Below are 461373 nucleotides of genomic sequence, written 5' to 3' on the forward strand. Positions count from 1 at the left end.
TAAATTTAAGTAAATTTATGTATAATGTAGCTTTAGATTTAAGGATATTGAGTGCAAAAAGTTATACTAATAGGCAGACCAAATGTTGGCAAAAGTTCACTTTTTAACCGCTTAGCAGCCAAAAGGATTGCCATAACTAGTGATATTAGTGGAACTACTAGAGATACAAATAAAACAGAGATTGAAATTTTTGATAAAAATTGTATCTTGATAGACTCAGGCGGACTTGATGATAGTAGTGAACTTTTTAAGAATGTTGCTAAAAAAACGCTAGATGAGGCTAAAAATGCTGATATTATTGTCTTCATGGTCGATGGTAAACTTATGCCACAAGATGAAGATAAAATGCTTTTTTATTCACTTTGTAAACTAAATAAACCCATAACTTTGGTTGTAAATAAAGTTGATAGTAAAAAAGATGAAGAGCGCGGATGGGAATTTGACTCTTTTGGATGTGCGGATACATTTTGTATATCAGTTAGCCATAATGCTGGTGTTGATGAGCTAAAAGAATGGATTTATAAACTTTTGCCTAAAGCAAAAAAAGCAGATAATGAAGAGAGTTTTGATGACTTTTTGGAGAATTATTGCACAGATGAAGGTGAAATTTTAACTGAGAAAAATGAAGATTATGACAGTAAAAATATAAAAGTTGGTATAATAGGACGCGTAAATGTAGGTAAAAGCAGCTTACTAAATGCTCTTGTAAAAGATTCCCGTAGTGTTGTAAGCTCAGTTGCAGGAACCACGATAGATCCAGTAAATGAAATATATGTTTACAATGACAGAGTTTTTGAGTTTGTAGATACTGCTGGTATTAGAAAGCGTGGAAAAATAGAAGGTATTGAGAGATTTGCGCTAAATAGAACTGAGAAAATACTAGAAAATACCGATATTGCTCTTTTGGTTCTTGATAGTTCTGATCCATTAAGCGAGCTTGATGAGAGAATAGCAGGAATTGCAGCTAAATTTGAACTTGGTATCATTATAATATTAAATAAATGGGAAAATAAAACCGAAAAAGAATTTGATGAGTTAAGCGCACTTATAAGAGATAAATTTAAGTTTTTAAGCTATGCTCCAATCATAAGCGTATCTGCACTCGGAGGAAAAAGAGTTCATAAAATATATGATTTAATACTAGATATTTATAAAAACTTTACGCAAAAACTCCAAACCTCGAAATTAAATGATGTTATTGCAAATGCGATAAAAGAACACCCGATTCCAAGGGAAAAAGGTAAAGTTGTAAAAATTTACTACGCAGCACAGTTTGGATATGCTCCTCCAAAAATTGCTCTTATTATGAATCGACCAAAATCTTTGCATTTTAGCTATAAAAGATATATCGTAAATAAACTAAGAGAAAGTTACAATTTGGCAGGAGTTCCTGTAGTTTTAATACCAAAGAATAAAAACAAAGATGAAGAAGAAAAATAATATAATATTAATCGGTTTTATGGGTGTTGGTAAAGGAACTGTTGCAAGAGCACTATATCAAGAAACTGGGCTTTTTGCTATTGATTGTGACGATATGATAGAAAGTCTAGCCAATATGAAGATACGAGAAATCTTTGAACAATTTGGAGAAGAGTACTTTAGAAAGCTCGAAATTGATTTAGCTAATTTTTTACTAGCAAGTGTAGATAATGCTATTATTTCTACAGGAGGCGGGTTTTATAAGGCTCAAAATTTAAATGAAATTGGTACCATAATATATCTAAAAGCTGAGTTTGATTATATTATAAAACGTATTGAAAATAGTGAAAATTCAAGTATTAAATTTAAAAAAAGACCACTTCTACAAGATTTACAAAGTGCAAAAAATCTACATAATCAAAGAGATCCATTGTATGAAAGCAAGGCCGATTTTGTAGTAAATGTGGAGAATAAAACACCAAAAGAGATAGCAAAAGAGATAAAAACATTGATAAAGGATAAATTTTGAGAACATTTACAGGACTTCAACCATCTGGAAAATTACATTTAGGAAATTATTTCGCATCTATAAAACCGATGGTTGATAGGCAAAACAACAGCGACGATGAAATGTTTATGTTTATAGCAAACTACCATGCAATGACAAGTGTAAGCGATGGAGAGAAGCTAAAAAATAGCACTTTTGAAGCAGCTTGCGCTTTTCTAGCCCTTGGAATTGATCCAGAAAAAAGCACATTTTGGGTTCAAAGCGATGTTAAAGATGTTTTAGAGCTTTATTGGGTTATTAGTCAGTATACACCAATGGGACTTTTAGAACGTGCTCATGCATATAAGGATAAAATAGCAAAAGGTTTTGATGCACATCATGGTCTTTTTAGTTATCCAGTTTTAATGGCTGCTGATATTTTATTATATAGCTCAAATTTTGTTCCAGTTGGCAAAGACCAAATTCAACATGTGGAAATTGCGCGTGATATAGCACTTAAATTTAATAATATTCATGGTGAAATTTTTACTATGCCAGAAGCTAAAGTAGATGAAAATGTTGCAACAGTTCTTGGTACTGATGGTGCAAAAATGAGTAAAAGCTACGGAAATACTATAGATATATTTGTTGATGATAAGACTTTAAAAAAACAGATAAGTTCTATTGTGACAGATAGTACAGCTCTTGAAGATCCAAAAGAGTGGAAAAACTGCAATGTTTATAATATAGCAAAACTATTTTTAGATGAAAACGGGCAAAAAGAACTTCAAACAAGATACGAAAAAGGTGGCGAAGGATACGGCCATTTTAAAATGTATTTAAATGAAATTGTTCTTGAGTATTTTAAAGAAGCAAGAGAAAAATATGAATATTTTATAACTCATCCAGATGAAGTTTATTATCTTTTGAGTATAGGTTCTGATAAAGCAAAAGAAGTAGCAGGAGAGATGATGGAAAAAGTAAGAAAATGTGCTGGAATTCCTCATTAATTTTTATTTAGTCTTGACTTTTAGTGTAAAATGCACTAAAATCTAAGACTACTTTTTGGGGGCGTAGCTCAGCTGGGAGAGCGCTTGAATGGCATTCAAGAGGTCGGCAGTTCGATCCTGCTCGTCTCCACCATATAAAACTTAATTAATTATCTTTTCTTTTCATTACATATCCAATACCAGAAATGTTTTCTATAATATTATTATCTGTTTTTAGTCTAATCTTTTTTACAACCATACGAAGTGCTTCACTGCTCATAGATTTTTCATTCCATACAAAATTTTCTATAACCTCATAGCTTACTATTTTATCTATGTTACTAACAAGTAAGAAAAATAGTTTTGCTTCTATTTTTGTAAAATTTACTTGCTTATTATCTTTAAAAAGTGCTTTGTTTTGCAAGTCGTATCTGTATGTTTCTCCTAAATAAATTTGATTTTCATATATATTTTTTGTAGCCATCAATATGGTTGTTTGAAGCTCTTCTATCTTAAATGGTTTTCTTAAATAATTATATGCACCAAGCTCTATAGAAGCTAGTATGTTTTCGCTTGTATCGTATGAAGTGATGATTATACAAATTGCATGTGGGGCTCTTTTTTTTATCTCTTCTATCATCTCAAGACCGTTTAGTTTTGGTAAATTTATATCAGTTATAACGATATCATATCCGCCTTTGAAGTATTCTTCAAAGCCTTCTAAGCCATCTTTTGCTACTTTGATATTTTTACAATAAAACTCAAGGGATTGTTTGATTGCTATTCGCGTATTTTCGTCATCTTCTACAAGCAAAACAGAGATATTTTTTAGTTTTGTAAGGATACTTTCATCTATCATTTTCAACCTTTTTTGCTATTTTTAGTATAAAAATCGTCGGATTTTTTAAATTTACAATACTTAAATCGCCTTTGCATTTTTGCATAGCGATAAGTTTTGATATATGAAGACCTAGGCCACTGCCAGCCTTTGTACTTACAAAAGGAGTAAAAATTTTATCTTTTAGACTCTTTTTTATACCATTTCCATTATCTATAATGCGTATTTCAAAGTGTTTATCATTTTGGTTTATAGATATAACTATTTTTGCGTGTTTGTTGTTTTTACTATCTTGCAATGCTTGTTTTGAGTTTTGAATCAAGCAAGCAATTATTTGCTTAAATTCGTTGATGTAGTTTTTACACTCAGTATTTACACCCTGTTTTACAATTACTTTGATATCAAGTTTATTTTTTTGTGCAAATAGTATAAATATAGTATCATTTATCGCTTCTTTTATATCAAAAACTTGCGGTTTTGTTTCTAGTCGGTAGAAGTTTTTAAATATATCCATGGTTTTAGCCATATAATCTATAATTCCTAAAGATCTATGTATGTTGTCATAAAATATTTCCTCACTTAATTTACCGTGTTTTTTAAACTGTATAAGGTTTCCAAGAAATATACCAAGAGAATTTAATGGCTGTATCCACTGGTGAGATATAGTTGCTATCATCTCTCCAAGTTCCGCCATTTTTGTTTGTTGAAATAGTATTCTTTCATTTTCTTGATCTTTTTGATTGTAAAAATACATAAGCAGTAAAAAGGAAAAAATACTTATGGTATATATAGCGAAATTTATTATAAATTGCTTGTTTATCTTGGTATAAATATTTTTTTTAAAAGTTTTTGCTACCAAAATAAGTTTGGAGTTTTCAAGCGGTTTAAATATAATTATTTCATCATCTGTTTCATAGTTTTGTTTATTATATATATCTAAATTTGGGATATTAAATTTGGCTTTAGTTTGTTCTAACTTGTCGTCTGAATGTAGCAAAATATTGTGATTTTCATCCATTAAAAATATAAAACCATTTTCAAGTCTTAGGTCTAAAATTTCATTTTTTATGTCATTAAAAGATAGTATTCCACAAAGCACACCCTTTAGTATATTATCTTGTTTTATACTTTGACATATAGATATAACAGATGTTTTTAAGCCTACATCTAAGTATGGCTTTGTTATATAAATTTTATCTTGTTTTATTGTGTTTTTATACCAAGGACGAGATGTTGGAGTATAGTTTTTAGGGCGGTTAAATTTTCTACTTGAAATTGTTATATTGCTTTCATAGCCTGCATATACGCTTGCAAAATTTGCAATTATTTGGCTTTGTTCAAATATATCTTTTATTATTTTTTCGTGAGTTTGAGGGTTAAATTTATAAATTAGAGAGTTTATACCCTCAAGGCTTGATTTTTTATTTTCTAGCCATTTTTCTATGCGGCTACCGCTACTTTTTAAGATCCACAATCGCTCGTTTATTAAAATTTCTTTTGCAAATGAGCGATTGAGTATGTAGTGACCTATCATTAGGGACAAAAATATGAGTGAAAATATCAAAAAAAGATTATTTTTATAAAATTTTTCACTCATTTTTAATCTCTATTTCTTATCCTCATCCTCCCAGTTGCCAACAGGTGGATTTTTAATTTCATATAGTATTTTACCTAAATTTTTATGACCAACTGTTTTATGGCAACTTACGCAACTTATATTTTGAGTATTTTTAAATTCACTATATTTTGCATGCATGTCATTTATATTTTGGTTAGTTGAGTTTATATCTAAAATATTTTCATGACAGCTTAAACAGCCACTATCATATACAAATTTTTCTCTATTTTTACGGTTTGCTTCCCAGTCCATCTTATGTGCATCATTAAATATCATATGTGTTATTTCTCTTACACCATTTATAGATTTTTGAAACACATATCCTATATAAGTATCGTGTGGTAAGTGGCAATCAACACATCTTGCTTTTAGCCCATGCTTATTTGTTCCTCCATGTTTATCCTGAGAATATGTTTTTACCATTGGGTCCATCCATTCATGACAGCTTGAACAAAATTTATCATCACTTGTTGCATGTATTAGTGAATTACCACCGAAAAATACCACAAAGGCAAATACTGCAAGCATAAGTATTAGTTTTAACTTTTTCATCATATCTCCTTATGGTACTAATAGTTTTTTCATCGTATCTTGCGAATGACACATTACGCAGTAATTTTTTGATGGTTTGTGCGACTTATGACAGATATTGCAGTCTGAATTTGGATAGTGTGGACTTGCGTGAACATTATCATCATATCCTAGATGTCCACTTCTTTCTGCTAAATATTTATAGCTTTTGTGACAGCTTAAGCACTCGCTTGTGGTAAGTGGTTTATAGTCTTTTGGATCATCTTCTTTATGACAGTTTTTGCAGTCAAAATTTAGCTTTTCATGATGAGCTTTTATCGGATAGTTTTCTTTTGTAAATTTATTAGTATCCGCAAAAGAATATGTTCCAAAACCGATACAAATAAGTAAAATAAATTTTATTATTTTTAGCATTTTTTATCCTTTTTTGCTAAATTTGCAGCATTTTTGCCAGCAATCCTTCCAAATACTAAACAATCAGGTATCGCACAACTTCCAAGTCTGCTTGCACCATGTGGTCCACCAACAGCTTCACCAGCGGCGAATAAACCAACTATAGGCTTGTCATACTTGCCATAAACTCTGGCCTCTGTGTCTATTTTTACACCACCCATTGTGTGGTGAACTTTTGGAAGGGCCTTCCATGCGTAAAATGGTGGTTTTGTAAGATCTGGAATGATATCTTTAAATTTAAAGAATGGTTTACCAAATTCTTCATCTTTGCCATGTTTAGCATATCTTGTGTAATCATCGATAGTTTTTTTAAGTCCATCATAAGGTATATTATAATATTGTGCTAATTCTTCAATGGTATCAAATACCTTTATGACACCTTTGTGAATGCCGCGATACACATTTGCTTTTGTTGTACCTTGTGCGCCTACGCTATCACATATTACAACTGGGTGAGTTATGCTGCCATCTGCATTTTTGTGGATTTTTAAAATCGCGTCTGAACGAATTTTACGGTCAGCTAGCTCGTTTACAAATCTTTTTCCAGTTCTTGCATCAACCATTACGCCATAGCTAAATGCAGGTATGGCAAATACAGGAGCTATGCCAAAGCCTTTTTCATCTGGGCTTCCCCATGGTCCAAGTTGTATCCAGTTAAGATCTACTGTTTGTACACCATGTTTCATCATCGTTTTTAGTGCGTAAGCAGTTGCGCCGTAGTGGTTTGTACAGTCTAGGTCAGCTGTTAGTTTTGGATCAATTGTTTGTCTAAATTTAATATCATAGGCAAATCCACCGCTTGCCATTACAATGCCACCATTTACTTTATAATATTTAACAACGCCACTTTTATTCTCATCTTCGCTAATATTTGTATCAAAGTTAAAATCGTAGTTTTCGCGAACTTTAGCACCTATTACTTTGCCACTATCATCAAAAACAAAGTCATCTAGTATAACTCTTGTGCGAATAATAGCACCATGTTTCATTGCGTATTCTTGAAGTGGTATAGTTATTTTTCCACCCGAGTTTATTTCTGGCCAAATAGTGCGAGGGACAGAGTGTCCGCCAAACTGACCAAGGGCATTTCTATAATACACTCCTTTGTCTAGCGTAAACTGATATGCAGAAGCACCACCTTTTGCTATAACCTCAACTAAATCTATTCTGTTTAAGCCAAGACCAGCTTTTAATATATCTTTTATATAAAGCTCATACGAGTCTTTTATGCCACGATCTTTTTGAAAACTAGAGTTTACAACAGCAAAAGCACCACCATTAATGGCCGAGTTTCCTCCAAGAACTGGCATTTTATCTATCATTAGCGTTTTTGCGCCTTCATCTAGTGATTGACATGTTGCAGCAGATCCTGCAAAACCTGAGCCAACCACAAGCACATCCCACTCTTCATCCCACTTTATGTCTGCATTTTTTATATCAGCTGTAGCAAAACTAGGCATAGCGGCTGTAGCAGTTAGCAAAGAAAGAGTGCTTAAAAATTCTCTTCTACTTTTCATAAATTCACCTTTTTTGTTTTTTAATAAGCCACAAAAGTGGACTAGGGTTTAAAAACTATATGTTAAATCAGCACCAACTTGGGTTAGATTTTGATATCCTACATGAACTTTAAATAGATCATATATCAAGAAAGATTTTAAACTTTCTATGATATGGTTTTCTTTGTAAGACTTATTGCTAGTATCGGCTTTATATTTCATTGTACCGTAAATAGCTGTTAACCCAAGTTTTTCTATCTGTATTGAAAACATTTCATATATAGTTTTAACATCTTTCATTTTTATTGCCTTATTTATATGTTTTTAGAAATTTGGCTGAGTTTTTGAAATCATCAGTATATGGTCTATCAACATCTACAAATTTTATGATTTTTCTATATTCATCATATAGTTTTTGTGTAGTTTTTGATAGTTTTAAATTTGGATTTTTAGCTTTTCTAAGATCTATTGCTTGAGCTGCGTGCATAAGTTCCATGCCAAGTATATGGTAATAATTATCAAGTTGCTTTTGTAATTTTATTATAACCATAGGAGCATTTGTGGCAATATCTTCTATCTCTCCAGCTACTGGCGAATAATTAAGTGAGATTGGGTTTGCTAGGAAATCATTTTCTCCAGCAAGTGCAACAAATGGTTTTTGCATAGCGCCAAAAGCATGAACTGTCTTGTCTGTGCCTAAAAATCTACTTAAATGTGTAAAGCCATCATTAGAAAGCTTGATAGTACGATGTGCTGATGCTTTTGAGTTGTGAGCTAAAACGATAGATGCTTTTTCAAACTCGATAATCCAAAGTAGCGGTTCAAAATTTGATGTTGGTACTACAGCGCCATTTTTTGTAAATAGTTTTTTCTCTTGAAATTTATCAGTTTCTGAGCTTTTTTCTAAAGAAATTCCAGGATTATCATCAGATGAGTTAAGCTGAATCTTCATTAAATTTTCAAGTGTATTGATAGAGCCTTTCATTGCTGCAAAAAAATACGAAGCACCACGGTAACTTAGTGGATCTTGCAATGCTCTTTCATCATCTTTATCCCAAAGATAGCTATCTTTTAAAATTTCTCTTAACTCTTTTGTAGTCTCTACAAAGTCAGGGAAAGGTCTTAAATTTGTAGCTTCTTTTGAAAATGGAGCTATATTTCCATTGAAAGCTTCAATGCTTAAAGCAAAAACCAGTTTTGAAATTTTAAGCGCTTGTTTCATATCTTCAAGTGCAAATGCACCAAGAGCTGCTGAGTATGCATTTGAACTCAAGATAGAAAGGCTATCTTTTCCAAATGGAGAAAGTTTTTTAAGCCCAGCTTTTTTAAGGGCTTCGCTAGCAGCTATCTTTTCGCCTTTATAATACACAAAACCCTCACCAAGCATAGCAAGACCAACATGACCAAGTATCGTGATATCAGCTTCTCCTATAGAACCAACGCTTGGCATAACAGGTATAATGTCTTGGTTTAAAAACTCTTTGTATAAATTTATTACTTCTTCTTGCACACCAGCGCCAGCAAAAAGCATATTGTTTAGTCTTGTTGCAAGTACAGCGCGAGCAGTTTGAAGTGGCATATCTTGCCCAACACCACCACAGTGTGCATGGATAAGACCAATGTTGAAGTCAGTTGATGCTTTGATAACTTCAGCATCTAAATTTCCCTTTGTATCAACAAATTTTTTGTCTTTATTTAGACCAACGCCAACTGTAAGACCATAAATTTTTTGTCCATCTTTAGCAGCATTTAGTAATACTTCATGTGCTTTTTTAACCTTATTGTAAGCTTTGTCTGAAATTTCAACTTTTGCCCCATTTGAAATTTCTACAATATCTTTTGATGAGATATTCTCGCCATTTAAGGTTATAGTTGAAGCACTAAGGCTCAAAGCCCACGCCATTATAATAGAAAAAGTTCTAATGTTAAACATTTTCCCTCCTAATAAAATAAAATTATCAAATATTAAAAAAATATAATTTCTAAAAAGTAATTTTTTATTAAAGTTACACTTTATATTTCATAAAATTAATATATCCATACAAAGACAAATTTTAAACTTTATATGCATAGTATTATTTTTATAAAATTTATGTTACAATGATAAAAATTTTTAAACAAGGAACATAATATGAAAAAAATATTATTTATCTTTTTATCATTTTTTATGCTAAATACCGCATCTTTAGCTAAAAATGATACCATTATCATCGGTGTAGAAAATGAAACACCAAGAATAAACCCACTTTTTGATGAGGATCACGATAGTGCATTAGATCTCATATTTTCAGGACTTACAACACATGATGAAAATATGCAAATAGTCCCAGATCTTGCAAAAAGCTGGGAAATAAGTGAAGATAGAAAAACTTATACATTTGAATTAAGAGATGATGCGTATTGGCACGATGGACAGAAGTTTAGTGCCGAAGATGTTGAATTTACTATAAAAACTGCGCTTGATAAAAAGCTTAGCTCTCCGGCAAAAGCCAACTACGAACCAATTGATAAAGTTGAGGTTTTAAGTCCAACTAAAATTAAAATTACTCTAAAAACACCATTTGAACCTCTTTTGTCAGCTCTTAGTATAGGAATGCTTCCTAAGCATCTTTTAGATGGCAAGGATTTAACCACCGATAATTACAACAAAGCTCCAATTGGTACAGGACCTTATAAGTTAACAGAGTGGAAAAGAGGCAAATATCTTAAATTTGAAGCTTTTGATAAATATTATGGCGGTGTTGCAAAAACAAAAAATATTTATATGAAATTTGTACCTGATTTTAATGTTGCTTCTATGCAATTACAAAAAGGTGAGTTAGATGTAGCGTTAAGTGAGCCAAATATGGCCATCAAACTAGCAAGTAATCCAAATTTAAAAATTTTAAAAGAAAATAGTGCAGATTATAGAGCTTTGATGTTTAATATGAAAAATGAACTTTTTAAAGATAAAAATATTCGTATTGCTTTAAGTTACGCTGTAAACAAAGACGGCATAGTAAAAAATGTTTTGCACGGTTATGGATCTGCTGCAAATAACCCTATCGAAAAAAGCTGGGCAAATGACAAAAACGTTCCTAAATTTAACTACGATCCGCAAAAAGCTGTGAAAATTTTGCAAGATAGTGGCTGGAGTAAAAACAAAAACGGATATTTTGAAAAAGATGGCAAAGAGCTCAAATTTGGCATCTATGCTTACAATACAGATCCTTTGCGCGTAAGCTTGGCAAACATTGTAGCAAGTGATTTTCAAAAAATAGGTGTAAATGCTACAGCTTATGCTAAACCGCAAGGTTCATTTGAGATAGGAAAAGTTGATACATTTATGATAGGTTGGGGCTCTCCGTTTGATCCTGATTTTCATACATATAGGATTTTTGGTGGATTTGCTGATAGCGCTATAGATCCAAATGGCTGGAACTACAGCCATTATCATGATAGCACTGTTGATGAAACGCTTTCTAAGGCTAGAAGTTTGGCAAAAATTGAAGATAGAAAAGTCTACTATAGTAAATTTTTAGAGGCAATTCATGAAAATCCGCCATTTATATTTATTTCGTATTTGGAGTTTCCACTAGTTTATAATGCTAAAATTTCAGGTATAAAACCACATGTCTTAGGTCATCACGGTGGCGGCTTTGCTTGGAATGTGAAAGATTGGATCAAAGAGTAGTATAAAGTTTGAGAAATCTTATACTAAAAGAGCTAATTTCAGCGCTAGTGCTACTTTTTTGCCTTAGTTTTTTTATATTTTTAGTTGCGTATCTATTGCCAACTGATACGGTTTATGCGATGTTTTCAAGACCTGAGGCGGTAAGTGAGGCTATGAGAGTGCAAATTTCTCATAACCTCGGTATTGACAGGCCATTTTTGGTGCAGTATTTTTCATGGCTTAAAAACGCGTTAAGCGGTGATTTTGGCTATTCGCTTATAGATTTTAGAAGTGTGAGTGAGCTTTTTAGTGAGAGATTTTTAAATACCATAGTTTTAAATGGATTAAATTTACTTCTTCTTGTCGTTTTTTCATTTGTTTTTGGCATAATGAGTGCACTAAATGAAAATAAATTTATAGATCACGCGATAACTTTTATCTCATTTGGTTTTGTTTGTATGCCATCTTTTTGGATAGCGCTAATGGCAATAATGGTGTTTTCAGTTCACTTTGGATTTTTACCAACATCCGGACTTCATGCACTTGGCGATGATAGCTTAAAAAGCAGAGCTTATCATATGGTTTTGCCACTTCTTGTGCTTTTTGTTTCGCATATCGGACTTTACATAAGGATAGTTAGAAGCAGTTTTTTAAGCTCGTTAAAACAGCCTTTTGTTTATGCTATGTTTGCAAGAGGTGTTGGCAAATTTGATATTTACAAAGGCGTTTTAAAGCACTCTTTAGTGCCTATAATTAGCTTTATAGGAGCAAATTTTGCCGCGCTAATAACTGGCTCATACATCATAGAGAGCATTTTTTTATATCCAGGACTTGGGGAGCTTGCTATAACTTCGATACTTAGCAAAGATTACTCCGTGATTTTAGCTATTATTTTACTAACTGCTGTTTTTGCAATAGTTGGTAATTTACTTGCAAAAGTGTTTTGTATCATCATAAATAGGGGGCAAAAAAGCTTATGAAAAAGTTTATTTTTGCTTTTTTGCTTATTGCTGTGTTTGTGATTTTAGCTATTTTTGCGCCAAATATAGCGCATTTTAACCCTGATGAAGTAGCTCTTGACTTTGCTAAACTTGCGCCAAATTCTGCTCATATTTTTGGCACAGATATCCTTGGAAGAGATCTTTTTACTAGGATTTTATTCGCTCTTAGAATTTCGCTTATAGTTGGCTTTTTTAGTGCTTTTTTTAGCTGTTTTATAGGGCTTGTTTATGCTTTTATAGCGGCAATTTCTCCAAAATTTATAGACCACATTATGATGAGGATTGTAGATGGCTTTTTAGCTATGCCAATGATGCTTTTTATCATGTTTTTTAGCGCTATTTTGGACGCTGGCGTGTTAAATATGATAGTTATAATCTCGCTTAGTTTATGGATGCAAATAGCAAGAGTTATGAGAAATGAGTATGAAAAAATTTCAAGCTGTGAGTTTGTAAAATCTGCCATCGTGCTTGGTAGCTCAAAACTAAATATCATTTTTAAAGAGATTTTGCCAAATTTACTTAGCATTTTGATGGTATTTTTTAGTATAAATTTCGCTCACGCTATAGCAACTGAGGCTGTGCTTAGCTTTTTTGGTATTGGCGTGCCAGTTGGCAAAGCAAGTTTAGGAAATATGCTAAATGATGCGACAAATGCTATGTTTGTTGGCGCTTGGTGGATCATATTTTATCCTGGAATTGTGCTGTTTTTACTCATCATATGCGTGCTTTACATAGGAAATTTCATAGAGCAAAAAGATAGGGTTTATGCATGATAAACATCCAAAACCTAAATCTCACTTATAAAAATAACCGCATCTTAAAAAACATAAGCTTAAGGTTAAAAAACGGCAAAACTCTTGGCATAATAGGACAAAGTGGTAGTGGTAAATCAATGTTTGCTAGAACTCTTATAAATCTTTTGGGAGATGAATTTAGTATAAATGTAGATAAATTCGAAGTGCTTGGTAAAAGCGTTTTATCGCTTGGTAAAAAAGAGCTTGTAAATTACCGCAAATTTGATGTTGGACTTATATTTCAAAATGCTGGAGAGAGCTTTCATCCACTTTATAACATTGGTGATATTTTCATAACTAGCCTAAAAAATCATTACAAAGATATAAATGAGATAAAAAAGGTTACATTTGACACGCTTGCTCGCCTTGGCTTTGAAAATCCAGAGCTTATCTGGCATGAGTTTCCTTTGCAAATAAGTGGCGGAATGCTAGCAAGAGTACAGATCGCGTTAAATTTATGCATGAGACAAAAGATGTTAATTTGCGATGAGATAACAAGTTCGCTTGATAGTATAAATGCGCAAAATATCATTAACATTCTAAAAGAGCTTAAAGATGAGTTAAATTTTATTATCATAACACATGATCCAAATGTGATTTATGAACTTGCTGATGAGGTTTGTGTGTTTGATGGCGGTAAAATAATCGAGCAAAACATTAAAAGCGAGATATTTGATCGTCCTAAAGAAAAGCTAACAAAAGAGATTTTGTGTGGAAAGCTTAACTAGATGAAACGACTAAAAGTTATAAATTTACATAAAAATTATATGATAAAAAGGCATATTTTAGAGCCTTATGAAAAACTTGAGGTTTTAAATGGTATTAACTTTGAGCTAGAAAGTGGCGAGGATTTAGCAATCCTTGGAATCAGCGGAAGTGGGAAAAGCACTCTTGCTAGGATGCTTTGTATGCTTGAGAGTTGGGATGAGGGAGAAATTTTCCTTGATAGTATAAGTCTAGCTAAGCTTAAATTTAAAGAGCAAAGAAAACAAAGAAAACATATCCAATATGTCTTTCAAAACACAAATTTATCACTTAATCCTAAAAGAAGTGTAAAGCAGCTTTTAAAAGATGTTTACTCAAATTTTAATCTTAAATTAAATAAAACAGAACTTTTAAAAACTCTTGAAAGTTTAGGGCTAAAAGAAGAGATTTTAGATAAAAAACCTTATGAGATAAGTGGTGGAATGGCAGCAAGAGTGGCGCTTGCAAGAGCGCTTATCATAAAACCTGAGTTTTTAATCCTTGATGAAATAACAAGTGGACTTGATTTTTTAAATCAAAAAAAGCTTCTTATCTTATTAAAAGAGCTTAAAAAAACCTATAACATTTCTTATATTTTTATAACTCATAACCTTGAAGTGGCGGAGTTTTTATGTAAAAAGGCTCTTATATTAGAAGATGGAAAAGTTGTATATAGTGGAACTTTTGAAGGCGCGAAACAAAATAAACACTATATCAAATTTCAAAAAGCTATAAAAAAATAATCAAATTTATATCGCTGTTATAAATTTTAAGGTATATTTTGCCTTAAAATTTTACTATAAGGTTTAAAAATGAAACAAAAAATTTTAATTGCAATATGTGCTGCTATAGTATTTACAGGGTGTGCAACTGAACAATCAAGAGTTGTAGAAAGCCCAAAAGTTGAGATATCAAAGGTTAATTATCAAGGTGAGAAAATTTCTGTCTCAATTGGCAGATTTAATAACCAATCATCATATCAAAACGGAATTTTTTCAGATGGAGAAGATAGGCTTGGAAATCAAGCTCAAACAATACTTGCTACAGGTTTGCAACAAAGCGGTAGATTTAATGTATTAGATAGAACAAATTTAAAAACAATGGCGCAAGAAAGCAAATTTTCTAAATCAGCACAGGATATAAAAGGTGCTAGATATATTATAACTGGCGATGTGGTTGAATTTGGCAGAAAAACTGTTGGCGATCACCAGCTTTTTGGTATTTTAGGTCGTGGTAAAACTCAAGTTGCTTATTCAAAAGTAAATTTAAATGTAGTTGATGTAAAAACATCTCAAATAGTTTATTCTGCTCAAGGTGCTGGTGAATACTCACTTTCAAATCGTGAAGTTATAGGTTTTGGCGGAACTGCTGGATATGATGCGACTCTAAATGGTAAAGTTTTAAGCCTTTCTATAAATGAAGCTGTAAATAATCTTGCTTCTGGGCTTGACAAAAAAGAGTGGTAATGAGAGTTAAAATAGCGGTTTTATCTACTATCTTGCTAATTTTCTCTGGATGTGCACCTTCTAAAAAGCCTATTTATTACTGGGATGCAAGTTATGAGAGTTCAATTTATAATTATCTTAATGAAGAGGGTGATATAAATGAACAAATAGATAGTCTTGAAAAATACATACAAAAAGCATATCAGAAAAACGAGAAACTCCCGCCAGGACTGTATGCTCATTTGGGGTTAATGTATCATAAAAATGGCAATGATGCTAAATTTTTTGAGTATTTAGACAAAGAAGCAGAGCTTTTTCCAGAATCTAAACAATACATAGAATTTCTAAAAAGAAATAAAGCTAAGCCTAATGCTAAAATCAAAAAGGATAAAAAATGAGAATTAAATTTTTAACTATTTTATCATTTTTGGTACTGTTTTTACTTACTGGTTGTGCGCCAAAAGAGCCAGATGTTTATGATTATTCAAAGTTTTTACAATCTAGACCAAAGTCGATTTTGGTAGTTATGCCAACAAATGAATCACTTGAGCCAAAAGCAGCAACTGCGATTTTGACAAATAGTGTTTTGCCTTTAAGTGAGGCTGGATATTATGTATTTCCAGTTGCTTTGGTAAATGAAACATTTAAAAGTAATGGCATTTTTAGCGGTGAAGAGATATCTCATGTTTCATTAAATAAACTAAAAGAAATTTACGGAGCTGATAGTGTTTTATTTATCAATATAAAAGAATATGGCTCAAAATATGTCCTACTTGATTCTCAAACAACCATTGATATTTCGGTAAAACTTATAGATTTACATAATACTCATATGATTTGGGATAGAAGTGAAAGAGTAACCCAATCTGCAAATCAGGGAAATAATAATATTCTAGGAATGTTAATAAATGCAATGATAGCACAAGTTTTAAATGACATAACTGACAATGCTTATAAAGTTGCAGTAGCTACTGATATTATGACATTTTCTACAGACTGCTATAAATGTATTTTATATGGGCATAGATCTCCAAATTTTGGCAAAGATAAACAACTTAATAAACAGTAAAATAAACTAAAAAGCAAATTTCGCTTTTTAGTTTGGTTTTAAGTATTTTATTTTTAGTTATAATAAAAAGATGAAAAGTTAAAAATCAATTTAAAAGTTTAGCTTGTATTGAAATGAGAAAATTTATATAAAGGTAGTTAATATGCTAAAATCTAGCAAATATACGTGTATAACTGGAGCAAGTTCTGGTATTGGATTGGAAGTTGCTAAACTGTTCGCGCAATTAGGTCACAATTTAATTTTGGTTGCTAGACGCCAGGATAGAATGGAAAAATTAAAAAAAGAACTTTTAGTTAATTTTCCAGAATTAGATATTGTTATTAAAACATCTGATCTTACTGAAGCAAAAAATGTTTTTAAACTTTATCAAGATTTATCATCTTATAATATTATAACATGGATTAATAATGCAGGTTTTGGTAACTATGACAGTGTTGCCAATCAAAATTTAGAAAAAATTTTAAAATTAATCCAATTAAACATTGAAGCTTTAACTATTTTATCAAGTTTGTATACACACGACTATAAAGATGTCAAGGGAGCACAACTAATAAACATATCATCAAGAGGCGGATATATGCTTGTTGCAAATGCCGTAACATATTGCGCGAGTAAATTTTATGTTAGCGCTTTTACGGAAGGCTTGGCTTTGGAACTAAAAGCAAACAATAACCCAATGAAAGCTAAGGTTTTAGCACCGGCTGCTACAAAAACCGAATTTGGAAAAATAGCATCAGATGTCAAAGAATACGACTACGATTCGCACTTTGGTAAATATCATACAAGCAAGGAAATGGCTGAATTTTTAATGGAACTATATAATAGCGACAAAGTGGTTGGATTGATAGATGTTACAAATTTTACATTTAAACTTAGTGATCCATTATTTAACCATTAATTTCATAAAATTTATGATATTTAGAAAATAAAGTTATTTTGCTTAAATCAAGAAATTAATACATTTCAAAATCATTAGTTTAATATTATTTTATGCTCTTTTGTAGCACAAACTTCACCTATGATAGAGCTTTTTTCATATCCTGCATTTTTTAAATTAACAAGCGCTTTATTTGCATCTTTTTGATCAACACAAAGAAGCAAACCACCGCTTGTTTGTGCATCAAAATATAATATATCTATCTCATCTTTGCTACATATATACTTATTTACAAATTCTTTATTTTTATAGCTTCCAGCTGGTATAAGACCCATATTTGCGTATTTTATGGCCGAGTTTATAAGAGGGATATTATATTTTTGCAAAACAAAGCTTATATCATCTCTTGTCATTTCAAAAAGATGTCCAAGTAATCCAAATCCTGTTATATCAGTGCATGCATGAACTTTTATGTCTTTTAGTGCGTTTATAGCGTAGAAATTTAGCTGTATCATGTATGAGATAGCTTCTTCTATTTCTTCTAAACTCAATATATCTGCTTTTATACAAGTACTTAAGACTCCAATTCCAAGAGGTTTTGTAAGTATTAAAACATCTCCGATTTTTGCAGTATTGTTACTCCAAAAATTATTAGGATTAACTTTGCCAGTAACGCTTAATCCATAATACATTTCTTTTGTTTCTATGCTATGTCCACCAACCAAAACACCGCCGCACTCTGTAATCTTGTTTTTACCACCTTGTAAAATTTCATTCATGATATGTTTTTCAAAATTGCAACTATCAAAACCCATTATATTTAAAGCATTAATAACTTCCCCGCCCATTGCAAAAATATCACTTAGTGAGTTTGCAGCGGCTATTTGCCCATAAATAAATGGATCATTTACAACAGGAGTTATAAAATCAAGAGTTTGAACAAGTGCTAAATCGTCATTTATCTTAAAAATAGCGGCATCCTCGTTACTGTTAATTGATGATAATAAATTTGCATTTTTTTCTAGTAAAGTGCCAACGCATTCGTTTAGACCCAACGGGTCTATTTTGGCTGCTCAACCAGCTGCTTTTACAAATTTTGTTAGTTTTTTATCGTGATAAATCATAGTGAAACTACATCATGCTCCATTAGTAATGCTGCTATTTCATAAGCATTTCCTATCTCTCCAACACTAAGTTTATCAACTAAATTTAGTGCCTTTAAGCAACTTCCACAACTTATGATTTTAACACCTACACTTTCAAGATCTTTTAGAGGTTTATAGCCATAGTGATCTCTGTGCGTAGTCATCATAACTGAGTTATTTACACATATAATATATTCTGGTTTTATTGGGGCATTTAAAAGCGAGCTTAGAAATGTAGTTAAAACCGTATCTCCAATTGGCATAGGTCCAATTTTGTCATCTTTAAAATACACAAGTTTAGAATTTTTAGATTTTATTTCACAGTTATAGTCATTTTGGCTTATATTGCTAATATCTTTTGTTTTTACAACGCTTATTTCTTGATAGTTATCTAGGTTTTTTACCGTAGGATTCATTCCAAAATTATTTAAAAATTTTCTAATATTACTAAGCGGCGCTACATCGTTTATCAAAATGGTTAATGTTTCGCCCATATTAATTTGTTCTAAAGCATTTTTTGTTTCAATTACTGGCTTTGGACACTCCATATTTCTGCAATCTATTCGCATTTTATTTCCTTAAATTTAGTTTTCTTCAACCCTTGAAGCTTAATGTATTATACCTTAAAATTTATTTTTAAAAAATTAAATAAAAAGCAGGAATTTAAGAGTATAATTACGAAAAATTTTTATTAGGATGTGAGATGAGATTTGATATAAACGGCTATGAGCTACATAAATTCGATATACACTCAAAAGATATCATGCAAAAGTATTTAACAGATCTTGGGCTTGATCAACAAGTTGACATTAGTGATTACACATTTGCTTCGAACTACATTTGGCTTTCAAACTCCAGTGGATTTTATGCAATTATAGATGAGTGCTTTTGTCTTTTTATAATGACTGGAAGCGAGTTAAGTATGCTTTTGCCACCAATTGGTAGACTTATAAATCTTAAAAATGCTATTTTGCATTGCTTTGAACTTATGAATGCAAATAATACATCTGATCACTATTCGAGGATTGATTATGTAGCTGAATCTGTTTTGGAGAAATTTGCAACTTCTCTTGATTCAGATGCTGTGATTTTTGATGTGTTTGAAGACTTTGTGTTTGAGAAAAAATTAGCTGATTATATCTATAAAACTGATGATTTGATAGAACTTAAAGGAAACTCATATCACACAAAACGTACAGAGATAAATAAATTTAAAAACACATATCCGACTTTTAGAGTTGAAGAACTAAATGTTGAAAAGCATAAAAACGATATCATTTCTCTAAGCAATATCTGGGTACAAGAGCGTATAAAATATATGCCAAAAGAGCAAATTGATGACTTTATGGAGGGAATTTATCAAGAAAAAACAGCCATAAAAAGAATGCTAAACTTCTATAAAGAGCTTGAGCTTATAGGTATTGTTATATATATAGATGATGAAATGCATGGATTTACAGTTGGGGAACAGATAAATGAAGGTGTGGCAAGCGTTATCATAGAAAAAACCAATTTCCAAACTCTTGGGTGCGCTCAGTTTATCTTTAGAGAATTTAGTAAAATTTTAAAACAAAAGTATAACTGTGAATTTATCAATGTTGGCGATGACATGGGATTTGAAAATCTTAAAAAAGTTAAGATGAGTTATAGACCATTTAAGCTTGATTTAAAATATACAATTTATCAAAAATGAATATAACAAAAGCAACTTCAAAAGATATAAAAGAGCTTTTAGATATAGAAAATGAGGCTTTTGGTGGTAGTGGATTTGAGCTAAGTAAAGCAAGTTTTTATTACCACCTAAGAAAAAATTTTTTATATGTTGCAAAAGATGAAAAAGACCAAATTTTAGGCTATATTCTAGTTTTTGCATATCTTAAAATTCCTAGAATCTACTCGATTAGTATTAGTAAAAATTCTAGAGGAAAAGGCATAGGGAGTGAATTAATTTCTTTTGTGATTGATAAATTTCCTAATTTAAGACTGGAAGTTAGAAAGGATAATACAAAGGCTATAAAGCTTTATGAAAAATTTGGTTTTAAGAGCGAAAAAATTTTGACATCTTACTATCCTGATGGATGTGATGGTTTGTTTATGGTTAAAAAATAAAATATATAATTAGTTTGTAAGTAAGATTAAGATATAATTAACAATGATAAGAGCAAAAAAGAAATTTGGGCAAAATTTTCTTAAAGATAGTAGTGTTTTAAATAAAATCATCCAATCGATTCCCGAAAATGAAAAAAACTTAGTTGAAATCGGGCCTGGCTTAGGTGATTTAACAAACGAGCTTATAAAAGTTGGCAATGTTACAAGTTATGAGATAGACACAGAACTTTATGAGATTTTGTGCTCAAAATTTGGTAACAATATTAAGCTTATTTGTAATGATGCATTGAAAGTTTGGGAAAACTCATCTCTTAGTGATAAAGAATATTTTTTAGTAGCAAATTTGCCATATTATGTTGCTACAAAGATGGTTTTAAATGCACTAGATGATGATCTATGCAGAGGTTTTGTAGTAATGGTGCAAAAAGAAGTTGCTGAAAAGTTTTGCGCCAAAATTGGTGATAGAGAATTTAGCTCGCTATCAATTATATCAAGTTTAAATGGAGATATAGAACTTTTATTTGATGTCTTAGGAACTTCATTTGATCCACCACCAAAAGTTACTTCATCTGTTATGAAATTTATAAAAAAAGATGAAAAAGTTTTAAAAAAACAAGATTACATAAAATTTAAAGATTTTTTGAAAATATGTTTTTTGTCTCCAAGAAAGACGCTGATAAAAAATTTATCATCAGAGTTTAGCAAGGACAAATTAAAAGAAGTTTTTTTAAACATAGATATAAAACCCACATCAAGAGCCCATGAAGTAGATGTCACCTCATATATAAAAATTTTTTTAAATTTAAAGGTAGAACATGGAAGAGAAGGAAATAACAAATAATAATTCTAGTCAAGAAGAAAGAAGATTTAATAAACAAAACAGATATAAAAGGCACAAAAAAAATCTTCAAAGACAAGTAAAATGTGGGACAAATGATGAAAATAGCGAAAAAGTATCTCAAAATGAAACACAAAATAATGCTACTACATCAGATGAAACACCAAAAAAGAAAAAAAAACGAAATAAAAAGAATACTTCAAGTATTAAGTTAAATGGCAATGAAGAGTGGCAAGTAAACATTAGTCAAGCAGTTCAAGCAAATATGGCTATGCATGATTTGCGACTAAATCCCTTAAAATACTATAATAACTCAGAAAATACTATTCGTATAACTCCACTTGGTGGGCTTGGTGAGATAGGCGCAAATATGACAGTATTTGAAACAAATACAAGCGCCATTATAGTTGATGTTGGTATGAGTTTTCCTGATGAAAACATGCTTGGTGTTGATATATTGATACCTGATTTTGATTATATAAGAAAGATAAAAAATAAAATTCAAGGCATCATCATAACTCATGCTCATGAAGATCATATTGGTGCGATGCCATATTTTTTTAAAGAGTTTAAATTTCCAATATACGCAACACCACTTCCGCTTGGAATGATATCAAATAAGTTTGATGAGCACGGCTTAAAAGCAGAAAAATCTTATTTTAGACCAGTTGAGAAGCGTAAAGTTTATGATATAGGTGATTTTAGTATAGAGTTTATACACATAACGCATTCTATTATAGATGCTTCATCACTTGCAATAACAACAAAGGCTGGAACTATCATTCATACAGGAGATTTTAAGATAGATCATACCCCAATAGATGGCTATCCAACGGATCTAAGTCGTTTGGCTTACTATGGCGAAAAAGGTGTTTTGCTTCTAATGAGCGATAGTACAAACTCACACAGAGATGGTTTTACAAAAAGTGAAAGTAGCGTAGGAAAGACTTTTGATGATATATTTAGTAAATCAAAAGGTAGAGTTATAATGAGTACATTTAGCTCAAATATTCATAGAGTTTATCAAGCAATAGAAAGAGGACTCAAATATAACCGTAAAATTTGCGTTATAGGGCGTTCTATGGAGAGAAACCTTTTTACTGCAATGCAGCTTAACTACATAAAAATAGATAAAAAATACTTCATAGATGCAGATGAGGTTGCAAAATATCCAGATCATGAGGTTTTGATCGTAACAACAGGTTCTCAAGGTGAAACAATGAGTGCACTTTATAGAATGGCAACTGATGAGCACAAATATATAAAAATAAAACCAACAGATCAAATAATCATATCTGCCAAAGCAATTCCTGGAAATGAGGGCAGTGTTTCGACTGTATTAAATTATCTTTTAAAAAGTGGAGCAAGTGTGGCTTATCAAGATTTTAGTGAAATTCATGTCTCGGGTCACGCAGCACAAGAAGAACAAAAACTTATGATAAGGCTTATTAAGCCTAAGTTTTTCTTACCAGTTCATGGCGAATATAATCATATAGTAAAACATAAAGAAACAGCTATATCATGTGGTATAAATGAAGCGAACATATATCTTATGAATGATGGCGATCAAATAGAAGTCTGTGGTAAATACCTAAAACGCGTAAAAACTGTAAAAACAGGCAAGGTTTTCATAGATAATCAAATAAACAGGCAAATTAGCGATAATGTCGTTATTGATAGACAAAATTTAGCAGATGCCGGAGTTGTTATAATTATCGCACAAATTGATAAATCTCAAAAAAAGCTTATAAAAACACGAGTTATGAATTATGGTTTAACAAATGATAAGCAAAACTCAAATTTAACCAAAGAAATGGAAGAAACTATAATTCAGTTTTTGAGCAATGTAAAAGATGAGGCGATGGAAGATCAAAAAATGTTAGAAAATCAGATTCGTCAAGTTACAAGAAAGCATATCTTTAGAAAAACTAAAAAATACCCTATTATTGTACCTGTGATTTATCTAATGTAGGAGCGCAAATGAGTGAAATTTTAGATGTAGCAAAAGAGGTTTTAAGGCTTGAGGGAAATGAGCTTTTGCGAAATGCTGATATCATTGGAAGCGACATAGAAGAAGCTGTAAATTTGATACACTCTTGCAAAGGAAAAGTTGTAGTAACTGGCGTTGGCAAAAGTGGGCATATAGGAGCAAAAATTGCAGCGACTCTAGCTAGTACTGGAACGCCAAGCTTTTTTGTACATCCAACTGAAGCGATGCATGGCGACCTTGGCATGCTCCAAAAAGATGACATCATACTTGCAATATCATTTAGCGGTGAGAGTGACGAGCTTATAAGTATAATGCCTCATGTAAAAAGATATGGCAATAAAATTATTGCTATGGCAAAAGATAAAAATAGCTCTCTTGGAAAATTTAGCGATGCATTTATAAAGCTTGATATATTAAAAGAAGCATGTCATATAGTTGCAGCTCCTACAGTTTCTACAACTCTTACTTTAGCATTAGGCGATGCACTTGCAGTGTGCTTAATGAGAAAAAATGATTTTAAAAAAGAGGATTTTGCAAATTTTCATCCTGGTGGTAGTCTTGGCAAAAGGCTATTTTTAAAAGTAAAAGATGTTATGCAAACAGATCTTTTACCGTTAGTAAAAAGTGATGTTAGTTTGAAAATAGCTATAGACGCTATGACACATGGAAAACTAGGTTCAGTTTTACTAATAGATGAAAGTGGAAGTTTAGAAGCTATTTTAAGTGATGGTGATCTTAGAAGAGCACTTATGAAAGAAAGCTTTGATATAAATGATAGTGCTATAAATCATGCCACAAAGCAACCTAAAGTTATAACAAATTCTGATATGTTAGCTTATGACGCTTTAAAAATCATAGAGGAGTATAAAATTCAGCTTTTAGTTGTGGTAGATATTGCAAATAAGCCACTTGGTGTTTTGCACATACACGAATTAACTAAATTAGGGCTATAAAATGCAAAAAATGAGACTAAATAAATTCATCTCACACAACACAAATTACTCAAGAAGAGAAGCAGATGAGCTGATAAAAAATGGAAAAGTTACTATAAATGGTAGAGTTGTTAGTGATTTTGTAGAAGTTAGTGAAGAAGAAAAAATTCGCATAAATGGACGGATTGTAAAATTAAAAAAAGATTTTACTATGATTGTTTATCATAAGCAAAAAGGCGAGTTGGTAACTAAAAAAGATGATCGTGGCAGGAAAACGATATATGATAATTTGCCACATGGTTTTTCTAAATTTGTAAGCATAGGAAGGCTAGATTTTGCAAGCGAGGGATTGTTACTTTTAACAGATGCGCCCTCTATAGCAACAGCTCTTATGAAAAGTGATATGGAAAGAGAGTATTACTTAAAAATAAAAGGTGAAATCACAGAAGATGTAAAAAATGCTATGAAGGATGGCTTTTTTGCAACAGATGCCACAAAAGGCGCTCACGCTAAAAGCAAGATAAAATCCATGGAATTTAAGCCGTTTGTTGCATACGATATTTTTGGATCAAGTGGAGGATATACAAAACTTAGAGTAATGATAAATGAAGGTCAAAACAGAGAGTTAAGGCGATTTTTTGGATGTTTTGATTTGGAAGTTATGGATTTAAAACGTGTAAGTTTTGGTAGGGTTGAGCTTGGGATGTTAAAAGAGGGCAAATGGAGATACTTTACAAGTAGTGAATATGATGATTTGAGAGATTTTTTAAAGTTAAATAAAATTTATTACTAAAATTTTATGAAAAAAGGTTTTAGATTATGAGTGCTAAAACAAATGCTGCTAGAATATTAGATGGTTTAAATATAATCTACGAGTTAAAAGAGTATAAGGTTGATGAAGAGTATTTAGATGCTATTCATACAGCGCAAAAAGTTGGTGTTGATATAAAAAAAGTATATAAAACCATAGTTTGTATAGCTGACGGAGAGCATATAGTTGCTTGTTTGCAAGGTGATTTAAATCTTGATTTAAAGGCTTTAGCAAAAGTTGCAGGAGCAAAAAGATGCGAACTTATAAATTTAAAAGATATAACAAAGATAACAGGCTATGTAAGAGGTGGCTGCTCTCCACTAGGAATGAAAAAGCATTTTAGAACTTTTCTAGATATAAAAGCACAATTGCAAGAGGAAATATGTGTAAGTGCTGGCATTCGTGGGAAGCAAATTTATCTTAAGCCAGATGACCTTATAAAAGCAACAAATGCTATGCTTTGTGATATTACCCAGGATTAAGAGGAAATTGAAATGATTTACGAGCTAATTTTAGTTGAAGATAAGGATTTAATAGAAACTTTTAAAAATTTTAGTAACAAAGATTGTGATAAACCTGAAAATTATTTAGATTTTTTGTGTAAAAATTTTATAAAAAAAGATGATAAAGATAAACTAAAAATTTTTGGCGGTAACGATTTTTTTGATTTATTTACATTAAGACCACATATAAATGATTATGATTTAACTAAAAATCAAGAGTATGAGAAATTTGAAAAAGAGATAATAGATGTTGATTCTAAATTACCTTTTAAAAGTGTTATAAATAAATTTTACAGTGATAAAATTTATAAACAATATTCTTATGCTACACACTACATATTGTTTTTTAAAGATATTCTTTTTGCTATAAAGCCTAGAAAAGATAATGATACCGCAAATTCTGTTTTTATATATGAAGATGATGAAAATAACTTTGATGAGTATTGCAAAAAAGAAAAAGAATATGAGATTTTTACAAGAAATGAAAATTATAAGGTGCTAATTTCTAAAAAAACATTTGCAGTTTATAACGGATACAATAAAAACTTTTTTGATACAAGCATATCAAAAGTTTTGCTCATACAAACACTTCTTTTATCATATGAAGAACAATGTAAAAATTATAAAAATATCTTATCGCAAGATTTTAAAAACATAAATATAGATAAAATTTTAGAAATTAAAAAAAGTTTTTTTGAGTATAAACAATTATCTAAAGTTGAGGTAACTCAAGATAGGATTGAGGCGAAAAAAATTTTCGAATTATCTAGAAAAGTATTAAAAACAGATGAAATATTTAAAAAAATTTCAGATACTATAAATGAGTTTTTTGATATCACAAATCAAGAATTTCAGATAGAAAATATAAAACTTCAAAGACATTTTAATCAAAATATAGAAAAAATTTTAAAAGAACAAGAGTTGGCAAATAAAGAAAGAGAAGAGCGAAATAAAAAAATGGCTTTAGTCACTTATATAGCGGCGTTTATTACTATATTAACTTTTATTAGCGTAATTGCTGATGTGCTTAATTTATGGGACAGATTTTTTAAATAATGATTAGTTTTTGCTAAAAAGAGTTCCACCGCTTTGGTTGTTATTTAGTAGAAAATCTCTTGCAACACTTAAATCAAATCCGCTTGCTAAAAACATTTCTTTATTATTTTTAAGTAAAAAGTCCGCAGCTTTTAATTTTGTTGTTATTCCACCAGTTCCCATCTCACTTCCAGCAAGAGGCTTTTGATTTAGTTCCTCTTCGCTTATTTCTTTTACTAATGGACGTAATTTTGCATCAGGATTTTTATGAGGATCATCAGTATAATATCCATCAATATCGCTTAAAATTACAAGCATATCTGCATCAAAATAATTAGTGACACTAGCACTTAATCTGTCATTATCGCCATAAACGATTTCTTCTATGGCGGTTGCATCGTTTTCATTTATTATAGGCAAAACTTTGTTTTTAAGTAGTCCATCTATAGTATTTTTAGCATGAAGAGTGCGCTTTCTAGAATCAAAATCTAAGCCAGTTAGTAGGATTTGGGCACATAAAACGCCATGTTTTGAGAGAAATTTGTTATATATTTCCATCAAATACGGTTGGCCAACCGCTGCTAAAATTTGTTTTGCTATGATACCATTTTTGGTTATGTTTAGTTTAACTCTTCCTGCGCTTGCGGCACCAGAACTTACCAAAATAATTTCATATTTTTGTCTTAATTCTATTATAAATTTACATAAATTCTCAACTCTTTCTTCGCTTATATGATCAACTTCGCTTATGATATGAGAGCCAACTTTTATGACAATTTTTTTCATTTTTTGCCTTTACTTACATATAAAAATAGAATTATAATAAATCAATGCTTAAACAGTAGTTGTAAAATATTTTTGAGAAATGATATATAAGAAGCAGTTGCAAATGTCTTAGAGTTTATAAGAGTGATAAAAAAGCTTACACAAGTGCTAGCAAAGAAGAATTTAAGATAACTATTATAATCAGGTTTAATTAAATTTATTTTGAGTGTTATAATAATTAAAAGTAAAAGGAATTAAATATGAAATATAATTTTATAGATATTGTAGATAGAATTAAATTTGGCTCCGCTAAATGGCTTTGGATGCAAGAAAAAAATCCAAATATTCCAAAAGATATAGTACCTTTTTCTGTTGCAGACATGGAGTTTGAAATAGCTCCTAACTTAGAAAATGTACTAAAAAATGCAAAACATTTAGGATATACAAGAGCTAATGATAGTTATTATGAGGCTATAATATCTTGGTTTAAAAGACGCCACAAATTAACTTTTAAAAAAGAGTGGATAGTTACAAGCCAAGGAATTGTGTTTGCTCTTCACACTGCCATAAAATCTTATAGCAATAAAGGAGATAATATCATAATAATGCCGCCAGTTTATTATCCATTTTTTAGAGCAATACAAAAAACTGGTAGGAAAATTTTAAGAAATTCCCTTAAATTTGATGGAAAAAAATATACCATAAATTTTAAAGACCTAGAAAATAAAGCAAAAAAAGCAAAAATTCTCATACTTTGCAATCCACATAATCCAGTTGGTAGAGTTTGGAATAAAGATGAGCTTGATAAGGTGGCTAAAATTTGTAATGAAAATAGTGTTGTAGTAATAAGCGATGAAATTCACTGCGACCTTGTTTTTAATAAATTTACATCATTTTCTAAAGTCGCAAAAGATACTAACTTCATACTTTGTACTGCTCCAAGCAAGAGTTTTAATATAGCTGGAATTCAAGCATCAAATATAATCATAAAAGATAAAAAATTAAGAAAATTATATAAAAATGAACTAGATAATATTGGAGTTCATTTATTAAATGCGCTAGCTTATGATATGACAAAAGTTGCTTATAATGAGTGTGAAGAGTGGCTTGATACAGCGCTTAGTGTTATAAAAGAAAACAAAGAAATGCTTTTTAATTTTATAAAAGATGAAATTCCATTAATCAAGGTTTGTGATTTAGAGGGAACTTATCTTATGTGGCTTGATTTTAGAAAATTAGGATTTAGCGCTAAAAAACTTGAAGAATTTATGACTAAAAAGGCATTTATATTTGGCGACGAAGGGTATATTTTTGGAAAAGAAGGAGAGGGTTTTGAGAGGATAAATATAGCTTGTCCAAAAAATGTGCTAAAAGACGCTCTTATTCGTTTAAAAGATGCACTTAAAGACGAGAAACTTCTTTAGCTTTATAACAAACTTACTTGTTTGTTATAATTTTTAAGATATCAAGTATATTCCATTTAAGCTCATCTATATTAAAGTTCGTAGCGCTTGAGATTGGTATTACAAAACATGGTTTTGAGCTATCTAATTTATCATAATCTTGCTTTTTATCAAGGCTAAACTGGTCTAGAAATTCATTATACTTTTCTTCGAAATCATTACAAGCATCAACTCTCGTGATTGCAATGGCAAAGTTTTTTTCATAAAGTTCTTTAGAGAAATTTTTTAATTCTTTTTTTAGTGCATTGTATTGTTCGCTTAAGGTTCTATAATTTGCGCTATCTATCATAAAAAGTAAAATTTTAGTTCTTTGGATGTGCTTTAAAAACTCTAGTCCAAGCCCCTTTCCTTCGCTTGCACCATCTATAATTCCTGGTATATCAGCCATTATAAATTTACTATATTCATCAACCTCTACCATCCCAAGTTTTGGTGTAAGAGTTGTAAATTCGTAATTTGAAATTTCTGGTTTTGCGTTTGATATAGTTGAAATGAGCGTTGATTTTCCAACATTTGGAAATCCAAGTAGTCCGACATCGGCAATAAGCTTTAGTTCGAGTCTAATATTTAGTTCCTCTCCAGGAAGTCCAGGTTGAGAGTATGTTGGAGTTTGGTTCACTGAGTTTTTAAAGTGAACATTTCCAAGACCTCCTTTGCCACCCTTTAAAATAAGTTTTTTATCACCATCCTCGGTCATGTCAAGTAAAATTTCGCCACTATCATCATCATAAATAACAGTTCCTGGCGGGACAATAAGGATCAAATCATCTCCTCTTTTACCGGTTCTTTTTTTGCCTTCACCGCAATTGCCATTTGATGCTTTTAGCAGTTTTTTACCTTTATATTTTACAAGTGTATGGGTATTATTGTCTACAAAAAAATATACATCACCGCCATCACCGCCATCACCGCCATCAGGTCCACCTAAATCTATAAATTTTTCTCTTCTAAAACTAGATGCGCCTGCTCCGCCATGACCGGATCTGATTTTAAATTTAACACTATCAACAAACATTTTTAACCTTATATAAATTTACTAAGATTATATCAAAAAGTGTTTGAAAATTTTATGAGAGTCGAAGCCACACTAGGTGGCTTCATAAAAGAAAAGATTATTGTAAAAGTTTTAAAACGTTTTGTTGAACGGCATTTGCTTGACTCATTGCATAGCTTCCAGATTGTGCAAGAATGTTATATTTTGAGAAGTTTGCACTTTCACTAGCGAAGTCAACATCTCTAATTTGAGATTCAGCTGATTTAACATTAACTTGTGTAACTGAAATGTTATTTACAGTTGAAGTTAATTGGTTTTGAACAGAACCTAGGTCAGCTCTAATACTACCAAGGTTTTTAGTTGCAGTTTCAACTATGCTCATAAGAGCCATTGCACCTTTTAGAGTTGTAACACCAGCTGTTTTATCACTGCTAACAAATTCTATGTGTAAGTTTGCATTAAAGCCCATAGCTGAAGCTAAATCCTTATTTATCTTGCCTTTTAACTCTCTTAGTGAAACTGTTTTTTGAGCTACGGCAGAAGCTTTCTCAAATCCTATTTTACCATTTGTTCCACCAGATACTATTATATCGTTTCCTGAAAGTCTAGTAAGTGATAAACGACCATAGTTTTCTGTTTGACCGCTAATACCTGTTGTAGCAGCAGCAGATGCAAGACCTGTTATTTTGATACCTCTACCATCTCTTGATGTTAGGTTTAAGTGACCTCTACTATCAACACTTGCTTCAACGCCAGTTGTATCTTTAAAAGCATTAATTGCAGCAACTAGTGCTCCAGTTGAGTCATTATCTTTGAAATCTACTTTACCAATTATAGAGCCATTAATCATAAATGCTGATGTTGTAGCTCCTCCTTTTATAGCAGATACACCAGTTGTTTGTACACTAAAAGTTGCACGAACACCTGTTTTATCACTCATTTTGTTGATATTTTCTGCAAGTACACCTATACCTGTACCAACGCTTGTTGATATAACAGCACTTTCAATTTTATAATCATTTACACCATCTGTATTTTTAAAAGTAAGGTTAACTTCTGAAGCTGCTGTTATTGTAGCACCAGTTTCAAATCTAGTTAAACCTATTTTATTAGATGTTGTAGCACCTATAGTTGCTTTGATACTCTCATTTGAGAAAGCACCTATTTGGAACTCTTTGTTTATAAATGTTCCAGAAAGTAGTTTTTGACCATTGAAACTTGTTGTATTACCGATGTTATCAAGTGACTCCATAAGTCTTACAATGTCGCTTTGAATAGCTCTTCTTGACTCAGTTGTTTGAGTATCTTGAGCTGCTTGTATAGATTTAGCCTTGATAGTATCAAGTATTTTTAATTGCTCATCCATAGCTTTATCAGCAATTCTAATAACACCTATTGCATCATTACCATTTGCAATAGCTTGACCAAGTGAACTTGCTTGTGAGCGTAAGCTATCTGCTATAGCTAGACCTGAAGCGTCATCTGCAGCTGTTTGAATTCTAAGACCTGAAGAAAGTCTACCTAAAGAGTTGTCTAAGTCTCTATTGTTTACAACAGAGTTAGTGTGTGCATTCATTGCAGCAATGTTCGTGTTGATGCGAAATCCCATCTTAAATCCTTTTATTATTTTTATAAAATACTAGCCAAACTTTTGTTTTGAAACTAAAGCAAAAGGTGTTCCAAATTTTAAATTTGCAAATATACATTTTTATATCAAATTTATTTTTAAATATAAAAGAGTATAATAAAAACATAATATAAATAAAACTAGTTTTTAAAGGATTAGTATGACATACGCCAAAAAACGCTATATAACATATGCTATATTTTCACTTTTATTTTTATTTTTACCATTTTTAAATATTGAGGGGAATCATTTTTTCTTATTGAGCTTTGACAAAAAAGAACTTCACTTGCTATTTACACGTTTTGATATGCAAGAAATGTATCTTATGCCATTTATACTTATAACACTTTTTCTTACTATATTTTTTGTAACAACTTTATTGGGTAGAGTTTGGTGTGGTTGGTCCTGTCCACAAACCCTATTTAGAACTGTCTATAGAGATTTTATACAAACAAAACTTCTAAATATAAGAAAAAGTAGTGCAAATAAACAAATTAAGCCTAAAACAAATTTTATAAAACAAATTATATCTGTTATTATTTTTGCATTAATTGCATTTATTGTGGCATCAAATTTTATGCTCTATTTTATACCACCTGAAGATTTTTTCATATATATACAAAATCCTACAGAACATGCGGTGGTTGCTGGGATAATAACAATCTTAATATTATTTCTAATTTTTGATATTGTATTTTTACAAGAGAGATTTTGCGTATATATTTGTCCTTATGCTAGAGTCCAATCTGTTATGTTTGATAATGATACCATGCAAGTTATTTATGATGAAAAAAGAGGTGGTATTGTATATAAAGATGGTAAAAAGATAGCAAATAAACCTCTTGAAGATGGTGCTGAATGCATTGGATGTAATGCCTGTGTAAATATATGTCCAACGCATATAGATATAAGACAAGGTATGCAACTTGAGTGTATAAACTGTCTTGAATGTAGTGATGCATGTCAAAAGACTATGTCTAAATTTAATAAATTAAGTCTTGTAAATTGGACTAGTAAAAACTCATTAGAAAGTGGTAATAAGGTAAAATATTTAAGATTTAGAACCATTGGTTACATGTTTGTTATTTCTCTTGTTGTCATTGTCTTAGCTTTTATGAGTTCCAAAAAAGAAAGAATGCTTTTAAACATAAATAGAACCACGGAACTTTACAATATTCGTATTGTAGATGGCTATGTTAGTGTTGATAATGCATATACATTTTTCATACAAAATACAAGCAATAAAGACCATGAATATTATTTTGATGTAAACGATAGTAGAATTTTTATATCTAGACCCAAAGATAGTATAGAATTAAAAGCTGGTACAAAAAGAAAAGTTATAGTTGTTTTAAGTACTGATCAAAAATTAAGTAATAGCCATAAAACAGATACTCCACTTGATATTGTAATAAGTGCTTATGCAAACGATGATAGAAATATAACTGTAAATAGAAAGACTGTTTTTGTATATCCAAAACAAGAAGTTTTGCGAAATAAGATGAAGAAATAGTTATGAAAAGCAATGAAATTTCTGATAAAACTCAAAAAAGATTAGAAAAGATTATAGAAGTAGCCTTTGATATGTTTTTAAAAAAAGGCTACGCAAATACAAGTTTAAATGACATAGTCACTAAAAGCGGAGGTTCTCTTTCAACTATTTATAATTATTTTCATAATAAAGAGGGTCTATTTAAGGCTATTTTGGAAAAGGGAGTTAAGAATTTTTTTGCACAAATAGATAAGAAAATAGACATAAATCAAAGCTTAAGCATTGAAGAATTTTTGTATCATTTTTCAGATGTATATTTAGATACCGTTTTAAATGATAGGGCGATAAGCTTTTATAAATTGGTATTTGGTGAAAATGGTACTAAAGATACAAATTTAAAGAAAATTCTATATGAATATGAATCAAAATCAATAAATAAAATTTTATACGATTTTTTTAAAAAAGATAAAAACATTTATAAATTTATAGATAGTGATTTGCAGACTGTGGCGATGTCATTTTGGATAAGTGTTAGAGAGCCATTTTTTTATAAAAAACTTCTTTTTGATGAAAAAATCAATATCACTAAAAAACAAAAAGATGAACATATAAATAAAAAAATAAATATATTTTTACATGGAAATTTAAAAAGTTAAATTTAAAAAAAAGGGGGGGGGGTTATTTGTGTACAAACCCCCTTTTAAGATATATTATACTAGTTTTACGCCCTGTCCATCACAAAGTTCGCCGATAACATATCCGTCGGTTTTGTTAAGCACAAAATCAGCATTTTCTTTACTAACACACAAAACCATACCGATACCATTATTAAATGTTCTTTGCATTTCGTTTTCATCTACACATTTTGATATGATTTTAAATATCTCAGGAGTTTTTATCGCACTTTTTTGTACTTTTGCACCAATTCCTTCTGGGAATACTCTTGGCAAGTTTTCAACTAATCCTCCGCCTGTAATGTGCGCCATTGCATTTATTTTATCTTTTAGATTTAAAAACTCATCTACATAAATTCTAGTTGGCTCAAGCAGTGTTTCAATAAGCGTTTTTGAGCCTATTTTCTCATCAAATTTAAGTCCAAGTTCGCTTATCACCTTTCTTGCTAAGCTAAAACCGTTTGAGTGAAGTCCGCTACTTGGAAGAGCTATTAAAATATCACCTTTTTTTACAAATTTACTTCTATCTATTTCATCAATTTCTGCGATACCAGTTGCAAATCCAGCTAAATCAAAATCTCCATCACTATACATTGATGGCATTTCTGCTGTTTCTCCGCCAATAAGTGAGCACTTTGCTATTTTGCATCCCTCGCTTATACTCTTTACAACTCTTTTTGCGCTATCTATGTCAAGTTTTGCAGTTGCGTAATAATCTAGGAAAAAAAGCGGGGTAGCGAAGTTACAAATCAGGTCATTTACACACATCGCGACAAGATCAATTCCAACATAATCAAGCATATTTGCATCTATTGCAAGACGAAGTTTTGTTCCAACGCCATCAGTTGCACCTAAAATCGCAGGATTTTTGTATCCGCTAGGTAGCCTTACAGCACCAGAAAATGAGCCAATTGAGCCTATTTCATTTCCACGAAAGGTTGATTTTACAAATGGTTTTATCTCATTAACAAAGCTATTTCCAGCGTCTATATCAACGCCTGCTTCTTTATAACTTATCATAAATTTACCTTTTTATAAATTTGCATAATTTTAGCTAAAAGTTGATAAAATCCAAGTAAATATCAAAGGGCGGATATGAAATATAAATATGCTATTGTTTTAACAGGTTGTATTTCAAGTGGCAAGAGTAGCGTTGCAAATATGCTAAAATTATACGGATATAAGGTCATTGATGCCGATGAGATAAGCCACGGAATGCTTGATCTTTACTCAAAAGAGATATCTCAAATTTTTGGAGATGAGTTTGTTAAAGATGGTAAAGTAGAGCGCAAAAAACTTGGGGCACATGTTTTTAGTGATAAATCAGAACTTATTAAATTAGAAAATTTACTGCATCCAAAAATAAAAGAAAAAATTTACTCACTTGCTGACGAGCTAGAAAAAACAAAAGTGCCATACTTTATAGATATTCCTCTTTTTTATGAGAAAAAAAATTATGATTTTAGTAAAGTATTAATTGTTTATACACCAAAAGATATTCTCCTTAAGAGACTTATAAAAAGAGACAATTTGGATGAAATTTCTGCCATTAAAAGACTTGCTTTACAAATAGACATAGAGCAAAAAAAGAAAATGGCTGATTTCATCATAGATAATAGTGGTGATTTAAAGTACCTAAATAAAGAAATAGAAAACTTTTTAGCTAAGTTAAAACAAATTTATTTTTGATACTCTTTTTTGATATCAACATATACAAGAGCTGAGTTTTTTATAGATTTTATCTGATCTTCGGTTAGCTTTTTTATAAATTTTGCTGGATTTCCTAGTATTAAAGAGCGTGGTTCAAATTTTTTATTTTGCGTTACTAAAGTGCCAGCTCCTACTATGCTATCTTCACCTATTATTGCTCCATTCATGATAGTCGAGTTCATACCTATTAAAACTCTATCTTTTATATGACAACCATGTATGACACAGTTATGACCTATGGTTACATCATCGCCAATTTTTACAGCAAACCCATCGTCTAAAACTTTTCCATTTTCATCAATATTTTTTTGCCAAACATGTATTGTGGTTAAGTCTTGTATATTTGTTCTTTTTCCAATTTTTATAAAATTTAGATCACCTTTTAAAACACAGTTAAACCAAATGCTGCTATCTTCGTCTATGCTCACATCACCTATGATTTTAGCCCCATCTGCTACAAATACACTACTTTTTATTTTTGGTTTTAAGTCATTAAAAACTATATTCATTTTATCTCCTTTAAAATATTTTACAATATTTTATATAAGATTTGATATACTTTACAAAATTTTATTTTGGATATTTTATGGAAAATAGTTTTAGACTCTGTTTGTATAGCAATGTTTTTTTAGATGTTAGTTATTTGAAAAGTAAATTTTCTAGTATAAATAATTTGATTTTTTCATCATATATTATGGAAAATGGTTATTTTGATGATGAGCTTTTTTATGAGATGAAAAATGGACATCTGGGTTTATTTTTGTTGGATATTTCTCAAAATTTAAATGAAGTAAAAAATATACTAAATCTTTTATTGTCTCAAAATTATAACTCAAAAGTTGTTGTAGTTTTTATAGGAAATGAATATGTTTTAGATTCAAAAGAGTTAGAGTTTCAAAAGCATTGTAAAGAAAATTTTAAAGTTATTTATTTAGATAATCAAAATAGTGTCTCAAAATTGGTTTTAAATGAATATAAAATAGCCAAATTTGAGTTAAAACAGCTTATAAATAAATCATTGTTTTCTAGCAATGAAAAGTTTTTTTTGATTGACGAGCAACATAAGTCTTATCCTAGTGCAATAGCTTTAAGTGAGCAAAAAATTGAAGCAAATAATGCGCTTATTATTTGGAATTTAGAAACGTCTTTAAAGCATTTAAAAAATGCACTAGAGCTAAAGCCGCTTGATTTTAGTTCAAATTTTTATATTGCTTATGTCTTGATGACAAAAAATTCAAAAAAACTTTTTATAAAAGTTAAAGAGGCTTTAATTAATTGTATTTGTGTAGCAAAAAGAGATGATGATCTTGCTTCATATGCTATTTGTGCTGCTTTACTAGCAAGGGCGTATCTTATGTCTGGAAAGCAAAATGAGTGCATAAATATTTTAAGCGATGCAAAAAATAGTGATGAAAATTCTGCTCTTGTAAGATATGAAATGGCTAAATTTCTAATAATAAAAAAGAGATTTAATGAGGCCAAAAATGAATTAGAAAATGCTTTTAAATTTGATGTAAATACGCTTGATTTAATCAAAGAAGATCCATTTTTTGATGATTATGAAGAGCTTAAAGATGATTTGCTTCAAAAAGAGAGCATTGTTTCTAATATGGATGAATATAAATTTGCTTTTGAGAAATTTGAAAGTAAAAAAGAACTTATTGCCCCAAAGGCTAATTTTAATATAGAAAATGAAGCAAAAAAAGGTATCTTTGAACAACTTAGCTTTATAAAAGAATCTTTAGATGAGATGGAATTTAATGAAGCGAATTCTGAGCTAAAAAAAGATGAGTTTATAAAATTAATTTATAGCAAAAGTGAAGAAAATATAGAGTTTGAAAATAAAAAAAAGGCAATTAAGTCAGAGCATTCATCAAATTTAGAGAGCTCAAATTTAAAATTTTATAATAATTTGCTAATGTTAAAAGAGAATAAAAAACAAGCTTTAAAAAGTTTTTTTGTAACTATAGGACTTATTTTTGCCATTCTTTTTGGATTGTGTTTTCTTCTATCGCAAAAAAATGGGGGATTTCACACAGGACTTTTTGTGTCGATTTTGGTTATTGGTATATTAAGTGTTGTTATAGGCAGTAGTATTATAAGAAAAAAATATGACACTCAAATATCTAAAAATGCACAAAATAGACAAGATGCGCAAGATGAATTGGATGATGCGTATAAAGAAAATATAAAAGAGATTTCAACTAAACAAGATGAAGAGTTAAAGCGTTTATATGAAAATAAGATAAATGAGAAATTGCTTAGTATAAAAAATAGTATAGAAACTTTTGAAAATTTATCAATAGATAACAATAGCGCAAAAGCTATTTTTTCTAATTTAAAAACTGCGACTCAAGGTGGAGTTATTATTGTTGATAAAAATGATACTGGATATGAGTTGAATGAAGATTTTCCGCTTTGCTTAAATATACCAAAAGCAAATGGAAATTTTTTAGCAAAAGTTATATATAAAGACCAAAACGAGATAAAACTTTCTCGTTTTGGAGCTTACAAAGATTAGTTTTTAGTTTCTGGATGAACTTCATTTATATAAAAACGAACGGATTCCAAAGCTTCTTTTTTAGACCATTCGTAAGCTTGTGAAACAAAATCCCAGTTTATATTTTCATAAAATTTTTCAAGATATTTTGGTCTTGCATTTCTATAATCTATATAGTAAGCATGTTCCCAAACATCTACAACAAGAAGAGGGACTTTGTCATCTGTAACTGGTGTTTGGGCATTGCTTGTACCAACAAGCTCTAGTTTGTCATTTTTAAGATTATAAACTAGCCATAGCCATCCAGAACCAAAAAGCCCAGTTGCTGCGTTTATAAAATCGGCTTTAAAATCATTAAAATTTTTATCTAAAGCATCCTTTAGTTCACTACTCATTGATGATTTTTTTGCTATACAGTCCCAGTAAAAATCATGATTATAAACTTGTGCGGCATTATTAAAAAGTCCACCTTCTGCTTTCATAATAATATCTAGCAAATGACTATTTTTTAAAGGACTATTTTCTAGTTGTTTATTTAGGTTATTTACATAAGTTTGATGATGTTTTTCATAGTGGAAAGAACATGCTTCTTCGCTTATGATATTGCTAACATCTTTTGGATTAAACGGTAATTTTCTTAACTCAAACATTTTTTTCTCCTTAGTATAATATTAAAAATATTATACAAGAGAATAATAAACCAAAAATAAAAATTTTTGTAATTGATAAATTTTATTATCTTATTTAAAGATTTTGGAAATAAATAAAATTAAAAATGGGGAGAAAATCTCCCCGAGAATATTATCTTTTTGAGAATTGTGGGCTTCTTCTAGCTTTTCTTCTACCATATTTTTTACGTTCAACAACACGGCTATCTCTAGTTAGCAAGCCTTTTGGTTTTAGAAGTGCTCTAAAATCAGCGTCCATTGAAGCAAGTGCTCTTGAAATCCCATGTCTTAAAGCTTCAGCTTGTGCATTATAGCCACCTCCAAGTGTATCAGCTTTAATATCCATAGAAGTTTCTTGTTTTGTTACAAGAAGGGGTTGAACAATTTTAAGTTTGATAGCCTCATGACCACCAAGCCAAGTGTTTAAATCCATTCCATTTACTGATATTTTACCGCTACCTGGTTTTATCCAAACCTTAGCTACGGCTGTTTTTCTTTTTCCTGTTGCGTAAACTGTAGCCATATTACTTTCCTTCTTTCTTTATTTGAGCGGTATGAGGATGTTCGCTTCCTTCATAAACTTTAAGTTTTTTAATCATATCTTTACCAAGTTTAGTTTTTGGTAGCATTCCGCGAACTGCAAGTTTGTATAATTTTACTGGATTTTTAGCAAGTAAATCACCAAATTTTTCGCTTTTAACGCTTCCAAAGTATCCTGAATGTCTATGATAAAGTTTATCTTCAGCTTTGTTTATACCAGTTACTATAGCCTTTGAGGCATTTATAATAATTACATAATCTCCACAATCAACATTTGGAGTATAGCATGGTTTGTGTTTTCCACGCAATAAAGTAGCTACTTCTGTAAGTAATCTACCAAAAATTTTGCCACTAGCATCAATCACAACCCAATCACGTGTGACTTCGCTAGGCTTAGTTATCTTTGTCATAATTAACCCTTTGCCTAAAAAATATTCCGTGATTGTATTTAAATATTGCTTATAATTTACTTAAATTAAGTTATTTATAAGAAATTTTATATTTTGTACAAATCTATTTTAGTTGGAAGCATAAAAACGAGATATCCATTTATTTTGTATTTCGGATAAATAGATTGTAGATTTAGGATATACTCGCTAACTTGATCAATATTTTGTTCGAAAAAGTTTTTTGAACTTTTATAATCAAGTATATTAATTTCTTTTTTCTCATCATCTATTGTCAAAAGATCAATTCTTTTTAAAGCTGAGTTAAATATATAATCTTGTTCTTTTAAAACTGTTTTTTGGGTGACAAGTTTTATAAACTCTTCGCATTTTACAAGCAATAAAGCTCTAGATCTAATATCATTTAATGTGCTTGTATCTAAAACAGAGCCGTATCTGTTTTTAAGCATAATAAAGGCATTTTGGATATTTAACTCATCAAAATTATTCATCATTTCTATCATAAAATGAAGAGCACTTCCAAAAAGTGCCGATTTAAATTTCAAATCTTTTTCGTCTTTTGCTTCTATTATTGTTTGTTTGCCTATTTTAATAAGTTTAATTTCTTTGTCTTGACTTATAGGCTTTGTTGTATTTGTAGTTGTTATAGTTTGTAGCTCTCCTAATATTTTATCTTCTAAATCAAGCATTTGTACTAAATCATTTTTTGATGTGTAGGGTTTAAAAAGTGAAGGAGAGTTTCCGTTTCCACCTGTTTTTGCAATAATAATAAGAGAGTGTTTTGCTCTTGTAAAAGCTACATAAATTTGGTTTATTTTATCTTCTTTATCAAGAGATAGGGAAAATTCTTTTAACTCTATAAAATTTCTATCATTAAATTTTTCAAAAACTTTATCGTCTAATCTGATTTGCCACTTATCTGTTTTTATGTCGTATTCAAAAAGAAATTTAGATGATTTTCTATTATCGTCTTTTCCTATTTTATCTACCACTATAACATGATCAAATTCAAGACCTTTTGAGCTATGAACAGTTAGCAGCTGTATTCCATTCATTACTTCATTTATGCTTTTTTCTTGTTCATTTTCTATGTTTAGTATAAAATCTACAAAATTGTTGTATTTATCTATAATTTCAAAAAATCTAAGTAAGTTTTTATCGCTCAAGTCAAGCTTAAGTTCGCAGGCCATTTTATATAAAATTTCTTTTGTGTTTAGAGTTAAATTTAATTGCATGATTTGTGGAATACTATTATAAAATTCTTCTAAATTTTGTTTATAATATGGATCATTAAAGTAGCAATATTTTGCATATAGTATGAGCATACGGACGTATTTTGAATTAATTATTAGGATAGAGCTTTGAGAAATGGCTTTTATATGATTTGTTTGTAAAAATGCTTTTATATTTTCTAAGTCGCTATTTTTCCAGCATAAAATTGCTATTTTATTTTCATCTATGTTATGTGATTTTAACAAATTAACTTTATTTAGTATGCTTTCATATATGTCATCTTTTTGGCATGATGAAATTTCTACATATCCTGAAATTTGACTATTTGGAATTTGCTCTGTATAGCCTTTTATCTTATCTTTAAAAGTTTGATTTACAAACTCTACGAGTAGTTTATCGCTTCTATAATTTTTTTCTAGGCTATTAAAAGATATTTGATTATACTCATTCATAGGTTTTAAAAAAAGTTCTTTTTTTCCACCTCGAAAACGATAAATACTTTGTTTTGTATCGCCTACATAAAAAAAGCTACCAACTCCGTTTTGTCCAGCACCGCTTACACATTCTTCTATAAGTGGTTTTATGATGGAGTATTGTAAAACATTTGTGTCTTGAAACTCATCTATCAAAATATCTGTGATTTTGGAATCTAGCCTAAAATAGAGCATTTCTTTATAATTTTGTAAATTTGTAAGCTCATATACAAGTTTTGAAATATCGCTAAAACTTAATAAATTTTTAGTTTTATTTAGATCAAATCTTGCTTTTTTATAAGTTTGCAAAAGATCAAAAAGTTCTTTTAATTTATAATTTTCAAAATCTAGATAATATTTTTTTGCGATTTTCATAAAATTATCTAGTTTTGTTAAAAACACGGGATTATCTTTTGTTTCTTTAAAATAATTTTTATCTAAATCAATGTTTATAATAAAATCTTTTATATCCTTTTGAAATAAATTAATATAATTTTTATTAGAACTTAGTTTTAAAGCATATTCTTTGAGTTCTAAAAAACTATCTTTCATATCTTTATCGTTAGGAAATTTTGCATTACTTTCAAATTTTATCTCGCTTAGACTATTATACATAGTATCTATAGTACTAAAAAAAGCATTTTCGCTATCATTACTAAAATGTATATATGAAGCTATTTTCTTTATGAGTTCATCGGACGCATTTTGCACAAAAGCATAACTCATTTCGTCACCAAATGTATTTGTGTTTTCAAAATCTGGCATCAAGCCCAAATTTAGAGAAAATAGTCTCAATATAGAGCTAAAAAATGCATCAAAAGTTTGTATACGAAGCTCGCTTGATAAAAAACTATCTTTGGTTTTATCTCTTAGAGCGATGATTTCATCTCTACTTTTGTCTAAAAGAGAACAAATTTCATCTAATTCAGCTTCTTTGAGATGTAAATTTAAAAATGTCTGAACTATCCGACTTTTCATTTCGCTGGCAGCTTTTCTTGTAAAAGTTATGGCTAAAATTTTTCTTATATCTCTTCCAAGAAGAATCAAAGCTATGTATCTAACACTTAGTGCAAATGTTTTACCACTTCCCGCACTTGCACCAAGTGCGCTATAAAGTTCTATCATGTCAACTCTTTTTTGCATATAAGTGAATATGGGCAATACTCACATTTTGATAAATTCTGCTCAAAAATTATCTTTGTGTTGTTTATGCTTTTAAGCTCATTTATTTTGTCTTTTAATTCATCTATGCTTTTTGTTTTTTGTGGTCTTACAAGAGTGAAACTATCTTTTAAATCATAATAATAGCTCTCATTTGCTCCAGTTAAAATCTCATAAAATGCAAGTTGATAGCTACCATCTTTTAAATTTCCACTTTTATAGTCAATTACTACAAGTTTGCCATCTTTTATATCAATTCTATCTATAATCCCTTTTAGATTTACGCCATTGATTGTTGAAAAAAATTCCTTTTCTAAGGCGTAAATACTCCACCCATCAGAAAATCTTTTATTTTCATTTTGGCTAAATTCATTAAGGTTAAGTAAAAATAGTTCCTTTTTTATCCTAAATCTACTGCCACATGCATCTAAAAATATCTTTTTAAACTCTTCTTTATTAAAAGTTTTGTGGGTTTCATAATATATTTTTAAACTATTATGCAAAATGGTTCCAAAAAGTTCTTCATCATTTTTTGGTTCTTTTATGTTTTTTATATATGCATAAAAATACATTCTTTTACATGTTAAAAAACATTCTAGTCTACTAAATGAAAGCGGAAAACTAAAAAAATCATGCTTTAAAGCAACTTCATCTTGCTTTAAATTTAAATGAGTTGGATTAAAAAAAGATAGTGAATTTTGATAAGATTTGTTTGAATAGCTTTGAAGCTCACTATATGAAAGTTCTTCTAAAAATCTTGATTTTATTCTACTCTCATCCTCTACATAAGATATAAAAACATGTTTGGCATTTCTAAAAAGTTCTTTATAATAAAATCTTTGCAAGTTTTCTCTATCAAAATATGTTATAAGTCCAGCTTTTTGCCTAATTGCCGAGTTTAAAAAAAGCTCACTAGAGTTTCTTTGTGGCACTAAATGATCATTAAAATCAACTATTATGATTGCTTCATATTTAAGAGATCTGCTTTCTAAAATTCCTTGAACTGTGACCTCTCCACCCCCAATTAAACTTAGTTTTTTTTGTGAAAGTCTAAGTTTAAATAGTTCTAATATCTCTTTTAAATTTAAAGACTCAAATTTAAGCAACGAGTTTATATATATTTTTTCATTTTCTATGATATTTTTGCTTTCAAAATCGAGTTTAAAATTTTTACAAAGTAGATCTAAAATTTGCTCAAATTGAGCATAGCTGCATGGATTTAAGAATATTTTTGCACCAATTTCTAAAAGTTCATCATCTATATTGAAGCTATTTTTAAAATGTTTTGCATCGTTTTGATTGAGTTTAATGTCTAAAATATCTATATAAGTTGATAGTTTTTGGAAGAAATAACTTTCCTTAAAACTTAAACCCATTGCAAAATTTAACATATTTAATCTATCGTGAAGTCTTAAAATTTCGCTAAAATTTTCATCTGGTAAAATAACAGCAATATTACTTGGCTTAATGCCAAGTTCTACAAGATATGTTATTCGTTCGTATACAAACGCACACTGCATAGAAGATAGGTCAAATTTACTTACATAAATTTGACCCAAATTTTCTAAAGCCTTTGAAGATATAATGGAATTTGAGGTCAAATTTATCTCATAAAGCCTATCTTCTTTTAATTCCAAATTAGTTATATCTTGAACTTTTTGATATGTTTTTTGGTTTAGCTTTGTGGCTTTTATTTTTATAATTACTTCGCAAATTTGTGATGTTTTTATAAGTAAATTCCATTCAAAACTACTTAAAACGCCATCTATATTTATTATAATTTTAGAAAATCTTTTTATATAAGCTTCGTTGATTTCATAAATTTGTGGTAATGTTATTGCATCAAAAAGGGCATTTTTTTCAAGCTCTTCTACATAATTTTTATGAAGTTCATTTAGTATTTCTATATGCTCATCAAAATTAGCATATATGTCATAATTTTTAAGCGATAATATATCTATGTTTTCATTTGCAAGTTCTTTGAAAAATGAAAAAAGATAGTCACTGTTTTTTAAAAAAGAAAAAAATTCTTTTGGAATTCCGAGTTTATCGTGTAAATTTTGTGTTATTTTACAAGCTTTTCTCATTAGCATTAAAGCTAAAATATCGCTAGCTCTAATTTTATCTTTTACTAAAACTAAATTTTGTTCAAATTCGCCTATGGTTATTGTTTTGGGAAGTAATAAATTTGAATCCAGACTGGATTTTATAAACTCTCTTATAGACCTAGTTGTTGAAAATACATATAAGTTAGTTTGAGTATAGTTCATACTTATAAAAACTTATAGAGTCATCGCTACTTATTAGTTTTATCATGATTTGCCAACGACCTATCTTGTTTGGATTAATGGTTATATAAAAGCCATCTTTTGTAATGATTGTATCTAATTTTTGATTAAAATCATTTGTATCTGGTTTTGTTAGCAAGGCTTCTATCTTTATATCATTTATAGTTTTTGAGCTTTTTGGTGTAAGCTTAAAAGATAAAGTATTGTCTTTATTTGTTTTTATATCTATGACATCAAAAGTTTTTTTTGTATAAGGGTTTTTGTACGTTCTAAAAGTATGGTTGAAATCAAAGTCAAATTCACTTTTAAATTTTGCATCTTTTTGCTGTATATCGTAGAAATTATCTTCTACATATTGATATTTATCAAAATAAAAATTATCTATATGAACTGGATTTTTTGAACCTATGATTATTGTTATAACGCAAGCTATAATTACTAAAAATAGCGAAAGTGCTATACCATACGGCCAAAATGTTTTATTATTTTGCATATTTTTTCCTAAATTTATAGTAAAGAAATGTTATGAGCACAAGTAAAACTCCAGCATAAAATATAGTTCTAAATATATTTAGTGTATTTTTATTTGAATTTCCGATAGCATTTTTAAGTTCTATGTTTTTGTTTTTAGCTATTTGTTCTACTATATCAGCATATCCATTAAGAAGTGCGGCATCATAGGATGGTTCGCTATCTTTTTTGGTATTTGCAAGTATTGGAATGATAGTTCCACGTCCTGGAACAATGCTTAAAACTTGCTCTTTATCAAAATATTTTAAAAGACTCTTGTCGCTTTCAAAGATATCAACAAGATGCTCTTTTTTTACCAAAGATAAAATGATATATGGTTTTTTTAAATTTGTAGTATATGATAATGTGCTATCTTTGAGGGTTTTTCCATTTAAAGTATCTAGTGCAACTATGCCCACAAAAATTCCACTTTTTGTAAGCATTTCCTCGCCTAGAGATGAAATTTTTTCAACCAATGGTTTGTTTAAAATGTTATCGTTTGCTAAAACAAAATCATTTGCTTTTAGAGTTGTAGAAAATAAAAGAGTAGCCACTAGACTACTCTTTATAATAAATTTAAGCAAGATTTATCCAACAAAAAGATGATTTGGAGTAAGAACTGCCCATGCACAAACTACAGCTGAAACGATAAGTCCTATAACTATAAGATATTCAAGCATTTTTGACATTTTTTCTCCTTATTTTATAACCATATGTTTATCATTATCTGGACTGATTTTTTGTATATTTTCAGGTTTTTCAAGAACATATGGTTTTTGCATAACTCTTTGTTGCTCGCTAATACCAAGATATGTTAAAACACCAAGTATACTAAGAAGCAAAACAGTAGCTATTAGCATACCAGTAATGCCATTAAGCGCAAAAATACTTCTATTATTATTTTCCATATCTAACTCCTTATTTTGTAAGCGAAGTAGCATATTCGCCAACAGCTTGCTTTTGCACTTCGTTTAGTCTACCATCAGTAAATGAAGGCATAATTCCTAAATTACCTTTTTTACCTCTATTTAACACTTCAATTACAAATTCTTTTGATCCGTATTTTGTTAAATCTGGAGAATTTCCATCCATACCTTTTGCATCTGAACCATGACAAGCTGCACATGTTGCATCAAAAAGATCCTTTCCTTTTGCTACAATATCAGGACTTGCTGAAGTTGATTTTATAGCTGAAATTTCTTTTGCTACATAAGCCGATACTGCCTTTACATCTGCTATGTCTGGAATTAGGCCAGCAGGCATTTCTCCAAGTGGATAATTAAGACCTTTTGAGCCTTGCATTAATGTATTAACTATGCCTTCTTCGCTTCCCCACATAGTAAGATCCATAGATTTGCCATTCATTCCATTTCCAAGTATGCCGTGACATTGTGAGCATTGAACAAGAAAAATGCCTTCTCCCATGGCATGAAGTGTTTTTTCATCTGCATTTGCAAATTTTGAAGAAAATTTATCGTTTGCCATTTTTACTTCCTCATTATATTCACCTATTTGTGAGTATGAATTTAATGGATAGCCAACTAAAAAATACCATATAGCCCATACTATAAGAGCAAAAAAAGTAATAGCCCAGCCAATTGGAAGGGGATTTAAGCTTTCGCCTATTCCGTCCCACTCATCATTAGAAAGACTAACGTTTGATTTTTTTTCTTTGATTTTTTTTATATATAAACCAACAACCACCATTGTAAGAATGATGATTGCCAAAGCTCCAACTATAGAAAGCAGATTTACATTATCTTCTAAATTAAACCATTTCATATTTAGTTCCTTGTTGTATTGTTGTCTTTATTTTTGGAAATAGGTTCAATAGGTTTTTCGCTCAATTCATCATCAAGTGCTAATTTTGAGTATTTCTCATAGTCTCTTCTTCCTATTTTTTCTGATTTTATAAGATGATAGAAATATCCATATAAAACTACTACCAAAAAAACAACGAAGAAAAAGTACCCATAAGCTTGTAACTCTTTTATAGTTTCTATTTCCATAACAAAACCTTATTTCAAGCTATTAAGATAAGCAATAAGTGCTACTATTTGTCTTATCTCGCCTTTTGCAAAGGCATCCTTAACATCTTGATCTTTCATGTCATTTACTATAGCTTCAGCTTCAGCTCTTATTTGTGCACTAGCTTCGTCCCATGAACCAAGTTTTGGCATATTCTCAGCATCATAAGGAACATTGAAAGCTTTTTTAACTGTTAGTGCTTCAGCATATGCAGTTTCTAAATCAGCATTTTTGCTAAACATATGTTTATAAGCTGGCATTATTGAGCCTGGAACTACTGAAAGCGGATCTTTCATATGATTTTCATGCCAGTCAGTTGTTCTATAGTTTCCAACTCTCCAAAGATCAGGTCCGGTTCTTTTTGACCCCCATAAAAATGGTCTATCGTAAGCATATTCACCGCTTTTTGAATATGCGCCATATCTGTCAGTTTCTGACTTAAATGGTCTAATTAGCTGTGAATGGCAAGCATTACAGCTATCTTTTATATATATATGTCTTCCTGCAAGCTGTAAAACCGTGTAAGGCTTTCTATCCTCAACAGGTCTTGCCCTGTTTGCAAAGTCAGGTAAAATTTCAACTATACCCGCATAAGCTATGACTATAAACACAGCAACAGCAAAGAAAAATGGATTTTTTTCTAACCAATTAAACATCTTTTACTCCTTACGCTGCTATAGGCGAAGCATTTCGTGGTTCGCTAGTTAATACTTTATCTGATGAAACTGATTTTATAATGTTATATGTAAACATGAAAAATCCTACAAAATAAAGAAGTCCGCCAATAGCTCTTATCCAATAATACGGCATTAAAACAGTTACAGTATCAATAAATGAGTAGGCTAGGTTTCCAAACTCATCTGTAGCTCTCCACATCATACCTTGAGTAATTCCAGCTATCCACATTGAGCTAAACCATAAAACTATTCCGGTTGTTTGGATCCAAAATTGTGCTTCCATTAAAGACTTTGAATAAATCTCTCTTTTAAATATTCTTGGTATCATATGATAAAGTGCTGCCATTGTCATAAATCCAACCCAGCCAAGCGTTCCATCATGAACATGTCCAGGAATCCAGTCTGTAAAGTGAGCTAGAGCATTTACTGATTTGATAGAAAGGATTGGTCCTTCAAGAGTTGAGAACATATAAAATGTTGCAGCAAGCATCATGAATTTTATTAAAGGATTTTGTCTTAATTGACCCCATTCACCTTTCATAGTAAGAAGAATATTTATAGATGAACCCCAAGATGGAAGAATTAAGACAACAGAGAAAATTGACCCCATTGTTTGCATCCAGTCAGGCACAGTTGAGTATATAAGATGGTGTCCGCCAGCCCATAGATAGATAAACATTAATCCCCAAAATGAAAATAATGAAAGTTTGTAGCTAAATATAGGTTGACCACTTTCTTTTGGTAAGAAGTAGTAAATTTGGGCGATAATTGCAACAGTAAAAACAAACGCAACAGCATTGTGCCCCCACCACCATTGAACTAAGGCATCATTTGTTCCAGCATACATAGAAACTGAATGTAGCCAGCTTCCCATGCCTGTTAGAAGTCTTGTTGGTATTTCCATGTTATTAAAAAGATAAAGCATAGCAACGCCAAGAAAAGTAGCTATATAATACCATAAAGATATGTATAGGGTTTTTTCTCTTCTTATTCCAATAAGTCCAAATATACTAATACCCCATAAAACCCATACAATAACAACTAAAATGTCTATTGGCCATTCTAGTTCTGCATACTCTTTTGAAGTCGTGATTCCCGCAAAAAGCGAAACTACGGCACAGAGTATAGCAATTACATAAAGTATGAAATGAAGCTTACCTATTAACATCAAAAATGGTGACTCATTCATGGAAACTTTAAGAACCCTTTGCCCTATATAATACCATGTAGAAAAGATTCCAGATAGCATAAAACCATAAACAACTCCATTTGTATGAAGAGGCCTTAAGCGACTAAATGTTCCATACTCGCTGGCTAAATAGTTTAAGTCAGGATATGCTAGTTGAAAAGATATTACAACGCCTATCAGCATGCCAATAATTCCAAATACTATTGTGGTTATTAGGAATAATTTAGCGACTGTATAATCGTAATTTAATGCAAATTTTGGCTGCATAAAAATCCCCCTTACTAAGATTATGTTACAATTTTATAACATATTTTGGTAATTATATAGCAAAAAAAATACAAAAAAACTTAAAATATTTGTTTTTTGTTAAAAAATTAAGAAAATCTATAAATTTTTTATTTAAAATCCATTTTATATCCAAATCCAGAAACATTTTTTATAAGGTCATCTCCAACTTTGTTTCTGATTCTTTTTATGAAGGTTCTAATGGCGGCATCGCTTACTTTCTCGCTAGCCCAAACATTTCTTTTGATATCTTCATGTAAAACAACTGTGCCAAGTCTTTTAATTAGAAGTGATATAAATGCAAGCTCTTTTTTGGTTAGTGATATTTCAATTCCGTCTTTTATCAAGACTCTTTTTATTTGATGAAAACTATATCCATTTCCTATATCTATAATGTTTGAAGTTTCTATCCTCTCTTGTGCTAGATGCGAAACAGCTTTTAAAAATTCTTCCATATCAATAGGTTTTATAAGATATTTGTCTATACCAACATCTATGGCGGTTATAAGTTTGTCTTTGTCACTATAAGCGCTAAGTATGATTATAGGCGTGTCTTTTGATATCGATTTTATCTCTTGTGCCATACTAAGACCATCCATTATAGGCATCGTTATGTCACTAACAACTATATTTGGATTATATTTTTTAAACTTTTTAAGACCTTCGTCGCCATTTTGTGCCATAATGACTTTATTAAATTTATCTCCTATTGCATCTTGCATAGATTTTCTTATGTTATCTTCGTCTTCTACAAATAATAAAACAAGATCCTTTAATACATCACTGCTCATAAAATCCCCTTTTTTAGTTTTATTTCAAAACACGCACCATAATCGCAGTTTGTTGCTTTTATGTTTCCACCCATTCCATCTATGATCATTTTGCTCATATAAAGACCTAGTCCAGTACCAGAACTTGGGTGTTTTGTTGTGAAATATGGTTCAAAAATTTTTGGCAATAGTTCTTCTTTTATACCACCGCCATTATCAATAATTTGGAGTATTATATCATTTTTATCAATTTCTAGTTTTATTTCTATAATCTTTTCAGATTGTTTTAAACTCTTAAGAACATCTTTTGAGTTGTTTATAAGATTTAAAATAACTTGCGTAAGTTCGCTTTTATAGCCTAAAATGTATATATTATCTAAATTTGATTTTATTATTTTTATATTTTCATTTGTTAGTGTCCTTTTTGTTATGACTAAAGCATGCTCAATAGCTTCTTTTATCGCAAAAACCTCTTTTTTCTTATCTGCTTTGAAGAAATTCATAAAATCATCTATAGTTTTTGACATGCTTTTTACTATCATTTTTGAGTTTTCATAAATTTTCTCAAATTTGTTACCATTTGATACATTTTCTTTAAGAGCGAATAAATTGATACTTAACTCATTTAAAGGTTGTCTCCATTGATGTGCTATATTTCCTATCATTTCTCCCATTGAAGCAAGGCGTGATTGTTGAAATATTAGCTTACTTTTTTCTTCATTTTTTCTAATTTCTTCGTTTATAATATTATGTAGATTTTCGTTTATATTTAAAAGCTCTTTAGTTTGTTCTTTTACATGTTGTTCCAAACTGTCGTTGAGATTTTTAAGCTTATCTTGCGTATATAATAGTTTTTGGTTTAGTACAATCATCTCCGTTACGTCATGTCTTATAGCGACAAATTCCTCTATACGACCATCTGTATCTAATATAGGTATAATAGTAGCGTTTAGATAAAAAGCTCTACCATTTTTTGCTCTATTTTTTATTATACCTTTATATACTTTTTTGGCTAAAATTGTTTTCCATAAATTTTCAAAAATATTTTTATCAACATCTGGATGTCTAATGATATTGTGATTTTTGCCTATAAGTTCATTTCTACTATAACCGCTAATTTTACAAAATTCGTCATTTGCAAAAGTTATCATACCGTTTATATCTGTTTTTGAGACTATATTGCTTGCATCTATAGCATCTTGGTATTGTTTTAGTTTTAAATTTACATTAATCATACTAAAGAATTAAATCCTGTATAAGATAGATAAATTCCGTAAGATATCATTAAAATAGCACTTATATAATGCATTTTTGTTTTAAAACTTTCGCTTACTACACTTGATAAAAAAGAAAAACCAAAAAGTGCTGGCATAGTACAAATTCCAAAAACAAGCATTATAATTATGGATTCTAAAATATCACCGCTGCTAATTGCCATTGCGCCAAAAAAATATACTATTCCACAAGGAATAAGTCCATTTAAAAATCCTAACACCCCAAAAGATTTAAGAGAGGATAGTTGCATGTATTTTTTTATTTTTGGCTTAAATATAGATATAAAAATTTTATCATTTTCTAAAAAAGAAAGAAGTTTTCCTCTTTTTAGAAGGCTTATGCCTATTAAAACTAAAAATATTCCAAGCCCAAAATATAAAAAAGCCCTAGTTTTTAGTGATAATGCAAAAATAGACCCAAAAGCACCAAAGCAAACGCCAATTATCATATAAGCAAAAATTCTAAAAGAGTGATAAGTAAAAATATACATATATCTTTTAGAAGTATCAATATTATTTAGCCTTACATTGTAGGCTATAACAAAACCCCCGCACATTCCAAGGCAATGCCCAAAACTTGCAGTAAAAGATATTATAGCGACATTTATGAGGTCATAAGCGCTCATAAAATGTCCAAAAACTCTTTGAATATATATTTACTTTCGTTTGGTCCACTGCTTGCTTCTGGATGGTGTTGAACTGAGAAGATTTTTCCGCTATTGTATCTAACACCCTCTATAGTTCCGTCAAAAAGATTGCGATGTGTAATTTGAGCAATCTCACTAATGCTTTCAGGAACGTTATAGTTATGGTTTTGAGTTGTTATTTCTATACTTTTTGTTTGTAAATTTATAACAGGATGATTTGCACCGTGTTGCCCAAATTTAAGCTTATAAGTTTCATATCCATGAGCATTGCTTAAAAGTTGATGTCCAAGACAAATTCCAAACATTGGAATGCCAGCTTTTATAAGTTCTTTTATCTGCGCTATTTCGTTTTTTAACATCTTTGGCTCACCTGGACCATTGCTTAAAAACACACCTTGTACTTCGCCTTTTTTATATTTGTCTATGAGTTCATTAGCATTTATATCATGAGGAAAAACTTCTACTTCTATACCAGCTTCGCAAAGCTCATTTAAAATATTTTTCTTGCATCCATAGTCAATAACAGCAACTTTTTTATCTTTAGATCTTAGTTCATTAAAACTTTTTTTTGGATGATTCCAAGCAGCTTTGTTATGTGTGTAAGATGTATTTGTACTAACTAAATTTACATAGTTTATTTCGCTTATTTTTGGAGAGTTCTCTAGCTCTTTTTTTAGTTCTTCTTTATCGCTTATGGTTGTAGATATAATAGCATTTAAGCTACCTTCATCTCTTAGGATTTTAGTTAAATATCTAGTGTCTATATCATAAACTCCAAATTTCTCTTGCTTTATAAAAAATTCTTCTAAGCTCTTTTGTGCTCTAAAATTTGATGGATAGTTATTAAAATGACGCATTATAACGCCACTTGCGTAAATTTTTGTACTTTCCATGTCTTCATCGTTTATACCAACTATACCGATTTCAGGCATTGTGAAAACTATGAATTGTCCAGCATAGCTTGGATCACTCATAATTTCTTCATATCCAGTCATTGATGTATTAAAAACCATCTCCCCATAAACAGTACCACCTTTGCCAAATGCTTTTGCTTTTAAGTAGACGCCATTTTCAAGATAGATGTAAGCATCCATTAATAAAATCCTTTTTTACTAAGTTCTTCAATGTAGAGTTTTTCAAAAACTAAATCATATTCGTCGGTTCCAGGGGTTAGTTTCTTTTTATAATTTTCTATCTTTTTTAAAACTTCATTTTCTACTTCATCGTAGCTTTTTATGTATGATTCTATGGAACTATAGATAATATTTTTTACTTTATTTTCAGAAACACTATAGTCAATTACGCCTTTTTTCCATAAAGTTTCTAAAATTTCTCTTGAAACATTACTATATCTATCATCATATGATAGCGTTACGCCATATTCGTCTGCTAATCTTTTCTTAACAAGCCAAAACATACTTTTTCTATCGATATTTCTTTCGTCCATCTCACTTTCATTTTGAGCTAAAAGCTCATTAACACGCTCTTCTAACGCTCTTTCTTTGGCAATATCGGCATTTAGTATGTCTACTACAATTTGCTCTATACGTTCGGTGCCACCATTTATAGTTACCATTTTTGAATTTAAAAGATCTAGTGAAATTTTTCTTGATATATAGGGTGTATGTGGTTCTTTGATACGCATTATTAAGCCTTTTTTAGTTGTATTGTAGCTTAAATTAGGTAAAAAAATGTTAAAATTTATAAATTTAAAAAAGAGTTGGTTCAATAAATCTTTTTATTTTAAATGTTTTTCTACTGATTTCACAATATCCAAATTTAGCAATGGCTTCTAAATGCGATTTTGTACCGTAGCCTTTGTGGCTTTTGTATCCATAATTTGGATAAAGATTATCAAAAAGTATCATTTGTTTATCTCTGCTAACTTTTGCTAAAATACTAGCAGCTGAAACTTCTTTTACTTTTAAATCAGCTTTTATCATTGTTGTTATGTTGCTAACTCCATAATCTAAATTTCCATCATAGATTATCTCATAGTCTTTAAAATTGTCTACAAAGACCATTAAAGCTCTTCTTAAGCACTCACTAAGGCCTAGTTCATCAACTATTTTGGAGTTAAAATAAACTATTAGATATTTACTGTTTTTGATGATTTGTTCAAAAAGCTTTTCTCTTTTTTTAGAAGTTAGTTTTTTTGAATCAGTAAGTCCTTGGATATCACTATGTAAAACACATGCTGCTATTACAAGTTCGCCAGCTAGCGCCCCTCTGCCAGCTTCATCAATACCACAAATCATTTGTTATTTTTATTATAAATAAGAGAGCCAATAAATGCAGCTAAAATAAATGCAAAACCAATCGTTCCTGTTACAATTTCACTTACTTCGTGAAAAACCTTAAAAAACATGATGAGAGAAAGACAAAGTATCGCATAATGAGCACCGTGTTCTAGATATATAAATGAATCAAGTGTTTTTTTCTCAACCAAATATATTGTTATGCTTCTTACAAACATAGCTCCAATACCAAGTCCTATCATTATGATGAAGATATTTTCACTTAGTGCGAATGCTCCTATAACACCATCAAAGCTAAAACTTGCATCTAATGTTTCAAGATATAAAAACCCCATAAATCCACTTCGTATACCATTTGCACTAAATTTTTCATTAAAACTTGCTATTAGAAGATAGAGTAAAATAGCACTAAAGTATGCTATAGCATAAGTAGAGTTTTGTGTCATGTAGATTATAGTTGTGCCAACTGCTATAGCTATAATTGCGCTTATACTCTGTATACTGGATGTAAATTTAGTTAAAGGGTTATTTTCTATGTGTTTTATCCAATGTACTTCGCGTTTTTCATCAAAGAAAAATTCATTAAAAACCATTAGCAGAAATGCTCCACCAAAGATGTAGATTTCATTTTTATGTTGTGCCAAAATTTCATGATATTTATTTGGTTCATTTAGCGCAAGCATAAAAGTTTCTACCATTCCAATTTTAGCAGCAATTGAGACGATTAATATTGGAAATATAAATCTCATACCAAAAACAGCTATAGGAATACCCCAAAGTATAAATCTTTTTTGCCAAACTGGACTCATTGTTTTTAGTACTTTTGCATTTACAACAGCGTTATCAAAACTAAGACTAACTTCTAAAATACTTAGTAAAAAACAGATATAAACAGCACTAAAATCGCCTATAAAATAGGATGTCACTAGACCAATGGCAGCTATTATAAAAGATGAATAGAAATATTTCATTTTTACCTATTTTAATATATCGTATGGTATTGTAGTGTTGTCTTCAAAAGGAGGACCTTTTTGTAAAATTAGAGTGATATCAGATGCTACTTTTGGATCCATTTTTGCCATAATGGTTGAAATTTTTTTAGGAGGAAGAGCATACATTATAATTGCTGCTTTTATGATTCCCATTTGTGATAAAACATCGGCTGCTGATTGATCTTTCATCTTTGAGTATGCTTCAGATACTTTATCTGCTGTCATAGTTTTAAGTTCTTTTAATATCTCTTCATTTTTTTTAAGCAGAGCTTGTATGTCTTTTTTTGTATTATCTATTTTGACCATAGTTGCATTTATATCTTCTTCTTGCTTGTCAAGGATAGATTTTTTTTGTTCATTTAAGGTGTTTAAAGATGCTTTATATGCTTCTAAGCCTTGCTTTGCTTCATCTATTTTTTCGAGTTCTTTTATGAGCTCTGATTTTCTAGCTTCAAATAAAGCAGTGCAATCAACCGTAATATCATTTCTAGCAAATAAATTTAAAAAAATAAAAAATACTAAAACTATTTTTTTCATCTATTTTCTTTTGTATATGTAAATCTTTGAGTTGCTAGCTCATCAAGCATGATTTGCTCTTGTTTTTTAGCTTTTGCTATGGATTTTTTTATCTCTTCTTCTTCAAGATATTTTATCTTTTCATACTCTAAATAAGCTTTTTTATAAAGATGCTCAAAGTGAAGAATTTCCTTATCTGTTAGGTTAATTTTTTCATTTAAAGCATCTTTTTCATTTTTATAAGCTTGAAGTATAGCCAAATTTGCTCTTAATTCTACATTAGTACCTTTTTTGGGAAATTCGTGAGATGAGATTTGTAAGAGTAGAACGCTTAGATTATTTTTTAGCATGGCAAGCTTGTTTCTACTTTTTGTGAGATCTATCTCAATTTTTTCAAGAGCTTGTTTTTTTACTTTTAGAATTTGGCTAAATTTTGTTTTTTTCATAATACTATAGTATCATTCCTATCTGGGCTTGTTGATATTATTCTTATTTTTACTGAGCATAATTCTTCTAAGCGTTTTATATATTTTTTAGCATTTTCTTCTAAATTCTCAAATTTGCGAACTCCAGCAACACTTCCCCATCCATCAACTTCTTCATAAATCGGTTCTATATTTTCTAAATCAGATGGAACATAGTCTATAGTTTCACCTTTGTATTTATAAGCTTTGCAAATTTTAATTTTTTCAAAACCATCTAGAACATCAAGTTTCATTAGTGCATATTCATCAACGCCATTTAGTTTTGAAGCATATTTTACAGACACAGAATCAAACCAGCCACATCTTCTTTTTCTGCCTGTCGTTGTACCAAATTCTTTGCCAACTTGGCACATTTTTTCACCATTTTCACCTAAATCTTCAGTTGGAAATGAGCCATTGCCAACTCTTGTTGTATAAGCCTTTATTATACCTATAACTTTGCCTAAAGATTTTGGATTAAGGCCTAAACCCGTACAAGATCCAGAGCTTATAGTATTTGAACTAGTTACAAAAGGATAAGTTCCATGATCTATATCAAGCATAGTGCCTTGAGCACCTTCGATTAAGATTTTTTTGTTTTGATCTATCAAATCCCAAAGTAATTTTGTAGTATCAACTATAAAAGGCGAAAGTGCTTTGCTGTATTCTTTCAATTCTTTTAAAAATTCATCTTCATTTGGTAAATTTATTTTTAATGCATCATAGTAGTATTTGTTTTCTTTAAATTCAGCACATATATCGCTAGCAAGTTTTTTTGGATCTTTTAGCTCAAGAGCTCTATGTCCGCTCCTGCTTATCTTATCTGCATATGCAGGTCCTATGCCTTTTCCAGTAGTTCCTATGGCTTTATCACCCTTTAGAGCTTCTTTTGCTCTGTCTATTAATGAGTGATGAGTTAGATTTAAATGAGCTCTTTCACTTATAAAAAATCTACCTTCTAGATTTGAAAACTGAGCCATTTCTTCAATAAGAGCTTTAGGATTTATAACAACTCCAGCTCCTATAATATTTATAATATTTTTATGTAAAATACCGCTTGGAATTAAATGCATTGAATATTTAACGCCATCTACCCAGATAGTATGACCAGCATTGTGACCACCATTACTTCTGCAAACCACATCGTAGTTTTGTGATAGCATATCAACTATTTTACCTTTTCCTTCGTCGCCCCATTGAACGCCTACTATTAAATCAGCTTTATTCAATTTATAATCCTTTTGTTTCAATTAAATTTTCAATCATTGCATCAGTAAAAATACAAAAACCACAAGATTTGACACCACCTATTTCATAACTTCCGCCACTGCTTAGATATTTATTTTTGTGTAAAAATCTAAAAAATAGTTTATCATAATATCTCATAGAAGAAAAATAAAGAGGAGCTACACAAATATTTTCGTATTTTGAACTAATTGCTAGTTCTTTTATCTCATTTAATGGCTCTTTTAGTTCTTGCGGAACTTCTGGTATTATTTCAATGATTTGATTTGGTTTGCTTAGCAAGCATAGTTTTTCTAGCCATGGTTGTTTTTGAGTGTAAATTTTCTCAATTTCGGCTTTTTCAAAAACGCTAATATCTAAATTTAAAAGAGAGCAAACTAGTTTTGGTATCTCCATATTGCTTATTTGTAAATAAGGATAAATTTTAAATTCTTTAAACAAATTTATAGCTATTTCTACGCCAACACTTAAATCATTTTGCCCAAAAATCTCAGCTCCTATTTGATTTACTTCATTGCTTGGATATTTAAAAACTGGTTGTATATAAAACCATTTGTTTTGTTTAGTATCTTTTAGTCTTCTTTGAACAATTCTTGCTACATCTATAGTGCTATCAGCTCTAAGGCTTATTTCATTGTTTTCAATATCGCTAAAACGGATAAGTGATAAACTATTTACGCTTAAATCTTGATGATATGAAAAGTATGGAGTTACTATCTCGTTAAAACCTTCTTTATTTAGTAAATTACTTGCAACACTTTCTATGTTTCTTTTTAGCATAGCGCTTTTTCCAAAATACAATCTACTGCCTTTTGGAATTTCGTGTTCGTAAATTTTAGATGTCATATTACTCACTTTTAAACTCCCATTTTAAAACTTAATAATACTATGAATTAATAAATAAAAGACTGAATTTGCTCATTGTTCATATTGTAATCTCTAATATAATTTTCGCTCATAGCATGAAAATTTATCACATAGTTTTTAGTGTGATTAAAATCATCTTTTGTCTTTGTTATACTAAGCATCATTAATATAGAATTGTTATCTGCAGTATTTAGCCATAATATATCTCTATGATAATCACTATTTTTTATGTATTCTAGTAGTTTTTTGTATTTACTTATAACATTTTTATTGGATTTTAGAATTTTTACACTTTGACCTACTGGATTTTTATATCCAAAAATCTTATCAAAAGTTTTGTTTGTTTCTAAAATAGTGCCTTTTTTATCTGTTATTATGATACCTTGAGATGAGTGTAAAAATGTTTCGTGATGCAAAATAGTTAATTGTTCAAATTTCTTTTTATAATCTATGTCGATTAGTCCACCATAAATAAGTGCAGGATTTTTTTGTTTATCTCTTGAGATAATTTTTCCTATAAACAATACCCAAATTTCTCTACCGTCTTTTCCTATAAGTCTGATTTCTTCTTTAAATATATCTTTTTTATAGTTCGAGTGCTCGCCTATTGAGTAATCTAGCTTTTTATAATCTTTTTGATGTATGAGTTGTTTAAAAGATAGTATGTGCATACTTGTAATCTTACCTTTTGTTTCTAGTCCTAAAATATCTGATATGTTTTCGCTAAAAGAGATCATATTGGTTTGTAGATTTATTTCGTAAGTAATGATATTGCAAGAGAGTAAAAGATTTTTGTATCTTTTTATCTGAGCCTCAAGATTATTTTTTTGCTTTAAAATATTAGAATAGTTTATAACATATATGATAGTTTGTATAGATTTGTTATTTTTTATAATTTTGAAAAATAAATTAAACCATGCGTAAGATCCATTTTTATTAAGAATTCTACATGGTTGTTCAAATTTAGTATTTATATTATTTATTTGAGTTAGACGCATATTTGTTTTAAAAATACTTATTATATTGGTTATATCATCTGGATGTAATATGTTATAAAGATCAAAGTTTTCATCCATTATCTCTTCTTGATCATAACCTAAAATTCTATTTACTGTGTATGATACAAAGTCGACCTTTTTTAAATTTCTATCACTAAAGTTAAATACAACAAATGGAGACATATCTAAAATTTTATGTTCTTGTTTAATGCCTTCTATTAAATTTGTTTCATTTGTTATATCTCTTGCTATTATTATTTGATACAGTTTATTTTGTATTTTTGTATAGCTCGTTTCAACCATAACATCTTTTATGTTTCTATCTGCTAGCATATGTTTGGTTTTAAAAATACTTCTTTTTTTATAAGGGTATTTTACTCTTTCTAGTTTATAAGCGTTTTGTTTTGATTTATCTATATCAAAAATAGTTTTTGTTAGAAGACTCTGTTTTGTATATTTATAAAATTTTAACGCCCCGTTACTAGCCCTAAGTATAGTTCCATCATAAGCATTTACAATTAAAATAATTAAAGAGCTTTTATTAAAAATATAATTATCTTTATAATAAGCTTGTTTTAAAAAATTTCTTATATCTTGATACTTTTTATATAGATATGATATATCTTTTAACAGTTCATTAAAGTCTTCATTTATAGATTTATACTCAGTTAGATCTTCTTGTTTTATCTTAAATTTTTTTATATCTTTTATTATACGCTTAAAATTTTGTATAGGCGTAAGAAGAATCAAATTTAGTGAGTTGATGTGTAGTTTCATAATTGTTAAGATTATGATAAAAAATGCTCCCATAAATATAACTATGAGAAAAGAAGGTAAAAAAGTATCAACAAAATTTAATTGATATAAAAAAATGGTACCCAGATCTTCGTTTTTTACAATTTTATAAATTATGAGATTATTTTGTGCATTTAAATTTATACCAAGAGAGTTTATTTTTGTAGAATTACCAAAATATTTATATATTGATTTTGAGCCAAGAACTGCTATATCTTTTTTAAACACCACATTTGCATTTTCATCCAATAAAATAGTGTTTTTATTTATAATTTTATTTTCAATAAAATAATCATATAGATCATCTAAATTAAGTTCTGCTACAAAAAATCTATCTTCATTTTTTAATATTACAAATATAGATTCGTCTTTATTGGGATATGTTTTTGTTTTACTAATATGAAAAAAGGATTCTTTATTTGGGTTAATTAAAATAGAGCCTGAAAACTCTTTTATATAATCAATATCTGGCTTTGAAAGACTTAAATCTAATATTTTGCCATTGTTATCTAGCTTATAAGTAGCTCTTAGATATGGAATTTTTCTAAATAAAAAAGATAAATTGGAATCTTGTGATATTTGAGCATGTCTTAAGTCCTCAATAATGCTTTTTGTAAAAAAAGAGAGTAGGGTATTGCTTTTTTCTAAAGAGTAATTAACTTCTTTTGAAATTTCACTGATTTTAAAATTAGCACTGAAAGCAAAAAAAACAAGAACTACAGCAATGGATATTATATTATTTATATAAACATTTCTAATAGCTTTTGTGGATAAAAACATTTTAGCTTCCAAATTTGATTAAGTTAATGCAAGAAGCTATTCTATCTTAAATTTACTTTATTAAATATAATTTAAATAATTTTTTGGCGAGAAGGTGAGAGAATCGAACTCCCCACGAAACAGTCAACTGCCCCGTCCTCGGATTTGAAGTCCGCGAGATTCACCAGAATGCTTTACCTTCCATAGAAAAAAATTATATCAGATTTTATATAAATTTTAGTTTGATTTTAGTAAATTTAGCAAATGTTTTTTGGGGCAAACTATGAGATACATACCTCTGCTTTTGATACCTTTTTTTATTTGTGCATGTTCAACTTTACCACCCGCATTAAATTTTTTGAGTGCATTTGACGTTTATTCTTCTTCAAAAGATAGTAGGGATATTTATATTCAAAGTAAAGATAAAATTATAAAAACAAATATACAGTCTCAATTTTTGGCACACGATAGACTAAATAACAAAGATATAGATGTAGAAAGCTATTATGGTGAGGTTTTATTAATAGGTGAGATAAGTTCTCCAAACGATGAGCAAAGTGCGATAAATATAGCCCAAAGTGTATCTGGGGTAAAAAAAGTAAAAACATTTTTGATACTTAAGAACAAAAACTCCTGTACTTCTTATGAAAATAATAAAATTTTATTAAATTTAAAAAAAGAACTATATGCAGATAGTATCGTAAAAGGTTCAACCATAAAAGTAAGTGTGGTACAATGTAAAGTTGTTTTAAGTGGCGTAGTAAATACCATAAATGAACTTAAGCATATAATGTGGTATTCAACACATATAGATGGCATAAATGAGGTATATTCTTTTATACATGTCTTTGAGGAACTAAAAAATAAAAAGGATTAGATTTGGATATTTTAGATATGTTTTATCAAAATCCGCCAAAAATTTCTAAATTTTATGATAGAAAGATAAATATACAAAGCGACAGATTTGTGCTAAAAGGAACTATAAACTCTGGTAAAAGTATGCTTTTAAAAGAATGGCTTTTAAAAGATGGAAAAGAAAACGAGATATTATATATAAATCTTGATGATATTAGATGTGATGAAAAATATATAAAGCAAAATTTACAAAATTTTCTTGATTCGCACAAGCATATAAAAGTTTTAGCTATAGATGGTATAAAAAATGATTTTGACATAAAATTTGATAATCTAAAAGTAGGATTTGCTAGTAGAAATCATGAGCTAAATTTAAAAAATTTTGATGAGATAATTGTAAATAATCTTGATTTTGAAGAGTTTATGCTTTTTTATAAAAAGAAATTTGATGTTGGAACCATGTTTAGTAGTTTTATAAACTATGGAAATGGTGCGGGAAGTGCATTTTATGATATTAATGAAATTAACTTATTTTTACAAAATATTTTAAAATCAAATTTGGATTTGATTGAGATAGAAATTTTAAAACAATGCTCAGAGCTTGTAAATAAGACTTTTAGTGTTAATGCAATATATAAAATTTTAAAACAAAGCATGAAAATTTCAAAAGATAGAGTTTATGAGAGTGTATTTAGGCTAGAAAACGAAAGATACATAAATTTGCTCTCAAAATTAAATCAAGAAAATAGTTCTAAAAAGCTTTACTTGAGTGATTTTGGAATGATTGCTATGCTTAGTATCAATAAAAATTTTCAGGCTATTTTTTCAAATATAGTTTATTGTGAACTATTAAAATTAAAACAAGAGTTTTTTTATGAAAATGATATTGAGTTTTTTATTCCAAATTTAAGATTGGGAATTGTATGCATACCTTTTAGGGGAAGTGATTTGGTATTTCTAAAATTTAAAAAACTTATTAAAAAATTAAAAGAGTTAAAGATAGTAAAATTTATAGTGGTTTCGATGTCAAGTTCTGCTTCTCTTGAGATAGAGGGTATAAAATGTGAGATAATGCCTTTTTGGCAATTTAGCGCAAGTTTGTAAAGTTTAAGGGGCTATTAGCCCCTTAAAATTAGCCTAGCATTGCGTTTAGCATCCAAAGTTTTTCTTCAATTTCAGCTATATGATCTTCTGCAAATGATACTGTTGTGCTATCATCTTTTTCGTCAGCTACTTCTCTTAGTTTTCTAAAAGATTTTAGTAAGTATTCATATGATTTTATCATGCCATTTACAACATCTTTTGGAGTAAAACTATCTTCTTTTAAATGTTCAACTTTTGCTGTTTCTACAAGAGATTTAGGACAAGTAATAGGTTTTCCACCTAGTTGAAGTACTCTTTCTGCAGCATCATCAAAAAGCCCACTCATTTCTTTATAAGCATCTTCTGTATATTTATGTATTGTAAAAAACTGTAGTCCTTTTACATTCCAATGATAGTTATGGAATTGTGTATAAAGCACATGTGCATCTGCTTCCATTTGAATTAATTGTTCTATAACTTTTGACATTTTGTCTCCTTTATTTAATTTTTTGTAATTATATCATATAAAATCTTAAATAATAATTATTCTTATATAAAATTTTATATCTATAAAAACTTATGTATTTATTATATACCTTTAAGTTAAATGGATAAAATTTGATATAATGTAATTTTTATAAAGGGAAATAATGAATATTCAAGATAATCAATTGGTACTTTTAATCGCATTTGCTATATTTTCAATATCTACAATTTTATTCATTTTTTATTTTATAAAGTATAAAAATGCTCAAATTAGGCTAGAAAATGAGATAAATAATAGTAAAGAAAATATTGCAGAAAGAACTGCTATCATTGATGAGTTAAAAAAAGATTTACAAAAACAAGAGTATTTAAGTGATGAATTGCAAAAGAATCTAGCGGTTAGTGAAACAAACTGTATAAATTTGCAAGATAAAATAGATGAAAATTTAAAAGAAAACTCAAAATTAAATGAACAAATTTTAGTTTTGCAAGATAAATTATTAAATTTAAATAGCCAAAACTCAGCTCTAAACGCTTCTATGAAAACAAAAATAGATGAGATAAGTGAGTTAAAAAAAAATATACAAAAAGATAGAGAAAATTTAGAACTTAGTTTTAAAGCACAAGTTGAAAATATGGCAAAACTACTCAAAGAAAGCACAGAAAAAAGCTTTGAAAATATAAAAAATGCAAATATAAAAGAACTAAGCGAGGATTCAAAAAAGAAATTTGATGAACTTATAAAGCCTTTAAATGAAAATTTAAAAGAATACCGCGAAAAGATGATTCAAACAGAAACATCCCTAAGGACAAATTTTCAAAACTTCAAAGAGCAAGCCATAAAGCTTGGCTTATCAGCAGATGCTCTAGCGGGTGCTTTAAAGGGTGATAAAAAAATGCTTGGAAATTTAGGTGAGCTTCAGCTTGAAAAAATTTTAAACGCAAGTGGTCTGATAAAAGGACAAAACTATCATACGCAAGTTAGTTACAAAGATGATAGTGGAAACCTTAAATATCTTGATTTGGTTGTGGATTTTGATAGTGATAAAAAAGCTATAATCGATTCTAAATTTTCACTTATAAACTATAGTAATTATTGCGAAAGTGAAGATGAAAAAGATAGAGTAAGGTTTGCAAAAGAGCTTGCAAACGATCTTAGAAAACATATAGATTCGCTAAACAGCAAAGAGTATAAAGACTACGATATCAAGTCATATCCATATGTTTTTATGTTTGTCCCTTACGATGGCATTTTGCAAGTTGCTTTGAGTGAGAATCCACATCTTTACACCTATGCTTATGAAAAAGGCATTTTTATCACAACGCCACTTACTTTACTTATGGCACTAAAAACCATATATATATGTTGGTTAAATTTGCAAAGCGATAAAAATGTTGAAAACATACTAAAACTATCTGGTCAAATTTATGAAAAATTTGCAACTCTTTGTGATAAATTTGATACATTAAGCTCAAGATTAGATTTGGTTCAAAATAGCAAAGATGAAATTTATAAAACTTTATCCGGGCGTGGTGGAATGGCAAGTTATATTGGAAAGTTAAAAGAAAAAGGCGCAAAAACAACAAAAACTTTACCAAAAGAGCTTTTTGATGATGCTCAAATTCTTGATAGTGATTTAGAGGATTAGACGATATTTAACTTTTTTAATTGTAAAATTTATTTATTAAAGGGTTATTATGGGAATGTATGAAATAGCAAAAATAATCCATATTTATTGTGCGATTATTTTTGTTGGTTATCTGTTTTTTGATGTCGTTGTGTTCGATCTTGTGAAAAAAAGATTGGGTGAAAGTGCCCAAAAAGTATCTAATGAAATTTCTAAAATTACTTCAAATATTATGCCTTTAACTGTATTTGTGCTTATCTTAACGGGTGGTATGATGATGACAAGATGGGTAAATTCGCAGATTGGGTATTTTCAAACCACATTACAACAACTATTTATGTTAAAGGTAATTCTTGCTTTTGTAATATTTATAGCAATTTGTATCAATCAGTTTTTCAAAAGAGTTTTAAAAACAAAAGGACCCCTTGGCAATATTCATTATTTTGCGCTTTTGGCATCTTTTATTATTATATTAATTGCAAAAATTATGTTTTTTGTATAATTTAAAGGGCCTTATTATAGCCCTTTAAAAACTTTTAATGCTTTTTTTATCCTGACTTTTACTTCATTTGATCCTAAGACCCCAAGAACTTCGAATATAGAAGGACTAACACTAGTACCAGTTATAGCTATTCTAAGCGGTTGAGCTAAATCTTTTAATGCAAAATTGTTTTGTTCTAAAAATTCGTTTGTTTTTTCTTCAAACTGTGAAACTATCTTTAAATCGTCATTTAGTATATTTTCAAATTTTTCTAATAAATTTATAGAGTTTGGATTTATAAATTTTTTCATAGCTTTTTCATCGTAATTTTGAGGAGATTGTATAATGTTAAGCGCATTATTCTTAAGTTCTATTAAGGTTTTTGCTCTTGATCTTAAACTTTCAAGTAAAAGCTCTCCTTTTGGTATTTCTTTGAAATTTATACCAAAATATTTTAATTCTTGTGCTAATCTATCAAAACTTAAAGTTTTTATATAGTGAGAATTTAACCAATCAAGTTTACTTAGATTATAAGTGCTTGCTGACTTGTTGATATTATAAGGAGAAAAATATTTTTTCATATCTTCTAAGCTAAAAATCTCATCATCACCATGACTCCATCCAAGTCTAACTAAGAAATTTAAAAGTGCATCTGGTAGATAACCAAGCTCTTTATACTCCATAACATCTGTAGCGCCATGCCTTTTTGAGAGTTTTTTGCCATCGCTTCCATTAATCATAGCAACATGGAAAAACTCAGGTATCTTAAAGCCAAGCGCTTCATATAAAACAATCTGTTTTGGTGTATTTGAAAGATGATCATCGCCTCTTATAATATGAGTTATTCCCATTAAAGCATCATCTATTACAACTGTAAAATTATAAGTTGGAGTGCCATCGCTTCTTGCGATTATAAAATCATCAAGTATATCTTCGCAGTTAAATTTGATATCACCTTTAATGCCGTCTTTAAATTCTATTGTTCCGCTAATAGGAGATTTTATTCGAATGACTGGTTCTATACCAGCTGGTGGTGTGCCGGTAAAATCTCTATATCTGCCATCGTATTTTGGGCGTTCTTTTCTTGCTTCTTGGGCAGTCCTTAGTTCATCTAGTTCTTCTTTACTCATATAGCATTTATAGGCTTTTCCTTCATTTAGAAGTTTTTGAACATACTCTTTGTATAAATCAAATCTGCTACTTTGATAGATAATTTCTCCATCATAATCAAGTTTGCACCATTTAAATGCTTCTTCTATGGCTTGAGCAGCTTCAATAGAGTTTCTTTTTAGATCTGTATCTTCGATACGCAAAACAAATTTTCCACCATTTGCTCTTGCAAAAAGATAGTTATAAAGTGCTGTTCTAAGTCCTCCAACATGCAAATATCCAGTAGGTGAGGGTGCAAAACGAGTAGCTATCATTATAATTCTCCATGTAAATTTAATAAAAAAATGATATAATCTTGCGTATTATATTTTGTAAATGCTTAAATAAAGGTTTTTCATGAAAAAATTATTAACAATTCTCCTGCTTGGCGGTGCTTTGAATGCGGAGATGTTAAATGGTATAGTTGCGATAGTAGAAAATGAACCAATTACTATGAATGAAGTAAGTGCTGCAGCAAGTGAGCTAAAAAGTGATCAAACATCTGCATTAGAGTTTCTTATAAAAGACAAATTAAAAGATGCTCAAATAAAAGCTTTAAACATAACTACTACAAATTACGAAGTAGAACAAAGAATTAGTAAAATTGCCTCTCAAAATGGAGTAAGTTTGGATGAATTTAAAAATATACTTTCTTCAAGAGGTATTAGTTATGATAAATTTAAAGAACAAACTAGTGATAATATAAAGCAAGAAAAGCTTTATAGCTCTGTATTTCGCTCTATGAGACAAAATATTAGCGAAGATGATGCTTTAAGATACTATAATGCAAATCCAGAGGTTTTTACAATCTTTGATAGTTTAGATGTTATAAGATATACTGCTAAAGATAAAAACTCACTTCAAGAAGCCAAGGAGGGTTCTTTTATGCAGGAAAACAAAAATGTAAAAGTTGAAAATATAAGCATAAAGGCATCTGAACTTAATCAAAGACAAATTTATCTATTTCAAAATACAGCGTCAAATGAATTTACACCTATTTTGAAAACAAACGATGGATTTGAGATGTATTTTATAACATCTAAAAATGGAACAAAAGTTATAGAATTTAATAGAGTTAAGAATCAAATTTTAAACCAAATGGCTGAAGTTGAGCAAAAAAATGCTATTAATGAGTATTTTGATAAGCTTAGATCAAAAGCAAATGTTCAACTTTTAAGATAATTAAAAGGACTTAAATGCCAATAATAAATATAAAACTAGCAAGCCCATTACCAGATAAAGAAACGAAAGATAAAGTTGCTAAAGAAATTGTGGACGTAATGGTTAGAAATTTGGGCAAAAATCCAGAAAGAATAGTCGTTCTTTTTGAGGATTATCCCAAAGATAGCTTTTATTTTGGCACTAAAGATGTTCAAATAAAGGAGTAAAATGAGTGATTTTTCAAAAGAAGATAAAGAGCGTAAAATAACTTTAAAGCAAGGAGATAAAGCTCCTAAATTTGAGTTAGAAAATTCAGATGGCGTTAAAGTTTCTCTAAATGATTTTGTTGGTAAAAATGTAATTTTGTATTTTTATCCAAAGGATAATACCCCAGGGTGTACAACTGAAGCGTGCGAATTTAGTCAAAATTATGATAGCTTTATGAAAAAAGATACAGTTATTATTGGTATTAGTCCAGATAGCGTGAAATCGCACTCAAATTTTGTACAAAAATATAACCTAAATCACATTTTACTTAGCGATTTAGATAAGGAAGTTGCTAAGGCTTACGGTGTTTTACAAGTTAAGAAAAACTATGGAAAAGAATATCTTGGTATAGTAAGATCAACTTTTGTTATAGACAAAAAAGGTAATATCACTAAAGTATACAAAAGCGTAAAAGCAAAAGACCATGCAGCAAAAGTTCTAAGCGAACTTATATAAATTTGAGAGAAATTAATCTCTCAAATTTACTACAAACTAAAGTTTTCTATTTCATTGAAATTTAGATATTTGTAAATTTCATTTTCTTTACCATCAAGTTTTTTTGGAACTATATTTAGATACTCTTCTTTACTAGGCAGTCTTCCAAGTATTGCACATAGTGCCGCAAGTTCAGCACTTCCTAAATAAACTTGCGCTCCCATTCCCATTCTATTATCAAAGTTTCTAGTTGAAGTTGAAAATACTATAGCGTTATCTCGGACTCTTGCTTGATTGCCCATACAAAGAGAACATCCAGCAACTTCTATTCTAGCTCCTGCTGCACCAAAAAGGCTGAAATATCCTTCTGTTTTTAGTTTATCTTGATCCATTTTTGTTGGTGGCACTATCCAAAGTCTAGTTGGTATCTGTCCTTCACCTCTTAAAACTTCTCCCAAAGCCCTATAATGGCCAATATTTGTCATACAGCTTCCTACAAAAACTTCATCAATATGTTTTGGTCTTTTTGGATTAGACAAAATCTCGCTTAGTGTTGCTACATCATCTGGATCATTTGGACAAGCAAGTATTGGCTCAGTTATATCATTCATATCTATTTCTATGATGTGGGAATATTTTGCATTTTTATCCGCTTTTAAAAGCTCTGGTTTGTCAATCCATTTTTGCATATTTTGTTTTCTTCGCTCTAGAGTTTCTTTGTTTTCATAACCAGCAGCAATCATGGCATCTATCAAGACTATATTTGATTTTAGATATTCTATAACTGGTTCTTTATCGAGTGCTACTGTGCAAGCTGCAGCGCTTCTTTCGGCACTTGCATCGCTTAGTTCAAAAGCTTGTTCTACTTTTAGGTGCTTAAGTCCTTCAATCTCTAGAATTTTACCAGCGAAGATATTTTTCTTATTTTTTTTATCAACAGTTAAAAGACCTTGTTTTATGGCATAATATGGTATCGCATTTACTAGGTCTCTTAAAGTAATTCCAGGCTGCATTTTTCCACTAAATCTTACTAATATAGATTCAGGCATATTTAATGGCATTAATCCTAAGACAGCTGCAAATGCAACAAGACCACTTCCAGCAGGAAAACTTATACCAATAGGAAATCTTGTGTGGCTATCTCCACCAGTTCCTACTGTATCTGGCAAAACCATTCTATTTAGCCAAGAGTGAATTACACCATCACCTGGTTTTAGTGCAACTCCACCTCTTGAACTAATAAAATTTGGAAGTGTTTTATGGGTTATTTCATCGCTTGGTTTTGGATAAGCTGCTGTATGACAAAAACTTTGAAGAACAAAATCGGCATTAAATCCAAGGCTTGCAAGCTCTTTTATCTCGTCTCTTGTCATTGGTCCAGTGGTATCTTGCGAACCAACTGTTAGAGTTTGTGGTTCTACATACATTCCCGGCCTTACACCATCTAGACCACATGCCATACCTACCATTTTTTGAGCTAGTGTATAACCATAACTTTCATCACTTTGAGGTTGAGTAGGTTTTATGAAAATATCTTTTTCATCCTCCATATTTAGAGTTTTTCTAGCTTTATAACATAAAGATTTTATGATGATTAAAGGAATTCTTCCTCCTGCTTTAACTTCGTCTTTTATGGTATTTGGCATGAGTTCAAATTTACTTATAACTTTGCCATTTTTTACTATTTCGCCCTTATAAGGATATATTTCTATCTCATCGCCAGTTTTTAAATCATCAACATTTGCTATTATAGGTAGTGCACCACTATCTTCGGCTGTATTAAAGAAAATTGGGGCAATTGTTGAGCCTATTATTATGCCACCAGTTTTTTTATTTGGTATGCCAACTATATCTTCTCCTAAATGCCATTGAATGGAATTTATAGCACTTTTTCTACTGCTTCCTGTTCCAACAACATCTCCAACATAAGCTATTTTTTTACCGCTTTTTTTAAGCTCGTTTATCTTTTTTATCCCATCAGGAAGTTTTTTTTGGAGCATTGCTAAAGCATGAAGCGGTATATCACTTCGACTAAAAGCTTCACTTGCAGGGCTTAAATCATCGGTATTTGTTTCCCCATCAACTTTAAATACAACAACCTCAATTTTTTGTGGAATTTCTTTTTTTGATTTAAACCACTGAGCATTCGCCCAAGAAGTTAATATATCTTTGGCATAAGAGTTTGTTTGTGCGAGTTTTGCAATATCATTGAAATAATCATGCACAAAAATAGTGTTTTTAAGCGCTTCGGCTGCTTGTTTGGTAACTTTCTCATCTTTATTTTGCAAGCAAGATATCAAAACTATAACATTATATCCTCCAAGCATTGTTTTTAGGATATCGATGGCTTCAAATTTATCAATACCCTTTATCTTTAAATCATGATTTATAATCTCATTTAAAAACTCAGCTTTTATCTTTGCGGCATTATCTACGCCTGGATTTATACGATTTTTAAGCAGGTAAATCAGTTCATCGTTTTTAGGTGAGTCGTTTCTTAAGAGTTCGCAAACCTCTTTTACTTCTTTTTCGTTCAAAGCTAAGGGGGGAATTCCTAACTCATCACGCCTTTTTTTATTTTCATTGTATTGAGAGAAGAAATCCATTTTTAATCCTTTTGTTTTAGTAGTTTAATTCTAACACAAGCACTTTAAAATTTTGATAAATATAAATGTTATTTTTTTATATATTTAAAAATATTTATTATACTTGACAATGGTTTTCAAAATAAGTATAATTTCTCTCAAACATATGAACAATTATTCATATGTAAATTTGATTAGTTAAATTTAAAGGATTAAATTTGGATTTTTGTGAAACTACTGTAATACATGAGGAAATCATTAAAAATGTCATAAAAACTATGCCAAATGATGATAGTTTAGAGCGCTTGGCTGATTTTTTTAAAGTTTTTGGTGATAGTACAAGAGTTCGGATTCTATGGGCTCTAAGTAAAAACGAAATGTGCGTTTGTGATATAGCAGCACTTTTAAGTATGAGTAGTTCAAGTATCTCTCATCAGCTAAGAGTTCTAAAACAAGGTAATTTTGTTAAAAGTAGGCGCGATGGGAAAGTTGTGTATTATAGTCTAAAAGATGAGCATATAAGCTCTATTTTGAATCAAAGTTTGATTCACATAAATGAATAAAAGGTTAAAAAAATGTGTAAAAAATTTTTACTTAAAAACTTAGATTGTGCTAACTGTGCAGCTAAAATGGAAGATAAAATTTCAAAGATAGATGGAGTTGAGAGTGTTAGTATAAATTTTATGAGTACAAAAATGAAGATAGATTTCGATGAGAACAAAGAACATGAAATTTTAAAAGAGTGCCAAGAGATTATAACTAAATTAGAACCAAATACAATTATGGAAATTCTATAAATGAAAAAAGAGATAAGCTTCATAGCTATTAGTATCTTTTTCATTATAATTTCTTTTTTTATCCACTATGCCACTTTAAAGATGGTTTTTTTAGCTATTGCGTATGTTATAGTAGGGCATAAGGTTTTGCTAAATGGTATAAAAACTCTAACAAATAGATCATTTTTAGATGAAAATTTTTTAATGAGCGTAGCATCATTAGGAGCTTTTTTTATAGGAGAGCATCTAGAAGCTGTTGCTGTGATGCTTTTTTATAAGATAGGAGAAACTTTTGAGGATTATTCGTTAAATAAATCAAGAAATTTACTAAAAGAAGCTATGAAGCTTATGCCAGAGTATGCAAATTTAAAGCTAAGTAATAGTGAGCATAAAAAAGTTGATCCAAATGATATTAAGGTAGGCGATATCATCATTATAAAACCTGGAGAAAAAGTGCCACTTGATGGTGTTATAATAAGTGGGGCATCCTCATTAAATACAGCTGCTATAACAGGAGAGCCTATCCCAAAAGAGCTTAAAAGTGGCGATGAAATCATAAGCGGATATGTAAATACAAATGGGCTTTTAGAAGTTAGAGTTACTAAAACTTTTGAAAACTCAACCATAGCCCAAATTCTAGAGCTTGTAGAAGATGCTACATCTAAAAAATCAAAACAAGAGAAATTTATAACTAAGTTTGCTAGAATTTATACTCCAATAGTAGTTGGTATAGCTGTTTTTATAGCTATAGTTCCGATATTTTTTGTGGGCGAGTTTAAAGAATGGCTTTATAGAGCGCTAATATTTTTGGTAGTTTCTTGTCCTTGTGCGCTTGTTATCTCTGTACCGCTTAGCTTTTTTGGAGGAATTGGAGCAGCAAGCAAAAAAGGAATTTTAGTAAAAGGAAGTAATTTTTTGGAGGTACTCTCAAAAGCTAAAACTTTTGTTTTTGATAAAACAGGAACGCTTACAAAAGGTGATTTTATAGTTGATGAGATAGTAAGTGTAGGGAAGTTTAATAAAGATGATATTGTAGAATATGTTATTTTAGCGCAGCTTTATTCATCACATCCTATTGGAATTTCACTTATAAAATATGCAAAAAATGAGAATATAAGCTTAGATGAAAGCTTGGTTTCAAATCTTCAAGAACTCCCTGGGTTTGGGATAAAAGCAAATATCAAAGGCGCTGATGTATTAGTAGGAAATGCCAATTTATTAAAAGATTTTGCTTTACCAAATATTGATAAAACTTCAACATTTATAGCAATAAATGGCGAGTTTGCAGGATATATAACATTTAAAGATGAGATAAGAGATGATGCTATAAAGGTTATAGAGTATCTAAAAACTAAAGGCATAAAAACAGCCATACTTACAGGCGATAAAGAAAGTTCAGCAAAGATCGTCTCTACTAAGCTTGGCATAGATGAGGTTTATGCCCAGCTTTCGCCTATGACAAAGGTTGAAATTTTAGAAAATTTGATGGATAAAAAAGCAAAAAATGAAACTCTTTGTTATATTGGCGATGGCATAAATGACGCTCCAGTTCTAGCAAGAGCAGATGCTGGTATAGCGATGTTTGGAAGCCCTGCTGCGATTGAAGCTGGCGATATAGTATTGCTTGATAATCATTTAAGCAAGTTAAAAATTGCTATGGAAATAGCTAAAAAAACCATAAGTGTGTCATATCAAAATATCATATTTAGCATAGGTACAAAAGTGCTAGTTTTGATTTTAGCTGTTTTTGGCTTTGCATCAATGTGGGCTGCAATATTTGCAGATGTAGGCGTTACTGTGCTTGCTATACTAAACTCATTTAGAGTTTTTGCTTATGCTAAAAAGATTTAAAAGATGAATCCATAAATAATTTTTAAAATTGTTAAGGCGACAATTGTTAAAAATATTGTTTTTATCCACTTTACATCTTTTTTCATAACAAAATTTGAGCCAAAATATCCGCCAAGTATTTGTCCAACTGCCATGATAAAGCCAACCAACCAAAGTATTTGCCCGCCAAGTATAAAAACAATCAAAGAGACAAAATTTGAAACAAAATTTAAAACCTTAGTATGAGCAACTGCTTTTTTCATATAAAGCCCAAGTAGCCCAACTAACGCAAATGTCCAAAAAGAACCTGTTCCTGGGCCAAAAAACCCGTCATAAAAGCCTAAAATAAATCCAAAAATGATATAAAATGGCTTTGGTGACATTCTAGCTTGCACGTCTTCTTTGCCTAAATTTGGAGATAAAATAGTATATATAAAAATGCCAATAAGCAAAAATGGGATGATATAGTTTAAAAACTTTGCATCTATAAATAGCACAAGTAGCGCTCCTGTGCATGCGCCTATGAAAGTAAAGATTATACCAGTTATTATCTCTTTTTTATCGATATAGCCTTTTGCCCAAAAATTTGCAGCAGCTGTAAAAGTGCCAAAACTTCCTTGAAGTTTATTTGTAGCAAGCGCAACATGTGGAGGAACATTCATGGCCAAAAGTGCTGGCAAGCAGATAAGACCACCCCCTCCAGCTATAGCATCTATAAAGCCACCTAAAAATGCAGCCGCAAAAAATACTCCAAATTGCCAAAGTTCAAATTCCATTGTTTACTTCTTTTTTAAATTTAACAAATATTTTAGCTCATTTAAATATAAATTTAAATAAATTTATAAAAAAGGATAAATATGCAAAAAGTTTATATGCACACGCCTATTGGGAATTTAGAAATTTTAGCTGATGATATAGGAATTTGCGAGATAAATTTTAAAAAAGATTTTTTAAATTTAGAAGTAAAAAATCATCATTTAAAAAAGTGCATAAAAGAATTAGAGGATTATTTTAGTGGAAATTTAAAAGAATTTAGTGTAAATTTGCATATAAGAGGAAGTGATTTTGAGATGTCTGTTTATAATGCACTTCTTAGCTTAAAGTATGGCACAACTGCTACTTATAGTGATATAGCGGAGTTGATAAATCATCCAAAAGCTCAAAGGGCTGTTGGCAACGCAAATGCCAAAAATAAAATTCCTATCATCATACCATGCCACCGAATAGTTAGAAAAAACTCTATTGGTGGATATAGTGGTGGCTTGGAAATAAAGAAATTTTTACTAAACTTGGAAAATAAATTTAGTTAATATATGAAACGATATCTAAGTTAAAGCCTTTTATTCCTACAAATTCTTTTTTAGAGCTTGAGCTAATCATGTCGATTTGTGTGATACCAAAATGTTTTAAAATTTGAGCACCAATTCCATAATCTTTTATAAGATTTTTACTGTCCCTACCATCATCTAAAAATAGTAAAATTCCGCCTTTTTGATTTAAAATTTCTAGACTTTTTGTAAGGTCATCATATTTTTTACTTGACATAAATTCCACATTAGATGATATTTTTTCAAACTTAACAACGCACCTTTTATCAAGAGATCCAAAAACAAAAGCAAAATGAGTTCTGCTTAAATGGTCTTTTATCTCATATTTTTTTACATTATATCCGCACAATAGTGTATCTACTGGATTATCAACATTTATAAGAGTTTCGTTTTGGAGTCTGTATTTTACGATATCAGAAATTGCAACCATATTTAGTCCAAATTTTTTGCAAAATAGCTTCAAATCATCTCTTCTTGCCATAGTTCCATCATCTTTTATTATTTCGCAACATATAGCAACTTCCATAAGCCCAGCTAATTTACATAGATCAACGCAACCTTCCGTATGACCCGTCCTTACAAGTACACCACCATTTTTTGCAATGAGTGGAAAAATATGCCCTGGACGCACAAAATCTTCAGGAGTTGTAGTTGGAGAGCACATAAGTTTTATTGTCATATCGCGCTCATATGCACTAACACCAGTAGTTGCTTCTTTTGCATCGATTGTTACTGTAAAAGCGGTCTCGTGAGATGATGTATTTGAGCTTACCATAGGTGTGAGATTCAGCTTTTTAGCTATTTCTTCGCTTATTGGTGTGCATAAAACGCCTTTTGCATGAGTTATGGTAAAGTTGATTTTTTCTGTGTCACTAAAAGTCGCTGCAAAAACTATATCGCCTTCATTTTCTCTATCTTCATCATCAACCATGACAAGCATTTTTCCCTGTTTTATATCTTCTATTGCTTGTTCTACGCTAATTAAAGTCATAATTTTCCCTGTTTTATGAAATTGTTACAATTGGTAGCTTTGATTCTTCTATGAGTTCAGTAGAAAAACTACCAAAGAAAAATCTTTTTATAGGATTTGAGTTAAACGCACCGCAAGCTATCAAGTCTATATCGTATCGTTTTGCAAGCTCAAGCATTTCATCGACACCACCATTTGTACTTAAAAATTTCATATTTTCATCATTATGCAATTCTTTTGCTTTTGCTAATATCTCATCCGCTTTTTCTTTGCTATCGTTGAGGTTTAAAATATATTTTTGTGTATTTGGATAATTTCTACAAACAAAATCAAAGATTTTTATACTTGATTTTGAATCATCATAAGCTATCAAAACTTTCTCTACTTTGTCTAAAATTGAGCTAACTGTGAAGATAGGGGATTTTGCATATTTTATGATATCAAATAGATTTTTACTTATTTCATTTGAGCTAACGCTATTTCCTATAACAAGTATACTTTCATCATCACATAAAGATTGTATTTTCGCGATAAGATCGCCTTCTTCTTGGATAACTTGCGATTGAAGACCGGAGTTTATTGCAAATTTATTATACATACCAAGAGTATTGCCAAGATTATCTGCTCTATCTTTGCTATCATTTAACTCTTTTACAATCTCATAATCCACATGATACTGATGTATCGGATCCATAATACCCATCATAGCAAATGATGAAGCATAATCTTGCAAGACCTCATTTACATTTAAAAAATAAATTTTTAAATTTAGCATCTTAGCGATATTTATCGCGCTCTCACATACGCTTTTATTAAGCGAGCTACCATCTACGCAAGCTATAATCTTTTTCATTTTCTTTTAAAACTTTCTTTTGTTTGTTCTAGCAAATTTTTTGCACCATCATAAATTTTATTTCCAAGCTTTTTGGCTTCTGTAGTTATCTCATTTTTCTTATTTTCAAGTTCAAATTTATCAAATTCTTGCTTTTGTACTTCTAAATTTTTAAATATCTTAAAGCTTTTTTTGCTTAACTCTTGTTTTAAGGTTTGCATTTTTTCATTAGCTTTTTTTGTAAGTTCTTCGATATTTTCATTTTCTTTAAGTTCGTCTATTTTTGAGAATATTAACTCTTTTGTCTCGTTTGTAAGTCTTATAAATTTAGCTGTATAAGTATCTAAACTGTTTTGTAATATATCTTCGATAATAGATTTTGATGGTTCTTCAGATATTAAAACTATATCTTTTAGAAGGATTATAAAATCATTTTCTATATTTTGAAGTTCTTTTATAGTATTAACTAGTCCCTCATTTACTTCTTTTGGTGCGAATTTTATCTCATCGCGGAGTTTTTCTATAGATTTAAAAATACCATCTTTATTTCCATTTATTACACCTTTTATAAGAGGACTTGCATGAATTTTGCTTTCATTTGCTACCCCAGTCGCTGCTTTTATAATTATTTTTGAGATATTTAGAATTCTTTCTTTTTTAAATTCACCTTCTATAATTGTTAGATATGATATATGTTTGCTTATTTCATATGCTGTATCTTCTACATCTTCACCATTTTCTATGGTTGTTAAAAATGCAGATTCAGCTGTTTCCCTTAATATGCCCAAAATCTCCAAACCACCTATAAGTTTTTGGTCTATTACATCTAAAATCATAAATTTATCTGGATTATCACTTTGCTTAAACTCATTTTCCATATTTTTGTATATATTTACAAGAGAGTTTCTTATGTCTTTACCTTGGGCATAAATTTGTTTTTTTAACTGATCATTTTCATATATTAGTTTATGAAAATATTGCTCTTTTTCGTATATGCTTGCTCTAAAAAGACCATCCATTATTGCTGATAAATTTTCTGTATTTAGTAAATTTTCACTTTTTACAATATTACATAATTCAGAAAAAATACCAGTAAGCTTATCTTCATTTGTGATCTCACCTACAAATTCATCTTTATACATTGTAAATATATAATCATTTAGACAAAGACTAAAATCCTCATTATTTTTGTGTGAATTTATAAAATTCAAAAATATATCTTTTTGCATCTTTTCCCTTTATAAAACAAATTTACATCTATTTTTTAGTTTATTAAATATATCAAGTCTCTCGCTATCATTTAATACAAATATACTTAGATTATGGCTTTGATATGTTCCACTACTACTTAAATTTGAAAATTCTAGTTTATACTCTTTGTTTTTAGTAACTAAACTCACAATATTTTCAACATTTTCATCTTTTGAAAGGATAATTTTGTATTTCCAAAAGCAAGGATAGTTGATTTTGGGTTTATTTTCGCACATATTCGCCACTTTTTCCACCACTTTTTCTTTCTAAACAAATTTCACTTATAATCATGCTTTTATCTACTGCTTTTATCATATCATAAATCGTTAAAAGTCCTATGCTTACACCAGTTAATGCTTCCATCTCAACGCCTGTTTTGCCGCTTAGTTTTACACTAACATATAATTTGTAACCAAATTCTCCTTCAAGCTCTTCTACATCCGTATCTATGCTTGAGATATTTAGTGGATGGCACATTGGTATAAGGTGAGATGTTTGCTTAGCTCCCATTATAGCTGCGATAATAGCGGTTTGTAAAACTGGACCTTTTGTTGCAGTATTTGTTTTTATGATCTCAAAAGCTTCTTTTGACATTTTAATAATACCACTTGCTGTTGCAATTCTAGTTGTATCATCTTTAGGGCTAACATCTACCATTTTTGGGCTGCCCTTTTCATTTAAGTGAGTTAGTTGCATGGTCATCCTTATTTTATAAGGACTATTATAACAAAGAAAAGTTTTAATAAAATAAAACCCTAAGAATAAATCTTCTTATCTTAGGGTATTCAAAAAGGAGGTTTTTTATTAATTGTGTGTGATTGTAATAATACTCTTTAGTTATAAATAGTGTTTGAATTTATTATAAACAGATTGTTTAAGTTGTAAATTTGCTTTTTTAAACTATTTTTAGCTATAATAAAAACTCAAATTTTATGAAAGGTGGTGATGGAAGTGCCAGGAGTTAAGGTACATCCAAACGAGTCTTTTGATGAAGCTTATAGAAGATTCAAAAAACAAGTTGATAGAAACCTAGTTGTTACTGAAGTAAGAGCTAGAAGATTTTTTGAACCTATGACTGAAATAAGAAAAAAACAGAAAATTTCAGCTCGTAAAAAAATGCTTAAGCGTCTTTATATGCTTAGACGCTACGAATCAAAACTCTAAGCCAAAGTTGGTCGCCATTTGGCGGCCAATTAACACAGATTGGGAGACTTCATGCAAAAGCTCTGCGTTGCAGATGCAGCAACTCATCTTGGTATTACAAAAGAAGCCGTTTATAATAGGATAAGAAGAGGCACTTTAGAGTTCGTAGAAGAAAACGGACAAAAATATATCATACTTGATTCAACTCCTAATAAAAAACCTAAAAAGTCTATAGAAAAAAATACGAAAAAAACAGATACAAATGATTTTTTTACTGAGTATTTGCTTGGTGAAATAAATGAACTTAAAGATGAAAATGCAAGACTTCATAAGCAAAAAGATGATTTATATTACCAAAAAGAACAAATTTTAATTCAAAACAAAGAAGAGATAAAACAAATTTATAAAGAAAAAGATGAAAAGTTAAAATACTTCTTAGCTCTTCTTGAAAAACCACTCCTTGCAAAGCAAAATGGCGATTATTTGGCGCCAATTGATGTTGAAATTAGTGATTATGAAGATAAAGATATTATAAAAAATGATATGAGTGATGATTTTGGTGATAACAAAAAGTGGATTAAATTTAGCACGTATTGTCTGATAAATAATCTTAGCTTAAAAGATGAAAAGAAACTAAAAAAATATATAATCTCAAGGATAGATACTTCTAAAAGAATTAAGCTGAAAAATGGTATTGTCTATATTAGAAGAGATAAAAAAATAAAGTAGGAACAATATGAAAAAATTTAAAAAAATAGCAAATTATGCAGCAGTTGGTGGACTTGGCGCAATGCTTATAACTGGACTAAATGGCTGTAATAGCGATCACAAGGAAGAGATAAATTCGCAAAATCAAGCTATGCAAGGTGCTTTTGTTATAGTTGAAGAAACTGAACCTGGCAAATACAAAATTCAAGAAGAATTTCCTAGTAAAGAAACGAGAATTGTTTTAAAAGATATAAACGGCACAGAAAAAGTTCTTACAAAAGAAGAGATGGATGCTTTGATAGCTGAAGAAAATGCAAAAATAGATGCTGGGGTTAGCCCACTAACTAATCAAAATGCACAGCTTCATAGTGGTGGATTATCTTTAGGAGAAGCAATACTTGCAAGTGCTGCTGGTGCTATTATCGGAGGCTGGATAGGCAATAAGCTTTTTAATAACACAGCTTATAATAATTACAGACAAACAGCTTATAAAAATCCAAGCACATACTCAAGAAGTGTTGATAGTTTTAATAAAGCAAAAGCAACCACTTCTTCAAGCTCTACTTCTAAAAAAGGCGGTTTTTTTAGTGGTGGAAGTAAAAGCAGTACTTCTTCTGGTAGTTATGGATCTTAAATTTGGAATGCCTTTTGCTTTATTTGGTTTATAAAATACATTAAAAAGCAAGGAGTGTAAAATGATGGTTATAAAAGATAGTTTAAACCGTGTAGATACTACTGCTAAACTTGGCGAAATCATAAAGCAAAATGATGAATTTAGTAAGATGTTAGATAATATTACTAAACAAAATGATGAAATGAAAAAAATAAACGAAAAGCTAAAGCAGGATTTAAAAGAGCAAGATAAGATGTTTAAACAATTTGATCTTGCATTAATAAGAAATCAAATACTTTTTGGTAATCTTGATGAAGCTGAACAAAGTAAACTTTTTAAAAAATCTTTGAAGATAGCAAAAGATCTTAGCGAACTTTAAAACATTTTTCGTCTCATGAATTTTGAATTTTAGGTTAAAAAGAGATATAATTTACAAAATGTTTAGGAGAACAAATGATAAATTTAAAACTCATTGAGACAAATTTTGATGAATTTACAAAAAAACTAAAAGCAAAAAAAACAAATCCAGAAATGTTAAAAAAATTGCTTGATTTGTATAATGAGCTTAAACTTAAAAAACAGGATTTAGAATCTCTTCAAGCACTCCAAAATGTAAAAAGCAAAGAACTTGGTATAAAAGCAAAAAGTGGCGAAGATATAAGTGCACTAAAAGATGAGCTTGCTAGCAATAAAGTAAAAATTCAAGATGGCGAAAATTTAGTAAAAGATATTGAAGTTAAGCTTGATAAAATAGCTTGTTCTATACCAAATATCATAGATGATGATGTTCCATTTGGTGAAGATGAAGATGGGAATGTAGAGATAAAAAAAGTTTTAAAACCAAGAGAGTTTGATTTTGTTCCAAAAGAGCATTTTGAACTAGGAGAAAGTCTTGGATGGCTTGACTTTGAGCGTGGTGCAAAGCTTGGAGGAAGTCGTTTTACTGTTTTAAAAGGCGAAGGAGCAAGATTAAATAGGGCGCTAGTAAACTACATGATAGATTTTAATACATCTCGTGGTTTTGAGCTTATGAATGTTCCTTTTTTAGTAAGACCAGAGATACTTTATGGTACAGGACAACTTCCTAAATTTGAAGAAGATCTTTATAAGATAAAAGAAGAAGAGCTTTATTTAATACCAACAAGCGAAGTTCCTGTTACAAATTTATATAATGATGAAATTTTAGATATAGAAAATTTGCCAATAAAAATGACTTGCTATAGTCACTGTTTTAGAAAAGAAGCAGGTTCAGCAGGACGCGATACCAGGGGAATGATAAGACAACATCAATTTGAAAAAGTTGAACTTGTTAGTATAACAAAAGCAGATGAAAGCGAAGCTGTACTTGAAGAAATGATAAATTGTGCAAGCGATTTGCTAACTTCGCTTGGTTTGCCGCATCGTCATATGATGCTTTGTAGTGGCGATCTTGGCTTTAGTGCAGCAAAGACAATTGATCTTGAAGTTTGGTTGCCTGGTCAAAATAGATATAGAGAGATAAGTTCTATCTCAAACACAAGAGATTTTCAAGCAAGAAGAGCAAAAATTCGCTACAAAGATGGTAAGAAAAATATTTTAGCTCATACGCTAAACGGCTCGTCTTTAGCGGTTGGTAGAACACTGATTGCTATAATGGAGAACTATCAAAGAGCAGATGGAAGTATAGAAATTCCACAAGCTTTACAAAAATACATGTAGGTAGTTTATGGCTGATGAAGAAAATATCGTAATACTCGAAGCTGGCGATAGTGATGATTTGACGCCACTTGATGATATAAACAAAAGCAAAGAAGAGACTAGCGAAGAAGATACGCCAAAAACAAAAAACAACAAAAAAAATATTTTGATAGGCTCTATAATAGGCTCTATAATTTTGTTAGTTATAATTGTAGTCCTCATATTGTATTTTGCTTTTCCAAGAAAAGATAAAGAAGTAAAAGCGCCTGATCCTCAAAAAAAGATAGAACAACCAGTATACAATACTGCAAAATTTGCTCCAAATAAAATAGATGATATGATTAAAAAAGCTAATTCTCTTTATGAAAAAGGCAATAAGTTAGAAGCGCTTAAAATTTATAAAGACATTTCTACTTATAATGAGTCGATATCTAATTATAATCTTGGTGTATCACAAATGCATCAAAATAATTGTGAATTAGCCATAAAATCATTTAAAAAAGCTATAAATGATATAGATAATGCTACGGTTAGTGCTTTAAATGCTGCAGCTTGTTCGCTTGAACTTGGAAAAAATGACTCTTTTGATTATTTTTTGAATTTAGCTCACTCTTTTTTGGTAAATGAAGCAGATTCACCACTTTTTAATTACTATGTTGCTCTTATAAACTATTACAATGGTTTTTATTATGAAGCTCTAAAAGTCCTAGATCATACTAAAAACGACCAATATAAAAGCAAATTTAATTATTTAAAAGCTAAAATATTAACTTTTTTGGGAAGAGAAGAAGAAGCAATTTATTATCTCCAAAACCAAAACGAGTTTAGTTCAAATTTTACTATAGGTCTTTTGTATGCTAAGATAGGTAAATTTAATGAAGCAAAAGAGTATCTTAAAAGAGCTCAAATAAGCGAACCAAATAGAAGCAAGATTTCAACAGCACTAGCTATAGTAAATGTAAAAATTGGATATTATAAAGAAGCAGCAAGTCTTTTGAAAGAACTAACCCAAATTGATGAAAATTTACCAAATAAACTTTATAGTGTCGGTATAAACTTAAATCCTAAACTTTTTGATATCAATATAGCTCAAAATAGCTTCGAAAAAGATATGTTTCATGATAAATTAAAAAGATATGAAATGATATTTTATTTTGTACCTTACCAAGTATTTGACGTAAATCAAGCTATAGATTTTGCTAGAAAAGGTGCTATAAATTTATCGCTTGAAAATGTCCAAAGTGCACAAGAATATCTTGGTAATTCAAGTACTCTTTCGAAAGTAAATTCTATGCTTTCTTCAAGCATTGCAAAAGCCTTTGATGATAGACTTAGAGAAGCAAATAAAGAATTTGCTGAGCTTTTAAAATTATATCCACAACATGCAGTTGTGCATTATAATCTAGCTTTAAGTTACGCAAAATTGCAAGACTTTAAAAATGCAGCTAAGTATTTTACAAGTAGTTATCATTTAAATCCTAAAAACCATACAGCAGGTGCGCTTGCTATAATTTGCAATGATATTTTAAAGGAAAAAGTTCCAAAGCTTATGAGTGAAGTTAGTGAAGGAATGCAAAACGATGATAAATTAAGTCCAGATGATATAGCCCCAGTTCTTCTTCATCTTACTTTAGATAATACAAGTGCTCTTATTAGTTGGTCTGAACTACCTAAAAAAAGATCTGCTTTAAATGTATTTTTTGAGACAATGGTGGCAAATCTTGCCCAAAATGAAGATCAATTTATCAAAAAAGCAGCTGAATTAAACTCAATATTACCAAATGACATTATGGCAAATATAATAAATTTTGTGGCTATAAACCATAACTTAGATATAAAGTCTTATGCAAAAAGTGCTCAAATTAGCATGCAAAATTCAAAATTTGATCTTAACTCGTTTTACTATGGTCCTTATATTGTAAAAGAGCAGTTTATAAAACTTCTTCAAATTTCTGGCTTTATACACAAAGCTAGAGCAGATCTTAAAAATCTAGTGATGGTTTCAGCAAATAGTGATAAATTTGTAAATTTACTAGAAACATTAGCTTATGTTGATATATATGCAAATAACTTTGATGAGGCCTATGTTATTTATAATAGGCTTATAAATACATATGGGATTACAGATGCTTCTTTGGTATTTTATGCTGCTGTTGCTAGTGTGGGGGCAAATCAGCTAGAAAATGCTATAGCAATGCTAGAACTAGCACGTGTTACTAATCCAAATGATCCTCAAAATCGAGTTCCTCTTGCTATGCTTTATCATAGTATTAATAATATGGAAGCTTCCATAAATCAGTATGATAGACTTGGAAATAGTGGTTTTATAAGCAACTTTTTTATTTTAGATATTGAATAGGGCTATTTTTTAAGCCCTATTGCAGTTTTTAACATCTCATTGCTTGTAGTAATGCTTTTTGAGCTAGCATCAAAGCCTTTTTGTAAAACTATAAGTTCTGTTAATTGTTCTCCCAAATCCACATTAGATTGCTCTAAAAAATTTGGTTTTATTTGTGCACCATAAACTAAATTTCCTCTAGCATCTTTGTAGAAAAAAGGATCTCCCGAGTTAGCACTTTTAGAAAATAATGTTCCGCCTTCTTTGTGTAAGCCTTGTTCGTTTTGAAAATGGAAAAGCGGTATTTTCGCTACTTCAATGCTTGTAGCATTACTGAAATTAGCATAAATTACTCCATTATCTCCTACTTTATAATCATTAAAAAGTCCTTCTCCTGCTCCATCTTTTTGGATATCAGTTATTTTGCTTTTATCTTCTCTAGCAACCATTCCGGCAAAAAGCATATTGGAAGCATTTGCACTACCAGGAGTGCCCAAATTTATATTTAAAGGCGAACCGCCATTGTCTATTGATCCTAGAGTTGAACTTTTTAGCATTCCTCTACCATCGAAAGTTACTTCTCCTGATGAAGAGCTTATAAGGGCATTTGCTGGAGAAAAAAGATTTGCTTTTACCTGCCAAACACTACCTTCGCCTTGACTTGGTATATTTTTTGTAAAATTAATTTGTAGTTTATTTTTTTCACCAGTTGGAGAAAATACATCTGTATAAAATGTAGAAGTATTTGGTACTTCTTGTTTTACAATACTACTTAAGGAAATATCAAGCGGAGATTGTTTGTCCATTTGGCCATTTAATACAAGATTTTCTATGCTCCAAGTGCCATCATCTTTTATTTTAGCATTTGCGGTTTGGATATTTGAGTTTTTATCTTTTAATGTAATTTTTATACTATCACCAGCTTTAAGTCTAGAATCTGATATATTGCCGTTTAAATTTAGTGTTCCATTGTCATTTTTGTTTTGAGTATTAGTGCTTGAAACTGAAATTTCAGTATCTTTAAATGTTGGTCTTACATCTAATGTACCTCTAAAATTAACATAACTTGTTGCAACGGCTGGCATATAAAGATATTTTGGAAGTTTTATTGGTTGTTGTGCAGTTTCAGTTCCTATTGTTAATTTTGTTTTGGGATCAGCCATATATGCATCTAGAATTGGTGTTTTGCCACTTTGTTTGTATAATTCGCCATAAGATTTTTTAGCAAAATCACTAAGAGTTGTTTGAGTAAAATTTGCCATAGTTCCTAGTACGAACTCACCATTATTAGTTACTAAATTTCCTTCTTTATCTATATCAAATGCGCCATCTCTTGTATAATATATATTTTTATTTTCTCCCATTACGCCAAAGTATCCATTCCCAGATATAGCAAGATCAAAGTTATTATCTGAATCTACTAGATTTCCTTGGGACATTTGGAGTGCTGTTGTTTGCATTGTTGCGCCAAGTCCAACTTGATTTGCTCCAGAGAAATATCCAGACTCTACTGATGTTTGGTAAAATATACTTTTAAACTCAGGACGAGAACTTTTAAAGCCAACATTGCTAATATTTGCTATATTATCAGCCGTTACATCTATGCCAACTCCATGGGTTTTTATTCCACTTACACCATTATAAAGAGACCTTAGCATTATTAGCCTTTATAAAATTCACTTATTTTTGAAATATCAACAAATTCTCCACCTATTTTTATCTCAGCTTTTCCGTCTCTAAATCTAATTGCTTCAACAGGATAACTACCAACACTAGTTTCTTTCTTCTCGCCAGATTCAGTTATATATTTTGCTTTTACTTTATATGCGCCAAGAGGGGCTTCATTTCCATCACTGTCTTTTCCATTCCAAATAACTTGTTGGGTTCCTTTTGGAACATTTTCAAAACTAATAGAGTCTATGAGTTTTGAATTAGTTGAATCATAAATTTCATAAACTCCACTTTTTGCTACATCTGGGAAGTAGATAGAGAAATTAATATCTTTTGTTGAATTGTCCTTAACCACGACATCTGATGCGGTAAGTGCCATAGTTCCAAGTGCTGCAAATGAGTTCATACTCATCATTGCTTTCATTTGAGACGCCAAGTCTTTCATCATTTTATTTGTATTTTCTTGTGTTTCAAGAGTTGCTAGTTGACTTGTTTGTTCTAGCATTTTTGCTGTATCCATAGGACTAGTTGGATCTTGATATTTAAGCTCAGTAAGTAAAAGCTTCATAAATGCATCTTTATCAAGAGCAGATTTAGGATTAGTTCCAGGAGCCTTTTCGGCCGCTTCTTTGGCCTTTTTGTCTGCCATTTTATCTGATGTAAAAGTATTGTTAAAAGTATTGTTAATTGAATCAATAGCCATTTTTAATCCTTTATATATATCTAGGTACTATAACCTCTAGCAAATTTTGTTCCATCTCTTTATCATTAAGATCATCATCTTCTTTTAAAAATCTAAATTTTTTAGAGTTTTGCGACTGGTCTTTGGTTTGATTTTGATCTGAAAAATTCATTTGCAACTCACTAAAGCCCATATTTACCAAACTTGCTTTAAACTCTGCTTGGTTTTGCAAGAAAAGATTCATAGTTTGTGGAGTTGAGTTAAAATTTATATGAAGATTATTTCCTCTATTAATTATTGTTATCTCAATCTCGCCAAGTCTTTCTGGATTTAAAACTAAATTTACTCTCATAATAGGCGGTTTATAATTTTCAACTTGTTCTTTTAGATTTGTTGCGAAACTCTCAAAAGTTTTTTTAGTATCTATATTTTTCATTTGATTTTGAGCATTTTTAACAATATCTTTTACTATAAGGTTTAGTTGCTCATCATTGTTGTTGTTTTTATTTTGGTTTTGAGTATTATCATCTTTTTTGCTTTGCTCTTCGCTACTGTGCATAGATGGATTAAGAGCTGCTTTTAACATGTCATCTTTTAATATGTTTTGTTTTATTTGAAAATTATCTTGTGATTTTCTTTCTATATTTTTATCTTGATAAATTTCTGATTTTTGAATGTTTTCAGGCATTTTTTGAGACATTTTATTTGTGGTTTCATCAGATTTTGCAACTTTATCAAATTTGGTTTCGCTGGTTAAATTTTTGTTTTGCAAACTGGCATCAGTTTCTGCTTGTTTTGGTTGTAATATTTTTTGCTCAGAGGTATTTTTATCTAATAAATCTGATTTTATTTCTTGCTTTGATGGTGCTTCATTTGATATTTTATATTCAGTTTGATTTAGTTTTATATCTTGCTTTTTTATTTCTTCTGATGGTATTTTGATATTTTGCATATCAATTTTTTGTTTTTTATCATTTGTGGTATTTTCTTGATTTAAATCTAAAGTTTTATTTTTTTGGTCTATGGATTTTTGATCAATTGTGTCTAATTTTGGAAGTTTTTGTTCTATTTTATTTTCTAAATTAGCAAGTAATTTTGGTAAATTTGTATCTTCTTTTTTTGTTTCGGATTTTGACATTTTATTGATTTGAGACTTTGTTATCTCATCAAATTTCAAAGAGTTATCCAGTTTGAAAAAATCTTTTTTTGCAAGGTTTACAAATTCTTTTTCAAATTTATTTGTCAAGTCTTTTGTGATATTTATCTTTTCTAAACCTAAATCAAATTTTTGCGAGATTTTTATAAGTTCATTTATATTTTTTGCACCTTTTATCTCTAATATATTTTTCTCAACCGCGAAAAATTCTGTCATTTTTGAATTTAGGATTGGAAATTTATTTATCTTTCCGCCATTTAATACTTCTAGTAAACTTAAAATTTGTAAAAAATTTGAAGCTTCAAATAGATTTTTTGGCTCACTTATTTTGGTTAAATTTGCTAAATTTGAACTAAGCTCATTTTTAGATTCAAAATTTTGTTTAAAATTTAATACAGCATTGATGATGTTTGTTTCATCAGCATTCTCGTTGTTTACAGAGTTTAAAAGCGCTGAAAATAATCCCTCGTTTTCACTGCCTTCACTTTTTTGAGTCTTTTTTGTTGCACTTGGCTTAATATTGTCATTTATAACATCTAAAAGTGTTTGCATAAATCTATCCTAAAATTATTTTAAATATTTGCATGCAAAATTCGTTCCAAATTTTAACTTTATAAATTTTTCTTTTTTAAAGCAAAATTTAGATAAAATCATCCACTAGTTTAAAGTTTATGGAGAAAAATTTGGAAAATATAAGAAATATCGCCGTTATTGCTCATGTTGACCACGGTAAAACAACTATGGTTGATGAGCTACTAAAGCAATCAGGTACATTTAGTAGTCACGAAACAGTTGGCGAAAGAGTTATGGATAGTAATGATATAGAAAGAGAAAGAGGTATTACAATCCTTTCTAAAAACACAGCGATTCATTATAAAGATTATAAAATAAATATTATTGACACCCCGGGTCACGCTGATTTTGGTGGTGAGGTTGAGCGTGTTTTAAGAATGGTTGATGGTGTTTTACTATTAGTTGATGCCCAAGAAGGTGTAATGCCTCAAACAAAATTTGTTCTTAAAAAAGCTTTAGCTTTTGGCTTAAGGCCAATTGTTGTTATAAATAAAGTTGATAAACCAGCAGCTGATCCTGAAAGAGTAATAAATGAAATTTTTGATCTTTTTGTTGCCTTAGAAGCTAATGATGAGCAACTTGAGTTCCCTGTAATTTATGCAGCTGCAAAAAACGGTTTCGCCAGATACGCATTAGAAGATACAAATATGGATATGATTCCTCTTTTTGAAACCATCATAAAACATGTTCCAACTCCAGGTGGCGATGAAAATAATCCTTTACAACTACAAGTTTTTACACTCGATTATGATAATTATGTAGGTAAAATAGGAATTGCTAGAATGTTTAATGGAACTATTAAGAAAAACTCTTCAGTTATGTTAATGAAAGCTGACGGTACAAAAGTTAATGGGCGCATAAGTAAACTTATAGGATTTTTAGGACTCCAAAGACAGGAAATAAATGAAGCAAGTGTTGGAGATATTGTAGCAATTGCTGGTTTTGAAGCTTTGGATGTTGGAGATAGTGTGGTTGATCCAAGTAATCCTATGCCGCTTGACGCGCTTCATATAGAAGAACCAACATTAAGTGTAATTTTTAGCGTAAATGATAGCCCACTTGCAGGAACCGAAGGCAAATTTGTAACTTCAAATAAAATTGATGAGCGTTTATCAAACGAGATGAAAACAAATATTGCTATGAGATACGAAAATGCAGGTGAGGGTAAATTTAAAGTAAGCGGTAGAGGTGAACTTCAAATTACGATTTTAGCTGAAAATATGAGAAGAGAAGGCTTTGAGTTTTGTCTAGGAAGACCAGAAGTTATAGTAAAAGAGATAGATGGTGTAAAATGTGAGCCATTTGAACTTTTAGTTATTGATGTGCCAGATGATTGTACGGGTGTTGCGATAGAAAAACTTGGTAGAAAAAAAGCCGAAATGGTAAGTATGAACCCAACTGGAGATGGTCAAACAAGAATAGAATTTGAAATTCCTGCGCGTGGTCTTATAGGATTTAGAAGCCAGTTTTTAACAGATACTAGGGGTGAAGGTGTTATGAATCATAGCTTTTTGGAATTTCGCCCTGTTATAGGAAGTGTAGAGCAAAGAAGTAATGGTGCTTTAGTTAGTATGGAAAACGGAGTTGCTCTAGCTTATTCGCTTTGGAATTTACAAGATAGAGGTGTGCTTTTCGTTGGTCCGCAAACAAAAGTTTATGTGGGTATGATTATAGGTGAGCATAGTCGCCCAAATGATTTAGATGTAAATCCTATAAAGGGTAAAAACCTAACAAACGTTCGTGCAAGCGGTAGTGATGATGCGATTAAACTTGTTCCACCAAGAACACTTTCATTAGAAAGAGCATTAGAATGGATAGAAGAAGATGAACTTGTTGAGGTAACTCCAGCAAATATTCGCGTTAGAAAAAGATACCTTGATCCAATTACGCGTAAAAGAATGTCAAAAACAAAATAATATACCTAGTTTGGCTCTAAATGTTTAGACCAAACTAAACTTATAATTTTCCTCTTTTTTTCTTTCTAATAAAATATATTTTGGTTATAAAAAATATATTTTATGTTTACTTTGGTGCTATACAATTCATTAAATAATAAATTTTATTATTTAATAATTCAAAATATTTAAAAGGAAAATTATGGCAACATTAACTACAACAGCCGGTAATATAATTGCTGACAATCAAAACAGTATAACAGCAGGTAAAAGAGGGCCTCTTTTAATGCAAGACTATCAACTTTTAGAGAAACTTGCTCATCAAAATAGAGAGAGAATTCCAGAAAGAACAGTTCATGCAAAAGGTGGTGGCGCTTTTGGGAATCTTGTAATAACAGAAGACATATCAAAATATACAAAAGCGAGTTGTTTACAAAAAGGTGAAAAAACTAAAATGCTGGCTAGATTTTCAACTGTTGCTGGCGAAATGGGCGCAGCAGATGCTGAAAGAGATGTTCGTGGCTTTGCAATGAAATTTTATACAAAAGAAGGAAATTGGGATTTAGTAGGAAATAATACTCCTGTATTTTTTGTTAGAGATGCTATGAAGTTTCCTGATTTTATACATACTCAAAAAAGAGATCCTATGACTCATCTTAGATCAAATGAGGCACAATGGGATTTTTGGACATTGGTTCCTGAAAGCTTACATCAAGTTACGATTTTAATGAGTGATAGAGGAATACCTGCAAGTTTTAGAAATATGAATGGATTTGGAAGCCATACTTATAGTCTTATAAATGCTAAAAACGAGAGATTTTGGGTGAAATTCCATTTTAAAACTACCCAAGGTATAAAAAATTTAACAAATGATGAGGCTGCAAAAGTAATTGCAAAAGATAGGGAAAGCAATATTAGAGATCTTAGAGAGAGCATTGAAAAGGGCGACTATCCAAGATGGAATTTTAAAATTCAAATTATGAGCGAAGAAAAAGCTAAAACTTGTGGATTTAATCCATTTGATATAACAAAAGTTTGGTCTCACAAAGATTATCCACTTATAGATGTTGGTTATTTTGAGCTAAATAAAAATCCGGATAATTATTTTAACGATATAGAGCAAGCTGCATTCAGTCCATCAAATATAGTTCCAGGAATTAGTTTTAGTCCAGATAAAATGCTTCAAGCTAGGGTATTTAGTTATGCAGATGCACACAGATACAGAGTTGGAACGCATTATGAGCAACTTGAGGTAAACAGACCAATAGTTCCAGTTCATACGTATAATCGTGATGGTGCTATGAATACTGGAATTCATAAGGTTGAAACCAAGAAGTATTATGAACCAAATAGTTATGGTGGACCAGTTGAGGATAAGAGTTATTTAGAGCCAGATTTACAACTTGATGGTGTAGCTCAAAGATTTGATTATGATGATAATGATTACTATTCACAACCAAGAGCATTATTTAATTTAATGAGCGATGATCAAAAATTACAACTTTTTAGCAATATAGTAGATAGCATGGATGGCGTTAGTGATATGGTAAAAGATAGAGCTTTGAGGCATTTTGAAAAAATAGATCCGGCTTATGCTCATGGCGTAAGGGAAGCATTTAATAGAAAATGCAACAAATAACAAAAGAAGAAGAGGCAAGGTTTAATGAACTTTGCCTCATGGCAATGGATTTTGCAAGAAAAAATGATGTCGATACTTTACAAAATATGATAAAGGTTGGATTAAACCCAAATTTAAAAGATCATAAAGGAAATACCTTTTTAATGATAGCTTCTTATAACGGAAATTTAGAAACATCTAAAATGCTTTTAGAAAATGGAGCTTTAGTTGATGAGAAAAATGATCGTGGACAAACTCCGTTAGCTGGAGTTTGTTTTAAAGGTTATTTGGATATTGTAAAACTTTTAGTTGAACATGGTGCAAATATGGATGAAAATTGTGGTATGGGTATGACTCCATACAGTTTTGCTGTTATGTTTGGCAGAAAAGATGTTGTAAACTATCTTTTAGAAAAGTCACAAAACAAAACAGCTCTTAAAAAAATGAGTTCAAAAGTACTAGGAATTTTAAAATAAATTCCTGACATATCATTTAAGCATATCCTAGCCAACTCCAATAAGTCGCACTAAAAAGAAGTATTAGAAGATAAGCAATTATACAAAGTGGAATTCCAGTCATAACAAACTGTTTTACACTAAAATACCCCGTTCCATAGGCTATCATGTTTTGTGGTGCATTTACTGGTAAAATAAATCCAAAACATATTACATATTGTAAAATCATAGTAATACCAAGAATATTTATGCCAGGTGTTTGAACATTTTGTAATATAGATATAATTATAGGTATCATTGCGGCTGCAAGAGCAGTTGCTGAGGCAAATCCAAGATGTATAACAATAAGGAAAAAACCTAATATGGCAATAATTCCAATGGCTGACATTGAGTTTAATCCAAATATCGCAACAAAATGATCGGCTAGCCATACAGCAGCCTTTGTTTTTAAAAGAGCTGTTCCAAGGCTTATGCCAATACCAAAAAGTATTATAGTACCCCAATTTATTTTACCAACTGCATCTTTCCAGTCCATAATGCCAACTTTTGGTAAAAACATTATAGCAATTCCAGCAATAGTAACTGAGGAGGTGTCAAAAGGATGTAAGGTTTTTTCTGTTGCCCAGAAAAAAAGCAATACACATGAAATCAACATAAGTTTTTTTTCATTTAATGTTACTGGTCCCATATCTTCTTGCATTTTGTGTATGGTGCTTTGACCACCTGGAATTTCATCTATCTCAGGAGGTAAAATTTTTACCACGACAAAATATAGAACAACTGACATTACAATGGAGTAAGGAGCTGCTGCTATAAACCACTCAAGCCAACTTATATCTGTTTTTAAGATGTCTTTTATAAATCCTATGGCTACCATGTTTTGTGCGGCAGCTGTTTTTACACCCACATTCCATAAACTATCAGCTTGTGCAACTGCTATCATCATTATAGCTGCAAAAGTTGAACCTTGTTTTACGCCAAAAGCTCTTATGATACCAATAACAATTGGAACCACACAAGATACCCTAGCTGTTGTGCTAGGTACAAAAAAGCTTAATATACAGCCAACCAAGATAACGCCAATTACCATATGTTTTGCTTTTGTGCCTATTTTAGACATAACAAAAAGTGCTATTCTCTTATCAAGCCCTGTTATCATCATAGCAGCGGCTAAGAAAAGTGCAGCCATAACAAGCGCCCAAGATGAGTTAGCAAAACCTGAAAGTGCTATTTTCAAAGCAGCTCCAGTTCCCATAAGAACATCAGCTTTTTCCATACTTGGAGCAGTTCCCATACCAAATGCCATAAGCGCAAGTACACAAAAAGCACTTGCAGGATAGCTCATGCATTCAGTTATCCATACAATAACTGCAAATGCTAAAATTCCTATCATTCTTTGTCCAACGACTGGCAAATCAACAGGAGTTGGTAAAAACCAGATAATAATCATAGATAAAATAGCAATTATAAGCCCATAGTCTTTAGCTAAAGAAGGCTTTTTTGTTTGGGCAGATTCGGACATTTATTCTCCTTTTTGGTATATAAATTAAAGTATATTTTTTTGCATATTATCATTAAAAAGTATAAAAATTTATAAATTTATGTCGATATTTCGTATTGTAATACTACCAAAGGAGATTGATTGAAAAATAGTATCGTTTGCTTAGTGATAGCAGTATTAATGGCCGGATGCACCGTAAGTGCCAAAACACCAAATAGAGTTATCTTAGAAAATGATAGAGTTATTTTAGAAGATGGTCCGTATCATCGTAACGGCAATGGTAATTTTTGCCCTCCAGGACAAGCTAAAAAGGGTAATTGCTAGTTTTAATTCTAAAGCTATCTTTGATTTTAGAGATAGCTTTTGTTTTTATAAAATCATCTTGTAAAGTTTCCAAGATGAAGCTTGTTGTCTTTTCTTTATCTATAATATAGCTTTCGCAAAGTAACCAAGCAATAGCCATTTTAACATAATAAAGTTCGCTTTTTTCTTGTTTTATTTGCGTAAAAATCTCTTCTAAATTTTCTAAATTTAAAAAGTTTTTCATAAAAAATATATAATAAAATCTACCCTCAAACTCTTTTCTTGAGTCTTTAAATCCATTTAAAAAATCACGATAAATTTCTAAATTTTTACTTTTTTTGATACAAAAAGTATCACATACACCCCAGTTTGGTATGGATTTTACAAACTTATTTGCATAAATAAGTTCTAAATTTATATCTTTTGCAAAGTTTATAATCATACTCTTTAGCAAATATTCTTCATGAAATTTTGGTTTATAGGATGATAAAAAACTAGCTATGTCGATACTTTTAACAGTGTCTTTGGCTAGTTTTCTAATGTGAGGAATTCTAACCCCTAAAATAGGAACACCAGCATTTGGAATTAACTTTTTTGAAAATTCTAAATATTTGATATCGCTAAGGATTTTTAAATTTTTTAAAATATCACTTTGGGTACTCATTACATCTCGTAAGGTTTTACCAGCATAGCCCAAAGTATAATAAACATAAGAATGGTTGGAACTTCGTTATATGCTCTAAAAAATTTACCAGATAGTTTGCATTCATCTTTTTTAAATTTTTCCATAAAATACCATAAGCTCAAGTGGTATGCAGTCATTACAACAGCGCAAGTTAATTTTATATGAAAATATCCAAGGCTCATCAAATCAGGTTTATACAAAACTATAATTGCTATAGCGCTTATATAAGTTATACCCATAGCTATCCAGCCAATACCATGAAATAACATCATTTCTTGTTTTTTAAGAACTTTGATATAGTCTTTATTATCTATATTTTCTGCATGATAAACAAAAAGTCTTGGTTGATAAAAAAGCATTGCCATCCAAGATATAAAGGCAGCAAAGTGCCACCATTTGATCCATTCATAACTCATATTTTTCTCCTTTTATTGTGTTATCTCATTAAAATTTCTTTTCTTGCTTCATATTCTTCTTTACTTATGGCTCCTTTTTGATAAAGCTCATATAGTGTTTCAATGTTTTTTATAGTTTCTTCTTGTGATAAGTTTTTATTTATACTACTTAAAATAGCACTTTGCTCAACCATTACGCCAGTAAAATAAACATCACTTAACCACCAAAGCCCCCATATAATCCAAAGTGGTAAAGCTACAATCATGCCTATTATGGTAGCAAAGCAAATGTAAGCAAGCCAGTAAATTCCAAGTTGCAAAAAACCGCTTATAAACTTACCGCAATAAATTCTATGAAGTCCCCCGCCAATGGGTGCTGAAAAAAACCATAAAGCATAAGCTATATAGATATTTTTTTGCAATTTTTATCCTTTTTTTTGCTAAAAAGCTCAATTAATAATATTAAACCAACAGATATATTTATCATTATGTCCGCGAAATTAAACACTGCAAACTCAAACCATTTATGCCAAAATATATAATCAACGACCCCACTATGTATAAATCTATCTAGCAAATTTGAGCTTCCAGCGCCTATTAGTATACCTATAAGAGCTGGAAATTTCATAAAAAAATCTTTTTGATATAGAAAATATACTAAAAGTAGCGAAATAATGCAAATTTGAACATATTTTAAATTTTCACCCAAAAATGCAAACATAGAAAAAGCTACACCATCATTAAATGTAAGGATGAGCGATAAAAAATCACCATCCCATCTAAACCCGTTTATAAAAATTTGCTTTATAAACTGATCCATGATAATTGTAGCTAAAAAAAACAGTCCAAATTTTAGGAGCGCTTTACGCATTTAGAACTTTTAAAAAGAATTTTTCAACTTCTTCCATTCTTTTACTAACAGTTATTTCGTTTTTACCTTCTAAAAGAAGTCTTATAAGATTTTCAGTTCCAGAGTATCTAAAAAGTGAGCGAATGCCATCTTTTGCTAGTGAGCTTTCAAGTTCTTTTAAACCTTCTATCTTCTCTAGTGGTTTTTTCTCTGTAATTTTTAAATTTACTAAAATTTGTGGATAAGGTTTTATCTCATCTAAAATTTCACTAGCAGTTTTTCCGCTTTTTACTAAGCATTCTGCAAATTTTAAAGATGATATAACGCCATCACCTGTTTTCGCATAATCTCCAAATATTATATGACCACTTTGCTCGCCACCGAAATTTAGATCATTTTCCCTCATCTGTTCTAACACATATTTATCGCCGACATTTGATCTTAAAAGTTTTATTTTGTGTTTCTTAAGGTGATCTTCGAGGGCGGCATTACTCATAACAGTTGCTACAACTGCGCTATTTTTTAGTTTTTTAGAACTATGAAGCTCCATTGCCAAAATACCAAGCAAAGCATCACCGTGTGCAACTTCACCTTTTTCGTTTACTACAACAAGTCTGTCCGCATCTCCATCATATGCAAAACCAACATCAGCCCTTAGCCTTACAACTTCATTTGCTAAACCTTCTGGAAATAGCGCGCCACATTTTTCGTTGATATTTTTACCGTCTGGAGAGTTATTTATAACTATAACTTCTGCACCAAGTTCTTTAAAAACAGTTGGAGCAACTTTATAAGCAGCGCCGTTTGCTACATCTAATACAACTCTTTTTCCATGAAGTGTAAGTTCTTTTGGAAATGAGTTTTTAATTTGAACTATGTATCTACCTATAACATCGTCTATTCTTTTAGATGAGCCGATATTCATAAGTGTTTTTTGAGACTCTTTTATCATTTCATCATTATAAAATATATTTTCTATCTCTTCTTCTATCTTTTCATCAAGCTTATTTCCAGCATTATCAAAAAATTTGATACCATTGTCGTAGTATGGATTGTGAGAAGCAGATATCATAATTCCTGCATCACATCTCATATCCTCTGTTAAAAATGCAATTGCTGGTGTTGGCATAGGACCAATTTGTAAAACATTATAGCCAACAGAAGTAAGACCTGCAACGATAGCATTTTCTATCATGTAGCCACTTCTTCTTGTATCTTTTCCTAAGAGAATTGTGTTTGAGTTTGAGTATTTTCTAAAATAAATTCCAGCTGCCATTGCTAGACGCATAGATAATTCTGCACTAAGTTTTTCTCCGGCTTTTCCTCTAACCCCATCTGTTCCAAAAAGCTTCATGTTTATATTCCTTAAAAAATTAAACTAATTGCATAATTCTATCCAATATAAGCTAACACAAAGTTAAAATTTTGAAAATATTATTAATTTATACTTAAATTTAGCAATATTTAAGTATGATTATAGTAATATCACAAGTTTAAATCACAAATCAAAATTTTTGATAGCAAAGGTAAAGAAATGGCAAACCATAAATCATCAGAAAAAAGAGCTAGACAAACTCTTAAAAAAACTGAGAGAAACAGATTTTATCGTACAAGACTTAAAAACATCACTAGAGATGTTAGAGTTGCTGCTGAAAGTGGCGATAAAGAAGCGGCATTGGCTGCATTTAAAGTTGCAAATAAAAGCTTTCATAGCTTTGTAAGCAAAGGCTTTTTGAAAAAAGAAACAGCTGCAAGACGTGTAAGTAGACTTGCAAAATTAGTAAACAAAATAGACCAAGCTGCATAATCATTAAATGTTTTCAGATAAACTAAAACCTTTTTTGGCTCGTTATGATGAGCTAAGTTCTATGCTTTGTTCAAAGGAAATTCTTCAAGACATAGAGAAAATGACTACACTTTCCAAAGAGCAAAGCGATATAGAACCCATAAGAAATGCTAGTTTAGAATACTTAAAGGTTTTAGACGATATCGAAAGTAATAAGGCCATGCTTGATGATAATGAGCTTGGCGAACTTGCAAAAGAAGAACTTAAAGAGCTTGAGCTCTTAAAAGCTAAACTAGAAGAAAATATCAAGCTTCTACTCATTCCTAAAGATCCAAATGATGATAGAAATATATTTTTAGAAATTCGCGCTGGTACAGGTGGTGATGAAGCAGCACTATTTGCAGGAGATCTTGCAAATGCTTATATGCGCTATACTGAAGTTAGAGGTTATAAATTTGAGATAGTTAGTATGAGTGAAGGAAGCGTTGGTGGATATAAAGAGATTATTTTACTTGTAAAGGGTAAAGGCGCATATTCTAGACTTAAATTTGAGGGTGGAACTCATAGGGTTCAAAGAGTACCTGAAACAGAAAGTCAGGGTAGGGTTCATACTAGTGCTATAACAGTTGCTGTTATGCCTGAAGCTGAAGATAGTGATGTTCAAATAAATCCAAATGATCTTAAAATAGATGTCATGAGAAGCTCTGGACATGGCGGACAGTCTGTAAATACAACAGATTCAGCTGTTCGCGTGACACACATTCCAACTGGTCTTGTTGTGGTAAATCAAGATGGAAAGTCTCAACACAAAAATAAAGATGCGGCTATAAAAGTTCTAAAAGCAAGACTTTATGATATGCAAGAGCAAGCAAGACTAGAAGAAGAGCGTGCTAAAAGAAAAGATCAAGTTGGAACAGGCGATAGAAGTGGGCGCATTCGCACATATAACTATCCGCAAAACCGCATTTCTGACCACAGAATAAATTTAACACTTTACAGACTTGATGCTATAATGGCAGCAGGACTTTTTGATGAGATTATAGATCCGCTTATTGCTCATCATCAAGCTATGGCCATAGAAAATCAAGACTTATAAATACAACAAGTTTTGAAAAACTATATATTTTTACTAGCTTCATTTTTTATCTTATTTCATTGTATAAATTTATATAAAGTTGATGATAATTTAGGTTTTATATTATTTTTAGCGATGTTTTTAGTAGTTTTTTGTGTAAGTATAATTAGAATTTGTAAAAGAAAATAAAAAATTCATTCAAAATACAGATAAAACCATATCTTTTTAAAATTTCATAAAAATTTCAAAATTTATATATAAAGCTATAAATAAATTTTTTTTTCTGTCGATATAGTTTTTAAGTAACAAGAAAGTTACTAAATACATTTAAAAGGATTTAAAATGGGATTTCGTATTAACACTAACATCAGTGCAATGAATGCACACACTAACTCTGTTGTAAACAATAGAAGCTTAGACAACTCTTTAGGTAGACTTTCTTCAGGTCTTAGAATTCAAACAGCTGCAGATGACGCTTCAGGTCTAGCTATAGCAGATAGCTTACGCTCACAAGCAAGTTCACTTGGTCAAGCTATTGCAAATGGTAATGATGCAATAGGTGTTATTAAAATTGCTGATAAAGCTATGGATGAGCAATTAAAAATACTTGATACTATCAAAGCTAAAGCTGTTCAAGCAGCTCAAGATACTCAAACAACTGAGTCAAGAAGATCAATTCAAAATGACATTGTAAGACTTATGGAGTCACTTGATAACATCGGTAATACAACAAGTTTCAATGGTCAAAAACTACTTTCTGGAACATTTGTAAACAAAGAGTTCCAAATAGGTGCTTTCTCAAATGAGAGTATCAAAGCAACTATAGGTGCTACAACATCTAATAAAATAGGTTTAACTAGATTTGAAACTGGTGCTACAATAACAGCAGCTTCAGAAGTTAACCTTACTTTTAAAAATACAGATGGTGTAAATGATTATAAAATTGAAAGTGCTGTTATATCAACAAGCGTTGGTACAGGTATAGGTGTACTTGCAGAAAATATCAACAAAATGAGTGATAAAACAGGTGTTCGTGCAACTTTTAGTGTACAAACAACTGGTGCATCTGCTATAAAACAAGGAGCTACAACATCAGCATTTACAATCAATGGAACAATAATTGGTTCAGTTAGTTTCAAAGATAATGACTCAACTGGAGCACTAGTTGCTGCAATTAATGCTTATAAAGATACAACTGGCGTTGAAGCAAGTGTTGATAGTAGAGGTCACTTAAACCTAACATCAAGAGATGGTAGAGGTATCAAAATAACAGGTCTTGCATCTGCTGCTGCTACAACAGGTATTAGCGGTCAAACAGAAAACTATGGTCGTTTATCACTTACTAGACTTTCAGGAAACGATATAATAGTATCTGGTGGAACAAATGGTAAAATAGGATTTGAGAAAGCTTCTGCTGTAGCTCAAAAAACTGTATCTTTAAGAGAAATCAAAGGTCAAATAGATTCTAATATAGCTTCAGCAATGGGCTTCAATGCTAACAAAAATGTTGAGTTTGTAAGTAGTGATAAAACAGCTGGTGTTACAACACTTAAAGGTGCTATGTCTGTTATGTCTATAGCAGAAACTGCAACTAAAAACCTTGGTAGTATTAGAGCTGACCTAGGTTCTGTTCAAAACCAATTAACTTCAACTGTAAATAACATTTCAGTTACACAAGTTAATGTTAAATCAGCTGAATCTCAAATTAGAGATGTTGACTTCGCTAGTGAAAGTGCAGAGTTTTCTAAATTTAATATTCTTGCACAATCTGGAAGCTATGCAATGAGTCAAGCAAATGCTGTTCAACAAAACGTTCTAAGATTACTTCAGTAATTAAGTTAGTGATACTAATCCACACAAAGCCACTCTTTAAGAGTGGCTTTTTTTATTTATAAACATTGTTTTCTTGGGTTATTGTATGTTTATTTAATTAAATTCGCTAAAATATATCTTCAAATTTGTAATATACATTACATTAAGGAAAATTTATGAATAAAAATATAAAACTGCTTATAGTTTTTATGTTTGCTTTTTTAATAATAGGTTGTGAAAAAGGACAGCCAAAAGATCAAGCTAAAAAACAAAATACACAACCAGTTCAGGTTGGAGTTTTCGAAGCTAAAAGTGAAGATATTCCTATAACTTTCGAATTTCCTGCAAAAATTTCTAGCAAACAAGATGTTATTTTGGTAGCAAAAGTTACGGGAACTTTACAGGAGCAGTATTTTAAACCCGGAGATATAGTAAAAAAAGGACAAAAATTATTTTTGATAGAACCAGACAAATATGAAGCTGCACAGCTTAGTGCACAGGCTGCACTTAATGTAGCTAATGCAGATTTTAAAAGAGCTGAACTTGATTTTAACCGTGCAAAAAATTTGAAAAGCAGTAATGCTATAAGTCAAAAAGAATATGACGCATCTTTTTCTGCATATAATATAGCTAAAGCACAGGTTCAAAGTGCTGAAGCAAAGTTAAAAAATGCAAATATAGATTTAAGTTATACAGAAGTTAAGGCTCCATTTGATGGTGTAGTAGGAGATACCTTAAAAGATGTAGGTGCATATGTGGGCATTGGGGATGCAAATTTAGTTCGTTTAACAAAGTTAAATCCAATAGATGTTGATTTTAGTATCTCTGAGACAGATAACTTAAATATAAATCAAAATTTAGATTCAAATCAATGGAAACAAGTTGGTGCTAAGGCAACGCTACGTGTAGGAAATGATAATAATACAACTTATGAAGGTAAAATTATTTTTATAGATAAAGTTATAGATAGAAAAACTGGAACCATATCTGCAAAAGCAGAGTTTGATAATAATGAAAGTAAACTTTTGCCAGGATCTTATGCAAGAATAACAATGGATGGATTTTACCAAAAAGATGGTTTTAAAGTACCTCAAATTGCAATACAACAAGATGAAGTAGCTGTATTTGTTTATACCATAAAAGATGGAAAGGTTGTAAAAACAAATATTAAAATTAATTATCAGACCCCTTCATATTCTGTTGTATACGAAGGATTAAAAAACGGAGATAAAATAATTATAGATAATTTTCAAAAAATTAGAATCGGAGCCGATGTTGTAGAAGCTTCAGATAATAAAAATAAAAAATATAATTATAATACTGTTGAGAAAAAAGAAAACAAGGTACTAAAAGGTGGGGAGAACAAATAATGTTTTCTAAATTTTTTATTCATAGACCAGTTTTTGCTTCAGTAATATCAATAGTAATCGTAATAGCAGGTATTATTAGTTTAAAAGCTCTTCCTATAGAAGAGTACCCACAGCTTACTCCGCCACAAATTGTTGTTCAGGCTGTATATCCTGGAGCAGATGCTCAAACTATAGCAGATACTGTAGCCGCACCTCTAGAAGATGCTATAAATGGTGTTGAAAATATGATATATATGAAAAGTACATCTAGTTCTAGCGGAGTTATGAGTTTAAGTGTTTATTTTGAAATAGGTACAGATCCGCAAGAAGCTACTGTAAATGTTAACAATAGAGTTAAATCTGTAGAGGCTAAATTACCAGAAGAGGTTAAAAGGCTTGGTGTAAATACAAGACAGAGATCCGCATCTATACTAAATGTTGTATCTATATTTGATCCAAATGGTGATATGGATATAGTGGATATAAATAACTATACAAAAATAAATATAGGCGATGCTTTAAAAAGGGTTAAGGGTGTTGGAGATGCAGTTATAATAGGTGATAAAGATTATTCTATGAGGGTTTGGTTAAAACCTGATTTACTCCAAAAATATGAATTGACAACCGTAGATGTAGTAAGTGCTATAAGAGAACAAAACTCACAATATGCAGCTGGTAAAATTGGTGAAGAACCACTCGAAGCAGAAAATCCATATGTATTTTCAATAAAGCCAGAAGGCAGACTTAAAAGTATAAAGGAATTTGAAAATATTATTATAAGAAGCTATGATAATGGCGCTATGCTTAGACTCAAAGATATAGCAGATATTGAACTTGGATCACAGGGATATACATTTGAGGGTAGAATAAATGGTGTTCCTATGATACCTATTCTTATATTTTTACAAAATGATGCAAATGCCTTATCTACATCTAAGGGTATAAAAGATGAACTTGAAAAACTATCAAAACAATTTCCTGGGAATTTAACCTATAAAGTTGCATATGATACAACTGATTTTATACAAGTCTCTATAGATGAAGTGGTAAAAACTTTTATAGAAGCGCTTATTCTAGTTATAATTGTAATGTACTTTTTCCTTGGAAATTTTAGAGCTACTTTAATACCAATGCTTGCCGTTCCTGTATCTATAATCGGTGCTTTTGGTGGAATTTATATAATGGGATTTTCTATAAATATGATTACTCTTTTTGCATTAATTCTAGCCATAGGTATTGTTGTGGATGATGCAATTATAGTTATAGAAAATGTTGAGAGAATTTTAGAAGAAGAGCCAGAGCTTAGCGTTGTAGAGGCTACTGAAAAAGCTATGGGACAGATGTTTGCTCCTGTTATTTCTATAGTTCTTGTTCTTTCTGCTGTTTTTATACCAGTTGCCTTTATGGAAGGATTTGTCGGAATTATACAAAAGCAGTTTGCTTTAACATTAGTTGTGTCCGTTTGTATTTCTGGACTTGTAGCACTTACTCTTACTCCCGCATTATGTGCAACTATTCTTAAAAAAGAAAGAAGTGAAAAAAATTTCTTAGTTAGAAAATTTAATGATTTTTTTGATTTTTCTACAACGATTTTTTCAGCGGGTGTTGCAAAGATTTTAAGGCATATAATACCTTCTTTGATAGTAGTTGGAATTATGCTATTTGGCATTTATTCGCTTTCAAAATTAGTTCCAGGTGGACTTGTTCCAGTAGAAGACAAAGGTGCAGCAATAGCAGCTATCACGCTGCCGTCAGCTTCTACTCTTTCTAGAACTGCTGAAAATGTAAATAAAATTTCTAAACAAATTTTAGAAGATGAGAATGTGCGATTTGTAAATGCTATGATGGGATACGATCTTTTTGCAGGGGTTTTAAGGGAAAATGCATCTGTTTTGTTTATAAATTTTAAAGATTGGTCTGAGAGAACTACTAAAGAAAGTTCATCTTTTTCTTTAGTTGGAAAATACAACAAAATGTTAGCACCCGATAGGGACTCAAAAGGTTTTGTGGTGAATCCACCTCCTATATCAGGACTTTCTATTACTGGTGGTTTTGAAATGTTTGCTCAATCAAATAGTGGAAAAAATTATAATGAAATAGAAAAGGATATGATGAAATTTGCTCAAGCAGCAAATCAAAAACCAGAGTTAAAACTTGTAAGAACGACCCTTGATACAAATTTTCCACAATACGAACTTACTTTAGATAGAGAAAAAGTTAAAATGCTTGGTATAAACATAAATGATGTATTTTTAACAATAAACTCAAATATTGGAAGTTACTATGTAAATGACTTTAACTTATTGGGTAAAACATTTAGAGTAAATTTAAGAGCAAAAAGCGCTTTTAGAGATAACCCAGATGATTTTAGGATGCTATATGTAAGAAATTCAAGTGGAAACATGGTTCCACTTGATAATATTATAAGCCTTAAAAGAATCATAGGTCCCGATAATGTTGATAGATTTAACGCGTTTAGAGCAGCGAAAATTATGGGTGAGCCAGGAGATGGATATACTTCAGGTCAAGCTATAAAAGCAGCTGGAGACTTATTTTCTGAAATGTTTGGGAATGAATACTCTATAGGTTGGTCTGGAACTGCTTATCAAGAGGTTCAGTCTAAAGGAACTGGAAAAGTTGCCTTTATATTTGGACTAATATTTGTTTATCTAATACTTGCTGCGCAATATGAAAGATGGCTTATGCCAGCAGCTGTTATGACTGCAGTTCCATTTTCTGTTTTTGGAGCCCTTATTGCAACTTATTTTGGAGGTCAACATAACGATGTATATTTTCAAATAGGACTTTTGCTTCTAATAGGCCTTGCAGCTAAAAATGCCATACTTATTGTGGAATTTGCTATGGAAGAACATAAAAATGGAAAAAGTATAGCCGAAGCAGCAATTTCTGCATCTAAGATAAGATTTAGGCCTATTGTTATGACATCTTTGGCATTTACACTTGGTGTTTTGCCAATGGTGATAAGTACAGGAGCTGGATCTGCTTCAAGACATGCTCTTGGAACAGGAGTTATCGGAGGAATGATAGCTGCTTCAACTATAGCTATATTTTTTATACCAATGTTTTTTTATATATTTGAAAGTTTTAATGCTTGGATTGATTCTAAATTTAAGAAAAATAATAATGATAAAAATCAATATAACAATACAAAAAAACAAAAATTATTAAAAGATAAGGAAGAAGAAAAGTTATTATTAGAAGATAAAGGAGCTCCAAATGCTTAGGGCTATATTTGCTATTTTTATAGTTGTTTTTGTCTCAGGATGTTCTTTTAAACCAGATCTTCCAATAAAGCAAAGTCCGGATTTTAATTCAAGTGTGGCAAGCGTAAATATAGATGATAGGTGGTGGGAAGTATTTAATAGTAAAGCGCTAAATGATCTTATAAGTAGCGCTTTAGTTTATAACTTTGATTTAAATTTGGCACTAAATTCTATTGAGCGTTCTAGAGTAGCTCTAGGATTACAAGAATTAGATCAACTTCCAAATGTAAATATTAGCGGTAGCGCACTTAGACAAAATAATTATCCTTTACCACCAAATTCAAACTCACATGGAGTTTATTCAATTGGTGCGATGCTTAATTATGAGATAGATTTATGGGGAAGAGTTAGAAATAGTATAGGTGCTGCTGAGTCTATGTATAAAGCTAGTATCTATGATTATGAAAGTGCAAAACTTAGCATATCATCAAATGTAGCTTATTCGTATATTTTGCTTTTATCTTTAAAAATGCAAGAAAATATACTTGGAGATACTTTAAAAAGCTATATAAGCAGTATGGAATTTAGACAAAATCAACTAAAGGCAGGATCGATAAGTGAAATTATATATTATCAATCAAAATCACAAGTTGACTCAGCTAAATCACAACTAGTAGAAGTTAAAAATCTTCTATCGCAAGCTAATACGGCTCTTAGTATTCTTACTGGTAAAAATTACGAGGAAATTTTATATAACTATGTAAATGTAGATACTACATTAAAAGAAATGCTTGAAAATACAAAAGTATCTTTGCCATCTGGTATAAGCTCAGATATTTTACTAAAAAGACCAGATGTTGCAAGCTCTTTAGAAAAATTAAAGTCTACTAACTTTTTGATAGGAGTTAGAAAGGCTGAGTATTTTCCACAGCTTTCTTTAACAGGAATGTTTGGTTATAAAAGTGGTGAGTTTGATAGGCTTTTTACATCAAATGCAAATGCTTGGAATATAGGCGGTAGTTTAATTGGCCCACTAATAGATTTTGGTAGAACTTCAAAAAGAGTTGATCTTGCTACAATTGATCAAAATAGTAGTTTGATAATGTATGACAAAACAATAAAAAAAGCCTTTGGTGAAGTTAGAGATGCGCTTAATGAAAGAGAAAATTCACTTGAAAAACAAGCTAGTTTAAAAAATCTTGTTGAGTCTCAAACAAATATTTATAATATTGCTGAAACGAGATTTAATGCTGGTTATAGTGATTATTTAGAAGTTTTAGATGCACAAAGATATCTTCTTAGTGCGAAACTATCTTTTGCAAAATCACAGCAAAGTGTTTTAGATAGTATAGTATCTGTTTATAAGGCATTTGGTGGAGGATTTGAGCTAAAAGATGAAGAAGCTAAAAATATAATCAAACCAAGGCAATCAAAGTAACATTTTTAGTTACTTTGATTTATCCATATAAATCTAGGCATTAAATTTTTTAAAGAAATCCATCATATATTTTTCTGTTGTTTCCATGGCGTTTATTTGAGATTGTAAACTACCAGCTAGAGTAAAAAGCCAATATTTGTGAGCAATAACCCATCTTACCATTTTGTCTCTTTTTTGATCATCTGTATTTGAAGGCTCTACTGCTATTTTTGCCAAATTTAGCTCTTGTGTGTAAATATAAGCTTGAGTGGCATCTACACAATATTTTGTAAATTCTTTGCTTTCAACTTCATATTTTATAATGTCTATTTCTTTTATCATAGTTGCGATTTTGTCATAGTTAATCTCATCTTTTTTGCCTTCTAGTAGCAAAAGTTCAAAATTCTCGATTTGAGGAGCAATTTCAAGAAATAATTTTTCTACTTTTTTAATGAGATCTAAAATATAGGTTTTTATTTTACTATATTTTTTTTCTATTTTTTTAGAAAAAAGAGCTATTTTTTTATCATCAAAAGGTTCAATTTTTTCAAGTGGAGGCAAATTTTCATCTGTTGTAAATTTTTCTATAGCTTCTTTAAACGGTATTTCTATAGCTCCATGTATTCTAGAGCCACCTTCTGTGCAGTTATATGTATCTATATTTAAAGTTTTTGCTTCATGTATAGCAACTTCGAATGCACCTCTAAATAAGTTCCAAACCCAAGTTGTATCAATCAATCCTTCTCCGCCATATCGAATGGTTGTAAGTGTATTGTTATTTTGCTGCTCATTTTCACCATAAATGTGATTTTGTGCGTGCGATTTGCCATCATCTGAAAATGCTAAATCTTGTCCTATAAATAAAATATTTTTATGTCCTAAAAAAGCTCCAAGCTCATAAGCACTATTTGCTGCCGACATTCCAATGCCAAGATAGCCAAAATCATCTATTTTGAAAGACCTTGTGAAGTTAAAAGGCCTCATTACTATAGCTTTTTGAAAGTCTTCCAAATTTAATATACTTTGTTTATGAGTAAGTGATGGTAGTATGAAAATAGTATCTTTTAACAGCTCTTTGTCTAAATTTAAAAAAAAGTTTGCTGTAAACTCAACTCTTTCTATAGAAACAACATAATCGGGTTTTATGCCGTGTTTTTGAAGAATTGGCAAAGAAGCATCTACGCTTATGACAGTTAGTCTGTTTGCATATTTTTTCAACAAATCAAGTTGTTTTGTAAGTGAAGGACCAGTTGAAACTATAACAGCAGTTTTTCTTTTTTTACCCCTTTTTTCGATTATTGAACTAAAAGGAATGCTTTTTAGCATATCTGGAGTATTTTGAATATGGTGAGCTATTCCTATTAGAGCATCTGTGCTATCGTTTCCATGCGATAAAACCATTTGTTTTATAGCATTTGCCATATTTTGATTTATATATATTATGTTATCTTTAAATTTATCATAATATTTTGAGTGAATATCTATGTTGTAAAGTTTAACGTAAGGATTAATTTTTTCATCTTTTGCTAGTTCGTAAAGTTCGGCATAATTGACATTTAAAGCGTTATATAATCTTAATCTTTTTTCTTTTATCTCTTTTGAAAAATCAATAAAACTAAGAGCTATATAGAGTATTTCGATTTCAGGTTCAAAAACAGCTATAACTCCATGGGTTTTATTTTGCAAAAGAGCTTTGTAAAGTACTCCGTTTCCCATACCATAGAAAAACAAACTAGGATATCTTGAGAAATTATTTTCTATGTCATTTAGTTTTGCTTCTATATCATCGACTGGATGAACATATAAATATCCCTCACCAGATTTTTCAATAATATTTATATTTATAGGATCAGATCCAGTAAAAACATCAAATTTCTCATTTGTTTTTATAGCAAAAATATTAACAGCAAGTTTAGGATTTACATCAAATAGAGCTTCTATATTTTTGGTATAATTGTCTTTTTTTTCTTTCTTTTTGCCCATGATTAAACCTTAAAATTTTTACTACATTGTATCATAAAATAAGATATATTAAAACTTCTAAAGTATAATTTAACCCATAACCTATAATTATTGGATATTGTTATGAAAAGTTCATCAAATTTACTATTAAACTCAGCATATTTCGTTATCGTAATGGCGGGACTATATTTTTCTAGAGATATTATAATACCATTTTTGTTGGCTGTATTTTTAGCTATTTTAATATCTCCTATTATTACATTTATGCAGAAGTTAAAAATTCCAAGAGTTATATCGCTTATAATTGTTTTATTATGTTTTTTTGGTTTATTTTTTATAGTAGGAAATGTTATAGCTAAAAATACTACACATTTTTTAACAAATTTGCCAGATTTGCAATCAAAATTTATGAATTTTTACACTAATTTGATTTTAAATTTAAGTTCTATTACGGAACATATTAATTTTAATGAGTCTATTTTTTCATATATAAATCCAAATAGTATTTTTTTAGCAACTAGTAGTGCTTTGAAATGGTCATCAACACTTCTTAGTAAAACTTTCGTAGTTCTTTTACTTTTTGTTTTTATGATTATAGAAACAAATATTTTTAGAGATAAGGTCGAGTATTTTTCAAATTTAAATTTACAAAATAAAATTATGCTTGACAAGTTTATATCAGATCTTAAAAGATATCTTGCCATTAAGACTATAGCATCTATGGTAACTGGGTTGCTAGTATGGATTTCTTTAGTTTTTTTAGAAGTTTCCTATGCGCCTATTTGGGGAATATTGGCATTTTTGCTGAACTATATACCAACGATTGGTTCTATAATAGCAGCAATACCTGCTATTTTAATATCTTTGCTTTTAAATGGATATGCTAATGCTTTTATAGTTACTATTATTTATGTTGTTATAAATATAAGTATAGGTAATTTTATAGAGCCGAAATTCCTTGGTGATAAATTGGGATTATCAACGCTAGTTGTCATTCTTAGTTTGATTTTCTGGGGTTTTATATTAGGAGTTGGAGGAATGTTTTTGGCAGTTCCACTAACAATGAGTGTAAAAATAGCAATGAGTAGTAACCCAAAAACTAAATTTATATCAGTTTTACTTAGTAATAAGAGCTAAAAGATTTAATATTTATATGAGGCCGTTTTGTCTTATTAGAGAAACTATAAAAAGAACTAAAAAGATAACAAATATAACTTTGGCTATCCAAGCACTTGTACCAGCAACTCCTCTAAAACCTAAAAATCCAGCAATAAGAGCTATTACTAAAAATATAATAACATATGAAAGCATTTGGTATCCCCTAGTATAAGATATTTTTCACAAATTTAAAAAGAGCTGGAATTACAAAGTGTCTGTTAAAAAAAAGTCTTAAAGCCTTACTAAAACTAAGCTTATTAATAAGACTCAATTCTCGAGCAATATCTATAGTAAAATCATTTTGGATAAGGTTGATCTTTGCTTGTTTTAGACTTATTTTATCTTTTTTGATTTTGCCACTATTTAGCATAGATACAACATTGTTTAAGCATTCTTTTTTTATTTGCGTTTGTGTTTGCATATTAATACTTTATAAAGTACAAAAGTTAAAATAAAAGCAACGCCAGCTGTGATAAATTTAGAATAAACCTCTCCAACATAAGTTTGAAAAAGTAGATCTATTCCAATAATTAAAAATATAAATCCTATAAAAGATACAAGGGCTAAAAGAACATACACAACGATATTTTTAGCACCTTGCTCAAACGAATATCTTATTTCATCAGTTTGTGCTTCTATTAATTCGCAAAACGAAATGACGAATTCAGATACGCTTGCCATTATTTTTTAAGAACCAAGCCTAAAAGTAGACCGATACCAAAAGTTACTGCAACACTTTTCATAGGATCAGATTTTATTGTATCGTTTATATTTTCGATACCATCCTTACCTTTTACTTTTAAATCTTCTAAAGCTTTTTTGATTTCGTCCATTTTTGAAGAATCAAAAAAATTATTTTTGCTATCTTTTCCAAAATTCTCAACTGTATCTTTTAAAGTCTTAGTAATATCTTTTAAGTCCTTTTTTAAATCATCAACTTCCTTTTTTAATGATTCAACATTTGTTTCTGTACTTGCCATCTTATCTCCTTTTGTTTAAGATAATGAAATTGTACTACTTTATTTTAAATACTTTAGGTTAAGAATTACAATCCTTACAAATTCCTTTAATAACAACGCTTTTTACCCTACTTGAACCGCTTATATTTGGAACTTTTACATTTGTCATTTGTTTACAAACCTCACAAACAAAGTATGCTTTTGCGCCATTTGCTAATTCATAATAACTTTTGTGATTATTTTCTGTTTTTATAACTATATCATTATTTTCAAAAAGCTCAATATTGCGGTAAAATGTAGTTTTGTTTGAATCTATTTGTGATAAAATTTCATCATAACTAAGAGGATTTTTACTACAATTTAGTATCTCTATAATCTTTTGTCTTAATTTTGTGATTTTTATATTGTGATCTTGTAAAATTTTTTTTGCATCCATACTAATCTCTTTTTTTGAAATAATATCTTAAAATTCTAATAATAGAATAAAACCATATTTATTTATAATAATAATTTTCAAATTTAAAATTATTAGAAAATTAAGTTGCAACTAAGTTGCATTTAGATAGACTTTTGAGAAATTTTTAAGGAGAATCGATGAAAAAAACAGTATTGTTTTTATTCTTTAGCATTAGTTTTTTGATGGCAAAACCTATCGTAACTACAAGTATATTGCCAACTAAATATTTTGTAGAACAAATTGCTGGTGATAGTGTTGATATAAATGTCATGGTTGAAAAAGGTGCTGATCCGCACACATATGAACCAAAACCAAATCAGATGAAAAATTTAGAAAACAGTGTATTGTATTTTGCTGTGGGTATTGATTTTGAGCATGCTTGGCTAGATAGATTTAAAAAATCTTATCCAAATTTAATATTTGTAGATACCGCTATCGGTATTAATAAAATAGCTATGCTTAAGCACGAGCATGATCATGAAAAACATGATAAAGATCATAAAAGTCACTCTTCTCATAAAGAACATGATAATCATAAACACGAAGATAGTCACAATGGCTTAGATCCGCATATATGGCTTGATCCAATTTTAGTTAAAACCCAAGCGCAAAATATAGCAAACGCTCTTATAAAGGCTTTTCCTGAAAATAAAGATTTATATAGCAAGAATTTAGAAAAATTTATCTCAAATCTTGATGAGTTGGATAAATTTATAAATGATAAATTAGTAAATGTTAAAAATCGTTCTTTTATAGTTTATCATCCTTCTTGGGGTTATTTTGCAAAAAGATATGATCTAAAACAAATTCCAATAGAAATAGAGGGAAAAGAGCCTAAAATGTCTGATTTATCAGAACTTATAAAAGAAGCAAAGGAAGAGAAAATTAAAGTTATTTTTGTGGCGCCACAATTTTCTAAAAAATCTGCAAATTTGATAGCAAATCAGACAAATGCGAATGTTATCGAGATAGATCAGCTTCCTGAAAACTGGGATGATAGCATGAGAAAAACCGCTGAAATTTTTTCTAAAAGCTTATGATTAAAAGATTTTTTTACACCCTTTTGCTGTTATGCTTTTTTAGTATAAACGCATTTGGGTGCGCTCTTTGTGCTTTTTATACGCCAACTGCTCATATAGATGTAAAGTTTAATACCAAATTTGACAAGATAGAAAATATAGAATTTAATTGGACTTTTTCTGAGAATTTTTCACAACTAACAAAGTATGATTATGATATAAACTCGGACAATGTTTTAGATGAAAAAGAGTTAAAAGATGTAGAATATGCTCTTATAAAATATTTAAAACCACTAAATTATCTTACTCATTTATCTTTTTATGATGAAGATAAAGAGCCAAAAAGTATTAAATTTAAAGAAGTAGAGCATAGGGTATATTTTCAAGAAGATAGGTTGAAATTTGATTTAATTGTAAATTTGAATTTGGATATTAAATTAAATAGAGTATTGGTTTATGACATACGTGATAAACAAGGTTATTTTAATTTCAAAATTTCTCATATGAATCCTTTTGAGATTTATGATGGCATATTTATAGTTGATAATATTAATTTAAATACAGCTTATTATGAAATGACCACATCTAAAAAAGCACAGATAGATTCAAAAAAGCCAGTTCTTTCTTCATTATTAAAAAATGAAGATAACAAATACAAAGAGATTGATGATATAGATAAAAAAAAACTAGATGAATTAAGCAAATTCAATATAAAGTTTTTAGATGAGTTAAAAAATATGCTCAAACAAAATAAGGAGCATTTTTCTATTTTTAGCTTGAGTGCTGTCTTATTTTTTTCTTTTTTATACGGATTTTTTCATGCAGCTGGACCAGGACATGGCAAAATGCTTACAGGAACATATTTTAGTGCAAATGGTGGAAATTATGTAAAAGCTATTAATTTTGCTTTAAAGGTTGGATTTTTACATGTACTTGGTGCCTTTTTACTTGTCTTTATAATGGTTTTTAGTTTGTCAAAATTTAGTACATTATATACAAAAAATATCTCTGTTGTAACAACTAAAATTTCTGCTATAATCATAATTTGCATTGCATTGTATATGTTTTATAAAAAAATAAAAAACATTAAAAGACAAAAAGTAAAATTTAAATGGCATAATAAAGGCTGTGCTTGTGCAACTTGCAAAGCTTTACAAAAGGAGCCAAAGACATATTCTCAGTGGATTGTAGCAAGTTGTGCCGCACTTGTTCCTTGTCCTGGAACTATACTTGTGTTTGTGTTGGCTTTTGAGTTAGGCAGTTATTTTGTAGCTAGTGCAAGCGCTATTTTTATGGCACTTGGAATGAGTAGTGTGATATTTATATCCGCAATTTTTGGTGCGAGTATAAATGCATTTGCTAGGTTTAAAAAATGTAAATTTTATATAGAGATTTTAGCGCTTTTTATAATGCTAATTTTTGGAGTTTTCATGTTTTATATTTCAAATAGTATGAAAGTGTTGTAATGAGTGATATAAAAATAGAAAATTTAAGTTTTAGCTATGATAGACAGATAATTTTACAAAATATAAATTTTTCTTATAATATAAAAGACTTTTTAGTTATTATAGGTCCAAATGGTGGCGGAAAAACAACACTTTTAAAACTTATGCTAGGACTTTTAAAGCCAACTACTGGACTGATAAAGATTTTTGATAAATCTCCCACAAAAATTACAAAAGATATAGGCTATGTTCCTCAAACTTTTCTTGTGAATCAAAATTTTCCAATGTGTGCTTTGGATGTAGTTTTGATGGGCATTATAGATAAAAAAACATTTGGATTTTATACAAAAGAACAAAAAAAACTTGCCATGAATGCGCTTTCAAAAGTGAAAATGGATAAATTTTTTGATACTAAGATTGGAGATTTAAGTGTTGGGCAAAGACAAAGGGTTTATATAGCAAGAGCTTTATGCGCAAAGGTAAAAATTTTAATGCTTGATGAGCCAACTGCTAGCATAGATACAAAAGGTCAAGCTGATATTTATAATCTTTTAAAACATATAAACTCTGAAGGTATTGGAATAATTTTAATAAGCCATGATTTAAATTTGGCTCTTGCTTATGCTTCAAAGGTTGCATATGTCAGCAAAACTCTATTTTTACACGATATTTCTCCAGAATTTTCAAGACAGGATTTTATATCACATTTAGCGCACAATCATGATCATTTTTGCGATGTTGAGGTTGCTTTAAAAAGTTGCTCTTGTTTTGATAAATAGAACTAAATATAAAGAGGAAAAATGATAGAAATTTTGCATATGGGATTTGTTCAAAATGCTATCATGGCTGCGTTTTTAGTAAGTGTGGCATGTGGTATAATAGGTTCATTAATAGTTATAAACAAAATGTCATTTATAGCAGGTGGAATAGCCCATGGTGCATATGGTGGCATAGGAATGGCATTTTTTTTCTCACTTGAGCCACTTTTAGGTGCTGGAGTATTTTCTTTATTATTAGCCGTGATAATAGCTACTATTACTTTAAAAGATATAAATAAGATTGATTCAGTAATAGGCGCAATATGGGCTTTTGGAATGGCAATAGGGATAATTTTTATAGATTTAACGCCTGGCTACAATGTTGATTTAATGAGTTATCTTTTTGGATCAATTTTAACTGTAAGTAACTATGATCTAATTTTTATTGGTATAGTAAATGTGGTTTGTATAATTCTTATCTGTATTTTTTATAGACAGTTTTGTGCCATAAGTTTTGATAGAGAGTTTGCAAAACTAAGGGGGGTAAATGTAAGCGCATTTTATTACTTGCTTGTATGTATGATAGCTATTTGTATAGTTGCTACAATAAGAGTTGTAGGCCTTATACTTATAATAGCCCTTCTTACGATACCACCTTTTATAGCTCAAAGTTTTTCAAAAAAGCTAGGTCAATTAATGGTATTTTCTTCTTTTTTATCTATTATTTTTTGTATAGTTGGATTATTTTTTAGTTTTAAATATAATCTCACAAGTGGAGCAAGTATAATACTTGTAGCCTCGCTATGTTTTTTTGGATTTTTTTTAAAAAAGTAAAGAGTTTGCATCTCTTTACTTTTTATTTTTTAGAATCTTCTTCCTATCATAAATTCAAATGTACTTGTTTTATCTCCAACCTCGTCATTTAGAGGTTTTGCGAATATAAGTTGAAGTGGTCCTATGGGCGTTGTCCACTCTATGCCAGCACCTGCACTATATCTTTTTATGTCATTAATAGAGTTTCCTTCTCCTATCATACCATAGTCGAAGAATGCTAAGCCCCTCATTTTTATCCTATCTATAAGAGGGAAGCTAAGTTCAGCAGAGTTATTAAATGATATCTCGCCACCATATTCATCCCCCCAACGATTTTTAGGAGATACACTTCTTGATTTAAATCCTCTAATAGATCTCATACCGCCAAGATATATTCTTTCGTTGATAGGTAGATATCCGTTATCCCATGCTTTTTGAAACTCAGCCTTGTATCTTAAGATAAGGTCATATCCTATGTAATCTCTTAAACCTTGATAAACGCCAAATTTTGTTTTATTTTTGAAAAATTTAGAATCACCGCCAGCTCCAGCCATTTCTAGAGAGGTTGATGCTGTTATACCACTTCTTGGTAAGTAGTAATCATCTGTATTATCAAATGATATAGATGGTATAAAAGCGCTTTTTAAATTTTTACCTTCTTTGTAACCTGTTCGTAAAAGGTGTTCGCTTAATTTTGTTATATCACTTTGTTCTATGACATATGCTAAAGACACATTCGTATATCTACCAAGTTGTCTTCCTAGTGAGGTTGTAAATCCATAAGATTTTTCTTCATAGGTATTCCAACTGTAGTCATTTGCATATGCCATTCCGCTTAGGCTATATTTGGAGTCAAATAGTCTTGGGTTTGTTAAGCCTATTCTACCGTTTAACTCATTATCGCTCTTATCAACACCAATAACTCCTTTTAGACCAGTTCCAAAAACATTGGTATCTGATAAACTAGCGCTTAGTAATAGACCATCACTTGAACCATATCCTATACCGCCAGTTATAGATCCCGTTGGTGCTTCTTTAACATCAACTAGCAAATCAACCTGATTGTCATTAACTCTTTCTTCTTTTATTTCAGCTTCTTCAAAATAACTAGTTCTTTTTAGAGCATTTTTTGTATCTACCATATCTTGTCTATTATATAAATTACCTTCTGTTAGATAAAGCTCTCTTCTTATAACTTTATCTGCCGTTTTTTCATTTCCTGCTATATTTACATTTCTTATGTAAACTTTATCGCCAGGGATAACTTTGTAATGTATAGCAACTGTATGGTCGTTTGGATTTTTATCAGTTTGAGGTATAACTTTTACATAAGCGTATCCTTTGTTGGCTACTGCATCTTCAATAGACTTAATGTCTTGTCTTAGTTTGTGAGAGTTCATAGTATCGCCAGATTCTAGTCTAAAATCATCTTTTATTTCATTAGCATCTACGCCAACATAATCAGGAATTTCTAAAGTAATTTCTGAAATTTTGTATCTCTCACCTTCTGATATATAGTATGTTAGTTCTGCTGTATAGTTATCCATAAATGCATTAAAATATGGTGTTGAAACTGTTGCATCTAAATAACCTTTTTTAAAATACTCATCAAGTATTTTTGACGGATCGTTTGAAAGCTCATAAATTTTTGCGCTTCCGTCATTAAATCCCCACATCCAGCCTAACATTTCTTTTTGCTTGTTTGCAACAGCTGGTTCTATATCAGAGTAATCAAGAACATTAGCTCCAACTAAATTTACATTTTGAATGATAATTTTTTCGCCTCTATTTACCCGTATAGTTACGTGAAGACTGCTTGATTCTTCTGCTATTGGCTTTGTATCAACAACTACAACTGTATCAAAAAAACCTTTTACTTCATAATATTGCTTTATTCTTTCTTTTGCATTTTCCATGCTAAAAGTATCGTAAATTTGACCTTGTTTTATGCCTATTAGAGACTCTATGGCCTTTTTGTCATTTGTAACAACGCCTTCTATATCAAGTTTTGCAATACTTGGTCTTTCTTTTACTACAAATGTAATATGACCATCTTCGTTGTTGATATAAATGTCATTAAAATAGTTTTGATTAAATAAATTTTTTATAGCTCTATCTGATTTTTGAGGAGTTAATTCTTCACCTACACTAAGACCAGCTATTTGAGCGGCAACTGCTGGCGATAGATGCACCAAACCTTCAAAATTTATAGATTTTATTTCTACACCATAAGCACAACAAGATGCCATTAAAGCTAACATTATGTGTTTTTTCATTAAGTTTTACCTAAATACTAGTATTAAAAAGTGGTATAATACCATAAATAAATTTGTTTTTTTATTAATTTTAAGGAAAAACATGAGAGTAGGTATTGTTGGACTTGGTTTGATAGGTGGCTCAATTGGTCTATGTTTGAGAAAAACAAAAATAGTTTCTAGTATAGTTGGATATGATTTAAGTAAACAAAATGAAGAAGAAGCTTTAAATTTAGGATTGGTTAATTCTCTTATGGGCTTAGATGAGATGAAAAAAAATGCGATATCATTTTTTTAGCGATCCCAGTTGAGGCTATTATAAAAACTACTCAAAATTTAGGAGAGATCGATGAAAATCTGACAATAGTAGAGCTTGGAAGCACTAAGGTTGAAATTTTATCAAATGTTCCTAAAAATATTAGAAAAAATTTCGTTGCAGCTCACCCAATGTCAGGAACAGAATTTTCTGGACCAAGTGCAGCAAAAGATAACCTTTTTAAAGATGCGGTTATGGTTCTTTGCGATATGGAAGAAAATGCAGAAATTCACAGAAGAAGGATCGTTGAAATATCTTCTCATATTGGAATGAAGATAGTTTTTATGAGTGCAGTTGAGCACGATCATCATGCTGCTATTATTTCCCACATAACGCACGTTATTAGCTTTTCGCTAGCAAACAGTGTGATGAAAGAAGAAGATATTAAACATATTTTAGCATTAAGAGGAGGTAGTTTTAGCGATATGATAAGAACCGCAAAAAGCTCTCCTGAAATGTGGAGTGATATATTTAAACAAAATAGTGAAAATATACTTTTTGCTATAAATATGTTTAGAAAAGAATTTGATTTATGTGAAAATTTAATTAAAGAAAAAAAATGGGACGAGCTTAAAAATTGGATGAGTGAAGCTAGAAAAATCAGGGAAATTTTGTAACAAAATCTAGCTTCAAAAGAATTTTTAATTTGTGTTATTATTTTTAAGAATTTTTAGTAAATCTATTAAATTGGAAAATTTAACATTTGAAGATGTAAAAAATGATGAATCTATGTCTTCTACTGCAGCTATTGCTTTTGGCAGTAACTGTTTTGCTTCGCTGGTTAATTTTAGTATTTTTGCTCTACTATCATCTGCATCTTCGTATCTTTGGATCAATTTTTTCTTTTCTAGTAATCTAACTGTTTTTGATATTGTCATAACATCTATCATGGATAAATTTGAAATTTCTACTTGTGTTATTTTTTCGTCAGTTTGAGACAAATAAGAAATTATTGCTAATATAACATATTGTGTATGTGTTATGCTAAAGCTAGCAAGTGCATTGTTTATCTTTCTTTTCCATAACGTAGAAACTTGCCAAAAAAGTAGTCCGGGGCTTTCTTTTGCTTTAAATTTAAAATCCATAGTTTTGTCCTAATTTATTGCTAATAGCAGTAGTTTCTTTGTACTATTTTCGATTTGTTTGCATAGATTATTACCAATATTATTTATCATATTTTCATCCTTTCCGGTTATTTCTATAGTATTATCAATAGTTATATTTTCTTCTAGCTCATTTATATTGTGAGTAATTTTTATAGAAATATCTCTTGCAAAAGAAGAGGTTGTAAAGCTTTTATTTGGTTTTACATCAGATAAGATAAATTTTAATGGAGGTGTATTTTTATCAGAAAAAAATATCGTTCCTTCTGTATTATCTATAAAATTTCCATTAAGAGTGACTTTACTTATAGAATCATCCCACTCATTCCATAATGAGACATTTTCGTATAAATTCCATACTCTATCTGTATTAGCTCTTGCTTTAATGCTGGTTTTAACTTTAAACATATCATCCCCTTAAAAATTTGTTTAAATTTTATATTATAAGTATAGTTATAATAAGTATAGTTATTATATAAAATAGCATATAAATTGTCAAGTTAATGAATATAAATTTTTTTAAAATTAACTAAATTTACAAAAAATTTATCGAATTTTAGTTAGAATAATCAGAATTTTAATAGATTTAAAGGTTTTGAATGGCAAGAAACAGTAGAGGAATTAGCGGCATAATAGTTGTTTTATTTATCGTAGCGATATGTGTTGGTGTTTTTTATATAATTAAATCTCCTATGTTTGAGAGAAATGCACCTGAAGTAAAATTAGATGATAAGATTTATTGGAACTTAAAAAGCCCACTTCCTATAGAAGTTTCTGATGATAGTGGTATTAAATTTGTAAGAGTAAGTTTGGATGATGGAACAAATAAAATTACTATTGCAAATGAAAATTTTGAAATTCCGCAAAAAAATGCAAAATTAGACATAACTTTTCCAAAAACAGGTTTTTTTGGATCTAAAAATGAATATACTTTAATAGTGGAAGCAACAGATAAGAGCTATTGGAAGCTTACTGGAAATAGCACTGTAAAAAAAGCTATCGTAAGTGTAGATACAAAAAGACCTGAAATTTATGTTATAAATCAATCGTACTCTATAGCAAAAGGTGGAGCAGCTACGGTTGTTTTTAGGGCTAATGATGAGAACTTAAAAAGAGTTTATGTTGCGACAAACTACGGAAAAGAATTTATAGCAACACCTTTTTATAAAGAAGGCTATTATGCAGCATTGGTTGCTTGGCCAGTAAGCCAACAAAACTTTAGTGCAGATGTTGTTGCTGAAGATTATGCTGGAAATATTAGCAAGGCAAGGGTTAGATACTTTTTAAAAGAAAGAACATATAAGGTATCTACAATAGAGCTAAAAGATAATTTTTTAGATGGTAAGATAGAAGATCTTGCTAGCATGTATGCAAAGGATCCATCTTCTCTTTCAAAACTTGAGAAGTTTAAGTTTGTAAACGAAACACTTAGAATAGGTAATGAAGATAAAATAAGAGAAATAACATCCAAAGTTCCAGATAAAATGTTAGAAAATTTTGATATAAAGCCATTTTTTCCTTTAGTAAATGGTCAAGCTGTTGCTAGCTTTGGTGATCATAGGTTTTATTATTATGGTGATAAAAAAAATATAGTGAGCGAATCTTGGCATATGGGTATTGATTTTGCTAGTGTCAGTGCTGCTTCTATAACAACAAACAATCCTAGTCAAGTTGTTTTTGCAAATGAAAATGGTATATATGGATTAAATGCTGTTTTATATCATGGATTTGGTTTATATAGTCTGTATGGACATTGTTCAAATTTAAATATATCAGTAGGAGATGTGTTTGTAAAAGAAAAAAATATAGCAAACACAGGAACTACTGGTCTAGCCTTAGGCGATCATCTTCATTTTAGTATAATTGTCCAAGGAATTGAAGTCAGACCAGAAGAATGGATGGATCAAAAATGGATGAAAGAAAATGTTTTTGATATTTTAAATAGCGCTAAAAAGGCGGTAGTTGAAAAAAAATAAATACAGTTTGCGTAGTTAAAGTATTTTAAGGATAAATTGTGAATCAAATTACAATAGCGAAAAAAATAGAAGGTATAGGCATAGGGCTTCATAAAGGTGAGCCGATAAAATTAATCCTAGAGCCACTTGAGGTCGATATGGGCATTGTTTTTTATAGAAGTGATTTGGGTGTTAGTTTTAAAGCTGATCCAGCAAATGTAATAAATACACAAATGGCAACAGTTATTGGTTCAAAAGATGGTTCTGTTTCAACTATAGAGCACCTAATGAGTGCCATTAGTGCTTATGGCATAGATAATCTTAGAGTTATTTTAGATGCCAATGAAGTTCCGGTTATGGACGGAAGCGCTATGGCTTTTTGTATGCTCTTAGATGAGGCTGGTATTAGAAAGCTTGATAAAAAGAAGAAAATTTTATCTATAAAAAAACCAGTTGAAGTAAGAATTGGCAATAAATTTGTAAAAATTGAGCCATCAAAAGATTTTAAGTTTGATTATACTATTAAGTTTGATAATCCAGTCATTGGAGAGCAAAATTTTGTTTTTGATTTTAGTAAGAAAAATTTTATAGAACAGATTGCAAAAGCTAGGACATTTGGTTTTTTAAAAGATGTTCAAATGTTAAGATCAAAAAATCTAGCTCTTGGTGGTAGTTTAGATAATGCTGTAGTTATTGATGAAAACAGAATTTTAAATCCAGAAGGACTTAGGTTTGAAAACGAATTTGTAAGACATAAAATTTTAGATGCTATTGGTGATTTAGCACTTCTTGGATTACCTATTATAGGAAAATATACATCTTATGCAGGTAGCCATGAGTTAAATCACAAGCTTACATTAGATATCTTGAAAGATAAAGAAAACTATGAAATTCTAACATTAGAAGGTCAAGAGTCTAAAGAATATGCAAAGGCTTTCGCATAAAAAAAGTTGAAATCCTAGTTGTCTCTCTTTCATCACCGCTTTTAGTTGGTGTGTATGAAAATGGAAATTTAATACAAAATTTTAGTAGTGAAAAAAAGTGTGGCGATTCATTGCCTGAAATTTTACAAGTTATTTTAGATAAATTTGAGATAACTCACATTATATATACAAATGGACCAGGCAGTTTTATGGGCATAAAGCTTAGTTATATAATATTAAAAACATTTTGTTACATAAAAAATATAAAATTTAGTGCAATTAGTGGATTTGATGTTAGCGATAATGGTATAATAAAAGCAAATAAAAACTTGGCATTTATTTTGCAAGATGATAAAATAAATATGACAAAAAAAGAAAGTGGAAATCTTTTTTTGCCTCAAAATTTTAATAACATTATAATTCATGAAGATACTTTGCCAAATTATGTAGTTAGTGCCATTTAAGGAAAATTGTTTGAAAATTTTAACTCCAGCAACAAGTGCAAATTTAGGACCTGGCTTTGACACATTGGGTCTTGCTCTAGATTTTTTTAATGAAGTTGAGATCAAGCCTTTTAGAGTTCAGACTATATCTATTTTGGGCGAAGGATTCAATAAATCTTTTTTAAAAAAAAATAATACTTTTGTAAATATTTTTAACGAAATTTTTTTAGAACTTACTGGAGAAAAACAAAATTTCAAATTTAAGTTTAAAAACTCTATTCCATTTTCTAGAGGTCTTGGGAGTAGTTCAGCTGTCATAGTATCAGCTATAGCATCAGCTTATAAAATGGCAGGATTTAAGATAGATAAACAGATAGTTTTAAATAGATCTTTGATTTATGAAAATCATCCAGACAACATTACCCCAGCAGTATTTGGAGGCTTTACATGTTCCATCGTCGAATATGATAAAGTTTTATTTCAAAAATGCGATATCAGCGATGATATAAGAGCTGTTGTTGTTATACCAACAAAAAGCATGGGAACAAAAGAGTCAAGATCAAAACTTCCTAAAAAGTATACAGTAGCCCAATGTGTAAACAATATATCTCATGCATCTTATTTGACTGCGTGTTTTTTAACTAAAAATTATAATAAACTATCTTTTGCCTCTAAAGATATGATTCATGAGGATATAAGGATGGAGTCTTTACCAGAACTATTTGATATAAGAAATTTGGCCTATGAAAACGGAGCTCTTATGAGCTCTCTTTCAGGAAGTGGATCAAGTTTTTTAAATATAGTTTACAAAGATGATGCACATAAACTCAAAGAAATATTCATAGATAAATTTCCAAATTTTAGAGTTGAGATATTTTCATTTCAAAATGATGGTATTATAATAAATTAAAAAGCAAAAAAAAAGAAAAACAAAGATATAATAGTGCAAGAAAAAAACGAATCCTTACAAATTAGAATGTGTGTGGTTTGCAAAAATAGACTTCCCCAAAAAAAGCTTTACAGATATGAAGCTAAAAATCAAGAGATACAACATTGGAGTGGATTTGGTAGAAGTTTTTATATTTGTGTGGATTGTTTGGAAAAAGATATGAAATTTATAAAAAAACCTCTTGGTAAATATATTAAAAATATACATAAAATAACTGAGCAGGATTTAAAGGAGAAGCTAGTAAATGGCGAGTGTGAAAATTAGTGAAATTGCATTAGAAATAGGTTGTTCTAACGCTGAGATCATAAAAAAAGCCCAAGAAATGGGTCTAACAAGTGTAAAAAAAGCAGATAGTTCTGTTAGTGAAAAAGAAGCAGAGGCTATCTATATCTATGTCCAAACAGGCGTAATTTCTGAAGAGTTGCTAGCAAAAAAAGAAAAAAAATCATCGGCTAAGAAGTCTAAAGAAGAAAAGGTAAAAGATAATAAAGAAAAAGAAAAACAAACAGAAAAATCTTGTAAATCTACTAAAGAAAAAACAAAATCTAAATATGAAAAATTAGAAAATAAAAATGTAGAAGAAATTATTAATGAAACTACTAAAGAAGATATTTCAAAAGAAGATAGTCTTAATGAGAAAAAAGAAGATCAGTTAAAAACAAAAAAACCTATTGAAACTTTAGCTAGCGCATCTTTACAAAAAAGACGTGGACTTGTTATTGTAAAAAAGAAAAAAGAAGAAGAGGCAGAAGAGGTTTCAAGTTATAAACAACCAAAAGAAGCTTCTAAAACAAAAGAAGAAGCATTAAAATATTTAAATTTGGAAAATTCATTTTCAAATAGTGATGCAATGCTAGATAAAAAGAAAAAAGATAAAAAGAAAAAAGTTATAGTTTCTAAAAAAGAATCAACACAAAAAGTTGATTTGCTTGGAGAAATGGCTGAAATTGTATTAGAAGATGATAATATGGTTGTTTTGCCGGATCTTACAACAAAAGAGTTTACTCCTGTTGTATCTCAACAAAATAAAAAGCCAGCTAATGTTTTAAAACAATCTTTTAATAAAGTTTTGGTGGAGCAAGGTATACAAAGAAAAGCTAGAAAAAAACATAAAAAAGCAGAAAAAAAAGATTCTAATGAAGATATTACATCTATAAGTATTCCAAGAGAAATAAGAGTTTATGAGTTTGCAGATAAGATTAACAAACAACCAAGTGAAATTATATCTAAACTTTTTATGCTTGGCATGATGACAACTAAAAATGACTTTTTAGATGATGATGCGATAGAAATTTTAGCAGATGAATTTGGCATCGAAGTAAACATAGTTGATACAAAAGAGAGTTTTGACTATGTAAAAGCCTACGAAGATTTAGATATTGATGAGGAAAATGGAACAGATAGAACTCCTGTTGTTACTATTATGGGACATGTTGATCATGGTAAAACAAGTTTGCTTGATTATATAAGAAAATCTCGTGTTGCAAGCAGTGAAGCCGGAGGCATCACACAACATGTTGGTGCTTACATGGTAAATAAAAATGGAAGAAATATAACTTTCATAGATACTCCAGGACACGAAGCATTTACTGCTATGAGAGCAAGGGGTGCGCAAGTAACAGATATTGCTATTGTAGTTGTTGCTGCTGATGATGGTGTAAAACCACAAACAATTGAAGCTATAAATCATGCAAAAAGTGCAAATGTTCCAATAATTATTGCTATAAATAAAATGGATAAAGAAACAGCAAATCCAGATATGGTAAAAAGTGGTTTAGCAGAACTTGATGTTATGCCTATTGAATGGGGTGGAAAATATGAGTTTGTGCCAATTTCTGCAAAAACAGGTGATGGTATAGAAGATCTTTTAGAAGTTGTGCTTTTACAAGCAGATATATTGGAATTAAAAGCCAATCCAAACAGAGATGCAAAAGCCGTTATAGTTGAAAGTTCTCTACAAAAAGGTAGAGGGCCTGTTGCAACTGTTATAGTGGAAAATGGTACATTAAGACTTGGGGATACCATTGTTGCTGGCGTTGCTTATGGTAGAGTAAGAAGTTTAACAGATGATAAAAAGGGAAAACTTCAAAATATAAAACCGGGAGAATGTGGCGTTATAACAGGACTTAGTGAAGTTCCTGAGGCGGGTGAAGCCCTTATAAGTGTAAGTAGTGAAAAAGAAGCAAGAGAGTATGCTCAAAAGAAAATGGAGTATTTACGACAAAAAGAACTTTCTAAATCAACAAAAGTTACTATAGATGAGTTAGCCGATAAGATAAAAGAAGGCGAGATAAAAACTCTTCCTATAATTATCAAAGCAGATGTTCAAGGTAGTTTAGAAGCTATAAAAGCAAGCTTGGAAAAGCTTAGAAATGAAGAAGTAAAAGTTAACATAATTCACGCTGGAGTTGGTGGTATAACTCAAAGCGATATAGGACTTGCTGCAGCTAGCGAACACTGTGTTGTTCTAGGATTTAATATAAGACCAACTGGAGCTATAAAAGAACAAGCAAAAGAACGTGGCGTTGAAATAAAAACATATAACGTTATATACAACCTGCTAGATGATGTAAAGGCACTTTTAACAGGTCTTATGAGCCCAGTTATAAGAGAAGAGCAACTAGGACAAGCAGAAATCAGACAAGTTATAAATGTGCCAAAAATTGGTACAATTGCTGGATGTATGGTAACAGAAGGCACAATAAGCAGAGGTGCAAAAATCAGACTTATTAGAGATGGTATTGTTGTTTATGAAGGCAATGTTAGCTCATTAAAACGCTTTAAAGATGATGTTAAAGAGGTTGCAAAAGGCTATGAGTGTGGTGTTGGTATAGACGGATATAATGACCTAAGAGAAGGCGATTATATAGAAAGTTACAAAGAAGTTGAGGAACAAGTTAGTTTATGAACGCAGCTGAAATAAAACGACTTAGAACAGAAAGTGTACTAAAGCAGATTATTCCAGAAGCATTTGCAACACTTGGTGATGATATGTTAAAAGGACTTTGTGTTACAGAAGTAGAGTGCAAAAAAGGTAGATATGATGCTTTTGTTTATTTAGATAAGATGTTTTATGATAAAAAAGAACAAGAATATATTTTAAATCACCTAAAAAAAGCTTCAAAAATTATACAAAATTACTGCTTAGAAGACCAGGGTTGGTTTAGAGCGCCACAACTACACTTTAAATTTGATGATAGGCTAGAGTATCAAAATCACATGGATGATTTATTTGATAAAATCTCAAAGGAACTAAATAAAAATGGTTGAGTTATCATCTTTGATTGAACAGTGTGGAGTTAAATTTTATGGCGTTGAGTCACAAAGTTTAAATGAAAGAACTATTTATAGAATTTTTATAACAAAAGATGGCGGAGTAAGCTTAGATGATTGTGAGAGGGTTAGCAGGCTTCTTTCACCTATTTTTGATGTTGAACCGCCAGTAAATGGTGAGTGGGTTTTAGAGGTTAGTAGTCCTGGAATAGAGAGAAAACTAGTGGCTTTAGATCATTTTGAAAATAGTATAAATGAGCTTGTAAAAATAACAGATAAAGATAATAAAAAGTATGAAGGTAAGCTTATAAGTGTAAACAATGGCGAAATAATGTTGCAAGCAAAAGATGAAAAAATCAAAATTAATTTTAATGATATAAAAAAAGCAAAAACTTACATAGAGTGGTAAAATAAAGGAGCTTTTATGCAAAAAATGTGGTCAGGTCGGTTTAGTGAAGGGAGTTCAAAACTTTTAGAAGAGTTTAACGCATCTATAAACTTTGACAAAAACCTTTTTTTACAAGACATAAATGGTTCGATAGCACATGCTACAATGCTTGGAAATTGTGGAATTTTAGATAAAAACGATAGCAAAAAAATAGTAAATGGTTTAAAGCAAGTTCTTGAAGAAATTAAAAACGGTACATTTAATTTCAAGCTTGAAGATGAAGATATTCATATGTCAGTTGAAAAAAGACTAAGTGAAATAATTGGAGCTGATATAGGTGGAAGGCTTCATACTGCAAGAAGTAGAAATGACCAAGTTTCACTAGATTTTAGGATGTTTGTTTTAAATGAATTTAAAGAAATTTCAAATTTGCTTTTAAATTTAATATCAACTCTTCTTAAAAAAGCTAAAGAAAATAAAGATACTATAATGCCAGGATTTACGCATTTACAACATGCACAACCAGTATCTTTTGCGTATCATTTACTAGCGTACTCTTTTATGTTTAAAAGAGATATAAAGAGGCTTGAAAGCTCTTATGAAAGAAACAACTTTAGCCCATTAGGATGTGCTGCACTTGCTGGAACACCACACAAAATAGACAGGTTTGAAGTTGCAAAAACTCTTGGATTTGATGGTGTTACATCAAATTGTATGGACACGGTAAGCGATAGAGATTTTGCACTTGAACTACTTTTTGATATATCTTTAATTTTTACTCATACTTCAAGACTTTGCGAAGAACTTATTTTATGGAGTTCGCAGGAATTTATGTTTGTGACAATAAGCGATAAGTTTTCAACTGGAAGCTCCATAATGCCACAGAAAAAAAACCCAGATGTAGCAGAGCTTATTCGTGGTAAAACAGGTAGAGTTTATGGTAATTTAATGGCACTACTTACTACTATGAAATCACTTCCTCTGGCTTATAATAAAGATATGCAAGAAGATAAAGAAGGCGTTTTTGATAGTGTAAATGTAGCACATTCTAGCTTAATTATATTAAATGAGATGATTGATAGCATGAATATAAATGCCGATAATATGCTAAAAGCTTGTAAAAAAGGTCATTTAGTAGCTACAGATCTTGCTGATTTTTTAGTTAGAGAGAAAAATATACCATTTAGAAAAGCTCACTTTATAACCGGTAAATGCGTTGCTATGGCTGAGAGTAAGGGGCTAGATTTAAGCGAAGTTACTTTTGAAGATCTAAAAGGTGTTGATGAAAATATAGATCAAAGTGCTATGAAAGTTTTAAGCCTTATTAACTCAAAAGAAGCTAGAAATAGTATAGGCGGCACTGCAAATTTAAGCGTAGAAAATCAAATAAAAGAGCTTGAAGAGTTTTTGCAAGGTTGATTTTAATCAAGATAAAAATTATCTTATTTGACTATTGATCATGAAAAAGATAGATTTTAACTGCGATAACCTTAATGGCGTTTAGATATCTTTATTTTGAGAAACCGTAAATATAAAAGAGATTAGAAAAAGAACATGAGGCACTACATATAACTCCTTAGAGGTTTTAATTGGAGTAAGGGAGAAAATATGCTAAAAAATGCCCATGATCTTTGCAAATGAGATAGTATATATGGAGATGTAAAAGGTTAGCCTTTAGGCTTCTTTATATTTTTTATTTAGTATTTTTGGTATTGGTCCACTATATAAATTAGTGTGATATAAGCTAAGTCCAACGAGTGCAATACCAGAAATGATATGTGCTTTTTTCATAGTTTTTGAGTTTATATTTAAAGCACTTACACAAAGAACCCCTAAAGATATACCAAGTGCTATCTTCGTTGCTTTTTGATGTTTTTTGATATCATAAAAGTCTTTTTTAGTCATTTTTTTCCTTTATCTTTGCTCCTTTTGCTGCACTTGTTAAAAGTGCAACTGTTGTTCCGTTATGCAAAAGTGCTGTGGTAACTGGACTAATTTTATTAAATACCGCCCCAAGAAGTATGAGTGAGTTTAGCATTACGGCTGCTTTAAAATTTAAATTTACTAATTTCATGTTTGCATTTGCAAGCTCTTTTATGTAACAAATCCCAGACAAATCATCTTTCATCAAACTTATATCAGCTGTTACTTTTGCTATATCTGCACCTTTTTGCATACTTATACCTACATCTGCGCTTATCAAAGATGGTGCATCATTTATACCATCGCCTACAAAAGCTACTTTTTTCCCTTCTTGTTTTAATTTTTTTATTATGTCAGCTTTTTGTGTCGGTAAGCACTGTGAAAATACATTATCTATGCCTAGTTCTTTTGCAACTTCATCAGCTTTACTTTGTATGTCGCCAGTTAGCATAATGACCTCTTTTACGCCTAATTTATGCAATCTTTCTATACTTTCTTTTGCATTTTTTCTAATCGTATCTTGCATTGCAATAGTGCCTAAAAGCCTGTTATCATAGGCAATGTAAAGTAAAGTAAGACCTTTTTCAAGCAAAGGATTAATAATATCTCTATGTTCGTCAAATGAAATTTTCTCATCTTCTTCTAAGAAGTGGCGACTTCCTATTATCACAGATTTACCCTTTACTTCGGTTTTAAGACCGTGAGCCACAATAAACTCAACCTCATCGTGATGAATATGTTTAAAACCTTTTTCTTTTGCAGCATTTACTATAGCTTCTGCTACTGGATGAAAATAGTGTTCTTCTGCACTTGCGGTTAAATTTAAGACATCTAATTGTGTGAAATTTTTATCAAAAGAGTAAATTTCCACAACATCAAGCTTTCCGTAAGTTAAAGTTCCTGTTTTATCAAATACAAATGTGTCTACATCGCAAAGTGCTTCTATGCTTTTTGCACCTTTTACTAAGATCCCGTTTCTTCCAGCTTTTGATATAGCCGATTTAAAGGCAACCGGAGTAGCAAGCTTTAAAGCACAAGAGTAATCAGCCTGTAAAACAGAAGCTACGCTTGTCATGTTTTTATTGATAGTGTAACTAAGTCCTGCTAAAGCTAGTGTTACTGGCACTAGTTTATCAGCTAATCTTGTAGCTTGAAGTGTAATTTGTGACTTTTCATTAAGAGAGCTTTGTATATATTTTTTTACGCGCTCTATTGCCGTTTCTCCTCCTACTAATTCTGCCCAAATTTTGATCTTACCTTCTTCTACTACCGTTCCACTAATAACCCTATCGCCTCTTTCTTTTTTTACTGGCTGTGCCTCTCCAGTCATTGAAACTTGATTTATACTAGCACTACCTTCAACGATATAGCCATCTATCGCTATGTTTTCTCCGCTTGATACTACTATAATATCACCTACTTTTATATCCTTAATTGAAATTTGAATAAGGGTTTTTTCGTGATTTTTGCGTATCTCTTTCCAAACCATATTTGTTGTTGGTTTTGCTAACTCTTTTATAAGTTCGTCGCTTCTATTTACGGTGGTTTCTTCTATGTATTCGCCTAAATTTATAAGAAAACTGGTGCCGTTTGTAGCTACATAATCTTTTCTGGCTAAAGATACTCCAATAGCTAAAGCTTCTAAAACTTTTGAAGTTAGGCCCTGTTTGTATAATTCCTTAAAGCCTTCCATAAAAATAGGCATAGAAGCATATAGGCTTACAGCGCTATTAAGTGAAATATTATTAGAGATTTTACTAATAATGAGCGCTATTAAGCTTTTATAAATAGAAGTGAATTCAAAATTATTTGGCTTTTTATTTATGTCTTTAAATTCGAAATTTTCTATAAAGCTTATAATATCTTGCAAATTTGATTTATAGGTTACTATTATACTCTTTGCTTTTGAATTTACTCTTATATCTTTTACATATTTAAATTCAGAAATACCAGCTTCTATATATGCTACATCACTATTTTTTGATAATTTATCGCATATAAATCTAACCCTATTTTTTGTTTGATGAACTACTTTGAGACTACTGTTGTGAGTTGATTTCTGCTTTTGCATCTTCAAAACGCTCTTTCATCTCTTCAATTCCCGTTTGAAGCAAATTTCCGCCCTTTGCTATTGCTTTAAAAAGAGTTTGGCTAGCTTTTTCATTTGTCATCAAATAAGTAAGCCCAGCTCCAAGCAAAAGACCTTTTAAAAAATTTGCGTAGTCAAAGTTTTTTGGTATAAATGGTATTTTTTCTGTTATATCATTTATGGTTTCGTTAATTTCATTTGATATTGTATTTTGTTCGTTGTTTATGTATGGATTATTCATCGTCTTTCTCTTCTTGTATTAAGTTTTCTATTGTTATGATAGAAGCTAATCCTACTAATGTATAAAAAGTAGCTCCTAAGAAGTTTTTTTGAACTAATTTATTTGAAGCAACAATTGCACAAGATGTAGCAATGCCACCTTGGATAGTAAATTTAAAACTATTTTTTAAAGCCTCTTTTTTATCTATCTTACCATTTTTAAACTCTGCATAATTTATACTCCCAGCAGTTATAAATCCTAAAAGTGCACCGCTTAAAAAATGATCCATCGGTAATCTAGAGGTAGAAACTAAAGATTTTTGCATATTTTTTCCTATGATTTAGCTTCTTTTGTTAAAGATGACTTTCTTGGCGCTCTTTTCTTTGGTGTAGAAGTTTTTTCTGTTTTTACCTCAGGTTTTTTTGAAGAAATCTTTTCAAATTTATCTTCTGTAAATTTTTTGACATCTTTTGCCATCTCTTTTGTTTTACTTACGCTATCACACAGAGTTTTTTTGATCTCTTTTTTATTGTTAAAAGCATAAACTGCTAAACCTCCAACTGCAAGACCGGCTATAAAAGGCAGTGCCATTTTAAATCCTTTGTTATTGATATTATTTTTCATTTTCTTTTTTTATAAAATCATTTATTAAAACACCACTTAATGCACCAATTGCTGCACCACTAAAAAATGAGAAATTGGGACTATTTAGCATTTTTATAAGATCTACGTTTTTAGACTCAGATGATAAAATATGGTTTAAATCCTTTTGAAATTCTTCAAAAGAAGCTAATAAATTTTCTGGATTATTTTGTGAAACATCTAGTGTAAATTCATCTTTTAAAGCTTGTTTTAAAGCTAATATATATTCATTGTTTGATGTTGCCCAAAGTCTAAATATTAAGTCTTTATGAAATTCATTTTGTACTTGTTTGCTAAGATTTTCATAATCATTTATCAAATAAAGTTCAGCATTTATAGCTATTATAAGTGCATTTTGCATATTGTCTGTGTGTAAAAATGGTAAAATTTCAGGTTTTTTCAGCATGAAATTCTCATCCATTGCTATTTTTTCTATAAGTTTTATCCCTTGTTTTCTTATATCTAAAATTTTCGTAAAAATGTTATCATCTTTGGCAAATTTACTATAAAGTTCGCAAATATTCTTCTCTAAACTATAAATTTGATTTAACACTATAAACTACTCCCGTTTAATTGCTTTAATACTTCTTCTATATTTTTTCCTTTTATTAAATCATCAAAAAAATCTTTCTGTAAAATATCTTTGTCATATTTTATTGTAACAGAGCCTATTATTTTATTTACAGAGATATCATTTATGCCTTTTATATTTTTTATAATGGTTTTTATATATGAAAGTTCGTATCCTTCTTTTACTATATTTGGGTCTACTCTTAGTCTAATTCTACCGTGAGTATGGTGTATTATACTAAAATATTTTATTATATCAAAAAAATCTTTACTAGTCATTGTTCTCCGAAATATTACATGTTAGCTCAATTATATTTATTTATTTCTTAAACCTTGATAAAGAACATTATTTTTTGTTTTTATCTTTAAGTTTTATTTCTATACTCTTTAATAATCCATATAACAATCAATAAACTCACGATACAAATTATAATACAAGCTACGATAAAAGTGCCATTTTCGTATTTATCCAAAAACATTCCTTTTGTATTCATTCCAAAAAAGCCAGTTATCAAATTTAATGGCAAAAATATAGCAGAAGCAAGTGTTAAAATGTAAATATTTTTTGTAATTTTGTCATTCCTGATAGATATGATATGAGCGTAAATATCATTTAGTCTTAATAGAGTATCTTTTAACTCATCTTTGTAGATGTTTAATTCATTTATGATAGGTTTTAACTGCTTTTTTAAAAAACTTTGTTCATTAAAACAAAGCTCTAGTGCTTCTATAAAATCAGAAAATTTGCGTAAAAAATTTGTTATTTCGTACTTTTTTGTATGGTATTTTTGTGTAAATTTACTTACATAAGAATTATCTATTAAAACTTTTTCATAACTTCCTATAAATTTAGTATATTTTAAGCTTTTTTCTTTATACATGGCTATATATTTTTTTAAATTTGTTACAAAAAAATCTTTATCTACAAGTGTGCAGAAATCATCATTTTCTATATAAATTTGAGATTTTACAAAGATAAAATTTACACTGCTTTGGCTAGTTATAATGCTAAGCATATCATAGTAATCAAAATACAAATATTGTGTGGAATTAAATTTCATTTCTCTCTCTTTTTGCATAAAATGTTTTTTTAAATTCGCTAAATTTGCCTTCTAAAATAGCTTTTCTTGCCTCTTTAACTAATGTTAAATAATAATGCAAATTATGTAAGCTAGCAAGTCTAAAAAATGTTAGCTCTCTTGCTTTATAAAGATGGTTTAGATATCCTCTTGAAAAGTTACGACATGTGTAGCAGTTGCACGCTTTGTCTATGGGTTCATGGTCGTTTATAAATGTAGCTGATTTTATATTTATCTTGCCAAAAGTTGTAAAAAGTGTCCCATTTCTTGCGTTTCTTGTTGGCATAACACAATCAAACATATCAACGCCACGCTCTATATTTTCAACTATATCCTCAGGTGTACCAACTCCCATTAAATATCTTGGGCGGTTTTTATCAACAAATGGCATCATTTTTTCCACAGTATCATACATTTCTTGATTGCTCTCTCCAACACTTAGTCCACCTATGGCAAGTCCGTCAAAGTTCATCTCACATAAATTCTCAGCACAAAATTTTCTTGCTTTATAGTCTGTTCCGCCTTGTATAATACCAAAGATATTTTGCTCTAAACCTATGCCTTTTTGCTCATTTTGTTCGTGATAATCTATTGCCATTTTTGCCCAAGATATAGTTCTTTTTACGCTTAGTTCTATTCTTTCTTTGCTGGCAGGAAGAGCAGGAAGATCGTCTAAAATCATCATTATATCGCTATTAAAATCATATTGTGTGTCAAGTACACTTTGTGGCGTAAAATAGTGGGTACTACCATCTATGTGGCTTTTAAATTTGATACCTAAATCATCATTTTTTGTGTTACTTCTTAGGGAAAATGCCTGAAAACCGCCACTATCTGTTAAAAAGCTTTTATTGAATTTAGTAAATCCATGCAGTCCACCAAATTCTTTTATGAGTTTTGAGCCAGGTCTTAGATATAAATGATATGTATTTCCAAGTATGATTTTTGCATCAAGTTCATTCATTAAATCGTTTGCATCAAGACTCTTTACAGCTCCAGCTGTACCAACTGGCATAAAAATAGGTGTTTGTATGATAGAGTGATTAGTTTCAATAGTGCAAGCCCTTGCGTTACAATCTATTTTATCTATTTTAAATTTCATTTTTTATATAATATCCTTAGTTAAATGTTGGAGTTTGTATGAAAAATATCTTGATCATAGCTGATGGAATTTTAGCAAAATCTTTCTTAGAAAGAGTATTTAGCTTAAAAGAAACAAAACTAAATTTTATTATTATTACATATCGTGATACAACTTTGCCTAAAAAGCCCAAATCAGAAAATTTTAAATTCCTTAGCTTTGATCCAACTAGTTTAGAAAAATTAAAAAGAGCATTACTTGATTTAAATTTGGATTTTAGTCACTGTATGATAAATATGAAAAAACTCGTAGATACAAAAGCAACCTACAATAATATAAGACAGATAAATCCAAAAATGGAAGTTTATCTTATAGATTTTTGGGGTTTTGAACATGAAAAAGATGACCACCTTACAGTCATTGATCCTAGGGAAATTTTAGCATCTCGTTTTTTGGACTATCTTCCAGAAGTGCCAGTTGTTGCTGATAATATCGGCTTTGGAGAAGGCGAGATAATGTCTGTTAGAATACCTTATGGAAGTTCTTTTGCATATAGACGCATAAATACAATTGCGCAAAAAGGATGGAAGATATGCATGATTTACAGAGGACAGAGTTATTTTGTAGTGAATTATACATCCATGATTTTACCAAATGATACGCTTTTGGTAGTTGGCGATCCTAAGCTTCTAAGGCAAGTTTTCAAAAGTATAAAGCAAAATTTAGGTCTTTTTCCTTCGCCATTTGGAAGCAACATTTTAACTATAATTGATATGAAAAGAATGAATGAAAAAGAGATAAACACACTTCTTGATGATAGTTTGTATTTTAACTCAAATTTAATAAACAAAAGACTTTATATCAAAATTATAAATGCAAAACCATCATCAATTTTAGATAAATTAAAGGCATTTAATAGCCCGCAAATCAACATTAAATTTGATTATTTTAGTGATAAAATGCAAAATTTAAAACAAGATGTATTTAATCACGATATTGGCGTTATAATAACAAATAATAATTTTTTTGAATCATATAAAAAAGAGTATTTTGAATTAAGAATTCCTATACTAAAAGTTGGTAAAGTTGGCGCTCAAAATCTGAAAAAAGGTGTTATTTTAGGAAGCGGAGAAGAAATAGAGATTAACTCATCTGTCATATTAGATATTTGTTCTCAGCTAAATTTAGAGATAGAGCTACATCACTTTGAGATACAAAATACAGATGCCGACAAAGCCTTAATAGAGCATTTCAAAACGCTTTCTAAGATATTTAATAAAAATGTAGAAATAGTAAACGACAACTCCTCAAATCCTATTTTAAAGTTAAAACAAAAAGAAAATTTATTGCAGTTTGTTAGTTTTAGTGATAAAATGCTACAAAATCGGTTTTTATCATTGTTTTCCAATGATATGGATAGAGTATATTTTAAGCTAGAAGATAACTATCAGCTTTTCGTACCAAGTGAGTCATAATTTAATTAGGGGCAAAAATGCAAATAAATGTAAAATTACAAAATGAAAAATGTAATTATACTGTTTTTATAGATGAATTAAACGAACTTAAATTTGATGGAAAAGTTTGTATAATAACAAATCAAAAAGTAGCAGGACTTCATTTAAAAACTATCTTGGATATACTTAGCTGTAAAGAAATTAACATAATTTGTGTAAGCGATGGTGAAGAGTATAAAAACTTTGATACTATTAATCACATTTTAGAGCAGATGTTTATAGCAAAACTTGATAGAAGTAGCATTGTTATAGCCCTTGGCGGTGGCGTTGTTACTGATATGGCTGGATTTGCTGCTGGAATTTATGAAAGAGGTATTAAGTTTATAAATATACCCACTACACTTTTAGCGCAAGTTGATGCAAGTGTTGGCGGAAAAACTGGTATAAATAATAAATTTGGTAAAAATTTAGTAGGTATTTTTAATCAACCCATGGCTGTGTACTGCGAAAGTAAATTTCTAACAACTTTACCAAAAAGGGAGCTTCATGCTGGGCTTGCAGAAGCTATCAAGATGGCCATCATGTTTGATAAAGATTTTTTTAAATTTCTTCAAAGTATGGATATAAATAAGAAAGAAAATTTAGTTAAAATAGTTTCTAGATGTATAGAGCTAAAGGCTGATATAGTTGCCAAAGATGAGTTTGAAAATAATATAAGAGCTGTTTTAAACTATGGACATACTTTTGGTCATGTTATAGAAAATCAAACAAAATATAAAAAATACTTGCACGGTGAAGCTATTGCAATTGGTATGAATATGGCAAATGAACTTGCTTTAAAAATGGGTTTTATAGATGAAAAACTCGTTCAAAGTATAAAAGAGCTTTTAAAGAAATTTTCTTTGCCAACAACATATAGTATTAGTGATATAAATGAATTTTACGAAGCATTTTTCTTAGATAAAAAGAGTAAAGATTCTAAAATAAAATTTATACTTCCAGACGATGAAAGTGGATTTAAGATTTGTGATGATATTCATAAGATTACCGTTTGCGATATATTAAGAAAGTTTCAATGAAAAAATTAGTCTTATTTTTTATACTATTTTTTTTAAGTTTAGTATATGCTGAAACTAATACCACTATAGATAATGATAAAAACTCATCTTTAGTTAATTTAGAAGCATATAAAACTCGCTTAAAAGAAATAGATAACGAGCTTAAAGATAATATTTGGTTTATAAGATATTCTAACTTTAATGCATATGAAAATATGAAAAAAGAAGCTGAAATGTTAGAAAATGAGATAAAAAAGAGTCCTAAAAACGAAAAAGTTGCATTGGAGCTCCAAAAAAATCTAATTACATTAAATAAACAAATCGAAGTTTTTAAAGAATTTGAAAAATCTCCATTTATAACCATGACTCAGCCAATACCTATTGAAGATAGGATTAGTATAAGAAATCCATTTGATATAATATCTGGTTTTTCTGCTATAAAAAGATATAAAACTCAACTTGCTGAATATGAAAACAAGATAGCAAATCTTCAAATTTTGATAAATAAATTTGAAGAAAAGCGAGATATATTAATAAAAATGAACGAAATTTCTGAAAATAAAGAAATTTCGGAGCTAATCCAAAAAACAAGTTATTATCTTAAAGAATTTAATTCGGCAAGTGTTGTTATGTACACAACATTAGGTGTATATGAAAAGCAAGTAAATGAGGCAATACATGCCATAACAAGAGATATGAAAGACCAAGCTAAAAACGCTCTTGGCATAGCCTTTTTGATACTAATCATAGTTGCTATATCATTTTTATTTAAATATCTTTCAAAAAAATATATAGATCAAAACGAAAGAGTTTATACTGCAAATAAAATAATAAACTTTGTAAATGTGACTCTTATTATTTTGATTTTACTTTTTGCATATATAGAAAATGTTACCTATATTGTTACCGTGCTTGGTTTTGCATCAGCTGGTCTTGCAATTGCCATGAAAGATATGTTTATGTCTATGCTTGGTTGGATTGTTATAGTTTTTGGTGGAACTTATCATGTGGGAGATAGGATAAAAGTAAGAAGAGACTCCGAAAATATAGTCGGAGATATCATTGATATATCGCTTCTTAGAATGACAATATATGAAGATATAACGCTTATAACATACAGTGAAACAAGGCGTGCTGGTAGGATAATCTTTGTTCCAAATAACTACATTTTCACAGATCTTATAGCAAATTATACTCATTATGGTATGAAAACAGTTTGGGATGGCATAGATGTCATGATAACTTATGATTCAAACCATAAAAAAGCTATGTATATCATAAAAGATATCGCTAGAAAATATTCCAAAGGCTATACTGATATTGCAAAAAAAGAGATGAATAAACTAAGAAGTCAGTATAGTATAAAAAACCCAAATGTAGAGCCTAGAATTTATAGCTTGTTTGAACCATATGGCATAAATATAAGCGTTTGGTATATGTCAAATGCATATACTGTGCTTTCTCTTAGAAGCACTATAAGTTTTGAAATAATTGAAGCCTTAAAGATGGAAGACGACATAGAGATATCTTATCCAAAACAAACATTATTTATGAACAAAAAAGAGCATAAAATGCCTTTAGATATAGCTAAAAATCATGTTGATGAGGAGCTATTGTATTGAGAGTTTTTATAAAAACTTTTGGATGTAGAACAAATATTTATGATAGTGAGCTTATAAAACAATACGCTAAAGATTCAACTATAGTAAATAGTGAAAATGAAGCTGATATCATAATCGTAAATTCTTGCACTGTGACAAATGGAGCTGATTTTGACTGTAGAAACTACATTCATCATGCAAACTCTCTTGGTAAAAAGGTCATAATGACTGGATGTGGCGCGATTAGTAGAGGTAAAGAACTTTATGATAATGGCGATTTGTTTGGTGTTTTTGGAATGTCTCAAAAAAAAGATATAAGTAAATTTATAAGCTCAAAAGTACCTTTTTATGATATAGGAAATTTGCAAAATGTAGATGAAAATGCTCTAAATTCTTATCATAATAAAACAAAGGCTTTTATAAAAATTCAAGAAGGATGTAATTTTAGATGTAGTTACTGTATTATTCCAAGTGTTAGAGGTAAATCAAGGAGCATGAGTGAGGATGGTATCATAAATGAAGTAACTTCTCTTGCGCAAAATGGTTTTAGTGAATTTGTTCTAACAGGCACAAACATAGGAAGTTATGGAAACGATACAAATTCAACTCTTGGTAAACTTCTTGGAAAACTTGGGATAATAAATGGCGTAAAAAGGATAAGGCTTGGAAGTTTGGAACCAAGTCAAATAGATGAGAGTTTTAAAGAAATTTTAAATGAAAATTGGCTTGAAAGACATCTTCATATCGCCATTCAACACACTAGCCAAACAATGCTAAATATAATGAGGAGAAGAAATAAATTTAGTAGTGATTTGAAGCTTTTTAGTGAGCTAAATGATAAGGGTTTTGCGCTTGGAACAGATTTTATCGTTGGACATCCTGGAGAGAGTAAGGAAATTTGGACTGAAGCATTAGAAAATTTTAAAAAAATGCCATTAACTCATCTGCATGCTTTTGTATATTCAAAAAGAGAAAATACGCACTCAGCAACATTAGTTGATGATATAAATGGGACTGTTTCAAAGAATCGTTTAAAACTCATTAAACAAATAGTCGAAGATAATTGTGTAAAATTTAGAACTATTCATAAAAAGCCACTTGAGATACTAGTTGAGAAGCAAAAGGGTAATTATTATGAAGGATATGATCAGTATTATGTAAAATCGCGTATAAAATCTACTAAAGATTTATCTAAAAGATGGGTAAAGGTTGAAGATTATGAAATTAGAAATGAAGCAAATTATTCCGAATTTTAAACTAAGCAAAGTTAAAATAATTATTATTTTAGCTGTTCTTTTGATGATACTTTTTGGAATTGTTTTTTTAAAAAATTCTCCCAAAACTATAAGTTTAAATGCATTTGATTCTTTAGTTTTAAAGAATGTTATATCAAAAGCGTATGAAAAAGATGACTATCTAGTAGTTGTTGTAAATAACCAAAGTTATCAAGTATTAAAATACGGCATAGATTTTAATAATACTTTGCGCAAGATTCCAGTAGACAAAGTAGAAAGTAGCCAATTTTTAGATTTATTTTTAGTATTTATAATTCTTTTCATGTTTTTTATTACATTTTTCTTTGTTGTTAAAAAATACAAAGAAAATAACTCTAAAGCTTTAGTCCCACAAAAAAGTGAAGATATAGAAAATATGATTAATTCATCATTAACGCCAGCTATTTCAAATGTAAAATTTGAAGATATTGCTGGAATTGATGAGATAAAAAGCGAACTAACAGAAGTTGTGGATTTCTTAAAAAATCCTTCAAAATATCGACATTTTGGTATAAATTTACCTAAAGGTGTTTTGATGGTAGGTCCTCCAGGCGTAGGTAAAACACTTATCGCAAAAGCTGTAGCAGGAGAGGCAAATGTGCCCTTTTTTTACCAAAGTGGTTCAAGTTTTGTGCAAATTTATGTAGGAATGGGTGCAAAAAGAGTTAGGGAGCTTTTCGCAAAAGCTAAATCTTATGCTCCTTCTATCATTTTTATTGACGAGATTGATGCGGTTGGTAAGGCAAGAGGTGGCGGTAGAAATGATGAAAGAGAAGCTACTTTAAATCAACTTTTAACAGAGATGGATGGTTTTGAGGATAGTTCAGGGGTTATAGTTATAGCTGCTACAAATAAAATAGAAATGATGGATGATGCCTTACTTCGTTCAGGTAGATTTGATAGACGCATATTTATACCAATGCCAGATATTCAAAGTAGAGCCGCGATATTAAAAACTTATCTTAAAAATAAACAAAATGAAGTTGATATAATGTCAGTTGCAAAATCAACGGTAGGATTTAGCGGTGCTGGAATTGCAACGCTTGTGAATGAAGCGGCAATTCATGCTATTAGAACGGGTAGCGGTTTTATCACAAATGATGATTTTGAAGCTGTACAAAAAAGCGTCTTACATGGAAAAAGAAAAACAATAACATATAGTGATGAAGAAAAAGAAATTTTATCTATTTATCAAGCAGCTAAGGCGATTTGTGCTTTTTGGCTTGATTTTAAATTTGAAAAAATATCTATGTTAGAAGATAAATTTATAAATATAGAAAGCTCAATCGAGTCAAAAAAACACTTGCTAAGCAAAATAAAAGTTTATCTTGCAGGTATGGCAGCACTTAAAATTTATAGAAATGATTTATATTCAAATTCTAAAAATGATCTTGATGAAGCAAAAAAAATAGCAAATAAAATTGCTTATGAGTATGGGATGTCTCAAAGTATTTTTCCAGACCAAATGGAAGTTGAAACAATTATAAATGAAGCTTTCGGTGAGATTAGTGAGTATTTAATTGGTGTAAAAGATCAACTCCTTACAGTTGGGGCTTACATTTATAAAAACGAAAGCATAGATTATTTGGCTGTAAAAGAAATACTTGGCCAAACTTACGAATAAAGGAAAAAAATGATAAAAATAGGCATTTTAACGATGAGCGATAGAGCAAGTGATGGTATTTATGAAGACTTATCTGGCAAGGCTATAAAAGATATTTTAAATGAATGGATAATTAGCGAGATGAAGTTTGATTATAGGATTATACCAGATGATTTAGAGCGTATAAAAGAAAATTTGATATCTTTAAGTGATGATTTTGGTGCTGATCTTATAGTAACTACAGGTGGAACTGGTCCAGCAAAAAGAGACGTAACACCTGAGGCAACTGAGGCAGTTTGTGAAAAAATGATGCCAGGATTTGGTGAACTTATGAGAATGGAAAGTTTAAAATATGTTCCAACTGCTGTTTTATCTCGTCAAACAGCTGGCATAAGAGGTGGTAGCTTTATAATAAATTTACCAGGTAACCCAAAAGCAATAAGAGAGTGTTTAGAGCCTGTATTTCCTGCTATTCCATATTGCATAGATTTGATAGGTGGAAGTTACATAGAAGCTGATGAAAGTAAAATAAAAGTTTTTAGACCAAAGAAAAAATAGATTATATTTTGTGCTAAAATTTTTATTTTAGCACATATATTAATTTTTGTTTGAAAAATCTAAAATAGATTGTAGCATTTGTCTGGAATTTTTATCATTTTGTTTTGCAAAGCTTTCAAAAGACTCATCGTAACTGTCAAATTTTAAATTATTTTTTGTTACAAAATTCATAAATTCATTATCATTTATATCTAAAATTTCCAAATTTAGTTTAACACTCTTTTCAGTAGTTTTATTAAGCATGACTCTATGTATAGAAGGCTTAACAATATCTTTTGGTATAAAAATATAGCAGACCAATGTTATAAATATGATCGAAAGCATGACTACTAAGGTGGACTTTTTTGTGAAATACCCATTAAATTGTTTTAAATTAGCTAATACATGAAATATAGCAATAATTACAAAAGCAAGACCAAGATATTCATGGATTCTTACCATTATAGCGTCTTTAATATTAAAAAACATCAAAACACCACTTAATGAAACAATTACAAAAAAAGAAATAGTAGATGGAGTAACCAATTTTTGTCTTATCTTCATTTTTCTCCTTAAATAAAAATCTTTAAAGTCTATCAAATAAAACTTAAAATAATATAATAGAAATCATTTTCAAAATTAAATTTTTTTAAAATTCTATTCTTAAAATGAAAGAATAAAGATTTATTATTTTTGTTTCATTTTTTGAAGCCACTCATCTAGAGTTTTTTCAAAACCTATACCATCAGAAGTATAAAATTTAACTTTTTTGCTCATATAATCTTGCTCTATCCAGCCTCCAAAATCATGAGGGTAAAGATAATTTACTATTTGCTCATTTGTATTAATGAGGTATTTTGGCACATTCATGGGTTTATTTGTTTTAATGTAGCGCATTGCTTCGTTTATAGCCATATAGCTTGAGTTAGATTTAGGTGAGCTTGCTAAGTAAACTGCGCATTGTGCTAGCGGAATTCTAGCTTCTGGAAATCCTATGTTTTTTACGATATTTAGTGTTGATGAGGCTATATTTAGTGCATTTGGATTAGCATTTCCTATGTCTTCGCTTGCAAGGATTGCCATTCTTCTAGCGATAAAATCAGCACTTTCGCCATCATTTATAAGTCTTGCTAAGTAGTAAAGCGAAGCATCTATATCGCTTCCTCTTAAGCTTTTTATAAAAGCGCTTGCTAGTTCATAATGTGTATCATCGTTACTAACGCCTTCATTTACAGCATTTGCTCTTAGAGTTTTTAGTGTTTGAAGCGAGATATCATTTGAAATCTCAAGAGCAAACTCAAGTAGATTTAACATAGCTCTTGCATCCCCACCACTACTTTTTATGAGATAATTTTTTGCTTCATCGCTTATATCAAATTTAGACTTATCTTTTACTTTTTTTAAAAGCTCTTCTAAATTCAAACTGGTTAATGGTTTAAACTCAAAAAGCATCGAGCGACTTCTTATGCCAGAACTAAGAGTAAAAAAAGGATTTTCTGTGCTAGCACCTATGATGATAGCTTGGTAGTTTTCCATTGGTATCAATAGCGCTTCTTGTTGTGTTTTGCTTAGACGATGAATTTCATCAATAAAAAAAAGCGGCTTGTTAAACGAGTTTTTATGGTTTTTTAAAATCGTTCTAAATGTCTCTATCTTTAAATTTCCGCCATCAAATTCATAAAAATCATAATTCATTTGATGAGCTATAACTCTTGCAAAGCTTGTTTTTCCACATCCTGCGACGCCATAAAATATAGAGTGTGGGATTTTTCCGCTTTGGATAAATTTCCTAAAAATCTCCACAACTTCATCTTGACCATAAAGCTCATCAAGTGTTTTTGGTCTAAATTCTAGCGCAAAAGCCATTATTTTATCTCTTTATGGTTATTTAAATCCCAATCAACTGGAGCTTTATCATGTTGTATAAGATACTCATTTGCTTTAGAAAAATGCTTACATCCAAAAAAAGCACCCCTTGCCAAAGGACTAGGATGTGCAGCTTTTAGTACTAAATGTTTTTTATCATCTATAAGTGAAGCTTTTTGTATTGCAAAATTTCCCCATAGCATAAATACAATATTTTCTTTTTTATCACTAATTTGTTTTATAACAGAGTCGCTAAAACGCTGCCATCCAAATTTACTATGTGAATTTGCTAAATTTGCTTGTACACTAAGAGTTGAGTTTAGTAGTAAAACGCCTTGTTTAGCCCAGTATGTCAAATCTCCGCTATTTGGCTCTTTTATGTTTAAATCCGTATAAATTTCTTTATAGATATTTTGTAAAGATGGCGGAATTCTTACTCCATTTGGCACAGAAAAACTTAATCCCATTGCTTGATTTTTGCCATGATATGGATCTTGTCCAAGAATTACAACTTTTACATCATCAAATGGAGTTAGATTAAAGGCATTAAAGATTAGTGAGCCTGGCGGATAAACTTCACCGCTTTGCTTTGCTTTTATAAGCTTTTTTTTTAATTCATCAAAATATGGTGATAAAAACTCATCTTTTAAAATTTCTTTCCAGCTTTTTTCTATTTTTACACTGTTTATGTCTATCAATTAATTTGCCTTATCTTGTAGGAGCATATGCTCTTATTATAAAATATCCAAGAATAGCAGCTATAAAAGATGCTATTAGGATGGCTAATTTATCTGCGTAATTATATATATCGCTATGGCTATATGCAATAGAAGATATGAAAAGACTCATACTAGCTCCAATTGCGGTTAAGACACAAAGGCCGAAAAACTGTCCATAGTTTGTATTTTTAGGTAAATTTGTTATTTTAAATTTTATTGCCAAATAACTAAATCCAAAAATACCAAGAGGTTTTCCTATTAAAAGACCAGCTATAATACCTATAGGAACTGGATGCAATAAAGCTTTAAATGCATCAGGCGTTAGAGCAATTCCTGCATTTACAAAAGCAAATATAGGCATTATAAAAAATGTAACAGGTCCGTGTAATGAGTGTTCGATTTTATTTAAAAGCATTGTTCCGTTTTTTGTTTGTAAAGGTATAAAAAATGCAGTTATAACGCCAGCAACAGTCGAATGCACACCTGATTCTAGGAAAAAAACCCAAAGCAATGCTCCTAATATTGTATAAGGTATAGCTGAGTTTGATTTTTTGAAATTAAAATACACAAGAAACATTATCGTTATGCTTGCTAGAACCAGCGCCAATGTCGAAAGCTCTGATGTGTAAAAAATAGCTATTATAACAACTGCTATAACATCATCTATAATTGCAAGAAGTAGTAAAAACATTTTCAATGCTGGTGGAAATTTTGATTTTAAAAGTAGTAATATACCTATGGCAAATGCCGTATCGCTAACAATTGGTATAGCCCAGCCCTTTAAGGCAAAACTATCTCCTAAATTTAATAATACAAATATAGCTGCTGGCACTATAACACCACCGATACCTCCAATTACGGGAAGGGCAACTTTAGAAGGTGAACTAAGTTCTCCTACAAGGATTTCTCTTTTTACCTCTAGACCTATATAGAAGAAAAAAATAGCCATAAGACCATCATTTACCCATAAAATTATTGGCTTTATAATCTTATATTCGCCTATTACAATTCCAGAGTTTAGCCTTAAGAAATCATTGTAAAAACTAGATAAAAAGGTATTTTGACAAATAAGAGCTAAAATTGTAGCTGTTATTATTAAAATACCACCAGTTGCTTCATTATTAGCTATTTTTTTTATAATATTCAAAATATCACCTTTTTTTATTTGTCTTTTTAAATTTATGATATCAAAAAAAAATTAATGATGTTTAAAACCATAATATATTTTTATAAATGTTAAGATATAATGATCAAATGCAAAATTTATATCTTAGTGGCATTATTTACGCTTTTTTAGGCGGCATTTTTTGGGGATTTTCAGGCGCTTGCGGGCAGTATCTTTTCATGTATAAAGATGTAGATCCAGTTTGGTTAACTGGGGTAAGATTACTTGGAGCTGGAGTTTGTCTTTTTATCTTGACTATAATAAAAAAAAGAGCTGTTTTTAGGATATTTAAAGATAAAAGTTCATTTTTTCAACTTATAATTTATTCATTTTTTGGCTTAATGCTTTGTCAATTCACATATTATGAAACTATAAAACATTCAAATGTTGCCATAGCTACAATACTTCAATACACTGCACCTGCAATTATAATGGTTTTAGTGTGTTTTTGGTTTAAAAAACTACCTACGCTAAAAGAATTTTTTGCTCTACTTTCTGCTACTACCGGACTTTTTTTACTTGCAACACATGGGAAGTTTGATGAACTTGTTATAGACAAATACCCACTAACCATAGGTATGATATCTGCACTTTGTGCTGTTGTTTATAGTATAAGTCCTATAAATATAAACAGAAAATATGGAACTATGATAACTCTTTCGTGGGGTTTACTTATAAGTGGATCGATATTTTTCATAGCAAGCGGGTCTTATATGGCTATGCAAATAACAGATATTTATGGGTTTTTGGCGGTTTGTGGTGTGATATTTATTGGAACAATTTTAGCTTTTTCGTTTTTTATGAGAGGTGTTGATAGGATTGGGCCAACTAAGGCTAGTATGATTGCATCCATTGAGCCAATTTCAGCAATGGCATTTTCTTATTTTTGGTTTGGAGTTAAGTTTATTTGGCTTGATTTTGTAGGATTATTTTTTATACTTTTATGCACGATTTTAATTTCAAAAAGATAGTCGGTTTTACATGGTTTGATAGGTTATTGTATGCAAAAATTAAGTTCATTTAAAGACGAGCCTTTTATAGCTATTTTGAGTTATGATGAGCCAAATAAAAATATAATTTGTAGTGTAGATGAGGCGTCTAAATTTGGTATAAAATTTAAAATAAATTCAACTAGTGTATATGGAGTAAAATACCATTTGAAAAAACATCCGATTGATTTTTCTATTTATAAAGAGCGCATAGATAAAGTGATATCACATCAAAAAAATGGAGATAATTATCTTTTAAATTTATGTTTTCCAACCGAGATTTCAACCAATTTGAGCCTAGAAGAGATTTATAATTATTCTGGGGCAAGAGTTGTGATATACAAAAAGGATGATTTTGTCTGTTTTAGTCCAGAAATTTTTGTAAATATTAAAGATGGTTATATGCACACATATCCTATGAAAGGCACTATTGAAGCAAATTTACCAGATGCTAAAGAAATTTTATTAAGAGATGAAAAAGAATTTAGCGAACAAGCCATGATAGTAGATCTTATGAGAAATGATCTTTCTATGGTTTGTGATGATGTTAAAGTAGAGAAATTTAGATATATTGAGCGCGTAAAGGATCTTTATCAAACAAGTTCCCATATAAGCGGTAGATTGCGAGATAAAATTGGTTTTAATGAGATATTTAATAGAATTTTGCCAGCTGGATCTATAAGTGGGACACCAAAAGATTATGCGCAAAAGATTATAAGCGAATGCGAGATAATAAAAAGAGGATATTATACTGGTGTTTTTATATATTTTGATGGAGAAATTTTGCAAAGTTTTGTGATGATTAGATTTATAAAAAAAATGGATAATAAGCTATATTTTTTTAGTGGAGGTGGCATTACAACTATGAGTGATCCAAAAAAGGAGTATGATGAGCTTATCAAAAAAGTCTATTTTCCTTTTTGAAACCATAAAGATACAAGATGGAATAGCTCAAAATTTAATCTACCATGAGCAAAGAATTCAAAATTCTATAAATTTTAGCTCAAAGTTTAATTTAGAGCAAATTTTATATACAAAAAAGCAAGGTTTAATAAGGGCAAAAGTTGTGTATGATCTAAACGGAGAGTTAGTAAGTGTGGATTTTTTTGAGTATAAGATGAAAAAATTTCATACATTTCAACTTGTAAATATTGATTTTAACTATGATAAAAAGTATTTAGATAGAAGCAACATTGAAGCCATAAAAGGTAGTTTTGATGAGGTGATAATGGTTAAAAATTCTCTCATAACTGATACTAGTATAGCAAATGTAGCTATATTTAAAAATTCACATTGGATAACACCTAAATCACCGCTTTTAAATGGAACTACGCGCCAAAGATTGCTTGATGAAAATAAAATAATTCAAGATGATTTATGCGTAGATGATTTACTAAATGTAAAAAGATTAGCGATATTTAATTCTATGATTGGATTTTATGAAGTGCAGAAATTTGAGATAATTAGCCAAGAAAATCTCGGCTAATTATCCATTATACATAACCTTGATCTATCATTGCATCTGCAACTTTTCTAAATCCAGCTATATTTGCCCCAAGAACTATATTTCCAGGCTCATTAAACTCTTTAGATGCCTCATAGCTTATATTAAAGATATGTTTCATGATGTTTCTTAGTTTATTGTCAACATCTTCAAAGCTCCAACTTGTCATGCTTGCATTTTGAGCCATTTCTAGTGCGCTTACTGCAACACCTCCGGCATTTGCAGCTTTTCCAGGAGCAAAAAGTATATCTTTCTTGTTTAAGAAAAACTCAACTGCTTCAGTATTAGATGGCATATTTGCACCCTCGCAAACTAAACGACATCCATTTTTGTAAAGTGTTTTAGCATCTTCTAAATTTAGTTCATTTTGAGTTGCACTTGGAAATGCTGCATCGCAAGGGATATCCCAAACACCATTTCTACCTTCTTTGTATTGTTTTACGCTAACAAAAGTAGAGTCTTTTTTTGTTTTAGCATACTCGCTTAAACCAACTCTTTTAACTTGTTTTAATTCTATCAAAAGATCTAAATCAATACCATTTTTATCATAAATATAACCAGTAGAATCGCTAACTGTTAATGGTATGGCTCCGTTTTCATATAGTTTTTGGATTGTATAAGTTGCAACATTTCCAGCACCACTTACAACGCATTTTTTGCCTTTTAGATCATCTTTTCTTGTTTTTAACATTTCGATGGCAAAATAAACACACCCATAACCAGTTGCTTCAGGTCTAACCAAGCTTCCACCCCAGCTTAATCCTTTGCCAGTTAGTGCACCATCAAATCTGCTAGTTTGCTTTTTGTACTGACCATAAATATATCCTATTTCTCTTGCTCCAACGCCGATATCTCCAGCTGGAACATCTTTTACATCTCCGATTAGTTTTGAAAGCTCATTTGCAAAAGATTGACAAAATCTCATAATCTCACCATCGCTTTTGCCTTTAGGATCAAAATTTGCGCCACCTTTTGCGCCACCTATATTTAATCCAGTAAGTGAGTTTTTAAAAATTTGCTCAAAACCTAAGAACTTAAGTACATCTAGATTAGCTGTTGGATGGAATCTAAGACCACCTTTATATGGACCAATGGCTGAGTTAAATTGAACTCTATATCCAAAGTGAACACACGCTTTTCCTGCATCGTTTATATAAACGGTTCTAAAAATTGTAGTTTTTTCAGGCATTACAATGCGTTCTAAAATGGCATGTTTTTCATATTTTGGCTCTGCATCTAAAAGCGGTTTAAGATTATTTAATACCTCGTTTGCAGCTTGATAAAAAATAGGTTGGCGCGGTGAAACTTTTCTTACATGCTTTAAAACACTATTTATATAACTTGTTGATGACCTCATTATTTCTCCTTGTAAATTGGATTAAAATTCATTTTTCTTGATTTTTGTAAAAACATTTTTAATGCAATTTTTTCTTTTTTGTCTATTTTATAAGTTATGTAATTTAGATACCATTTTATATCATTTGGAGAAATTTCTCTACTTTTTGAGTAATTTTGTAATATGTACCTAGGAATTTTTACTTTTTGTGACAAGAAATTTTTTACAAGACTTTTGTACAATGAGGCATTTTTTGTATAGCAAAACCTTGCAAATACGAATGGTAAATTTGTTTTTTTATTCCAAATTTCACCCATATCATAAAAGCTTTCTTTACCATCTTTTAGATAGTTTTTGAGCGCTCTATCTCCAATTATAACTTCACCTTTTAGCTTTAAAACCGCGCTTAGCATATTTGATGTCATTGAAGCAGGATCTAGCAAAAATTTAGAGTTTTTACGCACTAAAACGCTTATAACCTCTTTTTTAGCAACAACACCCATGTCAAGTTTTTTGTATTTGCTTCTTCTGCTTTCTATACTTGAAATTATGGCAGCATTTATCCTACGATTATAAAGAGCTTTGTTTAGATGACTTGGAACGCCTTTTTTTATCTCTATACTTTTTTTAAATGAATTTTGCAAATTTGAGCGTTTCAAAAATACATGAAAAGGTAGTAAATTTAGATAGTCAATTTTTCCAAAAATCAATTTAATCCTTTCCAATAAATTCGTAATGAATTAAAATTATAATACACGAAACTTAAATTTTATTTACGATATTTTGATTTTTTTAACCTAAATTTTTGAAATAAAAGCTTTTTTGTGATAGACTTAAAAATCACAATATAATTAGGATAAATAATGGAAATTAAGCTTTTAAACTATACACCGCTTTGGGTTTGCTCAAATGCTATAAGAACTTGTTGGCAAAGTTTTGATAAAAGCGACAATGGCGGAGAAAAAGACAAAGAACTTATAGATAGAGTTGGCAATAAATTTAAACATGCTTCAACACTTGAGCATCTGCACTATAACTTTTATATAAAAGGTGTATCAAGAGCGCTTTTGCAAGAGCTTGCTAGACACAGAATGGCAAGTCTTAGTGTAAAATCTACACGTTATACACTAAAAGAGTTAAAAAACGAGAGCGAATTTAAAGAAAATGATTTCCAAAATGCTAGCAGATATGTAGTTTTAACGGGTAATGAAATAGTTGATAATGCTAGTATAAAAGCACTAGAAAATATGCGTTTATTATTGCAGCAAAATATTAGTCTAGATATAGCTAAATTTGCACTTCCTGAGTGTTATAAAACTGAGCTTAGCTGGAGCGTGAATGCTAGAAGTTTGCAAAATTTCATTTCATTAAGAAGCTCAAAGTCAGCTCTTTGGGAGATAAGAAATTTGGCAATTGCTATATTTGAAGCAATTCCAGATGAGCATAAGTTTATTTTTGAAGATTGTGTATATAAAGAAAAGAAAGAGTAGTTGTATAAATTTGGGAGGTTTTATGCGTAGTGATGAGATAAAAAAGGGCTATACGAAAGTTCCACATAGAAGTTTACTAAGGGCAAGTGGACTAAAAGATGAGGACTTTAACAAGCCATTTGTCGGTGTTGCAAACAGCTTCATAGAGATAATTCCTGGGCATTTTTTCTTAAACAAATACTCTGAAATTATAAAAGATGAAATCCGTAAAAATGGTTGTGTGCCTTTTGAATTTAATACAATTGGGGTTGATGATGGTATAGCTATGGGACATGATGGCATGCTCTACTCACTTCCAAGTCGTGAAATCATAGCAAACTCTATAGAAACAGTTATGAACGCTCATAAACTAGACGCCATGATTTGTATCCCAAACTGTGATAAAATTGTTCCTGGAATGATAATGGGAGCATTAAGAGTAAATGTGCCAACTGTTTTTGTAAGCGGAGGCCCAATGCGCGCAGGGGTTGATAGTAAAGGAAACGTGCTTGATCTAAACTCAGCATTTGAGGGTGTTGGAGCATACGAAACTAAGAAAATAAGCAAAGAAGAACTTTATGAAATAGAGTGCAAAGCATGTCCAAGTGGTGGGAGCTGTAGCGGTATGTTTACGGCAAACTCCATGAATACGCTTTGTGAAGCCATGGGTATAGCACTAAGTGGCAATGGAACGATACTTGCACTAAGTAAAGAGCGCGAAGAACTTATGAGAAAAGCAGCGCGCAGAATTTGTGAAATCGCAACTGATGAGAGATTTAAGATACGAAACATCTTAAATAAAAAAGCCGTTACAAATGCTATGGTTATAGATATGGCGATGGGTGGTAGCTCAAATACGATACTTCACATGCTTGCAATTTCGCGTGAAGCAGGGTGCGCACTTGATATAAAAGATATAAACGAGATTAGCAAAACTACGCAGCATATCGCAAAAGTAGCTCCAAGTCTGCCAAGTGTACACATGGAAGATGTTCATAGCGCAGGTGGTATGAATGCTATCATGAAAGAAATTTCAATGCAAAATAATCCATTTTTAGACCTTGATAACTTAACCGTAAGTGGCGAAACTTTAGAGGATCGTATAAGTGATGCACAAATTTTAGATGAAAAAATCATACATAAAGCCCAAAATGCTTATTCAAAGGTTGGTGGACTTGCGATTTTGTTTGGAAATTTAGCCGAGAAAGGCTGTGTTATAAAAACAGCAGGTATCATAGGTGAGCGTAAATTTAGCGGCAGGGCAGTTTGCTTTAACTCGCAAGACGAAGCGATAGAGGGTATAAGTAGTGGTAAAATCAAAAAAGGTGATGTTGTGGTTATCCGCTATGAAGGACCAAAAGGAGGTCCTGGCATGCAAGAGATGCTAAGTCCTACAAGTCTTATAGTTGGACGAGGGCTGGGTGCTGATGTAGCGCTTATAACAGATGGTAGATTTAGTGGTGCAACGCGTGGGCTTAGCATAGGTCATGTTAGTCCTGAAGCAGCAGAAGGTGGCGCAATAGGACTTTTAAAAGATGGAGACATCATAGAAATAGATGTGGATAAGTACTCTATAAATGTAAATTTAAGCGATAAAGAGCTACAAAAACGCAAAAATGAATGGAGATACGCAGGTAAAAAGGTTAAAAGTAGGTGGTTAAGACAGTATCAAAAACTTGTAACCAATGCTAGTAACGGAGCGATTTTAGAAGCGTAAATTTATAAATAAATGTTAAGAAAGAAGCTATGTTTGATTCATTTGATATTAGTGTTATAATTTCTATAATATCACTTATTGTAGTAATATTTGCAATGATTATTGAATTATTTAATTATAGATTAAGCTACATAAAAGATTAATTATGTATATTTGTAAAAGAGCAATTAGTTTTATTTGATAATTTTTATGATGAAAATAAAGATTTAATAGAAAAATATATTAAACTTTTAAGAAAAAATTTACTTAAATACAAGAATCTTAATAGATTTTATGGGTGGAAATTTATTATGTTATACGTGAGTCATTAAATTTATTGGAATATATACAGCATAATTATAATCAAAACATATATGACCATGAACAAAATTATATTACATCAATAATTTTGGTATGCGCTCATTTATATGTCATAAATAATTGTATAGCTAAAAGAACACGAATTGAGTAAACTACTTAAGATTAGTAAATAAAAACTGTGTTAATTATTATATAATATAAGTTATAATTTTTACATCCTAAAAAGAAAGGCAATAAATGGAAGCAGCAGGAATTGGTGGATTTTCACTAGGAACAGTTATCGCAGTTGCTCTATCTTGGTCGGCAAATCACAGCATTTTATGGGCTATAATTCATGGTTTTTTTAGTTGGTTTTATGTAATTTATTATTTGCTTACTAAAAACAAAAATTAATTTATAAAAGGATATATTATGGGAAAAGCAGCAGGAATTGGTGGATTTTCACTAGGAACAGTTATTGCAGTCGCTCTATCTTGGTCGGCAAATCACAGCATTTTATGGGCTATAATTCATGGTTTTTTTAGTTGGTTTTATGTAATATACTACATAATTGTAAAATAGTTTTTTATAAAAATATTTTACAAAAGCATACATCTAAAGGTGTATGCTTTTTCTTCTTTTAAATGATCATAGAAAAAATAAGAGCAAAAATTATCATAGGAATATTAAAAAATACAAATGTTGGTACGCAAGTATCATATATGTGATCGTGCTGCCCGTCCGCGTTTAATCCAGCGGTCGGTCCAAGCGTACTATCGCTTGCAGGACTTCCTGCATCTCCTATGGCTGCAGAAATCCCTATAAGAAGTATCGTTGCGCTTACGCTAAATCCTAAATTTACACATAATGGTACATAAATAGCAGCTATTATTGGTATTGTTCCAAAACTTGTGCCAATTCCCATGGTAACTAAAAGCCCTATTAATAGCATAAGTAAAGCGCCACCAAATTTTCCGCCAGATAACGCACTTACTACGCTTATAAGATCGTTTATGCCACCACTTTCTCTAAGCACTGCACCAAATCCAGCTGCAACTAGCATTATAAAGGCTATGTAAGCCATCATTGATAAGCCTTTATCCATTACATCTTGAACTTTGTTGTAATCAATTCCACCAAAAATTATCATAAATAAAAGTCCAAGTAGACCGCCAAGCGGTATCGAACTTGTGTAAATTTGAACACCAAAAGTTATGGCTGAGCCTATTAATACAACCCACTCTTTTTTGCCCATATTTAAGCTAAAATTATTATTTATTTCATCTTGTAAATTTGTGTATTGTCTTGATTTTCTATAAAATAAAATTGCGCACATTAAGCCAAAAAACATTGCAACACCCCCTATCCACATTACGCTTTGGATATCAGATATGCTTACTATCATGGAATTATTTGCAAGTTCTTTTTTAAGTATGTTGTAAAACAATAATCCAAATCCTACGCCAAGACTTATATAAGGTGCTTGAAGTCCAAATGTTAGAGCACAAGCGACTGCTCTTCTATCTATTTTTAGCTTATTCATTATTTTAAGTAATGGTGGTATTAGGATAGGAATAAAGGCAATATGAACAGGTATTAAATTTTGTGAAAAGCAAGCTATAAAAGCTATTGTTAATACAAATATAGTTTTTTTGTTGCTTAAAATAGAGCTAATTTTATGAATTAAAATCGCTGTTAAATTTGTTCCAGAAATTGCAGAAGCAACTGCGCCAAGAAGTATATAGCTAAGGGCTGTTTCTAAGTTGCCTTGCATACCATTTATCAAAATTTCCATAGTTTTTATAAGCCCAAAATCACTCATTAAACCAGCTATCATGCCAGAAAGCAAGATTGCTAAAAGTATGTTAAATTTAAATAAGCATAAGATATACATCACGCAAACGCTTATTAAAACAGGATTTGTAAAAATCATAAATTTTCCTTATTTTTAAATGAAAAATAGATTATATAGAAATATCTTTTAAATACATATTTTATTTTTTGTCAAAGTTGATTTTTAAATCATTTTAGATAGAATAACAGAAAATTTTTTAAGGTGATATAAATATGGATGAAAACAAGAAAAAAACCCTTGATGTAGCCCTAAAACAGATAGATAAAGCCTTTGGTAAAGGTACTATTATCAGACTTGGAGATAAGCAAGTTGAACCCATAGATTCTATCTCAACTGGCTCAATTGGTCTTGATATGGCTCTTGGGATAGGCGGTATTCCAAAGGGTAGAATTATAGAAATTTATGGACCAGAAAGTTCTGGTAAAACTACACTTGCTTTACATATAATTGCAGAATCACAAAAAAATGGTGGAATTTGTGCCTTTGTAGATGCAGAGCATGCACTTGATGTAAAATATGCTCACAATCTTGGCGTAGATACAGAAAATCTTTTTGTTTCACAACCTGATTTTGGTGAGCAAGCTCTTGATATAGTTGAAACACTTTCAAGAAGTGGTGCTGTTGATCTTATAGTAGTTGACTCCGTTGCAGCACTTACTCCAAAAACAGAGATTGAAGGTGATATGGGTGATTCGCATGTCGGTTTACAAGCAAGGCTTATGTCGCAAGCTCTAAGAAAATTAACTGGCGTTGTGCATAAGATGAATACAACCATCATTTTTATAAACCAAATTCGTATGAAGATTGGAATGATGGGATATGGAAGTCCAGAGACAACAACTGGTGGAAATGCTCTTAAATTTTATGCTTCTGTTAGACTAGATGTTAGAAAAATAGCAACTTTAAAACAAAATGATCAACCAATAGGCAATAGAACTAAAATAAAAGTTGTTAAAAATAAAGTTGCGCCACCATTTAAAACAGCCGAATTTGATGTAATGTATGGAGAGGGAATAAGCAAAGAAGGCGAAATGATTGACTATGGTGTAAAGCTTGATATCATTGATAAAAGTGGCGCTTGGTTTAGTTATCAAGATGTAAAACTTGGTCAAGGTAGAGAAAACTCAAAAGCTTATTTAAAAGAGCATCCAGAAGTGGCGAGTGAAATAGTTGATAAACTAAAAAATTCTATAGGCGGATTATTATCTGGTTTTGATGAAGATGAAAAAAATAGTGATGGAGATGAATAATGGCTATAATAACAAATATAAGAGCAAATGAGGTTTTAGATAGCAGGGGAAATCCTACTGTAAAAACAACTGTTTATCTTGATAACGGCGTTATAGAAAGCGCTATCGTTCCAAGTGGTGCAAGCACAGGAAAAAGAGAGGCTTTAGAACTAAGAGATAAAGATCACAGATATGGTGGAAAAGGTGTTTTAAAAGCTGTTCAAAATGTAAATGAAATCATATTAGATGCGATTGTTGGCAAATGTGTTTTTGAGCAAAAAAATATAGATATGATTATGCAAAACCTAGATTCTACGCCAAATTATTCAAATTTAGGTGCAAACGCAGTTTTAGGTGTATCTATGGCAGTAGCAAGAGCGGCTGCAAGAGCACTTAATGTACCTCTTTTTAGATATATTGGTGGTATAAATGCTAGTATTTTACCGGTTCCTATGTTTAATATCATAAATGGTGGAGAACATGCAAATAATAGTGTTGATTTTCAAGAGTTTATGATAATGCCATATGGTTTTGATAAATTTAGTGAAGCACTAAGAGCTAGTGTTGAGATTTATCAAAATTTGAAAAAACTTTTAGATGAGCTTGGGCATAGTACCGCAGTTGGCGATGAAGGCGGATTTGCTCCTAATCTAGAAGACAACGAAGCCCCAATAAAACTAATTTTACAAGCTATTGAAAAAAGTGGATATAAAGCAGGATCTGATATAAAACTAGCTTTAGATGTTGCATCAAGCGAATTTTATAAAGACGGCTTTTATGTAATGGAAGGGAAAGAATTTAGTAGCGATGATATGATAAATTATTATGAGGGTTTGTGTGAGAAATATCCAATTTGTTCTATTGAAGATGGCTTGAGTGAAGATGATTGGGATGGTTGGAAAAAACTTACTGACAGACTAGGCTCAAAAGTTCAGCTTGTTGGTGATGATCTTTTTGTGACAAATGAGAAAATTTTAAAAGAAGGTATAACAAGAGGTATTGGAAATGCAATCCTAATAAAACCAAATCAAATTGGAACCGTAAGTCAAACAATGCAAGCAGTTCGCCTTGCAAAAAGAAATGGCTATAAAACCGTAATGAGTCATAGAAGTGGCGAAAGTGAAGATAGTTTTATAGCTGATTTTGCAGTTGGACTAAATACTGGACAAATCAAAACAGGCGCAACTTCAAGAAGTGAAAGGAATGCTAAATACAACAGACTTCTAGAAATAGAAAACAAAACAGATGAGTTTTTAGGAGATAATATTTGAGCGAAATTTTAGATAACTACAGCGGAAAAGAGTCTGCTGTAGTATATTTTTGTAAAAAGTTGTTCAAATATATAGTGGTTGTTATAGTTGTTGTAGGGCTTGGAGTTTATTTTGGAAACATGTTTTTTGGAAAACGTTCTTTAGAGACACTTATTTTTGTACAAAATAAACAAGAATCTTTAAAAAAGGAACTCGAGCGCCTTAAACAAGAAAATGCAGTGCTTCAAAAAGAATATTTCGAGCTTATAGGCTTAGAGCCTAATGTTAAATGAGGGTTATAAATGAAAAAAATTTTATTAATTTATGCGTGTGCTATTTGTATTATTTATGGTAGAGAAAATCCGTTTTTGCCAAGTGAAGAAATTAACTCTAGTATCCAGACTACAAATATAAATTTAAATGCAAAACCATTTGATAGAAAAATATTTAATATGCCAAATGATTCAAGAGAGATAGATCGTGTTGTGATTTATTATAAAAGTCTTGATGGAAGTATAAAAGAAAAAACTGTAGATATAAATGCATCTATAAACTGGAAAGATAGTTTATCTTTAAATGTTGTAAAATCTCCAGAACCAGCATCAACACCTATACTTGATATCTCGGTTACAAAAACTGCTTCTGAGGATAATCAAAAAATGGATGCCCAAGAAACAAACATTAGCTCAAATTCTAAAATTACAAATGAAACAAATGTAACAGATTCTATTGTCCCAAATATAGTCGTTCCATCAAAAACTGTTACTTTTAAAAATTTGCTTCGTTTGGATGTATTTACAAAGAGTATAAAATTTGTCACAAATGATGCGCTTCTTACTCATTTTAAGGTAGAAGGTCAAAATAAAATTGCTATTGATTTTTCACATCCAAAAAGTAATTTTAAAACTCAAACTTTAGATATAAGTTGTGGAATATTTAAAAATGCAACTTTTGGTGCACATGGTAAATTTTACAGAGTTGTTTTATCTCTTGATAATGGATATAAATATGAGCTATCAAAAGAAGGCGATAGCTATTTACTACAAGCAAAATAAGCCTTTTGGCTTATTTTTAGCGTTTAAATATACTTAGCAAATTTCATTAATATCTTTATCTGTTAGTTTTTAGACTTTGATTTTCATTGTAGTTTTTAGTTCTTCGCCATAACTTTTGCCTAGATATTCATTAAGAACTTTTATATTTGCTCTTTGTCTGTTTGATTTATGCTAGCGTTTTAACCAAGAATTAGATCATCTTATTTTATACTATAATAGTGTGTACAATCTTTGTAAATGTTTTTGTAATATCTAATGAAATCGATACACGTATTTTAATTGTAAAATTTGCTTATATTTTTGATTATAAATTCGGCATTTTTTAGAGCGTTTGATCTATGAGAAATTTCTAACTTTGTTTTTTCGTCAAGTTCTCCTATGGTTTTTGTATAGCTATTTGGGATAAACATAAAATCATAGCCAAATCCATTTTCTCCACGTTCTTCATCTATTGCTTTTCCATACATCCAGCCATGCGCTGTAAAGCTTCCAAATTTAGAAGCTATTGCTATACAAGCAGTGTAGTGTGCATTTGTACTTTTTAAATTTAGCTCGCTTAATTTTGTGATAAGTTTTTGTCTATTTGAGGCATCTGTTGCGTTTCCTCCGCTATATCTAGCAGAATAAATTCCTGGTTCTCCATTTAATATATCTACGCAAATCCCACTATCATCACTTATTACTATAAACTCATTTCTTTGTTTTTCATTAAGCTTATTAAAAACCGCATTTGCTTTTATAAGAGCATTTTTTGCAAAACTATCGCCATCTTCTAAAATCTCAAAAGGTGGCATAACTTCATGAAGTGCACAAATTTCATAATTTGTATAAAAATCTTTTATCTCTTTTACTTTATTTTTATTACTTGTTGCGATAAGTATTTTCATATTATTTCTTATAAATTTTCTTTAAATTTTCTAATTTAGAGCTAGCATTTAAAAGCAGCATATCTGCACATACCAATCTCGCCATTGCTGTTGCTACGATACTTCCACGAATTGCTATGCAAGGATCATGTCTGCCTTTTAATTTACAAATAGTTTGATTAAATTTGGTATCTATTGTTGGTTCTTGTAAAAATATCGATGGAGTCGGTTTAAAGTGAGTTTTTATAATAATTTCATTTCCATTTGTTATACCACCAAGTATTCCACCGCTATGGTTGCTTAAAAATCCATTTTCATTCATAAAGTCATTATTTTGAAAACCATAATTTTGTGAAGCATTTATGCCATCTCCAATTTCTACAGCTTTTACCCCATTTATACCCATCATTGCCTCAGCGATTTTTGAGTCAAATTTAGCGTACAATGTCTCGCCAAGACCAGCTGGAATGCCTGTTATTTTGGTTATGACAGACCCACCGACACTATTATGAGAGTTTTTTGCGCTCATTATCTCATCTTTAAATTTACCTTCGTAAAGTTGTGAGCTTGCATAAATTTCTGAATTTTCTGCGAAGTCAAAATTTATATCATCTAAGTTTGATATTGTTTTCCCCACAGAATACACTGCGCTTTGAATGTTAATATTAAAATTTGATAAAAGAAGTTGTGATATCGCTCCACCGCATACTCTTACAGCACTTTCTCTTCCACTACTTCTACCGCCACCTCTATGGTCTCTTATGCCGTATTTTATAAAATACGTGTAGTCTGCGTGGCCTGGGCGAAAGATATCTTTTAAATTATCATAATGTGATGAGTTTTGATTTTTGTTATATATTACAAAGCCAATTGGGCAGCCTGTACTAACTCCTTCAAAAACACCACTTAAAATTTGAGCACTATCGCTTTCTTTTCTTGATGTTGCAAACTTGCTACCAGGCTTTCTTTTATCAAGTTCTTCTTGTATGAACTCTTCATCTATCTTAACGCCAGCAGGTATTCCATCAAGCATCCCCCCTATTGCTTTACCATGACTTTCCCCAAAAGTACTTAGCTTAAGTTTTATTCCAAATGTATTCACTTTTTTCCTTTCGAAAGAATTTCTATGGCAAGTTTGGCCGCATTTTGTTCGGCTTCTTTTTTACTTGATCCAGATGCACTTGAAATTTCTTTATTGTCAAGAAGTAAAGCCATTTTAAATTCTTTATTGTGATCTGGTCCTTTTGATGATATTAAAATATATTGTGGTGTTTTGCCATAAGTTGCTTGGGTTATCTCTTGAAGTTGTGTTTTATAATCTTTACTAAGTGTTTTTAAATTGATATTTGCATACTTCTTTTTTAATAGTTTTATGGCTATTTCTTTTGCTGTATCTATGCCGCTTTCTATATATACTGCTCCCATTACTGCTTCAAATGCATCTGAAAGTAAAGATGGTTTTTGTCTGCCATTATTGTTTTCTTCTGCAGTTGAGAGTATGATATGAGAACTTAGATCTATAAGAGCTGCAAGAGCTGCAAAACTTTTTTCATTAACAAGGGAAGCTCTTAGTTTTGAAAGATCACCTTCGTTCATATCTGGAAATTTATCACAAAGATACTCTGCAACTATAAGATCCATAACGGCGTCTCCTAAAAATTCAAGCCTTTCGTTACTATCTTTCTTTTTACAGCTTTTATGTGTTAGTGCTTTTATGAGTAAATTTTCATCTTTAAAATTATAGCCAAGTAGGTTTTGAATTCTATCTAGTTTCATATCTTATCCATTTTTAGTTTATTTGCCGCATCTCTAGCCATTTTATCGCATTCTTCGTTTTGCGTATGACCATTATGCCCTTTTACCCAAAATGCCTTTACTTCATGTGGTGAGCTTGCTTTTATATATTCTTGCCATAAAGCAACATTTTGAACTTTTTTAAAGTCTTTTTTTATCCAGTTTTCAAGCCATGAGTTTATAGCATTTGCAACATAAGAACTATCTGTAAAAAGCTCTATTTTACAAGGCTCTTTTAATGCTTTAATACCCATTATAGCAGCTGTTAGTTCCATTTGATTATTTGTTGCCTCTTCTTTAGCGCCACTATCTTTTTTTTCGTGTTTATTATACTCTAGTATATATGCCCAGCCACCCACACCTGGATTTCCAAGGCAGCTTCCATCGCTAAAAAGTTTCACTGTTTTCATTTGTGCTCTTTATGATATTCATACTTATATTTGCGCCATCTAAACTATGACATATTGGGCATCTATAAAAGTGCATAGGAAGTGAGTTTTTACAGTTTTTACACATATACGAAAAACTTATATCCGCACTTTCACAGCCATTTTTTCTTAAAATCCCAACAGCTTGAATTTTAAAAAATTTACTTTTAGCAATTTTATCACTTGTACCTTTTGCAAAATAAAGTGCTTTATATTCATTATCTTGTGTGTTTACTACTTCATCTTTTAACCAAAGTATATCAATTACATTATCTATTTGTGGAAAACTTTTAAGTTCGTTTAGGTTTTTTCCATTTTTAAGTAGTAGTTCCATACACATTCTTTTAGAAATTTCAGATTCATCATTTAGTTCTAAAATTTTTTCTATTTTTTGATCTAGAGTAATTTTTTCAAAAATTATTTGATTTATTCGTATATAAACCTTGCTTTTATTTACGCTTACGCCTTGTTCTTCTAATGCATCTAAAATTTCCATAGCTTTGTCATATTTTTTAAAGCTTTCATAAATTAGGATTAAATGCATAAGTGCCTCTTTGTTTCTTGGTCCTAGTTTGAGAGTATCTAAAAAAACCTCTTCTGCTCTTTGTAAAAATCCAGATTTAAAATACGCTTTTCCAAGCTGGGTAAGAAGCTCTACTTTTTCGTGTTTGTTGCTGGTTTTTTCAATTCCTACAAGATAAATTACAATGGCCTTTTCAAAGCTTCCGCTTTTTGCAAATGTTTGTGCTAAAACTGCAAAAGAATTCGCGTCTAAATCTATATCATATAGCAGTTTTTTATGCTCTTCGTTTAAACCAGGAGTGCTTTCAAATTTTTTGACAAAGTTTTGTATCTTTTTTTTATCATCTTTTATACCCAAAATTCCCCATACGTAGCTAAAAAATGCCACTAAAAAAATAGCGCCAATCAAGACTATAAGACCAAAAATGGGATCACGATATTCTATAAAAAAATTTTCCAAACTCACTCTTTTTTATAAATTTATATAATTTTATCACATTGTGCTTTACAGGTTTATAAATAAGCTTAACTAGAAATTCTTAACCTTTATATCATAACTCCCTATCACTCTTCCTAGAATTTCTATTTCTTGGAAGCCTTTTATCTTTATAGGTTCATATTGAGTATTATCGCTTATAAGCATAAGAGGTGATTTGCTTATGCGTTTTACAAACAGTTCATTGTCTTTTCTTATAACATATATAGCACCTTCTATAAAACTTCCGTCATTTTGAAAAATAATTTTTTCGCCTTCATTTATGGTTGGCATCATAGAATTTCCTATGCAAGAAATTGCATATAGTTTATCTACATTGTAAATTTTAAACATATCTCTTAAATTTTGTTTTTGAAAAGGTAAAAACTCACAATTATCACAATTATCATTTTCTAACTCTCCAAAACCTGCAGAAACTTTCGCATTTGTAAAGTAAGGTATATAGATTATATCTTCATCATAGCTATTTTTTTGTGGTATTTCTTTATCTTTGAAAAAATACTCCATATTTACATCATATAATTTAGCCATATTTCTAAGTATGTCTAAATTTGGTGTTTGAGAGCCATATTCGTAGTTTTGTAATGTTCTAGTGCTAAGATTTAGACCTCTGGCTGCATCCTCTTGACTAAGACCTACATTTTTTCTAGCTTCACGAAGTTTTTTACATAATTCCATATTTACCCCTTGACAAAATGAAAATATTTACATATAATTACACAAATATTTCTTATATTGTAACATAAGTTTTTCTAAAAGTAAAGATTTTGCGTATTAATATATGGAATATTTAATAAATGTAAGGAGGAAGATATGTAGAATATGAAAAATATTGCTAAACACCCCAACCTCAAATATGTGTAAAGTAGTTGATTATAGTGTGTTTATGTTTAAAGTTATATAAATCATAAAGGAGAAAATATGAAAAAGATATTTTTTATCTTTATAGTTGCATTTACAATCATTCATTGGTTGTAGTGCCTTAGTAAGTGTTGGTGATAGCAACACAAACACTATAAATCAAACAAAATTAAAGGATAGAAAATGAAATTTAATAAATTAATTTAGCTACTTTAAGCATAATGGTTAGTTTAAATGCTTTTGGCGAGGAGTATAAGATAGATGATGTAAAAAACACTCAAAAAGTTGTTAAAGAGATAAAAAAGCTTAGACAAAAAGGCGCAGTATCTACTAGAGGTTATACTCCTATACATATCAATAACTTTGTATATGATGAAAAAACAGATAATATATCAGGAATACGTGATAGTAATGGAAATTTTTTGTTTTATTTAGTTTATAATAAGGTGCAGACCCTACTAAAGATTTTTCTTTAAATCAAGATAAATATATACAAAAAGATGGCTATACTTGCGATTATATAGGCTATCAACCAGAGAAATGTAGTGGTGAGCACTTTTATCAAAAAGTTGTTTGGAATTCTAATAGTGTGGGTGCTAAAATATTCTTAAAAAAAGAAATTTTAAATAAATTATCATCAATAAATCCTATGTTTCTATATAGAGAAAATATTAATAGAGGTATTAAATATATGGATAATATGCCTTTTATAAAAGTCTATATAGATAGCAATGCTTATTTAAAAGCTGAATTTACGCTTACAAATGGCGGAAGAATTAGTGCAACAACACCTAAACCAATACCGTTTAATGAACCTATTTATATACAAGCCAATGAAATTGGCGATAGTTATGAAGTTGGCTGGAAAAGTTTACAAACGGGAGAAAGCTCAATTGGAAAAGCATCTCATCAATTTCCGCCACTTGATAGTCAATACGAACTATCTCCAAAAAAGGTTTCTGGGGATTTAATGGTAAATCTTAAATTTTATAATTCAGATAGAAAAAGTACTTATCTTATAACTTCTTATAACAACTTATTTATGAAAGATTATTTTTGGAATACCAAGGTGTCAATGTTTGAAAATATAGATAAAAAAGATTTAAGCGATATGGTTGTTTATCAAAACGATACATCGCTTAAAATCGATGGTTCTCTTGTAAATAAGATAATGAGTGATATTACTCAAGGTACTAATTATTTTAAAGACAAAGAGCTAAAAGTGTATATAGATGACAATAGTAGTGTCGAAGCTATAGACATTAGACAATATTAAGGTTTAGTAATGGCAGAAATAATCTACCATTATATATAAATATTTTTAACTTTAGCCGATTATAGCGGTATTACTATAAAAGGATTTATAATGGATATACGATCATTTAGCAGTAGCGATATAATGATAAATAAAACATTCTCTCAACCTCTTCCAAAAATATCTAAACAAGAATTAGAAGAAGCAAGCAGAATAATAAAAGTTGGTGATGTTAGATTATCTGTTGGAGAGTATGAGAGAAGACAACTTGGACTAAAAATGCTGTTTTTGGAATGATTTATAATGATATAAATGCAACTATGTCAAATATAAAAATAAATCAAACTACAAACATACAAGAAAAAAATTATCGTGATAATATAAGCTTTTTACCAGGACAATATGGTGGTATAAAAGATGAATTTGATATAAATTTTCTTAGACTTTTTAAAAATTCTACTATTTCTAGTAATGGATATGATGGTGGAATATTATATAGTAGTCCTTTTGCTAGACAAACTGCAGGATATTTTGCTTTACCTAATCATGAAGCTTTATATGGGGCAACCTCTAATATGGAGATGACTTTCTCTTTATCCGAACTATATAAAAACATCAACGATAATCTACAAACAATCCAAGTAGGCGATGAAAAAGATTGGATAAAAACATTTGAAAGAGATAAATATTTTGGACTTATAGATAGCAATGTAACATATGAAGAGTATAAAAATTTATCTAAAGCAATGTTTGATACTAAATCCCTAAATCTAAACGATTACGCAAAATCTAATACCCTTAAAACTCCATACGGTGATGTATCTATCTTTTATGATGAGTTTGATGATAATGATAAATTAGGATTTGGAACATTCTCTTCAAACTCACTCCTTTTTAACTTTGATTCAAATGGTGATGGAGTTGTTAATAGTAGTGATAAACTCTTTAATAAACTAAAAGTAAGAGGATATGATATAAATGGTAATGAAAAGATAGCTAAACTTAGTGATGTAATGCCAAGTATTGATTTAAAACAGTTTATAAAAAATGATATAGTTAATTATACATACAAAGGCGTAGATTATTATAATTTTACACAAAAAGACTTTCCTTCAAGACAAATAGACAAATCTACACTAGATTATAGACTATCATATAATGCCTCAAACCCATATACTATGTTTAAACCTGAAAGTAGATATGAGATGATTAAAGAAGATGAGTTAAATAAATTCTTTGAACTAAATGCTAATGAAGATGGTTGGGTTGATTTAACAAACAATGCTATCTTTAATAAGGACTCAGCCTTTCATAACTTTGCTTATATGAAACAAGATATAAATGGAGAACTAACTTTAAGTGAGTTTAATCCTATACTAAGCACTGAACCATTAGATAAAAACTTCTCATATACAAAATTCCAAAAACAAAACTTCACTAAGTTTTATAATGACTACTATAAAGAGTTAAACTCTCATAATAAAGACATAGAGTGGTTAAGTAAGAATTTAAAAGATTATGATGTAAAAGATGCAGATATCTATATAGAAAAACTAAAAGATATAAAATCTCCTTATCTTATAGCTATGGAAAATGAGTTTAAAGAAGCAACAGGATTAGACTTCTCTTTAGAAAATCTAAATAAAGTAAAAAGAGCATTTGAAACAAACTCAAACAAAGCAGCTAATGCTCTAAAAGATACAGATAGCATTACGGCTATGAAGCTAAATAAAAATGGCTCTATTACTCTAAGATTTAATAGTGGAAGAGAAGTAACTGTAAATGAACTATATAGCGATACAGGAAAACTATTAGGAGATAAAGATAAAAGAGCAAGTTTAAACAAAAAAGCAAAAACTATGAACAAAGAAGAGTTAAATACTCTAGTAACAACTAAGGCTGAGTCTATAGGTATAAAAGTAGATAACAATAAATATCAAACTCTAAAAGAACTAGGTGTAGAAAGTATCAAAAAACTATCAAACAACAAATTTATGCTATATCTAAACAACAACACATTTATAACTGCAAAACAGCTTTATAATATAGCCTATATAGATAGACTATTAAATGACAACAATCTAAATTTAAATAACAATACAAATCATAAGATAATTCATCCTAAAGATATGTTTTATAACAAAGTTGATGTAAGGGTGTGAGGGGGAATTTAACTAATACTTCTATATATCCCTAAAACTTGTAATAAAATCAAATATAAATTTAATCACTTAAAATAGTAATATTTGTTGTATAATTCCTTGACAAATCAAAAATGATTAGTTTCTAAAGGCTTTTATATGAAAAAACAAATACTAAAATACATAGCTTGTGATATGTATTATGATTTATATTATAAATACACAAAACCTACTGGTAGTAGAATATTGCTTTATCATGCTTTTGGTAGCAAATTACCAAATGATTCTTATGGTATAAGTATAAATTTATCCTTATTTGAAGAGCATCTTAAATTTCTCCAGGACAATTATAAAATTTACCCCATAAATCACACAACACTAGATAATAATTTAAATATAAACAGTGTTAGCATAACCATAGATGATGGCTATCTTGATAATCTTAAAGCTATAGATTTGATGCAAAAATACAACATCCCATTTACTATCTATGTGGCAACTGGTTTTATTGATAAAGAAAATTATCTTAGAAAATCAGATTTGCAAGATATATCAAAGCTTGATTTATGCACACTTGGGACACACACTGTAAATCATGTTTCTCTATCTACATTAAGCAAGGAAGAACAATACAAAGAGCTTTATGATTCAAAGGCATTTCTTGAGTCTATCATAGATAAAAAAGTTATAGACTTTTCATATCCTTTTGGTAACTACAATCAAAGTGCAAAAATTATAGCCGACGAACTTTATGAAATCATATCAACAAGTCATGTTGGCATAAATAAAGCAGGATGTGATAAAAAAATGCTCAAACGAATCGAAGTAATAGCAACTGATGATGTTCTTAACTTAAAAAGAAAAGTTGAGGGTTATTATGACTTGGTAGCAAATATAGTAGAAAAAAGGTCAAAGCATAAAATATAGCTTTTTAGATGTAATAACATATCTACAATTCTTTTATACAAAACATTTTTTATTTTGATTTTTATTTATTATATTTAAGTATCATAGGGATAATATTTTATAAATATTAAAAAAATAATTAATTTGTTTTTGAAAGGTTATTATGAAAAAGTCTCTGATTTTAACAGCTTATGTAAGCTGTGTTTTATATGCTTCTGATGCATATATAAAAACTACTTCGGATGCGATTTTAGATGGTAAAAAAGTAGGAGATATCGCACTTCTAACTCCGGCTAAAATCATAAGTGAAAACAGTGATAAAACTAAGATTAAAATCGAAGGCGTTATTCAAGAAAATTACCAAGCAAAACTGGTAAAAAGCTTAGCTTATAATGAAGAATATGTCTCATTTGCTAAAGATGATGAAAATGCAACATATAGCGGAGATACAAATCCTTATGTAAAAGTGGGTGATAAGCTTGAGGATGATTATGGCGAAATTTGGTACAAAGCAAGTATAGAACTTGAAGTCCCAAGTACTAATCTAACAAAAGATCCAGACACTATTTACAAACAAGCAAAAGGGCTTTATGAGCAAACTTGTTCGCAATGCCACCGTTTGCACGACACAACAGAATACACAGTAAATCAGTGGCCATCAAATATTGAAAGTATGATTAGCTCAGGTTTTGTTGGATTACAAGCTGATGAAAAAAATATGATAATAAAATACTTGCAACAAAACGCAAAAGATATAAAATAATTAAAAATTTAAAAGGAAAACCTATGCAAAGACGAAATTTTTTAAAACTTGGCGCTTTGGCTGGAGTAAGTTTGCACGCAAATAGGCTTGAGTCTGTAAATGAAACTATATTTGATAATAAAAAGTTTGTGAGTGTCAACAGATTTGGTCCATTTTATACAAATTTAAATAGTGGGCAAATAGTAAGTGTTGATCCTTTTGAGGGAGACGTGCTTCCAAATACTATGAATCACGGCCTTGCTGATAAAATTCAAAATGAAAGTAGAGTTCTTTACCCATATGTAAGAAAAAGCTATCTTGAGAAAAAAGGACCAAATAAACCAGAATTACGAGGCGAAGATTAGTTTGTAAGAGTTAGTTGGGATACTGCACTTAATCTTGTCGCAAAAGCTTTAAAAGATAACTTTGACAAATATGGACCTGAGAGTATTTATGGAGAGTGTTATTGGTGGGGTGGTATCGGCAAAGTAAGTTGGGGTAGAACCGTTGCCCATAGAATGCTTAAAATTTTAGGTGGCTATGTAGAAGAAAGTGGAGATTACTCAACTGGTGCTGGTATGGTTATAATGCCTCATGTTTTTGGCTCAAATACAGTTTATGAAGCTCCTACAAAATGGGAAGCTATTATAAAATCAGCAAAAAATATAGTTTTTTGGGGAACTGATCCACTAGTAACAAACCAAATAGCAGTTGGTGTCCCAACGCATGATAACTATCCTTACTTTACAAAGATAAAAGATCTCAAAAAAGAAGGTAAAATTTCTATAACTAGCATAGATGTTTATAAAAACAACACAGCAAGATATTGTGATAGTGATTTTATATCTATCATACCAAATACAGATACAGCAATGATGATAGGAATGTGTCACTACCTTTATGAAAATGATCTTTATGATAAAGAGTTTATCAAAAAATATACAGTTGGATTTAATAAATTTAAAGATTATTTCCTTGGTAAAAACGATAATGTTATTAAAAATATCCAGTGGGCTAGCAAAATATGCGGAGTTAGTGTTGAAAAAATCGCAGAACTTTGTAAAAAGTTAGTAAAAGATAACTCCATAATTATAGCAGGGCGTGCTTTGCAAAGACAAGATCATGGTGAGCAAGCATTTTGGGCTGTGACAGTTTTATCTGCTATGCTTGGTCATATAGGAAAAGAGGGCGGTGGATTTGAGTTTGGGCTTGGGTATTATTCAAATGGCGCTAAAACAATGCTTGCTCCTTCGCTAAAAGGCATAAGCCCAATACCTAGCGAAAAATACACAAAACCAGATAGTCCTTGGGTTAAAAACCAAAACTATACAATTCCAAGCAGTAGAAGTATAGATGCGCTATTAGAACCAGGTAAAATCATAGACCAAAACGGCAAGAAAATAAAATTACCAAAAATGAGAGTTGCTTATAACGCAAGTGGTTCTATGTTTACAAGGCATCAAGATGTAAACAGAGCTATAAAAGCTTGGAGAAAATTTGATACGGTCATAACAGCTGAGCCTTACTGGACAAGTTGTGCTAAACTTAGTGATATCGTGCTACCTGTTGCGATAGAGCAAGAAAGGATAGACATAGAAGCAAGCGGTGCTAGCAAAGAGTATCTATTTGCCATAAGACCACTTATAACTCCAATGGGTGAAAGCAAAAGCGACTTTGAAATTTGTCGCGAAATTTGTAAACTCTGGGGAGTAGAAGAAATATTTACAGAGGGTAAAAGTGAACTTGAGTGGGTAAAAGAGATATATGCTGATGCTATAAATCAAGCTAAAGACTTAGGATATGAGAATCTTCCAAGTTTTGATGAATTTTGGCAAAAAGGATTTGTTAAATTTGATAAAGAAAATGAAGGGCTAAAATACTACACAAGACTTGCATCTTATAGAGAAAATCCGCATAAAAACAGACTTGGCACACCATCTGGCAAGATGGAAATTTACTCTCCTGTTATAGCAAAAATGGGATATGATGACTGCTTAGGGCACCCTACTTGGTTTGAACCATTTGAATGGCTTGGAAATAAAGAAAAGACCAAAAAATACCCAATTGCCATCGCTAGCCCACACTCACGCTTTAGACTCCACTCCCAATTAAACAATTCAGTTATTAGAAATTATACTGAGATAAATAGCAGAGAGCCGATGATTATAAGCACACAAACTGCCAAAAAACGAAATATACAAACAAATGATATCGTAAGAGTCTTTAATGAACGTGGCGAAATTTTGTGCGGAGCTATAGTAAGTGATATGGTTCAAGATAACGTGGTTATAATTTGCGAAGGTGCTTGGTATGATCCTGAAGATTACACCAAAAAAAGCCTTTGTCAGCACGGATGCGTAAATGTTTTAACACGAGATAAAGGTACAAGTAAGCTTGCTCAAAGCAATTCGGCTCATACGGTTCTAGCACAAGTTGAGAAATTTAAAGGTATTGTTAGGCCGCTTAGAGCATTTTCTAAACCAAAAATTTTAAACTCATAAAAGTTTATAAAAGACTTCCAAATTTGCGAAGTCTTTTGTTTTAATGTGTTTTGGCTAAAAAAATTATCTGTTTTTTATCTCGACGTGTAAATGCTCAAGTACATCAAAGCACTTTTTTTGCATATCTTTATCATACGAGTCTGTCGCTTTTGCGTCTATTACGATGTGAGAGTTTGGGCTTGCTGCTTTAGAAATAATTGCATTTGAAATAACGCAAATTGAACTAACCAAACCACAAATTTCAATTTCATCATAAAATGGCTTACTTTTTATAAAGTCCATTAGCTTATCAGAGCCAAAGGTTTGTTTTTCTAGACAGGGATAATCCTTGGTATATTTTGCTATTTTGCCGTAAATTTGATGACCAATTGTTCCTTTTATGACATGTGGCACTGGCAAATGCTTTCCTTCTTCGCTTTGTAAATAATCATCTTCGTGTGTATCAAGGGTGAAAACTATATCATCACTGTTTTTTTGAAATTCTGAAATTTTAGATTCTATTGTGCTTTCTAAATTTTTAGCACCAGCAAAACCGAGTGCTCCATCAACAAAATCGTTTTGAAAATCTACAACAACTAGAAGTTTTTTCATACTTTATCCTAATTTTTGAGTTAAGGCATTATATCAAAAATAAAACTTGCATAATTTGATTTGATAATTGAGTTAACGCATTTAAATGAATTTATAGTAAAAAGAAAGTATAATTTTTGCCATGATAGACCCTAACTCAATCGAACAACTAAAACTTAGAATCGATATCGTAGACATTATCGCTCATTACATTCCTGTTAAAAGAGCGGGGCATAACTGTACTTGCTTGTGTCCGTTTCATGATGATAAAAATCCAAGCATGAGCATAAGTAGTGACAAAGGGCTTTTTCACTGTTTTTCTTGTGGAGCAGGTGGGGATGCGGTAAAATTTGTAATGGATTATGAAAAGCTCAGTTATCCTGAAGCGATAGAAAAAATTGCTAGTTTATCAAATTTCGCACTAAATTACATAAAAACAGAAAACGAAGCTAAAAAGCCAGATAAAAAGATACTTGATATTGTAAATGCTTATTATAGAAGTCTTATTTTTCAAAATCAATTTGTTTTAGATTATCTTTATGATAGAGGACTAAATAATGCTATGATAGAGCGTTTTGAGATAGGTTTTGCGCCAGATTCAAACTCCACTTTAAGGCTTTTGCAAAACGAAGAAATCGAACCAAATGATGCTTTGGATGTCGGTATTATAAAGCAAAATCAAAATGGATTGTATGCTAGTTTTATCTCACGCATAACATTTCCTATACGAAATCATGCTGGAAATTTGGTTGGTTTTGGTGGCAGAACACTTATGAAAGATAATCCTGCTAAGTATGTAAATAGCCCACAAAGCAAAATTTTTGATAAATCCACGCTTTTATACGGATATGACATCGCAAAAAGCAGTATTTATGAAAAAAAACAGATGATAATAGTTGAAGGTTATATGGATGTTATAATGCTTCATAAAGCTGGTTTTACAAACGCAGTTGCGGTTCTTGGCACAGCCTTGACTATAAAACATTTACCGCTTATAAAAAGAGGGGATATAAAAGTAATTCTTAGTTTTGATGGCGATAATGCGGGCATAAATGCAGCCACTAAAAGCTCAGCACTTTTAGCTCAAAATAGCATAGAAGGAAATGTTGTTATCATAGAAAATGGCGAAGATCCTGCGGATATGGTAAAAGAACGCAAGATAGATAGACTAAAAGAGCTTTTTAGTGGCGGTACCGAACTAGGAGAGTTTTACATATCAAAAATAGCTCAAAAATATGACATCACAAGTCCTGTGCAAAAACAAAAAGCATATGATGAGATAGGTGAGTTTTTAAGAACTCTTCCAAAGATAATGGCGCTTTCTTATGAGGGTTTAGTAGGAGAACTTTTAAATATAGATAATTTTAGACTAAATTATCGCTACGTAAAAAAAGAGCAAAAAGAAGAGGTTAAATTTAAAAACAAAGACTATTTAGAACTTAGTATTTTAAAAAGTGCAATGAGTTTGGCAAATTTAAAATATATACTAGTTGAGCTTGGTGAAAAAAATTATTTTAAAATACATCAAAAAGAGTATGAAGTAATTTGTTATGGTGCAAAAAACGAAAAAGATGAGAGTTTGCTAAGAGAACTTGATTTTGATGATAATGTAGAAATTTATAAAAATGAAGAGAAATTTTTAGAAGCGATAAGATTGCTAAAGATTAAATATTTTAAAGGAATGCTCTTAGCTATTAAAGATGCAAATATAGAAAATAAACTTGAAAAAATAGAGAAGATAAACGCACAAATAATGAAACTAGAAGGTAAAAAATGAGAGCATTGGCACTTTTTAGCGGTGGGCTTGATAGTATGCTTGCTATAAAACTTATAACTTTGCAAGGAATTTATGTAACTGCACTTTATATGGACAATGGCTTTGGTGCTACAAATGAACATTTTGAGCTTTTAAAAGATAGGGCAAAAAGAGTTGGGGCTGATTTTGAAGTTATTGATATTCAAGAAAAATATCTTGAAGATGTGCTTTTTAATCCTAAATTTGGTTATGGTAAATGCTTTAATCCATGTATTGATTGTCATGCATATATGTTTAAAACTGCGCTTTCTTTGCTTGATAAATTTGAGGCAAGTTTTGTGATAAGTGGTGAGGTTTTAGGTCAAAGACCGATGAGCCAACGAAGAGAGGCGATGAATAGTGTTTTAAGATTAAGTGGGGATGAAGAAAATCTTATACTTCGCCCGCTTTGTGCAAAACTACTTAATCCAACAAAGCCTGAGATTGCAGGTTGGGTTGATAGAGATAAACTACTTGATATAAGCGGTAGAGGTAGAAGCGTTCAAAAAGAACTTATTTCTAAATTTGGCATAACAGAGTACGCAAGCCCAGCTGGTGGATGTTTGCTTACGCTTGAACACTTTTCAAATAAGATAAAAGATATGCTAAATTACGATGAAAAATTTGAAAAAGTTGATATTGCGCTTTTGCGATATGGCAGACATTTGAGATTAAATGATGGTGCAAAAATGATAATAGGGCGTGATGAAAAAGAGAATTTGGTATTAGAAAATTTATGCACTGATAAATTTGAGCATGTGGATATAGGTAAGCAGATAGGAGCGTTTAGTTTAATTAGTAAGAATGCAAGCGGTAAAGACCGAGCTTTAGGCGCAAAGATAGCTATAACTTATGCCAAGAGTGATGTAAGCAGGTCTTACATTATATATATAGGTGGAGAAGGATTTGAGGTCAGTCCGTTTGAAGATAAAGCTCAAATAAATGAGTTTTTGATAAAGTAACATGGAAATAGCAATAATTGGAACAACAGCAAGCGGAAAGAGTGATTTAGCCATAGAATTAGCTGTGGAGAGAGATGCCATTATCTTAAGTCTTGATTCACTTTGCTTATATAAAGAGATAAATATAGCTTCCGCAAAACCAAGTGTAAATGAGCTAAATTCTGCTAAACACTTTGGGATAGATTTAGTTTATCCTGATGAATATTTTAGCGTTGGAGAATTTATAAAAGAATACAAGAAGGCAAAACAGTATGCCGTAACGCATAATAAGCTTCTTATCATAACTGGTGGAAGTGGATTTTATCTAAATGCTATGTTAAAAGGACTTGCACCAAAGATAAAAAACATCGAAATTACCATTAGTGATGATGAGATTTGGGAAGAAGTGTGTAAATTTGACACAGAATATGCAAATAAATTTAATAAAAATGATAAATTTAGACTTCACAAGTGGTATCAAATTTATCACTCAACAAAAAAGATTCCTAGTGAGTTTTTGAAAAATAACACATCTGAGCCAATTATAAATGATATACCTATATTTGAAATAGGAGTTGATAAAGAAATTTTAAACAAAAAAATAGCCTTAAGAACTAACAAAATGATAGAACTTGGTCTTATAGAAGAAGCGAGGTATTTATTTGGAAAATACGGCACAAAACACAAAGCTCTAAACTGTATAGGACTTAAAGAAACCTTAGAATATTTTAATAATATTATATCTAAGGATAAACTTGTAGAGCTTATCAATATCCACACATCTCAACTTGCAAAAAGGCAAAGAACTTTTAATAAGTCTCAGTTCAATATACGCAAAACTACGGCCAAAAGAGACGATTTAAAACGATATATAAATCTATTCTTAAATAATTAATTATACTTTTTTTATTAAATTTTAGTTAAAATTTTTAAGCTTTGTATAAATAAATGTTAAATAAAATATATAAATATATTAACAATATATAACAAATAAAAGCAACGAAGGAGGTTTTATGGAGACAAGTTACATAAAATGGGTATTTAAAGCCTGTTTTGTTTTAGTTAGTACTTGTTTGTTAAGTTCTATTTTATCTGCTACTGAGCCATCAACAGCTGAAAAGTACAAAATGAAATTAAACAGTGCTGGTTTTGTGCAAGAAGATCAAAATATGCCAAGAACGTTGGATGGATATGTTCGTGGTGCTGATAAATTCTTTGATCTACTTATAGATAAGCACCCTATGTTTAAATATGAAAAAGATGGTCGCTTGGTTGGTAAATATACAATGAGCGATAGAATGGAAGAGTTTGTTGAAATAAACAGCGGTCCAAAATATGCTAAAAAGATGGGTCTAGATCATGCTGCTGTTACTTACAGGCTTGGTTGGGATTCTATACTTGATTATCCAAACAAATTTGTTGGACCAAAAAAATGTGGTGAGTGTCACCCTGCTCAATATACACAATGGGCTAGATCAAGGCATGCTAAAACAGTTCGTCATACAAATGACATAGAAGAGGTAAATAACGATCTTAAAAAACCAGTCTACTCAGCTCCAGCATCTATACTTCCTTTAGGTATAGAAGCTGAAGATGTTTTTGCTATTGTAGGAACACCTAGAACAAAATATGGTTTTATAGATAGATGGCTTGTTAGAGGAACTTACCATGTTCAAGATGGTAACTTAAGCGATTTAAGTGGAAAAATGGTTGCTGGTGGTAATCAATTTTCAAGAGTTTGGGCAGAAAACATTACTCCAGAAGTAGCTAAAAAAATAGCTGAATTCTCTCCTGGTTTTCCTACAAAAATGGAAGAATTTGCACATTCTAGATCAACAGTATGGGGAACAAACTCTTATGGTTCAAAATATGCTGAAACTATGATGTTTCAACCTGCAAGTTCATATTGTGAAATTTGTCACCCATTCAAATTTGATTTTAAAACTCAAGAAGAGTTCTTTGCAGCAATTGGTGATAAACAAAAACTAGAACAACATACAATCTCACTTGCTGTAAGCTGTGAAGAGTGTCATGGTGCTGGTGCTCACTTATATGGTGCAAGAGGTGCTGGTATGGCATCAAATTGCGAAAGATGTCACCAAAGATTTGCATATCATGATAATGAAGCAGAGCCAAATCCTAGAAAGCCATTTAACGTTTACTTTAAATCAAGCTGTCCATCATGTGGTACAGAAGGTTCTCAAATGTACAGCTCAGCTCATTACGATAAAGGTATGAGATGCAATACATGTCATGATCCACACGAAGTTACAGCAAATAGCTGGAAAGACGGATGGACAAGAACAGGCTTAAAGAAAACATGTTCAGATTGTCATGAGGAACAAGCTGCATTCTTTAAACAAGGTGGAATTCACTCAAAAGATAACTGTACTGGTTGCCATATGCCAAATATGATGAGTTGTGAAAACTTTGCTGCTATTCAAAATCCAGATAAAGGCGGATTTGATAACGTTAGAGCAAGTCATATATGGAACATCAAAGTTGATAAAACAGCTAAATCAATCAATCCTCCAGCTGGGCAAGAAAGAAATCCTTTAAAAACTAAAGGATGGAGAATGGAAAGAGATGAAAACGGCAGATTCTTTATTGATTTAATGTGGAGTTGTGGTAGAACAAGCTTTAGTGATCCAAATCTTATAGCTGGACCAAATGCTTCTGGATGCCACAGTGCTGTTCAATCAACGTTGCCAAAAAATCTTCACTTCACAGATCAGGCTATGGTTTATGATGCTGTAATGAAATGGCAAACTCCTATAAAAGATGGTTTTGCAAAAATTAGTGATGGTATAAAGAAAATAGATAAAGCTATGGCTAATTCAAATATTTCAACAGAGAAAAAAGTTGAGGTTATAACACTTACAAAACAAGCTCAAAGCATCTTAGAAAAACTTCAAAAAGATGGATCATGGGGTGTTCATGGACCTGCTTATTCTAAAAAATTAATTGATGAAGCTCTAGTTTATATGGATCAAGCTCAGAACGTTTTAAATGGTAAAAAATAATTTTACCAAATATGCACAAGTGCTATATTATTTAGCGCTTGTGTTTTAAATTTAGGAGAAAAATATGTATAAATTATATACTCGTTTTCTAGCTCTATTTTTTGTTCTTAGCTTATCTACATCACTTTTTGCATCTATGTCAGGTGATTTTAATACAGGTGTAGAAGGTGCGACTTCTATAACTATAAACCAAGCAGATAAAATGCTTGGCGAAGAAAATGTATATTTTATAGATGCTAATCCGCAAGCAGTATATGAAAATGCTCATATTAAAGATGCCATATTTATGGATTATATTAATTCAAAAAATGTTTTAGCATCTTTACCAAAAGATAAAAATGCCAAGTTGGTATTTTATTGTATGAATGCATATTCGCATGTTAGTTCTATGGCTGCTAAAGAAGCTATAGATGCTGGATATAAAAATGTCTATATAATGACAAATGGTATAGAAGGCTGGATACTTTCTGGTAGAGATATACAAAAAGCAGAAAAAGTGGCTAAAAAACCAAAAGAAATAACTAACAAAAAAATTGAAAACTATAACGATGGCGTTCATGCTGATTTAAGATTTAGCAAAATACCATCTTGTAGAGATTGCCATAGTTCAAAAACTATAATGCTTGCTAGTAAAGAGAAAAAAGAAGAGCTTTTTAAAGATAAAGAGTTTGTTAACAATAACTGCATTTCATGTCACAAAGAAATAGGAAAAACTTTTGAGGGCAGCGTTCATAGCGTCAAATCTATCAAACCAAAAGATTTCAATAAAGAATTGCCAAATTGTTCTGACTGTCACTCTATACATACATCAAATGCACATGGAGATAAAACAACCTTTAAAAAGATTAGCGATTCTAAATGTGGTTCTTGTCACGAAGAGCAACAACTTCGTTATCATGAAACATTCCATGGTAAAGCAATGCTTCTAGATGCTCCAACAAAAGCACCGATGGTTGCTGCATGTTTTGATTGTCATGGAACTCATAATATTTTTAAAGTTGATGATCCAAAATCAACATTATATAAAGGTGAAAATCGTATCAATACCTGTAAAGAGTGCCACGCTGGCTCAAATATTAATTTTTCTGAGTTCATAGCGCACGCAGATCATAAAGACAAAGATAAGTATCCTGTATTGTATTATGCGTATGTATTCATGACAGGACTTGTTATTGCTGTATTTGGATTCTTTGGTTTACACACATTATTATGGTCAATCCGCTTGATAATGGCAAGGCTAAGTCATCCAAAAGAGTGGAAAGAGGCTAAAGAAAAAGTTCATCATGATAATGTAAAAATTTCTAGATTTAGTACAATGCATAGAATTCAACATTTCTTTGTAGCTTCAAGTTTCTTGGGACTTGCTTTCTCTGGCTTACCACAAAAATTCTATCACGCTTCTTGGGCGCAAAATATGGTAGATTTAATGGGTGGACCTATAATGGCAACTAAGATACACCACATATCAGCTATTATAATGGTGGCTTGTTTCTTGGTAAACATAGCAGAAATTTGTGTAAATGCATGGAAAAAACGCGATAAAATTAGAGATCCAAAAACTGGTAAACTTAGTTTTGATTTAGGAATGAAAGCGCTGTTTGGACCAGAATCATTGATGCCTAGAATGCAAGATTTTAGAGATATGAGAGATCATTTCAAATGGTTCTTTAATAAAGGTCCTAGACCACAATTTGATAGATGGACATACTGGGAGAAATTTGATTATCTTGCAGTATTCTGGGGTATGTTTATCATAGGTCTTTCAGGTTTTGTTCTTTGGTTCCCAACAGTATTTACAACATTCTTGCCAGGATGGATATTAAATCTATCTACGCTAGTACACTCAGATGAGGCGTTACTTGCAACAGGATTTATTTTTGCTGTTCACTTCTTTAATACTCACTTTAGAGCAGATAGATTTCCGATGGATATGGTTATATTCTCAGGACATCTTACTGAAGAAGAGTTGAAACAAGAAAGAAGTATATGGTATCAAAGACTTGTTGATTCTGGAAAACTAGAGACATTAAAAGTAAAAGATACTAACTTTAGTTCTTATAGTTGGTTTGCTAAATTAATAGGCTTTGCAATGCTGCTTACTGGACTTGTTTTCTTATTCATGATCATTTATGCTTACTTTGAAATGATTTTTGGATAAAACTTCTTTTAGTCCCGCAAAATTTGCGGGACTTTTATTTATATTTACACAGGTGCATTTAAATATAAAATAAAATTATCTAATTTTTTTAGTACAAGTGTTTGAAATTTTATAAATTTTAGAAGGTGTGCTTTCAAAAAATTCACTATCTACTATGATATCACTTACGCTTTTTGCATAATCTATATCAAAATTCTTGCCATGAATATTTGCTGATGTTGAATACATCCAACCATGCTTGTATAAAAAATCACAATGTGCGCAGTTTTTTACAACCCTAATAGCTTTTTTATTTGGGTATAAAATAGTAGTTTTTTTTGACTTTCTAACAAAATTTTTAAACTTCTCTGGAACTCTTGTTAATTTTTTTAACTCGCTAAATTTTGCCACTGTAATTAAACAAGGTTGATTTTCGTTTCTATGTTTTATTTTGTTTAGTTCTTGGAGGTTTTTACTTAAAAAACCAGCTGTTGTATCTGTTTGTGCTAAATATATCATATAGGTATTTTACCATATTTTATAAAATTTCTTGACATCACAATAAAAATTATGTATAATTACATTTCTTTTTAAAATATATTCCGGATTAGCTCAGCGGTAGAGTAGTCGGCTGTTAACCGATTGGTCGCTGGTTCGAATCCAGCATCCGGAGCCACAAATTACAATTTTTCCACTTTAAATCATCATTTTACCGATACTTTATAAAGTTTAAGTTTAGAGAATTTTTGTATTTTGCTCCCTATTTGTTTTTTATACCTACAATAGCTTAATATTGTTTATAGTATTTTTTATAACTAAATGTAGGCATAAAAATTGAAAGACTTACACATGAAAGAGAAGAATATTTTAACAAACGCTTGAGATGTTAAGAAGTCAATTTCCTAAAAAGATGACTATAAAAAAGAGTTAGCTAAAGTTTTAGACATAGGACTTTTTTGCTGTTGATTTGAGAATAAAATAGGGTTTTAAAGGTTATTCATTATTTGAAAAAATAGAATATGTAGAAGGTGATGCGTATATAAAGTATAAATTGAATGATAGCTTAATGCAATATTTAGTAAATTTAGAAAAAAACTTCACTCAATTAAAATTTAAAGACATTCAACAAATGAGATCTGCTTATAGCATTAGAATTTATGTATATCTTTTAAATGTTGATAGTCAAAATTACCATTTATTGGTGATATAGATAATTGTATAGATTTTGAATATGTATTAAGTCTTTCTATTTTCATTAGCTCATCAAGATTTTTTGCACCAACTAAATTTAAAGATAGAAGTTCCTTATTAGAGTCATTTAATAAATCATTATCTTTTAAAGGATTTAAAAAATCGAACATATTATATGGCTTTATAATATTTTATTAAGTCTTTTGAAGTTTTTTCATTTTTTAAAACTTGAATAGCTCCTATTATATCAAGTTCATTTATATGCATATCTTCAATATTAAAACTATATATATTGCTTTTCATGGCTTCATATTGTTCTTTAGTAAGTTGTTTTTTATATCTATCTAAAATTTCTAAACTTTCTTTTAAACTATTAATTTCTGGATATTGCATTATATTAATCCTATTCTTTTGTATTTTCTGATTTATTTTCTTCTTTACTATTATTAATAATTAATTCAATATTTTTTATAAAGTCTTCTTCTTTGTATTCTTTTAAAAGCTTGATTAATTTATCATTTCGTTCTTTGAAGTATTTTTTTCTTTAGATAATTTAGTTAATTTTTCATCTATATTTTTAAAAAAGTCTTAGTGCTATATTTTTTGTTTCTAAACCATCCATTTTTTTCAAACCTTTTACAATACAAAATTATATATGAGCTTCGCAGAAAATGGGATTTACTTCAATATTTGATATCAAATATTGAAGTAAATCCCTATCCTGTATTAAAATAATTTTCTACAAAAATGATTATAATCTATTTTCCAAAAAAAATCAATAAAAGAATTAAGAAAGCTAAAAAAAGATACCATTAAAACAGAAAGAGAAAACTTTGGCAATTTCTTTATTAAAAAAATACAGACTGATACAGATTTTGCAGATAAAAAATAATTTATACAGTGATTGGATTGTCGTTAAAGCTTTGGAATATGGAATAGGTATTCATCATGGTTTAGTACCAAAATATATTCAAAAAGAGATAATCAATTTTTTTAATAATGGAACATTAAAAATACTATTTTCTACAACAACTATTACAGAAGGTGTAAACACATCTACAAAAAATCTAATTGTTTTTGATAGTAAAAAAGATAAGAAAGATTTAAAAAAATTTGATGCAAAAAATATTGAAGGTAGGGCTGGAAGATTTATGCACCATTTTAGTGGCAGTGTTTTTGTAATTGATGAAGAATTTAAAGAGATTATAAACTCTGAAAATATTGGTATTAGGCATAAAAATTATGATGAAAATTCATCAAAAGATGAGGTTGATTATTTTATCACAGATAATGGCTATTTAAATAAAAAAGAGCTAACTTTAAAGAGAGATATTTTTAAACAAATTGATGATAGGCAAATTCCACCAGAAATAATTAATGCTTATAAGATTGTTTGTTACAGTGATAAAATAAAACTTTTTGATATTCTGAATAGACTAAGCTTAGACGATAATAAAAAAATAAAAAGCTTGATTGCCAAAATAAATACTAATGAGCAAGATATAAAGATTGATTTTGATGGTTTTGATTTTATTTTAAGAATAATGTCACCTATTATAAGAAATCAAAATTTAAAAAATTTAATGAATAATAAAAGTAAAAAAACTTCTTATAACTTAACTTATCTTATTTATTATTATCTTAAAGGCGGATTTAAAGGTTTGGTTGATTATAAAGTTAATAAGAAAAATATTTCAGTTGATAAAGCAATGCAAGAATCTTCAAGGTTGGTATTTAATACATTAAAATACGAACTTGTAAAATATTTGGGTGTTTTTAATCAATCAAAATATGCTATAATTATATCTATTAAAACATAGATTGTAAGGGTATTTATGAGTAGCAGAACAACCGAGCTTGACATTATAAAACAGCTATTTAATAACTTGAACGAAAAAGATAGAAGAGAATTTCTAAAAAGCATTAAAAAGGATAGCAAAGAACACAAAGTTATCAATACTCATAAAGCTAGTTGTTGTCCTCACTGTAAATCTAGCAAATTTATTAAAAATGGCACTAAAAATGGCTCTCAACGATATATTTGTAAAGATTGCGGCAAAACTTTTACCGATACAAATAAAACAATACTATATAGCTCTAAAAAAGAGATAGAAATTTGGCAAAAATATATTCATTGTATGGTAGAAAAATACTCGCTTAGAAAAACAGCTGAAATTTGCGGTATCTCTTTGCCTACCGCTTTTAACTGGCGACATAAAATTCTTGACGCTTTACAAAATATGATAAGTGAAGTTGAGCTTAATGGTGTAGTTGAAGCCGATGAAACATTTTTTGGACTATCTTTTAAAGGTCATCACAAAAATTTTAAGTTACCACGCCTAGCAAAACATCGTGGCACTAGGGCTAGTTTGCGTGGATTATCAAAAGAACAGGTGTGCGTAACAAGTGGAGTTAATCTTAATGGTTTATCTATTGCTAAAATTTCAAATCTTGGCAAACCAAAGCTTGCAGATTTACAAAAAGCATTAGATAAAAAGATAGTAAGCGATAGCGTATTAGTAACTGATAGTTTTAGGGCTTATTCAAAACTATCAAACGATATGAGCTTAAACCATATAAGAATTCCACGAAATAAGCATAAACTTGGCAATTTTAACATACAGACAATAAATAGCTATCACAGCAGACTAAAAGCGATGATAATTTATAATTTTAAAGGTGTATCAACTAAACATCTAAACAACTATCTTGTTTATCATAACTTTGTAAATTTTGCCAAAGATAGTAAAGATGATAAAGAGATAATACTCTTAGATTTTATACAAAAGACAGAGTGCGTAAGTCTAGTTAAGAGTATATCAAATAGACTAAATATACCGTTGGTGAGTTAAAATTTAAAGGATTAAAAATGTCGGAGCAAAGCATACAAAATGAACTATTTTCAAATACTGTAACAATTTTAGACAAATATGAGTGTTTAAGCTTAGGAGCTACAACCATTGGAAATTTAATTGACGAAAAATATATTGAATGTAAGAAAGTGAAAAAATCAATTAAAAATAGGGAGAAAAAGCCCGATGTTCTTATAGTTGATAACTCAAAAAGAATAATTGTGTATGTAGAACTTAAGCTACCAAGTGAATTAAATTCTGAAAAAAAGATACAAAAAACTATTGAACAAGAAATAGAGGTTGCAAAAGAGCTTGGTGTTAAAATTTATGTAGTAACTGATGGAACCAACTTTATATGGTTAAACGCATTAACAGGCAATAAAATAAAAGACGAAAATGGTGACAATATAGTTGTTCCCATAGAGCCTAAAAAAGAAGAAAAAAAGATTGTGAAGCTTATAGAAAGAATAAATATTGACATAAATGAAAACAATGACCAATTACTAGAAATAAAATATTCTGACCCTACAAGTTTGGCTATGAGTGTTGGTTCGCTTTTGCAAAAAATTAAATTTACAACTTCAAAAGATAGTTTATATACATTTGTTGAGCTTTTTTTATTTAAATATTTGTCTGATATTCAAATATTAAAACCTACTGAAAATTTTGATTATATATATCAACTATATGATAAAGATGGTAGGAACAAAGCGGAGGTTCTTTATAGATACATTACAGAATCAAGAGATAAAATTAGTAGATTGTTTCCAGAAGCAGACGATAAAACTTCTGTAATAAACGGCTTTGTGTTTCACGCTGAAAAAAATTCTTATGGAAATTACATAAGCAACAATGGAGATGAAGAAACTTTTCATTCAATTATGAATCTTTTCAAAGATTATGAAAAAAAAGAGGGAAAATTTATCAATATAAACAAAGATTTTAAATCCAAACTATTTGAAACATTTACAAAACAAGAAAAGACAAAAGAAAACGCTGGAAAATATTTCACGCCGTTAAAAATAGTTAAAGGCATGGTGAATATGGTAGATATAAAAGAAGGGGATAAAATTTGCGACCCAGCTTGTGGGGTTGGAAAGTTTTTACTTGAAGCCTCGTTAAAAATTGACGAACCTTTTGTATATAAAAATAACGAACTTGTTAAAAAAATAGAGTTGTTCGGTTTCGAAAAAGAAATGGACGAAAAAGGTTCTACAAATGGCTATGATTTGACAACTATTTTGGCAAAAGCAAACACTTTGATTTATTACTCATCTTTGTTTAAAGAAAATTATGGTTCTGATGAAGATATGCACAATATAACAAAAGAATTGTTGGATAAAACTTATTTTTCAAGCAAATCTATTCTTGGGACATTGGAGCAAGAGCCAAAAGAGATATATGATGTAATTCTTGCCAATCCACCATACTACTCAAGCGAATTAATATCTACCAAAGCCAAAAATACAAATTTTTATTCACAAAACGGTCAAGGGGTAGAGAGTTTGTTTTTAGAGTGGATTATAAAATCACTAAAACCAAATGGGGTTGCAAATATTGTTTTGCCTGATGGAATTTTTACAAATATTGGAAACGAGAAACTTCGCAATTTTATTATTGAGCGTTGTTTTATTGAGGCTATTATCTCTTTGCCTAAAAAAACATTTTTTAATACACCTAAAAAGACATATATATTAACCTTAAAAAAGAAAAAAGACTTATCTTTAATGCAAGAATATCCAATATTCGCTTATTATTGTTCTACAATAGGCGAAAGTCTTGATACAAATAGATTTGACATAGAATCTAATGATTTTCAAGAGGCTGTTAATAAATTTAATTTGTATAAAAATTGCAGTAAAATCAATATTCCAGACTATTTGAAAAGTGTTTTTTCAGATGCACGATTGAAATTTATAAAATTAGACTCTTTAAAAGCATCAAAAGATTGGATTATAGAAAATTATTGGACTGACGATGAAAAAATTAAAATAGGCGAAAAAAAGGCAAGCAACATTATGAGGCTAGAAGAATTTGAAGAATACATACAAGATGTTATACAAGATATGAATGAATATTGTGAGGCTATTAAGTGCTTATAGACAAATCTTTTACAAGCGTTAGGCTGGATAAGTTATTTTTGTGTAAATATGGAAATAGCAAATACACAAAAGCTTACTGCAACACAAATAAAGGCAATTATGAAGTTTTCGCTGGAAATACTTTGGGTAGTTTTGCTTTTATAGATGATTTTGATTATTCAGAGCCAAATTTGACTTTTTCTACTGATGGTGAGTATGCTGGTAGTGTTGTTTTAATCAATAATGAAAAGTATTCTATTGGCGGTCATAGAGCTGTTTTAAAAAAGTTAAACAATGAAGACAAAATAGACTTACAATATTGTTACCACTACTTAAAAGATAAATTATTTACTAAGGTAAAAAAAGGAAGCGTCCCCTCTGTGAGATGGAATTCCATAAAAAATATAGAAATAAAGATGCCTTTGGCAAAAGATGGAACATACGACCTTGACGAACAACAAAGATTGGCTTCAATTTATTATGAGATAGAACAAAAAAAATCTATTTTACAAGATAGAATAACAGAACTTAACAATCTAATAATTAATATAGAAGAAAAAGACAATACCAAATATACACAAAAAACCTTAGAAGAAATTATTGATTTTGAAAAATCAAAAACAAATAATAGTAAATTTACCAAAGCTTTCATAAATAAACATAAAGGAGATATTCCAGTTTATGGTGCATCAAAATTTGAATATGAAGTAGGCTATGGATATGTTCAAGACAACTTAGAAAACATTAAATATTTTGAGAACTGTTTGACTTGGAATATAGATGGCTCTTGTGGTATATTTTACCGTTCTGGGCGTTTTTCATTATCCGAGAAGGTAATCCCCTTAATTTTATTTGATAAATTTATTAATAATATAGATTTGAATTACTTAAGAAACACCCTTATGCTCTCTGCGGAATTTAATAAGTTTAATTTTTCTAATAAGGCAGGCAAAAACAAGCTTAAAAAAATAAAAATAAGCATTCCTATTAAATCAAATGGTGACTTTGACATAGAAAAACAAAAAGAAATAGCATTTAAATATATGAAACTTGATGAAATTAAAAAAAGCATAATTGAAAAAATTAAAAATCTTATTTCAATAGATATTATGTTTTAAAAGTATAGTAAATTTATAAATCAATACTATTTTTAAAAAAGCCTAAAAAATATATAATTCGTAAAAACTTTCACAAGCAAAAGATTATAAAAAAAATCAAACCAATACTTTATTTAAACAGAGCCTAAAAATTATAATAGGATTGATAAATGATAGAATATAATATTAATAAACAAATTACCGTAGAAGAGTTTAAATCATTGCTTGAATCATCTGGCATTACAAGACCTACTAAAGATATACCAAGATTACAAAAAATGCTTGATAATGCAAATTTGATTATTACTGCTTGGGATGGCGATACATTGGTTGGTATTGCTAGAAGTTTAACAGATTTTTCCTATGCATGCTATATTTCTGATTTAGCTGTATGTAAAGAATATCAATCAAAAGGTATTGGCAAAGAACTCATAAATCAAACCCAAAAATTATTGGGAGATGAAGTATCTTTAGTATTATTATCTGCACCAAGTGCAATGAAGTATTATCCTAAGATAGGTTTTTCTAAAGCAGAAAATTCGTTTTTAATAAAAAGAAAAAAGTAACTAAATACAATATATTAGGTTTAAAAATCTAAATTATATTTTATTTTATATAATTTTTAATCTCATTAAGTTCGCTATATGGCATAAATTTTGTATATCTTAATGTGATTGATATATTGCTGTGGTTCACTAACTTTTTGATAGTTGAAACGGTGTGTCATTATTTCATCAAATGTTAATGAGTTTTTGCTTTTTTTGTTTGATATTTTATCTTGTAATTCGCCATTCCTTTCTTTTATCTAGAATTCTTTTTTCTTATTAAAAGCATAAGTTACTTTTACACCTTCTGAATTTGAAAATAACATATTTTATAAACTTATAAATCTTTAAATTAAAGCTGTGATTTAGTGAAGTGAGTTGTAGCAAATACAAAAACAAAGCTAGACGCAGATAAACATGTGGCTAACTATATCACAATATAAATAAACAGAACCAAGAAATTTAAAAATAAAATTATTAAATTTCTTGTATCATATGTAAAATACAATTTAAAGGTAAAAAATGAAAAATTTCTTTATGCGCTCAGCGATTGTTATAGTACTTATAATTCATATTTTGCTAGCGCTTTTGGTTAATTTTACTATGCCAAGCTATAAAGCTCTTCATATCGTAGGCTCAGAAGTTAAACGCATGGATAGCGATGGATTTATAAATAAAGATCGTGTCGCAAATAGTTCAGTTCGAGATGTATATTTTATATATGCGAAATTTCCTGATAGTGATAAGGTATTATCATTCCGCAACGAAGATACACGCTGGGGTTTTCCATTTTATTTTAAATTTGATTCGGCTGATTTACAAGCTAAGGCATCTGCTTTTGCTGAAGAAAAAGCACTTGTTGAGGTTAAATACTATGGTTGGCGTATTAAAGTTTTAGATGAGTTTTTCAATGTTGTTTCCATTAAAAAAATTGCTAGTATAAATGATACTTCAAATCCTATAGTAAGCTATATACTTTATGGTTTGTTGGTAGTTTTATTTATATTTACAATAATTTTTATAAAAAAAAGAGTGTTTGAAAAGTAATAGCTGATATATAACATTTTATGATTTATATTGTGTAAGAGTGCTTGGTATTTTTAGGATTACATAAAAGACTTTCAAAAGGAATCGCACTCTTGCAAGAGTCGATGTGCTGTATTTAATACACAGAGTAATCTTACGCTAGAGCTATATAAAATTAAATCTACTATATTTATAATAGTCATTGGAAAGTTTTATATTATTAAGTTAAAGCGTGCTAAAGAATTAAATATTATAAAATTAATTTTGCAAATTCATAAATAATATTGTTAACCAAATTTTAAGTAAATAATAGGTAAACTATCAAATAATGATATAGATTATCATAATTATATTAATTAAAATATAAAAAGGTAAAATATGGAAATATTAAAATATAATGTTGAATTTATTATTATTACAATATTAGGTTTTATGGGATTTTTAACATTAGTATATACTTTTGAAAGACTATATTTTTATTATAAAATAGATACTAGTTTATATGAAAATGAAGAATCTCTAGAAATAGAACTTACAAAAAATTTAACAACACTTTACATTATTTATTCAAATGCTCCATATGTTGGTCTTTTAGGAACAGTAGCTGGTGTTATGATAACATTTTATGATATGGGCATGAGTGGTGGTATAGACGCAAAAACAGTTATGATGGGTATGAGTTTGGCGCTCAAAGCCACGGCTATAGGACTTTTGGTTGCCATTCCAACGCTTATGATTTATAATGCTTTTTCTCGCAAAATTGAAGTTATGCTTGCAAAATTTAGAAATAGTAGGCAATAGTGAAAAATAAGCTTAAAAAAGATGGTTTAAATATTATTCCTTTTATTGATATTATTCTAGTTTTGCTTTGTATTGTTTTGAGTATTTCAACATTTATCGTTCAAGGTAAAATTGAAGTCAATTTACCGCAGTCAAAAAGTGGAACAAAAAGTCAAGAAGATATAAAATTTATTATACTAGTTGATGCAAATAGCAGCATTTTTCTAAACGAAAAGCCTATTGATATTGATGAGCTTTCAGCTAAGATTGACAAAATAGATGCAAATACCACCGTAATTTTAAAAAGTGACAAAGAGGCTAAATTTGAACGATTTGTCCAAATAATTGATATTTTAAAACTAAAGAAACACGATAATGTTATTGTTGCAACAGAAGTTAGAGAATAGAAGTTTTTTGGTAGGTATTTTATTTGGAACTTTGATTTATGTTCCAGTTATTATTGGATTTTTATATCTAAAATTACCAAAAACCACACCACATGTTTTAAATGCAACAAGAATTAATCTTGAGATATTTGATATAGCTGGAGGTTTAAATGATTCATCGCCTGCTAAAGATATAGTTAATACAATAACAAACGAAACAGTAAGTAAAGTTTCTAATAAAAAAAATACAGAAAAATCAATCATAAAAACCGCCAAACTCGAACAAATAACAGAAACAAAACCTAAGAATACACTTATAAAACACGAATCAAAATTGGTACATAAATCCATTGTAAAGTCGAAACAAACTAGAGAACAAACTAGAGAACAAACTAGAGAACAAACTAGAGAACAAACTAGAGAACAAACTAGAGAACAAACTAGAGAACAAACTAGAGAACAAACTAGAGAACAAACTAGAGAACAAACTAGAGAACAAACTAGAGAACAAATTGATGACAAAAATAATAATCAAATCGCAGAAACTGGTGGCTTGAATGGATATAACCCAAGTGCTAACAAAGTCGCTTCAAGTACAACAACAAATGAGAATACTATTCAAGCTTTGAGTGAAAATGAGAAAGATAGTATTGGTGCTTTGATACAAGCCATAATTGCAAAAGAAGCAAAGAAAAATTATCCACAAAAGGCTAGAATGCTATGTCAAACTGGTATAACCACTGTAAGTTTTGAGTATGCTCCTGGTAAGAAAATTGTAAATATAAAAGTATTAAAGTCTTCAAATTACGAAATATTAGACAATACAGTGATTGCAATAATCAAAAAAGTAAAAGATCGCTTTCCGGATATAAGAACTAGCACTACATTTACAATACCTATAAAATTTACCATTAGATAAAATATAATTATTTATATATAAATATTATTTGTTGTGACTTTATATCCAGGTAAGATAAAAAATATTAAGTATTTGAATAATTTAATAATAATTATCAATATTAATATAAATTTAATATAAATATATATAAAATACAATCTTAATATTTTTTGTTTGAGGAATTGTTTTGTCGAATAAAGTTATATTTATTTTAAGAAATAGTATTGCATTAGTTTTTGGTTTGTTTATAGCATATAAATTTGCTATAAATTTGCCCAAATTAGAGTTATTTCATGTTAGTTATAAACTTATTGCCGCTAATCTCATTTTTATATTAATAGCAACTTTTTGGTTTATTATTAGTCAAAAATTTAATATAAAACTACTTCTAATAACAACTGTAATTTTCCTTATAATAGGAATTTGCTTATGAAAAAATTTCATATTTATTTTGGATTATTTTTTTCGTATATATGTTTTTTTATATTTTTTACTGCATCTTTTGGTTATTTTAAAAATGAATTTAATTTATATATGCAACCAAATTTATATACTCTTGAATATAAAAACCAACAATATATAGATATAGGCTTAAATTACCTTAAGGAAAAACACCAAAATGCTGATTTGTGGGAAATAACCCCGCCAAGTAGCCTTAAGCCATACGTCGCTGTTTCATGGAATGATGATAAAAAAGTGCTTCAAAAAAAAGCTAATCGTCCACAAGTTAGACTTGATTCAAAAACAGGAGAGATTATAGGGCAACATTATACATATGGTATAAATTTCATTTCATCTATGCATTATAATTTATGGTTTGTTGATAAAAAAATAGCTAGGATAATAATGGCTATTTTTGGTTTAATTTTTTGGTTTTTGTTATTAAGTGGCATTATTATTCAATCAAGAAAAATTTTTAAAGATTTTTTTACATTAAGAGCACAAGTATTTTTGATGGATGCTCATATAATAACGGCTGTAAGCGGAATAGCTATATTTACTACTCTTGTTTTAAGCGGAATTTATATTATAACTTCCAATTTGATAACACCAATATATCAAGATATTGGCGAGCAAAATAATAAAATAATGCAAGAAAAATTTAAAAAACAAGCTATAACTAAAATAGAGGAAAGAAAAAATACCAAAGATCAAAATTTGACATCTATTGCTAAACAAAAAACGGCAAATAAATTTACTCCAGACAATAAACGCATAAAAGAACTTGTATTTAAAAATGATAAACCTATAAAAAGCATAAAAATTCAAAGAGAAAAAGCTGATAATGGTTTTTTGCAAATTGACTATGTTTCTAATAGGTATTTTACAGATGATGGCATAGCATTTAGCGCAATTGCATATGATATAAATAGTGGCAAAATTGTAGATGAAATAGAATCATCTAAACTAAACGGAGCTAAAAAATTTACTAGTTTTATAAAAGTTTTTCATAATGCTAAATTTGCTAACGGTAGTATAAATTTATTATTTTTTATTTTCGCAATGCTTGGTGTAGCTATGTGTGTTACTGGAACGCTTTTTTATCAAAAGAAAAATAATCTTAAGACTATTAAAGTACTAAACAATACAGTTTATATAGGGCTTGTTTTGGCTGTAGGAATTTATTTATTTAGCAATCAAATAATTGACTCATCTATACCTAAAAGGCTTATTTATACCACAAATTCATTTTTTATAACTTTGGCTATTTTGCTTATTGTAAGCATAGTTTTTGTTAAAAAGCCACTATATGAAATTACATCTTTTGTTACGAGTGGTATATTTTTGTTGATTAGTGTAGTTGGTGTATTTCAAGGAGCGTTGATGAATATAGAAAGCATTAAAATAACTATACTTTGTCTACTTTTTTCAACTTTTTTTACATATATAGGTTTTCAATTTAAAAAGGTTGGCATATGAGTATAATTTTTGGGATTTTAACAGTAGTTTTTGGATATTTATCAAAAATAAATCCAAAATTTAAAATAGGAGTAATAGGGGTTATTACTATTTTTATGGTCTATTTTGCCCTAAATAACAACAAACTAAATGATTTTTTATATTATTTTTTCTTTTTGGGTATCGCTCAAGTAATAATAGCTTTTAATAAATTTTGCACAAAGGATATATATGGGAAATTTTTTGCAAGGAAGAACAAATGAATAAACAAATTTTTTTAAATTTGTGTTGTATTGTAGTTATAAATCAAGCAAATGGCTATGATGAGGTAAATTTAGAAGGTGTTGAGGTGGTCTCTAGTCAAAACAACGCCGTTTCTACTCAAGGCAAATTTTCAAATTCAACAAATTACTCAAGAGAAGCCCTTGATAATATTCCTAAAGGTGATGGCACTATATCAGATATTGTAAAAAGAAATCCAAATGCTAGGATTAGTAGAAATCAAAGAACTTCGGCAAACGGTGGCGAAATTCAGCCACAAAATATTTCAATAAATGGTGCTGAGGTTTATCAAAATAACTTTATTGTTGATGGAATTAGTGTTAATAATGATATAAATCCACTAGGCAAAGATATTACTGTTGGAGAGGCTGCAAATTTATCACCATTTTTGCCAAATCCAAGTCAGGGTATGAATATTGATACTGATTTGCTTGAAAGCATAGAAGTTATGGATAGCTCCGTTTCTGCTAAATATGGTGGATTTCAAGGCGGTGTAATAAACGCAAAAACAAGAGATCCAAGAGCAGGATTTCATGGAAAAATAAATTATTTACATACTGAGGATAGTTGGCAGAAATTTCATATAGATGATAAAGAAATAGATGATTTTGAGTATGCTACAAATCCTGATTATCAACCTGACTTTAAAAAACATAAATATGGTATAACTTTAGAAGGTTTTTTAAATGATGATTTTGGTTTGATATTTAACTACAACCAAACTTTGTCTTATATATGGCAAAGAAAATATTCAACTAATTATGAAATAGCTGAAAAAAGAGATGAAAAACGAAAATTAGAAAGAAAAAATGAAAATATATTTTTAAAAGCCGTTTGGTTTGCAAACGACAGATTGACAATTCGTCCTAGTATAACTTATGCACCATATGAAGCAAGTTATTATAGTTTAGGTGGATATAACGCTGGAGCTGATGTTAAAGGTGGTGGGTTAATTGGAAATTTAGAAGCAGATTATGCTTTTGATATTGGAAATTTGACTCAAAATTTTTCTTATAATACAACAGAAATGTCAAGAACCACAGACAGCGATAGAATGTTTGTATGGTATAAAACAAAAGATATGCAAGGATTTAGCAGACGAACTACAAATACGATAATTGATGGCGTAGGTGGTGATGTAGACCAAAAACAAGATAAAATTTCATACTCAGCTGATATGAAATTCAATGAAGTTTATTTGGGCGATACTTCTCATGGTATAATTACAGGCTTATATTTTGATAAAACTAAAGCTACATACGATATAAAAGAGCCATATTTTCATGCGGTTTCACCAGTAAATTTGGGCAAATATAGATGCTTGCCTGGAGATATATTTTGTAGTGAAGCAGAGATTGTAGCTGCTGGTAAAACTAGATGGAGAGGTCAATATTTCAAAGAATATAATTATTACAAAGGAAATGTTGATGTAGAAATGAAAAATTTTGCATTTTATCTAGAGGATGAAATGAATTGGAAAAATTTTACTTTAAGACCCGGTTTTAGAGTAGAAAAAAATGATTATATGGGAGATTGGAATATTGCTCCTAGACTAAGTGCTAATTGGGACATATTTGGAGATAACGATACAAATATTTTTGGTGGATATAATCGCTATTATGGTAGAAGTATATTTGCTTATAAGTTAAAAGCAGGCATGAATTCGCTAAAAACCCAATATAAAAGGGATAACCCAAACTCACAATGGGAATTAGACAAGAGCTATGCGGAAAACTATAATTATAACAAGTTAGATGTTCCATATGATGATGAATATGCACTTGGAATTTCTCAAAATATCAATGATAGCTTTTTGCTAAGTTTGAAGTATTTAAAAAGATATGGAAATAACCTTATAAGAAAAACAAATGCCAAAAATATGAATGCACCTGCTGGTAATGGTAAGGATTTAACTACAAATTATAGTTTTTATACAAATGAAGGTGAAAGTAGGGCAAATATTTATACAATTAAATTAGGTACTATTAAAAAACTTGAATTTTTAAATACAAAAAATAGTTTTAATATATCTTACAACTATACAGATACAAATAGAAATTATAATAATTACGATGATATGTTTGATAATTATTATAATGATGCAAAAAAGGTTGTGTATAATGGAAATTTGATACATACTACCGAATTACCACAGAATACAAACGATACTCCATGGACAACAACAGCTACGGTAGTTACTGAAATTCCAAGAGTAAATTTAACTATGGCAAATTTCTTTACATTACAAGGTGGATATGATGCTGTTGTCATAGATGGCAAAACAACTATAAATGGCGAAACATACACCAAATACAAAGATAAAAAAATAGATGAAGCTTTTGCTTGGGATATGAAATTTATATTTGATATGCCAATGCCAAAACAAACAAGCGCATATATAAGTTTAGATATAAACAATGTTTTAGACGAAGATAATATAGTTGACATAAGCGATAAGGGTATTTCAAGCTATGGCGCAGGAAGACAATTTTGGTTAGAAGTAGGTTACAAATGGTAAAAAATGTTATAGAATGTATTAATCTTACGCATTGCTACGGTAAAAAGAAAATTTACAATGATTTAAACTTTACTTTACAAAAGGGTAGAGTTATGGGTTTGCTTGGTAAAAATGGTGTTGGCAAAAGCACAACCATAAATATTTTGATGGGGAATTTAAAACCAACTAGTGGTAAATGCTTGATATATGGCGAAGAAAGTAACTGTTTGAGTTCAAAAACAAGGGCAAAAATAGGGCTTTTATATGAAGGTCATGTTACATATGATTATTTAAAGATAAAAGACCTTTACAAAATTTATGAAAGTCAATATAAACATAGTTTTAAAAGCGAAAGATTTTGGGAACTTTTTAAATACTTAGATGTTAATCCTGAACAAAAAATTTCTACATTATCATGCGGACAACGCTCGCAAATTGTATTGGGGCTTATTTTTGCAAGCGACCCAGAACTTCTTATATTAGATGATTATTCTCTTGGACTGGATGCTGGATATCGCCATCTTTTTATTGACTATTTAAAAGATTTTATTAAAGATGGTAAAAAAAGTGTACTTATGACGACGCATATAGTAAATGACCTCACAAATTTATTAGATGAGATAATTATTATGAGAAAAAATAAAGCTCCTTTGAAAACCAATTTTTCTAAATTTATGAGCGAATTTAAGGGTTATTCACTCCCAAAAGATAGTGATATTTCAAATATCAATGGAGTTGAGAGCAGTGTAGTACTTGGAGATGATATAAAAATTTATGGTTTTTTTGATAAAACACCGCTAAATGCAAAAGAGTTGAGTTTAAATTTTGAAGAAGCATTTTTAGGCTTTACTGGGAGATACTAGATGATAAGAAAAGAATGGTATAAATTTAGAGAAATTTTTATAGTTTTTACTGTTTTGGTGCTATGTTTTACTATATATATTGCATTTAAAAGCTATAGTTCGGGGCATGAGGCATATTTAGAAAATTTAATATTTATATATGAAAAAGGTTTTACATTTTTTCATATTACGGATTTAAATTTAGTATTTGCTTTTTTTATGGGGGTGAGTGTATTTTTAAGGGAGCGAATTTTTGGTAGACTTAGAATATCGCTTCATTTTCCAAATCATATTTTTGTAAATATTTCTTACATAGTTGGTGTTGGGCTTATATTTCTAGTACTTGTCTATATAATAGAGTTTGTAGCAATAAATAACATATATAGTTATTATACAGATGAGATAATGAGTGTTATAAATTTTACGCTTATGCTAAATTTTGCTTTTGGTATGGTTTGTTATTTAATGTGTGGATGTGTGATTATAGAACCACTAAAAATAAATGCCGGAGTAAATTTTGCTATGTTTTTGGCATTTTTACTAATTTATTATGAGTTAAATCCAGATATTTACGAGATTAATAGTTTTTATTATAACGAACTTGGATTTTACTATTTTTTATGTGCTTTAATATATGCTATATCCGCTATATTTGTAGCCTTTAGAAATTATAAGATAGGGTATATAAGATGAAATATATACAAATGATTATTGTAGTTATTGTTCTTAGTATATTTGTGCCACGAGTTTTGGATGCTGGCAAAAAGAGCGATAATGTAAATTTAAGTTATAGCGAAACTTTTGATAAATTTATTGTTATGTTTAAAGGTGTTGATAATAAAACTCTACAGTATCAAGTAGAATTTGAAAGCAATATAACATTAGATGAATATATGGAAAATTTACCATTTAAAACATATAATTATTTGCTTTCAAAAAATAAATTTCCTGCTAAATTTAGCCAGTGGGCAGATAGTGAGTTGATAAGAAAAAACTCTCAAACTATAAATATAAAGCCAGATTCTAACTATAATCAAAAGCAAATTCCATTATATACCATTTTTGAGTCAAAACCAAAATACTTAAGACTTGGATATAGTAAATTTGGTATTACAAGTGATAAAAATGGTATAAATGTTATAGATATGAATATAAATAAAATCGATGATAACAGAAGTCAAAATTTTACTGGTATATTAAAAAATTTAGAATTTAAATTTCCTATCAAAAACTACTTTACCAATCCATCAACAAAAAAACCTTTTGATGAAGGAGCTTTTATACAAGATGATAAAGATGAAATTTATCATGTTAAATTAGTAAATGATGAAATTGTTGCTAAAAAAACCATGATTAAACAAAAAGTAGATTTTATGTCGGTAAATGAAAATACAAGGCGCGAATTTTACGGTGTTTTAATAAGTGGTGGTGTTGTTAGTTTAGTGATTTATGATAATTACAAGCTAGTAAATTTGCCAAGTCAACATTATGATCCGACAACTGATAAATTTAGCTTAACTATAACTCCTGTGAGTAAATATCTTGTTATAGAAAAAGACAGTGGCTCATACGCTTATAAATTTGATGAAAACTACAAAATAGAGCGAGAGTTTTACTATCCAATAAAAGAAAAAGAATATATTTTAAAAGAATGGATAGTGCCTTTTGAATTAAGTTTAAAACCTAGCTACAGATATGAGTTTGAGATTAAATTTCATCAAAAAGCCTTTATTTTAAATGTGCTTTTGGCTATATTGACGTTATTATTGTATAGACGCAATAATAACGGATTGGCAAAAGTTGGAATCAGTTTAGTTTTTGGAATTTATGGGTTTGTAACTTTGATATTGATTTAATGCAGTATTATATTGTTTTTTAAACCCACTGTAAATATGGATATAAAATAAAGACACCATAAAATAAACTGTATAAATAATGTTTAGTCTTTATTAATAAAGTGGAATATTTCTTGCTTATCCATACATATAAATCATATTTTTATCAAAGGATAAGTAATGAATGATATATCTTTAGAAAATTCTCGCAATTACGAATCTTTGGTAAACAAATCAAAAGAAATAAAAGCTAGTAAAGAAATAGGCGGAACTGCATTTGGCGAGATACTATTAGCTCAAAGCTCGAATTTAGAAACTTTTAATGCTAGCTTAAAACTGATTCAAGAGAACTCAACGCTAACTACTAATAATGGTGGATTAGATATAAGAATTTAAATAATTTAGTTTGTTTAGTTGTTTGTTCTACATATAATCTCTAAAGAAATTTCTTTTTTACCGATTATATAATATAAGAAAAAGAAATGTGAAAGGATTCATCATGACTGTTTCAAACAACCCTATAAATTTTAACTTAAGATTTTCATCATCAAACACTACTAAAATATCAAATAATAATGAAATAAACTCTACAAATACAACAAACGATAATAACACTGTATTTGGTTACAAGATTGATAAAGATGGATACTTTACAGAAGAACTAAATAAAGCAGCAGGAATTCCTGCTGACTTTAAAATTCATTCAGATACTATAAAATCTTTAGTAAATGTAAAAACCAATAAAGATAATCCTATGAGGTCATTTAAAAGTATAGATATAGCAAAAACCATAGGTAATGCATATAAAATACTATCTCAAGTAGTAGGAGAAGATACCCTAAACTAAAAAGATAGCTTCTCTAAAGAAGATATAGCTAAATTTCCTCAAGGTTATGAGTATAATACAAAAACACTTAAAGTAGATAAAATATATAATTCTTTGCGTGACTATGTTTCAGATAGAATGGGCTTTGATGGAAGAAATAGTAATCAGTATATGACAACAACTTTTTATAACCAAACAGAAATGGATTATTTTTCAAATGGCTACAAATTAGAACCGACTACTGATATATTTAATAGTAATATGGGTGGTAAAGAGCATTTAAAAAGCGGTATGTATTTTAGCACAAATGCAGATAAATATACAAATAAAGATGGAACTATCTCAAAAGGTGGTTTATTAGTAGGCATCATTAATCAAAACCTTGATGTAACAGAAGGCGAAACAACTTATATAGGTAGTTATGTAAATAATTATGACAAAAATTTAGATGCTAGGGAATACGATGCTCAAATAAAACTTTGGAGATTAAACCATGATCCTAAAACTATAAGCAAAAGCGAATATAATAATTTATCAGATGATATGAAAAAGTTTGTAGATTTTACAAGAAGACTAAATGGTCTTCCAGCCCAACCTCAAGGCAATGAAAACCAAGACGACAAAGACCAACTAAAGATAAAAGATCCACTTGCATTACTATTTGAACAAATAAATAAAGATAGAAAAGAGATGTTAAAACACTTAGCTAAAAAAGCAGAAGAAAATAGACTAGAACAAATTAAAGCAATGAGAGAAAACTTACAAGGTATAAATTTAAAAGATTTATCTATAGCTTCTAAAAATTCATTAGAAGATATGCTAATTTCTTAAATGAATTATCTAACTCTTATAATATAAAACTAGATAGAAATTTAATCAAAAATGCTTTTTTAAATATGTTTAACAGTAGTAGTAAAACAGATGATATGAGTATGTTTGATGTGAAGGTGTAGTTTTTGTAATAGATTGTAATTATAAATTATCGGTATTTAACGATAAATCGTAAATTTCACTTTCATTTTTATAAATTTAACTGATTAAATAAGTATTTTTATAAGATAATATCGTTTATATTAAAGTATTAAGTTATATTATATTTTATTAAGTTATAATTTGATAAAAATTATTAGTTTAAAGGATTTTTTTATATGGGTTTTAAAACAAAAATTTATACTGTTTTAAGTATTTTGTTGTTTCTTGGTTATGGGGTTTTTAGTTCTGTAAATTATTATCAAAGTAAAAATAAGCTTAACGATAATATAAAAAATAATCTTATTAATACTGTCGATTATAACACTAACTATATAAAACTTTGGTTAGAAAGTTCTGTAAGTACCATTGCTTCTACTGCAAATACAATCTCTGAATTAAATACACATGAAAAACATATCATATTACCATACTTAAAAAGAGATGTTAGAGATTTAAAATCTCTCCTTGTATATGTAGGATTTGAAAACAATGAATATATAGATAGTGCAGATTGGGTTCCTGGTAGTGATTATATACCTACTCAAAGAGGATGGTATAAAGATGCAAAATCACTAGGGAAATCACTTATTACAGATGTTTATATTGGAGCTTCTATACCAATTCCTATGATATCGGTTGTTTCTCCAATTTATAAAAATTCAAAACTAGAAGGTGTTGTTGCTACCGATATTGGTTTAGAAAAATTATCTGAACTCACAAAAAATATAAATATAGATGGTGGGTCGCTTTATATACTTGATAACAATGGCATGATAATTGGATATAAAGATTCTAAAATTGTTGGTAAAAAATTTGTAGAAGTATACCCTCAAATTAAAAAAATTGCAGATGAGATATATTCTAAAAATGATGATTTGCTTGAGTATGAACTTGATGGTAAAAATAAAATCATGATTTTTAATACATTGCCAGAAACTGGCTGGAAAGTTATGGCGACAATTGATAAGGGTATAGCTTATAAAGATTTAAATACTCAACTTAGAAATTCGGTTATCTTATCAATCATAGCAATAATCTTAAGCATCACAGTAGTCATGAGTGTACTAGCAGTTTTATTTAAACCACTAAGCAGATTATCTTTAATGATAAAAGACCTTGCAGTTGGCGAAGGAGATCTAACTAAAAGACTTAATGTAAATGGCAAAGATGAAATAGCTAATATGGGTAAAGATGTAAATACATTTATACAAAAGATTCAAACCCTTATAATAAACTCAAAAGCAACTAGCTCTGAAAACGCTTCAGTTGCAAATGAACTATCTCAAACATCTCTTGCAGTTGGAAAGAAAGTTGAAGAAGAAAGTGCAGTAGTAAATAATGTAACAAAAGATGGAGAGCAGATCATTCATGATATAAGCTCTTCTGTTGAGAATGCTGAAAATAATGCTAAAGAACTATCTAAAGCTAATGAGAACTTAGAGAATATCAAAAATGATATGATAAAACTAAATGCAGTTTTAAGTAATATCTCTCAAAAAGAAATAGAGCTATCTCAAAAATTAAATCAAACAAGTAGAAATACTGAAGAGGTTAAAACTGTTTTAACTGTTATAAATGATATATCAGATCAAACAAATCTTCTAGCTCTTAATGCTGCAATAGAAGCTGCACGTGCAGGAGAAGCAGGACGTGGATTTGCAGTTGTTGCTGATGAAGTTAGAAAACTAGCTGAGAAAACTCAAAAGAGTTTAGATGAGATAAATACAACTATAAACCTAGTTGTTCAATCAGTTAATGATGCAAGCTCTCAAATGGAAGAATCAACCAAAGATATAACTGATATTTCTGAAAATGCTAGAAGCTTAGAAGATATAGTAAGTAAAAATACTATTATCATTCAAGAAAGTATTAACTCTAATCTAAATAGCGTAAAAGAGTATAAAGAAGTATCTAATAATATTAAAAACATTATGAAAAAAGTAAAAGAAGTTGATGCAATTGCTAGTGCTAATGCTAGAAGTGTTGAAGAAATAGCAAGTGCTAGTGAACATCTATCAAATATGACATCTAAACTAGATAATGAGCTTGGGAAGTTTAAGGTGTAAGATAAAAATTTTGAGTAATTTAAAAATCTTTTGACAAATTATTTGAGCGTGATAATACTTACTTAGCACGCTCAGTGAGCTAATAGCAAGGTCTTACAAACTTATAAAAATACTTGCGTACTTTTTATAACTTTATAAATAAAAATATAACATAAGTGAGTTATATATTTTATCCAAATTGAACAGAAAAATAACAATTGGGTGTGGAGTGTAAATATATACAAATTTTACTTTTATCATTACAATAAGATAACTCTTTTAACTCTTTATGATTTTTAAAACTTTTAGATAAAATTGTGTAACACAGTGTTACACCACAACCTAAAAAGCACATTCGTAGAAGTTTGATTTATTTGTATTTGGTGTCAAGAGAGAGACTTGAACTCTCGACCTCCGGCTTATGAGACCAGCGCTCTAACCAGCTGAGCTACCTTGACATGAATTAAACTAGAATAGAATTGATGATTTTATCAAACTTAAACTTATAAATTTATAAAATAAACTTAAATTTCATAATTTAATAGTTCAAAACAAAATATTGCGCCACATTATCAAAGTATTTAACTAAATATTAAGCTAAATATAATAAAATTACTAAATTTTGACACTAGGTAAAACATGGGTAGATTTTCGCAAGTTTTAAAAGATATTAACGAACTTATAGTTTTTAAACACTCCGTATTTGCTTTGCCGTTTATTTTCATGGCAATGATAGTTGCATCTAAGATTGATAATGACACTATGTGGTTTGGGCTAAAGCTATTTATACTTGGTACTCTATGTGCTGTAACTGCGCGAAATTTCGCTATGGCTGCAAACAGATACCTTGATGAAGATATAGATAGACCAAATCCAAGATGTGCAAACAGACCAAGTGTAGATGGTAGAATAGGCAAAGGCAACTTGTTTCTTTTCATCATCGCAAACGCCTTAGCTTTTGTTATCATTGCGTATTTTATAAACGATTTAGCGTTTAAGTTATCCTTTCCTATACTCATAGCTCTTGGAACTTACTCGTTATTTAAACGTTTTAGCTCGCTTGCCCATGTTATTTTAGGTTTTTGCGAGGGGCTGGCACCAATTGCTGGAGTTGTTGCTGTAAGTGCAGATATACCGCTTTGGAGTGTATTGCTTTGTTTTGGTGTGTCTTTTTGGGTTGCAGGTTTTGATGTGCTTTATTCGCTTCAGGATATAGATTACGATAGAAAGGCTGGGCTTTTTAGTATACCTGCAAAATACGGCGTAGAATCATCCATGTTTATCTCGGCTATGTTTCATTTTATCACGGTGATATTTTGGTTTTTGTTTGCATGGGCTGCTGGACTTGGCGGATGGACTTATTTTGGCATTATATTAAGCGCAGCTATACTTTTTAAAGAACATCAAATCGTGAGAAAAGATTTTAGTAAGATAGATAGAGCATTTTTTACGCTAAATGGATATCTTGGCATAATGTTTTTTATATTTATTTGGATAGATTTATGGATGATGTAAGATTAGTTGATGCATTTTTAGATATAAAATTTGATATACTCTCAAAAGATAAAATGAGTTTCATGAGAGAATTTGAAATTTTATCAAAAGATAGTATTGATCCTATAAATGAATGGGTAAGACATCAAAAAGCTAATGGTAATGCAGACGAAACAGATAAAATTTTGTTAAATCTTATCATAGAATTACATAAAAAAGTAGATTTTCTTACTCAGAAAATAGAAGGTAAAGAGGAGGAAAAATATCTAACTTTGTGCCAATCTAGCGATATTATATCCATTGGATATGGGTATTTTAAGATAAAAGATCAGAAATTTAATGAAAATGAGATATATTATGGCAGGATATCTTTGCCAGTATTTCCCCAAAGATTAGTTCCTATAGTTTTTGTAGCAAAAACTAAAGATACTGCCAATATAACAAAAATAAGCTTTAGTGATGAAAAAGATTGGGATACATACGTTTCTAGCAGAGAGCGCGAGATTATACGCGAAATGAAAGGCACTTTATGACTACTGAAATTATCGCATTTATAGCATTTGGCATAGTTTTGCTTATAGTTATAGTACTTTCTTACATGAAAGATGCTGAAACTAGTATAAAATTTGCAAAATATGAGAAAATTTTAGATGCTTTGATGAAAGAAAACCACTCTATTAAAAAACAGCTTCAAACTCTTGAAATAACAGCTACTTTGCCACAAGACAATGGCGATCTCCAAAGCATTGAAGAAAAACTAGTTTTGAAAATACAATCTGAGGTAAATAACAAGATTGTTCCAGTAATAAGCTCTATTGAAAACATAGAACAAGCCATAAAAAATTTTCAGTTAGAGCAACAAGATCGAATATATGATCTTGAAGAGAGAACAAAAAGCATAACTAAAATTTCGCCACCAAACACAGGAAGTGATGAGGAAAAAATAGTCTCTCTTTATAACAATGGACTTAGCATAGAAAATATCGCAAAAGATCTTCAGCTAAGCGTAGGAAAAGTAAATTTGATATTAAAGATAAGAGGTCTTTTGCGCTCATAAAGGAATATCATGGTAGATAAATACGGAAGAAAGATTAATTATTTAAGAGTTTCTGTTACTGGAAGATGTAATTTTAGGTGTAAATACTGTATGCCTACAAAACCGTTTGAATGGCAGCCTAAAGAAAATTTACTTAGCTTTGAAGAGCTTTTTTTGTTTATAAAAGTTGCAATTGATGAAGGCATTGATAAGATTAGGATAACTGGCGGAGAGCCACTTGTCAGGCAAGATGTGGATAAGTTTATAGCTATGATAAATGATTATAAATCAGGGCTTGATCTTGCAATGACCACAAATGGGTATTTTTTAAAAGAAAAAGCAGCTGAGCTTAAAAAAGCTGGATTAAAAAGGCTAAATATCTCTATTGATACGCTAAAGCCAGAGAAGGCAAAGTTTATTTCACAAAAAGATGTTTTAGGAAAAGTTTTACAAGGCATTGAGGCTGCTGTGCAAAATGACTTTAAAATCAAACTAAATACAGTTGCATTAAAGGGTTTAAATGAAGATGAGCTTGTGGACTTAATGGATTTTGCTAGATCAAAAAATGCCCAAATAAGATACATAGAATATATGGAAAATATTTATGGTAGTGATGAGATAAAAGGATTAGATAAAAACGAAATTTTAAGTATAATATCTAAAAAATACAACATAAAAGAGATTTCAAAAGAGGCAAGCTCGCCATCTTCTCTTTTTGAGTTAGAAGATGGGTATAAATTTGGCATCATTGCGCCACACAAACACGATTTTTGTGAGAGCTGTAATCGCATTAGACTAAGTGCAGAGGGACTACTTATACCGTGTCTTTATTTTGATGATGCGCTTAGTATAAAAAAAGCTGTTAAAAATGGTGATATAAAAGCAGCAAGTGAGATTTTGCGTAATGTTATATACAATAAACCCGAGAAAAACAAATGGGGAGAAGAGGGCGATGAGGTTTCAAACCGAGCTTTTTATGAGACAGGCGGTTAATGCTAAATTTAGTTGAGAGCTTTATAAGTATACAAGGTGAGGGTAAATATGCCGGCAAATACGCACTTTTTTTAAGATTTGCTGGATGTAACTTTAGATGCGAAGGCTTTGGTGTAAATTTAAAATCACCAAAAACAGACGAAATACTGACAGGTTGCGATACGATAAGAGCTGTTCAAACTTCACATTTTTCATATCAAGAGATTTCAAATTTAAAAGAGCTTTTAAGCTTAAGTGTAGAAAAAATACCTTTAAATTTAAAACCCATTATCGTAATAACTGGTGGAGAGCCATTAATTCATCACAAAAATGAGATTTTTAGAGAATTTATAAACTATCTTTTAGTGCATAAATTTGAAGTTCACTTTGAGACAAATGGAGCTATTTTTATTGATTTTGATAAATTTAGTGAGTTTAAAAACTGTATTTTTTGCGTGAGTATAAAGTTGTCAAATAGTGGAGAAAGCAAACAAAAGCGCATAAATTTAGATGCACTTAAAGCTATCAAGAAAAACGCAAAAGACAGCTTTTATAAATTTGTTTTAGATGCAAAAAATATCGATATTTTAGATAAAGAGATAAAAGAAATTTTAAATTTAATGCCAAATGAAGTGTATTGCATGCCACTAGGTGCAGCAAAAGATGAACTTAGTACAAACGCAAATATTGTTTGTGCATACTGCATAAAAAATGGATATAATTACACAGATAGAATTCACATTAGGTTGTGGAATGATAAAGAAGGAGTTTGATGATAATAAGAAAAATATTTGATTTTGAAAATGCGCATATTGTAAGATTTTGTAGTTCAAAAAGATGCAAAACAAGCATTCATGGTCATTCTTATAAATGTGAGGTTTTGCTTGAGTCAAATTTCTTAGATAATGCTGGAATGGTTTATGATTTTGGACTTATGAAAGATGGCATAAAAACTATTATTGATAGCTTTGATCATTCAACTACGCTTTATAGCAAAGATGATAAAAATTACATAGAAGATATAAAAAAGTACTCAAAAAGATGGATAGAAATACCCCAAAATCCAAGTGCAGAGCAGTTTTGTAGGATATTTTTTATAATCATAGATAAATTACTTTCTTTAAGCACTATGAATAATGGTGAAAAAAATGTTAAGCTTCATAGTATAATTGTCCATGAAACCGCAACTGGTTATGCTCAGTGTTTTAAAGAAGATGCTTATAATGAAAATATGGGTCAAATTTTGCTTGATGAGATTAAATTTTCGCAAGACATAATAGATGAATGGGAAGATAAACTCTTGTTTGAAAAGATTAAAAGTGGTAAAATGATACAAACTAAAAAAGAGTGTTAAGATGAAAAAAATATTTTTATTTGCTATATTTGTGCTTTTTTTTGTTGGTTGCAGTGATGAGCCAAAAGAAATGATGGATATAAATTTCAGCGAACCACCTAAAGATGTTCCAATTGGTATAAATGAAAACAAGCCAAATATAGATATACAAAATCCACCAGAACCCGTTCCAGAACAGTAATGGAGCTATTTTATTCTACAAGCTACAAAATGCATATAGCTTTTGTTTGCGTTATTTTACTAGCTATTTGTTTGCATTTTTTTCTTATAAACTATAAGATAAATGATGTTAAGTATGCCATAAGACTTCGTAATTTTTTTCCATTTTATTACACAATACTAACTCTCATTGCCCTAAGTGGTTTTAATATGGCTGCGATTTATAAATTCGATATTAGCTTAAGTTCCTACATGATGATTTTGGGAGTTTTTGTTCTAATTGGACTTGGGATATATGAGTTTAAAATGCTGAAAAACGCAAGAAAAATAAAAAATTTCAGCGAGTTTAGAAAAAAAGCAAATAAAAAAGTTTTCATGGATGCTTTAGTAATATTTTTTGTGAGTTTTGTTTAATGCAGTTTTTATACTCGAATGATGCATCAAATAAAAATATTAGCATAAAAGGTGAGCAATTTTTACATCTAAAAGCAAGAAGAGCAAGAGTTGGTGATAGGATAAATGTACAAAATTTAAAAGATGGATTTAATCACCTTTATGAAATAATAAAGATTGATAGAAAAGAAGCGTTTTTAAGCTTTAAAAGCTCTAACAAAGTTTTAAATTCGGTATCAAATTTAACCATAGCTTGGAGTGTTGTGGATATAAAAATAGTAGAAAAAGTTTTACCTTATCTAAATGAAATGGGGTTAAAAAAACTCATTTTAGTTTATACAGAGTTTTCTCAAAAAAACTTTAAATTTGATATGAATAGATGTGAAAGAATTTTGATCTCATCATGTGAACAGTGTGGTAGAAGTTCGCTTTTAGAAATAGAAATTTATTCTAGCATAGAAGAACTTCTTACAAAATATAAAAATGTAGCAAGAATTGATTTTGGAGGCGAGAATTTAGGAGAGTTTTTAAATGGCGATAGAGAAGATATTTTATTTATTGGTCCAGAAGGCGGCTTTTCAAAAAATGATATAGCAAAAATTCCTAAAAGTTACTGTCTTGAACCAAACTTTATTTTGCGTTCACAAACTGCAATTATAGGCATTGCTGGAAAGATGCTTTTATAAATTTGATTTTTTATTAAATTTAGTGTATAATCAAAGCTTTCAAAAAAAGACGCTTGAAGGAAATAATACAATGAAAAAAGAAATACATCCAGAATATGTTGAATGCAAAGTAACTTGTGCTTGCGGAAACAGTTTTACAACTATGTCAAACAAAAATGAAATGAGAGTAGATATTTGCTCAGCTTGTCACCCATTTTTCACAGGAAGTGAAAAAATCGTAGACTCTGCTGGTAGAGTTGATAAATTTAAGAAAAAATATAACATGAAATAATGCTCTATTTTGTTCCTACTCCCATAGGCAATTTAGATGACATTTCATCTCACGCTTTAGAAGTTCTTTTAAAGTGTGAGATTTTAATCTGCGAAGATACTCGTGTTAGTAAAACTTTAATCAATCTCTTAAACCAAAAATACGAAATTCACATAGCTCCACAAAAATTTTATGCCCTTCATACACACAATGAAAGTGAATTTTTTTCAACTATAAATTTAGAAATGTTTGAAAAAAATTGCGTTTATGTAAGTGATGCAGGAATGCCTTGCATTAGTGATCCAGGTATCACACTTGTAAAATTTGCTCAAAAAAATAATATATCTTATGAAATAATAACTGGTGCAAATGCAGCACTTTTAAGCGTTGCTGCAAGTGGGATAGTGCAAAAAGAGTGGATATTTTTGGGATTTTTGCCAAATACATCTAGAAATAGAACTATCGCTTTACAAAATGCTCTAAATTTTCCATATCCTTGCGTTATATACGAATCCCCACAAAGAATATCGTCTCTAATAGAAGAGATTGCAAAAATAGATCCAAATAGAGAAGTGTTTGCTATTAAAGAAGCTACAAAAAAATTTGAAGCCAAATTTAAAGATAGTGCTACAAACTTACTAAATAAACTTAAAAACGCGAATTTAAAAGGTGAATGGTGTGTAGTTGTTGATAGTAGTAACGAAAATACACACCCAAATATTACTAAAGATGATATCATGGATCTTGATATAGCCCCAAAAATAAAGGCAAAACTTCTTTCAAAAATAACTGGTGAAAATGTAAAAAAAATATATGAAAAAATAATAAAATAAGCTATTTTTTACACATTTTTGGATAATATTTAATTTATGATTATATATGGAAAACAGCTTTTTTTACACATTTTAAGCAAGAAAAAAGAAATAATAAAATGTGTTTACCTAGCAAAAGAGTGTGATAAAGCTATTTTTAATAGAATAATCAAAGCAAATTTGGAAGTTAAAAGAGTTGATTTTAAAAAAGCTCAAGCTTTAGCAAGAGGTGGAAACCATCAGGGATTTTTAGCCGAAGTTGAAGATTTTGTTTTTTGTGATATTTCTCAGATGAAAAAATTTACCAAAATTGCTATTTTATATGAGCTTACTGATGTTGGAAATATAGGTGCTATCATAAGAACAGCCTACGCACTTGGCATGAATGGAATTATTATAGTAGCAAAAAGTGTAGCTATGGAAGGCGTTGTTAGAACAAGTAGTGGCGCAGCTTATGAAATACCAATTTGTCTTTATTCAGACGGACTTAGCCTTATAAATGAGCTAAAGCAGAGTGAGTTTAGTGTTTATACAACCGCAAGTGGCGGTAAAGATATTAGAAATACCAAATTTAATACAAAAGTAGCCCTTATTATGGGAAGTGAAGGCGATGGAATTCCTAAAAAAGTTCTATCAAAGGCCGATGAATGCATTGGAATTTGCATGAAAAACGGTTTTGATTCTTTGAATGTAAGTGCGGCTTTTGCAATAATATGCGATAGGATTATGAATGAATAACATAAATATGTTAAAAGAGATAGGTCTAAAAGAAGTAGCTAGAAAAACTCATATCGAGCTAAAATATTTAGAGGCAATAGTTGAAAAAGATTTCGAATTTTTGTGTAAGAAAAATGTTAAAGGTTATATAAAAATTTTATCCAGAGAGTATGATGTGGACTTTGAAAACTGGATGAAAGAATTTGAAGAATACTCACTTGAACACAATTCTGATGAGAAAATTTCTCAAACCCCTTTTGTTTCTCCTAAAATACCAGCATATAGACAAAAAGATAAGTCACATTCTAGTCTTTACAGTGTTATAATTTTAATTATGGTCGTATTTTTGGCATGGTTTTTTGATGCAGCAAAATACATAACTATGTTGCCAAATTTATTAAATGAGGACAATAGAAGTGTTACTTACTCTGATTCGAAAGTAGTTGAAAAAGTAGAAAAAAATATAATAGAGCAAAATAATACAAATGCTTTAGAAACTACCATAGAAGAAAATAATCAAACTTCATCGGATATCAACACAACAAATGCAGATACAAGTACTTTATCCTTTGTGAATCAAATTAGTGATAAAAATACTTCATTGGTTATGTCAGATGAAAATGTTACAAAAAAAGATACTAATGCTTCTTTAAAAACAGATACAAATGCCTCTTTTGCTTCAAGCGACGGAGTTGTTGGTTATATATCCAAAAAAGTTACCATAAAACCAAAAACATCAATTTGGATAGGTATAATAGACTTGCAAAATGGCTCTAAAAAAACATTTACTACTAACAAAGATTATGAAATTGATATGAACAAATCGCAACTTATTCTAACAGGACATGGAAACTTTACTATAGATATAGATGGTCAAAATAAACCATCTGGCACACAAAATGCTGCTAGATATGTAGTAAAAGATGGAGAATTTAGAGCTATAAGTGCTGATGAATTTCTTAATATGAACAAAGGAAGAGCGTGGTAAAAAAAGTTATATTTTGTATGGGCATTTTATTTATGCCTATTTTTATTTATGCTTCTAATGTAACGATTCGTTTCAATTTAGATACAAAGGGTACGCCTTTATTTGCTAGAATAGTAAACGATAGTCTTGAAAACTTAGGTTATAAGTTTATATTAGTAAAAAACTTTCAAAATTCCCAAAACGGTTCAATTTTAGAAGTATATTTAGAAACAAGCGCTCCTTTTGAGCCAGATGCCTTAGTAAATGAATTAAAAAGAAGAAATGTTGTAATTTTAGATAATAAAAAAAATGATGGATACTATTTGTATTCCATAAGCTTATCAAATGCATCCTTGCAAACAAACGAATATGCAAAAGATACTTTGATAGAATTGCAAAGACCACTTGAAGATTATATTGTAAATGTAAAAGGCTCAAAAAGTATAGAAATAATGGCAAAATCGGGAGATAGCTGGTTTGTAGATGCAAAAATTTTAGATAAAGATATGAACTTAATTTCTCACGAGCAAAGAGATAAGCCGCTTAGATCTTTTACGCTTCCTATACCGCAAAATGCTTATTATATAATTATAAGCGATGCAAAAAATTTAGAAAATATAAAACGCGGACTCAATATTTATATACACTCAAGGTAAATAAAAGGAAAAAGTATGTTTGACGAAATTCGTTTTAATAGGATAGAAAGACTTCCAAACTATGTTTTTGCTGAAGTTAATGAAATTAAAATGGCTGCTCGTAGAAACGGTGAAGATATAATAGATTTTTCAATGGGAAATCCTTCAGGTAGAACACCTGAGCATATTGTTGCAAAACTTTGTGAAAGTGCAACAAAAGATAAAACTCATGGATATTCTGTTAGTCAAGGAATTTACAAACTTAGATTAGCTTGTGCAAACTGGTATAAAAGAACTTATAATGTAGACTTAGATCCACAAACTGAGATAGTAGCTACGATGGGTAGTAAAGAAGGTTTTGTGCATTTAGTTACTGCCATTATCAACCCAGGCGATGTTGCAGTTGTTCCAGATCCTGCATATCCTATACATACTCAAGCATTTATAATAGCTGGAGGAAATGTGGCAAAAATGCCTCTTGCTTATAGCGATGATTTGAAACTAGATGAAGAAAGATTTTTTAAAGATTTACAGACAACTTTTGATGAGAGTATACCAAAACCAAAATATGTAGTTGTAAATTTTCCTCATAATCCAACTACGGTTACAGTTGAGAAGAGCTTTTATCAAAGACTTGTAGCTATGGCGAAAAAAGAAAGATTTTACATTATTAGTGATATTGCTTATGCTGAACTTGCTTTTGATGGTTATAAAACACCTTCTATTTTCGAAATTGATGGTGCAAAAGATGTAGCAGTTGAAGCATATACACTTTCTAAAACTTATAATATGGCAGGATGGAGAGTTGGTTTTATATGTGGAAACAAAAAGCTAGTAGCAGCTCTTAAAAAAATAAAATCTTGGCTAGACTATGGTATGTTTACTCCTATTCAAGTTGCTGCAACTATAGCACTTGATGGTCCTCAAGAATGTGTAGATGAAATAAGAGAACAATATGTAAAAAGAAGAGAAGTTCTTTTGGATGCTTTTGAATCTGCAGGATGGAGTATGCAAAAACCTAGAGCAACTATGTTTGTATGGGCAAAGATACCTGAGTATTTAAATTTAAAAAGCATGGCGTTTTCTAAAGAACTTATAACAAAAGCCGGAGTTGCTGTAAGTCCTGGAATTGGCTTTGGTGTGGCTGGAGATGATTATGTAAGAATAGCTCTTATAGAAAACGAAAACAGAATTCGTCAAGCCGCAAGAAATGTAAAAAAATATCTTAAAGAATTTTAATGAATGTAGCTATACTAGGTGTGGGTACTGTTGGCTGCGAGGTGGCTAATGCTCTTTTGCAAAATAAACAAATAATATCTGCTAGAGCTGGAGTTAAGATAAATCCTGTTATCGGTGTAGTTAGAAATTTAGATAAAAAAAGAAATTGCACTATACCACTTAGTGATGATTTAAACAGTGTTATAAATAGAGATGATATAGATGTTTTTGTTGAACTAATGGGTGGCATAAATCAGCCTTATGAGGTTGTTAGCAAAATTTTGAAAAATAAAAAACCAGTTGTTACAGCAAATAAAGCAATGTTAGCTTATCACAGATATGATCTTCAAAGTTTAGCAGGAGGAACTCCGTTTGGATATGAAGCTAGTGTAGCTGGCGGAATCCCTATTATAAAGGTTTTAAGAGAGGGCTTAAGTGCAAATCATATACAAAAGATTATTGGTATTATGAATGGCACTAGTAACTATATACTTACAAATATGATGCAAAAAAGCATTAAATTTGATGAAATTTTAAGAAAGGCTCAAGAACTTGGATATGCTGAAGCTGATCCAACCTTTGATATAGGTGGCTTTGATGCTGCTCACAAGCTTCTTATACTAGCAAGTATAGCTTATGGGGTACATGGTAAACCAGAAGATATACTGATAGAAGGTATAGAAAATATAACGCTTGATGATATTTATTTTGCAAATGAGTTTGAATTTGTTATAAAATTAATCTGTGTTGCAAAAAAAGATGGCGATAATGTAGAGCTTAGGGTTCATCCAGCCTTATTGAATAAAGACAATATGATAGCAAAAGTTGATGGCGTAATGAATGGCGTTAGTGTTTTTGGTGATATTGTTGGGGAAACCATGTATTATGGACCCGGAGCTGGCGGAAAAGCAACTGCAAGTGCCGTTATAAGCGATCTTATAGATATAGCTACAAATATATCAAGACCAATGCTGGGATATAAAATATCATCTTTAGAAAGTCAAAATTTAAAGCTATTAAATAGCGATGAGATAAGAACAAAATATTATTTTAGACTCAAAGTCGAAGACTATATAGGCGTATTAGCTAAAATAACAAATATTATGAGTGAAAATAATCTTTCAATAGATACATTTTTACAAAAACCTAAAAAAGAAAATGATGATGGTGCTACTTTATTTTTCATAACTCATACAAGTTTAGAAAAAGATGTAAAAAAGGTGTTTGCTTTACTTGAAAAAGAAAGCTACATAAAAGATAAGCCGTTTATGATTAGGATAGAAAATTAATTTTGGGATTAAAAGAGTATATTTTTGGTTTTGATAGCGAGCAAAAGGCTGTTAAATTTTTAGAGAATAACTCTTTTAAAATAATATGTAGAAATTATAAAACTAAATTTGGTGAGATAGATATCATTGCTAAAAAAGACGATATTGTTCATTTTATTGAAGTTAAATCTACAAATGGCGATTATGAAACACTATATCGAATTACAAAAAGTAAATACAATAAAATTTTAAAAACTATAAATTTGTATTTGCAAAATCAATTTATTAATAATGATTTTCAAATTGATGTAATAACTATAGAAAAAAACAACATAGAATTTATACAAAATGTTAGTGTTTGATTTAATATTTTTTGAGTATAATTCATAAGTAATAAAATTTATTTTAGGAGAAACAATATGGGAAAATATATAGAATTAAACGCTTCAAATTTTGATGAGGCAAAAAAAGGTGTTGCATTAGTTGATTTTTGGGCTCCATGGTGCGGACCTTGCAGAATGCTTGCTCCAGTTATAGAAGAACTTGCGTCTGATTTTGAAGGAAAAGCAAAGATTTATAAAGTAAATACAGATGAAGCTCAAGATTTAGCTACTCAGTATGGAATTAGATCAATTCCTACAATATTATTTTTTAAAGATGGCGAATTGAAAGATCAAGTTATCGGTGCTCAATCAAAACAAGCTTTAAGTGATAAGCTAAATTCTTTATTATAATTTGGATACTTGATATGCTTGATTTAGGAATTATTGGTGGCGGTCCAGCTGGACTTAGCGCTGGACTTTACGCAACTAGAGGTGGGCTAAAAGATGTTGTTATGTTTGATAAAGGTATGCCTGGTGGTCAAATAACATCAAGCTCTGAGCTAGAAAACTATCCTGGTGTTGCACAAGTTCAAAGTGGTATGGATTTTATGAATCCTTGGATAGAACAATCTACTCGTTTTGGCTTAAAACACGAGATGGCTTTGATAAAAAGAGTTGTAAAAAATAGTGATAAAACATTTAGCATTATTTTAGAAGATGGTAAAGATATAAAAGCAAAATCAGTTGTTATTTGTACTGGTGCAGTTCCAAAAAAAGTTGGTTGTAAAGGCGAAGCTGAATTTTTTGGTAGAGGTGTTAGCACATGCGCAACTTGCGATGGATTTTTTTATAAAAATAAAGAAGTCGTAGTAGTTGGCGGTGGAGATACTGCATTGGAAGAAGCGCTTTATCTAGCCAATATATGCTCAAAAGTTTATTTAGTACATAGAAGAGAAGGCTTTAGGGCTGCTCCAGTTACAGTTGAAAAAGTGCAAAAAAATAAAAAAATAGAACTCGTTTTAAATGCCGTAGTAGATGAGATAAAAGGCGATAAGAGCGGCGTGACAAATGTTATTGTTAAATTTAATGATGGTAAAACTAGAGATATAGCAGTTCCTGGAATTTTTACCTTTGTTGGACTTAATGTAAACAATGAAGTATTAAAACAAGTTGATGGATCTTATCTTTGCAAAATGAGTAAAGATGGTGAAGTTATAGTTGATCTTAAAATGAGAACATCTGTTGATGGACTCTTTGCCGCGGGTGACATAAGAATAGATGCTCCAAGACAAGTTGTATGCGCAGCAAGCGATGGTGCTATAGCTGGACTTGGTGCTATTTCTTACATAGAATCACTGCATTAATTTATTTGTTAAATGGTCGATTTTAGGCTATTTAACAAAATTTAAAATCCCCAAATTTTATAAATTGTTATTTATAATAAATATGCTACAATCATATAAATTTATTAGGAGTAAATATGGAAAATAAAGTAATATCAATGTTTTATGAGCTAAAAGATGCAAATACACAAGAGTTTTTAGAATCAAATTTTAATGCACAAGAGATATCATTTCTTACAAAAAAAGGCCACATTATAGAAGCTTTGGAAGAAGAAGTTTGTAAAATGAGTGTTGGCGAAGAAAAAACTGTAAAAATTAAAGCAGCTGATGCAGTGGGAGAATATGATGAAAAGGCTCTCCAAGAGATAGATAAAGAACAATTCGCAGGCATAGATTTGCAAGAAGGCATGGAGCTTTTTGGAGAAGGCGAAGATGGTACGACAGCTAGAGTTCTTGTAAAAAGTATAGGTGATAAAACAGTAATAGTTGATTTTAATCATCCTTATGCTGGAAGAGATTTAGAGTTTAAAGTAAAAGTTACTGAAATAAGAGACGCAACTGAAGATGAGATTTTAACAGGACATGTTGCTAGTGCGCATGTTTGCGGTTGCGGTGGACATGATGAAGATCATGAATGTTGTGGTGGACACGGACATCATCATAGCAATGGTGAATGTTGTGGTGATAACGCTCATAAGCATGGAAAACATCATGAATGCTGCGGTGGGCATAAACACTGATAATTATGGATTTATAAAATGAGTAAAATAGGATTTATTTTCCCAGGACAAGGCTCTCAAAGTATTGGAATGGGTCATGATATATATGAAAATTTTGGTGTAGCAAGAGAGCTTTTAAACGATAGTAGCGATATTTGCAAGATAGATTTTAAAAATTTACTCTTTAATGAAAATGAAAATATAAATATAAGCGAGTTTACCCAACCCGCAATAGTTCTAAATTCATTCATGATTTTGCTTGCCTTAAAAGAACGTTTAGATTTAAAACAGAACTTTTCTTTAGGGCATTCTTTAGGCGAGTTTTCAGCTCTTGGGGCAAATGGTGCAATTGGACTTGAAGAAACTATTAGGTTGGTAAATTTACGCGGTAAATTTATGCAAGAAGCTTGTGAAGGTAAAGGGGCTTCTATGATGGTTATTTTAGGGCTTGATGATGAAAAGATAGAACAAATCTGCTCTGCTGCTAGAAAATACGGAGCTCAAATTTGGGCGGCTAATTACAACTGTGATGGACAAATAGTTGTGGCTGGACTTAAAAACGATCTTCAAAATGCAGAAGCTAATTTTAAAGAAGCTGGCGCAAAAAGAGCTATGCTTCTAAATATGAGTGTTGCTAGCCATTGTCCTATTTTAAAAACAGCTTGCGATAAGCTTACTGCAGAAATAGAGCCTATCATAAAAGATGGTTTTTTAAAAGTTATTGCAAATGTTAATGCTAAGCCTTATAATACTAAAAAAGAAGCACTCATGCTTTTAGAAGAACAGCTAGTAAAACCTGTTTTATATAAGCAAAGTATAAAAAATGTAGAAGATGAAGTGGATTTTTTTGTAGAAATTGGTTCAAGTGTTTTAAAGAGTATGAATAAAAAAATAACACAAAAACCAACTTATAGTATTTATGATATAAGCTCACTTGACGAGTTTTGTAAGATGATAGAGGAGAGATATTGAAAATAGCTATACTTGGGGCAATGGAAGAGGAAATTTTTCCTATATTGAAAGAACTTAAATATGATATAATTTCGCATGCGAATAATAAATTTTATATAGCGCAGTATAAAAATCATGATCTAATAATAGCATATTCAAAGATAGGTAAGGTAAATTCAACTCTTAGTGCAACTATAATGATAGAGAAATTTGGAGCTGAAATTTTACTTTTTACTGGAGTGGCAGGGGCATTAAATGAAGATTTAAAAATAGGCGATATGCTGTATGCAACTTCGCTTGTTCAACATGATCTTGACATTACTGCTTTTGGTCATCCGTATGGATATGTTCCAGGCATTGAAGTTTTTTCAAAAAGTGATGTAAGATTAAACGCATTGGCGAAAAATGTTGCTGGAAAACTTGGTATAAATTTAATGGGTGGCATTATAGCAAGTGGAGATCAATTTGTTTGTACAAAAGAAAGAAAAGAGTGGATTAAGGATACTTTTAAGGCTGATGCAGTAGAAATGGAAGGAGCTTCTGTTGCTCTTGTTTGTGTATCCATGGGAGTGCCATTTTTTATATTAAGAGCAATAAGTGATGAGGCAAGTGGTGGTGCTGAGTTTGATTTTGATAAATTTCTACTTGGAAGTGCGAAAACTAGCGCAAATTTTGTTTTAGAAATGGTCGAAATGATATGATTGAAATTTCAAAAAATCTTTTAAGGCAAGTTGGAAGAACAAATGCAAAATACTCTATGTTTGAAGATGGAGACAAAATTTTACTTGGCCTAAGTGGTGGTAAAGATAGCTTATCTCTAGCTCATATAATGAAGCATTTTTGTAGTGTAAGTCCTGTAAAATGGGAGTTTAAAGCTGTAACCCTAAGCTATGGTATGGGTGAAGATTTTTCATATCTTTCTAATCACTGCAAAGAACACGGCATAGATCATGAGGTTATAGATAGCTCTATATTTGAAATTTCAAAAGATAAAATTCGCAAAAACTCGAGTTTTTGTAGCTTTTTTTCAAGAATGAGAAGAGGACATCTTTATACTTATGCTTTAAATGGCGGATATAATAAACTTGCAATTGCGCATCATTTAGATGATGCAGCTGAGAGCTTTTTTATGAACTTTACTTATAATGGAGCACTTAGAACTCTTGCTCCAAAGTATATAGCTAAAAATGGTTTAATTCTTATAAGACCACTTATAGAAGTAAGAGAAAGACAACTTAAAGATAATGCTACTAGAAACTCACTTCAAGTTATAGGTGATGAAGCGTGTCCGGCAATGAGATTTGATGTAAAAATGCCTCATGCAAGGCATGAGACAAAAGAACTTCTTGCTAAGTTAGAAAAAGAAAATCCAAAGCTTTTTACAAGTCTAAAAACCGCTTTTACAAATATTCATAGCGATACTTTTTTTGAATAGTTTTATGCCCAAAGCAAGAATAAACTTAGTTACAACCGCAACTACATCCACAACTTCCACCTAATGCGCTTTTAATAGCATCATAATTAGGCTCTGTAGTAACTTCATCTACTAGCTCTTTATGAATGATTTTACCGTCTTTGCCTACTACAAATATAGCTCTTGCGCAAAGTCCAGCTAAAGGACCATCTTTCATTAAAATTCCATAAGCATTTGAAAAATCTTTATTTCTAAAATCACTTCCTACTGTTAGTTTTTCTATATTTTCAGTTGAGCAAAATCTACCCATAGCAAAAGGAAGATCCATAGATATAACTGTTAAATTTACACCTTCTTTTCCAGCTATATTTTGATTGAATTTTCTTGCTTCAGTTGCACAAACTCCAGTATCTAAAGAAGGAACCGTGATTAAAACTTGTATCTTGTCACTTGATCCGCCAACTTTTACTAGATTTAAATCTTTTCCGATTACTTCAACTACTGGCGCCATATCGCCAACTTCAATACTATTTCCTTGTAAATTTACTGTATTGCCTTTAAATTTTACGGTAGACATATATTCTCCTTTGATAGAATAAAATTTAGAAAATTTTATCTAAACAAGATGAATAAACTCTTAATATAAAATTATGATTTTTTTGTTACGGCAGCACTTCTACTAAGAATATCATGTAAACAAAGTTTGTCTTTTCTAAAAAAGCATATGAGGATACCTAAGATACTTGCTCCAGATATGATAAAACATATATATCTAAATATAGCTTGGAAAAAAGAAACCTTTTTTCCATTTTTAGTATCTATAAGGTATATATTTTGGGCTCTGTATCCTGGAGATTGAGCTGAAATTGCAAAGAATATAGATAAAATGATTCCAAATATAGCCCAGTCAATAAAAATCGCAAGTTGATTTTGTTTAAAAGAGTCTTTACCATCTAAAAAACCATAAGCTGTTAAGTATAATATCGGCATAGATATGAGAAACATATCTATGAAAAATGCCTTTATTCTACTTAATGGGCTAGCTATAATAACTTTTGTTTTGGCCACTTAATTTCCACGACTACCTGGTTTTATAGCAATACTTCCATTTTTACATAAAGGACAGTTTTTTGGTTCGTAAATTTCAAAATCAAAATTTCCAATTGTGAAAAGAGGTTTATCAAAAGGTAGCTTACAATTATCTTTTCTGCTATTTTTTAGATTTGTAACTTCGCAAAAGCCACGGTTTGCTAGTGCTGCGAAACCAACAATAATTCCGCCAAGACTCTGTATTATTTTAGCACTTTCCATGGCTGATCCACCAGTTGTGATTATATCTTCGCAGATTATGAATTTCTCACCCTTTTTTACCTCAAAACCTCTTCTTAAACTCATTACTTTTTCAACGCGCTCTGTGAAAATAAATCTTTTTGAAGCAGATTTTGCTAGTTCATATCCTGCCAATATTCCACCAATTGCGGGAGAGCAAACTGAGTCAAACTCTATGCCATGATTTTTAATAATAGAGTAAAGCTCGTCTGCTAACTTACCTGCAAGTATTGGATTTTCAAGTACTTTTGCGCTTTGTAGATAAAACTGAGAGTGATTTCCGCTTGATAATAAAAAGTGCCCCTCTAAAAAAGCACCACAATCCTTGTAAATTTGTTTTATATTCATTGGTTCACACTTTTAAAAGTTCTGTTTCTTTATCTTTTACTAATGAGTCTATTTTATTTGAATAACTATCTGTGATTTTTTGAACTTCATCATAGGCTTTTTTTATCTCATCTTCAGATGCTGTTTTATCTTTTTCTATCTTTTTAATGTCATCATTTGCATCTTTTCTGATATTTCTTATGCTAACCTTTGCTTTCTCGCCCATTGCTCTAGCTTGTTTTGCATTTTTTTCACGTTCTTCTTTTGTCATAGGGGGAAAAAATAATTTCACACATTCTCCATCATTGTTTGGATTTACACCTATATTTGCAGATTGTATAGAAGTTGTTATAGCTTTTAACATAGGTTTTTCCCATGGGGTTATAGTTATAGTTGTAGCATCTGTCGCTAAAACTGTTGCAACTTGATTTAATGGCGTTGGGTTACCATAGTAATCAACAAAAATCCCATCAATTATATTGATGTTTACTTTTCCAGTTCTTAAAGTGTGAAAATCTTTTTTAAGAGCATCGATTGCTTTCTCGCTTAAATCTTTTTGATTTTCATATATTTCATTTAGCATATTCATCCTTTATGATTAAGTTTGTATTTTCTTTTTTTCCTACTTTTAATATTATTTTAAATGCATCTTTTTGTATTGGTTTATTTAAAGTAAAATTTAAAATACCGTCTTTTATATCTACCTTATGCCAACCATAACTACTTATAAAAAGATTGACCTCATTTATGTTTTTATCAGATAGTGTGGCTTGTATATTATCTATAAAGCTATCTTTAGGGAATGAAGTTGGTTTTATCCATTCTACATCCAAATATTCTATTGCTAACATAACATTTTGTTTTGTTTCATTATTGAAAGAAGCCCTATCTAAAATAATCCCATTATCATGTCGTGAAGATACGGCGCCAAAATTTTGAGTTAAAATACAATTAAAACCATTTTGTAAGGCTATATCATTAACTCTTCTACTATAATCGCCATAAGGATACGATAAACATTTTGGTTTATAACCTAAACTTTTTTCAAAAAATTTTGTAGACATATCAAGATCATTTTTTATCTCTTCATCGCTCATTTTTACCAAATTTCTATGTGAATAACTGTGTAATTGGACATCTCCGAATTTGGATATCTCTTTTATCATATCTAGCGTTAAAAAGTCTTTATACTTTTTTTCAATAGCTTCAGTGTAGATGAATAAAGTAAACGGATAATTATACCTTTTAAATATTTCAAACCCATTTTCATAGAAGCTTTTATATCCATCATCTACAGTAAGAACTACCCAATTACTAGGTATTTTCTCTCCATTATTTATAGTTGCAATAAGTTTATCTAATGGAACAACTTCATAGTTATGAGTTTTTAGATATTCAAAATTTTTTATAAGATTATTTTTGCTTATGTTTGTATTTTTATGCCTGTAATCATCAAATCTATGATAATTAAAGATATGTGCATCACCATATAATAAATTGATAAAAATCAATAATGCACATATATAACGCATGCTTTTACTTAGTTTCGTTTGTCTCTTTTTTAGTAGCTGGAATGTTTGTAGGTGCTACTGGTATGATACTAGTGTTGGTATCTATACTCTTTTGAGGTATAACTATGTTTTTGTTATCAACTCTATCTAAAACAGATTTATTAGAAGTTTTATTGTACATATAACCAAGTGCTATTGTATTTGCAACAAAAAGTATGCCAAGTACAAAAGTAAATTTAGCTAAAAAACCAGATGGACCTTTTGCGCCAAATAGACTCTCATTACTTCCGCTATATGCGCCAAGTCCTATAGAAGAGCTTTTTTGTAATAATACTGTTATAGTTAAAATTGTAACTATTATAAATTGAAAAACAAGTAACATAGTTTCCACTAAAAAATCCTTAAATATATAAATAAAGGAATATATTATATAATATTTTTAATAAAATTTTGGTTAAATTTTAAAGAATAAAAAAGCTAGGATCAATTCCTAGCTTTTGGGTTAATCATTTATTATTAAATATACCTAAAATTTGAAGAAGAGAAATGAAAAGATTTATTATATCTAAATACAAGGCAACTGCACCAAGTACTGGCGAATCATAATTTCCTCTTATAATATTTTGTGTATCATAAAGTATGTAAGCACTAAACAAAATTGCACTAACTGAAGCTATAACAATTTGAAGAATTGGGCTATGTAAAAAAATATTTATAATAGCCGCAACAACAACTACTATCAAAGTTATAAATAGCATTTTGCCCATTGCGCTAAAGTCTCTTTTTGTGTTAAATGCAAAAATGCTAAGACCACCAAATGCAACAGTTGTGAGCAAGAAAGCCTGTGTTATTGCTCCACCCATACCATTTGCTAAATAGAAATTTAGAGTTGGCGCTAGCGTAAATCCAGAAATAAATGTAAATGCAAAAAGCAACACACTTGCTAAAACAGGATTTTTTTTGGCAAACATTAAGCCCACAAGAAGAGCTATTTCTAATATTAAAAACCAAAATGATGGAGCTATCCCCATACTCATACCAACATATGCTCCAGCTGTAGCTGCAAGTAGTGATGCTGCTAAATATTGGTATGTTTTTTTAATAAACTCGCTTCTACTGCTTTGTAAATTTTCGCTTTGCGAGTAGCTATCTTGAGCTTCGTTTTGAATATAATTTCTATCGTATAAACTCATCTAATCTCCTTTTATTTTTTTCGAATTTTAACAAATTTTATGTAAACAAAATATAAATTATATGTTTTGGTTACAAAATAAATATAATATTTATCAAATTTATTTTTTGATATAATCATTAGCTTTATAAATTTTTCATAATTAAGGATAAGTGTTGTGAATGATAAAATTTTTATAAAAACTACACTCTTTGGTGGCGTAAACGAATTTATGGAAAATGGTTACTTAGAACACAAAGATTTGTTTGAAAGTTTGGGAGAAAAACAAACACCGCATACTTTGTTTATAGGATGTTCAGATTCTAGAGTTGTGCCTAATCTTATTACAAGTTCTAAACCAGGAGATCTTTTTGTAGTGCGAAATATTGCAAATATAGTTCCCCCATATAGATTAAGTGATGAATTTTTGGCTACTACTTCTGCTATAGAATACGCTATAAATGTTTTTGATCTAAAAAACATTGTTGTATGTGGACATAGTAACTGTGGCGGCTGTGAGGCGCTTTACTATGATAAGAGTAAATTTAAAGATATACCAAATGTTAAAAAATGGCTTGAAATACTTAAGCCTATAAAGCAAGAAGTTTTAGAGCTTTATGGTAATGACGTATCCAAAAGAAGTTGGGTTACAGAAAGATTAAATATCATAAATTCTATTGATAATATTCTTACTTTTCCTGGCGTAGAAGAAAAGTTTGAAAGTGGCAAGATCAATATACATGGTTGGCATTACATCATACAAACTGGAGAAATTTTTGAGTATGATTTTCAAACTAAACAGTTTAAGTTTATAGGAGAGAATGAAAAATAAAATGATGAAGATTTTTTTTATTATATTTTTTGCATTTAACACAACTCTTTTTTGTGCCAGTTCAGAAGAATTGCAAAAAAGCATAGATAAAACCCTTAGAAATGTAGACACTAATAATACATCAAAAGCAGTAAATGAAATAGCTAGTAAATTAGTAGATATTAGCCCTAAAAACGAGAAAGATATAAACGAAACGCAAGAAATAGCGGAGATTGTTGCTCAAAAGATAGTAGATGAAAATATTTCTGATATAAAAAAGATAGATGATAAAAAGTCTCTTAATTCGCTTGTTCATAGCATAAAAGATTTAAATTACCAAATAAAAATTTTACAAGATAGAAACACAAGCTTAGAGGATGTAAATGAGCTAAAAAAAGATAAGTTAAGGATTTTAGAAAACATACCAACTGCCATAATTAATCAAAATATATCATACGAAAAACTTCTAAATTATATAGAGCTTAGAAAACAAATTCGTTATCGTTTGGAAAAATATCCAAAATCATCTAAAGAGTATATGCTTGCAAGGATTGATTATTATAATATAGAAATAAGTGAAATTTTTTACACAACTCTTTTAAGACTGGAAAAAATGTATACAAGAGGTGATAGTAAAAAAGATATATCTGTCATGCTTCAAAAATCCATATTATCTTTGCAAACCAAGGATTATTTGGAAATAAAAGAGATATATGATGGATTAAATAAAGATGCCATTATAGACATAAACAAAAATTTTCAAAATCTTGTCTTAAATAAAGAAACTTATTTTGAAATATTTGATTATTTGCTTGAAAATGTTTCTGTTTTAGAAAGTAGTGCAGTTTTAAATTTTGTAAATTTAAAAACCATGCTTGATCATATAAATGCACATATGAATCTTAAAAGTTATGGCGTAGATGTTGGCAAAATAGTTATTATAGTTTTTATAACACTGTTTTTTTATTCTCTAAGGCGAATTTTAGCAAAGATACTATTGTTTATTTTTGAAAAAATTATAATGAAAGAAAAAAGTCAGTCAGAAGCTCTTAGGATTCAAGCTGTAGATACTATAAAAAAGCCTCTTGGAATTTTACTTATTGCTTATGCTACTGATATATGCGTAAAGATATTTTACTATCCAGCTCCGGTACCACAGATATTTTATAAGGTGTTTTCAGTAACTTATATAGTGTTTTATGCTTGGCTTGTTATAGGTGTTTTAGATGGCTATGGAATGATAGTTTTTAGCAAAATTGCGAAGAAAAGTAGCAGAAAAGAAGTTTTAAATTTAATTATAAAAATAGCTTATATTATGATATTTATAGTTGCTCTTCTTCTTATATTAAATAGTGCTGGATTTGATGTTTCTACAATAATAGCATCTTTGGGAATTGGTGGTTTAGCCATAGCTCTTGCTACAAAAGATATTATAGCAAATTTCTTTGCTTCTATAATGGTGATTTTTGACAATTCTTTTTCTCAAGGAGATTCTGTTGTTATAGCAGGAAATATAGAAGGAACTATAGTTGAAACAGGACTTAGAAAAACAGCCATCAGAACATCTGATAACTCACTTTTATATGTTCCAAACTCAAAAATAATCGATAGTACCATAAGGAATTGGAATAGAAGAACTGTGGGTAGATTGGTAAAAATAAACTTAAGTCTTAATTTTGAAACAACTACTTTTCAAATAAAAAAATGCGTTGAAGATATACAAAATTTAATAGTAGAACACCCAGAAACATCAACCAATATGAATGAAGTAGATGAAAACAATTTTTTAAGATATCGTAAAAATATGGTCTCAGTTGACGATTTAGCTGGATATAAAAGCGGATATTACGTATCTTTGGATGATTTAAATGATTATGGTATAGTTGTTAAGATAGAATTTTTTACTATACCTATAAATAAAAGTGATTATATTAGGGTAAAACAAGATATAATACTGAAAATTTTAAATATAGTGGAATTAAATGGCGTTAAGCTTACTACAAGACAAGTAGGCTAGAGATTTAATATTTATAATGAAAAGAGGTTAGACATGTATAATGAAAATAGCGAATATAATGAAGATGAGTTTATAGACAATAACGACTTCGATTTTGATTATGAAGAAGGTAGTAATAATAACTCATTTTTATACGATGATGGGGATTATAGTTATGATGATGAGGATGAAGAAGAGGATTATTAGTAAAAACAAATTTGCAACTAATTTGTGTTTTTGATATAATATTTAATTTACTTTATAAAGAAGATTAAAATGTTACCTGTTTGGGAAATTCGTACAGTGTAGGCAATGAAAATATAGATATTCAGTACAAAAAACTATTCGAGCTTGCGGCTATTGCCTATAATTTAGAGCACAAATATGTTTCAAAACAACAAATCAAAGAAGTTTTAATGGCTTCTTTGATTATATGAAAACTCATTTTGCAGACGAAGAGAGCTATATGCTCTCTATTGCTTATCCAAAATTAAGCGATCATAAAAAATTCATAATCACATTATACAAAGTATGATTGAGCTTATTAATAAGATTCATAATGCAAATGATATGAAAGAACAACTTGGAGTTATTGCTAAAAAATGGTTACTAGAGTATATTTTACAAGAAGATATGAAGATAGAAGCTTGGAAAAAAATCCTGTACTTCTATTGTCTCACAAATAATAAAAGAAGATGAAAAGTTTTTATATTCTTGTGCATGTAAAAAGAGATTTTTGACGTATGAACTTCATAGTAAAATTCAATCAGGGAGCAAATTTGTTTGTAAAAACTGTGGGGAAGTTATAGTGTTTATATCAAAAGTATAGCTATTTTCTCAAATTTTGTAAATATCTATAAATGTTAGACTTATGATATATTCATATATTTTGCTACTTGTGGTAGGGTTTGTTTATTGATTCTACTCTTTGTTTTTAATTTTATTTTATCTTACGAAGAAATTTATATATTTTATATCATTTCTTCCAGACTCTTATTTGGTTAATCTATAGCTTTTTATCATAATCTTTTATTCTTTTGTTTATAGATCGCCAAGTTTAAAATTTCATTAGAAAGTGTTTTAAATTTACTCTCATCATGATTGATGCATAACATCCAACTTATATTATTGCTGTTTTTATAAAAAGAATAGAGCTATTTATTTAAGGATTTAGTTTACTTTTTGCTTTATCATAGTTAGTATAAGATCGAAATATTTTTGATTGAATTAGTTTAAGCGCAAGACTTGCTATTAGAGAATCTGTGTTTTGATATTTATGTGCGAATAGCTATTTCTTTTGATCTAAGTTTATATATTATGAAGTATGATTTCATAAATACTTCCTAGTGCTTCTACTAATAATTTAGCAATCGTTTTATATATTGTTTTTTAATTTCTTAAGTCGCTTTTAACTATTTTTATTAAAATTAAATCAAAATTATTACAAAAAGATACATTTGTATGAAATATAATAAATATTTATTATATTTCAGAAAAAATAAAGCTCTAAAAAGAGATAATTTGGTAACTAAAATTTTATAGCAAGTAAATGTTGTATAAATATTATACAAACGTAATTTGGCTATATGTATCTAAATTTACATAAAAGGTTTTTAAATGGAAAGCAGTTTAGGTTGGAAAAAGTTTGATAAGCGTTGGATGTTCTCATTGTTTGGTACAGCTGTTGTGGCAGGTATATTGTATCTACCTATAAAAGCTGGTATTGGTGGGTTTTGGCCTGTAATACTTATGAGTATCATTATATTTCCTATGGTGTATTTAAGCCATAGAGCATTAAGTAGATTTGTTTGTCAAGCTGAAGGTAGCGATCATGATATAACTTATGCAGCTGAGGAATATTTTGGTAGAAAGATAAGTGTGTTTATATCTGTTTTGTACTTTTTTGCTATTTTTCCAATCTGTTTGGCGTACTGTGTTGGTATAACAAATACTTTTGAAACTTTTATTTTTAACCAACTTTTGCCACTTTTAGATCCAAATGGCGCAATGCATCATTTCTTAAGTTCTATGTACGCAACATCTACAAATGAATTTGGTAGGGTTGTTGGACACCTTACTCCATTTTATAGAGCAGTTTTTGCATTTTTATTAGTAAGTACTTTTATGCTTATTATGCTATTTAGTGAAGAATTTATAACAAGAGTTTGTGAGATATTGGTTTATCCATTATGTGGTATTTTACTGGTTTTTTCTTTATATCTTATACCTCAATGGAATTTTGAAAGCTTTAGTACTGTTCCTGAATTTGGGAAGTTCATTACTATAGTTTGGTTAACATTACCAGTTTTGGTTTTTTCATTTAATCACTCTCCTGCTATTTCTACATTTTCTTTGAGTGTAAAAAGACAATATCCAGAAAAATCTGTTGAAAAAGCTAATCAAATTCTTTTTAGAACTTCTATAATGTTATTAATTTTTGTAATGTTTTTTGTTATAAGTTGTACGTTATCTCTTGCTCCAGCTGAATTTGCAGATGCAAGAGCTCAAAATATACCAGTTTTATCATATTTTGCAAACAAACTTGAAAATCCATTAATCTCTTATGGCGGACCAGCAGTTGCATTTTTGGCTATTGCTACATCATTTTTTGGTCACTATTTTGGCGCTAGAGAAGGTGCATATGGAATAGTAAGAAAATGTGCTAAACTTTCTGGAAATTCAAATCCTAATATGAAAAAAATAGCTGTAATTTCAACATCTGTTATGTATATTATAATGCTAATTGTGGCTTATATAAATCCAAGTGTTTTAGGATTTATAGAAAATTTAGGCGGACCAATTATAGCTGCAATTTTATTTATAATGCCAATGATTGCAATTTACACTGTTTCAAAAATGAAAAAATTTCAAAATAAAGCGTTGGATGCATTTGTGCTAATAACTGGACTTTTAACAATTATTACAGTTATATATACATTTTAAGGGTATTATTTGAGTAATTTAAGTATTTTCAAGATAGGCGTTGGACCTTCGTCTTCGCATACTTTGGGACCATTGATTGCTGGTAATCTATTTTGTAAACTTATAGAAGATAAGTTAGATCTCATAGATAGGATTAAAATTGATTTATATGGCTCTTTGTCACTAACTGGCAAAGGGCATTTAACAGATAAAGCTATTTTATGGGGACTTAGTGGTTTAAAACCAAAAAACATAACCGTTTTTTTGCAAGATGATATAAATAATAAAGCCATAAAAGAAAATGTTTTAAACCTTTGTGGTAAAAAACTAATACATTTTGATTATGCAAAAGATATTATTTTCAACAATAGCTTTTTACCCCTTCATGAAAATGGTCTAATATTTAGTGCTTATAGCGGTGAAAATCTTTTAGAGCAAAAAACTTACTACTCAATTGGTGGTGGTTTTGTTATGAGCAAGGAAGAACTTGAGTCTCATATAAAAGATGGCAAAAAAGAAGAAATATTGCCTGAAAATTTTATGAGTGTAAATAATGCCAAAGAGGCTTTGGAGATTTGTGCTAAAAATAATTGGGATTTAGCGAAATTATCTTTAGAATATGAACTTCAGTTTCATACGCTTGATGAAATAAAAGCTTATTGCCTGGAAATTTGGGATGTTATGCAAGAAGTATTTGCTGCTGGAATAAATCCAAAAAGTTTGGATTTGCCTGGAAATTTAAAGCTTCATAGAAGAGCAAAAGGTATTTACGAAAGACTTTATGCAAATGACGATCCTATTGCTATACTAGATTATATATCTTTATATGCCATAGCGATTGCAGAAGAAAATGCAAGTGGAGCTAGAGTTGTAACTGCGCCTACAAATGGAGCTTGCGCTGTGGTTCCTGCTGTGATGCTTTATCTTAAAAATCATACAAAGATTTTTAGTGAACAAAAAGCTATAGAGTTTTTGCTTACAGCAATGTTGATTGGTTCGTTTTATAAAAAAAATGCTTCTATAAGTGGTGCTGAAGCTGGTTGTCAAGCAGAGATTGGTTCAGCTAGTTCTATGGCAGCTGCGGCTATGGCAACAGTTTATGGAAGTAGCGCCATAGTAGCTTGTAGCGCTGCTGAAGTAGCAATGGAGCATCATCTTGGTCTAACTTGCGACCCGGTTGATGGACTTGTGCAAATTCCTTGCATAGAAAGAAATGCTTTTGGTGCTATTAAGGCAATTTCTGCTGCAAAAATGTCTCTAACCAGAAAAAGTACACCTAGAGTTGGTCTTGATGAGGTCATAAAAACAATGTATGAAACAGGTAAAGATATGAACTCAAAATATAGAGAAACATCTCTTGGCGGTCTTGCCATAAATGTTAAAAGTGTTTGTTAAAATTTTATTTTAAAATATCCAATTTTACTTCATTTTATAACTATATTAAATTTATAATATAATTTTGGAATACATTTTGCTTATATAATTTTAAATAAAAATTATATAAAGGATAGTATTATGATGAGATCACTTTGGTCCGGAGTTTCTGGACTTGGTTCACACCAAATCGCAATGGATGTTGAAGGAAATAACATAGCAAATGTTAGCACTCCAGGATTTAAATACTCAAGAGCAAATTTTGAAGACATGATGAGCCAAACATCTAAAATAGCAACTGGTCCTCAAGGCGATCTTGGTGGTACAAATAGTATGCAAGTTGGTCTTGGGACAAGTGTTACAAGTGTCACAAAAATTTTCAAACAAGGTTCTGTTCAAACTACTGAAAAATTAACCGATGTCGCTATACAAGGTGATGGATTTTTTGTAGTTAGTGGCGACGGCGGATATACTAAAAAATTTACTAGAAACGGCGATTTTATTTTTGATAATTATGGTAATTTTGTAAACAACTCAGGTTACATAGTTCAAGGTTGGATGAGAGATGAAGAAACTGGCGCTATAGACTCAACAAGACCTGTAAAAAATATATTCGTTAAACCAGATTTATCAATGCCTGCAAGAGCTACAAGCAAAGTTGATATAGCTGCTACTTTAAATACTGGAGATAATATAGGTGAGCAAAAAGTTCCTATCTATAAATTAGACGCTTTTAGAGGATATTATGATAAAAACTTTGATGGTGTTACAACTCCAGGAGAAATAAATCAAGAAAATGAAGGCGATCTTTTTGAAAATACTAAAAATAGTGACTATAGACTTATAGAAAAAGGCGTTGACATGGGTATACTTCACAATGAAAAAGGTGAAGCTTATAACCTAAGAGAAGGTCAAGGTATATGGGTAAGTTATGCTACAGCTAAAACTAAAGAGATGTCTATATCTGCTATAGATAAAACAAGTGGAGCTGATTTTGATGTAACTATAAATGGTGTAAATATAGCTGCAAAAGTTTACTCTATAGATGATGTAGCAAAATATATTAATAATCACTCACAAGAAACTGGTGTAAGGGCTACTATAGTAAATGGTGATAAAATACAATTATCTAACCAAAATGAACTAGGCACAACAGAAAAAACAAAAAATATAAAAATCACAGAAAATGGTGGCAAAGGGCTTGGTATAACAACTCAAAATGTTATCACTGCTTATCAATACGAATATAAAACAGCTAAGATAGGTACTTTTTCTGATACAACAACAACTCCTCCAACACTTCCAAATTTATATAGTGGTCCGGCATATGATGATAAATCAAAAAGATCTTTCCACTCTACAGAGGATTTAAGATATGCCATGCAAGAAGATGCAAGAAAGAATGTAGATTATACTGGTAGCGGAAAAGAGGTTGCAAATGCTGGTGCAAAAGTAACAGTAAATGCAGAGGGAGAATTTAAAATAGAAAATCCAGCTGTTGCAAATGCGCAAAATATGAATCTAACTATAACTGGACTAACAGATCCGCAAAATAATATAGGAGAGAATTTAAAATTTAGCGCTGCAATGAAACCAATGAGAGGAGCTTTAAATCCAGGAGAATTTCCTAAAACCACACAAGCTCATTTTATATCAGCTCATAGTACTACAACCCAAGTTTTTGATTCACTTGGTGGAGAGAAAAATATAAAATTTGACTTTATAAAAGAAGGTTATGCAGACAATGGTGGTACTAAATGGAAAGTAATCATTCAAGTACCAGAACCTGCAAAGATAAACTTTGCGGAAAATAACAAAAATCTACCATCAAACTTGCTTACAGGAGAAGTTGTATTTAACCCAGATGGAACACTTGCAACATATTATCCTACAAGTATCCAATACAGTTCAAACAATGGATCTATTAGTGGACAAACTATAAGTCTTGACTTTGGAACATCTGGAGCTGGAGATGGGCTTGTAGCTCATGATGCAAAATCAAATACTAAATTTGTATCTCAAGATGGATACAAGGGTGGTGATTTAAACGGAATTAAAATAGATGAATCAGGAACTCTTATAGGAAGTTTTACAAATGGTCGCAGTCTTGGTTTAGCTAAAATTGCTATGGCTAAGTTTGTAAACAACGAGGGATTAACAAGTGAGGGTGGAACACTGTTTACTGTCTCTCCAAACTCTGGCGAACCTATCATAGGTGAGGCTGCAACTGCAGGTAGAGGTAAAATTCAATCAAGTGCGCTAGAGATGAGTAATGTGGATCTAAGCCGTGCATTAACACAACTTATAGTTGTACAAAGAGGTTTCCAAGCAAGCTCAAAAACGATTACAACAAGTGATCAAATGCTAAATACATTGTTGCAATTAAAACAATAATCAATCTTATAAAACTTAAAAAGGGATTGCCAAAAGGCTTTCCCTTTTTTGTTGTTTTAGTAAAATATTTTAGGGCGTATTCTTTAAAATTATTTAAATTTATATCAAAAATTCTTTAGCTTTTTCGTAATCTTGTGGTGTGTTGATGTTAAAAAACTCATTGTTATTTTTAAAATATAATGTTTTTGCATTGCACTTTTGTCTTAAAAAGCCTATTTTATGGATATCATTTTCATATAGTTCTTTTGCAATATTACCAACTTTTGAATGAAAAAATCCACATAAAGAGTGTGTAAATTCATCATCTTTTGGGTTTATTATGTCTGAATTTTGCAAATTTTCATAAAGTAAATTTATGGTTTGTAAACTTACAAAAGGCATATCTGCAGGAACTATAAAAACATACTCATTTTTGAAATTTGAAAGTATTTGCCATAGAGCACCCATGGGGGAAAAGCTTTCAAATTTATCTTCTATGGTATTGAATTTATCCGAAAATTTATAGTTTTTTGAACTGATATAAATGTTTTGAAAAATTTTGCTAAATTTATTTGCTTCAAACTCAGCTAGACTTTGAAATTCACCCAAAGGAAGCTTTGTTTTATCGCTTCCCATGCGCGAACTTTTACCACCTGCTAGTATTACACAATGTTTATACATTACAAATCTCTTGGATCTGCTATCTTTCCAGCTATTGCAGAAGCTGCGGCTACTGCTGAGTTTGCAAGATAAATTTCGCTACTTCTATCGCCCATTCTACCAATGAAATTTCTATTTGTAGTAGCCACGCATCTTTCATTTTGTCCTAAAATTCCCATATAGCCACCAAGACATGCGCCACATGTTGGATTGCTTACTAACGCGCCAGCTTCTATGAAAATTTGAGTTAAGCCCTCTTTTTCGGCTTCACGTGCAATTTGTTGTGTTGCTGGAGTTATAATAAGCCTTGTTTGGCTCGCAACTTTCTTGCCTTTTAGTATTTTTGCAGCTATTCTTAAGTCGCTTAAACGACCATTTGTACAGCTTCCAATGAAAACTTGATCAATACTTAAATCATCTTTTATAGCTACACTTATGCTTTTGACGTTGCTTGGTAAATGAGGATAAGCCACAACTGGCTCAAGTTTGCTTACATCTATGTTTAAAACTTTCTCATAAACTGCATCTTTATCAGAATAGAAAAGCTTTGGTTCTCTTGCTAAGTTTTTATTTTTAAAAAACTCTTTTGTCGTATCATCAACAGCTATAATGCCACTTTTTGCTCCAGCTTCTATAGCCATATTACAAAGTGAAAATCTATCATCCATACTTAGTTCTTTTATCGTTTCGCCACAAAACTCTAAGGTTTTATAAAGAGCTCCATCAACGCCAATTTGCCTTATTATTTCTAAGATAAGATCTTTTCCATAAACACACTTAAGAAGTTTTCCACTAAATACAACTTTTATGCTAGCTGGAACTTTAAACCAGTTCTTTCCAGTAATCATGGCAAATGCAATGTCGGTTGATCCCATGCCAGTAGAAAATGCTCCAAGTGCACCATGTGTACAAGTATGAGAATCAGCGCCTATTATTACATCTCCTGGTACAACCAGCCCTTTTTCTGGTAAAAGAGCGTGCTCTATACCCATATCTTTTTCATCAAAAAAATTTTTAAGATTATGTTTGTATGCAAAATCGCGATTTATCTTAGCTTGATTTGCAGAAGCTATATCTTTTGCTGGTATAAAATGATCTAAAACTATGCTAAAACCATCTGGATTAGCAAGCTTTTTTGCACCGCTTTTTTCAAATGCTTTTATTGAAATTGGTGTTGTTATATCATTTCCTATAACCATGTCTATATTGCATTGTACTATTTCGCCGGCATATACTTTATGCCCAACATGCGATGAAAAAATCTTTTCTGTTATTGTTTGTGGCATGGTATTTCCTTATAAATTTTCATAAGATTGTATCAAAAAACGGCTAAATTTGCTATAATGAATGTTATGAAGTATTCAAATTTAATACAAATTGTAAGCTTTCTTGCTAAATTTAAAAAAATAACAAAAATTAAAAGAGTTCACGACAATGCTATATTTGTAAAATTTGATAATAAATTTGAGCTTATTTTTGACTTAAGTAGGGATATCTCTAGCATATACCAAAATCCAAATTTAATATCCCAAAAAGAATATAAAGCTCCTTTTGATACTATTTTGAAAAAGCGCTTTATTGGAGCTGACATAGAAGATATTTTTGTGCCACAAAATAATAGAATTTTAGTTTTTAAAACCGCATATAGTGGATCTTATAAAATGCTTAAAAGTTATCTTATAATGGAGTTTACTGGACGATTTACAAATATTATCATAACAGATGAAAATGATATTATATTAGAAGCATTAAGGCACCATGAAACAGAATTTAGGTCTATAAAAGTTGGTAAAAAATTACTCTATCTTGAGCCTTATGAAATAAAAGAAAAAGAGTGTAAAAATATAGAAAATTTTAATGAATTTTTTAAAGATGAATTTACAAAAATAGTAGATAAGAAATTCGCTCAAATAAGAGATATAAAAGTAGCTCAAATAAATAAAAAGATAGAAAATTTATTAAATAATTTAAATTCTCTTGAAAATGAAAAAGATTTGTTAAATCAAAGTGAAATTTATAGCAAAAATGCTACTTTGATTTTGGCAAATTTAAGTAATTTAAATGAATACGATAGAAAAATAAATCTAAATAATTTTGATGGAAAAATAGTATCTTTAAACTTAGAAGAAAGTCCAAAAAATAGTGCAAAATCTTTTTGGAATAAAGCTAAAAAGCTTAAACAAAAAGCTAGTGGTATAAGTATCGAAAAAGAAAATTTAAGCGGAAAGTTAGCTTTTTATGAAAATTTACTTTCTCTTTTAAACACAGCAAAATCAGTAGCAGAACTCGAGATAATATATCCAAAAGCAAAAAATATAAAAAAAATAGACACAATGTCTTTAGATATCCAAAATTTCTATATTGATGATTTTAAGATAAGTGTGGGTAAAAATCAAAAAGGCAACTCTAATTTGCTAAAAAATGCATCTAAAAATGATTTTTGGTTTCATTTAAAAGACATTCCAAGTGCACATGTAATTGTAAAAACTAATAAAAAGACAATGAGCGATGATGTTATTTTTATGGCTGCGCAAATTTGCGTAAACTTTAGTACCAAAAATCCAGGCATGTACCAAGTTGATTATACAAAAAGAGAAAATGTAAAGATTGTTAAAGAAAGTTTTGTAAAATATATTAACTATAAGACGATATGTATAAATAAGTAGTTTAAATAAAAGGAGCTTAAATGCCTGTAACAGCAATTGGGAGTACCATATATGTAAACCAAAATATGGGAGTAGCTGCTTCTGCGCAAAATGATTTTCAAGCAAGGCTTGATGCTCAAAACTTAGCAATGGTTGAAGCTACAAATAAGGATAAAATAGAAGTAGAAGAGGTTAGGCCAGCTGAAGAGGCTTACAAAGTTGATCCAGATCACGAACATGAAAAAAAACATGGTGAAGCACAGGCTCAGGCGCAAGAAGAAGTAGAAAATATAGAAGAGAACGACCTTAAAGAAGAGATTGATGACTCTATAGAGGGGCAAATTATAGATATAAAAATATAAGTAAATTTTAGCTATAATTTTACAAAAGGAAAATTATGAATAGTAAAATTTACACTGGACTAGCTCTTTTTGCTCTTCTTATATTGATATGTGTTTTAGATATATTTGTTGTAAATATCGTTTTGTTTGGCATTATAATTTATGTAGCTTTTTTAGAATCTTTAAAACTTTTTGATATACAAAACAAAAGTCTAGTTTATCTAGCGCTCGCATTTTATATTTTGATGATATTTTTTAGCTCAAATTATGAAGATACTTTCGTATCTCCTAAATTAATTTTTTGTTATTGTGCTGTTATAGCTTCTTTTGTAGCTTATTTTAAAATGGAAAATTTAAAAATAATATACCCTTTTTTATATCCTCTTGCACCACTTCTTTTGATGAGTGAGATATATATTTTATTTGGTATAAGCTATATATTTTATATACTTTTTACGGCTATAGTATGTGATAGCGGTGCATACTTTTTGGGTAAAAAATTTGGAAAAACTTCTTTTAGTAAAAGTTCTCCAAATAAAACTTTAGAAGGTGTTATAGGTGGTGTTATAGCTGCAAGTATTTTTGGAGCATTGCTTGCAAATAATCTTCTTGGTTTTGAATATACTAAAGCAATTTTTATTAGTTTAATAGTATCATTATTTGGAGTATTTGGCGATCTTTTTGAAAGTTATATCAAACGCTTAGCTGGATTAAAAGATAGTGGAGATATATTTCCTGGGCATGGTGGTATGCTAGATAGGGTTGATGCGTATTTGTTTGCAAGTATCGTAATGTATATGGTTTTGGCATGATAATCCTAGGATCAACTGGGAGCATAGGCACAAATGCGCTAAATTTAGCAAGAAAGCATAATCTGAAAATTTCAGCCTTAAGTTGTGCGAAAAACTACAAAATCTTAAATAAACAAATAGCTGAGTTTAAACCTAAATTTGTTTGCATAGAAGATAAAAGTTTAAAATCTTTTGTAGATCATGATAGGGTTTTTTGTTCTAAAGACGGTTTAATAGACATGATAAATGAGTGTGAAGATAATATTGCTATTAACTCCGTAGTTGGTTTTGCTGGTTTAATGCCTAGTTATGCAGTTCAAAAAAGTGGCAAAAAATTAGCTCTTGCAAATAAAGAAAGCTTGGTTAGTGGCGGTAAATTTCTTGATACAAAATCTATAAATCCAATAGATAGTGAGCATTTTGGGCTTAAATTTTTGCTAAGTTGCCCTCATAAAGTAAAAGAACTTGTTATAACCGCAAGTGGCGGAGCATTTTATAAAACTCCTATAAAAGCTTTAAAAAATGTTACTCCAAGTGACGCATTGAAACATCCAAACTGGTATATGGGTGCAAAGATAACTATAGATAGTGCAACGATGGCAAATAAGCTTTTTGAGGTTATGGAAGCTTTTTGGTTATATGGCACTAAAAATATAAGCGCATTCATAGAGCCAAGTTCTACTATACATGCTTTAGTGCATTTTATAGATGGTTCAACTACAGCCCACATATCAAAGACAGATATGATTTTAGCAATCGCGCACGCTATTTTTGAAGATAAAGTACCAAATATTTTAGAAAGTGTGGATTTGCTTAAATTAAAAAGTATTAAATTTAAAGAAATTAATTTAAAAAAATATCCAATTTTTTCCCTAAAAGAAGAAGTTTTAAAAAATCCTGATTTAGGTGTTATTGTAAATGCAGCAAATGAAAACGGTGTTGATGCATTTTTAAAAAAAAGATGCTCATTTTTAGACATCTCAAAAGTTATTTTTAAATCTCTTGATAAATTTATAGATGTAAAAACAAACAGTATAGAAGATGTGGTTATTTTAGATGATAGAGTTAGAAAATTTGTAGAAGAAATTTTATAAAAGGACAGATTTCTGTCCTTTTAAATAATATTAGTTAAGGCAATATCTCTTTTATAGTTTCTGTGATATTTGCTTTTTTAGCGTTTGCGCACTCTTGTTTATCGCTTTCGCTAAGTTTTTCTGCTTTGTCGCATTTTGCTATAGTGGTTTTAATTTCTTCTGGGTGGTTTTTAAAATACTCAGTTGTTTTTACTTTTTTTTCACAACCACTTAAAGCAAACACACCTACTAAAGCAAAGCTAAGTAAAGCTAACTTTTTCATATTTATCCTTTTTTAAAAATTATTTAACATTATATAACTTTAAAGTTAAACATTTAAAAACAAATAAAATATTATTCAAAATTTGGCTTTATTAGTTTTATCCAGTTTGTTACTCTATCATCTGTTTTATCGCTTTCATTATCTATATCTATAGGAAGACCTACAAATTTATCATTTATGATAGCTGTGCTTTCATCAAAGCTATATCCATCTGCACTTACTGCTCCTACTATATTTGCACCTTTTGCATTAAAAATTTTATATAATTCTCCCATGGCATTACAAAATGTATCGCCGTAGCTTTGGCCATCACCTGTTCCAAATAACGCTATGGTTTTTCCATTCACATCTAGTTCATCAAAATTAAAATCAGCCCAGTCATCTTGAAGTTCACCATCATTCCAAGTAGATGTTCCGATAATTAATTTATCAAAACTATTTATATCGCTAGGTTTTACCTTGCTTATATTTAATACTTTATGATCTAGTCCGAGCTTATTTGCTATTTTGTTAGCAACATCTTCTGTATTTCCTAGGTTTGATCCATAAATTATACCTATCATTTTCTTCCTTTTTTATTAAGATTGCTTAGAGTATATGGAACTATTTTAATTCCAATATAATCATCATTTTGAGCTTTTATTTCAATATGTTTTCTAAATTCCATATTTCTAGGGCAGACTATATATAAATTTTGTAAATTTTGCATCTTTTTAATATTTAAAGCATTATTTATGTCATACTTCAAATCACATAAATAATGCATATTAACTTTTTTAAAATTTGTCATTATGCCTAGCTTTTCATTTTCATGTTCTATTATGATTAAAGAATTTTTATAATATATTTTTTTATCTTTATTTCTTACGGCTATTTTTTCAAAAACAAAATCTCTAAAAATAAGATTGAAATCATAAGCATTATATATTAATTGTGAATAAATTTGTGCAGCTTTTAGTTTTGGTATGGATATCTTATTTTTTAACAACTCATGATTTCCGGTTTTGTATGATTTTATTATTAAATTTGATTGCAAACAGATATTTTTTGCTCTTGTAAATTTAAGATTTGCTGGATATAAAAGATCATTTGCATATTTTTCTAAACTTTCTTTTAAAGTATTAAATTTGGAGTAATAAGCTGGAACTTTATTTTTTGTTATATAATTATATAAAAAAAGCTTATCGCTCATCGCAATCCTCACACCCGTTGCAACTTTTATTTAAACCAAATATCTTGCAGTATTCACAATAAACATGACTTACGCTTCTTTTTGCGCAAACTACAGGGATATTTCGCTTTTTTGCTTGGGATTTTATTTTTTTCATCGTGTTGTGATTTAAAAAACTTGTAAGCATAACAACACACTCTGTTTGGGTTGGTATGGGTTTTCTATTTACTCTGTTTTCATTTCTAGCATCCCAATGTTCTATTTTGTCCGCACCTAAATTATTTAAAACAGCTTTAATTGGAGTTATCTCATCTGCTCCAACTACTAAAACCGACATGCTATCTCCTTTTTTATTTTGATAATCGTTATTATAAAACAGTAAAACTAAATTTCTGTTTAAATATGATAATAACTATCAAAAAGTAAAGCACATTTATTTTTTTAAATGTGATATAATCAAATAAAAATTTGGAATATTTTTTATGAAAAAGTTATTAATATCGTGTTTGGAACCATCTGCAAATTTGCATTTTGGCGAGGTTTTAAAATATCTGCAAAATTATGAGTTAAAAGGCATTTTTGATCCTAAATTTGGAATGCCTTATATGAAAAGTGAAGATTTTTCGGCTATGGGGTTTGTTGAGATTTTACCGCTTATTTTTAAAGCCAAGCGTGCTATAAAAGAGATGGTAAAACTTGCTAGAGAGTGTGATCATGTATTGCTTGTAGACTCCCCTGCTTTTAATCTACCTTTAGCAAAAGCGATAAAAGAAGCTGGGATAAAAACAAGGATTACTTATTATATTTTACCACAAGTTTGGGCTTGGAAAAAAGGAAGAGTGAAAAAAGTTGAAGCGCATTGTGATAATCTAGCTTCAATTTTGCCATTTGACAGTAAGTTTTACAATTGTAGCACTTATGTAGGGCATCCATTGTTAGATGAGATAAACATATTTAAAGATCAAAGCAAATATTATGATCAAATAGCTTTTTTACCTGGCTCAAGAAAATCTGAGATAAAGCGCTTGATGCCTATTTTTAAAGAGTGTGCAAAACATATAAATTCAAAAAAAGTTCTTTGTGTGCCGTCATTTTATGAAGATAAAGTTGATGAAATTTATGGCGATGTCAGTGAGTTTAGCGTCCAAAGTGGTACAAGCGAGATCTTAAAAAATAGCGATTTTGCTTTCATTTGCTCAGGAACTGCTACTCTTGAAGCAGCTCTTATAGGAACTCCTTTTGTGCTTTGTTATAAGGCAAAAGCTATAGATATTTTCATAGCAAAACGCTTTGTGAAGCTAAAACATATCGGACTTGCAAATATTTTTTTTGATTTTATGGGAAAAGAAGAGTTAAATGATGAGTTTATTCAAGATGAAGTAAATGTTAGAAATTTACTAAATTCTTATAAAAACTTTGATGCGCATAAATTTGCCATAGCATCTAAAGAACTAAGAGAGTATTTGCAAAATGGAAGCGCTAAAAATGTAGCAAATTTGATAAATACTCAAAATTAAATGATATAATAAATTTAAAAAAAGGAAAAATTATGACAGAACCAATGACTGCTTATGGTTATGAAAAAATTACAGCAGAACTTAGAGATTTAAAAAATGTTCAAAGACCTCAAATTGTTAAAGAAATAGATATAGCAAGAAGTCACGGTGATTTAAAGGAAAATGCAGAGTATCACGCAGCAAAAGAAAAACAAGCTTTTATAGACGCAAAAATAGCAGAGCTTAGTGATATTATAAGTAGAGCAAATGTTCTTGATCCAAGTACCTACGCGCATGATAGTGTTAAATTTGGCTCAAGTGTTAGCATTTTAGATGTAGAAACTGAACTTGAAAGCCATTATGTAATAGTTGGTATTAGTGAAAGTGATATCTCAAAAGGCTTAATTTCTATAAATACCCCTTTAGCAAAACAACTAATGGGTAAAAAAGCAGGTGATGAAATTACTCTTCATTTGCCAAATGGAACAAGTGATGTTGAAATTTTGGAAGTTTGCTATAAGCCTATAAAATTTGAGGATTAAAATGAAAATAAAAGCTGGAATTATAGGAGTTAGCGGTTATACTGGGTTAGAACTTATCAAAATTTTGTTAAATCACCCAGGCTTTGAAATCTCTTATTTAGCTGCTACAAGTGAGGGCGAGATAAATGAGATTTTTCCTTCTTTATGCGGCGTCATTGATATAAAAGTAGATGTAGTAGATTCTAGCGTGGCTGCTAGTAAGTGCGATATAGTTTTTTTAGCTCTTCCTCATGAAAAATCTATGTATTTTGTCAAAGAACTTTTATCTTTTAAGAGTATAAAAATTGTTGATTTGTCGGCAGATTATAGGCTTAGTTTGGAACTTTATGAAAAAAACTATACAGCCCATATAGACAAAAATGGTTTAAAAGAAGCGGTGTATGGACTGGTTGAATTAAATAAAGAAAAGATAAAAAACACTAGACTTGTCGCAAATCCTGGTTGTTATCCAACTGCCTCTCTTTTAGCTATATCTCCATTTTTAAAATTTATAGATACTAAATTTGGCATTATCATAGATGCAAAAAGCGGTGTAAGTGGGGCTGGGAAAAGCCTTAAGCCAACTAGCCATTTTTGCTCGGTTAATGAAAATATAAATGCCTATAGTCCTTTTAAACATAGACACGCTGATGAGATAAAAGAACAAATCGAAAGCTTTTTAGGTGACAAAATATCACTTTATTTTGTGCCACATTTAATTCCACTCACAAGAGGGATGTTGGTAAGTGTTTATGCTCATCTAAAAGAAGATATAGATGAAAAAGAAATACTAAAAGAGTTTTATAAGAATTGTGCTTTTATAAGAATAAAAAATGAGCCAGTTATGGTAAAAAATGTAGCTGGAACTCACTTTTGCGATATTTTTGTAAAAAAACATGAAAACTTGCTTTTTATAAACTCAGCTATAGATAATTTGCTAAAAGGTGCAAGTTCTCAAGCAATAGCAAATGCAAATCTTATGTTTGGATTTGATGAAGGCTTGGGTCTTCCAAAAATTGCTCATGGATTATGAGATAAAAAATGGTGCTATATTTGTAGCAGATGCTCATATAAATAGTTCTAGAAAAGAATTTGTGAAATTTTTGGAGCTACTTAAAAATGGCAATATAAAACCAACTCAACTTTTTTTAGTTGGTGATATTTTTGATTTATTATCAGATTATGCTGATTTTACACAGAGTTTTTATGCTTATGAGATAAATTTAATAAATGAAATTTCTAAAACTATCCAAACTTTTTTTTTCGAAGGCAATCACGACTTTAATCTCAAAAGATTGTTTCCAAATGTCATAGTTTTTGATATATACGCTCAACCTGTTAAATTTAAAGATATATATGGAAATGAGGTTTTGATTGCGCATGGTGATAAGTTTTTGCCATTTATAAGTGCGCAAGTTCTTTTGCTTTTTAGAAATAAGTATTTTTTAAAATTTATAAATTTTATTGATAAAAATATAAATTTTAAAATAACTAGATTAATTTTTGAAAATCAAAATAAAAAAAATCTTACGTATAAAATTAACAATTTTAAATCAGTTTTGATGCCTAAAATTCATCATTATGATGCAAATTTAATCATTGAAGGGCACTATCATCAAGGTAAAGAATTGTGTATAAACGATAAAAGATATATAAATTTATCTAGTTTTGCGTGTGATCAAAGGTATTTTATTGTAGAATACGACTTAGATAAACAATTAAATCTAAGGGGCCATAATGTTTGAAAATAGTTCTAAGATGGGCTCTAGTGAGATGGAGCTTGTTGATTTTCGCATCATAAAACAGGGCGAAAAAGGTCCTTATGAGGGAATTTATGGCGTTAATGTTGCCAAAGTTCGCGAAATCATAAAGATGCCAAATCTCACAGAGTTGCCAGGAGTTCCTGGGTATATAGATGGAATTTTTGACTTAAGAGGCGTTGTCATACCTGTTGTCAATCTTGCAAAATGGATGCACGTAAAAGTACCAGATGACCTTAAAATAAAACCTAGAGTTATAATTACTGAATTTAGCCAAATTCTTATAGGTTTCATAGTTCATGAAGCAAAGAGAATTCGTAGAATTAGTTGGGAAAACATTGAACCTGCTAGTTTTTCTTCTGAAGGTGGCGCCTTTGAAAAAGGTAAGATAACAGGTGTTACCAAAATAGAAAACGATGAAGTTTTGCTTATACTTGACCTTGAAAGTATAGTTGAAGAGCTTGGCATATATTCACCAAAAATGAATCTTAATATAGAGAAAAAAGATATGTTAGATGGGGTTTGTTTAGTTTTAGATGATAGTTCTACTGCTAGAAAACTCTTAAGAGAGTCACTTGAAAAAATGGGATTAAAGGTTATAGAAGCAAAAGACGGAGTAGATGGTCTTCAAAAAATGAATGATCTTTATGAGACATATGGTGAAGACTTGGAGGAAAATTTAAAAGTCATTGTTAGTGACATAGAGATGCCTTTAATGGATGGATATCATTTTGCTTCGAAATTAAAAAATAGCGATAAGTTTAAAAACATACCGATTATTTTTAACTCTTCTCTAAACAACGAGCAAAGTATTGCTCAAGGTGAGCAAGCTGGCGCTGATGCTTATTTGACAAAATTTGATGCTACTCTTCTTTGTAAAGAAGTTATGAGAGTGGTAGAAAAACATAAAAAAACTGCTAAATAGGAGAAAACAATGGATGATATGCAAGAAATATTAGAAGATTTTCTCGTTGAGGCATTTGAGCTAGTTGAACAAATAGATCATGATCTTGTAGAGCTTGAAGCTAATCCTGAGGATTTAGAGCTTTTAAACAGAATTTTCCGTGTTGCGCATACTGTAAAAGGTAGTTCATCATTTTTAAATTTTGATATCCTAACAAGACTTACTCACCATATGGAAGATGTTTTAAATAAAGCTAGAAGAGGTGAACTCAAAATAACTCCAGATGTTATGGATGTTGTTTTAGAGTCAGTTGATGATATGAAAAAACTTCTAGGTTCTATTAGAGATAATGGCAATGATACTGCTATTGGTCTTGATATAACTGATGTTTGTGCTAGGTTAGATCAAATTTCAGGCGGAGAAGCCCCTGTTTCTAGTGCTCCAAAAGAAGAAAAACCAAAAGCAGAAGAAAAAGTAGAAGAGCCTGTAGCTACTGAGCCAGAGGAACCACAAGAAGAGGTAGATGTTGGTTCTCTTAGTGAATCTGAGGTAGAAGCTGAGATAGAAAGATTGCTTAAAGTTAGAAAAGAAGAGGATCAAGCTAGAAGAGCCCAAAAAGCAGACAGTGCATCATCCTCAGCTCCTAAGCCAAAAGCAGCTCCAGCTCCTAAAGATGAATCAAAATCTTCCGAATCAAAAGCTGTAGCGGCAAGTAGTTCTACACAAATGGAACAAACTATAAGGGTTGAGGTTAAAAGACTTGATAGTTTAATGAGTCTTATTGGCGAGCTTGTTTTAGGTAAAAATAGACTTATAAAAATTTATGAAGATGTAAGCGAAAGATATGATGGAGAGCAGTTTTTAGAAGAACTAAATCAAGTAGTTGCTGCACTTTCTATCGTAACAACAGATATTCAGCTTGCTGTTATGAAAACAAGAATGCTTCCTATTGCAAAAGTATTTAATAAATTCCCAAGAATGGTAAGAGACTTAAGTAGGGATCTTAATAAACAAATTGATCTTGAAATAACTGGTGAAGATACAGAGCTTGATAAATCAATTGTTGAAGTTATTGGCGATCCTTTGGTTCACATTATAAGAAATTCTTGCGACCATGGTATAGAAACTCCAGAAGCGCGTGCTGCAGCTGGTAAACCAGAAAAAGGATTGATTGAGCTAAAAGCATATAGCGAAGGCAATAATATAGTCGTTGAGATAACAGATGATGGTAAGGGTATGGATCCATACGTATTAAAAGAAAAATGTATAGAAAAAGGCTTAATAACAGAGAGAGAAGCCGATTCTATGAGTAATAAAGAAGCATTTGGTCTTATTTTTAAACCAGGATTCTCAACTGCTGCACAAGTTACAAATGTCTCAGGAAGAGGCGTTGGAATGGATGTTGTTAAAACAAACATAGAAAAGCTAAATGGAATTATAGATATAGATAGTGAGATAGGAAAAGGTACTATATTAAAACTAAAAATTCCTCTAACTCTAGCGATTATCCAATCACTTCTTGTTGGCTCACAAGAAGAAACATATGCTTTACCACTTGCTAGCGTTTTAGAGACAGTTCGTGTCCCACTTGAGGATATTTATACAATAGAGGGTAAAAATGTTCTTCGACTTAGAGATGAAGTTATATCTCTTGTTAGGCTTTCAGATCTATTTAATGTTCAAAAAGTATTTGATGGCGGAGAACAAACTTATGTTGTTGTTATTGGTGTTGTTGAAAGTAAAATTGGTATCATAGTTGATAATCTTATAGGGCAAGAAGAAGTTGTTATCAAATCTTTAGGTAATTATTTACAAAATATCAAAGGAATAGCAGGAGCAACCATTAGAGGCGACGGTAAAGTTACTCTTATTGTGGATGTTGGAACTGTTATGGATATGGCAAAAGAGATTAAGGTGGATATCAAAGCTGATATGGAAAATAGTACACAAGGCGCTAAGAAAGAAAAACCAAGTGATTATGTAGTATTGGCTGTTGATGACTCCAAGATGGATAGAAATATAATGAAAAAATCTCTTGAACCAATTGGCGTAAGCGTAATGGAGGCATCAAATGGTGTTGAAGCGTTAAATGTTATTAAATCAAGCGAAAAAACAATAGATGCCGTGCTTATAGATATTGAGATGCCTAGAATGGATGGTTACACTCTTGCAGGCGAGATTAGAAAATATTCTAAATATAAATCATTACCATTAATTGCTGTTACATCTAGAACAAGTAAAACAGATAGATTAAGAGGTGTTGAAGTCGGTATGACTGAGTATATAACAAAACCATACTCTTCTGAATATTTAGAAAATGTTGTTAGAAAAAACTTAAAGATGGAGTAGGACTATGAGTGAAAAATTAAACCAAGTTTTACAAAGGCAAAAAAAACAGATAAGTGACCCAAGTCAAAGAGACAGAGAAGATGAGGTTATACAATTAGTTGGCTTCATTGTTGGTCAAGAGGAGTATGCTGTTCCTATTTTAGATATCAAAGAGATTATTAAACCTCTTGATTATACTAGAGTTCCTAGTGTGCCTGATTATATTTTAGGAGTTTTTAATCTTAGAGGAACAGTAATTCCTTTAATAGATTTAAGAATAAAATTTAATTTACCACCTACAAAACCAACAGATCATACTCGTTTTATCATTATGAAAAATGAAGAAGATATGGCTGGATTTTTGATAGATAGTTTAACTCAAGCTATAAGAATTAGAAAAGATAGAATCGATGCTCCACCAGAAACGCTTTTAAAAGAAAAAGGTGGAATGATATATGGTATCGGTAAAAGAGATAATAACATTTTAACAATACTAAAGGTTGAAGCTCTTTTAAAGCGTGAGTTTTAAGTATGATAAAATTGTGTGTGTGCGATTTTGATTCTACTTTGATGGATGGAGAGACGATAACTTATTTTGCAGCTTCAGTTGGGGCTAGAAAAGAAGTTTCTGATATTACAAAAGAAGCAATGGCAGGTAAAATAGACTTTTTTGAAAGTTTTACTAAAAGGGCTGCTTTTTTAAAAGGAATGAAAGAAGATGAGGCTAAAAAAATAGCCTCAAACCTACCTTTTATTACAGGAGCGAAGGAACTTATAGCCCACCTTAAATCAAAGGGTATAAAAGTTGTGGTTTTTAGTGGTGGATATCATATAGCTACAGATATAGCAAAGGAAAAATTAGGCTTTGATGCAAGTTTTGCTAACCACTTGCAAGTTAAAGATGGTATTTTTACTGGCAGGGCTGGTGGCGAAATGATGTTTGGGTATTCAAAAGGGACTATGTTAAGAGAGCTTAAGTCTTTAATGGGATTACAAAAAGATGAAGTTATGTGTGTTGGAGATGGCGCAAATGACCTTTCTATGTTTAGAGAGTCTGGGCTTAATTTCGCATTTTGTGCAAATGAAATTCTTAAAAAAGAAGCAACGCATTGTATCGATATTAAAGATTTGCGAGAAATTATTAAATTTATTGATTAAAGGTTGAGAGTGTTTAAAAATAACAATATCAAATTTTCATTATGGTGTGATTTCTTGCAAAGAGATTTTATAAGTGGAGAATTCAAAGAACTTATATCTTCAAATATCATAAATGGTGCCACAAGCAATCCAACTATTTTTAGAAATGCTTTTTGTGATTCCAATGATTATGAAGACGCTATAAAAAATTGCAAATTTAAACATCCAAAAACTCTTTATGAAATTTTAGCAACACAAGATATAAGGCTTGCTGCAGAAAAATTACTTAAAAACTATGCAAATGATGATGATGGTTTTGTTAGTATAGAAGTTGATCCAAGCTTATATGATGATGCTCAGGGCAGTATTAAAGAGGGCAAAAACTTGTATTCAACTATAGGCATGCCAAATGTTATGATAAAAATCCCAGCTACAAAAGCTGGATTTGAGGCTATGAACGAGCTTATGAAAAAGGGCATAAGCGTTAATGCAACACTTGTTTTCTCTCCAGACCAAGCTAATGGATGCTTAGATGCTTACGAAGATGCTACAAAAGAATTTATGCAAAGATTTCCAAAGGCTATCCCTCCAAAAGCAGTTATAAGTGTTTTTGTAAGTAGATTTGATAGGCTTTTGGATGTAAAAATGAGTGAGAAGTCTTTACCTATTTCACAAGTTGGTATAATGAATGCATCTAAAATTTACAATATGATACAAAAAAGAAATTTACCAAATGTAAAAACTCTTTTTGCAAGCACTGGGGTAAAAGGTGATAGATTACATAAAGCTTACTATATAAAAGAACTGCTATATAAAAACTCTATAAATACAGCTCCTCTTGATGCTATAAAGGCTTACGAGGGTATAAATTTTGAAGAGAAAAAACCACTAAGTGATGATAGCATAGATAAGTTTTTTGATATAGTCAAAAAAGCAGATATTGATATGAACAGGGTCTATAGAGATCTTTTAAATGAGGGCATATCTTCTTTTTTAAAATCTTTTGAAGAGATTATGAGTAGTTTAAAGAAAAAACTTTAGGCAAAGTAATGGATAGCAAATTTGTTGATATAAATGAGCTAGACTATAAAACAAGAGATAGACTTGATGTTTATTTAAAAAAAATGGTTAATGATGGCGGTAGTGATCTACATTTTAAATCAGGTTCTATTGTAAGAGGTAGGTTTAATGGTAAAATTAAGCCTATGTCTGATGAGATATTTTCTCAAAAAGAAGGTATAATTTTAGCAAAAGAACTTCTTAGAAGAAGATTTGATGAGTTAGTTGAAAATAAAAGTGTAGATTTTACTTATGTTGTAAATAACGATTATAGATTTCGAGTAAATATATTTTTTCAAATGGATGGTGTTTCTGCTGTTTTTAGAACCATTCCAAAAGTAGTTCCAACTATTGAAAGTTTAGGTTTGCCGCCTGTTGTTAAAGACCTTTGCGATAACATCAAAAGAGGTATAATTTTAGTTACTGGAGCAACTGGAAGTGGTAAAACCACAACTCTAGCTAGTATTATAAATCACATAAATACGCATGATAGGGCGCATATTATTACCATAGAAGATCCGATAGAATTTGTTTATAAAGATGATAAATGTATTATTAATCAACGATCTATCGGTCAAGATGCCCTTAGCTTTAAAGACGCACTTAGGGCTGCTTTGAGAGAAGATCCTGATGTTATTTTAGTTGGCGAGATGAGGGATTTGCAAACCATGGAAATAGCTATAAATGCAGCACAAACTGGACATCTAGTTTTATCAACCCTTCATACTTTAGATGCAAAAGAAACTATAAATAGGGTTATATCAATGTTTCCTATAGAAGAGCAAGAAAGGATAAGGACAAGCTTTGCTTCTGTTTTAGGCGCAATAATATCCCAAAGACTTATACCCACTACGGATAATAAAAGAACTGCGGCTCTTGAGATACTAATAAGTAATCACCGTGTAAAAGAAAAAATTTTAGATAAAAAAGATCAAGAAATATATGATGTTATCAAAGAGAGCAGAAATACCCTTAGAATGCAAACTTTTGACCAGCATTTACTTGATTTGTTTGATGCTGGAATAATAACAGAAGATGTAGCTTTAGAAAATTCTACAAAAAGAGATAATCTTAAAATTTTACTAAAAAATGTAAAACTCGCCAAAAATGGTGTTATACCAAACGATAATCAAGAAACTATAAAAGCTGCTTATGAAAAAGCGGGATACGTTCTTCCTAAACTTAAAGCAAGCGATGATGAAGAGGAAAATTTATAAAATATTAAATATTTTTTAGATATCATTATAGCTTATTTTTATTTTATAAGGAAAAATGATGTTAGAAGGTATTATTAGAGAGAGTATCGATAAAAAGTCTACAAAGGCTTTAAGAAGAGATGGTTATCTAATTGCCAATATTTATGGCAAGGGATTAGAAAATATAAATGCTGCGTTTAACACAAACGATTTTATAAAAGAGCTTCGTGCTAAAGATTCACTTGCTTTTGATATAAAAGTTGGCTCTAAAACATTAAAAGTTGTTGTTGTTGATTATCAAAAACATCCAGTAACAAATGCGCTTAAACATGTTGACTTAAAAGTTGTACTAGATGGTGTTGAGTCAAAATATCTTATCCCTGTTAAAATTTCAGGCACACCAATAGGTCTTAAAAATAAAGGTGTTTTGGTAACTTACAGAAGAAAAATAGCTGTTAAATGTCTTGGTGAGAATTTGCCAAATTCTTTTGATTTAGATGTAAGTGATCTAGATGTTGAAGATAATATCTTGATTAAAGATGTAAAAGTTCCAAATGGTGTTACTATAGTGGAAAATCCTAGTATTGCTATAGTTGGAGTAATAACAGCTAACTAAGGATAAGCTTTGGTTTTAATAGCAGGGCTTGGAAATCCGGGAAGTGAGTATACTAATACAAGACACAATATCGGATTTATGGTGCTTGATGCTATTTTAGATGATTTAAATTGCGAAAAAATTTCAAACATAAAATTTAAAGGCGAACTTTATAAAAATGGTTCGCTTTTTTTCTTAAAACCCACAACATTTATGAATCTCTCTGGAGAGAGTGTAAGTGCGGTTAAAAATTTCTACAAAATAGATAGAGTTATTGTTATTCACGATGATTTAGATCTTAGACTAGGAAGACTTAGATTTAAAAATGGCGGTAGTAGTGGCGGTCATAATGGTATAAAATCTATAGATAAATTTATAGGGCCAAATTATGATAGAGTTAGAGTTGGCATAGGAAGTGAACTTAAAAAAGACACAGTAAATTTTGTTTTAGGTAAGTTTTTGCCAAGCGAAGTAGAATGCGTAAGGAAGATTATTTCGGTAACAAAAGAAGCTGTTTTAGAGTTTATTAATCAAGATATAGATAAAATATCGCAGAAATATTCTTCTAAAAAAGGCTTTTGCGATTGAAAATTTATGCTAAATACATAGCTTACATATATTTTAAATATTTTTTGATTATTTTTTCTGCATTGGAGCTATTTTATGCAGGCATTGACATTTTAATAAATTTAAAAAAATTTCCAGATAGCGCGAATCTACAACTTATATACTTTTTACTTACTATGCTAATTGCGATAAATTATATTTTACCATTAAGTCTTGTTTTTGCATTTATTACAACATATTTTAATATGATAAGAAGCAATGAACTTGTAAGTTTTTATGCTCTTGGAGTAAATAAAAGCAGAGTTGTAATGCCTGCTTTTTTAGTTTCACTTATTATAACTTTTTCTTATATAGGATTAAATTTTACCAATTTTACTTATATAAAAGAGTATAGAAAGAATCTTTCTACATCCATTATGAATCCAATAAATTTAGATGAAAAGTTTGTAAAATACGATGGAAAATACATTTATATAAATAGATTAAATCCAGTAACAAACGATGCAAGTGTGATTAAAATTTTTGATACAAATGATACAAGACTTTTAAATATTATTTCTGCAGCAAGTGGTAAATTTGATGGAAGAATGTGGAAATTTGAGGATGTAAATACAACTATTTTGCCATCAAAACTAGAATTTAGAGGCGAAGGTTTAAAAGAAGAACATGTACAAAATCTCGAAACTCTTAAAAAATTTAGACCAAAAACTATAGAAAATGTCTATGAAAATGATACGTCTTATTCTGTAAATGATGCTTTGGATGCTATAAAAACATTTAAAGATGAGGGGATAAATATAGATTCTCTTAAGGTTTCTATTTATAGTTCAGTATTTTTTCCTCTTTTTGCGCCAATAATGGTTCTTATATTTTACTACTTTTTGCCATCTACATATAGATTTTTTAATCTTGCACTGCTTGGCTTTATTTTTGTTGTTGCTACGCTTTGTTGTTGGGGAGTTTTATATATTTTGATAAGGTTTGCTCAAAATGGAGTTGTGTCTGCTGAACTTGGAGTAATCTTGCCTATATTTTTGTTATTTTTATTCTCAATAAAGCTTTATTTTTCGAATCGTTAAAACTATTTTTTATATAAAGTTCAGTATAATCTTTAAATTTAAAAAGGTTGATTATGGATTTTATAAATTTAGCAAAAACTTACAAAACACCACTATATATTTATGATTTTGATATGATGGAACAAAAGTATCTTTCTTTAAAAAATGCTTTTGCTGCTAGAAAATCGCTTATTTGCTATGCTGTCAAAGCAAATTCAAATCTAAGTGTATTAAAATTTTTAGCAAGTCTTGGGACTGGATTTGACTGTGTTTCGATTGGTGAAGTAAAAAGAGCCTTATTAGCTGGGGCAAAAAACTATCAAATCATTTTTAGTGGCGTTGGAAAAAGTGATGAAGAGATAAAAGAAGCCTTAAATGCCGATATACTCATGCTAAATTTAGAAAGCGAAGCTGAATTTTATAGGGTAGAACAGATTGCTAAAGAGATTGGCAAAAAGGCTAGAATTTCAGTTCGCGTAAATCCAAATATAGATCCAAAAACTCATCCTTACATCTCAACTGGACTAAATGAAAATAAATTTGGAGTCGAGATAGATGTTGCAAAAAAAATATACATAAAAGCTAAATCTTCGCCTTTTATAGAACCAGTTGGAATTCATTTTCATATCGGCTCACAACTTACTGAACTTAAGCCTATTTATGATGCTTGTGCTTTGGTTTCAAAACTTTTAAGAGAGCTAATTGCTCTTGAAATAAACATAAAATTTTTTGATGTAGGTGGTGGCATAGGAATAGTTTATAATGATGAAACTACCATAAAACCCTATGATTATGCCCAAGCTATTCTTAGTACCCTTAGTGGACTTGATGTAACTATAGTTTGTGAACCAGGGCGCTATATAGTTGGAGAAAGCGGATATTTTGTAAGTTCTGTATTGTATGAAAAAATAAATAAAACAAAAAGATTTATCATAGTTGATGGCGCCATGAATGATCTTGTAAGACCAAGTTTTTATGGAGCTTATCATAAAGTTATCTATGTGCCAATAGAGATTCAAAACGAGGAAAAAACTACTTGCGATATAGTTGGGCCAATTTGTGAAAGTGGTGATTTTTTGGCAAAAAATATTAGTTTGCCAAAAACAAATAGAGGTGATTTAATTATACTGGGTTCAGCTGGTGCATATGGCTTTAGCATGTCTAGTAATTACAACACAAGAAACAGAGCGGCTGAAGTTGCCATTTATAATGGTAAAGATAGGCTTATAAGAAAAAGAGAGAGTTTTGAAGATCAAATAGCATTAGAAAAAGGGTGCTTAAATTAAAGGAAAAAGATGCAAAACATTGATGATTTACGCACACAAATTGATAAATTAGATGATAGGATATTGGAGTGTTTAAATCAAAGAATGAGTTATGTCAAAAAAATTGGCGAACTCAAAAAATCAAGCGGTGCAAATATATATAGACCAGAGCGCGAAAAAGCTATTTTAAGTCGTCTATACAATCAAAATGAAGGTCCTTTAAATAAAGAAGCAATAGAAGCTATTTATTTTGAAATTTTTGGCGTTTCAAGAAATTTAGAAATGCCCCAAAGAGTAGCTTTTTTAGGACCAGATGGGACTTACTCACATCAAGCAGCAGAAAGTAGATTTGGCGCAATGAGTTCGTACACGCCACTTGCTACTATAGATGCTGTTTTTAGAGAAATTATAAATAAAGAAGCGAAATACGGCGTTGTGCCAGTTGAAAATAATACAGAAGGCGCAGTTGGTTTGACGCTTGATTGTCTTGGTATATTTGAAGACATAAAAATAGTATCTGAATTATATATGGATATCCATCATTCCTTTGTTAGTTTAAATGAAAATATTAAAAAAATAAATAAAATTTACTCACATCCGCAAGCCTATAATCAGTGTTTAAAATTCTTAGAAAGTCATAATCTTGGTGATGTTGAGTTCATAGCTACAAAATCAACAGCAATGGCTGCTAAAATGGCTTTAAATGATGAGAATAGCGCTGCAATTTGTTCAAAAATAGCAGCAAAAATTTATAATGTTCCAGCTATTTTTGAAACTATTGAAGATAACAATGCAAATAAAACTAGGTTTTTAATACTAAGTGATTTTAAGGCTTTGCGTGGTGAACATAATAAAACATCTATTTTAGTTAATGCGGATCATAGGCCTGGTGGACTTGTTGATTTGCTCTCGATTTTTAGAAATGAAGGTATAAATTTAACAAAGCTTGAGAGCAGACCTATGAAAAATAAAGATTTTAAAACAGTATTTTTTATAGATTTTGAAGGATACATAGATGATGATAGGGTTATGAGTGCTTTTGAGCTTGCAGCAAAAAGGGGTCATGATATAAAATGGCTTGGAAGTTATATAAATGGAGAAATACAGTGAAATTTAATAAAAACTTGCAAAATATATCAAACTATGAAGCTGGGAAGCCAATAGAACTTGTAGTAAGAGAATTTGGTATCAAAAGTCAAGATGTATTAAAGCTAGCTAGCAATGAAAATCCGCTAGGTTGTTCAAAAAAAGTTGAAAAAGCTATAAAGAAGTGTGCTAAAAATGCTAGTTTGTATCCAGATGATAGTATGTTTGAGCTAAAAGATGCTCTTGCTAAAAGATACCAAGTAAGCTTTAAAAATATCATTATAGGCTCAGGAAGTGACCAAGCTATAGAACTTACAATGCATGCCAAAGCAAATGAAAACAGCGCCATTTTGGTTGCTGGAACAACATTTGCGATGTATGAAGTTTATGCATCACATGTTGGTGCAAAAGTATATAAAACTAGTTCAAAAGAACATAATTTAACTGATTTTGAAGAACTTTATAAAAAACATAAAAACGAAATTTCTATTATTTTTCTTTGCATTCCAAATAACCCACTTGGTGAGTGCTTAGATGTAAAAGAAATATATGATTTTATATCAAAAGTTGATGAAAATACTCTTATAGTAATTGACGGTGCATATCAAGAATTTGCAGCTTTTAAAGATAAAAATAAAGCTATAAATGTAAAAAAACTTATAAATAAATTTAAAAATACTATATATATGGGAACATTTTCCAAAGCCTACGGACTTGGTGGCATGAGGGTAGGATATGCTATAGCTGATGAGAGTATAATAAAAGAACTTTCAAAACTAAGAGTTCCTTTTAATATAACTACTCTTAGTTTAAAGGCTGCAACTGTTGCTTTGGAAGATAATGAATTTATACAAAAAACACTCAAAAATAATTTTTCTCAAATGAAAAAATTTGAAAAATTTGCAAATAAGCACGGTATTGATTATATAAAAAGTTATACAAATTTTATAACTTATATTTTTAAAAATAAAAATGCGACAGAAATTTCGCAAAATCTATTAAAAAAAGGTATAATTTTAAGAGATTTAAAAAACTATGGCATGAATGCCATTAGAATTACTATAGGTAAGCCAAAAGATAATGCTAGGGTATTTAAAGAGCTAGAAAAATTAATTTAGTAAAGTGTGTATATGGATTTTAAAGCTATAATAAATCAGATTGGAAGACTATATCAAAATCTTAGTGTAAAACAGCGGATAGTTGCCGCTGGATCCATCGTTATTGTAATAGGGTTTTTAGTATTTTTAAGTATATATAAAGCATCTCAAAGCAATAATACTTATGAAGGGTATAGTGTTTTATTTGAAAATGTTGCTCCTAGTGATTCTGCGCTAATAGTTCAGCAGTTAAATACAGATAAAGTCCCTTATAAACTCTATAATGAAAATACTATTTTGGTTCCTACTGATAAAGTTTATCAAGAAAGAATATCAATAGCAAGTTTAGGAATTCCAAAAGATAGCAAAGTTGGTTTTGAAATTTTTGATAAACAGCAATTTGGTGCAACAGATGAAGAGCAAAGGATAAAGTATCAAAGAGCTTTGGAGGGTGAACTTGCTAGAACTATACAAGGCTTAGCTCCTATAGAATCAGCAACTGTGCATATTGCTTTACCAAAAGATAGCGTTTTTACGCAGCGTCAAACACAGCCTTCAGCATCTGTTCTTATAAACATAAGGCAAAATGCTAGACTTACAAGTAAGCAGATATCTGGTATTAAAAATTTAATAGCAGCATCTGTTGCAAATTTAAGCGCAGAAAACGTCAAACTTGTTGACCAAGACGGAACTCCTCTTGGCATAGAAGATGGGGTTATAGACGATGAACTTATATCTAAACAAGTAAAGTATAAAAAGGATTTTGAAAACTCATATGAAAAAAAGATAGTAAATGTACTATCTCCTATAGTTGGAGGAGATAATAAAGTTGTTGCAAAGGTTACAATAGACTTTGATTTTGCTAGAGAAAATTCTGAAAGTGAAGTCTATGACCCAAACTCCGTTGCTAGAAGTGAACAAAACATAGAAGAAAAAAGACAAGGTAAAACCCCAAATGAAGTTGGCGGTGTTCCAGGAGCTGTTAGTAATATAGGGCCTGTTGAAGGACTTGGCGATAATCAAAAGCAAGAGTTATATACAAAAAGTTCATCTACTACAAACTATGAAATATCTAAAAAGATCACTAAGGTTTTGGGAGAATTTGCTACAATAAAAAGAGTAAGTGTGGCAGTTGTTGTAGATGGAAAATATGATTATAAAAAAGATGAAAATGGTAATCCTACAAAAGATATTGAATATGTTTCTTTGCCGCAAAATGAGCTAGCTGCTATAAATAATATAGTTAAGCAAGCGATTGGTTATAACCAAGCAAGAGGAGATGAAGTTACGGTAAGTAATTTTCAGTTTAAAGAACCAGCTGCAACTACGACTCCTGCAAATACAATTGCGAGATTTTATGAATTATACTTAAGTCCATTTATGGCTTTAATAAAATATTTACTTGCAGCTTTAGTATTGTATGTTTTTTACAAAAAAATCATTGTTCCATTTTCCGAAAAAATGCTCGAAGAACAAATTGATGAGTATGAACCAACAAAAGAAGAGCTTGGTCTTATGGATATAGAAGAAGATGCAGAAGATACTTTAGAGAAATTTAAGGCAGCAAAACAAAAAGTTGAAGAACAGCTTGGTTTAAGAGATGGCAATCTAAACGAAGAAGAGTTGAAATATGATATACTTCTTGAGAAGATGCAAGCAGTTGTGAACTCCAAATCAGAAGAGATTGCGACATTGCTTCAAGAAATGGTAAGTAGCGATGGTGAAATAGCAGCTTCTATGATGAGTAGTAAGGATAGCTAATGGTAAAACTAACCGAACAACAAAAAGCTTTATATAATGACCTTTCTATGGCTGAAAAGATTGCCATTTTATTAATTCAGCTTGGCGAAGAATCAACAGCACTTATATTTTCTCATATGGAAATAGAAACCATAACTGAAATTTCAAGGTATATCGCAACTTCAAAAAGCATAGATAAGCAAATTGCTGCAGCTGTTTTAGAAGAGTTTTATGCCTTAATGCAGTCAAACCAATACATGAAAACTGGCGGTATAGAGTATGCAAAAGAGATACTTTATAAAACTTTTGGTCCTGAAATTGCGCAAAAAATTCTTGATAAACTTTCTAAAAGTATGGAATCAACAAAGTCTTTTTCATATCTTGAAAAGATTAAGCCACAGCAAATTGCTGATTTTATAACAAAAGAACATCCTCAAACAATTGCTCTTATTTTGGCCCATATGGATGTTACAAGTGCTGCAGAAACCCTTAATTATTTTGATGATGAGTTAAGAGGTGAAGTTGTACTTAGAATGGCAAATTTAGGTGACATTAGTCCATCTGTTATAAAAAGGGTTTCAACCGTGCTAGAAAGCAAACTAGCATCTCTTACATCTTATAAAGTTGAAGTTGGTGGACCAAGGGCTGTTGCTGAAGTGTTAAACAGATTGGGGCAAAAAGCAAGCAAGACTACTATCGAAAAGATCGAGCAAGCAGATACAGAGCTTGCTACGACTATCAAAGATCTTATGTTTACCTTTGAGGATATTACTAATCTAAATGCAAATGCTATCAGGGAGATTTTAAAAGTTGTAGATAAGAAAATTTTAATGATAGGTCTTAAAGGCTCAGGGGACAATTTAAAAGAGAAATTTCTTGCAAATATGAGTCAAAGAGCAAGTGAAGCATTTGTTGAAGAGATGAATTTTTTAGGTGCTGTTAGGCTTAAAGATGTCGAAGAAGCGCAGAGAAAAGTTGTAGAGCAAGTTCAAACTTTAGCATCTCAAGGCGTATTCCAAATTGGCGAACAAGATGAAATGATAGAATAATGGCTAGTAGTGTAATATCAAACTCAGTAGCACCTTCGCATAGTATAGAATCATATAGGTTTAAAGTAATTGGTTCAAATTTAGAAGAAGAACAAAAAGTTAGTGAAGGTAAAGAAGAAAACAGCGAAAATATTGTAGCAATAGAAAGCAAAACCATACAAAATGAAGAGGTTGTAGAAGTTAGTTCTAAAGCAGAAATTTCTCCTAAACAAAATCCACTAGAAGAAGCTCATAGTAGCTTCATAGAAGAACTTTTAAAAAGAACAGATGAACTTAGTGGAAATATTATAAAACTTCAGATGCAAATAGAAAATCAAGAAAAAGAGTTTGAAAAAAGGCTCAATAGCGAGATTTTAAGAGCAAAAGAAGATGCACTAGAAGAGGGATATAAAAAAGCAAAAGCCGAATTTGATACCAAATTTGAGGAACTTAGTGATAAATATCTTGGTTCTATTACTAAGCTTGAAAGCGAGTATCAAAATTTACAAAATTTCATAACCACGAACGAAAGCGAATTAAGCTTAGCAGCACTTGATATAGCAAAAGAAGTTTTACAAAAAGAAGTTAGTTTAAATTCATCTTTAGTTGCACAAAATCTTGCAAAAGCTTTGATGAAGGATTTAAAAGATGCAACTCGCATGGAATTAAAAGTAAATCCAAAAGATTTTGAGTTTATGCAAAGCTTGTCAAAAGAAGATACAAAGATAAAAATAACATCAGATGATGCTATAAGTCCTGGTGGAGTTATACTTTTAAGTGATGTCGGAAATTTAGATGCTACGCTTCAAAATAGATTAACTAGTGTAAAAAAAATAATTAGCGAGTAGTGATGGTTGATAATATAAAAAAATTAGATGTAGAAGAGCTGGAAAAATTAGCATTTGATATAAGGCAAAAAATCGTAGAAGTAGTAAGCAAAAACGGCGGTCATCTAAGCTCTAATTTGGGTGCAGTTGAACTAATTTTAGCAATGCACTATGTTTTTGATATAAAAACAAACCCTTTTATTTTTGATGTTAGCCATCAAAGTTACGCTCATAAGTTGCTAACGAGAGATTGGAGCGAGTTTGAAACATTAAGAAAATTTGGCGGCATGAGTGGGTATACAAAACCAAGCGAAAGTAAGTACGATTATTTTATAGCTGGACATAGCTCAACTTCAATATCTTTGGTGGTTGGGGCTTGTAAAGCAATTAGACTAAAAAAAGAAAATAGGCTTCCAATTGCGATCATAGGTGATGGAGCTTTAAGTGGTGGCATGGCTTATGAGGCTCTAAATGAGCTAGGAGATAGAAAATATCCTTGTGTTATCATACTTAATGATAATGAAATGAGTATAAGTAAACCAATAGGCGCACTTAGCAAGTATCTTTCCCAGATGATGGCTGGTCAATTTTATCAAAAATTTAAAGGTCGAGTAAATCAACTCTTAAGCTATGTGCCCCAAGGCGCAGCTTATATGGCTAAAAAATTTGAAGAAGGTTTTAGGCTTATAACTCCAGGAATGTTTTTTGAAGAACTTGGGCTCGAATACATCGGACCTGTTGATGGCCATAGTTTAAAGGATTTAGTATCTGCTTATGAAGTTGCAAAAGTTATGAATAAGCCCGTCATAGTTCATACTCAAACTCTAAAAGGCAAGGGTTATGAAAAAGCTGAGGGGCATTATGAAAATTGGCATGGAGTTGGACCTTTTGATATAGAAAGTGGAGAATTTATTAAAAAGACATCAAATAAAAACGCAACTAAAATTTATAGTGAAAATTTGATGGAACTTGCTTTAAAGCATGATAATGTAGTTGGAGTTACTGCTGCTATGCCAACAGGAACAGGGCTTGAATCTTTGATAGAGAAATTTCCAGATAGGTTTTGGGATGTAGCTATAGCAGAGCAACATGCGGTAACTTCAATGTCAGCTATGGCTAAAGAAGGATTTAAGCCATATGTAACTATATATTCAACTTTTTTACAACGTGCTTATGATCAAATTATACATGATTGTGCTATTTTAAATACAAACGTGGTTTTTGCAATAGATAGGGCTGGCATTGTTGGAGAAGATGGAGAAACCCATCAAGGAGCTTTTGATATAAGCTATCTAAACGCTATTCCAAATATCACCATATTTGCTCCAAGAGATGAGAGAAATTTTAAACTTATAATGGAGTATTCATATGAGCATAAGGGGGTTTGTGCTTTTAGATACCCAAGAGGTTCTTTTATACTTCAAAATGAATTTCAGCCAAAAAAGATAGAGTATGGCAAAGGTGAAATTTTGAGTAAAGGCAACTCAAATGTAGCTTTTATAGGATATGGAAATAGCGTTGGAAAAGCTTATAAGGTTGCTTGTAATTTAAAAAATGAGTTTGAGCCAACTTTTGTTGATCTTATTTTTGTAAAACCACTCGATAGTGAACTTTTAATTAAATTAGCACAAAAGCAAAAAATTTGGTATATTTTTAGCGATAGTGTAAAAAATGGAGGAGTTGGTTCTATTTTATCTGCATTTTTGCAAAAAAATGAAATTTTAGATGTAGCTATAATAAGCTTTGAATATGAAGATGAATTTATAGCTCATGGAAATACGAGTTTAGTAGAAAAATCCTTAGGACTAGATTCAGATTCTATATCTACAAAAATATTAAAAGAAAAAAAATATCAATTGATATAAACTTTTTTTAAATAAAATTATGTATAATAAAAGAAAACTAAGGATTAAACTATGGATCATATATCATTATTAAAAAAATTTGATTTAAAAGCAACTCCACAAAGACTTTGTGTTTTAACTGTTTTAAGCGAACATCATCACCCAACCATAGATGAACTTTATGCGAATATAAAAAAACATTATCCATCTATATCACTAGCTACAGTTTATAAAAATCTTGCAACGCTTATGGATAAAGGTGTAGTTGTTGAGATTAATATGCCAAATCAAAAAGCCAAATATGACATTTATGAATATCCTCATGTTCATGTTGTTTGTGAAAATTGTGGACATGTAGAGGATATGGTTTTTGAAAATGGTTCAATGGTAAATTTCCAAAAAGATTTAGAAGAAAAACTATCTAGCGTTGTTGAAAAATTCAATGTAGTAGCTAGTGTAAAAACTTGTAAATATTGTTCTTAAGTTTTATATTTTAAGCACTATTTTGCTAAAATTAAATAAAATTTTTCAAGGATAGCGCTTTGGTTTTAGAAATAGAGCGTAAATTTCTGATTGACAATGAAACTATTATAGATGAATTTACGCTTGATGATATAAATTTACAACTTGTAAAAGTTGAACAATTTTACACACAAATAACTAAATTTGATGAAAGAAGATATCGTAAAAGCTCTAAAGAGTACTTTTTTACTTATAAAAAAGGTAAAGGTATTGCAAGAGTTGAAAATGAACATGAGATAACCAAAAAAGAGTTTAAAAAAGCAAAAGAGCATATGGTTGGGGGTCTTATTAGTAAAGATAGATATCTTTTTAAGATAAATAATCTTCCTTGCAATATAGATATATATAAAGATGATTTAGAAGGTCTTATTGTTTTAGAAATAGAGTTTTTAACACTTCAAGATGCTCAAAGCTTTATAATTCCTACATTTTTGCAAAAACACATATTAAAAGAAATAACCCAAGATGATGAGTATAAGAACAAAAACTTAGCTCTTTTTGGAAATCCTGAGCCAAATTTTGATATAAATAAAAGCATGGATATATTAGATAAAGTAAGCCCTTTTCTTCAAAATCTTGCTTTTCCTGATAATATCAAAGCAATGGATGGCGCAAGAGTTAGTTTTTACTATTTGCTTAAATTTATAATACATTACAAAAATGATTATTTGAAAACTTTTGATGATGAATCAATGCATCAATTTAGAGTAAATTTAAGAAAAAGTAGATCGCTTTTAAAACTAATTGGGTCTGTTTTTGATGACGATATAGCTACTCACTTTGCAGACGAGTTTAAAAATTTGGCAAATACTACAAATGTGATTAGAGATATAGATGTCTTTTTGGATTTAATAAAAGATGAAGATGAGTTTGATAACTACAAAGCAATTTTAAGAAATAGTAAAAATAGACAAATTATTAAATTTAAAGAAAGTCTCCAAAAAAGCGAGATGCTACTTGAAGAGTGGAGTATGCTATTAAAAGAAAATAGCGATTTTTATAAAGGTATTAACCATAATGAAAAACTAAAAATGGTTGTTTCAAAAGCACTTAGGCTTCAAATAGTAAAACTTGAAAAAAAACTTTTTCATCTCAGTGATGGGTGCAAAAACTCATATTTTCATAAAATTAGAATAGATTTTAAGAAATTTAGATATCTTGCTGATATGTTTAAAAGTTTTTATAAAGATGAAGAGATTTTAAAATGTATTATAAAATCAAAAGAAGCGCAAGAGCTTTTTGGCGATCTTCAAGATAGAGATATTTGGATTAATATGATAGATGAGCTTGATGATGGTACAAACGAGTCTTTGCTTAGCTTAAAATCAAAGTTGCAAAAAGATATCATAAAAATTAGAGATGAAATTTTAAAAAGAAAAAATAAGCTTAGAAAAAGATTTTTTAGAAGTTCAAAAATAATAAAAATTTATACATAAAGAGAGTTAATGCAAAATCAAAAAGAAATAGTTGAAATGTTTAATAAAATAGCGCCAACTTATGATAAAGCAAATAGGGTTATAAGTTTTGGTGTTGATACGAGTTGGAGAAAAGATGCATGCAAAATTGTTTTAAAAAAAATTGATAAAAAAGATGTAGACATTATAGATGTAGCTTGTGGAACTGGTGATATGATGGGAATTTGGGAAGATACTGCAAAGAAATTTGACATTAAAATAAATGATATGATTGGTGTTGATCCAAGCGTGGGAATGCTTGAAGTTGCAAAAAAGAAATTTCCAAACTATAAATTTATAACTGCAAAAGCTGACGATATGACATTGAGCGCAAATTTTGGTGATATTTTAAGTATAAGTTATGGCATAAGAAATGTTGTGCAAAGAAAAGAAGCATTAGCTGAGTTTAATAAAGTTTTAAAGCTTGGTGGATATCTTGTAGTTTTAGAATTTACAAAAAGAAAAAATGGTGGTTTGATACCATTTTTTAGAGATTTTTATATAGCAAATATTTTGCCAACTCTTGGTGGAATAATATCAAAAAATAAAAAAGCTTATGAATATCTACCAAACTCCATTAGTAATTTTTTGGATAAAGATAGTTTTAGAGATGAACTAAAAGAGGCTGGGTTTGAGTTAGAAGTTACTAAAAGCTATAGTTTTGATGTTTCTACACTTTTTGTTGCAAAAAAAGTAAAAGAGCTAAATGCTTAGCATTAGTGAACTAAACGAGCAAGCAAAAACACTTCTTGAGACAAATTTTTCATCCATCGAGGTTGAAGGAGAGATATCAAGATTAACAAGGCATGCATCGGGACATTGGTATTTTACACTCAAAGATGAAAAAGCCAGTATATCTGCAACTATGTTTAAATTTGATAACGCTAGGGTTAAATTTATTCCAAACGAAGGCATGAAAGTTGTAGCAAGCGGTAAAATAACGCTGTTTTCTCCAAGCGGAACTTATCAGATAAATTTAAAGTCAATGCGTCCAAGTGGTGAGGGTGAGCTAGAGCTTGCTTTTAAACAATTAAAAGCTAAGCTAGAAAAAGAGGGGCTTTTTGATATATCTCATAAAAAACCTCTTCCAAAATTTCCGAAGAATATAGCTATTATTACCTCCAAAACAAGCGCAGCTTTGCAAGACATGCTTAAAATTGCAAACGATAGATGGAAAGTTATTAAAATAAGTGTATTTGACTCACTAACTCAGGGTGAAAGTGCTCCAAATGATCTTATAGGGGTACTTAAAAAAGCTGATAGCATGGGATATGATGTCATAGTCATGGCGCGAGGAGGCGGAAGTAGAGAAGATTTATGGTGTTTTAATGATGAAAGTTTAGCAAGATGTATTTACGCTCTAAAAACACCTATAATAAGCGCCATTGGTCATGAAATAGACTTTAGTATAAGCGATTTTGTAAGTGACCATAGAAGCCCTACGCCAAGTGCAGCTATGGTTGATTTACTTCCAGATATGACTAGCTTTATGCAGCTTCTGGATAAAAAAGAAGATCTATTAAAAAATGCTATGGATGCTAGGATTTCTGGGGCTGATTCTTTTTTTAATCTAAAGCAAAGTTTACTTTTAAACTTAAATTTAAATCAAAAATTATCTACTCATTTTCAAAACATAGAACATATAAATTTTAAATTAAAAAGTTTAATAGATAAAAAAATGTTTAGTTATTTAAATAAGTTTAATAATTTAGAAAATATATTCAAAGAAAAAGAAAAGTTTTTTATAAAAACAAAAGATTTGGTTGAAATACGCAAAAATGGCGAACTTATACCTTTGCAAAATCTCCAAAAAGATGATATTATAACCATCTATTCTCAAAATTATAGCAAAGATGCGATAATTATAAACTAAGCTGGAGGTTTAGATGAGAACTTTAAATTTTAATGCAGGACCAAGTTGTATTCCTTTAGAGGTTTTAGAGTATGCAAAAAATGAATTTACGGACTATAACGGATGTGGAAGTTCTATAATGGAACTTAGCCATAGAAATAAGATTTTTGAAGCTGTTTTGGATTCGGCTATAAAAAATGTAAAAGAGCTTTATGGTATAAATGACGATTTTGCTGTGCTTTTTTTGCAAGGTGGAGGGAGCTTACAGTTTGCACAGGTTCCTATGAATTTATACAATGATGGCATTGCACAGTATGTTGATACGGGCACCTGGACGAGTAAAGCTATAAAAGAAGCCCAAATTCTTGGTATAAAACATGAAGTTATTGCAACTAGTGGGGACTGTAAATTCAACTATATACCAGAGTTTAGTTTTAGTGATAGTGCGGATTATGGTTATATCTGCTCAAACAACACGATTCACGGCACACAATACAAAGAACTTCCAAAGACAAAATGTCCGTTAGTTGTGGATAGTTCAAGCGATCTTTTAAGCAAAGAGATTGATTTTGGTAATATTGGTCTTTTTTATGGGGGAGCTCAAAAAAATGCAGGTCCTGCGGGCGTAACACTAGTAATAATTAGAAAAGATCTTACCGATCGCGTAAAAGCTAATGTACCAACAATGCTTCGCTACTCAACACACATCAAAGAAAACTCACTTTACAACACACCAAATACATTTGGAATTTATATGTTTGACCTTGTTACAAAATGGATAAAAAAACAAGGTGGATTAAAAAAGATAAATGAGTACAACATCCAAAAAGCAAACGCTTTATATGAGTTTTTGGATGCAAATAGTGATTTTTACAAACCATTTGCAAGAAAAGACTCAAGGTCGCTTATGAATGTTACATTTAACCTAAATAGCGAAGAGTTAGAAAATAAATTTATAGAACTTTCACAAAAAGAAAATATGATAGGTCTAAAAGGACATAGAAGCTTAGGCGGAATAAGAGCATCTATTTACAATGCTGTGAGTTTAGATGATGTAAAAGCCTTGGTTTCATTTATGGATGAGTTTGTTAAGAAAAATGGCTAAAACTCTTTTGCAAAAAGAGGCAATGCCAAAAAGCTAAATTCCTCAATTTCTAAATTTATACTAAATTCATGCAAGCTTGCAAACTCATTTTTTGTAAGTTTGCATTCTACTATGCACCCACTTTCGCTAAAGTTTTTATTTATATCTTGTAAATTTTCTTTTTCAAAAAAGTGTTCAAATTTACGCATTAGAGAAAATGGCGCGAAAAATATACACTCATCTTTTATCTCAAAAGGATTTAAATTTGCGCTATTTATAGCTAAATTTACAGATGATGAGTAAGCTCTTACAAGTCCTCCTGTACCAAGTTTAATACCTCCAAAATAACGAACTATAAAAACAGCACAGTTTATAAGCTGGGATCCACGCAAAGCATTTAGGCTTGGTGCGCCACTTGTACCTTTTGGTTCGCCATCATCGCTTTGATTTTCTACGATTTGAAAGTATTTGTTTAAGTGTCTGTATGCCCAAACTATATGAACGGCTTTTGGATGCTCTGTTTTTAGCTTTTCATGGAGTATTTCAAATTTATCAAAAGGGCATAGGTAGGAGATAAAAGTAGATTTTTTTATCTCCTGTTTTGCTATAAAAATATCATTTATAGTTTGCAAAAAATATCTTACTCTTTTCTGTCTTTCGCATCAGCAGTGAAAAGTTGTTTGTTCATAAGCTTGAAGTTATTTATGAATTTTTGACCCTCATCGCTTGTTATCCATTTTGCAAATTCTTTTGCATTTTCCTCGTCAGCTTTAGGGCATTTTTGTGGATTTACATTTATAACCGAATAAAAATTTTTAAGATTATTATCGCCTTCGTTTAGTAAAACAAGAGGTGGATTACCATTGTTTTGTGCTTCATATTTGATGAATGTTCCACGGTCTGTTAGAGTTACACCTTTTTGCTCAGCAGCGACATTTATAGTTGCTAGCATACCTTGTCCAGTTTGTTTGTACCAAGTTTCTTTTTCTGGCACATTGGTAATAGATTTTTTCCATATATCAATTTCTTTGTTGTGAGTACCGCTCTTATCGCCTCTACTAAAAAATGGTATTTTTTCTTTTTGTATCATTTCAAAAGCTTCTTTTAGATTTTTGCCTTTAAATTTTTCTACTAAAGATTTATCACCGATAATTATATAGTCATTATACATAACAGGTTTTCTATCTACTCCATATCCATCTTTTACAAATTCTTTTTCAAGTTTTGGAGAGTGAACAAAAAGCACATCGACATCGCAATTTTTACCCATTTCTAGAGCTTTACCTGTACCAACTGCTGTCCATTTTAGATCAACACCAGTTTTTGCTTTATAAACCGGATATAAAGCATCAAGAAATCCTGTATCATCGGTACTTGTAGTTGTTGCCATAACTAGATTATTATCTTTTGCATAAAGTGAGGTTGCCGCAAGTATAGCAACGGTTAGGGATAAAATTTTAGATTTCATGTATATCCTTTAAAGTAATTTCTTAGATTCTATCATTTGCTTATAAATATATAGGAAACAAATATATATTTTAAGTATATTTTTGCTAAACTTAAAATAAAAATTAAGGTTAAATTTGGGTTTTATACTAGATGGCTTCATGCAAGCTTTTGCTTTACTTTATAGTGGAAATGAAGAAACTTACTCGGCTATAAAAGCAACTATTATAACTTCTAGTGTTTCTATCGTTTTTTCTTTGTTTATTGGAATGCCAATAGGCTTTTGTCTTGGATTTTACAAATTTAAAGGCGCAAAAACACTAAAGCTTCTTAGTGATACAGCTCTTGCAATGCCAACAGTTGCCATAGGTCTTATACTTTATGCTTTTATATCAAGCAGAGGTCCATTTGGATTTATGGGGCTTTTATTTACTCTAAAAGCAGTTATTTTGGGGCAAATTTTTCTATCTTTACCTATAATTATATCTCTTACTGCAAGCGTGGTTGAAAATATAGATAAAAAGCATTTGCTAACCATAAAAAGCTATCATATAAATGATTTTAAGCAAATTTTAACTGTACTTTATGAGCTTAGATACTCTTTAATGGTTGTTGTAGCAACTGCTTATGGTAGAATTGTAGCAGAAGTTGGTGTTGCGATGATGGTTGGTGGAAACATCAAGTGGTTTACAAGAACGATAACAACAGCAGTTTCACTAGAAACAAACAAAGGAGAGTTTGCGATGGGTATAGCTCTTAGTATGGTGCTTATAGCGATTGCGTTTAGCGTAAATTTAGCAATTCACGCTTTAAAAAGACTTGATAGATGATTTTAGAAAATATAACTCAAATTTATAAAAATCAAAAAGTATTAAATGTATCAAATTTAAATATAGATGAAAGCAAGATAACAGGACTTCTTGGTGCAAATGGAAGTGGTAAAAGCACACTTTTGCGTATAATAGCGGGATTAGAAAACCCTAAAAGCGGAGAGATAAAAAGTACTTTAAGCAAAAAAGACATATCCATACTTTTACCTGAGCCGGTACTTCTTAAAAGAAGTGTAAAGCAAAATTTTATTTTTGCTTTAAAAGCTTATAATGATATAAAAGATAGTTACGATGAGCGTATAAATATGGCTCTTTCTATGGTTGGTCTTGATTCAAGCTTTTTAAAGAAAAAACATTACGAGCTAAGTAGTGGGCAAACAACTAGATTAGCTTTTGCCCTATTAATTGCTACAAGACGCAAATTTATGCTTTTAGATGAACCTACAAATAGCATTGATCTTATGTCTTCAAAGTTTTTTGCAAGGGCAATACAGATTTTAAACAAAAAATATGGTTGCTCCTTTTTAATAGCAAGTCATGATGAGAAATGGTTAAGTGAAATTTGCGATGAAAATGTGTATTTGTATAAAGGAAATGTGAGTGAATTTGAGCTTAAAAATATTTTTGATTCTCAAAACTCACTTATAAGCTTTGGATGTGGTTTAAATATCGTCTTGCCAAATGGTTTTGAAAATACATCAAAAGTTGCACTAAATCCAACTAAAATTATTTTATCTCAGGACATTTGTGCGTATGAAGGATATTTGCATTCGCTTTCTGTTTTAAGTAGAGGAAGATTTTTGATAAAGATTAAATTTGGAGAGATTTTACTAAAAACTACTGTAAAGATGCAAGACTTTCCAAATTTAAAAGTTGGTGATAAAATCTATTTTGATATAGATAAAAGCGGATTTTTATCTTTAGAGTAAAGGGAAATTATGAAAATAGCTCTTAGTATAGCAGGATCTGATAGTGGTGGTGGAGCTGGCATTCAGGCTGATTTAAAAACTTTTGAGGAACTTGGCGTTTTTGGAACAACAGTTATAACAGCACTTACTGCGCAAAATACACTTGGTGTAAAACACATTTATGATGCAAGTTTGCAAAGTATTGAGGAGCAATTAGATGCTGTTTTATCAGACTTAAGACCAAATGCCATAAAAACTGGTATGCTTTTTAGTTCAGAGATTATAAATTTAGTTTATGAAGCTTTAAAGTATAAAAATATACCACTAGTTTGTGATTGTGTTATGGTTGCAAAAGGTGGCGCAAAACTTTTAAAAGATGATGCCATAAATACTCTAATTTCTAAACTAGTACCAATTTGCGAATTAATAACGCCAAATATCCCAGAAGCCCAAATACTATCAAATTTAAGTATAAACAGTGAAAAAGATATGATGAAAGCTGGATTAAATATACAAAAAATGGGCGTAAAAAGCGTTTTGATGAAAGGTGGACATTTAAACAGTGATGAAGCTTTTGATATATTGATCAATGAAGATAAAATTTATAAACTAAGCTCACCAAGGATAGATACAAAAAATACCCATGGTACTGGTTGTACATATTCAGCTGCCATAACTGCAAATTTAGCAAAAGGTCTAAGTATGCTTGAGAGTGTAATTACAGCAAAAGCTTTCGTGCACGAAGCTATAGAAAATGATTTAAGCTTAGGAGCAGGGCATGGTCCAACAAATCATTTTGCTTACGCTAAAAATGGATATAAAAATGATAAAATAAAAGTTATATATTTATAGGAGTAAAAATTGATAATTAAAGAAGATAAAAAAAAGGTTAAATATGTTCTTTTAATGAATGTTGCACTTGGTATTGCTGGTGTGGCAGTTTTGGTTTTAAATTATGGAAATATTGGTTTTTTTGTGCTTTTTGTGGGTTTGGTAGGAGCATTTTTTTGCATTAAAAAAATGCTTTTTAGCGATAACTTTTTAAGAGTAGATGAAGATGGATTTTTAATAAAAAGTGGTAAGAGTGAGCAGAAATTTAACTTTAAAGATATAGAAAAGATAGGTATAAAAACTATAGAAGAAAAGAAAAATATACAAGTTTTAAATTTTACTTTTAAAAAGAATCTTAATATAGAAGATAGATTTAATTTCTTGAGATTTTATAATGACAAAGAAGCTACATTGCCAGATATCTATGAAAAATCTTTTTATGAGATTGAGAAAATTTTAAAAGATAAATTTAGTGAGTTTAAAAACTTAAGCATAAGCAATAAGTCAAATTTATAACAGGAGAATGTATAAAAGATTGATTTTCGGTCTATTTTTGCAATGTCTGGCTTGATATGAGCACAGTATGTAGCTGTTTATGAAAATGGGCTATAGAGTTTAGACTTGATACAAAGCCCTAGAGAGCTTGGGCTAGTAGAAGTTTTGGCAAATTAGTTTAGTAAAGCCAAAAATGTAAAAGTTTGTTCGATAAAAGCAGGATCTGGAGAGAGTTTAGATATGCTTAAAACTCTAAAGTAGAGATGATAATGGTTTATGCGCCAAAATCTGAAATCGAAACTATAAAAGATGGCTGGGTGACACAAAGAACACTGATAGGTTCAAATGAATTTTGCATAATAGAAAGAGCGATCCTGCTGGTATAAAATGCTAAAAAGGTATATGAGATTTACAAAATATAAGTTATGCAAAATTGCCATTTTACACAAGAGCTTATAACTCAGAAACGCATAAAAAAGAGCTAAGCATCTAGAAGAAGATAGCAGGAGCTGAGCCACGGGCGATTGGTATATAAAAAATAAAGACTTTATGCTTTCTACTTTACTAAAAGCTGATAAAAATAGGGTTTATTTTATGACAGCTAGCTCAACTTGGACTGTTGCGATAGAAGATATCAAAAACAGCGAGATTTTGGAAAAGACAAATACTCACAAAGTTTATACTAAAATTACTAACTTAATCTATGGATTTTAAGCATAGATTTACTAGCGATAACATCCTAAAGAAAAAATACTCTTTATGGTTGCATGATAATTCTAATTGATATGAACTTTTATGTCTTATGAAATATTTATCACCCAAATAAGTTAAAAATTTAAATTCTTCTTCTAACTTTTCTTTATCAAATTTTACTGATATTTTATCAAGTAAAATATCAGTGGTTATTTTTTTATCTTTTTGTGATTTTGCTCCATAATATGTTTTAATGGCTTCAAAAGAATCCCAAATTTGTTCTAACGCGTCCTGAATTTTACCATCTATATAGTAATCTCTAGCTTTATTAACTAAAGCATTTAGTCTTTTGTCTTTTGTTTTTGCTTGTATATTAAAAAGTAGATCATTATTTAAATTCATATCTAAAGCATAGGTTAAATCAAATGGCTTATTTTCATTAATTGATGAATTTATAAAATTAGCAAAATCCTGCTCTGCTAATTTTATATCTTTGTCCTTATACTTATAATAGTGTCTACCAAAAATACCTTCATTTATTATTTTATAAATATTTATTATATCGAAAGTATCTAATTCATAAGATATGTATAAAGTTATATTAAAATTATACTCTATATTATTATTATTGATTTAAATATACTTTTGGTATCCTAAATTATAAAAAAATGTTTGTATGCTTAATAAATCTTTGCTAAATGGATAATTATCATTTATGCCTGTTATTATTTTAGCTAAACCAAATTCAAAATTTCTATTTAGATTTCTGGCTAGTAGTATTTTTAGCATTTCTTGTGATTGTTTATTGTTTTTACTATCTATGTATTTAAATTTTATATCGCTTAAGATAGATTTAGTTACATCAAAATAATATTCGTTAAAAATATAATCATTATTTGGTTTAGATATTATATTAACACTATTCATTTTTGTATGTTGAGTTGGGCTAAGTATATCCATTAATAAAATTTTTTCTTTTAATTCTTGCGATGTTATAATGGCTTCATTTAGATATAAAGAACGATTTATCCAATATCTTCTTAAACTATTTAAGCTATTTAATAAGCTATTTATTTCATATTCAAAATTTTTATTATTTACCATGATTTTCTAGTATGAATACATAGGAAATACCCTATGTATTTTCTTTTACTTAACCTCATACCTTTCGCCTGGTTTCATTTCTATTATCTCCCATGGTAAACCTTGTGTCATAAGCTCGTCCATGAATGGTTTTGCATCAAATTCTTCCATATTAAACACGCCTTTACCGCTCCAACTGCCTTTTGCTACAAGTTTTGCACCAATCATTGCTGGAACACCTGTTGTATAACTCACACCTTGCGCTCCAGTTTCAGCGTAGCATTCTTCGTGATCGCATACATTATAGATATAAACTTGTCTTTCTTTATCATCTTTTATACCACGAATCACACATCCGATATTGGTTTTACCTTTTGTTCTAGCACCAAGTGATGCGGGATCAGGTAAAAGTGTTTTTAGAAATTGTATTGGAACGATTTTCATGCCGTTGTGTTCAACCTCATCAATGCGGAGCATTCCAACATTCTCAAGACATTTCATGTGTGTTAGATAGCTTTGTCCAAATGTCATAAAAAAGCGGATTTGTTTAAGTCCTTTTATATTTTTACTAAGGCTTTCAAGCTCTTCATGATATAAAAGATAGCTATCTTTTACGCCAACTTTTGGATAATCCCATTTAAACATTATCTCCATTGGCTTTGTCTCAACCCAACCTTTTTCTTTTTGCCAATACCTTCCATTTGCAGAAACTTCACGCAAATTTATCTCTGGATTAAAGTTTGTAGCAAACGCATATCCGTGATCTCCTGCATTGCAATCAAGAATATCTATATAGTGAATCTCATCAAAGAGATTTTGCTGTGCATACGCGCAGTAAACATTTGTAACGCCTGGATCAAAACCACTTCCAAGAAGCCCTAAAATCCCAGCTTTTTTAAAATCATCATTTTTGGCCCATTGAAGTTTATACTCAAATTTAGCTAAATCAGGATGCTCGTAGTTTGCAGTGTCGATGTAGTGAATTCCTGCTTTTAAACATGCATCCATAAGAGTTAAATCTTGATAAGGAAGAGCTAAATTTAGTAGTATTTTAGCACCTGTTTTTTTGATAAGTTCTACAACAGCATTTGTATCATCGGCGTCAATTTGGGCTGTTTGTATTTCTATACCTAATCTATCTTTTATAAATTTTGCTATCTCATCGCATTTGCTTTTCGTTCTGCTTGCTAGGGTTATTTTTGTAAAAGTTTCTTTATTCATCGCGGCTTTTACGGTTGCAACCCTGCTAACTCCACCGGCTCCGATTATGAGTAAATTTGACATTTTTATCCTTTTGTTAATATTTATGGTATTGTATCAAAACAATATAACATTTTAGAAATATTATCAAATTTGAGTTAAAAAATAACATTTTAATGTATTCTAGACTAGATAATGCTCTAAAATACTTTTAATACAAGAATCTAAATATAGTATTTTTTGATTATTAATTCTTAAGGGCAAATTTAGTATGATAGAGATTATAAATAACGAGGAAAAAATGTTAAATTTACAAAAAATAAAACCGCTCACTAAAGAATTTTTAGAAGAATCAAACTTTTCTTGGCATACAGATTTGGATAATACACCATATATCTCAGATGAGATTATAGGAGTTTCTGAGGCTGAAGCAAACGCTTATTATGAAGCTGCAAATGAACTTTATGATATGTTTGTAGAAGCTGCACAATTTGTTATAGATAATAATCTTTTTCACGAGCTTGGTATTCCGTTTAATTTGATTGATATCATAAAAGATAGCTGGGAAAATGATGTTCACTGGCATTTATACGCAAGATTTGACTTTGCTGGAGGGCTTGATGGCAAACCTATTAAGTTACTTGAGTTTAATGCAGATACACCAACTTCTCTTTTTGAAACGGCAATCATCCAATGGGCAATGTTGAAATACAATGGTATGAATGAAACGATGCAGTTTAATGAAGTTTATGAGGCTATAAGAGATAATTTTAAGCGATTAATTGTATTAAATGATGATATAGAAAATTTTGGCAAATATTATGAAGGCTGGAAGATACTTTTTAGTAGCATAGCAGGAAGTGATGAAGATGAACAAACTGTTAAACTTCTACAAAATATGGCTGATGAAGCTGGATTCCATACTAAATTTGCTTATGTTGATGAAGTTTCATTTAGTGACGAAGATGGTATATTTCTAGGAGATGAGAGTTTTGAGTACTGGTTTAAATTAGTTCCTTGGGAGATGATAGCTATAAATGAGGGCGAGTTAGCACTTATACTAAAAAATATCATAAAAAATCAAAAAGCTATTATTTTAAACCCCGCTTATACTTTACTTTTCCAAAGTAAAGGTATTATGAAGATTTTATGGGATTTATATCCAAACCATCCGCTTTTACTACAAACATCTTTTGAACCACTAAAAGGTAAAAAACAAGTCGCAAAACCACTTTTAGGTAGAGAAGGTGCAAATATAGAGATTTTAGATGAAAATGGAAATGTTTTAGAAAAAAAAGATGGCGAGTATGCTTCTCAAAACAAAGTTTATCAAGAATTTTATGAATTAAATAAAGATCAAAGCGGAAATAGCTATCAAGCAGGGATGTTTTTTGCCTATGAAGGATGTGGACTTGGGTTTAGAAGAGGTGGTAATATTATAGATAATTACTCGAAATTTGTCGGACATTTTATCAAGGAGTAAGTTATGAAAATAGCATTTCTAGATGCTTCTGCTCTTGGGGAAATAAGTTTAAATAAATTTAGGGATTTTGGAGAGTTTATTACCTACGATAAAACATCTAGCGAGGAAAGAATTTCAAGGCTTATAGATGTAGATATTGTTTTAACAAATAAAGTTATCATAGATAAAGAAGTAATAGATAATACTAATTTAAAACTCATTTGTGTTACGGCAACTGGAACAAATAATGTTGATATAGCATATGCAAATCAAAAAGGTATAGCTGTAAAAAACGTAGCAGGATATTCAACAAAAGCTGTAGTGCAACAAACTTTTGCTTCTCTTTTTTATCTAACAAATAAAATAAAATTCTATGATAAATGGGTAAAAGATGGCGAATGGATAAAAAGTCCTATTTTTACAAATGTTTCTATGAATATAATGGAAATTTTTGGTAAAAGATTTGGAGTTATAGGACTTGGAACTATAGGAACTGAAGTTGCAAGAATTGCAAAAGCCTTTGGTGCAGATGTTGTGTATCATTCAACTAGTGGCAAAAATCGTTCTACAGAGTTTCCTTCTGTTAGTTTGGATGCTCTTTTAAAAACTTGCGATATTATTTCTATTCATTGTGCCCTAAATGATCAAACTAAAAACTTAATAGATGCAAATGCGATAAGTAAGTTAAAAGACGGTGCTATTTTGATGAACTTTGGAAGAGGTAGTATAGTAGATGAAGAAGCTCTTGCTAAAGCGTTAGATGAAAGAGAAATATATGCTGCTTTGGATGTCCTTGAGCAAGAACCTATGAATAAAGATAATCCATTTATGAAAGTTCAAAACAAGGATAGATTTATCATAACTCCACATATTGCCTGGGCTACATATGAAGCTAGGCTTAAGCTCGTGGATATGGTTTATAAAAATATAAAAGATTTTTTAAAGGCTTAAAAATGGCAAGTGAACATAGTTTTGATGCAAGTGCAGCTGTTGATATGATGGAAATAAAAAATGCTATCGAGACAGCTAAAAAAGAGATAGGCTCAAGGTATGATTTTAAAGGCGTTACAGCTGAGATAGATTTAAACGAAAAAGATAAAACCATAACTCTTTTAACATCTAGCGATAGTAAAATAGATGCACTAAAAGATGTTTTGATATCTAAACTTATAAAAAGAGATATCCCCTCAAGTGCTCTAAAAGATGGCAAAAAAGATAGTGCAAGTGGTAGAAATGTTCGTTTGGTTATATCTATAAATGATACAATAGATAGTGAAAATGCAAAAAAAATTACAAAAGCTATAAAAGACTCAAAGCTAAAAGTGAATGCATCTATACGCGGAGATGAAATAAGAGTTGTTGGAAAATCTATAGATGATTTGCAAGAATGTATAAGGCTAATTAGGTCTTTAAATTTAGAGATTCCGATAAATTTTAAAAATCTAAAATAATTTATAGTATTTGATTGGTAATATTATTTAAATATATATTTTAGTTTAAATTTATAAAAAAATATTAAAATATAGTTTTATAAAATTAAAAAAGGTAATAAATGGGATTTATGAATATAGGTAAAGAGTTTGCCATAAACTATGCTCACAATAAAATGCAAAAAGCGTTGTATAATGGGCTAAATATTAAAATGTTAGATAAGCCGTTACAAAAAACTCCAAAAGAAAATACAGATTATATGCTTTATATGCATGTGCCTTTTTGTCATACTTTTTGTCCATACTGCTCTTTTCACAAATATCACTATAATGAAGACGCGGCAAAAACTTATTTTATAAATTTAAGAAAAGAGATGCAAATCATAAAAAACAAGGGTTTTGATTTTAGCTCTTTGTATGTTGGTGGAGGAACCACTCTTATAAATGAGGAAGAGCTTGAAAAAACCCTTCAAATGGCTAAGAATCTTTTTAATATCAAAACTATTTCTTGCGAAAGTGATCCAAGACATATATCGCCTGAGAGTTTAAATAGATTTGTTGGACTTATAGATAGATTAAGTGTTGGCGTGCAGAGTTTTGATAATGAAATTTTAAAAAAAGTTGCAAGATATGAGAAATTTGGTTCAAAAGAAGTTTTGATAGAAAAATTAAGTAAAGCAGTAGGAATATTGCCAATACTTAGCATAGACTTAATATTTAATTTACCTTTCCAAACTGAAGAAATTCTAAGAGAAGACATAAAGGTTGTAAAAAGTATAAATCCTGAGCAATTTACATTTTATCCACTTATGAAATCTCCTCTTACAAGGGATTCTATCGCAAAAACTCTTGGTGTTAGCAATGAGGATAATGAGTATAAATTTTATAAGATTATATGCGAAGAGTTTAAAGACTTGCATAAAAGCAATGCATGGGCATTTTCTAAGAAAAAGTATGAAATAAGCGATGAGTATGTTGGCTCAAACCACGAATATGTAGGTATTGGAAGTGGAGCTTTTAGCTTTTTAAATGGAGAGCTTTTAATAAATGCTTTTGATTTGAATGATTATGGAAAATTTATAAGTTCAAATACTCAGCCAGTTATAGCAAAATGTAATTTTACAAATAAAGATAGAATAAGATATCTTTTCTTAACAGAACTTTTTGATGGAGCCATAGATATAGATAAATTTAATAAGGCACATAATACATCTTTAGGCAAAGAGCTTTTTATAGAGATTTTCTTGTTAAAACTTGTAAATGCAATATATGAAAAAGATGGAATTATAAGAGTTAGTGAGTTTGGATCTTATTTATGTTTAGTTTTAATGAAAGAGTTTTATGCCGGAATGGATAAAGTTAGAGCAACTTTTAAAGATAACAATAAAATCAAAAACGCAAAAACTTTAAGAATAATGGAACAAGCAGAATCTCCAATATCTGAAAATGCGGTAAATGAATAATTTGCAACAGTATTTTAAATCCAAGTTACGCTTTGACTCATATTTTTTCTAAATTTTGGCTTGCTACTATTTGGATTACCGTATCCAAGAGGAACTAATAGTACTGTATTAAAAGTATCACTTAATTTAAAAAATTCATTTGCTCTTTTTACATCAAATCCAGCAACTATACAACTTTGCACTCCATTGGCATAAGCTATGTTAACTAAATTTGCACATACTAAATAGCACTGCAACGCAGCGTAATGATTTATTTCTTCTTTGCTCATTGGATCAAATCTTTTAGAAAAAATATCTAAAATCTTTTTAAATTTATCTTGATCTTTTTGTTTTCTAGCTATGATATTTTGTAAATACTCATCCTTGCCTTGTAGGTCATTTCTTGAAATTATAGCTATGATATGAGAACAGTTTTGAACATGGGCTTGCTCGTTTGCTATTTTGCCAAGTTCAAGTATATCTTCTTTTTTGCTAACAACTATGAAATGCCAAGGTTCTATTCCTAAAGAACTAGGTGAAAGTCTTGCAAGATCTAGTATCTCATTTATGGTCTTGTTATCTACTTTTTTATCTTCAAAAATTCTACAAGAGTAGCGATTTTGCATTATTTCTTCTATATTCATTTGATATCCTTTGGTAAGTTTTATTTATTTTATCAAAAATAAAATAATAAAAAACAGATGTTTTATCCTAAATTGAGCAAATTTTATGTAAAATGAAGCATTTATTTATTTAGGAAAATATATGCTTGGAATGAGTTTTTCTGAAATTTTGGTTATTGCTCTTGTTGCTGTTTTGGTATTAGGCCCAGATAAGTTACCAAAAGCAATGGTTGAAATAGCTAAATTTTTAAAAATTATTAGAAAAAGTATAAATGATGCAAAATCTAGTTTTGATCAAGAAATCAAGATAGCTGAATTAAAAGCAGATGCCCAAAAATACAAAGATAGTTTAAATGAGGCCAAAAATCAAGTTAGAAAAAAACTTACATTTGAGGAACTTGAAGAGTTAAAAAATGGCGTTAAAGATATATCTAGCGAATTTAATAATGCCAAAAATATAGTTGAAAATAGTGTATCATCTATAAACAATACCCCATCTTTAAATTCTATAAATGATATTAAACTAGAAAATCAAATACAAAATAATACTAAAGAAATTTCAGATGCTGATAACATATCTAAAAAAGAAGAGAAATAAGTATGTTTGAAGATCTTAAACCACATTTAATTGAACTTAGAAAAAGACTTTTTATAAGTTGTGCATCTATTTTTATCATGTTTTTTGTATGTTTTTCTTTTTGGAACCCGATCCTTTCTTGGATGACAGCACCACTTGTAGAGATTTTACCTAAAAATAGTAATATCATATTCACACAAGTTCAAGAACCATTTTTTACAGCAATGAAAGTCTCATTTTTTGCGGGTCTTGTTCTTTGTATGCCTATAATTTTTTGGCAGTTTTGGCTGTTTGTATCGCCAGGGCTTTATGATAATGAGAAAAAGTATGTGCTTCCTTTTGTTTTTTTTGCTACATTTTTCTTTATAGTAGGAGCTTGCTTTTGTTATTATGTAGTAATACCAATAGGATTTAAATTTCTTATAAATTTTGGTGGTCAGCTTTTTACAGCGCTTCCTAGTATCGGGGAGTATGTTGGATTTTTTACAAAACTCATTGTAGCTTTTGGTATAGCCTTTGAACTTCCTGTGGTTACATTTTTTTTAGCTAAAATCGGTCTTGTAGATGATAAAGCATTGCTTGGATTTTTTAGATATGCAATTATTATAATATTCGTTTTTGCTGCTATTGTTACGCCACCAGATGTTATAAGCCAAATTCTTATGGCTCTTCCTCTTATAGTATTGTATGGACTTTCAATACTTGTTGTTAGATGGACTAGTAAGTCAGACTTAAATAAAGATGAAAACAGTGATGATATGTCAAATGATGAGTAAATAGATGATTGATTTAACAAAAACATCAAGTTATTACTATTTTTTGCCTCCAGAACTTATAGCAAATGAGCCAGTAATACCAAGAGAAAATGCAAAAATGCTTGTGTATGATAGAAAAACAAATCTTATTTTGCACAAGCATGTAAGAGATTTGCCTAGCATTTTGCCAGAATGCTCTATTATTTTTAATGACACAAAAGTTGTAAAAGCAAGAGCATACGGATCTAAAAGTAGCGGTGGAAAAGTTGAAATATTACTCAATGCGCCTCTTGCTAATGGAAATTTTGGTATTTACATAAAAGGAAAAGTAAAAGTTGGTACTGAAGTCATATTAAATAAAGATTTTAAATTTATAGTAAAAACCCTTTTTGATGATGGACTAAGAGAAGTAGAGTTTTATTTAGGTGATAAAAAAATAAATACAATAGAAGTTTTTAATGAAATGGGGCAAATAGGTCATGTGCCAATTCCTCCATATATTAAAAGAGATGATAATAAAAATGATGAAATTTGGTATCAAAGTGTTTTTGCGAGATATCAAGGAGCGGTTGCAGCGCCGACGGCATCTTTGCATTTTAGTGAGGAATTGATTGGTAAACTAAGACAAAAGCATGATATTTTTACTCTAACTTTACATATTGGAGCAGGAACATTTAAAAGTATAGAAAGCGAAGATATATCTAAGCATAAAATGCATGAAGAGTGGTATAACATACCAAAGGATACTATAAATTTGATAAAATCATCAAAACCTCTTTTAGGTATTGGAACTACTGTTACAAGAGTTGTTGAAGATTTTGTTAGGAATGGTAAAAGTAGCGGAGTTTGTGATTTATTTTTAAATCCTTTTAATAAACCTATAAGACAAAATTATTTACTTACAAATTTTCATCTACCAAAATCAACTTTGATTATGTTAGTTTGCAGTTTTATAGGATATGAAAAAACTATGGAAATTTATGATATAGCTATAAAAAATGATTATAGATTTTATTCATATGGCGACTGTATGTTGATTTTATAAGGGGCAATATGCATTACATAGTTTTATTTATTGTAAGTTTTATGCCTGTTTTTTGTGAAAGCAATGTATCTTTAGAAATTACTCAGACTGATTATTATATTGATGTTATTTACGCTATTTTTACGCTATTTTGTTTAATATTTTTAATTTTTATAATTAATTTTTTGAGAAATGAATTTAAACGGATAGATAATCTAAAGATAGAAGAGCAGATAACAAACGATATAAAAAATGAAAATTTTTTAGCATCAAATAATCTTGAAAATATTATAAACTTAAGTTTAAGACGCAAAGACTATGCTTTAAAAAGAGGAGTGAGTAATATTGATATATTTTCTAGGTTAGATTATGTTTCTCAAGCTTTATTTGAAGAATCTTTTAAAACTAAATCCATAATAATTTTTGATTTTGATGATAATTTAGATAGAAACTATAATATAAATTCTCAGCAATTTATAAAATGTTTTGTTTCTTGTATAAAGTTTTTTTACAAGAATTTAAAAATAGTACTATTTTGGTAGAATTTTTAATGTTAAATGAAGGATCTGAGTCTGTTAATTTTACTTTAAAGATATCTTCTTCTAATCATATCTTGAATCTTGATTTATACGAACAATTAAAAAATGTAATACAAAAAAAAGAAACTATAAGCATTGAGAGATTTAGATACATATATGAGATAAACTCTGCATTAAAAGATTTAACATGGGATATTAAATGTCAAAATGTGGATAGTTTTGGCATTATTTTTGAAGGATTTTTAAAAGTAGTACATGGTAAAGAAAAAATAAAAGATTCTTGTATTCAAAAATTTAAAGACCTAAGCTCTGTTTTGATATGTAATAATCAAGTACTTAAAAATATATTTGTAAAACAAATGGATAAAATTGGTATTGATATAAAGCCTTGTGTGGATTGGAATATCTTAAATAGGCATATAGAAGATGCTATATACACACCATCTATTGTTTTTATTTATACAGAAGATTATAATTGTATAGATACTAAAATATTGGAAAGTTTAAAAGCAAATAAAGAAAAAAAGAACTTTATTGTAGTGTTTTTGATAGGTAGCAGGGCGCAGATAATATCTACTTTAGAAATAGGTGATTTTTTTATTACAACTCCGTATGTTTTAGAGACTTTAAAAAATGTTTTAGATATGTCTTATGAACTGTTAAATGAAGCCAAGATTGTAACGTCAAATAAATTTAGAAAATAGGTTAGTAAATTATGCATTTAACAAGAGTAGAATTAGATTTTTATTTTCAGTTATGTATTAGGCAAATATTAGTAAAATCTACCTTTTTATTTAATTTTTTGTTAAATTAAAATAGTATAGTTATCATAGTTTTTTCTATATTATAAAAGGAGTATTGATGAAAGGTATAATTTTAGCAGGTGGAAGTGGAACAAGACTTTATCCTATTACTAAGGGTGTAAGCAAACAACTTGTACCAATTTATGATAAACCAATGATTTACTATCCTCTTTCGGTATTGTTGTTGGCTGGAATAAAAGAAATACTTGTGATATCAACACCTCAAGATTTACCTAGATTTGAGGATCTTTTAGGGAATGGAAGCAATTTGGGTGTAAAGTTTTCTTATATTGAACAACCTAGCCCAGATGGCCTCGCGCAAGCTTTCATACTTGGAGAAAAATTTATAGGAAATGATGATGTATGCTTGGTTTTAGGCGATAATATATTTTATGGTGATGGGCTTACAAATTTATTGGCAAAAAGTGTTGGAAATGTAAAAAATGAAAATAAGGCCACTGTTTTTGGATATTATGTAAAGGATCCAGAGCGTTATGGGGTTGTTGAGTTTGATAAAAATAAAAATGCTATCTCTATAGAAGAAAAACCAGATAATCCTAAATCTAACTATGCTGTAGTTGGATTATATTTTTATCCAAACTCTGTTGTTCAGATAGCTAAAAATGTTAAGCCAAGCGATAGGGGTGAATTAGAAATAACAAGCGTAAATCAAGAGTATTTAAAAAAAGAAAATTTAAAAGTAGAACTTATGGGTAGGGGATATGCTTGGCTTGATACCGGAACTCATGAGAGCTTACTAGAGGCAAGTTTATTTATACAAACTATTGAAAATCGTCAAAGCTTAAAGGTGGCGTGTATAGAAGAGATAGTTTATGAACTTGGTTATATAGATGAAAAAAAATTATTAGAACTAGCCAAGCCTTATAAGAAAAACCAGTATGGCAAGTATCTTATAGCTAGAGCTAAACAAGGTAGAATATATGGAATTTGAAAGATTGGAAATACCAGAGATTGTTTTATGTAAGCCACAAGTACATGGTGATAGTAGGGGTTATTTTATTGAGACTTTTAGAGAAGATTTGCTTGAAAATTTTTTAGGGTACAAGATAAATTTTTGTCAAGATAATGAGTCAAAATCAAACTTTGGTGTTTTAAGGGGACTTCATTTTCAACTTCCTCCATTTGCTCAAACTAAACTGGTTAGAGTTATTAAAGGAAGTGTTTTGGATATTGCTGTAGATATAAGAAGAAATTCTCCTACTTTTGGAAAATACGTATCACAAGAGCTAAATGATGAAAATAAATTTCAACTTTTAATACCTCGTGGTTTTGCACATGGATTTTTGGTTCTAAGCAATGAAACTATCTTTGCTTACAAAGTTGATAATTATTACTCTAAAGAGTGCGATAGAGGTATAGCTTACGATGATCCAAAAATAGGTATAAAATGGAAAATTGAAAGTAAAAATCTTTTATTATCAGATAAAGATACAAAACAGCCACTATTAAGAGAAGCCAAAGAGCTTTTTGAATATATGGAAAACTATTATGTTTAAAATTTTGGTTACTGGAGCAAAAGGACAGCTCGGAAGTGATATAGAAGAAATTTCAACAAATTATACATATAAATTTTATTTTGTAGATAAAAAAATACTTGATATAACTGACTATAAAAAAGTAAGAGAATTTGTAGAAAAAAATAATATAAATATTATTATAAATTGCGCAGCATATACAGCTGTAGATAAAGCTGAAAGCGAAGTAAATTTAGCAGATTTAATAAATAATAAAGCAGTAGAAAATTTAGCTAATCTTGCCAAAGAATTAAGCATAAAGCTAATTCATATTTCAACAGATTATGTATTTGATGGTAAAAACTATAAACCATATATAGAGAGCGATATTACAAATCCTCAAAGCATTTATGGCAATACTAAACTTTGTGGTGAAAATAAAATAATACAAATAAATCCCTCAAATTCAATTATAATACGCACATCTTGGGTATATAGTCAATATGGCAATAATTTTGTTAAGACTATGATAAATTTATCAAAGCAAAAAGAGTTTTTAAATGTTATAAATGATCAAGTTGGATCTCCAACTTATGCAAGAGATTTGGCAGATATTATATTGCAGATTTTGCCGAATTTAGATAATAACGATGTTGAAATTTATCATTATTCAAATGAAGGTGTTCTTTCGTGGTATGATTTTGCAAAAGAGATAATTGGTATTATAAAATCACCTTGTAAAATAAATCCTATATCTAGTGAAAATTATAAAACATTAGCCAAACGCCCTTATTATTCACTATTGGACAAGTCAAAAATAAAGTCCAGGTTTAATTTAGAAATACCATATTGGAAAGATAGTTTAAATAAATGTTTAGAAAAATTAGGAGAAAATATATGAAAGCTATATTGGTTACTGGTTGTGCAGGATTTATAGGCTCAAATTTTGTGCCATATTTTTTAGATAAATATAAAGATTATAAAATAATAAATTTAGATCTTTTAACATATGCTGGGAGTTTAGAAAATTTAAAAGAAGTCCAAGGACATGAAAGATATAAATTTATAAAAGGTGATATATGTAATCGAGAATTATTAGAGTTTATTTTTAACGATTATGATGTATCTGGCGTAATTCATTTTGCGGCCGAAAGTCATGTTGATAACTCTATTAAAAATCCTGGAGTTTTTATAGAGACAAATGTAAAAGGCACATTTACTCTTCTTGATGTTGCATATAAATTTTGGATGGATAGTCCATTTAATTATAAAGATAAGTATAAAAACTGTAGATTTCATCATATCAGCACAGATGAGGTTTATGGTACATTAGGGGATACTGGATTTTTTACCGAAACCACGCATTATGCTCCAAATTCTCCTTACTCATCAAGTAAAGCAAGTAGCGATATGATAGTAAGGGCTTACCATGAGACTTACGGATTAAATACGATTATAACAAATTGTTCAAATAATTATGGTCCAAAACAGCATGATGAAAAACTTATACCAACTATTATAAGAAATGCTCTTAGTGGCAATCCTATTCCAATTTATGGAGATGGTAAAAATATTCGTGATTGGCTTTATGTTCTTGATCACTGTAAAGGTATAGATATAGCTTATCATAATGGTATAAGCGGGGAAACATATAATATAGGCGGTAGAAACGAAAGAACAAATTTGCAAATTGTTGATAGAATTTGTTCTTTGCTTGATGAAATAGTTCCAAAAAATGTTAGCTATAAAGAGCAAATAAAATTTGTTCAAGACCGAGCTGGTCACGATAGAAGATATGCTATAGATGCTACAAAAATTGAAAACAAACTTGGTTGGAAAGCAGATGAGAATTTTGATAGCGGAATAGTTAAAACTGTTAAATGGTATTTAAAAAAATATAATATTGGAAAGTAGTTATGAATTATTTTAAAATGCTTTATAGGTTTTTAAAAGATATATATAAAAGCAAAAGACTTTTAATCGATCTTGCAAAAAATGATTTTAAGTCTAGATATATGAATAATTATCTGGGTATATTATGGGCTTTTGTTCAACCAACTGTTATGATTGTAATATTTTGGTTTGTATTTCAAGTTGGTTTCAAAGCAGTGCCTGTGGATAACTTTCCATTTATCCTTTGGTTAATGGCGGGTATGATACCATGGCTTTTTTTTGCTGAAAGTCTTCAATCTAGTGTACAATCTATTTTATCAAATAGTTTTTTAGTAAAAAAAGTTGTATTTAGAGTATCACTACTTCCAATAATACAGATAATATCGGCATATATAATACATATATTTTTTGTCTTCTTTTTATTTTGCATGTTTATGTGCTATGGTTATATGCCAAATATTTATTGGCTGCAAATTCCTTATTATATGTTTTGTACAATTGTTTTAGTGCTTGGCTTATCTTGGTTTAATAGTTCTGTAGTTGTATTTTTTAGAGATTTAGGACAAATTATAAATATGATGATTCAATTTGGATTTTGGCTTACACCAATATTTTGGTCTATGAAAATACTTCCTCAAGAATATCATAATATAATAAAATTTAATCCAGCTTACTATATAATAGAAGGCTATAGAGATAGTTTAATTTATAATGTATGGTTTTGGAAAAAAGTTGATTTAAGTATCAATTTTTGGTTTATAGCCATAGCTTTATTTTTTCTTGGCGCTGTTGTGTTTAGAAAATTAAGACCTCATTTTGCGGATGTGTTGTGATGAGTGATATAGCTATAAAAGTACAAAATTTATCAAAAATTTACAAACTATATGATAAGCCTATTGATAGACTTAAGGAAGCTTTAAATCCTTTAGAAAAGAAATACCATAAAGAATTTTATGCCTTAAATAATGTGAGTTTTGAAATAAAAAAAGGAGAAACGGTAGGTATTATTGGTAAAAATGGTGCTGGTAAATCGACTCTTCTTAAAATTATTACAGGCGTTTTAACGCCTTCAAGTGGACATGTACACGTAAATGGAAAAATCTCATCATTACTTGAGCTTGGAGCTGGTTTTAACCCTGATTATACTGGCATAGAAAATATATATCTTCAAGGAACTCTTATGGGCTATTCAAAAGAAGATATAGATGCTAAAATAGATGAGATACTTTCTTTTGCCGACATAGGTGATTTTGTAAACCAACCAGTAAAATCATATAGCAGTGGTATGTTTGCTAGGCTTGCTTTTGCAGTTGCTATAAATGTAGATCCAGATATATTGATAGTAGATGAAGCCTTAAGTGTTGGAGATTTTGCCTTCCAAGCTAAATGTTTTAGAAGATTTAGAGAATTTCAAAATCTTGGCAAAACAATACTGTTTGTGAGTCACAGTACACAACAGATTATTCAATATTGCAATAAGGCTATATTAATTCATGGTGGTAATATGATTAAATATTCTAGTGATGTTAAACAAACCACATATGATTATGAAGAGTTAATAAGAAAGCATGATAATTGTAATAGTTTTAAGCAAGAACAGACATCCAAGGGCTTAATTGAAGAAGAATTTGATTTTAGTACAATGCCAAACAAAAGTGTAAATGAATATAGGTTTGGTACACACGAAGCCATTTTTAGAAAAGTTACTTTGTCGCACGATGCAAATGCAGTACAAACAGATTCTCTTTTTATATCTGGAGAAAAAGTTTATTTAAGATTTTATATAATTGCTACAAGAAACTTTCCATCTATTGTTATTGGTACAAGTATTAAAAATAAAGATGGGGTAATGATCTGGGGAGATAATACAGTTGATACTCCCATATCATTAAAAAAGGGATTAAATAAAATATCAATGGTATTTAATTTAAATATTGTGGGTGGAGAATATTTCATAGATTGTGGAATGGCGGATATATCATTTGAACCTAGAATAGAGCTAGATCAAAGATGGCCTTTTGATAAAATAAATATAGTATCTTACCATAGAATGGTGCAAGGATATGCATTTGCTCCTGCGAAAATAAATTTAGAAAAGGATTAAATATGAATGTTACGATTTATGTTCCTGCTAGATTGAATAGCGAAAGATTGCCAAGAAAAGTTTTGTTAGATTTTAATGGTGATACGTTGGTAGGATTAATTCTAAAAAAATTAAAAAATAGCAATTATAATAATTTTTTCCTTAATACAGATGATATTGAACTAATTGAATATGCCAAAAATTTAGGTTATAAGGTATATGTTAGAAGCAGTGGATTGACAAAAAGCGATACAACAACCGAAGAAATTTTACTAGATTTTGTAAACGGCATAGATTGTAAAACTGAATATGTTGCGGCCATTAATCCTACTAATCCACTTTTGACTACCAAAACTATTAATAGTTTTATTAAAGAAGTAATTTCTAATAATTATGATACTGCATTTTCTGTTTCATCTTTAAAGAAACACTGTTTAATGGATTCAACTCCAATTAATTATTCCCCATTTGGTCCACATCCTAGGACTCAAGATGTAAAAGAAGTAAAAGTATTAAATTGGGCGATTGTTGTGTGGAGAACATCTTTTGTTAAAGAAAGAATAAAGAAAAAAGGTGATTCTATTTATTTGGGTAGTGTTGGTTTTATTAATATTCCAGAGGATGAAGCGACTGATATCGATACGGCAATGGATTTTAAAATAGCATTAGAGTTATCTAAATTAATAAAATAATAGAACAAAATGAAAATACTTTTTTATGTTGAACCACTTATAGAACAAGATAAGCCATATTGGAAAGATGTTTGGATAGATGTATTTTGTAGAAAAATTATAGATACATTAAAACAAAGTAAAAATAGTTATGAATTTTTAATTATGACAAATGAAGCAATAGCGCATAAAGTTGATATTGAAACATATATAATTACGCTAACGCAACAAGAGCTTTTACAACCTTTTGCTACAACAAATTATTTAGATGTGACAACCGCTTGGCATTGTGCAAAATTTAATCAAAAACAATTAGAATCTTACAAAAAATTAATGTTAAATAAACTAAATGGATTTGTTCCTGATATTATCATTACTTTCTCACCGGCACCATTTTTTAAAGAAATATTTGATAAAGCATTAATTTTACATCACGAATATAGTATATTTTCTAGATTGCCATATCCTCAGTCTTGGTTTTTTGATCCAGTTGGAATGCATAGTTATCTATTTTTAAATAAATTTAAAGATGAGATAAAATCTATTAAACTTTCCAAAGATCAACATATATTGGTTAATAATTTTAAAGAACTATGTCAAAATACACTAAGTGCTAAAAGCCCATTTAAAAATATTTTTAATAAAAAAAGAAAACAATTTGACTATTTAATTTTTTTGCCGTTACAATTTTCTAGATATTATAGTTTTGATGATTTAGTACCTTTTAAGAGTCAGTATGAATATTGTGTATATATTTTGGATCATATTCCGTCTCATATAGGTGTTGTTATGAATATGCATCCAGAATACCCTGCCATATCGTCTGATGCTATAAAGTTTTTAAAAAGTAAATACACAAACTTTATATACGAAGAGTATTTTGATACAATATATGCTTCTGGTCAGTTTATATTGCCTTTTGTGGATGCTGTTATAACAGTATCATCCTCCATAGGTTTGCAAACGTTGTTTTTTGATAACAAGCTCGTAACATTAAGCGACAAGACCTTTTCATTTATTGCGGATTGTACAAATATAAACGATATAGAAAGGATTCTCGCATCTGACTATGTGGATAAAGATTCATTTTTATATTTTATTTTAAGTAGACATGCAATTACTGAAAAATATCTTTATAATACAACATGGCTTGATAATTTTTTTACAAATTCTTTAGATAAATTTAGAAAAGAAAATATTAAAAGTAATTTTTATGATCCAATTGATGAAGACAAAAATATATTTGAAAATTTATCTAGAATGATAAATGATAATTCAAATTCAGTTCCGCAAATTGTTAAAAATTATATACAGATATATATAGGAGAAGACGGAGCGATTAGTGAAGAAAATTCAATTAAACTTCCTGTGCTAAATTCAAATGAGCTACAAATTTTCGAGTTTGATTTAAAAAATTTTAAGAATGTTAAAAGTTTAAGACTCGATGTGCTTAACGATGCTTGTATAGTTGAGTTAAAAAAAATAAATATGGTTTTAGATAACAAAATCAAAATAGATTTAAAGCCTCTTATATCTAGAACTTCCTATTCAAATAATGATAATAATTATTTTTTTGACTCTATTAATTCGCAAATTTACTTTGAAAATATTGATTTTTCAATATATAATATTTCTAAAATTATAGTTGAAATAAAATATACTAAGATTTCAAACGATGCTTTAAAAAATATTATAGAACAAAAAGAGAATTATATACAAGAACAAAGAAATATTATAGAACAAAAAGAGAATTATATACAAGAACAAACAAGTATTATAGAACAAAAAGAGAATTATATACAAGAACAAAGAAATATTATAGAACAAAAAGAGAATTATATACAAGAACAAACAAGTATTATAGAACAAAAAGAGAATTATATACAAGAACAAAGAAATATTATAGAACAAAAAGAGAATTATATACAAGAACAAACAAGTATTATAGAACAAAAAGAGAATTATATACAAGAACAAACAAGTATTATAGAACAAAAAGAGAATTATATACAAGAACAAACAAGTATTATAGAACAAAAAGAGAATTATATACAAGAACAAACAAGTATTATAGAACAAAAAGAGAATTATATACAAGAACAAACAAGTATTATAGGACAAAAAGAGAATTATATACAAGAACAAACAAGTATTATAGAACAAAAAGAGAATTATATACAAGAACAAACAAGTATTATAGGACAAAAAGAGAATTATATACAAGAACAAACAAGTATTATAGAACAAAAAGAGAATTATATACAAGAACAAACAAGTATTATAGAGAGATTTAATAGAAATTTTGTAATCAAAATATTTAAAAAATTAAAATTTTTAAAATAAATAAATAGTATGGAGCAATTAATGAATGTGTTGGTAAAAAAATTTATTTCCGAAGTAAGAAATAATGGAATTAAACATGCACTTTATCGTGCTAAAAAATACATAATAAAAAGTAGACCAACGGTTTCTTCGATATTTATAGATGGAGATAGTTTTGGAAGTATTGATCATAATCCATTTATATCTTTAATTGCAGTAAATTTTAATGGAGAAAAAGATTTGCCTACTTTTTTAGATTCTATTAATTCACAAACATATAGGAATTTTGAATTAATTATCGTAGATAATAATTCTAGCGATAATTCTGAATCTATAATAAAAAAATATCAAGAAAATTTTTCTAACATTATATATGTTAAAAGTGTTTTTAATTTAGGATTTGCAGAGGGTAATAATTATGCCATATCATATTGTAAAGGTGAGTTTTTTTGTTTAATTAATATAGATACAAAAGTTGATAAAGATTGGCTTAAAGAGATGGTTGATGCTATATCACAGGATGGAAATTGCGGTGCAGTTTGTTCTAAAACGCTTTTTTATGAAAGATTTCAAGATGTGGAATTAAAATGTGAAAAAGAATTTGCAATAAATATTTTAGATACAATAAATTCTTTAGATTATAAAAAGTATTTTATTAGAAATGGATATCAAAAAGATAATATTATTTATTCTCAAAATAAAAAAATAATACTAAGTTTGCCTTTGCAAGAAAAAAATATATGTATAAAATTAATAAATTTAGAAATAAATACATTGTTGTCATATAAAATTGGTAAAAATAAAATATTTTATGAGAAAATAAATTCGTCAGATTTGAATATTTTTTTGAACTATAGTCAAGAACATGTAGTTAATTCATCTTATATTATTAATAATGCCGGCAGTATTTCTATCGCAGGAATGCCAGGGGATAGAGGTATTGGAGAATATGATATTGGGCAATATGATTCGAAATGTTATGTTGATTACTTTTGTGGGGTATCTGTTTTGCTAAGAAGGAGTTTGTTGATAGATAGGACTATTTTTGTTCCAGAATTTTTTGCTTATTATGAAGATTCGGAGCTTTCTAGATATATTACATCAAAAGGATATAAAATCTTATATGCACCGCGCTCTATTGTGTATCATAGACATTCAGCAACTTCAACAGAAGGTTCTCCTTTATGGCAGTTGTTAGTAGGAAGATCTCAAAAAATATTCAATTTTGCAAATAATCCAGAAAAATTATATATAGAAATCAATCATATTGAGGAATTTTATAAAAATAGCGTAAATGAAAATATATATAAAATACTAAAAGAATTTTCTCAAAGTCTTAAAAAAAGGATCCAAAATACAAACAGCATAGTTAAAAAACTAAAACCAATAGGAATTTATAATAGTTATTGGAATACCAGGGGTGGTGGTGAAAGTCATGCACTATCGTTTGCTACAATATTGCAAAAATATGAAACTGTTTATTTGGTATCTGAAGAAAATTTTGATATTCAGGAGTTATCAGATTATTATAATATTGATTTGTCAAATTGTCGTAAAATTATTCAAAATAATATAAATACAGAATTTACTAAAAAATTTTATATCTTTATAAATTCTACATTTCAATCTAATCTAATAAGTAAGGCAAAAAAATCTTACTACATTGTTTCATTCCCTCATAAAAATGTAAATAGCGAATTTCTATCTTCTTATAAATTTTTATACAATAGTGATTATACTAAAAATTGGTCCAATAAATACTGGGGTCAACATAATGGAGAAATTATCTATCCTATTGGTACAATAAAAAATTTAAATAATTTTGCGGACAATAAAAAAGAAAAAATTATACTTTCAATAGGAAGATTTTTTAAATATGGCCATAGTAAAAATCAACATATAATTGCCGAGGCTTTTAGAAAGATGATTGAACTACATCCAGATTTGAAAGATTGGAAATTAGTCCTTATTGGAAGTTTAAATAAAAAATCAAAAGATGATACGGAGTATTTAAAAAATATAGAAAATATATTAGATGGCTTAAATGGCGAAATAATAATAGATGCTAAAAGAGATGTTTTGGATAAGTATTGTCAAAAGTCTTCAATATATGTACATGCTTCTGGAGCTGGAATAGATGAGCAAAAATTTCCAGAAAAATTGGAGCATTTCGGAATTACAATTGTAGAGGCGATTATAGGGGGATGTTTTCCTATAGTGTACAAATATGGCGGACCGGCAGAACTTATTTCTAAATTAAATACTGGTAAAAAATTTATGGATTCAGCAGAACTTACTGATTGTATGACCAGCACTATATATAATTTAAAAGAAATATGTAATCCAAGCAATAAAATGATTAAATTTATAAATTCTCATAATTTTTTAGATAAAATAAATAATTTATATGATACAGAGGAGATATAATGACTAATATAATATTATGCGGAGGAAGTGGAACAAGGCTTTGGCCCATTAGTCGTACTCTTATGCCAAAGCAGTTTGTAAAGCTTTTTAACAATAAATCTTTATTTCAACTAACTGTTCAAAGAAATAGTAAGTTGTGTGAAAATCAGTTTATTGTTTCAAATATAGATCAATATTTTTTAGCATTAGATCAAATGCAAGAACTTAAAAGGGAAAATGGTAGATATTTACTAGAGCCATTGGGCCGAAATACTGCTCCAGCCATTGCTCTTGCTTGCATGGATTTAAATGAAGACGAGATTGTTTTGGTTACTCCAAGTGACCATCTTATTAAAGATGAAATTGAATATAAAAAAGCAATTCAAAAAGCAATACAGTTTGCGGGAGATAATAATCTTGTGACTTTTGGTATAACTCCAAAATTTGCAGAAACTGGATTTGGTTATATTGAAAGCATGAATGAATATGATGTTAGAGCATTTCATGAAAAGCCAGATTTACAGACAGCAACTTTGTATTTAAATGCTGGAAATTATTATTGGAATAGCGGTATGTTTTGTTTTAAAGCGGGAATATTTTTAGGAGAGCTCAAAAAATATTCACCAGAAATTTTTGATGCTTGCGATAATGCTTTTAAAAATGCCTCAAAAAATGGAATTATTAGAATAAAACAAGAAGATATGACTATTATACCTGAAGATAGTATAGACTATGCTGTTATGGAAAAATCTAATATTGTTAAAGTAATACCTTCGAATATATCTTGGAGTGATGTTGGAAGCTTTGATTCTTTATTTGAAGAGCTTGAGAAGGATTTAAATGGTAATACCATAAATATAAACCATATTTCAATTGATTCAAAAAATAATTTAATTTATGGCAATAAGAGAAAAAAAATTGCAACTATTGATATAGAGGATTTGGTAATAATAGATACCAGTGATGCTTTATTGATTTCAAAAAAAGGCTCTAGTCAAAAAGTTAAGCAAGTAGTAGAACAGCTTAAAATTAAAAATAGCGAATTATGTAAAATTCATACTACTGGGTATAGACCTTGGGGTTCTTACACTGTTTTGGAAGAAGCAAATGGCTATAAGATAAAAAGGATAGATGTAAAGCCTGGGAAAAGACTATCTTTACAAAAACATTTTCATAGAAGCGAGCATTGGATAGTTGTATCTGGAACCGCAACTGTTATAGTTGGAGATGAAAAAAGGCTTGTAAGACCAAATGAAAGTACATATATAAAAGCTGGGGAAATTCACAGACTTGAAAATGAAGGAAAGATACCAGTGGTTCTCATAGAGGCACAGGTCGGAGAATATACTGGAGAAGATGACATAATAAGACTTGAAGATGATTTTGATAGAAAATAGAATTTATAAATATGTATTTTATGTATTTTTGATTGGAATTTGTGGGTACATATTAAATATCATTTTTCAAAATTCATTAGATGATATTAAAGTTATTATTAAAACATATACCACTTTGAAAACAATTGGCCTTTTTTTTGTATCTATGTTAATAATTTATTTTATAGGATTATATAAAAAATTTGATTCAAATATATTCTTTTTATTATTGGCAATTATAAGTCTAGCTTTTGACTCATTTTCTAGTTATATTGTAATTTTATTATTTTTATTAAATGTCTACCTGATTTACATGATTATAAAAATGAAATATTTATACTATGATGAGGCAATATTGGTGTCATTATCATATATAATTCAAATATTTGTAATTAGCTATTTAGTTTGGATATTATCTCATTTTAATGTAAATTATTCTAGTGTTTATTTTATAATTTTGGTTATACAATATGTTGTGTTAACAAAAATTTCTAATTTAAGCCTGAGTCAAGTATTTAAAAATATTCATGATATAAAAATCGCGAGTAGCTATTCAAATATATTTTTATTAATAATTTTTACAATTTTTACATCAATTGCATATAATATAACTTTTGATTCAGATTCTTTGATTAAGCACTTTTATGTTCCTAGATATATATTTTTAAATGGATTTTTTCCATATAATATTGATGAACCAGTTGCATTTGATATCTCTGGCATTATACCAACTTACACATATACATTTTTATATTTAATGGGTGGAAAGGGTGTATTTGGTTTAATAAATCTTATAAATTTCTTTCTCGGGATATACCTTATTAAAAATATTATTGAAAAATATTTGGGTCAATTGTATGGATTTATTTCATGTGCAATGATAATATTTGCTCCACTTATGATGCTTGAGTTTTCTTATTTATTAATTGATTCTTTTTCATTTCTTTTTTCTTGTTTTATTGTGTATATATTTATAGATTATCTATATAGTAAAAATAATAATTACATACCTTTATTATTTGCTGTGGGTAATTTAAGTATTTTATCAAAACTACAAATGGTATACACATTGATACCTATATACATATTGATACTAATATTAGATTTTAGAAACATTTGTAGCAAAATTAAATTGTTTTTATTTATAACATTTATTACTGGATTTATAATTTCGATTCCTTTATTTTATAATTATATCATTACTGGCAATCCTATTTTTCCATGGTATAATGGCATATTTAAATCAGAATATTTTTGGCTAAGCAATTTTAAAGATGTTAGGTGGAGTTATCCGGCAAATGTAAATTTATTATATGATATAACATTTAAAACAAGCAAATTTGTAGAGGCTGCAAATAACTCTTATTTATTTGGATTTCATTATTTTGCTATTTTGCCATTAGTTATTTTTACTTTTTTTAATACTAAATTTAAAAAGTTTTTTATAGTAAGTTTAGTATTTATTATTTCTATCTTTATTATGCAAAATACAACCGGCTTATATACTAGATATTATTTGATAATATTACCATTAGGGACTTTTGTATTATTATGTATAATAGCATCTATATATAAAAGTATTGATAATATTTTTATTAAAAGTTTATTTTCTTTATATATATCTTTAATAATGCTTTTAAATATCGTATTTTTTGTTAATTGTAGTATATTGAATTATGTTTATAAAGTTTATGAAAAACCACATTTGTTTTTATACAATGATGCGATAGACGAATTTTATCAAACTGTTAACAAAATTGTAGAACCGAATTCTAAACTATTGGCATTTAACGACTTAAAAGAAAAGGCTTTGTATAATTATAAACTATATTCATATGGTAGTTATTTTGACTTTAAAATTAATGAATTAAAAAATATAAAAAATGAAAGTGATATGCATGTCCAATTGCAAAATTATAATATTAAGTATTTTACAATAAGAGAAGATATACTTGATGTTTTTGATAATGTTTTTTTAAAGAATATAATAAATAATTCTAGAGAGATATTTAGATTTAAGTCTAAAACTGGTCACGTGTTTTTATTAAAAGAATATATACCATATAACATGGAGCATAAATGAAAATATCAGTAGTAATTCCTTCATATAAAGTATCAAAGTATATATTGGAAGTAATAAATAGTATGCCAAATTTTGTAGATCATATAATAATAATTGACGATAAATGTCCACAAAATAGTGGTAAAATAGCCGAAACATCTGATGATAATAGGGTTATTGTTTGTTATCATGAAGTAAACCAAGGAGTTGGAGGAGCTGTAGTTACTGGATATAAAAAAGCCTTAGAATTAAATTCAGATATAGTAATAAAAGTAGATGGTGATGGGCAAATGGATGTTTCTTATATGCAAAAACTAATACAACCCATTATTGATAAAAAAGCTGACTATACAAAAGGCAATAGGTTTACAGATTTTAAAGCATTAAGACAAATGCCAAAAATAAGACTTTTTGGAAATAGCGGATTATCATTTCTTGTAAAAGTAGCTTCTGGATATTGGAATATGATGGATCCTACAAATGGGTATACAGCTATAAATAAGAATTCATTAAAAAATTTAGATTTGAACGGTATTGCTAAGAGATATTTTTTTGAATCAGACATGCTTATAAATTTAAATATAGAAAATGCGGTTGTATATGATGTTTCTATCCCTGCTAAGTATGGCGATGAAGAGAGTTCTCTAGGTATAGCCAAAACATTATTCGGATTTCCTCCTAAACTTTTTAAAGGTCTATGTAAAAGAATTTTTTTAAAATATTTTGTGTATGATTTTAATATGTTGTCGCTTTATTTGATTTTAGGAATTCCAATGTTTTTATTTGGTATGATATGGGGATGCTTAAAGTGGATAGAAGCTATTTTAAATAGCACTTCTACTAGTACCGGTACTGTAATGTTGTCGGTTTTACCAATAATTTTGGGTACGCAATTTTTGTTACAAGCAATACAAATTGATATGAACAATATACCAAAAAAATGAAAAATAAATATTTATTTAAGTATATTTTTATTGGGGTATTAACTGTAGGTTTGGATTATCTTATGATATTTTTGACCTATTCTGTATTAAATATGAATTATATATTGGCTATTATTTTTGGATTTATTGTATCAAATTTATTTCAGTTCTATGCTAATTTTTTTTATACATTTTCATTAGATAAGGATAGTGGATATTATCAAAGAATGATACTTTTTATAATTTCTGCATGTATAGGCATAGCTCTAGGAACTTCTGCAATTATATTTTTTGAGAAATATATAAATTCATTATATATTTCAAAAACATTATCGTTGATTGTAAGTTTTTTATACGGATACACTGCAAGTAAATATATTGTTTTTAATAAAAATATTAAGGTTAAATATAATGGAATTTTTAGTAAAAAAGACTAATGAATTGACTCAAACAGAAAAAAAACAAATTTGCAATTTGTTTTTTAATGTATTTGAAAAAGAAAAAACTTTGGAAAATTTTGATAAGCAATTTTTGAATACTCTCAAAGGCTATTCTTATCACGGTTTGATAGTCAATGAAGATAATTTAATAGTTGGATGCTATAGTTCCATACCTATGAAATATGAATATTATAATAATAATTATGTGTTTGGATTATCTGTAGATACAATGATTGCCGAAGAATATAGAGGAAGTCCTTTTAATTTAAAAAAAATTGCCAACCTAGTTTATGAATTAATGCTAAAAGATAATATTTTTTTTGTTTTCGGATTTCCTAATGATAATGTATATTTGGTAAGAAAAAAAATATTAAAATGGAAAGATATTGGTCGATTGGATTACTTTATATTGCCAATAAAAATAGGTAGCATAAAGCCCAATTTAAAAATTTTCAATTTTATTACAATTTTAATGAGTAGATTTATGAAATTGCTTTCAAAAAATAATTTTATTTTTGAGGGATATAAAAAAAATATAGAAAAATTAAATAATGAAGATTTTTTTAAATACAGATACTCATTGTTTAACGGGAGTTATAAAATAATAAAGTATAATGAATTTTATTTCACATATAAAGTAGATGTTTATGAGAGCATAAATGCTGCATATTTAATAGATGTTAATATTATGTGCAAACAAAATTTTGATTATGCTGTAAAATACATTATTGAAAATGAAAAAAATATAGATGTTATTTTATTTGTCGGGAAAATAGATTTTAAGCCATTGACTTTATTTAAGGTTCCTAAAAAATATATCCCTAAAACAGTATATATGGCTGGAAAAATACTTGACGAAAGTAAAATAAAAGAAGATATTTTTGATATAAATAATTGGAATGTTAACTTATCAAATTTTGATGTATTGTAATTTAAACAAAGGCAATGAAATTGACTAAAAATTTTTTAACTTTTGATATTGAAGAATGGTATCATGCAAATTACGAAGGAGTTGATATAAATAAATATATATCCAAAGGTACAAATTTAGAAAATAGTGTAAATAAGCTTTTGGATATTTGTGAAAAAAACAGTGTAAAATCAACCTGTTTTATTTTGGGTAATTTGGCAAAAGAAAAACCACATATTATTAAAAATATATATGAAAGAGGACATGAAATAGCTTCTCATAGTTTTGGACATAAGTTAGTTTATACTATGAAAGCAGCTGAGTTTAAGGAAGATTTGAGAATATCTTGTGATATTTTAGAGCAAATTACTGGAAAAGAAGTTTTGGGATTCAGGGCACCGTCTTGGTCTATTAAACAAGAACAGTTGGATTGGTTTTATGATATTTTATTCGAACAAGGACTAATATATTCCTCATCTGTTTATCCTGCATATACTTATTTATACGGAATAAAAAATTTTCCACAATACCCACATAATCCAGTGATTCATGGTAAAGAAAAACCCATTTTAGAAATACCACAATCTGTTACACAAATTTTAGGTAAAGAGCTTGGTTTTGCAGGTGGTTTTTATTTGAGATTTTTTCCAAAATGGTTTATAGAAAAAACAATTAAAAATAAAAATAAAAATAAAAATTCCGTATTTATTTATTTACATCCAAGAGAAATAGAGAAAAAACAAGAAAAAATAGAGTTAAATATGCTAGAAAATTTTATTCACTATTATGGCATAAAGAGGTGTGAGAAAAAATTAAGCTCTTTAATTGAAGTATTTAGCGACTCTTTCATTAGAATGGATGAGTTTGTAAAAATGAAGATGAAAAACTAGAGATGGTCTATATAGCCACATTATGTTTAAAATAAGAGTAAAATATGAGATTATATGCAGCAATAGTGTTATTTGAAAATAATGAAGAGTGTGTCAAAAGAACTATATTTAGCATTTTAAATACATCTTTAGATGTTAAGCTATATTTGATAGATAATTCAAATAGTGCTAATTTGCAAAATCTAAAAAAACTTGATGATCGCATAGAATATATACATACTGCTAAAAATATAGGCTTTGGGTCTGCTCACAACATAGCTCTAAAAAAAAGCATTGAAAATATGGCGGATTATCATTTGGTTTTAAATCCAGATGTGTATTTTAATAGTGAAATTTTGTTAGATCTAGTTGATTTTATGGATAAAAACAAGGATGTATCAAATATAATCCCAAAAGTTTTATATCCAGATGGAAGCTTGCAATACTCATGCAAACTTCTTCCTACTCCATTAAATTTAGTAGCTAGAAGATTTTTACCAAAAAAAATATCAGAAAAATTAAATAATACATACGAGTTAAGAGAATCTGGATACGACAAGATTATGAACATTCCATTTTTAAGCGGATGTTTTATGTTTTTAAGGGTTGAGCATTTAAAAGAAATTGGAATTTTTGATGAAAATATATTTATGTATATGGAGGATCTTGATCTTAATCGTCGTTTGCATAAAAAATATAGAACAATATATTATCCTTTTGCTAGTATTACTCATGATTATGCTAGAGAATCGTATAAAAATAAAAAACTTTTAAAATTACATATTATATCCGCAATATATTATTTTAATAAGTACGGTTGGTTTTTTGACTGTTTTAGACATGAAGTTAATAAAAAAATTTTAAAACATATTAAATCTATGTCAAAATAAAATAAATATATTTTATTTTGTGTTGGTTTTTTAATTCAATCTACTTTTACTTACTTTAATTTTTGAAAAGAATCAGATAGTAAATTTTGGTAATTTACTATTTTTTGCAACCCAAAAAAAGGGTTGCAAATATTATTTATTCATAGCTTTTTGTAGGATTTTTGTAGCTGTTTCAAGGCTTGCAAATTCTTTAACTTTTACCCATTTATTTGGTTCAAGCATTTTATAAGTTTCAAAGAAATTTTTTATTTTATTTAGAGTTGCTTTTGGTAAATCATCTATTGTTTTTATATTATCGTATCTAGGATCGATTTTACTAACTGGAACTGCTAGTAATTTTTCATCCATTCCAGCTTCATCTTCCATTACAAGTACGCCTATCAAGCGACAAGGTATCACTGATCCTGCTTGAAGTGGGTATTCATTTAGCACCAATATGTCAGCTGGATCACCATCATCTGCTAATGTGTTTGGCACAAAACCATAGTTTGCAGGATAAAACATAGCCGAGTAAAGCACTCTATCAACGCAAACAGCACCACTTTCTTTATCTATTTCATATTTTATATTTGAACCATAAGGTATCTCGATAACAGCATTAATTTTATCTGGATTTGAGCCAGCTTTTATTTTTGAAATATCCATTTTTATCCTTCATATATTAAATTACATATTTTTCATCATTTGAGAAATAATTATTTCATTCATATCGCTAACTATCTCTTCTATAGTTCTTTCGCCATTTACTGCATGATAAACACCTTCAGATTTATAGAAATCCCTTATTTCATCTATTGGCTCAAGATAAACTTGCATTCTGTTTTTAAATACTTCTTCGTTGTCATCAGCACCTCTTGCGCGACCCAAAACTCTATCTTTGGCTACTTCTTCGCTAACATTAACTTCTATAACAGAGTTTAACTTTATTTCTCCATCTGTTTTTATAACTTTATCAAGCTCTTCCATCTGTTCTACACTTCTTGGATAGCCATCTATAATTATAAAATCTTTTGGAGATTTTTTTATAGCTGAAACTATGGTATTTATAACCACATCCAAGGGAACAAGATTTCCAGCACTTATAAAACTATCAATCTTTTTTCCAAGCTCACTACCGCTTGCAACTTCTGCCCTTAATAGATCTCCTGTTGAATAGTGCTCTACGCTTTGATTCATTTGCGCTATTAAGCTAGCATCGGTTGTTTTACCGCTTCCTGGAGCTCCGATAATTAAAAATAATATTTTCATTATTTTTCCTTTTTATTTAATTTTAACCCAAGTTCTCGCAATTGCTCATTTGTAACTCCACTTGGTGCTTTTGTTAGAGGACATTGCGCTTTTTGTGTTTTAGGGAATGCTATAACTTCACGAATACTACTTGATTTTGTAACAAGCATCATGAGTCTATCAAAGCCAATTGCTATACCGCCATGTGGAGGTGCGCCAAAGCTAAGCGCATCTAGCAAGAAGCCAAATTTCTCTCTTTGTTCATCTGGGGTAATTTTTAGAAGATTAAATACTTTTTCTTGGATATCAGCTTTATGTATTCTTATGCTTCCGCCACCTAACTCTATTCCATTTAACACAACATCATAAGCAATAGATGTGATATCTTCGATATCTTCTTCATCTACATTGTTTGGCATTGTAAAAGGATGGTGCATTGCAGAATATGTGCCGTCATCGTTTTGTTCAAACATTGGAAAATCAACAACCCATAAAAACTCTAATCTATCTTTGTCTACAAGTCCTAATTGATCAGCTAAAAATAGTCTAAATCTTCCCATATAATCTAGCACCACTTTTTTCTTTCCAGCACCAAAAAATATAACATCTCCAACTTTTAATTCACATCTTTTCATAATTTCATCAAGATCGTTTTGCTTAAAGAATTTAACAAGTGGACCCTTTAGTCCATCTTCTTTAACTTGGAAAAACGCTAATCCTTGCGCACCAAATTTTTTTACAAATTCTTCAAAGCCCTGCATTTGGCGTTTGCTAAATATATTATCGCCATTTTCTACTTTTATAGCTTTTATGCGGTTTTTCTTTTTATCTTTTGCTAAGGAACTAAAAACTTCGTTATTTGATCTTTCAAATATATCATCAACATCAACAAGTGGCATATCAAATCTAAGATCAGGTTTATCGCTACCGTAAGTTTCTGTTGCTTCTTTGTAGGTCATGCGTCTAAATGGTGTTTGTATATCATGGCCGCACGATTTGAAGATATCTTTTAAAACAGCCTCTCCAACCTTCATAACATCTTCTTGTGTGTTAAAGCTCATTTCTATATCTATTTGAGTAAATTCAGGCTGTCTATCCGCCCTTAAATCCTCATCTCTAAAACATTTTGCTATTTGGAAATATTTATCAAATCCTGAGCACATTAAAAGCTGTTTGAAGAGTTGTGGGCTTTGTGGTAGAGCATAAAACTCACCAGGATGAACCCTGCTTGGAACTAGATAGTCTCTTGCGCCCTCTGGTGTGGCGCGAGTTAGTATTGGTGTTTCAACCTCGACAAAGCCAAGCTTGTCAAGGGTATTTCTTGCAGCAATCGCAGCGCTTGAGCGCATTTTAAATTTATTAAAACTTTCGGTTGTTCTAAGATCTAAAAATCTATATTTTAGTCTTGTTTCTTCGCCGACATTGTTATCTCCGATAACAAATGGAAGTGGAGCACTTGGGTTTTCTACTATAAGTTTTGTTACTATAACTTCTATCTCCCCTGTTTTTAACTTAGGATTTATTAGTCCCTCGCCCCTTGCTCTAACTTTGCCTTTTGCTCTTAAAGCAAATTCATTTCTAATGCTATTTGCTATTTCATAAGACTCTTTACTATCTGCCGGATCGCATACAAGCTGTAAAAGTCCGCTTCTATCTCTTAAATCTATAAAGATTACGCCACCATGGTCACGGTATGAGTTTACCCAGCCACAGACATCTATCTCTTTTCCGATATCTTCTCTTGATAAATCGGTACAATAATGGCTTCTCATTTAAAATTCCTTTTTAATTTATAAACTAGTTATTATATTAAAACTTTGCTTTTGCTTAGCTAAGTTTATAAAAAATATGTTAAAATTGAGTTATGAAAAAAGAAAGTTTTGATTATAGAAATGTAAAAAATATCGGTATTGTTGCTAGAAAACATGATAATTTAAAGCAAAATATAGATAGTATTTCAGAAGTTTTAAATACCTATGGTGTAAATACGCTACTTGAAACCGAAACAGCCAAGTTTATAAATTTACAAGGACAAAGTTTACTAAAACTAGCTAAAACTTGCGATATGATAATTTCTCTTGGTGGCGATGGGACTTTGCTTGGAGTTTGTAGAAAATTGGTTGATTTTAAAACCCCGGTTCTTGGCGTTTATGCTGGAAATTTAGGGTTTTTAACGGATATTAAAGTTTCAGATATTAAAGAGTTTTTTAAAAATTTTTTTAATGGCAAATTTGATATGCAATGCCCATATCTTTTGGATGTTGAACTAAAAAAAGATGACAAAATTTTAAATAAAGTTGCATTTAATGATGTTGTTTTGGTTCGCTCAAAAATAAAATCTATAGCAAAGATAGAAGCTTACTTACATGGAAAACATTTTAATTCTTACTTTGGTGATGGTGTTATAGTAAGCTCACCGATTGGCTCAACTGCTTACAATATGAGTGCTGGTGGGGCGATAATTTATCCGTTTTGTGATGTTTTTAGTATAACTCCAATTTGTTCACATTCTTTAACGCAACGCCCATTAATACTTCCAAAAAGTGCATCAAGTTCTTTTAAGACCAAAGATGATGTAGCTGTTGTGATAGATGGTCAAGATGTGTATCAGATGGATGATTACGATGAAATTGCGGTAAAACTTAGCAATAAAAGAGTAAATTTGATAAAAAGTGCTAAAAATGATTATTTTGATGTTTTGAAAGAAAAGTTAAGATGGGGTCACAATGATTGAAAGATTATATCTAAAAGACTATCTGACATTTGATGAAGTTGAGCTTAAATTTAGTAGTGGCCTAAATGTTTTTACAGGTGTTAGTGGTGCTGGAAAATCAGTACTTTTTAGTGCACTTTTAGGTGTATTTGGACTAAAAGATTGCGAAGCAAAATTGGTTGAGGCTAATGTAGAGTATAAGTTTAATATGGATGAGTTTGGGCTTGAAAACGATGATATAAATTCATTTAAGATGTTGAAAGATAAAAGTATAAGATTTTTTATAAACTCACAGCTTGTTTCAAAAAAAAATGTAGCAAGAATAGCAAAAGAGCATATTAAATATTTAAATGCTAAAGAAAATGGTGAGTTTGAAAATGAAAGATTGCTTGGAATCTTAGATACTATTTATATAAAAAAAGATTCAAAATATGCAGATATTTTGGCAAATTTTAAAGTAAATTATAAAGAGTATTCAAAAATATTAAAAGAGTTAAATAAAATAGAGTTTGAAGAAAGCAAGATAGAAGAGCTTAAGGAATTTGCTAAATTTGAAATTTCAAAGATAGAAGAAGTTTCTCCAAAAATTAGCGAATATGACAATCTTATGGACTTAAAAAAGAAATTAAGTAAAAAAGATAAGATAATAGAACTGTGGAGTAGGGCCGAATCAATATTTAGCTATGAGGGCGCTGTCATAGAGGCCTTAAGATTAAGCGATAAAGATAGCTCATTTTTTGAAGATAGCATGAATGAGCTTAGAAATATAAAAGAGGGATTAAGCCTAGGTGAACTTGATGATCTTGATATAGAGCATATTTTAGATAGGATTGAAGCTTTAAGCTCGCTAAATCGCAGGTATGGTAGCATAGAAGAAGCTTTGAATGTGCTTGAAAAAAAGAAAAAAGAGCTTACACATTATGAAGATATAGGCTTTGAAAAAGAAAGCTTGCAAAAAAAACTTAAAAATATAAAAAATGTAGTAGATGAATTAGGCGCAAAGATAAGCAGTGCTAGAAAAGATAGCTTGGATGAGTTCTTAAGAATGTTAAATGATTTTCTAACAAAGTTATATATGAATGAAGTTAGTGCTAGTATTGATACAACCGACATTAGTGAAAATGGCGTAGATGAGGTTTTGATAAAACATAGTGGTGTTGATATTAAAAAGCTTAGTAGTGGTGAGACAAACCGTTTAAGACTTGCTTTTATTGCGCTTGAGTGTGTTATAACAAGAAAAGGAAGCGGTGTAATTTTGCTTGATGAAATAGATGCAAATTTAAGTGGAAAAGAAGCAATGAGTATAGCAAATGTGTTAAATGAGCTATCTAGCTTTTATCAAATTTTTGCTATATCACATCAACCACAACTTTCAAGTAGAGCAAATTCTCATTTTGTGGTTGAAAAAAATGGTGAAATTTCAAGTGTGCACGAGATAAATGATGATGAAAAAGTCAAAGAATTAGCTAGAATGATAAGTGGTGAGAATATAAGTAAGGAGGCTATAGATTTTGCTACACAAATGCTTAATGAGAAATAGGGATAAAAAGAAGTTTTGATATCTCTTTTGAAATTAAATTTTCAAAGTCTTTTGTGGCATCTTTAATGTCGTTATAGTTGCTTAAGTAGTCTAAATTTGTAGCATAAGTTTTGGTTTGATTTTCTTTATTTATTATTTGTATTGCTAAGCTAGTACCAGCCTCATAAATATTATCTAAAGAAGTATCAAAGCCAGTATTATCTGGTATGTGACCTAATACATAGCCAACTTCTATCTTTTTTTGTCTGTAACCATGATTGCCAATTCCTACTCCAACATTGACATATCCTCCACTTGTTTTGGGTACTGGTGTTTGTTTAAAATAATTTATAGTAAGTTTTATAATAGTACTAGCGTTATCTTCGTTTGTTAATATAAAACCATCGTTTGTTAAATTTTGTATTATGCCTTGATCAAGTTTACTAAAAACTCCGCTGTAGTTATCAAATTTTATATAAAAGTTTTTATCTTTTGGCATAGTATCTATATAAAATTTATTCGTATAGCTAAGATCTGAGCTTAGCAAATTTATACAAGCTAGCAAAACAAATAGATAAATTTTATACATTAAAATTTTAAGAAATGAAGTATTTGTTTGCTTATCTTATCTGAAAAACTAGACATTACTGTACTTGTAGAATACACACCTCTAGCACTTTGTAAGTTTAAATTTGTCGAATAATTTGGTAAATTTTTTAATTTTATAAGTATGGAAACCTGAGCTTCATAAATATAGCTTGTGTCATTATAAGCATATGGATCATCATAGTCATAAAAGCGTCCAAAACCACTATGAAATCTTCGCATTCCAAATCCAAATCCCATATATACATTTGGATCTTTTACATATATTCTTCTAAAATCGGTTAAATCACCATAAATTTCATAATCGCTATTTAATGGATCATTTGTTAATACATATCCGTTATTTTGAAGGACATATTGTATATTTTGAGTAATGTTATTATCAATGTCTACAGAGTTGTTAAATTTTATATAAACACTATTTCCAGATGGTTTTTGTGTTATTATAAGAGGTTGTGTTGTTTTTAAATGTACGGTTGGGCCATGTGATGTTGTCGCGCAACCTACAAAAAAAAGAGCAATAAAAATCCCAAAAATAGTTTTTTTCATGCTATTTCCTTTATTTTATAAAATAATTTCCATCAAAACTTAAAAGCGAATATTTTCTCTCATCACCTAGTGCCTTAGTAAGTTCATTTATTTCCAAAAATTCAAGAGTATCAGCTCTTATATATTTACAAACCTCATCTTTACTCATATTTGCACTTATTAGTTCTTCTTTTGTTGGTGTGTCTATTCCATACACATCTGGAAATTTTATCTCAGGAGCAGCTATACGCATATGAATTTCTTTTGCTCCTGCTTGTCTTAAAAGCTCAACTATCTTTTTAGATGTAGTGCCTCTAACTATGCTATCATCAATAACGATTATTTTTTTATCTTTTAAAACAGAAGACATAGGATTTAGCTTTAGTTTTACTTTTAAATTTCTCATAGCTTGCGTTGGTTCTATAAAAGTTCGTCCAACATAGTGGTTTCTAACTATTGCCATTTCAAATCTAATTCCACTTTCTTGCGAATATCCAAGCGCTGCTGGCACACCGCTATCTGGAACTGGAATTACTAGATCTGCATCAAGTTTGGTTTTTTTAGCAAGCGTTCTACCAAGCTCAACTCTTCTTTCGTAAACATTTTTTCCATCTATCATGCTATCTGGTCTTGCAAAATAAATATACTCAAATGCACAAATTCTCGGATCAATTTCATTAAAAAGCTGAATGCTTTTAAATTTATCCGATCCCTCTTCAAAGATTATCATCTCGCCTGGTTTTACATCTCTTACAAATTTAGCTCCAACTAAGTCGAATGCACAAGTTTCACTAGCTATTATATAGCCACCATCTTTTAGTTTTCCTATACTAAGAGGTCTAACGCCATGTCTATCTCTGATAGCAAAAAGCTTTGATCTGCTCATTATAAGCAGACAATATGCCCCTACTATTTTATTTATAGCTTCAACTATACGCTCTTGTAAATGCTCTTCTTTACTTCTTGCGATAAGATGAAGGATATTTTCTGTATCCATGTGGGATTGAAATATTGCACCTTCTTTTATTAGGTCATCTCTAACTTTATTTTTATTTGTTAAATTTCCATTATGAACTATGGAAATTTCGCCTAAAGAATAGTTTGCAAAAACTGGTTGTGCATCTGAGTAAGATTCGCCACCTGCGGTGCTATATCTGTTGTGTCCTATAGCCATATTGCCAACTAATTTATCTATCTTTTCTTGGTTAAAAACTTCAGTAACTAAACCCTTGTTTTTTATCGTGGTTATATGGTGGTTGTTATTTGCACTAATTCCTGTTGCTTCTTGTCCACGATGTTGCATTGCAAAAAGAGCGTAGTAAGCAGTTTTTGATGCATGGTTTGAGTTTATTACTCCAACTATTGCGCACATTTTTATATTCCTAAACAATCATTTATATTATAAAGTCCGTTTTGTTTTGAACTTACCCAAATAGCAGCTTTTATAGCACCATTTGCAAACGTGGATCTACTTGTCGCGGTATGTGAAATTTCTACAAATTCCCCATCGTTATAAAACCCAACTGTATGTTTTCCAACAATATCACCGCCCCTTAATGACATTACAGCTATCTCGTCTTTTTTTCTTTCTCCTACCATACCTTCTCTTCCTGTAATCATAACATCTTTTAAATTTAGTTCTCTTGCGTTTGCCACACTTTTTGCTAAAGTAAGTGCAGTTCCACTTGGTGCATCTTTTTTATGCTTATGGTGCATTTCTGTTATCTCGATATCAAAATTCCTTAATGCTTTAGATGCAAGCTCTGAAAGTTTGTTTGTAATAGCTACTCCTAAACTCATATTTGTTGCATAAATGATTGGCATCATATTGCTTGCAGTTTTTAGTAAGTTTTCGCCATCTTCACCTAGTCCAGTTGTACCCATGCAAATTGGCTTTGGATTTGTTCTTGCATAATTTAGTAAATTTATGGCACCATCTTTTATGCTAAAATCAATCACAACATCACAATTATCAAAAAAAGTTTTAAAATCATCCGTTACTGTGCATTTTGGCTCATAGCTTAATGGCTCTATAGTAAAAATAGAACTTACTTTTGCTTCAGTGCTGTTTTTTAGACACTCAAAAATCATTGTTCCCATCTTTCCACTACCGCCGTGGATACCAATGTTTATCATAAATTTGTCCTTGAAATAAATATATAAAAAGTATATCAAATTTTGCCTTTTAAAATTATATATTTTTATACAAATTTAAATGCTATTTTGATAAAATCTATCTCATGGACAAATTAGCGACACTTAGAAAGTTGTATTATTATAAAGCTTTTGGATTTGAGTATATGAGCGATAACATCCTAAAAGATAGCGGTTGCAATACTTCTTTTTTGGAAAATGCAAATATATCAAAAATTAAACAGCAGGTTTTAAACTGTTGTTTGTGTGCGCTTTGTAAAAGTAGAAAAAACGCTCTTTTTTCAAGTGGCAAAAAAGATGCTAAGGTATTTTTTGTATCAGATTCGCCAAGTATTGCAGATGATTTAAAAGGTGAGTTTTTTAGTGGAAAAAGCGGAAAATTTTTTTTAGAATGTATAAAAAAAATTTTGGATAAGGATGATTTTTATTTTTCAAATATTATAAAATGCAAGATGAGTGGCGATGAAATGCCTGATATTGAGTATTTTGAGAAATGTAGTCCATATATTATGCAAGAAATTGATATAATAAAACCTAAGATAATTGTTACATTAGGTGCAATGGCTTTTAATCTTATTACAAAAGATTTTGGGCAAAGTGCAAATTTTGATAGTTTAAGGGGAAGTGTTTTTAAATTTAAAAACAGCTTGTTGATGCCAACTTATTCGCCATATTGGGTTATTACAAATCCAAGTAAAGCAGATGAGTTTATGATGGATTTAAATAAAATAAAAGAGTTTATATGAAAAAAATAGCCATAATTTTAATACTTATAGCAACCATGCTTATCTCGAAAGAAACAAAAGAAGAGATTAAATCGCCAATCCCGCCAGTTAGTGAAGAGTGGATAAACTTAGATATAGATCCATGCAACGATAAATGTTTAAAAGATCTTATCAAAGATGATAAATTAGCTAGCTTTTTGTCAAGATTTAATGGCTCAAACGATAAAGAATTAAATAAAATTTACTCTACTTATGTAACAAAAGAAATATCGTCTCAACCTTTTGTTATGCCAGCTGATTTTGACCAAACAAGCATAGCAATCATAATCCCTCAAAAAGTTATTAAAAGTTATTCTACTATTGTAAATAATGCTGTTTTATCATACATAATGAGACAAAATGCAAATTTAAATGCGAAGTTTTTCTTAATAGGTGATGAGAGCAGTAGCGCGATATCAAGTGCTGCAAACTCAATAAAATCGCAAAATATTAAGTTTGTAATAGCTCCAATGACACCAAATGGCATTAGAAGCTTGGCTCAAAACATACAAAGCGATACTCTTGTTTTTGTGCCAACTATACATAAAAAAACTGTAGCAGATGCGCCTTCAAATTTTGTTTTTGGAGGTATTGATTATGAAGCACAGATATCAAAGCTTTTAACATATTCAAATTCAAATATAGCCACCTTTTCAGATGGAAGTGCTCTTGGAAATATGTTGGATAATTATGTAAACAAACTTAGTAGCGGCGTGCTATATGGCTCTATCATACAAAGTGGAAATTTGGATTTAAAGCGTGAAATTTCAGGTAATTCAAGACTTAAAAACTCAAGTGTATTTTTTAATGTTCCTATGGTAAAAGCAGCTCTTCTTGCTTCCCAGCTAAAGATATATAATGCAGATACTTACGCACTTTTATCAACTCAGATAAATTATGATCCAATGCTTTTAAATTTTGCTCAGTATTCGGATATAAAAAATATGTATCTTGCAACTTCTATATCTACAATAGAAGATAATTTAAAAAATATAAATAGCATCTTGAAACAGGATTTGAGATATGATTGGATTGCGTATTCTACTAGCATAGGAATGGATTATATATATTCAAATTTTATACATCAAGGTTCAAAAAAGTTATTTAATGAAACTATACAAAACTCACAAGTTATTTATGATACGCTTATATATAAAACGACACCTAATGGTTTTGAATTAGCAAGCACTCCAGCATCATTGGAGCATTAAGATTACATAAGTTTTTTAGTTATAAATTCTAAAAGAAAATCTGGCATTTTTGTAGGTTTGTTATTGCTAACAAAAACTACTTTTATGAGAGCTACAAAAAGAAGTTCTTGTAAATTTTCTTCTTCTAATGATGAGATTTTATAAATTTTTTGTTCTATGAGAATGCTTGCTTTTTTACATTCTTTTACTTTTGTAGTAATTTCTAGTATATCTCCAAATTTAGCCGGAGATATATAGCTAGCATCTATATGGCTAACTACAAAATGCCCATCTTTTGTAAAAGGTGCTACATTTTCTTTTAAAAAACTTTCACTTCTTGCTCTTTCACAGTACTTTATATAATTAGCATGATATACAATCCCGCCAGCATCTGTATCCTCATAATATATGCGTATTTTCATTTTGCCCTCCTAAAATATCCTTATATTTTTTTCTAAAGTTTCTATTTCTTGTCATTGTAAAAGATTGTTCATAAAATATAAGTAAAATTATAGAAATTCCTACAGCCAAAGCAAAAACTATAGAAATTGTAGTGTAGGCGTTATCAAAAATTTCCAAAAGATAGTGAATTTTTTCATTTTCATCTTTTGAGCGCATAAAAATAAATATGGCTAAAATTGTCTTATATGCTTGAAGTCCAGGAATCATAGGCAAAAGCGATGGAAAAGCTATAATTTCTATTGGGGTTTTTAGTTTTTTTGCAAAGTAAATTGCCAAAAACCCTATGCTAAGAGATCCAATCAAAGTAGCGCCAGCGTAGTTTAGTAAATGTGCGTGTAGTAAGGTAAGCCTAAGGGCATATCCGATCCCGCCAAGCAAAGCGCAATACACTAGTATACGCTTTGGTGGATTGTTTGCATAAGAAAATCCAAGTCCAGCAATAGCGGCAAATACTACGTCTATAAAAAATTCTGACAATATCATAATAGATCCAAATTTGAAATGCCAAGCGTAATATAAACCCCAACACTCATACAAAGGATTAATATAGCTGCATTGACAGCTCTACTTAGGCCTATTAAAACATTTTGGTCAAGTATATCAAACATGGAATTTAGTATTGCAATTCCAGGGAAAAGATATAGTATACTAGAGCTTATAGCTGCAGTTGGAGTTGTGCTAAGACTTAAAGCTGTAGCAAGGTAAGCTATAAAAGATGAAACAAAAGCGCATATTATGTATATTATTCTTATGTCTGTATTATTTTTATTTAAAATATGTCTAAAGCTAACGCCAGCCATGGTGCCAACTACTACAAAAACTATACTCCACAAATCTCCACCAAAAAGTTTACAAAATGCTCCAAAAGCAGCACTTGTAAATACTATAGATAAACTAAATTTAGCACCTTTTGTTTTTAAAATTTCTTCATATATTTTTCTAGCTTCATTAAGAGTAAGTTTTTCATCTTTTATTACCCAACTTAAAGCGCTGAGTTCCGATATCATGCCTAAATTTATAGCATGCGGAATTGTGTCTTTTACGTAAGTTCTTCTATTTTCATAATTAGAAATATCTGTTACACTTATAGAAATATGTTTTAAAAGTACAAATATAGAAGCATCATATCCATAATATGCTGCTATCCTTTTTACGCATCTATTAACCCTTGAGTTGTAGCTACCAACTGATATCATTATGGATGCATAATCTGCAAGAAAATTTGTGAGTTCTAGTATATTTGGTTTCATTTGTGAAATTATATAAAAAAATTAGTTAAAATAAATTTATTTATTGTCGATATATTTTTAAATTCATAAGGATATAAAAATGAGAGTAGATAGTACGCCTTTTTATGAGAAATTTACGAAAAATACAACAGCGATTGAGTTACGAGTTTTAGGTGAAAGCACAAAAGATACGAAAAAAGCTGAAAATGACGATAAGGTGCGAAAAACAGAGGAGAAAGACCCTGCTACTGCTATTTTAGATAAGACTATTGCTGATATTTTAGATAAGATTGAAAAACTCCAAAAGCAACTTGCGGACATTCAAGCACAAATTGCTAAAATTTCTTCAAGAAATGATGAAGTAAGTAGGCAACTTTTAGCCCAGTTAAATGCACAAAGTGGCGAGATAAACGCACAAATTTCAGCTTTGTATGACAAACTTCTTAATGGTAAAGGACTCAAAGTTTAATAAAGTTAAATTTGCAAGGAAAATATCCTTGCAAATTTAAATATTTCATTTTATTAAATGGTCCGTATTTATGTTGCTCATCGCTTAGTTAAAAAAATTTTACATAATGCCGATGTAAATTTAACTATAAAATAAGGATAAAATTATGAAAGTAGAAAATACATCATTTTATGAAAATTATTCTATTATGACTCAGGGAATAGAAAATGATCTTAAAAAAGAAAGCGAAGGAACTAAAGAGTCTTCGAAACAAAAAGATCCTACGTCAGATATTTGGAATAAAATAGAAAAATTAAAAAAACAACTATCTGATTTGCAAGCAAAGATAGCACATCTTTCTTCAAATACAGATGATGCAAGCAGAGAACTTTTAGCTCAGTTAAATGCACAATGTGGAACTATAAATGCACAGATATTAGCTTTATTTGAGCAACTTCTTAGTGGAAAAGGAATTGAGGCTTGATAAAATAATATTTGCAAGAAAAACTCCTAGCAAATATTATTAAATATTTCGTATTTATATTGTCAATGACTAAATTTATCGTCATAAGCCCCGACTCCTTATGTGGCTTTTGCTTTTCTATTTGAAAAATCTTTATCTCTACTTTCTTCTATATGGTGTTTTTGTGAGTTTATAAAACTGTAAATATCAAAAGTCTACTCATTGGTTAAAATTGCATTGTGGCATATTGTGTTTTATAAAATGAAATAATTTAAAAAATTAAATTATTTACTAAGGTTATACTTAAATATTGTATAAAATGTATTTTCTTGTTTAAATAAATTGAAAAATATATTTTGATACAATAAGCAAAAATTAAAAAAGGCAATATTTTGAAAGTAACACTTACTAAAGAAGATATTAAAAATTTAAAAATTTTCATGTTAACAAAAAGCAAAGCATCTAAAAAACAGCGTCTTATAAGCTATTATGCGATACCGTTTGAGTTTATTTTAGTTGGTATTTTTATAGATGGAATTTTTAAAGTTGTTCCAGTTGCATCTTTGGTTTCAGTTGTGCTCGCTGTTTTATGGATGGTAATTTATCCAAAACTTTATAAAAAAATGCAAAATGACCATCTAAAAAGTGCTCAAGAAATTAAATTTAGCGATACTGAGATGAATTTTGTAGCAGATAAAGATACTATATCTTTTAGTATGGGTGAACCAAAGCCAAATGAAAAATTTAATACTAAGCATTTAAAAAGTATAGAAGAAAGCAAATACAACTATTTTCTTGGTTTTAAAAACTCACTTTATATAGTTTTACCTAAAAATAATGAAACAAAAGAAGAGATTGAAAAAATCTCTTCAAATTTAAATGTATGCATAGAAAATATAGATTTATAGCCATTCTTCTTTTGATGAGTTTTCATCCACTTCATTGCCGATTTCATCGTATAGTTTAGAGTAGTATACGACAAAATCTCTTGCTTCTTTGTTTATAGGCAAATAGATATCGTTTTGCAATGTGCAAAACTTACTTAAAAATTCGCTTGCATCACGTTTTTCATAGTAGGTTTTTGCTAATTTTTCGTAATTTTGCAAGCATAGAGTTTTAAATTTATCATATGAGTTATTGCTAAAATCAACACTTAATTTATTATTTTTAAAACTTAATGTTTTACTTTCAAAAAGCAAACTTAAATGAATTAATCCTTCGCAGTAGTAAGCTTTAACTTCATCAACTTTTTGCCAAGCTATAAGTCCTATACTTCTTTTAATAAGTTCGTTAAACACAGGCATTCTTAGTTCATCTTTTTCATGATAGAAGAAATTTATAAGCCCACCAGTCGTTGCTTTATACTCTTCAATGTATTTAAAAACACCGCTTTGATTCATTATGTTTTCTGTGTCGTTATCTATGAAAAATATATGTCCAAACTCATGTCCTATTGTGCTAACTTCATAAACTTTGCGCCAAATTTCAGGCTTTTTAAAGAGTATTTCTCTGCCATAATCTAAAAATTTCTTATCAAATATAACCGAGCTTAGCTTCATAAAAGGTTTTGCTTTTGAGCTTTCATAGACAAAATTTACAAAAGCAAATATTTTTTTGCCAAATTTATTGCTTACAAACTCATCATTTGGTACAACCTGAGCACTAAAAAGACCATTCATTTCAGCACCGTAATAAATCATAGGAACTGATATGTAAAGTTGAGTTTTGTCTATGTTAGAAACCACGTTTTTATACATTTTTTCTGAGTTTGCTTGTATTTTATTATAAACATTGTCAAAACTTTCTAAAATTTCTTTTTTAAATTTATTCTCATCAAAAGATAAGCTTTCTTTTAGTCTTATGTCCCATTCTAAGGCAACTGCGTGAGTATAGGCATCTTCGTAATATTCAAGTGGGTGTCCAACTTGTAAATCTCCTTTTGTCTCCATCCAAGCACTTTCTGCTTCTTGCCAAGATGATATGACTTTATCATTGTTAGTTTGTAAAAATGCATCTTTTAGTTTTTCAAAATATTTTATATAGCTTTTATTTTCATCACTATTGCTGGCTTCATTTAAGTTTTGTATTAGTTCATCAAAAGCTTCTTCTAGATTATACTCTTCAAAAAATTTACCATATGGGACAAAAGATATTTTTTCATCAAACATAGCTACACCATAGCTTCTCTCGCATACTAGAGAGTCATTTGAAATTTGATAAAGTTTATGCTTTTTTATGAACTCATATGGATTTTTCATAGATGAAAATTTTGTGCTATTTTCATCAACTACTATTTTTTGCCATTTTTTTTGCATTTCATTGAAAATTATGCCGATATTATGCACACCTTTAACTAAAGCTATATTAAAATCATCAAGTACATTTTTTTGCACAATTTTATTAATTAACTCTTCATGTAAATTAGCATGAATTTCTGTAGTATAATCGTACATTTCATCTCTATATTTTAAAACCTTCTCCTCATCTTTATGAATTTTTTTTAGTTCTATCAAAAGCGGATCTGGTTTTAAATCTACAATTCGTCTTAAAATGGCGATTCTTTGAGATTTTTCGCCACTAAAATGACAAATTTTAATAGCTTTATTTATAATTTCATTATCTAAATCATCATATAAGCCATTTAATTTTTTACTATTTTCATTTACTAAACTTAGTAACTTTTTGTAATCATTCATATTATATCCTTTAAAAAGCACAATTATAATGTTGTAAATTTAATAAATTATCATAAATTTAACCCGAACTAAAGATAGTTGGAGTAAAATATCACATGTCAATACAAAAAATTATCAAGTTATATTTAGATGGCTTTAGAAATATGAAGTTAGGCAAAACATTGTGGCTAATCATATTTATAAAACTTTTTATAATATTTTTTGTTTTGAAAATATTTTTTTTCAACAAAACTATAAATACAGAATTTAAAAACGAAGCCCAAAAGATTGATTTTATTTATAAAAACATCACAAAGGAAATTAAATGATGGATTTAAGCTCAGTTGATTACTCAAGAGCACAGTTTGCCCTAACAGCACTTTATCACTTTTTATTTGTTCCACTAACTCTTGGACTTTCTTTTATGTTAGCTTTTATGGAGACAATTTATGTAAAAACTGGCAATGAAGAGTGGAAAAAAATAACTAAATTTTGGCTAAGATTATTTGCTGTAAATTTTGCAATAGGCGTTGCAACTGGGATAATAATGGAATTTGAGTTTGGTACAAACTGGGCAAATTATTCATGGTTTGTTGGTGATATATTTGGTGCACCACTTGCCATAGAGGGACTTTTTGCATTTTTTTTAGAGGCAACATTTTTTGCTGTAATGTTTTTTGGTTGGGATAAAGTTGGAAAGAAATTTCATCTTTTTTCAACTTGGATGGTAGCAATCGGCTCCAATTTAAGTGCTTTTTGGATACTTGTTGCAAATGGTTGGATGCAAAATCCTGTAGGAACTGTTTTCAATCCAGATACGGCTAGAAATGAGATGATAAACTTTATTCAAGTAGCTCTTTCTCCAACTGGAATAAGTAAATTTTTACACACAGTAGGTGGAGGATACGTAACATCTGCTCTTTTTGTTCTTGGAATTAGTGCGTATTTTATGTTGAAAAATAAAAACTTTATAATGGCTAAGAAAAGTTTCATAGTAGCTGCTAGTTTTGGATTTTTAAGCTCTCTTTTTGTTCTTTATAGTGGAGACGAAAGTGCTTATCAGGTTGCACAAAAACAACCAATGAAGCTAGCATCTATGGAGGGATTATATAAGGGTGAAGTTAATGCAGATATAGTTGCTTTTGGTATTTTAAATCCAGCTAAGCAAGTAGGCGATGATAAAAATCCTTTTTTGTTTCGAGTAGAAGCCCCATATCTTCTTGGTCTTATGGCAACAAGAGGAATAAATAACTTTACGCCAGGTATCGAAGAGATAATTTTTGGAAACGAAAAATTTGGCATAGAATCTAGCCAGAGTAAAATAAATAGTGGCAAAATAGCAGTTGAAGCTTTGAGAAATTATAAAGCGGCAAAAGATGCTGGCGACACTGCTTTAATGGTAAAAAATAAAAGCTTACTTGATGAGAATATGAAAAATTTTGGCTATGGCTACTTTGATGATCCAAAAGAATTAGTACCGCCAGTTGCTCTTACATTTTATAGTTTTCATATAATGGTAGTTCTTGGTAGCTTTTTTATATTGCTATTTTTAATAACTCTTTATCTATCAATGGCAAATGAGATAGAAGAATTTAAAAAGATACTTTGGATTTGCGTGTTTAGTATACCTCTTGGATATATAGCCTGCGAAGCTGGTTGGATTGTGGCTGAGGTGGGAAGACAGCCTTGGGCCATACAAAATCTTATGCCAGTAGGAGTAGCGGCTACTAATTTAGCATCTACAAACATCATGATTTCATTTTGGCTATTTGCTGTGTTATTTACAGTACTATTTATAGCAGAGATAAAAATTATGCTAAAACAAATAAAGATAGGATTTTAACATGTATGAAGCATATCAACTTTATTGGTGGTTTGTGGTAAGTTTTCTTGCTGGTATTTTTGTGTTTATGACATTTGTTCAAGGCGGACAAACTCTTATGTTTTGTGTGAGCGAAAATGAGCATCAAAAAGATATGATTATAAATTCTATTGGTAAAAAATGGGAACTTACATTTACAACTCTTGTTATGTTTGGTGGAGCTTGTTTTGCCGCTTTCCCACTTTTTTATTCGACAAGTTTTGGTGGTGCATATTGGATTTGGATGTTGATACTTTTTTGTTTTATTATTCAAGCAGTTTCATATGAATATAGAAAAAAACCGGATAATTTTTTGGGGCAAAAAACTTACGAAGTATTTATGCTTATAAATGGAAGTTTAGGTGTTTTTTTGATAGGCGTTGCGCTTAGTACATTTTTTAGCGGAAGTGAGTTCAGGCTAAGTGAGAAAAATTTCGTTCTTTGGGAAAATCCAATGCGCGGATTAGAAGCTTTTAAAAATCCATTTAATTATCTTTTAGGATTAGCGTTAGTTTTTGCTTCAAGAGTTGGTGGAAATTTATATCTTATGAATAACATTAAAGATGAAATTTTAAATACCAAATTTAGAAATTCATTAAAGAAGAACTTTATTTTATTTTTAATCTTTTTACTTGCTTTTTTGGCTTGGATTTTTACAAAAGAAGGATTTATGATAGATAAAGGTATTTTTGTTATGAAAAAATACCTTTATCTTTTAAATTTCATAAATAATCCGCTACTTTTAGTAACTTTTATTTTGGGTATTATTTTGGTTTTGTTAGGGGTGTATAAGGCTATATTTAAAAATAGTAATAATGGTATATTTGCTTATGGATTTGGTATAACCATCGCTGTAACTTCGTTATTTTTTAGCTTAGGGCTACAAGGAAATACATTTTATCCATCTTATGTAGATTTGCAAAGCTCACTTACTATTCATAATGCAAGCTCAAGTTTTTATACACTTAAGATAATGACTATAGTATCGCTTTTTATGCCAGTAGTTTTAGGATATATTGCATATGTTTGGAAAGCAATGGATAAAGAGAAATTGAGTGCTGAAAAGATAGAAAATAGCGATCATATTTACTAAGGAAATAAGATGATAAAATCTATAATAATGTTGATAGTTTGGACTGTTTTTATATTTTTGAGTTATAAATTTATAAAATTAAACATAGATGAAATGCAAAAAAGATTAAAGGATGAAGATAGCAGGCATTAACATACTTAATTTATCATAAATTCATCTTCCTTTTTATAAAATAAATATTATTGTAGCTTGCTAAATTAAGGAGGGAGGGGATGAATTATTTTTTAGGCATAGATGTTGGTTCAACTACCCTAAAAACAATCTTTCTTGATGAAACAAATACTATATTATACAACTCGTATGAGAGGCACTATTCTAAGCCGCATGAGATAACTCTAGATAAGATAAAGGAGCTAAAGCCTCTTTTGTCTGATAAGCGCATGAAAGTTTGTATAACTGGATCAGCTGGAATGGGAATATCTGAGCTTTGCGATATTCATTTTGTGCAAGAGGTTTTTGCTACAACTATTGCTACAAATGAGCTTTATCCAAATACTGATGTTGTTATCGAACTTGGCGGAGAAGATGCTAAGATTATATTTTTAAGTGGTGGTATCGAAGAGAGAATGAACGGAACTTGCGCAGGTGGAACTGGGGCTTTTATAGATCAAATGGCAAGTTTGATGAAAATAAGCACGGCTGAGCTAAACGAAGTTTCTAAAAATCACTCTAAAATTTATCCTATCGCATCTCGTTGTGGTGTGTTCGCAAAAAGCGATATACAACCACTCATTTCTCAAGGAGCTAGAAAAGAAGATATTGCAGCAAGCATTTTTGAAGCTATTGTTGAACAAACGATATCAGGACTTGCTCATGGTAGGCAGATAAAAGGAAATGTACTATTCTTAGGTGGCCCTTTGCACTTTTTAGACTCTCTTAGAGAGGCTTTTGTAAAAAATTTAAAACTAGATGAAAAAACGGCAATTTTCCCTGAACTTGGGCACTATTTTGTAGCCCTAGGAAGCGCAATTTATGCAAAAGATAACATTGATGAGAGCTTAAGCTATGACGAGCTCTTAAATAAACTAAGCAAAGAATCTGAAACTAGCGATTATAAAGGCGAAAAACCACTTTTTGATAATAAAAAAGAGTATGAGGATTTTAAACAAAGACACTCACAAAATTTTATTCCCACAAAAAATATTTTAGGCTACGCTGGCAAAGCTTATCTTGGCATAGATGCTGGCTCAACAACCATAAAGATAGTTTTGATAAGTGAAGATAACTCACTTTTGTATAGTTTTTATGGTTCAAATAAGGGTAGCCCACTTGATATCATAAAAGCAGAGCTAGAAAAGATTTATGACCTATGCGAAGGAAAGATAAGTATATCCGCAAGTGGCGTAACTGGATATGGCGAAGAGCTGATGTGTGAAGCCTTTGGTATAGATTTTGGCATAGTTGAAACAATGGCGCACTATAAAGCAGCTAGCTATTTTAACAAAGATGTAAATTTTATCATAGATATCGGCGGACAAGATATAAAATGTTTTTATATCATAAATGGCGAGATAGATTCTATAGTTTTAAATGAAGCGTGCAGTTCAGGATGCGGTTCATTTTTACAAGCATTTGCAAACTCGATAGGTCATGATATAAAAGATTTTGCAGAACTAGCCATAAGTTCAAAAGCTCCTTCAAGGCTTGGTAGTAGATGCACTGTTTTTATGAATAGTGCCGTAAAACAGGCTCAAAAAGAAGGAGCAAGCATAGAAGATATAAGTGCAGGACTTGCCATAAGTGTTGTAAAAAATGCACTTTATAAGGTTATAAGGGTAAGAAGCGCAAAAGAACTTGGAGAGAACATAGTTGTTCAAGGCGGGACATTTTTAAATGATGCTGTTTTAAGAGCTTTTGAAAAAGAACTTGACACAAATGTAATAAGGCTCAAAAACAGCGAACTTATGGGGGCTTATGGTGCAGCTTTGTTTGCAAAAGAACAAAATTTGGACAAAAGCGCTCTCATAGATGGTAGTGCTCTAAAAGAGTTTAAATTTGAGAGTAAATTTGCACATTGTAATAGATGTTCGAACAAATGCTCTCTTAATATAAACATCTTTAATAATAAAAACAAATTTATAAGCGGTAATAGATGCGAAAAAGGCGCTGGAAAATCTATAAACAAAGAGCTTCCAAATTTGGTTAAATTTAAACAAGAGCTTATAAATTCTTATGCAAATACTCCAGCAAGCGGTAAATTTTGCGTAGGTTTACCACTTGTTTTAAATATGTATGAACTTTTGCCATTTTGGAGTGCATTTTTTAGATTGCTTGATTGTGATATTATAGTTTCAAATAAGCCAGATGCAAATACAAAACTAAACTCAGCTTACTCTATCCCAACAGATACTGTTTGCTATCCTGCAAAAACAGTTCACGCTCACATCGAGCAGTTGGCACAAAGTAAAGCTGATATGATATTTTATCCTTGTATGAGTTACGGTATAGATGAAGGCATTTCGGATAATCATTATAATTGTCCTGTAGTTGCCTACTATCCTGAACTTATAAAAGCAAATGTTGCAAGTTTAAAAGATAAGGTATTTTTGTATCCACACATAGGATTAAATAACGCAAATTTTTTTAACAAAAGGATTTTTGATATATTAAAGCCTTACATTCAAAATATTAACCTAGAGCTTTTGCAAAACGCTACAAATTTAGGCTTTAAAGAGTTGAAAAAATATAAAGATGAGGTATCTAAAAAGGCTCAAGATGTGCTTTTGTATGCACAAGAAAATGATTTGGATGTGGTTGTACTTGGCTCTCGTCCTTATCATATAGATCCTGATATAAACAAAGGCGTTGATCTTCTTTTAACTTCTCTTGGATTTGGTGTTTTAACAGAAGATTCGCTGCCTTTTAGGAAGTATGATACAAGCATATTAAATCAATGGTCGTATCATTCAAGGATGATAAATGCAGCACATTTTGTAACAAAACATGAAAATATGCATTTTGTACAGCTTGTTAGTTTTGGATGCGGTATAGATGCTATAACCACTGATGAGATAAAAAATATTTTAAGAAGTAGTGGTAAGTTTTATACACAGCTAAAAATTGATGAGATAACAAATATAGGTGCTATGAAAATAAGGCTAAAAAGCTTAAAAGCAATGATTGTAAACTCAAAATTGGCGGTATCATGAGCTTAAAAGACTACATCATACTTGTGCCAGATATGCTTGAGCCTCATTTTGATGTGGCCGCAAAAATTTTAAAAGATGATGGATACAATGTAGTTATCTTACGAAATGATAGCGAAGAAGTTATAACTGCTGGGCTTGAGAGTGTTCATAATGATATGTGTTATCCTGCGCTTATTGTTATAGGGCAGTTTATAGATGCTTTAAGAAGCGGTAAATTTGATAACTCAAAAGTTGCACTGCTTATAAGCCAAACTGGTGGAGGGTGTAGGGCAAGTAACTACATATATCTTCTTAGAAAAGCGCTAAAAGATAGTAGTTTTGAGTATGTGCCAGTTGTTTCTTTTAATCCAAACTCTATGGATGAAAATTCTCTTGTTCTTAGAAAAATTACTATTATAAAGATATTTTTAGCTATTTTTTACTGTGATTTGATTATGTATCTTTTTAATAAATGTGTTAGTTATGAATTAAATAGCGGAGATAGCAAAGAAGCATTAAGGAAAAGTAGTGAATTTGTGCAGTCACTAACTACGTCTATGAAGTTTTTTAGAATGAAAAAAAACTATAAAACAATACTAAAATATTTTTCAGATATTAAGTTAAGTGATGAAAAAAAAGTAAAAGTTGGCATAGTTGGCGAAATTTATATAAAATACTCACCTATTGGTAACAAAAAACTAAATGAATACTTAGTATCACAAGGTGCTGAGGTTGTAAATAGTGGGCTGATTGATTTTATTTTATCTTCTCTTTATGACGCAATACATGATAAAGATATTTATGGGACAAACTCTAAAAGCTATAAGATGAGTAAAATCATAGCTTATATTTTTGAAAAGCTTGAAGAAGACATGATAAAAATAGTAAAAAATAATTCCAAATTTACACCACCAATATCTTTTAAATACATAAAAGATATTGCAAAAGATTATATAGGGTATGGCGTTAAGATGGGTGAAGGATGGCTACTAACAGCTGAAATGGCTGCATTTGTAAGAAATGGTATCGATAATGTGATATCGGTTCAGCCTTTTGGATGTCTGCCAAACCAAATAATAGCAAAAGGTATGATAAGAAAGATAAAAGAACTTCATGGTAATGCAAATATAATAGCAATTGATTATGATCCAGGATCAAGCAAGACAAATCAAGAAAATAGAATCAAACTCATGCTCTCATCTGCTAAGAGAAATCTTAACCCCAAAGAGGGTTAAGATAGTTTTATGCTAAGAAAAAGTAAGCATATAGTGTTATAGCGGTTATACAAAATATGTTTAATACACCACCTGCTTTTAACATTTGCCTTTGAGATATATATCCTGTACCAAATACGATTGCATTAGGGGGAGTTGCCACTGGAAGCATAAATGCACAACTTGCACCAACGCCTATAACTACAACAAGTGATTCTTTTGATAATCCAAGTTCAACTGCTATAGTTGCAAATATAGGTACTAAAAGTGCAGCAGATGCTGTATTGCTAGTAAATTCTGTAAGAGAGACTATAAATATAGCAGTTACTAGTATAATTACAAAGAGCGGTACACTGCCAAAAAGCCTAGAAACTTCTGCTCCAAGAGCTGCCGATGCACCAGAGTCTTGGAGTACACCACTTAATGCAAGGCCACCACCAAACAACATTAAAATTCCCCAGTCTGTTCCATGTGCTATATCTTTCCATTTTGCAAGACCAAGCACGCCTATAGCTCCAGCTGCGCTTAGTGCAACAAAAGCATCGCTTAGTGTTATTCCTAAAAGCGTACTTAATTTTTTTGAAAATATCCAACAAAATGCTGTTATGACAAAAACAACCATTGTCAAAATTCTTTTTTGAGTCCATGGTATCATATTATGAGAATCTATGGAAATTTTAGTGTTCAAAGTTGGTTTAAATATAAAATACAATACAAGTAACATGATTGGGAAAAATATTAGCATCAAAGGCATTCCAACTTTCATCCAATCAGTAAAACTATACCCAAGTGCTGCAGAAACTATCGCATTTGGTGGTGAGCCAACTATAGTTCCAAGTCCGCCTATACTTGCTGAAAACGCTATAGCTAAAAGTACAAACGTAAAGGTGTTTTGCTCTTTTTTTTCATCTAAATTTGATAAAATTCCAAGAGTCAAAGGTAGCATCATTGCAGCTGTTGCGGTATTTGATATCCACATAGAAAGTCCAGCCGTAACAACACATATTGCAATAACAGCATATCCTAGATGTGACCCTGAGGCAGATATGATTTTAGCAGCTATTTTTTTATCTAGCTTTTGCATATGAAGAGCTGTTGCTAAAGCAAATCCACCAAAGAAAAGAAAGATAGTTGGGTCTGCAAAATTATTTAAAACACTTTTTATTGATATATCAGTTAAAGTACCATCTTTTTCTACTTTTTGTATACCAAGAAGTATAACTAATATAGGAACCAAAAGTGCCGTTATAGTTATATGTACAGCTTCGCTAAGCCATAAAGTGGCAATAAAAACAAGCAAACAAAGACCTTTTTTTGCATTTACATCATATGGCATAATATAAAATAATGTTATAGATATTATTGTTGCAATTGATATTATAATCCATGATCTTTTGTTTTCATGCCAAAAGCTAGTAGCTTGCTCAAGTTCATCTTCAGTTTGCTGGAACTGATCGATTTCTTGATCGCTCATCTTGCCCCCTTTAAATTAATTTTCGTAACAAATTATATACCATAAAATTGTAATAATTATATTTTTTGCATAAAAGTATAAATAAATAAATAAAAATGCTAAATTTTGTTACTTTGAGTAACTAATATATATAATAAACTATATATAACATAATATAATTTCAAATTTTAAATTTATTTTTATATTAAAAATGTTACAAAAAGTAGTATTAAACAAATAAAACTTAAAAATATATGAATTTTTATAGTAATTTTAATTTTTTTGATTATTTTTATATATAAATATCTAGTTAAATATCATTAAATGTCAATTTATAAGCTTGTTATTAATGTAAAAACGATACACTTTTTATTAAAATATCAAAAAATATAAATTATGGAGTTAATTTAATGAAAGAGATGCATTATGAGGTCGTTGTAGTAGGCGGTGGAATTTCTGGATCTGCGTTGGTATATCTTCTTTCAAGATATACAGATATAAAAAATATAGCTTTAGTAGAAAAATACCAGGGTTTATCTACGCTAAATTCAAAAGGAACTGGCAATTCTCAAACTATACATTCTGGTGATATTGAGACAAACTATACTTATGAAAAAGCAGCAAAAGTTAAAAAAACTGCGGATATGATAGTAAAATATGGTCTTCAACATGGATATAATGAAAAATTTATGTTCCAGCATCAAAAATTTGCTATGGGAGTTGGTGATGAGGAAGTTGAGACAATAAAAGGTCGTTATGAAGATCTTAAGAAAATATACCCATATTTAGAATATTATGACAAAGAAAAATTAAAAGAAATAGAACCAAAAGTTATTTTTGATGACAAAGGCTCAATAAGAAGTGATAATGTAGCTGGAATTGGTATAACAACTGGCGTTTATACAACTGTTGATTTTGGCGCTATGTCAAATTCATTTATAGATAATGCTAAAAAAGAAAAAGGAAAGCTAGTAGATGTTTATTTAAATTCTGAAGTTGAGCGCATTGATCATGTGGGAGAAAAATTCTATATAAAAACCATAAATAATCTTTCTATAAGTACAGATTTTGTAATAGTTAACGCTGGCGCGCATTCGCTATATCTAGCTCATAAAATGGGTTATGGTAAAGATTTGGGTACTTTACCTATGGCTGGAAGTTACTACTTAACTAAAAAAAGGCTTCTAAATGGTAAAGTTTACATGATACAAAATCCAAAACTTCCATTTGCAGCATTGCATGGGGATCCAGATGTTTTAGTTGATGGTTGTACTCGTTTTGGACCAACTGCTATACCTATGCCAGTACTTGAGAGATTCCATGGCACAAAAAGTTTCTTAGAATCCATTTCGAGTTTAAATTTTGGTACTGATACGCTTAGTGTATTTTGGGATTTATTAAAAGATAGCGACATAAGAAACTATTTCTTTAGAAATGTTGCTTTTGAGATTCCAATTCTAGGCAAGCAACTTTTTGTAAAAGATGCTAAAAAAATTGTTCCTAGCTTAAGAGAAGATGATATTTATTATGCAAAAGGTTTTGGAGGCATTCGCCCACAAGTAATAGACAAGAAAAACAAAACTTTGATGCTTGGAGAAGCTTCTATCGATACTAAAAAGGGTATTATTTTTAATATGACCCCAAGTCCAGGAGCTACAAGTTGTCTTGGAAATGCTGCAAAAGATACCAAAAAAACTTGTGAGTTTTTAGGTAAAACTTTTAATGAAGCTAAATTTGAAGCAGAATTGGGATAAAAATTATATCTAAAATGTTTCTTTGATTTTGTATAATTTGAAAAAGGAAAATTTATGATAAAAAAAACAAAAATCGTAGCAACTATAGGTCCAGCAAGTGATAATAAACAGACCATACTGGATATGGTAAAAAATGGCGTCAATGTTTTTAGACTAAATTTTTCCCACGGAACTCATGAATATCATAAGAAAAATTTAGATATCATAAGAGAAGTTGAAAAAGAACTAGGTGTAAGGATAGGTGTTCTTCAAGATATAAGTGGTCCAAAAATACGCATAGGAAAGCTTGAAAATACCTTTATGCTTAAAGCTGGTGATAAGATTGTTTTTAGAAAAGAGGAAATTCTAGGAAAACAAATTGGCGAAAATTGTTATGAAACATGTATTAATCATCCTGAAATTTTGGATATGATGAAGCTTGGAGAATACATATATCTTTATGATGGTGCTGTTAGGGCAAAAGTTATAAAAGCTGGAAATGATGTAGAAGCCGTTATAGAAAATGATGGTGTTATAACATCAAATAAAGGCGTAAATTTCCCAAATACAAGAATAAATGTAGATGTTATAACTGCAAAAGATAGAATGGATATGGAGTGGGGTGCTAAAAATGGTGTAAACTTTGTAGCCATTTCTTTTGTTCAAAATGCTAATGATATAGTTAAAGCTAGAAAAATTTTAGCAGAGCTAAATAGCAAAGCTCAACTATATGCAAAAATAGAAAAATTTGATGCTATTGAAAACATTGATGAAATACTAAATATTTGTGATGGTATAATGGTAGCAAGAGGTGATCTTGGTATAGAAGTGCCATTTTATGAAGTTCCAAATATTCAAAAAATGCTTATAAAAAAAGCAAATAATATGAACAAGCCTGTTATCACAGCAACTCAAATGATGCTTTCAATGACTGAGCATGATCGCGCTACAAGAGCAGAGATAAGCGACGTTGCAAATGCGGTTTTGGATGGAACTGATGCTGTTATGCTTAGCGAAGAAAGTGCTATAGGTAAACATCCTCCACTTGTTGTAAAAGCTATGGCAAATACTATAATTGAAACAGAAAAGCTTTATCCTTATAATAAATTTGATAATTTTAGTTTTTTTGATGAAACGGATATGATAGCTTCAAGTACATCAAGACTTGCTACAAATTTAAATGCTTGTGGCATTCTTTCTATAACTGGATCTGGAAAATCAGCTATAAAAATGTCTAGAAATAGACCTAAAATGGATATATTGGCTATAGCTCATGATGAACAAACGGCACATTCTTTGTGTATGGTGTGGGGAGTTGATCCTATAATGGTAAAAGATAAGATAAAAGTAGATGAACTTATAGCTAGCATTATGAAAGATGGTATAAATGAGCATTTTATAAGTGATGAATGCACTTATGTTATGACAGCTGGATTTCAAACTGGGGTAGAAGGTAGTACAAACTATATTCGAATTATCAAAAGAGATCAGATCGATTATTATAGAAATTTATAATATAAAAAAGTGGAGCTTTTTAAAGCCCCACTTTTATTTGCTAAAAGCTAATTTCTTTTATATCTGCAACTCTTAAAAATGCTTTATAAATTTGACCAATTATAGCTATTCTATTTGCTTTTATAGCTGTATTATCTACATTTATCATAACGCTATCAAAGAAACTATCTATATGGTTTTTAAGATCAAAAAGAGAATTTAGATATACTTTGTAATCTTGCTCATTAAGATTAATTTTGTTAAACTGAGTATGGAGATTTTTTTCTGCATTTAACTCAAATAAACTTGAATTAACTTCGCCGATTTGCTCATTTTTAATTATATTTGAAAGTCTTTTAAATGTATCAAATTTATCTTTAAAGCCCTCATCTTTACTTATTTCATTAAGCGCATTTATTGCACTATCAAGCTTTTTGATATCGCGGTTGCCACTGTTTATACAAGCTTTTATGATAGATGCATTTGCATCATACATTGTTGCCATTCTATCAATGATAAATTCACTTAATAAATTTATATCAAATTTAGCGTAATTTGGCGCTATTTCTTTTAAGATGTAGTTTGTATCAAAATTTAGTTTTTCATTTAAAAGTATTCTTAAAATGCCATTTGCTGCCCTTCTTAGCGCATAAGGATCTTTATTTCCAGTTGGAATTTTATTTATACTAAAAAGTGCGATTAGGGTATCAAGTTTACAAGAAAGTGCAACTAATGATGAGAAAATATTGCTAGGAAGTTCGCTGTTTTCGCCAGTTGGCAAGTATTGCTCTTTTATAGCTGTGCAAACTAGTTCATGTTCGCCTGCGTGTTTTGCATAGTATCCGCCCATTATGCCTTGAAGTTCGCCAAACTCTCCAACCATTAAGCTAACAAGGTCAGTTTTACTTAGCATTATAGCTTTTTCTAAAAGCTCATTTATGTTTGAAATGCCAAGTTTACTAAGTTCATTTTTATATAAATTTGCCAGGATTAAAGCTAGTTTTGTTTCGCTTTTTTCTTTTTCTTCAACGCTTCCAAGTTCTTTCATGTATACGACATTTTCTAGCATTTTTGAGTTAAATTTAGTTTTTAAATCGCTTTGCCAAAAAAACATTGCATCACTTAGTCTTGCTTTTAAAACTTTTTCATTTCCTTTTATGATAAGGGAGTAATCATCGCTGATTGCATTGCTAATTACGATAAAGCCATTTAATAATCTTCCATCTTTAAAAACAGGGAAATATCTTTGGTTTACCTTCATTGAAGTTATGATAACCTCACTTGGCAGATTCAAAAATTCGCTTTCAAATTTTCCAAGAAGTGCAGTTGGATACTCGGTAATTGCTACAACTTCGCTTAAAAGTTCATTGTCTATTTGGATATTTATACCATGTTTTTGCTCTAAGCTTTTAAACTGCGATAAAATCTTTTCTTTTCTTTCTTCTGCTCTTATGATAATGCCGTTTTGTTCAAGTTTATTAAAATATTCATCAATGTTTTCAAATTTGATTTTATTATATCCGTAAGTTCTGTGTGGGAAAAACTCTTTTTCGCTTTTTATACCAAAAACACTCATATCAACACTTTCATCCCCAAGCATACAGATTATAGATGTTATAGGTCTTATGAACTCAAACTCGCCATTTCCCCAGCGCATAGATTTGCCAAAATTTAGCGATAATAAAAATTCATTTATCATGCTCTCTAGAAGCTCTTTTGAGTTTTTGCCTATCTTTTCTTCTTCGTAGTATAAAACTTCTTTTCCATCGATTTCTTTAAATTTAAGTTCATTTTCGCTTATGCCGCACTTGTTTGCAAAGCTAAGAGCAGCTTTTGTCCACCCTCCATCTTTTAATGCAACATTTTTTGGGGCGCCTATTTTTTGAGATATGCTATTTGGTTGCTTGCTCGAAAACTCATTATGAGAAAAGATAAGTCTTCTTGGTGTATAAAAAAACTCAAATTTAGTTTTTAAGTTATAATTTTCTAAAACTTTTTCCCATTTTTTTTCTATATTTGGAAGTTCTTTTAAAAATGGTATTGCAGGGAGCTCTTCAACTCCTATCTCAATTAGTAGTTTCATCTTTTTTCCTATCTTTTATAATTTTATCTAGTTCATCTCTTTTTTGATTTTTTTCCATCATTTGCTTGTTAAAACCAATTATCATAAATGCCATAAAAAAGCAAAATGCAGTTATCATTATAAAGTCTATCATTTTATAATAAGCTCTCTTTCGCCTTTAAAGCTCCAAACCAATGCATCTTTGTAATTCCCGTTCTTATTTATATTTTTAGAACGTGAAAAAAGTTTTATTTTGCCAAACTCGGTTTGTAAATAGTTATTTTTAACATTTCCACTAACGCTTTTTATAACATCGCCACTTCTTGCTTTGTTTATATCTTTGAAATCAAGTTTATACTCATCTGTATTTATAATTTTATCATAAGTTTGAATTGTTTTTGCACTAGTAATTTCTAAATTTCCTTCATAAATTTCACTTTTAAGGGCTATTATGTCATAAACTTTTCCAATTTCTATATCAGCCTTTTTTTCAAAAACAAATATACTTTTACCTTTACCTTGTGAAATAACATATCCAAAATCATCTTTGTATATAACCGCTGCTTTTTGTATGAGTGTTTTGTCTTCTATCTTTTGGTTATTATAAATTTCATCTATGCTTTTTGTTGCTAAAACAGTGCTTGTTTCTTTTGTGCTTATATCAAAACAAAGGGGAACATGATCAGATATGGCAGAGTAATTTACATTTGCTTTGCAGATGCCAAAACTTCCTTTTTTGTAAAATGGCGAGTTTTCAAAAAAACTTTGAGAGAGCAAAACATGGTCTATGGCTCTGCCACTTTTGTGCGATCTTTGTAAATTTCTTGGCACTTCATCCCAAAGATTTTTAAATTTTTGTATTCTAATGATATCATTTAGCAAAAAATCATCTCCTAGGGCGCTATTAAAATCGCCTAATAAAACAAGGTTTTCTTTACCACTTTTTAGTGATTCATTTATAGCTTGATATAGTGTAATAGCGGCAGCTCTACGCTCTTTTATGGGATTTTTACTAGCTGGAAAGTGATTTACAAACACACTAAACTCATTTTTATCAAATTTAAAACTAACTCTTAAAATATTTCTTGTTTTAACGCCCTTTACTGAGTAAGATTTTGCATCTAAAATGTCTATTTTTGACATAACTCCAACACCAATTGGCGCAGATGGATCTTTTGTAAATTTATAAAATTTATATCCGCACATCTGAGCTAACTCTTTTAGAGTTGAATAGTTTTCAATTTCTTGAAGTGCAATGATATTGGCATCTATCTTTTTTATAGCTTCGCTTAAAATGTAAAGCTTTTCTTGGTATTTTTTTGTATTCCAAGATGATTTTTTTATATCAAAATCGCTGTATTCTGTGCCGTCATTTTTGTCATCAAAAAGGTTTTCTACATTGTAAGTTGCGATTTTTAGCTCACCTGCACACACAAAAACAAAAGATAAAATAAGTAAAATTAACTTTTTCATGCTCTAAACTCAAAACTTTCTATATTTTGTCTAATGGCTTCATAAGCTACAATGCCAACACTCATGGCTAAATTTAGGCTTCTGCCATTGTTTCCCATTGGTATAGTCATAGCATTTTGCCAATTTTTCTTCATAAAATCCATCGGTAGCCCAGTACTTTCGCCACCAAAAAATATAAAATCGCCTTTTTTAAATTTGGCATCATAGTATAATTTATCTGTTTTTGTTGTAGCAAAATGAAATCTATCAAAATCACTATTTATCTCCAAAAATGCATCTAAGCTTTCCCAAATGATAGGATTTAGCTTTTTCCAGTAATCAAGCCCAGCTCTTCTTACTGCCTTTTCATCTAAATCAAAAACGGTTGGTTTTATTATGTGCAGGTTTAGGTTTGCATTTATGCAAAGTCTACCGATAGCACCAGTATTTTGAGGAATTTGAGGATGAAGTAATACTATATTAAACATTTAAAAAATTACTGTTTTATTGTTATAAACAAAAATTCTATCATCAAATACAAGGTCAAGTGCAGCAGATAGAACATTTCTTTCTATATTTCTTCCAGCTTTTTGCATATCTTGCCAACTCATCTCATGATTTACTCTAACTACATCTTGGGTTATAATTGGACCTTCATCAAGGTTATTATTTACAAAATGCGAAGTTGCTCCAACTATCTTAACGCCGCGCTCATAAGCTTGTTTGTAAGGATTTGCCCCTACAAAAGCTGGCAAGAATGAATGATGGATATTTATGATTTTGTTTTCATAAACACTTACAAAATTTGGGGATAATATTCTCATGTATTTTGCTAATATCATATAATCAAAATCAAATCCACTAAGGAGTTGTAAAATTTTTTGTTCATGTTCTTCTCTTTTTGCGCCATCACTTTCTACACAGTGAAAGGGAATCTTAAATTTCTCAACAAGTTCTCTTAAATCATCGTGATTTGCAATAACTGCTAAAATGTTTGCATTTAGTTCACCGCTATGATGCTTTATGAGTAGGTCGCCCAAACAGTGAGTTTCTTTTGTAGCTAGTATAACGATATCTTTTTTGCATGACTTTTTTAAATCAATATTTGCTTCACTTCCAAGCATAGCGCTAAGTGTGCCGCAAAAAGCTACTTCATCAATATCTGTATCGCAATCAATCTCGGCTCTATAAAAAAACTTATCAACCGCATGATCTACAAATTCGTGGTTTTTTGCTATATTTAGTCCAAATTTAAATATCGTATCAGATACTCTATATATAAGACCTTTTTGATCTTTACAGTCGATTTTTAGTATGTATTTTTTCACTTTTTAAACCTTTTAAAAACCTTTATTTTATCAAAATTTCACTTGTAAGTAGATTAAGCATTTTGAGTTAAAAAATCATCGACTTTTTTTAGTTTTCTTCTTTTTATCTCTAGTCCGATATCTTCTCCACTAAAACCATCTTTTATGACATCGTTTGAGCTAATGTTTGCTTCGAAGGCTTTTTTATAAATACCCAAGTTTTTTGCCATCTCTACGCGCTCTTTTGTATCTAGTCCAAGCCAGTTTGAAAGTGGCATTTCAAGGCTAGTTATGAGAAGGTCTTTTTTGGTGGGATTTTTGAAAAATGGCTCTGTTAATATTTTTTTGTATTGTACTGACAAATTTAGATGTTTTAGAAGTTTGGTTATGTCACATTTTGTAATATTTACAAGAATGTATAAAAAATATCTTTCATCACTTGTTAGCTTAAAACCGTTATCTAAATTTTTACAAATTTCTTCAAGTTCATCTTTGCTTATATCAAGGTCGAAAACTATTTTACAAAGATTAAGTTCATGCATATATCTAAAGGCTTTTTCTTGAAATTTTCCTTTAAACATTTTTATCATTTCAAGGCGAATTCTATCTTTACTAAGGTCTCTTAAATCTATGTTTTTCATGAGCTCAAGGCTATTTTTATCTATATTTAGATCAAATCTAGCTACAAACTGAATAGCTCTTAGGACTCTTAAGCTATCTTCACTAAAACTATTTTTATCAACAACTTTTAAAATTCTATTTTTAAGGTCATTTTCGCCGCCCCAAAAGTCTAAAAGTTTGCCATTAAATATATTTAACATCATGGAATTTATAGTAAAATCACGCCTTTTTGAAGCTATTTTCTCATCATTGCAAATCTCTACATCAAATGCTTTATGTCCATAGCCAATTTTTGTCTCTGTTCTAGGAAGTGAGATATCTATGTTTTTAAATTTGTAAACAAAATAACTTTTGCCAACTCCAAGTGCGCCAAGTTTTTGCATAAGAAGTTCGAATTTATCTTTTGATATATCATAAACTTCTATATCTAAGTCACTATTTGGGATATCTAAGAGCTTATCTCTGACGCTTCCACCTACAAGATAAGCTCTTTTTGTATGAGAAGATAGAAAATTTGTAACTTCTAGGAGATTATTATTTTCGCATTTCATCTAGTCTATTTTCTATGCTAGCTAGTAAGAATTCTAGAAATTTTATAGTTAAATCGAGTCTTAAATTTATATCACCTTTGTTTGTTTCGCTTAGTCCCTCAAACAGTACCAAAATTCTTTCTTTTACATTTTGCAAAAAAATTTGCTCTTTTGTGCTATTTTGCTCATCTATTTGTCCAAGCTCATGCTTTATTTGAGCGATATTTTCAGCACTATCATTGGCTTTTTGCTGTGCTTTGGATACTATTTCAACTTTTTCTTGCTCTAATTCCGCGCTGATTTCGTCAGCTACACTTTTTGCTAAATCTTCTAGTTTCATATCTTTATCAACCATCTTTTAAATTCGTTTATTTCTTCATTTGTTTTCATATTTACAAAAAAATCAAGCATATATTCGTTTACATCTTTATACTTTTTTCTAAGACCGGAAATTCTTCGTATAGCATTGGTTGCATCTTTATTGTTTGGATCTGATTTTAAGATGTTTTTATATACTAAAAGTGCTTCATCTTTTAGTCCTTGAGACTCATAAATTAGAGCCTCGGTTATGGTATTATTTCTCATCTCGTATTATATAATCAGCTATAATGCTGCCCATTTCACTTGTTGTGCATATTTCTTTAGCATCAAAAGATCCTAAATCCTTAGTTCTATATCCATCTTTTAAGGCTTGTTTTACTGAATTTTCTATGCATTTTGCAGCTTCTTCTTCGTTAAATGCATATCTTAGCATTAAAGCCGCACTTAGTATAGTTGCCATAGGATTTGCTATGCCTTGATTTGCAATATCTGGAGCGCTTCCATGAATTGGCTCATAAATGCCAACTTTTCCACCTATACTCGCGCTAGGAAGTAGTCCTATGGAGCCACAAACCATACTTGCTTCATCGCTTAAAATATCGCCAAAAAGGTTTTCTGTAAGTACTACATCAAATTGTTTTGGATTTCTTATTATTTGCATAGCAGCATTATCAACATACATAAAACTAAGTTCAACATCATTATAATCTTTAGCAACTTCGCTTACCACTTCGCGCCACAAAGAGCTTGTTTCAAGTACATTTGCTTTATCCACAAGGCAGAGTTTTTTTCTTCTTTTTTGAGCTATTTCAAAGCCGATTTTAGATATTCTTTTTATCTCATCTTTTGAATATATCATAGTATTGTATGCTAGGTCGCTTTCTTTCTTCCTTGGCTCACCAAAGTAAATTCCGCCAGTTAATTCTCTAACAACTATAAAATCAACTCCATTTATCACTTCTTTTTTTAAATTTGAAGCATCAATTAGTTCCTCAAATGTTGTCGCAGGTCTTAAATTTGCAAATACTTCTAAACTTTTTCTTAACTTTAAAAGTCCGCTTTCTGGTCTTTTGTCTCTTGGTAAATTATTCCATTTTTCGCCACCAATTGCTCCAAAAAGTACAGCATCACTACTTAAAGCTTTTTGAAGTGTCTCCTCTGGCAAAGGATCTCCAAATAAATCATAAGCTACGCCACCCATGGAGCAGTGTTCGTAGTTAAAATCTATATTAAATTTGCCACTTATAGCATCTAAAACTTTTATTGCTTCATCTATTATCTCTGGACCTATTCCATCACCTTTTATTACACATATATTATATGTTTTCATAACATTGCCTTATTTAATTCAATTTTTGCATATTCTATCAAACCGCCAGAGTTTAGTAAAGTTTGCATAAATTCTGGGATAGGTTTAAATTTGTAGATTGCAGATGTGCTTAAATTTGTGATTTTATTACCGTTTAAATCTATGCTTAGTTCGTCTCCTTGATTTATGTCATTAGTTTGAGAAATTTCTAATATCAAAAGACCAGTATTAAAGCTATTTCTATAAAAAATCCTTGCAAAAGATTTTGCTATAACGCAACTTATACCAGCAGCTTTTAGTGCAAGTGGAGCATGTTCTCTACTACTTCCGCATCCAAAATTTTCTCCAGCTACTATAAAATCTCCTTTTGAAATTTTAGAAGAAAAGTCTTTATCTATATCTTCCATTATATGTTTTGCTAAAATATTTTCATCTGAAGTATTTAGATATCTTGCGGCTATAATTATATCTGTATCTATGTTGTTACCAAATTTCCAAACCTTACCCTGCATAAAACTACCTTTTGAAAAATTTATAAATTTTAACAAAATTTTGTTTTCAAAACAATAAATTTTATCAAAATATCATCATAGGTTTATTACGCTAAGAAGTATATGGTAAAAATATAGTAAGAAAGTATAAGAGCTATAATTTATTATCATTGATGTTTTCTAAAAAATTATTAAAACCACACTGCAAGCGAGCAAGCAAATTATTAGCGTGTAATTTGAGGATAAAAATGCTAATTCAAAAGCACCAATTAAAATGGTTATAAAAATAACTTTTTTGTTTTGTGAATTTTTATAAAGTTCTGCGCCAATAGCTACAAAAAGTGCAGTTAAATAAAACTATATATTGTTATATCAAGTTAAATTTCCTATAATAACTCCAATAAAATTGTTTATATTATATAGTAAATATGATTTAAAAGTACATAATATCTTTTATCTATATTTAGGAAAAATCCTTTATAATTATGGGGAAAATCCCATAATTATATTTTTAACTTTCTTTAAATAGCTTAAATGCTATATTTTTTGATTTTGCGGTTAAATCTTTATCTTTTTGGATAGATTTAATTTTGGTTACATATTTTTCTAAAAGTTCATGATTATTGATTTTAAGTTTGTTTGGCGCAACTTTTATTTGACTGTATTCGCCATTACTATCAAGCTCATAGGCTAAAACATTATCTCTTAGCTGTATATGTAAAATTTCCTTTAATATATCTTTGTGCTTTTGTTCGTAAATTGGCGTCATTAGTTCAAAGCGTCTTTCGAGATTTCTTGGCATCCAATCTGCACTTGAGATATAAAATTCTGGATTTGAGTGTTTAAAATAAAATATCCTAGCATGCTCTAAATATTTTCCGACAATAGAGCGAACTTTTATATTTTCGCTTAAATCTTTTACGCCTGGTTTTAAGCAGCAAATTCCGCGTATTATGAGATCTATTTTTACACCTGAGCAACTTGCATCATAAAGTGCATCTATCATGTCGCTATCGACAAGAGAGTTCATTTTTGCTATGATTGTACCTTCGCTTCCTTTTTCGGTTTCATTTTTTATCATATCAAGAAGTCTTGATTTTATCTGCATTGGGGACATAGAAAGATTTCTTAAAGTTCTATTTTTGCTATAGCCAGACAAGATATGAAAAAAGTCTGTTGAATCTTTTACAAACTCATCTTTTGTTGTAAAGTAGCTAACATCAGTATAAATTTTTGCGCTACTTCCATTGTAATTTCCAGTTCCAAAATGCATATAAAATTTAAGTTTACCATTTATTTGACGTATAATTTGCGTAATTTTTGCATGAACCTTAAATCCTGTAATTCCGTATATTACATGTGCTCCAGCATTTTCAAGCGCTTTTGCCCAGTGAAGGTTGTTTTCTTCATCAAATCTTGCTTTTAGCTCAACCATAACAGTTACTTGCTTACCATCGCTTGCTGCGTCTATTAAAGATTGAACTATAGAAGAGTTTTTCTCAACTCTATAAAGAGTCATTCTTATGGATATTACTTTTGGATCTTTTGCTGCTTCTTTGATAAGGCTTGCTACTGGATCAAAGCTTTCATAAGGTTGATATACTAAAACATCTGTTTTATCAAGAGTATCAAAAACAGATATATTTTCATCAAATGGTGGCAAAACTCTTGGAGTATAAAGTGGTAAACCAAGATGTAGAAAATTTTTGTTCTCTACAATCTGCCAAAGCGAATCAAGAGTTAATGGTATTGAATACTCATAAATGTCTTTTTTGAAAATTTTCATATGCGAATTTAAGAACTCTAAAATTTCAGGATCGGCATTTACTTCTATTTGTAAGCGAACAAAAGCTCCTTTTCTACGAAGTTTTAAGCCTTGCTCTAGAATTATCATAAAATCATCAGCTTCTTCTTCTTCAATTACAATATCTGCATTTCTGGTTACTTTAAAGGCTACTGAGCTTAAAATTTTGTATCCTGGAAAAATCTCTTCAGCATGCTTTCTAACTATACTTTCTATTGGGACATATGTATTATCATCTGCTTCAAAAAATCTTGGAATTACTCGTGGAATTCTTATCATTCCAAATTTTACATGATCGCTATGTTCAGGATCTATGATTTTTACTGCCAAAGAAAAACTAAGATTGTTTAGATGTGGGAAAGGATGAGTTGCATCTACTGCAATTGGAACAATTACTGGCATTATGTTAGAGAAAAAATACTCGTCTGCTTTTTGTTTTAGATTATCATCAAGATCGTTATAATTTTTTATAAAAAGACCATTTTTAGCTAGTTCTTTTGTAACACTTTTATAACAATTTTCTAGTGTTATTTTTTCATTTTTAAGATAATCTCTTATCTCTCTTAGTTGATCAATTGGCGCCATTCCGTCATTACCGCTTACTACAACACCAGCTACAAAAAGTTGCTTTAATCCAGCAATTCTTATCATATAAAACTCATCTAAATTTGTTGTGTAAATAGCTATAAATTTAAGTTTTTCCATGAGTGGTATATCTTTGTCGCATTGCGATAAAACACGTGAGTTAAATCTAAGCCAAGAAAGTTCCCTATTTATATAATCACTTTTATCTCTTGTCATATATTTGCCTTTATCTAAAATCTATGTTATATTTTATCTATTTTTTGCTTGATAAAAGTTTTATCAAGCTTAATGTATCTAAATTGTAGTTTTTATATTTTCCTTAGTTTTGCTATCTCATCACGAAGTGCTGCTGCTTTTTCAAACTCAAGTTTATTTGCTGCGTCCATCATCTGTTTTCTAAGCTCTTTTACTATTTTTGCTCTCTCACTTGCTGGTATTTTTTCATTTTGCTTACCAACTCTATAAATTTCAGCTCCATCTTCTATTTTTAAACTCTCTTCTATGTTTCTTGTAGCGCTTTTTGGCGTAATGCCATGCTTTTTATTGTATTTATCTTGGAGTTTTCTTCGCTCTTGTGTTGTATCTATGGCTTCTTTCATAGATTTTGTGATTTTTTTGCAAAACATTACAACTTCGCCATTTAAATTTCTAGCAGCTCTTCCTATGGTTTGGATAAGGCTTATTGTAGAGCGTAAAAATCCCTCTTTATCAGCATCCATTATGGCAATTAATGAAACTTCAGGTAAATCAAGTCCTTCACGAAGCAAATTTATACCTATTAACATATCATAAGTACCGCCTCTTAAACCTCTTATAAGCTCGTTTCGCTCGATTGCATCGATATCTGAGTGCATGTATTTTACTTTTAGCCCAAGTTCTAGATAATATTTTGTAAGCTCTTCTGCCATTTTTTTAGTTAAAACAGTTACTAAAATTCTCTCTCCTTTATTTATGACATTTTTTGCCATATCATAAAGAATTTCTACTTGGTTATCGCTATCTTTTAGTGTGATTTTAGGATCAAGTAGTCCTGTAGGCCTCATAATTTGATGAAATACATTTTTTCCACTAAGTTTTAATTCGTACTCATTTGGTGTAGCAGAAACAAAAAGGAATTTGGCTTTTTTAGATATAAACTCATCAAATTTTAAAGGACGGTTATCAAGAGCTGAAGGCAGTCTAAATCCATACTCCACAAGTGTTTCTTTTCTACTTCTATCTCCTGCGTACATACCCCGAAATTGAGGCAAGCTCACATGACTTTCATCTATTATTACTAAATAATCATCCCAGTTTATCTCATAATAATCAAAAAGAGTGTAGGGTGTTTCTCCTGGATTTTGTCCAGTTAAGTAACGGGCATAGTTTTCAACGCCTTTTGTGGAGCCTGTAGAGCTAAGCATTTCAAGGTCAAACTCAACTCTTTGTTTTAATCTTGCATATTCTACCACTTTACCTTCTTTTTCAAAGTATTCAAGCCTATCTTCAAGCTCAGCTTCTATGCCTTTTATCGCTTCTTTTAGTCTATCAACGCCAACTATAAACTGGCTTGTTGGATAGAGTATAAATTTCTTAACTTCTTTTGTTTTTTTATTTTCTAACACATCAAAATGATACATATAATCTAGCTCGTCGCCAAAAAACTCGAGTCTTAATGCTTCATCATTGTGATAAGCTGGGTAAATGTCAATCGTGTCGCCATTTACTCTAAAATCTCCTCTATCGAAGTAAGTATCATTTCTCTTGTAACCCATTTCAACGAGTTTTAAAAGCAGTTTTTTTTGATTTAAGTTTTCGCCTAGTTCGAAATACATAACCATGCCTTGATATTCTCTAGGGTTTCCAAGACCGTAGTTTGCAGAAACTGAAGCAACAGTTATGACATCATCATAGCTTAAAAGTGAAGCTGTTGTGCTAAGTCTGAGTCTCTCAAGCTCTTCATTTACTGAGCTATCTTTTTCTATGAAAAGATCGCTTCTTGGGATATATGCTTCAGGCTGGTAGTAGTCGTAGTAACTTATAAAATACTCTACATGGTTTTTTGGAAAAAATCCTTTAAATTCACTATAAAGTTGTGCTGCTAAGCTTTTATTATGTGTCATTATAAGAGCTGGGATATTGAGTTTTTTTATGATATTTGCCATACTAAAAGTTTTGCCACTTCCAGTAACGCCAAGCAAAGTTTGAAATTTGTTTCCTGCTTCGATGGATTTTACTATACCATCTATTGCATGTTGCTGATCTTCGCTTGGAGAGAATTTACTAGAAATTTCAAAATTTTTCATTCATTTTCCTTATTATAAAGCTTTTTTATGTTACAATTATAAGATTATATCACAAAGTGAGGTTAAGAATGCTTGAAAATGACAACATATTAAATGGCTTAACAAGTAAAGTTAATGAACTATTAAACAAGTACGATGAAATGTGCAAAGAAAACGAAAGGCTTAGAAATGAGCTTGTAAGCGTAAAAGCACAAAATGAAGCAAAATCAAATCAAATACAAAGACTAGAGTCTGATTTAAAAGATAAAAATATCGAGTCAGATGATGTTATTAAGAAGATAGAAGCAGTTCTTGGTAAATGAAAAAAATAGTCATTTCGGTAAATTCTCGTGATTATACAATCACTTTAGAAGATGAATTTGCCATGGCTTTTGAAAGAGATATGCAAATCTTTCTTGATGGCAAAAAAACATTTTCAGTTAAAGATTTGCTAACTGCTTTTGTGCAAAAATGCCAAGAGAATTATTTTCAAGATTGTGAGTTAAAAGAGCTTATAAAAAACATAAGCACAGAGTTAAAAAACGACAAGGAAGATTTATGAAAAAAGGTTTTTCTCTAATAGAATTAGTTTTTGTTATAGTAATTTTAGGAATTTTAGCAGGTGTTGCCATACCTAGACTTACTGCTACTAGAGAAGATGCACAGATTGCAAAACTTAAATCTGATGTAGCAGCTGTTCAAAGTGGAATAGCCTTAGAGCGCAGCACAAGGATGATGAGAGGAGATATGAGCTGGCCATCTAGGTTGGATCAAAAAGATCCTGTTGGTGCATCTACACCAGGAATAGATTGCGGTAGTGCATTTTGCGCAGTTACGCAAAATGCTATAAAAGGCCCTTGGAGTACATCTAATGGGACTGCTTACACTTTTGAGTTTAATAAAAATACAACTTTAAATTTTACATATAATCCAGCAGATGGAACTTTTGATTGTGCCGCTAGTGATTCAAAATGTAAAGGTTATATAAAATAACTTCTAAGGGCTGAGTTTTGTTTTATTATGAAGTAGTAATCCTTGGCTCAGCCTTAAAATCTCTAACTTATGAAAGCAAAGAAGAGTTTTGCGAAAATGATATCATAAATGTAAATTTAAGAAATAAAGAAAATCTCGCGATCGTTTTAAAAGTTGTTAAAAAACCATCTTTTGAAACTTTGCCTATAAGTTCAAAAAGTGAGCTCAAATTTACAAAGTTTCAAATAAATTTAGCTAAATTTATATCTAGTTATTATTCAAGTTTGCATGGCGTAACTTACGCTTTATTTGAGCCTTATACTAAATTTACAAACTCAAATTTACATATACAAAAGTCACCAAATTTAAATGAAATTCAAAAAAAAGCTTTTAAATTTATAGATAAAAATAGCGTATCTTTGCTTTTTGGAGATACTGGAAGTGGCAAGAGTGAAGTTTATATAAGTCATATAATAAAAGCTATAAATTTAGGCAAAACCGCACTTTTTTTGATGCCCGAAATTTCTCTTACTCCGCAAATGCAAAAAAGATTACAACAGTATTTTGGGCAAAGTGTAGCTGTTTGGCATTCAAAAATAACAAAAAAGAAAAAAGCCCAGATTTTATCAAAACTTCAAAGCGGAGAGATAAAACTTATTGCTGGTGCTAGGTCGGCTCTGTTTTTACCATTTAATAATCTAGGCTTAATCATAGTTGATGAAGAGCATGATGATAGCTATAAATCTTCATCAAACCCACATTATAACGCTAGGGATTTAGCAATTTATGCTTCAACGCTTGGAGTTAAGGTCATACTTGGTTCTGCAACCCCGTCCATTACTACAGTTCAAAAACAGCCTATTTTTCGCATGAGAGGAACTTTTTTTGATAGTAAAAAAGAGTATATTTTTGATGATAATGAAACATCTATAAGCGAAGTTATTATAGAAAATATAGCAAAATGCCTACAGCGTTCCAAACAAGCAGTTGTATTTTTACCAACTAGAGCAAATTTTAAATTTATAACATGCAAAAGTTGTTTTAATACTATAAAATGTCCTTATTGCTCGGTTTCTATGAGTTATCACAAAAATAAAAATATTCTTAGATGTCATTATTGTGGTTATGCAAGCAAAATTCCACAAATTTGTGATAAATGCGGTGGGGATATGTTGGAAGCAAAAAAAATGGGAACTAGCGAGGTTCTAAACAAGCTTAGTGAGATTTTTCCAGATGCAAGTATCGTTAAATTTGATAGAGATGAGATAACCACACAAAAAAAACTTGAAACTTTGCTAAAAGATTTTAATGATAAAAAAATTGATATTTTAGTTGGTACACAAATGCTTAGCAAAGGGCATGATTATCATGATGTAGAACTTGCTGTGATTTTAGGACTTGATGAATATTTAGAATATAGTGATTTTCGCGCAAAAGAAAAAACTCTCGCTCTTGCGATGCAAGTTGCAGGAAGAGCTGGTAGGGAGAAATTTGGAAGAGTTATAATTCAAACGAAACAAAGGGAATTTTTTGAAAAATTTATAAATGATTATGATGCGTTTATAGATGAAGAGATTAAATTTAGAAAACCTCTATATCCGCCGTTTAGTAAACTTATGCGCATAAATATCTCTTCTAAAAATGATAGTGATGCAAATGAAATTACAAATAAATGTGTAGATATTTTACAAAAAATTCTTGAAAAAAATAATGGCTTTGATATAGTAGGTTATGGCAAATCTCCTATAGAGCTTATTGCATCAAAATTTAGATACAACATACTTTTAAGAGCAAATTCTTATAAGCCGCTTGTGAAAATAGCAAATTTACTACAAAACAAAAATGTAGATACAGACATAGATCCTATAAATTTCAATTAGTTTACTCGCATTTAAGTAGAAGTTTTGTAAAATACCCTACATTTTTTTGAGGTTAGTGTATGAGAATTTTACTTACTTTTTTACTACTTATAACTTTTGCATTTTGTAAAAATGAATCAAATATAGAAGAACTTACTTGGCCAAATGGCGAAACATTTACAAATTTTTTAGAAAACAATACTTTACCGCTCAAACTTTATTATAATTCATCAAAAGAAGATCAAGAGCTTCTTAGTGAAATATCATCTGGGACTCCATTTCAAATTTTAAGAGACGATGATGATGTGATTTCACAGGTTTTAATACCAATAAATGAAGAGCTTCAAATTCATATTTATAAAAATGAGCAAAATAACTATGAGCTCGAATTTATACCTATAATATATGACTCTGAAAGCTATGTTTTGAGTATAAAGATAAAAACTTCTCCTTATCAAGATATTATAGATGAAACAAATAATAAAGCTTTAGCCGATGCGTTTATAAATGTTTTTAGAAAGAGTGTGGATTTTACCAAACTTAAAAAAGGCGATGATTTGGTTGTGGTTTATAACCAAAAAAGAAGACTTGGTAAGGTTTTTGGATATCCAGAAATTATATCTGCAATGCTGGATACAAAAGGTAAAAAAAATATGTTATTTTACTTTGAAGGTAAATACTACGATGATAGCGGTAAAACAAACGAAACACTATTTCTTATAAAACCAGTAAAAAATGCTAGAATAACTTCTGGATTTACAAAAAAGAGATTTCATCCTATTTTAAAGCGTTATAGAGCCCATCTTGGAGTTGATTATGCTGCTCCCAAAGGAACTCCTATAATGGCAGCTGGCAATGGTAAGGTAAAGTTTGTTGGTACAAAAGGCGGATATGGAAATGTTATTATAATATCGCATGATTATGGTTACGAAACTCTTTATGCGCATTTAAATGGTTTTGCTAAAGGTATAAAAAGGGGAAAATCTGTAAAACAAGGTGAACTCATAGCTTACATAGGAAATAGTGGAATGTCGACTGGACCACATTTGCATTTTGGACTTTATGCTGGTAAACAAGCTATAGATCCTGAGCAAGTGGTTAAGATAGAAAGAGATCTATTTAAAGGCAAAACAAAAGAACAATTCCTTGCTTTGGTTAAAGAAAATAAAAATATTATAGAACTTAACTTAAAAAATCCTAATAATCAACCAAAAGAAGAGGATTTTGATAACTTTATGTCACTTTAAGGAGTATTTATGAGTGAAGAAGAGCTACAGACTGCTAAAGAACAGCTAGATTCTCATTTTGAAGAAGAGCTAGAAGAAGAACTCAGTAGCACTGATATAGCCGAATATCTTAGAACCATAAAGAAAAATGATGATGAAGAGTATGAAAAATATTTAGAAAAGCTTGATCCAGAAGTACTTGGTGAAGTTGCTATGGAAATGCCAGATCACATGATAAAAGATGTGATAGAAATACTTCCTAAAGATAAGGTTGTAGAAGCTATTGAAGAACTCGAAAGTGACGACCAAGTTGAGCTTTTAAAATATATAAAAGAAATAGATCAAAAAAAAGCTAGAGAACTTTTTAATGAATTAGATAAAGATGATCAAGAAGACATATTAAAGCTTTCTAATTATTCAGATGAAGAAGCTGGCTCATATATGCAAACTGAGCTTTTTAGCGCTAGCTCTAGCGAAACCCTGGAAAGTGCCATAAAAAGACTTAAAAGGCTGAAAGAAGAAGGTGAATTACAAGATATTTATCAACTTTTTGTGGTTGATAGTGATAATAAACTAAAATACGCCATTCCTCTTTATGATCTTATAACTTGTAATTTTAGTGAGACAATAGGAAATATAGTATCTAATGCTCCAGAAGATGAATACAAACCACATTTTGCTCTAGATAGTGATAATATAGAAGATGTTGCCGTAGATTTTCAAGAGTTTGACTTGAGTGTTTTGCCAATTGTAAATAGTAATGGAGTTTTAGTTGGAAGAATAACAACTGATGATATCCATGATTTTATACAAGAAAGTGCAACAGAACAAATTTATAACCTAGCTGGACTTGATGATGAAGCTGAGGAAGAAAACGATACTATATATAAGGCTTGTGTTTCAAGGGCTTCATGGTTGTTTTTAAATTTAGGGACAGCTCTTTTATCATCATCTGTTATAAGTTTATTTGGCAATACTATAGAATCTTTTGTGGCTCTTGCTATCTTGATGCCTATAGTTAGTGGAATGGGTGGAAATACTGGCACACAAGCGCTTACAGTAACGGTTAGAAAGCTGGCTCTTGGTGAGATAGAATTTAGTGATGCAAAATATGTATTAAAAAGAGAAGTTGGTATAGCTATGATGAATAGTGTAATATTTGGAATTATGCTTGGAATTATTTCTGCTTTTTGGTTCAATACTCCTGTGCTTGGAGTAGTGATATGTTGTGCCATGATTATAAATTTTTCATTTGCTGGATTTTTGGGTGCTATAATTCCAATGACATTAAAAAAATTAAAAATAGATCCTGCTGTCGGATCATCGGTACTACTTACAGCTTTTACTGACACAATAGGATTTTTAAGTTTTCTAGGACTTGCAACATGGATGCTGATATAAAGGATTTTAAAATAACAACCCTAAAAAGTAATAAATTTATAAAGCCATTTAGTATTGAGTTTAGACAAAATGGCATAGATAGGGTTTGGGACTGTATAGAGATTCATGATAGCGTTTCTATCTTGCTTTATCATAAAAATAAAGATGCTTTTTTGCTTGTAAAGCAGTTTCGCCCACCTCTTTGGCACTATCAACAAAAAAATAGTATAAAAAGTGATGAAAGCGGCTTTTCTTACGAGTTATGCTCTGGTATTATGGACAAAAATATATGCGCAAAGCAAACTGCAATAGAAGAAATCAAAGAAGAAACAGGCTTTAGAGTAAGAGATTTGGTGAATATCACAACTACTTACGCTTCTTTTGGGGTTTCATCAAATAGACAAAGTTTGTTTTTTGCTTATATTGATGATAGCATGAAAGTGACAGAGGGCGGTGGGGTAGATGATGAAAATATAGAATTAGTTTATGTACCTAGAAATAAAGCTATGAGTTTTGCGTACGATGAGACTAAAGCAAAAGCGGCTAGTCTGATTTTCGCTTTTATGTGGTTTTTTGAAAACGAGAGTAAAATTTAGTATACTTATTTATAAGTTTCTTTTCTATCTAATAAAATATAAATAAGTATATTGGTCAAATTTTTTTTATATTTTTAAAAAACAGTCTAAAATTTTAATGCTTCTTTGACTTCATCTGTAGCCATATCTATGCTCCAAGCTGGTTCCCAAACTAACTCAATATCGCACTGCTTAACTCCATCAACTTTTACAACTGCATCATTTACCCAATTAAGTATTAACTCATGCAAAGGGCAAGACTTAGTTGATAAAGTCATGATAACTTTAGCTTTTTCGTTTTCAAATTTAACATCATAAATAAGTCCCAAAGATACGATATCAAATCCGATTTCAGGGTCTACAATGGTCTTTAAACTCTCATAAATTTCATCAGCTTTATTCATTTATATATCCTTTTTTACCAAATTTTGTATATTTAAAAATATTTATGATATTTATAATAACCAAAACAATACTAATAAAAATACAAATTATGGCTAAAATTTCTAATTGCAAAATAGCACATATAACTCCAAACACGTTAAAAATTAAAGATATAAAAGCAATATTTTTTATTATCATATCTTCTAACATTGGAACTTTCATTTTGCCAACAAAAGGCGAAACATAGTGATACCATACGAGAAAAGGCGCTATTTTATAGATATGAGCTATGGTAAAAGCATATAAAAAGCCAAAAAGTAAAGTAAAAATCCATGATTTTATTTCAAATAGATATAAAATTCCACTAACAAATAAAAACAAAAGAGATATAATTATATTTAAATTCCAATAATCCCATGCTTTTCTTACTCTTTTTTTAAGTATTAAAAAAATTTGAGCGATAAAGCTAATGATACTAATTGATGTTAAAATAAAAAAAATATTATAATCGTACCAAAGTATGGCTCCAGCGCATAAATATAGTCCAAATGATATGTAATAAAGCATAAAACTTACTTTGTGAGAAAGTGCAAACATAGGTATTAAAATGCTAGAAGCACCAAGAATTATAAAGTATATAAAACCTAAAACAAAATACAAATGATAACTAAGTAAAAATATAAAATAAAAAACAAAGAAGCCTGTTGTCTCAAAAAGTAGAAAAAGACCAAATATAATTCCAATTGCTAAAAAAACTCCTCCAATAAAAAGTGTTAAAAATGCAAAATTATTAACATTTGAGCCCTTAAAACTGAGCAAAAAACAGATTATAAAATATCCCAAGCTTATAAAAAGTAAAACCCCGCCGATATGTAATAAGTTTATATTTTGCATAAAAAAGCCAAACACTAATAGAAAAATTCCTGCACCATAAAGTATTAGATTAGGCATAGCAAATTTAATGCTATAAAAATTTTTTTCTATAATGACAGATGTTAATTGATATAACGCTCCTATAATTATACTTATTACAAAACCGATTAAAAATAAGTGTAAAAATCCAGCCGTAGGAAGTGTGACTATGACATTGAAATCGGCTAAAAAATATCCAATAGTACTACTAGCTAAAAAAATAAGTCCTACTAAAAAATATCCACCTATTATCTTAAATGGTGGAGCAAACGTTGTAAGAATAGAACTCATTTTAACCTTTACAAATTTGATTTGTATCTAAGGTTTTTGGTGTTTTTCCATCTTTTAGACTAAAAATAATTTTTACAAAACCATTTTCAAGTTCTTCTTTTTCATAATTATAATCTTGTTCTATCTTTGGTATAAGTCCAGCTGGAAATTTATGATTTATCATGATAACTTTTGTATTTTTATCTTTAATAAAATTTAGAGCAACTGTCGCATTTACCATAGGTCCGGGAGGAGTGCAACTACTGCTATCAAATCCTATAAAACTGTCTTTTTTATAAAAAGGCACAGTTGCCCCTTCTGCATTAAATTCATTCCAATCTTTAAAATATGTATTCATAAATCATCTCCAATAATTTGAAATTTGATATCATTATAACACTGTTTTAAAAATTTATTATTGATTCTTGTCAAAAAAAAAGATAATTTTTTGTTGATATAAAAAAGAGAAGAAAAGGGGTAAATACCCCTAAATTTAATGTAAAAAGTGGCGAATTCCTGTAAAATACATAGCTATATCAGCTTCGTTTGCTGCACCTATAACTTCATCATCACGTATTGATCCACCTGGTTGAATTATTGCTTTTACACCAACTTTTTTAGCTATATCGATGCTATCTCTAAAAGGAAAAAATGCCTCACTTGCTAAAACGCATCCATTTAGATCAAGACCCATATCATTTGCTTTTGCAACTGCTGCGCGCGCTGCATCCACTCTACTTGTCATGCCCATACCAATTGCTACCATTGCGCTGTCTTTTACGTACACTACACAGTTTGATTTTGTAAGTGCTGCAACTTGCCAAGCTATATTTATATCATCAAATTCACCTTTTGTTGCGCTTCTTAAAGTTACGCATTTTGCATCTTTTACTTCGTTTTTGCTTACAAAATCCCTTTCTTGTAAAACAAAGCCACCATCAATGTGTTTAAAATCAAATTTCTCATCGTTGCGTTTTAAGAACTCGCTATCATGGGTAAAAATTTTAGTTCTTTTTTTATCACTAAAAATTTCTAGTGCCTCATCTGTCACATTTGCTGCGATGATAACCTCCATAAAAGTGCCTTTTTCGTGAAGTTTCTCAGCTAATGTTTTATCAAGTGTTCCATTTATCGCTATTACGCCGCCATATGCAGAAACAGGATCGCATTTTAATGCGTAAATATAGCTTTCAAACAAGTTTTCTTTTATAGCAAACCCGCAAGGATTAGCATGTTTACAAATCGCAACTGCAGGAGACTCGCCGAAACTTGAAGCTAGATTTACAGCACCATATAAATCGGTCATATTATTAAAACTAGCTTCACCTTTTAGGGCTCTAAAATTTTTGCTAAAAAACTCATCAAATTCATACAAAGCACCTTTTTGATGAGGATTTTCGCCATATCTTGTATCAAAAACTTTCGTGCCACTTATAAAGTATTTTGCTCCAAAATTACCGTTAAATCGCTTGTTCATATAATTTGCTATCATGCTATCATAACTTGCGGTGTGCTCGAACGCTTTTATCATAAGATCTCTTTTAAACTCATCATCAACTTTACCATTTTTTATGGAGTCTATAACTTTTTTATAATCATTTTTATCGGTTACTATCATAACGCTTTTAAAGTTTTTAGCAGCACTTCTTACCATTGTAGGACCACCGATGTCTATGTTTTCGATAATCTCATCAAAATCATCTGTTTTTTCTATAGTTTCTTTAAATGGATATAAATTTACGCAAACTAAATCTATAGCATCTACGCCAAACTCGCTAGCTTGTTTTACATGTTCTTTGTTGTCTCTTTTGTATAAAATGCCACCATGAACTTTTGGATGAAGTGTTTTAACTCTGCCTTCAAACATCTCAGGGCTTTTTGTAAACTCGCTAACTTCTATAGCTTTTATGCCGTTATCCTTTAAAAGCTTGTAAGTGCCGCCTGTGCTTAAAATCTCGTAATTTAAGCTCTTAAGTTCTTTTGCGAACTCAACTACGCCACTTTTGTCACTAACGCTAATAAGTGCTCTCATTTTTACTCCTTTTTAATTTTATTGTTTTTTTAAAATGTAAAGATTTTCTTTTACATGTATGTTTCTGTTTTTTAAATTTCTACTTCCTCTAAATGCATTATAATCTTTTTGTATCATTTCAGTTTTGCCAAATTTACTGAGGATATCAAAAAACTCATCTTTAGAAATGATGCCTTCGTTGTTGTATGATACCAAGATAAACTTAGCTTTTATATGCTCTATAAGGTCTAAAAAAGCCTCTTTTGCTGAATTTTTTTTGTTATAAGCTGAGCGATTCCAATCTGTTGGTATGCCCGAGATTTTAGAAATTTCACTTGGTTTTTCATACTTGGCAATTAAATTTAACATAAAATAGTTTGATCCGTACGGATGAAGATTATAAGGCGGGTCTATGTAACATAAATCCACATTATCAACTTCTTTTGCTAAATTATTTGCATCTTTTTGATAAACATTAAAAACGCAGTTAAAACTAGAAAAAATAGGCTTTATAATCTCCATTTTCGCACAAATTCGCTTAAGTGCATTTTCACCACTTCCTCCAAATTTACCAGTACCGTTTTTATCTTTATAAAAGCCTTTAAAAACGCCACTTGTATTTGTGTGGTTGCTTGCAAGATAAAGAAGTGGAGCTAAGAAAAATTTTTGCATATTCTCATCAAGTTTTGCTATTTCGCACCTTGCAGTGTCGATGAAATTTGCATTAAATTTAGTATAAAAAACTCTTTCGTTTTGAGTGATGTTTTTATCATCTTTTGGTGCATAAAGTTCACTTATAAAACCTGGTTTAAAATTTGATTTTATGCTTTGATTTAGTGTTTTAAAAGTTGCATTAATTTCTTTTGTGAGGTTGTCATTTATATTTGTTAAATAGCACTCATTTATGATTTTTGAGTAAAGTTCCAAATCATTTGCGACTAAAAAATTACTATGAGCTTTTAAAAACCTAGCAACTATACCGCTTCCACTAAAAAGATCAATGCAGCTTAACTTCTCTTTTTTAAGGTCGCTTTTGGCTATATTTATGCCTTTTTCTATGAAGTCTAAAAGTGAGCGTTTGTTACCAAGATAGGTTATGATTTGCCCTGTTAAAAAAGATCTGTTTTCTATGAGCTCATTCATTGATTATATATCTTTTTTAAGCTTTCATAAGCCTCATTTATCTCTTGAAGTTTTTTGGTGCCAACTTGCACTGCTTCATCATCTGCGCCTTTTCCTGTTAAAATATCAGGATGATACTTTTTAACAAGCTCGCGATATGCCTTTTTTATCTCACTAAAACTTGTATCTTTGCTAACTCCAAGTATTTCATAGGGAGATTTTTTATTATTTTGACTTGAGGTATTTTCTTGATGATTTGCAAAGCTAGTATCAAAACTATCTATAATTTGTTGCAAAATTCTGTGATTTATACTAAAACCATCTGCTATTTTTGTGATGATTTGTATTTCATCTTTTGTAATTTCGCCATCAACATATACTATATTTAAAAGAGAATATATTTTTTGAATACATTCTAGCTCGCTTAGATTAAATTTCATTTTATATTCTAATGCAAGCCTAAATGTATTGCTAAGATCCATTTTCTGTGTATTAAAAACTCTTTTTAGATTTTCTCTAGTATTATTTGAACCATTTAGAGTATTTGTTATATCTGTTAAAATTTGACTTACTAAATTTGCTTCTTTTGTGCTTATTTTACCATCGCTTTTAGTTATTTTTGCTAGAAGAGAAACTATATAAATAGCTTCTTCGTAGCTAAAATTTCTTCTAATTTGGCTCGTGTTAAAGTTTTTTGTTCCACCACTTATCAGCCAAAAGACAAAAAATACAGCGCCTATGAAAAGTAAAAGATTCACCCTTAATCCTCTTTTGTTACTATTTTGTTAAACTCATTAAAGTAAATTTCTTGCATATCTTTTAAATTTCTACTTATATTGTTTAGTATAAATTTATCTCCGTAAGTTGTTCCTATTTTTGTTATTTTGATATCAAAATCTTTTGCTAGATCTATAAATTTATCATCATCTTTTACGCAAACTATCGCTCTTGAAAAACTCTCATCAAAGATATATCTTTCATCTTCAAACTCCGCTTTAGCATTTATGCCTATATTTGAAATGCAACTCATCTTAGCTAATGTAATTGCAACTCCACCAATTCCAACAGAGTTTGCACATTCAAGTAAATTTAACTCATTTGCCTTTATTACAAGGTTCCATAGTGCTTTTTCTTTTTTATAATCTACATCTAAAAGCTCTCCACTAACTTCATTGTAAAGTGCTTTCATATATAGTGAGCCTGCAAAGTTTCCTTTTGTCTCACCAAGTAAATATACACTTTTGTTTGTGCTTCGAAAAATTGATGGCAAAAGTTTGTTTGCATCTTTATTTACTCCAACTGTTACTATAGCTGGAGTAGGCTGTATGCTCACACCATCTGTTTCATTATATAAACTTACATTTCCACTTACAACAGGAGTATTTAGCTCAAGGCATGCTTCTTTTATACCTTCACAACCTTTTGCAAACTGCCACATAACTTCCTCATTTAGCGGATTTCCATAGTTTAGACAGTCTGTTATCGCAAGTGGCGTTGCACCGCTCATCGCTACTTTTCTACCAGCTGTTGCAACTGCTATTGCGGCTCCTATTTTAGGATTTACATAGTTATATCTTGTGTTGCACTCCATTGCCATGGATATACTAGCACCATTTTCTTTTACTCTTAATGCAGCAGCTCCCAAAAAGCCTGGTTTTTTAATACCATTTGTGCCAACATAACTATCGTATTGGTCATAAATAAATGATTTATTTAATATGTGAGGATCTTTTAAAAGCGTATCAAAAGCTTCATCAATACTTATATTTTTTAAAGTTAAAAAATCTATTTTTTTCATATCCTTTAGATATTGTGGCTCTTTTATCGGGCGATCAAGCACAGGAGCTGCTTCACTAAGTGGATCTATAGGTATATTTCCTGCTAATTCGCCATTCCAAAATAGTTCCATTTTTCCACTATCTGTAACTTCTCCGATAACTTCAGCGTCTAAATCCCATTTTGCAAATATAGCCTTTATTTTCTCTTCGCAACCTTTTTTAGCACAAATTAGCATTCTTTCTTGTGATTCACTAAGCATTAGCTCATAAGGTGTCATACTAATCTCGCGCATAGGCACTTTATCAAGATGAAGCCTCATTCCACTTCCACTTCTCCCAGCCATCTCAAAGCTTGATGAGGTAAGTCCAGCTGCACCCATATCTTGTATACCTATTATATAATCTGTCTTAAAAAGCTCTAAGCAAGCCTCCATTAGTAGTTTTTCTGCAAAAGGATCGCCAACTTGTACAGTTGGGCGAAGAGATTTGTTCTCTTCATTGAAACTATCACTTGCCATAACTGCACCACCAAGGCCATCTCTACCAGTTTTTGAACCTACATAAATAACTGGATTTCCTACGCCTTCAGCTTTTCCATAAAATATCTCATCGCTTTTACAAATTCCAAGCGCAAATGCATTTACAAGTATGTTTCCATTAAAGCTCTCATCAAAACTAACTTCACCACCAACTGTTGGGATTCCCATACAGTTTCCATAGTGAGCTATACCACTAACAACGCCTTTTACTAGGTATCTTTGGCGTTTACTAACTTTATCTTTAGATGTTATATTTCCAAAGCGCAGTGAGTTCATATTTGCTTCAACTCTTGCGCCCATTGTGAAAATATCGCGTAAAATACCTCCAACTCCAGTTGCTGCGCCTTGAAATGGCTCTATAAAACTAGGGTGATTATGGCTTTCCATTTTAAAAATAGCAGCCATACCATCGCCTACATCTATAACTCCAGCATTTTCACCTGGTCCTTGAATAACCCAAGGAGCTTTTGTTGGAAAGCCATTTAGGTATTTTTTGCTTGATTTATATGAGCAGTGTTCGCTCCACATTGCAGAAAATATTCCAAGTTCAAGTAAATTTGGCTCACGACCTAAAATTTCTAAAATTTTTTTATATTCATCTTCGCTAATTTTATGTGCTTTTATGGTATCTTTATCCATGAAATTCCTTTTTGGATTTGTTTTAAAAGATTATAACTAAAAGTTGCTTATAAATTTAAAACCTAGCTATTTTCCAAGACAAAAGTTGCTAAACATTTCATCGAGTATTTCACTTCTTTCAAATGGTTTTGTGATTGATGAAATTGCACTTATCGCTCCATTTATCTCAAAAGCAAAAAGTTCAAGCTGTGCATTATTTAAAAGTTCTTTTGCATTTTTTAAAGAACTTAGGGCATTTTTGCTAGCTAATATTTGGCGTTTTGAACTAAGCATAAGGCCATCATAATTTTTAGTATTTAGGTACTTTTCTAAGCTTAATAAGATCTCATCCGTGCTTTTTTTGGCTGAAATTTTTATAGGTTCATTTAAATTTATATCAAATTTAAACTCCAAGTCATTTTTATTTAAAATATTTAAAATTTTTTTACCAGAGTTTTTGCAAATTTCTAAAATTTCTTCATCTTCTTTGTCACTCTTTTTGCTACCATCAAAAACAGCAATTATGACATCTGCTTCATTTGCCGCATTTATAGAGTGCGTTATACCAATACTCTCTATGCTATCATCGCTATTTCTGATACCTGCGGTATCAATTATCTTAACAAGATGAGTCCCAACTTTTAAGCTTTCTTGTATGGTATCGCGCGTAGTGCCTGCTATATCGCTTATTATGGCACGATTAAATTTAAGCATAGCGTTTAAAATAGAGCTTTTGCCTACATTTGGCTTACCGATGATTGCTATTTTAAAACCATCTATGAGACCCTGTCTCTGTTCGCTTATACTTGAAATTTGAGATAATTTTGCTATATTTTCATCTAGTAAATTTTGTGTTTGAGTAAGAATTTGGGGCGGCAGATCATCTTCTGCATAATCAATGCAAGTCTCAACATATGCTAAAGTTTTTGTAAGCTCAATTCTTAGAGAGTTTACAAACTCATTAAGTTCGCCATGCATTGTTCTTGCTAGTATTTTTGCTGCATTTTCGCTTTTTGCATTTATCATGCTTTGGATATTTTCAGCTTTGTTTAGATCCATTTTATCATTTAAAAAAGCTCTTTTGCTAAACTCTCCAGGATTTGCAAGTCTTGCACCAAGTTTTACTAGTTCATTTACGATGATATCAGCTATAACAACGCCACCGTGCATCTGAAACTCAACTACATCTTCGCCAGTAAAGCTATATGGAGCTTTAAAATATATCACTATGCCTTCATCTATAAATTCACCATTACTTGAAAAAATATCGCACAAAGTTGCATGTCTTGGATGTAAAAGTTTATTTTTTGTGAGAATTTGAGTTAGACTTAGCGCCATTTCACCGCTAAGTCTAACTATAGAAACTGCGCCAATGCCATGAGCTGTGGCAATGGCAGTGATTGTATCATTCATGTTTTTTTATAAAATCATTTATAACTATAAATTTACCATCATTTGATGTTTTTATACCTACATATTTGTTTGGGAATTTAGCCCTTAGTTGTTCTAATGCGATTTTAATAAGAACGCCATCTAAAATTTTGGTTTGGGCATAGCCATTTTTTTCAACTCTTTGGATTACATTTTGAGTATAAAGAGAAATTCTTTCTTCTTGATTTTTCAAAAACTCAGCTATTTCAAGTCTTATAGAAAGGTTGTATTTGCCGTTTATCCAGTTGAAAAGTAGATATGACAAAGCTTTATACCTGTATCCTTCTTTACCTATTAAAAGTGCAGCATCTTCGCCATCAAGATTTATAAGCACACAATCTTCGCTATATTCGCTTACTTCTATTTTGGTTATGTTAAAACAGTTATCTGAAAATAGTAGAGTAAGGCCATTTTTTATCTCATCTAAAGTTTTGGCAGGTATAGGAGTAGTGGTTTTTTCTTTTTGGATAATCGTTGATTTTATATCTTCTTCATTATCTTTTGATGGTGTATAAAAATTATCGACTAAAGAATCTATCTTTTGTTTATCAAGAGATGATTTATGAGAAATTGTTTTAGATTCTTTTGGTACTTCGGTTATAGTATTTTTGGTTAAATTCTCAGTATTTAAAGCTGTCTCAAAAGTATTATCTTGCTTTGTTTTATTGGATTTTTTCTTTTGATTTCTTTTTTTATCTGCAGAAATTTCTTTATTGGGTTTATGTTCTGTTCTGCTTGATTCTTTTTGTGGTTTTTTGTGGGTTAAGTTTTTATTTTTTGCTTCTATAATCGCAGATTTTTTAAAAAAACCTAAAAATCCTCCGCTTGAGTTTTGTAAGATATTGTAATCTAAATCTAGTATCGAACAATCTAGCTCTAAAGAAGCCTTGCTTATGGCTTCTTGTAAAGTTGGAGCCTCAAATTTTTTCATGTTTTGCCTCCATAATTTCCTTTTGTTTATTTTTTTTAAATATGGCATTTACTATAAGTTGTTGTACAATAGAACAAACATTATTTATGAACCAATAAAGAGTCAAACCTGCAGGGAAAGTTATGAAGAAAAATGTAAATATTAAAGGTAAAAATTTCATAATCTTTTCTTGCATAGGATCTGTGAAATTTGTAGGTGTAAAATGTTGTTGTAAAAACATAGTTGCGCCCATAAGAATAGGTAATATAAAATATGGATCTTTTATAGCAAGGTCATTTATCCATAAAATCCATTCTGCACCTTTTAATTCAATTGCATTTAATAAAACTCTATATATTGCAAAAAATATCGGAATTTGAAGCAATATTGGCAAACATCCACCCATTGGATTTGCGCCATTTTTTCTATATAGCTCCATCATGTGAGCTTGCATTTTTTGTGGGTCACTTTTGTATTTTGCTTGAATTTCTTTGATTTTAGGAGCTATATCTTTTAGTTTATTCATTGAAACCATCCCCTTGAATGTTAAAGGAAATAGCACAACCCTTATAACTAAAGTCATGGCAACAATTGCCCAGCCCCAGTTCCCTAAAAATCCGTGAAGTAAATTTAAAAATGAAAAAAGTGGTTTTGCTATGAATGTAAACCAGCCATATTCTATTACATCCAAAAGTTTTTTATCTATGCTTTTTAAAAGATCATGAGCTTTTGGTCCTATAAATCCTTTAAAGGATGCATTTTCGTTAGCTGATATAAATATAGTTCCGTTTTTTGAACTATCACTATTTACAGCTACATCCAAGCCTTTATCAAAATCATAAAATAGTGTTGTATAGTATCTATCTGAAGCTGCTGCAATAAAAGCATTTTTAAATCTTTCATCACCTTTTGCATTACCATCTTTTATATCAGCAAGACTCCCATCATTTTGCTTTATCAAAAGACCATGTACTGTGTAGCTATCAACCGCAACATCTGGTCTAAAGCCAGGAGTTATAAAATAACTTGTGGGATTACTTAAAGTTATGTCAACTTTATAGCTACCATTTGGAGAAAAAGTAATTTTTTTATTTATAGTAAGATTGTCTAATGTTTGAGTAAGATTTACGCTTTGTTCTCCATCTTTTAAATCTATATGAGTTTTATCTGCTTTGTATGAATTGCTAAAAGCAAGTTCATTTAGATTTGGATCGCTAAATCTCATTTCTAAAGGGTATGGTTCTTTTGTTATAAGGGGCATTTTGCTGCCATCTTCTAACATATATTTATCTTCATTTAGATAAAATTTTGATATTCTTCCAAGAGCATCAATTTGCGCTTCAAAGAATTTTCCATTGATTGTTGTTAAAATTTCTAGTTCTTGTTTTGCTTGAATATTTGGAGCACTATCTTGTGTATTTAAAACAGGGGCTTGTTTTTCTTGCAATATTGCTTTATTTGTGCTATTTAATTCTTGTGATATATGCGGTTTTTTTGGGAAAAAATACCCATATGCGACGAAAAATACAAGTGATAAGCAAATGGCAATAACCATTCTTTTTTGTGGTGATAAATTATCTAACACTATTTGTCCTTTTTATTTTTTAAGTTCTTTACAATATAAAATTTATTTTTTTTATAAGGAACTAGCCAAAATTTAAAATTTTTTATATCGTTTCTCATAATAGAAACCACTTTTATCTCTTTTTTTATTATAGGATGGTCAAAACCGCCCTTAAAAAGTTGATTGCACCTTAGTAATCTAAAGATAGTGTGAAATACAGCAATCAAAAAAAAATTATATTTAAATTCTAAATAAGCATATTCAGAACATGTTGGATAGTATCTGCAGGTTTTTGGAAATAATGGGGAAATCCATTTTTGATAAAATTTAATAAAATATATAAAAATATGATTCATTTTTCAAATGTCTCAAGCTTTTTAAATGACCATTTTAAATTTTTCTTTATCTGCAAAAATGGAATTTCGTTTAGACCGGGTTTTGCTATTATTATATAAATGCCACTTTTTAAGCTATTTGATATATCAGCGAAAGCGGATCTTACAACCCTTTTTGTTCTATTTCTGATAACCGCACAACCAACTTTTTTATTTGCAATTACTGCAAATTTATATAATTCAGTGCTTAAATAAAGCACAACCATGCACTCACAATGCCACTTTTTGGCATTCTTATAAACATCTGAAAATTCAGATGCTTTACTAAGCGAGCTAAATTTTTTCAAACAGATAGTCTTTTTCTACCTTTTGCTCTTCTAGCGCTAATAACTTTACGACCATTTTTTGTCTTCATTCTAGCTCTAAAACCATGTGTTCTAACTCTAGGAAGCTTATGTGGTTGGTATGTTCTTTTCATAATATTATCCCTTTTTTAAAATTAAATTAAGCTGTTATTCTATCTAATCTTTACTTAAAAAAGCTTTTATTTATTTTTAGGTTGTAAAAATATCAAATTTAAAAAAGTTGGAACACTAATTGCTTAATTATTTAAAAATATTTATAGGATGAAATATGCAAAATGGTTATTATCAAGTAACAGGTGCTATGGTTACACAGTTTAATAGACTTGATGTTATATCAAATAATCTTGCTAATACAAATACTATAGGATTTAAAAGAGATGATGTTGTAGTAGGTGATTTTGAGAGAATATTTAAAGAAACTAGAGATATTTTGCCTCTAAATAATCACACCAAAGAAGCTGCTAAATTTCTAAATAGAACGATAGATAGAGTGCCGCAAGTTAGTGAACAATATATTGATTTTTCTCATGGTCCACTTAAATATAGCTCAAATCCCTTAGATGTCTCTATGGGTAGAAAAGATCTATTTTTCTTAGTAGAAACTGATAATGGCGTAAGACTAACAAAAAATGGTGCATTTAATTTAGATAACGAAGGAAATTTGGTTACAAAAGAAGGGTATAAAGTTCTTCCTAGCACATATTTTACAGCAGATACTAGAGAAATCAAAATACCAATAAATACTCAAGTTACAATAGATAAAAATGGAAATGTATTTTCGGGAAGAGATTTAGTTTCAAGACTTTTTGTAGCTCAGCCAAGGGAGATTAGAGATCTAAGAAAAGAAGGCGATAATCTTTACGTTTTAGATAAATTAGATGATTTGAGCGACGTGGATAATAGTGGTTCTGTTTTACAAGGATACGCTCAAATGTCAAATATCAATCCAGTAACGGAGATGGTTGGACTTATACAAACCAATAGACTAGTTGATATGTATCAAAAAGTTATGACTTCGCATATGAATGATTTAAACCAAGATGCTATACAAAAGTTAGCATCAACTAGACCGTAAATAAAGGATAAATTATGATGAGATCACTTTATACCGCAGCAACCGGTATGATAGCACAACAAACACAAATAGACACAACTTCACACAACATTGCAAACGTTAATACAATAGGCTATAAGAAAAATAGAGCTGAGTTTGCTGATCTTATGTATCAAACTATGACTTATGCAGGAACTCCAACTAGTACAACAACTATGAGTCCAACTGGTATTGAAGTAGGTCTTGGTGCAAGACCTACTGCTATTACAAAGCTTCATGGTCAAGGATATTTTAAAGAAACTAGCAACAATTTAGATATGGTAATAACTGGTAATGGATTTTTTCAACTCCAACTTCCTGATGGAACGACAGCTTATACTAGAAACGGTGCTTTTAAGCTTGATGGCGATGGAAATATAGTAAACTCCGATGGTTATATGCTAAATCCAAATTTAGTTATACCGCCAGATGCTATGCAAATTTCAGTGGGTGTTGATGGAACCGTTTCTGTTTTGCAGCCTGGAAATCAAGAGATGACACAAATTGGGCAAATCGAACTTGCAACATTCGTAAACCCAAGTGGGCTTCACTCAATGGGAGATAATAACTTTCTTGAAACTTCAGCAAGTGGAGCACCTATTGTAGGAGTTGCTGGAACTGAGGGAATTGGTCAAATAAAACAAGGCTTTGTTGAGATGAGTAACGTTCAGCTTGTTGAGGAGATGACAGATCTTATAACTGGACAAAGAGCATATGAAGCAAACTCAAAAGCAATTACAACAAGTGATGAGATGTTGCAAATTGTAAATGGTCTAAAGAGATAGGATATAAGATGATCTTTGTTGCTATAATATTATTTTTAATTATTGCAATTTTTATAATAGATGGCGTTTTTTATCCTAATAATAGTGTAATAGATCAAAATAAATCTACTTTTTATGAAAAAAGATTAAATGAGGATTATGAGTCAGTAAAATACTTTAATCAGCATGTTGAGCACTAAATACTGCCTTAAGGGATTTTTTGATTTTTAAAATTTAAACTAGTACTGACCTTGCAGTTGGTTAAGATGGCATAATGCATCCAAGTGATAAAGTCACTTGGTATAAAATAGAACTTATTTGAGGATGATAAACTAGTTGCTTCTAAGAGCGTGAGTCCTGTATTTAGGCGATACTTATAGTTCTAGAGCTAGGCTTGATATCCTCAAAAAACTAAAATCAACATCTTACTGTAATCAACGTAGAATTACAGCCACTAAAAAGCTATAAAATATGAGTTATTAGGCTCTTATTTTATACATAAATAAACATCATATATAGAATTATAAATTTTTAAAAAATAATATTAAATCATTTTTTTGATATAATTAGATTTTTTAAAAAGGATATATTATGGCTAGAGTATTTTTAAGTCCGCCAAATATGGGTGGCAATGAATTTGAGTATGTAAAAAAAGTTTTTGAAAGTAATTATATAGCTCCGCTTGGGGAATATGTTAATAAATTTGAAGATAGTATTAAAAACTACACAAAAGTAAAATCAGCCCTTGCTTTAAATGCTGGAACTGCTGCGCTTCACTTGGCATTAAGAGTTTTAGGTATTAAAGATGGTGATGTTGTTTTGGCATCAAGTTTTACTTTTATTGCTTCTGTTAATCCTATAATGTATGAAAGATGCGAACCGATTTTTATAGATTCGGATAAGAGCTGGAATCTTAGTCCAGAACTTCTTAAGAAAGCTATAAAAAATGCACAAAAAAAACCAAAAGCTCTAATTGTAACTCACCTTTATGGTCAACCTGCTAAAATGGATGAGATAGCGCAAATTTGTGATGAAAATGATATTATTCTCATAGAAGATGCAGCAGAAGCGCTTGGTGGATTTTATAAAGGCAAAGCTCTTGGAACTATAGGTAAAATAGGTGCATTAAGCTTTAATGGAAATAAGATTATAACAACAAGCGGTGGCGGAATGCTTATATCAAATGATGAAAAATTAGTGGATAAAGCAAGATATTATAGTACTCAAGCAAGAGAAGCTCTTGTTCATTATGAGCATTTGGATTTTGGTTATAACTATAGGCTTAGTAATGTTCTTGGTGCAATTGGCGTTGGTCAAATGGAAGTATTGGAAGATAGAGTTAATAGAAAAAGAGAAATTTTTGATCTTTATACAAAACTTTTAAATGGTTTAGATGTAGATTTTATGCCAGAACTTGATGGAAGTAGGGGTAATAGATGGCTTACAACTTTGCTTTTCAAACAAAAAGGCGTACATTTGAAAGTAATTGATGCTCTTGCAAAAGAAGACATAGAAAGTAGGCCACTTTGGAAACCAATGCACATGCAGCCAGTTTTCCAAGCTAAAGATTGTATAGTTGATGGAACTAGCGAAGACTTTTTTAATAGAGGAATTTGTCTTCCAAGCGGTAGTGATATGAGTGATGAGAGTGTAAATCGAGTTTGTGAAATTATAAAAAGGTCTATATAATGTTTTTAAAGCCAAGCAAATTTAAAAGAGTTACATTTTTTTTATTTGCTGATATTTTAGTTTTTGCTATATCTATATATGTAGCTTTTTTGCTTCGTTTTAGTGGAGACATACCAAACAATTTTTACAAAGGTATGATTCTTAGTGGGATTTCTCTAGCTAGTTTGAAAGTAGTTTTTTTAGCTATTCTTAAAATTTATATGGTTCCTTGGAGATTTTTTGGACTATATGAAGCTAGAAGAATTTTTTATGCACATGTTTTTGCAGGTGCTGTTTTTGCAGCTGTTTTTTTCTTCTTTGCAGATATATTTAACCCCTTTCCAAGAAGTATTATCATAATAGACGCAACGGTATCTTACTTGATTTTAAGTGGACTTAGAATTTCTAAAAGAATGTTTTTAGAAAGGCAAAAAGGCAGCAATAACGAACCTTGTATAGTTGTTGGTGCAACCAGTAAAACTATGCATGTTCTAAAGGGCATAAGACAACAGTATATAAATTATTATGTAGTTGGCATAGTTGATGGAAGATCTGATTTGGTAGGAACTTATTATGAAAATTATATAGTTAGTTCAAAAGATAAAATCAAGGATATGATTAAAGAATATAATGTAAAAACAGCTATAATTGCTTTAGCCTTAAGGCCGGAAGAACTTAAAGAGCTTTATGATGAGTTGGTTGGTTATGGCATAACTGAAGTTAAGATATTTTCTTTACTTGAGGATGGTCAAAATAACATAAAAGATATATCTATTGAAGATTTGCTTGCTAGAAAACCCAAAGATCTTGATTTAAATAAGATAGAAGAGTTTATAAAAGATAAAGTAGTTATGGTAACAGGAGCTGGCGGAACAATAGGAAGCGAGATTTGTAAACAGTGTTTAAAATTTGGGGCTAGCAAACTTATAATGGTCGATCATAGTGAATACAACCTTTATAAAATAGACCAAATTACAAACGATAAAAGAAATGTTTTAAAAATGCTAAATGTAGTTTTCAAAGATGATCTTGAGAAAATTTTTCTATCTCATAATATAGATTTGATTGTTCACGCAGCGGCTTATAAACATGTTCCGCTTTGTGAGTTTAATCCGCATTCGGCTGTAAATAACAACATTATGGGTACAAAAAATGTTATAGATCTTGCTAAAAAATACGAAGTTAATAAGGTTGTTTTGATTTCAACTGATAAAGCAGTTCGTCCAACAAATATAATGGGAACCACAAAAAGAGTTTGCGAACTTTACTCACTAAACTCAAATGAAAGCGGAAAAACTGAAATTGTAGCTGTAAGATTTGGAAATGTTTTGGGTAGTAGTGGCTCTGTAATACCTAAATTTAAAGAACTCATTGTACAAAATAGACCACTTACTGTAACTCATCCCGATATTGTAAGATACTTTATGCTTGTTAGTGAAGCTTGTCAGCTTGTGCTTCAAGCTGCAGCTATTGCAAAAGGTGGAGAACTTTTTGTGCTTGATATGGGTGAACCTGTCAAGATAGTTGATCTTGCTAAAAAAATGTTACAACTTTCAAATAAGCAAAACTTAGGTATAGAATTTGTTGGCTTAAGGCCTGGCGAAAAGCTATATGAAGAGTTATTAGTGGATGAAAGCGATAGTAAAACTTGCTATGAATCAATCTTTGTAACGCATTCTGAAAAATACGATATATCTATTTTAAACGCTCAGATTTTAAATTTAATAGAAAAAAAAGATGAACAAGATATAGAAAACATCTTAAAACAAATTGTTCCTGAGTTTAATAGGGCTTCAAATAAAAAAGATAACGTTGTTTGATGATAGGAATTATAGATTATAATGCTGGAAATTTACAAAGTGTAAAAAATGCTTTGGAGTATGTTGGTGCGAATTGCGAAGTAATAAAAGATCCTAATAAACTTAAAAATTTTGATAAAATAATACTTCCTGGTGTTGGCGCTTTTGGTGATGCTATGGAAAAATTAAGATCAAATGGAGTTGATGAAAGCATAAAAGAGTTTATAAAAAGTGGAAAACCATTTTTAGGAATTTGCCTTGGAATGCAACTTTTATTTGAAAAAAGTTATGAATTTGGAGAAAACTTAGGACTTGGAATTATAAAAGGCGAAGTTGTTAAGTTTGATGAAAATAAATTTGAAAGAAAGCTAAAAATACCACATGTTGGTTGGAATGCCATCAAATTTACAAAAAGTTGCAAAATAACTAAAAATTTAAATGATAATGTGTACTTTTATTTTGTTCATAGCTATCATGTAATTTGCAAGCAAGAAAAATGTATTTTGGGAAAAAGTGAATATGGATATGAGTTTGTAAGTGCTATTTGTAAAGATAATGTGATGGCTTTTCAACCTCATCCAGAAAAAAGTCATTCAAATGGTTTGCAAATATTTAAAAATTTTGTGGAGATGTAATGGAGATTTTGCCAGCAATTGATCTAAAAAAAGGGCTTTGCGTTAGGCTTAGTAAAGGTAAGATGAGTAGTGCTAAAATTTACTCAGACAAACCTTGGGAGCTAGCAAAAGAGTTTGAAGATATGGGCGCAAAATGGCTTCATTTGGTTGATTTAGATGGCGCTTTTGCAGGGGAATCTATAAATTTTAAAACTATAGAAAAAATTATTTCAAATACAAATTTAAAAGTAGAAATTGGTGGTGGCATAAGAAATGAAGATGCTATAATAAGATATAAAAATGTAGGAGTAGAGCGATTTATATTAGGTTCTATTGCTATTAAAGATAGAAATTTTGTTTCATTAATGGCTAAAAAATATAAAATTGCAGTTGGAATTGATGCAAAAGATGGTAAAGTTGCAATTGAGGGATGGACAAAAATAATTGATAAAAAGGCAACTGATCTAGCAAAAGAATACTCTAAAGATGGTGTAGATACTATAATTTGTACCGATATTAGTAAAGATGGAATGCTTAATGGTGTAAATGTTAAATTTAGTGAAGAAATTGCCGATATAAGTGGGATAAAAACTATCGCAAGCGGTGGAGTCAAAGATATAAATGATATTACAACTCTTAAAAATAGTGGCAAAATTTATGGAGTTATAGTAGGAAAAGCATATTATGAAAAAACTTTAGATTTAAAAGAGGCATTTAAAATAAATATTTAATTAATTATGCTACTATTTGATAAGGTTTTGTTAAATAAAATTTGTTACAATTACCCAAATATTTGAAAGGATAAAGTTGTGAAACTCTTAGTTGTGGATGATAGCTCAACAATGCGAAGAATTATAAAAAATACCCTTGGCAGACTTGGGCATAAAGAGGTTTTGGAAGCAGAACACGGAGTTGAGGCATGGGATATTTTAAGTAAAACACCTGACATAAATGTACTAATTACAGACTGGAATATGCCTGAAATGAATGGTCTTGAGCTTGTAAAAAAAGTTAGAGCTGAGCAAAAATATATCGATATGCCTATTATTATGGTTACAACAGAAGGTGGTAAAGCTGAAGTTATTACAGCTTTGAAAGCCGGAGTAAATAATTATATAGTAAAACCTTTCACGCCCCAGGTTTTAAAAGAGAAACTAGAAGACGTTCTTGGGTAATGAGAGATCATTTTTTTGAATTAAGTATAAAACCCAGTGCTTTTTATGAACTTTTTTTGGATTTTATTTTTTCACTAGGTATAACTTGCATAGAGCAAAAAGATGATTACTTAATAATAAGAGATGAAGAGGATTTAAGTGATATCCTTTGGGGAATTAATGAATACGCAAAACGCCTTGAAGAAATTTATGGCAAAGAAATTATAGTAGAAAGTAAACTAGAAAAAAAAGAAAATATTGACTGGATAAAAAAATATCAAGATAGTGTTAGACCCATACAAATAGGTGATTTTTACATAAGGCCTAGTTGGGAAGAACCTAAAAAAGATCTTATAGATATTATTATAGATCCAGCTCTTGCTTTTGGCTCTGGGCATCATGAAACAACTTCAACTTGCATAAAACTTATACAAAAATATGCAAAAGAGATTAAAACAGCCATAGATGTTGGTTGTGGAAGTGGAATTTTAAGCATTATAATGGCTAAATTAGGACTTGCTATAGATGGTTGTGATACAGACGAGCAAGCTATAACTAGCACTATATCTAATGCTTATAAAAACGCAGTTAAACTTAATAATTTTTGGTGTGGATCTATATCGGATTTAAATAAAACTTACGATTTAGTTGTTGCAAATATTATAGCCGATGTAATTTTTATATTGGAAAAAGACCTTAAAAAGGCTTTAAATAAAAATGGATATCTTTTACTATCTGGTATATTAAATAAATATGATGATAGAATAAAAGAGAACTTTAAAGATTTGACTCTTTTGGAACACGAAAAGCTAAACGAATGGTCTAGCTTTGTGTTTAAAAAATAATTTCAAGGGAAAATGGTAAAAAGATATGAATGATAATAACAATAAAAATAGTAATGGAAATAACTTCTTTAATAAAAATCCAATACTAGTTTTTGCTATATTTGCTATAGTTATAGTGCTGGGATTTAGAAGTTTTAGCGAAGATAGTGTTGGTGGTTTTGCTGGACAAGGAACTTCTACAAAAAATATAAGTTATTCAGAATTTAAAAATCTTATAAAAAACAAAAGTATAAATGAAGTAGGCATAGGTGGTACAACAGTAAAAGGTGTATCTTCGTCTAATGGACCTAAGGTAGTGTATGTTGCAAAAAAAGTAAATGACAATACTTTGGTAAATTTACTAGAAGAAAATAACATCCCATATGGCGCATATAGTGAGACAAACTGGCTAAGCGACATGCTTTTTTCTTGGGTATTGCCTATTATTATATTTTTTGGAATTTGGATGTTTCTTGCAAGTAGAATGCAAAAAAATATGGGCAATGGAATATTAGGTATTGGAAGTAGTAAAAAACTTGTTAGTTCAGAAAAGCCAAAAGTTAAATTTGATGATGTTGCTGGTGTTGAAGAGGCAAAAGAGGAAGTAAAAGAGATTGTTGATTTTCTTAAATTTCCGGATAGATATATTTCTCTTGGTGCTAAAATTCCAAAAGGCGTGCTACTTGTAGGACCTCCAGGGACTGGTAAAACTTTACTTGCCAAAGCTGTTGCAGGTGAAGCAAATGTACCGTTTTTCTCGGTTTCAGGCTCAAGTTTTATAGAGATGTTTGTTGGCGTTGGAGCTAGTAGGGTTAGAGATCTTTTTGAAAATGCAAAAAAAGAAGCTCCAGCAATTGTTTTTATAGATGAAATTGACGCCATTGGTAAAAGTAGAGCAGCAAATGGTTTTAATGGTGGAAATGATGAAAGAGAACAAACTTTAAATCAGCTTCTAGCTGAGATGGATGGCTTTAACTCCGATTCAAATCCTGTTATAGTTTTAGCTGCAACTAATAGACCTGAGGTATTAGATGCTGCTCTTCTTAGACCGGGCCGTTTTGACAGACAAGTATTAGTTGATAAGCCTGATTTTGAAGGAAGAGTTGCTATACTTAAAACGCATAGCAAGGATATCAAGCTTGCAAGCGATGTTGATTTAGAATCACTTGCAAGACTTACGGCTGGTCTTGCTGGAGCAGACTTGGCAAACATTATAAATGAAGCAGCGCTTTTAGCTGGAAGAAATGCTAGTTCAAGCGTAAATCAACAAAATTTAGTTGAAGCTGTTGAGAGAACTATTGCAGGACTTGAGAAAAAATCTCGCCGTATTAATGCAAAAGAAAAGAAAATAGTGGCTTATCATGAATGTGGACATGCCTTAATATCAGAAGTTACAAAAGGTGCAGAAAAAGTTACAAAAGTTTCTATAATCCCAAGAGGCTTAGCTGCTCTTGGGTATACATTAAATACACCAGAAGAAAACAAATTTTTGATGCAAAAACATGAGCTTATAGCAAGAGTTGATGTACTTCTTGGTGGTAGAGCTGCTGAGCAAATTTTTATAAAAGAAATTTCAACTGGTGCTAGTAATGATTTAGAAAGAGCAACTGATATTATTAAAGCTATGGTTTCTATGTATGGTATGAGCGATATTGCTGGTTTAATGGTTCTTGAAAAACAAAGAAATATGTTTTTAAATGGTGGACAAAGCTTAAAAGATTATAGCGATGATATGGCTAAAAAGTTAGATGAGTTTGTAAAAAATACACTTTCTGATCGTTTTGAAGATGTTTTAAAAACGCTTCAAGAGTACAGCGGTGCTATAGAAAAAATGGTAACCGCGCTTTATGAAACAGAAACCATAACAGGCGAACAAGTTAGAAATATTATTAAAGAGTATGAAGAAGAAAATTCTATGCCAACTAGGCTAAGTTTTCCAAAAGAAGAGAAAGAAAAGGCTTGATATGAAAGAAGGCGGCAATAAACCACAAATTATATATATTCTACCAAATTTATTTACAGCAGCAAGTGCATTTGTTGGAGTTATAAGTATCATTTCTGCGGCCAATGGTCACTATGGAAAAGCTGTGCTTTATATAATTTTATCTTTATTGCTAGATGGTTTAGATGGAAGAGTTGCTAGGCTTACTCATACTACTTCTAAATTTGGCTTAGAATTTGATAGCTTGGCTGATATTATAGCATTTGGCGTCGCTCCTGCTATGTTATTTTACTTTACTTATGGACATAATTTTGGTAAATTTGGCTCACTTGTTGCTGGTATGTTTGTTGTTTTTGGAGCTATAAGACTAGCTAGATTTAATGTAACTACGGGAACATATGAACCAAGTGTATTCATAGGACTTCCTATACCAACTGCAGCTGTTGTAAGTTCTGTCTGGATTGCTTTTTATTTAGAATATCCTTTTATGCAAGGCTATGAATGGTTGTTAATCTTTGTTATAGCTGGATTGGCACTTTTAATGGTTAGCAATATTAGATATCCTAGTTTTAAAAAAATTGATTATCAAAAAGCAAATTTCTTAAAAGTTTTAGTATGGTTGTTGCTAATATTTTTTATTTTATATCTTTATACATTGGAGTTTGCTTTTGCAATAACAACTGGATATGTTTTATATGGAATAGTTAGAGCAATTTATAATATTTATAAAGTTAAATTTTCAAAAAATATATAGAAATAATTTTATAAATTTAAAGGCAAAATATGGATTACAATAAAATTATAATCTTTGATACAACTTTAAGAGATGGTGAACAAAGCCCTGGCGCTTCGATGAACACAGAAGAAAAAATCCAAATTGCTCTTCAACTTGAAAAACTAGGAGTCGATATTATAGAAGCTGGTTTTGCTGCAGCAAGTCCAGGGGATTTTAGCGCAATAGAGCTTATCTCAAAAGAAGTTGATAAGATAAAAGTTTGCTCTCTTGCAAGAGTTATTGAAAATGACATAAAAGCAGCAGCTGGAGCTATATCAAAAGCCAAAAATCAAAGAATTCATACTTTTATAGCTACAAGTCCAATTCATATGGAGTATAAGTTAAAATTAAGTCCAGATGAAGTTATAAAAAAAGCAGTAAATGCTGTAACTTACGCTAAAACCTTTGTTGATGATGTTGAGTTTAGTTGCGAAGATGCAAGTAGAAGCGATATTTCATTTATGAAGGAAATAGTTGATGCCGTTATAAAAGCTGGCGCTACAACTATAAATTTACCAGATACAGTTGGTTATATACTTCCAACCGAGCTAGCTGATATGATAAAACAGATGAGTGATTTTATAGGTAAAAGAGCTATAATTTCTGTGCATAATCATAATGATTTGGGTCTTGGTGTTGCAAATACTTTGGCTTGTTTAAAAGCTGGCGCAAGGCAGGTTGAATGTACTATAAACGGACTTGGTGAAAGAGCTGGAAATGCAGCTCTTGAAGAGATAGTTATGAATCTTAAGACAAGAAAAGATGTATTTGAGCCATTTTATACTGACATCATAACTAAAGAAATTTATACTACAAGCAGGCTTGTTGCAAATATAACTGGTATCGACCCACAGCCAAATAAAGCAATAGTTGGTAAAAATGCTTTTGCTCATGAAAGCGGTATTCACCAAGATGGTGTTTTAAAACATGCACAAACTTACGAGATAATGTCGGCAAAAGATATTGGCATAGAAGAAGATAATTTTATAGTTCTTGGTAAACATAGTGGAAGACACGCATTTAAAGATAAACTTTCAAATTTAGGTTATGATTTAAATGACGAAGAGCTAAACAGAGCATTTGCTAAATTTAAAGATTTAGCAGATAAGAAAAAAGATATATTTGATGATGATTTAAGGGCTTTGGTTGCAAATGAGATAACAAAAATTCCTAAAGCTTATGAGATTATTGCTCTTAGCTCAAGCTCTTGTAATAAAGCTCATGCAAGTGCATCAATAAGCATAAAACATAATGATGAGATTATAAGCGATTCTGCACTAGGAAACGGTGCAGTTGATGCTATATTTAAGGTAATTGATAGAATTTCAAATATAGATGGTGTGCTAAAAGATTATCAAGTTGATGCTGTTTCACAGGGAAAAGATGCACTTGCTAAGGTTGTTGTAAAGGTTGAGTTTGAAGGCAAAAAAGCTGTAATGGGACATGGATTAGATGTTGATACTATTATGGCTACAGCAAAAGCATATATTGGTGCTTTAAACAGCTATCTTATCATGAAGTAAATTTTAAATTTAAAAGATAAAAAGTGGATATAAATATAGTTTTGCTGTCTGAATATATCGGCATAGCTTCAGCTGCACTTAGTGGATTTTATTTTGGGGTAGCAAAGAAGTGTGATTTTCTTGGTATTTTTATATCTTCTTTTTTGACCGCATTAGGTGGCGGTATTTTAAGAGATATCACGGTTGGTAGACCACTTTATTCTTTTACTCATTATATGCCTTGTTCTATCGTCATAGCTGTCATGACACTTGCTATAATACTAAAACTTCATAAAAACGATAGGATAAAAACGCATGCCGCTTTTGTTTTTACTGATGCTATAGATGTAGTTGCATTTTCGATAGTTGGATCTATTGTAGCCATAGAGTATGATTATAATGTTTTTGGCGTTATAGCAATTGGTTTTATCAATGGAGTTTGTGGTGGTCTTTTAAGAGATATCATACTAAATGAAGTTCCTTGGTTTTTACTAAGTGGACTTTATGGAAGCGTAGCTATACTTATAAGTGCGATTTACTATGTGCTACATCTAATAGGTATTGCTGATAATATCGTAACTTTTATGTGTTTGCTATCTTTTGGTATAGCATTTAGGATGCTTGCGTATTATAGAAAGTGGAATTTAGGAACATTGGAGTAAACATGTATTTGATGAATCTTTTTAATAGAGCTGATGTTAGTTTTGTGAGTGCAAAAGGTGCTAGACTCTATGATGATAAGTCGAATGAATATATAGATTTTGGTGCTGGCATTGGGGTTTGTTCGTTAGGACATGCTTATAAAAAACTAGTTGCAACTATAAAAAACCAAGCTGAAAATATTATTCATAGTTCAAATTTATATCACATAAAAACACAAGAAAAATTAGCTAAACTTATTGGTGATACACTTGGCGAAAAAACCTACACTTTCTTTTGTAATAGCGGTTGTGAGGCAAATGAATGCGCTATAAAATATGCTAGAAAATACGGATATGTTAAATTTGAAAAACATAAATTCGAGATACTAACATTAAGTAATTCTTTTCATGGAAGAACACTTGCAACATTAACAGCAAATGGTCAGGATAAATTTCATCCAGAGTGCTTTGCTCCATATCCTAAAGGGTTTAAATTTTTTGATAGCATCGATGAGATTATAAAAAACATTAGTGAAGATACTGTTGCAGTTATGATAGAGCTTGTTCAAGGTGAAGGTGGTATAAAAGCGCTTGATAAAAAAGAAGTTCTTAAACTATCTAAGGTTTTAAAAGAAAAAAACCTGCTTTTGATAACCGATGAAGTTCAATGTGGCGTGTATAGAACTGGTGAGTTTGTAGCATCAAAGCACTATGATATCAAACCAGATGTTATAACTTTTGCAAAGGGATTAGCTGGTGGTGTACCAATAGGTGCTTGCTTGGTAAAAGAAGATGTTTTTGAAGTTGGCGAACATGGAAGTACCTTTGGGGGAAATTTCTTAGCTACTGCAGCAGGTATAACTGCATTAAAAGAACTCAATAAACTAAAAAAATCTTCAAAGCTAGATTATACTGTACGTGAATTTAATGATGCACTAGAACTTTTTGTTTCGAAATATCCTAAAATTTTTAAAGAAAAAACAGGGCTTGGATTAATGCTTGGACTAAAAGTAAATGATGGGGTTGATTTTGGTAAAATTTATGATTTATGTCTTAAAAACAGACTTTTAATCCTAAAATCAGGCAATGACACTTTGCGGTTTTTGCCGCCATTAAATATAAGCAAAAAAGATATGAAAGAGGGCTTTAAAAGATTTAAAAAAGCTCTTGATGAGTATGAAATTTAGCGAGTATTTTGAACTTTGGGCAAATCAAAACTACTATAAAAATGGTGTAAAAATAGGTAAAAACGGCGATTTTTATACCGCTGTAAGTGTTGGATCTATGTTTGGCATAACGCTTGCAAAACATTTTATAAGCTTGGTAAAAAATGGCGAGATAAAACCCGAGTGCGATATCGTAGAAATTGGTGCAAACGATGGCAGTATGATGGTTGATTTTATACAAGGCGTATTTAGTTTTGATAAAGATATGTTAAAAAATTTAACATTTCACATCATTGAACCGCACGAAAATTTAAAACAGCTACAAAAAACTAAATTTAAAACAAGCTTTACTAGTGAAATAAATGTCTTTCATCATTCAAGTTTAAAAGAGTGTAGTTTTGAAAATGCATTTTTTATGTGCAATGAGCTTTTAGACACGTTTGCTTGCGAAATTATCAAAGACGATAAAATGCTTTTTATAAAAAATGAAAAGCCTGTTTTTGAAAAAATGGATGAAAAAACCAAAAGTTTAGCGAGTAAATTTAATATAACAAATGGCGAACTTCCTATAAATTTAGAAAATTTTGTACAAGAAATTTATAAATGTGCTAAAAAATGCTGGTTTTTAACGGCTGATTATGGCTACACTATAAATGAGCAAAGAATTACGCTTAGGATTTATAAAAATCATGAAGTTTATAATTTTTTTGAGATTTCAAATTTAAAAGATTTTTTTGGTATTAGTGATATAACTTATGATGTAAATTTCTCTCTTTTAAAAAATATTTTTGAGAAAAATGGCTTTAAAATGGTTAAATTTCAAAAGCAGGGAAATGCTTTACTTGATTTTGGCATAATGGATTTAGTAAGCGAGATTGAACAAAAAGCAGGATTTAATGCCTATCAAAATGCTATCTCGCAAATCAAACATCTCATAGATCCAAGAGTTATGGGAGAGAAATTTAAAATAATAGAATTTAAGAAAGGCTAGAATGAAATTTATAACTTTTATGGAAAATGAAGCTATTTTCTTGGGTGTTTTGGGTGTGGATGAAACCGTGTTTAAATTTAATGAAGCAGGAGTAAATTTCGGCAATATGCATGAATTTATAGTAAATCATAGCTCAAAAGATATGGAAAATTTAAAAAACTTATCACTAAAAAGTTATGGAGTAAGTATGAATGAAATCAAACTTTTAGCACCGATTAATCCTTCTCAAGATGTGATTTGTCTTGGAATAAACTATATGGATCATGCAAAAGAGAGTTATAAATTTAAAAACAAAGATTTTGATGGTAAGCGTGAGTACGCTGTGTATTTTTCAAAAAGAGTAAATGAAGCTATTGGAAGTGGCGAGTTTATAAATTCTCATAGCGATATTACATCTCAGCTTGATTATGAGGTTGAACTTGGAGTTATAATCTCAAAAGATGCTCTAAATGTGGATATCAAAGACGCAAAAGAGTACATTTTTGGCTATACCATCATAAATGATATCAGTGCAAGGGATTTGCAAAATCGCCATAAGCAGTTTTACTTTGGTAAAAGCTTAGACGCATCTTGTCCGATTGGTCCTTGGATAGTTAGCGCAGACGAGATAGATAGTTCAAATTTATATATAAAATGCTTTGTAAATGGCGAACTAAGACAGAATTCAAATACCAAAAATATGATATTTGACGAAAGTTTTGTCATAGCTGAACTTAGTAAAGGCATGAAGCTAAAAGCAGGAAGTCTTATATCTATGGGTACTCCAAGTGGTGTTGGTATAGGCTTTAATCCGCCAAAATTTTTAAAAAGCGGTGATAGTATAAGGTGTGAGATAGAAGGAATTGGGATTTTAGAAAATGAAATTTTATAATAAATTTAAAATTTTCTTGTAATATTATATATCTAAATAAAAAGGAATAATATGAAATTTAGTGGGAAAAATGTTTTAGTAACAGGCGGATCTAGGGGGATAGGAGCAGAGATATGTAAAGTATTAGCTAGTTTTAAACTAAAAGTATGGATAAATTACCGCTCAAATCCTGACATAGCAGATGCTTTGGCTGAAGAGATTCGCTCAAATGGTGGTGAAGTTGCTGTAATCAAATTTGATGTTACAAATGAAGAAGATTTTGTAAATGCTATAAATGTGATTATACAAAGTGATGGTGAATTAAGCTATCTTGTAAATAATGCTGGTATTACAAACGATAAATTAGCACTTCGCATGAAGTTAGAGGATTTTACTAGCATAATAGATGCAAATCTTACCTCAGCATTTATTGGCTCAAGAGAAGCTCTTAAAGTAATGAGTAAAAAACGCTTTGGTGCGGTTGTAAATATAGCTTCTATTGTAGGAGAAATGGGTAATGCCGGGCAAGTAAATTATTCAGCAAGTAAAGGTGGTATGATAGCTATGTCAAAAAGTTTTGCCAAAGAAGGAGCAAGTAGAAATATACGCTTTAATTGTATTACTCCGGGATTTATCCAAACAGATATGACTGATAAGCTCAGCGATGATATTAAAAAGTCATATACAGATTTGGTTGCACTAAAAAGATTTGGAACTACAACTGATGTAGCAAATGGTGTTGCATTTTTGTTAAGCGACTATTCATCATATATTACAGGAGATGTTTTAAAAATCAACGGCGGGCTTTATATGTAGTTTTTAAGGTAAAATATTTTATAATTGCATTTTATATTTTATAAGGAGCTGTAAATGGCAGTATTTGAAGATGTAAGAGATGTAGTTGTAGAGCAACTTAGTGTTAGTCCAGAAAGCGTAAAGCTGGAATCAAAAATCATTGAAGATTTGGGCGCTGATTCGTTAGATGTTGTTGAACTAGTAATGGCTTTAGAAGAGAAATTCGATGTTTCTATTCCAGATAGCGATGCTGAAAAACTACTTAGCATTCAAGATGTTGTAACATATATAGAAAATTTAAATAAATAGTTAGATTTTAAGGATATGCATTGAAAAGAGTTGTTATAACAGGCATCGGAATGATAAATGCGCTAGGGCTTGATAAAGATAGTGCATTTAAGGCTATATGTGAAGGCAAAAGCGGTGTTGATAGAATTACTCAATTTGATGTTACAGATTTTCCGGTTCAAATCGCTGCTGAGGTCAAAAACTTTGACCCATTAAGTGTAGTAGATCCTAAAGAAGTTAAAAAGATAGATAGATTTATACAACTGGGTATAAAAGCTACTAAAGATGCGATGGATGATGCCAAATTTGATAGCTATGATGGTGAAAATTTTGGTGTTTGTTCAGCTGCTGGTATAGGAGGGCTTCCAAATATAGAAAAGAATTCAAATGTGTGTTTGGAAAAAGGACCAAGAAGAATATCTGCATTTTTTATACCATCAGCACTAGTAAATATGTTGGGAGGAATTATTTCCATAAATCACTCTTTAAGAGGCCCAAATTTATCATGCGTTACAGCATGTGCTGCTGGGACTCATGCGATTAGTGAAGCTGCAAAATCAATAATGCTTGGTTGTGCTGATAAAATGCTTGTTGTTGGCGCAGAGTCTGCTATATGTCCTGTTGGTATAGGCGGATTTGCTGCTATGAAAGCACTTTCAACTAGAAATGATGATCCTAAAAGTGCATCAAGACCTTTTGACAAAGATAGAGATGGTTTTGTTATGGGGGAAGGTGCTGCTGCCTTGGTATTGGAAAATTACGATGATGCTATTGCTAGAGGCGCAAGAATTTATGGTGAGTTGATTGGATTTGGTGAAAGTGGTGATGCTCATCACATAACATCTCCGGTTGTAGATGGTCCAAGAAGAGCGATGGAAAAAGCACTTAAAATGGCTGGAAATATTCAAATTGATTATATAAATGCTCATGGTACATCAACATCTATAAATGATAAAAATGAAACGGCAGCGTTAAAAGAGATTTTTGGATCAAAAGTTCCACCTGTTAGTTCTACAAAGGGACAAATCGGACATTGTTTGGGTGCTGCTGGAACTATAGAAGCGGTAATATCTTTGATGGCAATGAAAGAAGGGGTTATTCCTCCTACTATTAATTATATCACACCTGACGAAGAGTGTGATTTAGATTATGTGCCAAATAAACCAAGAAAAGCTAATTTAAAGACTATTATGAGCAATTCATTTGGTTTTGGTGGAACAAATGGATCTTTGATTTTTAAAAAGGTAGACTAAATTTGGCAAGTTATTTAGATTTTGAAAAAAATATCAAACAGCTCGATGAAAGTATAGCTACTGCTAAAATTAAAGGCGATACTCATGCTGTTGAAATTTTGAGTAAAAACTTAGAAAAAGAAATTTCAAAAACATATAAAAATTTAAATGAATTTCAACGCCTAGGACTCGCTAGGCACCCAGATCGTCCTTATGCGCTTGATTATATAAGAGCATTGCTTAATGATGCTTATGAGCTTCATGGCGATAGAGCATATAGAGATGACCCTGCTATAGTTTGTTATGTGGGATATATTGCAGAACAAAAAGTTATGGTAATAGGCGAACAAAAAGGTAGAGGAACAAAATATAAGCTAAAAAGAAATTTTGGTATGCCTCATCCTGAGGGTTATAGAAAGGCTTTGAGATTTGCAAAAATGGCTGAGAAGTTTTCTTTGCCAGTTATATTTTTTATAGATACTCCAGGCGCATATCCTGGAATTGGAGCTGAAGAAAGAGGTCAAAGTGAAGCTATAGCTAAAAATCTATACATGCTAAGTGACCTTGCTACACCAACTATAGCTATTGTTATAGGAGAAGGTGGAAGTGGTGGTGCATTGGCAATAGGTGTTGTAGATAGGCTTGCCATGCTTACAAATTCTGTTTTTTCTGTTATTTCTCCTGAAGGTTGTGCTGCAATTTTATGGAATGATCCTTTAAAAAGCGAAGTTGCAACTAAGGCAATGAAGATAACCGCGGACGATTTAATGGAGCTTAATTTAATAGATAATGTTATAAAAGAACCAATAAATGGAGCACATAGAGATAAAGATGGTGCTGTTAAAGAAATTGGTGCTTACATACTAAATACATTGGATGAACTTTATAAATTATCAAAAGAAGAACTTTTAGAAAAAAGAATGCAAAAAATATTAAAAATCGGTGCTTTTAAAGAAAATTAATTTTTTATCTCCTTTTTATCTTGACATTTTATTTTCAATTGTGTATAATTATCTTTCATTTTAAAATATTGGGGTATAGCCAAGCGGTAAGGCAACTGGTTTTGGTCCAGTCATTCAGAGGTTCGAATCCTCTTACCCCATCCACTATTATCTAGTAAAACTAGATTTTATCGCAGAGTAGAGCAGTGGTAGCTCGTCGGGCTCATAACCCGAAGGTCAGAGGTTCAAGTCCTCTCTCTGCAACCAAATACCAATATAATTAATTTATGCAGATAAAATTATATGTTTATATTTGCATTTCTTGACAATTTTAGAAAATTTAAATAGAATCATATCTTTAAAACTACATTTTATTCTTTTTGTGATTCTACGCAAAATTTTTAAAGAGGAATAATGGAAAACGGCAAAAAACAACATCAAAGGACTCACATACCCGTTGATGGCTATAAGATAGAAGATTTAAGACTTTTAGATATAAAAAGTTTGGTTAGTATAGCTGAAGAAATAGGCGTTGAAAACCCACAAGAGTTTAGAAGACAAGAGTTATGTTTTGAGATATTAAAAGCTCAAACAAAACAAGGCGGTTTCATACTTTTTACTGGAATTTTAGAAATTACAAATGATGGATATGGCTTTTTAAGAGCAATGGATGCAAATTTTAGCGATACTGCTAATGATGCTTATGTAAGCCAGTCGCAAATTCGTAAATTTGCACTCCGTGTTGGAGATATTGTAACTGGCCAGGTTAGAGAGCCTAAAGATCAAGAAAAATATTATGCACTTTTAAAGATAGAAGCGGTTAATTATATGCCACTTCAAGAGGCAAAAGATAGACCGCTTTTTGATAACTTAACTCCACTTTTCCCAACTCAAAAAATAGTTTTAGAATATGAAGCGTCAAAATTAACAGGTAGGGTTTTAGATCTTTTTACACCTATTGGAAAAGGGCAGAGAGGACTTATAGTTGCTCCGCCAAGAAGCGGTAAGACTGAGCTTATGAAAGAGCTTGCACAAGGAATTGCTATAAATCATCCAGAGGCTCATTTGATGGTACTTTTGGTTGATGAAAGACCTGAAGAAGTTACGGATATGCAAAGGTGCGTAAAAGGTGAAGTTTACAGCTCTACTTTTGATCAGCCAGCGATAAATCATGTAAGGGTAGCTGAACTTGTCATAGAAAAAGCTAAACGTTTAGTTGAAATGAAAAAAGATGTCATAATTTTGCTTGATTCTATAACTAGGCTTGCTAGGGCTTACAATACAGTAACTCCATCTAGCGGTAAAGTTTTAACCGGCGGTGTTGATGCAAACGCTTTACACAAGCCAAAAAGATTTTTTGGTGCGGCAAGAAATATAGAAGAGGGCGGTAGTCTTACTATTGTGGCAACTGCTCTTATTGACACTGGATCTAGAATGGATGAAGTTATATTTGAAGAATTTAAAGGAACTGGAAATAGTGAAATCGTTCTTGATAGAAATATCTCAGATAGAAGAATTTATCCAGCTATAGATATCTTAAAAAGTGGGACTAGAAAAGAAGAACTTTTACAAGGACCAGATAGTTTGCAAAGAATTTGGATTATTAGAAGTGCAATGTCAAGTATGGATGATGTGGAGGCTCTTAAATTCTTATATTCTAAAATGCTTAAAACAAAGGATAATATAGAACTTCTAGCTGTGATGAATGACTAAAGGTTATTGGTAAACATCAAAGTATACTTTGATGTTTAAATCTTTATTTCCAGAGAATAAAGATAATTCATATCTCATTGTATTTATAACGCAAGCACTTAGTGTAACCGTTGCCATATATTTTAATCCCACGCTTTTTAAATTTGCTTTAATTGTTCCCATATCCATATTTACGCCATTAAATCTTACATTTAAGTCTTTAATGTCATTATTAAGGCCAGTTATTGATAAATCCAAAGGAATCATAACTTTTACTGGGGTTGGAGTAAGTGATATTTCTAAATCCTTTGATCCATATTTTATTTTGCAAGGTTTTTGAGCTAAATCGCATTCTAAGGGTTTTAGATTTTTAGCTACTTCATCTTTTGAAATAGTTGTATTATTTGAGTTTTTTTCAAAAGAGATATTAGATAATACTATACCTAAAATAACAGCTATTATAACGATTATTATGATTATTTTTTTATTCATGCTATTTCCAAGATCTAAATTTTATCATTATATCAAAATAAATTGAAATATAAAGAGATTTGTTATAAAATGTATTTTATTTTAAAAGAGGAATAATTATTGGCACTAGCACTTAAATACAGACCTAAAAATTTTGATGAACTTATAGGACAAGATCAAGTTGTAAAAAGCTTAAAAAATGCCTTGGATATACAAAGATTAGGTCATGCGTATCTTTTTTCTGGGTTAAGAGGAAGTGGAAAAACATCTACTGCTAGAATTTTTGCAAAAGCTATGGTGTGTTCAGAAAGTATAAGTTCTATACCTTGTGAGGTTTGTGACAACTGTAAAATGGCAAATGAAAACAGACATATAGATATTATAGAAATGGATGCTGCAAGTCACAGAAAGATAGATGATATAAGAGATTTGATTGAGCAAACTAAATATAAGCCAGCAATTGCAAGATTTAAAATTTTTATTATAGATGAAGTTCATATGCTTACAAAAGAAGCATTTAATGCACTTTTAAAAACTCTTGAAGAACCACCAGAATATGTTAAATTTATTTTAGCCACCACAGATCCACTAAAGTTGCCTCTTACTATTATATCAAGAACACAACACTTTAGGTTTAGATCTATAAACAAAAATGATATAGTAAAACATTTGCAGTACATATTAAGTAGCGAAAATATAAAGTATGAAGACGGTGTTTTGCAAATATTAGCTAGATCTGGCAGTGGCTCACTTAGAGATACTCTAACTTTACTTGATCAAGCTATAATCTTTTCAAATTCAAATTTGACAAAATTATCCGTTTCTTCTATGTTAGGACTTCTTAATCCAGATAAAATAGAAAATATTTTTGAAATTATTTTAAAATGTGATAGAGGCGCACTTATAAACATTTCAAAAGAACTAGAAGGGTATGAGGCTCAAAATATAATAGATGAAATGATACTATATTTAAAAGATAAGTTTTTAATGAGAGACAGTAGGTATTCTCTACTACTTTGTGAAAGATTTTTTAATATTTTATCCAAATCAAAATCAATGCTAAGTATAGATACGGATGGAAATTTTGTACTTTTATTAATGTTTTTTATGATGATGGAAGCAACAAATTTAAAAACTATTGATGAGATGATAAGCTCTTTACAAGATAAAAAAACAGATAGATTAAATGTATCTACGCCAGTAAGTTTACAACAAGTAGAACAAAAAACCAAAACACCTTATGAGGAATTTTTAGTAAATCTTTATGATAGAAGTTATGAGTTAGGAAAATGTTTTGATGATTGTATAGAGTTTGTTAATTTTTATGATAATACTATGGTTTTAAACTCAAGTGCAAGTGGTGAAAATCAAGATATACTCCGAAAAAATTCATCTATCATAATGAAGATTTTAAGGCAAACATTTGGTAATAATGCAAAAATAAAAATAGATGCATACATTAAAGAAAATAGCCAAGAAACTAGTCTTGCAAAACATGAAGCACAAGATCTTTCTAAAAATAAACTTGCAACAGATATTATTATAGAACCCAAAAAAGAAAAATCTATAAATAACGAAATAGTATATGCAAATAAAGATGTGCTTTTAAATAAAAATAAGCAAAATGAAAATATAAATTATATGAACAAACTTTTTGGGGATCCGCTAGAAGATTAAAGAAACGTTACTTCTCTAATCTTCTCATATTTTCGCAACCTTTGGAATCACCCCTAAAACATATTGTGGTATATATGTTTTTTGCTATTTCCAAATCTTTTTTAATGGTTCCTTTTCCATGCTCAAATATTTCAGCCATTAAAAAACAAGATTTCATATCATAAAGTCCGCATGCGTAATTAAAATATTCTAAAGCGGTTTTTATATCTTCTTTTTTGTAAAAAAAGTTCCCAGCTTCGTAGCAAGAAAACCTATTTCCTTTTTTGCATGTACTATCATAAATTTGTAAAGCTTTCACATCATCTTTTATGCCGGATTCTGCTGTTTCATAAATTTGTGCGAGTTTGATACAAGATGAGAAATATTCTTTTTTGCAAGACATATCGTAGTATTTAATAGCTATATCATATCTTTTAATTGCAGATGCGCTATCTCCAGCTTCTTCGCATATTTTTGTATTTTGTGAACTATCACAAGAATTTCTCAATATTTCTAGTTTATATGTTTGTGCTTCTATTTGTTTTTGAGTTAAAGGGATGGTTTTTTCTTTTGAAGAACTAGTATTTTCGTTTTCAAAATTTGCAGACTTGTTGGCACAACCTGCAATTAGCAATATAAAAAATATAAAAAAAGTTATTTGTTTTTTCATTTTATATCCTTAAATTTTACCTACTATATAGTAAGTTTCTTTGCCTTCAATCTTTTTTATATTTATTTTGTATTTTTTTGACCATTCTTCTATGATGTTAATAAGCTCATTTTTGATATTTTGAGCTGATTTTTCATATTTAATTTTAAAGCAATCATGTGAGTTTGACATCATTATGTAACTAAGAAATGGCTTTAGTTTGTTATTTAATTCTACTATGTGCTGCAACTCTTTTTCGCTTAAATCGCATTTTGATAGCACCCTTTTTATCTTTTCGATGCTCGCTTCGTTTTCATTATAACCAAGTTGAACCAAAATTGCTTCATAATCCATTTTCTCTCCTTTATTTATTGCTTTTTTGTGCTATAAGAACATCTTCTATAACTTTTTTTATATCCCCGTCTAGTATAGCATCAGTTTGTGAATAGGCAATATTTGAACGTACATCTTTTACTTGTTGATATGGAAAAAGTACATATGAACGAATTTGATGCCCCCATCCTATGTCGCTTTTTTGAGTGTTATTATCGTTATTTTCTTTTTGTTTTTCTAGTTCTAATTCATAAAGTCTAGATTGCAAAACCTTTAATGCCGTAGCTTTATTTTTGTGTTGACTTCGATCGTTTTGACATTGAACAACAATTCCTGTGGGTATGTGTGTGATCCTTACTGCACTTTCTGTTTTATTTACATGTTGTCCACCAGCACCGCTTGCTCTATAATAATCAAATCTAAGATCTTTTTCTTCTATATCTATTTGTATATCTTCATCTAGCTCTGGGCTTACCATTATGGAGCTAAAGCTAGTATGTCTTCTTCCAGCACTATCAAAAGGACTAGTACGAACAAGTCTATGTATTCCATTTTCTGCTTTTAAATATCCATAGGCATTTTCGCCTCTTACTATAAAGCTTACATCTTTTAATCCAGCTTCTTCGCCTTCTTGAAAGTCTAGAGTTTCAACTTTATAGCCCATTCTTTCAGCAAATCTTAAATACATCCTATAAAGCATGCTAGCCCAGTCATTACTTTCTGTTCCGCCAGCTCCAGGATGAATACTTACAATAGCATTTTTTGTATCATCTTCGCTACTTAACATCATTTGAATTTCAAAATTTGTTATAAGTTCTTCTAAAGTATTTGATTCATCAAAAAGTGAATTTATGGTTTCTATGTCATTTTCATCTTGAGCTAATTCGAAAATATCTTTAGCATCATATAAAGCATTTTTTGCTTTTTCGTAACTTGTTAAAAGATTTGTTAATTTTGTTTTTTCTTTATTTAATGATCCAGCCTTTTTTGCATCGCTCCATAAAGAAGGATCTTTTTGGAGTTCTTCTATCTTGTTAATGCGCTCTTTTGCTTTGTCTGGATTTATTATAGATATAATATTTTCTATTTTATTTTTTAAACTTTTAAGAAGCTCTGTGTATTCATAGCTATCCAAATTTTTCTCCGTTATATAATTTTTCTTTTTATTTTTGGTGATAATTTTACCAAAATTTCGTAATTTATTGTGTTAAAAAAGCTAGCCCATTTTGTAACATCTTTAAAAATACAAATTTTTTCTCCACTATCTTCACAGCTAAAGCTATCCATAGACATTTTGCCTAGTATCTTTTTGCCATTTTCTAGAAAAAGTTCTCCATTTCCGTTATACCTAAAAAGTCCATCACTATAGCCTAGGTCATATGTTGCTATATTTATATTATTATATGCACAAAATTTAGCTCCATATCCAACACACCAACCTTTTTTCAATACTCTTTTACTAATTTGGTGCGCCCACAGACTTAAAATTGGTTTTAAATTCAAGCTATCATTAAATTCATTGTATCCATATATCGATATTCCTACGCGAACAAAGTTATCATCTATAGCTTCAGCCCTATTGGTTGCAGCAGAGTTGTGAGAGTGAAAAACTAAATTATCATATCCAAATTTATGTGCTATGTTTTTTAAACTCTCTTTTGATTTTTTATAAGCTGTTTTTTGCGCAAAATAATCACTCCCAAGTTCATCTGCGCATCTAAAATGCGTATAAGCACCAAGCAATTTTAAATTTCTTTTTTTTGCCATATTGCATGCAATTTCTAAGTCTTCAAACAAAATTCCGTTTCTATGCATTAAAGTATCCATAGCAAAATGAATTTTTGAACCCTCTTTTATTTTTTCTATACCAGAAATATCATTTATAGCATATATAAAATTTTGATTTTCTTCACCATTTGGAATTTGGGAAAGTATCAAAATATCATCAAAAAAATCTTTGATTTCATTAGCTTCGCTTGTATTTCTAACACAAGCATGTCTAACACCTAGATTTTTTAACTCTTTTGCCATCAAAACAGCACCGTGTCCGTAAGCATTATCCTTTAAAACAGCTATTATCTTGCCCACATCTCCAATTTTTTTTGCTATTTGCGATATGTTATGAGATAAATTTTGTGAGCTTATTAAAATTTCAGACATTTACTCATTGCTCTAAAATAATTTTCATTTTGCCATCTTTTATAATGGCATACAGTGTTTTAGGTCCATCAAATTTATGACTAGGGGCATCATAGTGTTCCATAAAATTTATCCTAAAAAGCTTTTCATTTTTCATATTTGGATATGGAGATATCTCATAATTACTAAATACAATCTTTTTCTTTTCATTTTTAGCAAAAATTCTTCTTTTCATGCTTTTAAAATCTTCGAGTTTCATACCGTCATATCTTACAAAGTTATCATTGTAGTAATTAAAGTATTTTTCTGTATCATTAACAATCCAAGCTTGTTTCCAAAAAAACAAATCCCTAAATATTATAGATATTTCTTCTTTTGACGCTGTTGGTTCGCCAGATTCTGATATAAGAGTTATTGCTCTTGAGTTTCTTTTTTGCATAAGATCATCAAATTCTAAGAGCAAGTCATTTTTAAGTGCTATACAGCCTTCTGTCGTTAATTCGCTTTTTCTAATTCCATCACTTGGAAATCCGTGTATCCATATTCCGCCACCTGTTTTACCTAAGGTTTTGTCATATAAATTTGGATAAGATAAAGAAAAAGATATTGGACCATAGTAATCAGTTGGTGGAGTAAATCTCCTTGTAACCTCATATGCTCCAACTGGAGTTTTTAGATCACCTTCTTTAAACTTATCTCCGAGTTTTCCTGTAATAATATCTTGATGGAAAAGATTTGATAATTTGCCATCCTCGTAAGTATACATACTCATTTTTTTACCTATTTTATCTACGATAATAATAGTGGTATTATTATCATAATAACCGTATTTTACATCTATATTCTTTATAGTATTAGACCAAAAATCAGATTTTTTGATATTTTCATCTAGTATCTTTTTTACAGCATCTATACCATCTTCAAGATAAATTTGTTCTAAGCTTCTTGCATATATAAAACTCATAAACAAGAAAAGAAAAACGACTATTTTTTTCAAAGCAACACTCCAACTTTAAATTTAATATATAAATAACTTGAAATTATATGAAATTTTTGCTTAATTTATAAATTTTTATTTTTTGTAAACATAAACATAATATTTAATATTGCAATATATAATTAATATTTATTTAAATTTAAGGAGAATACATGAAGAAAATACTTTTGTCTACTATAGTTAGTGGTATGATGTTTGCCTATGCGGCAGATATAGATGTAAGTAATGCTTATGCTAAAGCTACACCTCCAAATGCTAAAAACAGTGGCGCATTTATGCTTATTAAAAACAACACAGATAAAGATATAGCTTTGGTTTCCGTTACAAATAATCTTAGTGATGTTACTGAACTACATACTCATGTAGAAGAAAATGGTATGAAAAAAATGATTCAAATCCCAAAAATAGACATAAAAGCTAATTCTATAACAGAGCTAAAGCCAGGTAGCTTACATATAATGTTTATAGGTATAAAAAAACCTATGGTAGTAGGTGATAATGTAAAAATGACTCTTACTTTTGATAATGGACAAACCGTAACATTAGACAAAGTCCCTGTTAAAGAAGTTAAACTTATTAAAATGCATTAATTAAAAAATAAAAGGAGCTTTGTTGTGAAAAGGGGTATCATTTATATTGTTTTAGCTATTGTAATATTTGGTGTGAGCTTTGGTGTTGCTAGCTTGATCAAAGATAAAAACAAGTATGATTTTAGCGCTCAGAGTATAAATGGTAAAGTGACAATGAGTTCTTTTAACGGAAAGTATAAGATATTTTATTTTGGTTATACTTTTTGTCCGGATGTTTGTCCTACTGCTCTTTCTTTGCTTTCTGCTGCACTTGAGGATAATCCAAGAAAAAACGAAGTTTTAGTTGTATTTATTACACTTGATCCTGAGAGAGATAAAGTTAAAGAATCAGATGAGTTCGTAAAATACTTTTATCCATACTCAGTCGGTATAGTAGCAGAAGATCTTCCTAAAATGGCATCAAATTTTGGTGTAAAATATCAAAAAGTTGATCTAAAAGATTCTAAGATGCAATATTCTGTAGCACATAGCTCCGCAATCTATCTTTTTGATAAAAATGGAAAATTTGTAAAAGAAGTTACAAATTTAACTATGCAAGAAATACAATCATCAATAGATGAGCTTTTAAAACACTAAAATTTGACCTCCATACTCAAAATTTGCTAAATTTTTTATATAAAATGGCTAAATTTAGCAAATTTATTACATTTTTTACTAAAAACTATTGAATATTCCTTAAAAACATTGTAAAATACATGGTATTAATTTCTTTCAAGGAGTCATCATGACAAAAGCGGATTTCATTCAAAAAGTTGCTGATAAGGCAGGACTAACTAAAAAAGATACAACAGCTGCATTAGATGCTGTTTTAGAGAGTTTAACAGATATACTTTCTAAAGGCGAGAGCATGACTTTTGTAGGTTTTGGTACATTTAGCGTATCAGAAAGAGCTGCTAGAACTATAAAAGTTCCAGGAACTCAAAAAGAAATGAAAATAGCTGCTAGAAATACAGTTAAATTCAAAGTTGGTAAAAAACTTAAAGAGTCAGTTGCTGGCGGTAGTAAATCAAAAGCAGCTAAAGCTAAGAAAAAATAATTTAATTATACAATAGTGGATGTGCTAAAACATCCACTTACTATTCTAGCCAACTCTTTATTAAATATATAAGGAGCTAAAATGCAGATACAATCATCTTATAATCCTTATGAAAAAAGTCCATATAAAAATCCTAGTGAATTAAGCGAAGAAGAAAAACTTCAAGTTTCAAAATTACAAAAAAGAGACAGCGAAGTGAAAGCTCATGAAGCTGCACATCTTGCAAGTGGTGCAGGGCTTACAAGAGGTTTAAACTATACTTATGAAAAAGGACCAGATGGCAAACAATATGCCGTTGGTGGCGAAGTTATGCTTGATACTACTAAAGGCAAAACTCCACAGGAGACTATTCAAAAAAGTGAACAAATAAAAAGAGCTGCTTTAGCTCCAGCAAATCCAAGCTCTGCTGATATAAAGATAGCAGCAAGTGCTGAAGCTATGAAAAATAATGCGGAGCTTGAGATAAAAAAAGAAGATATGCAAAGCAAAAATATAGACAAACACATTAGATTTGGATCAAATACTCCACTTAGGGCTTATAATGATATCCAGTCACCACATGTATTGGGTATTTTCTAAACACATAAATTTTTTTATTAAAATAATTTAAAAAACATTTATTTATTTATAGTAAATTTCTTAGGTATTACTTGCTTGTAATATTATTTTACCCTATATATTCAAGGAATTTTATGAGACATAAATTTATATGTATTTTAACTATGTTATTTTGTTTAAATTTTTTATATGCGTCTGATAATAATTTAGATGTGCAAAAATCTCAAAAGCAAGAGGCGGCGAAAAATATATCCAAAGTTTTAGATGTAAACCTTACTCAAGACCCAGAAAAAAAAGAACTCGTAAAAATAATAGCAGAAAAAATTGTTGAAGATAATGAAACAAGTAGCAAAAATGAAGAGTTGTTGGAAAATACACTTTATAAATTAGTTACACAACTAATAGACCTTAATAATCAAATAGATATTCTAAAATGGCAAAATGATGAAAATTCAACAGCCAATGAAGTACAAAAACTAGTAGATAGTAAAAAATCTATCCTTAACGAGTTGCCAACAGCTATAACAAATCAAAAAATTGCTCTAAGTACAATTGAAAACTATATCCAAGAAAAGAAAAGATTAACTAGGGATTATGACAAATATAAGAAAAATAATCAAAGCGAAGAGTTTGTAAAGACAGCTATAAAACTTTATACTATAGAATTAAATGAGATTTTTTATGGTGTTTTGATTAAGATTGAAAAAATGTTTATAGATGGCACAAATCAGTCTGAATTAAAGGCTACTATAGAAGAAGCTATGTTAAATATACAAACTAAAAATTATGCAAAAATAAAACTTTTAAAAACTGATTTGGGTGAAAAGGCTACAGAAATTTATAAAGAAGATTTTTACAAATATGATTTAAATAAAAAAACATATGAAGAAATATTTGATTTTTTACTATCAAATACAAATTTACTTGCGAGTAATGTATTTTTTACAAGTTTAAATCTCAAGGGCTTTATGGGTTTTATAAACCAAAGAAATCCTTTTGATACGCAAACTATAAATAGTGGAAAAATAGTTTTAATATCAATTATTATGATATTTTTCTTATCTCTTAGAAAGATTTTTGCTAAGATTATATTTTTTGTATTTACTCTTTTTTCAAAAAATAAAGACCATAAAGATACTGTTAAAAACGAAGTAATCGAAATAATTAAAAAGCCAATAGGATTTTTGCTTCTTGCTTATGGATTTGATATTAGTATGAGCATTTTTTTCTATCCTACACCAGTTCCTATAAAATTTGCTAGCATTTTAAATATAGCTTATATAGTTTTATATGCATGGTTGGTAACTAGTGCAATAAATGGATATGGGGTTATGATAGTTGGTCATCTTGCTAAAAAAGGTGGCAAAAAAGAAATTTTAAATTTAGTTATAAAAATAGTTTATATAATTGTTATAATCATCTCTATTTTACTTATATTAAGTTCTCTTGGATTTAATGTTTCAGCCTTTGTTGCCTCTCTTGGAATTGGTGGTTTGGCTATCGCTCTTGCAACTAAAGATATAATTGCAAATTTCTTTGCTTCAATAATGTTGATTTTTGACAATACATTTTCTCAAGGCGATTGGATAGTTTGTGGAGATGTTGAAGGAACTGTTGTTGAGACTGGTCTTAGAAAAACAACTATTAGGACATTTGATAATGCTCTTGTTTTTGTTCCCAACTCAAAAATAATGGATAGTAGTGTTAAAAATTGGAATAGGCGTAAAGTTGGTAGACAAATTAAGATGTTTTTACAAATAGATTATTCTACAAGTAAGGAACAACTTAGAACTTGTTTAAAAGATTTAAGAGACATGTTAACAAATCATCCAAATATATCTGTACCAACAGAAGCATTTTCATCAAAAAATCTTTTAAAATATGGTAGAAGCATGGTTTCTGTTGATGATTTGGCTGGTTATAAGAATAATCTTTTCGTTGTTTTAGATGAATTTGCGGATTCATCAATAAATATAATGATATATTGCTTTTCGAAATCTGTTGTTTGGGGTGAATTTTTGGCTACAAAAGAAGATGTGATGTTAAAAATTATAGATATTTTAGAAAAGAACAAGGTTAAGTTTGCTTTTCCTACTACTAGTATTTATTTAGAGAATTTAAAAGATTTAAGAAGTGGGATTGATGATTTGCGCTCAATGCAAGCATTTGAAAATAAACAGAGTTAATTAACTCTGTTTTTATCGGTTAAGCCCTTATTTCTCTTTTTATTTCTTCAAGAGCATTTATTCTATCTTGTGTGCTAGGATGTGTTCTAAATAGAGTTGAAAGGCTATTTTTTATCCCACTAAATGGATTGATTATAAACATATGAGCACTTTGAGGTGTGGCATTTTGTAAAACTGCCCCACTTCTCGCATAATTTTCTAGCTTACTAAGTGCACTTATTAAGCCTTGCGGATTTTGAGTTAGCATTGCTGCTCCTCTATCTGCTGCATACTCCCTACTTCTTGATATACTCATTTGAATGATAGTTGCAACTATTGGCATAACTATAGCTAAAATTAGCATAAAGATTGGGTTTCCTCCTCTATTTTCAGAGTCTTTACTTCCTCCAGCTATTGCACTAAATTGAGCGAAGTTTCCTAGCATTGCTATAGCTCCTGCAAAAACAGCAGCAATTGAACCTGTTAAAATATCATAATGCTTTACATGGCTCATTTCGTGGGCTAAAACAGCTTCTATTTCTTTTTCATCTAGCATATTTAAAAGACCTTCTGTTGCTGCAACTACTGCATTTGATGGATTTCTACCAGTGGCAAAAGCATTGGGCACATTATCTGGTATAATGCAAACTTTTGGCATAGGAGTGCCGGCTTTATTTGCTAAATTTCGCACTATTTGATAAAGTCCACTTGCGTTTGACTCATAAACTTCTATGGCGTTGTAGTGTTTTAAGACCATTTTATCGCTAAAAAAGTAGCTAAAAAGATTTGTTGCACATGCTACTAAAAATGCTATTAACATGCCTTGCTCACCGCCTATAGAATATCCAAGAAAAACAAAAAGCAGCATCAATGTCACCATTAAAAATATAGTTTTAAAAATTTCCATTTTTTATTGCCTTTTTATAAATTACGGCATCAATTTTAAGCTTTATAGCTCTTAGGATGTCGTTTTTGTCATTTACAAGCATTGCTATTTTGCTATCAAAAAGATAGTAAGTTGCTAGGCTTTGCACCTCAGAAATTAGGTTCTCATTTTTAATGATTATAAATTTTGCACCTACTGCATTTGCCATTATGGCTTCATAACTATCATTAACAATTAAAGAAAAATTTAGCTTATTGTTTAAGGCTAGTTGCAAATTTTTATCATCATAATCAAATACAATATGTTCATTATCTTTAATCAAGTTCGTATTTTTTATATATATAAGTTGTTCGTAAGATATAAGTTTATCTCCAATGATTTGCATATTACTCCTTTTTTATGCATTCTTTGCATATATACTTACCGTCCTTTAAAATAGTATCTTTTAGCTCAACAAAGGTTGAGCAACATTCACATTCTACAAAATTTTCTATACTTGTATTTTTCTTTGTTTTTTTTGGTTTTTGTTCTATATTTCCTCTTTGCATCTTGAAAAACGCAATATATATGAAAAATAAAATTGCCAAAAGTGCTAAAATTTTTACTAACATATCTCTTCCATAAATAAATAATTTCTTACCCCATCGTTAAATATTTTTGCATTTAAACCATCTATTTCATCTTCTACGCTACTTCCTTTATAAAAAAGAAATTTGGTGTTTTCATCATAAAAACCATCGCAAATTTTAAGCAGATCCCTAGTTTTCATAACTGCTCTTGATGTTATAAAATCGGCTTTAAATTTTTTGCAATCTTCTATCTTGGCTGGATAAATCATGATATTATTTAAATTTAAAGCTACTTTTACATAGTTTAAAAATGATGATTTTTTTTGATGAGGTTCATATAAGTTCCAGTTACAATCTTTTAAAACCATTGCTAAAAATATAGCAGGAAAACCAGCGCCACTTCCTATATCGATAGCATTTTTTGGATAAAAATCTAAAAATTCAAGTGGCTTTATACTATCTTCTATAACATCATCCATATTTTTATAAGTTGTAAAACTATGGATTTTGTTAAATTTAGTAAGTATATCTTTAAATTTATCACATTTTTCATAGAAATTATCAGGAATATTAATCATCTAGCATATGCCCCATTTTTTCTTGTTTGGTTTTGAGATAGTTTTCATTATATTTGTTTGGCTTTATAATAACTGGCACTCTTTTTACTATCTCTATGCATTGTAATCCCATAAGTTTTTGAGGATTATTTGTAAGCAAATTTATTTTTTTAATACCGTAATATTTTAGTATAAAATCAACTATCTCATATGTTCTCTCGTCTGCTTTAAATCCAAGTTGATGGTTTGCTTCTATTGTGTCATATCCTTTATCTTGAAGAGAATAAGCGTTTATTTTGTTTAAAAGACCTATATTTCGCCCTTCTTGTCTTAAATAAATTACCATTCCGCTATTTTTATAGATGTATTTTAAACTAGCTACTAGTTGGTCGCCACAGTCACATTTAAGACTGCCAAGTGCGTCTCCTGTTAGGCATTCTGAATGAATTCTTACATTTACAACATCGCCAAAATGTTCTTTAAATATTACTAGATGTTCTTTTTCATTTTCTTTGAAAGATTGAACTTTAAATATACCAAAGTGTGATGGTAAATTAGCAATTTCTGAAATCTCTACTTGCATAAAAATCCTATTAAATTTTTTAAGATATTATAATACCCTAATTAATTTAACATATAAATTATGTTATACATTTTTTTATTAGATATTTAATGCAATTATGATAGACTAGTAAAGTATTTTACGAAAAAGGATAATTATGTTTAAAAGATTTAGAAGATTAAGAATTACTAACGAGATAAGGGATTTAGTTAGACAAACTTATCTAAGTAATAATGATTTTATTTATCCACTTTTTGTAGTTGAGGGAAATAATATAAAAAAAGAAATATCGTCTATGCCAGGTGTTTACCAAATGAGTTTGGATGAAATTTTAAAAGAGTGTAAAAATATAGTAAATTTAGGAATAAAAGCTATTATGCTTTTTGGAATTCCAAGCGTAAAAGATAGCATAGGAAGTGATACTTTAAGCAATGATGGTATCATAGCAACAACACTAAGGGCTATAAAAGATAAATTTCCAAATTTAATAATTATAACTGATCTTTGTTTTTGCGAATATACAGATCATGGACATTGTGGCATAATAGATCATGTTCACAACACCGTAGATAATGACGCAACTCTTGATATTTCGGCAAAACAAGCGATAATCCATGCAAAAAATGGTGCAGATATGATAGCACCTAGTGGAATGATGGATGGTATTATAGAAACTCTAAGAGATACGCTTGATGATGAAGGATTTGAAAATTTGCCTATTATGGCGTATTCTACAAAATTTGCAAGTGCTTATTATGGACCTTTTAGAGATGTGGCTGAAAGTACACCAAAAAGTGGTGATAGAAAGACATATCAAATGGATCCAGCAAACCGATTAGAGGCAATAAATGAAAGTTTAGAAGATGAAGCACAAGGCGCTGACATACTTATGATAAAACCTGCGCTTGCTTATCTTGACCTCATAAGAGATTTAAGGGATAGAACATTGTTACCGATATGTGCTTACAATGTAAGTGGCGAATACGCTCTTTTAAAAGCTGGAGGGAAACTTGGCGTTATTGATTATGATAGAGTTATGATGGAAACACTTCTTGGCATGAAAAGAGCAGGTGCTGATATGATAATAACTTATCATGCAAAAGAAGCTTGCGAAATTTTAAAGAGATCTTAATTTTAAAAGTTTGGAAGAAAAAGATGAGACATTTTTTAACCATAAATGACTTTACTAAAGAAGAGATTTTAGAAATTTTAGATATTGCAAAAGATATTAAAAAAGAAGCAAAGCAAAAAGAATATAAGCCATATCTAAAAAATCAAGTTTTGGCTATGATTTTTGAAAAAAGCTCGACTAGAACTAGGATAAGTTTTGAAGTTGGTATGCATCAGCTTGGTGGAAAAGGAATTTTTTTAAACTCAAAAGACATTCAACTTGGCAGAGGTGAACCCATAAAAGATACAGCACGAGTAATAGGGCGAATGTGCGATATGATAATGGCAAGGGTTTATAAACAAAGCGACTTAGAAGATCTTGCTAAATTTTCAGGTGTTCCTGTCATAAACGGACTTAGCGATGATTTTCATCCTGCACAAATTATGGCTGATTATATGACTATGCTAGAACTTGGGGTGAGTGGAAAGGTAGCGTATATAGGCGATGGAAACAATATTGCAAGCTCATGGTTACTGTTTGCTTCGAAGATTGGCTTAGAGCTAGCTGTTGCAACTCCAAAGGGCTATGAACCCCAAAATAATGTTTTAAATACGGCTTTAGATAATGCTAAAAAAAGTGGTGCAAAAATTTCATTAAGCAATGATATAAAAGAAACTATAGGCTCTGCAAGTGTTGTGATAACTGATACATGGATATCTATGGGTCAAGAAGAGGAAAAAGAAAAACGAATAAAAGATTTTAACGGTTTTATAGTTGATGAAAAGTTTATGAGTTTAGCTGATAAAAATGCTATTTTCATGCACTGCTTACCTGCTTACCGTGGATATGAAGTTAGCGAAGAGGTTTTTGAAAACCATTCAGATGAGATATTTTTAGAAGCAGAAAATAGACTTCATGCACAAAAAGGCATAATGGTGTGGCTTGATAAACATAGGAATGATCAATGAGTGAAAAAAATCCATATGAAAAAATAGAAGAAATAAGCAATGAGCTTGGTTTGACAAGCGGAGAACAGACTATAGTTGAAATTTTACCAACCGAAAATCCTACTGAGCGATTTCTAACACTTAAAAATGGTTCATGGGAAGGGGCTGAGCCTTGGTTTGCTATAGATGAAAAACAAAATCTTCATACTATGGTATCAGTTAAATCGCTAAGCGAGCTTATAAAGGCGTATCAAAAAGCTCAAAAAGAAAACTTTGATTTAAGGCTCGAAAAAAGCATTTATAGACATGTACCAATAGATTTTGGAGATGTTTGGGTTGTTGCTATGGATGAGATAAAAAATATAGCAATGAGTAAGAAAAATGAGAAAAAACTCAACATTGATTTGGATAAGCTTATAGAAAAGATAAAAAAACAACATCCAAATTTATTTGTTGACATAGATAGATTTATGCAAAAGGATAACATATGATAGATTTTGATGCTTATGTAAAATACTCAAAACCAGGACCAAGATATACTAGTTATCCAACCGCGTTAGAATTTAGTGAAGATTTTGGCTATGATGAGTATATAAAAGAGTTTGCATCTCAAGATAAAGCCACGCCTCTTTCTTTATATTTTCATATGCCGTTTTGCAAATCTGCTTGTTATTTTTGTGGCTGTAATGTGATTTATACTAGCAAAACCGATAAGATGGATAGATATCTTGATTATATAGATAAAGAGATGTATATTTTAAGTAAATTTATAGATACTTCAAGAGTTGTAACGCAGATGCATTTTGGTGGTGGGACTCCGACTTATTTTGATACTGCTCAGCTTGAAAGGCATATAAAAAACATAAAAAAGCATTTTAAAAATTTTAGTAGTGATGCAGAGATAAGCTGTGAGATAGATCCAAGACATCTAAGCGAAGAACAACTTGATGTAATGGTTGAAAATGGTTTTAATCGCATAAGCTATGGTGTACAAGATTTTGACGAAAATGTTCAAAAAGAAATTCATAGAATCCAATCTTTTGAAATGACTCAAAATGCTGTAAATATGGCAAGAAAAAAAGGAATTAAATCAATAAATATGGATTTAATTTATGGTCTTCCATATCAAAGTTTAGAAACATTTAAAAAAACTCTTGAAATATCTTTAAAGCTTGATACCGATAGATATGCGATTTTTAACTATGCACATGTTCCTTGGCTTAAAAAATCTATGCGTAAATTTGATGAAATTACACTCCCGCATCCAAAAGAAAAACTTGAGATTTTAAAATTTACTCACGATTTTTTAACAACTCATGGTTATAAAATGATAGGAATGGATCACTATGCGAAAGAAGATGATGAATTATTTAGAGCACTAAATAATGGAACTTTGCATAGAAATTTTCAAGGCTATACAACAAAAGGCGGAGCGGATCTTATAGGTATAGGGTTAACTAGTATAGGAGAGGGCATTAGGCATTATGCACAAAACTATAAAGATATGGAAAATTATGAAAAAGCCATAGATGAGGGTAAATTGCCATTTTTCAAAGGAATACTTTTAAGCAAAGAAGACGTGCTTCGAAAAAATGTTATAATGGGGTTAATGAGTAATTTTATGATAAATATAAAAGATATTGAGAATAAATTTAATATAGACTTTTTTGAACATTTTAAAGAATCTTTAGAAAAACTTGATAGCTTAAAAGAGTTTGTAGAAATTTCTTCAAATTTTATAAAAGTGACACCAACTGGAACACTTCTTATAAGAAATATAGCAATGTGTTTTGATGAGTATATGGATAAAAATATGGGCGAAAAAAGATTTTCAAAAACAGTTTAACACAAAGAGGTTTAAATTGGGTAATTTTGACTTTAAAGCAATGAGTGAGAAGTGCGTAAAGTGTGGAAAATGCATACAAGTATGCACTATTTATAGTGCTAATAGGGATGAAGTTACTTCTCCAAGAGGATATTTAGACTTGCTTGGAACTTGTAATAATGGTAATTTAAAACTAGATAAAAACTTAAAAAATATTTTTGAGAGTTGTTTTTTGTGTACAAATTGTGTTGAGGTATGTCCTAGCTCACTTAGGGTTGATACGGCTATAGAAAATATACGTTATGAGATAGCTAAAACTCATGGTGTATCACTATATAAAAAAGTCGCCTTTTGGTTGCTTGGACATAGAAAAATACTTGATTTGTGTGCAAGATTTGGTTATGTATTTCAAAGCTGTGGTTTAAAAATACAAAAAGATAGTGAGTTTGGAAATACTATGAAGCCAAGATTTAACATCCCGATGTTTAAAAAAGAGCGAACTTTACCAACTGTAAGTAAAAAAAGTTTTATGAACTCTCATGAAGAATTTATAGATAATGGCGGAGAAAAAACAGTTGGTCTTTTTATAGGATGTATGGGTAATTATGCTTATACAAATATTGGCGAGAGTATTTTTAAAATTTGTAAAGAGTTGAAAATCAATGTTCATCTTATGAAAAAACAAGTATGTTGCGGTGCAGCAGCTTACTTTACTGGATGCTTTAAGGAAGTTGAAAAAGCAGCAAAATTTAATATACAGTATTTTGAAAAAATTTTTAAAACTCTAGATGCCATAATCATACCAGAAGCAACATGCTCAGCTATGATAAAGATAGATTATATTCATTTTTTTCATAACGATAAACAGTGGCAAGAAAGAGCAAAAAAAGTTGGAGAAAAGATATTTCTAGCAACTGAATATTTTGATAAATTTACAAATTTAGCTGAAATTTTGGCCTCAAAAGATAAACTTGACAAAACTATAACCTATCATGATCCTTGCCATGCTAAAAAAATGCAAGGTGTTTTTAATGAGCCTAGAAATCTTCTTTCAAAAAACTACGATATGATAGAAATGAGTGATCATGACTCATGCTGTGGATTTGGTGGAGTTACAATGCAAACTGAGAAATATCATTTAAGTAGAGAAGTTGGTATAAAAAGAGCAACTCAGATAGATAAAACCAAAGCAAATATAGTAAGTGCTGAGTGTAGTGCTTGTAGAATGCAACTTACCAATACACTAAATTTAATAGATTCAAATACTAAATTTAAAAGCCCTGTAGAGCTTATAGCTGAGGCACTGTGAGGACAAATTGCAAAGAGCATTTTTTATAGAAGAAGGACCTAGTAAAGATACTATAGACGATAGTGAAATAACTGCTAAATATAGTGGAAAATATAGCGAATATGAGATAAAACCATCTAAAAATATGCCAGGGTTTTATCTTGTAAAAGATTTGATAAAAAATCGAGATAGCTCTGATCTTATAAATTCCAAAATAAAAAAAATAATTTTTAGCGATTGTATAAAAACTTTTGATGAGATTATTAAAGGTTTGCAAAATACCCATAAAATAGAAGAAAATTTACTCCATGGTTTAAAAAATATAATAGACAAAAAACCACGTAGTTTAGTTTTCAGTATAGATGAAGATTTAAGTAAGGAAGTTAAAGAAGAATCTTTTAAAACAGAAGAAAATACTGAATTAAAAAATAATATCACAACTAAAGAAAATAAAGAAGTAGAAAAAGTTTTTCAACAAGATATTTTAAAAGATGAAGCTATTGAAAATAATATTGGGGTTTTGCCAAACCAAGAAATAGCTGCAGAAAATATACAAGATGATTTTAAGGATGATGATTTAAGCAAGAATTATGAACTCATAAATTTAGACGATTTAAATTTTCCAGAAGATAATAAAGAAATTGGATCTAATAATAATATTCATGAGATATATGATGAATATATAGAGTTAGAAAATTTAGTTTATGGTGACAATGAGCTTATAAATGCATTTGGGAAACGTGTTGAATTTGATTCAAATATTATAAATAGCATAGTCATAAGTGTAAGTGGTTATGATGAAAAAAATGATAAAATAATTTTTGATGTTTCTAAGTTTCCAAATAGCGTGGATTATAGATATGCAATATCAAAAGATGGGCTTGAAATAAAAATACTTGGTCTTTTAAATTTGTTTGATGCCAGGATTTTAATGGATACTTATTCGTATAGTTTTATATCACATGGTGGTAAAAATATAAAAGTAATTATAAATAATGTTTTGGTTTATGAAGAAAATTTCTAGCCAAAAGGCTAGAAATTTTTAGTGTTTTTTATATTCGACTTCGCTTTTTTCTAAATTTGTTTCCCCTTCTTCTTTACCAACATAAAGCTGTCTTGGGCGAACAATTTTTATAGTTTCTTGTTGTTTTAATTCCATCCATTGTGTTATCCAGCCAGGAGTTCTACCAATTACGAATATTACAGCAAACATATTTGTTGGAATTTTTAGAGCTTTTAACATAAGACCTGAGTTAAAATCAACATTAGGATATAAATTTCTGCTTATAAAGTATTCATCTTCGAGAGCTACTTTTTCTATTCTATTTGCTATTTTTATTAAATTTGAGTCAATGCCAATTTCGTTTATAAGTTCATCTCTTAATTTTTTTAGAACTTTTGCTCTTGGATCATAATTTTTATAGACCCTGTGACCAAAGCCCATCAAGCGAAACGGATCATCTTTATCTTTTGCTTTTTTAATATACTTATCTACATTATCAACACTTCCTATCATCTCAAGTTGCCTAACAACACTTTCGTTTGCCCCTCCGTGTGCATGTCCCCAAAGAGCACCAATTCCTGCGCTTATGCATGAATATGGATGAGAGTGGGTTGAGCCAACTGTTCTAACTGTTGTTGTAGATGCATTTTGCTCGTGATCTATATGGAGCATTAAAATAGTATCAAGCGCTTTTATCTCGATTGGTTTTAAGTCAACATAAGAATGAGGAAAAGATCTCATCATGTATAAAAAATTCTCAGTAAATCCGCGATCCATATCTGGATAAATAAGTGGATATCCCATAGAATGCCTATAGTAAAATGCGGCAAGTGTTGGCATTTTTGCTATAATTCTAATCGCAAGCTCCATATATTCTTTTGGATCATCAAAGTTCATATCTCTTGAATAATATGTGCTAAGCGTTGCTACACAAGCTTGTAAAACAGCCATAGGATGAGCTTTGTCTGGAAAAGCATCAAAAAGTTTTATCATTTTTTCATTTATAAAAGATCTAGTTTTGAGTTCTTGTCTAAAATTATCAAGTTCTTCAGAAGTTGGTAATTTTTTAAATAGTAGCAAATAAGCTACATCTAAGAAAATTTTATTTTCTGCGAGCCATCCAATATCGTATCCTCTGTGCTTTAAGATACTTTTTTCGCCATCTATGAAGGTTATATCAGAACGACACATAGCAGTAGAAGTATATCCTCTATCAAATGTAAACATTCCAGTATCTTTATGTAAAGTAGAAATATCTATCACCGAAGGCCCAAGAGTTCCATCTATTATAGGAAACTCATAATTTTTTCCATTTCTATTGTCAGTTAATGTAACTGTATTGGAACCGCTCATATTTTCTCCTTTTTATATTTTTTTGATATTGTATCAAAAAAATATATACGAAACTTATATTTAGATAATATTATGATTTTTTTATTTGTTTTTATGTAGCATTATTAATTTTATAATATTAAGAGATACTATGGCGCTAAGTAAACTTGCTAGTATAAAACCTGAGTATTGATTGTAGTTTATATAATTTGATTTGTAGCCTATTGTTGCAGTAGCAACAAGCAATGTTAAAGGCATAGAGTGAGATAATGCTGTTAAAATACTATTTTTAAAACCAATAAATTTAAAAAATACTATAGACGATACAAATCGTAACACCATTAAAGCAACTACTACGATTATGGCAAATTTTACAATATCTAGAGATAATAGAGATTGTAGTTTAAATGTTGAGCCTAGATGTATAAAAAATACAGGAACTAAAAATCCATAACCAACGCTTGATAATCTCTCTGTAAGATCATGTTTGTGATCAAAAAATGTAGCTATAAATATACCTGCTATGAATGCTCCAAAAGCTATTTCCATCTTTAGCCATAGCATTACAGAAATTATACTAAAAAAAAGAGCCATGCAAAGTCTGATATCTTGCTCTTGTTTATCATCTTTAGGCATTAAAATAACTTTTATTTTTGGGAACCACCAAAAAAGAACATCTGTAAATTTATAAATAGCTATACAAAGAGCTAAGAATATTATCAAATATCCAACACTTAAATATAATTGTATTCCCATTCCAAATTCTAAATAAGCGCTTACAAATGTAAGAAGTGCAATAGAAACAATTTCTCCTAAAGAACCAATTAACATTGATGTATTTAGCCAAATTTGATCTTTTCCATAGTCTTTATAAAGTGTAGATAATAGCCCAACACTCATAATAGGAAGTATAATTAAAAAAAGTATGTTTAGATTAAAGCTAAATGTTATGCCAATAGATATAATGTATAAAATTAGAAGGTATAAAAATGCTTTTTTTAGAAGCTTTTTATCAGCACCTAGAAAGACTTTTAAATTTACTTCACTTCCAGCTAAAAACATTAAAAAATAAAAACCTACATTTGAAACAAGTTTAAGCATGTCATTGTTACCAATTAGACCAAAATATCCTGCAATGGCACCTAAGATTATTTCAACTGAGGCTATTGGCATTTTTGATATTTTAGATAAAAAAGGTGATGAAAGTATTATGAAGGCCAATGTTAAAAGAAGTAAAAGTGTGGTTACATTAAACTCAAACATTGATATGCTCATCTAATACAAATTCGTTTTTTGTCCAGTTTGTAGATGCTTGTGCTTTTTCAAATTTAAATATTTTAAATCGTTTTTCATCATCACATTCAAGCAATACAAATTCATGAATAGGTTTTTTTCTAGCACAAATTTCACCAGGATTTATGTAAAGTATATTTTGTGTACTAAAGGCTGTAAAATAGTGTGTGTGACCATAAATATTTACATCAACATCTTTTGCTAGATACATTGGATGATGCATGAGATTAAAAGTTATGTTTTTAAACTTAAATTTATGAGGTTCTTCATATATCCAAAATTCATTTGAATATTTTTTTAATTTTTCATCGTTATTACCAAAAATTGCCACATATGGCAGATGGGAATTCCTCATATCTTTTAGGGTATCAAGTTCTACTATATCTCCTGCGTGAATCAATATATCTACATTTTCTCTTTTAAGTATCTTTATAGCTTCTAGGGCAACGTCACTTCTTTTATGAGAATCAGAGATAATACCTATTTTAATCATTTATCTCTCTTTTGTATTTGCATTCTGAGCACCAAACGAATTTAGCGCTTTTTAGTTCTTTTACAGCCAAATTTGCTTTACCACATTCAGGACAAATTTCATTAGTAGGCTTATATTTGCTTACAAAATCACATTTTGGATAGTTGGAGCATCCAAAAAATTTGCCTCTTTTTGATATTCTTGCTACGATATCTCCACCGCATTTTGGACAAGGTACGCCTATTTTTTCTGGTTCTTTTTTAACGTTTTCTTGTGTTTTTAAATTTCTTGAATATTTACATTTTGGAAAATTTGAACATGCTATAAATTCACCAAATCTCCCTTTTCTTTTTACCAACTCTCCACCGCACTCTGGGCATTTTTCGTCTATTGGTATGGCTATTTTTTGGCTTTTTATATCTATTTTACCTTTTGAAATATTTTCCATAAAAGGATAATAAAAATCAGATAAAATTTGTTGCCAATCACTTTTTTCATCTGCAATTGCATCTAGTTGTGTTTCCATTTTAGATGTAAAATCGCTGTCAACTATATTATTAAAGTGTTTTTCTAAAACCTCTGTTATTGTAAAAGCAATCTCAGTTGGAACAAGCTGTTTTTTTTCTATATTTACATAATTTCTTGAAGTTAAAAGAGTAATAGTTGGCGCGTAAGTTGATGGTCTGCCAATGCCAAGGGCTTCAAGTTTTTTAACGATTCCAGCCTCAGAATATCTTGCAGGTGGCTCTGTTTGTTTTTCTTCGCTTTTTATACTTTGGATTGTCATATTGTCATTTAGCTTTAAATTTGGCAAAATTTTATCTTTATCTAAATCACCATAAATTTTGTAAAATCCATCAAAAAGTAGCTTTCTGCCACTTAATTTAAACTCGGCCTTATTTGAGCTAACGGTAACTACAATATTTTCAAAAACAGCTGGTGTCATCTGAGAGGCTAAAAATCTATTATAAATAAGTGTATATAGTTTTAGGGCATCTTTATCTAGATATTTTGCCGCAATTTCTGGTGTAAAATCTGTATTTGTAGGTCTTATAGCCTCGTGAGCTTCTTGTGCGCCTTTTGATTTTGTAGTATAAACATTTGCTTTGCTAGGCAGGTATTTTTCATTATAGACTTCTTTTATATGTTTTCTAGCCATTGCTATGGCTTCTTTTGCTATATTTAATGAGTCTGTTCTCATATATGTTATAACACCGTGAAATCCAGCGTCAGTTTGCACACCTTCATATAAATTTTGAGCTACCATCATAGTTTTTTTAGGACTAAAACCAAGTGATGAGCTAGCACTTTGCTGAAGAGTTGATGTCATAAAAGGTGGTTGTGGAGAAATTTTTCTTTCTTTGGTTGAGATATCACTTATGCTAAATTTTTCTTCTTTTATAGTATTTACGATGTATTTTGACTTTGCTTCACTTTGGATAGTAAGTTTTTCTATCTTTTCATCTTCAAATTTAACAAGCTCTGCTTCTAAATCTTTTTTAAATTTAGTTTGTATTTCGTAGTATGTTACTGGTTTGAAAGCTTTTATTTCGCGCTCTTTATCGACAATTATTTTTAATGTGGCACTTTGAACTCTGCCTGCACTTAAACCTTTTTGAATTTTTTGATTTAAAAGTGGGCTTAGTTTGTATCCAACTATCCTATCAAGGAGTCTACGAGCTTGTTGAGCATTTACACTATCCATATCTATATGTCTTGGATTTTTTATAGCTTCATTTATAGCGGTTTTTGTAATCTCATGAAAAACAATTCTTGGTAGGCTTTGCGGGTCTTTGCCGATAGCATTTGCTATATGAAAGGCTATTGCCTCACCTTCTCTATCCTCATCGGTTGCGAGGTAGATGTTGTCAGCTTTTTTTGATAACTCTTTAATTTCTTTAACAAGACTAGAGTGGTCTTTGCTTACTTTGTATTCTGGTGTAAATGTGTTTCCATCTATTTTTATACCAAAGGTTGTTTTAGGTAGGTCTCTTATGTGCCCTTTAGATGCGATAACTTCATAATTTTTACCTAAAAAATTTTTTATCGTCCTTGCTTTCGCTGGGGATTCTACGATGATTAAATTTTTCATTGCCTTAAACCTTTTTGAAACACTAAATTTGTAAATGGGTAATATTCTACAAGAAAATAGCTTAAATTTAAGACATAAAATCCAATTTATTCGCTGTTATGAGCTATTTTAAGGAAGGCAACCTTTAAATTTTGATAAAATTTCCAAAAGCTTTGAAGCTACAAATTTAGCATCATCCATACTCATCATTTGATGGCAAGGTATGCTAAGTTCTGATTTATAAAACTCATCTGCGTTTTTAAGGTATATTTGCCCGTATTTGTTTTTGTAGAAATCAAACTCATATGTAGGTTTATAATGGACTTGTGCTCCAATGCCAGCTTTATGAAGATCTTCATAGATGTCTTGCTTGTTGCACCATAAATTTCTATTTAGCAAAATAGGATAAAGATGTCTTGTGGATTTTTTATTTTGAGGTATTTTTATGGTTGTAAAATACTCGCAATTTTTAAACTTTTCATCATAAAATTTAGCTATATTTTCTCTAGTGTCTAGCATATTATCAAGCTTTTTAAGCTGAGAAAGCCCAAGAGCACAAGCAATATCGCTTAGTCTATAGTTGTAGCCAAGCAAGTTCATTTCGCTATTCCAAGCTTGTTTTTTACTTATGCCATGACTTCTGTACACTCTTGCTTTATTTGCTATATTTTCATCATTTGTGCAAAGACAACCTCCTTCAAAAGTGGTAATTGGCTTTATAGCATGGAAGCTAAATATTGTTATGTCTGCTTTTGAGCCAACTTTTTTGCCATTTACTTCACTACCAAAAGCATGAGATGCATCGTCCATGACTTTTAAGTTATATTTTTTTGCTATATTTAGGATTTTGTCCATTTCTACGGCATTTCCGCCAAAATCCACAGGAGTTATAACTTTTGTTTTCGGGGTTATTAGGTTTTCTATCTTATTTTCGTCTATGTTGCCATCAAATTTAATATCACAAAATTTAACATCTGCTCCACACATTAAAGCTGCATTTGATGTAGCTGCAAATGTTATAGGTGTTGTTATAACTTCGTCTTTTTTTTCTAGTCCTAAACATAGATATCCGACATGTAAAGCTGAAGTTGCGGAGTTCATTACAACTGCATATTTGGAGCCAGTATAATCACATATCGCTTTTTCAAACTCATCTACTCTTCTCCCGCATGTTATAATGTCGTCTTTTAGAGCTTCTAGAACAGCTTTTATATCGTTTTCATCTATTAGTTGTCTGCTGTAAGGTATCATTGTATTATCTTTAAAAGTTCTTCTTTTGTAAGCCATTTATCGTTTGTATCGGATGTATACTCGAAACCTATTTTTACTTTTTTGCCTTTTTCTTTTAGCTCGTTTATACTAAAGTCTATTTTTCTGTAAATATCTATGGAAGGCTGTATAACATAATGATCATCAAACTCAAGCACGAGATGAGAGTCATCTCTTGAAATCATTGCTTCATGCATTTTTTCGCCTGGTCTAATACCTATAATTTTGATTTTTAAATTTGGAGCCATTGCTTTTGCTAAATCAACTATCTTCATAGATGGGATTTTAGGAACAAAAATTTCACCGCCTTTCATTCTTGAGAAATTTTTAATGACGAAATTCGCACCCTCTTCAAGAGTTATCCAAAATCTTGTCATTTTATCATCAGTTACTGGAAGCTCTTTTGCTCCATTTTCTATAAGTTTTTTGAAAAGTGGTACAACTGAACCTTTTGAAGCTATAACATTGCCGTATCTGACCACGCTATATTGCGTTTTTTTATTTCCTACGATATTGTTTGCTGCGGTAAAAAGTTTATCACTTGCTAGCTTGGTTGCACCATATAAATTTATAGGATTTGATGCTTTATCTGTTGAAAGGGCAATAACCTTTTTAACTCCACACTCTAAACTAGCATCTATGACATTTTGAGCGCCCATAATGTTTGTTTTTATACATTCCATAGGATTATACTCAGCTATAGGAACATGTTTCATAGCGGCTGCATGTATAGCAAAATCAACTCCATTCATAGCGCTTTTTAGCCTACTTAAATCTCTTACATCGCCAACGAAATACCTCATGCAAGGGGTTTTAAAAATTTGAGACATTTCATAATGCTTTTGCTCATCTCTTGAGTAAATGATTATTTTTTTAGGCTTATATTCATTTAGTAAAATTTGTGTGAATTTGGTTCCAAATGTGCCAGTACCGCCTGTTATGAGAATCGTTTTGTCATTAAACATGCTATTGCTCCTTTTGTAATATTCTAGGAAGAGTTATGCCTTCTTGATTTTGATATTTTCCTTTTTTATCAGCATAACTTATTTCACATTTTTCATCACCTTGGAAAAATAGAACTTGCGCAATACCTTCATTTGCATAAATTTTTGCAGGAAGTGGAGTTGTGTTTGATATTTCTATAGTTATATGTCCTTTAAAGCCTGGTTCAAAAGGGGTAACATTTACTATAATACCACATCTTGCATATGTACTTTTGCCAAGGCATATTGCTAAAACATCTTCTGGCATATTAAAGTACTCAACTGTCCTTGCAAGAGCAAAGGAGTTTGGTGGAACTATACAAATATCGCCAACGAAATCAACTACATTTTTTTCATCAAAATTTTTTGGATCAACTACAGTCCCACCGATATTTGTAAAAATTTTAAACTCTCTTGCCACTCTTATATCATATCCATAGCTTGAAAGTCCATAGCTTACAACACCAACACCAACATTTTGTTCGCAAAAAGGCTTTATCATATCGTATTGTAGACTTTGTTCTCTTATCCATTCATCGCTTTTTAAACCCATTTTTTTCCTTTTTGTTTTAAAGATTATATCAAAATTTAAGTAAAATTAAATAAAAAATATATGCTATAATAACTCTTTATTAAAATATATATAAAATTTAGGTACAATAACCAAAATGATAGGAGTAGTCAATGAAAAAAGAAGAAATCGAAGAATTAATGAAATTTTTTGATACTATAAATATAGGTAGAGTAAAGATAAAAAGAGATGATTTTGAAATAGAGTTAGAAAAAATGCCACAATGTGAGACTCATCCCCAAGTATTACCTGCTGCTATAATGCAATCACAACAATTATCGCCTGTGCAACAACCCGTTGCAACTGTATCTTGTGAAAAACAAGCGCCAAAAGATAGTATAAATTCTCCAATGGTAGGTACATTTTATATAGCCCCAAGTCCAGGAGCAGCACCCTTTATAAAAGCTGGTCAAAGTGTTAGAAAAGGCGATGTTATAGGTATAATAGAGGCTATGAAGATAATGAATGAGATAGAGGCTGAGTTTGATTGTAAAATTAACGAAATACTAGTAGCTGATGGTCAACCAGTAGAGTTTGGAATGCCACTATTTACAGTGGAGAAACTTTAATGGAAATAAAAAGAATATTAATAGCAAACCGTGGAGAAATTGCTCTTAGAGCTCTTAGAACTATTCAAGAAATGGGAAAAGAAGCTATTGTAGTTCATTCAACTGCTGATAAAGATGCTCTTTATGTAAAATATGCCGATGCGAGTATATGTATAGGTGCGCCAAGAAGTAGTGATAGTTATCTAAATATACCAGCTATTTTAAGTGCTGCTGAGATAAGCGAAGCTGATGCTATATTTCCGGGTTACGGCTTTTTAAGTGAAAATCAAAATTTTGTTGAAATTTGCGAAAAACACAATGTTAAATTTATAGGACCTGGTGTTGAAGTAATGTCATTAATGAGCGATAAAAGTAAAGCAAAACAAGTCATGCAAAGAGCTGGCGTACCAGTTGTACCAGGCAGTGATGGAGAGATAACAGATATAAACATCGCTAAAAAATTAGCAAAAGAGATGGGATATCCTGTTATATTAAAAGCAGCAGCTGGTGGTGGCGGTCGTGGTATGCGAGTTGTTGAAAGAGAAGAAGATTTGGAAAAAAACTTTTGGGCGGCTGAGAGTGAAGCGGTAAGTGCATTTGGAGATGGAAGTATGTATATGGAAAAGTACATATCAAATCCAAGACATATTGAAGTTCAAGTTCTAGCAGATGAACATGGAAATGCTGTTCACATAGGAGAAAGAGACTGTTCTATGCAACGCCGTCATCAAAAGCTTATAGAAGAAAGTCCGGCATCGCTTCTTGATGATTCAACTAGAAAAAAACTTCACGAAACAGCAGTAAAAGCAACTAAAGCTATAGGATACTCAGGCGCTGGAACTTTTGAGTTTTTATATGATCAGGCAAGTAAAGAGTTTTATTTCATAGAGATGAATACAAGACTTCAAGTAGAGCACTGCGTTAGTGAAATGGTAAGCGGGCTTGATCTTATAGAGTGGATGATACGCATAGCCCAAGGTGAGAAGCTTTTATCTCAAGATGAGATAAAATTAAGTGGACATGCAATGGAGTGTAGAATTACTGCAGAAGATCCTAAAAGCTTTGTACCAAATCCTGGTAAAATTACAAAATATATAGCTCCAGGTGGTAGAAATGTAAGAATGGATAGTCATATTTATGAGGGTTATAGTGTTCCGCCATATTATGATTCCATGATAGGAAAATTAGTTGTTTATGAAAAAGATAGAAATAGGGCAATAGCAAAAATGTGTGTTGCGTTAGATGAACTTGTTATACAAGGCATAAAAACAACTAAAGATTTTCATAGAACTATGATGAGTAATCCAGATTTCATAAACAATAGATATGATACTAACTATCTATCTAGACATTAATATCTAAATATAGTTCTTTTGGATCTAATAAAAATAGAAATGTTAAAAAATTTCTATTTTTTCTTGACTTTATAAATGTTTTTAGATAAAATAATATTTCGTTTTTGTAATCTTAATGATTTACAAACCGGGGTGTAGCGCAGTCTGGTTAGCGCATCTGGTTTGGGACCAGAGGGCCGAAGGTTCGAATCCTTTCACCCCGACCATTTGGTGAGTTTAGCTCAGTTGGTAGAGCATCAGATTGTGGTCCTGAGGGTCGTGGGTTCGATCCCCACAATTCACCCCACAACATTGGCGCTCGTGGCTCAACTGGATAGAGCAACAGACTTCGGATCTGTAGGTTGAAGGTTCGACTCCTTTCGAGCGTACCACCTTATTTTTATGCGCTCATAGCTCAGCTGGATAGAGCAACGGCCTTCTAAGCCGTAGGCCAGAGGTTCAAGTCCTCTTGGGCGTACCATTTTGTTGTGCGGATGTGGTGAAATTGGCAGACACGCCAGACTTAGGATCTGGTGCCTCACGGCGTGAAGGTTCAAGTCCTTTCATCCGCACCATCATAAAATTTCATTTTTTTATTTCAAAAGCTAAATTTTTTCATAAATTTGACGATTTCAAATTTGCATATCTCTTTTATCTTTAAAAGGATTTAAAATGATAAATAGCATAAATGGATTTGACTCAAATTTAAATTTTTATAATACAAATACAAATTTTTAAAAGAAAACTCTGCAAAAGAGCAATCTGTAAATCAGACTAACGAAAACAAATCAAAACAAAATTTAAAAACCATAGAAATTAAAGAACAACCCAAATCACAAGAAGATATAGCTAAAGATAAAGCTAGATTTAGAAAGTATTTTTACCAATCAGGTTTTGATACTCTTAGGGAATTTATAAAAGTTAATGATAATGAAGTTGATTGGAAAGAAAAATCTATAGCTTAACTAGAAGAATTGCTAAATAAAAAATTTACCAAACAAGAACAAGAGAATCTTTATATAATAGATATAATAGATATAATAGATATAATAGATATAATAGATATAATAGATATAATAGATATAATAGATATAATAGATATAATAGATATAATAGATATAGCAAATAAAGAAGACCCAGACCTTTTGATTGATAATAGTTTAGTAACTTGGCTATATCATCTAAGAGAAAAAGTCGCTCAGAATGGGAAATTGTCTATTTGGGATAGAAGAGCTGGCTGGGGAACTGAACAACAAAGGCAAGAATTAGAAGATTTTTTTAATTCACTACCATTAGGTGGAGCTATTAGTAGTATTGGTGAAAATCTTTTAAATAATTATTTCGATGAGGATATAACAGAGTTTAAAAGTATTGTATAGAGAAGATAGAGAAAAAACAACAGCTGCAAGAAAGGCTCAAGTAGAACAAGAAAATAAAGAAATAAGAGAATATAACGAAAAACTAGCAAAAGAACGAGAAAAAGAGATACTTGATAAATATAAGCCAATAGAAGGTAAAACTTTTAATAAAGAAACTTACAATATGGAAAATGACCCAAGACTATTTTATGCTAGTAAACTTTTAATGAGAGAAAATAAAGTTGATGTAAAGCTACTTTTAGAGCTAATCGAAGCTTATGAGAAAAAAGCAAAGCTTGATATAAAGGCTTAGTAAAACTGCATAAATTGTATCTACACAGAAAATGCACTAAAATCTAAATTTCTAATCCCAGCCAATCATTTTTTAGCTACATTTTTAAATTTCTTGTTTCTTTATCTTGTATTTCACTCATTTTATTGCCATAATCAAACGAGCGTGGAAAATTATTAGTTGATGAAGTAAAATTCTAGTTTAATTTTATTCATATCATCTTTTAATTTCTTGTCGCATAAATACTATAATTGTTTTAACCAAAAGTTTACAAAGTGGCAAATCTAAGTAGCATCATGAAAGAAGTTAAAGAGAGTTTGCAAGCTCTCTTTAATCATACTGGATAAACTCTGATGTTTGGACTTAAATTTTCTTGCAAAACATTTTCTATAGCATACAATGTTCCGCTTGATCCGCTTGCGCAACCACTACAAGCACCAAGATATCTTATATAAATTTCAGTTTTGTTAGATTCGTCTGTTTTGATATCTAAGATTTCTAAATTTCCGCCGTCAAACTGTAGCATTGGGCGAATTTCATCATCTATTATACTTTCAACTGCTTTAAATTTACCTATAGTATTTAGCTCTTCAAAGCTCATATCATTTGTGCCACCACTTACTTTTGCATCAGCAAGTTCTTTTAGTTTTTCTTGCTCCATTTCGGCTCTAGTGCTAGCTAAAATATCTACTAGATGGTATTGTCTTTTTTCGTGCCCACCTGGTTTTATACAGCTTTTACAAAATGCACCAGCTTTTGTAAACTGAGTTATCTCTTCAACTGTTTTAAGGTTGTTTAGTCTTATAACCTCTTTTATAGTTCCAAGGCTAACTCTAGCACACTCACAAACTATAATCTCATCTTCAAAATGTTCTGGATCAACGCCTTTATATTGAGCGGCTGCAGCTTTTATAACATCATAAGCCATAACTGAGCAGTGCATTTTTTGCGGCGGGACAGCTGGAGTATCAGGATCATCACGCATAGCTTTTTCCACATCTATATTTGTTATTTTTACAGCTTCATCTACGGTTTTGCCGATGCAAAGTTCTGCCATAGTATCACTACTTGCGATGGCTGTTCCACATCCAAAACTTTTAAATTTTGAATCCATAATTTTATTTGTTTTTTCATCTACAAGCCAGTAAAGCCTTACGGCATCACCGCAACTCTCAGCACCAAAATCGGCTATTATAAGCCTATAGCCTTTTTTTTGCGCTTCTTCTTGTGTAATCTCTCCCATAAATTTTGGATGATTCATTCTATCTTGAACTTTCTTGGAGTACTCTTCCCAAATAGATCCACCGATAAGTTGATTTTTTGCCATTTTTGTTTTCCTTAAAATTATTTTTCTAAACTATAAGCGAAAGTTGATGAAATTTCTCTTAATCTATGTGTCGCTTTTGTGATATGTTCTATCGCATATTCGATTTCTTCTAGTGTGTTAAACCTGCTTAAAGATAACCTTAAAGCGGTATGTGCTAGCTCTTTATCTGCGCCTATTGCTTCCATGATAGGATTACTCTCAAGTGTAACACTTGCACATGCTGAGCCTGTTGATGCTCCAATGCCAACCTGATTTAAATCCCAAAGCATCGCTTCACCTTCAACACCCTTAATAGAAGCAAGAATTGTGTTTGGAACTCTTTTATCTCTACTTCCAACTGATGTGACATCACTTATTTTAAGAAGTGCATCTTCAAGAGTATCTCTTAGCTTTCTAACATGTGAGTTTTCAAAATCTATAAATTTATTACAATTTTCAAGAGCTTGTCCCATAGCAACTATCCCAGCTACATTTAGAGTTCCGCTTCTTCTTCCACCCATATGTTCGCCACCATGAAGAAGTGGTGTAAGATTTGCACTATCTTTTATATAAAGTCCGCCAACTCCTTTTGGTCCATGAAATTTATGCGCAGAAAAGCTCATAAAATCTACATCGACATCTTTAACGTCTACTCTTAATTTTCCAACAGCTTGAGTTGCGTCTGTGTGAAATAAAACACCTTTTTCGTGTGCGATTTGCGCCATTTCTTTTATGGGGAAAATCATGCCTGTTTCATTATTTGCCCACATTATGCTTACAAGTGCAGTTTTATCTGTTATAGCATCTCTTAAATCGTTTGGATTTACTATACCTTCATTGTTTACTGGAAGTTCTATGATATTAACTCCAAAAGTTTCTAAAAATTTACAGGCGGCCAAAACAGCAGGGTGCTCAACAGAGCTTGTTATAATTGTATTTTTTTCTCCATCAAAGATTTTATCAAAATAAATGCCTTTTATGACCCAGTTTATGCTTTCGGTTGCACAGCTTGTAACAACAATATCGTCACTATCTTTTGCATTTATACCAGCATATAGCTGATCCATAGCTTTCCTAAGAGCTTTATGTGTATTTGTTCCAAAGCTATGAAGAGAATTTGGATTGCCATACATATTTTCATCTTGTAAAAATGGTTTCATGGCATCAAAAGCTTCTGGATCTAGCATAGTTGTGGCATTGTTATCCAAATATACTTTCATTTTTTATATTCCTTTTTATTTAGGATAAAAATTATCCTTTTTTAATTATAGATAATATATAAAATTTACTGAATTTTTGATTAAAATATGTTAAAAATACCAAAAAGCTACAAAATACTCAAAATTAAATGACTTTATATTTTTAAAATTTTAATTTGTTATAATTCAAATAAAATTTTATATTCAAGAAGAGTTTTAATAAATGTTAGTTATAAAAAATATCAATGAATTAAAAAAATTTATTGAAAAATCAAGTAAAAATATAGGTTTGGTTCCAACAATGGGAGCCTTGCATGATGGACACATAAGCCTTATAAAACAATGCGTTAGTCAAAATGAAGTAAGTATAGTTTCTATATTTGTTAATCCAGCACAGTTTTTACCAGGCGAAGATTTTGAAAAATATCCTAAAAAAGAGCAGGCTGATATAAGAATATGTGAAATTCTTGGAGTAAGTGCGGTTTTTATGCCAAGTGCCAATGAAATGTATTTTGAAAATGAACCACTTATAAAAGCGCCATTAAATTTATCTAATATATTAGAAGGCAAAACAAGGCCTGGACATTTCGATGGTGTTTTAAGGGTATTGAATAAATTTTTTGCTCTTATAAGACCAAAAAATGCATATTTTGGAAAAAAAGACACACAACAACTTATAATAGTAGAAAATATGGTGAAATCTTTTTTTATGGATATAAACATAGTTCCTTGCGAGATAGTTCGTGCAAATGACGGACTTGCACTTAGTTCTAGAAATGAGTATCTTAATGAGAGTGAGTTGTGTATGGCATTAAAACTATCTCGCGCACTAGTAAAAGCTGCAAATTTAATAAAACAAGGCGAAATATACTCTCAAAATATTAAAACACAAATGCTTCAAATTTTAGAACCACTTAAAGTCGATTATGTTGCTATTACTGATAGAAATTTATCTGAGATAGAAAAAATAGAAATAGGAAATACTATAGTTTTAATAGCAGTTTATATCGGTAAAACCCGTTTAATAGATAATATTTGGTTGTAAAAATGTCAAAACTTTATCTTGTTTCTTTAGGATGTAATAAAAACTTAGTTGATAGTGAAATAATGCTTGGCAGGCTTAAAAGCTATGAACTTACGCAAAATCCTAGCGAAGCTGATGTTATGATAGTAAATACTTGTGGCTTTATAAACAGTGCAAAAGAAGAGAGTATAAATACTATCTTAGAGCTTGCTAATTATAAAAAAGAAAATTCAGTCCTAGTTGTAACAGGATGCTTGATACAACGCTACAAAGAAGAGCTTATGAGAGAACTTCCTGAAGTTGATATATTTAGTGGTGTTGGGGATTATGATAAGATAGATGAAATTATCTTAAAAAAACAGAGTATTTTTAGCCCACAAGTTTATCTACAAAAAAACGAAAAAAGAGTTATAAGTGGTTCAAATTTCCACGCTTATATAAAGATAGCAGAGGGTTGTAATCAAAAATGTAGCTTTTGTGCTATACCTACTTTTAAAGGCAAGTTAAAAAGCAGAAATTTAGATGATATCGTAAATGAGGTTAAACAGCTTTGCGAAAATGGTTATTATGACTTTAGTTTTATAGCTCAAGATACAAGTAGTTATAACAAAGATAATGGGGTAAGCGACGGTCTTATCGAGCTCATTGATAGAGTTGAAAAGATAAAAGGCGTGAGATTTGCAAGGATTTTGTATCTTTATCCGACCACAACAAGCAACAAGCTTATAAAACGCATCATATCTTCAGATGTTTTCGTAAATTACTTTGATATGCCTATACAACACATTAGTGATGATATGCTTAAAATTATGAAAAGAGGTGCTAGCAAAGAGCGCATAAAAGAGCTTTTAAATTTAATGCGCACATCTAAAAACTCATTTTTAAGAACAGGTATTATTGTAGGACATCCCGGGGAAAAACAGAGTGATTTTGATGAATTATGTGAGTTTTTAAGTGAGTTTAAATTTGATAGAATTTCAGCTTTTGCCTACTCAAAAGAAGAAGATACAGCTGCTTTTTTTATGGAGCAAGTGCCAAATAGCACAGTTGTAAAAAGACTAAATAAAATTGAAAAGTTAATAAATAATATCATCTCACAAAATTTTAAAAACGAGATAGGAAAAGAGATTTTATGCGAGATAAATGGCATAAGTAGCGAAGGTGAGATGTTTTATGGCGCTAAAAATGTACTTTGGGATAAGGACATTGATGGTGAAATTTTGATAAATGATAGCATGCTTAAAACGCTAGAAACTAGTAAGGTTTACAGATGCAAGATAACAGATACTACTAAAGATAAGCTAATAGGGGAAATTTTAAATCTTGCATGAGATTTTAGAGATATTAAAAAACGGTAAAAATTTACTTGCCTTTTCTCATGGAAGTGATAGTACTGCACTTTTTTACATCTTAAAAAATATAGGTGTTAGCTTTGATATGGCGATGATAAATTATAAAACTCGTAAACAAAGTGATGAAGAAGAAAAAAGCGCAAGAAAACTTGCTAATAAATTTGGTAAAACTTTGCATATAAAAGTTGCTAAACTAGATTTATCTAAGAGCTCAAATTTTGAAAGTATTGCGCGAGATATTAGATGGAGTTTTTTTGAAGAACTTGCTATTAAATTTGGCTATACAAACATCATAACAGCGCACCAGATGAATGATAAATTCGAGTGGTTTTTGATGCAACTTAGCAAGGGTGCTGGACTAAACGAACTTCTTGGCATGGATAAAATAGATAAAAAAGAGCATTTTAGTGTCATAAGGCCACTTTTAGATGTATCAAAACAAGAAATTATGAGCTTTTTAGAAGAAAACAAGATACATTTTTTTCATGATAGTTCAAATGATAATTTTAAATTTAAAAGAAATTTTATAAGATCAAATTTCAGCGATGAGTTTATAAAATTTTATGCAAACGGTTTAAAAAGAAGCTTTGATATGCTAAAAAGCGATGCAAAAGCTCTTCAAAGTGAGATAGTTTTTAGAAAAGATGAGCTTTTTATCATAAAAAATGATGAGTGTTTTTTAAGAGGGATTGATGAGTGTTTAAAAAAACTTGGTTATGTAATGAGCCAAAATCAGCGAAAAAATATAACTAAAAGCTGCGTGATAGGTGGTAAATTTGTAATATGCAAAAATGAAAAATTTATTTTCATTGCTCCTTTTGTAGATGTAAAAATGGATAAAAAATTTAAAGAGCTCTGTAGGGTTTTAAAAGTTCCTGATAAGATAAGACCATATCTAGCAAGTAAAAATATAGATGTAAAAATTTTAAAAGAGTATTTGACTTTTTAGTTTTAAAGCTAAATTTTTTCATAAATTTGACGATTTCAAATTTGCATATCTCTTTTATCCTTAAAAGGATTTAAAATGATAAATAGTATAAATGGATTTGAATCAAATTTAAATTTTTATAACACAAATACAAATTTTTTAAAAGAAAACTCTATAAAACAAAAAGAACAATTAACACAAGAAAATTCTAATATCAAAGAGCAAAACTCTGCAAAAGAGCAATCTGTAAATCAAACTAACGAAAGCAAATCAAAACAAAATTTAAAAACCACAGAAATTAAAGAACAACCCAAATCACAAGAAGATATAGCTAAAGATAAAGCTAGATTTAGAAAGTATTTTTACCAATCAGGTTTTGATACTCTTAGGGAATTTATAAAAGTTAATGATAATGAAGTTGATTGGAAAGAAAAATCTATAGCTTAACTAGAAGAATTGCTAAATAAAAAATTCACAAAAGAAGAACAAGATAATTTATATAAACTAGACATAAGAGATATAGCTGTAAAAGAAGACCCAGACCTTTTGATTGATAATAGTTTAGTAACTTGGCTATATCATCTAAGAGAAAAAGTCGCTCAGAATGGGAAATTGTCTATTTGGGATAGAAGAGCTGGCTGGGGAACTGAACAACAAAGGCAAGAATTAGAAGATTTTTTTAATTCACTACCATTAGGTGGAGCTATTAGTAGTATTGGTGAAAATCTTTTAAATAATTATTTCGATGAGGATATAACAGAGTTTAAAAGTATTGTATAGAGAAGATAGAGAAAAAACAACAGCTGCAAGAAAGGCTCAAGTAGAACAAGAAAATAAAGAAATAAGAGAATATAACGAAAAACTAGCAAAAGAACGAGAAAAAGAGATACTTGATAAATATAAGCCAATAGAAGGTAAAACTTTTAATAAAGAAACTTACAATATGGAAAATGACCCAAGACTATTTTATGTTAGTAAACTTTTAATGAGAGAAAATAAAGTTGATGTAAAGCTACTTTTAGAGCTAATCGAAGCTTATGAGAAAAAAGCAAAGCTTGATATAAAGGCTTAGATTATTTCACACCGTAAATTCTGATATTAAAAGTTGTATGTATGAGATTTCCTTCACTTTTCATATTTATAGGGAAATCCACTTTTACGACATTATCATAATTTTTCAAATCATCTAAAAAGTTATAAAATTTAGATGGTGTATTCATAGCGCTTGTTACATTTAATTCATATCTATAATATTCATCGTTGCTATCTGTTTTTGGAAGCTCATTTAAATTTACATTATCAAAATACTTACTAGCAAATGCCATAAAAGAAATTTCATTAAATTTATTGTTTAAAGATTTTAATGTAAATTCATTTGTTTTTTGAATGTCTGTTAGCTCGCCAAAAGTTGTTTCAAAATTTTTTTGTATTTTAAGAAGAGCATTTTGGCTTGAGGTGTAAGTTGCTTCTATTTGTCTGTATTCTTTTATATTTGGCACAATAAATACAAAAATCATAAAAGAGCTGATAGCTAAAAAAATGACTATGTATATAAGTAATTTTAGTATATCTATATCTTCAATGCTTCTATCGTTCATCATATATCCCATAATCATTGATTTTATTTGTATTTACGAAATTTAACCAACCACTTTTTGTTTGATAAAAAGTTGTATTTGAAGTGCTAAATATGGATTTTAAAGGAACGGCTAAGAGCATATCAAATACATTTTTAGTTGGCGTTACACCTTTTATGATAAGGGTTGTTTTATCCATATAAACTTCATCTAATATGATGCTATCTGGAACTAAATCAAATAAATTTTTTATGCTTTGCTTTAGTATCAAGTTTGTTGCATATATGCTATTTGCTGCATTTTTTTGCTTGGTTAAAGTTGCTATTTGTTGTTCGCTTTGATGAATTTTATCTATGGTTGCCGAGTATTCGCTGTTCATTTGAGATGTTTGTTTGCTTAGGGTTATATTTTGATACTTGATGAATAAATTTGAAGCAACAAGTGCAACAAACACAAGTATGATAAATCCTATCCAAATTCTAGAAAATAGTGAAAATATCGGTTTTTTCTTTGGTTTTATTAGACTATATGTCATATATTTATCTCTTTTATCATGAGATTATTCATAATTTCAATTGTATTTATATCATAATTTTCTATTTTTACTAGAAGTTGTGATTCTAGGTAACTTAAAAATGTTTTGCTTATTTTGGCATTATTGAAAAATACGATTTTTTCTATAAATTTAGCTTCATAGAGTTTGTTTGAATAATATTCTTCTATAGCACTTACTATGTATTCGTAAGCTTTCATATCTCTACCAAAGATTGAAATAGAGTTTGCGATATTTTTATCTTCAAGATTTCCAATATCTTGGAAATCTAAATCTTTTGTGCTATCTAGTGAATCAAGGGATTCTAGTTTGTCAAAACTATTTAATTCCTTTTCTGTTGAAAGCATTTCATCTATTTGGGTTGTGTCAAGCTGCTGTAAGCTTGTTTCATCTTCTATCTCTTCAGTTATGGATGTAATAAAAAAAGCACCAAATTTCATCTTATCTTTTTCAAAAACTGTGAGAGCAAGTGAATTTATATGATTATAAATATACAGTGTAGTAGCTTGTGAAAAACCTATGGTTTGAATCTCTTTATACATAAGCGCAAATGGTGAGTATAGAAGATCTACTTTTAGATTGCCAAGTATATTTTTTGAAAGTTTAATCTCCATGTAATTTGCATAGATAGACCAGTTTAATGGCATATTTATAATTTTTACTTTATTTGGATCTACTCCGTAATCTACATAAGCATTTGTATTTGTTGTAGGTAAAGCACCTTGAGACATATAGTCAAAAAATAGAGCTATATAGATATAAGAGCATTCTTTTTCATATTTTTTAATATAATCTATGGCTTTAATATTTGCTTTGTTGTTTTCTGGATGTTCAAAGCTAGCTTCTATTCTTTTTACAATTTTACCGTTTTTTAGTATTGCACCATAAATTTTACACTCTTTTGACTCTATAAGTACACTAACAAAGAGATTAGAAAATAGTTTTCTTATTGAAAATGACATAATTATCCTATGTTGTTATTGACTGTATATATTATCAAAAATGAGTTTAAATTTAAATTTATTTTTTTAATTGTGACATCTTTTGTGCTAAAAATTCTTTTGCTTCGTCAATTTGCATATCTGTTATATAAAATGGCTCTGATAAAAAATATTCTATTTTACTAAAAGGCTTTGGTAAAATCATCTTATCCCAACTTTTAAATTGCCAATATTTACTTGCTTCATAGTTTAAAATTTGTATAGGGATATTCTTTTTTTGTGGTATTATCACAGATCCGTCACTTATAGAGTGACGAGGACCGCGTGGACCGTCTGGGGTTATTAGTATATCAATTTCATTATCTATGTCTTTAAAAGACTGTATTAAAACACGAGCCCCACCTTTTGAAGTACTTCCCCTAATCGCTCCTATACCAAATCTTTTGATAACTCTTGTAATAATTTCTCCATCTTTGTGATCGCTTATGATGACACTTGTTTGTCTAGTTTTTGGCCACCAATGTTTTTTTGCAAAAGGCATCATAGCAAGTCTATCATGCCAAAACATTAAAAAGCATGTTTTTTCACTAAGTTTTGTGTTAGAGTATGTCTTTTTGCAAGTAAAAAATATAATTTTTATAATCAAAAAAATGGTAAATTCTGCTAAAAAAATCATAAAATCTGATTTTTTATTGGCTGATTTCGCCATTTAAAACCATTCTTTTTGGGTCTTTTATGAGAACATTTTTAGTTAAGCCAAGAAGTTCTTCGCTACCATTAACTTCTACTAAAAAATTATTAAAACTTCTTCCTGCAACTTTACCGCCATTTCTTAACTCATCAAAGTACACACTATAAATTTTGTTTTTTTGAGTTAAAACAATTTCATCTAGAATTTTATTTCCAAGATTTTGCAATATTGTAAGGCGATTTGACGCAATGTCTTCTTTTATAAATTTATCTTTCATCTGCGCAGCTACTGTTAGTGGACGAGGACTAAATTTAAAAGAGAAAATTTGTTCAAATTTAACTTGTTTCATAACATCAAGAGTATCTTCAAAATCTTTATCATTCTCTCCTGGAAATGCTACGATGATATCAGTGCTAATGGCTACATCTTTGCAAAGTGAACGAATTTTCATAGCTCTATCTAGATACCATTCTTTTGTATATCCTCTTTTCATAGCTTTTAAAATTTCAGTTGAGCCACTTTGAAGTGGCATGTGTATGGATTTGCAAATTTTAGGATTGTTTACAAAAATATCTATAAATTTATCATCCATATGTAAAGGATGTGGGCTTGTAAAGCGGATTCTTTCAATTCCGTTTATCTGGCTAATTTTCTCTAGTAAATTGCTAAAATTTATCTTTTCATGCGAACTTGAAAATCTTTTACCATAGTTATTTACATTTTGTCCTAGTAAAAAAACTTCTTTTGTACCTTTATCTGCTGCTTTTTTTATCTCATTAAGTATGATTTGTGAGGGTATAGATAGTTCGTCACCTCTAGTGTGTGGAACTATACAGTATGTGCATTTTTTATCACAACCTATCATAATGTTTACATAGGTTTTGTATGGAGAGCTTCTATATGAGTTAAAATCGTATGTTGTTTCGTCGTTATTTATGTCTGTGCTTATAAATTTAGGCTTTCTAATAGCCTCGGAGATTTTAGAAACATTTCTTGCTCCTAAAACAAAGTCTACATAAGGAGCTTTTTTAAAAATTTCATCTCCTAAATGGCTAGCTGTACATCCACAAACTCCTATCTTTGCACTAGGTTTTTTTTCTTTAGCAAAAGAGCCTATTTCGCTAAAGAGTTTATGTACAGGTTTTTCTCTAACAGAGCAGGTATTTATAAGTATGAGATCAGCTAATGAAATATCTTCTGTTAGAGTATAATCATCTTGCAGTTCTGCTATGATATGCTCGCTATCGCGCACATTCATAGCACAACCTAGAGTTTTTATATATAAAAACTTGCTCAAAGTATGTGCACCTCGTACATATAGTCATTTTCGTTAAGTCCGTATCTTACAGTTCTATGATATACGCTAAAGCCTTTTTTTTCAAAATGCTCTACAAAAGATAACATATCTTTGTGTGAATTTTCTTTATCTAAATAAAAAATTTTTTGTCCAACTTTTTGGATATCTTCTTCTATTTTTGTAATAGAAACGGATTTTGGCTTGCCGTTTATATCGTTTCTAGCTAGTTTTAACTCCATTGTTTTGCCTTTCATACTTTTTAGGACTGAAAAGTATATCAATTTTTGACTAAAAAAGGTATTAAACTAAATGAAAGAGTAAAAATTGTATAATTACAGGGCTCACTAATTTTAAATCCCAATAGATTTATTGCTGTTAGATTAAAAAAGATAAAAGGAAATATTTTGGAAAGAATTATAGATATAATTGAATCAATTGCAAATGAAAAAAAATTAGAAATAGAAGATGTAAAAGAGCGCGTAGTAGCTGCTATTACAAATACTGCTAAAAAAATTTATGGATATGAATTTGATTATGATGTTACCTTTGATGCAGTTAGTAAAACTATAAAGTTATATCAAAAAATTTTGGTATTAGATAATGAAGATGATAGACTAGAGGTAGAATGTAAAAACTTCATATCATTAAGTGAAGCTAAAAAAATAGATCCTAGCTTAGAAGTTGATGATGCTTTAACTTATGAGCTAAATTTTGATAATCTTGGAAGAACTGCTGCTGGAATTCTTTCAAAAGAGCTTGATTACCATATACAAAAACTTATAGAAGAGAAAATTTTTGAAAAATACAAACAAAAAATAGGAAAGATTATTTTTGGTGTGGTTACTCACATAGATAGCGATGAAAATACTTTTATAGAAGTTGATGATATAAAAGCCATTATGCCTAGAAAAAATCGTATAAAAGGTGAAAAATTTAAAGTTGGAAGTGTTGTAAAAGCTGTTATAAAAAATGTTTATATGGATAAAATTTATGGTGTTAAGGTGGAAATTTCAAGAACAACGCCTAAGTTTTTAGAAGCTCTTTTAAGTGCCGAAGTTCCAGAGATAAAAGATGGATCAGTTATAATTCAAGCAAGCTCTAGAATACCAGGGGAGAGAGCAAAAGTTGCTGTTACGTCTACATCTCCAAACATTGATCCAGTAGGAGCAACAGTAGGAACAAAAGGTGTTAGAATAAATGCAGTAAGTAGCGAATTAAATGGTGAAAATATAGATGTCATGGAGTTTGCAGCTCAGCCAGAAATTTTTATTTCGCGTGCTATGAGCCCAGCGATAGTAAGTTCTGTAAAAATTGAAGATAAAAAAGCTATAATCTCTTTAGTTGGCGAACAAAAAAGTAAAGCTATCGGAAAAAGCGGTATAAATATTCGCTTAGCATCAATGCTAACTGGTTATGAAATAGAGCTAAATGAGATAGTTAAAAATAGTGAAGCTACAACTAGTAGAAAAGATATAAAACATGAAGAAACAAAAAGTCACGATTTAACAGATCTTAAAAAGCTTTTTGGAAATATATAAACTTTAAGCTCCAAAAGGAGCTTAAAGTAAATTAGCAACTAAAGCAAGTTTTAAACTCAAATACTGTTGGTCTTTTTTCATAAGGCCAAACTTGACTTTTAAATTTAAAATGTTGATAAGCTTCAACAAAAGCATCGCTCATGATAGGAGCTAGATATAAATTATCACGGATTAGCGCCTCAAGCGATCCACGTAAAGTGTGTGGAAATTGCTCTATTCCTTTTTGTCTTATTTCATCAAGTGTAAGTTTAAATAGATTTTCATCCATTGGTCCAACTGGTTCTATTTGATTTTTAATACCATCAAGCCCAGCCATAAGCATGCTTGCAAAAGCTAAATATGGGCAAGATGTACTATCTGGGAAACGCATTTCAGCTCTTACTGATTTTTCTCCACTTCCATATGGAATTCTAACTGAAGCTGAACGATTTTGTGATGAGTATGTTAAGATGCTTGGAGCTTCAAAGCCAGGGATTAGTCTTTTATAGCTATTGGTGCTAGGATTTGTAAATGCTGCTACGCTTCTTGCATGGTGCAAAACACCACCTATATACCATCTTGCTATATCACTAAGATTTGCGTAGTTTCCTTCTTTATAAAATAAATTTTTGCCATCTTTCCATATAGATTGATGAACATGCATGCCACTACCGTTGTCGCCATGTATTGGTTTTGGCATGAATGTTGCGGTTTTTCCATTTAAGTGTGCTACCATTTTTACTACATATTTATATATTTGTACATTATCAGCTGCTTCAACTAATGTTGAATATTTAACACCTATTTCACCTTGACCTTGCGCAACTTCATGGTGAACAACAAATGTTTCAAGTCCAACTTGTTCTAAAACTTGAACCATTTCAGCTCTTAAATCTACCATAGTATCAACAGGTTGAACTGGAAAATAACCACCTTTTCTACCTGGTCTATGGCCTGTATTATAGCCATCTTTGTAATCTTTGCCGCTATTCCATCCGCCTTCTTCTGTGTCTATTTTATACATAGCACAGTTCATAGAGTCTATTATTTTTACATCATCGAATACAAAAAATTCATTTTCTGGACCAAAAAAGCATGTATCACCAATACCGCTTTTTGCTAAGTGTTTTTCTGCTTTTTTTGCAATTGATCTTGGGCATTTTTCATAAAATTGATTTTTATATATATCATAAACATCGCAAATTACCACTATTGTAACATCGGCAGTAAAAGGATCTAAAAATGCAGTTGGCACGTCTGGTATAAGAATCATATCTGATTTCTCTATAGGTTGCCAAGCATCAAAACTACTTGCATCAAAAGAAATTCCTTTATCAAAATCTTTTGGCAATCTTTTATAATTATAAGAAACATGGTGCCAAGTTCCTTTTAGGTCAGTAAAGCGAAAATCAACAAAAGCTACTTCGTGTTTATCGCAAAATGAGAAAAATTCCTCAATATTGCTTACAAATTTACCCATATTTGGTACTCCTTAGAAATTAATAGTCATATTGTATCATAAAACATAAGAATTAAATTTAAAACTCAATAAATTTTTTGTCTCTATTTTTAAAAATAACAACTTTGTTATATCCAAATTTTTTAGCTTTTGCTATAGCTTTATCTGCATTTAGACCAACTTGATCTTTTGCATGAGCATCTGAACCAAAGGTTATTGGTATGTCTAGTTCAGCCATTTGTTCTAAAATTTGATCACTTGGATAGAGTTCGTTTACAGGTTTTCTATATCCTGATAAATTTAGCTCAACTATCATCCCTGCATCTTTTATGGCTTTTAGGGTATTTTTACACAATATCCTGATATCTTTTTTTGGTTTAAAATTAAAAATTTTTATAAGATCAATATGTCCAACTATATCAAAATGACCTGATTTTGCCATATTTTCTATAGCTAAAAAATACTCTTTATAAACTTCATCAATGTCTCTATTTTTGTATTCGTCTATATATTCAGGATTATCAAATCCCCATGATTTTAGAAAATGAACCGAGCCTATTAAATAGTCGCATTTTGCTTTTAAAACTCTTTCATCCATATAATTTGGCAAAAAATCAACTTCATATCCTAATAAAATATTTATATTATTTTTAAATTTATTCTTTAAATCTAAAACGTTTTGTTTATATTGTGCCATATTTTCAAATTTCATTCTATAATCTTCATCAAATTTCATTGGAGCATGATCTGAAAATCCAAAAAATTTAGTTTTATTTTCTATAGCTTTTAAAACATACTCTTCCATGCTATCTTTAGCATGATTGCATAATGTAGTGTGATTATGTAAATCAACGATCATTTTTTTCCTCCTATTAAATATACAATATTTGTATTTTACATTTAAATTTTATATATTAAACAAATGTTTCAGCAAATTTTTAATATAATATGGAAGATTTTGCATTTTAGGAGTTTTTTATGACGCAAGAAGAATTAGACGCTCTGATGTCTGGTGGACTTGGTGATGATTCGTTTGAGGAAACTGGTGAAGAAGATAAGAATAATGAAGTAGCAGATGTTTCTAGCGAAGATATAGGTGATTCTACTAGCAAAGATGATGTAGAAGCTAATATGGACTATGGATTAAATAGTGAGGAGGCTAAAAACTACAAAATTAGTTCTACTTCTACTTGGCCACCACCACCACCAACTGAAGATCATAAAATGGTAAAACAACTTGATGATGTTACTAAGGATTCTGAAGTAAAAGCTACTGAAATGTTTGATAAATTAGAAACTATCACAAATTTTTGTTCAGACGCCGAAGCTTCGGCAAACGATGTTATAGAAGGGCTTGATTACAACATAGAACTTTTTACAACACTTAATGAAAAATTTCCAAATGTTGAAACATTTAAAGAGGCTTTAGAAAAAAATACTAGCCTTAAATCACAGATAGAAACTACTGTCAGTGATTTACAAATGGGTCAAGATGAGATAATGATGATAATGGATATGATGCAATATCAAGATATTCATAGGCAAAAAATAGAGCGCGTTATCAATGTAATGAGAGCACTTAGTAAATATATGAGTAGCTTATTTGAAGGTTCAATTGATGATGATAAGCGTGTAGGCTCTGCTATACATATCCAAGGTGATACCGAAACAGAAAATGTTGTAAGTAATGAAGATATAGAAGCGCTAATAGAAGGCTTAACTAAAAAATGATTATTCCTGAGTTATTGAGTCCAGCCGGGAATCTTTCTAAGTTAAAAATAGCTCTTGAGTATGGAGCAGATGCTGTATACGGTGGAATTTCTACTTTTTCTCTAAGAAGTAGGGCTGCAAGAGAGTTTAATAAAGACAGCTTTTATGAAGGTATTAAATTTACACATCAAAAAGGTAAAAAATTTTATGCTACTATGAATGCTTTTCCTTTTAATTCTCAACTTAAAAATTTAAAAACCTATATAGAACTTTTAGTTGATATGGGTGTAGATGCATTCATAGTAGCAACACCTGGTGTTATATCTCTTATAAAAGAAATTTCTGATAAAGTTGAAATTCATCTTTCTACTCAGGCAAATGTGATGAACTATTTGGATGCTAAGATGTATTATCAAATGGGTGTTAGTAGAATAGTTGCAGCAAGAGAGATGAGCTTAAAGGATGCTATAAAAATAAAAGAAGAGATTCCTAGGCTTGAGATAGAAATATTTTGTCATGGATCCATGTGTTTTGCTTATAGTGGAAGATGCTTAATAAGTGCAGTCCAAAGTGGACGCCTTAGCAACCGTGGAAGCTGTGCCAATGATTGTAGGTTTAAGTACGAACTTTATGCAAAAGGTGAAGATAACTATACGCTTTTTAGACTAAATGAAGATGAAACTGGAACATATATATTTAACTCAAAGGATTTGAATTTAGCTTCGCATGTTGAAAATATAATTAAAACATCAAGTATTGATAGTTTAAAGATAGAGGGTAGAACAAAAAGCGAGTATTATGTTGCATGTGCCACAAAAGCCTATCGTATGGCTATAGATGACGCAATTGCTGGGAATTTTGACGAGAAAAAGTATCAAGAAGAACTTAATACTCTAAAAAGTAGAGGATTTATGGATGGATATATCGTGCATAAACCTTATGATAGAAATGATTCGCAAAATTATGATAGTAATTTAGAAGATGGTACAAAAGAGGTTCATGCTATAAGTGAAGATGGAGAATTTTTCAAAACAAAAGGTAAAGTAGAGATTGGTCAGAGTTATGAAATTTTTATGCCTTTTGGTTCAAAATTAGAACCAACTGATAATGAATTAGGGAGAATTTATTTAAAAAATAATGCTTATTTTGTAGAGTTTAAAAAACTTGTTAGTGTAAAAGGTAAAGAATTTGAAGAAATTCATAGCGGAAATGAAAATCAGATAAAACTTCCTGTAATGCTTCCAAATTTTAGTTTTTTAAGAAAGGAAATAAAGTGAAATTTGTATCTATTTTAATGGGTAGCAAAAGTGATTATGAGATAGTAAGTGAATGCGCAAAAATTTTGGATAAATTTGATGTTGCTTACGAGATGATAGTAAGCTCAGCGCATAGAAGTCCAAAAAGAACAATTGATTATGTTATTAATGCTGAAGAAAAAGGAGCTCAGATTTTTATTTGCGCTGCTGGAATGGCTGCACACTTGGGTGGTGTTGTTGCAGCACATACTACAAAACCAGTTATTGGCATACCTATGAGTGGGAGTGCTTTAAATGGAGTAGATGCACTGTATTCTACTGTACAAATGCCAGGAGGAATTCCTGTTGCTACCGTTGCTATAGGTAAAGCAGGTGCAACAAATGCCGCATATTTGGCTATAGAAATATTAGCTTTAAATGATGAAAATCTTTGTGAAAAACTTCGAAAAGACAGAATTGCTAAAAGTAAAAAAGTTGAAGAGGACTCTTCTAGTATAGAAAAATTACTTTAAGGATAGGGCATGCAAACGTATCTTGAGATTGATGAGTTTTGTAAACTCGTTCATTTAGACCGTGAAGTGATCGAAAATATGATAGAAAAAGGGACCTTAAATTCCAAAGAGGAAAATGGTGTAATATACATAGAGGCATCGCAAGGTACAATGAGTATAATTCCTGCAGATATGCAAGTGCCAACTATCCAAAGTCCGGTCTTGCCTGGCGAGAGTTTTGTTGAAAAAACTATAGGAACTATATTAAATTTGCATGAGAAAGTTTTAGATGCAAAAGATGAAACTCTTAATTCTTTAAGAAGCGAAAATAAGTTTCTAAAAGATGCAATATTCTCCATGCAAGAACTATATGATGAAGATAGGAAAACAGTTGAGACTTTAACAAATCAATTAAAAATTTCGCAACAAGAAGTTGAGTTTTTAAAGCGAAAATACAAACTTATGTGGAATAAGGCTGTAGAGAATTTTAAAGAAAAGTAATTTATGTATTTTGTAGATGATTTGGAAGAATTTGAAATTTATGGTCTTAGTGCTAAAACTTCAAATTTAGGCGAAACAAAAGCACCAAAAATTGCGCCATTATGGGATAAATTTTTACAAAATTATGACTTAGAAAGCGAAATTTATTGTACTTATAGCGATTATGAAAGCGATGTAAATGGAGAATATATTTTTTGTATAGGTACAAAATCCCAGTCTTCTTTGGATTTAAATATATCAAAAGTAAGTAGCGGTAAATATGCAGTTTTTACTTCTAAATTTGAAAACGGTAGTGATACTTTAAATTTATGGAAACAGATATGGAGTTTTTTTGAAAGTTCAAATTTGAAAAGAGCTTATAAAACAGATTTCGAAAGATATTTTAATGGGAATTTAGAAATTTATATAGGGATAAAATGAATGACATTTTCAGAGATTATTTTAACATTACAAAAATACTGGCATGAACAAGGATGTTTGATTGTTCAGCCTTATGATATGCCAGCAGGTGCTGGAACATATCATCAAGCTACATTTTTACGTTCTTTAGGTTCTAAACCATGGAATGTTGCTTATGTAGCACCAAGCCGCCGTCCAACAGATGGAAGATATGGGGAAAATCCAAATAGACTTGGAAGCTACTATCAGTTTCAAGTCATAATGAAACCAAATCCATCAAATTTGCAAGAGCTTTATCTAAAAAGCTTGGAGGTATTGGGACTTGATCTTAAAAAACATGATATAAGGTTTATAGAAGATAACTGGGAGAGCCCAACTCTTGGTGCTTGGGGACTTGGTTGGGAAGTTTGGTTAGATGGTATGGAAATTACTCAATTTACCTACTTTCAACAAGTTGGAGGAATTTCTTGCGATAAGATAAGTGGCGAAGTTACTTATGGTTTAGAGCGACTAGCAATGTATCTTCAAGATGTAGAGAATGTTTATGACATAATTTGGGATGATAACAAAGGAAATATTGTAACTTATGGCGATGTTCATAAAAGAAGTGAGTATGAGTTTAGTGTTTATAACTTTGAAGTTGCTGATACAAAGATGCTTTTTTCTCATTTTGAGAGTTATTTTAATGAGTGTAAAAATGCACTTAATAAAAATATAGCCTTGCCAGCGTATGATTACTGCATGCTTGCAGCGCATACTTTTAACATTTTAGATGCAAGAGGTGTTATTAGTGTAACTCAAAGACAAGAATATATTTTAAAAATTCGTGAATTAGCCAAATCATGTGCAATAGCGTATTTAGAAAATGAAAATAGAGCAAATTTATAGTATATTAGATGAGATAGCTCCATTTTGTGACCAAGAAAAGTGGGATAACTCTGGTCTTCAAATAGGCTCTATGAAAAGTGAGTTTAATGAGATTTATTTAAGTCTTGATATAGATAGTAAGATGATAGATAAGCTTAATAAAAATTCACTTCTTATTACTCATCATCCGCTTATATTTAGTGGATTAAAGAGCATAAATACCAATTCTTATCCATCAAATATCATAACAAAAATGCTTAAAAAAAACATATCATTGATATCAATGCATACAAATTTTGACAAACATGCGCTAAATAAATTTGTAGCAACACAGATTTTAGGCTATAGGATAAATAAGATAGAAGATTTTGTGATATTTTTTGATATAAAATCTAGTTTTGATAATCTTTTAAATGATGTGGCACGAAAACTAAATATAAAAAATCTTAAATATGTAAAAGCAAAACAAAGTGTTTGTAGGGTTGGATTTTGCACAGGAAGTGGTTCTGAGCTTATAAAAGACATAGATGTGGATTGTTTTATAACAGGAGACATAAAGTATCATACAGCTTTAGAGTGTTATGAAAATGGTATATCTCTGATAGATATAAGACACTATGAAAGTGAGCGATATTTTGGGGCTTGCATTAAAGAACTATTGCAAAAAAAACAAATAATAGGTATAATTAAAGATTCAATTAACCCATTTAATTACTACGAAGGAAAATTATGAATGTATATTTACAACAGCTAGTCGAACTTTCTAAAATAGACACTCAAATAGACAGTTTTGAGCCAAGACTAAAAAAAGCACAAAAAGATCTTATACAAAAACAAGATGAGTCTAAAGAAGTTGATGAAAAGATAGAAAATATTACAAATGAAATAAAAGATATCAATTCTCAACAAACACAAACAAATGCCCATATAGCTGAGTTTGCGGCAAAGATAAAAGATATATCTAAAAAATCATCTCAAGTAAAAACAGATAGAGAAAGTAAGGCTTTAAAAATAGAAGAAGATGTTACAAAAGAACAACTTGATGCAGCAAATGATGATATGCAAAAATATGAAAAACTTATAGAAAATAGAAATGCTCTAAAAGATGAGCTAGAAGCTAAGAAAAAAGAGATTTTAAAAGATATAGAGGCATTAGAAAATAACTCAAAAAATGAGATAGAAAATATAGAAAAAGATAGAAAAAAGATTTATGATAAAAAAGATAAATTAATTGGTGACATGAATCAAAAAATACTATCTTTTTATGAGAAAGTTCGTAAATGGGCTGGTAATACTTCTGTAGTTGAGGTTAAAAAACAAGCATGTTACGGATGCTTTATGAAGATAAATGACAAGACTTACGCATCTGTTTTGAAAGGCGATGATATCATAACTTGTCCACATTGTGGAAGAATACTTTATATAAATGAAGTGCACGATGCACCGCTTGATCAACAAGAAATAACTCAAAAAGAAAGTAAGCCAAAAAAAGCATCTTCTAAAGCAAAAGCCAAAGAAGTTGAACAAGAAGAGTAATAAGAAAAACTTGTGATATACTCTTTTTTTGCTTTTATACTTTGGATAGTTTGCGTACCGTTTTTATGTGTGCTATCCTTTAAAAAAAAGTATCAAAAGAGTATACCTGCTAGATTTTTTTTATATAAAAACAAGCCCTTAAAATATTCAGAGGTTCATTTCCATCTTTGTAGCTACGGCGAAGTTAGTGCTTGCGCACCGCTTTTAAAAGAATTTACAAACTTAGCTGTAACTACCATAACAAATACTGGGTATGAGCTTGCTAAAAAATTTACTTTAAATTTGGCATTTTTACCTTACGAAGCATTTTTACCTTTTTGGTTAAATAAAAGTAAAGTTGTTGTTGTATTTGAAGCTGAGCTTTGGTTAAATTTAGTAAGAAGTGCTAAAAAAAATGGCTCTTATGTGATTTTATTAAACGCTCGCATAAGCGATAAGTCTTATCATAGATATCTAAAAGCAAAGTTTTATTACAAGAAAGTTTTTGAATATATTGATCTAGTGCTTGCACAAAGCGAAAATGATAAAAAAAGACTTGAAGATATTGGGGCAAAAAATGTTCAAGTTGTGGGAAATATTAAAAGTGCAAATTTGAGCACTCCAAATAAAATTTATAAAAAATCAAATGAAAAATTAATTTGTATGGCAAGCACTCATGAAGGTGAAGAAGATTTAATACTAAAAAATTTATATCTAAAAGAAAATGAAAGTGTAATTTTAGCTCCAAGACACCCAGAAAGGTTCGAAAAAGCTGATAAAATATTTTCTTCTTGGGCAAAAGAAAGAAATTTGAGTTATGAGAAATTTTCCCAAAACTTGGGTTTAAAATCGCGTTGTATTTTGCTTGATACTTTAGGGGAACTTATAAATTTTTATAGTATTTGTGATATAGTAATTCTTGGTGGAAGTTTTATAAAAGGCATTGGTGGGCATAATCCTATAGAAGTGGCTCAGTTTGAAAAAGTGCTCATAAATGGAAAATTTATAGAAAATCAAAAAGCACTTTTTGCCAGTGTAGAAAACGTTTATTTTTTAGATGCTAGTGAATTAGAAAAAATAATTCATCAAGCTTTAAAACCTAGTTTTATAAAAGATAAGTGTGATTTAAATGTGATAAAAAATATAGTAAAAGAAAAGATTCAAAATGGAAAAAGCATATAAACTTCTTGCTTTGCAAGAAAATATATCTAATAATGAAGCAAAAAATCTTATAGATAGTGGTCTTGTAAGTGCTAGCGGAAAAAAAATAGTTGTTGCTAGAGGTGAGCTTAGCGAAAAAACTGTATTTAGTGTACTGAAGTTGGCTAAGCCAGAAATTATTTTTGAAGATGAAAATATCATTGCAATAAATAAACCGCCATTTATGACAAGCGAAAAAATCGCAAAAGATTTTAAATTTACTCTTTTAAATAGACTAGATAAAGAAACAAGTGGCGTTGTTATGTTTTATAAAAATGAAGAATTCGGAAAAATTGCGATTAATGAGTTTAAAAATATGAAGGTTAAAAAAACTTATATTGCCATGGTAAAAGGTATTATTAGCGAAGAATTGCATGCAAATGAACCTATTATAACTATTAAAGGAAAAGGTGGGGCGTATTCTAAAATTTCACCTCAAGGCAAAACAGCGCTTAGTGATATATATCCATTTATGGTAAGTGGCAAAAAATCTATCGTAAGAGTTGATATCAAAACAGGTAGAACTCACCAAATAAGACTCCATCTTGCAAATTTGGGATATCCTATAATAGGAGATGAGAAATATGGAAAAAATAGTTCAAAAAGAATGTATTTGCATTCATATAAAACTGAAATTTTAAATTATAAATTTATAGGCCCAATGGACGGAAGTTTTAATGATTTTGGATTTGAAATGCCTAAAATTTTAGCTTTCTAATTATATTTATTTTCTTAATTGTATACTAAAATTGTAAATGATTATGATCTTAAAAAAAAATAAGCATCTTTGAGTATACTTATCAAAGTAAAAATTAAAAAGGAAATGTTATGACTCTTAATACTCTTAAAGATGGCGAATGTGCTATCATAGAAAGTTTTGACGTTGAGGATGATTTAAGGAAGAGATTTTTTAGTTTTGGTATGAGTAAGGGTGCAGAGCTAAAAAAGATAAAATCTACCTTAAGGGGCTCAACTATAGTTGTAGAGCTTAATAGAAGCTGTGTGATGTTAAGATCTGGCGAAGCTAGCAAAATCCAAATAAGGAAAATTTGATGTCAAAAAAGATAAAAATAGCCTTAGTTGGACAACCAAATGTCGGTAAGACTGTTCTTATAAATGCGATTTGTAATACAAATTTAAGAGTTGGAAATTTTGCTGGTGTTACTGTTGATATAACAAAAGCTACGGCATATCATAAAGATTATGAGATAGAAATAACAGATCTTCCAGGAATTTATTCACTAAATGGATATACAAAAGAAGAAAAAATCTCAAAAATGTATTTAGAAAACGAGGATTATGATCTTATAGTAAATGTTGTTGATTCTACAAATTTACAAAGAAATTTAATCCTTACGACAGAAATTATGCTAAATAACAAAAAAATGATTCTTACTTTAAATATGCAAGATGAGGCAAAAGAAGAGGGGATTGATATAGATATATCTATGCTAAAAGATCTTTTGGGTATAGAGAGCATTCTTATATCTGCTGATAAAAAAAGAAATTTAAATGAACTTTTGGATCTTATTATTAAAGTTTATAATGAACCGTTTAAACAAAATAAACTATATTTTTCTGATGTGCTAGAAAATGAAATTTTAAAAATTTCAAATTTTTTAGAAGAAAAAAATGACATAAACATTAAAAATTTAAATCTTACTACATTGCAAATTGCACAAAAACTTCTAAAGCAAGATGATAAAATATATGCTTTTTTACATGATAAAGCAATATTTACAGAACTAACGCCTATGATAAATGACTCTCTTTACTCATTATAACACTAAAAATAGCGATGAAATTTTCATGCAAGATAGTTTAGCATTTGTAAAAGGAATGATAGCTGAAACCGTTAAATATAAAAATACTGAAATAAAAGAGAAGAAAAATCCAGATGATATTTTGATAAATAAATACTTTGGTATGCCTATCTTTTTATTTTTCATGTGGCTTTTGTTCCAGCTTACATTTACTCTAGGGCAAATTCCTATGGATTATATAGAATCTGGATTTGCATCACTTGGTGAACTTATAAAAGAACACATACGCAATGAAACGATTGCATCTGCTTTAGCTGATGGAGTTATAGGTGGCGTAGGTGCTGTGGTGCTTTTTTTACCAAACATAATAATTTTATTTTTTGGTATAGCACTTTTAGAGACAACAGGCTATATGGCCAGAGTATCATTTTTGCTAGATGGTTTTTTTCATAAATTTGGACTTCATGGAAAAAGTTTTATACCTCTAGTTACTGGATTTGGGTGCTCTGTGCCTGCTTATATGGCATCTAGAATGCTAAAAAATGAAAAAGATAGACTTTTAACAATGTTTATTATAAATTTTATGAGCTGTGGTGCAAGACTACCTGTGTATGTGCTTTTTGTTGGAGCTTTTGCACCAAGTGAGCATGCTGGAAATTGGCTTTTTATTATTTATATATTAGGGTCACTTTTTGGACTTATATCTGCAAAAATATTAAGAATGACTGCTTTTAAAGGACCAGATGAGCCTTTTGTTATGGAAATGCCAAAGTATAGAGTTCCAAATTGGCAATTAGTATGGCTTATGGTTTATGGAAAAGCAAAAATGTATCTAAAAAAAGCTGGAACATTTATATTAGCAGCAAGTTTGCTTATATGGTTTGCTAGCAATTATCCTAAAAATGAGCAAATTTCTCAAAGTTATGAGACTAAAATAGAGCAAACTAGTGATGATGATTTAAAACAAAATTTACAAAATGAGCTTAGTAAAGAGCTTGTAGAAAATAGTTATCTTGGCATGGCCGGTCATGCTATAGAGCCATTTTTTAAACCTCTTGGATTTGATTGGAGACTTAGCGTATCTTTGGTGAGTGGTCTTGCAGCAAAAGAAGTTATGATATCTACAATGGGAGTTTTGTATTCCCTAGGAGATGATAAAAATGAAGAGAGCCCTGATTTAATGCAAACTATTAAAAATAGCATACCTCTAAATGTTGCAGTGGCATTTATACTGTTTGTAATGATTTATAATCCTTGTCTTGCGGCGACTAGTGTATTTTATAGAGAATCTGGCAAAGTTAAATATGTGGTTTATTTATTTATTTTTACAACTTTGGTTGCGTATTTGGTCGCTTTTATCGGTTCGAAACTATTTTTAATGTTAGGTTGAGTAAAATGGGAATATATGAAATAATATTTTTAGTTATTATAATTTGTGCCATACTTTGGTATTTTTATAAAACTATATTTTTACAAAAAGGTTGTGGATGTGGTTGTTCTTGTGATAAAAAATCAAAAAAGAATAAAACTAATTAAGTTTTATTAATATAATAAATGATATATCTAGATAATGCTGCTACATCTTTTCCAAAGCCAGAGTGTGTAAAAATAGCTCTTTTGAATATTCTTGAAAACAATGGTGCAAATGCTGGAAGAAGTGGACATCAGATGTCTATACAAGCTGGTAAAATTATCTTTGATACAAGATTAAAAGTGGCAAATTTAGTGAGATTAAAAAACCCACTAAATGTAGCTTTTACGCACAATGCAACACATTCTTTAAATTTAGCAATAAATGGAGTATTAAAAGAAGGTGATACTGTTGTAACTTCACCTTATGAACATAACTCTATAAAGAGGGTTTTAAATTTTTTAAAAGATAGAAAAAATATAAATATAAGAACTCTTGAGGTTGATAAATTTGGGCACATTGTAAATTACAAAGAGAGTTTAAAAGGTGCCAAACTTCTTTGTTTGATGCATGCAAATAATGTAAGTGGTGCCATTTTTCCCATAAGAGAAATATTTGCTGAGGCAAAAAAGCTAGGTGTTGTTACTTTGCTTGATGCGGCTCAAAGCATTGGAATAATTGATATTGACATAAAAAATGATTTCATAGATTTGATTTGTGCAAGCGGACATAAAGGACTTTTTGGCATACAGGGAACTGGAATTTTAGCCATAAATAAAGACTTTGATTTAAGTAATTTTACACCTTTTATGCAAGGTGGCACTGGGAGTAAATCAGAGCTTGAAATACAGCCTACTTTTATGCCAGATGTTTTGGAAAGTGGAACTCAAAATGCTCATGGTATAGCTACAATTGGTGCAGGAATTGATTTTATAAATGAAAAAGGTATAAAAAATATTTTTTCTCATGAAGTGGAACTAAAAGAGTTTTTGATAAAAGAGCTAGAAGCAATGAATGATTTAGTGATTTTAAAAGTTCCAAATGATTATAAAAGCATTTCAAATTTAAGCATAATATCAAAATCAAAGTGCATTTCCGATATAGCAAATAGACTTGATGAAAAAGGTATTTTAACAAGAGCTTCTCTTCATTGTAATCCAAGTACACATAAGTTTTACTCAACTTATCCAGATGGCGCACTTAGGATATCGCCTGGATTTTTTAATACCATAAAAGAACTTGAGGATACTATAAAGATACTAAAAGAGGTTTTAAAATGACAAGTGGATATATAACATTTCCAACAAGCGCGGGCGCATTTGCAACGGAAAAGATTTTAAGGGCTCATGAGATAAAGATTAAGCTCGTCTCAACACCTAGATTTTTATCTAGTAGTTGTGGTGTTAGTGCTTATTTTTGCGGAGCTAAGGTTAAGGATGTTGAAGATATTTTAAACGCATATGAGTTAGAATTTAGTATAAAAGAGTATGTAGATGAATATATAGAAAAAAGGATGCAATAATTTCTACATCCTTTTTATATTTATTAGTTATCTATAATTTCATTTAGAGTTTTACTAGGTCTCATAATATTTTTTATTTTTTCATTATCAAATAAATAATAACCTCCAACATCTACCGCTTTTCCTTGAACATTTGAAAGTTCATTAAGAATTGTTTCTTCATTGTTTTTTAAATCTTGAGCCATCTTTTTAAATTTAACACATAGTTCTTTTCCATTTTTTGCTAGGTTTAAAGCCCAATATAGAGCTATGTAAAAATGGCTTCCTCTGTTATCAAGTTCACCTACACTTTTTTTTGGTGATCTGTCTTCTTTTAACCATAAAGATATTGCGTCATTTAGAGTGTTTGAAAGTATGAGTGCATTTTGATCATTTTTAACTCTATAAAGATGCTCAAGTGATGCCCCAAGGGCTAAAAACTCTCCTAAGCTATCCCATCTTAAATGGTTTTCTTCTATAAGTTGGCTAGCTATTTTTGGTGCACTTCCGCCTGCTCCTGTTTCAAAAAGCCCACCACCGCTTAAAAGAGGCACAACTGAAAGCATTTTAGCACTTGTGCCAAGTTCTAGTATTGGGAAAAGATCTGTTAAATAATCTCTTAAAACATTTCCTGTTACACTTATTACATCTTCACCTTTTCTTATAAGATTAAGTGTAGTTTTTGCTGCATTTTGCGGAGCTAAAATTTCTAAGTCAAGATCTTTTGTGTCAAGTTTACCAAGATATTTTTTAACTTGTTTTATCATCACTTTATCGTGAGCTCTGTTTTCATCTAGCCAAAATATAGTTTTTGATTTTGTGATTTTTGCTCTATTTACAGCTAATTCTACCCAGTTTTTTATGACATCATCTTTAGCTTGGCACATTCTAAATATGTCACCTTTGCTAACTTTAAATTCAAAAATTTCTACATTTTTTTCATCACTTACTTTTATAATTCCATCATCTTTCATGATAAAAGTCTTATCATGGCTCCCGTATTCTTCGGCTTTTTTTGCCATTAGTCCTATATTTGCAACTGAACCTATTTTAGAAGGATCGAGTTCGCCATACTCTTTTAAATTTTCTATTACACTTTCATAAAGGGTAGCATAGGTTTTATCTGGTATTACGGCCATACAATCGCCATCTTTGCCATCTTTATCCCACATTTTGCCACCATTTCTTATCATGGCAGCCATTGATGCATCAACTATAATATCACTTGGAACATGTAAATTTGTTATGCCTTTAGAGCTATCAACCATTGCTATTTTTGGATTATTGGTATAAATTTCAGATATTTTTTGCGCAATTTTATCTTTTATTTTTGAATTTTTAAACTTATTTTCAAGATCTTTTAATCCATCATTTTCATTGAAATTTAATTCTTTTAATTCGGTTTTATACTCATCAAAAAGTTCTTTGTAAAAAACTTTCAGAGCATGACCAAATATCACAGGATCGCTTATTTTCATCATTGTAGCTTTTAGATGTAAGGAAAAAATTAGATTTTTACTTTTTGCCTCATCTATACATTTTTGTAAAAAATATTCGAGCTTATCTACGCTTAAAAATGTAGCATCAACTATCTCATTTTTTTGTATTTTTAAATTTTGTTTTAAGACTGATTTTTCTTGATTCTTTGATATAAACTCAATTTTTAAAGTATTGCATTCATTGAAGATATGAGATTTTTCATTTGAGTAAAAATCTCCTTCTTCCATGTATTTTACGCAAGTTTTGCTATTTTTATTCCATGAGCCTACTTTATGAGGAAATTTTTTTGCATAGTCTTTTACAGCTTTTGTACTTCTTCTATCAGAGTTTCCTTGTCTAAGTACTGGATTAACTGCGCTTCCTAAAACTTTTGCATATGTACTAGCTATCTCTTTTTCCTTATCATTTTCTGGATTTAGTGGATAAAGAGGGACATTAAAGCCTTTTGATATAAGTTCATTTATGGCTGCATTTAGTTGTGGCAGGGATGCTGAAATATTTGGAAGTTTGATTATATTTGCTAATTTATCGTTTGTTGCTTCACCTAAAATTTCAAGATAATCGGGTTCTCCTTCATATGGTTTTAGGTATTGTGAAAAATTTGCAAGTATCCTGCCTGCTAAAGATATATCTGCTAAAGATATGCTAATATCTGCTGTATTTAAAAATTTCTTTATTATAGGGTATAAAGAAAATGTAGCCATTGCTGGTGCTTCGTCTGTATAAGTGTAAACTATATCGCTCATAACATTCTCCTAATTTTTTAAATTTAATATTATTTTATCATTAAAATATTAAATAAATATGTTATTTTTGTTTGTTTATGTTATTTACATGGTCATTATATGATTTTGAAAATATATGTTTTTTGGTTTTTTTATCTAAAACAAAGTATAAATAGTTAGTTTTAGCTGGAAAAATAGCTGCTTTTATACTATCTATGCTAACAGTGCAAATTGGAAGTTCTGGTAAGCCTTCATATAGGTATGTATTAAATTTACTTGTATCTGATTTTATTCTATCAGCAGTTATAACATCATGAGAATAAATACCATAATTTAGTGTTCCATCCATTTGAAGTTTCATATTATTTTTAAGTCTGTTATAAATAACTGATGATACAAGTGGCATTTCTACTGAATTTGCTGCTTCTTTTTGTATGATAGAGGCTATGATTAAGTACTCATTCCATCTATTTTTATTAAAATCACCAAATATCTTTTGGCTTATTTCTTGGTGTTTTTTTTGGGATAAATTTATAAGATAATAAATTATATGTTTTTCGCTAATTCCTTTTGGAATTTTATAAGTTTCTGGAATTAAAAAACCTTCTTCTATCGGAGCGTTTTGCAAGTATTCGTTGTAAAGTTTTTCAAAATTTAAATCCAATTGTTTTGCTAAAAGATGCAAAAATACAACAGTTGTTTCCCCTGGTATTAGGGTTATTTCGTTCATTGCAGCTTTTGCTGTTGTTAGCTTATAAAGAAAATCAAATGTGCTAAGTTCATTTGATCCTATCTCTATCCATCCAGATTGTGGTTTGCCAATAATTGCTAAAAAAAACTTATCGATTTTATTTAGGTTAAAATTTCTATCTTGTAAATATGTTATAATCGTACTTATACTTCCTTGAGGCAAAAAAACAACTTTACTCGTGTAAATAGGTTTGCTAAGATAGATAGATAAAAAAAGGGCAATAATGAGAGTAGTTTCTAAAATCGTTAACACTATAGCTATTTTTTTATTTATTTTGCTTCTATCCATATTTTCCCTTATGTTTGTTTTGCAAAATGGAATAAATATCCAAAATTTGGACTTTAAAACTTTCCATATAGATGAATTATATATAAAATTAGATAAAAAACTTATTTTTGTTACAAAAAATGTAGAGATAAAAAAACAAATTACTAGTGGTGAAGATAAAATAGACATTCTTAGCTTAGGAAAAAAAATTAAGCTTTTAGATGTAATTTTTTCAAGAATAGCAATAGAAAATCTGCATTATGGTGATTTGAGATTTGATATGATGTTTGAAAATAATATGTTCTTTGTAGATATGCCTTATTTTCGTATGAATATGCTTGTTGATACTAAAGATGATAAGATTGTAGTTGATGTAAAAGAACTTGTATTTAAGGATTTTAATGCAACTTTTGTTGGCGTTGGAACATTTGATACTAAAAGCGGAGAATATGACTTTAGCGGTAATTTTAGCTCGTATGAGTTAAATGGAAATTTGATGTTAAAAGTTCAAAATGAAAAATTATATTACAATCTTTTTGATGTTAAAGCAGATGGCTTAGAAAAATTTTTACAAAAAATAGAAGATAACAAATGGTTAGATGAAGAGGTAAAAGAGTGGATATATGGTAATGTAGTAGCCAAAAATTATTTTATAAAAAATCTTAATGGAATGTTTGACTTAAAAACAAAAAATGCCTATCTAAATGATATACAAGGTAGTGCAAGCGCAAAAAACCTAAAGGTAAAATTTCATAAAGATGTTGAGCCAGTTTATGTTGATGATGCGAATGTTACTTTAAAAAATGGTGTTCTTGATTTTGAATTAAATAATCCAAAATATTATGAAAAATCTCTTGTAGGCTCAAAAATTGTCATAAAAGATTTATTTGGAAAAAATGCAAATGTAAATATAAATATCAAGACAAATTCTATGCTTGATGATAAAATTCATGAAATTCTTAAAGCCTATGACATAAAAGTTCCAGTAACTCAAAAAAGTGGTAAACTAAAAACAGACTTGCTTTTAAGTATTAGATTTAAAGATTCTAAAGTAAATGTTAATGGAAAATTTGAACTTGAAAATTCAAATATTGTTTTGTCAAATTCGCCATTTTATTCAAAACATGCGAGTATTATTTTAGAAAATGCATCAATTGTGAAATTAAAAAACTCTCATCTTTCAAATAGTTTTTTGGATGTAAATACTATAAATGGAGAGATATTTATAAATGAAGATAGAGGAAGTTTTGATGGTATTGCAAATTTAAATTTGCAAATAGATCAGCACAATAAAAAAAATGCAATAGTAATTGTTGAGCAAAAGCCAGTTCATTTGGATATGAAATTTAAAAATGATTCTACTACTTTAGATATTGCTGAATTTGCAACAAAAGTAGTTTTATCAACACCAAATGTTATTAGTATAAAAAAACTTTCAGATGTTATAGAATACTCTCCTCTTTTAAAAAATGTAGGTTTAAAAGGCGGGGATAATGTAGAAATAAAAACTGATGATTTTGAAAATTTTATGATATATGCTCAAAATCTCGCATTTGATTTGCCTTTTATAAAAAAAGATGGTTTAAAATACGATAATGATAGTTTTGAATTTGAAGTATTAAAAGATAGAGTAAAAGGAGTAGCAAAAAGTGATCTTTTTAGCTTTTTATATCAAAATTCTTTGCTTAGTCTAAATTTTAAAGATCTTGATTTTGTCTATAATGATAGTCTTAATGATAATAATAAAAATGAAGAAAAATTAGATTTAAAAATAGATGCTCAAAACTCAAACATAATCCTTACTGATAGCAATAAAACTATACCTTTTGATAGCTATCATGGCGATATAAAAGGAAAAGATATAGAACTTTTTGCTAAAAAAGACAGTGGAGATTTTTATCTGAGATCAACACCTCATAAGCTTGCTTTGGATGCTACGAATTTAAGCGGAGATTTTATAAATAAGCTTTTTAAGACTAAAAGTTTTGAAAAAGGCATGTTTAATCTTCATCTTTTAGGTAGAAATCCAAAAAATTATAATGCTGAAATAATAGTAACAGATACGCATTTAACAGATTATGTGTTTTATCATCAATTGTTAACTTTTATAAATACTGTTCCATCTCTTTTAATTTTTAAAACTCCTGATTTTAATCAAAATGGCTTTACTGTAAAAAATGGAAAAATTTACTTTAGTAGAAATGGAGAAGTTCTAAATTTCAAAGCTATAAATTTAACTGGAACAAGCGCAGATTTGGGTGGAAGGGGGGTTATAAATTTGCAAACCACTCAAATAGATATAGATTTAGAGCTAAAGGTTTTAAAAGATGCAAGTAGTATTATAGGCAAAATTCCACTAGTAAATCAAATAATATTAGGAAAAGATAGAACACTCTCTACAGTTATAAAAGTTTTTGGTACTCTTGATAATCCACAATATGAAACACAGCTTCTTCAAGATGCACTAACGACACCTTTTAACATTATAAAAAATACCCTAGAATTACCTTTTGTGATATTTGAATAACTTACAATATTTTTAAAAAACTTTCTTTTAAAAATTGTTTTATTTCATCAAAAGTAAAATATGCTTCAATTATTCCGGCTGAAAAAGGACCAATTTCATAAGGATTATAAACAAAAGTAATTCCGTAAGGAGAAATTGCAAAATTTGGCGAAATTTCCAAGTCATCTTGTTTTATATAAGCATAAACTTTTACCTTATCCCATATCATAGAAATTAATTTTTTGTCATTTGGATCTTTTAAAATATCTTCTAATTCTAGTTTTTTATCATTTAAATCTACTTTGTAATTTTTCATTGTATTATCATGAGCACCGCCACTATAAAAATATACATCGTTGGAAAATACTGTTAAATCCTCTTTAGTATAATATATATTTTCTATATTGTAAGTCCGCCTTATGAAAATGGGGCTATCAAAATTTACATTATTTGCTGAAAAAAATTCGTTATACCAAGCATTTATCTCATCTAAGTAGCTATTTTTTAGTAGATTTGCCATTTTAAATCTGTTCATTGATGAGTTTTGGTCTTTGAAATCTAAATCTTCGTATACAAAGCTTTTTTTGAACTTAAAATCTCTTTGTGATATTTGTTCAAAATTTGCAGTAGCTGATAGCATAATAAGGGAGTATTTTTTATCTAAAGTAGCATTTATATCATATGTCCTATTATGATCAAGCCTTATAAAGCCATCAAGATTTTTATCTGAAATATCGGCCTTTATGTAGAAATTTTCGTTTTTTGCGCTAAAGGTAGTTTTGTTTTCGTCTTTTTTAAAGACTGCATCTGAGAAATAATATATATTGCCTTGAGTAAAAATATGACCATAATATGAAGATTTTTTAGCATTTAAATCACTATTTTTATCATAATAATTTATATAAATTTGAGTAGAGTTTAAATCATTTGTAGCATTTGATTCTTTATAAACATAGCTATAACCATCTTCAACCATTATGTCTTCGTATGCAAAAGTAAAGTTTATGAATATAAAAAGCAGAATAAATATATTTTTCATCATTAATTACAACAACCTTTAAAAGTAAAACGCTAATTATACAAAAAAAATGAGTTAAAAGTGATTTAAATTTTGTAAAAATATAAATATTTTTTAAATAAAGTGGTACGCCCTAGAGAATTCGAATCTCTGACCTTTTGAACCGCAATCAAATGCTCTATCCAGCTGAGCTAAGGGCGCATATAAAATAAAGTGGAAATTATAGCAAATTTATCCTTAAATTTAACAAATCAAAGCAAAAATATATTAGTACTTTTTTATTTTTAGTTAATTTATGATATGATAGCGCCAATAATTAATAAATGTAAGGTATTAAATGATAAGAAAAATACTTATAGCAAACCGTGGCGAGATAGCGGTTCGCGTAGTTAGAGCTTGTAGAGATTTGCACTTAAATTCCGTTGCAATTTTTACAGAACCAGATAGAGATTGTTTACATGTAAAAATTGCAGACGAAGCTATTTGTATGGGCAAAGATCCATTAAAAGGATATTTAGATGCAAAAGCCATCGTAAAAGCAGCAAAAGAATGTGGAGCAGACGCTATACATCCAGGATATGGATTTTTAAGTGAAAACTATGAATTTGCAAAAGAAGTTGAAAATGCTGGACTTATTTTTATCGGACCAAGCCCAGATGTAATAAGAAAAATGGGAAATAAAAATATAGCTAGATATCTTATGAAAAAAAATGGTATTCCTGTTGTTCCTGGAACTGAGCCACTAAATCAAGAAGATATGGAAACTATAAAAGGTTATGCAAGAAAAATTGGCTATCCTGTTATATTAAAAGCAAGTGGTGGCGGTGGCGGTCGTGGTATCAGAGAGGTTTGGGATGAAAAAGATATGGAAAATGCGTATGAATCTTGCAAAAGAGAGGCGCTAAAGTATTTTAATAACGATGAAGTTTTTATGGAAAAACTTGTTGTAAACCCAAGGCATATAGAGTTTCAAATTTTAGGAGATAATTATGGCAATATCATACATTTATGCGAAAGAGACTGCTCTATACAAAGAAGACATCAAAAAATCATCGAAATAGCTCCATGTCCAACTATAAGTGAGAGTTTGCGTAAGGTTATGGGTGTTGCAGCGGTTTCAGCTGCTAAAGCAGTAAATTACTCAAATGTTGGAACAGTAGAGTTCTTGCTTGATGATTATAATAATTTTTATTTTATGGAAATGAATACAAGAATTCAAGTAGAGCATGGAATAACAGAAGAAATAACAGGCGTTGATCTTATAGTTAGACAAATACGTAGTGCAAGTGGTGAAATTTTAGAACTAGAGCAAAGCGATATAAAACCACATGGCTTTGCAATAGAAGCTAGAATTACGGCTGAAGATGTATGGAAAAATTTTACTCCAGCTATAGGAACTATAGAGGAGTATTATCCTGCTCTTGGACCATCAGTACGCGTTGATAGCCATATTTATAAAGACTATTCTATACCGCCGTTTTATGATTCTTTGCTTGCAAAACTTATGGTTACATCAAGTAGCTATGATTTAGCCGTAAATAAGCTAGAGCGTGCACTAAATGAATTTACGATAAAAGGTGTTAAAACAATTATTCCATTTTTACTTACTATTTCTATGGGAAGAGAATTTAGAAGAGGTTTTTTTGACACATCTTATGTTGAAAAAAATTTAGATTCTATTTTAAAAAATACAAATTATGAAAATGATATAAAAAAAGATGAGCTAGTTGCTGTAGTTGGAGCAACAATTGCAAAACATAGGAGCAAAAATGAATGATTTTTTCGATAGTTTAAAAGAGATAAAAAAAGAATTGCAAAAAGATGCAAAGCCAGCTCCTAAAAAAGCAAAAAAACCAAATCCAAATAGGGATGAGTTTAAAGATATTTTTAAAGATGAACAAAATGAAAAAATCTCTGAAGACAAATTAGAAAATTTAAAAAATGAATTTTTAAAATATGTAGGATATAATAATATCAAAAAATATGATTAGTATTGATTTTTGCACACTTGACTCACCTTGTCCATATCTTCACTCAAGAGCTTCAAGGAGTGCTTATAAATATGTTTTTAATGCTAGCTTTGATTACAATACAGCTCTAACAAAACATGGTTATAGGCGTTTTGGAAGATATTATTCAAAGCCTATATGCAAAAATTGCAACGAGTGTGTTAGCATCAGGATAGACGTACAAAACTTTGTCTTTTCAAAAAGCGCAAAAAAAGCCATAAAGCGCAATAAAAATACTCTTTCATATATATCAAATCCTATATGTGACGAAGAGCATTTAAAGCTTTACCATAAATACCATATGTATATGAGTAGTAAAAAAGAGTGGAAATTTTATGAGTTAAACTATCAAAAATACTATGAACTCTATGTTGATGGGGCGGGAGAATATGGAAAAGAAATATCGTATTATGATGGAGACAAACTAATTTGCGTTGATCTCATTGATTTTGTTCAAGATGGTATAAGTTCTATTTATTGTTATTATGACCCTGATTATTCTTGGTATAGCCTTGGTAAATTTTCTCTTCTTAGACAAATTATGTTTGCAAAAACAAATGATTTACGATGGATTTATCTCGGATTTTATGTAAAAAACTGTCCAAGCTTAGCTTACAAAGGAGAATATACTCCATTTGAAAGTCTTGAGGAGTATGTTGATTTGGATAAAGATTGTGTTTGGAAATAAATTTAAGATATTAGCCAAATTTGGCTAATATTTTTAGGTTTTAGTTTACTCTAAAATTTATATCCAGCTTTCACCACGTCCATTATCGTAAGAGCGATAATATGTCTCAGTAGTTTTGTTTTGAAAGCCTTTTAAATGACTTAGTTTTGATTGATAAAATCTTTATTTTTAGATTGTTTTTCAATTTTATTAAAAAAATCATCAGTAAAAATCTGATTTAAATCAACGTCAATGTTTTTGTTATATAATAAGATTGTTGAAAATAGATTGCAAAAGTAGCCATTTCATTAAGCTTATCTCTATCTAAATCTTTTAATTTATTTTCATTTAGGATAAGCAGCCCTACACTCAGACGATTTCTTTTATCGTTAATTTCTATAAGTGCACGCTCTTTTATATCAATTAAACTGATATAATCATCAACAATTGTATCTACTCTATCATCTTTTTCATAGCCTAAATTCTAAAGACTAATTTGCAATGCAGACATCGTTATATCGTCTGTATTGCAATTATAAACATCATCGTTGCATCCAACTAAGCCAAGTGTTGCAAGAATCCATTATAAATTTTTCATAATAATTTTTATTCAATGCCAATAGACTATCCAATTATAATAAAAGCAGTTATGGCTATAATATTTAGTATGATAACTACAGGTATCACCAATTTGTTAACACCACCTTGCATTTTTAAAATTTCGTCGTTTTGTAAATTTAATGTTTCCACAAAACCTCTGCAAACTTCAAATTTTGCATACACGCCGAAACATATAAGAATTAGTATACTTAAGTAAGGAACATAGCATAGTAAGCATAGTAAAAATGCTATAACAGCAACTATATATCTTTTTCTATATAGAAAAAATGCCCAGTTGCCAAAAAATCCCCACCAGCTCCAAGTTGGTGTAAATTTTAAAATTTCTTTTCCACCTAAAAGTAAAAACTTTTCACAAGCTTGAGCATAAATTTCCACCTTTTCAGGGGTTTGTAGATATAAGTCTAGCTTTTCTCTCAGCTTTTGTGGATCATTTAAAATCTACTTTGAATATTCATTTGGCGTTGTCATATTTTCTCCTTTAAAAATAATCTTACAATATTAATAAATATAGACTTAATTCATAATAAATATATATAAATAATGCATAAATAATAGTAAATATAAGAAATATTTACTTAATTGATTTAAAATAAGCTCACGACAAAGGAAAATTATGGGCGAGAAACTAAGCAAATGAGATATTGCAGGTATTTTGGGTGTTGATACAAAAATGCTATATAATTGGGGTAAAAACAAACCTGAACTTTATCGTATCGTTATGCTCGGTTTTAAATTTGATGAGCTGTTGAAACAGAGTGAAGAAAATGTGCAAGAACTTAGAAAAATAGCAGAAGAAAATATGGATTTTCGTTTAAAATAGTTTAAATTTAGATTATTTGTATATAATATTGGAACGCTATTTGCTTTAATAGAAATAACTTTGCATTGGAGAACTTTTTTATGAATGTAATTCAAACTTTAGAGTCCATTTCGATAAATACAGATGATAGTGCTATTTTTTCTCAGCTACAACTAATGATGAAAAAAAATTTTAAAAAAAGCGTCGGAAATAAAGGTAAAATAATTTCATTTTATGATAAAAACGAATCTGTTCAAAGAAAGTATTTTTTTAAATTTTTGCAAAATATGTATAAAAAATATCATAATGACGATTTAGATTTTAAAATGTGTGAATTCTCTACAATAAAACTAAGCTTGATTCAACAAAATACACTAAAATCAGTGGTTTTAATTGATGTAAATTTTGAAGGCAACGAAGTAACTTTAAACATCAAAAATAGCGATAATTTCTTTATATCTTATATAAATCAATGTTGCAATGAATGGGATATCAAATTTACTAAATTTGAAAATATTATAAGTTTAAATATACAAAATGATGAATCTTTAGATATGCTAGATATATTTTTAAATACAAAAGAAATACTTAACTATACTATAGAATGTAACTATGATGAAAATGTATTTAATAAATTTAAAAAAGAGATCAAAGTTAGACATTCTAGTAAATTTATAAAAAGGTTTAAAGCGCTTGCAAATTTACTTGAGGAGCATTTTGAAATACTTGGTTGCGAAAAAACTGATGATAGCGAAACTGTTAGGTCAAATTACTTAAATCTCATTAAACTATATCATCCAGATAGACACCAAAGCAAACCAGCCGAGATTCAAAAATCATATAGAAAAAAATTTGAAAACATCCAAAAAGCTTACGAAGCGTTAAAACCATACTTTAAAGAGCAAGAAAATTTCATCAGTGCGTGATGGTATAAATCTTTTTTCTTTGACTTGAAGAGCCTATATTTAGGGCTTTTCTATATTTTGTTATAGTTCTTCTTACTAAGTTTACATCAAATTCTTTTTGCGCCATTTCTAGTAGAGCAAAATCACTGAGCGGTTTTTGTTTATTTTCGTTTAAAACAGCGTTTTGTATAAAATCTTTTATAGCTACATTTGAAACTTCTTCGCTTGCTGCACCTGCAAAAAATAGTTTCAATGGTACGGTTCCTCTTGAAGAAGATAAAAATTTATTTGTTATGGCGCGAGATATTGTTGATGGATTTCTACCAAGATCGCTTGCTATATCTTTAAGTCGCATCGGTTTTATATCTCCACCTACAAAATAATCATATTGGTGTTCTATGATCATTAGTCCTATCTTGTAAAGTGTCGATTTGCGCATTTCAAGGGCATCTATGAGGTCTAAGCCTTCTTTTATGCGTGAGCTTATAAATTCATTATTGTCATCTATATATTCATTTTCTATGACGATATTTGGGTAATAATCATCGTTTATGCTAACTTGTATGCCATCTCTTGAGTTTGTAACTACAATATCGCAAATTGCCTCTATTGGATCTTCTAAATACTCAATAGCGGGAGGATTTTTAAATTTTTTTATTATATTCATTGCTTCAGAGTAGCGCTTAGAACTAACAAATTCTTGCAAATTTTCAAAATTTTCTATTAGCTTTGTGCATAGTTCGTAAAGGTCATCGTCTATTTGCATATCGCTAAGCTGAAACAAAAAGCTCTCTTTGTAGTTTTTTGCGCCAACACCTATTGGCTCAAGCATGGAAAATCTAGACCTAATGTTTTCTACTTCATCTTTTGAAAACTCTTTATAAAGTTCATCATCTTCTTCAAAATATCCTTCGTGATTTATACATTCTATGATTTTATATGCAATATTTTGTGATTTTTGAGTTGGAAATAACGGCTTATTTATTTGTTCTTGAAGTTTTTCATACAAGCTTTTTTCATATATGCTAAGGGCTTCTATATTGTCTGTAGAAGAATTTCTGACGCTATTAGAAAAAGGAAGTTTGTTTTTAATGGATTTTGGATTTGCTTCTATGCTTACAAATGGATTTCCACTAATTAGTGGCTCTAGAGTTTCTTTTAGATCTTCGCTACTTGCTTGCAAAATCGGCAACCAGCTCTGGAGTGTGTGATTTAACTTTGTTTTTGGTCCAAGAGTCTGGCTTTGGCGAAGCATGGCTATAGGAGTTTAAACTCTGTTCCTAGATAATGAGTCCTAACCATTTCATTATTGGCAACTTCATGTGAATTTCCGCTTGCTAGCAAAGCTCCATCTTTGATAACATAAGCGCGTGAACATATTGCAAGTGTTTCTCTAACGTTGTGGTCTGTTATTAAAATGCCTATATTTAGCTTTCTTAAATCTTTTATGATATTTTGTATGTCTGTTACGGCTATTGGATCAACGCCAGCAAATGGCTCATCAAGAAGTAAAAACTTTGGAGTTATCACGAGTGATCTTGCTATCTCACACCTTCTTCTTTCTCCGCCACTTAAACTAACGCCTTTTCTATTGCGAATTGGTTCTATGTTTAGAAGCTCTAGCATTTCATTTACTTTTTGCTCAATAAGTTTATCATCTTTTTTATATGCAATTTGTGCCGCTAAAAGTAAGTTTTCTTCTACGCTTAAATCTTTAAAAATGCTGCTTTCTTGTGGCAAATAACCAATTCCAAGTTTGGCTCTTTTGTGTAGTGGAATTTTTGTGATATCCAAATCATCAAGTAATATATTTCCACTACTTGGAGGGATGAGTCCGCAAATCATATAAAATGTTGTTGTTTTTCCTGCGCCATTTGGACCAAGAAGACCTACAACTTCTCCGCTTTTTACATCAAGTGATATGCTTTTTATAATGTTTATTTTTTTAATAGTTTTTTGTAAATTCTTTACTTCTAGTTTATGCACGAATTACCTCATATTTTCTTTTATCTTCAAAAGACGTGATTGTTATTTTAACATAATTTAAAGAGTTGTCATTTAATAAATTTTCTAAACTCTTATCAGCCCATTCAACAACATGCAAACCGTCTTCAAATAAATTTTCAAAAAGACCATTTTCTAGGAGTTTTTGTGTACCACAATTATATATATCATAATGGTACAAAATATCATCATAATTTTGCATAATACTAAATGTTGGAGATGTTATTTCCTCTTTTATGCCTAAATTTTGAGCAATTTTTTTAGTTAACGTTGTTTTGCCGCTTGCTAAATCTCCACATAGTAAAATTATACCTTCTTTGGGTAGTTTTTTCACAAAATCATCTAATTCATCTAAGGATAAAATATATGTTTTCATATCTTTTTTATAAACTCACTTTGTAAATTTTTTGGTATATTTTTAGTTGTTGGTATTGCTAAAACTTCATATTCTTCAGTTTTACTAATAAATTTAATAGAAATTTTATCACCAACTTTTACATCTTTTGCAGCTTTTGCCACCACGCCATTTATACTTACAACACCACTTTTGCACATATCTTCACTTATTGCTCTGCGTTTTGTAATATTTACTGAATTTAAAAATTTGTCAACTCTCATAACTGTATTTTAACAAAAAAAATTAAAATTTGATATGAAAAATAGATATATACTAAATAAACATGCTTGGATAAAAATTTATATAGGCCTACTTGGAAGAATGCAATCTAATAATTTTTTCCCAATATCGCTTTTGAAAGTATTATTAGAACCTAGTCTCATGTTTTCAACTATTTGTCCATCATCTAGCAAAATCACTCTATCGCAAATGCTATTTACAACTCTCATATCGTGAGTTATGATGATAAAGCTAAACTCTTTTTTCATCTCATTTATTAAATTTATAATCTCTTGGCGCAAAACTATATCAAGCGCTGAAGTTGCTTCATCTAATATAATAATATGAGGAGATATTGCCATGGCTCTTGCTAGACATACTCTTTGTGCCATACCACCGCTTAGTAGTGATACTTTCATGTTCGGATTTACATCTAAATGAACTTTTTTTAGTAGGTTTTTTATTGTTTTTGCTTTTTCATCTTTGTTAAAATTGCTAAGATAATCAAGCGGTTCGCTTATGGCATCAAAAATACTTAGTGCTGGATTTAGTGCTGAAATACTATCTTGAAAAACGATTTGAACTTTTTTATAAAACTCTTTTTTTTGAGTTAAGTTTTTTAAATTTACCTTTTTACCATCAAGATAAATTTCTCCACTATCTGATTTGATAATGTTACAAATAATTTTTGCTATCGTACTCTTTCCACTTCCGCTTTGTCCAAGAAGAGCCAAAGCTTCACCTTTATTGAGTGTAAAACTTATATCTTTTAAAACATGGTTTTTTGTACTTGCTTTAAAAAACGAAAATGATTTGTATGTTTTTGTTATATTTTTTAGTTCTAAAATAACGCTCATATTTCATCTTTATATAAATTTAAATGTGCATTCATAAGCTCTTTTGTAGCAGTATGCTCAGGATTTTTAAAAATGACTTTTGTCGTGTTTTGTTCTACTATTTCGCCGTTTTGCATAACTAAAACTCTATTTGCTATTTTGGCAACTACCCCAAAATCATGAGTAATTAGTAAAATACCTATATTTCTTTCTTTAGCAAGTTTTAAAAGTATTTCTAGTATTGCATTTTGCACTACTAAATCAAGGTCGCTTGTGCATTCATCGGCTATCAAAAATGGCGCCTCTTGGATCATAGAGAGCATTATCATGGCTCTTTGAAGCATTCCGCCACTCATTTCAAATGGATATAAATTTGCTACTTCTTTTTTCAATTCAACGGATTTTAGTGACTCATAAACTTCGTTTTTATCAAATTTTTTGCCATTTGCTTTTTGTGTTTGTTTTGCATGTTGCATAATGGTTTGAATTGGATTAAAGGCTGAGGCTGGATTTTGCATTATATAACTCATGATTTTATGCTTTTTTAGCTTTTTCAAATTTATATCATCTAAATAAAACTCACCACTCATTGTGAGGTTTTTAGGTAAAAATCCTAGCATTGCAGTAGAACTTAGCGTCTTTCCACTTCCACTCTTTCCCACAAGTGCTACTATCTCGCCACTTTTTATTTCCAAGTCTAGTTCTTTTACCAAAAATTTTTCTTCATTTTTTATACATAAATTTGAAATTCTAAGACTTTTCATGAAACTCCAATGAAACATCCAATTTATCTCGCAACATATCGCCAAGCATATTAAAAACAAATACCGTTAAAAATAAAGCAAATCCAGGGTAAAATATAAGCTCGCTATGTGAAAAAATATACTCTTTTGCATCGCTTATCATAATGCCCCATTCAGGTGTTGGAGCTTTTACACCAAGACCTAAAAAACTTAGTCCAGATATATGAAGCATTATATGACCAATATCAAGCGTAGCTAAAACTGCGCATTGTGATATAATGGGTTTAAGCATATTTTTGCTAAAGTTTTGAACCACACTTGCACCGCTTATTTGACTTATTAAAACATACTCTTTTGTTTTTAGGGTTAAAACGATGCTTCTTATAATTCTTGCATACCAAGCCCAGTGTGTAAGAGCTATGGCAATGATAACATTTGTAAGTCCTGAGCCTAAAATTCCAACTAAAAATAGGGCTAAAACGACAGTTGGGAAGCTTAAAAATACATCGCAAATTCTCATCAAAATTTGATCTATTTTTCCGCCCATAAATCCACTAAATCCCCCTATGATAATGCCAGTTATTAGTATTAAAGCAAGTGTAAAGAAAGCTGATTGTAAAGATAGTGAACTTGCGCTTATTAGTCTTGAGAACTCATCTCTTCCAAGATGATCACAACCTAGTAAATGCTCGCTTGAAATAGACGCAAATTTAAGTGATAAATTTATCAAATTTGGATCATATGGCGCTAAATTTTTGCCAAAAAACATTAGGAAAATTATGCAAAGTGCTAAAAATATGATTATATATTGTGATGGTTTCATTGTTCGCTTATACCTTTTCTTATCCTAGGATCAATAAAAGCGTAAGCTATATCTATAAATAAATTTATCATTATAAAAACAAAACTCATCATAATTATGAAACATTGAATGACTGGATAATCATTGTTTGATATTGCACTTACTGCATATCTGCCAACACCTGGATATGCAAAGATATTTTCTACTATGAGTGCTCCCCCGATTAGTTCACCTATATGCATTCCAAGTGCTGTAATAACAGGTATTAAAGAGTTTTTAAATATATGAGTTATGTTTATTTCATAGTTTTTTATGCCTCTTGTTTTTGCATATAAAACATATCTTTTGTTTTTATTCTCAAGCATATTTGTGCGAATTAATCTCGTGTTTATAGCAATTGACATAAAAGATATAGCAAATGCTGGCATTATCATATGCCAAAACGACCCTATGCCAAAAGGAGGCAGTAAATTTAGTTTTACTGAAAACACAACTATGAGCATAAGTCCAAGCCAGAAATTTGGAGTGCAAACGCCAAGATATGAGATTATTCTAGTTATATAATCAAACGGACTATCTTTGTATATCGCGCTTAACATCCCAAGAGGAATGGATATGACAAGAGTTAAAAATAGGGCAAATGATGCTAGTTTTAGAGTAGCTGGAAGATAATACATCATATCTTGCATAACATCTCTTTTGGTTAAAAATGAGTATCCAAAATCAAGATTTATAGCTTTTTTTATCCAAATGAAGTATTGAGTTAAAATTGGTTCATTTAAACCAAGAGCTATTTTTGCACTTTGCAACGCTTCATCACTCGGAGTTATACCAGAAGCTATAAGATAGCTCATAACCGCATCTGTACCATTTAGCCTCAAAAGGACAAATATAAAAATGCTCACCCCAAAAAGTAGTGGTATGAGGTAGAGCAATCTTTTTAATATAAATTTAATCATTTTACGAAAAATATTTTTTCAAATTGGATATTTTCTTTTAATATCGAAGTTTCTACACCGTCAATTTTTTTATTGTAAACTACGCTATTTACTTCATAAGTTATAGGTAGATAAATGGCTTGTTCGTGAAGTAAAGTTAATATTTCTTTTGTTAGTTCGTTACTTTTTTTCTTATCTGTTTCTTTTAGCATTTGCGATATTTTTTCATCGATTTGTTTTTTGTTGCTAAGTCCAAGTTGTGCTTGATAATCAGCGTGAGATGGAGCTCTCATTGATGCTAAAAAGCTTTGAGGATCATATGGTGCGCCCCAAGTTGAGTTAAAGATAAGACTAAATTCTCCAGTTCTTTGTTTTTTGTAAAAGATGGTTGACTCATCGGCTTTTAAGTCAAGCAAAATCCCTATATTTCTAAACTCTGATTGTAAAATTTCGCCTATTGATTTTTGTGAAGCATCATTACCAATGTATGATAACTCCAATTTTAAAGGTTTTTCATCTTTGTATCTTATGCCATCGCTTTTTAGTTTCCATCCGCTTTTTTCAAGTAATTCGTTTGCTATTTTTGTATCAAATTTATAAGGCTCTAAGGCTATGCGACTTTGTTCATTTGAGGGTGAAAAAAGAAAATCAGCTTTTTGTTGTGTGCCTAAAAATACTTGCTTCATGATAGTATCTTTATCCACTGCTATATTTATGGCTTTTCTTATATTTATATCGTTAGTTGGAAATTTATTTGAGTTTATGGCTATAGCTGTTGTAAGTATCGGTTTTGATATAAGTGTGTTAAATTTTTTATCTTTTTGCATCAAAGCAAAACTATCAAGAGGTATCTGTCCTCTGCCATATATAAGGTCGATATCTCCTGTTTTTAGGGCTATAAATTTAGTATTTGGATCTGGTATAACTTTTGAATTTATTTTATCAAAAGTTGCTTTATTTCCGTAATACTTTTCATTTCTTTCAAAAACATCATTTATGCCAAGTTCGCTACTAACTAATTTCCAAGGTCCTGTGCCAATTGGTGCTTTTATGCCATCTTTTGTAGAACCATTTATCATCGCGCTTGGCGCAATAAATCGATAAGGTCTTATCAAAGAAAGCTCCACTAGTGTCAAAGAGTATGGATTTTTTAGTTTTAACTCAATTGTATAATCATCTATTTTATTGCATTCAAGAAGTATGTTTGAAAGCTCTAGCCATTTATGTCTGTCTTTGTTTTGCGCAATAGCGTCAAAATTTGCTTTTGCTGCACTAGCATCAAATTTTTCTCCATTTGAAAAAACGACATCTTTTCTTAGATGAAAAGTGTAGATTTTGCCATCTTTGCTAATCTCCCAAGATTGTGCAAGCCATGGCTTAATTGTGCCATCTTCTGCGTATCTTACTAATGCTTCATAAATCATATTTTGCGCAAACATCTCGTTTGGACTATAAAGATGGGGATTTAGAGGACCAACATTTTTTGAAGTCGCAAAATTTAGAGTTTGAGCATACAAAAAACTAATGCACATAGATATAATTAGTAGATATTTTCTTAACATAACATTCCTTATATGATATTATTTTGTTTATATTTATATTTAGTAATATTAAAGTATTATGTTATCTAAAAAAATATTATTTATTTCTTAAATTTATATTAGCTATATATTTATAAAAAGTAAAATTAAAATTTATACCAAACCAACCTTTTTTTCATCTCCAAATGCAGAAACTTGCTCTCTTTTTATCATACCTATAAAATCATCCATACTAAATATTCCATCTTCTTTGGAAGCTACTTTTAGGGCAGTGTTTTTAAGCACTAAAACTATTTGAGCTCCACTTAGCTCGTATTTTGCGAGCTCTTCTACGCTAAAGCTCATATCAAAGCTTGCATTTTCTGGTAAAATCTTTCTCCAAATGCTAAGTCTTTCTTCGTAGTTTGGCTTTTTAAATTCTATTTTGTAGTCAAATCTTCTTGAAAATGCGCTATCTAGGCTTTGCATAAAGTTTGTTGTAGCGATTAATACCCCTTCAAATCTTTCAATTTGTTCTAAAAATATATTTTGCATTTGATTGTGCATTTTTTCTGCACCATTTCCACCACCTTCTATTCTAGTTGATAAAAACTGATCAGCTTCATTTAGAAGTAAAACTGGTTCACTATTTGACTTTTTACAAATTTCTTTGTAAGTATCAAATATTTTTCTAACATTTTGCTCGCTTTCTCCTACATATTTTGAAAGTATTTTTGAGCAATCAAAATGCAAAACTTGTTTTTTAAGGCTTTTTGCTAAAGATATTGCAGACATTGTTTTGCCAGTACCTGCTGGTCCATAAAATATAACTTTTACATCTATATTTTTTCTTTTTTTAATTCCCCATGCGCTTAATCTACTAATAACTTTTTTATCCATTTGTTTCATGATATTTTCTAAAAGCTCTTTTGTTTTGTCATTTAATACAACGTCGTTGATATCGGTTTTGGGATCGATTAGCTCAAAAATATCCTGATCTTTTACAATATTTTCTAGTTTTAGTTTTTTATTTTGTTGTTTGTTTTGTGGGCGCATAATCTCTTGAAGTGTATCTTCATTTATGAAAAAACTTCTACTTATATTTCCAGCAACATTTAAAATTTCATCATAATCTATAAGTGAGTTTTGCATAAGTTTTGAACTATCTTCTAAAAGAGAGCGGTTTTTTATCTTTTCAAAATCATTTTCACTAACCAAAGAAAGAAGAGTATTCATATCTCTTAAAATTTCAAATTCACCAGAATATTCTTCTTTTAAGATTGCTAGAAATATTATTTTTTCTTTATGTGAAAGCATATTTTCTTTGAAAATTTGTTCTACATTTAGAGGTATTTTGCTCATTTTTATGCGTTCATTAATTCTACTTTCTAGATTTTTTATATGAGTAATAACTCTTTTTTTTGCATCTCCTTCTTGAGATATTAAAGAAAGCTTGTAATACAAATCAACACATAAAAATTGATCTTTTAGATATTCCAAATGATCTTCATATGCACTAAGTTCTGGTATATCGTGGGTAATGCTGCCATCTTCTAGAAGCTTTAAAAATGATTGTGAAAGTGAAATTTCAGTATGGAGAAGAGATAAAAGACTATTTTGTTTTGATACAGTATCACTTTTAAATATATTAAATCCTTGTATTATCCAGCCTAAATCTAATAATGATTTTATGTCTTTAATATGCAATAAGTGCTCATAGTTTTTATCACCATAAATTTCCACTAACGTTTCGTAAACATTTGTTTGAGCATTTCCGCTCATATAAGCTTTTGTCATGTGCTTAAGTATTAAAGATTCGTCAATAGAGCATTTTATAAGTTTTGTTACTTCACAATTTTTTGGATGTGATATTAAAAAATCTTGTAAATATTTCATTAAAAATTATACCTAAATGTTAAATTTGCTATTTGTGCATCACCATTTTTCATTATTCCTTGAACTGTTCCTATATAAGATCCACTATATGATGAAACATCTTGATTTGTTCTTTGAGAATATAAATAACCAAAACCTATTTCAAATTTTTTAGTTAATTTATAGTTTAAACCAGCTGAGTAAATATAGGCTTTTCCAGTTGGAAGTTCGAAATTCATTTTATCACTATGGGATGGATTTTCATCTATTGTAAAGCCACCCATAAGTCTTAGTTTATTATTTAAATCCCATGCTAAACCAAATCTATAAGTATTTGAATCATCCCAGTCTCTTTTGATTGGTTCGTCAAACATTTTTTTAGCCAAAGGATTTGGCATATTTTTTTCATAATCAAAATCAAGCTCTTTAAAATCAGACCAAAATGTTCTTTCGTATGCAAACAAAAAAGTAAGTGCGTCATATTTGTAAGCCAAACCAAGAACAAGATCTGCTGGAAGTGGTAATGTTATTTTTGTTGGTGTATTCATGGTACTATTTCCAAACCTAAAATCACCATCACCTTTTATTGTTAAATTAACTTTTGATCTATAAGTTGCTGAAAGACTAAGATCTTCAATGGGTCTATATGTAAGGCCAAGATTATAGCCAAAATCTATACTATCTCCTTGTAGGCTCCTATTAAAATTGGCAGTCCCATTTTCTACTTTACCATCTGTGTATATTGCTCTTAATCCAATGCCTAGCGAGATTTGATCATTTACCCTATAAGCAACGCTAGGATTGATTTCATACACCTTAAGATCAAATTTTTTAGCACTTGCTGCTGGATACGGATCTTCCCAGCGCATTTGAACGCCAGCTGGTACGGCTGTTGCTAGACCAAATCGGACATCTTCTATGATTTCTGGAGAAATAAAATAAATTTGAGGTGTAATGGTATTAAAATTATTGGATATAACGCTGTGTGTGCCTGGGACATTTGATTTATTTTCAAAAGTTGTTTTTCCAAGATGTATATATGAAATACCAGCCTCAAAGCGTCCCATGATTTCATTTAAAAACATCATGTTTGCAGGGTTATAATATGAAGCATCTGCTCCAAAGCTATAAGCATAGTTTGATCCATTTAAGGCAACAGAATCAGAGCTTTGTTCTGGTATTTTGTATCCAGCAGCATTTATTATTGTTGCATATAGCAGTGGTAAAAATACTATTTTAATTTTTTTCATTTTTCTCCTAATTTTCTAAGCATTATTATTTCTTGATCCCAAATGCTCTCATCTATAGTTTCTAAAATAAGCGGTATGTTATCGCTTATTTTATCTTTCATTATATTTGAAAAACCATCAAGCCCTATGCAGCCTTTTCCAATGCTATCATGCCTATCTTTTTTGCTACCAAGATTTGTTTTAGAGTCATTGATATGCATTCCTTTTAGGAATTTTTTGCCAACAATTTTATCAAATTCATAAAAAGTTTTTTCATAACTACTTTTGCTTCTTATGTCATAACCTGCGGCAAAAAGATGACAGGTATCTAGGCAAACCCCAATACGCTCTTTGTCTATGCAATTTTGGATCAAATAAGCAAGATGATCAAAATCAAATCCAAGATTTGATCCTTGGCCGGCTGTATTTTCTATGACTAAAGTTACATTTTTAGAGTTTTCTAAAAGATAGTTTATGGACTCAGATATGTTCTTAAGACATTCTTGCGTATTTATCTCATTTAGATGTGAGCCTGGATGAAAGTTTATAAGTTTTAATCCAAGAGCATCTACTCTATATATTTCATCTAAAAAAGCATCTACGCTTTTTTGGCGTTTAAGCGGATCATTTGAACCCAAGTTTATAAGATAGCTATTGTGAACTAAAACATGTTCTGGCCGTATGTTTGATTTTTTTAAATTTAGCTTAAATTTAGCTATATTTTCATCGCTTAAAGGCTTTGCACTCCATTGGCGCTGATTTTTGACAAACATTCCAAAAGCATTTGCTCCTATATTCATAGCATTTATTGGCGCATTTTCAACTCCACCTGCTATACTTACATGAGCCCCTATAAACTTCACTTAATTAACCTTAGAACTATTGTAATATTATTTTTTGCATCTTTAAATATAGATTTATTATTGCAAAGTTCGTATTTTATAGAATTTTTGCTTATAACTTGTTTGAATCCACAATCTGTTTTTACTAAATTTTGTTTTTCATATATAGGTCTTTGGTTTATAATATCGCTTATAAGCTCGTCATAATGAGCATCTAGAAGGTATTTTTCGTTAAAACTTTTTTTATCGCTACACGCAGAGTTTATACAAATTTTATCTTTTATATCAAGTTTTAATAAACTAACGCCAGAGTTATAAATTTGAAGTGTTGTATAGTTATTGTAATGATGGATAAAACCAGCATCGCTTAATTTTAAAAGCGGAGAGTTCATAGTAAAAAATACCGAATTTGATTCGGTTGGAATTTGCTTTATAGAACAAGCGCTAAAAAATATTGTCACAAAAACTAGTATAATTTTTTTCAAAATTTATTTCCTTTTTATTTAAATTTAAGATAAATATATGTATAATTCAATCTTCATTCAATTTATATTGGCCCCTTCGTCTAACGGTTAGGACATCGCCCTTTCACGGCGGTAACACGAGTTCGAATCTCGTAGGGGTCACCATTTTACATTCCAAAACGTATACTATATTATTCTTTAGCTTAAATAAATATTAAGTTTATTTTTTACACATATTGTTATTTATTTTAGAAAATATATAATTATACAATAAATTTTTTCAACTACTTTTAAAATTTAGGAAAGAAAATAAGTTTCATTATATGGTTTAAAAGATTGATATTTTATTTTTTTATATATTCAGATTTAACGCTTTTAGATAAACCAATATATGGTATACTATGTTATAAAAATTGTGATTTTATTACTTGTACAAGCATTATAAATTTCATTTTATTTACAAGGATTTGATTTATTGGTTTAATAAAAAGTGCTTGTAGA

The 461373-nt window shown here is 30.1% G+C and carries 478 protein-coding genes, 13 tRNA genes and 9 pseudogenes; 304 read left to right on the forward strand and 196 right to left on the reverse strand.

Annotated features, from left to right (window positions below; genetic code table 11):
- Positions 1-51: 51 nt before the first annotated feature.
- The 4 genes from der to ACZ5VL_RS03865 all read left to right on the forward strand — a co-directional run bounded on the left by der (position 52) and on the right by ACZ5VL_RS03865 (position 3049).
- Positions 52-1440: a ribosome biogenesis GTPase Der gene (gene der / locus ACZ5VL_RS03850; RefSeq protein WP_464200053.1), complete on the forward strand. Its 1389-nt coding sequence runs from the start codon at positions 52-54 to the stop codon at positions 1438-1440.
- Positions 1424-1948 carry a shikimate kinase gene (locus ACZ5VL_RS03855; protein WP_464200055.1) on the forward strand — a complete coding sequence of 175 codons (525 nt, stop codon included), beginning with the start codon at positions 1424-1426 and terminating at the stop codon, positions 1946-1948. Before der ends, ACZ5VL_RS03855 begins: the two co-directional genes overlap by 17 nt.
- On the forward strand, positions 1945-2916 hold the full coding sequence (gene trpS, locus ACZ5VL_RS03860; RefSeq protein WP_464200056.1) for a tryptophan--tRNA ligase: 972 nt from the start codon (positions 1945-1947) through the stop codon (positions 2914-2916). The genes ACZ5VL_RS03855 and trpS overlap by 4 nt, the downstream gene beginning before the upstream one ends.
- A 57-nt stretch (positions 2917-2973) precedes the next feature.
- Positions 2974-3049: transfer RNA gene (locus ACZ5VL_RS03865), tRNA-Ala, on the forward strand.
- Between the two features lie 12 nt (positions 3050-3061).
- Here the strand turns inward: ACZ5VL_RS03865 and ACZ5VL_RS03870 are convergent.
- From ACZ5VL_RS03870 to ACZ5VL_RS03900, 7 genes are read right to left on the reverse strand one after another with little or no spacing between them, the layout of a single operon-like run.
- Entirely contained in the window at positions 3062-3754 is a 693-nt protein-coding gene (locus tag ACZ5VL_RS03870) for a response regulator transcription factor (protein ID WP_464200057.1), read from the reverse strand.
- Positions 3744-5330, reverse strand: a complete 1587-nt coding sequence (locus ACZ5VL_RS03875) for a sensor histidine kinase (protein WP_464200058.1) — start codon at positions 5328-5330, stop codon at positions 3744-3746. Before ACZ5VL_RS03875 ends, ACZ5VL_RS03870 begins: the two co-directional genes overlap by 11 nt.
- A 9-nt stretch (positions 5331-5339) precedes the next feature.
- Positions 5340-5903, reverse strand: a complete 564-nt coding sequence (locus ACZ5VL_RS03880) for a cytochrome c3 family protein (protein ID WP_464200059.1) — start codon at positions 5901-5903, stop codon at positions 5340-5342.
- Positions 5904-5912: 9 nt separating this feature from the next.
- Entirely contained in the window at positions 5913-6296 is a 384-nt protein-coding gene (locus tag ACZ5VL_RS03885) for a cytochrome c3 family protein (RefSeq protein WP_464200061.1), read from the reverse strand.
- Entirely contained in the window at positions 6290-7852 is a 1563-nt protein-coding gene (locus ACZ5VL_RS03890) for a flavocytochrome c (RefSeq protein WP_464200062.1), read from the reverse strand. Before ACZ5VL_RS03890 ends, ACZ5VL_RS03885 begins: the two co-directional genes overlap by 7 nt.
- A 48-nt stretch (positions 7853-7900) precedes the next feature.
- The gene (locus ACZ5VL_RS03895) at positions 7901-8131 is read right to left on the reverse strand and encodes a hypothetical protein (RefSeq protein ID WP_464200063.1); all 231 of its coding nucleotides are present in this window, start codon (positions 8129-8131) and stop codon (positions 7901-7903) included.
- 10 nt (positions 8132-8141) lie between these two features.
- Complete coding sequence (locus ACZ5VL_RS03900; protein WP_464200065.1) at positions 8142-9764, reverse strand: HAL/PAL/TAL family ammonia-lyase; 1623 nt, start codon at positions 9762-9764, stop codon at positions 8142-8144.
- Positions 9765-9962: 198 nt separating this feature from the next.
- Here ACZ5VL_RS03900 and ACZ5VL_RS03905 point away from each other — a divergent pair, with 198 nt between their 5' ends.
- The 9 genes from ACZ5VL_RS03905 (at position 9963) to ACZ5VL_RS03945 (ending at position 17434) form a co-directional block, all read left to right on the forward strand.
- Entirely contained in the window at positions 9963-11504 is a 1542-nt protein-coding gene (locus tag ACZ5VL_RS03905; RefSeq protein ID WP_464200067.1) for an ABC transporter substrate-binding protein, read from the forward strand.
- A gap of 8 nt (positions 11505-11512) precedes the next feature.
- The gene (locus tag ACZ5VL_RS03910) at positions 11513-12463 is read left to right on the forward strand and encodes an ABC transporter permease (RefSeq protein WP_464200069.1); all 951 of its coding nucleotides are present in this window, start codon (positions 11513-11515) and stop codon (positions 12461-12463) included.
- Entirely contained in the window at positions 12460-13257 is a 798-nt protein-coding gene (locus ACZ5VL_RS03915; RefSeq protein ID WP_464200070.1) for an ABC transporter permease, read from the forward strand. The genes ACZ5VL_RS03910 and ACZ5VL_RS03915 overlap by 4 nt, the downstream gene beginning before the upstream one ends.
- Positions 13254-14006 (forward strand): ATP-binding cassette domain-containing protein, encoded by a 753-nt coding sequence (locus tag ACZ5VL_RS03920; RefSeq protein WP_464200072.1) that lies wholly within the window; start codon positions 13254-13256, stop codon positions 14004-14006. Before ACZ5VL_RS03915 ends, ACZ5VL_RS03920 begins: the two co-directional genes overlap by 4 nt.
- A complete protein-coding gene (locus ACZ5VL_RS03925; protein WP_464200074.1) occupies positions 14007-14765 on the forward strand; it encodes an ATP-binding cassette domain-containing protein in 759 nt (252 codons plus the stop codon). It abuts the gene before it with no gap.
- 69 nt (positions 14766-14834) lie between these two features.
- Positions 14835-15488 (forward strand): CsgG/HfaB family protein, encoded by a 654-nt coding sequence (locus tag ACZ5VL_RS03930; RefSeq protein WP_464200075.1) that lies wholly within the window; start codon positions 14835-14837, stop codon positions 15486-15488.
- Complete coding sequence (locus tag ACZ5VL_RS03935) at positions 15488-15865, forward strand: DUF4810 domain-containing protein (protein WP_464200076.1); 378 nt, start codon at positions 15488-15490, stop codon at positions 15863-15865. Before ACZ5VL_RS03930 ends, ACZ5VL_RS03935 begins: the two co-directional genes overlap by 1 nt.
- On the forward strand, positions 15862-16536 hold the full coding sequence (locus ACZ5VL_RS03940) for a DUF799 domain-containing protein (protein WP_464200077.1): 675 nt from the start codon (positions 15862-15864) through the stop codon (positions 16534-16536). Before ACZ5VL_RS03935 ends, ACZ5VL_RS03940 begins: the two co-directional genes overlap by 4 nt.
- A gap of 142 nt (positions 16537-16678) precedes the next feature.
- Positions 16679-17434, forward strand: coding sequence for an SDR family NAD(P)-dependent oxidoreductase (locus ACZ5VL_RS03945; protein ID WP_464200078.1), 756 nt, complete (start codon positions 16679-16681; stop codon positions 17432-17434).
- A gap of 74 nt (positions 17435-17508) precedes the next feature.
- On the opposite strand, the gene selD is transcribed toward ACZ5VL_RS03945, so the two are convergent.
- Positions 17509-18537: a selenide, water dikinase SelD gene (gene selD, locus ACZ5VL_RS03950; RefSeq protein WP_464200080.1), complete on the reverse strand. Its 1029-nt coding sequence runs from the start codon at positions 18535-18537 to the stop codon at positions 17509-17511.
- Positions 18534-19127: a sulfurtransferase-like selenium metabolism protein YedF gene (yedF, locus tag ACZ5VL_RS03955; protein ID WP_464200082.1), complete on the reverse strand. Its 594-nt coding sequence runs from the start codon at positions 19125-19127 to the stop codon at positions 18534-18536. The genes selD and yedF overlap by 4 nt, the downstream gene beginning before the upstream one ends.
- A 134-nt stretch (positions 19128-19261) precedes the next feature.
- Here yedF and ACZ5VL_RS03960 point away from each other — a divergent pair, with 134 nt between their 5' ends.
- Genes ACZ5VL_RS03960 through ACZ5VL_RS03995 form a run of 8 tightly spaced genes read left to right on the forward strand, consistent with a single transcriptional unit; the run spans position 19262 to position 26797 of the window.
- Positions 19262-20251 (forward strand): DUF2156 domain-containing protein, encoded by a 990-nt coding sequence (locus tag ACZ5VL_RS03960; RefSeq protein WP_464200084.1) that lies wholly within the window; start codon positions 19262-19264, stop codon positions 20249-20251.
- A complete protein-coding gene (locus tag ACZ5VL_RS03965; RefSeq protein ID WP_464200086.1) occupies positions 20248-20667 on the forward strand; it encodes a GNAT family N-acetyltransferase in 420 nt (139 codons plus the stop codon). The genes ACZ5VL_RS03960 and ACZ5VL_RS03965 overlap by 4 nt, the downstream gene beginning before the upstream one ends.
- Positions 20668-20710: 43 nt before the next feature.
- On the forward strand, positions 20711-21508 hold the full coding sequence (gene rsmA, locus ACZ5VL_RS03970) for a 16S rRNA (adenine(1518)-N(6)/adenine(1519)-N(6))-dimethyltransferase RsmA (protein WP_464200088.1): 798 nt from the start codon (positions 20711-20713) through the stop codon (positions 21506-21508).
- A complete protein-coding gene (locus ACZ5VL_RS03975; RefSeq protein WP_464200090.1) occupies positions 21483-23477 on the forward strand; it encodes a ribonuclease J in 1995 nt (664 codons plus the stop codon). The genes rsmA and ACZ5VL_RS03975 overlap by 26 nt, the downstream gene beginning before the upstream one ends.
- Before the next feature lie 8 nt (positions 23478-23485).
- On the forward strand, positions 23486-24448 hold the full coding sequence (locus tag ACZ5VL_RS03980) for a KpsF/GutQ family sugar-phosphate isomerase (protein WP_464200091.1): 963 nt from the start codon (positions 23486-23488) through the stop codon (positions 24446-24448).
- Between the two features lies 1 nt (position 24449).
- Positions 24450-25220, forward strand: a complete 771-nt coding sequence (locus ACZ5VL_RS03985) for a pseudouridine synthase (RefSeq protein ID WP_464200093.1) — start codon at positions 24450-24452, stop codon at positions 25218-25220.
- 26 nt (positions 25221-25246) lie between these two features.
- Positions 25247-25720, forward strand: a complete 474-nt coding sequence (ybaK, locus tag ACZ5VL_RS03990) for a Cys-tRNA(Pro) deacylase (protein WP_464200095.1) — start codon at positions 25247-25249, stop codon at positions 25718-25720.
- A 12-nt stretch (positions 25721-25732) separates the two neighbouring features.
- On the forward strand, positions 25733-26797 hold the full coding sequence (locus ACZ5VL_RS03995; protein WP_464200097.1) for a hypothetical protein: 1065 nt from the start codon (positions 25733-25735) through the stop codon (positions 26795-26797).
- Positions 26798-26800: 3 nt separating this feature from the next.
- Here ACZ5VL_RS03995 and proB read toward each other — a convergent pair whose 3' ends face one another.
- On the reverse strand, positions 26801-27562 hold the full coding sequence (proB, locus tag ACZ5VL_RS04000; protein WP_464200099.1) for a glutamate 5-kinase: 762 nt from the start codon (positions 27560-27562) through the stop codon (positions 26801-26803).
- A gap of 239 nt (positions 27563-27801) precedes the next feature.
- Between proB and ACZ5VL_RS04005 the strand changes: the two genes are divergently transcribed.
- The gene (locus tag ACZ5VL_RS04005; RefSeq protein WP_464200101.1) at positions 27802-28965 is read left to right on the forward strand and encodes a MalY/PatB family protein; all 1164 of its coding nucleotides are present in this window, start codon (positions 27802-27804) and stop codon (positions 28963-28965) included.
- A 13-nt stretch (positions 28966-28978) separates the two neighbouring features.
- Here ACZ5VL_RS04005 and obgE read toward each other — a convergent pair whose 3' ends face one another.
- Together obgE and ACZ5VL_RS04015 are read right to left on the reverse strand one after the other, a co-directional pair.
- The gene (obgE, locus tag ACZ5VL_RS04010) at positions 28979-30019 is read right to left on the reverse strand and encodes a GTPase ObgE (protein WP_464200103.1); all 1041 of its coding nucleotides are present in this window, start codon (positions 30017-30019) and stop codon (positions 28979-28981) included.
- Between the two features lie 97 nt (positions 30020-30116).
- A complete protein-coding gene (locus ACZ5VL_RS04015) occupies positions 30117-31607 on the reverse strand; it encodes a flagellin B (RefSeq protein ID WP_464200104.1) in 1491 nt (496 codons plus the stop codon).
- 178 nt (positions 31608-31785) lie between these two features.
- Here ACZ5VL_RS04015 and ccoG point away from each other — a divergent pair, with 178 nt between their 5' ends.
- Both ccoG and ACZ5VL_RS04025 read left to right on the forward strand, forming a co-directional pair.
- The gene (gene ccoG, locus ACZ5VL_RS04020; RefSeq protein ID WP_464200106.1) at positions 31786-33138 is read left to right on the forward strand and encodes a cytochrome c oxidase accessory protein CcoG; all 1353 of its coding nucleotides are present in this window, start codon (positions 31786-31788) and stop codon (positions 33136-33138) included.
- Between the two features lie 2 nt (positions 33139-33140).
- Positions 33141-33773: a TetR/AcrR family transcriptional regulator gene (locus ACZ5VL_RS04025; RefSeq protein ID WP_464200108.1), complete on the forward strand. Its 633-nt coding sequence runs from the start codon at positions 33141-33143 to the stop codon at positions 33771-33773.
- Between the two features lie 54 nt (positions 33774-33827).
- Here ACZ5VL_RS04025 and purM read toward each other — a convergent pair whose 3' ends face one another.
- Entirely contained in the window at positions 33828-34811 is a 984-nt protein-coding gene (purM, locus tag ACZ5VL_RS04030; protein WP_464200110.1) for a phosphoribosylformylglycinamidine cyclo-ligase, read from the reverse strand.
- A gap of 75 nt (positions 34812-34886) precedes the next feature.
- Here purM and coaE point away from each other — a divergent pair, with 75 nt between their 5' ends.
- Positions 34887-35480 carry a dephospho-CoA kinase gene (coaE, locus tag ACZ5VL_RS04035; protein ID WP_464200112.1) on the forward strand — a complete coding sequence of 198 codons (594 nt, stop codon included), beginning with the start codon at positions 34887-34889 and terminating at the stop codon, positions 35478-35480.
- Here coaE and ACZ5VL_RS04040 read toward each other — a convergent pair.
- Entirely contained in the window at positions 35471-36010 is a 540-nt protein-coding gene (locus ACZ5VL_RS04040; protein ID WP_464200114.1) for a gamma carbonic anhydrase family protein, read from the reverse strand. The two genes, coaE and ACZ5VL_RS04040, sit on opposite strands and share 10 nt — an antisense overlap.
- A 77-nt stretch (positions 36011-36087) precedes the next feature.
- Between ACZ5VL_RS04040 and ACZ5VL_RS04045 the strand changes: the two genes are divergently transcribed.
- Positions 36088-38022, forward strand: coding sequence for a tetratricopeptide repeat protein (locus tag ACZ5VL_RS04045; RefSeq protein WP_464200115.1), 1935 nt, complete (start codon positions 36088-36090; stop codon positions 38020-38022).
- Here ACZ5VL_RS04045 and ACZ5VL_RS04050 read toward each other — a convergent pair.
- The 26 genes from ACZ5VL_RS04050 to ACZ5VL_RS04175 all read right to left on the reverse strand — a co-directional run bounded on the left by ACZ5VL_RS04050 (position 38019) and on the right by ACZ5VL_RS04175 (position 61248).
- Positions 38019-38651 (reverse strand): superoxide dismutase, encoded by a 633-nt coding sequence (locus ACZ5VL_RS04050; protein WP_464200117.1) that lies wholly within the window; start codon positions 38649-38651, stop codon positions 38019-38021. The genes ACZ5VL_RS04045 and ACZ5VL_RS04050 overlap by 4 nt on opposite strands.
- A 151-nt stretch (positions 38652-38802) precedes the next feature.
- On the reverse strand, positions 38803-39192 hold the full coding sequence (gene rpsI, locus ACZ5VL_RS04055; protein ID WP_464200119.1) for a 30S ribosomal protein S9: 390 nt from the start codon (positions 39190-39192) through the stop codon (positions 38803-38805).
- 1 nt (position 39193) lies between these two features.
- Complete coding sequence (gene rplM / locus ACZ5VL_RS04060; RefSeq protein ID WP_464200121.1) at positions 39194-39619, reverse strand: 50S ribosomal protein L13; 426 nt, start codon at positions 39617-39619, stop codon at positions 39194-39196.
- 86 nt (positions 39620-39705) lie between these two features.
- Positions 39706-42447 (reverse strand): RecB-like helicase, encoded by a 2742-nt coding sequence (locus tag ACZ5VL_RS04065; RefSeq protein WP_464200123.1) that lies wholly within the window; start codon positions 42445-42447, stop codon positions 39706-39708.
- A complete protein-coding gene (locus ACZ5VL_RS04070; protein ID WP_464200125.1) occupies positions 42444-44753 on the reverse strand; it encodes a PD-(D/E)XK nuclease family protein in 2310 nt (769 codons plus the stop codon). Before ACZ5VL_RS04070 ends, ACZ5VL_RS04065 begins: the two co-directional genes overlap by 4 nt.
- Complete coding sequence (locus tag ACZ5VL_RS04075; RefSeq protein WP_464200127.1) at positions 44734-45264, reverse strand: hypothetical protein; 531 nt, start codon at positions 45262-45264, stop codon at positions 44734-44736. Before ACZ5VL_RS04075 ends, ACZ5VL_RS04070 begins: the two co-directional genes overlap by 20 nt.
- Positions 45254-45835: a hypothetical protein gene (locus ACZ5VL_RS04080; protein WP_464200130.1), complete on the reverse strand. Its 582-nt coding sequence runs from the start codon at positions 45833-45835 to the stop codon at positions 45254-45256. Before ACZ5VL_RS04080 ends, ACZ5VL_RS04075 begins: the two co-directional genes overlap by 11 nt.
- Positions 45836-45868: 33 nt before the next feature.
- Positions 45869-45970, reverse strand: coding sequence for a hypothetical protein (locus ACZ5VL_RS04085; RefSeq protein ID WP_464200132.1), 102 nt, complete (start codon positions 45968-45970; stop codon positions 45869-45871).
- A gap of 9 nt (positions 45971-45979) precedes the next feature.
- Entirely contained in the window at positions 45980-46189 is a 210-nt protein-coding gene (locus ACZ5VL_RS04090) for a DUF4006 family protein (RefSeq protein WP_464200134.1), read from the reverse strand.
- 10 nt (positions 46190-46199) lie between these two features.
- Positions 46200-47063 carry a c-type cytochrome gene (locus ACZ5VL_RS04095; RefSeq protein WP_464200136.1) on the reverse strand — a complete coding sequence of 288 codons (864 nt, stop codon included), beginning with the start codon at positions 47061-47063 and terminating at the stop codon, positions 46200-46202.
- Positions 47064-47065: 2 nt separating this feature from the next.
- Positions 47066-47290 (reverse strand): cytochrome c oxidase, cbb3-type, CcoQ subunit, encoded by a 225-nt coding sequence (locus ACZ5VL_RS04100; protein ID WP_464200138.1) that lies wholly within the window; start codon positions 47288-47290, stop codon positions 47066-47068.
- A 9-nt stretch (positions 47291-47299) separates the two neighbouring features.
- A complete protein-coding gene (gene ccoO, locus ACZ5VL_RS04105; protein WP_464200139.1) occupies positions 47300-47965 on the reverse strand; it encodes a cytochrome-c oxidase, cbb3-type subunit II in 666 nt (221 codons plus the stop codon).
- A 10-nt stretch (positions 47966-47975) separates the two neighbouring features.
- Complete coding sequence (ccoN, locus tag ACZ5VL_RS04110; RefSeq protein WP_464200141.1) at positions 47976-49442, reverse strand: cytochrome-c oxidase, cbb3-type subunit I; 1467 nt, start codon at positions 49440-49442, stop codon at positions 47976-47978.
- 128 nt (positions 49443-49570) lie between these two features.
- Positions 49571-50251 (reverse strand): response regulator transcription factor, encoded by a 681-nt coding sequence (locus ACZ5VL_RS04115; RefSeq protein ID WP_464200143.1) that lies wholly within the window; start codon positions 50249-50251, stop codon positions 49571-49573.
- A complete protein-coding gene (locus tag ACZ5VL_RS04120; RefSeq protein ID WP_464200145.1) occupies positions 50248-51465 on the reverse strand; it encodes a PAS domain-containing sensor histidine kinase in 1218 nt (405 codons plus the stop codon). The genes ACZ5VL_RS04115 and ACZ5VL_RS04120 overlap by 4 nt, the downstream gene beginning before the upstream one ends.
- Entirely contained in the window at positions 51462-52130 is a 669-nt protein-coding gene (locus tag ACZ5VL_RS04125; protein ID WP_464200146.1) for a sulfite exporter TauE/SafE family protein, read from the reverse strand. The genes ACZ5VL_RS04120 and ACZ5VL_RS04125 overlap by 4 nt, the downstream gene beginning before the upstream one ends.
- Entirely contained in the window at positions 52127-53245 is a 1119-nt protein-coding gene (gene carA, locus ACZ5VL_RS04130) for a glutamine-hydrolyzing carbamoyl-phosphate synthase small subunit (protein ID WP_464200148.1), read from the reverse strand. Before carA ends, ACZ5VL_RS04125 begins: the two co-directional genes overlap by 4 nt.
- Positions 53245-53796, reverse strand: coding sequence for a DUF507 family protein (locus ACZ5VL_RS04135; protein ID WP_464200150.1), 552 nt, complete (start codon positions 53794-53796; stop codon positions 53245-53247). The genes carA and ACZ5VL_RS04135 overlap by 1 nt, the downstream gene beginning before the upstream one ends.
- 64 nt (positions 53797-53860) lie before the next feature.
- Positions 53861-54409 (reverse strand): ribonuclease HII, encoded by a 549-nt coding sequence (locus ACZ5VL_RS04140; protein WP_464200152.1) that lies wholly within the window; start codon positions 54407-54409, stop codon positions 53861-53863.
- Positions 54406-55380, reverse strand: a complete 975-nt coding sequence (locus ACZ5VL_RS04145; protein WP_464200153.1) for a DUF475 domain-containing protein — start codon at positions 55378-55380, stop codon at positions 54406-54408. Before ACZ5VL_RS04145 ends, ACZ5VL_RS04140 begins: the two co-directional genes overlap by 4 nt.
- Positions 55381-55386: 6 nt before the next feature.
- The gene (locus ACZ5VL_RS04150) at positions 55387-55938 is read right to left on the reverse strand and encodes a MotE family protein (RefSeq protein WP_464200155.1); all 552 of its coding nucleotides are present in this window, start codon (positions 55936-55938) and stop codon (positions 55387-55389) included.
- Positions 55935-56363 (reverse strand): flagellar export protein FliJ, encoded by a 429-nt coding sequence (locus ACZ5VL_RS04155; protein WP_464200157.1) that lies wholly within the window; start codon positions 56361-56363, stop codon positions 55935-55937. The genes ACZ5VL_RS04150 and ACZ5VL_RS04155 overlap by 4 nt, the downstream gene beginning before the upstream one ends.
- Entirely contained in the window at positions 56360-57610 is a 1251-nt protein-coding gene (locus ACZ5VL_RS04160) for an adenylosuccinate synthase (RefSeq protein WP_464200158.1), read from the reverse strand. The genes ACZ5VL_RS04155 and ACZ5VL_RS04160 overlap by 4 nt, the downstream gene beginning before the upstream one ends.
- A 1-nt stretch (position 57611) precedes the next feature.
- A complete protein-coding gene (locus ACZ5VL_RS04165) occupies positions 57612-58472 on the reverse strand; it encodes an ATP phosphoribosyltransferase regulatory subunit (RefSeq protein WP_464200160.1) in 861 nt (286 codons plus the stop codon).
- A gap of 47 nt (positions 58473-58519) precedes the next feature.
- Positions 58520-61066: a PAS domain S-box protein gene (locus ACZ5VL_RS04170; RefSeq protein ID WP_464200162.1), complete on the reverse strand. Its 2547-nt coding sequence runs from the start codon at positions 61064-61066 to the stop codon at positions 58520-58522.
- An 84-nt stretch (positions 61067-61150) separates the two neighbouring features.
- Positions 61151-61248, reverse strand: a tRNA-Sec gene (locus ACZ5VL_RS04175).
- 80 nt (positions 61249-61328) lie between these two features.
- On the opposite strand from ACZ5VL_RS04175, the gene ACZ5VL_RS04180 reads away from it, so the two are divergent.
- Both ACZ5VL_RS04180 and ACZ5VL_RS04185 read left to right on the forward strand, forming a co-directional pair.
- On the forward strand, positions 61329-61922 hold the full coding sequence (locus tag ACZ5VL_RS04180; protein WP_464200164.1) for a BON domain-containing protein: 594 nt from the start codon (positions 61329-61331) through the stop codon (positions 61920-61922).
- 2 nt (positions 61923-61924) lie between these two features.
- Positions 61925-63004: an ATP-binding protein gene (locus ACZ5VL_RS04185; RefSeq protein WP_464200166.1), complete on the forward strand. Its 1080-nt coding sequence runs from the start codon at positions 61925-61927 to the stop codon at positions 63002-63004.
- 28 nt (positions 63005-63032) lie between these two features.
- Here ACZ5VL_RS04185 and ACZ5VL_RS04190 read toward each other — a convergent pair whose 3' ends face one another.
- Positions 63033-63470, reverse strand: a complete 438-nt coding sequence (locus ACZ5VL_RS04190) for a Dps family protein (RefSeq protein ID WP_464200168.1) — start codon at positions 63468-63470, stop codon at positions 63033-63035.
- 163 nt (positions 63471-63633) lie between these two features.
- On the opposite strand from ACZ5VL_RS04190, the gene ACZ5VL_RS04195 reads away from it, so the two are divergent.
- Both ACZ5VL_RS04195 and ACZ5VL_RS04200 read left to right on the forward strand, forming a co-directional pair.
- Positions 63634-65118: a DNA recombination protein RmuC gene (locus ACZ5VL_RS04195; protein ID WP_464200170.1), complete on the forward strand. Its 1485-nt coding sequence runs from the start codon at positions 63634-63636 to the stop codon at positions 65116-65118.
- A 49-nt stretch (positions 65119-65167) separates the two neighbouring features.
- On the forward strand, positions 65168-65599 hold the full coding sequence (locus ACZ5VL_RS04200; protein WP_464200172.1) for a copper resistance protein CopD: 432 nt from the start codon (positions 65168-65170) through the stop codon (positions 65597-65599).
- Positions 65600-65613: 14 nt separating this feature from the next.
- Here ACZ5VL_RS04200 and gltX read toward each other — a convergent pair whose 3' ends face one another.
- Positions 65614-67002 carry a glutamate--tRNA ligase gene (gene gltX / locus ACZ5VL_RS04205; protein WP_464200174.1) on the reverse strand — a complete coding sequence of 463 codons (1389 nt, stop codon included), beginning with the start codon at positions 67000-67002 and terminating at the stop codon, positions 65614-65616.
- Between the two features lie 82 nt (positions 67003-67084).
- Here gltX and ACZ5VL_RS04210 point away from each other — a divergent pair, with 82 nt between their 5' ends.
- Genes ACZ5VL_RS04210 through bcp form a run of 3 tightly spaced genes read left to right on the forward strand, consistent with a single transcriptional unit; the run spans position 67085 to position 68611 of the window.
- Positions 67085-67909, forward strand: coding sequence for a SurA N-terminal domain-containing protein (locus tag ACZ5VL_RS04210; protein WP_464200176.1), 825 nt, complete (start codon positions 67085-67087; stop codon positions 67907-67909).
- Positions 67910-67923: 14 nt separating this feature from the next.
- Entirely contained in the window at positions 67924-68115 is a 192-nt protein-coding gene (locus tag ACZ5VL_RS04215) for a tautomerase family protein (RefSeq protein ID WP_464200178.1), read from the forward strand.
- A 1-nt stretch (position 68116) separates the two neighbouring features.
- On the forward strand, positions 68117-68611 hold the full coding sequence (gene bcp, locus ACZ5VL_RS04220) for a thioredoxin-dependent thiol peroxidase (RefSeq protein ID WP_464200180.1): 495 nt from the start codon (positions 68117-68119) through the stop codon (positions 68609-68611).
- A gap of 29 nt (positions 68612-68640) precedes the next feature.
- On the opposite strand, the gene ACZ5VL_RS04225 is transcribed toward bcp, so the two are convergent.
- Positions 68641-71196, reverse strand: a complete 2556-nt coding sequence (locus ACZ5VL_RS04225; protein ID WP_464200182.1) for a bifunctional aconitate hydratase 2/2-methylisocitrate dehydratase — start codon at positions 71194-71196, stop codon at positions 68641-68643.
- Positions 71197-71393: 197 nt separating this feature from the next.
- Here ACZ5VL_RS04225 and ACZ5VL_RS04230 point away from each other — a divergent pair, with 197 nt between their 5' ends.
- The 3 genes from ACZ5VL_RS04230 to ACZ5VL_RS04240 are packed head-to-tail and all read left to right on the forward strand — an operon-like array spanning position 71394 to position 73802.
- Positions 71394-71738, forward strand: coding sequence for an ArsR/SmtB family transcription factor (locus ACZ5VL_RS04230; protein ID WP_464200184.1), 345 nt, complete (start codon positions 71394-71396; stop codon positions 71736-71738).
- Positions 71739-71750: 12 nt separating this feature from the next.
- Positions 71751-71972, forward strand: coding sequence for a cation transporter (locus ACZ5VL_RS04235; protein WP_464200186.1), 222 nt, complete (start codon positions 71751-71753; stop codon positions 71970-71972).
- Entirely contained in the window at positions 71973-73802 is a 1830-nt protein-coding gene (locus ACZ5VL_RS04240; protein ID WP_464200188.1) for a heavy metal translocating P-type ATPase, read from the forward strand.
- Here the strand turns inward: ACZ5VL_RS04240 and ACZ5VL_RS04245 are convergent.
- Positions 73799-74557 carry a TSUP family transporter gene (locus ACZ5VL_RS04245; RefSeq protein WP_464200190.1) on the reverse strand — a complete coding sequence of 253 codons (759 nt, stop codon included), beginning with the start codon at positions 74555-74557 and terminating at the stop codon, positions 73799-73801. The genes ACZ5VL_RS04240 and ACZ5VL_RS04245 overlap by 4 nt on opposite strands.
- An 81-nt stretch (positions 74558-74638) precedes the next feature.
- Here ACZ5VL_RS04245 and ACZ5VL_RS04250 point away from each other — a divergent pair, with 81 nt between their 5' ends.
- Positions 74639-75091: a methylated-DNA--[protein]-cysteine S-methyltransferase gene (locus ACZ5VL_RS04250; protein ID WP_464200191.1), complete on the forward strand. Its 453-nt coding sequence runs from the start codon at positions 74639-74641 to the stop codon at positions 75089-75091.
- Here the strand turns inward: ACZ5VL_RS04250 and ACZ5VL_RS04255 are convergent.
- Genes ACZ5VL_RS04255 through moaC form a run of 5 tightly spaced genes read right to left on the reverse strand, consistent with a single transcriptional unit; the run spans position 75084 to position 78858 of the window.
- Positions 75084-76100 carry a bifunctional 3,4-dihydroxy-2-butanone 4-phosphate synthase/GTP cyclohydrolase II gene (locus ACZ5VL_RS04255; protein ID WP_464200193.1) on the reverse strand — a complete coding sequence of 339 codons (1017 nt, stop codon included), beginning with the start codon at positions 76098-76100 and terminating at the stop codon, positions 75084-75086. The two genes, ACZ5VL_RS04250 and ACZ5VL_RS04255, sit on opposite strands and share 8 nt — an antisense overlap.
- Positions 76101-76113: 13 nt before the next feature.
- Positions 76114-76932, reverse strand: coding sequence for a universal stress protein (locus ACZ5VL_RS04260; RefSeq protein ID WP_464200195.1), 819 nt, complete (start codon positions 76930-76932; stop codon positions 76114-76116).
- Positions 76929-78140 (reverse strand): hypothetical protein, encoded by a 1212-nt coding sequence (locus ACZ5VL_RS04265; protein ID WP_464200197.1) that lies wholly within the window; start codon positions 78138-78140, stop codon positions 76929-76931. Before ACZ5VL_RS04265 ends, ACZ5VL_RS04260 begins: the two co-directional genes overlap by 4 nt.
- Positions 78141-78149: 9 nt before the next feature.
- Complete coding sequence (locus ACZ5VL_RS04270) at positions 78150-78398, reverse strand: HP0495 family protein (protein WP_464200199.1); 249 nt, start codon at positions 78396-78398, stop codon at positions 78150-78152.
- Complete coding sequence (gene moaC, locus ACZ5VL_RS04275) at positions 78385-78858, reverse strand: cyclic pyranopterin monophosphate synthase MoaC (protein WP_464200201.1); 474 nt, start codon at positions 78856-78858, stop codon at positions 78385-78387. Before moaC ends, ACZ5VL_RS04270 begins: the two co-directional genes overlap by 14 nt.
- 255 nt (positions 78859-79113) lie before the next feature.
- On the opposite strand from moaC, the gene rpsU reads away from it, so the two are divergent.
- From rpsU to ACZ5VL_RS04305, 6 genes are all read left to right on the forward strand, one after another.
- The gene (gene rpsU / locus ACZ5VL_RS04280) at positions 79114-79326 is read left to right on the forward strand and encodes a 30S ribosomal protein S21 (RefSeq protein WP_033917069.1); all 213 of its coding nucleotides are present in this window, start codon (positions 79114-79116) and stop codon (positions 79324-79326) included.
- Between the two features lie 51 nt (positions 79327-79377).
- Positions 79378-80034: a DNA-binding protein gene (locus tag ACZ5VL_RS04285; protein ID WP_464200202.1), complete on the forward strand. Its 657-nt coding sequence runs from the start codon at positions 79378-79380 to the stop codon at positions 80032-80034.
- Between the two features lie 7 nt (positions 80035-80041).
- Positions 80042-80647 carry a UPF0323 family lipoprotein gene (locus ACZ5VL_RS04290; RefSeq protein ID WP_464200203.1) on the forward strand — a complete coding sequence of 202 codons (606 nt, stop codon included), beginning with the start codon at positions 80042-80044 and terminating at the stop codon, positions 80645-80647.
- 61 nt (positions 80648-80708) lie between these two features.
- Positions 80709-81005: a hypothetical protein gene (locus ACZ5VL_RS04295; RefSeq protein WP_464197653.1), complete on the forward strand. Its 297-nt coding sequence runs from the start codon at positions 80709-80711 to the stop codon at positions 81003-81005.
- 74 nt (positions 81006-81079) lie between these two features.
- On the forward strand, positions 81080-82324 hold the full coding sequence (gene serS / locus ACZ5VL_RS04300) for a serine--tRNA ligase (protein ID WP_464197655.1): 1245 nt from the start codon (positions 81080-81082) through the stop codon (positions 82322-82324).
- Between the two features lie 7 nt (positions 82325-82331).
- Positions 82332-84662, forward strand: a complete 2331-nt coding sequence (locus tag ACZ5VL_RS04305) for a tetratricopeptide repeat protein (protein ID WP_464197657.1) — start codon at positions 82332-82334, stop codon at positions 84660-84662.
- 2 nt (positions 84663-84664) lie between these two features.
- Here ACZ5VL_RS04305 and ACZ5VL_RS04310 read toward each other — a convergent pair whose 3' ends face one another.
- The 3 genes and pseudogenes from ACZ5VL_RS04310 to fliK form a co-directional block, all read right to left on the reverse strand.
- On the reverse strand, positions 84665-86299 hold the full coding sequence (locus tag ACZ5VL_RS04310) for a flagellar hook protein FlgE (RefSeq protein ID WP_464197658.1): 1635 nt from the start codon (positions 86297-86299) through the stop codon (positions 84665-84667).
- Between the two features lie 2 nt (positions 86300-86301).
- Entirely contained in the window at positions 86302-87015 is a 714-nt protein-coding gene (locus ACZ5VL_RS04315) for a flagellar hook capping FlgD N-terminal domain-containing protein (RefSeq protein ID WP_464197660.1), read from the reverse strand.
- Between the two features lie 10 nt (positions 87016-87025).
- Positions 87026-87337: pseudogene (fliK, locus tag ACZ5VL_RS04320) on the reverse strand (flagellar hook-length control protein FliK); the annotation flags it as partial.
- Positions 87338-88833: 1496 nt separating this feature from the next.
- Between fliK and typA the strand changes: the two are divergent.
- The 3 genes from typA to ACZ5VL_RS04335 all read left to right on the forward strand — a co-directional run bounded on the left by typA (position 88834) and on the right by ACZ5VL_RS04335 (position 92712).
- Entirely contained in the window at positions 88834-90639 is a 1806-nt protein-coding gene (gene typA, locus ACZ5VL_RS04325; RefSeq protein ID WP_464197662.1) for a translational GTPase TypA, read from the forward strand.
- 181 nt (positions 90640-90820) lie between these two features.
- Positions 90821-92257 carry a catalase gene (locus ACZ5VL_RS04330; protein WP_464197664.1) on the forward strand — a complete coding sequence of 479 codons (1437 nt, stop codon included), beginning with the start codon at positions 90821-90823 and terminating at the stop codon, positions 92255-92257.
- Entirely contained in the window at positions 92245-92712 is a 468-nt protein-coding gene (locus tag ACZ5VL_RS04335) for an ankyrin repeat domain-containing protein (RefSeq protein ID WP_464197666.1), read from the forward strand. The genes ACZ5VL_RS04330 and ACZ5VL_RS04335 overlap by 13 nt, the downstream gene beginning before the upstream one ends.
- Before the next feature lie 16 nt (positions 92713-92728).
- Here ACZ5VL_RS04335 and ACZ5VL_RS04340 read toward each other — a convergent pair whose 3' ends face one another.
- A complete protein-coding gene (locus ACZ5VL_RS04340; protein WP_464197668.1) occupies positions 92729-94213 on the reverse strand; it encodes an SLC13 family permease in 1485 nt (494 codons plus the stop codon).
- Between the two features lie 120 nt (positions 94214-94333).
- Between ACZ5VL_RS04340 and ACZ5VL_RS04345 the strand changes: the two genes are divergently transcribed.
- Complete coding sequence (locus tag ACZ5VL_RS04345) at positions 94334-94516, forward strand: hypothetical protein (protein ID WP_464197670.1); 183 nt, start codon at positions 94334-94336, stop codon at positions 94514-94516.
- Here the strand turns inward: ACZ5VL_RS04345 and ACZ5VL_RS04350 are convergent.
- Genes ACZ5VL_RS04350 through glmM form a run of 5 tightly spaced genes read right to left on the reverse strand, consistent with a single transcriptional unit; the run spans position 94497 to position 97779 of the window.
- Positions 94497-95159 carry a DNA alkylation repair protein gene (locus ACZ5VL_RS04350; protein ID WP_464197672.1) on the reverse strand — a complete coding sequence of 221 codons (663 nt, stop codon included), beginning with the start codon at positions 95157-95159 and terminating at the stop codon, positions 94497-94499. The two genes, ACZ5VL_RS04345 and ACZ5VL_RS04350, sit on opposite strands and share 20 nt — an antisense overlap.
- The gene (locus ACZ5VL_RS04355) at positions 95159-95596 is read right to left on the reverse strand and encodes a CopD family protein (RefSeq protein WP_464197674.1); all 438 of its coding nucleotides are present in this window, start codon (positions 95594-95596) and stop codon (positions 95159-95161) included. Before ACZ5VL_RS04355 ends, ACZ5VL_RS04350 begins: the two co-directional genes overlap by 1 nt.
- A 20-nt stretch (positions 95597-95616) precedes the next feature.
- The gene (locus tag ACZ5VL_RS04360; protein ID WP_464197676.1) at positions 95617-95997 is read right to left on the reverse strand and encodes an SHOCT domain-containing protein; all 381 of its coding nucleotides are present in this window, start codon (positions 95995-95997) and stop codon (positions 95617-95619) included.
- On the reverse strand, positions 95976-96446 hold the full coding sequence (gene lspA / locus ACZ5VL_RS04365; protein ID WP_464197678.1) for a signal peptidase II: 471 nt from the start codon (positions 96444-96446) through the stop codon (positions 95976-95978). The genes ACZ5VL_RS04360 and lspA overlap by 22 nt, the downstream gene beginning before the upstream one ends.
- Positions 96439-97779: a phosphoglucosamine mutase gene (glmM, locus tag ACZ5VL_RS04370; RefSeq protein ID WP_464197680.1), complete on the reverse strand. Its 1341-nt coding sequence runs from the start codon at positions 97777-97779 to the stop codon at positions 96439-96441. The genes lspA and glmM overlap by 8 nt, the downstream gene beginning before the upstream one ends.
- Positions 97780-97959: 180 nt before the next feature.
- On the opposite strand from glmM, the gene rpsT reads away from it, so the two are divergent.
- The 6 genes and pseudogenes from rpsT (at position 97960) to ACZ5VL_RS04400 (ending at position 107109) form a co-directional block, all read left to right on the forward strand.
- Entirely contained in the window at positions 97960-98232 is a 273-nt protein-coding gene (gene rpsT / locus ACZ5VL_RS04375; RefSeq protein ID WP_464197682.1) for a 30S ribosomal protein S20, read from the forward strand.
- Between the two features lie 7 nt (positions 98233-98239).
- Positions 98240-99307, forward strand: coding sequence for a peptide chain release factor 1 (gene prfA, locus ACZ5VL_RS04380; RefSeq protein WP_464197684.1), 1068 nt, complete (start codon positions 98240-98242; stop codon positions 99305-99307).
- 321 nt (positions 99308-99628) lie between these two features.
- Positions 99629-101119, forward strand: a complete 1491-nt coding sequence (locus ACZ5VL_RS04385; protein ID WP_464197686.1) for a flagellin B — start codon at positions 99629-99631, stop codon at positions 101117-101119.
- 155 nt (positions 101120-101274) lie between these two features.
- On the forward strand, positions 101275-102468 hold the full coding sequence (locus ACZ5VL_RS04390; protein ID WP_464197688.1) for an efflux RND transporter periplasmic adaptor subunit: 1194 nt from the start codon (positions 101275-101277) through the stop codon (positions 102466-102468).
- A pseudogene (locus tag ACZ5VL_RS04395) lies at positions 102468-105575 on the forward strand (efflux RND transporter permease subunit); the annotation flags it as partial. The gene ACZ5VL_RS04390 and the pseudogene ACZ5VL_RS04395, both read left to right, overlap by 1 nt.
- A gap of 109 nt (positions 105576-105684) precedes the next feature.
- Positions 105685-107109 (forward strand): efflux transporter outer membrane subunit, encoded by a 1425-nt coding sequence (locus ACZ5VL_RS04400; protein ID WP_464197690.1) that lies wholly within the window; start codon positions 105685-105687, stop codon positions 107107-107109.
- Positions 107110-107142: 33 nt separating this feature from the next.
- Here ACZ5VL_RS04400 and ACZ5VL_RS04405 read toward each other — a convergent pair whose 3' ends face one another.
- Positions 107143-109071, reverse strand: coding sequence for a motility associated factor glycosyltransferase family protein (locus ACZ5VL_RS04405; protein WP_464197692.1), 1929 nt, complete (start codon positions 109069-109071; stop codon positions 107143-107145).
- Between the two features lie 102 nt (positions 109072-109173).
- Here ACZ5VL_RS04405 and ACZ5VL_RS04410 point away from each other — a divergent pair, with 102 nt between their 5' ends.
- A complete protein-coding gene (locus ACZ5VL_RS04410) occupies positions 109174-110187 on the forward strand; it encodes an AI-2E family transporter (RefSeq protein ID WP_464197694.1) in 1014 nt (337 codons plus the stop codon).
- A gap of 12 nt (positions 110188-110199) precedes the next feature.
- On the opposite strand, the gene ACZ5VL_RS04415 is transcribed toward ACZ5VL_RS04410, so the two are convergent.
- Genes ACZ5VL_RS04415 through ACZ5VL_RS04435 form a run of 5 tightly spaced genes read right to left on the reverse strand, consistent with a single transcriptional unit; the run spans position 110200 to position 111603 of the window.
- On the reverse strand, positions 110200-110361 hold the full coding sequence (locus ACZ5VL_RS04415) for a DUF1328 domain-containing protein (protein WP_464197696.1): 162 nt from the start codon (positions 110359-110361) through the stop codon (positions 110200-110202).
- A gap of 10 nt (positions 110362-110371) precedes the next feature.
- A complete protein-coding gene (locus tag ACZ5VL_RS04420; protein ID WP_464197698.1) occupies positions 110372-110629 on the reverse strand; it encodes a hypothetical protein in 258 nt (85 codons plus the stop codon).
- A complete protein-coding gene (locus ACZ5VL_RS04425; RefSeq protein WP_464197700.1) occupies positions 110608-110889 on the reverse strand; it encodes a hypothetical protein in 282 nt (93 codons plus the stop codon). Before ACZ5VL_RS04425 ends, ACZ5VL_RS04420 begins: the two co-directional genes overlap by 22 nt.
- Positions 110889-111188 carry an ElaB/YgaM/YqjD family protein gene (locus ACZ5VL_RS04430; protein WP_464197702.1) on the reverse strand — a complete coding sequence of 100 codons (300 nt, stop codon included), beginning with the start codon at positions 111186-111188 and terminating at the stop codon, positions 110889-110891. Before ACZ5VL_RS04430 ends, ACZ5VL_RS04425 begins: the two co-directional genes overlap by 1 nt.
- Positions 111189-111246: 58 nt before the next feature.
- Positions 111247-111603 carry a Fur family transcriptional regulator gene (locus ACZ5VL_RS04435; RefSeq protein WP_464197704.1) on the reverse strand — a complete coding sequence of 119 codons (357 nt, stop codon included), beginning with the start codon at positions 111601-111603 and terminating at the stop codon, positions 111247-111249.
- A gap of 158 nt (positions 111604-111761) precedes the next feature.
- Between ACZ5VL_RS04435 and ACZ5VL_RS04440 the strand changes: the two genes are divergently transcribed.
- From ACZ5VL_RS04440 to ACZ5VL_RS04455, 4 genes are read left to right on the forward strand one after another with little or no spacing between them, the layout of a single operon-like run.
- Positions 111762-112664, forward strand: coding sequence for a metal ABC transporter solute-binding protein, Zn/Mn family (locus ACZ5VL_RS04440; RefSeq protein WP_464197706.1), 903 nt, complete (start codon positions 111762-111764; stop codon positions 112662-112664).
- Positions 112661-114109 (forward strand): HoxN/HupN/NixA family nickel/cobalt transporter, encoded by a 1449-nt coding sequence (locus ACZ5VL_RS04445; RefSeq protein ID WP_464197708.1) that lies wholly within the window; start codon positions 112661-112663, stop codon positions 114107-114109. Before ACZ5VL_RS04440 ends, ACZ5VL_RS04445 begins: the two co-directional genes overlap by 4 nt.
- The gene (locus ACZ5VL_RS04450; RefSeq protein WP_464197710.1) at positions 114109-114867 is read left to right on the forward strand and encodes a metal ABC transporter ATP-binding protein; all 759 of its coding nucleotides are present in this window, start codon (positions 114109-114111) and stop codon (positions 114865-114867) included. The genes ACZ5VL_RS04445 and ACZ5VL_RS04450 overlap by 1 nt, the downstream gene beginning before the upstream one ends.
- A 21-nt stretch (positions 114868-114888) precedes the next feature.
- Positions 114889-115680, forward strand: a complete 792-nt coding sequence (locus ACZ5VL_RS04455) for a metal ABC transporter permease (protein ID WP_464197712.1) — start codon at positions 114889-114891, stop codon at positions 115678-115680.
- A gap of 29 nt (positions 115681-115709) precedes the next feature.
- On the opposite strand, the gene bamA is transcribed toward ACZ5VL_RS04455, so the two are convergent.
- Positions 115710-117935, reverse strand: coding sequence for an outer membrane protein assembly factor BamA (gene bamA / locus ACZ5VL_RS04460; protein WP_464197714.1), 2226 nt, complete (start codon positions 117933-117935; stop codon positions 115710-115712).
- Positions 117936-118017: 82 nt separating this feature from the next.
- Between bamA and ACZ5VL_RS04465 the strand changes: the two are divergent.
- A pseudogene (locus ACZ5VL_RS04465) lies at positions 118018-118847 on the forward strand (prephenate dehydrogenase).
- 24 nt (positions 118848-118871) lie between these two features.
- Here the strand turns inward: ACZ5VL_RS04465 and ACZ5VL_RS04470 are convergent.
- Together ACZ5VL_RS04470 and ACZ5VL_RS04475 are read right to left on the reverse strand one after the other, a co-directional pair.
- On the reverse strand, positions 118872-119315 hold the full coding sequence (locus tag ACZ5VL_RS04470) for a MarR family winged helix-turn-helix transcriptional regulator (protein ID WP_464197716.1): 444 nt from the start codon (positions 119313-119315) through the stop codon (positions 118872-118874).
- Between the two features lie 9 nt (positions 119316-119324).
- Positions 119325-119741: an SRPBCC family protein gene (locus ACZ5VL_RS04475; RefSeq protein ID WP_464197718.1), complete on the reverse strand. Its 417-nt coding sequence runs from the start codon at positions 119739-119741 to the stop codon at positions 119325-119327.
- A 191-nt stretch (positions 119742-119932) separates the two neighbouring features.
- On the opposite strand from ACZ5VL_RS04475, the gene pgp6 reads away from it, so the two are divergent.
- Genes pgp6 through argH form a run of 9 tightly spaced genes read left to right on the forward strand, consistent with a single transcriptional unit; the run spans position 119933 to position 128683 of the window.
- A complete protein-coding gene (gene pgp6, locus ACZ5VL_RS04480; RefSeq protein WP_464197720.1) occupies positions 119933-121309 on the forward strand; it encodes a peptidoglycan metallopeptidase Pgp6 in 1377 nt (458 codons plus the stop codon).
- Positions 121310-121347: 38 nt separating this feature from the next.
- Positions 121348-122232, forward strand: a complete 885-nt coding sequence (lpxC, locus tag ACZ5VL_RS04485; protein ID WP_464197722.1) for a UDP-3-O-acyl-N-acetylglucosamine deacetylase — start codon at positions 121348-121350, stop codon at positions 122230-122232.
- Positions 122233-122282: 50 nt separating this feature from the next.
- The gene (locus ACZ5VL_RS04490; protein WP_464197724.1) at positions 122283-122675 is read left to right on the forward strand and encodes a glycoprotease; all 393 of its coding nucleotides are present in this window, start codon (positions 122283-122285) and stop codon (positions 122673-122675) included.
- A gap of 10 nt (positions 122676-122685) precedes the next feature.
- Positions 122686-123564, forward strand: a complete 879-nt coding sequence (gene thrB / locus ACZ5VL_RS04495; RefSeq protein WP_464197726.1) for a homoserine kinase — start codon at positions 122686-122688, stop codon at positions 123562-123564.
- 33 nt (positions 123565-123597) lie between these two features.
- Positions 123598-123867, forward strand: a complete 270-nt coding sequence (locus ACZ5VL_RS04500) for a DUF448 domain-containing protein (protein WP_464197728.1) — start codon at positions 123598-123600, stop codon at positions 123865-123867.
- Positions 123848-126511, forward strand: coding sequence for a translation initiation factor IF-2 (gene infB / locus ACZ5VL_RS04505; protein WP_464197730.1), 2664 nt, complete (start codon positions 123848-123850; stop codon positions 126509-126511). The genes ACZ5VL_RS04500 and infB overlap by 20 nt, the downstream gene beginning before the upstream one ends.
- Positions 126508-126873 (forward strand): 30S ribosome-binding factor RbfA, encoded by a 366-nt coding sequence (gene rbfA, locus ACZ5VL_RS04510; protein WP_464197732.1) that lies wholly within the window; start codon positions 126508-126510, stop codon positions 126871-126873. The genes infB and rbfA overlap by 4 nt, the downstream gene beginning before the upstream one ends.
- Positions 126866-127285 (forward strand): ribosome maturation factor RimP, encoded by a 420-nt coding sequence (gene rimP, locus ACZ5VL_RS04515; RefSeq protein WP_464197734.1) that lies wholly within the window; start codon positions 126866-126868, stop codon positions 127283-127285. Before rbfA ends, rimP begins: the two co-directional genes overlap by 8 nt.
- A 15-nt stretch (positions 127286-127300) precedes the next feature.
- The gene (gene argH / locus ACZ5VL_RS04520) at positions 127301-128683 is read left to right on the forward strand and encodes an argininosuccinate lyase (RefSeq protein WP_464197736.1); all 1383 of its coding nucleotides are present in this window, start codon (positions 127301-127303) and stop codon (positions 128681-128683) included.
- Between the two features lie 255 nt (positions 128684-128938).
- Here argH and ACZ5VL_RS04525 read toward each other — a convergent pair whose 3' ends face one another.
- The 9 genes from ACZ5VL_RS04525 to tgt form a co-directional block, all read right to left on the reverse strand.
- On the reverse strand, positions 128939-129169 hold the full coding sequence (locus ACZ5VL_RS04525) for a hypothetical protein (protein ID WP_464197738.1): 231 nt from the start codon (positions 129167-129169) through the stop codon (positions 128939-128941).
- The gene (locus ACZ5VL_RS04530; RefSeq protein WP_464197740.1) at positions 129162-131258 is read right to left on the reverse strand and encodes a heavy metal translocating P-type ATPase; all 2097 of its coding nucleotides are present in this window, start codon (positions 131256-131258) and stop codon (positions 129162-129164) included. The genes ACZ5VL_RS04525 and ACZ5VL_RS04530 overlap by 8 nt, the downstream gene beginning before the upstream one ends.
- Positions 131227-131517: a YtxH domain-containing protein gene (locus ACZ5VL_RS04535; RefSeq protein ID WP_464197742.1), complete on the reverse strand. Its 291-nt coding sequence runs from the start codon at positions 131515-131517 to the stop codon at positions 131227-131229. The genes ACZ5VL_RS04530 and ACZ5VL_RS04535 overlap by 32 nt, the downstream gene beginning before the upstream one ends.
- Positions 131510-131821, reverse strand: a complete 312-nt coding sequence (locus ACZ5VL_RS04540; protein ID WP_464197744.1) for a Cys/Met metabolism pyridoxal-phosphate-dependent enzyme — start codon at positions 131819-131821, stop codon at positions 131510-131512. Before ACZ5VL_RS04540 ends, ACZ5VL_RS04535 begins: the two co-directional genes overlap by 8 nt.
- Positions 131822-131829: 8 nt before the next feature.
- On the reverse strand, positions 131830-132087 hold the full coding sequence (locus ACZ5VL_RS04545; RefSeq protein WP_464197746.1) for a hypothetical protein: 258 nt from the start codon (positions 132085-132087) through the stop codon (positions 131830-131832).
- Between the two features lie 22 nt (positions 132088-132109).
- A complete protein-coding gene (locus tag ACZ5VL_RS04550) occupies positions 132110-132691 on the reverse strand; it encodes a hypothetical protein (protein WP_464197748.1) in 582 nt (193 codons plus the stop codon).
- The gene (locus ACZ5VL_RS04555) at positions 132691-132987 is read right to left on the reverse strand and encodes an HMA2 domain-containing protein (protein WP_464197750.1); all 297 of its coding nucleotides are present in this window, start codon (positions 132985-132987) and stop codon (positions 132691-132693) included. The genes ACZ5VL_RS04550 and ACZ5VL_RS04555 overlap by 1 nt, the downstream gene beginning before the upstream one ends.
- Positions 132988-133073: 86 nt before the next feature.
- Positions 133074-133769, reverse strand: coding sequence for a CorA family divalent cation transporter (locus ACZ5VL_RS04560; protein ID WP_464197752.1), 696 nt, complete (start codon positions 133767-133769; stop codon positions 133074-133076).
- Positions 133759-134889 carry a tRNA guanosine(34) transglycosylase Tgt gene (gene tgt / locus ACZ5VL_RS04565; RefSeq protein WP_464197754.1) on the reverse strand — a complete coding sequence of 377 codons (1131 nt, stop codon included), beginning with the start codon at positions 134887-134889 and terminating at the stop codon, positions 133759-133761. The genes ACZ5VL_RS04560 and tgt overlap by 11 nt, the downstream gene beginning before the upstream one ends.
- A gap of 38 nt (positions 134890-134927) precedes the next feature.
- Here tgt and ACZ5VL_RS04570 point away from each other — a divergent pair, with 38 nt between their 5' ends.
- From ACZ5VL_RS04570 to mog, 6 genes are read left to right on the forward strand one after another with little or no spacing between them, the layout of a single operon-like run.
- Positions 134928-136343, forward strand: a complete 1416-nt coding sequence (locus ACZ5VL_RS04570) for a COG3400 family protein (protein WP_464197756.1) — start codon at positions 134928-134930, stop codon at positions 136341-136343.
- A 17-nt stretch (positions 136344-136360) separates the two neighbouring features.
- The gene (aroB, locus tag ACZ5VL_RS04575; protein ID WP_464197758.1) at positions 136361-137401 is read left to right on the forward strand and encodes a 3-dehydroquinate synthase; all 1041 of its coding nucleotides are present in this window, start codon (positions 136361-136363) and stop codon (positions 137399-137401) included.
- Positions 137398-139002 (forward strand): mechanosensitive ion channel family protein, encoded by a 1605-nt coding sequence (locus ACZ5VL_RS04580; protein WP_464197760.1) that lies wholly within the window; start codon positions 137398-137400, stop codon positions 139000-139002. The genes aroB and ACZ5VL_RS04580 overlap by 4 nt, the downstream gene beginning before the upstream one ends.
- Positions 138993-140237 carry a tRNA (N(6)-L-threonylcarbamoyladenosine(37)-C(2))-methylthiotransferase MtaB gene (mtaB, locus tag ACZ5VL_RS04585; RefSeq protein ID WP_464200255.1) on the forward strand — a complete coding sequence of 415 codons (1245 nt, stop codon included), beginning with the start codon at positions 138993-138995 and terminating at the stop codon, positions 140235-140237. The genes ACZ5VL_RS04580 and mtaB overlap by 10 nt, the downstream gene beginning before the upstream one ends.
- Positions 140200-141879, forward strand: coding sequence for an AAA family ATPase (locus tag ACZ5VL_RS04590; RefSeq protein ID WP_464197761.1), 1680 nt, complete (start codon positions 140200-140202; stop codon positions 141877-141879). Before mtaB ends, ACZ5VL_RS04590 begins: the two co-directional genes overlap by 38 nt.
- Before the next feature lie 9 nt (positions 141880-141888).
- On the forward strand, positions 141889-142416 hold the full coding sequence (gene mog, locus ACZ5VL_RS04595; protein ID WP_464197763.1) for a molybdopterin adenylyltransferase: 528 nt from the start codon (positions 141889-141891) through the stop codon (positions 142414-142416).
- A 39-nt stretch (positions 142417-142455) separates the two neighbouring features.
- Here mog and ACZ5VL_RS04600 read toward each other — a convergent pair whose 3' ends face one another.
- The 4 genes from ACZ5VL_RS04600 to nhaA form a co-directional block, all read right to left on the reverse strand.
- Complete coding sequence (locus ACZ5VL_RS04600; protein WP_464197765.1) at positions 142456-142959, reverse strand: DUF4405 domain-containing protein; 504 nt, start codon at positions 142957-142959, stop codon at positions 142456-142458.
- Positions 142960-143082: 123 nt separating this feature from the next.
- A complete protein-coding gene (locus ACZ5VL_RS04605; protein ID WP_464197767.1) occupies positions 143083-144261 on the reverse strand; it encodes a replication-associated recombination protein A in 1179 nt (392 codons plus the stop codon).
- The gene (gene ung, locus ACZ5VL_RS04610) at positions 144261-144956 is read right to left on the reverse strand and encodes a uracil-DNA glycosylase (protein WP_464200257.1); all 696 of its coding nucleotides are present in this window, start codon (positions 144954-144956) and stop codon (positions 144261-144263) included. The genes ACZ5VL_RS04605 and ung overlap by 1 nt, the downstream gene beginning before the upstream one ends.
- Positions 144957-144969: 13 nt before the next feature.
- The gene (gene nhaA, locus ACZ5VL_RS04615; RefSeq protein ID WP_464197769.1) at positions 144970-146127 is read right to left on the reverse strand and encodes a Na+/H+ antiporter NhaA; all 1158 of its coding nucleotides are present in this window, start codon (positions 146125-146127) and stop codon (positions 144970-144972) included.
- A gap of 86 nt (positions 146128-146213) precedes the next feature.
- On the opposite strand from nhaA, the gene ACZ5VL_RS04620 reads away from it, so the two are divergent.
- Genes ACZ5VL_RS04620 through ACZ5VL_RS04630 form a run of 3 tightly spaced genes read left to right on the forward strand, consistent with a single transcriptional unit; the run spans position 146214 to position 148620 of the window.
- A complete protein-coding gene (locus ACZ5VL_RS04620; RefSeq protein ID WP_464197771.1) occupies positions 146214-147116 on the forward strand; it encodes a DMT family transporter in 903 nt (300 codons plus the stop codon).
- A 30-nt stretch (positions 147117-147146) separates the two neighbouring features.
- Positions 147147-148058: an aminodeoxychorismate synthase component I gene (locus tag ACZ5VL_RS04625; protein WP_464197773.1), complete on the forward strand. Its 912-nt coding sequence runs from the start codon at positions 147147-147149 to the stop codon at positions 148056-148058.
- Positions 148024-148620, forward strand: coding sequence for an aminotransferase class IV (locus ACZ5VL_RS04630; protein WP_464197775.1), 597 nt, complete (start codon positions 148024-148026; stop codon positions 148618-148620). The genes ACZ5VL_RS04625 and ACZ5VL_RS04630 overlap by 35 nt, the downstream gene beginning before the upstream one ends.
- Positions 148621-148627: 7 nt before the next feature.
- On the opposite strand, the gene gdhA is transcribed toward ACZ5VL_RS04630, so the two are convergent.
- Both gdhA and ACZ5VL_RS04640 read right to left on the reverse strand, forming a co-directional pair.
- The gene (gdhA, locus tag ACZ5VL_RS04635; RefSeq protein ID WP_464197777.1) at positions 148628-149995 is read right to left on the reverse strand and encodes an NADP-specific glutamate dehydrogenase; all 1368 of its coding nucleotides are present in this window, start codon (positions 149993-149995) and stop codon (positions 148628-148630) included.
- Positions 149995-150684: an MqnA/MqnD/SBP family protein gene (locus ACZ5VL_RS04640; RefSeq protein ID WP_464197779.1), complete on the reverse strand. Its 690-nt coding sequence runs from the start codon at positions 150682-150684 to the stop codon at positions 149995-149997. The genes gdhA and ACZ5VL_RS04640 overlap by 1 nt, the downstream gene beginning before the upstream one ends.
- 153 nt (positions 150685-150837) lie before the next feature.
- On the opposite strand from ACZ5VL_RS04640, the gene thyX reads away from it, so the two are divergent.
- The 4 genes from thyX to ACZ5VL_RS04660 all read left to right on the forward strand — a co-directional run bounded on the left by thyX (position 150838) and on the right by ACZ5VL_RS04660 (position 154021).
- Entirely contained in the window at positions 150838-151464 is a 627-nt protein-coding gene (gene thyX / locus ACZ5VL_RS04645) for an FAD-dependent thymidylate synthase (protein WP_464197781.1), read from the forward strand.
- A 22-nt stretch (positions 151465-151486) separates the two neighbouring features.
- Positions 151487-153160: a dihydroxy-acid dehydratase gene (gene ilvD / locus ACZ5VL_RS04650; protein ID WP_464197783.1), complete on the forward strand. Its 1674-nt coding sequence runs from the start codon at positions 151487-151489 to the stop codon at positions 153158-153160.
- Between the two features lie 537 nt (positions 153161-153697).
- Positions 153698-153853, forward strand: coding sequence for a hypothetical protein (locus ACZ5VL_RS04655; RefSeq protein ID WP_464197785.1), 156 nt, complete (start codon positions 153698-153700; stop codon positions 153851-153853).
- An 18-nt stretch (positions 153854-153871) separates the two neighbouring features.
- Positions 153872-154021, forward strand: coding sequence for a hypothetical protein (locus tag ACZ5VL_RS04660; RefSeq protein WP_464197787.1), 150 nt, complete (start codon positions 153872-153874; stop codon positions 154019-154021).
- A gap of 58 nt (positions 154022-154079) precedes the next feature.
- Here the strand turns inward: ACZ5VL_RS04660 and ACZ5VL_RS04665 are convergent, their stop codons facing one another.
- A complete protein-coding gene (locus ACZ5VL_RS04665; RefSeq protein ID WP_464197789.1) occupies positions 154080-155372 on the reverse strand; it encodes a Na+/H+ antiporter NhaC family protein in 1293 nt (430 codons plus the stop codon).
- 134 nt (positions 155373-155506) lie between these two features.
- On the opposite strand from ACZ5VL_RS04665, the gene recA reads away from it, so the two are divergent.
- From recA to ACZ5VL_RS04685, 4 genes are read left to right on the forward strand one after another with little or no spacing between them, the layout of a single operon-like run.
- On the forward strand, positions 155507-156544 hold the full coding sequence (gene recA / locus ACZ5VL_RS04670; RefSeq protein WP_464197791.1) for a recombinase RecA: 1038 nt from the start codon (positions 155507-155509) through the stop codon (positions 156542-156544).
- Entirely contained in the window at positions 156544-157794 is a 1251-nt protein-coding gene (gene eno, locus ACZ5VL_RS04675) for a phosphopyruvate hydratase (RefSeq protein WP_464197793.1), read from the forward strand. Before recA ends, eno begins: the two co-directional genes overlap by 1 nt.
- On the forward strand, positions 157791-158066 hold the full coding sequence (locus ACZ5VL_RS04680) for a septum formation initiator (protein ID WP_464197795.1): 276 nt from the start codon (positions 157791-157793) through the stop codon (positions 158064-158066). The genes eno and ACZ5VL_RS04680 overlap by 4 nt, the downstream gene beginning before the upstream one ends.
- Before the next feature lie 9 nt (positions 158067-158075).
- A complete protein-coding gene (locus ACZ5VL_RS04685) occupies positions 158076-158828 on the forward strand; it encodes an AMIN domain-containing protein (protein ID WP_464197797.1) in 753 nt (250 codons plus the stop codon).
- Positions 158829-159103: 275 nt separating this feature from the next.
- On the opposite strand, the gene rdgB is transcribed toward ACZ5VL_RS04685, so the two are convergent.
- The 6 genes from rdgB to ACZ5VL_RS04715 form a co-directional block, all read right to left on the reverse strand.
- Complete coding sequence (rdgB, locus tag ACZ5VL_RS04690) at positions 159104-159715, reverse strand: RdgB/HAM1 family non-canonical purine NTP pyrophosphatase (RefSeq protein ID WP_464197799.1); 612 nt, start codon at positions 159713-159715, stop codon at positions 159104-159106.
- A gap of 1 nt (position 159716) precedes the next feature.
- Positions 159717-160796 carry a chorismate synthase gene (gene aroC, locus ACZ5VL_RS04695; protein ID WP_464197801.1) on the reverse strand — a complete coding sequence of 360 codons (1080 nt, stop codon included), beginning with the start codon at positions 160794-160796 and terminating at the stop codon, positions 159717-159719.
- On the reverse strand, positions 160793-161470 hold the full coding sequence (gene rnc, locus ACZ5VL_RS04700) for a ribonuclease III (RefSeq protein ID WP_464197803.1): 678 nt from the start codon (positions 161468-161470) through the stop codon (positions 160793-160795). The genes aroC and rnc overlap by 4 nt, the downstream gene beginning before the upstream one ends.
- Entirely contained in the window at positions 161467-161898 is a 432-nt protein-coding gene (rnhA, locus tag ACZ5VL_RS04705) for a ribonuclease HI (RefSeq protein ID WP_464197805.1), read from the reverse strand. Before rnhA ends, rnc begins: the two co-directional genes overlap by 4 nt.
- Complete coding sequence (locus ACZ5VL_RS04710; RefSeq protein ID WP_464197807.1) at positions 161876-162898, reverse strand: tetratricopeptide repeat protein; 1023 nt, start codon at positions 162896-162898, stop codon at positions 161876-161878. The genes rnhA and ACZ5VL_RS04710 overlap by 23 nt, the downstream gene beginning before the upstream one ends.
- A 69-nt stretch (positions 162899-162967) precedes the next feature.
- The gene (locus tag ACZ5VL_RS04715) at positions 162968-163612 is read right to left on the reverse strand and encodes an XRE family transcriptional regulator (RefSeq protein ID WP_464197809.1); all 645 of its coding nucleotides are present in this window, start codon (positions 163610-163612) and stop codon (positions 162968-162970) included.
- Positions 163613-164016: 404 nt separating this feature from the next.
- Here ACZ5VL_RS04715 and ACZ5VL_RS04720 point away from each other — a divergent pair, with 404 nt between their 5' ends.
- The 7 genes and pseudogenes from ACZ5VL_RS04720 to ACZ5VL_RS04750 all read left to right on the forward strand — a co-directional run bounded on the left by ACZ5VL_RS04720 (position 164017) and on the right by ACZ5VL_RS04750 (position 171340).
- Positions 164017-164271, forward strand: coding sequence for a hypothetical protein (locus ACZ5VL_RS04720; protein ID WP_464197811.1), 255 nt, complete (start codon positions 164017-164019; stop codon positions 164269-164271).
- Positions 164272-164486: 215 nt separating this feature from the next.
- A complete protein-coding gene (locus tag ACZ5VL_RS04725) occupies positions 164487-165071 on the forward strand; it encodes a hypothetical protein (protein ID WP_464197813.1) in 585 nt (194 codons plus the stop codon).
- Between the two features lie 90 nt (positions 165072-165161).
- Complete coding sequence (locus ACZ5VL_RS04730; protein ID WP_464197815.1) at positions 165162-165347, forward strand: hypothetical protein; 186 nt, start codon at positions 165162-165164, stop codon at positions 165345-165347.
- The gene (locus ACZ5VL_RS04735) at positions 165344-167212 is read left to right on the forward strand and encodes a response regulator (protein WP_464197817.1); all 1869 of its coding nucleotides are present in this window, start codon (positions 165344-165346) and stop codon (positions 167210-167212) included. The genes ACZ5VL_RS04730 and ACZ5VL_RS04735 overlap by 4 nt, the downstream gene beginning before the upstream one ends.
- A 138-nt stretch (positions 167213-167350) precedes the next feature.
- Positions 167351-168118, forward strand: a complete 768-nt coding sequence (locus tag ACZ5VL_RS04740; protein ID WP_464197819.1) for a polysaccharide deacetylase family protein — start codon at positions 167351-167353, stop codon at positions 168116-168118.
- A 142-nt stretch (positions 168119-168260) separates the two neighbouring features.
- The gene (locus ACZ5VL_RS04745; protein ID WP_464197821.1) at positions 168261-168860 is read left to right on the forward strand and encodes a hypothetical protein; all 600 of its coding nucleotides are present in this window, start codon (positions 168261-168263) and stop codon (positions 168858-168860) included.
- Between the two features lie 23 nt (positions 168861-168883).
- Positions 168884-171340 (forward strand): annotated as a pseudogene (locus ACZ5VL_RS04750) (molybdopterin-dependent oxidoreductase).
- Positions 171341-171403: 63 nt separating this feature from the next.
- On the opposite strand, the gene ACZ5VL_RS04755 reads toward ACZ5VL_RS04750, so the two are convergent.
- Entirely contained in the window at positions 171404-171931 is a 528-nt protein-coding gene (locus ACZ5VL_RS04755; RefSeq protein ID WP_464197823.1) for a cysteine hydrolase family protein, read from the reverse strand.
- Between the two features lie 121 nt (positions 171932-172052).
- On the opposite strand from ACZ5VL_RS04755, the gene dnaG reads away from it, so the two are divergent.
- From dnaG to ACZ5VL_RS04780, 5 genes are all read left to right on the forward strand, one after another.
- Complete coding sequence (gene dnaG, locus ACZ5VL_RS04760) at positions 172053-173687, forward strand: DNA primase (protein ID WP_464197825.1); 1635 nt, start codon at positions 172053-172055, stop codon at positions 173685-173687.
- Complete coding sequence (locus ACZ5VL_RS04765) at positions 173684-174667, forward strand: argininosuccinate synthase domain-containing protein (protein WP_464197827.1); 984 nt, start codon at positions 173684-173686, stop codon at positions 174665-174667. The genes dnaG and ACZ5VL_RS04765 overlap by 4 nt, the downstream gene beginning before the upstream one ends.
- A gap of 1 nt (position 174668) precedes the next feature.
- A complete protein-coding gene (gene miaA, locus ACZ5VL_RS04770; protein WP_464197829.1) occupies positions 174669-175541 on the forward strand; it encodes a tRNA (adenosine(37)-N6)-dimethylallyltransferase MiaA in 873 nt (290 codons plus the stop codon).
- A gap of 118 nt (positions 175542-175659) precedes the next feature.
- On the forward strand, positions 175660-177669 hold the full coding sequence (locus ACZ5VL_RS04775) for a cytochrome c3 family protein (RefSeq protein WP_464197831.1): 2010 nt from the start codon (positions 175660-175662) through the stop codon (positions 177667-177669).
- Between the two features lie 64 nt (positions 177670-177733).
- A complete protein-coding gene (locus ACZ5VL_RS04780; RefSeq protein ID WP_464197833.1) occupies positions 177734-179827 on the forward strand; it encodes a rhodanese-like domain-containing protein in 2094 nt (697 codons plus the stop codon).
- Between the two features lie 75 nt (positions 179828-179902).
- Here ACZ5VL_RS04780 and ACZ5VL_RS04785 read toward each other — a convergent pair whose 3' ends face one another.
- Positions 179903-180325: a Sua5/YciO/YrdC/YwlC family protein gene (locus ACZ5VL_RS04785; protein WP_464197835.1), complete on the reverse strand. Its 423-nt coding sequence runs from the start codon at positions 180323-180325 to the stop codon at positions 179903-179905.
- An 82-nt stretch (positions 180326-180407) separates the two neighbouring features.
- Between ACZ5VL_RS04785 and ACZ5VL_RS04790 the strand changes: the two genes are divergently transcribed.
- A tRNA-Asn gene (locus tag ACZ5VL_RS04790) sits at positions 180408-180482 on the forward strand.
- Between the two features lie 375 nt (positions 180483-180857).
- A complete protein-coding gene (locus tag ACZ5VL_RS04795) occupies positions 180858-181016 on the forward strand; it encodes a replication initiation protein (RefSeq protein WP_464197837.1) in 159 nt (52 codons plus the stop codon).
- Here the strand turns inward: ACZ5VL_RS04795 and ACZ5VL_RS04800 are convergent.
- Entirely contained in the window at positions 180955-181167 is a 213-nt protein-coding gene (locus tag ACZ5VL_RS04800) for a hypothetical protein (RefSeq protein ID WP_464200331.1), read from the reverse strand. The genes ACZ5VL_RS04795 and ACZ5VL_RS04800 overlap by 62 nt on opposite strands.
- 1 nt (position 181168) lies before the next feature.
- Complete coding sequence (locus ACZ5VL_RS04805; RefSeq protein ID WP_464197839.1) at positions 181169-181390, reverse strand: hypothetical protein; 222 nt, start codon at positions 181388-181390, stop codon at positions 181169-181171.
- 440 nt (positions 181391-181830) lie between these two features.
- Between ACZ5VL_RS04805 and ACZ5VL_RS04810 the strand changes: the two genes are divergently transcribed.
- The 19 genes and pseudogenes from ACZ5VL_RS04810 to ACZ5VL_RS04900 form a co-directional block, all read left to right on the forward strand.
- A complete protein-coding gene (locus ACZ5VL_RS04810; protein WP_464197841.1) occupies positions 181831-182817 on the forward strand; it encodes a helicase-related protein in 987 nt (328 codons plus the stop codon).
- 15 nt (positions 182818-182832) lie between these two features.
- A complete protein-coding gene (locus tag ACZ5VL_RS04815; RefSeq protein ID WP_464197843.1) occupies positions 182833-183849 on the forward strand; it encodes an IS1595 family transposase in 1017 nt (338 codons plus the stop codon).
- Positions 183850-183866: 17 nt separating this feature from the next.
- Positions 183867-185951 (forward strand): HsdM family class I SAM-dependent methyltransferase, encoded by a 2085-nt coding sequence (locus tag ACZ5VL_RS04820; protein WP_464197845.1) that lies wholly within the window; start codon positions 183867-183869, stop codon positions 185949-185951.
- Complete coding sequence (locus tag ACZ5VL_RS04825) at positions 185942-187048, forward strand: restriction endonuclease subunit S domain-containing protein (protein ID WP_464197847.1); 1107 nt, start codon at positions 185942-185944, stop codon at positions 187046-187048. The genes ACZ5VL_RS04820 and ACZ5VL_RS04825 overlap by 10 nt, the downstream gene beginning before the upstream one ends.
- A gap of 149 nt (positions 187049-187197) precedes the next feature.
- Positions 187198-187593 (forward strand): GNAT family N-acetyltransferase, encoded by a 396-nt coding sequence (locus ACZ5VL_RS04830; protein WP_464197849.1) that lies wholly within the window; start codon positions 187198-187200, stop codon positions 187591-187593.
- Positions 187594-188094: 501 nt separating this feature from the next.
- Positions 188095-188619, forward strand: coding sequence for a DUF1523 family protein (locus ACZ5VL_RS04835; RefSeq protein ID WP_464197851.1), 525 nt, complete (start codon positions 188095-188097; stop codon positions 188617-188619).
- Positions 188620-188976: 357 nt separating this feature from the next.
- Positions 188977-189399 (forward strand): TonB-system energizer ExbB, encoded by a 423-nt coding sequence (gene exbB / locus ACZ5VL_RS04840; protein ID WP_464197853.1) that lies wholly within the window; start codon positions 188977-188979, stop codon positions 189397-189399.
- Positions 189399-189785, forward strand: a complete 387-nt coding sequence (gene exbD, locus ACZ5VL_RS04845) for a TonB system transport protein ExbD (protein ID WP_464197855.1) — start codon at positions 189399-189401, stop codon at positions 189783-189785. Before exbB ends, exbD begins: the two co-directional genes overlap by 1 nt.
- A 7-nt stretch (positions 189786-189792) precedes the next feature.
- Complete coding sequence (locus ACZ5VL_RS04850) at positions 189793-190683, forward strand: energy transducer TonB (protein ID WP_464197857.1); 891 nt, start codon at positions 189793-189795, stop codon at positions 190681-190683.
- Between the two features lie 408 nt (positions 190684-191091).
- Entirely contained in the window at positions 191092-192582 is a 1491-nt protein-coding gene (locus tag ACZ5VL_RS04855; RefSeq protein ID WP_464197859.1) for a PepSY-associated TM helix domain-containing protein, read from the forward strand.
- Positions 192579-192824 carry a hypothetical protein gene (locus ACZ5VL_RS04860; protein WP_464197861.1) on the forward strand — a complete coding sequence of 82 codons (246 nt, stop codon included), beginning with the start codon at positions 192579-192581 and terminating at the stop codon, positions 192822-192824. The genes ACZ5VL_RS04855 and ACZ5VL_RS04860 overlap by 4 nt, the downstream gene beginning before the upstream one ends.
- On the forward strand, positions 192821-195361 hold the full coding sequence (locus tag ACZ5VL_RS04865) for a TonB-dependent receptor plug domain-containing protein (RefSeq protein WP_464197863.1): 2541 nt from the start codon (positions 192821-192823) through the stop codon (positions 195359-195361). The genes ACZ5VL_RS04860 and ACZ5VL_RS04865 overlap by 4 nt, the downstream gene beginning before the upstream one ends.
- Positions 195355-196203 carry an ATP-binding cassette domain-containing protein gene (locus tag ACZ5VL_RS04870; protein WP_464197865.1) on the forward strand — a complete coding sequence of 283 codons (849 nt, stop codon included), beginning with the start codon at positions 195355-195357 and terminating at the stop codon, positions 196201-196203. The genes ACZ5VL_RS04865 and ACZ5VL_RS04870 overlap by 7 nt, the downstream gene beginning before the upstream one ends.
- On the forward strand, positions 196204-196875 hold the full coding sequence (locus ACZ5VL_RS04875; RefSeq protein ID WP_464197867.1) for a hypothetical protein: 672 nt from the start codon (positions 196204-196206) through the stop codon (positions 196873-196875).
- Positions 196872-198038 (forward strand): DUF4857 domain-containing protein, encoded by a 1167-nt coding sequence (locus tag ACZ5VL_RS04880; protein ID WP_464197869.1) that lies wholly within the window; start codon positions 196872-196874, stop codon positions 198036-198038. Before ACZ5VL_RS04875 ends, ACZ5VL_RS04880 begins: the two co-directional genes overlap by 4 nt.
- Positions 198039-198197: 159 nt before the next feature.
- Positions 198198-198413, forward strand: coding sequence for a hypothetical protein (locus tag ACZ5VL_RS04885; protein ID WP_464197871.1), 216 nt, complete (start codon positions 198198-198200; stop codon positions 198411-198413).
- Between the two features lie 103 nt (positions 198414-198516).
- Positions 198517-199674, forward strand: a pseudogene (locus tag ACZ5VL_RS04890) (Cj0814 family flagellar-dependent secreted protein).
- A gap of 317 nt (positions 199675-199991) precedes the next feature.
- Positions 199992-200975 (forward strand): annotated as a pseudogene (locus ACZ5VL_RS04895) (cache domain-containing protein); the annotation flags it as partial.
- Between the two features lie 399 nt (positions 200976-201374).
- Positions 201375-201881: pseudogene (locus ACZ5VL_RS04900) on the forward strand (methyl-accepting chemotaxis protein); the annotation flags it as partial.
- Positions 201882-202241: 360 nt separating this feature from the next.
- On the opposite strand, the gene ACZ5VL_RS04905 reads toward ACZ5VL_RS04900, so the two are convergent.
- Positions 202242-202318, reverse strand: a tRNA-Met gene (locus ACZ5VL_RS04905).
- Between the two features lie 181 nt (positions 202319-202499).
- Between ACZ5VL_RS04905 and mqnP the strand changes: the two genes are divergently transcribed.
- The 23 genes from mqnP (at position 202500) to ACZ5VL_RS05020 (ending at position 218592) form a co-directional block, all read left to right on the forward strand.
- Positions 202500-203375, forward strand: coding sequence for a menaquinone biosynthesis prenyltransferase MqnP (mqnP, locus tag ACZ5VL_RS04910; protein ID WP_464197873.1), 876 nt, complete (start codon positions 202500-202502; stop codon positions 203373-203375).
- The gene (locus ACZ5VL_RS04915; protein WP_464197875.1) at positions 203363-203887 is read left to right on the forward strand and encodes a hypothetical protein; all 525 of its coding nucleotides are present in this window, start codon (positions 203363-203365) and stop codon (positions 203885-203887) included. The genes mqnP and ACZ5VL_RS04915 overlap by 13 nt, the downstream gene beginning before the upstream one ends.
- Positions 203884-204411 (forward strand): DUF6115 domain-containing protein, encoded by a 528-nt coding sequence (locus ACZ5VL_RS04920; RefSeq protein WP_464197877.1) that lies wholly within the window; start codon positions 203884-203886, stop codon positions 204409-204411. Before ACZ5VL_RS04915 ends, ACZ5VL_RS04920 begins: the two co-directional genes overlap by 4 nt.
- Before the next feature lie 6 nt (positions 204412-204417).
- Positions 204418-205383, forward strand: a complete 966-nt coding sequence (gene moaA / locus ACZ5VL_RS04925; protein WP_464200258.1) for a GTP 3',8-cyclase MoaA — start codon at positions 204418-204420, stop codon at positions 205381-205383.
- Positions 205383-206135 (forward strand): 7-carboxy-7-deazaguanine synthase QueE, encoded by a 753-nt coding sequence (locus ACZ5VL_RS04930; protein WP_464197879.1) that lies wholly within the window; start codon positions 205383-205385, stop codon positions 206133-206135. The genes moaA and ACZ5VL_RS04930 overlap by 1 nt, the downstream gene beginning before the upstream one ends.
- Positions 206135-206716 (forward strand): 6-pyruvoyl trahydropterin synthase family protein, encoded by a 582-nt coding sequence (locus tag ACZ5VL_RS04935; protein WP_464197881.1) that lies wholly within the window; start codon positions 206135-206137, stop codon positions 206714-206716. The genes ACZ5VL_RS04930 and ACZ5VL_RS04935 overlap by 1 nt, the downstream gene beginning before the upstream one ends.
- A gap of 1 nt (position 206717) precedes the next feature.
- Complete coding sequence (locus ACZ5VL_RS04940; protein WP_464197883.1) at positions 206718-206897, forward strand: hypothetical protein; 180 nt, start codon at positions 206718-206720, stop codon at positions 206895-206897.
- Positions 206898-206926: 29 nt separating this feature from the next.
- Positions 206927-207289: a hypothetical protein gene (locus ACZ5VL_RS04945; RefSeq protein WP_464197885.1), complete on the forward strand. Its 363-nt coding sequence runs from the start codon at positions 206927-206929 to the stop codon at positions 207287-207289.
- The gene (locus ACZ5VL_RS04950; protein WP_464197887.1) at positions 207289-207954 is read left to right on the forward strand and encodes a 16S rRNA (uracil(1498)-N(3))-methyltransferase; all 666 of its coding nucleotides are present in this window, start codon (positions 207289-207291) and stop codon (positions 207952-207954) included. The genes ACZ5VL_RS04945 and ACZ5VL_RS04950 overlap by 1 nt, the downstream gene beginning before the upstream one ends.
- Positions 207955-208024: 70 nt before the next feature.
- Positions 208025-208225: a 50S ribosomal protein L31 gene (rpmE, locus tag ACZ5VL_RS04955; protein ID WP_464197889.1), complete on the forward strand. Its 201-nt coding sequence runs from the start codon at positions 208025-208027 to the stop codon at positions 208223-208225.
- Positions 208225-209037 (forward strand): 16S rRNA (cytidine(1402)-2'-O)-methyltransferase, encoded by an 813-nt coding sequence (gene rsmI / locus ACZ5VL_RS04960; protein WP_464197891.1) that lies wholly within the window; start codon positions 208225-208227, stop codon positions 209035-209037. Before rpmE ends, rsmI begins: the two co-directional genes overlap by 1 nt.
- A 36-nt stretch (positions 209038-209073) precedes the next feature.
- Positions 209074-209754 carry a 23S rRNA (guanosine(2251)-2'-O)-methyltransferase RlmB gene (rlmB, locus tag ACZ5VL_RS04965; protein ID WP_464197893.1) on the forward strand — a complete coding sequence of 227 codons (681 nt, stop codon included), beginning with the start codon at positions 209074-209076 and terminating at the stop codon, positions 209752-209754.
- Positions 209747-210721 carry a helix-turn-helix domain-containing protein gene (locus ACZ5VL_RS04970; RefSeq protein ID WP_464197895.1) on the forward strand — a complete coding sequence of 325 codons (975 nt, stop codon included), beginning with the start codon at positions 209747-209749 and terminating at the stop codon, positions 210719-210721. The genes rlmB and ACZ5VL_RS04970 overlap by 8 nt, the downstream gene beginning before the upstream one ends.
- Positions 210715-211356: a hypothetical protein gene (locus ACZ5VL_RS04975; protein ID WP_464197897.1), complete on the forward strand. Its 642-nt coding sequence runs from the start codon at positions 210715-210717 to the stop codon at positions 211354-211356. The genes ACZ5VL_RS04970 and ACZ5VL_RS04975 overlap by 7 nt, the downstream gene beginning before the upstream one ends.
- A gap of 15 nt (positions 211357-211371) precedes the next feature.
- Positions 211372-212574, forward strand: a complete 1203-nt coding sequence (locus tag ACZ5VL_RS04980) for an LL-diaminopimelate aminotransferase (RefSeq protein ID WP_464197899.1) — start codon at positions 211372-211374, stop codon at positions 212572-212574.
- Positions 212574-213842 carry a homoserine dehydrogenase gene (locus ACZ5VL_RS04985; RefSeq protein ID WP_464197901.1) on the forward strand — a complete coding sequence of 423 codons (1269 nt, stop codon included), beginning with the start codon at positions 212574-212576 and terminating at the stop codon, positions 213840-213842. The genes ACZ5VL_RS04980 and ACZ5VL_RS04985 overlap by 1 nt, the downstream gene beginning before the upstream one ends.
- 2 nt (positions 213843-213844) lie before the next feature.
- Positions 213845-214183 (forward strand): YraN family protein, encoded by a 339-nt coding sequence (locus ACZ5VL_RS04990; RefSeq protein WP_464197903.1) that lies wholly within the window; start codon positions 213845-213847, stop codon positions 214181-214183.
- 57 nt (positions 214184-214240) lie between these two features.
- On the forward strand, positions 214241-214555 hold the full coding sequence (gene trxA, locus ACZ5VL_RS04995) for a thioredoxin (protein ID WP_464197905.1): 315 nt from the start codon (positions 214241-214243) through the stop codon (positions 214553-214555).
- 14 nt (positions 214556-214569) lie between these two features.
- Entirely contained in the window at positions 214570-215508 is a 939-nt protein-coding gene (gene trxB, locus ACZ5VL_RS05000) for a thioredoxin-disulfide reductase (RefSeq protein ID WP_464197907.1), read from the forward strand.
- A gap of 116 nt (positions 215509-215624) precedes the next feature.
- Positions 215625-216227 carry an FKBP-type peptidyl-prolyl cis-trans isomerase gene (locus ACZ5VL_RS05005; protein WP_464197908.1) on the forward strand — a complete coding sequence of 201 codons (603 nt, stop codon included), beginning with the start codon at positions 215625-215627 and terminating at the stop codon, positions 216225-216227.
- An 18-nt stretch (positions 216228-216245) separates the two neighbouring features.
- On the forward strand, positions 216246-217178 hold the full coding sequence (fabD, locus tag ACZ5VL_RS05010) for an ACP S-malonyltransferase (protein ID WP_464197909.1): 933 nt from the start codon (positions 216246-216248) through the stop codon (positions 217176-217178).
- Positions 217175-217858, forward strand: coding sequence for a 5'-methylthioadenosine/adenosylhomocysteine nucleosidase (locus tag ACZ5VL_RS05015; RefSeq protein ID WP_464197910.1), 684 nt, complete (start codon positions 217175-217177; stop codon positions 217856-217858). Before fabD ends, ACZ5VL_RS05015 begins: the two co-directional genes overlap by 4 nt.
- Positions 217855-218592 (forward strand): tRNA 2-thiocytidine biosynthesis TtcA family protein, encoded by a 738-nt coding sequence (locus ACZ5VL_RS05020; protein WP_464197911.1) that lies wholly within the window; start codon positions 217855-217857, stop codon positions 218590-218592. Before ACZ5VL_RS05015 ends, ACZ5VL_RS05020 begins: the two co-directional genes overlap by 4 nt.
- Positions 218593-218617: 25 nt before the next feature.
- Here ACZ5VL_RS05020 and tpx read toward each other — a convergent pair whose 3' ends face one another.
- The 7 genes from tpx to ACZ5VL_RS05055 form a co-directional block, all read right to left on the reverse strand.
- Positions 218618-219148: a thiol peroxidase gene (tpx, locus tag ACZ5VL_RS05025; RefSeq protein ID WP_464197912.1), complete on the reverse strand. Its 531-nt coding sequence runs from the start codon at positions 219146-219148 to the stop codon at positions 218618-218620.
- Between the two features lie 71 nt (positions 219149-219219).
- The gene (locus tag ACZ5VL_RS05030) at positions 219220-219639 is read right to left on the reverse strand and encodes an RDD family protein (protein ID WP_464197913.1); all 420 of its coding nucleotides are present in this window, start codon (positions 219637-219639) and stop codon (positions 219220-219222) included.
- Positions 219640-220248, reverse strand: a complete 609-nt coding sequence (gene pyrE / locus ACZ5VL_RS05035; RefSeq protein WP_464197914.1) for an orotate phosphoribosyltransferase — start codon at positions 220246-220248, stop codon at positions 219640-219642. It lies immediately after the preceding gene.
- A gap of 4 nt (positions 220249-220252) precedes the next feature.
- Entirely contained in the window at positions 220253-220816 is a 564-nt protein-coding gene (gene frr / locus ACZ5VL_RS05040) for a ribosome recycling factor (RefSeq protein ID WP_464197915.1), read from the reverse strand.
- Positions 220800-221759, reverse strand: coding sequence for a polysaccharide deacetylase family protein (locus ACZ5VL_RS05045; protein WP_464197916.1), 960 nt, complete (start codon positions 221757-221759; stop codon positions 220800-220802). The genes frr and ACZ5VL_RS05045 overlap by 17 nt, the downstream gene beginning before the upstream one ends.
- A gap of 4 nt (positions 221760-221763) precedes the next feature.
- A complete protein-coding gene (gene secG, locus ACZ5VL_RS05050; RefSeq protein WP_464200260.1) occupies positions 221764-222120 on the reverse strand; it encodes a preprotein translocase subunit SecG in 357 nt (118 codons plus the stop codon).
- A 124-nt stretch (positions 222121-222244) separates the two neighbouring features.
- Positions 222245-222931 carry a Bax inhibitor-1/YccA family protein gene (locus ACZ5VL_RS05055; protein ID WP_464197917.1) on the reverse strand — a complete coding sequence of 229 codons (687 nt, stop codon included), beginning with the start codon at positions 222929-222931 and terminating at the stop codon, positions 222245-222247.
- A gap of 210 nt (positions 222932-223141) precedes the next feature.
- Between ACZ5VL_RS05055 and ACZ5VL_RS05060 the strand changes: the two genes are divergently transcribed.
- The 8 genes from ACZ5VL_RS05060 (at position 223142) to flgE (ending at position 232406) form a co-directional block, all read left to right on the forward strand.
- Complete coding sequence (locus ACZ5VL_RS05060) at positions 223142-223741, forward strand: carbonic anhydrase (RefSeq protein ID WP_464200262.1); 600 nt, start codon at positions 223142-223144, stop codon at positions 223739-223741.
- A complete protein-coding gene (locus tag ACZ5VL_RS05065; RefSeq protein WP_464197918.1) occupies positions 223731-225737 on the forward strand; it encodes a mechanosensitive ion channel family protein in 2007 nt (668 codons plus the stop codon). The genes ACZ5VL_RS05060 and ACZ5VL_RS05065 overlap by 11 nt, the downstream gene beginning before the upstream one ends.
- Positions 225738-225770: 33 nt before the next feature.
- A complete protein-coding gene (locus ACZ5VL_RS05070; RefSeq protein WP_464197919.1) occupies positions 225771-225923 on the forward strand; it encodes a hypothetical protein in 153 nt (50 codons plus the stop codon).
- A gap of 80 nt (positions 225924-226003) precedes the next feature.
- Entirely contained in the window at positions 226004-226153 is a 150-nt protein-coding gene (locus ACZ5VL_RS05075; protein WP_464197920.1) for a hypothetical protein, read from the forward strand.
- Positions 226154-226247: 94 nt separating this feature from the next.
- Positions 226248-226415 carry a hypothetical protein gene (locus ACZ5VL_RS05080; RefSeq protein WP_464197921.1) on the forward strand — a complete coding sequence of 56 codons (168 nt, stop codon included), beginning with the start codon at positions 226248-226250 and terminating at the stop codon, positions 226413-226415.
- A gap of 918 nt (positions 226416-227333) precedes the next feature.
- On the forward strand, positions 227334-228659 hold the full coding sequence (locus ACZ5VL_RS05085; RefSeq protein WP_464197922.1) for an SLC5/6 family protein: 1326 nt from the start codon (positions 227334-227336) through the stop codon (positions 228657-228659).
- A 9-nt stretch (positions 228660-228668) separates the two neighbouring features.
- The gene (locus ACZ5VL_RS05090) at positions 228669-230033 is read left to right on the forward strand and encodes an L-serine ammonia-lyase (protein ID WP_464197923.1); all 1365 of its coding nucleotides are present in this window, start codon (positions 228669-228671) and stop codon (positions 230031-230033) included.
- A 120-nt stretch (positions 230034-230153) separates the two neighbouring features.
- Positions 230154-232406 carry a flagellar hook protein FlgE gene (flgE, locus tag ACZ5VL_RS05095; protein ID WP_464197924.1) on the forward strand — a complete coding sequence of 751 codons (2253 nt, stop codon included), beginning with the start codon at positions 230154-230156 and terminating at the stop codon, positions 232404-232406.
- 99 nt (positions 232407-232505) lie between these two features.
- On the opposite strand, the gene ACZ5VL_RS05100 is transcribed toward flgE, so the two are convergent.
- Positions 232506-233066: a molybdenum cofactor guanylyltransferase gene (locus tag ACZ5VL_RS05100; RefSeq protein WP_464197925.1), complete on the reverse strand. Its 561-nt coding sequence runs from the start codon at positions 233064-233066 to the stop codon at positions 232506-232508.
- Complete coding sequence (gene leuC / locus ACZ5VL_RS05105) at positions 233066-234331, reverse strand: 3-isopropylmalate dehydratase large subunit (RefSeq protein ID WP_464197926.1); 1266 nt, start codon at positions 234329-234331, stop codon at positions 233066-233068. Before leuC ends, ACZ5VL_RS05100 begins: the two co-directional genes overlap by 1 nt.
- Before the next feature lie 57 nt (positions 234332-234388).
- Here leuC and ACZ5VL_RS05110 point away from each other — a divergent pair, with 57 nt between their 5' ends.
- From ACZ5VL_RS05110 to dxr, 4 genes are read left to right on the forward strand one after another with little or no spacing between them, the layout of a single operon-like run.
- Positions 234389-235711, forward strand: coding sequence for an NFACT RNA binding domain-containing protein (locus tag ACZ5VL_RS05110; protein ID WP_464197927.1), 1323 nt, complete (start codon positions 234389-234391; stop codon positions 235709-235711).
- Between the two features lie 20 nt (positions 235712-235731).
- Positions 235732-236052 carry a hypothetical protein gene (locus ACZ5VL_RS05115; RefSeq protein WP_464197928.1) on the forward strand — a complete coding sequence of 107 codons (321 nt, stop codon included), beginning with the start codon at positions 235732-235734 and terminating at the stop codon, positions 236050-236052.
- 35 nt (positions 236053-236087) lie between these two features.
- On the forward strand, positions 236088-236843 hold the full coding sequence (locus ACZ5VL_RS05120) for a phosphatidate cytidylyltransferase (RefSeq protein ID WP_464197929.1): 756 nt from the start codon (positions 236088-236090) through the stop codon (positions 236841-236843).
- On the forward strand, positions 236840-237916 hold the full coding sequence (dxr, locus tag ACZ5VL_RS05125) for a 1-deoxy-D-xylulose-5-phosphate reductoisomerase (protein ID WP_464197930.1): 1077 nt from the start codon (positions 236840-236842) through the stop codon (positions 237914-237916). The genes ACZ5VL_RS05120 and dxr overlap by 4 nt, the downstream gene beginning before the upstream one ends.
- A 34-nt stretch (positions 237917-237950) precedes the next feature.
- Here dxr and ACZ5VL_RS05130 read toward each other — a convergent pair whose 3' ends face one another.
- From ACZ5VL_RS05130 to ACZ5VL_RS05145, 4 genes are all read right to left on the reverse strand, one after another.
- On the reverse strand, positions 237951-238178 hold the full coding sequence (locus tag ACZ5VL_RS05130; RefSeq protein WP_464197931.1) for an EexN family lipoprotein: 228 nt from the start codon (positions 238176-238178) through the stop codon (positions 237951-237953).
- A 71-nt stretch (positions 238179-238249) separates the two neighbouring features.
- The gene (gene fldA, locus ACZ5VL_RS05135; protein WP_464197932.1) at positions 238250-238741 is read right to left on the reverse strand and encodes a flavodoxin FldA; all 492 of its coding nucleotides are present in this window, start codon (positions 238739-238741) and stop codon (positions 238250-238252) included.
- Positions 238738-239370 (reverse strand): hypothetical protein, encoded by a 633-nt coding sequence (locus tag ACZ5VL_RS05140; RefSeq protein ID WP_464197933.1) that lies wholly within the window; start codon positions 239368-239370, stop codon positions 238738-238740. The genes fldA and ACZ5VL_RS05140 overlap by 4 nt, the downstream gene beginning before the upstream one ends.
- The gene (locus ACZ5VL_RS05145; protein ID WP_464197934.1) at positions 239360-239686 is read right to left on the reverse strand and encodes a DUF2325 domain-containing protein; all 327 of its coding nucleotides are present in this window, start codon (positions 239684-239686) and stop codon (positions 239360-239362) included. Before ACZ5VL_RS05145 ends, ACZ5VL_RS05140 begins: the two co-directional genes overlap by 11 nt.
- 145 nt (positions 239687-239831) lie before the next feature.
- Here ACZ5VL_RS05145 and lpxB point away from each other — a divergent pair, with 145 nt between their 5' ends.
- From lpxB to serC, 25 genes are read left to right on the forward strand one after another with little or no spacing between them, the layout of a single operon-like run.
- The gene (gene lpxB, locus ACZ5VL_RS05150; protein ID WP_464197935.1) at positions 239832-240866 is read left to right on the forward strand and encodes a lipid-A-disaccharide synthase; all 1035 of its coding nucleotides are present in this window, start codon (positions 239832-239834) and stop codon (positions 240864-240866) included.
- A gap of 32 nt (positions 240867-240898) precedes the next feature.
- Positions 240899-241387 (forward strand): transcription elongation factor GreA, encoded by a 489-nt coding sequence (gene greA / locus ACZ5VL_RS05155; protein WP_464197936.1) that lies wholly within the window; start codon positions 240899-240901, stop codon positions 241385-241387.
- A gap of 1 nt (position 241388) precedes the next feature.
- A complete protein-coding gene (gene argC / locus ACZ5VL_RS05160; RefSeq protein WP_464197937.1) occupies positions 241389-242399 on the forward strand; it encodes an N-acetyl-gamma-glutamyl-phosphate reductase in 1011 nt (336 codons plus the stop codon).
- Positions 242389-243111 carry a UDP-2,3-diacylglucosamine diphosphatase gene (locus tag ACZ5VL_RS05165; protein ID WP_464197938.1) on the forward strand — a complete coding sequence of 241 codons (723 nt, stop codon included), beginning with the start codon at positions 242389-242391 and terminating at the stop codon, positions 243109-243111. The genes argC and ACZ5VL_RS05165 overlap by 11 nt, the downstream gene beginning before the upstream one ends.
- Complete coding sequence (locus ACZ5VL_RS05170; RefSeq protein WP_464197939.1) at positions 243104-244051, forward strand: chemotaxis protein; 948 nt, start codon at positions 243104-243106, stop codon at positions 244049-244051. The genes ACZ5VL_RS05165 and ACZ5VL_RS05170 overlap by 8 nt, the downstream gene beginning before the upstream one ends.
- A 9-nt stretch (positions 244052-244060) precedes the next feature.
- Entirely contained in the window at positions 244061-246379 is a 2319-nt protein-coding gene (locus tag ACZ5VL_RS05175; RefSeq protein WP_464197940.1) for a hybrid sensor histidine kinase/response regulator, read from the forward strand.
- A 4-nt stretch (positions 246380-246383) separates the two neighbouring features.
- Positions 246384-246887, forward strand: a complete 504-nt coding sequence (locus ACZ5VL_RS05180; RefSeq protein WP_464197941.1) for a chemotaxis protein CheW — start codon at positions 246384-246386, stop codon at positions 246885-246887.
- Between the two features lie 2 nt (positions 246888-246889).
- Positions 246890-247516 carry a phosphoserine phosphatase SerB gene (gene serB, locus ACZ5VL_RS05185; protein ID WP_464197942.1) on the forward strand — a complete coding sequence of 209 codons (627 nt, stop codon included), beginning with the start codon at positions 246890-246892 and terminating at the stop codon, positions 247514-247516.
- Positions 247517-247525: 9 nt separating this feature from the next.
- A complete protein-coding gene (locus ACZ5VL_RS05190; RefSeq protein ID WP_464197943.1) occupies positions 247526-248536 on the forward strand; it encodes a transaldolase in 1011 nt (336 codons plus the stop codon).
- Between the two features lie 8 nt (positions 248537-248544).
- Positions 248545-249771, forward strand: a complete 1227-nt coding sequence (locus ACZ5VL_RS05195) for a type IV pilus twitching motility protein PilT (protein WP_464197944.1) — start codon at positions 248545-248547, stop codon at positions 249769-249771.
- A 58-nt stretch (positions 249772-249829) separates the two neighbouring features.
- Positions 249830-250366 (forward strand): 50S ribosomal protein L25/general stress protein Ctc, encoded by a 537-nt coding sequence (locus tag ACZ5VL_RS05200; RefSeq protein ID WP_464197945.1) that lies wholly within the window; start codon positions 249830-249832, stop codon positions 250364-250366.
- Between the two features lie 9 nt (positions 250367-250375).
- Positions 250376-250933 carry an aminoacyl-tRNA hydrolase gene (gene pth, locus ACZ5VL_RS05205; protein ID WP_464197946.1) on the forward strand — a complete coding sequence of 186 codons (558 nt, stop codon included), beginning with the start codon at positions 250376-250378 and terminating at the stop codon, positions 250931-250933.
- On the forward strand, positions 250930-251991 hold the full coding sequence (locus tag ACZ5VL_RS05210; RefSeq protein ID WP_464197947.1) for an LptF/LptG family permease: 1062 nt from the start codon (positions 250930-250932) through the stop codon (positions 251989-251991). The genes pth and ACZ5VL_RS05210 overlap by 4 nt, the downstream gene beginning before the upstream one ends.
- A gap of 53 nt (positions 251992-252044) precedes the next feature.
- Complete coding sequence (lysA, locus tag ACZ5VL_RS05215; RefSeq protein ID WP_464197948.1) at positions 252045-253256, forward strand: diaminopimelate decarboxylase; 1212 nt, start codon at positions 252045-252047, stop codon at positions 253254-253256.
- Between the two features lie 9 nt (positions 253257-253265).
- On the forward strand, positions 253266-254345 hold the full coding sequence (pheA, locus tag ACZ5VL_RS05220) for a prephenate dehydratase (RefSeq protein ID WP_464197949.1): 1080 nt from the start codon (positions 253266-253268) through the stop codon (positions 254343-254345).
- Complete coding sequence (gene hisC / locus ACZ5VL_RS05225) at positions 254342-255439, forward strand: histidinol-phosphate transaminase (protein WP_464197950.1); 1098 nt, start codon at positions 254342-254344, stop codon at positions 255437-255439. Before pheA ends, hisC begins: the two co-directional genes overlap by 4 nt.
- Positions 255440-255451: 12 nt before the next feature.
- On the forward strand, positions 255452-257179 hold the full coding sequence (gene fliF, locus ACZ5VL_RS05230; RefSeq protein ID WP_464197951.1) for a flagellar basal-body MS-ring/collar protein FliF: 1728 nt from the start codon (positions 255452-255454) through the stop codon (positions 257177-257179).
- The gene (fliG, locus tag ACZ5VL_RS05235; RefSeq protein WP_464197952.1) at positions 257179-258207 is read left to right on the forward strand and encodes a flagellar motor switch protein FliG; all 1029 of its coding nucleotides are present in this window, start codon (positions 257179-257181) and stop codon (positions 258205-258207) included. Before fliF ends, fliG begins: the two co-directional genes overlap by 1 nt.
- Entirely contained in the window at positions 258207-259034 is an 828-nt protein-coding gene (gene fliH / locus ACZ5VL_RS05240) for a flagellar assembly protein FliH (protein WP_464197953.1), read from the forward strand. The genes fliG and fliH overlap by 1 nt, the downstream gene beginning before the upstream one ends.
- A gap of 2 nt (positions 259035-259036) precedes the next feature.
- Complete coding sequence (dxs, locus tag ACZ5VL_RS05245; RefSeq protein ID WP_464197954.1) at positions 259037-260878, forward strand: 1-deoxy-D-xylulose-5-phosphate synthase; 1842 nt, start codon at positions 259037-259039, stop codon at positions 260876-260878.
- Between the two features lie 51 nt (positions 260879-260929).
- Positions 260930-261340: a Fur family transcriptional regulator gene (locus ACZ5VL_RS05250; protein WP_464197955.1), complete on the forward strand. Its 411-nt coding sequence runs from the start codon at positions 260930-260932 to the stop codon at positions 261338-261340.
- 59 nt (positions 261341-261399) lie between these two features.
- Entirely contained in the window at positions 261400-262815 is a 1416-nt protein-coding gene (locus ACZ5VL_RS05255; protein ID WP_464197956.1) for a CYTH and CHAD domain-containing protein, read from the forward strand.
- Between the two features lie 9 nt (positions 262816-262824).
- Positions 262825-263547 (forward strand): bifunctional demethylmenaquinone methyltransferase/2-methoxy-6-polyprenyl-1,4-benzoquinol methylase UbiE, encoded by a 723-nt coding sequence (gene ubiE / locus ACZ5VL_RS05260; protein WP_464197957.1) that lies wholly within the window; start codon positions 262825-262827, stop codon positions 263545-263547.
- Positions 263540-264706, forward strand: a complete 1167-nt coding sequence (xseA, locus tag ACZ5VL_RS05265) for an exodeoxyribonuclease VII large subunit (RefSeq protein ID WP_464197958.1) — start codon at positions 263540-263542, stop codon at positions 264704-264706. The genes ubiE and xseA overlap by 8 nt, the downstream gene beginning before the upstream one ends.
- Positions 264707-264719: 13 nt before the next feature.
- Positions 264720-265790, forward strand: a complete 1071-nt coding sequence (gene serC / locus ACZ5VL_RS05270; RefSeq protein WP_464197959.1) for a 3-phosphoserine/phosphohydroxythreonine transaminase — start codon at positions 264720-264722, stop codon at positions 265788-265790.
- On the opposite strand, the gene ACZ5VL_RS05275 is transcribed toward serC, so the two are convergent.
- Together ACZ5VL_RS05275 and tupA are read right to left on the reverse strand one after the other, a co-directional pair.
- Positions 265787-266401, reverse strand: a complete 615-nt coding sequence (locus ACZ5VL_RS05275; protein WP_464197960.1) for an IMPACT family protein — start codon at positions 266399-266401, stop codon at positions 265787-265789. The two genes, serC and ACZ5VL_RS05275, sit on opposite strands and share 4 nt — an antisense overlap.
- Positions 266402-266409: 8 nt before the next feature.
- Complete coding sequence (gene tupA, locus ACZ5VL_RS05280; RefSeq protein ID WP_464197961.1) at positions 266410-267237, reverse strand: tungstate ABC transporter substrate-binding protein TupA; 828 nt, start codon at positions 267235-267237, stop codon at positions 266410-266412.
- Positions 267238-267352: 115 nt separating this feature from the next.
- On the opposite strand from tupA, the gene tupB reads away from it, so the two are divergent.
- The 5 genes from tupB (at position 267353) to ACZ5VL_RS05305 (ending at position 270993) form a co-directional block, all read left to right on the forward strand.
- Positions 267353-268045 (forward strand): tungstate ABC transporter permease TupB, encoded by a 693-nt coding sequence (gene tupB, locus ACZ5VL_RS05285; RefSeq protein ID WP_464197962.1) that lies wholly within the window; start codon positions 267353-267355, stop codon positions 268043-268045.
- Positions 268042-268974: a tungstate ABC transporter ATP-binding protein TupC gene (tupC, locus tag ACZ5VL_RS05290; RefSeq protein WP_464197963.1), complete on the forward strand. Its 933-nt coding sequence runs from the start codon at positions 268042-268044 to the stop codon at positions 268972-268974. Before tupB ends, tupC begins: the two co-directional genes overlap by 4 nt.
- Before the next feature lie 9 nt (positions 268975-268983).
- Positions 268984-269805, forward strand: a complete 822-nt coding sequence (thiD, locus tag ACZ5VL_RS05295) for a bifunctional hydroxymethylpyrimidine kinase/phosphomethylpyrimidine kinase (protein WP_464197964.1) — start codon at positions 268984-268986, stop codon at positions 269803-269805.
- Positions 269806-269814: 9 nt separating this feature from the next.
- Positions 269815-270300: a molybdate transport repressor gene (locus tag ACZ5VL_RS05300; RefSeq protein WP_464197965.1), complete on the forward strand. Its 486-nt coding sequence runs from the start codon at positions 269815-269817 to the stop codon at positions 270298-270300.
- A gap of 528 nt (positions 270301-270828) precedes the next feature.
- Positions 270829-270993: a hypothetical protein gene (locus ACZ5VL_RS05305; protein ID WP_464197966.1), complete on the forward strand. Its 165-nt coding sequence runs from the start codon at positions 270829-270831 to the stop codon at positions 270991-270993.
- Here ACZ5VL_RS05305 and ACZ5VL_RS05310 read toward each other — a convergent pair.
- The 3 genes from ACZ5VL_RS05310 to ACZ5VL_RS05320 all read right to left on the reverse strand — a co-directional run bounded on the left by ACZ5VL_RS05310 (position 270976) and on the right by ACZ5VL_RS05320 (position 273339).
- A complete protein-coding gene (locus ACZ5VL_RS05310) occupies positions 270976-271374 on the reverse strand; it encodes a hypothetical protein (protein ID WP_464197967.1) in 399 nt (132 codons plus the stop codon). The two genes, ACZ5VL_RS05305 and ACZ5VL_RS05310, sit on opposite strands and share 18 nt — an antisense overlap.
- A 231-nt stretch (positions 271375-271605) precedes the next feature.
- On the reverse strand, positions 271606-272076 hold the full coding sequence (locus ACZ5VL_RS05315; RefSeq protein WP_464197968.1) for a hypothetical protein: 471 nt from the start codon (positions 272074-272076) through the stop codon (positions 271606-271608).
- Positions 272077-272121: 45 nt separating this feature from the next.
- Complete coding sequence (locus ACZ5VL_RS05320) at positions 272122-273339, reverse strand: saccharopine dehydrogenase family protein (RefSeq protein ID WP_464197969.1); 1218 nt, start codon at positions 273337-273339, stop codon at positions 272122-272124.
- Between the two features lie 217 nt (positions 273340-273556).
- On the opposite strand from ACZ5VL_RS05320, the gene ACZ5VL_RS05325 reads away from it, so the two are divergent.
- The 4 genes from ACZ5VL_RS05325 to ACZ5VL_RS05340 all read left to right on the forward strand — a co-directional run bounded on the left by ACZ5VL_RS05325 (position 273557) and on the right by ACZ5VL_RS05340 (position 277610).
- On the forward strand, positions 273557-274738 hold the full coding sequence (locus ACZ5VL_RS05325) for a glutathionylspermidine synthase family protein (protein ID WP_464200264.1): 1182 nt from the start codon (positions 273557-273559) through the stop codon (positions 274736-274738).
- Between the two features lie 3 nt (positions 274739-274741).
- Positions 274742-275668, forward strand: coding sequence for a D-2-hydroxyacid dehydrogenase (locus ACZ5VL_RS05330; protein ID WP_464197970.1), 927 nt, complete (start codon positions 274742-274744; stop codon positions 275666-275668).
- A gap of 2 nt (positions 275669-275670) precedes the next feature.
- Positions 275671-276168 carry a YajQ family cyclic di-GMP-binding protein gene (locus tag ACZ5VL_RS05335; protein WP_464197971.1) on the forward strand — a complete coding sequence of 166 codons (498 nt, stop codon included), beginning with the start codon at positions 275671-275673 and terminating at the stop codon, positions 276166-276168.
- A 110-nt stretch (positions 276169-276278) separates the two neighbouring features.
- Positions 276279-277610 (forward strand): coproporphyrinogen III oxidase family protein, encoded by a 1332-nt coding sequence (locus tag ACZ5VL_RS05340; protein WP_464200266.1) that lies wholly within the window; start codon positions 276279-276281, stop codon positions 277608-277610.
- Positions 277611-277624: 14 nt separating this feature from the next.
- On the opposite strand, the gene ACZ5VL_RS05345 is transcribed toward ACZ5VL_RS05340, so the two are convergent.
- Entirely contained in the window at positions 277625-278233 is a 609-nt protein-coding gene (locus ACZ5VL_RS05345; RefSeq protein WP_464197972.1) for a nitroreductase family protein, read from the reverse strand.
- 121 nt (positions 278234-278354) lie between these two features.
- On the opposite strand from ACZ5VL_RS05345, the gene tatB reads away from it, so the two are divergent.
- From tatB to ACZ5VL_RS05450, 21 genes are all read left to right on the forward strand, one after another.
- The gene (tatB, locus tag ACZ5VL_RS05350; RefSeq protein WP_464197973.1) at positions 278355-278810 is read left to right on the forward strand and encodes a Sec-independent protein translocase protein TatB; all 456 of its coding nucleotides are present in this window, start codon (positions 278355-278357) and stop codon (positions 278808-278810) included.
- Positions 278811-278812: 2 nt separating this feature from the next.
- Positions 278813-279565, forward strand: coding sequence for a twin-arginine translocase subunit TatC (gene tatC / locus ACZ5VL_RS05355; RefSeq protein WP_464197974.1), 753 nt, complete (start codon positions 278813-278815; stop codon positions 279563-279565).
- A 4-nt stretch (positions 279566-279569) separates the two neighbouring features.
- The gene (gene queA, locus ACZ5VL_RS05360) at positions 279570-280589 is read left to right on the forward strand and encodes a tRNA preQ1(34) S-adenosylmethionine ribosyltransferase-isomerase QueA (protein WP_464197975.1); all 1020 of its coding nucleotides are present in this window, start codon (positions 279570-279572) and stop codon (positions 280587-280589) included.
- 8 nt (positions 280590-280597) lie between these two features.
- The gene (locus ACZ5VL_RS05365) at positions 280598-281110 is read left to right on the forward strand and encodes a hypothetical protein (protein WP_464197976.1); all 513 of its coding nucleotides are present in this window, start codon (positions 280598-280600) and stop codon (positions 281108-281110) included.
- Positions 281062-281811, forward strand: coding sequence for a hypothetical protein (locus ACZ5VL_RS05370; RefSeq protein WP_464197977.1), 750 nt, complete (start codon positions 281062-281064; stop codon positions 281809-281811). The genes ACZ5VL_RS05365 and ACZ5VL_RS05370 overlap by 49 nt, the downstream gene beginning before the upstream one ends.
- Positions 281812-281968: 157 nt before the next feature.
- Entirely contained in the window at positions 281969-282862 is an 894-nt protein-coding gene (gene rfbA, locus ACZ5VL_RS05375) for a glucose-1-phosphate thymidylyltransferase RfbA (RefSeq protein WP_464197978.1), read from the forward strand.
- On the forward strand, positions 282852-283427 hold the full coding sequence (gene rfbC / locus ACZ5VL_RS05380) for a dTDP-4-dehydrorhamnose 3,5-epimerase (RefSeq protein ID WP_464197979.1): 576 nt from the start codon (positions 282852-282854) through the stop codon (positions 283425-283427). The genes rfbA and rfbC overlap by 11 nt, the downstream gene beginning before the upstream one ends.
- A complete protein-coding gene (gene rfbD / locus ACZ5VL_RS05385) occupies positions 283420-284286 on the forward strand; it encodes a dTDP-4-dehydrorhamnose reductase (RefSeq protein ID WP_464197980.1) in 867 nt (288 codons plus the stop codon). The genes rfbC and rfbD overlap by 8 nt, the downstream gene beginning before the upstream one ends.
- Positions 284283-285299 (forward strand): dTDP-glucose 4,6-dehydratase, encoded by a 1017-nt coding sequence (gene rfbB / locus ACZ5VL_RS05390; protein WP_464197981.1) that lies wholly within the window; start codon positions 284283-284285, stop codon positions 285297-285299. The genes rfbD and rfbB overlap by 4 nt, the downstream gene beginning before the upstream one ends.
- A 2-nt stretch (positions 285300-285301) precedes the next feature.
- Entirely contained in the window at positions 285302-286111 is an 810-nt protein-coding gene (locus tag ACZ5VL_RS05395) for an ABC transporter permease (protein WP_464197982.1), read from the forward strand.
- Positions 286111-287382 carry an ABC transporter ATP-binding protein gene (locus tag ACZ5VL_RS05400; protein ID WP_464200268.1) on the forward strand — a complete coding sequence of 424 codons (1272 nt, stop codon included), beginning with the start codon at positions 286111-286113 and terminating at the stop codon, positions 287380-287382. Before ACZ5VL_RS05395 ends, ACZ5VL_RS05400 begins: the two co-directional genes overlap by 1 nt.
- 2 nt (positions 287383-287384) lie before the next feature.
- Positions 287385-288053, forward strand: coding sequence for an acylneuraminate cytidylyltransferase family protein (locus ACZ5VL_RS05405; RefSeq protein ID WP_464197983.1), 669 nt, complete (start codon positions 287385-287387; stop codon positions 288051-288053).
- A gap of 9 nt (positions 288054-288062) precedes the next feature.
- Positions 288063-290375, forward strand: a complete 2313-nt coding sequence (locus ACZ5VL_RS05410; RefSeq protein WP_464197984.1) for a hypothetical protein — start codon at positions 288063-288065, stop codon at positions 290373-290375.
- Positions 290376-290384: 9 nt separating this feature from the next.
- Entirely contained in the window at positions 290385-292781 is a 2397-nt protein-coding gene (locus ACZ5VL_RS05415) for a glycosyltransferase (protein WP_464197985.1), read from the forward strand.
- Positions 292781-294157, forward strand: coding sequence for a mannose-1-phosphate guanylyltransferase/mannose-6-phosphate isomerase (locus ACZ5VL_RS05420; protein ID WP_464197986.1), 1377 nt, complete (start codon positions 292781-292783; stop codon positions 294155-294157). The genes ACZ5VL_RS05415 and ACZ5VL_RS05420 overlap by 1 nt, the downstream gene beginning before the upstream one ends.
- Positions 294158-295805: 1648 nt before the next feature.
- Positions 295806-296219, forward strand: a complete 414-nt coding sequence (locus tag ACZ5VL_RS05425) for a hypothetical protein (protein WP_464197987.1) — start codon at positions 295806-295808, stop codon at positions 296217-296219.
- Entirely contained in the window at positions 296216-297142 is a 927-nt protein-coding gene (locus tag ACZ5VL_RS05430) for a glycosyltransferase family 2 protein (protein WP_464197988.1), read from the forward strand. The genes ACZ5VL_RS05425 and ACZ5VL_RS05430 overlap by 4 nt, the downstream gene beginning before the upstream one ends.
- A gap of 62 nt (positions 297143-297204) precedes the next feature.
- Entirely contained in the window at positions 297205-297558 is a 354-nt protein-coding gene (locus ACZ5VL_RS05435) for a GtrA family protein (RefSeq protein ID WP_464197989.1), read from the forward strand.
- Positions 297533-298492, forward strand: coding sequence for a hypothetical protein (locus tag ACZ5VL_RS05440; RefSeq protein WP_464197990.1), 960 nt, complete (start codon positions 297533-297535; stop codon positions 298490-298492). Before ACZ5VL_RS05435 ends, ACZ5VL_RS05440 begins: the two co-directional genes overlap by 26 nt.
- A 20-nt stretch (positions 298493-298512) precedes the next feature.
- Entirely contained in the window at positions 298513-299361 is an 849-nt protein-coding gene (locus ACZ5VL_RS05445) for a polysaccharide deacetylase family protein (RefSeq protein WP_464197991.1), read from the forward strand.
- 44 nt (positions 299362-299405) lie between these two features.
- Complete coding sequence (locus ACZ5VL_RS05450) at positions 299406-300230, forward strand: glycosyltransferase family 2 protein (RefSeq protein WP_464197992.1); 825 nt, start codon at positions 299406-299408, stop codon at positions 300228-300230.
- A 132-nt stretch (positions 300231-300362) separates the two neighbouring features.
- Here ACZ5VL_RS05450 and ppa read toward each other — a convergent pair whose 3' ends face one another.
- The 3 genes from ppa to aspS are packed head-to-tail and all read right to left on the reverse strand — an operon-like array spanning position 300363 to position 303229.
- Complete coding sequence (ppa, locus tag ACZ5VL_RS05455; protein ID WP_464197993.1) at positions 300363-300875, reverse strand: inorganic diphosphatase; 513 nt, start codon at positions 300873-300875, stop codon at positions 300363-300365.
- A gap of 21 nt (positions 300876-300896) precedes the next feature.
- Positions 300897-301478 carry an adenylate kinase gene (locus tag ACZ5VL_RS05460; RefSeq protein WP_464197994.1) on the reverse strand — a complete coding sequence of 194 codons (582 nt, stop codon included), beginning with the start codon at positions 301476-301478 and terminating at the stop codon, positions 300897-300899.
- Positions 301478-303229, reverse strand: a complete 1752-nt coding sequence (aspS, locus tag ACZ5VL_RS05465) for an aspartate--tRNA ligase (RefSeq protein ID WP_464197995.1) — start codon at positions 303227-303229, stop codon at positions 301478-301480. The genes ACZ5VL_RS05460 and aspS overlap by 1 nt, the downstream gene beginning before the upstream one ends.
- A gap of 92 nt (positions 303230-303321) precedes the next feature.
- On the opposite strand from aspS, the gene ACZ5VL_RS05470 reads away from it, so the two are divergent.
- Both ACZ5VL_RS05470 and ACZ5VL_RS05475 read left to right on the forward strand, forming a co-directional pair.
- Positions 303322-304191: an NAD(+) kinase gene (locus ACZ5VL_RS05470; protein ID WP_464197996.1), complete on the forward strand. Its 870-nt coding sequence runs from the start codon at positions 303322-303324 to the stop codon at positions 304189-304191.
- The gene (locus tag ACZ5VL_RS05475) at positions 304184-305710 is read left to right on the forward strand and encodes an AAA family ATPase (RefSeq protein ID WP_464197997.1); all 1527 of its coding nucleotides are present in this window, start codon (positions 304184-304186) and stop codon (positions 305708-305710) included. Before ACZ5VL_RS05470 ends, ACZ5VL_RS05475 begins: the two co-directional genes overlap by 8 nt.
- Here the strand turns inward: ACZ5VL_RS05475 and ACZ5VL_RS05480 are convergent.
- From ACZ5VL_RS05480 to dapB, 4 genes are read right to left on the reverse strand one after another with little or no spacing between them, the layout of a single operon-like run.
- Complete coding sequence (locus ACZ5VL_RS05480) at positions 305697-306278, reverse strand: hypothetical protein (RefSeq protein ID WP_464197998.1); 582 nt, start codon at positions 306276-306278, stop codon at positions 305697-305699. The genes ACZ5VL_RS05475 and ACZ5VL_RS05480 overlap by 14 nt on opposite strands.
- Positions 306278-306844: a putative periplasmic lipoprotein gene (locus tag ACZ5VL_RS05485; protein WP_464197999.1), complete on the reverse strand. Its 567-nt coding sequence runs from the start codon at positions 306842-306844 to the stop codon at positions 306278-306280. The genes ACZ5VL_RS05480 and ACZ5VL_RS05485 overlap by 1 nt, the downstream gene beginning before the upstream one ends.
- Positions 306845-306854: 10 nt before the next feature.
- Positions 306855-308195 (reverse strand): amidophosphoribosyltransferase, encoded by a 1341-nt coding sequence (purF, locus tag ACZ5VL_RS05490; RefSeq protein ID WP_464198000.1) that lies wholly within the window; start codon positions 308193-308195, stop codon positions 306855-306857.
- Between the two features lie 2 nt (positions 308196-308197).
- Positions 308198-308959: a 4-hydroxy-tetrahydrodipicolinate reductase gene (gene dapB / locus ACZ5VL_RS05495; RefSeq protein ID WP_464198001.1), complete on the reverse strand. Its 762-nt coding sequence runs from the start codon at positions 308957-308959 to the stop codon at positions 308198-308200.
- 104 nt (positions 308960-309063) lie between these two features.
- On the opposite strand from dapB, the gene ACZ5VL_RS05500 reads away from it, so the two are divergent.
- Complete coding sequence (locus ACZ5VL_RS05500) at positions 309064-309723, forward strand: uracil-DNA glycosylase (RefSeq protein WP_464198002.1); 660 nt, start codon at positions 309064-309066, stop codon at positions 309721-309723.
- Positions 309720-310952: a hypothetical protein gene (locus ACZ5VL_RS05505; RefSeq protein ID WP_464198003.1), complete on the forward strand. Its 1233-nt coding sequence runs from the start codon at positions 309720-309722 to the stop codon at positions 310950-310952. The genes ACZ5VL_RS05500 and ACZ5VL_RS05505 overlap by 4 nt, the downstream gene beginning before the upstream one ends.
- Positions 310953-310954: 2 nt before the next feature.
- Here ACZ5VL_RS05505 and ACZ5VL_RS05510 read toward each other — a convergent pair whose 3' ends face one another.
- The 3 genes from ACZ5VL_RS05510 to ACZ5VL_RS05520 are packed head-to-tail and all read right to left on the reverse strand — an operon-like array spanning position 310955 to position 312643.
- The gene (locus ACZ5VL_RS05510; RefSeq protein ID WP_464198004.1) at positions 310955-311353 is read right to left on the reverse strand and encodes a YbgC/FadM family acyl-CoA thioesterase; all 399 of its coding nucleotides are present in this window, start codon (positions 311351-311353) and stop codon (positions 310955-310957) included.
- Positions 311331-311876, reverse strand: coding sequence for a threonine/serine exporter family protein (locus ACZ5VL_RS05515; RefSeq protein WP_464198005.1), 546 nt, complete (start codon positions 311874-311876; stop codon positions 311331-311333). Before ACZ5VL_RS05515 ends, ACZ5VL_RS05510 begins: the two co-directional genes overlap by 23 nt.
- Positions 311873-312643: a threonine/serine exporter family protein gene (locus tag ACZ5VL_RS05520; RefSeq protein ID WP_464198006.1), complete on the reverse strand. Its 771-nt coding sequence runs from the start codon at positions 312641-312643 to the stop codon at positions 311873-311875. The genes ACZ5VL_RS05515 and ACZ5VL_RS05520 overlap by 4 nt, the downstream gene beginning before the upstream one ends.
- Before the next feature lie 79 nt (positions 312644-312722).
- On the opposite strand from ACZ5VL_RS05520, the gene ACZ5VL_RS05525 reads away from it, so the two are divergent.
- From ACZ5VL_RS05525 to ACZ5VL_RS05535, 3 genes are all read left to right on the forward strand, one after another.
- The gene (locus ACZ5VL_RS05525) at positions 312723-313091 is read left to right on the forward strand and encodes a hypothetical protein (protein ID WP_464198007.1); all 369 of its coding nucleotides are present in this window, start codon (positions 312723-312725) and stop codon (positions 313089-313091) included.
- A gap of 145 nt (positions 313092-313236) precedes the next feature.
- A complete protein-coding gene (locus ACZ5VL_RS05530) occupies positions 313237-313554 on the forward strand; it encodes a hypothetical protein (protein ID WP_464198008.1) in 318 nt (105 codons plus the stop codon).
- Positions 313555-313925: 371 nt separating this feature from the next.
- Positions 313926-314441: a hypothetical protein gene (locus ACZ5VL_RS05535; protein ID WP_464198009.1), complete on the forward strand. Its 516-nt coding sequence runs from the start codon at positions 313926-313928 to the stop codon at positions 314439-314441.
- On the opposite strand, the gene ciaB is transcribed toward ACZ5VL_RS05535, so the two are convergent.
- Positions 314436-316229 carry an invasion protein CiaB gene (ciaB, locus tag ACZ5VL_RS05540; RefSeq protein ID WP_464198010.1) on the reverse strand — a complete coding sequence of 598 codons (1794 nt, stop codon included), beginning with the start codon at positions 316227-316229 and terminating at the stop codon, positions 314436-314438. The two genes, ACZ5VL_RS05535 and ciaB, sit on opposite strands and share 6 nt — an antisense overlap.
- Before the next feature lie 143 nt (positions 316230-316372).
- Between ciaB and ACZ5VL_RS05545 the strand changes: the two genes are divergently transcribed.
- From ACZ5VL_RS05545 to ACZ5VL_RS05570, 6 genes are all read left to right on the forward strand, one after another.
- Complete coding sequence (locus tag ACZ5VL_RS05545; protein ID WP_464198011.1) at positions 316373-316537, forward strand: DUF4492 domain-containing protein; 165 nt, start codon at positions 316373-316375, stop codon at positions 316535-316537.
- Positions 316534-318051 (forward strand): cytochrome ubiquinol oxidase subunit I, encoded by a 1518-nt coding sequence (locus ACZ5VL_RS05550; RefSeq protein ID WP_464198012.1) that lies wholly within the window; start codon positions 316534-316536, stop codon positions 318049-318051. The genes ACZ5VL_RS05545 and ACZ5VL_RS05550 overlap by 4 nt, the downstream gene beginning before the upstream one ends.
- Before the next feature lies 1 nt (position 318052).
- A complete protein-coding gene (gene cydB / locus ACZ5VL_RS05555) occupies positions 318053-319162 on the forward strand; it encodes a cytochrome d ubiquinol oxidase subunit II (RefSeq protein ID WP_464198013.1) in 1110 nt (369 codons plus the stop codon).
- A 9-nt stretch (positions 319163-319171) separates the two neighbouring features.
- Positions 319172-319294, forward strand: a complete 123-nt coding sequence (locus tag ACZ5VL_RS05560) for a hypothetical protein (RefSeq protein ID WP_464198014.1) — start codon at positions 319172-319174, stop codon at positions 319292-319294.
- A gap of 80 nt (positions 319295-319374) precedes the next feature.
- Positions 319375-322311: an acyl-CoA dehydratase activase gene (locus ACZ5VL_RS05565; protein WP_464198015.1), complete on the forward strand. Its 2937-nt coding sequence runs from the start codon at positions 319375-319377 to the stop codon at positions 322309-322311.
- Positions 322308-323525 carry a 2-hydroxyglutaryl-CoA dehydratase gene (locus ACZ5VL_RS05570; protein WP_464198016.1) on the forward strand — a complete coding sequence of 406 codons (1218 nt, stop codon included), beginning with the start codon at positions 322308-322310 and terminating at the stop codon, positions 323523-323525. Before ACZ5VL_RS05565 ends, ACZ5VL_RS05570 begins: the two co-directional genes overlap by 4 nt.
- 7 nt (positions 323526-323532) lie before the next feature.
- Here ACZ5VL_RS05570 and ACZ5VL_RS05575 read toward each other — a convergent pair whose 3' ends face one another.
- The gene (locus ACZ5VL_RS05575) at positions 323533-324978 is read right to left on the reverse strand and encodes an SLC13 family permease (protein ID WP_464198017.1); all 1446 of its coding nucleotides are present in this window, start codon (positions 324976-324978) and stop codon (positions 323533-323535) included.
- Between the two features lie 389 nt (positions 324979-325367).
- On the opposite strand from ACZ5VL_RS05575, the gene ACZ5VL_RS05580 reads away from it, so the two are divergent.
- Together ACZ5VL_RS05580 and pyk are read left to right on the forward strand one after the other, a co-directional pair.
- Positions 325368-326711, forward strand: a complete 1344-nt coding sequence (locus tag ACZ5VL_RS05580; RefSeq protein WP_464198018.1) for an FAD-dependent oxidoreductase — start codon at positions 325368-325370, stop codon at positions 326709-326711.
- Between the two features lie 54 nt (positions 326712-326765).
- Positions 326766-328205 carry a pyruvate kinase gene (pyk, locus tag ACZ5VL_RS05585; protein WP_464198019.1) on the forward strand — a complete coding sequence of 480 codons (1440 nt, stop codon included), beginning with the start codon at positions 326766-326768 and terminating at the stop codon, positions 328203-328205.
- Positions 328206-328245: 40 nt separating this feature from the next.
- Here the strand turns inward: pyk and glyS are convergent, their stop codons facing one another.
- From glyS to uvrB, 12 genes are all read right to left on the reverse strand, one after another.
- Complete coding sequence (gene glyS, locus ACZ5VL_RS05590) at positions 328246-330267, reverse strand: glycine--tRNA ligase subunit beta (RefSeq protein ID WP_464198020.1); 2022 nt, start codon at positions 330265-330267, stop codon at positions 328246-328248.
- Positions 330251-330400 (reverse strand): hypothetical protein, encoded by a 150-nt coding sequence (locus tag ACZ5VL_RS05595; protein WP_464198021.1) that lies wholly within the window; start codon positions 330398-330400, stop codon positions 330251-330253. The genes glyS and ACZ5VL_RS05595 overlap by 17 nt, the downstream gene beginning before the upstream one ends.
- The gene (locus ACZ5VL_RS05600; RefSeq protein WP_464198022.1) at positions 330397-331719 is read right to left on the reverse strand and encodes an endonuclease/exonuclease/phosphatase family protein; all 1323 of its coding nucleotides are present in this window, start codon (positions 331717-331719) and stop codon (positions 330397-330399) included. Before ACZ5VL_RS05600 ends, ACZ5VL_RS05595 begins: the two co-directional genes overlap by 4 nt.
- The gene (locus tag ACZ5VL_RS05605; protein WP_464198023.1) at positions 331716-332186 is read right to left on the reverse strand and encodes a tRNA (cytidine(34)-2'-O)-methyltransferase; all 471 of its coding nucleotides are present in this window, start codon (positions 332184-332186) and stop codon (positions 331716-331718) included. Before ACZ5VL_RS05605 ends, ACZ5VL_RS05600 begins: the two co-directional genes overlap by 4 nt.
- The gene (gene purU / locus ACZ5VL_RS05610; RefSeq protein WP_464198024.1) at positions 332187-333026 is read right to left on the reverse strand and encodes a formyltetrahydrofolate deformylase; all 840 of its coding nucleotides are present in this window, start codon (positions 333024-333026) and stop codon (positions 332187-332189) included.
- A 53-nt stretch (positions 333027-333079) separates the two neighbouring features.
- Entirely contained in the window at positions 333080-334177 is a 1098-nt protein-coding gene (locus ACZ5VL_RS05615; protein ID WP_464198025.1) for a tRNA nucleotidyltransferase/poly(A) polymerase family protein, read from the reverse strand.
- Positions 334161-334496: a CiaD-like domain-containing protein gene (locus ACZ5VL_RS05620; RefSeq protein WP_464198026.1), complete on the reverse strand. Its 336-nt coding sequence runs from the start codon at positions 334494-334496 to the stop codon at positions 334161-334163. Before ACZ5VL_RS05620 ends, ACZ5VL_RS05615 begins: the two co-directional genes overlap by 17 nt.
- Positions 334493-334741 carry a hypothetical protein gene (locus tag ACZ5VL_RS05625; RefSeq protein WP_464198027.1) on the reverse strand — a complete coding sequence of 83 codons (249 nt, stop codon included), beginning with the start codon at positions 334739-334741 and terminating at the stop codon, positions 334493-334495. Before ACZ5VL_RS05625 ends, ACZ5VL_RS05620 begins: the two co-directional genes overlap by 4 nt.
- Positions 334731-335807 carry a 3-isopropylmalate dehydrogenase gene (gene leuB, locus ACZ5VL_RS05630; RefSeq protein ID WP_464198028.1) on the reverse strand — a complete coding sequence of 359 codons (1077 nt, stop codon included), beginning with the start codon at positions 335805-335807 and terminating at the stop codon, positions 334731-334733. The genes ACZ5VL_RS05625 and leuB overlap by 11 nt, the downstream gene beginning before the upstream one ends.
- On the reverse strand, positions 335804-336298 hold the full coding sequence (locus ACZ5VL_RS05635) for a 3-isopropylmalate dehydratase small subunit (RefSeq protein WP_464198029.1): 495 nt from the start codon (positions 336296-336298) through the stop codon (positions 335804-335806). The genes leuB and ACZ5VL_RS05635 overlap by 4 nt, the downstream gene beginning before the upstream one ends.
- A gap of 490 nt (positions 336299-336788) precedes the next feature.
- Positions 336789-338882, reverse strand: coding sequence for an RNA degradosome polyphosphate kinase (locus ACZ5VL_RS05640; RefSeq protein WP_464198030.1), 2094 nt, complete (start codon positions 338880-338882; stop codon positions 336789-336791).
- 92 nt (positions 338883-338974) lie between these two features.
- Positions 338975-340951 carry an excinuclease ABC subunit UvrB gene (gene uvrB, locus ACZ5VL_RS05645; RefSeq protein WP_464198031.1) on the reverse strand — a complete coding sequence of 659 codons (1977 nt, stop codon included), beginning with the start codon at positions 340949-340951 and terminating at the stop codon, positions 338975-338977.
- A 68-nt stretch (positions 340952-341019) separates the two neighbouring features.
- On the opposite strand from uvrB, the gene ACZ5VL_RS05650 reads away from it, so the two are divergent.
- The 7 genes from ACZ5VL_RS05650 to ACZ5VL_RS05680 are packed head-to-tail and all read left to right on the forward strand — an operon-like array spanning position 341020 to position 346963.
- Positions 341020-341253, forward strand: a complete 234-nt coding sequence (locus ACZ5VL_RS05650) for a hypothetical protein (protein ID WP_464198032.1) — start codon at positions 341020-341022, stop codon at positions 341251-341253.
- The gene (locus tag ACZ5VL_RS05655; protein ID WP_464198033.1) at positions 341250-341492 is read left to right on the forward strand and encodes a hypothetical protein; all 243 of its coding nucleotides are present in this window, start codon (positions 341250-341252) and stop codon (positions 341490-341492) included. The genes ACZ5VL_RS05650 and ACZ5VL_RS05655 overlap by 4 nt, the downstream gene beginning before the upstream one ends.
- Positions 341489-341923 carry a type II secretion system protein gene (locus ACZ5VL_RS05660; protein ID WP_464198034.1) on the forward strand — a complete coding sequence of 145 codons (435 nt, stop codon included), beginning with the start codon at positions 341489-341491 and terminating at the stop codon, positions 341921-341923. Before ACZ5VL_RS05655 ends, ACZ5VL_RS05660 begins: the two co-directional genes overlap by 4 nt.
- A 17-nt stretch (positions 341924-341940) precedes the next feature.
- Entirely contained in the window at positions 341941-343782 is a 1842-nt protein-coding gene (locus ACZ5VL_RS05665) for a primosomal protein N' (RefSeq protein WP_464198035.1), read from the forward strand.
- 59 nt (positions 343783-343841) lie between these two features.
- Complete coding sequence (locus ACZ5VL_RS05670; protein ID WP_464198036.1) at positions 343842-345008, forward strand: peptidoglycan DD-metalloendopeptidase family protein; 1167 nt, start codon at positions 343842-343844, stop codon at positions 345006-345008.
- A 9-nt stretch (positions 345009-345017) separates the two neighbouring features.
- On the forward strand, positions 345018-346388 hold the full coding sequence (gene mgtE, locus ACZ5VL_RS05675) for a magnesium transporter (RefSeq protein ID WP_464198037.1): 1371 nt from the start codon (positions 345018-345020) through the stop codon (positions 346386-346388).
- Positions 346373-346963, forward strand: coding sequence for an NUDIX domain-containing protein (locus ACZ5VL_RS05680; RefSeq protein ID WP_464198038.1), 591 nt, complete (start codon positions 346373-346375; stop codon positions 346961-346963). Before mgtE ends, ACZ5VL_RS05680 begins: the two co-directional genes overlap by 16 nt.
- 86 nt (positions 346964-347049) lie before the next feature.
- Here the strand turns inward: ACZ5VL_RS05680 and ACZ5VL_RS05685 are convergent, their stop codons facing one another.
- From ACZ5VL_RS05685 to rpmH, 13 genes are all read right to left on the reverse strand, one after another.
- Positions 347050-347346, reverse strand: coding sequence for a metal-sulfur cluster assembly factor (locus tag ACZ5VL_RS05685; RefSeq protein ID WP_464198039.1), 297 nt, complete (start codon positions 347344-347346; stop codon positions 347050-347052).
- Positions 347339-348529 (reverse strand): peptidase M50, encoded by a 1191-nt coding sequence (locus ACZ5VL_RS05690; protein WP_464198040.1) that lies wholly within the window; start codon positions 348527-348529, stop codon positions 347339-347341. The genes ACZ5VL_RS05685 and ACZ5VL_RS05690 overlap by 8 nt, the downstream gene beginning before the upstream one ends.
- Before the next feature lies 1 nt (position 348530).
- A complete protein-coding gene (locus ACZ5VL_RS05695; protein WP_464198041.1) occupies positions 348531-348866 on the reverse strand; it encodes a hypothetical protein in 336 nt (111 codons plus the stop codon).
- A 135-nt stretch (positions 348867-349001) separates the two neighbouring features.
- On the reverse strand, positions 349002-350540 hold the full coding sequence (gene purH, locus ACZ5VL_RS05700) for a bifunctional phosphoribosylaminoimidazolecarboxamide formyltransferase/IMP cyclohydrolase (RefSeq protein WP_464198042.1): 1539 nt from the start codon (positions 350538-350540) through the stop codon (positions 349002-349004).
- An 18-nt stretch (positions 350541-350558) separates the two neighbouring features.
- Entirely contained in the window at positions 350559-351662 is a 1104-nt protein-coding gene (locus ACZ5VL_RS05705; RefSeq protein ID WP_464198043.1) for a DNA adenine methylase, read from the reverse strand.
- A complete protein-coding gene (locus ACZ5VL_RS05710) occupies positions 351659-352399 on the reverse strand; it encodes a DnaJ domain-containing protein (RefSeq protein WP_464198044.1) in 741 nt (246 codons plus the stop codon). The genes ACZ5VL_RS05705 and ACZ5VL_RS05710 overlap by 4 nt, the downstream gene beginning before the upstream one ends.
- 2 nt (positions 352400-352401) lie before the next feature.
- Positions 352402-354597 carry a phosphoribosylformylglycinamidine synthase subunit PurL gene (gene purL, locus ACZ5VL_RS05715; protein WP_464198045.1) on the reverse strand — a complete coding sequence of 732 codons (2196 nt, stop codon included), beginning with the start codon at positions 354595-354597 and terminating at the stop codon, positions 352402-352404.
- A gap of 66 nt (positions 354598-354663) precedes the next feature.
- Positions 354664-355989, reverse strand: a complete 1326-nt coding sequence (mnmE, locus tag ACZ5VL_RS05720) for a tRNA uridine-5-carboxymethylaminomethyl(34) synthesis GTPase MnmE (protein WP_464198046.1) — start codon at positions 355987-355989, stop codon at positions 354664-354666.
- On the reverse strand, positions 355982-356938 hold the full coding sequence (locus ACZ5VL_RS05725; protein ID WP_464198047.1) for a Jag N-terminal domain-containing protein: 957 nt from the start codon (positions 356936-356938) through the stop codon (positions 355982-355984). Before ACZ5VL_RS05725 ends, mnmE begins: the two co-directional genes overlap by 8 nt.
- On the reverse strand, positions 356925-358472 hold the full coding sequence (yidC, locus tag ACZ5VL_RS05730) for a membrane protein insertase YidC (protein WP_464200270.1): 1548 nt from the start codon (positions 358470-358472) through the stop codon (positions 356925-356927). Before yidC ends, ACZ5VL_RS05725 begins: the two co-directional genes overlap by 14 nt.
- A gap of 29 nt (positions 358473-358501) precedes the next feature.
- On the reverse strand, positions 358502-358837 hold the full coding sequence (gene yidD, locus ACZ5VL_RS05735; protein ID WP_464198048.1) for a membrane protein insertion efficiency factor YidD: 336 nt from the start codon (positions 358835-358837) through the stop codon (positions 358502-358504).
- Entirely contained in the window at positions 358834-359163 is a 330-nt protein-coding gene (gene rnpA, locus ACZ5VL_RS05740) for a ribonuclease P protein component (protein ID WP_464198049.1), read from the reverse strand. Before rnpA ends, yidD begins: the two co-directional genes overlap by 4 nt.
- On the reverse strand, positions 359160-359294 hold the full coding sequence (rpmH, locus tag ACZ5VL_RS05745) for a 50S ribosomal protein L34 (RefSeq protein WP_464198050.1): 135 nt from the start codon (positions 359292-359294) through the stop codon (positions 359160-359162). The genes rnpA and rpmH overlap by 4 nt, the downstream gene beginning before the upstream one ends.
- 155 nt (positions 359295-359449) lie before the next feature.
- On the opposite strand from rpmH, the gene ACZ5VL_RS05750 reads away from it, so the two are divergent.
- The 23 genes from ACZ5VL_RS05750 to rho all read left to right on the forward strand — a co-directional run bounded on the left by ACZ5VL_RS05750 (position 359450) and on the right by rho (position 379933).
- Positions 359450-360256 (forward strand): flagellar hook-basal body protein, encoded by an 807-nt coding sequence (locus tag ACZ5VL_RS05750; RefSeq protein WP_464198051.1) that lies wholly within the window; start codon positions 359450-359452, stop codon positions 360254-360256.
- A gap of 14 nt (positions 360257-360270) precedes the next feature.
- A complete protein-coding gene (gene flgG / locus ACZ5VL_RS05755; protein ID WP_464198052.1) occupies positions 360271-361059 on the forward strand; it encodes a flagellar basal-body rod protein FlgG in 789 nt (262 codons plus the stop codon).
- Between the two features lie 8 nt (positions 361060-361067).
- The gene (locus tag ACZ5VL_RS05760) at positions 361068-361238 is read left to right on the forward strand and encodes a hypothetical protein (RefSeq protein ID WP_464198053.1); all 171 of its coding nucleotides are present in this window, start codon (positions 361068-361070) and stop codon (positions 361236-361238) included.
- 391 nt (positions 361239-361629) lie between these two features.
- Positions 361630-362727 carry a UDP-N-acetylbacillosamine transaminase gene (gene pglE, locus ACZ5VL_RS05765; protein WP_464198054.1) on the forward strand — a complete coding sequence of 366 codons (1098 nt, stop codon included), beginning with the start codon at positions 361630-361632 and terminating at the stop codon, positions 362725-362727.
- Entirely contained in the window at positions 362727-364526 is a 1800-nt protein-coding gene (gene pglF, locus ACZ5VL_RS05770) for a UDP-N-acetylglucosamine 4,6-dehydratase (configuration-retaining) (protein WP_464198055.1), read from the forward strand. Before pglE ends, pglF begins: the two co-directional genes overlap by 1 nt.
- The gene (gene hisH / locus ACZ5VL_RS05775) at positions 364526-365140 is read left to right on the forward strand and encodes an imidazole glycerol phosphate synthase subunit HisH (protein WP_464198056.1); all 615 of its coding nucleotides are present in this window, start codon (positions 364526-364528) and stop codon (positions 365138-365140) included. The genes pglF and hisH overlap by 1 nt, the downstream gene beginning before the upstream one ends.
- On the forward strand, positions 365140-365850 hold the full coding sequence (hisA, locus tag ACZ5VL_RS05780) for a 1-(5-phosphoribosyl)-5-[(5-phosphoribosylamino)methylideneamino]imidazole-4-carboxamide isomerase (protein ID WP_464198057.1): 711 nt from the start codon (positions 365140-365142) through the stop codon (positions 365848-365850). Before hisH ends, hisA begins: the two co-directional genes overlap by 1 nt.
- 78 nt (positions 365851-365928) lie before the next feature.
- Entirely contained in the window at positions 365929-366294 is a 366-nt protein-coding gene (locus ACZ5VL_RS05785; RefSeq protein WP_464198058.1) for a chemotaxis response regulator CheY, read from the forward strand.
- Positions 366294-367118 carry a 50S ribosomal protein L11 methyltransferase gene (locus ACZ5VL_RS05790; protein WP_464198059.1) on the forward strand — a complete coding sequence of 275 codons (825 nt, stop codon included), beginning with the start codon at positions 366294-366296 and terminating at the stop codon, positions 367116-367118. The genes ACZ5VL_RS05785 and ACZ5VL_RS05790 overlap by 1 nt, the downstream gene beginning before the upstream one ends.
- 25 nt (positions 367119-367143) lie before the next feature.
- On the forward strand, positions 367144-369060 hold the full coding sequence (ftsH, locus tag ACZ5VL_RS05795) for an ATP-dependent zinc metalloprotease FtsH (RefSeq protein WP_464198060.1): 1917 nt from the start codon (positions 367144-367146) through the stop codon (positions 369058-369060).
- Position 369061: 1 nt separating this feature from the next.
- Positions 369062-369793, forward strand: a complete 732-nt coding sequence (pssA, locus tag ACZ5VL_RS05800) for a CDP-diacylglycerol--serine O-phosphatidyltransferase (RefSeq protein ID WP_464198061.1) — start codon at positions 369062-369064, stop codon at positions 369791-369793.
- Between the two features lie 29 nt (positions 369794-369822).
- A complete protein-coding gene (locus ACZ5VL_RS05805) occupies positions 369823-371337 on the forward strand; it encodes a 2-isopropylmalate synthase (protein WP_464198062.1) in 1515 nt (504 codons plus the stop codon).
- 23 nt (positions 371338-371360) lie between these two features.
- Positions 371361-371978, forward strand: coding sequence for a trimeric intracellular cation channel family protein (locus ACZ5VL_RS05810; RefSeq protein ID WP_464198063.1), 618 nt, complete (start codon positions 371361-371363; stop codon positions 371976-371978).
- 2 nt (positions 371979-371980) lie between these two features.
- On the forward strand, positions 371981-373144 hold the full coding sequence (locus tag ACZ5VL_RS05815; RefSeq protein ID WP_464198064.1) for an acetylornithine transaminase: 1164 nt from the start codon (positions 371981-371983) through the stop codon (positions 373142-373144).
- Positions 373128-374114, forward strand: coding sequence for an SAM-dependent methyltransferase (locus tag ACZ5VL_RS05820; protein WP_464198065.1), 987 nt, complete (start codon positions 373128-373130; stop codon positions 374112-374114). The genes ACZ5VL_RS05815 and ACZ5VL_RS05820 overlap by 17 nt, the downstream gene beginning before the upstream one ends.
- A 1-nt stretch (position 374115) precedes the next feature.
- Complete coding sequence (locus tag ACZ5VL_RS05825; protein ID WP_464198066.1) at positions 374116-374985, forward strand: fumarylacetoacetate hydrolase family protein; 870 nt, start codon at positions 374116-374118, stop codon at positions 374983-374985.
- A gap of 51 nt (positions 374986-375036) precedes the next feature.
- Positions 375037-375780 carry a 3-oxoacyl-ACP reductase FabG gene (gene fabG / locus ACZ5VL_RS05830; protein ID WP_464198067.1) on the forward strand — a complete coding sequence of 248 codons (744 nt, stop codon included), beginning with the start codon at positions 375037-375039 and terminating at the stop codon, positions 375778-375780.
- Between the two features lie 54 nt (positions 375781-375834).
- The gene (gene acpP / locus ACZ5VL_RS05835; protein WP_033916139.1) at positions 375835-376068 is read left to right on the forward strand and encodes an acyl carrier protein; all 234 of its coding nucleotides are present in this window, start codon (positions 375835-375837) and stop codon (positions 376066-376068) included.
- A 20-nt stretch (positions 376069-376088) separates the two neighbouring features.
- A complete protein-coding gene (locus tag ACZ5VL_RS05840) occupies positions 376089-377300 on the forward strand; it encodes a beta-ketoacyl-ACP synthase II (RefSeq protein ID WP_464198068.1) in 1212 nt (403 codons plus the stop codon).
- A gap of 2 nt (positions 377301-377302) precedes the next feature.
- A complete protein-coding gene (gene accA / locus ACZ5VL_RS05845) occupies positions 377303-378241 on the forward strand; it encodes an acetyl-CoA carboxylase carboxyl transferase subunit alpha (RefSeq protein ID WP_464198069.1) in 939 nt (312 codons plus the stop codon).
- A gap of 69 nt (positions 378242-378310) precedes the next feature.
- Positions 378311-378385 (forward strand) — tRNA-Gln (locus ACZ5VL_RS05850).
- A gap of 27 nt (positions 378386-378412) precedes the next feature.
- Positions 378413-378487 (forward strand) — tRNA-Met (locus ACZ5VL_RS05855).
- Positions 378488-378634: 147 nt separating this feature from the next.
- Positions 378635-379933 (forward strand): transcription termination factor Rho, encoded by a 1299-nt coding sequence (gene rho / locus ACZ5VL_RS05860; RefSeq protein ID WP_464198070.1) that lies wholly within the window; start codon positions 378635-378637, stop codon positions 379931-379933.
- A gap of 3 nt (positions 379934-379936) precedes the next feature.
- On the opposite strand, the gene ACZ5VL_RS05865 is transcribed toward rho, so the two are convergent.
- Entirely contained in the window at positions 379937-380404 is a 468-nt protein-coding gene (locus tag ACZ5VL_RS05865; protein WP_464198071.1) for a hypothetical protein, read from the reverse strand.
- 99 nt (positions 380405-380503) lie between these two features.
- Between ACZ5VL_RS05865 and ACZ5VL_RS05870 the strand changes: the two genes are divergently transcribed.
- A complete protein-coding gene (locus tag ACZ5VL_RS05870; protein WP_464198072.1) occupies positions 380504-382060 on the forward strand; it encodes a DNA polymerase III subunit gamma/tau in 1557 nt (518 codons plus the stop codon).
- A 7-nt stretch (positions 382061-382067) separates the two neighbouring features.
- On the opposite strand, the gene ACZ5VL_RS05875 is transcribed toward ACZ5VL_RS05870, so the two are convergent.
- Genes ACZ5VL_RS05875 through ACZ5VL_RS05895 form a run of 5 tightly spaced genes read right to left on the reverse strand, consistent with a single transcriptional unit; the run spans position 382068 to position 386157 of the window.
- The gene (locus ACZ5VL_RS05875; protein ID WP_464198073.1) at positions 382068-382709 is read right to left on the reverse strand and encodes a tetratricopeptide repeat protein; all 642 of its coding nucleotides are present in this window, start codon (positions 382707-382709) and stop codon (positions 382068-382070) included.
- Between the two features lie 9 nt (positions 382710-382718).
- Positions 382719-383042, reverse strand: coding sequence for a type II secretion system protein (locus ACZ5VL_RS05880; protein WP_464198074.1), 324 nt, complete (start codon positions 383040-383042; stop codon positions 382719-382721).
- Between the two features lie 10 nt (positions 383043-383052).
- Positions 383053-384156: a peptide chain release factor 2 gene (gene prfB, locus ACZ5VL_RS05885; RefSeq protein WP_464198075.1), complete on the reverse strand. Its 1104-nt coding sequence runs from the start codon at positions 384154-384156 to the stop codon at positions 383053-383055.
- 11 nt (positions 384157-384167) lie between these two features.
- Positions 384168-385181 (reverse strand): alanine racemase, encoded by a 1014-nt coding sequence (locus ACZ5VL_RS05890; RefSeq protein ID WP_464198076.1) that lies wholly within the window; start codon positions 385179-385181, stop codon positions 384168-384170.
- Between the two features lie 4 nt (positions 385182-385185).
- Positions 385186-386157 (reverse strand): L,D-transpeptidase family protein, encoded by a 972-nt coding sequence (locus ACZ5VL_RS05895; protein ID WP_464198077.1) that lies wholly within the window; start codon positions 386155-386157, stop codon positions 385186-385188.
- 152 nt (positions 386158-386309) lie between these two features.
- Between ACZ5VL_RS05895 and ACZ5VL_RS05900 the strand changes: the two genes are divergently transcribed.
- The 5 genes from ACZ5VL_RS05900 (at position 386310) to ACZ5VL_RS05920 (ending at position 390527) form a co-directional block, all read left to right on the forward strand.
- Positions 386310-386747: a copper chaperone PCu(A)C gene (locus ACZ5VL_RS05900; protein ID WP_464198078.1), complete on the forward strand. Its 438-nt coding sequence runs from the start codon at positions 386310-386312 to the stop codon at positions 386745-386747.
- Between the two features lie 24 nt (positions 386748-386771).
- Positions 386772-387323: an SCO family protein gene (locus ACZ5VL_RS05905; RefSeq protein ID WP_464198079.1), complete on the forward strand. Its 552-nt coding sequence runs from the start codon at positions 386772-386774 to the stop codon at positions 387321-387323.
- Positions 387324-387471: 148 nt separating this feature from the next.
- A complete protein-coding gene (locus ACZ5VL_RS05910; RefSeq protein ID WP_464198080.1) occupies positions 387472-387783 on the forward strand; it encodes an HU family DNA-binding protein in 312 nt (103 codons plus the stop codon).
- An 81-nt stretch (positions 387784-387864) separates the two neighbouring features.
- A complete protein-coding gene (locus tag ACZ5VL_RS05915; protein WP_464198081.1) occupies positions 387865-388362 on the forward strand; it encodes a putative metalloprotease CJM1_0395 family protein in 498 nt (165 codons plus the stop codon).
- Positions 388363-388475: 113 nt separating this feature from the next.
- A complete protein-coding gene (locus ACZ5VL_RS05920; protein WP_464198082.1) occupies positions 388476-390527 on the forward strand; it encodes a mechanosensitive ion channel family protein in 2052 nt (683 codons plus the stop codon).
- A 19-nt stretch (positions 390528-390546) separates the two neighbouring features.
- Here ACZ5VL_RS05920 and htpX read toward each other — a convergent pair whose 3' ends face one another.
- The 5 genes from htpX to ribA are packed head-to-tail and all read right to left on the reverse strand — an operon-like array spanning position 390547 to position 393101.
- Entirely contained in the window at positions 390547-391413 is an 867-nt protein-coding gene (htpX, locus tag ACZ5VL_RS05925) for a zinc metalloprotease HtpX (RefSeq protein WP_464198083.1), read from the reverse strand.
- Positions 391400-391777, reverse strand: a complete 378-nt coding sequence (locus ACZ5VL_RS05930) for a hypothetical protein (protein ID WP_464198084.1) — start codon at positions 391775-391777, stop codon at positions 391400-391402. Before ACZ5VL_RS05930 ends, htpX begins: the two co-directional genes overlap by 14 nt.
- Before the next feature lies 1 nt (position 391778).
- Positions 391779-392003 carry a PP0621 family protein gene (locus ACZ5VL_RS05935; protein ID WP_464198085.1) on the reverse strand — a complete coding sequence of 75 codons (225 nt, stop codon included), beginning with the start codon at positions 392001-392003 and terminating at the stop codon, positions 391779-391781.
- Positions 391997-392539 (reverse strand): 16S rRNA (guanine(527)-N(7))-methyltransferase RsmG, encoded by a 543-nt coding sequence (rsmG, locus tag ACZ5VL_RS05940; RefSeq protein WP_464198086.1) that lies wholly within the window; start codon positions 392537-392539, stop codon positions 391997-391999. Before rsmG ends, ACZ5VL_RS05935 begins: the two co-directional genes overlap by 7 nt.
- On the reverse strand, positions 392532-393101 hold the full coding sequence (ribA, locus tag ACZ5VL_RS05945; RefSeq protein ID WP_464198087.1) for a GTP cyclohydrolase II: 570 nt from the start codon (positions 393099-393101) through the stop codon (positions 392532-392534). Before ribA ends, rsmG begins: the two co-directional genes overlap by 8 nt.
- 136 nt (positions 393102-393237) lie before the next feature.
- Between ribA and hemB the strand changes: the two genes are divergently transcribed.
- From hemB to ACZ5VL_RS05975, 6 genes are read left to right on the forward strand one after another with little or no spacing between them, the layout of a single operon-like run.
- A complete protein-coding gene (hemB, locus tag ACZ5VL_RS05950) occupies positions 393238-394212 on the forward strand; it encodes a porphobilinogen synthase (protein WP_464198088.1) in 975 nt (324 codons plus the stop codon).
- Positions 394213-394235: 23 nt separating this feature from the next.
- Complete coding sequence (argF, locus tag ACZ5VL_RS05955; protein WP_464198089.1) at positions 394236-395159, forward strand: ornithine carbamoyltransferase; 924 nt, start codon at positions 394236-394238, stop codon at positions 395157-395159.
- Positions 395156-395629: a DUF2603 domain-containing protein gene (locus tag ACZ5VL_RS05960; RefSeq protein WP_464198090.1), complete on the forward strand. Its 474-nt coding sequence runs from the start codon at positions 395156-395158 to the stop codon at positions 395627-395629. Before argF ends, ACZ5VL_RS05960 begins: the two co-directional genes overlap by 4 nt.
- Positions 395626-396984, forward strand: a complete 1359-nt coding sequence (gene hemN / locus ACZ5VL_RS05965) for an oxygen-independent coproporphyrinogen III oxidase (RefSeq protein ID WP_464198091.1) — start codon at positions 395626-395628, stop codon at positions 396982-396984. The genes ACZ5VL_RS05960 and hemN overlap by 4 nt, the downstream gene beginning before the upstream one ends.
- A 40-nt stretch (positions 396985-397024) precedes the next feature.
- A complete protein-coding gene (locus ACZ5VL_RS05970; RefSeq protein WP_464200272.1) occupies positions 397025-398272 on the forward strand; it encodes a (Fe-S)-binding protein in 1248 nt (415 codons plus the stop codon).
- A gap of 7 nt (positions 398273-398279) precedes the next feature.
- On the forward strand, positions 398280-399275 hold the full coding sequence (locus ACZ5VL_RS05975; protein WP_464198092.1) for a DUF5416 family protein: 996 nt from the start codon (positions 398280-398282) through the stop codon (positions 399273-399275).
- Positions 399276-399293: 18 nt separating this feature from the next.
- Here the strand turns inward: ACZ5VL_RS05975 and ACZ5VL_RS05980 are convergent, their stop codons facing one another.
- From ACZ5VL_RS05980 to dcd, 7 genes are all read right to left on the reverse strand, one after another.
- A complete protein-coding gene (locus ACZ5VL_RS05980) occupies positions 399294-400607 on the reverse strand; it encodes a citrate synthase (protein ID WP_464198093.1) in 1314 nt (437 codons plus the stop codon).
- A gap of 81 nt (positions 400608-400688) precedes the next feature.
- Positions 400689-401849 (reverse strand): cation:proton antiporter, encoded by a 1161-nt coding sequence (locus tag ACZ5VL_RS05985; protein WP_464198094.1) that lies wholly within the window; start codon positions 401847-401849, stop codon positions 400689-400691.
- The gene (locus ACZ5VL_RS05990; protein WP_464198095.1) at positions 401842-402372 is read right to left on the reverse strand and encodes a metallophosphoesterase family protein; all 531 of its coding nucleotides are present in this window, start codon (positions 402370-402372) and stop codon (positions 401842-401844) included. The genes ACZ5VL_RS05985 and ACZ5VL_RS05990 overlap by 8 nt, the downstream gene beginning before the upstream one ends.
- Entirely contained in the window at positions 402365-404443 is a 2079-nt protein-coding gene (gene topA, locus ACZ5VL_RS05995; protein ID WP_464198096.1) for a type I DNA topoisomerase, read from the reverse strand. The genes ACZ5VL_RS05990 and topA overlap by 8 nt, the downstream gene beginning before the upstream one ends.
- A 108-nt stretch (positions 404444-404551) precedes the next feature.
- On the reverse strand, positions 404552-405673 hold the full coding sequence (gene pseC, locus ACZ5VL_RS06000) for a UDP-4-amino-4,6-dideoxy-N-acetyl-beta-L-altrosamine transaminase (RefSeq protein WP_464200273.1): 1122 nt from the start codon (positions 405671-405673) through the stop codon (positions 404552-404554).
- Positions 405670-406656 (reverse strand): UDP-N-acetylglucosamine 4,6-dehydratase (inverting), encoded by a 987-nt coding sequence (pseB, locus tag ACZ5VL_RS06005; RefSeq protein WP_464198097.1) that lies wholly within the window; start codon positions 406654-406656, stop codon positions 405670-405672. The genes pseC and pseB overlap by 4 nt, the downstream gene beginning before the upstream one ends.
- Before the next feature lies 1 nt (position 406657).
- Positions 406658-407227: a dCTP deaminase gene (gene dcd, locus ACZ5VL_RS06010; RefSeq protein ID WP_464198098.1), complete on the reverse strand. Its 570-nt coding sequence runs from the start codon at positions 407225-407227 to the stop codon at positions 406658-406660.
- Between the two features lie 131 nt (positions 407228-407358).
- Here dcd and accB point away from each other — a divergent pair, with 131 nt between their 5' ends.
- From accB to ACZ5VL_RS06055, 9 genes are all read left to right on the forward strand, one after another.
- Positions 407359-407814: an acetyl-CoA carboxylase biotin carboxyl carrier protein gene (accB, locus tag ACZ5VL_RS06015; protein WP_464198099.1), complete on the forward strand. Its 456-nt coding sequence runs from the start codon at positions 407359-407361 to the stop codon at positions 407812-407814.
- Complete coding sequence (locus ACZ5VL_RS06020; RefSeq protein WP_464198100.1) at positions 407814-409148, forward strand: acetyl-CoA carboxylase biotin carboxylase subunit; 1335 nt, start codon at positions 407814-407816, stop codon at positions 409146-409148. Before accB ends, ACZ5VL_RS06020 begins: the two co-directional genes overlap by 1 nt.
- Before the next feature lie 128 nt (positions 409149-409276).
- A tRNA-Pro gene (locus tag ACZ5VL_RS06025) sits at positions 409277-409354 on the forward strand.
- Positions 409355-409358: 4 nt separating this feature from the next.
- A tRNA-His gene (locus tag ACZ5VL_RS06030) sits at positions 409359-409434 on the forward strand.
- 8 nt (positions 409435-409442) lie between these two features.
- Positions 409443-409519, forward strand: a tRNA-Arg gene (locus tag ACZ5VL_RS06035).
- Positions 409520-409531: 12 nt separating this feature from the next.
- Positions 409532-409608, forward strand: a tRNA-Arg gene (locus ACZ5VL_RS06040).
- Between the two features lie 9 nt (positions 409609-409617).
- Positions 409618-409702, forward strand: a tRNA-Leu gene (locus ACZ5VL_RS06045).
- A gap of 399 nt (positions 409703-410101) precedes the next feature.
- Complete coding sequence (locus ACZ5VL_RS06050) at positions 410102-410506, forward strand: hypothetical protein (RefSeq protein ID WP_464198101.1); 405 nt, start codon at positions 410102-410104, stop codon at positions 410504-410506.
- Positions 410499-410798 (forward strand): hypothetical protein, encoded by a 300-nt coding sequence (locus ACZ5VL_RS06055; RefSeq protein WP_464198102.1) that lies wholly within the window; start codon positions 410499-410501, stop codon positions 410796-410798. The genes ACZ5VL_RS06050 and ACZ5VL_RS06055 overlap by 8 nt, the downstream gene beginning before the upstream one ends.
- A gap of 313 nt (positions 410799-411111) precedes the next feature.
- Here the strand turns inward: ACZ5VL_RS06055 and ACZ5VL_RS06060 are convergent, their stop codons facing one another.
- Together ACZ5VL_RS06060 and ACZ5VL_RS06065 are read right to left on the reverse strand one after the other, a co-directional pair.
- The gene (locus ACZ5VL_RS06060) at positions 411112-412104 is read right to left on the reverse strand and encodes an iron-sulfur cluster assembly scaffold protein (RefSeq protein ID WP_464198103.1); all 993 of its coding nucleotides are present in this window, start codon (positions 412102-412104) and stop codon (positions 411112-411114) included.
- 17 nt (positions 412105-412121) lie between these two features.
- The gene (locus ACZ5VL_RS06065) at positions 412122-413303 is read right to left on the reverse strand and encodes a NifS family cysteine desulfurase (RefSeq protein ID WP_464198104.1); all 1182 of its coding nucleotides are present in this window, start codon (positions 413301-413303) and stop codon (positions 412122-412124) included.
- 202 nt (positions 413304-413505) lie between these two features.
- Between ACZ5VL_RS06065 and panC the strand changes: the two genes are divergently transcribed.
- The 6 genes from panC to ACZ5VL_RS06095 all read left to right on the forward strand — a co-directional run bounded on the left by panC (position 413506) and on the right by ACZ5VL_RS06095 (position 417658).
- Positions 413506-414327 (forward strand): pantoate--beta-alanine ligase, encoded by an 822-nt coding sequence (gene panC, locus ACZ5VL_RS06070; protein WP_464198105.1) that lies wholly within the window; start codon positions 413506-413508, stop codon positions 414325-414327.
- 2 nt (positions 414328-414329) lie between these two features.
- On the forward strand, positions 414330-415637 hold the full coding sequence (gene rimO, locus ACZ5VL_RS06075; protein ID WP_464198106.1) for a 30S ribosomal protein S12 methylthiotransferase RimO: 1308 nt from the start codon (positions 414330-414332) through the stop codon (positions 415635-415637).
- Positions 415630-416607 carry a tRNA lysidine(34) synthetase TilS gene (gene tilS / locus ACZ5VL_RS06080; protein ID WP_464198107.1) on the forward strand — a complete coding sequence of 326 codons (978 nt, stop codon included), beginning with the start codon at positions 415630-415632 and terminating at the stop codon, positions 416605-416607. The genes rimO and tilS overlap by 8 nt, the downstream gene beginning before the upstream one ends.
- Before the next feature lie 75 nt (positions 416608-416682).
- On the forward strand, positions 416683-417033 hold the full coding sequence (locus ACZ5VL_RS06085) for a hypothetical protein (protein ID WP_464198108.1): 351 nt from the start codon (positions 416683-416685) through the stop codon (positions 417031-417033).
- 9 nt (positions 417034-417042) lie between these two features.
- A complete protein-coding gene (locus ACZ5VL_RS06090) occupies positions 417043-417366 on the forward strand; it encodes a hypothetical protein (protein ID WP_464198109.1) in 324 nt (107 codons plus the stop codon).
- Entirely contained in the window at positions 417359-417658 is a 300-nt protein-coding gene (locus tag ACZ5VL_RS06095; protein ID WP_464198110.1) for a hypothetical protein, read from the forward strand. The genes ACZ5VL_RS06090 and ACZ5VL_RS06095 overlap by 8 nt, the downstream gene beginning before the upstream one ends.
- Position 417659: 1 nt before the next feature.
- On the opposite strand, the gene ACZ5VL_RS06100 is transcribed toward ACZ5VL_RS06095, so the two are convergent.
- From ACZ5VL_RS06100 to ACZ5VL_RS06125, 6 genes are read right to left on the reverse strand one after another with little or no spacing between them, the layout of a single operon-like run.
- Positions 417660-418184: a hypothetical protein gene (locus ACZ5VL_RS06100; protein WP_464198111.1), complete on the reverse strand. Its 525-nt coding sequence runs from the start codon at positions 418182-418184 to the stop codon at positions 417660-417662.
- Entirely contained in the window at positions 418174-418698 is a 525-nt protein-coding gene (locus ACZ5VL_RS06105; RefSeq protein ID WP_464198112.1) for a hypothetical protein, read from the reverse strand. Before ACZ5VL_RS06105 ends, ACZ5VL_RS06100 begins: the two co-directional genes overlap by 11 nt.
- On the reverse strand, positions 418695-419678 hold the full coding sequence (locus ACZ5VL_RS06110) for a hypothetical protein (protein WP_464198113.1): 984 nt from the start codon (positions 419676-419678) through the stop codon (positions 418695-418697). Before ACZ5VL_RS06110 ends, ACZ5VL_RS06105 begins: the two co-directional genes overlap by 4 nt.
- A gap of 58 nt (positions 419679-419736) precedes the next feature.
- Positions 419737-420366 (reverse strand): lysophospholipid acyltransferase family protein, encoded by a 630-nt coding sequence (locus ACZ5VL_RS06115; RefSeq protein WP_464198114.1) that lies wholly within the window; start codon positions 420364-420366, stop codon positions 419737-419739.
- Entirely contained in the window at positions 420347-421606 is a 1260-nt protein-coding gene (miaB, locus tag ACZ5VL_RS06120) for a tRNA (N6-isopentenyl adenosine(37)-C2)-methylthiotransferase MiaB (protein ID WP_464200274.1), read from the reverse strand. The genes ACZ5VL_RS06115 and miaB overlap by 20 nt, the downstream gene beginning before the upstream one ends.
- 35 nt (positions 421607-421641) lie before the next feature.
- A complete protein-coding gene (locus ACZ5VL_RS06125; protein WP_464198115.1) occupies positions 421642-421884 on the reverse strand; it encodes an HP0268 family nuclease in 243 nt (80 codons plus the stop codon).
- A 165-nt stretch (positions 421885-422049) separates the two neighbouring features.
- Here ACZ5VL_RS06125 and nusA point away from each other — a divergent pair, with 165 nt between their 5' ends.
- Positions 422050-423183, forward strand: coding sequence for a transcription termination factor NusA (gene nusA / locus ACZ5VL_RS06130; protein WP_464198116.1), 1134 nt, complete (start codon positions 422050-422052; stop codon positions 423181-423183).
- Positions 423184-423214: 31 nt separating this feature from the next.
- On the opposite strand, the gene glnA is transcribed toward nusA, so the two are convergent.
- On the reverse strand, positions 423215-424642 hold the full coding sequence (glnA, locus tag ACZ5VL_RS06135) for a type I glutamate--ammonia ligase (protein WP_464198117.1): 1428 nt from the start codon (positions 424640-424642) through the stop codon (positions 423215-423217).
- Positions 424643-424700: 58 nt separating this feature from the next.
- Entirely contained in the window at positions 424701-425480 is a 780-nt protein-coding gene (locus tag ACZ5VL_RS06140) for a histidinol-phosphatase (RefSeq protein WP_464198118.1), read from the reverse strand.
- Between the two features lie 119 nt (positions 425481-425599).
- Between ACZ5VL_RS06140 and ACZ5VL_RS06145 the strand changes: the two genes are divergently transcribed.
- From ACZ5VL_RS06145 to ACZ5VL_RS06220, 16 genes and pseudogenes are all read left to right on the forward strand, one after another.
- Complete coding sequence (locus ACZ5VL_RS06145; RefSeq protein ID WP_464198119.1) at positions 425600-426352, forward strand: chemotaxis protein; 753 nt, start codon at positions 425600-425602, stop codon at positions 426350-426352.
- Complete coding sequence (locus ACZ5VL_RS06150) at positions 426349-427608, forward strand: peptidase U32 family protein (RefSeq protein WP_464198120.1); 1260 nt, start codon at positions 426349-426351, stop codon at positions 427606-427608. The genes ACZ5VL_RS06145 and ACZ5VL_RS06150 overlap by 4 nt, the downstream gene beginning before the upstream one ends.
- Positions 427605-428099 carry a 5-(carboxyamino)imidazole ribonucleotide mutase gene (gene purE, locus ACZ5VL_RS06155; protein WP_464198121.1) on the forward strand — a complete coding sequence of 165 codons (495 nt, stop codon included), beginning with the start codon at positions 427605-427607 and terminating at the stop codon, positions 428097-428099. The genes ACZ5VL_RS06150 and purE overlap by 4 nt, the downstream gene beginning before the upstream one ends.
- A 9-nt stretch (positions 428100-428108) precedes the next feature.
- Positions 428109-428579 (forward strand): DUF3972 domain-containing protein, encoded by a 471-nt coding sequence (locus tag ACZ5VL_RS06160; protein WP_464198122.1) that lies wholly within the window; start codon positions 428109-428111, stop codon positions 428577-428579.
- Positions 428580-428582: 3 nt separating this feature from the next.
- On the forward strand, positions 428583-428999 hold the full coding sequence (locus ACZ5VL_RS06165) for a GyrI-like domain-containing protein (RefSeq protein WP_464198123.1): 417 nt from the start codon (positions 428583-428585) through the stop codon (positions 428997-428999).
- A complete protein-coding gene (glyQ, locus tag ACZ5VL_RS06170) occupies positions 429000-429866 on the forward strand; it encodes a glycine--tRNA ligase subunit alpha (RefSeq protein WP_464198124.1) in 867 nt (288 codons plus the stop codon).
- Positions 429844-430578, forward strand: coding sequence for a Nif3-like dinuclear metal center hexameric protein (locus ACZ5VL_RS06175; protein ID WP_464198125.1), 735 nt, complete (start codon positions 429844-429846; stop codon positions 430576-430578). The genes glyQ and ACZ5VL_RS06175 overlap by 23 nt, the downstream gene beginning before the upstream one ends.
- Positions 430575-431267, forward strand: a pseudogene (locus ACZ5VL_RS06180) (zinc ribbon domain-containing protein); the annotation flags it as partial. The gene ACZ5VL_RS06175 and the pseudogene ACZ5VL_RS06180, both read left to right, overlap by 4 nt.
- Before the next feature lie 126 nt (positions 431268-431393).
- Positions 431394-432542 (forward strand): lipid IV(A) 3-deoxy-D-manno-octulosonic acid transferase, encoded by a 1149-nt coding sequence (gene waaA / locus ACZ5VL_RS06185; protein WP_464198126.1) that lies wholly within the window; start codon positions 431394-431396, stop codon positions 432540-432542.
- On the forward strand, positions 432526-433278 hold the full coding sequence (locus ACZ5VL_RS06190; protein ID WP_464198127.1) for a pseudouridine synthase family protein: 753 nt from the start codon (positions 432526-432528) through the stop codon (positions 433276-433278). The genes waaA and ACZ5VL_RS06190 overlap by 17 nt, the downstream gene beginning before the upstream one ends.
- 110 nt (positions 433279-433388) lie before the next feature.
- On the forward strand, positions 433389-433613 hold the full coding sequence (locus ACZ5VL_RS06195) for a FeoA family protein (RefSeq protein ID WP_464198128.1): 225 nt from the start codon (positions 433389-433391) through the stop codon (positions 433611-433613).
- Positions 433613-434344, forward strand: coding sequence for a FeoB small GTPase domain-containing protein (locus ACZ5VL_RS06200; protein ID WP_464198129.1), 732 nt, complete (start codon positions 433613-433615; stop codon positions 434342-434344). The genes ACZ5VL_RS06195 and ACZ5VL_RS06200 overlap by 1 nt, the downstream gene beginning before the upstream one ends.
- 112 nt (positions 434345-434456) lie before the next feature.
- Positions 434457-435713, forward strand: a pseudogene (gene feoB / locus ACZ5VL_RS06205) (ferrous iron transport protein B); the annotation flags it as partial.
- 5 nt (positions 435714-435718) lie between these two features.
- Positions 435719-435859, forward strand: coding sequence for a FeoB-associated Cys-rich membrane protein (locus ACZ5VL_RS06210; RefSeq protein WP_464198130.1), 141 nt, complete (start codon positions 435719-435721; stop codon positions 435857-435859).
- Between the two features lie 18 nt (positions 435860-435877).
- Positions 435878-437014 carry an aminotransferase class V-fold PLP-dependent enzyme gene (locus ACZ5VL_RS06215; protein ID WP_464198131.1) on the forward strand — a complete coding sequence of 379 codons (1137 nt, stop codon included), beginning with the start codon at positions 435878-435880 and terminating at the stop codon, positions 437012-437014.
- A complete protein-coding gene (locus tag ACZ5VL_RS06220) occupies positions 437011-437256 on the forward strand; it encodes a putative Se/S carrier protein (RefSeq protein ID WP_464198132.1) in 246 nt (81 codons plus the stop codon). The genes ACZ5VL_RS06215 and ACZ5VL_RS06220 overlap by 4 nt, the downstream gene beginning before the upstream one ends.
- A gap of 23 nt (positions 437257-437279) precedes the next feature.
- On the opposite strand, the gene ACZ5VL_RS06225 is transcribed toward ACZ5VL_RS06220, so the two are convergent.
- Both ACZ5VL_RS06225 and mltG read right to left on the reverse strand, forming a co-directional pair.
- Positions 437280-439481, reverse strand: a complete 2202-nt coding sequence (locus tag ACZ5VL_RS06225) for an NADP-dependent isocitrate dehydrogenase (protein ID WP_464198133.1) — start codon at positions 439479-439481, stop codon at positions 437280-437282.
- 61 nt (positions 439482-439542) lie between these two features.
- Positions 439543-440538: an endolytic transglycosylase MltG gene (gene mltG / locus ACZ5VL_RS06230; protein WP_464200276.1), complete on the reverse strand. Its 996-nt coding sequence runs from the start codon at positions 440536-440538 to the stop codon at positions 439543-439545.
- Here mltG and ACZ5VL_RS06235 point away from each other — a divergent pair.
- On the forward strand, positions 440486-443005 hold the full coding sequence (locus tag ACZ5VL_RS06235) for a YhdP family protein (protein WP_464198134.1): 2520 nt from the start codon (positions 440486-440488) through the stop codon (positions 443003-443005). The two genes, mltG and ACZ5VL_RS06235, sit on opposite strands and share 53 nt — an antisense overlap.
- 1 nt (position 443006) lies before the next feature.
- Here ACZ5VL_RS06235 and ACZ5VL_RS06240 read toward each other — a convergent pair whose 3' ends face one another.
- On the reverse strand, positions 443007-444023 hold the full coding sequence (locus tag ACZ5VL_RS06240; RefSeq protein ID WP_464198135.1) for an RsiV family protein: 1017 nt from the start codon (positions 444021-444023) through the stop codon (positions 443007-443009).
- A gap of 103 nt (positions 444024-444126) precedes the next feature.
- Positions 444127-444203: transfer RNA gene (locus ACZ5VL_RS06245), tRNA-Arg, on the reverse strand.
- Positions 444204-444339: 136 nt separating this feature from the next.
- Here ACZ5VL_RS06245 and ACZ5VL_RS06250 point away from each other — a divergent pair.
- From ACZ5VL_RS06250 to ACZ5VL_RS06260, 3 genes are read left to right on the forward strand one after another with little or no spacing between them, the layout of a single operon-like run.
- Positions 444340-445779 (forward strand): acetyl-CoA carboxylase subunit A, encoded by a 1440-nt coding sequence (locus tag ACZ5VL_RS06250; RefSeq protein WP_464198136.1) that lies wholly within the window; start codon positions 444340-444342, stop codon positions 445777-445779.
- Positions 445772-445993 (forward strand): hypothetical protein, encoded by a 222-nt coding sequence (locus tag ACZ5VL_RS06255; RefSeq protein WP_464198137.1) that lies wholly within the window; start codon positions 445772-445774, stop codon positions 445991-445993. The genes ACZ5VL_RS06250 and ACZ5VL_RS06255 overlap by 8 nt, the downstream gene beginning before the upstream one ends.
- On the forward strand, positions 445986-446699 hold the full coding sequence (locus tag ACZ5VL_RS06260; RefSeq protein WP_464198138.1) for an arginyltransferase: 714 nt from the start codon (positions 445986-445988) through the stop codon (positions 446697-446699). The genes ACZ5VL_RS06255 and ACZ5VL_RS06260 overlap by 8 nt, the downstream gene beginning before the upstream one ends.
- A 603-nt stretch (positions 446700-447302) precedes the next feature.
- On the opposite strand, the gene ACZ5VL_RS06265 is transcribed toward ACZ5VL_RS06260, so the two are convergent.
- Positions 447303-447674, reverse strand: coding sequence for a hypothetical protein (locus ACZ5VL_RS06265; protein ID WP_464198139.1), 372 nt, complete (start codon positions 447672-447674; stop codon positions 447303-447305).
- Positions 447675-447969: 295 nt separating this feature from the next.
- On the opposite strand from ACZ5VL_RS06265, the gene ACZ5VL_RS06270 reads away from it, so the two are divergent.
- Together ACZ5VL_RS06270 and ACZ5VL_RS06275 are read left to right on the forward strand one after the other, a co-directional pair.
- On the forward strand, positions 447970-448119 hold the full coding sequence (locus ACZ5VL_RS06270) for a transcriptional regulator (RefSeq protein WP_464200278.1): 150 nt from the start codon (positions 447970-447972) through the stop codon (positions 448117-448119).
- An 80-nt stretch (positions 448120-448199) separates the two neighbouring features.
- Positions 448200-449024, forward strand: coding sequence for an adenylosuccinate lyase (locus ACZ5VL_RS06275; RefSeq protein WP_464198140.1), 825 nt, complete (start codon positions 448200-448202; stop codon positions 449022-449024).
- Here ACZ5VL_RS06275 and ACZ5VL_RS06280 read toward each other — a convergent pair.
- From ACZ5VL_RS06280 to ACZ5VL_RS06340, 13 genes are all read right to left on the reverse strand, one after another.
- Positions 449014-450258: an RNA polymerase factor sigma-54 gene (locus ACZ5VL_RS06280; protein WP_464198141.1), complete on the reverse strand. Its 1245-nt coding sequence runs from the start codon at positions 450256-450258 to the stop codon at positions 449014-449016. The genes ACZ5VL_RS06275 and ACZ5VL_RS06280 overlap by 11 nt on opposite strands.
- A gap of 2 nt (positions 450259-450260) precedes the next feature.
- Positions 450261-450989: an LPS export ABC transporter ATP-binding protein gene (lptB, locus tag ACZ5VL_RS06285; RefSeq protein ID WP_464198142.1), complete on the reverse strand. Its 729-nt coding sequence runs from the start codon at positions 450987-450989 to the stop codon at positions 450261-450263.
- Positions 450982-451383, reverse strand: a complete 402-nt coding sequence (tsaE, locus tag ACZ5VL_RS06290; RefSeq protein ID WP_464198143.1) for a tRNA (adenosine(37)-N6)-threonylcarbamoyltransferase complex ATPase subunit type 1 TsaE — start codon at positions 451381-451383, stop codon at positions 450982-450984. Before tsaE ends, lptB begins: the two co-directional genes overlap by 8 nt.
- On the reverse strand, positions 451380-451625 hold the full coding sequence (locus ACZ5VL_RS06295) for an RNA-binding S4 domain-containing protein (protein WP_464198144.1): 246 nt from the start codon (positions 451623-451625) through the stop codon (positions 451380-451382). Before ACZ5VL_RS06295 ends, tsaE begins: the two co-directional genes overlap by 4 nt.
- A 78-nt stretch (positions 451626-451703) precedes the next feature.
- Positions 451704-452480: an ABC transporter ATP-binding protein gene (locus ACZ5VL_RS06300; RefSeq protein ID WP_464198145.1), complete on the reverse strand. Its 777-nt coding sequence runs from the start codon at positions 452478-452480 to the stop codon at positions 451704-451706.
- Entirely contained in the window at positions 452477-453223 is a 747-nt protein-coding gene (locus ACZ5VL_RS06305) for an ATP-binding cassette domain-containing protein (protein ID WP_464198146.1), read from the reverse strand. Before ACZ5VL_RS06305 ends, ACZ5VL_RS06300 begins: the two co-directional genes overlap by 4 nt.
- The gene (gene nikC / locus ACZ5VL_RS06310) at positions 453210-454025 is read right to left on the reverse strand and encodes a nickel ABC transporter permease subunit NikC (RefSeq protein WP_464198147.1); all 816 of its coding nucleotides are present in this window, start codon (positions 454023-454025) and stop codon (positions 453210-453212) included. Before nikC ends, ACZ5VL_RS06305 begins: the two co-directional genes overlap by 14 nt.
- On the reverse strand, positions 454022-454963 hold the full coding sequence (gene nikB, locus ACZ5VL_RS06315; RefSeq protein ID WP_464198148.1) for a nickel ABC transporter permease subunit NikB: 942 nt from the start codon (positions 454961-454963) through the stop codon (positions 454022-454024). The genes nikC and nikB overlap by 4 nt, the downstream gene beginning before the upstream one ends.
- Complete coding sequence (gene nikA, locus ACZ5VL_RS06320; protein WP_464198149.1) at positions 454960-456504, reverse strand: nickel ABC transporter substrate-binding protein; 1545 nt, start codon at positions 456502-456504, stop codon at positions 454960-454962. The genes nikB and nikA overlap by 4 nt, the downstream gene beginning before the upstream one ends.
- A 132-nt stretch (positions 456505-456636) precedes the next feature.
- Positions 456637-458358, reverse strand: coding sequence for an ATP-binding protein (locus ACZ5VL_RS06325; protein WP_464198150.1), 1722 nt, complete (start codon positions 458356-458358; stop codon positions 456637-456639).
- A complete protein-coding gene (locus ACZ5VL_RS06330; protein WP_464198151.1) occupies positions 458358-459587 on the reverse strand; it encodes an OmpP1/FadL family transporter in 1230 nt (409 codons plus the stop codon). The genes ACZ5VL_RS06325 and ACZ5VL_RS06330 overlap by 1 nt, the downstream gene beginning before the upstream one ends.
- On the reverse strand, positions 459584-460429 hold the full coding sequence (nfo, locus tag ACZ5VL_RS06335) for a deoxyribonuclease IV (protein WP_464198152.1): 846 nt from the start codon (positions 460427-460429) through the stop codon (positions 459584-459586). Before nfo ends, ACZ5VL_RS06330 begins: the two co-directional genes overlap by 4 nt.
- Positions 460426-460893, reverse strand: coding sequence for a hypothetical protein (locus ACZ5VL_RS06340; protein WP_464198153.1), 468 nt, complete (start codon positions 460891-460893; stop codon positions 460426-460428). The genes nfo and ACZ5VL_RS06340 overlap by 4 nt, the downstream gene beginning before the upstream one ends.
- 69 nt (positions 460894-460962) lie before the next feature.
- Here ACZ5VL_RS06340 and ACZ5VL_RS06345 point away from each other — a divergent pair.
- Positions 460963-461037 (forward strand) — tRNA-Glu (locus tag ACZ5VL_RS06345).
- Positions 461038-461373 lie beyond the last annotated feature (336 nt).

Source organism: Campylobacter sp. GTC17093 (assembly GCF_055397635.1).

Excerpts from the sequence above, each read along its gene's own strand:
- ACZ5VL_RS03855 (WP_464200055.1), top strand. The coding sequence starts at position 1,424 with ATGAAGAAGAAAAATAATATAATATTAATCGGTTTTATGGGTGTTGGT.
- ACZ5VL_RS03870 (WP_464200057.1), bottom strand. The coding sequence starts at position 3,754 with ATGATAGATGAAAGTATCCTTACAAAACTAAAAAATATCTCTGTTTTG.
- ACZ5VL_RS03875 (WP_464200058.1), bottom strand. The coding sequence starts at position 5,330 with ATGAGTGAAAAATTTTATAAAAATAATCTTTTTTTGATATTTTCACTC.
- ACZ5VL_RS03880 (WP_464200059.1), bottom strand. The coding sequence starts at position 5,903 with ATGAAAAAGTTAAAACTAATACTTATGCTTGCAGTATTTGCCTTTGTG.
- ACZ5VL_RS03885 (WP_464200061.1), bottom strand. The coding sequence starts at position 6,296 with ATGCTAAAAATAATAAAATTTATTTTACTTATTTGTATCGGTTTTGGA.
- ACZ5VL_RS03890 (WP_464200062.1), bottom strand. The coding sequence starts at position 7,852 with ATGAAAAGTAGAAGAGAATTTTTAAGCACTCTTTCTTTGCTAACTGCT.
- ACZ5VL_RS03895 (WP_464200063.1), bottom strand. The coding sequence starts at position 8,131 with ATGAAAGATGTTAAAACTATATATGAAATGTTTTCAATACAGATAGAA.
- ACZ5VL_RS03900 (WP_464200065.1), bottom strand. The coding sequence starts at position 9,764 with ATGTTTAACATTAGAACTTTTTCTATTATAATGGCGTGGGCTTTGAGC.
- ACZ5VL_RS03905 (WP_464200067.1), top strand. The coding sequence starts at position 9,963 with ATGAAAAAAATATTATTTATCTTTTTATCATTTTTTATGCTAAATACC.
- ACZ5VL_RS03915 (WP_464200070.1), top strand. The coding sequence starts at position 12,460 with ATGAAAAAGTTTATTTTTGCTTTTTTGCTTATTGCTGTGTTTGTGATT.
- ACZ5VL_RS03920 (WP_464200072.1), top strand. The coding sequence starts at position 13,254 with ATGATAAACATCCAAAACCTAAATCTCACTTATAAAAATAACCGCATC.
- ACZ5VL_RS03925 (WP_464200074.1), top strand. The coding sequence starts at position 14,007 with ATGAAACGACTAAAAGTTATAAATTTACATAAAAATTATATGATAAAA.
- ACZ5VL_RS03930 (WP_464200075.1), top strand. The coding sequence starts at position 14,835 with ATGAAACAAAAAATTTTAATTGCAATATGTGCTGCTATAGTATTTACA.
- ACZ5VL_RS03935 (WP_464200076.1), top strand. The coding sequence starts at position 15,488 with ATGAGAGTTAAAATAGCGGTTTTATCTACTATCTTGCTAATTTTCTCT.
- ACZ5VL_RS03940 (WP_464200077.1), top strand. The coding sequence starts at position 15,862 with ATGAGAATTAAATTTTTAACTATTTTATCATTTTTGGTACTGTTTTTA.
- ACZ5VL_RS03945 (WP_464200078.1), top strand. The coding sequence starts at position 16,679 with ATGCTAAAATCTAGCAAATATACGTGTATAACTGGAGCAAGTTCTGGT.
- yedF (WP_464200082.1), bottom strand. The coding sequence starts at position 19,127 with ATGCGAATAGATTGCAGAAATATGGAGTGTCCAAAGCCAGTAATTGAA.
- ACZ5VL_RS03960 (WP_464200084.1), top strand. The coding sequence starts at position 19,262 with ATGAGATTTGATATAAACGGCTATGAGCTACATAAATTCGATATACAC.
- ACZ5VL_RS03965 (WP_464200086.1), top strand. The coding sequence starts at position 20,248 with ATGAATATAACAAAAGCAACTTCAAAAGATATAAAAGAGCTTTTAGAT.
- rsmA (WP_464200088.1), top strand. The coding sequence starts at position 20,711 with ATGATAAGAGCAAAAAAGAAATTTGGGCAAAATTTTCTTAAAGATAGT.
- ACZ5VL_RS03975 (WP_464200090.1), top strand. The coding sequence starts at position 21,483 with ATGGAAGAGAAGGAAATAACAAATAATAATTCTAGTCAAGAAGAAAGA.
- ACZ5VL_RS03980 (WP_464200091.1), top strand. The coding sequence starts at position 23,486 with ATGAGTGAAATTTTAGATGTAGCAAAAGAGGTTTTAAGGCTTGAGGGA.
- ACZ5VL_RS03985 (WP_464200093.1), top strand. The coding sequence starts at position 24,450 with ATGCAAAAAATGAGACTAAATAAATTCATCTCACACAACACAAATTAC.
- ybaK (WP_464200095.1), top strand. The coding sequence starts at position 25,247 with ATGAGTGCTAAAACAAATGCTGCTAGAATATTAGATGGTTTAAATATA.
- ACZ5VL_RS03995 (WP_464200097.1), top strand. The coding sequence starts at position 25,733 with ATGATTTACGAGCTAATTTTAGTTGAAGATAAGGATTTAATAGAAACT.
- proB (WP_464200099.1), bottom strand. The coding sequence starts at position 27,562 with ATGAAAAAAATTGTCATAAAAGTTGGCTCTCATATCATAAGCGAAGTT.
- ACZ5VL_RS04005 (WP_464200101.1), top strand. The coding sequence starts at position 27,802 with ATGAAATATAATTTTATAGATATTGTAGATAGAATTAAATTTGGCTCC.
- obgE (WP_464200103.1), bottom strand. The coding sequence starts at position 30,019 with ATGTTTGTTGATAGTGTTAAATTTAAAATCAGATCCGGTCATGGCGGA.
- ACZ5VL_RS04015 (WP_464200104.1), bottom strand. The coding sequence starts at position 31,607 with ATGGGATTTCGCATCAACACGAACATTGCTGCAATGAATGCACACACT.
- ccoG (WP_464200106.1), top strand. The coding sequence starts at position 31,786 with ATGACATACGCCAAAAAACGCTATATAACATATGCTATATTTTCACTT.
- ACZ5VL_RS04025 (WP_464200108.1), top strand. The coding sequence starts at position 33,141 with ATGAAAAGCAATGAAATTTCTGATAAAACTCAAAAAAGATTAGAAAAG.
- purM (WP_464200110.1), bottom strand. The coding sequence starts at position 34,811 with ATGATAAGTTATAAAGAAGCAGGCGTTGATATAGACGCTGGAAATAGC.
- coaE (WP_464200112.1), top strand. The coding sequence starts at position 34,887 with ATGAAATATAAATATGCTATTGTTTTAACAGGTTGTATTTCAAGTGGC.
- ACZ5VL_RS04040 (WP_464200114.1), bottom strand. The coding sequence starts at position 36,010 with ATGAATATAGTTTTTAATGACTTAAAACCAAAAATAAAAAGTAGTGTA.
- ACZ5VL_RS04045 (WP_464200115.1), top strand. The coding sequence starts at position 36,088 with ATGGAAAATAGTTTTAGACTCTGTTTGTATAGCAATGTTTTTTTAGAT.
- ACZ5VL_RS04050 (WP_464200117.1), bottom strand. The coding sequence starts at position 38,651 with ATGTTTGAGTTAAGAAAATTACCGTTTAATCCAAAAGATGTTAGCAAT.
- rpsI (WP_464200119.1), bottom strand. The coding sequence starts at position 39,192 with ATGGCTACAGTTTACGCAACAGGAAAAAGAAAAACAGCCGTAGCTAAG.
- rplM (WP_464200121.1), bottom strand. The coding sequence starts at position 39,619 with ATGACAAAGATAACTAAGCCTAGCGAAGTCACACGTGATTGGGTTGTG.
- ACZ5VL_RS04065 (WP_464200123.1), bottom strand. The coding sequence starts at position 42,447 with ATGATAGAACTTTATAGCGCACTTGGTGCAAGTGCGGGAAGTGGTAAA.
- ACZ5VL_RS04070 (WP_464200125.1), bottom strand. The coding sequence starts at position 44,753 with ATGAACTATACTCAAACTAACTTATATGTATTTTCAACAACTAGGTCT.
- ACZ5VL_RS04075 (WP_464200127.1), bottom strand. The coding sequence starts at position 45,264 with ATGCAAAATAATAAAACATTTTGGCCGTATGGTATAGCACTTTCGCTA.
- ACZ5VL_RS04085 (WP_464200132.1), bottom strand. The coding sequence starts at position 45,970 with ATGTCAAAAATGCTTGAATATCTTATAGTTATAGGACTTATCGTTTCA.
- ACZ5VL_RS04090 (WP_464200134.1), bottom strand. The coding sequence starts at position 46,189 with ATGGAAAATAATAATAGAAGTATTTTTGCGCTTAATGGCATTACTGGT.
- ACZ5VL_RS04095 (WP_464200136.1), bottom strand. The coding sequence starts at position 47,063 with ATGAAATGGTTTAATTTAGAAGATAATGTAAATCTGCTTTCTATAGTT.
- ACZ5VL_RS04100 (WP_464200138.1), bottom strand. The coding sequence starts at position 47,290 with ATGGAAATAGAAACTATAAAAGAGTTACAAGCTTATGGGTACTTTTTC.
- ccoO (WP_464200139.1), bottom strand. The coding sequence starts at position 47,965 with ATGTTTAATTGGTTAGAAAAAAATCCATTTTTCTTTGCTGTTGCTGTG.
- ccoN (WP_464200141.1), bottom strand. The coding sequence starts at position 49,442 with ATGCAGCCAAAATTTGCATTAAATTACGATTATACAGTCGCTAAATTA.
- ACZ5VL_RS04115 (WP_464200143.1), bottom strand. The coding sequence starts at position 50,251 with ATGAGCAGTGATGTATTAAAGGATCTTGTTTTATTATTTGTAGAAGAC.
- ACZ5VL_RS04120 (WP_464200145.1), bottom strand. The coding sequence starts at position 51,465 with ATGATTAATGTAAATTTAAAACTAAAACAATACCAAGATGCTATAGAT.
- ACZ5VL_RS04125 (WP_464200146.1), bottom strand. The coding sequence starts at position 52,130 with ATGAGCGCTTATGACCTCATAAATGTCGCTATAATATCTTTTACTGCA.
- carA (WP_464200148.1), bottom strand. The coding sequence starts at position 53,245 with ATGGATGCTTACATCTATCTTGAAAATGGCGTCTACTTAAAAGCAAAA.
- ACZ5VL_RS04135 (WP_464200150.1), bottom strand. The coding sequence starts at position 53,796 with ATGCGTATCAAAGAACCACATACACCCTATATATCAAGAAAAATTTCA.
- ACZ5VL_RS04140 (WP_464200152.1), bottom strand. The coding sequence starts at position 54,409 with ATGATTTGTGGTATTGATGAAGCTGGCAGAGGGGCGCTAGCTGGCGAA.
- ACZ5VL_RS04145 (WP_464200153.1), bottom strand. The coding sequence starts at position 55,380 with ATGAAATATTTCTATTCATCTTTTATAATAGCTGCCATTGGTCTAGTG.
- ACZ5VL_RS04150 (WP_464200155.1), bottom strand. The coding sequence starts at position 55,938 with ATGAAAAAAATAGTTTTAGTATTTTTTATTTTTTTAAATTTATTTGCT.
- ACZ5VL_RS04155 (WP_464200157.1), bottom strand. The coding sequence starts at position 56,363 with ATGAAAAAAACAAAATTTAGCCAAATTCTAAAAGTAAAAAAACAAGCT.
- ACZ5VL_RS04165 (WP_464200160.1), bottom strand. The coding sequence starts at position 58,472 with ATGACATCTAAAATTTACGAACACGAAATTCCAAAAGGCAGTAGATTG.
- ACZ5VL_RS04170 (WP_464200162.1), bottom strand. The coding sequence starts at position 61,066 with ATGTTTTTATCCACAAAAGCTATTAGAAATGTTTATATAAATAATATA.
- ACZ5VL_RS04180 (WP_464200164.1), top strand. The coding sequence starts at position 61,329 with ATGAGATACATACCTCTGCTTTTGATACCTTTTTTTATTTGTGCATGT.
- ACZ5VL_RS04190 (WP_464200168.1), bottom strand. The coding sequence starts at position 63,470 with ATGTCAAAAGTTATAGAACAATTAATTCAAATGGAAGCAGATGCACAT.
- ACZ5VL_RS04195 (WP_464200170.1), top strand. The coding sequence starts at position 63,634 with ATGAATATTCAAGATAATCAATTGGTACTTTTAATCGCATTTGCTATA.
- ACZ5VL_RS04200 (WP_464200172.1), top strand. The coding sequence starts at position 65,168 with ATGGGAATGTATGAAATAGCAAAAATAATCCATATTTATTGTGCGATT.
- gltX (WP_464200174.1), bottom strand. The coding sequence starts at position 67,002 with ATGATAGCTACTCGTTTTGCACCCTCACCTACTGGATATTTGCATGTT.
- ACZ5VL_RS04210 (WP_464200176.1), top strand. The coding sequence starts at position 67,085 with ATGAAAAAATTATTAACAATTCTCCTGCTTGGCGGTGCTTTGAATGCG.
- ACZ5VL_RS04215 (WP_464200178.1), top strand. The coding sequence starts at position 67,924 with ATGCCAATAATAAATATAAAACTAGCAAGCCCATTACCAGATAAAGAA.
- bcp (WP_464200180.1), top strand. The coding sequence starts at position 68,117 with ATGAGTGATTTTTCAAAAGAAGATAAAGAGCGTAAAATAACTTTAAAG.
- ACZ5VL_RS04225 (WP_464200182.1), bottom strand. The coding sequence starts at position 71,196 with ATGGATTTCTTCTCTCAATACAATGAAAATAAAAAAAGGCGTGATGAG.
- ACZ5VL_RS04235 (WP_464200186.1), top strand. The coding sequence starts at position 71,751 with ATGTGTAAAAAATTTTTACTTAAAAACTTAGATTGTGCTAACTGTGCA.
- ACZ5VL_RS04240 (WP_464200188.1), top strand. The coding sequence starts at position 71,973 with ATGAAAAAAGAGATAAGCTTCATAGCTATTAGTATCTTTTTCATTATA.
- ACZ5VL_RS04245 (WP_464200190.1), bottom strand. The coding sequence starts at position 74,557 with ATGGAATTTGAACTTTGGCAATTTGGAGTATTTTTTGCGGCTGCATTT.
- ACZ5VL_RS04250 (WP_464200191.1), top strand. The coding sequence starts at position 74,639 with ATGCAAAAAGTTTATATGCACACGCCTATTGGGAATTTAGAAATTTTA.
- ACZ5VL_RS04255 (WP_464200193.1), bottom strand. The coding sequence starts at position 76,100 with ATGACTTTAATTAGCGTAGAACAAGCAATAGAAGATATAAAACAGGGA.
- ACZ5VL_RS04260 (WP_464200195.1), bottom strand. The coding sequence starts at position 76,932 with ATGAAAAAGATTATAGCTTGCGTAGATGGTAGCTCGCTTAATAAAAGC.
- ACZ5VL_RS04265 (WP_464200197.1), bottom strand. The coding sequence starts at position 78,140 with ATGCAAAAAGATATATTTTTGAATTTTATAAATTCACACAAAAATAAT.
- ACZ5VL_RS04270 (WP_464200199.1), bottom strand. The coding sequence starts at position 78,398 with ATGTGCGAAAATAAACCCAAAATCAACTATCCTTGCTTTTGGAAATAC.
- moaC (WP_464200201.1), bottom strand. The coding sequence starts at position 78,858 with ATGCAACTAACTCACTTAAATGAAAAGGGCAGCCCAAAAATGGTAGAT.
- ACZ5VL_RS04285 (WP_464200202.1), top strand. The coding sequence starts at position 79,378 with ATGCAAAAGCTCTGCGTTGCAGATGCAGCAACTCATCTTGGTATTACA.
- ACZ5VL_RS04290 (WP_464200203.1), top strand. The coding sequence starts at position 80,042 with ATGAAAAAATTTAAAAAAATAGCAAATTATGCAGCAGTTGGTGGACTT.
- ACZ5VL_RS04295 (WP_464197653.1), top strand. The coding sequence starts at position 80,709 with ATGATGGTTATAAAAGATAGTTTAAACCGTGTAGATACTACTGCTAAA.
- serS (WP_464197655.1), top strand. The coding sequence starts at position 81,080 with ATGATAAATTTAAAACTCATTGAGACAAATTTTGATGAATTTACAAAA.
- ACZ5VL_RS04305 (WP_464197657.1), top strand. The coding sequence starts at position 82,332 with ATGGCTGATGAAGAAAATATCGTAATACTCGAAGCTGGCGATAGTGAT.
- ACZ5VL_RS04310 (WP_464197658.1), bottom strand. The coding sequence starts at position 86,299 with ATGCTAAGGTCTCTTTATAATGGTGTAAGTGGAATAAAAACCCATGGA.
- ACZ5VL_RS04315 (WP_464197660.1), bottom strand. The coding sequence starts at position 87,015 with ATGGCTATTGATTCAATTAACAATACTTTTAACAATACTTTTACATCA.
- ACZ5VL_RS04330 (WP_464197664.1), top strand. The coding sequence starts at position 90,821 with ATGGCAACATTAACTACAACAGCCGGTAATATAATTGCTGACAATCAA.
- ACZ5VL_RS04335 (WP_464197666.1), top strand. The coding sequence starts at position 92,245 with ATGCAACAAATAACAAAAGAAGAAGAGGCAAGGTTTAATGAACTTTGC.
- ACZ5VL_RS04340 (WP_464197668.1), bottom strand. The coding sequence starts at position 94,213 with ATGTCCGAATCTGCCCAAACAAAAAAGCCTTCTTTAGCTAAAGACTAT.
- ACZ5VL_RS04350 (WP_464197672.1), bottom strand. The coding sequence starts at position 95,159 with ATGAGTACCCAAAGTGATATTTTAAAAAATTTAAAAATCCTTAGCGAT.
- ACZ5VL_RS04355 (WP_464197674.1), bottom strand. The coding sequence starts at position 95,596 with ATGAGTTATGAATGGATCAAATGGTGGCACTTTGCTGCCTTTATATCT.
- lspA (WP_464197678.1), bottom strand. The coding sequence starts at position 96,446 with ATGCGTAAAGCGCTCCTAAAATTTGGACTGTTTTTTTTAGCTACAATT.
- glmM (WP_464197680.1), bottom strand. The coding sequence starts at position 97,779 with ATGAAGCTTTTTGGAACAGATGGGGTTAGAGGAAAAGCCGGAGAAAAA.
- rpsT (WP_464197682.1), top strand. The coding sequence starts at position 97,960 with ATGGCAAACCATAAATCATCAGAAAAAAGAGCTAGACAAACTCTTAAA.
- prfA (WP_464197684.1), top strand. The coding sequence starts at position 98,240 with ATGTTTTCAGATAAACTAAAACCTTTTTTGGCTCGTTATGATGAGCTA.
- ACZ5VL_RS04385 (WP_464197686.1), top strand. The coding sequence starts at position 99,629 with ATGGGATTTCGTATTAACACTAACATCAGTGCAATGAATGCACACACT.
- ACZ5VL_RS04390 (WP_464197688.1), top strand. The coding sequence starts at position 101,275 with ATGAATAAAAATATAAAACTGCTTATAGTTTTTATGTTTGCTTTTTTA.
- ACZ5VL_RS04400 (WP_464197690.1), top strand. The coding sequence starts at position 105,685 with ATGCTTAGGGCTATATTTGCTATTTTTATAGTTGTTTTTGTCTCAGGA.
- ACZ5VL_RS04405 (WP_464197692.1), bottom strand. The coding sequence starts at position 109,071 with ATGGGCAAAAAGAAAGAAAAAAAAGACAATTATACCAAAAATATAGAA.
- ACZ5VL_RS04410 (WP_464197694.1), top strand. The coding sequence starts at position 109,174 with ATGAAAAGTTCATCAAATTTACTATTAAACTCAGCATATTTCGTTATC.
- ACZ5VL_RS04415 (WP_464197696.1), bottom strand. The coding sequence starts at position 110,361 with ATGCTTTCATATGTTATTATATTTTTAGTAATAGCTCTTATTGCTGGA.
- ACZ5VL_RS04420 (WP_464197698.1), bottom strand. The coding sequence starts at position 110,629 with ATGCAAACACAAACGCAAATAAAAAAAGAATGCTTAAACAATGTTGTA.
- ACZ5VL_RS04425 (WP_464197700.1), bottom strand. The coding sequence starts at position 110,889 with ATGGCAAGCGTATCTGAATTCGTCATTTCGTTTTGCGAATTAATAGAA.
- ACZ5VL_RS04430 (WP_464197702.1), bottom strand. The coding sequence starts at position 111,188 with ATGGCAAGTACAGAAACAAATGTTGAATCATTAAAAAAGGAAGTTGAT.
- ACZ5VL_RS04435 (WP_464197704.1), bottom strand. The coding sequence starts at position 111,603 with ATGGATGCAAAAAAAATTTTACAAGATCACAATATAAAAATCACAAAA.
- ACZ5VL_RS04440 (WP_464197706.1), top strand. The coding sequence starts at position 111,762 with ATGAAAAAAACAGTATTGTTTTTATTCTTTAGCATTAGTTTTTTGATG.
- ACZ5VL_RS04445 (WP_464197708.1), top strand. The coding sequence starts at position 112,661 with ATGATTAAAAGATTTTTTTACACCCTTTTGCTGTTATGCTTTTTTAGT.
- ACZ5VL_RS04450 (WP_464197710.1), top strand. The coding sequence starts at position 114,109 with ATGAGTGATATAAAAATAGAAAATTTAAGTTTTAGCTATGATAGACAG.
- ACZ5VL_RS04455 (WP_464197712.1), top strand. The coding sequence starts at position 114,889 with ATGATAGAAATTTTGCATATGGGATTTGTTCAAAATGCTATCATGGCT.
- bamA (WP_464197714.1), bottom strand. The coding sequence starts at position 117,935 with ATGAAAAAACACATAATGTTAGCTTTAATGGCATCTTGTTGTGCTTAT.
- ACZ5VL_RS04470 (WP_464197716.1), bottom strand. The coding sequence starts at position 119,315 with ATGGATTTTAAATTTAAAGCAAAAGAAAGCCCCGGACTACTTTTTTGG.
- ACZ5VL_RS04475 (WP_464197718.1), bottom strand. The coding sequence starts at position 119,741 with ATGTTTAAAGTTAAAACCAGCATTAAAGCAAGAGCTAATACAGATAGA.
- pgp6 (WP_464197720.1), top strand. The coding sequence starts at position 119,933 with ATGGCAAGAAACAGTAGAGGAATTAGCGGCATAATAGTTGTTTTATTT.
- infB (WP_464197730.1), top strand. The coding sequence starts at position 123,848 with ATGGCGAGTGTGAAAATTAGTGAAATTGCATTAGAAATAGGTTGTTCT.
- rbfA (WP_464197732.1), top strand. The coding sequence starts at position 126,508 with ATGAACGCAGCTGAAATAAAACGACTTAGAACAGAAAGTGTACTAAAG.
- rimP (WP_464197734.1), top strand. The coding sequence starts at position 126,866 with ATGGTTGAGTTATCATCTTTGATTGAACAGTGTGGAGTTAAATTTTAT.
- argH (WP_464197736.1), top strand. The coding sequence starts at position 127,301 with ATGCAAAAAATGTGGTCAGGTCGGTTTAGTGAAGGGAGTTCAAAACTT.
- ACZ5VL_RS04525 (WP_464197738.1), bottom strand. The coding sequence starts at position 129,169 with ATGACTAAAAAAGACTTTTATGATATCAAAAAACATCAAAAAGCAACG.
- ACZ5VL_RS04530 (WP_464197740.1), bottom strand. The coding sequence starts at position 131,258 with ATGCAAAAGCAGAAATCAACTCACAACAGTAGTCTCAAAGTAGTTCAT.
- ACZ5VL_RS04535 (WP_464197742.1), bottom strand. The coding sequence starts at position 131,517 with ATGAATAATCCATACATAAACAACGAACAAAATACAATATCAAATGAA.
- ACZ5VL_RS04540 (WP_464197744.1), bottom strand. The coding sequence starts at position 131,821 with ATGCAAAAATCTTTAGTTTCTACCTCTAGATTACCGATGGATCATTTT.
- ACZ5VL_RS04545 (WP_464197746.1), bottom strand. The coding sequence starts at position 132,087 with ATGGCACTGCCTTTTATAGCCGGTCTTGCAGTTGGAGGTTTAGCAGTT.
- ACZ5VL_RS04555 (WP_464197750.1), bottom strand. The coding sequence starts at position 132,987 with ATGACTAGTAAAGATTTTTTTGATATAATAAAATATTTTAGTATAATA.
- ACZ5VL_RS04560 (WP_464197752.1), bottom strand. The coding sequence starts at position 133,769 with ATGAAATTTAATTCCACACAATATTTGTATTTTGATTACTATGATATG.
- tgt (WP_464197754.1), bottom strand. The coding sequence starts at position 134,889 with ATGAAATTTAAAATAGATAAAATAGATTGTAACGCAAGGGCTTGCACT.
- ACZ5VL_RS04570 (WP_464197756.1), top strand. The coding sequence starts at position 134,928 with ATGAAAAATATCTTGATCATAGCTGATGGAATTTTAGCAAAATCTTTC.
- aroB (WP_464197758.1), top strand. The coding sequence starts at position 136,361 with ATGCAAATAAATGTAAAATTACAAAATGAAAAATGTAATTATACTGTT.
- ACZ5VL_RS04580 (WP_464197760.1), top strand. The coding sequence starts at position 137,398 with ATGAAAAAATTAGTCTTATTTTTTATACTATTTTTTTTAAGTTTAGTA.
- ACZ5VL_RS04590 (WP_464197761.1), top strand. The coding sequence starts at position 140,200 with ATGAAATTAGAAATGAAGCAAATTATTCCGAATTTTAAACTAAGCAAA.
- mog (WP_464197763.1), top strand. The coding sequence starts at position 141,889 with ATGATAAAAATAGGCATTTTAACGATGAGCGATAGAGCAAGTGATGGT.
- ACZ5VL_RS04600 (WP_464197765.1), bottom strand. The coding sequence starts at position 142,959 with ATGAAGATAAGACAAAAATTGGTTACTCCATCTACTATTTCTTTTTTT.
- ACZ5VL_RS04605 (WP_464197767.1), bottom strand. The coding sequence starts at position 144,261 with ATGGCTTTTGCGCTAGAATTTAGACCAAAAACACTTGATGAGCTTTAT.
- ACZ5VL_RS04620 (WP_464197771.1), top strand. The coding sequence starts at position 146,214 with ATGTTAAGATATAATGATCAAATGCAAAATTTATATCTTAGTGGCATT.
- ACZ5VL_RS04625 (WP_464197773.1), top strand. The coding sequence starts at position 147,147 with ATGCAAAAATTAAGTTCATTTAAAGACGAGCCTTTTATAGCTATTTTG.
- ACZ5VL_RS04630 (WP_464197775.1), top strand. The coding sequence starts at position 148,024 with ATGAGCTTATCAAAAAAGTCTATTTTCCTTTTTGAAACCATAAAGATA.
- gdhA (WP_464197777.1), bottom strand. The coding sequence starts at position 149,995 with ATGAGGTCATCAACAAGTTATATAAATAGTGTTTTAAAGCATGTAAGA.
- thyX (WP_464197781.1), top strand. The coding sequence starts at position 150,838 with ATGGAAATTAAGCTTTTAAACTATACACCGCTTTGGGTTTGCTCAAAT.
- ilvD (WP_464197783.1), top strand. The coding sequence starts at position 151,487 with ATGCGTAGTGATGAGATAAAAAAGGGCTATACGAAAGTTCCACATAGA.
- ACZ5VL_RS04655 (WP_464197785.1), top strand. The coding sequence starts at position 153,698 with ATGGAAGCAGCAGGAATTGGTGGATTTTCACTAGGAACAGTTATCGCA.
- ACZ5VL_RS04660 (WP_464197787.1), top strand. The coding sequence starts at position 153,872 with ATGGGAAAAGCAGCAGGAATTGGTGGATTTTCACTAGGAACAGTTATT.
- ACZ5VL_RS04665 (WP_464197789.1), bottom strand. The coding sequence starts at position 155,372 with ATGATTTTTACAAATCCTGTTTTAATAAGCGTTTGCGTGATGTATATC.
- recA (WP_464197791.1), top strand. The coding sequence starts at position 155,507 with ATGGATGAAAACAAGAAAAAAACCCTTGATGTAGCCCTAAAACAGATA.
- eno (WP_464197793.1), top strand. The coding sequence starts at position 156,544 with ATGGCTATAATAACAAATATAAGAGCAAATGAGGTTTTAGATAGCAGG.
- ACZ5VL_RS04685 (WP_464197797.1), top strand. The coding sequence starts at position 158,076 with ATGAAAAAAATTTTATTAATTTATGCGTGTGCTATTTGTATTATTTAT.
- rdgB (WP_464197799.1), bottom strand. The coding sequence starts at position 159,715 with ATGAAAATACTTATCGCAACAAGTAATAAAAATAAAGTAAAAGAGATA.
- rnc (WP_464197803.1), bottom strand. The coding sequence starts at position 161,470 with ATGAAACTAGATAGAATTCAAAACCTACTTGGCTATAATTTTAAAGAT.
- rnhA (WP_464197805.1), bottom strand. The coding sequence starts at position 161,898 with ATGAAAACAGTGAAACTTTTTAGCGATGGAAGCTGCCTTGGAAATCCA.
- ACZ5VL_RS04715 (WP_464197809.1), bottom strand. The coding sequence starts at position 163,612 with ATGGAATTATGTAAAAAACTTCGTGAAGCTAGAAAAAATGTAGGTCTT.
- ACZ5VL_RS04720 (WP_464197811.1), top strand. The coding sequence starts at position 164,017 with ATGGTTAGTTTAAATGCTTTTGGCGAGGAGTATAAGATAGATGATGTA.
- ACZ5VL_RS04725 (WP_464197813.1), top strand. The coding sequence starts at position 164,487 with ATGGATAATATGCCTTTTATAAAAGTCTATATAGATAGCAATGCTTAT.
- ACZ5VL_RS04730 (WP_464197815.1), top strand. The coding sequence starts at position 165,162 with ATGGATATACGATCATTTAGCAGTAGCGATATAATGATAAATAAAACA.
- ACZ5VL_RS04735 (WP_464197817.1), top strand. The coding sequence starts at position 165,344 with ATGATTTATAATGATATAAATGCAACTATGTCAAATATAAAAATAAAT.
- ACZ5VL_RS04740 (WP_464197819.1), top strand. The coding sequence starts at position 167,351 with ATGAAAAAACAAATACTAAAATACATAGCTTGTGATATGTATTATGAT.
- ACZ5VL_RS04745 (WP_464197821.1), top strand. The coding sequence starts at position 168,261 with ATGAAAAAGTCTCTGATTTTAACAGCTTATGTAAGCTGTGTTTTATAT.
- ACZ5VL_RS04755 (WP_464197823.1), bottom strand. The coding sequence starts at position 171,931 with ATGAAAAAACTTCTAGTTGTTGTAGATTTTCAAAACGATTTTGTTGAT.
- dnaG (WP_464197825.1), top strand. The coding sequence starts at position 172,053 with ATGATAGACCCTAACTCAATCGAACAACTAAAACTTAGAATCGATATC.
- ACZ5VL_RS04765 (WP_464197827.1), top strand. The coding sequence starts at position 173,684 with ATGAGAGCATTGGCACTTTTTAGCGGTGGGCTTGATAGTATGCTTGCT.
- miaA (WP_464197829.1), top strand. The coding sequence starts at position 174,669 with ATGGAAATAGCAATAATTGGAACAACAGCAAGCGGAAAGAGTGATTTA.
- ACZ5VL_RS04775 (WP_464197831.1), top strand. The coding sequence starts at position 175,660 with ATGGAGACAAGTTACATAAAATGGGTATTTAAAGCCTGTTTTGTTTTA.
- ACZ5VL_RS04780 (WP_464197833.1), top strand. The coding sequence starts at position 177,734 with ATGTATAAATTATATACTCGTTTTCTAGCTCTATTTTTTGTTCTTAGC.
- ACZ5VL_RS04785 (WP_464197835.1), bottom strand. The coding sequence starts at position 180,325 with ATGATATATTTAGCACAAACAGATACAACAGCTGGTTTTTTAAGTAAA.
- ACZ5VL_RS04800 (WP_464200331.1), bottom strand. The coding sequence starts at position 181,167 with ATGTTCGATTTTTTAAATCCTTTAAAAGATAATGATTTATTAAATGAC.
- ACZ5VL_RS04805 (WP_464197839.1), bottom strand. The coding sequence starts at position 181,390 with ATGCAATATCCAGAAATTAATAGTTTAAAAGAAAGTTTAGAAATTTTA.
- ACZ5VL_RS04815 (WP_464197843.1), top strand. The coding sequence starts at position 182,833 with ATGAGTAGCAGAACAACCGAGCTTGACATTATAAAACAGCTATTTAAT.
- ACZ5VL_RS04820 (WP_464197845.1), top strand. The coding sequence starts at position 183,867 with ATGTCGGAGCAAAGCATACAAAATGAACTATTTTCAAATACTGTAACA.
- ACZ5VL_RS04830 (WP_464197849.1), top strand. The coding sequence starts at position 187,198 with ATGATAGAATATAATATTAATAAACAAATTACCGTAGAAGAGTTTAAA.
- ACZ5VL_RS04835 (WP_464197851.1), top strand. The coding sequence starts at position 188,095 with ATGAAAAATTTCTTTATGCGCTCAGCGATTGTTATAGTACTTATAATT.
- exbB (WP_464197853.1), top strand. The coding sequence starts at position 188,977 with ATGGAAATATTAAAATATAATGTTGAATTTATTATTATTACAATATTA.
- ACZ5VL_RS04855 (WP_464197859.1), top strand. The coding sequence starts at position 191,092 with ATGAAAAAATTTCATATTTATTTTGGATTATTTTTTTCGTATATATGT.
- ACZ5VL_RS04860 (WP_464197861.1), top strand. The coding sequence starts at position 192,579 with ATGAGTATAATTTTTGGGATTTTAACAGTAGTTTTTGGATATTTATCA.
- ACZ5VL_RS04865 (WP_464197863.1), top strand. The coding sequence starts at position 192,821 with ATGAATAAACAAATTTTTTTAAATTTGTGTTGTATTGTAGTTATAAAT.
- ACZ5VL_RS04870 (WP_464197865.1), top strand. The coding sequence starts at position 195,355 with ATGGTAAAAAATGTTATAGAATGTATTAATCTTACGCATTGCTACGGT.
- ACZ5VL_RS04875 (WP_464197867.1), top strand. The coding sequence starts at position 196,204 with ATGATAAGAAAAGAATGGTATAAATTTAGAGAAATTTTTATAGTTTTT.
- ACZ5VL_RS04880 (WP_464197869.1), top strand. The coding sequence starts at position 196,872 with ATGAAATATATACAAATGATTATTGTAGTTATTGTTCTTAGTATATTT.
- ACZ5VL_RS04885 (WP_464197871.1), top strand. The coding sequence starts at position 198,198 with ATGAATGATATATCTTTAGAAAATTCTCGCAATTACGAATCTTTGGTA.
- mqnP (WP_464197873.1), top strand. The coding sequence starts at position 202,500 with ATGGGTAGATTTTCGCAAGTTTTAAAAGATATTAACGAACTTATAGTT.
- ACZ5VL_RS04915 (WP_464197875.1), top strand. The coding sequence starts at position 203,363 with ATGGATGATGTAAGATTAGTTGATGCATTTTTAGATATAAAATTTGAT.
- ACZ5VL_RS04920 (WP_464197877.1), top strand. The coding sequence starts at position 203,884 with ATGACTACTGAAATTATCGCATTTATAGCATTTGGCATAGTTTTGCTT.
- ACZ5VL_RS04930 (WP_464197879.1), top strand. The coding sequence starts at position 205,383 with ATGCTAAATTTAGTTGAGAGCTTTATAAGTATACAAGGTGAGGGTAAA.
- ACZ5VL_RS04935 (WP_464197881.1), top strand. The coding sequence starts at position 206,135 with ATGATAATAAGAAAAATATTTGATTTTGAAAATGCGCATATTGTAAGA.
- ACZ5VL_RS04940 (WP_464197883.1), top strand. The coding sequence starts at position 206,718 with ATGAAAAAAATATTTTTATTTGCTATATTTGTGCTTTTTTTTGTTGGT.
- ACZ5VL_RS04945 (WP_464197885.1), top strand. The coding sequence starts at position 206,927 with ATGCATATAGCTTTTGTTTGCGTTATTTTACTAGCTATTTGTTTGCAT.
- ACZ5VL_RS04950 (WP_464197887.1), top strand. The coding sequence starts at position 207,289 with ATGCAGTTTTTATACTCGAATGATGCATCAAATAAAAATATTAGCATA.
- rpmE (WP_464197889.1), top strand. The coding sequence starts at position 208,025 with ATGAAAAAAGAAATACATCCAGAATATGTTGAATGCAAAGTAACTTGT.
- rsmI (WP_464197891.1), top strand. The coding sequence starts at position 208,225 with ATGCTCTATTTTGTTCCTACTCCCATAGGCAATTTAGATGACATTTCA.
- rlmB (WP_464197893.1), top strand. The coding sequence starts at position 209,074 with ATGATTATATATGGAAAACAGCTTTTTTTACACATTTTAAGCAAGAAA.
- ACZ5VL_RS04970 (WP_464197895.1), top strand. The coding sequence starts at position 209,747 with ATGAATAACATAAATATGTTAAAAGAGATAGGTCTAAAAGAAGTAGCT.
- ACZ5VL_RS04980 (WP_464197899.1), top strand. The coding sequence starts at position 211,372 with ATGTTTGACGAAATTCGTTTTAATAGGATAGAAAGACTTCCAAACTAT.
- ACZ5VL_RS04985 (WP_464197901.1), top strand. The coding sequence starts at position 212,574 with ATGAATGTAGCTATACTAGGTGTGGGTACTGTTGGCTGCGAGGTGGCT.
- trxA (WP_464197905.1), top strand. The coding sequence starts at position 214,241 with ATGGGAAAATATATAGAATTAAACGCTTCAAATTTTGATGAGGCAAAA.
- trxB (WP_464197907.1), top strand. The coding sequence starts at position 214,570 with ATGCTTGATTTAGGAATTATTGGTGGCGGTCCAGCTGGACTTAGCGCT.
- ACZ5VL_RS05005 (WP_464197908.1), top strand. The coding sequence starts at position 215,625 with ATGGAAAATAAAGTAATATCAATGTTTTATGAGCTAAAAGATGCAAAT.
- fabD (WP_464197909.1), top strand. The coding sequence starts at position 216,246 with ATGAGTAAAATAGGATTTATTTTCCCAGGACAAGGCTCTCAAAGTATT.
- ACZ5VL_RS05020 (WP_464197911.1), top strand. The coding sequence starts at position 217,855 with ATGATTGAAATTTCAAAAAATCTTTTAAGGCAAGTTGGAAGAACAAAT.
- tpx (WP_464197912.1), bottom strand. The coding sequence starts at position 219,148 with ATGTCTACCGTAAAATTTAAAGGCAATACAGTAAATTTACAAGGAAAT.
- pyrE (WP_464197914.1), bottom strand. The coding sequence starts at position 220,248 with ATGAATATAAAACAAATTTACAAGGATTGTGGTGCTTTTTTAGAGGGG.
- frr (WP_464197915.1), bottom strand. The coding sequence starts at position 220,816 with ATGAATATGCTAAATGAAATATATGAAAATCAAAAAGATTTAAGCGAG.
- ACZ5VL_RS05045 (WP_464197916.1), bottom strand. The coding sequence starts at position 221,759 with ATGCGTTATATATGTGCATTATTGATTTTTATCAATTTATTATATGGT.
- secG (WP_464200260.1), bottom strand. The coding sequence starts at position 222,120 with ATGTTACTTGTTTTTCAATTTATAATAGTTACAATTTTAACTATAACA.
- ACZ5VL_RS05055 (WP_464197917.1), bottom strand. The coding sequence starts at position 222,931 with ATGAGTTTATACGATAGAAATTATATTCAAAACGAAGCTCAAGATAGC.
- ACZ5VL_RS05060 (WP_464200262.1), top strand. The coding sequence starts at position 223,142 with ATGGAAAATGGTTACTTAGAACACAAAGATTTGTTTGAAAGTTTGGGA.
- ACZ5VL_RS05065 (WP_464197918.1), top strand. The coding sequence starts at position 223,731 with ATGAAAAATAAAATGATGAAGATTTTTTTTATTATATTTTTTGCATTT.
- ACZ5VL_RS05070 (WP_464197919.1), top strand. The coding sequence starts at position 225,771 with ATGTATAATGAAAATAGCGAATATAATGAAGATGAGTTTATAGACAAT.
- ACZ5VL_RS05080 (WP_464197921.1), top strand. The coding sequence starts at position 226,248 with ATGATTGAGCTTATTAATAAGATTCATAATGCAAATGATATGAAAGAA.
- ACZ5VL_RS05085 (WP_464197922.1), top strand. The coding sequence starts at position 227,334 with ATGGAAAGCAGTTTAGGTTGGAAAAAGTTTGATAAGCGTTGGATGTTC.
- flgE (WP_464197924.1), top strand. The coding sequence starts at position 230,154 with ATGATGAGATCACTTTGGTCCGGAGTTTCTGGACTTGGTTCACACCAA.
- ACZ5VL_RS05100 (WP_464197925.1), bottom strand. The coding sequence starts at position 233,066 with ATGTATAAACATTGTGTAATACTAGCAGGTGGTAAAAGTTCGCGCATG.
- leuC (WP_464197926.1), bottom strand. The coding sequence starts at position 234,331 with ATGCCACAAACAATAACAGAAAAGATTTTTTCATCGCATGTTGGGCAT.
- ACZ5VL_RS05110 (WP_464197927.1), top strand. The coding sequence starts at position 234,389 with ATGAATGTTATGAAGTATTCAAATTTAATACAAATTGTAAGCTTTCTT.
- ACZ5VL_RS05115 (WP_464197928.1), top strand. The coding sequence starts at position 235,732 with ATGCCTGTAACAGCAATTGGGAGTACCATATATGTAAACCAAAATATG.
- ACZ5VL_RS05120 (WP_464197929.1), top strand. The coding sequence starts at position 236,088 with ATGAATAGTAAAATTTACACTGGACTAGCTCTTTTTGCTCTTCTTATA.
- dxr (WP_464197930.1), top strand. The coding sequence starts at position 236,840 with ATGATAATCCTAGGATCAACTGGGAGCATAGGCACAAATGCGCTAAAT.
- ACZ5VL_RS05130 (WP_464197931.1), bottom strand. The coding sequence starts at position 238,178 with ATGAAAAAGTTAGCTTTACTTAGCTTTGCTTTAGTAGGTGTGTTTGCT.
- fldA (WP_464197932.1), bottom strand. The coding sequence starts at position 238,741 with ATGATAGGTATAATTTATGGATCAAACCTAGGAAATACAGAAGATGTT.
- ACZ5VL_RS05140 (WP_464197933.1), bottom strand. The coding sequence starts at position 239,370 with ATGAGCGATAAGCTTTTTTTATATAATTATATAACAAAAAATAAAGTT.
- ACZ5VL_RS05145 (WP_464197934.1), bottom strand. The coding sequence starts at position 239,686 with ATGTCGGTTTTAGTAGTTGGAGCAGATGAGATAACTCCAATTAAAGCT.
- lpxB (WP_464197935.1), top strand. The coding sequence starts at position 239,832 with ATGAAAAAGTTATTAATATCGTGTTTGGAACCATCTGCAAATTTGCAT.
- greA (WP_464197936.1), top strand. The coding sequence starts at position 240,899 with ATGACAGAACCAATGACTGCTTATGGTTATGAAAAAATTACAGCAGAA.
- argC (WP_464197937.1), top strand. The coding sequence starts at position 241,389 with ATGAAAATAAAAGCTGGAATTATAGGAGTTAGCGGTTATACTGGGTTA.
- ACZ5VL_RS05165 (WP_464197938.1), top strand. The coding sequence starts at position 242,389 with ATGGATTATGAGATAAAAAATGGTGCTATATTTGTAGCAGATGCTCAT.
- ACZ5VL_RS05170 (WP_464197939.1), top strand. The coding sequence starts at position 243,104 with ATGTTTGAAAATAGTTCTAAGATGGGCTCTAGTGAGATGGAGCTTGTT.
- ACZ5VL_RS05175 (WP_464197940.1), top strand. The coding sequence starts at position 244,061 with ATGGATGATATGCAAGAAATATTAGAAGATTTTCTCGTTGAGGCATTT.
- ACZ5VL_RS05180 (WP_464197941.1), top strand. The coding sequence starts at position 246,384 with ATGAGTGAAAAATTAAACCAAGTTTTACAAAGGCAAAAAAAACAGATA.
- serB (WP_464197942.1), top strand. The coding sequence starts at position 246,890 with ATGATAAAATTGTGTGTGTGCGATTTTGATTCTACTTTGATGGATGGA.
- ACZ5VL_RS05195 (WP_464197944.1), top strand. The coding sequence starts at position 248,545 with ATGGATAGCAAATTTGTTGATATAAATGAGCTAGACTATAAAACAAGA.
- ACZ5VL_RS05200 (WP_464197945.1), top strand. The coding sequence starts at position 249,830 with ATGTTAGAAGGTATTATTAGAGAGAGTATCGATAAAAAGTCTACAAAG.
- lysA (WP_464197948.1), top strand. The coding sequence starts at position 252,045 with ATGGATTTTATAAATTTAGCAAAAACTTACAAAACACCACTATATATT.
- pheA (WP_464197949.1), top strand. The coding sequence starts at position 253,266 with ATGCAAAACATTGATGATTTACGCACACAAATTGATAAATTAGATGAT.
- fliF (WP_464197951.1), top strand. The coding sequence starts at position 255,452 with ATGGATTTTAAAGCTATAATAAATCAGATTGGAAGACTATATCAAAAT.
- fliG (WP_464197952.1), top strand. The coding sequence starts at position 257,179 with ATGGTAAAACTAACCGAACAACAAAAAGCTTTATATAATGACCTTTCT.
- fliH (WP_464197953.1), top strand. The coding sequence starts at position 258,207 with ATGGCTAGTAGTGTAATATCAAACTCAGTAGCACCTTCGCATAGTATA.
- dxs (WP_464197954.1), top strand. The coding sequence starts at position 259,037 with ATGGTTGATAATATAAAAAAATTAGATGTAGAAGAGCTGGAAAAATTA.
- ACZ5VL_RS05250 (WP_464197955.1), top strand. The coding sequence starts at position 260,930 with ATGGATCATATATCATTATTAAAAAAATTTGATTTAAAAGCAACTCCA.
- ubiE (WP_464197957.1), top strand. The coding sequence starts at position 262,825 with ATGCAAAATCAAAAAGAAATAGTTGAAATGTTTAATAAAATAGCGCCA.
- xseA (WP_464197958.1), top strand. The coding sequence starts at position 263,540 with ATGCTTAGCATTAGTGAACTAAACGAGCAAGCAAAAACACTTCTTGAG.
- serC (WP_464197959.1), top strand. The coding sequence starts at position 264,720 with ATGAGAACTTTAAATTTTAATGCAGGACCAAGTTGTATTCCTTTAGAG.
- tupA (WP_464197961.1), bottom strand. The coding sequence starts at position 267,237 with ATGAAATCTAAAATTTTATCCCTAACCGTTGCTATACTTGCGGCAACC.
- tupC (WP_464197963.1), top strand. The coding sequence starts at position 268,042 with ATGATTTTAGAAAATATAACTCAAATTTATAAAAATCAAAAAGTATTA.
- thiD (WP_464197964.1), top strand. The coding sequence starts at position 268,984 with ATGAAAATAGCTCTTAGTATAGCAGGATCTGATAGTGGTGGTGGAGCT.
- ACZ5VL_RS05305 (WP_464197966.1), top strand. The coding sequence starts at position 270,829 with ATGCTTTCTACTTTACTAAAAGCTGATAAAAATAGGGTTTATTTTATG.
- ACZ5VL_RS05310 (WP_464197967.1), bottom strand. The coding sequence starts at position 271,374 with ATGAATTTAAATAATGATCTACTTTTTAATATACAAGCAAAAACAAAA.
- ACZ5VL_RS05315 (WP_464197968.1), bottom strand. The coding sequence starts at position 272,076 with ATGGTAAATAATAAAAATTTTGAATATGAAATAAATAGCTTATTAAAT.
- ACZ5VL_RS05320 (WP_464197969.1), bottom strand. The coding sequence starts at position 273,339 with ATGTCAAATTTACTCATAATCGGAGCCGGTGGAGTTAGCAGGGTTGCA.
- ACZ5VL_RS05325 (WP_464200264.1), top strand. The coding sequence starts at position 273,557 with ATGTTAAATTTACAAAAAATAAAACCGCTCACTAAAGAATTTTTAGAA.
- ACZ5VL_RS05330 (WP_464197970.1), top strand. The coding sequence starts at position 274,742 with ATGAAAATAGCATTTCTAGATGCTTCTGCTCTTGGGGAAATAAGTTTA.
- ACZ5VL_RS05335 (WP_464197971.1), top strand. The coding sequence starts at position 275,671 with ATGGCAAGTGAACATAGTTTTGATGCAAGTGCAGCTGTTGATATGATG.
- ACZ5VL_RS05340 (WP_464200266.1), top strand. The coding sequence starts at position 276,279 with ATGAATATAGGTAAAGAGTTTGCCATAAACTATGCTCACAATAAAATG.
- ACZ5VL_RS05345 (WP_464197972.1), bottom strand. The coding sequence starts at position 278,233 with ATGAATATAGAAGAAATAATGCAAAATCGCTACTCTTGTAGAATTTTT.
- tatB (WP_464197973.1), top strand. The coding sequence starts at position 278,355 with ATGCTTGGAATGAGTTTTTCTGAAATTTTGGTTATTGCTCTTGTTGCT.
- tatC (WP_464197974.1), top strand. The coding sequence starts at position 278,813 with ATGTTTGAAGATCTTAAACCACATTTAATTGAACTTAGAAAAAGACTT.
- queA (WP_464197975.1), top strand. The coding sequence starts at position 279,570 with ATGATTGATTTAACAAAAACATCAAGTTATTACTATTTTTTGCCTCCA.
- ACZ5VL_RS05365 (WP_464197976.1), top strand. The coding sequence starts at position 280,598 with ATGCATTACATAGTTTTATTTATTGTAAGTTTTATGCCTGTTTTTTGT.
- rfbA (WP_464197978.1), top strand. The coding sequence starts at position 281,969 with ATGAAAGGTATAATTTTAGCAGGTGGAAGTGGAACAAGACTTTATCCT.
- rfbC (WP_464197979.1), top strand. The coding sequence starts at position 282,852 with ATGGAATTTGAAAGATTGGAAATACCAGAGATTGTTTTATGTAAGCCA.
- rfbD (WP_464197980.1), top strand. The coding sequence starts at position 283,420 with ATGTTTAAAATTTTGGTTACTGGAGCAAAAGGACAGCTCGGAAGTGAT.
- rfbB (WP_464197981.1), top strand. The coding sequence starts at position 284,283 with ATGAAAGCTATATTGGTTACTGGTTGTGCAGGATTTATAGGCTCAAAT.
- ACZ5VL_RS05395 (WP_464197982.1), top strand. The coding sequence starts at position 285,302 with ATGAATTATTTTAAAATGCTTTATAGGTTTTTAAAAGATATATATAAA.
- ACZ5VL_RS05400 (WP_464200268.1), top strand. The coding sequence starts at position 286,111 with ATGAGTGATATAGCTATAAAAGTACAAAATTTATCAAAAATTTACAAA.
- ACZ5VL_RS05405 (WP_464197983.1), top strand. The coding sequence starts at position 287,385 with ATGAATGTTACGATTTATGTTCCTGCTAGATTGAATAGCGAAAGATTG.
- ACZ5VL_RS05410 (WP_464197984.1), top strand. The coding sequence starts at position 288,063 with ATGAAAATACTTTTTTATGTTGAACCACTTATAGAACAAGATAAGCCA.
- ACZ5VL_RS05415 (WP_464197985.1), top strand. The coding sequence starts at position 290,385 with ATGGAGCAATTAATGAATGTGTTGGTAAAAAAATTTATTTCCGAAGTA.
- ACZ5VL_RS05420 (WP_464197986.1), top strand. The coding sequence starts at position 292,781 with ATGACTAATATAATATTATGCGGAGGAAGTGGAACAAGGCTTTGGCCC.
- ACZ5VL_RS05430 (WP_464197988.1), top strand. The coding sequence starts at position 296,216 with ATGAAAATATCAGTAGTAATTCCTTCATATAAAGTATCAAAGTATATA.
- ACZ5VL_RS05435 (WP_464197989.1), top strand. The coding sequence starts at position 297,205 with ATGATATTTTTGACCTATTCTGTATTAAATATGAATTATATATTGGCT.
- ACZ5VL_RS05440 (WP_464197990.1), top strand. The coding sequence starts at position 297,533 with ATGGAATTTTTAGTAAAAAAGACTAATGAATTGACTCAAACAGAAAAA.
- ACZ5VL_RS05450 (WP_464197992.1), top strand. The coding sequence starts at position 299,406 with ATGAGATTATATGCAGCAATAGTGTTATTTGAAAATAATGAAGAGTGT.
- ppa (WP_464197993.1), bottom strand. The coding sequence starts at position 300,875 with ATGGATATTTCAAAAATAAAAGCTGGCTCAAATCCAGATAAAATTAAT.
- ACZ5VL_RS05460 (WP_464197994.1), bottom strand. The coding sequence starts at position 301,478 with ATGAAAATATTATTTTTAATTATCGGAGCTCCAGGAAGCGGTAAAACA.
- aspS (WP_464197995.1), bottom strand. The coding sequence starts at position 303,229 with ATGAGAAGCCATTATTGTACCGATTTATCAAGAGAAGATATCGGAAAA.
- ACZ5VL_RS05470 (WP_464197996.1), top strand. The coding sequence starts at position 303,322 with ATGAAAAAAGAAAGTTTTGATTATAGAAATGTAAAAAATATCGGTATT.
- ACZ5VL_RS05475 (WP_464197997.1), top strand. The coding sequence starts at position 304,184 with ATGATTGAAAGATTATATCTAAAAGACTATCTGACATTTGATGAAGTT.
- ACZ5VL_RS05480 (WP_464197998.1), bottom strand. The coding sequence starts at position 306,278 with ATGTATAAAATTTATCTATTTGTTTTGCTAGCTTGTATAAATTTGCTA.
- ACZ5VL_RS05485 (WP_464197999.1), bottom strand. The coding sequence starts at position 306,844 with ATGAAAAAAACTATTTTTGGGATTTTTATTGCTCTTTTTTTTGTAGGT.
- purF (WP_464198000.1), bottom strand. The coding sequence starts at position 308,195 with ATGTGCGCAATAGTTGGAGTAATAAACTCAAACCATGCATCAAAAACT.
- dapB (WP_464198001.1), bottom strand. The coding sequence starts at position 308,959 with ATGATAAACATTGGTATCCACGGCGGTAGTGGAAAGATGGGAACAATG.
- ACZ5VL_RS05500 (WP_464198002.1), top strand. The coding sequence starts at position 309,064 with ATGGACAAATTAGCGACACTTAGAAAGTTGTATTATTATAAAGCTTTT.
- ACZ5VL_RS05505 (WP_464198003.1), top strand. The coding sequence starts at position 309,720 with ATGAAAAAAATAGCCATAATTTTAATACTTATAGCAACCATGCTTATC.
- ACZ5VL_RS05510 (WP_464198004.1), bottom strand. The coding sequence starts at position 311,353 with ATGAAAATACGCATATATTATGAGGATACAGATGCTGGCGGGATTGTA.
- ACZ5VL_RS05515 (WP_464198005.1), bottom strand. The coding sequence starts at position 311,876 with ATGATATTGTCAGAATTTTTTATAGACGTAGTATTTGCCGCTATTGCT.
- ACZ5VL_RS05520 (WP_464198006.1), bottom strand. The coding sequence starts at position 312,643 with ATGAAACCAAATATACTAGAACTCACAAATTTTCTTGCAGATTATGCA.
- ACZ5VL_RS05525 (WP_464198007.1), top strand. The coding sequence starts at position 312,723 with ATGAGAGTAGATAGTACGCCTTTTTATGAGAAATTTACGAAAAATACA.
- ACZ5VL_RS05530 (WP_464198008.1), top strand. The coding sequence starts at position 313,237 with ATGAAAGTAGAAAATACATCATTTTATGAAAATTATTCTATTATGACT.
- ciaB (WP_464198010.1), bottom strand. The coding sequence starts at position 316,229 with ATGAATGATTACAAAAAGTTACTAAGTTTAGTAAATGAAAATAGTAAA.
- ACZ5VL_RS05545 (WP_464198011.1), top strand. The coding sequence starts at position 316,373 with ATGAAGTTAGGCAAAACATTGTGGCTAATCATATTTATAAAACTTTTT.
- ACZ5VL_RS05550 (WP_464198012.1), top strand. The coding sequence starts at position 316,534 with ATGATGGATTTAAGCTCAGTTGATTACTCAAGAGCACAGTTTGCCCTA.
- cydB (WP_464198013.1), top strand. The coding sequence starts at position 318,053 with ATGTATGAAGCATATCAACTTTATTGGTGGTTTGTGGTAAGTTTTCTT.
- ACZ5VL_RS05560 (WP_464198014.1), top strand. The coding sequence starts at position 319,172 with ATGATAAAATCTATAATAATGTTGATAGTTTGGACTGTTTTTATATTT.
- ACZ5VL_RS05565 (WP_464198015.1), top strand. The coding sequence starts at position 319,375 with ATGAATTATTTTTTAGGCATAGATGTTGGTTCAACTACCCTAAAAACA.
- ACZ5VL_RS05570 (WP_464198016.1), top strand. The coding sequence starts at position 322,308 with ATGAGCTTAAAAGACTACATCATACTTGTGCCAGATATGCTTGAGCCT.
- ACZ5VL_RS05575 (WP_464198017.1), bottom strand. The coding sequence starts at position 324,978 with ATGAGCGATCAAGAAATCGATCAGTTCCAGCAAACTGAAGATGAACTT.
- ACZ5VL_RS05580 (WP_464198018.1), top strand. The coding sequence starts at position 325,368 with ATGAAAGAGATGCATTATGAGGTCGTTGTAGTAGGCGGTGGAATTTCT.
- pyk (WP_464198019.1), top strand. The coding sequence starts at position 326,766 with ATGATAAAAAAAACAAAAATCGTAGCAACTATAGGTCCAGCAAGTGAT.
- glyS (WP_464198020.1), bottom strand. The coding sequence starts at position 330,267 with ATGAAACTACTAATTGAGATAGGAGTTGAAGAGCTCCCTGCAATACCA.
- ACZ5VL_RS05595 (WP_464198021.1), bottom strand. The coding sequence starts at position 330,400 with ATGATAGACTTTATAATGATAACTGCATTTTGCTTTTTTATGGCATTT.
- ACZ5VL_RS05600 (WP_464198022.1), bottom strand. The coding sequence starts at position 331,719 with ATGAAAAAGTTAATTTTACTTATTTTATCTTTTGTTTTTGTGTGTGCA.
- ACZ5VL_RS05605 (WP_464198023.1), bottom strand. The coding sequence starts at position 332,186 with ATGTTTAATATAGTATTACTTCATCCTCAAATTCCTCAAAATACTGGT.
- ACZ5VL_RS05615 (WP_464198025.1), bottom strand. The coding sequence starts at position 334,177 with ATGAAATGCGAAAATAATAATCTCCTAGAAGTTACAAATTTTCTATCT.
- ACZ5VL_RS05620 (WP_464198026.1), bottom strand. The coding sequence starts at position 334,496 with ATGAAACTAGAAGATTTAGCAAAAAGTGTAGCTGACGAAATCAGCGCG.
- ACZ5VL_RS05625 (WP_464198027.1), bottom strand. The coding sequence starts at position 334,741 with ATGAGAAATAATACCATAACCGAGGCTCTAATTTATGAGTCTCAAGGA.
- leuB (WP_464198028.1), bottom strand. The coding sequence starts at position 335,807 with ATGAAAACATATAATATATGTGTAATAAAAGGTGATGGAATAGGTCCA.
- ACZ5VL_RS05635 (WP_464198029.1), bottom strand. The coding sequence starts at position 336,298 with ATGCAGGGTAAGGTTTGGAAATTTGGTAACAACATAGATACAGATATA.
- ACZ5VL_RS05640 (WP_464198030.1), bottom strand. The coding sequence starts at position 338,882 with ATGACAAGAGATAAAAGTGATTATATAAATAGGGAACTTTCTTGGCTT.
- uvrB (WP_464198031.1), bottom strand. The coding sequence starts at position 340,951 with ATGAAAAATTTTGAAATTTCTAGTAAATTCTCTCCAAGCGAAGATCAG.
- ACZ5VL_RS05650 (WP_464198032.1), top strand. The coding sequence starts at position 341,020 with ATGCTTGAAAATGACAACATATTAAATGGCTTAACAAGTAAAGTTAAT.
- ACZ5VL_RS05655 (WP_464198033.1), top strand. The coding sequence starts at position 341,250 with ATGAAAAAAATAGTCATTTCGGTAAATTCTCGTGATTATACAATCACT.
- ACZ5VL_RS05660 (WP_464198034.1), top strand. The coding sequence starts at position 341,489 with ATGAAAAAAGGTTTTTCTCTAATAGAATTAGTTTTTGTTATAGTAATT.
- ACZ5VL_RS05670 (WP_464198036.1), top strand. The coding sequence starts at position 343,842 with ATGAGAATTTTACTTACTTTTTTACTACTTATAACTTTTGCATTTTGT.
- mgtE (WP_464198037.1), top strand. The coding sequence starts at position 345,018 with ATGAGTGAAGAAGAGCTACAGACTGCTAAAGAACAGCTAGATTCTCAT.
- ACZ5VL_RS05680 (WP_464198038.1), top strand. The coding sequence starts at position 346,373 with ATGGATGCTGATATAAAGGATTTTAAAATAACAACCCTAAAAAGTAAT.
- ACZ5VL_RS05685 (WP_464198039.1), bottom strand. The coding sequence starts at position 347,346 with ATGAATAAAGCTGATGAAATTTATGAGAGTTTAAAGACCATTGTAGAC.
- ACZ5VL_RS05690 (WP_464198040.1), bottom strand. The coding sequence starts at position 348,529 with ATGAGTTCTATTCTTACAACGTTTGCTCCACCATTTAAGATAATAGGT.
- ACZ5VL_RS05695 (WP_464198041.1), bottom strand. The coding sequence starts at position 348,866 with ATGAATACATATTTTAAAGATTGGAATGAATTTAATGCAGAAGGGGCA.
- purH (WP_464198042.1), bottom strand. The coding sequence starts at position 350,540 with ATGAGAGCACTTATTAGCGTTAGTGACAAAAGTGGCGTAGTTGAGTTC.
- ACZ5VL_RS05705 (WP_464198043.1), bottom strand. The coding sequence starts at position 351,662 with ATGAATGAGCTCATAGAAAACAGATCTTTTTTAACAGGGCAAATCATA.
- purL (WP_464198045.1), bottom strand. The coding sequence starts at position 354,597 with ATGGATAAAGATACCATAAAAGCACATAAAATTAGCGAAGATGAATAT.
- mnmE (WP_464198046.1), bottom strand. The coding sequence starts at position 355,989 with ATGAATGATACAATCACTGCCATTGCCACAGCTCATGGCATTGGCGCA.
- ACZ5VL_RS05725 (WP_464198047.1), bottom strand. The coding sequence starts at position 356,938 with ATGAAAAAATTTGAGGCTCCAACTTTACAAGAAGCCATAAGCAAGGCT.
- yidC (WP_464200270.1), bottom strand. The coding sequence starts at position 358,472 with ATGGTTATTGCCATTTGCTTATCACTTGTATTTTTCGTCGCATATGGG.
- yidD (WP_464198048.1), bottom strand. The coding sequence starts at position 358,837 with ATGAATCATATTTTTATATATTTTATTAAATTTTATCAAAAATGGATT.
- rpmH (WP_464198050.1), bottom strand. The coding sequence starts at position 359,294 with ATGAAAAGAACATACCAACCACATAAGCTTCCTAGAGTTAGAACACAT.
- ACZ5VL_RS05750 (WP_464198051.1), top strand. The coding sequence starts at position 359,450 with ATGCAAAATGGTTATTATCAAGTAACAGGTGCTATGGTTACACAGTTT.
- flgG (WP_464198052.1), top strand. The coding sequence starts at position 360,271 with ATGATGAGATCACTTTATACCGCAGCAACCGGTATGATAGCACAACAA.
- ACZ5VL_RS05760 (WP_464198053.1), top strand. The coding sequence starts at position 361,068 with ATGATCTTTGTTGCTATAATATTATTTTTAATTATTGCAATTTTTATA.
- pglE (WP_464198054.1), top strand. The coding sequence starts at position 361,630 with ATGGCTAGAGTATTTTTAAGTCCGCCAAATATGGGTGGCAATGAATTT.
- pglF (WP_464198055.1), top strand. The coding sequence starts at position 362,727 with ATGTTTTTAAAGCCAAGCAAATTTAAAAGAGTTACATTTTTTTTATTT.
- hisH (WP_464198056.1), top strand. The coding sequence starts at position 364,526 with ATGATAGGAATTATAGATTATAATGCTGGAAATTTACAAAGTGTAAAA.
- hisA (WP_464198057.1), top strand. The coding sequence starts at position 365,140 with ATGGAGATTTTGCCAGCAATTGATCTAAAAAAAGGGCTTTGCGTTAGG.
- ACZ5VL_RS05790 (WP_464198059.1), top strand. The coding sequence starts at position 366,294 with ATGAGAGATCATTTTTTTGAATTAAGTATAAAACCCAGTGCTTTTTAT.
- ftsH (WP_464198060.1), top strand. The coding sequence starts at position 367,144 with ATGAATGATAATAACAATAAAAATAGTAATGGAAATAACTTCTTTAAT.
- pssA (WP_464198061.1), top strand. The coding sequence starts at position 369,062 with ATGAAAGAAGGCGGCAATAAACCACAAATTATATATATTCTACCAAAT.
- ACZ5VL_RS05805 (WP_464198062.1), top strand. The coding sequence starts at position 369,823 with ATGGATTACAATAAAATTATAATCTTTGATACAACTTTAAGAGATGGT.
- ACZ5VL_RS05815 (WP_464198064.1), top strand. The coding sequence starts at position 371,981 with ATGTATTTGATGAATCTTTTTAATAGAGCTGATGTTAGTTTTGTGAGT.
- ACZ5VL_RS05820 (WP_464198065.1), top strand. The coding sequence starts at position 373,128 with ATGAGTATGAAATTTAGCGAGTATTTTGAACTTTGGGCAAATCAAAAC.
- ACZ5VL_RS05825 (WP_464198066.1), top strand. The coding sequence starts at position 374,116 with ATGAAATTTATAACTTTTATGGAAAATGAAGCTATTTTCTTGGGTGTT.
- fabG (WP_464198067.1), top strand. The coding sequence starts at position 375,037 with ATGAAATTTAGTGGGAAAAATGTTTTAGTAACAGGCGGATCTAGGGGG.
- acpP (WP_033916139.1), top strand. The coding sequence starts at position 375,835 with ATGGCAGTATTTGAAGATGTAAGAGATGTAGTTGTAGAGCAACTTAGT.
- rho (WP_464198070.1), top strand. The coding sequence starts at position 378,635 with ATGGAAAACGGCAAAAAACAACATCAAAGGACTCACATACCCGTTGAT.
- ACZ5VL_RS05865 (WP_464198071.1), bottom strand. The coding sequence starts at position 380,404 with ATGAATAAAAAAATAATCATAATAATCGTTATAATAGCTGTTATTTTA.
- ACZ5VL_RS05875 (WP_464198073.1), bottom strand. The coding sequence starts at position 382,709 with ATGAAAAAACAAATAACTTTTTTTATATTTTTTATATTGCTAATTGCA.
- ACZ5VL_RS05880 (WP_464198074.1), bottom strand. The coding sequence starts at position 383,042 with ATGGATTATGAAGCAATTTTGGTTCAACTTGGTTATAATGAAAACGAA.
- ACZ5VL_RS05890 (WP_464198076.1), bottom strand. The coding sequence starts at position 385,181 with ATGTCTGAAATTTTAATAAGCTCACAAAATTTATCTCATAACATATCG.
- ACZ5VL_RS05900 (WP_464198078.1), top strand. The coding sequence starts at position 386,310 with ATGAAGAAAATACTTTTGTCTACTATAGTTAGTGGTATGATGTTTGCC.
- ACZ5VL_RS05910 (WP_464198080.1), top strand. The coding sequence starts at position 387,472 with ATGACAAAAGCGGATTTCATTCAAAAAGTTGCTGATAAGGCAGGACTA.
- ACZ5VL_RS05915 (WP_464198081.1), top strand. The coding sequence starts at position 387,865 with ATGCAGATACAATCATCTTATAATCCTTATGAAAAAAGTCCATATAAA.
- ACZ5VL_RS05920 (WP_464198082.1), top strand. The coding sequence starts at position 388,476 with ATGAGACATAAATTTATATGTATTTTAACTATGTTATTTTGTTTAAAT.
- htpX (WP_464198083.1), bottom strand. The coding sequence starts at position 391,413 with ATGGAAATTTTTAAAACTATATTTTTAATGGTGACATTGATGCTGCTT.
- ACZ5VL_RS05930 (WP_464198084.1), bottom strand. The coding sequence starts at position 391,777 with ATGCAAATCATTGGAGATAAACTTATATCTTACGAACAACTTATATAT.
- ACZ5VL_RS05935 (WP_464198085.1), bottom strand. The coding sequence starts at position 392,003 with ATGTTAGTAAAAATTTTAGCACTTTTGGCAATTTTATTTTTCATATAT.
- rsmG (WP_464198086.1), bottom strand. The coding sequence starts at position 392,539 with ATGATTAATATTCCTGATAATTTCTATGAAAAATGTGATAAATTTAAA.
- ribA (WP_464198087.1), bottom strand. The coding sequence starts at position 393,101 with ATGCAAGTAGAGATTTCAGAAATTGCTAATTTACCATCACACTTTGGT.
- hemB (WP_464198088.1), top strand. The coding sequence starts at position 393,238 with ATGTTTAAAAGATTTAGAAGATTAAGAATTACTAACGAGATAAGGGAT.
- argF (WP_464198089.1), top strand. The coding sequence starts at position 394,236 with ATGAGACATTTTTTAACCATAAATGACTTTACTAAAGAAGAGATTTTA.
- ACZ5VL_RS05960 (WP_464198090.1), top strand. The coding sequence starts at position 395,156 with ATGAGTGAAAAAAATCCATATGAAAAAATAGAAGAAATAAGCAATGAG.
- hemN (WP_464198091.1), top strand. The coding sequence starts at position 395,626 with ATGATAGATTTTGATGCTTATGTAAAATACTCAAAACCAGGACCAAGA.
- ACZ5VL_RS05970 (WP_464200272.1), top strand. The coding sequence starts at position 397,025 with ATGAGTGAGAAGTGCGTAAAGTGTGGAAAATGCATACAAGTATGCACT.
- ACZ5VL_RS05980 (WP_464198093.1), bottom strand. The coding sequence starts at position 400,607 with ATGAGCGGTTCCAATACAGTTACATTAACTGACAATAGAAATGGAAAA.
- ACZ5VL_RS05985 (WP_464198094.1), bottom strand. The coding sequence starts at position 401,849 with ATGTTTGAGTTTAATGTAACCACACTTTTACTTCTTTTAACATTGGCC.
- ACZ5VL_RS05990 (WP_464198095.1), bottom strand. The coding sequence starts at position 402,372 with ATGATTAAAATAGGTATTATCTCTGATTCTCATAAAAGAAGTGACGTT.
- topA (WP_464198096.1), bottom strand. The coding sequence starts at position 404,443 with ATGAAAAATTTAATCATCGTAGAATCCCCAGCGAAAGCAAGGACGATA.
- pseC (WP_464200273.1), bottom strand. The coding sequence starts at position 405,673 with ATGATACCTTACAGCAGACAACTAATAGATGAAAACGATATAAAAGCT.
- pseB (WP_464198097.1), bottom strand. The coding sequence starts at position 406,656 with ATGTTTAATGACAAAACGATTCTCATAACAGGCGGTACTGGCACATTT.
- dcd (WP_464198098.1), bottom strand. The coding sequence starts at position 407,227 with ATGGGTTTAAAAAGCGATGAATGGATAAGAGAACAAAGTCTACAATAC.
- accB (WP_464198099.1), top strand. The coding sequence starts at position 407,359 with ATGAAAAAAGAAGAAATCGAAGAATTAATGAAATTTTTTGATACTATA.
- ACZ5VL_RS06020 (WP_464198100.1), top strand. The coding sequence starts at position 407,814 with ATGGAAATAAAAAGAATATTAATAGCAAACCGTGGAGAAATTGCTCTT.
- ACZ5VL_RS06060 (WP_464198103.1), bottom strand. The coding sequence starts at position 412,104 with ATGGCAAAAAATCAACTTATCGGTGGATCTATTTGGGAAGAGTACTCC.
- ACZ5VL_RS06065 (WP_464198104.1), bottom strand. The coding sequence starts at position 413,303 with ATGAAAGTATATTTGGATAACAATGCCACAACTATGCTAGATCCAGAA.
- panC (WP_464198105.1), top strand. The coding sequence starts at position 413,506 with ATGTTAGTTATAAAAAATATCAATGAATTAAAAAAATTTATTGAAAAA.
- rimO (WP_464198106.1), top strand. The coding sequence starts at position 414,330 with ATGTCAAAACTTTATCTTGTTTCTTTAGGATGTAATAAAAACTTAGTT.
- ACZ5VL_RS06085 (WP_464198108.1), top strand. The coding sequence starts at position 416,683 with ATGATAAATAGTATAAATGGATTTGAATCAAATTTAAATTTTTATAAC.
- ACZ5VL_RS06100 (WP_464198111.1), bottom strand. The coding sequence starts at position 418,184 with ATGAACGATAGAAGCATTGAAGATATAGATATACTAAAATTACTTATA.
- ACZ5VL_RS06105 (WP_464198112.1), bottom strand. The coding sequence starts at position 418,698 with ATGACATATAGTCTAATAAAACCAAAGAAAAAACCGATATTTTCACTA.
- ACZ5VL_RS06110 (WP_464198113.1), bottom strand. The coding sequence starts at position 419,678 with ATGTCATTTTCAATAAGAAAACTATTTTCTAATCTCTTTGTTAGTGTA.
- ACZ5VL_RS06115 (WP_464198114.1), bottom strand. The coding sequence starts at position 420,366 with ATGGCGAAATCAGCCAATAAAAAATCAGATTTTATGATTTTTTTAGCA.
- miaB (WP_464200274.1), bottom strand. The coding sequence starts at position 421,606 with ATGAATGTGCGCGATAGCGAGCATATCATAGCAGAACTGCAAGATGAT.
- ACZ5VL_RS06125 (WP_464198115.1), bottom strand. The coding sequence starts at position 421,884 with ATGGAGTTAAAACTAGCTAGAAACGATATAAACGGCAAGCCAAAATCC.
- glnA (WP_464198117.1), bottom strand. The coding sequence starts at position 424,642 with ATGGGTAAATTTGTAAGCAATATTGAGGAATTTTTCTCATTTTGCGAT.
- ACZ5VL_RS06140 (WP_464198118.1), bottom strand. The coding sequence starts at position 425,480 with ATGATCGTTGATTTACATAATCACACTACATTATGCAATCATGCTAAA.
- ACZ5VL_RS06145 (WP_464198119.1), top strand. The coding sequence starts at position 425,600 with ATGACGCAAGAAGAATTAGACGCTCTGATGTCTGGTGGACTTGGTGAT.
- ACZ5VL_RS06150 (WP_464198120.1), top strand. The coding sequence starts at position 426,349 with ATGATTATTCCTGAGTTATTGAGTCCAGCCGGGAATCTTTCTAAGTTA.
- ACZ5VL_RS06160 (WP_464198122.1), top strand. The coding sequence starts at position 428,109 with ATGCAAACGTATCTTGAGATTGATGAGTTTTGTAAACTCGTTCATTTA.
- ACZ5VL_RS06165 (WP_464198123.1), top strand. The coding sequence starts at position 428,583 with ATGTATTTTGTAGATGATTTGGAAGAATTTGAAATTTATGGTCTTAGT.
- glyQ (WP_464198124.1), top strand. The coding sequence starts at position 429,000 with ATGACATTTTCAGAGATTATTTTAACATTACAAAAATACTGGCATGAA.
- ACZ5VL_RS06175 (WP_464198125.1), top strand. The coding sequence starts at position 429,844 with ATGAAAATAGAGCAAATTTATAGTATATTAGATGAGATAGCTCCATTT.
- ACZ5VL_RS06190 (WP_464198127.1), top strand. The coding sequence starts at position 432,526 with ATGGAAAAAGCATATAAACTTCTTGCTTTGCAAGAAAATATATCTAAT.
- ACZ5VL_RS06195 (WP_464198128.1), top strand. The coding sequence starts at position 433,389 with ATGACTCTTAATACTCTTAAAGATGGCGAATGTGCTATCATAGAAAGT.
- ACZ5VL_RS06200 (WP_464198129.1), top strand. The coding sequence starts at position 433,613 with ATGTCAAAAAAGATAAAAATAGCCTTAGTTGGACAACCAAATGTCGGT.
- ACZ5VL_RS06210 (WP_464198130.1), top strand. The coding sequence starts at position 435,719 with ATGGGAATATATGAAATAATATTTTTAGTTATTATAATTTGTGCCATA.
- ACZ5VL_RS06215 (WP_464198131.1), top strand. The coding sequence starts at position 435,878 with ATGATATATCTAGATAATGCTGCTACATCTTTTCCAAAGCCAGAGTGT.
- ACZ5VL_RS06220 (WP_464198132.1), top strand. The coding sequence starts at position 437,011 with ATGACAAGTGGATATATAACATTTCCAACAAGCGCGGGCGCATTTGCA.
- ACZ5VL_RS06225 (WP_464198133.1), bottom strand. The coding sequence starts at position 439,481 with ATGAGCGATATAGTTTACACTTATACAGACGAAGCACCAGCAATGGCT.
- ACZ5VL_RS06240 (WP_464198135.1), bottom strand. The coding sequence starts at position 444,023 with ATGAAAAATATATTTATTCTGCTTTTTATATTCATAAACTTTACTTTT.
- ACZ5VL_RS06250 (WP_464198136.1), top strand. The coding sequence starts at position 444,340 with ATGATAAGAAAAATACTTATAGCAAACCGTGGCGAGATAGCGGTTCGC.
- ACZ5VL_RS06255 (WP_464198137.1), top strand. The coding sequence starts at position 445,772 with ATGAATGATTTTTTCGATAGTTTAAAAGAGATAAAAAAAGAATTGCAA.
- ACZ5VL_RS06260 (WP_464198138.1), top strand. The coding sequence starts at position 445,986 with ATGATTAGTATTGATTTTTGCACACTTGACTCACCTTGTCCATATCTT.
- ACZ5VL_RS06270 (WP_464200278.1), top strand. The coding sequence starts at position 447,970 with ATGCTATATAATTGGGGTAAAAACAAACCTGAACTTTATCGTATCGTT.
- ACZ5VL_RS06275 (WP_464198140.1), top strand. The coding sequence starts at position 448,200 with ATGAATGTAATTCAAACTTTAGAGTCCATTTCGATAAATACAGATGAT.
- ACZ5VL_RS06280 (WP_464198141.1), bottom strand. The coding sequence starts at position 450,258 with ATGCTTCGCCAAAGCCAGACTCTTGGACCAAAAACAAAGTTAAATCAC.
- tsaE (WP_464198143.1), bottom strand. The coding sequence starts at position 451,383 with ATGAAAACATATATTTTATCCTTAGATGAATTAGATGATTTTGTGAAA.
- ACZ5VL_RS06295 (WP_464198144.1), bottom strand. The coding sequence starts at position 451,625 with ATGAGAGTTGACAAATTTTTAAATTCAGTAAATATTACAAAACGCAGA.
- ACZ5VL_RS06300 (WP_464198145.1), bottom strand. The coding sequence starts at position 452,480 with ATGAGCGTTATTTTAGAACTAAAAAATATAACAAAAACATACAAATCA.
- ACZ5VL_RS06305 (WP_464198146.1), bottom strand. The coding sequence starts at position 453,223 with ATGAAAAGTCTTAGAATTTCAAATTTATGTATAAAAAATGAAGAAAAA.
- nikC (WP_464198147.1), bottom strand. The coding sequence starts at position 454,025 with ATGAAACCATCACAATATATAATCATATTTTTAGCACTTTGCATAATT.
- nikB (WP_464198148.1), bottom strand. The coding sequence starts at position 454,963 with ATGATTAAATTTATATTAAAAAGATTGCTCTACCTCATACCACTACTT.
- nikA (WP_464198149.1), bottom strand. The coding sequence starts at position 456,504 with ATGTTAAGAAAATATCTACTAATTATATCTATGTGCATTAGTTTTTTG.
- ACZ5VL_RS06325 (WP_464198150.1), bottom strand. The coding sequence starts at position 458,358 with ATGAAATATTTACAAGATTTTTTAATATCACATCCAAAAAATTGTGAA.
- ACZ5VL_RS06330 (WP_464198151.1), bottom strand. The coding sequence starts at position 459,587 with ATGAAAAAAATTAAAATAGTATTTTTACCACTGCTATATGCAACAATA.